Consider the following 461373-nt stretch of genomic DNA (forward strand, 5'->3'; position numbering starts at 1 on the left):
TGATCCTCTATACGAAGTGCGAGCAGAGCGAGGAGAACGGCGCGCTGCAACGGCGCCGCATGCTGCTGGAGCTGCAGATGCTGCGCATCACGAAGGCGCTGCTGCGCCGGGCGATCGCGGCCGGCGAAATCGCCGCCGATCTCGACGTGCACCTGGCGGCCGTCCATCTCGTGTCGCTGCTCGAAGGCGTGTTCGCGTCGATGATCTGGACCAACCGCCTGCGCGGCAATCTGTGGAACGACGCGGAAGCGATGCTGGACGCCGGTTTCGACGCAGTCAGGACCTCCAGCGCACTGCGCGTGCGTGCGCAAAAATTGCCTGCCTGACGAGAAGCCGCGCAATAAATGCTGATTTAACCCGATTTACCGCAGTGCGAAACGAATACGCTGACCCTCTTTAAAATTTTTAACATTTCGCGGAACATCGGTAGACTGACGCTGTCATCTTTCTTTAGCGTCTTCGTGATAATCCGGGTTCGACCCGGAAAGTTCACGCCGCCGTTCGAAGCGGGCATCCCGCAAGTTGGGTCGAACGGAAACGACACAGGCCCCTGGCGGGGCCTGTTTTGTTGCACGCCCATCGCCCGCCACCGTCGTCACCCGACGGATGGGCCGCCGATGGCTCCTGCCCACACCTCTTTGAACCGTTTTCCTGGATGTGGACACCTTTGGTCAAGCCTGCCGCAATTCCTGATGCTTTCGCGCCCGGGCGCGCGCAGCGCCTCGTGCGCGCGCTCGTGCCGGCCGCCGTGCTCGGCGCCCTCGCCGCCTTCGGTCTCGCCGCCGCGCTGCCGGCCGTCTCGCAACTGCCGGGCGCCGTCGATTCGGGCACGGCTGCGCTGCCGCAGCGCGTGCTGTCCGACACGCCGTTTCCCACCGCGCAGCATTTCGTGACGAGCGAGCTCGCGCGCACGCTCGGCGAGCGCCACGAACTCGACGAACACGGCGACCGCAGCCCGCAGCCGGGCCTGTTCGCGCCGCTCAGCGCGCACCGCAACGATATGCTCGGCTATGCGAGCCTGTTCCAGTTCGCGGCGCCCGAAACGCAGCACGGGATGCGCGCCGGCGACATCGAGCTCACGCTGTCCGATACGCTGAACCGTCTCGACGTGCCGCCCGAGGTGCGCATCCAGCTCGGCGATCTCGTCACCGGCAAGGTCGCGATGCGCGCCAGCGCGCAGCGCGGCGATTACTACCGCATCGCGTACGACACGAACAACGGCACGCCGCACCTCACCGCGCTCGAGCTGCGCGTCGCGGGCCGCACGTTCGGTGCGATCTGGTTCCGCGCGCCGGGCGCCGACCACGGCGCGTACTACACGCTCGACGGCGCGCCGCTCGAGGCGGCCGCGTTCACGATGCCCGTCAAGTGGACGCGCATCAGCTCGTTCTTCGGCGAACGCGTGCACCCGCTGTCGCAGGCGATGGCGTTCCATACGGGCGTCGATCTCGCCGCGCCGTCCGGCACGCCCGTCAACGCGGCGGCCGATGGCGTCGTGTCGTTCGTCGGCACCGATCCGGACGGCTACGGCCGCTACGTGATCGTCGATCACGCGGACGGCTATTCGACCTACTACGCTCATTTGTCCGCGTATGCGCGCGGGCTGAAGACGGGCGAAACCGTGAAACAAGGCCAGCGCATCGGCTCGGTCGGCATGACCGGCGCGGCCACCGGCCCGCACCTGCACTTCGAGGTGCGCGTCGCGAACGATCCGGTCGATCCGCTCGTCGCGCTCGCGAACGCGCAGACGGGGCTGTCCGACATGCAGCGCACCGCGTTCCGCCAGGAAGCGGCGCAATGGCGCTTCCGCCTCGCGTCGATCAAGACGTCGCCGTTCGCGTTCGCGCAAAACGACGGCCCGCTGTGGGGCGACTTCGCGACCGACTCGTCGACGTTGCGTGCGGTCTTCAATACGCACTACAGCGCGTCCTGACGCCGACGCGCTAACGCACCATCACGCCCGTCGCTGCTCGCTCAGCGGCGACGCGGCCCGCCGTCACCGCACGGGTTCCGTGCGTTCGGCCGCGGCCTGCGCGATGCGCGCCGCACCTGGGCGACGTGACAACAGCCAGCGTGCCGCGCCGTCGAGCGACGTGCACAGCACCAGGTAAAGCGCCGCGACGAACAGGAAGATCGGCGCCGGATACACCATCAGCCGGTTGTTCACCTGCGTCGCGACGAACGACAGTTCCGGCACGCCGACGATATACGCAAGCGACGTGTCCTTCACGAGCGCGACCCACTGGTTGATGAACGACGGCGTCATGATCCGGATCGCCTGCGGCAGCAGCACGTAGCGCACCGTCTGCCAGCGCGTGAGCCCGAGCGACAGCCCGGCCTGCCACTGCCCGTCGCCGGCCGCGACGATGCCCGCATGCACCGCATGCGCGAGATACGCGCCCCCGATCAGCGCCAGCGCACACACGACCGTCGCGAGCCCCGGCACATCCACGTGCAGCAGCATCGGCAGCAGGAAATACGTCCAGAAGATCAGCATCAGCACCGGAATCGCGCGAAAGAAGCCGATGAACGCGAGCAGCAGCACGCGCAGCGGCCCGCGCGCGAGCGCCATCGCGACGCCGAGCGCCACCCCCAGCCCCGCCGACGCGACGGCCGACGCGATCGCCAGCACGAGCGACAGCGCGGCGCCGCCGAGCGGACCGTCCGGGAACGCGCCGACGAGCAGGTACGGCAGATTGTCGAGCAGCAGCGACACATCCATCGTCAACGCCCCGCCCCGAGCCGGTCGCGCCATTGCGTGGCCGCGTAGGCGCCGGCCTCGATCGCGGCCACCGCGGCGACGTACAGCACGGTCGCGACACCGAACGCGGCAAAGGTCTTGAACGTCTCCGTCTCGACCTGCCGCGACGCATACGACAGCTCGGCGACGCCGATCGCCATCGCGAGCGACGAGTTCTTCACGAGATTCATGTATTGACCGAACAGCGGCGGCAGCGCGATGCGCACGGCCTGCGGCAGCACCACGTAGCGCAGCGACTGCATCGGCGTGAGGCCGAGCGCCGCGGCCGCGTCGTGTTGCGCACGGCGCACGCCGCGCAATCCGGCTTCGCATTCCTCGGCGACGAACGCGGCCGTGTAGGCGCTCAACCCGACCCAACCGGCGACGAACTCGAACGACGGCCACGCGAGCGTGAGCGGGCCCGCGCTCAGTTCATGACGCGCGTTCAGCCACGTGATCCACGTCTCGGACAGCAACGACGCGACGCCGAAGTACCAGAACAGCAATTGCACGAGCAGCGGCGTATTGCGGAACGCGACGACGTAGCCGGCCGCTACCGTGCGCAATGCCCTGCCGCGTGCATGCCGCATGACGGCGAGCAGCAGCCCGCCGACGGTCGCGGCGAGCGCCGACGCGGCCGCGAGGCCAAGCGTCAGCAGGAAGCCCTGCCAGAGCCAGGACAGATATTTGGGAGCCAAGCCGAGCATGCTGTTGTGTGCGGTCGCTGAAAAATGCGAAAGAAGATGGAAGCAAGCGCAAAGCGCCGCGACCCGCGCATCCCGGCACAGCCGGCGGCGGATCGCGGCGCAGATGGCGCACGCGGCGCGCGACTCAGCTCCGGTCGCCGATCCGGAAGATGCGCGTGAGCGGCGTCTTCGTCGCCGGCCCGAACCACGCGTCGTAGATCTGCCCCGCGCGGCCGTTTGCCTCGAGCCCCTTCAGCGTGTCGTTCACGAAGCCGAGCAAGCGCGTCTCGCCCTTCGGCACGCCGACGCCCATGTAGTCGTTCGAGATCGTGAACGCCGGAATCTCGTAGTTCTGCTTGTCGGGCACGTTCGCGAGCAGGCCGATCAGTTTCGGTCCGTCCTGCGTGATCGCCTGCACGTTGCCGGCGCGCAGCGCGGCGAACGCGAACGGCGTGTCGTCGTACGCGACGATCGTCGCCTTCGGATACTTCTCGCGCAGCGTGATCTCGTTCGTCGTGCCCTTGTCCGCGCCGACGCGCAGGCCGTTCAACTGGTCGGCCGATTTCAGCACGCCCTTCTTCGCGAGAAACTGCTGGCCCGACGAGAAGTACGGGATGCTGAAGTCGACCTGCTTCGCGCGCTCGTCGGTGATCGTGAAGTTGGCGAGCACCAGGTCGACCTTGCCGGAGGTCAGGAACGGAATGCGGTTCGCGGGGTTGGTCGGTTGCAGTTGCAACTTTACGCCGAGCTTGTCGGCGAGCGCCTTCGCGTAATCGACGTCGAGGCCGACGATGTGATTGCTTTTGCCGTCGACATAGCCAAATGGCGGGTTGCTGTCGAACGTTGCGACGCGCAGCACACCGGCCTTCCTGATGTCGTCGAGACGGTCCGCATGCGCGACGGTGCCTGCGGTAACGAGCGCAGCTCCGACGAGCCACGTAGCGAGCGTGTGGAATTTCATGAGCACGACCTGATTTGTTATGAAGGCCGCCGCGGATCGCGCGGCGGCCCGGTTCGAGGAACATCGCGACGTGGTGTGTCGTCGCGAAGCCGCTAACGTATCAGCGCGTGCGGCGATTCCGAACCAACAAATGGTGCTTTGCTCTGCGGGTTTTGTGATGACGCGCACCCGCGCTCGCGGTCATTCGCTATCGTCGTCGGTGGCGGCCACGGACGCCGCGCACAGGAACTCGCCGTCACCGCCGTCCTGCAGGTAATCGAGCGAACGGTCCATGCGCAGGAACGACAGCGTGCCGGCTGCGCCGAGCGCGAACAGCGTCTTGTGATCCGGCGCGAAGATCACCTGCGACACGCCGCCCGCGACCGGAAACTCGCCGACGGTACGACGCGTGGCGGTCTTGATCACGCGCATCGGCTTGTCGTCATAGCCGGTCACGGCGATCAGCGAGCCGTCACCGCTGCCGTCGAAGCTGTGCATCGACTCCTGGCAGACCGGATAACTGTCGCGTACGGCAAGGCTCGACGCATCCCGCCACTGAACTGACGACTTGTTGTAGACCCAGATGCCCGCGCCCTTCTCGCCAAGCTGAGCCTGGATGAAATCCGAATCGACCGGATAGGTCGCTACCTGCGCATTCGTCGCCGTATCGAACGCGACGATCGCGCCCTTCTGCATCGCGTATGCATACAGCCGCCGGCCGTCGGGCGACAGCCACATCGACAGCGCACGGCCGAACTCGACGCCCGATGCATCGTGATCGCCGAGCCGCAGCGTCGCGATGACCTGCGGCCAGTGCGCGAGACTGACGACGGAAATCGTGTCGTCGACGCTGTTCAGCACGTACAGCCTGTCGTTGGATGCGGACGCAACGATTGCGCGCGGAAAGCGTCCGAGCGTCACGCCATCGACGATCGCACCGCTGTTCAGGTCGATGCGCGCGAGGCCGTTCTCGCGCATCGACGCAACATACGCGTAGCGCTCGTCGGGGCTCACGTACACGCCGCTCGCGCCGCGGCCGCGGCACATGTTCCCCGGGCAGCCGTCGAGCCCCGTCGCGAACGGCTCGCCTGTGATCGTGCGCACGACCTCGTGCCGCTCGACGTCGACGACGACGAGCGTGTTCCGGTCGTTGTCGGTCACGTACAGGCGTTTGCCCGATGCGCCCAGCACCATCGCGTATGGCCACTTGCCGACGGGTACGACGGTGCCTGCCGCCTGCTCGGCCGACACGGGCGTCGGACGGTGTTGCTCGTCGTCGCGGATCTGCTCGGCAATCGCGGCCGCCTGCTGTTGCGCGTGGCGCTTCGCGGCGTCGCGCTCGACGTCGCGGTGGGTCGCGTCACGCCAGCCTTGCAGTTCCTCGCTGCCCGCCCGCTGCGCGGCGAACAACATCGCCGCACTGCCGAGCACCGCGAGCACGAGCGGCACGGCGACGCGCATCGAGCGGCCGGCCCCGTACATCAGCCAGCCGGCGATGAATCCGACGACCACGCCGCCGAGATGCGCGGCCTGATCGATACCGGAGATGAGGAAGCCCGAGCCCAGGTTGATCGCGATCACCTGCCCGAGCGCGCCGAGGTTGATGGCAACCGGCGCATCGCCTGCGCTGTCGCGTCGGCGTTGCAGCGCGAATGCCGCGGCCGCGCCCGCCAGTCCCATCAGCGCGCCCGACGCACCAACACTCACGACCGGCCGGATCCCGCTGGACGCCAGCGCGACGCCGAACGCAAAGGTGGTGCTGCCGACTTCGTGATAGCCATGCCAGAGCGCGCTCAGCAACGAGCCGCCGAGCGCGGACAGAAGATATGCGACGCCGAACCGGAGCGTGCCGCCTGCGCGTTCGAGCATGGTGCCGAGCACGACCAGCATGTACATGTTCAGCGCGAGATGGATCCAGCTGCCGTGCAGGAACGCGCTGGTCAGCAGCCGCCACGGCTGCCCGGTGAGCGTGTACGGCGCGAAGTTCGCGCCCCAGTCGAGCAGCAACGCGTTCGATAGCGAGCCGTACGACGCCTGTCGCCACATCAGCACGAATATCACGGTATTGACGACGGCCAGCAGAATGGTCAACCACGGCCTGGAAGAATGTTGTTCTCTCATCGGGATCTTGTATGGGTTATCGCGCGTGAGCCGCGCGAGCGCCATTATATTTCGCGTCCCGCAAGCAACGAGCGTGTGACGAGGCCGGTCGGCGAACCGGGAATAAAAAAAACGCCCGCTGCATGCAGCGGGCGCGAATCCCAGTCAAGGAGGTGTCACACGAACTACGGGTTCAGAATAAAAGCATCGCCGGCGGCGGACAACGAAGCGATTGCGATATCGATATCGCGCGGCGCGCGATGCGCTAGCACGCGGCGATGCGAACGCGCCGCCCATGAAAAAACGGCGCGCCGCCTGCGTGGCGGAGCGCCGTTCCATTGTTTCAAGCCGCTCGAAGCGGCAGGCGGGTTGCCCCGTCGATCACGGCTCGTGACGCAGATACCCTTCCTTGCTCGGGTCGCGCATCCGCCACGACACGATCAGCGACACCGCACACAGCGCCGTCACATACCAGTAGAAGGTTTCCTCGCTGCCGACCGACTTGAACCACAGCGCGACGTACTCGGCCGAGCCGCCGAAGAGCGCGTTCGCGACCGCATACGACAGGCCGACGCCCATCGCGCGCACTTCGGGCGGGAACATCTCGGCCTTGATGAGGCCGCTGATCGACGTGTAGAAGCTGACGATCGCCAGCGCGATCGTGATCAGCACGAACGCGGCCGTCGGGCTCGTCACCGTCTTCAGCGCGTGCATCAGCGGCACCGTGCCGATCACCGCGAACGTGCCGAACAGGATCATCGACGTGCGGCGGCCGATCTTGTCGGACAGCGCACCGAACAACGGCTGTATCAGCATGTAGACGAGCAGCGCGACGGTCATCACGTTGCTGGCCGTCTTCGCATGCATGCCGGCCGTGTTCACCAGGTACTTCTGCATGTACGTCGTGAACGTGTAGAAGATCAGCGAGCCGCCGGCCGTGAAGCCGACCACCGTGAAGAATGCGCCCTTGTGCTGCCACACGCCGCGGATCGTGCCCGCGTCCTTCTTGTCGCGCGATGCGCTCGTCGACGTCTCGTCGAGCGATTTGCGCAGGTACAGCGAGATCAGCGCGGCCGCCGCGCCGCAGACGAACGGAATGCGCCAGCCCCACGCCTTCAGTTCGTCAGTCGACAGCGTCTGCTGCAGGATCACGAGCACCAGCAGTGCGCAGAGCTGGCCGCCGATCAGCGTCACGTACTGGAACGACGCGAAGAAGCCGCGCCGCCCCTTCAGCGCGACCTCGCTCATGTAGGTCGCGCTCGTCCCGTATTCGCCGCCCACCGACAGCCCCTGGAACAGACGCGCGACCAGCAGCAGCGCCGGCGCAAGCGCGCCGATCTGCGCATAGGTCGGCAGCACCGCGATCACGAGCGAGCCGCCGCACATCATCAGCACCGAGATCATCATCGCCGCGCGGCGGCCGTGACGGTCGGCGATGCGGCCGAACAGCCAGCCGCCGATCGGACGCATCAGGAAGCCGGCCGCGAACACGCCGGCCGTGTTCAGCAGCTGCGTCGTCGAGTTGCCGCTCGGGAAGAACGCCGGCGCGAAGTACAGCGCGCAGAACGAGTAGATGTAGAAGTCGAACCACTCGACGAGGTTGCCCGATGAGGCGCCGACGATGGCGAACACGCGCCGCCGGGTGTCATGCGCGGACAGCGCAGCTTGGTCGGTCTGGACGTCCATGGGTTGGTCTGTTCCTTTTAGTGCTTTCTAGGCGAGACGACCAGGGGCCGCCGCGTGCGGTCGACGTGGCACCGGTTCCGGTGCCACGGCGCTACGGGATTTTAGCGAAATGTAAAGTAACAGGCTTTCCGGGTTCGTCCGGATGTAGAAAAATTTTCTCGTTCGACCCGTTCGTCATATGAAAACGCCAGCCGTCAGGCTGGCGTCCGATGCAAGCTCTTTGGGGGCGAGCGATTCAGATACGCACCTCGGGCGGCACGTAGCGGCACTCGTAGCGCTTGCGCACGGTACCGGCCTCGTCGACGCTTTCGAGGAACACATCGAACTGCCAGAGTCGCGCCATGTGCTTGAGCACTTCTTCGCTGTCGTTCGACAGATGGCGGTTGTCGGTCATGAAGTGGCGCAGCGTGAGGCTACGGTCGCCGCGCGTGTTCACGGCCCAGACCTGGATGTTCGGCTCACGATGATGGATGTCGTACTGCCGCGACAGCGCCTGCCGCACGTATTGATAACCGGCCTCGTCGTGAATCGCCGACACCTCGAGCGAATCGCGCATGTCGTCGTCGAGCACCGAGAACAGCCGCATCTCGCGGATCAGGTTCGGCGACAGGTACTGCGCGATGAAACTCTCGTCCTTGAAGTTGCGCATCGCATAGTGCATCGCCGGCAGCCACGGGGTGCCCGCGATCTCCGGAAACCACTTGTAGTCCTCTTCCGTCGGCGCTTCGCAGATCCGCCGGATGTCGCTCATCATCGAGAAGCCGAGCGCGTACGGGTTGATCCCGTTGTAGTACGGCTTCGTGACGGGCGGCTGGTAGACCACGTTGCTGTGCGAATGCAGGAACTCCATCATGAAGCCGTCTTCCAGCTTGCCCTGGTTGTACAGCGTGTTCAGCAGCGTGTAGTGCCAGAACGTCGCCCAACCCTCGTTCATCACCTGCGTCTGCCGTTGCGGATAGAAGTACTGGCCGATCTTGCGCACGATGCGGATCACTTCCCGCTCCCACGGCTCGAGCAGCGGCGCGTTCTTCTCCGCGAAATACAGCAGGTTCTCCTGCGGTTCCGGCGGATAGCGTTCCTCCTGCTCCTCCATCTGCTCCGGCTTCTTGCCCGGCAGCGTGCGCCACAGCTCGTTGACCTGCGACTGCAGATACGCCTCGCGCTCGCGCCGCAGCGCGGCCTCCTTCGACAGCGACGGTTTCTGCGGCCGCTTGTAGCGGTCGACGCCGTAGTTCATCAGCGCATGGCACGAATCGAGCAGTTCCTCGACGCGATCGAGGCCGTAGCGCTCCTCGCATTCGGCGACGTAGTTCTTCGCGTAGACGAGATAGTCGATGATCGCGTGCGCGTCGGTCCACAGCCGGAACAGGTAGTTGCCCTTGAAGAAGGAGTTGTGCCCGTATGCCGCGTGCGCGATGACGAGCGCCTGCATCGTCATCGTGTTCTCTTCCATCAGATACGCGATGCACGGGTTCGAGTTGATGACGATTTCGTACGCGAGGCCCATCTGGCCGCGGCGATAGCTCTTCTCGGTCGCGAGGAAGTGCTTGCCGAACGACCAGTGGCGATAGTTGACCGGCATCCCGACCGACGCGTACGCGTCCATCATCTGCTCGGCGCTGATCAGTTCGAGCTGGATCGGATAGATGTCGAGCTCGTATTGCTCGGCGACCTGCGAGATGTGCGTGTCGTATTCCTCGAGCAGTTCGAACGTCCAGTCGGACGGGCACGGCAGCGGCTTGCGTTCGGCAACGTTCATACGCGCTTCCTTCTGCCCGGAGCCGGGCAAGTCGGCGGCCGGCGGCGCCGGTTCGACCCGGCCGCTTTGCTGCGATGCGGCAGGACCGGCCGTGGCGTCGCCGGAAGGGCGCGGCGCATAGCCGCGCGACTCGTTGTGCAGATGGCGGGTCGTCATGACATTTCCACCTGCTTTTCGAACAATTCGCGAAACACCGGGTAAATGTCGGCAGCCGATTCGGCTTTCTTCATCGCGAGGTGCGGTTGCGACAGCGCCAGCTGCGCGTACTCCAGCCACAGGTTCTGCTCTTCCGGGGCAACCTGGATATACGCGAAATAGCGCGTCTTCGTGAGGATATCCTCTTCCAGGATTTTGCGACACTTCGGCGAATCGTCGGTCCAGTTGTCGCCGTCGGACGCCTGCGCGCCGTAGATGTTCCACTCGCTCGGCGAGTAGCGCTCGTTCATCACCTTGCGCATCAGTTCGAGCGCGCTCGACACGACGGTGCCGCCGCTTTCGGTCGAATGGAAGAAGGTGTCTTCGTCCACCTCCTCCGCGCGCGTGTGGTGACGGATGAACACGACCTCGATGCGCTCGTAGTTGCGCTTCAGGAACAGGTACAACAGGATGAAGAAGCGCTTCGCGAGATCCTTGCGTTGCTCGTCCATCGAACCCGACACGTCCATCAGGCAGAACATCACGGCCTGGCTCGACGGCTGCGGCTGCTTCACGCGATTGATGTAGCGCAGATCGAACGGATCGATGAACGGGATCCGCCAGATGCGCCCCTTCAGGTGATGGATCTCGGCCTCGAGCGTCGCGATTTCCGCGCGACGGTCTTCGGGGTCGAGCTTCATCACCTCGAGCTGGGCTTCGAGCTCGCGCAACTCGTTGACGAGCGGCGAGCCGAGCGCGATGCGCCGGCCGAGCGCGCTTCTCAGCGAGCGCACGACGTCGATGTTGTTCGGCGTGCCTTCCGCCGACCAGCCCGCGCGCACGTTCTTCCAGCTCGGCACCGTCAGCAGGTGCGTCTTCACGAGGCGCGGCAGTTCGAGATCGTCGAAGAAGTACTGCATGAATTCGTCGCGCGACAGCTCGAACACGAAGTCGTCCTGCCCTTCGCCCTCGTTGCTCGCCTGACTGCCGCCGCCGCCCGAGCCGCCCTGCGGACGCGGAATCTTGTCGCCGCGGACGTAGTCCTCGTTGCCCGGGTGCACGTATTCACGACGCCCGCCCGGCGCGTGCCGGAAATTCGGCTCCGCGATGTCCTTGCGCGGGATCGTGATGCTTTGCGTGCTCTGGATATCCTTGATGCTACGGTCGCGCACCGCGTCGGAGACGGCACGACGAATGTAGTTCTTGACGCGACGCAGAAAGCGTTCGCGGTTGGCGATGCTCTTGTTCTTGCCGGCCAGCCTGCGGTCGATGATTTGATGAAGCACTCCCGGTCTCCCGCTCGAAAGTCGATATGCCGGGACGCTCGCCGCACATGCCGTCTGCCGTCATGCGGGCGGCGTCTCTGAGGGCGCCCGTACGGACGAACCGCACGGGCGCGGTACCGCGCGCGTCATGACGACTTGCGCACGCGCAGGTACCAGTCGCAAAGCAGCCTCACCTGCTTCGGCGTATAGCCCTTCGCGACCATCCGGTTCACAAAGTCCTCATGCTTGCGTTGCTCCTCCGCCGAGCCCTTCGCGTTGAACGAAATGACCGGCAACAGTTCCTCGGTATTCGAGAACATCTTCTTCTCGATCACGACGCGCAACTTCTCGTAGCTCGTCCACACGGGGTTCTTCCCGGCGTTCGCCGCCCGCGCGCGCAGCACGAAGTTCACGATCTCGTTGCGGTAATCCTTCGGATTGCTGATCCCGGCCGGCTTCTCGATCTTCTCCAGTTCCGCGTTCAGCGCGGCGCGGTCGAAGCTCTCGCCCGTGTCGTGATCGCGGAATTCCTGATCCTGGATCCAGAAGTCCGCATACGTGACGTAGCGGTCGAAGATGTTCTGCCCGTACTCCGAATACGATTCGAGGTAGGCCGTCTGGATCTCCTTGCCGATGAAGTCCGCGTAGCGCGACGCGAGCACGTCCTTCACGAAGGACAGGTACTTCTGCTCGGTTTCCGGCGGGAACTGCTCGCGTTCGATCTGCTGTTCGAGCACGTACATCAGGTGCACGGGGTTCGCCGCGACCTCGCTCGAATCGAAGTTGAACACGCGCGACAGGATCTTGAACGCGAAGCGTGTCGACACGCCCGTCATCCCTTCGTCCACGCCCGCGTAGTCGCGATACTCCTGGTACGACTTCGCCTTCGGATCGGTGTCCTTCAGGTTTTCGCCGTCATAGACCTGCATCTTCGAGAACAGGCTCGAGTTCTCCGGCTCGTGCAGGCGCGACAGCACCGAGAATTGCGACATCATCTTCAGCGTGCCCGGCGCGCACACGGCTTCGGCCAGCGACGAATTGCGGATCAGCTTCTCGTAGATCTTCGTCTCTTCCGACACACGCAGGCAGTACGGCACCTTCACGACGAAGATCCGGTCGAGCAGTGCCTCGTTGTTGCGGTTGTTGCGGAACGCCTTCCACTCCGACTCGTTCGAGTGCGCGAGGATCACCCCGTCGAACGGAATCGCGCCGAATCCTTCGGTGCCCTTGAAGTTGCCTTCCTGCGTCGCGGTGAGCAACGGGTGCAGCACCTTGATCGGCGCCTTGAACATTTCGACGAACTCGAGCAGCCCCTGGTTCGCGAGGCACAGGCCGCCCGAATAGCTGTACGCATCGGCATCGTCCTGCGCGTACTGCTCGAGCTTGCGGATGTCGACCTTGCCGACGAGCGACGAAATATCCTGGTTGTTCTCGTCGCCCGGCTCCGTTTTTGCAATGCCGACCTGACGCAGGATCGACGGGTAACGGCGCACGACGCGGAACTGGCGGATATCACCGTTGTATTCGTGCAGGCGCTTGACGGCCCACGGACTCAGGATGCTCTTCAGGTAGCGGCGAGGGATGCCGTATTGCTCCTCGAGGATCGGGCCGTCTTCGTCGTAGTCGAACAGCCCGAGCGGCGATTCGTTGACGGGCGAGCCCTTCAGCGCATAGAACGGCACGCGCTCCATCAGTTGCTTCAGACGCTCGGCGATCGACGACTTGCCGCCGCCCACCGGGCCAAGCAGGTAGAGAATCTGCTTCTTCTCTTCGAGCCCTTGCGCAGCGTGGCGGAAATACGCGACCACCTGCTCGATCACTTCCTCCATTCCGTAGAACTCACGGAATGCGGGATAGACCTTGATCACCTTGTTCGCGAAGATCCGCGACAGGCGCGGTTCGTTGCGGGTGTCGACTTGTTCGGGTTCCCCGATTGCAGCCAGCATGCGTTCGCCTGCCGTGGCATACGCTGACGGATCGTTCTTGCAGAGCGCGAGGTACTCCTCCAGCGAGAGCTCTTCCTCTCGCGTTTTTTCGAAGCGGTTCGCGAAGCTGCTGTAAATATCCATGCTACCTCCCTCGCCTGAGTCTGAAGACGTGCTTGCCTTCGTATGACTGCGCAGAAGCAAGCGCGTTCGAATTCATCCTAAACCCTTTCTTATTTTTTTTCACGAACTCTTCGTATGAAGTGCGTCATTCTCAGCAACACCGCTTGGACAACGCATTTTGACGCTTTACAATTGATCTCCCGTGCCGCAGAAACTGCATCCGCGGCGTGTCGTCCAGCATCGGAACGTCTCACGCGTTGGCCCCCTCCGTCGTCGTTGCGTCCTTCACTCCCCCTCCATCACTAGACGTTCGAGCGCACGTTTACGACGACATGCGGCGAGCACCGTTACAAATTTTTTTCGCATCGTCCGGAGATACCCGTAGCGCCGATGCGCGCATGCGACACGCGACGTTGTGCGAACGTTCATACGCGCTGTCACATTCCATCGGTGGCCGAAACGACGACGCCCGCAGTAGCGGGCGTCGTGTGCTGCCAAATAGGGAAAGATGCGAGGGAAAGATGCGCTAGGAATAGAGGCGCGGCGCGCCGCGAATCAGAACGTTTCCCAGTCGTCGCCGCCGGCAGTCGCGGCGGCCGGTGCGGACGCCACGGACGCGCCCGCCGGCTTGCGCACCGGCGCCGCACGCTTGGGCACTGCGTCGCGATCGTCGCGCGCCGCGGCCGGTGCGGGCGAGCTCACCGGCACGGCAGCCGGCGCGGGCACCGCGCGCGGCGCCTGACGTGCTGCGGGAGCGGCTGCCGGCTGCGCCGCATCGTCGTCGATGCGGAAGACCGCCGCCGTGTCGCGCAGGCGCGCGGCCTGTTCGTCGAGCGACTGCGCGGCGGCCGCCGCTTCCTCGACGAGCGCGGCGTTCTGCTGCGTGACTTCATCCATCTGCGCGACCGCGCGCGCGACCTGGTCGATGCCGCCGCTCTGCTCCTCCGATGCCGCCGCGATTTCACCCATGATGTCCGTCACGCGCTGCACGGCCGCGATCACGTCGCTCATCGTGCGACCGGCCTCGTCGACCAGCGTCGAGCCCGTGCGGATACGGTCCACCGACGCGTCGATCAGCGCCTTGATCTCCTTGGCCGCGCTCGACGAGCGCTGCGCGAGGCTGCGCACCTCGCCCGCGACGACCGCGAAGCCGCGCCCTTCCTCGCCCGCACGCGCGGCCTCGACGGCCGCGTTCAGCGCCAGGATGTTGGTCTGGAACGCGATTCCCTCGATGATTGCGATGATGTCCGCGATCTTCGCGGAACTGTCGTTGATCTCGCCCATCGTGCCGACCACCTGGCCGACCACCGTATTGCCCTTGTTTGCAATCTCCGACGCGTTCGCGGCCAGCGAGCTTGCCTGCCGCGCATTGTCCGCGTTCTGTTTCACCGTGCCGGTCAGCTGCTCCATGCTCGACGCGGTTTCCTGCAGCGCCGACGCCTGTTCTTCCGTGCGCGACGACAGGTCGATGTTGCCGGCGGCGATCTGCCGCGCCGCGGTCGCGATCGACTCGCTGCCGCCACGCACCGTGCGCACCGTATCGACGAAGCCGCGCTGCATCCGCACGAGGCCGTCGAGCAGCTGACCCATTTCGTCGCGCCGATGCACGACGATCGAGCGGCGCAGGTCACCCGCGGCCATCGCGTCGAAATGCGCGAGCGCGTCGGCGAGCGGACGGCCAATCGCGCGGCTGAGCGTCAGCCACGACAGCGCCGCGGCGACCAGACCGGCCACCAGCACGACGATCGACAGCACGCGCAGCGTGTCGTAGACCGATTCCGCGCGGTCGAAATCCGCCTGCGCAGCGCTGAACTGGAAATTGCGCAGCGCTTCGCCCGAGATCGAAAGCTCGTTGTACAGCATCTGGAGCTGCTTGGCGCCCTCGCCGATCCGGTCGTGGTCGCCCGTCGCGATCGCGCCGCCGAACGCGTCGCAGCTGCGCTGCAACGCCAGCCGCTTCGCGGCGACATCCTGCGCAAGGCGGTCTTCCTCCGGGCCGCGCGGCAGCGCGAGGTACTTCTGCCACCACGCGTCGGACTGCGTGCGCATCGCGCGGCTGCGCTCCACCGCGGCAGCGGAGTCAGGCGAGCCGGCCAGCAGCGCGGCGCGATCGAGCGCCAGGCGCTCACGCGCCGCGTACATTTCCGCCACGGCCACGTTGACCGCGCTCGGCATCTGGTTCGTGAAGATTTCGCGTGTCGCGTCGTTCGAGCGCGTCATCCCGTACACGCCCAGCACGCCCACCAACCCCAGCAGCACCGCGAGAAACGCCATCGTCAGACCGATGCGCGCACGTATCGTCAGGTTTCCGATCACCATCATTCTTCCTGTGTTGCGTCGTCATGAACGGGCCGCGCCCGTTTTTCGAAACAGTGTTTCGCCCCGATGCATTTACGACCGTTCGCCGCACAACTTGATGGTATTGACGTCAATTTTCTCCGCAATTGGTCTGTTTATTGCATTTTTCTTAATAATAGGGTGCGAAACACGCCGGCCCGTGCCGGGAGATGGCAGAGCGAATGTCGGGTTCGGGCCGATCAGGAAGAAACTGCCAGACAGCCGGCCGCCTGCTGTCGCAGGCGCCGGCCACGGTGCGCGCCGCGGCCTATCCGGCCAGTTCGGCGAGGGTGGGAATCGACGGCTGCGCGCCCGCGCGCGTGACCGACAGCGCCGCCGCGCGTTGCGCGAAGCGGATCGCGGTGTCGACGTCCTCGCCCGCGGCGAGCCGCGCGGCGAAACCGCCGATGAAGGTATCGCCGGCCGCGGTCGTGTCGAGCGCCTGCACGACGGGCGCCGGATAGTGGCGCGCCGCGCCGTCGGCCGACAGCGCGAGCACGCCGCGCGCGCCGAGCGTGATCAGCACGTTGCGCGCGCCGCCCGCCTGCAGCATCCGCGCCGCGGCTTCCGCGTCGGCCGGGTCGCGTACCGGCAGCCCGGTGAGCGCCGCCGCCTCCACTTCGTTCGGAATCAGGTAATCGACCAGCGGCAGCCAGCCGTCCGGCAGTGGCGCGACCGCCGGCGCCGGATTGAGCACCACGGTGCGGCCGAGCCGCCGTCCGGCCGACAGCGCCGCGAACACGGCGTCCGGCGGCGTCTCGAGCTGGCAGATCAGCACGTCGGTCGCGGCCAGCGCGGCCTCGTGCCGGGCCACCGTCTCGGGCGTGACTTCGCCGTTGCCGCCCGCGACGATCACGATCGTGTTCTGGCTCGCGTCGTCGACGACGATCAGCGCGACACCGGTCGATGCCGCCGCGCTCGTCGCGAGCCGCGCGCAATCGATGCCTTCGGCCTCGAGGCCGGCCCGGAGCGCCGCGCCGTGCGCGTCCGCGCCGACGCAGCCGATCATCGTGACCTGCGCGCCGAGCCGCGCGGCCGCGACGGCCTGGTTGCCGCCCTTGCCGCCCGCCGCCTGCGCATACGCATGGCCGGCGAGCGTTTCGCCCGGCAGCGGCAGCCGCGGCGCCCGCACGACGAGATCCATGTTGAGGCTGCCGACCACCGTCACGCGGCCGGCGCCCGTCGTGCGCGCCGTCATGCGCGAGCGCCGGGCGCGGCCGGCTCGCGGTAGATCGCCGTCGATTCGCGCAGCACGAGGCGCGGCGACACGACGCGGCGGCGGCTCGGCGCAGCGGTCGAGCCGCCGCCGATCCGCTCGATCAGCGTCTGCGCGGCCATTTCGCCGAGCGCGCGCACCGACTGGCCGACCGTCGACAGCGCCGGGTACGTGTAGCGGGAAAATTCGATGTCGTCGAAGCCGATGATCGAGCAGTCGTCCGGCACGCGCAATCCGCGCTCGGCCGCCGCGCGCAGCGCACCGACGCCCATCAGGTCGTTGCCCGCGAAAATCGCGCTCGGATGCACCGACTCGAACAGCCGCGACGCCGCGTGATAGCCGCCGAGGCACGAGAAATCGCTTTCCGCGATCGCGCCCGGCACGATGTCGATCCCGCGCTCGGCCATCGCGCGGATGAAGCCGTGCACGCGCATCGCGCTGACGGCCGTGTCGGTCGGCCCGGTGATGCAGCCGATCTTCGCGTGCCCGAGTTCGAGCAGGTGGCGCGTCGCCAGGTACGCGCCACGTTCGTGATCGATCTGCACGAGGTCGGCCGCGAGGCCCTCGATGTTGCGGTCGACGACGACGAGCGGCGCATGCGCGTGCGCGAGCGTCTGCGCGAGCACCGCGTCCTCGCCGGCCGATGCGACGATCAGCCCGTCGATGCGCTTTTCCTGCAGCACGCGCAAGTAGTTGCGCTGCTTCACGGGATCGTCGTCCGAGTTGCAGAAGAACACGCAATAGCCGTTGGCCGCGCACTGATCCTCGATGCCGCGCGCAAGCTCCGCGAAGTACGGATTCGTACTGTTCGGCACGACGAGTCCGATGGTCGCCGTCGAACGCGCCTTGAGCGAGCGCGCCACGGCCGACGGCACGTAATTCAGCTCACGGATCGCGCCCTCGACCTTCGCACGCACGTCCGCGGACACCGGCCGCGAATTGTTCACCACGTGCGAGACGGTCGTAAACGACACGCCCGCCATGGCCGCCACATCCTTGATCGTCGCCATTTCCCGTTTCTCTCTGGTCTGCTTTCTGTGTAGTTCTTACCGCGCGCGCGCGCGCCGGCTGCGATACGTATCGAGCACGACCGCCACCACGATCACCGCCCCGGTGATGATCCGTTTGGTCGGCTCGTTCGCGCCGATCTGCGCCAGCCCAGCGGCCAGCACGGAGATGATCAACACGCCGAAGAACGTGCTGATCACCGAGCCGCGCCCGCCCATCAGGCTCGTGCCGCCGATCACGACGGCCGCGATCACCTGCAGTTCGAGGCCCGCGCCCGCGTTCGGATCGGCGGCCTCGAGCCGCGAGATCTGGAACAGCGACGCGAGCCCCGCGAGCGCGCCCATCAATGCGAATACGAGGATTTTATACGGCCGCGGGTTAACCCCGGCGAGCCGCACGGCTTCCTCGTTCGTGCCGATCCCGACCAGATAGCGCCCGAACACGGTACGCGTGAGCACGAACTGTGCCGCGATCATCACCGCGACCGCGATCAGGAACGCCGGCGAGATGCCGAGCGCGATCGGGTTCGACAGGAAATCGAACGCGTCGCCGATGTAGGCCGTGCGCGAATTCGTCAGCTGATAAGCGACGCCGCGCGCGGCCTCGAGCACGCCGAGCGACACGATGAACGACGGAATCCGCCAGCCGACCGTGATCGCGCCGGTCAGCGAGCCGGTCGCGGTCGCGACCGCGATCCCGATCAGCGCGGCAGGCAGCGGCCCCCACTGCCATTTCAGCGCGGCCACGCTGACCATCGACGCCGCCAGCGCGAGCACCGAGCCGACCGACAGGTCGATGCCGGCGATGATCAGCACGAAGGTCATCCCGACCGACATCACGACGAGATCGGGGATCTGGTTCGCGATCGTACTGAACGTATCGTAGGTCAGGAAATGCGAGCTCAGCACCGAAAACAGCGCGATCATCGCGGCGAGCGCACCGGCGAGCCCGAGATAGTTCGACAGGCCGAGCCGCGTGCCGGACAGCGTGCGCGCGCGGCGCCCCGTCACGTCCTGCTGCGCGCCTGCGTCGCTCGGGGATACGGGAGGCTGGGTCATTGCTGTCGTCCTGTCGTCGAAGTGCCGGAAGCCGCGCGCGGCGCCGCTTGCGCATCCGGGTGGCGCGTGCCTTCCGGCAGCGCGTCGCGGCCGAAGCCGGCGAACGCCGCGGCCAGCAGCGCATCCTGGGTCCAGTTGCCGCGTTCGAACACGGCGGTCATGCGGCCGGCCGACATCACGCCGATCCGGTCGCAGATCAGCATCAGCTCGCGCAAGTCGCTCGAGACGACCACCAGCGCGCGGCCGTCGCGCGCGAGCGCGCCCATCAGCGTGTAGATCTCGAATTTGGCGCCGACGTCGATTCCGCGGGTCGGCTCGTCGAACAGCAGCACGCCCATGTCGCGCGCGAGCCAGCGGCCGATCACGACCTTCTGCTGGTTGCCGCCCGACAATTCGCCGACCGGCTGTGCTGCGCCGTGCGTGCGGATCCGCAACGCGTCGATCTGCTGCTCGGCGAGCGCCGTTTCGCGCGCCGTATCGACGATGCCGCTGCGCGCGAGCCGCTCGAGCTGGCCGAGCGACACGTTCGACGTGACCGACTGCGACAGCAGCAGCCCTTCGCCCTTGCGGTCCTCGGTGATCAGCGCGATGCCGTGCCGCACCGCGTCGACGGGCGAAGCGATGCGCGCCGGCTTCAGCGGATCGCCGACCGAGATCATCCCGGCGTCCGGCGTATCCGCGCCGTAGATCAGCCGCAGCAATTCGGTGCGCCCCGCGCCGATCAGCCCCGAGATGCCGAAGATTTCGCCCGAGCGCACTTCGAGCGACACGTCCTGCACGGCCGTGCCGCGCGTCATGCCCGACACGGCGAGTCGCGGCGCGCCGATCCGGCGCGGGCCGAGATCGATGTGCTCGCCGATCTCGCGTCCAACCATCAGCGTGACGAGCCCATCGGACGTCGTCGCGGCCATGTCGCCGACGTGCACGAGCCGGCCGTCGCGCAGCACCGCGACGCGCTCGGCGACGCGCGCGAGCTCGTCGAGCCGGTGCGAGATGTAGACGATTGCCACGCCATGCGCCTTCAACCGGTCGATCTGCTCGAACAGCAATTCGACCTCGCGCGCGGTCAGCATCGCGGTCGGTTCATCCAGGATCAGCACGCGGCAGTCGCCGATCAGGTTGCGCGCGATCTCGACCATCTGCTGGTGGCCGATGCCGAGCGCACCGACCGGCGTGTCGGGGTCGATCGCGTCGAGCCCCACACGCGCCATCGCCGCCTGCGCGTCGTCATGCAGCCGCGCGCGGTCGATGATGCCGAAGCGTCGCGGCAGACGGTTCAGAAACAGGTTTTCGGCGACCGTCAGCGTCGGCAGCAGGTTCAGCTCCTGCATCACCATGCGCACGCCGAGCGCCTCGGCCTGCGTGCGGCTCGCCGGCGCATAGGCCTGACCGCCGAGCTGCATCGTGCCGGTCGTCGGGTCGACGAGCCCGCCGATGATCTTCGACAGCGTGCTCTTTCCTGCGCCGTTCTCGCCCGTCAGCGCGAGCGCCTCGCCCGGTGCGAGCGTCAGCGTGACGTCGGCGAGCACCGGTTCGGCGTAGGTCTTGCCCACGCCGGAGACGGACAGCACGGGAACGGCTGAACGGGAGGGTTGGAAGGTCGGTTCCATCGCGATCCTGATTGCGGCCGCGCGCACGCGACGCGCGGGTATGACGCTCACAAGTGCATGTGCATGCAGTGGCCGTGATCGCGCTCACTCCGTATAACGGCCGCCGGCCCGGATTCTTGAGCGTGGCGGCCGCGTCGGGGCGGCGTTATTTCGTCACGAGATCCACCGGCGTCTCGACCACACCGGTCATGTCGGCCTGCTTGCGATGCTCGGCAATCGCCTTGAGCGCCGTGTCGATGCCGAACACGGCCTGCTTCGCCGCGTACTGATCGGCGGTCGCGAGCACGCGGCCGTCCTTCAGCATCGGCTTGATCGCGTTGATGTTGTCGTAGCCGACCACGAACACCTTGCCCTGCTTGCCCGCGGCCCGCACCGCCGACACCGCGCCGATCGCCATGTTGTCGTTGCCGCACAGCAGCGCCCGCAGGTTCGGGTATTCGTTGAGCATCGCGGACGCGACCGCATTGCCCTTGTCGATCTCCCATTCGCCCGACTGCACCGACACCACCTTCATCCCGCCCGCCTTCATCGCATCCTGGAAGCCGGCCGTGCGCTGCTGCGCGTTGGTCGTCGTCGACACGCCTTCGAGGATGCCGACCTGGTCGCCCGCCTTCAGCCGCTTCGCGAGGTAGTCGCCGATCTTGCGCGCGCCCTTGCGGTTGTCGGGGCCGACGAACGGCACGTTGAGGTTCTTCGACTTCAGCACGTCGGGGTCGAGCCGGTTGTCGATGTTCACGACGATGATGCCCGCGTCGACCGCCTTCTTCACGACCGGCACGAGCGCCTTCGAATCGGCCGGCGCGAGCACGATCGCATCGACCTTCGACACGATCATCTGCTCGACGATGCGAATCTGGTTCGCGGTGTCGGTCTCGTCCTTGATGCCGTTCGTGATCAGGTCGAACTGGCCGGCGTTGTGCTTCTGGTATTCCTTCGCGCCGGTTTCCATCGTCAGGAAGAACTCGTTGGCGAGCGACTTCATCACGAGCGCGACCTTCGGCTTGGCCCCCGCTTGCGCATGGACGGCCGGTGCGGCGGCGACCGCGACGGCGGCAAGCGCGGCGGTCAGGAAACGACGGCGAAAGAGGACATTCATACACATCTCCTGGCGACTGGCCCGTGGGGCCGATTGTTGTCTGATTGTTGTTTTAATGCGAGCAAACGTTTGCGCCCAATTACCCGGGCAGTGGCCATCGATGCTGCTTGTCGGTACCAAGGAATGGAAGCAGGCAGACGGCCGACTGCCTGGCGCGCTGTCGTCGACACGCCACCGCCGGCGGGAAGCCGGCGGAGTGAAAGCTATGCTGTACCGTTTCGGTTCGACGCGCAACCCGTCTGATCAATATTTAAGGGTTTATTCGGAGCACGCTGCGACGCTTGCAGATTGCGGCGCGTTACATCGCATTCGACGGTGGCGCTTCGTTGCGATCGTGGACGAAAAAGAGAAACCGTTTTCGGATTCAATGATCGGCCTTCGTCGGATCCGGCTTGTCCGTCGGCTTTGGTTTGCGTTTTCCACGTGTGCGCTGTTCCGCTTTCATTCGGCGCGATGCGATGGCGATGCGATGGCGTTGCGCTCGCCGCAGCAGGCTCGAGTCGGCTGCGGCAATGGCCGCGCAGCGCGCTGGCGACGCGGTTTGTCGATCCGCGTGCCGGCGCATTAAATCGTATCTTTGTGAAAATGCGCGTCGCTGGAGAAGGTCGACGCGAGGCATGCGAATGTGCCGTCTTGTTGTTCTGTTTGATCGGCACATACGTGACGGTGGCCGCGCGCGGCAACGCGGATTGTCAGCGACGACGTCGATCGACGGTTCGACGCGTCGTCACGCCATGACATGACGACGCGAAACCGCCGTCATGTCAGCCATCGCGCAGCACATCCGGCGGGCGCTTGCCGCGCCCCCCCGGAACATCGCGCTGCCGTCAGACCGTTTCGCGCAACTGCGCGGCGATTTCCGCTTCGTTCAGTTGCGGCGCGAACATCTCGATCAGCCGGTACGCATACGCGCGCAGGAATGCGCCCTTGCGCAGCCCGACCCGCGTCGTACTCGCCTCGAACAGGTGCTGCGTGTCGAGCGCGACGAGGCCGGTGTCGCGCTGCGGATCGAAGGCCATCGCCGCGACGACGCCGATCCCCATCCCGAGCTCGACGTAGGTCTTGATCACGTCCGCGTCGATCGCGGTCAGCACGACGTCGGGCACCGCGCCGGCCTGCGTGAACGCCTGGTCGATGTGCGAGCGGCCCGTGAAGTCCTGGTCATACGTGATGATCGGATACTCGGCGATTTCGTCGAGCGTCAGGTTCTCGCGGCCGACGAGCGGATGCCCCTTCGGCACGACGACCGTGTGGTGCCACGAATAGCACGGGAACGTCACGATGTCCGGATAGCGGTCGAGCGCCTCGGTCGAGATGCCGAGATCGGCTTCGCCGTTCAGGATCATCTGCGCGATCTGCTGCGGGCTGCCCTGGCGCAGCGCGAGATGCACCTTCGGGAACACGTCGGTGAACTGCCGGATCACCTTCGGCAGTGCGTAGCGCGCCTGCGTGTGCGTCGTCGCGACGACGAGGTGGCCGCTGTCCTGGTCCGCGAACTGGCGCGCGACGCGGCGCAGGTTCTCGGCGTCGAGCAGCATCCGCTCGATCAGCTGGTGCACGGCCTTGCCGGGCTCCGTGAGCCCCGTGAGCCGCTTGCCGCGCCGGATGAAGATGTCGACGCCCAGTTCGTCCTCGAGATCCTTGATCTGCTTCGACACGCCCGACTGCGACGTGTACAGCACGTTCGCGACTTCCGTCAGGTTCATGTTCTGCCGCACGGCTTCGCGCACGAAACGCAATTGCTGAAAATTCATGGGTATGCCTCTTAGGCTGTCGTTGTTCGAATGTCGCTCCGGAGCGGTATCCGCCCTCTTCTCTTTGCCGTGTTCGGCGTCAGTGTGCGGGAAATACCCGCACCGCGCGCGGCACGGCCGTCGCACCGTCGCCGACCTGCAGCGCGAGCGCACGCCACGCGTCGCGATCGAGTTCCGCTTCGAGTGCGCCGCCCGTGCGCGCCTCGAGTTCGACCCGCACCGAGCCGCCGAGCGGGATCACGCGGCGCACGTCCACCGCGATGCCGTCGCGATGACCGGCCGGCCACAGCTGCAGGTCGTGCGGCCGCACGTACGCGTTCGCGGGGCCCGCGAAATCGGCATCGACCGCGATCGGCGCCGCCGCGCCCTCGGCGACGAAGCCACGGCCGGCGACGGTGCCCGGCAGGCGGTTCGCCGCGCCGAGGAACTCGTAGACGAACGCGCTTTGCGGATGATCGTAGACGTCCTGCGGGCTGCCGACCTGCTCCACGTGCCCGCGGTTCAGCACGACGATCCGGTCGGCCACTTCCAGCGCCTCTTCCTGGTCGTGCGTGACGAAGATCGTCGAGATGTGCAGGTCGTCGTGCAGGCGTCGCAGCCAGCTACGCAGTTCCTTGCGCACCTTTGCGTCGAGCGCGCCGAACGGCTCGTCGAGCAGCAGCACCTTCGGCTCGACCGCGAGCGCGCGGGCGAGCGCGATCCGCTGGCGCTGGCCGCCCGACAGCTCGGACGGATAGCGCTGCGCGAGCCAGTCGAGCTGCACGAGCTTCAGCAGCTCGTGCACCTTGTCGCGGATCACGGCTTCCGACGGCCGCTCGCGGCGCGGCTTCACGCGCAGCCCGAACGCGACGTTCTCGAACACGGTCATGTGGCGAAACAGCGCGTAATGCTGGAACACGAAGCCGACCTGGCGATCGCGCGCGCCGACCGATGCAACGTCGAGCCCCTGCAGCACGACCTGGCCGGCGTCCGCGTGCTCGAGGCCCGCGATCACGCGCAGCAGCGTGGTCTTGCCGCAGCCGGACGGCCCGAGCAGCGCGACGAGCTCGCCCGCGGGGAAGTCGAGCGACACGTTGTCGAGCGCGGTGAAATCGCCGAAGCGCTTCTGAAGGTGACGGACGGTGATACCCATTCTGGTTGCCTCTTTACGATTTCGACGAAATGGCGGCGACGGGGCCGGCATGAGCGGGAACGTCATCGCGTGCGCCGGCCAGTTCGGCGGCGAGATGACGCTCGGCGAGCAGCTTCAGCGCGAGCGTGACGAGCGCGAGCAGCGCCAGCACCGACGCCACGGCGAACGCCGCCGCGAAGTTGTATTCGTTGTACAGGATCTCGACGTGCAGCGGCATCGTGTCGGTCACGCCGCGAATGTGGCCCGACACGACCGACACCGCACCGAACTCGCCCATCGCACGCGCATTGCACAGGATCACGCCGTACAGCAGGCCCCACTTCACGTTCGGCAGCGTCACGCGCCGGAAGATCTGCCAGCCCGACGCGCCGAGCACGCGCGCGGCCTCTTCCTCGTCGGTGCCCTGCGCCTGCATCAGCGGGATCAGCTCGCGCGCGACGAACGGGAACGTGACGAAGATCGTCGCGAGCACGATGCCCGGCACCGCGAAGATGATCTGCACGTCGTGGTTCTGCAGCCACGGCCCGAGCCAGCCCTGCGCGCCGAACAGCAGCACGTAGACGAGGCCCGAGATGACCGGCGACACGGAGAACGGCAGGTCGATCAGCGTGGTCAGCAACGCCTTGCCGCGGAATTCGAACTTCGCGATCGCCCACGACGCGCACACGCCGAACACGAGGTTCAGCGGCACCGCGATCACGGCGACCGTCAGCGTCAGCTTGATCGCCGACCATGCGTCCGGATCGGCGAGCGATTCGAGATAGAAGCCGACACCCTTGCGCAGCGCCTCGAAGAACACAGCGGCGAGCGGCACCACGAGGAAGAACGCGAGGAACGCCAGCGCGATGCCCGTGAGCAGCCAGCGCACGACGCGCGACTCGCTGACGGGGTCGGGCCGTTTCGCGGCACGCGCGCGCGCGGCGGACGGATTGTTCAACACGGCACTCGACTCCTGGCTCATTGCTGGCCTCCTGCGGCGGTGGCGGCAACGGTTGCGCTCGATGGCGCGGGGCCGCTCGCCCCCTTGCTCGTACGACGCTGCAGATACCACTGCAGCGTGTTGATCAGGAGCAGCATCAGGAACGACACGACCAGCATCACGACCGCCAGCGCGGTCGCGCCCGCGTAGTCGTACTGCTCGAGCTTCGTGATGATCAGGAGCGACGTGATCTCGGATTTCATCGGCACGTTGCCGGCGATGAAGATCACCGACCCGTATTCGCCGAGCGCGCGCGCGAACGCCAGCGCGAAGCCGGTGAGCAGCGCCGGCAGCACGGCCGGCAGCACGACGCGGCGGAATGTCAGCCAGCGCGATGCGCCGAGGCACGCGGCGGCCTCCTCCTGCTCGCGCTCGAAATCCTCGAGCACGGGCTGCACGGTGCGCACGACGAACGGCAGCCCGATGAAGGTCAGCGCCACCAGCACGCCGATGGGCGTGAACGCGATCTTGATGCCGAACGGCGCGAGAAACTGGCCGACCCAGCCGTTGGTCGCATAGACGGCTGCCAGCGAAATGCCCGCGACCGACGTCGGCAACGCGAACGGCAGGTCGACGATCGCGTCGACGAGGCGCTTGAGCGGGAACCGGTAGCGCACCAGCACCCACGCGACGAGAAAGCCGAACACGGCGTTGATCAATGCGCCGCCCAAGGCGGCGGAAAACGTCAGCCGGTACGACGCGAGTACGCGCGGCGACGTGACGGCGGTGACGAACTGGTCCCACGACAAAGTCGCGGTCTTCAGGAACGTGGCGGCGAGCGGGATCAGCACCACGAGGCTCAAATAGGCCACCGTGATGCCGAGCGTCACGCCGAAGCCGGGCAGCGCGCTCGGCTTGCGAAAGGTGTACGTCGTCATCGGATGCTCTTGCTGGGTCGATGCTGCTCATGGGTCCGACGCAAACGCCGGCGCGGGAAATCGCGCCGGCGGCCGCCGGGGATGCGGCGCGCTATCGTGGCGCGCCGCTGTCGTTATGGGTTTGCTGCGTGGTGCTACTGTTCGCGTTACTGCGGCTTGTAGATCGAGTCGAACACGCCGCCGTCCGCGAAATGCGTCTTCTGCGCATTCGTCCAGCCGCCGAACGTGTCGTCGACCGTGTACAGCTTCAGCTTCGGGAACTGCTTCGTCAGCTCCGCCGGCACGTTCTTCGAACGCGGACGGTAGTAGTTGCGCGCCGCGATCTCCTGGCCCTGCGGGCTGTACAGGAAATTCAGGTAGGCCTCCGCCAGCTTGCGCGTGCCCTTCTTGTCGACCACCTTGTCGACCACCGCGACGGGCGGCTCGGCCAGGATGCTCACCGACGGCACGACGATCTCGAACTTGTCGGTGCCGAATTCCTTGATCGACAGGAACGCCTCGTTCTCCCACGCGATCAGCACGTCGCCGATCCCGCGCTGCACGAAGCTCGTCGTCGCGCCACGCGCGCCGGAATCGAGCACGCCTGCATTCTTGTAGAGCTTCGTCACGAATTCCTTCGCGCCCTGCTCGTTACCGCCCGGCTTGTGCACGGCATACGACCATGCGGCCAGGTAGTTCCAGCGCGCGCCGCCCGAGGTCTTCGGGTTCGGCGTGACGATCGAGATGCCCGGCTTGGTCAGGTCGTCCCAGTCCTTGATCCCTTTCGGGTTGCCCTTGCGCACGAGGAACACGATCGTCGACGTGTACGGCGATGCGTTGTCCGGCAGGCGCTTTTGCCAGTCCTTGTTCACCAGCCCCTTGTTGGCGAGCGCGTCGATGTCGTAGGCGAGCGCCAGCGTGACGACGTCGGCCTGCAGGCCGTCGAGCACCGAGCGCGCCTGCGCGCCCGAGCCGCCGTGCGACTGCTTGAAGTTGACCGTCTCGCCCGTCTTCGCCTTCCACTCCTTGCCGAATGCCTGGTTGAAGTCCTGATACAGCTCGCGCGTCGGGTCGTACGACACGTTCAGGAACGTCGTATCGGCCTGCGCATGCGTCACGACGCCCAGCGCCGCCGCCGCGCCCAGCGCGAGTGTTGCGATCAGGCGGCCCGCTCCGCCCACCAGCCCCGTATTGCGCTTCGCCATCCTTGGTTCTCCAGTGTTGTCGATGTTGCGATGTCGGGCCAGTCTAGCGAACGGGTTACATGATTAAAAATAATCGTTCTTCATTTTTTAATACTCAAAAGTGCTAACGCAGACTGGGCGGACGGCTGCGGCAGACAAACCGGCGTCCGGACGTCGCGAAATCGCGGCGGAACCGGCGCGATCGCATCGAACCTCAAGTAACACTTGAAATTCGCGAAGTACTGTATAAAAATACAGCTCACTGTCTATCCATACAGTTAAGCCATGACCAAACTCACCGCACGTCAGCAGCAAGTGTTCGACTTGATCCGCCGGGCGATCGAGCGCTCCGGTTTCCCGCCCACGCGCGCCGAGATCGCGGCCGAGCTGGGTTTCAGCTCGCCGAATGCGGCCGAGGAACACCTCCGTGCGCTGGCGCGCAAGGGCGTGATCGAGCTGGCCGCCGGCGCGTCGCGCGGCATTCGCCTGCTCGGCATCGAAGATGCGCCGCACCAGTTCACGCTGCCGCACGCCGGCCTGATGCAACTGTCGCTGCCGCTCGTCGGCCGGGTGGCGGCCGGTAGTCCGATCCTCGCGCAGGAGCACATCTCGCAGCATTACGCATGCGATCCCGCGCTGTTCACGAGCAAGCCCGACTACCTGCTGAAGGTGCGCGGCCTGTCGATGCGCGACGCCGGCATTCTCGACGGCGACCTCCTCGCCGTGCAGAAGCGCACGGAAGCGAAGGACGGCCAGATCATCGTCGCGCGTCTGGGCGACGACGTCACGGTCAAACGCCTGATGCGCCGGCCCGGCGGCCTCGAGCTGATCGCGGAGAACCCGGATTACGAAAACATCTTCGTCAAGGCCGGCAGCGCGGAATTCGCGCTGGAAGGCATCGCCGTCGGGCTGATCCGCTCGGGCGAACTCTGACAATCGGTCTCGCTGAGGAGAACACCATGGAACGCCTTTCCCGTTTGCTGCCTTTCCGTCAATTCGGTCGCCTGCGTCATCTGCGCGGCCGCACGCCCTGTGCGCCGCTGTCCGCCGCGGCGCCCGTGGTGAGCCAAGAAGTCGCAGTTGAACGGCAGGCGTCGCTGCTGCCGTCGGCGCTTCCCGCATTCGCGCGGGTCTCGCTGAACGCCGGCCTGAATCACGCGGAACCGGCGCGCCGTGCGCCCGTGCGCGTCTATCACGGTCGGTCGCGGCTGATCATGGTCGGAACGATCGATGCCGTGTGCCGGATGATCGATCGCTGCATCGCCGAGGAACGATCGTCCACGCACGGCGGTCTCTGATTGCGGAACCTGTTCGCACCGGAGGCATCGTGACTGGATCTTCGGGCCGCGCGTGGCGGCTCAAGCCCCTGCTGATCGTCGTGCTGGCCGTCGTCGTCCTGGCGGCGCTCGGCTATGCATACGCGTCGCCGTACGTCGCGCTAAGTCGCCTGAAATCGGCGATCGACGCGCGCGATTCGCAGGCGGTCAGCAAATATGTCGACTTTCCGTCGTTGCGCATCAGCCTGAAGCAGCAGGTCACGGAAGAGTTGATGCGCCGGATCGACGCGGTGAAGAAGGACAATCCCTTCGCGGTGATTGGCGCGCTGATCGGATCTGCGTTGATCGGCCCGCTGGTCGATGCGTATGCGACACCGGAAGGGGTGACGGCGCTGATGAGCGGCATCCCGCCGCGCGGTAATCCGGGCGAGCGGCCACCCGACTGGTCGGGCCCGCCGGCCGGCAATGCGCCCGCCAACGCCCCGGCCGCGCCACCGGCCAATTCGGCTAGCGCGCCCGTGCCGGGCAGCAATGCCACCGCGTCGGCTGCATCTGCGCCGGCGGCGGCGCCCACGCCCGCCCCGGCGAGCCCGACCGACGCGGGTCATCCGCAGCAAACGAGTGCCGGCTACCGGAATATCGATGAATTCGTCGTGACCTACCAGCGCAGCGCCGACGGCACGCGCTATGCGGCGGTCTTCCGCCGCTTCGGCCTGTTCTCGTGGAAGCTGTCCGCGATCGACCTGCACGCCTGAGCAATCGCAGTCGTCACGGTCGCGCCCGATGCCGCCGATGCGGCACTGCGCGCGACCGCGCCTGAATCGCAGGCCATCCGGCCGTTCACGCGATTGCTGCGTTACTTGCCGTTCGAGATGGCCGCTTCGCGTTCGCGCGCGATCTCGGCCTTTTGCTCTTCGGCCGACGAACATGCGACCAGAATGCTGCAGTTCACGCGATCGAGCAGTTGCGTGTTGCCCGACCCCATCCACCATCTCGACAACCCGCTGCGGCACCGATGGCCGACGACGACGAGGTCGGCCTTCAACTCCGTCGCGAGATTCGCGATTTCGTCGATCGGATAGCCGAACGCGAAATGGCCTTCCGCCTGAACGCCGCGCTCGCGCAGCCAGTTCACGCCTTCCTGCAGGATCTCGCGCGCGGTTTCCTCGAAGCGGCCGCACGCGACGTCGGTCAGCAACCCGGCGCTTTGCGCGATGCTCGAGCGCATGTCGACGACCGACAGCAAGTGTGTTTCCGCCTTCAGGTCCAGCGCGAGGTTGGCACCGCACCGCAATGCCTTGCGCCCCTCGAGCGTGCCGTCGTAGCACAGCAGAATCTTGTTGTAGCTAGCCATGAAACCTCCCTATCGCGACTACATGCGCTATGCACTCATCATGGTGCGCCGCAATTGAGGACGCAAGGGATGGAAAACGCTGATTCGCCACGCGGGGCGCGCCGGCGATGATGCGGTGCACGATCCGTGCGCCGACGCACCATGCCGCGCCGGCATGCGCTGAAGAGACGCAGCCGATGCACTAGAATGGCCCGTTCGTGCCCTCGACGTGCGTTCGCCCCGGTCATGCCCATGTGACACGCATTCGCCCGATCCGTTCGCCGGCCCGGATGCCCAGTCAGCCAGCCGGCCGGCCGCGAAACGCGTCCGCGCCCGCTTACAACGACAACCTTGCCCATGTCCGTTGCACCGATCGATTTCCGGAACGTTGAAAAGCGCTATGGCGACAAGCTCGTCGTCAACGACCTCTCCTTCCACGTGCAGGCCGGCGAATGCTACGGCCTGCTCGGGCCGAACGGCGCCGGCAAGACCACGACGCTGAAGATGCTGCTCGGCCTCGTGTATCCCGATGCCGGCGCCATTTCACTGTGCGGCGAGCCCGTTCCGACACGCGCGCGGCATGCGCGCCGGCGCGTCGGTGTCGTCCCGCAGTTCGACAACCTCGATCCGGACTTCACGGTCCGCGAAAACCTGCTCGTGTTCAGCCGCTATTTCGGGATGTCGGCGCAGGCTGCACGCGCGCTCGTGCAGCCGCTGCTCGAATTCGCGAAACTGGAAAACAAGGCCGATGCCAAGGTGGGCGAGCTGTCGGGCGGGATGAAGCGGCGTCTGACGCTCGCCCGCGCGCTCGTCAACGATCCCGACGTGCTGGTGCTCGACGAGCCGACCACAGGCCTCGATCCGCAGGCGCGCCACCTGATGTGGGAGCGGTTGCGCTCGCTGCTCGCGCGCGGCAAGACGATCCTGATCACCACGCATTTCATGGAGGAAGCCGAACGCCTGTGCGACCGGCTGTGCGTGATCGAGGAAGGCCGCAAGATCGCCGAAGGCGCGCCGCATGCACTGATCGAGTCCGAGATCGGCTGCGACGTGATCGAGATCTACGGGCCCGAGCCGGTCGCGTTGCGCGACGAGCTGGCGCCGTTCGCGAAGCACACCGAGATCAGCGGCGAAACGCTGTTCTGCTACGTGACCGATCCCGAGCCGCTCAGTGCGCGACTCAAGGGGCGCGCGGGGTTGCGCTATCTGCATCGCCCGGCCAATCTGGAAGACGTGTTCCTGCGGCTCACGGGCCGCGAAATGCAGGACTGATCGATCATGGACGCACGCAACTATTCCGCCGCGGCACCGTCCGCGCCGCCCCGCGAGTCACGCTTCGCGATCGCACTGCCCGCGAACGCGACCAACTGGATCGCCGTGTGGCGGCGCAACTACCTCGTGTGGCGCAAGCTCGCGCTCGCATCCATGTTCGGCAATCTCGCCGATCCGATGATCTACCTGTTCGGGCTGGGGTTCGGGCTCGGCCTGATGCTCGGCCACGTCGACGGCGTGTCGTATATCGCGTTCCTCGCCGCCGGCACGGTCGGTTCGAGCGTGATGATGTCCGCGAGCTTCGAGTCGATGTATTCGGGCTTCTCGCGGATGCACGTGCAGCGCACCTGGGAAGCGATCATGCACACGCCGCTCTCGCTGGGCGACATCGTGCTCGGCGAGATTGTCTGGGGTGCGAGCAAGGCGCTGCTGTCGGGCGTCGCGATCATGCTCGTCGCGGGCCTGCTCGGCTATGCGCACTTTCCGTCGATGCTCGCGGCGCTGCCCGTGATCGCGCTCGCCGGCCTCGCGTTCGCGAGCACCGCGATGATCGTCACGGCGCTCGCGCCGTCCTACGACTTCTTCATGTTCTATCAGACGCTCGTGCTGACGCCGATGCTGCTGCTGTCGGGCGTGTTCTTCCCGCTCACGCAGCTGCCGCCCATCGCGCAGCGCGCGGCGCACGTGCTGCCGCTCGCGAACGCGGTCGAACTGATCCGGCCCGCGATGCTCGGCCGGCCGGCGACGGACGTCGGCCTGCATCTCGCGGTGCTCGCCGGCTATGCGATCGGCGGATTCCTCGTCTGCGCGTGGCTGTTCCGGCGGCGGATGATGCGCTGACGGCCGTCGCATCCGGCGCCGGCCCGATGCGACGACCTTGAGACGCCATTCGGACGACGTTACTCGTCGTCATCGCTCCACGGGATTTCGACGTCGGTCAGGAATGCGACGGTCGCCAGCGGGCCGCCTTCCTGGCGACCGAGCTTGCCGTCCGCCCGATGCCATTCGACGCGGAATTGCGTACCCGGATCGTCGGCGATCAGATAGACCGCACGCAGCTCTTCCGCGTCGGCTTCGGCGACCGGGCCGTCGAACGACACCAGCATCTTCTGCGGCCACAGGCCGTTCACCGGATCGTAAATGCGGTCGCCTTGCGGAATCTCGATGCTGGCCTCGACGCCGATTGTGGCGGAGGCCTCGATGATCATCGTGCCGAGCGCGTTCAGCACGGCAGTCGCCCGCGCGGAATTGGCCTGGCGGATCGCGAGATCGCCGCGCGTCAGCGCCTTTTCGAGTCGAGGATGAATCTTCGGTTGGGTCATGCGTTTTCCTGTTTGCTTCTTGTAAAGGGCGCCGCACGTGCGAAGCGGCGGCGCCGGATGAATACGACGATCACGCGGCGGGATCGGTCAGCGCGCGGCGCGGCGGCCATCCCGCAGGGCCGGTCGCCGGCTATGCCCCGGCGCTTGTTCGCGCCGGCTGGCCGTCCCGTGCGTGTTCGTCAGAACCCGAACGCAATCGCGAGCAGCCCGCTCGCGATCCCGAACACGACCACGAGGGCCGTGACGATCGCCAGCATGTACGGCTTGAACGAACGCGCGAGCATCGCGAGCGACGGCACGCTGATCGGCGGCAGCGTCATCAGCAGCGCGGCGGCCGGGCCGACGCCCATGCCGAGCGACAGCATCGCCTGGATGATCGGCACCTCGCCGGCCGTCGGGATCACGAACAACGTGCCCGCGACCGCGAACGCGACGATCCAGCCGAGATGGTTGCCGATGTCCGGGCCGATATGCGGGAACAGCCAGGCGCGTGCCGCGCCGAGCAGCAGCACGAGCACGATGTATTCGGGCACGAGCCGCACGGCCATCCGCACGAGCAGCTTGATCCAGCGGACGAACGGATTGCCGGCCGCAGCCTGCCCGGCCACCAGCGCGGCGAGTTGCGCATCGTCGATGCTGCGGTCCTCGGGACGCGCGATGCGGTTCAGCAGATAGCCGATCCCGAACACCATCGCGATGCCGAGCACGAGCCGGAGCGCACTCCAGTGCCAGCCGAGCACGAAGCCCATGAACACCAGCGCGGCCGGATTCAGCACCGTGTTGCCGAGCCAGAACGCGACCGCGCCGCCCGGCGACGCGTGCCGCGCGCGCAGGCCCGCGACGACCGGCGCCGCGCAGCACGTGCACATCATGCCGGGCAGCGACAGCAGGCCGCCCGCGGCGACACTGCCGAAGCCCGTGCGACCGAGTACGCGTGCGACCCAGTGCGCGGGCAGCAGCGCCTGCACGGCCGAACCGAGCAGCAGGCCGAGCACCATCGCCTGCCAGATCGCCTTGCCGTATGCCCATGCGTAGTCGAGCGCCGCCTTCAGCGACGGCTCGGGCGCGCTCGCCGACGTGCCCATCAGGATCGACTGGCCGATCGAATGATGCTCGGCGGCGACGAATGCCTTGTTGTAGTACGGGAACCATTTCACGTAGAACAGTCCCGCGACTGCGATCAGCAGGAAAGTCATCCAGCCGAGCGCCGGATTGGGTTGGGTGCGTGTGGTCGTCATCGTGTGGTGGTCGATTGGTTTGTGTCGGTGTCGGATCCTGCTGCGTTGCCGGCGACGGGCGACGCCGGAAGCCCGGCGCGCGCGAGCGCGTCGAGCAGCGCGCGCGCCTGCTGGCACACGTCGGCCGCATTCGGCCGGAACGTGAAGGTCAGCACGCGGTTCGATTTGTCGTACGACGATCGATAGGTGCGTGCATACGCAGGATCGTAATGCTTGTCGATCAGCGTGCCGAACAGTTCGGCGCGCGCGTTCGCGTCGATCAGGGCGTTCCAGCGCGCGACCTCCTCCCGGCTGTGCAGGCCGATCAGGCGATGCAACTGCGCCTTGAACGCGGCCGGGTCGTCGAACAGGTGGGCGTAGTCCTCGAGCAGGAACGCGATGCGTTCGTCATGCGCGGCCTCGACCTGCACCCACGGCCCCGCGCGAAACGCGTCCATCAACGCGAGCGGCAACTGCACGAGCCCGATCTTGCGGCTTTCCGATTCGACGAAAACGGGCCATGCGGGGTCGAAACGCTCCAGCGTGCCGACGAGGCCCGAATCGAACGACTTCTGCGCGGGCTGCGGCACACCCGGCAATGCGCCGAGCAGCGAGCCGCGGTGGCACGCGAGCGCCTCGAGATCGAGCGTCTGCGCCCCTTCGCCGCGCAGCGCGTTCAGGAGCCGCGTCTTGCCGCAGCCCGTGTGGCCAACGAGCGCGATGTAGCGGAACCGCGTCGGCAGCGTGTCGAGCGTCGCGCACACCGAGCGGCGATAGGCCTTGTAGCCGCCGTCGAGCTGCCGCGCCTGCCAGCCGATCAGGTTGAACCAGGTCGTCATCGAGCCCGAGCGCTTGCCGCCGCGCCAGCAGTAGATCAGCGGCCGCCAGTTGCGCGGACGGTCGGCAAACGTGGTGTCGAGATGGCGCGCGATGTTGCGTGCGACCATCGCCGCGCCGACGCGCGTCGCTTCGTACGGCGACACCTGACGGTACATCGTGCCGACGATCACGCGCTCCTCGTTGCTGAGCACGGGTGCGTTCAGCGCGCCGGGAATATGGTCCTCGGCGAACTCGAGCGGCGTACGCACGTCGATGATCTCGTCGAACTCGCCAGCGCGATCGAGGGTGACAATCAGGTTCTTCAATTTGGCGTCGAACAGGGGCGATGCGGCTCGGTGAGCCGCACGGGCACGGAAGGCGGATTCGCGATTATCTCATGCCCGGGCGTCTCGGGCCGCGCGCGGCAACGGGCGGAGGCGACGCGGCGCTCATCACGTCGACCAGATGGTCGCGGAACGCGCGTACCGACGCGGGCAGGTCGCGCCCCGCCATGGTCTGCACCTGGATGCTGCGCTCGCGCAACTGCGGGTTCGTGACGGGCACGACGACGAAGCCGTCCGAGTCGAAGCGATCGCGCACCGACAGGAGCCCCGTGAACATCACCGCGCCGGTGCGCTGCGCATAGCGGTACATCACGGCGGTGTTGTTGCTGGTCAGTTCCGGCTCGAGCATGAGCCCGTCGAGCACGCACGCGATGTCGATCAGCTGCCGCACCGTCGTGCCGGCCTCCGGCAGCACATGCGGGTGCCGCGCGACGTCGGCGAGCGACACCGAGTCGCGCGCCGCGAGCGGATGGTCGCGCCGCACGAGCGCGAAGACGGGCGCACGCTCCGTGTGTTCGACGCGCACACCCTGCTCCGGCGCCAGGCTGAACGTCAGCCCGATGTCGGCGTCGCCGTCGCGCACGCGCCGCGTCGCCTCCGCCGGCGACACGACCCACACCGAGAAGTCGACGCCCGGGTGGCGCGCCTTGAAGCCCGCGAGCGCGCCCGGCAGGAAATCGATCGCGAACCCTTCCGAGCAGACGATCTTCAGCAGGCTGCCGTGCAGCGCCTCCAGCCCGCCGATTTCCTTCATCACGTGCTCGGCCTCCAGCAGGCTGCGCTGCGCGAAGCCCAGAAGCCGTTCGCCGGCCTCCGACAGTGTCATCCCGCGCGGCCGCCGCTCGAACAGCGGCGCGCCGAGCTCGCTCTCGAGCTTCGCGATCTGCCGGCTGATCGCCGAGACGGCCACGTGCAGCCGCGCCGATGCGTCGCTGATCGACCCGGTGCGAGCCACTTCGACGAAGTATCGCAGCGCAAGACCATGCAGGAAAGCCGCCATCGTTCTGTCTCCGGGCCCGTTGAGCAGGCCGCTTTGCTTTGCCTTTTCGGCAACGAAATGTTCGAAATTCGATCATTGTGACAAAAAAAACGGCTTCCTAGAATCGATCGCACTCCCCGCCGTGCGCGCCGCGCCCGCAGGAAAACCGACAAGGAGACACGTCTTGAGCCGTACCGCCGCCATCCAGCACGCGCTGAACCAGTTCGAATCGGGCGCCTTTTTCACCACCCTGAGCCGCCGCGTCGGCCTGCGCACCGAAAGCCAGGACAGCGGCGCGGGCGCCGCGTTGCGCGCGTACCTGACCGACGAGATCGCGCCGGAGGCCGCGCGCCTCGGCTTCACGTCGCGGATCGTCGAGAACCCCGTCGTCGGCGGCGGGCCGTTTCTGCTCGCGTCGCGCCACGAGGACGACGCGCTGCCGACCGTCCTGATCTACGGCCACGGCGACGTCGTGCGCGGCTACGACGCGCAATGGCGCGCGCCGCTGTCGCCGTGGACGCTGACCGTCGACGGCGATCGCTGGTACGGCCGCGGCAGCGCCGACAACAAGGGCCAGCACACGATCAACCTGGCCGCGCTGGCCAGCGTGCTCGACGTGCGCGGCGGCCGGCTCGGCTTCAACGCGAAACTGCTGATCGAGATGGGCGAGGAAGCGGGCTCGCCGGGCCTCGACGCGCTGTGCCGCCAGGAGCGCGACGCGCTCGCGGCGGACGTACTGATCGCGTCCGACGGGCCGCGCGTGACCGCCGAACGCCCGACCGTGTTCCTCGGCTCGCGTGGCGCGGTCAACTTCAAGCTGAGCCTGCGCGCCCGCGACGGCGGTCATCACTCCGGCAACTGGGGCGGCCTGCTGCGCAATCCGGCGACCGTGCTCGCGAACGCGCTCGCGAGCCTCGTCGACGCGCGCGGCGCGATCCGCGTGGCGGGCCTGCGCCCGCCGCCGATTCCGGCCGCCGTGCGCGCCGCCCTCGCCGACCTGTCCGTCGGCGGCGGCCCCGGCGATCCGGCGCTCGACGCCGACTGGGGCGAGCCAGGACTCTCCGCCGCCGAGCGCGTGTTCGGCTGGAACGCGTTCGAGATCCTCGCGTTCAAGGCCGGCAATCCCGACCATCCGGTCAATGCGATTCCGCCCGTCGCGTATGCGCACTGCCAACTGCGTTTCGTGGTCGGCACCGACTGGCAAGCGCTGCATGCGCACCTGCGCGCGCATCTCGATGCGCATGGCTTCGCCGACGTCGAGATCGACGTCGAACGCGGCGCGCCGGCGACGCGCCTGCCGCCGGACGATCCGTGGGTCCGCTGGGCCGTCGCGTCGCTCGCGCGCACGACCGGCAAGAAGCCCGCGATCCTGCCGAACCTCGGCGGCACGCTGCCGAACGAAGTGTTCGCCGATACGCTCGGGCTGCCGACGCTGTGGGTGCCGCACTCGTATCCGGCGTGCTCGCAGCACGCGCCCGACGAGCACCTGCTCGCGAGCGTCGTGCGCGAGGGACTGCAGATGATGGCCGGCCTCTTCTGGGATCTCGGCGACGCCGCGCCGCCCGTTCGCCGCGCGGCACCCGCCGCGGCCGGCGCCGCCCTGTAACGCGCTTCGCCCCTTTCTCGGGACCTGCTCACACGATGAATACGACCACCCTGACCTCGCAGGACGCCGCGCTCCCCAGCGCCGCGAAGATCCGGCGCATCATCTTCGCCGCGTCGATCGGCAATGCGCTCGAATGGTTCGACCTGATCGTCTACGGCTTTTTCGCGGTGACGATCGCCAAGCTGTTCTTCCCCGCGACCAGCGAGGCGACGTCGCTGCTGCTCACGCTCGGCACGTTCGGGCTGTCCTACCTGATCCGGCCGATCGGCGGCTTCGTGCTCGGCGCCTACGCCGACCGCGCGGGCCGCAAGGCGTCGCTGCTGCTGTCGATCGCGATGATGATGGTCGGCACGCTGTTGATCGCGTTGATGCCGACCTACGCATCGATCGGCGTCCTCGCACCGCTCGGGATCATGCTGTCGCGGCTGATGCAGGGCTTTTCGGCCGGCGGCGAATTCGCGAGCTCGACCGCGTTCCTCGTCGAACATGCGCCGCAGCGGCGCGGCTTCATGTCGAGCTGGCAGTTCGCGAGCCAGGGGCTCGCGACGCTGCTCGCGTCGGGCTTCGGCGCGCTGCTGACGTCGACGCTGAGCACCGCGCAACTCGAAAGCTGGGGCTGGCGCGTGCCATTTCTGTTCGGGCTCGCGATCGGTCCGATCGGCCTCTATATCCGCCGCTACGTCGACGAAGGGGTCGAGTTCAAGACGCAGGCGCGCTCCGAAGCGCCCGTGCGCGAGTTGTTCGCGGACCAGAAGATGCGCGTGCTGCTGTCGATCGGCGTGCTCGTGATCTCGACCGCGATCAACTACATGGTGCTGTACATGCCGACGTATGCGATCAAGCAGCTCGGGCTGCCGGCCTCGACGGGCTTCGCGGCGACGCTCGCGACCGGCTTCGTGCTGACGCTCGTCACGCCGCTCGTCGGCCACCTGTCCGATCGCACCGGCCGGATCCGCGTGATGGCCGCGGCCGCCGTGCTGATGCTCGCGACCGTCTGGCCGACGTTCGTGTGGCTCACCCATCACGCGTCGTTCTCGACGATGCTCGCCGCGCTGATCTGGATCGGCCTGCTGAAGGCAACGTACTGCGGCGCGCTGCCGGCGCTGATGGCCGAGCTGTTCCCGGCGCAGACCCGCGCGACCGGTCTGGCGGTCAGCTACAACACGGGCGTCACGCTGTTCGGCGGCTTCGCGCCGTTCATGATCACGTGGCTGATCAGCGCGACCGGCAACCGGCTGTCGCCTGCACTGTATCTGATGGGTTGTGCGGTGTTGAGTCTCGTCGCCTTGTTGGTCGCGCGCACGCGGCTCGGGATGCGCTGACCTCGCGCAAAGGAAACGACCGCGCAACGATGCGCGTCGGACGCGGCCCATCGCGGCAACCTGCCGCGCGGGCCGCTCGCCGTTTACGGCGCCGGGTTCGGCTGCAGTTCGTGCAGCGCGTCGATCTCGGCCAGGATCTCGTCGGACAGCTTCACGTCGATGCTGCCGATGTTCTCCTTCAACTGGTCGAGCGACGTCGCGCCGACCAGGTTGCTGCGGACGAACGGCCGGCTGTTGACGAACGCGAGCGCGAGCTGCGCGGGCGACAGCCCGTGGCGCTTCGCGAGCGCGACATAGCGCGACGTCGCTTCGACCGCATGAGGCTTGCTGTAGCGCTGGAAGCGCTCGAACAGCGTGATGCGCGCGCCGGCCGGACGCGCGCCGTTCTCGTACTTGCCGGACAGCCAGCCGAATGCGAGCGGCGAATAGGCGAGCAGGCCGACGCCATCGCGATGCGTGAACTCGGACAGGCCGTTCTCGAACGTGCGGTTCAGCAGGCTGTACGGGTTCTGGATGCTCGCGATGCGCGGCAGCCCGAGCTTCTCGGCCGCGCGCAGGAATTGCGCGACGCCCCACGGCGTTTCGTTCGACACGCCGATCGCGCGGACCTTGCCGGCCTTCACGAATTCCGCGAGCACGCCCAGCGTTTCCTCGATCGGCACCGTATACGCATCGTCGACCCACGGATACGCGGGGCGGCCGAACGTCGTCGTGCTGCGATCGGGCCAGTGCAGCTGGTACAGGTCGACATAGTCGGTCTGCAGGCGCTTGAGGCTGCCGTCGAGCGCCTCGGTCAGGTTCTTGCGGTCGAACTGGTTACCTTCGCCGCGAATGTGGCGCGGATTGTGCGGCTGCCGCGCCGGGCCCGCGATCTTCGTCGCGAGCACGATCCGGTCGCGTTGCGCACGATGCTGCGCGAGCCACGTGCCGATGTATTGCTCCGTGCGGCCCTGGGTGTCAGGCTTCGGCGGCACCGGGTACATCTCCGCGGCGTCGATCAGCGTGACGCCCTGCCCGAGCGCGTAATCGATCTGCTCGTGGGCGTCGCGCTCCGAATTCTGCTCGCCCCACGTCATCGTGCCAAGACCAATCAGGCTGACCTCGATGCCCGAATCGCCGAGTGTGCGGTATTCCATGCTGTTCCTGTCACGTCAGTGGAAAGCAGAAACGCTATCACATTGAACCGAACGCTTCAGATGGCCGAGCCGCATGCTTACAGGCCGCCTTCGGCGTGTGCGCGGGACTTGGTCATGCGGATGACGGCCGCCTCCGCGTGTGCGTGTGCGTCGTTTGGATGACGTCCGGCGGCCGCCGGGCCGCCGCGACGACGCCGCCCGCTGCGTCACTGCGGCCGCTGAATGAAGCAGGTCGCCGATGCGTGCGCGACGATCTTGTCGTCCGGTGTCTTCAGCGTGCCTTCCGCGACGCCGAGCGAACGCGACAGGTGAATCACGCGCCCTTCGGCGATCAGGTCGACGTCGCGCGGCACGGGACGCAGCATCTTCACATGCAGATCGACCGTGCCGTAGCCGACGCCCGCGTCGAGCATCGAATGCACCGCGCAGCCCGTGACCGAGTCGAGCACCGTCGCGGCGAACCCGCCATGCACGCCGCCGAGCGGATTCAGGTGCCGGCCGTCCGCCCGCGCCGAAAACTTCACGTAGCCGAACTCGACGCCCAGCGGACGCATCGGGATCGTTTCGGAAATCGACGCAAGCGGCACGTCTCCGGCGGCGGCCGCACGCAGCAGATCGAGACCGGACAGGGAAAGCGGATTCATCGGGTTGTCTCCGGGTTGATGGCGCGTCGCCGCGCGAGTAAGTTCTAAATTGGAACTCATTATTGACAACTGCTCCGGGCTTGTCAACGCAGCCGATGGCCGTTGCAGTCGAAGGTAAGTTCTATAATCGAACCCGCTTCTTTGATGAACCGCCGCGCGAGACTCGACGATGAAATGGGATGACATCGGTACGCTGAACTGTTCGGTCGCGCGCACGCTCGCCGTGCTCGGCGATCGCTGGACCATGCTGATCCTGCGCAACGCCTTTCTCGGCTGCCGCCGCTTCGATGCGTTCCAGACGCAATTGGGCCTCACGCGCCACGTGCTGGCCGAGCGGCTCGCGCGCCTCGTCGACGAAGGCGTGCTGGTCAAGCGCGCGTATCAGGAACGGCCGCCGCGCTTCGAATACCGGTTGACCGAAAAAGGCCTCGATCTCTATCCCGCCCTGCTCGCGCTGATGACATGGGGCGACCGCTGGAAGGATGACGGCCAGGGACCGCCCTTGCAATTGCGCCATCGCAACTGTGGTCAGCTGATGCATGCAGTCGCGGTGTGCTCGGCATGTGGCGAGCCGCTCGACGCGCACGACGTGCAGCCGGAGCCCGGGCCGGGGTGGGTCGCGCCTGAGGCGGCGGGGCCGGTCGAGTCGTGATGCCGTGGTGCCGTGACGCCTGACGCACCGCGCGTGCCACGCGCATCGCAGCGCTGCCTCATGCGCATGCGAGTTGCATCCGTTTCAGCCTGCCGAGCATTCGCGTTGCCGCCCACGATGGGCTCCCCCCATCTCCTCAATCACACAGCGCATTGAATTTGCACCAGCGCGTACGCGCATTTCTTTTTGCGCGGCCTTGTCGTTCCACCTGTGCATGCACGCGCTGATCAATCGACCTCCATCAACCGGCGCGACCATCCGGCCGCTGCGGAAACCCCGCGGCATGATGAGCATCGCCCCATCAATCGTTGCAGTCGATCACGCCATCGCTCCATTCGCATTCGGGCGTGGCCGCGCCGCCGTGTCTGCGTTACACTCACGGCCCGCTGTCTCAAAATCATTCGCTGTCCAAGATGTTGTCGCGCAAACGCCTCGCCGCCACCTGCCTCGCCGCTTCCCTGCTTGCCACGCCCTTCGCCGCCTTCGGCAAGACGCACAATGAATCGCTGCTGCAGCAGGCAATCGACTTCATCACGCAGCTGCTGCCGACGCCGACCCATGAAGCGCCCGCCACGCAGGCCGTCGAATCGGCGTTCTCGCCCGACGGCGGCGCCGAGGCGCTCGTGCTGAAGGCGATCGGCGCCGCCCGCACCTCGATTCGCGTGGCCGCCTACTCGTTCACGTCGCCACCCGTCACGCGCGCGCTGCTCGCCGCGAAGCGGCGCGGCGTGAATGTCGCGGTCGTCGTGGACGACAAGGGCAATCGCGCCAAGAGCAGCAAGCAGGCGCTCAACCTGCTCGTCAACGCGGGTATTCCGACGCGCACGATCGACGCCTATGCCATCCATCACGACAAGTACCTCGTGATCGATGCCGAACATGTCGAGACCGGCTCGTTCAACTACAGCGCTTCGGCAGCCAGCCGCAATTCCGAAAACGTCGTCGTGGTCTGGAACAATCCGCAACTCGCGTCGCGCTACCTCGCGCATTGGCAAAGCCGCTTCGACCAAGGCGCGCCGTACCACTCGTCGTACTGACGCATCGCACAAACGCAATCGCCATTCGCATGCGACGCGGCCGACGCGCGTCGTTGCATGCATTCGGTTCGTGATGTCGTCAATGATCGCTGCGCACGACGCGCCGATCAACCTGGCCGAATGGCCAGCACACGCAGCGTGACCGCACCGCTAGCAGCGGCATCGATGAAATCAGTGAATGTTGGGCGATCGCTCCGCGACTTGCGCGGTCGCGACACACCGGCTCGCCCGCGCATGCGCGTCGCTTGACGAAAACTTCGGCAGATCGCGATTGCCGCCCGGCAGCGCGCGCAGTACGCAGTCCGAGCTGAAGGTCAGCGTGTTCTGCACCATCGGATAAATCAGGTACAGCGCCAGCGCGAGATAACCCGCGTACAGAATTCGGACCATGGTGCGATAGATGAACGATTGACTCGTCCTATTTACGGCATCGCACCGGGCAGCTTGAGGCACCGGACACAAATTCATCTCGTGCATGCGTGAAGCGTCTGCATCGCTCTGTGCGCATGCGCTGCTCGCGAACGACAAGACGGTGATCCAGGACGCGCGCAACGACGATCGCTTCCACGACAACCCGCGCGTCACGGGCCCGCCGGGCATCCGCTTCCACGCAGGCAGGCCGCTCGCTGCGCCCAACGGCCTAACCGCCAGCACTCGCGACCGCGCGAACTCTGCGCCGGCGCACTCACCCGGCTCGCCAGCGACCATTCATCGTGCTGTTGAGCGCCGACGAGCCGGCCGACGTCGGCGAGCCGATCTCGCGCCCGTCACGTCGGCGCTCGCGCAGCACAACGCGGCCGACGCACGCGGCACTGCAATCCGGTTCAGTGTCGGTCACGCCGCCTACGAACCTGCGCGGCATCATCCGATCGCCGCCCTGCTCGCCTCAGCCGATCGTCACAGGTACGAGGACAAGCGCGGCAAGGCCGCCGTGCGTGACTGCAAACGCACCGCGCGCCGATACGCGACGACCCGCGCCACCGCAACCGCAGGCGTAACCGCAACCGCAGCCGCGAGCCGCGCTCAGCCCGCCGCCGCTTCGCTCAGCTCCCACACGGCGGCGCGCTCGCCATCGCTTCCGCGATTTGCTCGGGCGTCAGATCGCGCTGATGGGTCGCGATCGACCAGCGATGGCCGAACGGATCCTCCACTTGCCCATAGCGATCGCCCCAGAACATGTCGGCGGCCGGCATCTTGACCGTTGCGCCGGCCTCGACGGCCTGCGCGATCGCAGCGTCAGTGTCCGGCACGTACAAGTGGAGGCAGACCGACGTGCCTTTCAGCGCCTTCGGACCGAGTGCGCCATGCTCCGGCATTTCATCCACGAGCATCAGCGTCGAATCGCCGATTGCGAGGCACGCGTGCGCGAGCCGGCCGTCCGGGGTCGGCAGGCGAAACCGTTCGGTCGCGTTGAACGCACGCTTGTAGAAATCGATGGCTGCGGCTGCGCCGGCGCAGATCAGATGCGGCGTCAGCGTGCGCATTCCTTCCGGGATCGGGTTGACGGACGTGGCCATGGGTGTCGCTCCTTCAGTCGGTTGTCGTATCGGAAATCGGGACGCACGCACGATGCGCACGCCTCCAACGCTACGACGGACGGGCTTGACGGAAATCGACACGCATGCCGGAATTTTTTTAGCGCTCGCGACTGGCCGGCCAGATCACGCACGACGCACGGAATCAGTCCGTTCGGCCGACAGGATCATCCGGCATGCCGAACTGCCGGCGGCACGCTTCGAGCAACGCGGCAACGGCGTCGAGCGGAAGGTCGGCAAACCGGTTGATCGGGAGCATCACGCCGCCGGGCACCCTGGTGCGCGGCGAGTGCGCCGAGAACTGGTAGCCGATGTACCGGTTGCCTGCGACGCTGATCATCCCGAACTCGGTCACGTCGCGCCACCGCGTCACCGGCTTTTCACGCACGGAACCGACCAGCCTGAAGCCGGTTTCGTCGATATGCAGCGCCATCTTGCGGCGCGACACGAAGAAGAAGGCGCCGCTCGCGAGGGCCAGCACCACGGCCAGTGCCCCAACCGGCCAGAGCGTCCGGTCGGCCGCGTACCCGCATACGGCCAACCCGGCCAGCACCGCGCTGACGATCGCCTTTCTCCTGAAACTGCGGCCGTCGACCGGCAGGACCAGCGGCAACGCGCCGATGACGGTTCCCGCAACCGGATCGACATGCCAGCCGGAATCGTCCGTTTCGCTTGCGTCGCTCACCGTTTCGGCCGCTCCCGTCAATTGCACACGTTGCCCGTGCCGTTCGACGTGCATTGACCGACCGCCCAGTGACTCTGCGCGGCGAGGTGCGGCGCAACACCGATTCCGCGAATCGGCGCCGCCGGCGACAACGCCGGAACCGGGGCCGATGCGGTCTCGGGCGACGGCTGCATGGATTCGGTCTGACAGGCCGCGAGCATCAGACAGAATGCGGCTCCCAACGGGGCAATGGCGTATGTGGACATGGCTTCGTGCGCGGTAGCGTGATTCATGTGTGGGCGGCTCGCGGAAACACGGGCCGATCGCCTTTCAGATCTGCGGAAGATCACGCAACGTACGCGACTCGTTCGTCGCATCGATGTCGAGCTCGATCCCTGCCGACGCGTCGCGATACAGCACGCGCTTCAGTTTCGGCCCCACCGCCGTTCCGTCCACTTCGTCAAACACGGCATGAACGTCGTTGCCCGCCGCGAGCGCGCGTGCCACTTCCTCCACCGACGCCTCGCTCGGCGTCGCCGCCCACGACCGATCCGTCGGATTCACGGCCGCCCAGCGCACATGCGTCACGCGCGCACTGAGCACGTCGATTCGGACACCATTCACAGCGAACATCGACATCGGGATCTCCTTCGAAACGGGTGCGGCCGGGCGAACGCCTGACGACGGAAGCCGACGATTACACGATAGCAGGCGAATGCGACTGCCACCGGACCCGCCGGGCCAGCCGGACCGGCAATCATTGGCGCAGCATCGGCCAGCGCTGATTTTCGATGATACATTGGGACGCTTTGCAACCGTCAACAGACAATCGTGTACGGGAGAAACACATGAACGACGCCTGGGGAACCTTCCCTGCCAGAATGGGCGACCATCAGGCTTTCATCAGCTTCAATCAGAGCTTTGCGGAAATCGCCGAAAGCGATCCGCGCACGTCGCTGCTCAGCGTACGCGTCACGCTGGCACATCCGACGCCCGAAGGCCTGCCGAGCGGCGACGAGTTCGCCGAACTGACGAAGATCGAGGACCTGCTGGACGCCGCCGTGACCGCGAAAAACGGCGTGCAGGTCGGCCGCGTCACGGTCGACGGCAACCAGGATTTCCTGTTCTACGTGCCGTTCGACGAAGAAACCGCGAGCGGGATCGTCGACTCGCTGGCCGAACAGACGACCTACGCACTTCAGTACGCATACCAGGACGATCCGGACAAGGAAACGTACTGGCGCACGCTCTACCCGACCGACGACGACTGGCAACTGATGCGCGACATGCGCGTGCTCGACGCGCTGCGGCAGAAAGGCGACGTGAGCGACATGAGCCGGCGCGTGATGCACTGGGCCTACTTCCCGGAGCCGAGCGACGCGCACCAGTTCGCCGACTGGGCCGAGTCGAAAGGCTATCTGGTCGAATCGGTCGCACCGACCGAGGACGGCAAATCGGCCGTGCGGTTTGCGCACGAAGGCACGATGGTGCTGGCCGACATCACACACCATACGCTCGAGATCAATCGCGAAGTACGCGCGCTCGGCGGCGAATACGACGGCTGGGAAACCAGCGTCGAGCAGGCGGGCTGATCCGGCCGACACGCGCGTTGCGCGCGACCGGGCCTTGACGGTTTCGGGACAAAAAGCATCCCGGCAGCGCGAATGCGCGCCGCCGGGACCAAGGCATCACCGGCCGTAACCGGCGATGGGCCCGAGCGGCCGCTCAGGCACGAGGAAAGCGATTCATGCGGATCAGGCGAACGGATGCCGGGGGCGCAAAACGCCGCGTGCCGAACGCCTGTCCGGTTTCGCCGACGCGGCTTGCATGCGCCGGGCGGGCAAAAAGCCCCGCTCCTGCGCGAGCGAGCGGGGAAACGGTTGACCGGGCCGGGGTAGAACGGTCAACCGGTCAAATTGTGATCGTGGGCCATGCGACCGTCTGTGCGGCAACTCACCCTTTCAACCGGAAAGCCCTCCTGCCACGCACACTGGCGTGCCGGGCAGCGACGATCGCGCCGGCAGTCAGCAGCGTTCCTGTGTTCATGATTCGCGTGCGGATTTTTGATTTATGCGGGCGATTTCTTATATCGCACTGCAGCCTCTGGCATGTCGCCTACATAGCTAAAACCGCATGATTCCGTTTTTGCTTGAATCAGCGATTTGTCTTTTCGGATTTTCGTGAAATCATGTTTCGCGATTGGTATCTGCCGGCTCCGCCGCCAGGAGCGCGCTGCCACCCTCCGGCCACGAAAATCGCTTCGCCACCCAAGGAAACAATGACACTCGCTCGGTCACAACATGACGGCGTCGATGTCTGGATCGTCCAGCTTCCGGGACACACCGCCTATGCCTATACGCATCTCAAGCGGGTATTCGCATCCGACGACTCGCGGCATCGCGTCGTGACGGTCGACCTGACGAAGCTGCTCGCCTGCGCCGATCGCGACACGACCGACTATGTGCTGCCGGCGGTTCAGTACTGGGCGCCCGGCAAGGCCGCCGGCATCCGCGAATTCCTCGACCCGGCCGAGCGGCGGATTCCCGATATGCCCTTCATCACGTTCCGCGAGACGAGAACGCGGACGCTGCTCGGCATCCCGGGCCTGTCGAAAGTCGGCGTCGCGTCGTTCCGGAACGGTCAGCATCGCGCCCGCTATCTGGCGTATGCGGGGGCGACGCGCCTGCCTGTCGAGGTGCATGAGACGGAGGCGGATCTGCTCGTGCGGTATTGCGGCGAGTGACGCACGGGCGCTTGGTCGATTGCGGAGAGGATCGTGCAGCGGGCCGCCGTTCGATGCGATGCCGACAGGCCATCAGGCCTCGATCACGTAGGTTCGGACGGCGACTTCCGCCCCGCCGATGACGCTGGTTTCGACGCCCCCCAATCGCCAGCCGTTGTGCTCGTAGAAGCCAATCGCGCGGACGTTGCCCTCGAGCACCAACAGATGAACCTTGTCCACGCCGATATTTCGCGTCCATGCGCGAACGGCTTCGATCATGCGTTTGCCGATACCGCTTCCGTGATGTTCGGGAAGGACGTGAAGACAATCGAGCAGGACGCCGAGCGCCGGATCGACCGGTCTTTCGGCGCTCACGAAACCGATGGGCGCGCCGTCGGACTCCGCGATCAGCACGAGGCCCCATTCCGCTTCGTTGCGATCGAAATAGCGTCGCCACCGCGCCGCGTGTTCCGTCGGCGCCTCGTCGGACAGATAGGCCGCGGGCAGGATATGGCTGTATGCGTTCTGCCAGCTCAGCGTGTGCAAGCGCGCGACGTGCTCTGCATCGTGTGACGTCGCGCTGCGCAGCGTGATGGTTGGGGTTCCGGCATGCTGGAGTCTGTTCATCCCGGCCCTCCTCACAACACCAACGGATGTCTTCTGCGGTACGTTAGCCATCGAGCAATGCCCTCTTCCCTTTGTGTTTGATCACGTAGTACGTCTGCCGGACAATGTACGCGATCGGAGTGACGGCTACCGCCAGTTGATGTCGTGGCTGGTCAGCCACAGCCGGAAATTGCTGCCCACTACAGGCGCCGCCTTCGCAGTTCTCGTCGCGAGATCACTCTTCATCGATTCCCCGAAATGGAAAAACCACCCCCAATGCGGCTTGACGTAGTGTTGAGGTTATACTTTCGACCAGCTTCAGCGGTGATCCACAGACAGATTTCTTTTTGAGAGAATCTTATGGAACGCAGTGTTGGCATTGGCGGACGGCGATGGCTCGTACAAGGCAACGACAACGACAGTTATATCGCAAAGCTAACTGACCCTTTCGAACCGCAGCTGGTATCGATGCTTGCGGTGTTGTGTGACAGCGGCGCACAAGCACTCGATATAGGTGCCAATATCGGCTGCACAGCGCTCGCGCTTTCGCAGATCGTCGGTGACGGCAAAGTAGTTGCTTTCGAACCGGTGCCACGCACATTTGCGAATCTTTCCAAGAATGTTGACAACCTTTCCAATGTAGCGATACACAACTTCGCTCTCGGAAAACAGACTGGAACGCTGCCTATGCAAGGCTCCGAAGGCGATTCAGCTGGCGCGTTCGTCGCCAACCAATTTCAAATCGCCAACACGGGGTATTTCCAAGTTGATGTCCCGGTGCGCACGCTCGACGACGCATTCCCGTCGCTCGGACTTGATCGCATTGATTTTATAAAAATCGATGTGGAAGGATTCGAACTCGATGTATTCGAAGGTGGTCGCGAGACGCTGCAACGTTTCAAGCCACGTGTTGTGCTAGAAATGAATCACTTCTGCCTCAATATGTTCCGGCGCATCACCTATCCGGAATTTCGTGAGCGGCTTTTGAGCATCTTCCCGTACGTATATGCCGTTGACGGTACGCGTTATCTAGATCTGACCGCAGAGGACGACGCATACGTAGTCGGCTATGAGCACACCCTGCAGTTCCGGTTTCCGAATCTCGTCGCGGGATTCGACCGGACTGACCTTATCGCACGGCTTTCAACTCTCGATCGGGCGTCATACGTGCTCGCCGAAGCGCATCGTGTCGCAGCCGAATTCGATGCATATCGCGCGGCAGCCGAAGCGGAATCGAATCAGCTCCGATCGCAACTCGCGTCGCATGATGCAGAGCGGGATAGTCTCGAACTTCAAATTGCCATCGGTGCAAAACGCATTGATGAACTTGCGCGCGAGAAGAATGCACTCCTTGCCTCATCAAGCTGGCGTGTAACCGCGCCTCTCAGATGGCTGAAGTTGAAGACACTGGGCCAGTGACCTGCAGGTTGTCTGACTTGGCCAACGTTCGGCGCTGTATATTCCGACGCTGCTTATCAGCTCCCTTGCACTGGCATCGCTCTCATACGAGTTCATTGAGAAACGTGTGACTGCAGTGCGTTACCGGCTACGCAGCCGGACGGAAGCCACGGACGGACAACCAATCGATCGCACAGTCGGCGCCGGTAATCCAAACGTAGCACCGCCCACTGTGTCATGGAACGTCGCCCATTGGGCGTCGTTCGTTTCGACGGTGCCGAGATTCGCATAGCCATTTGAGTGCCAATCACGAACTGCGAACGCGAGTTCGTCGGCCAGACCGAAATCGGTGCCAAATTCGCGCCGCTGAACACGTTCGTCCGCATCGCCAACGTCGAATTCTTCGTGAGCAGCGCCTTTGCACCGGTCGACGGGTTATAGATTGCGTATAGCGCGACGTAGTACGACACCGGTGCGCTGCCGGTATCCATGCCGCCCGCGCCCGACGTCGCGAGATTGATCGTCTTCGAGAACTGCGTCAGCAGATACTTCCGGCCGCCGAGCGCCGTGCCCGATGGATCTCAACCGCGGCAAGCGTCGCACCGCTGGATGCCGCGGAAATGGACGTAAAGACGTTGCTCATTTCCAATCACGGCTGCTGACTGTGGCCGCACTGCCATTTTCAGGTGCGCGAGAAGGACCGCCAGCGCCTCGCAACCGGCTGGCCGCCCGAATTGGACGCGGTGTTCGAGGAGGCTCTCTCGCTGCAGCGCACCACTTGGGTTCACATATTCGGAAAAACGGCCGTCCAGGTGTAAAGCACATAGCGGGCGGAACACGAGCTGGTCGCGCTTGACGGGCTACTGCGAGAACGAAGTGAAGCCCGGCTGCGTGCCTGGTTCGCGGTTCGCGCTGCGTGACATGCGCCCTGCGGCAGTGATCGATCGCAAGGAGGAAGGCGACGATCGCATCGTTGATGCGACCGCCCACGCCGACGCACTGACGAGCGGTCCATGATCTCAGTATTACAAAACGCAGTTCAAGCAGGAACGCGCCCCCTTCCCGACCTTCACGCTAATCCGGCGGCCGCGGCGCGCGGCCTACGATCGCACCAAGATCGTGAAGCGGAACGCGCTATAAATTCCATTTCTTGGAATTAAAAACAAAAACGGCACTGTCTTGTGGGACAGTGCCGTTTCTAACAACTTGATACCGCTAGGAATTCTTTGGGGTGGCTGATGGGACTCGAACCCACGACGACAGGAATCACAATCCTGGACTCTACCAACTGAGCTACAGCCACCACTGATACTGCTTTGTTTCTTCGCTGTTTCGTTTCGTTCGTGTTCAGCAGCGAAGAACAAGATTATACGAACACTTTTCCGTCTTGCAAAGCATTTTTTTCAAAATTTTCGATCGCGTCGTTCAGATGCGTGCGCGCCTCGTCGAACACGGCCAGATCGCCGCGCGCGAGCTTCTTGTTGTCCGACAGCACGCGACGCCAGCCGCGTGCACCGCCGACACCGCGATACAGCCCGAGTGCGTGCCGGACGATCGCGCCGAGATACGTGCCGCGCTTCAGTTCCGCCGCGCAGTATTCGATCAGTTTCGCCTCGGCCTCTTCGCGCGTCGGCACCGCCGCGGTCGAGCCATAGAAGCGCGCATCGACGCCCGCGAGCACATACGGGTTGTGATAAGCCTCGCGGCCAAGCATCACGCCGTCGACATGCTCGAGATGCTGCGCGACTTCGTCGAGCGTCTTGATCCCGCCGTTGATCACGATCTCCAGCGACGGAAAATCGCGCTTCAGTTGATACGCATAGTCGTACTTGAGCGGCGGGATCTCGCGGTTCTCCTTCGGCGACAGCCCCTTCAGGATCGCATTGCGCGCGTGCACGACGAACGTCTCGCAGCCCGCTTCCGCCACCTTGCCGACGAAGTCGCGCACGAACGCATAATCCTCGACCGCGTCGACGCCAATCCGATGTTTGACCGTGACCGGCACCGAGACCGCATCGCGCATCGCCTTCACGCAGTCGGCGACGAGCTGCGGCTCGTTCATCAGGCACGCGCCGAATGCGCCACGCTGCACGCGCTCGGACGGACAGCCGCAATTCAGGTTGATCTCGTCATAGCCCCATTGCTCGCCGAGTTTCGCGGCGCGCGCGAGATCGTCCCGCTCGCTGCCGCCCAACTGCAGCGCGACCGGCGATTCGTTCGGCGTGAACGCGAGATGCCGCTGCGCATCGCCGAACAGCAACGCGCCCGTGGTGATCATTTCCGTATACAGCCACGTGTCGCGCGTCAGCGTGCGATGGAACGACCGGCAATGACGGTCGGTCCAGTCGAGCATGGGCGCCACGGAGACGCGGCGGGGAGGAAGCGAGGACGGTGCGGACATGGAATTCGGGGCAGCAAGCGGCGCGGGAACAACCCGGCATTTTACCGCAACGCGACGAGCCCAGCCCGGCTGGTCGACTAGACCGGCCCGCCCTCGCCGAGTTCGGCGTCGACGGCCCGCCGCGCCTCGTCGAGTACGCGCTCGATCACGCGCCGTTCGGTGAGCAGCATCCCGTCGACCTTCACGAGCCGCCAGTCGATCCGCACGGCCTCGCCTTGCAGCACGCGGTAGTGCGCATGCTCGCCGTCCCACACCTGCTCGGTCTTCACCTCGATCTCGTAGCCGCGGTACGGCTCGCTGAAATCGCCGAGATCGCTGCCCGTCGGTTCCATCGCTCGCTCCGTGGCGACGCAGCGCCAGTCCGCCTCGGCGGCCGGCGCCGCGCGCTCAATCGTATTCGTTAGACAAAACGGCTTTGCCGTCGGCGGTCAGATCGACGCGGTTGGCAGCCGCCTGGTAGATGAGCCCTTCGTTCAACAACGCATAGACGACATCATCGAACGCGGCGGGGACCGCCCGGGTGTCGCCGAACTGGTCGACCCACTTCAGCGCCTCGATGGCTTCGGGAGAAAGGATGGGCGTCATGCGTTGGCCTCCGGCGTCGGTGTCGTTCCATCCTAGCACTTCATCCGGACGCCGAATACGGAGGCAAACGCGCGCCGCGAAAGCCGGTGCGTCGCGCACGGTCAGACCGCCCGCGCCGCCCCGGTGCACCAACCGGCGCTCAGAGGCGCGCGATCGACACTTCGGTGGACTTCACGAGCGCGACGACTTCGGCGCCGACCTTCAGCTCGAGCTCGTCGACCGAACGCGTCGTGATCACCGACGTGACGATGCCGAACGGCGTCTCGACGTCGACCTCGGACACCACCGGCCCGCGAATGATCTCCTTCACCTTGCCCTTGAACTGGTTACGCACGTTGATTGCAGTGATGCTCATCGGGTTGATCGCTCCGAACAAAAAAGTCTGAGAACGGGCGGCCTGCGCCGCCCGGATTTAAACGGCCCAGCGAATCTGCCCGACCGGTCGTACGTAATCGACTTCGAGCGCCGCCTCCTGATCGGCGCCACCCGGCCCGCCTGCGAGCACGCGTTGCAGCACACGGTCTTCCAGCGCGGCGAACGCGGCCGATGCGCGCGCACGCGGCCGATCGAGCGGGACCTGCTGATCGAGGGCGACACGCCCCTGCTCGATCAGCAGGATGCGGTCGCCCAGCGCGACGGCTTCCTGCACGTCGTGCGTGACGAGCAGCGCGGTGAACCGATGCTCGCGCCACAGCCGCTCGATCAGCGCATGCATCTCGATCCGGGTCAGCGCGTCGAGCGCGCCGAGCGGCTCGTCGAGCAGCAGCAGTTGCGGCCGGTGCACCAGCGCGCGGGCGAGCGCGACGCGCTGCCGCTGGCCACCCGACAGCTGCGCGGGCCAGTCGTTCGCGCGCTCGAGCAGCCCGACTTCGTCGAGCACCGCGCGGGCCCGATCGCGCGCGCCGCGCCCGAGGCCCAGCATCACGTTCTGCAGCACGGTCTTCCATGGCAGCAACCGTGCATCCTGGTACATGATCCGCGTGTCGAGCGCGCCGCCGCCCTCGCCGCGCGTGACGAGCGCACCGCTGCTCGGCGTCTCGAGCCCGGCGACGAGGCGCAGCAGCGTGGATTTCCCGCAGCCGCTGCGGCCGACGATGGCGACGAAGCTGCCGCGCGCGATGCCGAGTTCGACGTTGTCGAGCACGGTACGCGTGCCGAAGCGCTTGCTGACGCCCGACAGCGTCACCGCATCGCCGGGCGCAGGGCTGCCGGGGCGCCGCCGCGCGAGCGGAACGACGGACGCACCGCCGTCCCGATCGACGATCGCCGCATCCCGTGCGTCGTCGTCCGTCACGCGCGCCTGCGCCAGTTCAGCCTCGAGGTCCGCGCCGGCGAGCGGGCCGTAGGCGGCCGCCGAAGTGGTCGCATTCATGCCTTTGCTCCTGATTGATAAGCGGGGTGCCAGCGCAGCGTCGTGCGCTCGATCCATTTCGCCAGCACGTCGGCCAGCTTGCCGAGCACTGCATACAGCAGGATGCCGACCACCACCACATCGGTTTGCAGGAATTCGCGCGCGTTCATCGTCATGTAGCCGATGCCCGACTGCGCGGAAATCGTTTCCGCGACGATCAGCATCACCCACATCAGCCCGAGCGCGAAGCGCACGCCGACGAGAATCGACGGCAATGCGCCGGGCAGGATCACGTCGCGATACAGCGCGAAGCCGCGCACGCCGTAGCTCTTCGCCATCTCGATCAGGTTGGCGTCGACCGAGCGGATCCCGTGATACGTGTTGATGTAGACGGGGAAGAAAACGCCGAGCGCGACGAGGAACAGCTTCGCCTTCTCGTCGATGCCGAACCACAGGATCACGAGCGGAATCATCGCGAGCGCGGGGATGTTGCGGATCATCTGGATCGTCGAATCGAGCGCGACCTCCGCCGCTTTCGACAGGCCGGTCGCAAGCCCCAACGCGAGGCCGACACCACCGCCGATCGCGAACCCGAACAGCGCGCGCCAGGTACTGACCTTCACATTCGCCCACATTTCGCCCGACGTCACGAGCGACCATGCGGCGCGCACGACCGCCACCGGTTCGGGCAGCACGCGGGTCGACAGCCAGCCGACGCGCGCGCCGACCTCCCACACGACCAGCAGCGCGAGCGGCACGAGCCACGGCGCGATTGCGCGCCACGCGCGGGCGGCCACGGCGGTGCCCGTCGTCGACGTTTTCGTTGTCATCGCATGCCTCCTTCGCTCAGCTCTGGCTCGCCTTGGGCAGGTAGTTGTTGCCGACGATCTCGCCGAACGGGCCCGACAGCGGACCGGACGGCCGCTTTGCGCCCTCGCCCTTGATCAGCGGGAACACGAGCTCGGCAAAACGGTACGACTCCTCGAGGTGCGGATAGCCGGACAGGATGAACGTTTCGATGCCGAGATCCGCGTATTCGCGCATGCGTTCGGCGACCTGCTCGGGATTGCCGACGAGCGCGGTACCGGCGCCACCACGGACGAGCCCGACGCCGGCCCACAGGTTCGGATACACCTCGAGCGCGTCGCGGCCGCCGCGCTTGCCGCCGTGCAGCGCGGCCATCCGGCGCTGGCCTTCCGAATCCATGTTCGCGAATGCCTTCTGCGCGCGGGCGATCGTCTCGTCGTCGAGCCGGCTGATGAGGCGCTCGGCATCGCGCCATGCTTCGTCCTCGGTCTCGCGCACGATCACGTGCATGCGGATGCCGAAGCGGATCTTGCGGCCGCGCGATTCGGCGCGCGCGCGGATGTCGGCAATCTTCTTCGCGACGGCCTCGGGCGGCTCGCCCCAGGTCAGATAGGTGTCGATGTGATCCGCGGCGATCGTGTGCGCGGCCGGCGACGACCCGCCGAACCACAACGGCGGATGCGGGCGCTGCACGGGCGGATAAAGCGCCTTGCCGCCCTTCGACTGAAGGTGCTTGCCGATATAGTCGAAGCCGCCGTTGTCGTGCGAGGCGGCGAGCAGCCCGCGCCAGATGTGCAGGAAATCGTCGGTGATTTCGTAGCGCGTGTCGTGATCGGCGAACAGTCCGTCGCCTTCGAGCTCGGCGGCGTCGCCCCCGGTCACGACGTTGATCAGCAGGCGGCCGCCAGACAGGCGATCGAACGTCGCGGCCATCCGCGCCGCCAAGCCGGGCGATGCGATGCCCGGACGCACGGCGACCAGGAACTTCAGGCGCTGCGTCGCGGGAATCAGGCTCGACGCGACGACCCACGCATCCTCGCAGGAGCGGCCGGTCGGCAGCAGCACGCCTTCATAGCCGAGCGTGTCGGCCGCGACGGCGATCTGCTTGAAGTAATCGTAATCCGCGGCGCGCGCGCCTTCGGCAGTACCGAGGTAACGGCTGTCGCCGTGCGTGGGGATAAACCAGAAAACATTCATCTGCTGCTCCTGCTTGACTGTCCTTGCCGGAATCTGGATAAAACGAGGCCCTGCTCGCGTCGCGGATGCGCGACGCATGCATGATGTGCGTTCGAATCGGGATGGCTCGCGGGTCAGGCCGTGCAGCGGGCGAGTACGCGATTGCACGGCTGTTTCTGGGAAATCAGTCTATGGATCGGTGCGGGGCTTTGGAACGATTTTTTTGAGCTTAGGTTTTCCGCTTTCGTGATTAGCACGACGCTCCAGCGAATATCGCGGCGGCCGGGCCCTATAATGGCGCACCAATCCGAACAACTTCGCGCGGACGGCCCCGGCCAGCCGCGCCTGCAATGCACTCACCGATGCAGAAAGTCATCCTGCCATTCCTGTCCGGCTTCCTGGCCGCCCTCTTCTTTCGCGAAGCGACGCTCGCGCTGCTGCACACGGCCGACCTGATCGCCGCAGCCGGGTTCTCCACGCAACCGTTCGCACCGCTCGGCATTCCTGAATTTGTCGCGAACGCGCTGATCAGCGCGTGCTGTGCGATCCCGATGGCATGGCTGCTGCGCGTGTCGCCGGAGCGCGAGGCGCCGTGGATCGGCGCGCTGGTGTTCGGCGGCATCGTGCTGACGGCCGCCCGCGTGTTCGCGATCGACCCGCTGCGCGGGATCTGGCCGTCGGGGAACATGATGCCGGTGCTCGCGTCGGGCTTCGCCGCGAACGCGGTCTGGGGCTTCGGCGCGCTCGTGTTCATGCGCGCGTTCATGTCGGACGACGCCGGCGACGACTGACGCACGTCTCGCGGCGAGGCCCCGGGCCGCCACCGCCAAGCCCGACCGCATCCGCCAATGACAAGGCCGCCTGCACCTGCAGGCGGCCTTTTTGCTTTTCACGCCGATAGCGCGCGCGTCAGTCCTTAAGCTTGCGCAGCGGATGCGCGTCGGGCGTCCACGGGCTGTCGAACATCGCGAGCACGTCGGCGCGGTCGATATCGGCGGCCGACTTGAAGCGCCAGACCGGCTGGTGGTCCTTGTCGACGATCAGCGCACGCACGCCTTCGATCACGTCGCCGTGCGCGAACGTCGAGCGCGTGAGGTCGAGATCGCGCCGCAGGCAATCGGCCATCGTCGCGCCACGCGCCCGTTCGACGACTTCGAGCGATACGGCCATCGACAGCGGCGACAACTGGCTGCGCATCGCATGGGTCGCCTTCTCGACCCATCCGTCGACGGCCGCGCAATCCTGCTCGGCGTCGAGCGACGCGAGGATCGCGCCGATATCGGGTTGCGCGAAATGCAGATCGATCCCGGCGCGCGCGTCGGCCAGCGCCGACGTGTCGGGCGTCGGCACGACCTTGTGCGCGGCAGCCGCGTCGGCCACGCACGCGACTGCCTGTGCGCCGCTGTCGATGCGCACGCTGCGCAGCGTATCGAGCAGCGCCGGCAGCGCGGCATCGGGCAGATAGACGTCGGCGAGCTGCGCATACAGTGCGCCGGCCGCGTCGAGCGACGCGCCGGTCACCGCGAGATAGCGGCCGATCGCGCCCGGCGTGCGCGCGAGGAACCAGCTCATCCCGACGTCCGGGAACAGGCCGATGCGCGTTTCGGGCATCGCCATCTTCGTCGAATCGGTGACGACGCGCAGCCCGCCCGTATGCCGCGCGGCCTGCGAAATGCCCATGCCGCCGCCCATCACGACGCCGTGCATCAGCGCGATGTACGGTTTCGGATAGGTGAAGATCGTGTGGTTGAGCGTGTATTCGTCGATGAAGAACCCGTCGATCGCCTCGCGGTCGCCGCGCTGCCACGCGTCGTGGAAAAAGCGCACGTCGCCGCCCGCGCAGAACGCGCGCGGATGCGGGCTGTGCACGACGACGGCCAGCACGTCGGCGTCGTCGCGCCACGCGTCGAGCGCCTGCTGCATCACGCGGATCATCCCGACCGACAGCGCATTCAGCGCCTTCGGCCGGTTCAGTTCGAGATAGCCGATGCGGTTCGCGACATACGTGCGCACGTCGGGCTGGGCGGCTTCGGCGGAAGCGGAATCGGAAATGGAAACGGAATCGGTCATGTGAGCCATCCGGCGTATCGCGGGCGCACGCTCAGTGCGCCTGCATCTTCGAGAACAGGTTCAGCACCACGACGCCCGCGACGATCAGGCCGAGGCCGATCACCGCCGGCACGTCCGGCACCTGACGATAGAGCAGCATCGCGACGAGCGTGATCAGCACGATGCCGGCGCCCGACCACACCGCATAGATGATGCCGACCGGCATCGTGCGCAGCGTGAGCGACAGACAATAGAACGCGATGCCGTAACCGGCCACGACGAGCGCCGACGGCCAGAAGCGCGTGAAGCCGTCCGCCGCGCGCAGCGCGGACGTGCCGACCACTTCCGCGACGATCGCGATCGCGAGCCATGCGTAACCCGGAAGCTGCATCGCTCAGCTCCTCGCAAGCGCGAGCGCGGCGTAGTCCTGCCCGAGCTCGGCACACAGCGCTTCGACGACGAACTCGTGATCCGCGCGCTGCGGCAGCCCCGACGCGGTGATCGAGCCGATCACGCCGGCCCCCGCGACGGTCAGCGGAAACGAACCGCCGTGCGGCGAATAGTCGGAGATGGGCAGCCCGTGCTTGTCCGCGAGCGACGCGCCGGCCTGCTGCATGCGCAGGCCGATCGCATACGAACTGCGACGGAAATGCGCGACAACGTTGCGCTTGCGGCGCACCCAGTCCACGTTGTCGGGCGTCGCGCCGGCGAGCGCCGCGTAGAACAGCGGCTGGCCGAACGTGACAATGTCGATCGCGATCGCGTGACCGCGCGCCGTCGCGAGCGCATGCATGCGGCTGCCGAGCGCCCACGCGCGGGCCGGGTCGAAATGGGGAAACACGAGCGCCTGTTCCTGCGCGCCGATCGATTGCAGATCGTGAGCGATGTCCATGAATCCGTCGAGGCAGTAGTAACAACAGTAGTGAGCGTTGCAACGGCACCGATGCGATCGCGCACGGCTTCGCTGCGGGAATGAACGACACGAGCAAACCGCTCGATTCTAGCGCACGCCCCCGCCGTACCGGCCCCACAAGCTGCCAACGCGCCCCGGTGGCGCGATTGTCAAAAAGTGCTTGCACGCGTTCCGGATAGCCCATATAATTCATTTCTTCGACGGACGCGGGGTGGAGCAGTCTGGCAGCTCGTCGGGCTCATAACCCGAAGGTCGTAGGTTCAAATCCTACCCCCGCAACCAACGTCCCGATTCATGCAAAAAGCCCGGCTCCGCGCCGGGCTTTTTGTTTTTCCGCGCCCGTTCCCGCGCATCGCGGTTGCGCTTCGCACGGCACGCCGCGCGCAAGCGCTCGCGTTCGAGAATGCCGCGCCCCGGTGATACACTCGCATTCACCTCGTCCCTTCCACTCGACATGAAATTCTGCTCCGTCTGCGGTCACGACGTCATCGCACGCATTCCTCCGGGCGATAACCGCGAGCGCTTCATTTGCGATCACTGCGGCACGATCCATTACCAGAATCCGCGCAACGTGGTCGGCACGGTGCCGGTCTGGGGCGATCAGGTGCTGCTCTGCCGCCGCGCGATCGAACCGCGCTACGGGTTCTGGACGCTGCCGGCGGGCTTCATGGAAATGGGCGAGACGACGGCCGAGGCCGCCGCGCGCGAAACGCTCGAGGAAGCCGGCGCGCGCGTCGAGGTGCAGAACCTGTTCACGCTGCTCAACGTGCCGCACGTGCATCAGGTCCACCTGTTCTACCTGGCGCGGCTCGTCGATCCGGCTTACGAGGCCGGCGAGGAAAGCCTCGAGGTCAAGCTGTTCGACGAAGCCGACATTCCGTGGGACGAGATCGCGTTCCCGACCGTCAGCCAGACCCTGCGCTTCTTCTTCGCCGATCGCGCCGCCGGCGACTACGGCGTGCATACCGGCGATATCTTCCGCTCGCTGCGCAACGGCTGAGCGCGCGCCCCATGGTCCCCTGGCTCGGCCCGGACGATCCGTTTCCGCCCGTCGAACGCGCGCTCGGCCCCGCGACCGGCGCGCCGGGGCTGCTCGCCGCGAGTGCCGACCTGCTGCCGTCGCGCCTGATCGAGGCCTACCTGCGCGGCATCTTCCCGTGGTATTCGGACGGCCAGCCCGTGCTGTGGTGGAGCCCCGACCCGCGGATGATCCTCGCACCGGCCGAATTCAAGGTGTCACCGTCGCTGCGCAAGACGCTCAGGCGCGTGCTGCGCGAGCCCGCATGGGAAGTGCGCGTCGACCATGACTTTGCGGGCGTGATGCGCGCGTGCGCGCAGGCGCCGCGCCGCGGGCAGCGCGGCACGTGGATCACGGCCGAGATCATCGACGCCTATACGTCGCTCTACCGCTCCGGCAACGCGCACAGCATCGAGACCTGGCACGACGGGCGCCGCATCGGCGGTCTGTACGGGGTTGCGTTCGGACGGATGTTCTTCGGCGAGTCGATGTACGCGGACGCCACCGATGCGTCGAAGATCGCGCTGGCAACGCTGGTCGCCCACCTTCGCGAGCAGGGGCTGGAAATGATAGACTGCCAGCAGAATACGTCGCATCTAGCGTCGCTCGGTGGCCGCGAGATCGCACGCAAGGCCTTTGTTGCTCACGTGCGCCGCGCGGTGGCCGAACCGCCGATTCCGTGGCAGTTCGACAAGCGCGTGCTCGCCGCGCTGACGGGCCCCGCCGAACCGGCGGCGCCCTCCGGGATCGAGCGCTAGCGCGGCACTCCTTCCCTGCATCGAGAGCTGCCCATGACTCACCCGACTGAGCTGCCGCTTTCACCGCTTTCGGCGCTGCAATTCTATGCAACGGCGCCCTATCCGTGCAGCTATCTGGACGGTCGCATCGCGCGCTCGCAAGTCGCGACGCCGAGCCACCTGATCAACTCCGACATCTATACCGAGCTCGTGAAGGCCGGCTTCCGGCGCTCGGGCGTGTTCACCTATCGCCCGTACTGCGACGGCTGCCGCGCCTGCGTACCGGTGCGCGTGCCGGTCGGCGCGTTCACGCCGTCGCGCACGCAGCGCCGGATGTGGAAGCGGCACCGCGCGCTCGTCGCGACCGTCTCGCCGCTGCACTACGACGAGGAACACTACGCGCTCTACATGCGCTATCAGTCCGCGCGCCACGCGGGCGGCGGCATGGACCGCGACAGCCGCGACCAGTACGAGCAGTTCCTGCTGCAGAGCCGGATCAATTCGCGCCTCGTCGAATTCCGCGACCTCGACGCGCCGGGCGGCGAGCCGGGCAAGCTGCGCATGGTCAGCATGATCGACATCCTCGGCGACGGGCTATCGTCCGTCTACACGTTCTTCGAACCCGACGACCAGCACACGAGCTACGGCACGTACAACATTCTGTGGCAGATCGAACAGGCGAAGAGCCTCGGCCTGCCGTACGTGTATCTCGGCTACTGGATCCGCGAGAGCCCGAAGATGGCCTACAAGGCGAACTTCCATCCGCTCGAAGGGTTGCTCGACGGCCGCTGGAAAGTACTCGATCCCGATCGGGTCGAGCTGCCGCCGGTCGACGCGGCACTGGCGCGCGCGCCGCTGCCGGGTGGACATTCCGGGTCGGGTTGACGATCTGCTCGCGCGGCGCGGCTTCGCGCCTGCAACGGGCACCGTTTCCGCTCGCGCACGCGCCACCGCACCGCAAGAGACGCGCCCCCGCCGGCGCGCGCGAAGCGAAGCCCGCCCGTGCCGCGCAACTCCCGGTAAAATAGCGGGTTGTCATTCATTCCGGCCGTCCGCCCAATTCCCGTGTTCAGTTCCCTCTATCCGCTGGCCCGCGCATCCCTGTTCAAGATGGATGCGGAAGACGCTCACCACCTCACGCTGCGCGCGCTCGGCGCGGCCGGCCGCACGGGCCTTGCCTGCGCGCTGTCGGCCCGCGTGCCCGATGCGCCGCGCACCGTGATGGGGCTCACGTTCCGCAACCCGGTCGGCCTCGCCGCCGGCCTCGACAAGGACGGTGCGGCCATCGACGGCCTCGCGTCGCTCGGCTTCGGCTTCATCGAGGTGGGCACCGTCACGCCGCGCCCGCAGCCGGGCAATCCGCGCCCGCGGATGTTCCGCCTGCCGCAGGCCGACGCGCTGATCAATCGGATGGGCTTCAACAACCACGGCGTCGACCAGTTCGTGAAGAACGTCCAGGCCGCCCGCTATCGCGGCATCCTCGGCCTGAACATCGGCAAGAACGCCGACACGCCGATCGAGCGCGCGGCGGAAGACTACCTCTACTGCCTCGAGCGCGTGTACCCGTTCGCGAGCTACGTGACGATCAACATTTCGTCGCCGAACACGAAGAACCTGCGCCAGCTGCAGGGCGCGGGCGAACTCGACGCGCTGCTCGCCGCGCTGAAGGACAAGCAGCAGCGCCTCGCCGACCTGCACGGCAAGCTCGTGCCGCTCGCGCTGAAGATCGCCCCCGATCTCGACGACGAACAGGTGAAGGAAATCGGCGACACGCTGCTGCGCCACAAGATCGAGGCAGTGATCGCCACCAACACGACGCTGTCGCGCGCGGCCGTGCAGGGCCTGCCGCATGCGGACGAAGCCGGCGGCCTGTCGGGCCGCCCGGTGTTCGACGCGTCGAACGAAGTGATCCGCAAGCTGCATGCGGAAGTCGGCAGCGCGGTGCCGATCATCGGCGTCGGCGGCATTTTCTCGGGCGAAGACGCACGCGTGAAGCTCGCGGCCGGCGCATCGCTCGTCCAGCTGTATACGGGCTTCATCTATCGCGGCCCGGCGCTCGTGGCCGAATGCGTAAAGGCCATCGCGCGCGAACGCACCGCGTAATATAGTCATAAACAAACGGTATTTAGTGGTCGATTGCATTTTTGCTATGATCGACCCCATTGTCAGACTCAAGCCCCGCCGGGGCAAGGAAGCTCACACGATGAAAATTTCGCTGCTGAAGAAGCTGCTCGTCGCCGGCCTGATCGGCACGTCGTTCGCCGCGGCCACCGCGCATGCGGCCGACCTCCTCGACCAGGTCAAGCAACGCGGCACGCTGCGCGTCGGCCTCGAAGGCACGTTCCCGCCGTTCAACTCGAAGAACCCGCAAGGCGAGCTGGTCGGCTTCGACGTCGACATCGCGAAAGCCGTCGCCGCGAAGCTCGGCGTGAAGGCCGAGTTCGTCACGACCGAATGGAGCGGCATCATCGCGGGCCTGCAGGCCGGCAAGTTCGACGTGATCGCCAACCAGGTCGGCATCACCGACAAGCGCAAGGAAACGCTCGACTTCTCGCCGGCGTACACGTACTCGTCCGCGCAGCTGATCCAGCGCAAGGACGATACGCGCCAGTTCAAGTCGCTCGACGACCTGAAGGGCAAGAAGCTCGGCGTCGCGCTCGGCACGAACTACATGGACATGGCGAAGTCGGTGCCCGGCATCGACGTGAAGACGTACCCGGGCGCGCCCGAGTACCTGCGCGACCTCGCGGCGGGCCGTCTCGACGCGGCACTGAACGACCGCCTGATGCTCGCGTATCTGACGAAGAACTCGCAACTGCCGCTGCGCCCGGGCGCGAACGTCGGCTCGGCGAATCCGTCGGGCATCCCGTTCAGGAAGGGCAACCCGAAGTTCCAGAAGGCGATCGACGACGCCATGGCGCAACTCGAGGCCGACGGCACGTTCACGAAGATCTCGGACAAGTGGTTCGGCATCGACGTGACGAAGCCGATCAAGTAAGCACGCCTCTGTTTCCCGCCTGACGGCGGGCCGGAATGGGCGGCATCCGAAACGATGCCGCCCTTTGTTTTATCGGTCCGGTTTATGATTGCGCTTTCGCGCACGCACTCGCTTCGTATTCCATGTCGACAACGTCCCTGCTCGTCCAATCGCTGCCGGTGCTCGCCCAGGGTGCCGTACTGACCGTCAAGTTCGCCGTGCTGTCGATGGTGTTCGGCCTGCTCGGCGCCGTCATGCTCGCGATGATGGGCATCCGGCAAAGCGAACCGCTCGAAGGCTTCGAACGCATCTGGGTCAACGCGCTCGCGTGGCTCGCGCGCGCGTATGTGAGCCTGATGCGCGGCACGCCGCTGCTCGTGCAGATCTTCGTGATTTATTACGGATTGCCGAGCCTCGGCATCTCGCTCGATCCGACGCCGGCCGGCGTCATCGCGCTGTCCGCGAACGTCGCTGCTTACATGTCCGAAAGCATGCGCGGCGCGATCAACGGGATCGCGCGCGGCCAATGGCTGGCCGCCTACAGCCTCGGGCTGTCGTGGGGGCAGACGCTGCGCTACGTGATCGGCCCGCAGGCGCTGCGCATCGCGGTGCCGAGCCTGTCGAACAGCCTGATCAGCCTGATCAAGGACACGTCGCTCGTGTCCGTGATCACCGTGACCGAGCTGCTGCGGAGCGCGCAGGAAGTGATCGCGGCGACCTATCAGCCGTTGCCGCTGTACCTCGCCGCCGCTGCCGTCTACTGGGTGCTGTGCCAGATCCTCGAATGGGTCCAGCGCTGGTACGAAAAGCGCCTGTCGCTGCCCGCGCGGCACTGAGCACGTCGCATCACCCGCCGGGCCGCGGATGCGCGCCCGGCCCCTTCCTTCCCGCCTACTCGCCCGAATAGCGCACGCCGAGCGCCGCGCGCGCCGCGTCGGTCATCGCGATCATCTGTCGTGAATGGTCGTGCGTCATGATCGGGCTCTCCAGTTCACCCGCACGCAGCAGGTCGCAGAAATGCGCGGTCTCGTAGTTCAGGCCGCCACCGTCGAACGGTGCATCGAGTTCGACGGTACGTCCGTCGGCATAGCGAATCGTCGCCCGCGTGGGGTTCCACCACTTCTCGTGAATCGTCACGTGGCCGCCCGCCGCGGCGATCAGCGCGTCGCCGCGTCCCATCACGTCGAGCCCGCAAAAGAGCTGCGCGATGCCGCCATTCGCGTGGCGGCTGTTCAGGCTCGCGAAGACGTCGACGCCCGTCGCGCCGATACGGCCGAGCGTCTGCACATCAAGTGCGGCGCCGAGCCAGTCGACCGCGAGAAACGCTTCGTAGATCCCGATGTCGAGCAGCGCGCCGCCGGCGCGGTCGAGTCGATAGACGGAATGATCGTCCGGCACCGACGACGACGCGCAGCCCGCGCGCACGAGCCGGATCTCGCCGATCGGATCGTCACGCAGGTGCGCACGTAACTGTCGGTACAGCGGAAAGAACGGCGGCTTCATCGCTTCCATGAAGAGCCGTCCGGCAGCGCGCGCCGCGTCCAGCACCGCGTCGAGTTGCGCCGCGTTCAGCGTCGCCGGCTTTTCGCACAGCACGGCCTTGCCGGCGGCGAGCGCCGCCTGCGCGTACTGCGCATGGCTGTCGTGGAGGGTCGCGATGTAGATCGCGTCGATGTCGCTCGCGAGGAGCGCATCGAGGCTGGCCGCGGGCGTGCCGCCGCAGCTGTCGCAGAAGGCGGCTGCCGCGTCGGCGCGGCGTGCCCACACGCCGGCGAGCGCGGCGCCCGGCACGTGAGCGAGGCTTTGCGCGAAACGGCGTGCGATGCTGCCTGCGCCGACGATGCCGAAGCGCACCGGGCGGTTGTCGAGGTCGTTCATCCGGATCTTCCGTGTCGTTCGTATGGCGGTGGCCGACACGCTGCCGGCCGGCCGTCATGATAAACGGCTCGCCGGCTCAGGGCTAAGCGACGCGGGTGGATTCAAGCGCGGGCAGGCACGTCGACGGAGAAATCGCGCGAAATCTCGTCGGCGCTGAAATCGATCAGGGCGAGCGATGCCGCTTCGGCTTCGCGCGGATCGCGGCGTTCGATCGCATCGACGACGCGTGCATGCGCCTTGACCGCGATGTCGTGCGCGCCATCCTTCTGCACGACGCGCGGATTCACGAGCCGCACTGCGCCGCGCACGATCGCCGCCATCTGCTGGAAGAACTGATTGCCGCTCGCTTGAACGATGCGCGTGTGCAGCAGTTCGTCCGCCGTGTCGTAGCCGGGGTCGCCCGGTTGCAGCACCTTGAACGCGTCGAATGCCTCGCGAATGCCCGCGATGTCGACGGCCGTTGCACGCACCGCCGCCTGCGCGGTCGCGCGCGGTTCGATCAGCATCCGGAATTCGATGACGTCGCGCATGAATTGCGGATCCGGTTTCGCGCGAAACCGCCAGCTCACCACGTCTTCGTCGATCATGCGCCAGTCGCGCATCGGTCGAACGCGCGTACCGACTTTCGGACGCACGTCGAGCATGTCGCGCGCAAGCAACATCGACAATGCTTCGCGCATCACCGTGCGGCTCACGTCGAACTCTTTCGACAGCACGTCCTGCGGCGGCAAAATGCCGCCGTACTTGTCCTCGACGATACCCGCGACAAGCCCATCCATCACTTTGGCGACCAGTGACCGGTCTTTGCCCTGCTCCATGACACCTCCCCGTGCGTCGATTTGCGAACACCTGCTCCGCAGTTCCGCCGGCCCTGGTTACGACTGTTCTTATGATCTATAAGTTGATGATTTCGGGGATATTCCGCTATCTGGTAAACACCTGACAGGGTTATCCCTCTTTTGGAAGAGGTGATTTATAAGGCTTCAAAAAAAGCCCGGAAAGCGCGCTGCGCTTGCCGGGCCGGGACTTCCACAAGATTTAACCATGCAATCCATTACGGCTTGTTGACGCCATTACGGACTGCTTCTCATTCAGTCTTGATTAAGCGGGATAAACGATCGTCTCGACGCCGTCCGGCGTGCCGAGCAGGCACAGATTGGCGCCGCGTTCGGCGAACAGGCCGACCGTCACGACGCCCGGCCACGCGTTGACCTGCGCTTCGAAACCGCGCGGATCGGCGATCTGCAGCCCCTTCACGTCGATGATCTCGTTGCCGTTGTCGGTGATGTACGGTGCGCCGTCCTGCGTCACGCGCAGCACCGGCACGCCGCCGAGCGCGGTCACGCGCCGGCCGATCGCCGTGCGCGCCATCGGCACGACCTCGATCGGCAGCGGGAATGCGCCGAGCACCGGCACGCGCTTGCTGCCGTCCGCGATGCAGACGAACGTATCGGCCACCGACGCAACGATCTTTTCGCGCGTCAATGCACCGCCGCCGCCCTTGATCATTGCACCGCTTGCGTCGATCTCGTCGGCGCCATCGACGTACACCTGCAGCGACTCGATCTCGTTCAGGTCGAACACCTTGATGCCGTGCGATTTCAGGCGCTCGGTCGTCGCGACCGAGCTCGACACGGCGCCGCGATAGCGCGATTTGACGGCCGCGAGCGCGTCGATGAAGCAGTTGGCGGTCGAGCCGGTGCCGACGCCGATCACGGCGCCTTCCGGCACGTTCTGGATCACATAATCGGCGGCCGCCTGGCCGACCAGGCGTTTGAGTTCGTCTTGAGTCATGAGGTGGGAATGCAGCGGGATTGCGGAAAACCGCCAGTTTACCGGACTCGCCAGACGCCCCGGGCTTTTTCCGCGCGGATGTCGGCCCCGGACAAGCCGACGGTCACGGCGTGCCGTCGGCAGACGCGTTGTCGGCAGGCGCAGCAGGGAAATACTTGTCGAGGAGCGCCTGTGCGATCGCGTCGGTCTCGGCGTCCGGGTTGCCCGCGTAGTCGGATGGCCGGAAGTGCATCTGGAATGCGGCGAATACGCGGCGCGTGCGCGCGTCGAGCACGCCGTCGGTCGGCACGTCGTAGCCGTAGCGCGCGAGCTTCAGCTGCAATTCGCGCACGTCGACGAACGCGTGTGGATCGCGATCGCCGAGCCGCGCGGCCACGGTCGCATCGTCCGGCCATGCGCCGACGCCGGCCTGCGCGAGCGCATGCCACGGGAACAGCGGACCGGGATCGATCTTGCGTTGCGGTGCGATGTCGCTGTGTCCGACCACGCGCGTCGGTGCAATCCCGTAGCGCGCGACGATATCCTTCGACAGGCGAATCAGCGCATCGACCTGCTCAGGCGAATACGGCTGCCAGGTAAGGTTTTGCGGATCAAGCGGGCCGCGATTCACGTTCTCGATGCCGATCGACGCCGCATTGAGCTCGGTCGTGCGCTGCCATTCGCTGATGCCCGCATGCCATGCGCGCTTCGATTCGGGAACGAGCTGATAGACGACCGGCATCCCGTGTTCGATGCGCGGTTGCGGCGGCACGACGTAGTGGACGCTGACCGAATCGCCGGTCAGCGTGCGCAGCGATTTCGCTTCGTCGCTTTCGGTGTAATGCATCACGAGAAAGCGGATCCGCGCATCGGCGCCGCGCGCGTGCAGGCCCGTGTCGGCGTAGTAGCTGCCGCGCTCGACCAGCGACGGCGACGTGCAGGCGGCCAGCAGGCCAAGGATGGCGCATGATGCGCCGAGGCGAATCAGGGTCATGGTTCGCGAGTTCCGGGGCCGCGTGCCGCGCACAATCGCGGCACGCGTCGTTCGGGTCGTGGCGGCCCGCGCATCGCGCGAGACCGCGTGCGTCTGCCCGTGAGTCGGCCGGAGAATCAGCCGGTGTCAGCCCTTCACGCGCCGCTGCCGCACCGCTTCGTACAGGCACACGCCGCTTGCAACCGACACGTTCAGGCTCTCCACGCTGCCGGCCATCGGGATGCTCATCACGTCGTCGCAGGTGTCGCGCGTAAGCCGGCGCATGCCTTCGCCTTCCGCGCCCATCACGATCGCGACGGGGCCGTCGAGCTTCGTGTCGTACAGCGTCGCCGACGCGTCGTCCGACGTGCCGATGATCCATACGCCCGCTTCCTTCAGCTCGCGCAGCGCGCGGGCGAGGTTCGTGACGGTGATGTACGGCACCGTGTCGGCCGCGCCGCTCGCGACCTTCGCCGCGGTCGCGTTCAGGCCGACCGCGCGGTCACGCGGCGCGATCACCGCATGCGCGCCTGCCGAATCGGCGACACGCAGGCATGCGCCCAGGTTGTGCGGATCGGTGACACCGTCGAGCACCAGCAGAAGCGCCGGGCCCTGGATGCCGTCGAGCAGTTCGGACAGATTCTGCGCGAGCGGGACGTCCTCGACGCGCGCGACGACGCCCTGGTGGCGCTCGGTATGCGCGAGGCCCCACAGGCGGGTTTCGTCGGCCGCGATCAGCCGCACGCCCGCTTCCTTCGCGGTGTGCAGGAAGTCCTGCATGCGGCGGTCGCGGCGCGTCTGGTCGTACAGCACCTCCGCAACCGTCGATGCATCGTGCCGCAAACGTGCGGTCACCGCATGAAAACCGTAAAGAACCTTCAGACGTGACATGACTGGAACAACCTTCGATCAAACGTGCGGCCGCGCGACGTGCGCGGCCGCGATCCATGGAAAAGGAAAGCGCCGCGTTGCCGGCCGATGACCGGTAGAACGCGGCGTCTCTCGATACTGCAAGGGCGTGCGCGTGCGCCGCCCCGAACGCTCAATACTTCTTGCGGGCGTGTGTCTTCTTCGCGGCCGTCTTCGCCGGCGCGCCGCCCTTCTTCTTCGCCGCACGCGTGTCGTTCACCGCGGCGGTCGGTGCGCTGGCCGTGCGCTTGCGACGCGGCGCGGCGTCTTCCGCCGGCGGCAACGAGCGCACGCGCGGGCCGCCGCGATCGTTGCCGTTGCCGACAGCAACCGGCGCCGGTGCGGGACGCGGGGCCTTCACCGGCGTGTCGCGCACGAGGCGGAAGTCAATCTTGCGCGCATCGAGATCGACACGGCTCACCTGCACGCGCACGCGATCCGACAGGCGATAACGGATGCCCGTGCGCTCGCCGCGCAGCTCGTTCTTGATCTCGTCGTACTGGAAGTAGTCCGAGCCGAGTTCCGTGACGTGCACGAGCCCTTCGATGAACAGCGTGTCGAGCTGCACGAAGATGCCGAACGACGTGACGCCGTTCACCATCCCGCCGTATTCCTCGCCGAGTTTGTCGCGCATGAAGTAGCACTTGAGCCAGGCCTCGACGTCGCGCGACGCTTCGTCGGCACGCCGCTCATTCGCCGAGCAATGCAGGCCGAGTTCTTCCCAGATCGCGGTGTTCACGCGCGACCGGCCGCGCGCTTCGTCGTCGGCCTGCTGCATCGCGCGGGCGCGCGGCGACAGCGCGGTGTTCAGCTCGAAGCCGTCCGGCGCCTTCGGCGTGTACTTCTTGCCCGACAGGATCGCGTAGATCGCGCGGTGCGTGAGCAGGTCGGGATAGCGGCGGATCGGGCTCGTGAAGTGCGCGTACGCCTCGTACGCGAGACCGAAGTGGCCGATGTTGTCCGGGCTGTAGACGGCCTGCTGCATCGAGCGCAGCAGCATCGGCTGCAGCATCTGCGCGTCGGGCCGGTCGCGAATCTGCGCCATCAGCGCCGCATAGTCGCTCGCATGCGGCTTCTCGCCGCCGCCGAGCGACAGGCCCATGCCGCGCAGGAACGCGCGCAGGTTCTCGAGCTTTTCCGGCGTCGGCCCCGCGTGCACGCGGTACAGGCCCGCATGCTTGTTGCGCTTCAGGAAGTCAGCCGCGCAGACGTTCGCGGCCAGCATGCATTCCTCGATGAGCTTGTGCGCATCATTGCGCTGACGCGGCACGATCTGTTCGATCTTGCCCTGCGAGTTGCAGACGATGTACGTCTCGGTCGTGTCGAAGTCGATCGCGCCGCGCTTCTGGCGTGCGGCGAACAGCGACTTGTAGACGCCGTACAGGTCCTGCAGGTGCGGCAGCAGGTCCGCGCGGCGCGCGGCCTCCGGCCCCTTCGTGTTCGACAGCACGGCCGCGACTTCGGTGTACGTCAGGCGCGCGGCCGAATGGATGACCGCCGGATAGAACTGGTACGCCTTGATCTCGCCGCGCGCGGTAATCACCATGTCGCACACGAGCACGCAGCGGTCGACCTGCGGATTCAGCGAGCACAGCCCGTTCGACAGCTTCTCCGGCAGCATCGGGATCACGCGGCGCGGGAAATAGACCGACGTGCTGCGCTCCAGCGCGTCGGCATCGAGGCCGCTGCCCGGCTGCACGTAGTGCGACACGTCGGCGATCGCGACGATCAGGCGGTAGCCGTCGCCGCGACCGACCTTGGTCGGCTCGCAGTAGACGGCATCGTCGAAGTCGCGGGCGTCCTCGCCGTCGATCGTCACGAGCGGCACGTCGCGCAAATCGACGCGGAAGCGCAGGTCGGTCGGACGTACCGCGTCCGGCAGTGCGGCGGCATCATTGAGCGCCCGCTGGCCGAATTCGTGCGGCACGCCGTACTTGCGCACGGCGATCTCGATTTCCATGCCCGGATCGTCGATGTCGCCGAGCACTTCGACGACGCGGCCGAGCGGTTGCGAATGGCGGCTCGGGAAGTCGGTCAGTTCGACGACGACGACCTGCCCGACCTTCGCCTTCTTCACGTTCTGCGTGATCAGGATGTCGTGGCCGATGCGCTTGTCTTCGGGGGCGACGATCAGCGCGCCGTTCTCGTTGAGCAGGCGGCCGATCACGCGCTTGTTCGCGCGCTCGGTGACCTCGACGACGTGGCCTTCCGGCCGGCCACGGCGATCGTAGCCGACGATCCGCGCGAGCACGCGGTCGTTGTGCATCACCTTCTGCATCTCGCCGTTCGGCAAGAACAGGTCGTCCTGGCCGTCGTCGCGGATCACGAAGCCGTAGCCGTCGCGATGCCCTTGCACGCGACCGGCAACGAAGTTCGACGGATGAGTGAGCTGGTAGTGGCCGCGCTTGTCGAGGCGGATCTGGCCGTCGCGTTCCATTGCGGCGACACGCCGGAAGAACCCCTCGCGTTCCTGGCGCTTGATCGACAGCGCTTCGGCGATGTCGTTGGCGGCCAGCGGCGCGTCGCTCGTACGCAGCACGCCGAGAATTTCTTCACGGCTCGGAATGGGGTACGGATATTTGCTCAAGGGTTTGTCGATGATTGTTCTCGTTGCGTTGACTGATGGTGCACGGCATCAACATAGAAGTGTCCGTCAGACAGTTCTATAGTGACGGCGGCGGGTCATTCTATCATCCGACAGTGGCGCCAAATAACCGCGAATGCCGCGTGCGGGCACCGCGGCGGCCGGTTCGCGGTGCATCGCAAAAATGTGTTGACACGGATAATTGGGGCGCTATAATTTCGCTTCTTTGCAGCAGGCAACTACTGCAAAACGTGCCCAGGTGGCGGAATTGGTAGACGCACTAGGTTCAGGTCCTAGCGGTGGCAACATCGTGGAGGTTCGAGTCCTCTCCTGGGCACCATCTGTTTTTGAAAAGGTCGGCTTCTAGCCGGCCTTTTTTCATTTGCGGCCCACGAAGCAAAGCGCCTGCGCGCTTTGCGCGAGGACTCGAAAGGCTGCGCTTGCAAGCGCAGCCGGGGTTGCGCATGTGTGACCGAGTCCTCTCCTGGACACCATCTGTTTTTGAAAAGGTCGGCTTCTAGCCGGCCTTTTTTCATTTCCGGCCTCGCATGACGCGCACTGGCCGCGCCATATGCCCGTCACTCCGATCGATAGCAGAATTAATCGGTTATCGATTGCCCTCCCCGTTGGTACGTTAGCCGCGTTGCTTTCAACGAACCCAACAGGGAACCCGCTCCATGACGTCGATGAACCGCCGCGCGTTCGCGCAGGCGATGCTGGCCGCCGGCCTGATCGCCGCCGGCATCCGGACGCACGCCGAGAACACGCCATCCACACTGCGCATCGGTTATCAGAAATCGTCGACGCTCATCACGCTGCTCAAGACGCGCGGCACCCTCGAGCAGTCGCTCGCGCCGCTGGGCCTGCGCGTGTCGTGGCATGAATTCGCGAGCGGCTTGCCGCTGACCGAAGCGCTCAACGTCGGCGCGATCGATTTCAGCGCCGACGTGGCCGACACGGTTCCCGTCTTCGCACAGGCCGCGCATGCGCGATTCGTGTACGTCGCGCAGGAAGCGCCATCGCCCAAAGCGCAAGCCATCATCGTCAAGAACGGCAGCACGCTGCGCACGCTCGCCGACCTCAGGGCCAAGCGCATCGCCGTCACGAAGGCTGCCGGCAGCCACTATCTGCTGCTTGCCGCACTCGCGCACGCCAAGCTCGCCCCGACCGACACCGCGATCCACTACCTGACACCGGCGGACGGCCGCGCGGCGTTCGAGCGCGGCAGCGTCGATGCGTGGATCACGTGGGATCCATATGTCGCGTCCGTCGACGCGAATCCCGACGTGCGGATTCTGGCCGACGGCAACGGGCTTGCTTCGTACCAGCGCTATTACCTCGCGTCGAGCAGCTTTGCCGCCGCGCGCCCCGACGTGATCCAGATCGTCTTCGACCGCCTGTCGCAGGCCGGCGCGTGGCTGCGCGAGCATCAGCAGGAAGCCGCCGATACCCTCGCGCCGATCTGGGGGCTCGACGCGAAGACGATCGAGCGCGCCAACGCGCGACGCAGCTATCTCGTGCGCGCCGTGGTCACGCAGAATTTCGGTGAGCAGCAGAAGATCGCCGATACGTTTCTCGCAGCAGGCTTGCTGCCCGCCCGCGTCCACACGGGCGATGCGTTGCGCTGGAATTTCACGGCCAAGCGCGCGGAGCCGATCGGCGCCTGATGCCCCTCCCATGCAACGCACGATATTTTTATCGCCGTCGATCAAATTGTGTTGACAGCCTCTTCGAACACGCTACAATAGCGGTCTTCGCATCGCAGCAAGCGAAACGTGCCCAGGTGGCGGAATTGGTAGACGCACTAGGTTCAGGTCCTAGCGGTGGCAACATCGTGGAGGTTCGAGTCCTCTCCTGGGCACCAACTGTTTTTGAAAAGGTCGGCTTCTAGCCGGCCTTTTTTCATTTTCGGCGCCGGATTGAACCGCGCGCTTGAGGCGGCGTCTGCTCAGCTCCGACTTCACGACGCATCGGCGATGCGTTGCCGCCCTCGCCCAACGTCCGGGCCCAGCCATCAAATAATTTTGCTCGCAACCCGTTGACAGATCCTTCAGACGCGCTATAATTTCGCTTCTTTGCAGCAGGCAACTACTGCAAAACGTGCCCAGGTGGCGGAATTGGTAGACGCACTAGGTTCAGGTCCTAGCGGTGGCAACATCGTGGAGGTTCGAGTCCTCTCCTGGGCACCATCTGTTTTTGAAAAGGTCGGCTTCTAGCCGGCCTTTTTTCATTTCAGCTTCCGCAAGCGCGATATCGCGTTCACATCGCGACGCACCCACCCCTCCCAATTACGCGCGCCCGGCGTACCGCATCCCGTTCCGCGTCATCTTCGCGCAAGGACAAACTTCCTCGGCCTTCGCGACGAACTCACACGCGTCACCCGCGCTAAGCAAACGATCCGCCGGAATCGCGCTGAAACGGTGCGCTGAGCAGGACCGCAAGATCGGCCAGCACCCCCGATTACGCCCTGGTTGCAACCATCGACGACGCACCCAGAAAACCCATCACACCCGCAAACCCCCGCCCCGCCTGCCTTTCCGGCCGAGGCCGGGATTTCCCTAGGCTGACATGCCGTCGCTCACGCGGTTAAATAAATCAACGTGATTTATTTAATGCGTCGACAGACGACGCGCCCATGGAAGGAGACGCCATGAGAAGCCCGCACATCGGCCAGGGAAGCAACTCGGCCAACGTGCGCCGTTACAACGAGCGCCTGCTGTTGAAGACGCTGCGCCGCGCGGGCAGCGCGTCGAAGGCCGACCTTGCGCGTCTCGCGAGCATGACGGGCACGGCGGTCGGCAGCATCATCGCGTCGCTCGCCGACGCGAAGCTGATCGAATTCGCCGGCCGCACCGAGGGCCAGCGCGGCCAGCCGGCCTCGCTGATCCGTCTCGATCCGCGCGGTGCGTTCGGCATCGGCGTCCATCTCGACCGGATGCGCATCGAGACGGCGCTCGTCAATTTCGCGGGCGACGTGCTCGGCCGCCGCTCGCACGACACGCTGCTTCCTCCGCCCGCCGACGTGCTCGACATCGTGCGGCGCGACATCGATGCGATGCAGGATCTGCTCCCCCCGCATGAGCGCGCGCGCCTCACGGGCGTCGGCGTCGCGCAGCCGTACAACCTCGGCGCGTGGATGCGCGAGCTCGGCCTCGCGCCCGACACGTTCCGCGCATGGGAAGACGTCGATTTCGCGAGCGATCTCGGGCGCATGCTGTCGCTGCCCGTGTTCGGCGAAAACGACGGCAACGCCGCCGCGATCGCCGAACTGTTCTACGGGTACGGCCGGCAGTGCGACGACTTCGTCTACCTGTTCATCGGCCCCGCGATCGGCGGCGGCATCGCGGTCGACGGCGACTGCCTGCGCGGCGTGACCGGCAATGCCGGCGACATCGCCGTGATTCCCGTGCCGCCGAGCCGGCTGGCGTCCGCACCGCCGCCGCGCGGCCCGTGGGACATCCTGCTCGCCCGCGCGTCGCTGCATGCGCTCGTGCGCCACCTGCGCCATCACGGCGAGACGGTCGAGAATCGCGCCGACCTCGAGGCCTGCATCGCGCGCGGCCTGCCGGCGGTCGACGAGTGGATCGACGACTGCGTCGACGCGCTCGCACCGGCATTGCGCGCGGTGCTGTGCGTCGTCGATGCACCGGTGGTCGTGCTCGACGCCGATACCGACGCCGGCCTGCTCGACGCGGTGACGACCCGCCTGCGCGCGGCCCTCGTCGCCACCGCGCCGGAAGCGCGCGGCACGCCGACGCTCGTGCGCGGCACGTTCGGCGCCGACGCCGGCGCGATCGGCGCCGCGACGCTGCCGATGTTCTTCAACTTCTCCCCGCGGGCCGGCATCCTCAAGGGCGCCCGCACCGAATCGCAGGAGGTCAACCATGTCGCGTTCTGAGTCGTCCCGGCCGCTGCTCGAGATGCGCCGGATCAGCAAGACGTTCCCGGCCGTGCGCGCGCTCGACAACGTCAGCCTGACCGTCTATCCGGGCGAGATCCATTCGCTGATGGGCGAGAACGGCGCAGGCAAATCGACGCTGATGAAGATCCTGTCCGGTGCGTACCGCGCCGACGCCGGGGGCGAGATCCTGATCGACGGCGAGCGCATCGACGTCGACGGGCCGCTCGCCGCGCGCGATGCGGGCGTCGCCGTGATCTACCAGGAGCTGTGCCTGGCGCCGAACCTGACCGTCGCGGAAAACATCTACGTCGGCCGCGAACTGCGGCGCGGCAACCGGCGCTGGGGCACCATCGACCGCGCGGCGATGGCGCGTGGCTGCGAGGACGTGCTCGCCCGCCTCGGTGCGCCGTTCGGTCCGGACACGCTCGTCGGCACGCTGTCGATCGCCGAGCAGCAGCTCGTCGAGATCGCGCGCGCCGTGCACACCCGCGCGCGCATCCTCGTGATGGACGAACCGACGACGCCGCTGTCGTCGCGCGAGACCGAGCATCTGTTCGGCCTGATCCGCCAGCTGCGCGAGGAAGGTCTCGCGATCATCTACATCAGCCACCGGATGGCGGAAATCTATGAATTGTCCGACCGCGTGTCGGTGCTGCGCGACGGATCGTACGTCGGCACGCTCGAGCGCGAATCGCTGTCGGCCGAGCGGCTCGTCGCGATGATGGTGGGCCGCGACATCTCGGGCTTCTACAAGAAGGAACATGCGCCGTACGACCCCGGCCACCTGCTGCTGTCGGTGCACGACATCGCCGACGCCGATCGCGTGCGCGGCTGCAGCCTCGATCTGCATGCCGGCGAGGTGCTCGGCATCGCCGGGCTCGTCGGCGCGGGCCGCACCGAACTGGCGCGGCTGATCTTCGGCGCGGAGCCGCGCACGCGCGGCGACGTGAAGCTCGGTGACCGCGCGTTCGGCGCGCATTCGCCGCGCGACGCGATCGACGCCGGCCTCGTCTACCTGACGGAAGACCGCAAGCGCCAGGGTCTGTTCCTCGACATGAGCGTACGCGACAACATCAATATCTCGGTGTGCAACCGCGATGCGCGGCTCGGTGCGCTCGATCTCGCACGCGGTGCGCAACGCGCACGCGACGCGATCGCCTCGCTGTCGATCCGCGTGCCGAACGCCAACGTCAACGTCGGCGCGCTGTCGGGCGGCAACCAGCAGAAAGTACTGCTGTCGCGCCTGCTCGAAACGAAGCCGCGCGTGCTGATTCTCGACGAACCGACGCGCGGCGTCGACATCGGCGCGAAATCCGAGATCTACCGGATCATCAACGAACTGGCCCGCGCGGGCGTCGGCGTAATCGTGATCTCGAGCGAACTGCCGGAAATCATCGGTGTCGCCGATCGCGTGCTCGTGATGCGCGAAGGCGAGATCGCCGGCGAACTCGGCGGCCACACGCACACGCCCATCACGCAGGAAGCGATCATCGCGCTCGCGACCGGCTCGCAGGCCGAACTCGCCGACGCGCACTGACCACGGCCCCTTCATTTCCTTCTTCATTCAAGGTACCGAAATGATCAACCCGACCAAGCAGCGGAACCTCGCTTCCGCGACGCCCCATCCGGTGGCCACCCGTACGCCGCTGATGCGCGGCGCCGATCATCGCGCACGCATGCAGTCGCTGATGCGCACCGCCGGCATGCTGCCGGTGCTGCTGGTTCTGTGCATCGGCTTCGGCTTCCTGACCGACGGCTTCTTCACGCTGCAGAACCTGTCGATCGTCACGCAGCAGGCGTCGATCAACATCGTGCTCGCGGCCGGCATGACCTTCGTGATCCTGACGGGCGGCATCGACCTGTCGGTCGGCTCGGTCCTCGCCGCATCGGCCGTCGCCGCGCTGCTCGCGTCGACCATCCCCGGCTGGGGCTGGCTCGGCGTGCCGATCGCGCTCGCCGTCGGCCTCGCGTTCGGCGCGATCAACGGCGGCCTGATCTCGTTCCTGCGCCTGCCGCCGTTCATCGTCACGCTCGGCGCGATGACGGCCGTGCGCGGGGTCGCCCGCCTGATCGGCAACGACACGACCATCTTCAACCCGCAATTGCCGTTCGCGTTCATCGGCAACGGCACGATCCTCGGCGTGCCGTGGCTCGTCGTGATCGCCTGCGCGGTGATCGCGCTGTCGTGGTTCATCCTGCGCCGCACGGTGCTCGGGATGCGGATCTATTCGGTCGGCGGCAACCCGGAAGCCGCGCGGCTGTCGGGCATCAACGTGCGGGCAATCCAGCTGTTCGTCTATGCGGCGTCGGGCCTGCTCGCCGGTCTCGGCGCGGTGATGTCGTCCGCGCGGCTCTATGCGGCCAACGGCCTGCAGCTCGGCCAATCGTACGAACTCGACGCGATTGCCGCGGTGATCCTCGGCGGCACGAGCTTCGTCGGCGGCGTCGGCTCGATCGTCGGCACGCTGATCGGCGCGCTGATCATCGCGGTACTGACCAACGGCCTCGTGCTGCTCGGCGTATCGGACATCTGGCAGTACATCATCAAGGGGCTCGTGATCATCGGCGCGGTCGCGCTCGACCGATATCGCCAGCGCGACTCAGCCCGTACCTGAAACGCTTTCCTCACCATTCAACCATCAGGGCGCAGGCAGGTCCTCCTGCGCCCGTCCGCCAACGGACCTCCCGGAGACACAACGACATGTTCAAGCACAAAGCCGCCCTGACCGCCGTCGCCTGCACGCTCGCATTCGGCGCTGCCGCCGCCCATGCAGCCGACAAGCCGCTGAAATCGATCGGCGTCACGGTCGGATCGCTCGGCAACCCGTACTTCGTCACGATCGTGAAAGGCGCCGAAGCGCGCGCGAAACAGCTCAACCCGAACGCGAAAGTAACCGCGGTGTCGGCCGACTACGACCTGAACAAGCAGTTCACGCAGATCGACAACTTCATCTCCGCGCACGTCGACATGATCCTGCTCAACGCGACCGATCCGAAGGCGATCGAGCCGGCGGTGAAGAAGGCGCAGGCGGCCGGCATCACGGTCGTCGCGGTGGACGTCGCGGCAGCCGGCGCGAACGCGACCGTGCAGACCAACAACGTGAAGGCCGGCGAGCTGGCGTGCGACTATCTCGCGAAGAAACTCAACGGCAAGGGTAACGTGATCATCGAGAACGGCCCGCAGGTGTCGGCCGTGATCGATCGCGTGAACGGCTGCAAGGCGGTGCTCGCGAAGAACCCGGGCATCAAGCTGCTGTCGAGCGACCAGGACGGCAAGGGCTCGCGCGAAGGGGGGATGAACTCGATGCAGGGCTACCTGACGCGCTTTCCGAAGCTCGACGGCGTGTTCACGATCAACGACCCGCAGGCGATCGGCAGCGATCTCGCGGCGAAACAGCTGAACCGCCCGAACATCGTGATCACGTCGGTCGACGGCGCGCCCGACATCGAGGTGGCGCTCAAGTCCAACACGCTCGTGCAGGCATCGTCGAGCCAGGATCCGTGGGCGATGGCGCAGCAGGCCGTCAACGTCGGCTACGGCATCATGAACGGCCAGAAGCCGGCCAATCCGATGATCCTGATCGAGCCGACGCTCGTCACGCGCGACAACGTGAAGGGCTACAAGGGCTGGACCAGCCCGCGCTGAGCGCGCGGCGCGATCCTCGACCCGCGCCCCCGGGCGGCGCCGGGCCGTGTCGCCGCGTGCGACGCGCGCCCTGCCCGTCCGTCCACCTCAACCGCCGCACCGCCGCGCGACACGCCGCGGCACGAGATTTCGACATGACGACGACGTTTCCCCGCCTGATCGTATTCGGCGAAGCGCTGACCGATTTCATCCGCGACGATGCGCAGCACTGGCGCAGCGTCGCCGGCGGCTCGTGCTGGAACGTCGCGCGTGTCGGCGCGCGGCTCGGCGTGCCGACCGCGTTCGCCGGCACGGTCAGTCGTGACATCTTCGGCGACGAACTGATGCGCCGCAGCGCCGATGCGGGGCTCGACCTGCGCTTCATCCGACAGGTCGATTGCCCGCCGCTGCTCGCGATGGTCGTGTCGAAACAGCCGCCCGACTATTTCTTCATTGGCGAGAACAGCGCCGACCTCGCGTTCGATCCGGCCGACCTGCCCGATGGCGCGCTCGACGCGGCCGAGATCGTGCACGTGGGCTCACTCGGCGTCGTGCGCGAGCCGCTCGCGCCGCGCCTGATCGAAGTCGTGCGGGCCGCCCGCGCGGCCGGCAAGCGGATCTCGTTCGACCCGAACTATCGCGCGCCGATGGCCGCGCCGTCGTATCGCGACACGCTGCGCACGCTGGCCGGTCTCGCCGACTGGATCAAGGTATCCGATGAAGATCTGCGCGGCCTGTTTCCCGAACTCGACGAAGCCGCCGCGCTCGCGCAATTGCGCGCCTGGGCGCCCGATGCGACCGTGCTCGTCACGCGCGGCGCAGCGGGCATGCAGCTCCTGCACCGCGACACCGCGCTGTTCCAGCCGGCGTTCGCGACCGAGGTCGCCGACACCGTCGGCTGCGGCGACGCCAGCATCGGCGGCTGGCTCGCCAGCCAGCTCATGCATCCCGGCGCACCGGCCGCCGACCATCTGCGCTACGCGGCAGCCTGCGCGGCGGTCGCCTGCGCGCATGCGGGCGCGTATGCGCCGACGGCTGCCGAAGTTGCCGACGTCATCGCCAGCCGCGCGAACGCCGAACCGGCCGACGCCGCGCTATCGCACTAGGCGGCACCGCAGCTAGCCCGCACGTGTGCCCGCAAGCTCACGCGCCGGCCTTCCCGACAGTGCCGCGCGCCTGCAGCAGTTGCAGGCTCTCGTCGACGCTCAGCTCCGACATCGCCGCGTCACGCAGCGTGTCGTCGGTCGCGCGACTGAGCGCATGCAGCGCGTGCTCCTTGAGCCGCACGATCGCGAACTGCAGCCCGCGTGCCGCGCATTCGGCCGCGAACGTGCGCAACGACTCGATCGTCGTGCCGTCGACGTCCGGCGTTTCCTCGAGACTCAGCATCACGGTATGCGTATCGGGCGCGGCCTTCAGCAGCGCGCGCACGCGATTGAGCATCCGGTCGGCGTTCGCGAAGAACAGCTGCGCCTCGGGCCGCACGATCAGCACACCGGGTATCGGCTTCGCATCGGCGTGATTCGCGACGTCGACGAAGTCGTGCCCGTCGCGCAGCCGGCCGAGCACGCCGACGTTCGGCTCCGACAACTTGCGCAGCGTCAGCAGCAGGCTCACGCCGATTGCCGCGAGCAGCCCGTGCAGCACGCCGAGCACGAGCACAGCGAGCAGCGCGGCGGCCACGACGAGCCGATCGCGATGCCAGACCCAGTACGGCCGGAACACCGACGGATGCAGCGAATGGCTGACCGCGAAGATCACGATCGCCGCGAGCACGGGCTCTGGCGTGCGCGCGAGCTGCGGCAGCAGCAGCCACACGATCAGCGCGACCACGCCGGCTGCCCACAGGCTCGACAAACGCGATTGCGCGCCGGCCGCCTCGTTCGCCGCTGTCGCCGAATAGCCGGCGCCGACCGGCATCCCGTGCAGCAGCCCCGACACGACGTTCGCGCAGCCGAGCGCGACGAGGTCGCGGTTCGGCGACACGCTGTCGCCGTGCTTCAGCGCGAAGTTGCGGATCGATCCGTACGACTCCGCATACAGGATCAGCATCAGCGCGAAAGCAAGCTCGACCGTCTGCATCCATGCGTTGCGATCGAGTTGCGGCAACCCGAATGCGAGGTGCTGGAAATCGATGTGTCCGACGATTGCGATCCCGTAGTGTTGCCAGTCGACCATATAGCCGGCCGCGATCGACAGCACGATCACGACGAGTGTGGCCGGCACCCGCTTGCTGCGCCCGAGCAGGAACAGCAGCGCAAGCGCGCTCCCGCCGAGCGCGACGCTCGCGAGGTTCGCACGCGGCGCACCGGCGACGAGGTCGAGCGCGACATGCGGCGCATCGCTGTGCTGCACGGAAATCGCGAGAATCTTCGGCAGTTGCTTGAGGACGATCGTCAGCGCGAGTCCGAACGTGAACCCGCGCAGCACCGGCCGCGCGATGAAATCCGACATGCCGCCGAGCCGTGCCGCGCCCGCCAGGATGAACAGCACGCCGGTCATCGCGACGAGTGCGGCCGCCAGCGCGAGTTGCGCGGCGAGCGCCATCCCCGATTCGGCCAGCACCGTCGCCGCGAGCACGGCCGCCGACGACGAGGTCGACGACACGATCGCAAAGCGGCTGCTGCCGGTCAGCGCATACACCACGAGCCCCGACAGCAGCGCGATGAGACCGGCTTGCGGCGGCAGGTTGGCGAGCCCCGCATACGCGACCGCCTCCGGAATCAGCAGCCCGGCGATCGACAGACCGGCCAGCGCGTCAAGGCCGATGCGCCGCGTGGGCGGCGGCGTTGCCGCACCGAGTGCGGCGAAATGCTCGGGATGCTGCGGGCCGGCATCCGGACGGGGCGAGGCGGTCGTCATGAGGCATTAGGCGCCGTGCGCATGTCAGGGTTTGGCGGCGATGACACCCGACCAGCCGGGCAGATAGCGCGCGTCCTGGTCGTGTGCGCGGCGCAGCGAGAGGTCCAGCGCCTTCGAGAAGTTCTTGCGGATCTGGTCGAGCGTCACGTGCTGGCGCAGGTAGTCGGCCCACAGGAATTCGCTGAACGGCGTCGCATCCTTCGCATAGCCGCCCGCCGTGCGCAGTTCGCCCGCGAGGCTGCGGTACGGATCGTCCTCGAGCCCCGTCAGCACCTTCGGCAGATTCGCGTAGTCACGACGCGAGCCGTCCGGACCGAACGGATGCACCCACTGGTTGTGTTCCATCATCCGCCAGAAGATCGTGTCCTCGAGCCACGACAGATCCTTCAGCAGCATCGCGTTCACGCGCGTCTGCCCTTCCTCGATCAGCGCGAGGCCGAGATGGTGATGATCGGTGATGTAGTAAAGGCCGCCCGGGCCGAGGACGGCCGGAAACCAGTGCGAGTCGATCGCGGCCTTGCGCGCACGCTTGTCGAGCGCTTTCCAGTGCCTGCGCTTCGCTTTCACTTCGCGATAGCCGACCGTCATTTGCGTCGGACGCAATGCGTCGAGCCGCACGGGAATGAGATGAACGTCGTTGCCGAGTGCCATGGTCGTACCCCATGTTGGGAATTTCCGGCAACGATACTCCTGATCGTGCGAACTGCTAATCCCTCGCGACGCGGATAAGCCTGCGCTTGACCTTCGCCAACAAACCGGCGTCGCCATCGCACCGCCTCGCGTCACCGCGTCATGCTCGCAGGTCGTCGCGCTCGAGACGATGACGCACGTACGGAATCCCGTCCTCCACGACGCCCACGCGCCGCATCCCGAGCTTGCGTGCGACGTTCAGCGAACCCGTGTTCGCCTCCGCGATATCGGCGATCACGCGCGGCAGCCGCACGGTGTCGAACGCATGACGCACGACGGCCGCGGCGGCCTCGCACGCGATGCCGCGCCCCCACGCCGCGCGCACGAGCCGCCAGCCGATCTCGACGTCGCGCGCGCCGTTCGCATAGTCGGGAATCAGCAGGATCCAGCCGATGAACGTGTCGGGCGCGGCCTTCTCGAAGATCGACCAGTAGCCGAGGCCCGGCGGATAGTCGCGCGTGATCCGGTGCGTGACGAAGAGACGATGTTCGTCCGGGTCATGCCACGGGCCCGCGATGTAGCGCGTGACCTCCGGATCGCGATCCATCTCGATGCTCGCGTCGAGATCGGCCAGCACGCGCGGGCGCAGCCACAAGCGCTCGGTCTCGAGCACAGGCAATGCGGCCACGGAAGATTCGGTCATCGGGACTCCTGATTCGAGGGCGATGCGCAGCGTGCGCATCACGCATTACATCACTGCTACAAAAAGCCTTCCGGAATAATACAAACGCCTGACGCTTGTCTCGCACGCCATCGTTTCCGCTTGCTCAACAGATCATTTCGTAGGGATTATTCCCGATTCACGATTATCACGCGCCACATCGGACGGCATCGCGGCCTACACTCGACCCATGCCCCCGCGCCGCGCGCCAGCCGGGCCGGCATCCGCCTTCAGATCGTGAGCGCAAGAAGCCCAACGAGGAGATCTCGGACATGAGCTGGACCCGCGAACAACGCAACGTCACGATCGCCGCCTACCTCGGGTGGACGCTCGACGCATTCGACTTTTTCCTGATGGTCTTCGTGCTGAAGGACATCGCCGCCGAATTCGCGTCGACGATTCCCGCCGTCGCGTTCGCGCTCACGCTGACGCTCGCGATGCGCCCGATCGGTGCGCTGATCTTCGGCCGGCTCGCCGACCGCTTCGGCCGCCGCCCGACGCTGATGGTCAATATCGCGTGCTATTCGCTGTTCGAACTCGCGTCGGGCTTCGCGCCGAGCCTGACCGCGCTGCTGGTGCTGCGCGCGCTGTTCGGCATCGCGATGGGCGGCGAATGGGGCGTCGGCTCCGCGCTGACGATGGAAACCGTGCCGACCCATGCGCGCGGCTTCGTGTCGGGCTTGCTGCAGGCCGGTTATCCGAGCGGCTATCTGCTCGCGTCCGTCGTGTTCGGCCTGCTCTACCAATACATCGGCTGGCGCGGGATGTTCATGGTCGGCGTGCTGCCCGCGCTGCTCGTGCTGTACGTGCGCGCGCACGTGCCCGAGTCGCCGGCCTGGAAGCAGATGGAAAAGCGTCCGCGGCCGAGCCTCGGCGCGACGCTGCGGCAGAACTGGAAGCTCACGATCTACGCGATCGTGCTGATGACCGCATTCAACTTCTTCTCGCACGGCACGCAGGATCTCTACCCGACCTTCCTGCGCGAACAGCATCACTTCGATCCGCACACCGTGTCGTGGATCACGATCGTGCTGAACCTCGGTGCGATCGTCGGCGGCCTGTCGTTCGGCGCGATCTCGGAGCGGATCGGCCGCCGGCGCGCGATCTTCATCGCCGCGCTGATCGCGCTGCCGGTGCTGCCGCTGTGGGCGTTCTCGAGCGGCCCGGTCGCGCTCGCCGCCGGCGCGTTCCTGATGCAGATCTCGGTACAGGGTGCGTGGGGCGTGATCCCCGTCCACCTGAACGAGATCTCGCCCGACGAGATCCGCGCGACCTTCCCCGGCGTCGTCTACCAGCTCGGCAACCTGCTGGCGTCCGGCAACGCGACGATGCAAGCATCGCTCGCGGTTTCCCAGGGCAACAACTACAGTTTTGCGCTCGCGCTCGTCGCCGGCACCGTCGCCGTCCTGATCGCCGTGCTGATCATATTCAGCCGCGAACGCCGCGGCATCGACATGACGCAATCGGTCAATACGCGTACCGCCGTCGGCTGAACCCGCGCGTTGCGGCATTGCACCATCGCGTGCGCCCCGTCCCGCCGGGACCGCGCGCGATGTATCCCGCAACCGCACATCGAACTAGAGGAATTTGTCCAGATTCCCTGCTTGCCCGCGCCGCCTGCGTTTTTTTATCTTAATAAAAACGGCTGTTTGAATTACATAATCAAATCACCTGTTCGCGGCCGCGCGACCGGCATAGGGAGGCGGGACATGGCAGTAACTCAGGAGGGACGATCGTCCGCGGGACGGCCGTCCGGGACGCGGGCACCCGGCAATCGGCAGGCCGGCGGCACGAAGGCGCGCATCCTCGATGCGGCCGAGGACCTGTTCATCGAGCATGGCTTCGAAGCGATGTCGATGCGGCAGATCACGTCGCGCGCGGCGGTGAACCTCGCCGCGGTCAACTACCACTTCGGCAGCAAGGAAGCGTTGATCCACGCGATGCTGTCGCGTCGGCTCGACCAGCTCAACCAGGAACGCCTCGGCATCCTCGACCGCTTCGATGCGCAGCTCGGTGCGCACATCACCTGCGAGCACGTGCTCGGCGCGATGTTCATTCCCGCATTGAAGGCGTCGCGCGACCCCCATCGCGGCGGCCCCGCGTTCCTTCGCTTGATCGGCCGCGCGTACACCGACCCGTCGCCGTTCGTGCGCAACTTCCTGACCGCGCACTATGCGAGCGTCGCGGGCCGCTTCTTCGATGCGTTCCAGCGCGCGCTGCCGCATCTGCCGCGCACGGAGCTCGGCTGGCGGCTGCACTTCGCGATCGGCGCGCTGTCCGGCGCGCTGGCCGGTGCCGAAACCGAAAGCCTGATCGACGAATTCTCGCAACGCCGCACGATGAACGACGTGCAGATGATCGCGCGGCTGTCGTCGCTGATCGTCGCCGCGCTGAAGGCGCCGATGCCCGACAGCACGCAGTTGTCGATCTTCGCGGCCGTGCTCGACGATGCGGGCGCGAGCGAAGCATTCGGGCTTTCGCCGGGTACGGGTACGCCCGCGGCCACGGCCGATACGGCGACCGCCCATTCGGCGAGCTGATTGCGTCACGCCGCGCAGGCGGCGATTCACGATTTGGGCGGCCCGGGCCGTACGAATGTCATGCGGCGGGAGCCACGGCTGGCCGGCTTTCGTCGACGAAAAGCATGGGACGAGCGCAAAGCGCTGAAGCGCCGACGCTCGTTCCCCGCAAAGCCTTGGAGACACATCATGTCCTCGTCCGCAGCAACCGCAACGACCCAGCTGCCGCCGAACAGCGACGGCGTCTGGTACGCGTCGTATCCGCCCGGCGTGCCGCACGAGATCGACGTCACGCAATACACGTCGCTCGTGCAGTTCTTCGACGAATGCACGACGCGCTTCGCCGAGCGGGTCGCGTACGTAAGCGCGGGCGCATCGATGACCTACCGCACGCTCGCGCAGAAAGTCGACGCGTTCGCGTCGTATCTGCAAAGCACCGGCGTGAAGCCCGGCGACCGCGTCGCGATCATGCTGCCGAACACGTTCCAGTACCCGGTCGCCCTGTTCGGCACGCTGAAGGCCGGCGCGATCGTCGTCAACGTCAATCCGCTCTATACCGCGCGCGAACTCGCGCACCAGTTGAAGGACAGCGGCGCGCAGACGATCGTCGTGTTCGAGAACTTCGCGCGCACGCTGCAGGAAGCGCTGCCGGAAACGCAGGTGAAGAACATCGTCGTCACCGCGCTCGGCGACCTGCTCGCCGACGGTTTCAATGCGAAGGGACGCCTGATCAACTTCGTGCTGAAGCACGTGAAGAAGCTGGTGCCTGACTACAGCCTGCCGCAGGCGATCCGGCTGCGCTCCGCCCTTGCGCTCGGCGCGCGCGGCAAACCGCAGCCGGTGCCGACGACGCGCGACGATCTCGCGTTCCTGCAATACACCGGCGGCACGACCGGCGTCGCGAAAGGCGCGATGCTCACGCACGGCAACCTGATCGCGAACCTGCTGCAGGCCAAGGCGTGGATCGCCGATCAGGTGTCGGGCGACGTCGAGACCGTGCTGACGCCGCTGCCGCTCTATCACATCTATTCGCTGACGGTGAACGCGTTCATCTTCATGGGGCTCGGTGGGCGCAACATCCTGATCGCGAACCCGCGCGACATGAAGATGGTGATGAAGATCATCCGCAACGAAACGTTTACCGGAATCACCGGCATCAACACGCTGTACAACGCGTTCCTCGACAACGAGGAATTCCGCAAGCGCGACTTCTCGCAGCTCAAGCTCGCGATGGCGGGCGGGATGGCGATGCAGCGCGCGGTCGCGGAGCGCTTCCAGCAGGTCACGGGCCGGCCGGTCGTCGAAGGCTACGGGCTCACCGAATGCTCGCCGATCGTCACGATGAATCCGGTGAACCTGAACGACATGGGCGAATTCAGCGGCTCCATCGGCCTGCCCGCGCCGTCGACGCTCGTGCGCTTTCGCCGCGAGGACGGCACCTGGGCCGCCGTCGGCGAGCCGGGCGAGCTGTGCGTGCACGGGCCGCAGGTGATGCGCGGCTACTGGCAGCGGCCCGACGAGACCGCGAAGGTGATCGACGCCGACGGCTGGCTCGCCACCGGCGACATCGGCGTGATGGACGAGCGCGGCTTCATCCGCCTCATCGACCGCAAGAAGGACATGATCCTCGTGTCGGGCTTCAACGTGTATCCGAACGAGATCGAGGAAGTGCTGGTGATGCATCCGGGCATTAGCGAGGCCGCTGCCATCGGTATCCCGGACGAAGTCCAGGGCGAACGGATCAAGGTCTTCGTCGTGCGCCGCGACCCGGCGCTGACCGTCGACGACGTGCTCGCGCACTGCCGCAAGAACCTGACCGGCTACAAGATGCCGAAGTTCGTCGAGTTCCGCGACGCGCTGCCGCAGACCAACGTCGGCAAGATCCTGCGCCGCGCGCTGCGCGACGAGGAGCTCGCCAGGATCAAGGCCGCGAAACAAGGCTGAACGACGCATCGCTCCGGGAGACACTGTCGATGAACGAAGGACACAAGCGCCGCGCGACGCGTGCTACGCATGCCGCCGCTGCGGTCGCCGGCATGCTGTTGCTGTTGCTCGCTCAGCCGGGCCTGCACGCGCAGGAAACGGCCGATGCCGCGAGCGCGGCGCAGGCGGCCGCCCTGCCGGCGGAGCTGGCGAAGGTCGCGCACGAGCCGCCCGCGCAGCAGGCGCGCTGGCTGCGCACGGCCGCCCAGCGCGGCACGCTCGCCCAACTCGACGATGCGACGCTGACGACGCTGTTCAAGGCGCTCGATCCGCTCGCCGTGCCGCTCTATATCCGCAACGGTCCCAACGGTTATCCGTCGTACCAGTTCACGATCGTGCGGCAGGAACGCATCAGCGGGAAATGGTCCGACACGCCCGATCGCATGCTCGTGAAAACCACCCGCGAGCCGCTGCGGGTCTATGCGAAATGGCTGCCGGGCGGCGCGCATGCGGGCCAGGAGACGATCTACGACACGACCCAGCGCAAGGACGAGATGTACGGCCATCTCGGCGGCCTGCTCGGCAAGATTCCGTTGTGGACGGCGCTCGACGGCGCACTCGCACGCGCGCAGTCGAATCACCAGGTGAAGGATCTCGGCACCGAGTTCATCACGAACCTGTACCTGACCGAAGGGAAGAAATACCAGGAAGCCGGCGTGCAGCGGCCGACGCAAGTGGAAGCGAAGACGATCGGCGGTGTGCGCGTCGTCGCGCTCACCTACGAGACGCCGACCGGCCGGCCGCAGTTTTACGCGAAGAAGGAAACGCTCGGGCTCGACCTGCACGCGCCCTACTTCCGGACCGTCGAATCGTATGACAACGACGGCAGGATCTTCGAGCGGATCATCATTGAGAAGATCGCGCCGGCCCCGCTCGACGAATCCGCGTTCGACCCGAAAAACCCGGATTACGCGTTCTGAGCGTCAACGGCGTACCGCATGGCGCGCTCAGTCGTCGTCATCGTCGTGGTGATGCTTGTGCCAATGCTTGTAATAGTGCTTGCGCCATTTCCGGTAACGGTCGTCGTCCTCGTCGCCGTCGTAACCGTATCCGTAGCCCGGATACGCGACCACCGCCGGCTGCGGCGCCACATAGACCGGCGCCGGTTCGACATAGACCGGCGCGACCGGCACGCCGACGCCCACCGACAGGTCGACGTGCGCCATTGCACTGGCGGAAGCGAGCAGCGCCACGCTCCCGATCGATACCGCCCATCCCCTCTTGTTCATGTTTCCGTTCCCTGATCCGCCGGCCTGCCCGGCACGCGCGATGAAGATAAGCCGGCCGCGCCGGGCCAGGTGCTACGCCGCTGCGAGAGTCGTAACGCGACGTAACGAAACGGCGTTAGCCATTTGGCCGAATCGCGAAAACGCGCTGGAACGTCTATAGTGGGTTACGGTTCGACACAATCACGAGCGCGCGCTGCTGGAACGAACAGGGTAAAATCCCGCCAAACACCTGGTGGGCGACCACGCCATCCACACGCACAACATATTCTCTGACGCAGGCTCCTGCCGCACCTCAATGGCCAATCCCGCAGAATCCCATCCGCAAAACGACTTCATCAATTCGGCGCGCAAGGAACGTAAGCGTGTTGAAATCTATCTCGTCAACGGCATTCGTCTGACGGGGTGTATCGAGTCGTTCGACCAGTACCTGGTGATGCTGCGCACCCCCGTGGGTCTGCAAGGCATCTACAAGCGTGCGATTTCCACGATCCAGCTCGATACGGGCGGCTCGCGCCCGGGCGGCGGCGGCCCCCGCGGCCCGCGCACCGGCGGTCGGCCGGGCGGCCGCGAAGGCGGTGGTCACAGCCCGTACGGCTCACACGGCGGCTCCCGCGAATCGCGCGGCGACGGCGGCTACGGCTCGCGCGAGCCGCGTGAAGGCTACGGCTCGCGTGAACCGCGCGAAGGCTATGGCTCCCGCGAACCGCGCGAGGGTTATGGCGCCCCCCGCGAAGGTTACAGCGCTCCGCGCGAACCGCGTGAAGGCTACAGCGCGCCGCGCGACGCCGGCGACGCGTCGGGCAACACGTCGCCGTCCGATACCCGCGGCGGCAACGGGCCGGTGATCGTCACGCGCCGCCGGCGAATCGTGCCGGACGGCCAGTAAGACAAAAGGGCAAGCCAACCGGCTTGCCCTCTTTCCTGGTGGGCCGGCGCGGCATGTCGCCGCACCGGCCGTACGGTGATCCCTCAGTGTGCCGTCGCCGGCAAGCCCGCGTTGGCCTCGCGCTGCAGCGAACGCACCTGCTGCTGCAATGCGCGCAGTTGCGACTGAAGCTCCGCCTGCTGCGCCTGCAGCGCCGCCGTTTCATTGCGGACGCTCTTCTGGCGATCCACGACCGCAGCCTGCTGCTCGCGTGCGATGGAGATGTCGGCCTGCAGACGCCGCGCCCGCTCCTGCGTGAGCGCGATCTGCCGGTCCGTCTGGGCCTTCTGCGATTCCAGCTTCGCCGCACGCAATTCGTTGACGGCCAGCCGTTCCGCCTGATGCGAGAAATCGCGATAAATCGCTTCCGCCCGCGTTTCGTCGTAACTCTTGATCACGCGCCAGAACGCCTTCTGCTGGAACAGCGCAACGAAATAGGCACCGTCCTTCACGCTGAACAGCAGGCTCGCGCCGTAGCTGCCGTTATAGCTCGTGCGCATTTCCGTCAGCGAATGCGCCTGGATCTGGCGCTGCAGCTCGTCAACCGTGCTCGGCCCGGTCGTGTCGCCCGCCTGCGGCTGCACCGACGTTTGAACCTGCTGGTCCAGCACCGGAATCGCCGCTACCGGCGCCGACGCCTGCTGTACGGCCGGCGCTCCATTGCCGGCCAACCCCTGCGCGGACGCGCCCTGCACGCCTCCCATCATCGCGAGCAACACACACGCCCGCGCCAACCCCGTCATATGGCTCATGAATTTTTATTCCCCGCCCGTATCGTTGTAATGCAGCGCGATTTTATCTCATTAATTATTCGCTTTCGCGAGTCTCGGGCTCTTCGTCGAATATCTGATATTTGCGCATCTTTTCCCACAACACCTTGCGGCTGATGCCGAGCTGCAGCGCCGTATCCTGGCGCCGCCAGCCGTTTGCGTCGAGCGCCGCGATCACGCGGCTGCGCTCGTTCATGTCCCACTTGCTTCGGTCGACGAAGACTTCCGCCGCGCTTTCCACCGGCACCGGCTGCGCCGAGTTGCGCGCATGCGCGACCAGCCGCTGCAGCCGCGCCGCGTCCCAGCCGCCCGTCTGCCGCACCGTCACGCCGACGCGCTCCGCGAGGTTGCGCAGTTCGCGCACGTTGCCGGGGAAATAGCTGTCCGCGACCGCGTCCGCGAGCCAGTAAGGCAGATCGGACAGCTGCGCGAGCCGTTCGTCGCCCACCACTTCCGCGACGAACGACTTGAACAGCGCGATCTTGTCGACCGCGCCGCGCTCCTCCAGTGACGGAATGCTCAGCTCGATCACCGCGAGTCGATAGTAAAGATCCGCGCGGAACAGGCCGTCCTTCACGAGCTGCGGCAGCTTCTTGTTGCTGGCCGCGACCAGACGGAAATCGACCTTGATCGGCGACGTCGCGCCGACCCGCAGCACGGCGCCGTCCTCGAGCACGCGCAACAGCTTGACCTGCTGGTACAACGGCAGGTCACCGACTTCGTCGAGGAACAGCGTGCCGCCCGCCGCCTGTTCGAAATAGCCTTTATGCGCAACAACCGCGCCGGTGAACGAACCTTTCGCATGTCCGAAGAACAGCGATTCGAACAGGCCGTCGGGGATCGCGCCGCAGTTGACCGGCACGAATTCGCCGTTGCGATAGCGCGAATGCTTCTGGTGGAGCAATTGCGCGATGCGCTCCTTGCCGACGCCGGTTTCGCCGTGCAGCAGCACGTTGGTGTCGCAGTCGGCGAACGTGTCGACTTCGTGCAGCAGCGCCTGCATCGACTCCGAGTGCGCGACGAGTTCGGACGGCTGCAGCGTTTCGGCCGCGTGCGCGCGCAGCTGCGTGACGAGCTTGCCGATCATCCCGCGCAGTTCGGCGCAGGTGAAGTCGAGCGGCAGAATGTGCGAATAGTCGGGCGGATACTGCGATGCGTCGTGGTCGCGCGCCGCACCGACCCAGACGACCGGCATGCCGATGTTGGCTTGCCAGTCGCGCAGGAACGCCGCGCCGGTTTCGATCATCGTCACGCTGATGATCGCGAGCGATGGCCGCAATGCGGCGCGCTCCGGCGAGATTTCCGCATTGTCGGCGCGGATCACTTCGACGTCGAAGCTCGCCATGCAGCGGGCAACGCGGTCGACAATGTCCGCCTTGCCTTCCCAGACGTACAGATCGAGTTCTGCGATTGCGGGCGTGTTTCTCATCGGGTGGTCTTGCTTCTCTAATTACTGACAGTTTGCGCAGCGCCGCAGGTCAGCGACATCTGATGTACCGTGGCGGCACCGAGCTGGACGCCAAGCAGATCGAGCAGCGGATCGATGATACCGTCCAGCGCGCTCAACAGCGGGCTCAAAACACCGGTCAGGACCCCTAGCAGTTTCGGAACAAAATCCGCTGTGAGCGGGACGGTGACGAATCCGAACAGCATCTCCACTTTCGGTGTGATCGTGGCCGAGCTCAGACCTGCCAATGCATTGCTCACGGCTGAACCCAGCGCATTCGTGTTGGTGGTCCAGTAGTAGGACGGATCGCTTCCGCCCCGCCCGTAAAACGTATTGGTCGCCGTGTTGCCGGCCAGCGCCACCGACACGTTGGAGACGGTCGCGGACACCTCGACCGCGCCCGCCAGTAGCTGCACGTCTAGCACCTTGGCGGGCGTCGAGCAGCTGTAGGTCGCCGGCAGGTTGAGCAGGTTGCCGCTGAGCGGCGGCTGGCCGATACATAGATTCGCGACGCTCGGTTGCGCGCTGATCGTGGCCGAATTCGGCGAGGTCCGGCAATTGGTCGACAACAGCGTTGCGCTGCCCGCACCGAGCTGCACGTAAAGCGGCAGATACACGTTCGCGGACGCCACGACCGGCAGCGGATTCACACCGAGGTCGACGAGGAGATAAACGCCGATCTGCGCATTCGTCGCGACCGTGCGCCACGCGCCGGTCGCGTCCTTCCCGCCTTCGCCCACCGCGATGGTCGGCGGACTGATGACCTGCACCTGCAACTGCGCGATCGATACGGAAGTGCCGTTCGGCAGCGCAAGCGGCACATTCGCGCCGATTACGACGCCCGGCTTGCCGCTCTGCGAGATCTGCGCCATCGCCATCACGAGATCGAGCACGTTCACGGTCGCGTCGGCCGCCGCCTCCGCATTCGCGAGGCCGAGCGTGAGCAGCGACGTGGCACCCTGTCCGGTCAGGCGCGCGACGTTGATGCTGGTATTGCTGAGCAGGCTCAGGTTAAGGATGTTGTTCAGTGCGCCGGTAGCACTCGACTGCAGAGCGGTGCCGAGGGTGGTGGTCTTCCCGACTGCCGCCACCGTCGCCTTGAGCAGCGTGCCGACCGATGCCTGCGCATTCACCAGCCCGCCCATCGTCCCGTTGCCCACCGACAGCGACTGCAGTGCGACGGCGATATCACCCAGCTTGACGTTCGCGCAGGCAAGGCCCTGATAGGACGCAAGATTGAGCGTCAGCGGCGTACCGCCCTGGCCTTGCAGCAGCGCGCCCAGCAGCGCATTCACCAGACCGGGATTGCCGGTCGGCACACCCGAGCAGCCGACTCCACCGACGGCGGCCAGCGTCGCGCCGATCGAGAACGTGTCGATGTTGGTCGCCTTCGCGGTCGACGTGGCGATCACGGTGCGCGTCGGTCCAAAGAAGAAATACGGCATCGACTTGGAAATCGTGACCCGGACCGCATTCAGCTGGGTGAGCATGGGAACCGATGTCTTCGACGAATAGAAACTGCTCGACGTCCCGGTGGCCGTCGGTGCCCAATAACCGCAATCGGCCGACAGGGTCGTGGTGCCGCCGACGGAAAAGCCGTTCGTCGATGCGTTGCTCGTGGCCACGCTCGTCACGTTCGCACACGCATCGTCCAGCCGCTGGACCGCCGCCAGCGCCGCGAGATCGGCGACGCGCTGCATGTCGCGGCGGGCCAGAAACACGTTGCCGATGTCGACCGAACCGAGAATGACCATCGCCAGCAGTATCCATACGGACGCCATGACGACGACCGCGCCGCGCTGTCGCCGCGGCGCGGCGCGCCCCCGTCCGGTCACTCGATTCGATGAATGGCGAGCCGCGATCATTACCGTCCCGCTCAATACGATTGCATGGAATGCTGTCCGCCGGCCCCGCCGCTGCCGTTCGCGTTGACCGGCGACCCCATCGACTCCGGAATCTTGTGCTTGAACGAATCGAGATAGCGCTGGTAACTGAGCGACGCGGTATCGCCCAACATCGGCAACGCCGGTCCCGCCGCACGGTTGTCCCGCTGCAGCGCGAGCAGCGCGTCGGTCGCATGGCCGACTTCGGCCGCCGACGGCATCGATTCCGCGCAATGTGCCGCAGTCGTGGCCCCCAGCAATGCAACCACTGTGATGCCGCGATGCAGCCATGCAAGGCGGCGCTTGAAATGTTTGTCGTTCGTCATGTCACTTCCCCCCGAATGCTTTGTCATTGTGCGAACCGTTGCAGCAGCGGCGCGGTGGGATCGAATCCCTGAATGTTTGCGACGGGCGACGGCCGCCGTGAGACATCGGCGCCCGACACGTCGACCACGCTGCCCGAGCCGACCGGCGTCACCGTCGCGACCGAGGCCGGCGGCGGTGCCGCGCGGCGCCACGCACGCGCTGCCGCCGTGATTTTCATCGCGTCGCCGCGGATGTCGTTGCGCACGTCGGCCGACAGCTTCTGCTGTGCCATGAGTCGCTGCGCGTCGCGCGTACGGCCGGACGCGAGCAGGTACAGCACCAGGTTGCTGATGATCTTTGGATTGTTCTGGTCGAGTTCAGCCGCCTTCATCAGCGGGATGCGCGCACCGTCGATATCGCCGCCGCGCAATTTTGCGTAGGCGAGATCCGACAGCGTCGCGGCATCGGTCGGTGCCAGCACCGTCGCCTGCGCCAATGCCTGCGCGGCGCGCGGAAAATCGCCCGCCGCACCGGCGATCAGCCCCAGCCCGCGATACCCGCGCGACGCCAGCGGCGTGTTGAGCAGTTGCGTATAGACAGCCGTGCTCGCGGCGGGCTGGTCGGTCATACGCAACGCATCGGCGCGCAGAAGGATGGTCTGCGGTGACGCACCGTACTGCTTCTCGTACGCATCGATATGCGCAAGCGACGCGTAGTACAGTCCTTGCGACTGCATCCGCTCGATCAGGCCCAGATACATGCCGGGCGTATCGGGTGCTGCCTGTTTCTGGGCCGCGGCGTCCATCAATGCCGCACGCTCGGCTTGCGGGCCAACACCGTACCCGCTTTCCTTGAACGCCGAACATGCGCAGAGCAGGCCAGCCATCGCCACCATGCCGGCCACTTTCGCGACTTCATCGATGCGTTTCATTTTCCGTCCTTTCCCTTCCCTGCATCAGTGCTGCGCCTGGTTCAGCGCACGCAGCACCGAAATCATCCCCGGCCCGGCCGTCACGATCAGCAGCGCGGGCAGAAGCGTCACGATCATCACGCCCGTCATCTTCACCGTCAATCGACCGATGCGCTCGCGCAGCATCGCGCGACGTGCCTCGCGCAAGCGTTCGCCGAACTGCTTGAGCGGCTCCTGGACCGCGCCGCCGTGCTTGTCGACCTGTATCAGCAATCGCACGATGGCGCGCAGATCCTCGTTTTCAAAGCCCGACGACAACCGCTGCAACGACTGCTCGCGTGTTCGCCCCGCCGCGAACTGCCGTTGGGCGATTTCCATTTCCGACGAGAGCACGGGCATCATGCCCTTGAAGTCGTTGGTGACGACCTGAATACTCTGATCGAGCGACAGGCCAACCCCTTGAAGCAGACGCAGCATGTCGACCAGCAGCGGCAACTCGTCGGTCACCGCTTGTCGACGCTTCGCGGCACGGCGCCTCAGGTAGAGCTTCGGCACCATGAATCCGACGATGAACGAAATACCCACGCCCAGCCACCACTGCGTGCCACTCACATGCGGCCCGACCACGCCGATGTATGCGAGCGGAATGACGATCGAGCAGGCGATCCGCGCACTCAGGAACAAGCCGCGCGTGCGCGTATCGACAAAACCGCATTGCTCGAGCAGCAGCCGATCCTCTTCGGCCACGACCAGCCGACCGATACCGGTATCCAGCCAGCGCATCCCGAACACCGACAGACGTGCCTGCATTTGCGCGAGTCGCGACGGCTGACCGGGTGCCTGCCGGGCGTCCGGCTCCTTCCGCAACGATTCGTCCGCATCCTGGGCCGCCCGCCCGCTCGCGGCCGCCAGCGCTGCAAGCCGCCGCTCGAGTGCGTCGGTCAGTGTCCGGCCGCTGCGCGATTGCGCATGCGCGCTGCGGATCGCGAGCAGCGCCAGCAACAGGATGCCCAGCGCCCCAAGCACCAGTGCGAGCGAACCAAGTTGATTGGCTGTCATGCCGTCACCTGAGTTTGGCCATGTGATAAAGCCAGATCCCGCCCGCTGCCTGCAGCATGAAAGCGAGGACCAGCAACTGCCGACCGGTGTAATCGTTCCACATCGACTGGAGATAGAGCGGATTGGTCGCGATGACGAAGCTGCCGATCGCGATCGGCAGCATGACGAGCACCCATGCAGACAAACGCGTTTCCGACGACATCGCCTCCAGTTCCCGCTCGGCCTGTTCGAGGTCGCGCATGAACGTCGACATCCGGTCGAGCATGATGTCCGCGCGGCCGCCGTACCGCACCGACAGCCGCAGCACCGACCCGACCAGTTCGAACTCCTTCGTGTGGTACACGTTCGCGATATGCATCATCGCGCGGTCGATCTCGACGCCCGTGCGCAGCATCCTCGACACATGGTCCAGGCAGCCGCGCAATGGCGCCTCGGTGGTCTGCAGCGCGGCCTGAAACGCGGCCGGCACGCTATTGCCCAGCGTCACCAGCCGCACGATGCCGTCCAGAAACGACGGCAACTGGCGAACGATCATCTGGCGCCGCCGATGTATGCGCGACACCAGCCAGAACACGAGCAGCGCAGCCCCGCAGACGAGCGCGGCGATGCCGCCGAGCCAGCCGCCCCGATCCCCGGCGGCGAACGCGGCCCCGATCAGCGCCAGTAACGCAAGCAGCGCCTTGCCGCGCGCGTCCTCGATTCCCGCGCGGCTTGCCACGTTGGCGAAATACTCGGTCGCGACTGCGCGCCAGCGTGCCCATTGCGAAGCGGGTACGCCGGCTGACGCGCGCGCCGCGGCGGGCGCCGCCGGCCGGGCTTGCTGCTGACGCACACCGCCCGCTCGCGCGCCGGGTTCGATCCGGCTGTCGATGAAGCGCTGCACGTCGGCGCGATCGCGCTTCATCTCGCCGTGCCGCCACAGCATCAGCGCGGCGGCCACGAGCAGAAGCGCCATTGCCAGCACGCTATACATTGAAACCCCCGCCGCCGCGGCCGAACCCGCCGCCGAACCCGCCACCGCCGCCGCTACCGCCGAAGCCGCCCTGCAGCGTCTGACGGAAGCGGGCGAGCTTCGGCGAGTGCGGATGAATGCCGAGCGATTCCCAGGTGTCGACTTCTTCGCCTTCGGGCGTGACGCGCGCCTCGTAGCGATACAGTTCTTGCGTCGCGATGATGTTGTCCGACAGGCCGGTTACCTCGGTAATCGACAGGATCCGGCGCCGGCCGTTGGACAGACGGCCAATCTGCACGATGAAGTCGATCGCGTTCGCGATCTGCCGGCGCAGGCTCGACTCGGTGCCCTGGAACCCGGCGAAGCCGGCCAGCATCTCGAGACGATAGAGGCACTCGCGCGGCGAACTCGCATGCACGGTTCCCATCGAGCCGTCGTGGCCCGTGTTCATGGCCTGCAGCATTTCGAGCACCTCGCCGCCGCGCACTTCACCGACGATGATCCGGTCCGGACGCATCCGCAACGTATTGCGCAGCAAATCGCGAATCGACACGACGCCGGTGCCGTCGAAGCCGCCGGGCCGGCTTTCGAGGCGCACGACATGCGGGTGATTCAGCGACAGTTCGGCCGTATCCTCGATCGTCACGACGCGTTCCGGCTCGGGAATGTGGAACGCGAGCGCATTGAGCAGCGAAGTCTTGCCCGAGCTCGTGCCGCCCGACACGAGGATGTTGCAGCGTGCCTCGACCGCCGCCTCGAGCAGCGCACCGAGCTCCGCATTGAACGTGCCGTTGCCGAGCAGATCGGCCGGCTTGAGCGGATCCTTGCGGAATTTCCGGATCGACACGACCGGCCCGTCGATCGACAGCGGCTCGATCACCACGTTGACACGCCCGCCGTCCGGCAGGCGCGCATCGACCATCGGATTCGATTCGTCCAGGCGTCGGCCGATCGGCGCAAGGATGCGTCGCACGATACGCAGCAGGTGCGCGTTATCGGTAAAGCGGATCGGCAGCTTGGCCAGGATCCCGTGGCGCGACACGTAGATGTCGTTGTAGCCGTTGATCAGGATGTCCTCGACATGCGGATCGGCGAGCAAGTCCTCGATCGGCCCGAACCCGGCAAGCTCCTTGGTCAGCGCCTCGGCAATCGTCCTGACCTCGTTCTCGTTGAGCGGGATGCGCCGCAAACGCACGAAGCTGTCGATTTCCAGGTCGACGAACTGATTGATTGCCTGGCGCGACCAACGACCGAATTCGGCCCCCAGTTCCTCGATGCGCGTCAGCAAATGTTCGTGCGCGGCATTCTTGATGTCATGGAACTGCTGCGACTGGGAGAACGGCGCGGCGCCGTCGGCAAATTGAATGTCGTGTGCCATCGCTTACGAACGCTTGGACGAAGGTTGAATGAAACGCTTGAGCACGGACAGGCCCGAAGCGGCGCTCTTTGCCGGCGTCACCGTGCCTGCCAGTCGCTCCGCGAGCGGCTCGAGCGCACGCACATACGGATCGCGCTCGGCCATGTCGACGATGAGTCGCCCCTGGTTGGCCGCCTGCCCGATCGACACGCGCCGCGCAGGCAGCGTCGCCAGCAACGCGATGCCGAGCCGGTCTGCGATCTGGGCCGGCGTCAGGCTCAGTGCCGCGTCGTACTGGTTGACAACGAGACGCATCTTGCCGAGGTCCATCCCTGCATCGCGCAGCCCCTCGAGCAGATCGACCGCGGAGACGATCGATGCGACGCCCTGATCGCAGACCAGCCACGCCTCGTCGGCAACCGCCGCGATCTGCGCGACGAACTCCAGGTTGGTAAAGCCGCCCAGATCGACGATCTGCTGATCGAAGAATGCGCGCAGCCGGTTCAGCAGGCCGACGCAGGCCGCATACGACACGTCGCGCAAATCGGCGAGGTTCGGCGGCAGCGTCGTCAACGCCACGCCGCTCGCGTGTCGGGCGAGGGCCGTGTTGACGAAGGTCCGGTCGATGCGGCGCAGGTTCCGCACGGCCTCGACGAAATGGAATTCGCAACGCGTGTTGAGAAAGAGTGCGCTATCGCCCGCCGGCAGCCCCAGATCCACGAGCGCCGTTTGCCGGGCATGCGGCGTGGCGACACCGAAGGCAGGCGCGTCGCCGGAGACGATGCCGGCAGCGCCGCGCTTGTGCAGCCATACGGCGAGATTCGATGCGAGCGTACTCACGCCCATCCCGGCGCGCGCACCGAGCAGCGCGACCAGCTTGCCGTGGCGATTGGCCGGTTCCGCGCCGGCGTGCTCGAGCAGTCCGCGCGTAATACGCAATGCGTCTTCCGCGCTGCCGGAAACGTCGATGAAATCGCGCACGCCGGCCCGGAGCGCCGCGAGCGCGCTTTCCGGCTGCGCCAACGTACCGAGCGCGACCACCGGCAGGCTCGGATGTGCAAGACGCACCGCCGCCGCGGCAGCACTCGCTTCGGCCTGGGCACGGGAAAAATCGATGAAGACGATCGCCGGGTTGAGCCCGAGGATGCGCTGGGCCAGCGCGCCGGGCTCCAGCGATACCGCTTCCACCATGCCGGCCGAGACGAGCGTATCCCGCAGCCAGCGCAGATGCTCGTCCTGGTGGGATGCGCATACAAAATAATCAGTCACGGCGGGCTCAGCCAATGAAAGGGTTCTCGCGTTCATGTTGAATACCCCCGAATCCGTATCGCGCGATGCCGCGCCGTGCGGTCATTTCGAAAATCCCGGCGCGGCATCCGGCGACGCGATACCGCCAAGATACGAGCGCCAGACAGGCCCGTCGCGCTGCTCGGACAGCTCGCCCGGCGTCGCCGGCAGCGGTGCGCCCTTCGCGATCGGCGCCACCAGATGCGGCGTCACGATGATCACCAACTCCTTGTCGTTCTGCTGGTAATTCAACGATTTGAAGAACGCACCGATGATCGGCAGATCGCCCAGGACCGGCACCTTGCTGATGTTCGACATCGTTTCGCGGTCGATCAGGCCGCCGATCACGAAGCTCTCGCCATCACCCAGTTCGACCGTCGTATCCGCGCGCCGGGTCGTGATGGCTGGCACCGACACGCTGTTGATCGTCACGCCGTGCTGAAAGTCGAGCTGACTCGATTCGGGCGCGACCTTGAGCGCGATCCGGTGCTGGCTCAGCACGGTCGGCGTCAGCGTGAGACCAACGCCGTACTGCTTCCAGTCGATCGCCGTCGCGCCGAGTGCCTGCGGCACCGGCACCGGAATTTCGCCGCCCGCGAGAAAACTCGCGCTCTGCCCCGACAGCGCCACCAGCGTCGGCTGCGCAAGCACACGGGCCAGGTTGTTCGCTTCGAGAATCGAAATATTGCCGAAAATGCCGCGGCCGGCGGAATTCACGACCAGGTTGAACGCCGACGCGATCGGAATGCCGCCCGTCGCCGCGAAGGCCGACGTCGCGCCGCCCGTCACGGACTGAAGACCGCCCGGCGAAAACGCACCGAACGCGAATCCGTTGCTCTGCTTGAAGAAGTTCAGCCCCGCTTCCTTCAGCACCGAGCGGCTGAATTCGACGACGCGCACATCGACCTGCACGACGCTCCGGTTACCGACCGTCGACGCATCGATTACCGTGCCGTCCTTGCCGCCCATCCGCTTGCCGACGGCCACGGCCCGTTCATGCGCGTCGAGCGACGCCGAGGAGCCTGACAGGACCGCGGCTCCGCCGTATCCCTTGACCTTCGGCCCCGAACCATCCAGTGCGGCCTGGGCGGCCGCATCGACGACATTGACGTTCCACACCGTCGGCTCGTCGCGGCCCCGCTCCCACAACAACACGTTCGTCGAACCCGGTGCTTTCGCAATCAGCAGCACGGATCCGGCATGGCTCCCCTTCATGACCAGCACGTCGACGACGGCGGGATCGCCAACCGCAATCCGTTGCAGCGTGCGGCCGGCAGCGACCTGTCGTTGCGAGCCGACCGCAAGGTCAATCGACGCGTTCGTACCGGCAGCCTCCGTCAGGACACCAAAGGTCATGGCCCAGATAGCAATCGCGTATGCAATCAGTTTGTTTGTCATTGTGTCGGGGCCGTCGCGCGGCCTTCTCTGTTCCGTAGCTGCTGTCGATGATCGTACGTTGATGTCAATAGGCAACCGTTTCGGCACGCCCGCCACGAATGACTTCGATACTGCTGCCGCTCCCCCGGGCCATCACCGGCGCGCGCGGGACAACCGGCGCGCGGGGCGTAGCACGCGCACGCCCACCCGACAGGTCGTCCAGCCATACGCCGCTCGCGGCCTGCGCCGACGGCGTCGCGCCCCCGCCCCCCGTACGAACCGCGACCGTCTGTGTCGCGATGTCGGTGTCGCGCGGATTGCGCAGCGCGAGCGTCAGACGACCGCTTGCCTCGGCGAGCGTGAGCGCATCGACATGTGCGGTCGGCACGGCGAGCACCGCGGTCCGCACCGCGCCGCTCGGTCCGCCACCGCCGTCCCGATCGGAGGTCGCATCGCCGAACGACAGCACACGGACCCTCGACAGCAGCAGGCGCGCCTGCGTAGCGGGAATCTCCGAATTCACCAGGGCGCCGCCGGATCCGTCACGCCGCAGATTCAGGAACACGTCGACAAAGTTGCCGGGCCGCAGCCGGTTGCCGACCGCGTTCGATTCGTCGACCTTCACGGCGACGGCACGCTCACCAAGCGCCACCTGGTCGGCCAGTCCGGAGGTCAACGCGCCTTCGAGCACCGGTGCGGCGGCAAGAATGTCGTTCGCCGGCACGCGACCGACAAGGGCCGTCGGATCGCTGAACCCGCCAGTCGGCATCATCGGCACCTGTGCAAGCTTCAATGCATCGGCGGGAATCGGCTGGCCGGCCGGCAGCACGCGCGCGGCCACGACGAGCGGCACCGATTGCGCCGCGATGGTCGGCGTTGCCACAACCGGCGGATGAGCCGGCGCGCGGCCAAGCGTCCATGCATAGATCCCGAGCAGGACTGCGATTGCGATCAGCAGCCCGGCGATGATCTTCGTCAAGTTGTTGGCCATGGTGAATGTCGGTACCGTAGATTGATGTTGTTATGTTCGCGCGTGGACACCGCTGTGTGCATGTGACCCGCCGTGTATGCTGCCCGGCTCATAGGATGGTTGCCGGATTGATCTGGACGGTGGCCGTGCCGGTAAGCTGCGCCGGCGTGACGAGACCCAGCAACGGCAGAGACGGAACCAACGGATGCGCCTGGTACGGATAGGTCACCGTGACTGTCACGCAATACATCGCCGGGTCGTAGCTGCAGGCTCCTGATACCGGCGTGGGGATCTGGACATGGGCCAGCCATGAAGTGAGGCCGGCAGCCGTCGTCTTTGCCGCGCTCGCCCGGTCCGTCAGCGCCTGCGAGCCCGAACCGTTGGCCTCATACACATAGTTCAGTGCCGAACGCGCGCCCTCGGTCGCCGCAAGCGTGAGGCTTTGCTGAACCGCGAAAATGAGCCCGAACGTCACGATCGCGTACAGAATCAGGAAAAACAGCGGAAATACCAGCGCGAATTCAACGGCAGTCGCTCCTCGCTCCCTCGAGCACGCGGCCGGTCGATACTGACGTTTCATCGCCCGCTCCAGGTAACGACCAGATAGCCCAGCCAAATGGCCGCGGGAACGACGAGACACGCCGCGTACGGTGTCGAGCGCCGTCCGGCGAGCGCCATTGCCGGCAATCCGCGCACCCATAACGCGCCGAGCGGCGTGCGAGTGAGCAGCATCAATCCCAGGACGTGCACGCCGGCGGCAAGGCTGGCAATCACCCACAGCCAAAGCAATATCGGCAAACCGCACCACGCACCGAGGACCGCGAATACCTTGACGTCCGCCGCACCCATGACGCGCATCGCAAAAAGCGGGAAGAAACTGACCAAACCGACCAGCATGCCGATCAATGCCTGCCCGGTTGAAATACCAAATGGATTTGCGTGTATCAGTGAACTGACGAGCGCAGCAGTGCCTCCGCAGATGACAAGCGAATTCCGAACGAGCCGAAATCGAATATCACCGGCAGCAACGAGAGCGGCCCAGGCAAAAAAAATGCTGGTGCTGAGGAGATGTGCCATATCGCGAACGACTGCGCATGCCGATGTAACGGCGAGCGAGCCGCGACCGCGACTCGCTCGCCCCCAACGAACCGCAATGGTTAGGGCAACGAACTGGCAATCGTGGAGAACAGAGCCGCGATCTTCGTGCCGATGGTCGTCACGCTGGTAATGATCAAGGCCGCAATCAAACCCGCAATCAGCCCATACTCGATCGCGGTCACCCCGTCTTCTTCCTTGAGGAAGCGCTTGATAAGTGCTTTCATTTTTTAATTCCTCGTGCCTGTATGTACGTTTTTTGGCCTTTTATACGTTGTACATCCCCGTATATCTGGCCCGTGCCCCGCGCCGTTCGTTATCTGCGTAACGACAAGCGGGTGCGCTTTCTTTATATGTCACCCAGAGGGGTGAGTATCACAATTTGATGGAAGTTAACATTCGCGATAGTGCCCCTCCTCGAACGTCGTGTACCAATCCGTACATTTCCTTACATCTGCTCCGGATTCTATATCCGTTCCTATTTAAGTTCCAACCTCTTTCAGGACGGGTCGAAAAAACTTTCCGAGAGCACAACGCATTTGTACGGCGTTTCGGTACGACTTACACATAGGATTTACGATAGGTTAGATGTGCGTGCCTAATCCACCAGTAAAACAACAGACCGCCCGCGGGCCCTGTAGCGGCCCAACGTTACGCCGCACGCGTAACGCCAATGTTGAGACGTTACGTTACGAAGCGACCGAAACCGTTCTCATTTGACTGCTTTTAAACAGTTTCAACAATCTTTCAATTTCCCCAAATTCCTTTTCCGACAAGGAATTGCGTCGTTTAAAACCAATCGTCAAGCCGACGGCTCTCGAAATGGCACGACAGTTGCAGAGTAATCCTCGCAGCACTCAACACAACATCAGCTTCAATGCGAGGACGAAATGGACATTCAGGTTATCCCTCATGGCATGCTTCGGACGACTATGATCGCGGCCACCGTGGCAGCCATGCTTTCCCTCTCCGCGTGCGGCGGCTCGGGTTCCATCAGCAAGGGGATCAGCGGCGGCTCCGGTTCCGGCGGCAGCGACTCGATCTCCACGTCGGGCGGCGGCACCTCGGGCGGCACGTCCGGTTCGACGAGCGGCGGCACCTCGGGCAGCACCAGCGGCTCGACCAGCGGCAGCACGAGCGGTTCGACGAGCGGCAGCACGAGCGGAACGACGAGTGGAACGTCCAGCGGTACGAGCGGCACCTCCGGTGTGTCGGCGAACCCGGTAGGGAGTGTCCTCGCACAAGGCGGCAACGTCATCACGAGTCTCGGTGGAACCGCGTCGGGCCTCGGCAGCACCGTCGCGAACCAATCGCTGCCCGGCGTCGATCCGGCCACGACGCAGGCCGCCGGCGGCATCATCCAGTACGTCGGCGGCGCGGTCACGGCGCTCGGCACTGGCGTGGGCGGCGGCCTCGGCCAGCTCGGTGCGACGAAGGATCCGGTCGGCGTCACGGTCGCGAGCACGGGCGGCGTCGTCAACCAGCTCGGCGGCGCGGTCACGCAAACAGGCAACCTGGTCACGAGCCTCAGCAGCGGCCCGCTGTCGCCGCTCGCCCCCGTCACGGGCGCCGTCGGCGGCCTCGTGACGCAAGTCGGCAACGCGGTCTCGAACGGTGGCACCACGCTGTCCAACGCGCTGTCGACCGGCCCGATCCAGCAGATCACGCAGACGGTCAGCTCGGCCATCACGCCGATCACGACGATGGTCGGCCAGACGACGCAGACGATCGGGACGGCCACCGGCCTCGGCGCGCCGGTCAACACGCTGCTCGGCACGATCGGCAACGGCCTGAACCAGGGCGGCGCGCTGATCGCCTCGACGGGCGGCAACCCCGTCACGACCGGCCTCGGCAACACCGTCTCGTCGACCGGCAATACCGTCAAGGCAGTCGGCGGCCTGCTCACGGGCAGCACCGGCGGCGCGACCAACCCGCTCGCCCCGCTGACCGGCCTCCTCTCGACGGTCAGCGGCCCGCTCGGCGGCGCAACGGGCGGCACGAGCGGCGGCCCGCTCGCTCCGGTCACCGGCCTCGTCTCCACCGTCACCGGCGCACTCGGCGGCGCAGCCGGCGGCACCAGCGGCGGCCCGCTCGCTCCGGTCACCGGCCTCGTCTCCACCGTCACCGGTGCACTCGGTGGCGCAGCCGGCGGCACGAGCGGCGGTCCGCTCGCTCCGGTCACCGGCCTCGTCTCCACCGTTACCGGTGCACTGGGTGGCGCGGCCGGCGGCACGAGCGGCGGCCCGCTCGCCCCCGTCACGGGCCTCCTCTCCACGGTCACCGGCGCGCTCGGCAGCGCAACCGGCGGTGGCAATCCAATCGCCGCTCCGGTCACCGCGGTCACCAGCACGAGCGGCGCACCGTCACTGAGCGGCACCACGGGCGCCGTCACGAACTCGGGCTCGGGTTCGAATCTGCTCGCACCTGTCACGTCGCTGATCGGCGGCCTGCTCGGCGGCACGCGCGGCAAGTAATCAGACATCCATTCATCGACAAGACAGCGAGGAGTCCATCATGTCCCAGCAACGTTCCTTCACGACAGTCGCGCTGCGCCAGTGGCGCATGCCCGTCACCGTATTCGCCGCTGCGTGCCTGCTGGCCGCCTGCGGCGGCAACAGCGTCAGCACGCCGCCGACCGCCAACAACGGCGGCGGCTCCAGCGGCACGAGCGGTACCAGCGGCACGAGTGGCACCAGCGGTACGGCGACCGGCACCAACGGCGTCGTCAGCACGGTCGGCCAGACCGCGACCGACCTCGGCAGCACGGTCGGCAACATCAGCGTGCCGGGCCTCGGCGACGGCGTGACGAAGGGCGTCGGCAGCACCATCTCGAGCACCGGCACGATCGTCGGCGCGGCCGCCGACGCGTTGAGCAACGGGCTGGGACAGACCGGCACAATCAAGGACCCGGTCGGCACGACGGTCGCCGGCCTCGGGAACGTCGTCGGCGCGACGAGCAACACCGTGTCCGGGCTGAGCTCGACGGTCAAGGCGCTCGGCACCGGGCAGCTCTCGCCGCTCGCCCCGGTGACGACACCGGTCGGCACCGTGCTCGACACCGTCGCCAACGGTCTGACGGCCGCCGGCACGACGATCGGCTCGACGCTGTCGTCGGGTGCCGTGCAGCAAGTGACGCAACCGCTCAGCTCGGCAATCACGCCGCTGGTGATCACCGCGGGTCAGGTCACGCAACAGGTCGGCACGACCACGGGCCTCGGTCAACCGGTATCGGGCCTGCTCGGTCAGGTCGGCGGCGCGATCAGCTCGGCGGGCAAGCAGGTGGCCAGCACGTCGAATCAACCGCTCGTCGGCGACGTCGGCCAGCTCGTCACCGCGGTCGGCAACACCGTGACGAACGCGGGCGGCCTCGTGAACCCGAACGGCCCGAACGGCGCGGCACCCATCCCCGGCCTGATCACGAGCCTCGTCGGCGGCTCGACCACGGCCGTTCAGAACGGCTCGTCGTCGGGTTCCAGCGCGACGAACCCGCTCGGCGGCCTGCTGTCCGGCCTCGGCTCGACGCCGCTCGGTTCGCTCACGGGCTCGGTCGGCGGCGCAACGGGCAGCTCGGGCAGCAATCCGCTCGCGCCGGTCACGGGCCTCGTGTCGACCGTAACGGGCACGCTCGGTGGCGCGACGGGTGGCGCAGGCGGGGCAAACCCTCTCGCGCCGGTCACCGGTTTGCTGAATACTGTCACCGGAGCAGTGGGTGGTGCGGCGGGATCCGGGGCTTCGTCGAATCCGCTCGCGCCGGTCACGTCGCTCGTCGGCGGGGTGTCGGGGACGGCCTCGTCGGGCGGCTCGACGGGCCTGCTGGCGCCTGTAACGGGGCTGCTGGGCACGCTGGGTAGCGTCGGCAAGTAAGGAGGACGGTCGCGCCTTTGCAGCCGGAGCAGGAGGCGCGGCCGTACAAAACAAACCGGCCATGCGGCACGCGGCGCGCGACACTACGATGTCGCGCGCACGCTTAGAACGAAGACGAAAAGAAAGGCCTACGAGGAAGAACAATGAAATCCAGATTCGATACATGGATGATGCTGCTCGCCATCGCGGCAGCAGGCACGGCACAGGCACAGACGCGCGCAGCAGGCAACCCGCTCGATTCCCTCCCCCAGATCAACGCGCCGAAGAAAGGGCCGAGCGTCACCGTGCAGGTCGCGCCGCAGGCACCGCAGTTGCAGGAATTGCTGTCGCGGCACGTGACACCGACAACGTTCCAGGTCGAAGGCGTGAAGTCGGTGCCGTTCGACGAAATCTCGCGTCGCTTCACGCCCCTCGTCGGCAAGGACATCACGATCGGCGAGCTGATCGAAACCGCCAACGGCGTGACCAAGCTGTACCAGGATCGCGGCTATGCGCTGTCGTTCGCGTTCATTCCCGCGCAGACGTTCGAGAACGGCGTCGTGCGCGTCACGGTCGTCGAAGGCTACGTGTCGGACGTCAAGGTCACCGGCAAGCCCGGCGCGATGGAATCGAAGATCCGCGCGATCGCCGCGCACATCACCGCCGATCGCCCGCTGCGCCGCGCGACGTTCGAACGCTACGTGAACACCTTCGGCCTCCTGCCCGGCGTCACGGTGAAGGCCAATGTGCCGCCGCCGCAAACGACCGACGGCGCGACGACTCTCGAACTCGCCGTCGACCGCAAGGCATTCAACATCAGCACCGGCATCGATTTCAATCATCCGGGCGTCCAGGGGCTCATCACCGCGACGGAGAATGGCCTCACGTCGTTTGGCGAGCAATTGAGCATTTCCGCACTGGTGCCGCCCGGACGCGACAAGCAGACCTACGTCGCATTCAGCGGCGCGGTGCCGGTCGGCAGCAGCGGCCTGGTCACGCGCCTCGACGCCAGCACGTATCGCGGCAAGCCGACCGACAACCCGGGCCTGCCGTCGACCGTCGAGCGCACGGTCAAGAACGAGAAGCTCGGTCTTTCGGCCTCCTATCCGTTGCTGCTGAACAACCAGCGCAGCCTGCTCGGCACCGTGTCGGGCTATGCATCGCACAACGAAGACCGCTATCAGAACACGATCACCGGCAACAGCATCGACACGCGCTCGCAGGTCCGCGTGCTGCAGATGCAGCTCGACTACACGAGCGTGTCGGCCAAGCAGGTTCAGAAACTCAGCGTCAACGTCGCGAAGGGCTTCAACATTCTCGGCGCGTCGAAATCGCAGGACATCACGCTCGGCTCGACCACGACGTCGGTGGACAGCCCGATTTCGCTGACGTTCGTGCGCACCGGCGCGACCTTCACGCAAACCAACGAATGGCCGTTCAAGATCGGCACGTCGGTCTCGCTGACGGGCCAGTACAGCCCCGATTCGCTGCCGACGTCCGAACAGATCTCGTTCGGTTCGACGCGCTATGCGCTCGGCTACCAGCCCGGCGAAACGTCGGGCGACTCGGGTTGGGGGATGTCGCTGGAGGTCAATCGCGCCTTCACGCCGGGCTGGACGTACATGAAGTCGATCACGCCGTACATCGCTTATGACAGGGCACGTGTGTACCTGCATACGGGCACGCCGTCGCCGAGCCGCTTGTCGTCGGTCGGTATCGGCGTACGGTTTTCGGACAGCCGCTACTACAGTCTCGACCTGAATATCGCGAAGCCGGTGGGCGATGCACCGGTCGAAAGCGCATCGCGCAGCCCGCGCGTGAATGCCGCGTTCTCGTATCAGTTGAACTGATCGGTCACCAGACAGCGCGCGTCTCGCGGGCTGTTTGGATTAGAGCCCCCTCTATCAAACGCAGCGCGTCGTTTCACGTATTCTGGGAAAGCTCGCAACATGCCACGCCCCATGCAGGCGGTCGTGCGAGCGAATCGAACACGACATGAAACAAGGAGGAAGACGATGATTCAACTGACCCGCCCGTTGCGCGCACTGGCCGTCGCAAGCGCACTGCTCGCTTGCGCCGCCCCCACCTACGCCCAGGCCGACAACCCCGTCGGCATGTGGCAGACGATCGACGACAATACGCATCAGCCGAAGGCACTCGTGCAGATCGCCGAAGACGGCGACGGTACGCTGTCGGGCAAGGTCGTCAAGGGCCTCGGCGCCAACGACACGCCCGATCGCCGCTGCACCGCGTGCACGGACGAGCGCAAGGATCAGCTCATCAAAGGCATGACGATCATCAAGGCGATGAAGAAGGACGGCGACCACTGGGACGGCGGCAACATTCTCGACCCGGAAAACGGCAAGGTCTACAAGTGCAAGATGTCGCTGGCAGACGGCGGCCAGAAGCTCGTCGTGCGCGGCTACGTCGGCGTATCGCTGCTCGGCCGGTCGCAGACCTGGGTTCGCGCACAATAACGCGACGCGCGTCGATACGCGCGACGCAATGAAAAATCGGCCTGCGATGTAGTCAGGCCGATTTTGTTTGGGCGCGTGCGTGAATGAAACCGGGCGACATCACGCTGCGTGCTTCAGCGTATCCGACGCATAGCTGCCCGGTGCACGATACACCGGCGCCGCGGCACCCCGCGCCTCTGCCGCCTTCGATTGCGTGTGCTTGCGCATCCGCGTGGACAGTTCGTTGCACAGATTCACGCCTGCGTCGCCATACAGCTCGCGCATCACCTGCATCAACGTGCCGGTCTCGTGCCAGACCTTGAAGCGGCGATGGCATGTCTGATATGAAGGGTAACGACGCGGCATCGCGGACCAGGTCGCGCCGCTATAGATGACCCATAGAACGCCGTTCAGGACGGCGCGCGTGTTGGCCAACGGCCGGCCGCGCAACTCGGTGCGCGGCTGCATTTCGGGCAGAAGCGGCACGACGCAGTGCCACTCGTGGTCGGTCAGATCGCGATACGGTGTCATGGATATCTCCAGCCTTAGGAACCATGACACAACGATATCGGCCGACTTCAACGATGAATATAAGACAAGTCCGAAAATACCCGGGGATCGCGATAATTTGACCGGAATTGACGTTTAAAGCCCGTCATTTATCGAAAACTACGCTCAGGTCAGCGAAGTATCGACGATGCGACGCGGCGTTTCAATGTATTCCTTCGACTGCATCTCGACGATCCGCGACACCGTGCGCGCGAACTCGTTCGCCATCGGCCCTTCGACGTACAACTGCTCCGCCGGCACCGCCGCCGACATCAGCAGCTTGACCTTGTGGTCGTACAGCACGTCGATGAGCCACGTGAAGCGCCGCGCCTCCGATGCCATGCGCGGCGACATCTGCGGCACTTCGGACAGCACGATCGCGTGAAAACGGCTCGCAAGCTCGAGATAGTCGTTCTGCGAACGCGGGCCGCCGCAGAGCGTCGCGAAATCGAACCAGACGACCCCGTCGGCCTTGCGCAACGCCTTCAGCTCGCGCTTCTCGATATGCAGGATCGGGCTTTCGTCGGGCACCGCGGCGAGCTTTGCGAATGCATGACGCAGTTCGCGATCGGCATCCGCGCCGAGCGGCGTGTGGTACATCCGCACCTGCGCGAGCGTGCGCTGGCGATAGTCGACGCCCGCGTCGACGTTCAGCACGTCGAGCTTTTCCTTGATCAGCGCGATCGCCGGCAGCATGCGGTCACGATGCAGGCCATCGGGATACAGGTCGTCGGGATCGTAGTTGGACGTCATCACGAACTGCACGCCGTTGTTGAACAGGCGATCGAGCAGCCGGTACAGGATCATCGCGTCCGCGATGTCCGATACATGGAATTCGTCGAAGCAGATCAGCCGGTAGCGCTTCGCGATGCGTCGCGCGAGTTCGTCGAGCGGATCGGCCTGCCCTTTCAGCTCCTCGAGTTCGCGGTGCACTTCGCGCATGAATTCGTGGAAGTGCAGGCGCGTCTTGCGCTGCACGGGCACCACCGCGTAAAAGCTGTCCATCAGGAAGCTCTTGCCGCGGCCGACGCCGCCCCACATGTAGACACCACGCGGCAGGTCCGGATGATTGATGAGCTTCTTGAACGCGTTCGAGCGGCGCGCCTTGTAGTCGACCCACTCGTCGAAGCAGTGCTGCAGGCGGTCGACGGCCGCGCGCTGGGCGGGATCGGACTGATAGCCGCGCGTGGTCAATTCGCGCGTGTAGTATTCGGTGACGTTCATCGGGCAAACCGGAAAAAACGAAGGCGAGCGGGAAACTCCCGCCCGCCTTCGTCATGAGACGGCCGCGCCGGCCAGGGGCCGGCCGCCGCTATACCGCACTCAGCTGTTCAGCGAGCGCTTGTCGACGGCGAGCGCCGCTTCGCGCATCACTTCCGACATCGACGGGTGCGGATGGCAGATGCGTGCGATGTCTTCCGACGCCGCCTTGAACTCCATCGCCACCACGGCTTCGGCGATCAGGTCCGACGCGTTCGCCGCGATCACGTGCACGCCGAGCAGTTCGTCGGTCTTCGCGTCCGCGATCATCTTCACGAAACCGTCCGGCGCGTTCATGCCGAGCGCGCGACCGTTGATCGAGAACGGGAACTTGCCCGACTTGATCTCGCGGCCTTCGGCCTTCAGCTGCTGCTCCGTCTTGCCGACCCAGGCGATTTCGGGGTACGTGTAGATCACCCACGGAATGCAGTTGTAGTCGATGTGCGGCTTCTGGCCGTCGATCACTTCCGCGACCAGCACGCCTTCGTCTTCCGCCTTGTGCGCGAGCATCGGGCCGCGCACCACGTCGCCGATCGCGTAGACGTTCGGCACGGCCGTACGGCAGTGGTCGTCCACGTCGATGAAGCCGCGCTCGTTCGCCTTCAGGCCGATTGCCTCGAGGCCGAGGTTGTCGGTGTTCGGCACGCGGCCGACCGACACGATCAGGCGGTCGGCGTCGAGCGTCTGCGCGTTGCCGTCCTTGTCCGTGTAAGCGATCGACACGCCATCTGCGGTCGTCTTCACGTCACCGATCTTCACGCCGAGATGGATGTCGAGGCCCTGCTTCTTGAACAGCTTGGCCGCTTCCTTCGCGAGCGCTTCGTCGGCCGCGCCGAGGAACGCCGGCAGCGCTTCGAGCACCGTCACTTCGGCACCCAGGCGACGCCACACCGAGCCGAGCTCGAGGCCGATCACGCCCGCGCCGATCACGGCGAGCTTCTTCGGCACCGACTCGAACGTCAGCGCACCTTCGTTGTCCGACACGATCTTGTTGTCGACCGGCACGTTCGGCAGGTGACGCGCCTTCGAGCCCGTCGCGATGATCACGTTCTTCGCGGTGACGACTTCGGTTTCACCTTCGCCGCTCACTTCGATCTGCACGCCGGCGTCGGTCTTGCCGGTGAACTTGCCATGGCCCTTCAGCCAGGTGATCTTGTTCTTCTTGAACAGGAACTCGATCCCGCTCGTCATCTTCTCGACGATCGCGTCCTTGCGGCCGAGCATCTTCGCGACGTCGATCTTCACGCCGTCGACCGTGATGCCGTGGTCGGCCAGGTGATGCGACGTGTTCTCGAACTCTTCCGACGACGCGAGCAGCGCCTTCGACGGAATGCAGCCGACGTTCAGGCAGGTGCCGCCGAGCTTCAGCGCGCCGGCCGGGTTCTTCCACTTCTCGATACAGGCAACGGTCTTGCCGAGCTGCGCGGCGCGAATCGCGGCGATGTAGCCACCGGGGCCGGCGCCGATCACGACGACGTCAAATTCCTTGGACATGACAATCCTTTCTACTTGTACGTCCGCACGCGCGCGCGGTGGCGCGAGCGTGCGGAGCGGGTCAATGCAGTGAGACTCGGCTTACAGATCGAGCAGCAGGCGTGCCGGATCTTCCAGCGCGTCCTTCATCGCGACGAGCGACAGCACGGCTTCGCGGCCGTCGATGATCCGGTGGTCGTACGACAGCGCCAGGTAGTTGATCGGACGGATCACGATCTGGCCGTTTTCGACAACCGGGCGCTCCTTCGTCGCGTGCACGCCGAGGATGGCCGACTGCGGCGGGTTGATGATCGGGGTCGACAGCATCGAGCCGAACACGCCGCCGTTCGAGATCGAGAACGTACCACCCGTCATTTCCTCGATCGACAGCTTGCCGTCCTTCGCCTTCTGACCGAATTCGGCAATCTTCTTCTCGATCTCGGCGAGGCTCAGTTGATCTGCGTTGCGCAGGATCGGCACGACCAGGCCGCGCGGCGAACCGACCGCGATACCGATGTCGAAGTAGCCGTGATAGACGATGTCGTTACCGTCGATCGACGCGTTCACCAGCGGGAACTTCTTCAGCGCGTGCACAGCCGCCTTCACGAAGAACGACATGAAGCCGAGCTTCACGCCATGTTCCTTCTCGAACTTGTCCTTGTACTTGTTACGCAGTTCCATGACCGGAGCCATGTTCACTTCGTTGAACGTCGTCAGGATCGCGTTGGTCTGCTGCGACTCGAGCAGGCGCTCGGCGATACGCGCACGCAGGCGCGACATCGGCACGCGCTGTTCCGGACGGTCGTTCAGCCACGTCGCTGCCGACGCCGGCACCTTCACTTCCGGCAGCGCCGGCTTCGCAGCGGCGGTCTTCGCCGGTGCGGCGGCCGGAGCGGCCTTCGGTGCGCTGCCAGCTGCGAGCGCGTCGCCCTTCGTGACGCGGCCATCGCGGCCCGAACCTGCGACGTCGCCTGCCGACAGGCCCTTCTCGGCCAGCAGCTTCGACGCGGCCGGCGATGCGGCAGCCGAGCTCGATGCGACAGCGGCAGCCGGCTGGGCGGCGGGTGCGGCTGCAGCAGGTGCTGCTGCCGGCTTCACTTCGGCGGCGCCTGCCGCGGCTTCGGCAGCACCTGCCTTCGCTTCGGTGTCGATCGTCGCGATGATCTGGTCGGCAACGACCGTGTCACCGTCGTTCTGCAGCACTTGCGCGAGCACGCCCGCGGCCGGTGCCGGCACTTCGAGCACGACCTTGTCGGTCTCGAGTTCGATCAGGATTTCGTCCTGCGCGACTGCTTCGCCCGGCTTCTTCTTCCACTGCAGCATGGTGGCTTCCGACACCGACTCCGAAAGCTGGGGGACTTTGACTTCTACGATAGCCATGTGATTTTCCTGGATGCTTAATCTGGGTAATGACGAGGTTCGTGCGATTCCTTCGGCCGGAGCGGCGCGCGACGCGCCCGGCGGGCCAAAAGAGACGGGAAAGCGCCGCGCGCCTTCCCGTTTCGCTTCCGTCGGTTATTTCGCGATCGATGCGCTCTTCAGGCGGCCGAACGCACCTTCGATCAGTGCCTTCTGCTGCTCGTAGTGCTTCGCGTAGTAGCCAACCGCCGGCGAGGCCGAAGCCGGACGGCCGCTGTATGCCAGCTTCTGCCCTTCCTTCATGCCTTCCTTCAGGTGGTGCTCGACGTAGAACCAGGGGCCCTGGTTCTGCGGCTCGTCCTGCACCCAGACCACTTCAGTCGCGTTCTCGTACTTCTTCATTTCGGCTTCGAACTGCTTGTGCGCGAACGGATACAGCTGCTCGATACGGATGATCGCGACGTCGTTCGCCTTCGCTTCGCGGCGATGTGCGACGAGGTCGTAATACACGCGGCCCGAGCATGCCAGCACGCGCTTGACCTTCTTCGCGTCGATGCCGCCGTCGGTTTCGCCCAGCACCGGCTGGAACGAACCCTTCGCGAGTTCCGACAGATCCGACACCGCTTCCTTGTGGCGCAGCAGCGACTTCGGCGTCGCGACGATCAGCGGCTTGCGGAACAGACGGATCATCTGGCGACGCAGCAGGTGGAAAATCTGCGCCGGCGTCGTCGGCTGAACGACCTGCATGTTGTGATCGGCACACAGTTGCAGGAAACGCTCGATACGGGTCGACGAGTGTTCCGGCCCCTGGCCTTCGTAGCCGTGCGGCAGCAGCATCGTCAGACCCGACACGCGGCCCCACTTCACCTCACCCGACGAAATGAACTGGTCGATCACGACCTGCGCACCGTTGACGAAGTCGCCGAACTGGGCTTCCCACAGCACGAGCGTGTTCGGCTCGGCGGTCGAGTAACCGTATTCGAAGCCCAGCACCGCTTCTTCCGACAGCACCGAGTCGATCACCGTGAACTTCGCCTGACCTTCGGCGATGTTCTGCAGCGGCACGTACGTGCCGTCGTTCCAGCGCTCGCGGTTCTGGTCGTGCAGCACCGCGTGACGGTGCGTGAACGTGCCGCGGCCCGAGTCCTGGCCCGTCAGGCGCACCGAGTAGCCCGATGCGACGAGCGACGCGAATGCGAGGTGTTCGCCCATGCCCCAGTCGAGCGGCTGGTCGCCGCGCGCCATGTTGCGGCGGTCGTTGATCACGCGCTCGACGAGCGGGTGAACCTTGAAGTTTTCCGGGACCGTCGTGATGCGTTCGCCGAGGCGCTTCAGTTCGGCGAGCGGCACGGCCGTATCGGCTGCGTCCGTCCACTTGCGGTTCAGGAACGGAACCCAGTCGACCGCGTACTTGCTCTTGTAGTTCGACAGGACCGGATCGACGGTGTGGTGGCCGTCGTCCATCGCCTTGCGGTACGCCTTCACGTAGTTGTCGGCGTCTTCCGCGGTAATCACGCCCTGCTGCACGAGCTTCTCGGCGTACAGCGCACGGGTGCCCGGGTGCTGCGCGATCTTCTTGTACATCAGCGGCTGCGTGACGGCCGGCGTGTCCTGCTCGTTGTGACCCAGCTTGCGGAAGCAGACGATGTCGATCACGACATCCTTGTGGAACTGCATCCGGTAGTCGATCGCGATCTGGATCGCGAGCACGACGGCTTCCGGATCATCGCCGTTCACGTGCAGCACCGGCGCCTCGATCATCTTGACCACGTCGGTACAGTACAGCGTCGAGCGCGCGTCGCGCGGGTCGGACGTCGTGAAGCCGATCTGGTTGTTGATGACGATGTGCAGCGTGCCGTGCGTGCCGTAACCGCGCGTCTGCGCGAGGTTCAGCGTTTCCATCACGACGCCCTGGCCGGCGAAGGCCGCGTCGCCGTGGATCTGCACCGGCAGCACTTGCAGGCCGTCTTCGTCGCCGCGACGGTCCATCCGCGCCTTCGCGGAACCTTCGACCACCGGGTTCACGATTTCGAGGTGCGACGGGTTGAACGCGAGCGACAGGTGGACCGGGCCGCCTTCGGTCGACACGTCCGACGAGAAGCCCTTGTGATACTTCACGTCGCCGGCCGGCAGGTCGTCGACGTGCTTGCCTTCGAATTCGGCGAACAGGTCGGCCGGCATCTTGCCCAGCGTGTTGACCAGCACGTTCAGACGGCCGCGGTGCGCCATGCCGATGATGATTTCCTGCACGCCGCTCTTGCCTGCGTGCTGGACGACTTCGTCCATCGCCGCGATGAAGCTTTCGCCGCCTTCGAGCGAGAAGCGCTTCTGGCCGACGTACTTGGTGTGCAGATAGCGCTCGAGGCCTTCCGCTGCCGTCAGGCGATTCAGGATGTGCTTCTTCTTGTCGACCGAGAAGGCCGGCGTCGCGCGGGTCGATTCCAGGCGCTCCTGCCACCAGCGCTTCTGCTCCGGATCGCTGATGTACATGAACTCGGCGCCGATCGTGCCGCAGTACGTGTCACGCAGGCCCTTGACGATGTCGCGCAGCGAAGCCTGGTCGAAACCGAAATACAGGTTGCTTGCGCTGTAGGTCTGGTCGAGGTCGCCTTCGGAGAAGTCGTAGAACGCGGGTTCGAGCTCGGGAATGGCGGGACGTTCGCGACGCTTCAGCGGATCCAGATTGGCCCATTGCGAGCCGAGGAAGCGATAGGCGCTGATGAGGGACTGGACGTGGACCTGCTTGCGCGCGGTCGCCAGATTGCTGGTGCTTTCGCGCGGGATGAAGGCATTGGCCTTCGCACGCTCGGCGAACGATTCGACGATCGGAAAATGAGCGACGTCATTGGCGGTCGAGCCGTCGGTTGCAGGCACGTTCTGCAGCGCGTCGAAATACTCTCGCCAGTTCTCCGGCACCGATGCCGGATTGTTGAGGTATGCATCGTACAGTTCTTCAACGTACGAAGCATTGCCGCCGAACAGATAGGAGTTCAGCTGAAACTGCTTCATTACATCTGACATTTTACGCTCACCTTTCTTCGAGCTTCTCGAGAAATAGCGGGTTACTCAACCTTCCGCGACACGGCCTGACCGTTTAGCGGATTGCGAATCAAGTCTTGCTTGGAAGGACCTAAAACTTGCGTGCGCGCAGCATATCACAGAACCGATACCGAAGTTCACGGCGAGATGCGCCCGGAAGCACCGTACGACGGGGTTTTGCCCGATTGCCACGACACCGGGGAACAGTGTTTTGCAACCGCTCCGGTTGCACCGCGCGAAGATGCAAAAAAGGCCGCCCGAAGGCAGCCTTTTTCGTCATGCACGGGAACGATCGATGCTTAGTCGACCGCGCCTTCGCGGCTCGCGCGGCGACGCTCGTGCTCCTTCAGGAAGCGCTTGCGCAGGCGGATCGACTGCGGCGTCACTTCGACGAGCTCGTCGTCGTCGATGAATTCGACCGCGTATTCGAGCGACATCTGGACCGGCGGCACGAGACGCACGGCTTCGTCGGTACCCGACGCACGCACGTTGGTCAGCTGCTTGCCCTTGATCGGGTTCACGACGAGGTCGTTGTCGCGGCTGTGGATGCCGATGATCATGCCCTCATACAGCGCGTCGCCCGGCTTCACGAACATGCGGCCGCGATCCTGCAGTTTCCACAGTGCGTATGCCACTGCCGCGCCGTCGTCCTGCGAGATCAGCACGCCGTTGCGGCGCTCGAAGACCGAGCCGTCCTTGACCGGTGCGTACGAGTCGAAGATGTGGCTCATCAGGCCCGTGCCGCGCGTGAGCGTCAGGAATTCGCTCTGGAAGCCGATCAGGCCACGCGCCGAGATCTTGTATTCCAGACGCGTGCGGCCGCGGCCGTCCGACGCCATGTCGAGCATTTCGCCCTTGCGGCGGCCGAGCTCTTCCATCACGCCGCCCTGGTGCTCGTCTTCGACGTCGACGGTCAGCAGCTCGTACGGCTCGTGGCGCACGCCGTCGATTTCCTGCATCACGACGCGCGGACGCGACACGGCCAGCTCATAGCCTTCACGGCGCATGTTTTCGACGAGAATCGTCAGGTGCAGCTCGCCGCGGCCCGACACTTCGAACACCGTTTCGTCGCCCGTGTCCTTCACGCGCAGCGCGACGTTGTGGTTCAGTTCCTTCATCAGGCGATCGCGGATCTGGCGGCTCGTGACGAACTTGCCTTCGCGGCCGGCCAGCGGCGACGAGTTGACGAGGAAGTTCATCGTCAGCGTCGGCTCGTCGACGGTGATCATCGGCAGCGCTTCCGGCGTATCCACCGCGCAGATCGTCGCGCCGATGCCGACATCTTCAATACCGTTGATCAGCACGATGTCGCCGGCTTCGGCCGAGTCGACCTGCACGCGCTCGAGGCCCGTGAACGACAGCACCTGGTTGATCTTGCGGTTCAGCACATCGCCTTCCGGGCCGAAGCGCATCGCGACCGGCTGACCCGGCTTGATGCGGCCGCGCGTGATGCGGCCGACGCCGATCCGGCCGACGTACGTCGAATAGTCGAGCGACGTAATTTGCAGCTGCAGCGGCGCGTCCGGATCGGCCGGACGGACCGGCACGTGCTGGAGGACCGCCTCGAACAGCGGGCGCATGTCGCCCTCGCGCGCGGCCGGGTCGAGCGACGCATAGCCGTTCAGGCCCGATGCGTAGACGATCGGGAAGTCGAGCTGCTCTTCGGTCGCGCCCAGCTTGTCGAACAGGTCGAAGGTCTGGTTGATGACCCAGTCGATCCGCGCACCCGGACGATCGATCTTGTTGACGATGACGATCGGCTTCAGGCCGAGCGCGAGCGCCTTCTTCGTGACGAAGCGGGTCTGCGGCATCGGGCCTTCAACTGCGTCGACGAGCAGCAGCACCGAGTCGACCATCGACAGCACGCGCTCCACTTCGCCGCCGAAGTCCGCGTGCCCCGGCGTGTCGACGATGTTGATGTGCGTGCCTTCGTATTCGACCGCGCAGTTCTTCGCGAGAATCGTGATCCCGCGCTCTTTTTCGATGTCGTTCGAGTCCATCACCCGTTCGGCAATCTGCTGGTTCTCGCGGAAGGTGCCGGACTGGCGAAGCAGTTGGTCGACGAGCGTGGTCTTGCCGTGGTCGACGTGGGCGATGATGGCGATATTGCGAAGGGCGCGGGTCATAGAAACCTGGAAATCGTTGAACGCGCAAACGCGCACGCTCGTCAGTCCGTGGGACACGTGCGCGCGCGTTGCAGCTTGGAAACCACAAATTATAGCACGTGAGCGTGGCCGCAGCCGCGCTGTTCGTTGCAGCGCAACAAACCACCCGCCCCTGCGGCTGCCCCGCTCCGGATCGACGGGCCGGCGGCACGCCGAAGACCCTGACGCCGACAAGGGGATTTTGGGGCGCGGAGCGCGCCCTCGCCCGTTCGATTAACATTTGCCGCGGCAAGCAATTGTGCCTATACTGCTGCCTAGTCAACTATTGCAGCCTCAGGGTTTTATGTCGGATTCTCCTTCCCAACCGCCTGTTTCGCCGCTGTCCTCGTATCAGATGAACGACAGCGTCGGTTATCTGATGTCGCGTGTGAAATCGGTGATGACCAACCTCGTCACGCAACGCACGCAGGAAGAGCTCGGCATCACCGGCACGCAGGCGAGCATGCTGTTCATGATCGCAGTCGGCAGATGCTCGACGGCCGCCGAGCTCGCGCGGGAATACGGGATCGACGCGAGCGCGGTCACGCGCCTGCTCGATCGCGTCGAGAAGCGCGGGCTGCTGTCCCGCGTGCGCAGCATCGAGGATCGGCGGGTCGTGCGGCTCGAGCTGACCGACGAAGGCCGGGCGCTTGCCGAGCGGCTGCCGCCGGTGTTCCGCAGCGTGCTCGACGAGCTGCTCGGCGGATTTACGCCGGAAGAAGTCGGGTTCCTCAAGAGCATGCTGCGCCGCATTCTCAGCAACTATTGCGAGAACGCCGGCGGTAGCGCCCCGCAATAGTTGCCATAACAATTACTTTTGACAGATTAATGTAAGGAAATCCTTGCAGTGTCCATCATTCATTCCGAGTCAGGGAACAGCGCGATGAAACCCTCCCCGTTGTCCGTGCGCGCCGGGTCGTGCCGCGCCGCCGTCGCCGCCGCGGTTGCCGCGCTGGCGCTGGCGGGCTGCGCAAACTACATCGGCATCAAGAGCGACAAGCAGATCGCTCCCGCGTCACAATTCGACACCACCCAGAGCCTGCCGGCCCAGGGCGGCCAGTGGCCGGCGCTCGACTGGGCCAACCAGTTCGGCGATCCGCAGCTGCCGAAGCTGATCGACGAAGCGCTCGAGGGCAGCCCGTCGATCGCGCAGGCGCAGGCGCGCATCGCGAAAGCATCGTCGTACATCGAATCGTCGCGCTCGAACCTGATGCCGAAGGCCGAAGCCAGCTACTCATGGACGCGCGAGCTGTATTCGTCGAACGCGCTGTTCCCGCCGCCGTACGGCGGCCAGTGGTACAGCGAGAACAACGCGCTCGCGAGCGCGTCGTGGGATCTCGACCTGTGGGGCAAGAATCGCGAGCGCCTGCACACGGCCGTGTCGCAGGAAAAGGCCGCGGAAGCCGACATGCAGCAGGCGCGCATCACGCTCGCGGCGTCGGTCGCCCGCACCTACAACTCGCTCGCGCAACTCTATGCGCTGCGCGACATCGCGCAACGCGAGATCACCAACCGCCAGACGGTCGGCAAGATCACCGACGGCCGCGTGTCGGCCGGCCTCGACACCAACGTGGAACGCCAGACCGCGCGCGGCAATATCGCGACGACCCAGGCGTCGCTGTCCGACCTCGACGGCCAGATCACGACCGTGCGCTACCAGCTCGCCGCGCTGCTCGGCAAGGGTCCGGACCGCGGGCTGCAGATCGCCGCGCCGGTGATGAGCCCGGCCGGCGACGTCGCGCTGCCCGGCAACCTGCCGGCCGACCTCGTGGCGCGCCGCCCCGACATCGTCGCCGCGCGCTGGCAGGTCGAGGCCGCGATGCACGACGTGAAGGAAGCGAAGGCCGAATTCTTCCCGGACGTGAACCTCGCTGCCGGCTTCGGCTTCGATGCGTTCGGCTGGGGCAAATTCCTGAATTTCGCGAGCCGCCAGGCGCAGTTCGGTCCGGCCATCCACCTGCCGATCTTCGATGCCGGCGCGTTGCGCGCGCAGCTCAAGGGCCGCTATGCGGACTTCGACCTGTCGGTCGCGAACTACAACCAGACGCTGATCAACGCGCTGAACGACGTCGCGACGCAGGTCGCGTCGATCCGCGCGGTCGATCGCCAGATGGACGACGCGCAGCGTGCGCTCGACGCGTCGACGCGTGCATACGATCTCGCCGTGATCCGCTACAAGGCCGGCCTGTCGCCCCAGCTCCAGGTGCTGACCGCGGACAGCAACCGCCTCGCATCGGAACAGACGGTGACCAACCTGAAGATGCGCCGGCGCGACATGCAGCTCGCGCTGATCAAGGCGCTCGGCGGCGGGTTCGACGCGACCGGCACGCGGCTCGCCGCGCCCGACGCCGACAAGCCGACGAAACAGGCCGCCAACTGATCCGGCGCCACCACTACGCAGACACTCGAAATAACGGACGGAGAAAATCGCCATGAGCGACCCTCAACAAAACGCCGCCAGCGCACAGCCGCAGAACAACGGGAAGCGCAAACGGATGATGACGCTGCTGATCGCGGTCATCGTGATCGCGGCCATCGCGTACGGCCTGTACTACTTCCTCGTCGCGCGCTTCCATGAAGAGACCGACGACGCGTACGTAAACGGCAACGTCGTGCAGATCACGCCGCAGATCACGGGTACCGTGATCGCCGTGAAGGCCGACGATACGCAGACGGTCAAGGCCGGCGACCCGCTGGTCGTGCTCGATCCGGCCGACTCGCAGGTCGCGCTGCAGCAGGCCGAGGCCAACCTCGCGCAAACGGTGCGCCAGGTGCGCGGCCTGTTCGTCAACGACGATCAATACCGCGCGCAAGTCGCGCTGCGCCAGTCCGACCTGTCGAAGGCGCAGGACGACCTGCGCCGCCGGGTGGCCGTCGCGCAGACGGGCGCCGTGTCGCAGGAAGAAATCTCCCACGCTCGCGACGCGGTGCGCGCCGCCCAGGCGTCGGTCGACGCGGCGCAACAGCAGCTCGCATCGAACCGCGCGCTGACCGCCAACACGACGATCGCGTCGCACCCGAACGTGATGGCTGCCGCGGCAAAGGTGCGCGACGCGTACCTCGCGAACGCGCGTAACGTGCTGCCCGCGCCGGTCACCGGCTATGTCGCGAAGCGCTCGGTGCAGGTCGGCCAGCGCGTGTCGCCGGGCAACCCGCTGATGTCGGTCGTGCCGCTGAATGCGGTGTGGGTCGACGCGAACTTCAAGGAAGTCCAGCTCAAGCACATGCGCATCGGCCAGCCGGTCGAGCTGACGGCCGACATCTACGGCTCGTCGGCGGTCTACCACGGCAAGGTCGTCGGCTTCTCGGCCGGGACGGGCTCGGCGTTCTCGCTGCTGCCGGCGCAGAACGCAACGGGCAACTGGATCAAGGTCGTGCAGCGCCTGCCGGTGCGTATCGAGATCGATCCGAAGGAGCTCGAGAAGCATCCGCTGCGCATCGGCCTGTCGATGCAGGTCGACGTCAACATCAAGGACGAGCGCGGCGACCAGCTCGCCAACGCGCAGAACACCGTCTACGAGACCAACGTGTTCGCGAAGTACGGCGATGAAGCCGACGCCGAGATCGCACGCATCATCGCCGAGAACGCGGGCGGCAACGCGCCGGCGCCGGCCGCCGCGAAGGCAAGCGGCGCCGCCAAGATGATGTAACGACTCCGACTCCGGAAAAACTACCGACATGGCACAGGCTCCAGTCTCCCACCCGCCCCTGCAGGGCGGGCAACTCGTGCTCGGGACGATCGCGGTATCGCTCGCGGTGTTCATGAACGTGCTCGACACGTCCATCGCGAACGTCGCGATCCCGACCATCTCGGGCGACCTCGGCGTATCGTCCGACCAGGGTACGTGGGTCATCACGTCGTTCGCGGTCGCGAACGCGATCTCCGTGCCGCTGACCGGCTGGCTGACCGATCGCTTCGGACAGGTTCGCCTGTTTCTCGCGTCGATCCTCCTGTTCGTCATCTCGTCGTGGATGTGCGGGCTGGCGCCGACCCTGCCGTTCCTGCTCGCGTCGCGCGTGCTGCAAGGCGCGGTCGCGGGGCCGATGATTCCGCTGTCGCAATCGCTGCTGCTGTCGAGCTACCCGCGCGCGAAGGCGCCGATGGCGCTCGCGCTGTGGTCGATGACGACGCTGATCGCACCGGTCGCGGGCCCGATCCTCGGCGGCTGGATCTCCGACAACTATTCGTGGCCGTGGATCTTCTACGTGAACATCCCGGTCGGCATCGCCGCCGCGCTGGCCACGTGGTCGATCTATCGCACGCGCGAATCGACGGTGCGCCGCGCGCCGATCGACGGCGTCGGCCTCGCGCTGCTCGTGCTTTGGGTCGGTTCGCTGCAGATCATGCTCGACAAGGGCAAGGATCTCGACTGGTTCGCGTCGACGACGATCATCGTGCTCGCGCTGATCGCGATCATCTCGTTCGCGTTCTTCGTGATCTGGGAGCTGACCGCCGAACATCCGGTCGTCGACCTGTCGCTGTTCCGCATGCGCAATTTCACGGGCGGCACGATCGCGCTCGCGGTCGGCTACGGGCTCTACTTCGGCAACCTCGTGCTGCTGCCGCTGTGGCTGCAGACGCAGATCGGCTACACGGCCACCGATGCGGGCCTCGTGATGGCGCCCGTGGGGCTGTTCGCGATCCTGCTGTCGCCGCTGACCGGCAAGTTCCTGCCGCGCACGGACCCGCGCTACATCGCGACCGCCGCATTCCTCACGTTCGCGCTGTGCTTCTGGATGCGCTCGCGCTATACGACCGGCGTCGACGAGTGGTCACTGACGCTGCCGACGCTCGTGCAAGGCATCGCGATGGCCGGCTTCTTCATCCCGCTCGTGTCGATCACGCTGTCCGGCCTGCCCGGCCATCGCATTCCCGCCGCATCGGGCCTGTCGAACTTCGTGCGGATCATGTGCGGCGGCATCGGCACGTCGATCTTCCAGACCGCGTGGGATCACCGGAACAACTTCCACCACGCGCAACTGGTCGAGCAGGCCAACCCGTACAACCCGACGTTCAACCAGGCCGTCACGCAGATGGGCAACTTCGGGCTGACACAGAACCAGGCGCACGGCCTCATCAACAACATGGCCACGCAGCAGGCCGCGCAACTGGGCGTGAACGATCTGTTCTATATCTCGGCGGCGATCTTCGTGCTGCTGATCGGACTGATCTGGATCACGAAGCCCGAACGCGCGGGCGGCGGCGATGCGGGCGCGGCGGCGTCGGCTGCGCACTGAACATTGAGCACCGCGCTCGAACGAGCGCGCCAAACAAAATAGCCCGGTCGATTCCGACCGGGCTATTTTTTCATTCCGACGGCGGCGCTTGCGCGCCGCGCATCACGCAGCCGTCACGACCAGGCGTTCGGGTGCGAGCACGCCGTTGGCCTTGCGCGCCACGCCGAGCAGCCGTGCCGCATCGTACACGCGCACACGCTCGCCCTCCGCCGCATCGATCGGATCGAGCGCCGACAGCGGCAAGCGCTGACCATGCAGGAACCGCTTCGCGCCGGCTTCGTCGAGACGCACCAGCGGAAACGTCGACAACAGCGCGTCGACCGGCTGAAGCCACGCATCGCGCGCCGCTTCGTCCGCATCGGACAGCGCGTCGAGCGTCACCGCATGCTCGAGCGTCAGCGCACCGACGCCCGTACGACGCAACATCGTCAGATGCGCGCCGCAACCGAGCGCTTCGCCGATATCTTCGGCCAGCGTCCGCACATACGTGCCCTTGCTGCAGGTCACGCGAAACGTCACGTCCGGCAGCTCGCAGGCCAGCAGGTCGAGTGCATGAATCGTCACGTTGCGGCCTTCCCGTTCGACCGTCTGGCCCGCGCGCGCATATTCGTACAGCGGCTTGCCGTCGCGCTTGAGCGCCGAATACATCGGCGGCACCTGCACGATCTCGCCGGTAAAGCGCACGAGCGCGGCTTCCACCGCCGCGCGGTCGCATTCGACGGCGCGTGTGTCGAGCACGTCGCCTTCCGCGTCGCCGGTGGTCGTACGCACGCCCAGACGCATCGTCGCTTCGTAGGTCTTGTCCGCTTCCAGCAAGTCCTGCGAGAACTTCGTCGCCTCGCCGAAGCACAGCGGCAACAGGCCCGAGGCCAGCGGATCGAGCGTGCCGGTGTGACCGGCTTTCTTCGCGAGAAGCAGGCGCTTCGCGCGAATCAGGGCGTCGTTGCTCGACAGGCCGACCGGCTTGTCGAGCAGGAGAACGCCGTCCAGCGCGCGCCGGGGCACGCGCGGACGCTGGGGGGCTGCATTCGTCATAGGGCGCGCGCGCTCAATCGTCCTTCGCGGGCGCGTCGGCTTCGTCGTCGTCCTTCGCGCGCGTCGAGTTGGCCTCCTTGATCAGGCGCGACATTTCCACGGCCTTCTCGATCGTCTGGTCGTAATGGAAATGCAGCGTCGGCACCGTATGAATGTGCAGGCGCTTGAACAGCAGGTTGTGAAGGTGACCCGACGCGTGGTTCAGCGCTTCCTGCGTCTTGTCCGGATCGCCGGTCAGCGCCGTGAAATAGATCTTCGCGTGCGCGTAGTCGGGCGTGAGCTCCACGCTCTGGATGGTCACGATACCGATGCGCGGGTCTTTGACCTCGCGCATGATGAGTTCGGACAGATCGCGCTGAATCTGGTCGGCGATCTGAACGTTGCGATTGGGGGAAGTACGTTTCCTGGACATGATCCATCCCTGATTCGTTTATCAGGATAATGCGGCCGCCGTCTGGCGCGCCGCCATGAAAATGGGCGGGACAGGCCCACAAGCCTGCCCCGCCCACGAGCCGATACGCGACGATTACAGCGTACGCGCGACTTCGGTCACTTCGAAGACTTCGAACTGGTCGCCTTCGGTGACGTCGTTGAAGTTCTTCACCGACATACCGCACTCGAAGCCTTGCTTCACTTCCTTCACGTCGTCCTTGAAGCGCTTCAGCGATTCGAGTTCGCCCGTGAAGATCACGACGTTGTTGCGCAGTACGCGCACCGACGACGAGCGCTTGACGATACCGTCCGTGACCATACAGCCGGCGACCGTGCCGATCTTCGGCACCTTGAACACCTGGCGCACCTCGACCATACCGGTGATGACTTCGCGCTTCTCCGGCGCCAGCATGCCCGACATCGCGGCCTTCACCTCATCCACTGCGTCGTAGATGATGTTGTAGTAGCGGATGTCGATACCGTTCGATTCGGCCAGCTTGCGCGCCTGTGCATCCGCACGCGTGTTGAAGCCGATGATGACCGCCTTCGATGCCGTCGCGAGGTTGACGTCGTTTTCGCTGATGCCACCCACCGCGCTGTGCACGATCTGCACGCGCACTTCGTCGGTCGACAGCTTGAGCAGCGACTGCACGAGCGCTTCCTGCGAGCCCTGCACGTCCGCCTTGATGATGAGCGGCAGGTTCTGCACTTCGCCTTCGCCCATCTGCTCGAGCATGCTTTCCAGCTTCGCGGCCTGCTGCTTCGCCAGCTTGACGTCGCGGAACTTGCCCTGGCGGAACAGCGCGATTTCGCGCGCCTTGCGCTCGTCCGGCAGCACGATCACTTCCTCACCGGCACCCGGCACTTCCGACAGACCCTGGATTTCGACCGGGATCGACGGGCCGGCTTCCTTCGTCGGCTTGCCGTTCTCGTCGAGCATCGCACGCACGCGGCCATAAGCCGAGCCTGCGAGCACGACGTCGCCGCGGTTCAGCGTACCCGACTGCACCAGGATCGTCGCGACCGGGCCCTTGCCCTTGTCCAGCTTCGCTTCGATCACGATGCCCTTGGCCGGCGCCTCGATCGGTGCCTTCAGTTCCAGCACTTCGGCCTGCAGCAGCACGTTCTCGAGCAGGTCGTCGATACCGACGCCCGTCTTCGCCGACACCGGCACGAACGGCGAATCGCCACCGTATTCTTCCGGCACGACGCCTTCAGCGACCAGTTCCTGCTTGACGCGGTCCGGGTTCGCTTCCGGCTTGTCGATCTTGTTGATCGCCACGACGATCGGCACGCCACCCGCCTTCGCGTGAGCGATGGCTTCCTTCGTCTGCGGCATCACGCCGTCGTCGGCAGCCACCACCAGCACCACGATGTCGGTCGCCTTCGCGCCGCGTGCACGCATTGCCGTGAACGCCTCGTGACCCGGCGTATCGAGGAACGTGATGACGCCGCGCGGCGTTTCGACGTGGTATGCGCCGATATGCTGCGTAATGCCGCCCGCTTCGCCCGCTGCAACCTTCGCGCGGCGGATGTGGTCGAGCAGCGAGGTCTTGCCGTGGTCGACGTGGCCCATCACGGTGACGACCGGCGGACGCGGCAGCTGCTCCGCATCGGTGGTGGTCTCGCCTTCGACCAGCAGCGCTTCCGGATCGTCCAGCTTCGCGGCAACCGCGCGGTGGCCCAGTTCCTCGACGACGATCATCGCCGTTTCCTGGTCCAGCACCTGGTTGATCGTGACCATCTGGCCCATCTTCATCATCACCTTGATGACTTCCGAGGCCTTGATCGACATCTTGTGCGCGAGATCGGCAACCGAGACGGTTTCCGGCACGTGCACTTCACGCACGATCGGTTCGGTCGGTGCCTGGAACGTCGATGCGCTGTCCTGGTGACGGCCACGGCCCTTCGGGCCGCCGCGCCAGCCGCGGTCGACGCCGCCGCTCGAATCGCCGCGCGTCTTGATGCCGCGGCGCTTCGCTGCGTCGTCCTGCCAGCCGCCCTTGCCGCCACCCGGCTTCTTGTTGCGGTCGCCCGCACCTGCCGGTGCCTGCGTGGTCGCCGGCGCTGCGCCGGCCGGCTTCTTCACGGCCGGACGTGCCGCGCTTGCGCCCGCCGGCTTTGCCGGCTTGTGCAGCGTGCCCTTCGCTTCGACCGGCTTCGGCGGTTCCACCGGCTTCGGCGGCTCGACTGCCTTGACCACGGCCTTGCGCGGCGTGTTCATCATTTCGCGGATCGCGCGCGCTTCGGCCTCGGCCGCCTCGCGACGCTTGCGAATCTCTTCCTGCTCGGCGCGCGTCTTGTCCGCCGCCTCGCGGGCAGCGTCCTCGGCCTTCTTCGCCGCTTCGCGCTGGGCCGCACGTTCGGCGGCCGCGCGTGCTTCGTCCTGCGCGGACTGCGCACCGGCCGTTTCCTGCTGAGCCTCGGCGGCCTGCTGGGCAGCAGCCTGCTGTGCCTCTACGGCTGCGGCCGCGGCACGCTTCGCTGCCGCTTCTTCCTCGGCACGACGGCGCTGGGCCTCGGCCGCTTCCTCGCGGGCGCGGCGCTCGGCTTCCTCGCGCTCGAGGCGCTCCTGGCGCTCGCGCAGTTCCTGCGCCTGCTTCTCGAGCAGCTCGGCCTCGCGGCGCGCTTCTTCCTCGCGACGCTTCAGTTCCGCATCGTCGTCCGCTTCGGCGACCTGCGCCTGACCCTGTTCCGCACCTTCGGCCACGTCGTCGCGCTTGACGAACGTACGCTTCTTGCGGACCTCGACCTGAATGGTGCGAGCCTTGCCCGTCGCGTCAGATTGCTTGATCTCCGACGTATGCTTGCGGGTCAGCGTGATCTTGCGCTTGTCGCCGTCGGTTGCGCCGTGCGACTTGCGCAAATGATCGAGCAGACGCGCCTTGTCCGCCTCGGACAGCGCATCGTCTTCACTCGCTTTCTGGACGCCCGCTGCCTGCAGCTGTTCGAGCAGCACACCAGCAGGCATTTTCAGTTCCGCGGCAAATTGGGCTACGTTGTTACTCGCCATTCATTCCTCTTAGTGCAAGGACCGATTCCTTGCGGTTAGCATCGGGTCAGGCCATACGGCCGCCATCAAATCAGTGCGCCATGGTCATTTCTCACTGGAACCAGTGTTCACGTGCTTTCATGATCAACGCCTTAGCGGCATCCTCTTCCATCCCGGTCATGTCGACCAGTTCATCCACAGCCAGCTCGGCGAGATCGTCCCGCGTCTGCATGCCGTGTTCGGCCAGCTTTGCGAGCAACTCCGGCGTCACGCCGTCGAGGCCCTTCAAATCCAGCGCTGCGTTTTCGACCTTTTCTTCGTTGGCGATCGCCATCGTCAACAGTGCGTCGCGTGCGCGGTTGCGCAGCTCGTGCACGGTGTCCTCGTCGAATGCCTCGATTTCGAGCATTTCGTTGAGCGGCACGTAAGCGATCTCTTCGAGGCTCGTGAAGCCTTCGTCGATCAGGATATCGGCAACTTCTTCGTCGACGTCGAGACGCGCCATGAAGAGCGCACGCAGTCGATCGCGCTCTTCACCCTGCTTCAGGGCGGATTCGTCCGGCGTCATGATGTTGATCTGCCAGCCGGTCAGTTCGCCGGCAAGGCGAACGTTCTGACCGCTGCGGCCGATCGCGACAGCCAGCTCGTTCTCGTCGACGACGACGTCCATCGAGTGCTTTTCTTCATCGACGACGATCGACTGGACGGCTGCCGGCGCGAGCGCGCCGATCACGAACTGGGCGGGATCCTCGGACCATAGCACGATGTCGATGTTTTCGCCACCAAGCTCGTTGCGCACGGCCTGCACGCGGGAGCCGCGGATGCCGACGCAGGTACCGATCGGATCGATCCGCTTGTCGTAGGCGATCACGCCGATCTTCGCGCGCACGCCCGGATCGCGAGCGGCTGCCTTGATCTCGAGCAGGCCCTGCTCGATTTCCGGCACTTCCATCTCGAACAGCTTCATCAGGAACTCGGGCGCCGTGCGCGAGAGTTCGATCTGCGGACCGCGCGCGGTGCGGTCGACCTTTGCGATGTACGCACGCACGCGGTCGCCCACGCGCAGGTTTTCCTTCGGAATCAGCTGGTCGCGGCGCAGCAGCGCTTCGACGCGGCCCGATTCGACGATGAAGTTGCCCTTGTCGAGGCGCTTCACCGTGCCAGTCATGATCTTTTCGCCGCGCTCGAGGTAGTCGTTCAGGATCTGCTCGCGTTCGGCATCGCGCACCTTCTGCAGGATCACCTGCTTGGCGGCCTGCGCGCCGATACGGCCGAACTCGATCGACGGCACCGGCTCCTCGACGAATTCGCCGACTTCGACGTCGGGATTCTGCTCACGCGCTTCGAACAGCAGGATCTCGCGATCCGGCTCCTGCAAGCCTGCCTCGTCAGGGACGACGAGCCAGCGACGGAAGGTTTCGTGCTCGCCGCTTTCGCGATCGATATGGACGCGGATTTCGGCGCCTTCGTCGAACAGCTTCTTGGAAGCGGACGCGAGCGCAGCCTCGAGGGCGCCCAGCACCACATCCTTGTCGACGTTTTTCTCGCGCGCCAGCGCATCCACCAGCATCAACACTTCGCGACTCATTATTTGCGGCTCCTAAAGTCAACTTGCGGAATCAGGCGGGCTTTGTCGATGTCTGCCAGCGTGAAATCCAGCATGGCCGCCTCGCCCTTCTTCCCCTCAAATTCCAAACCGATCGTTTCGCCATTCGGCGCGTGCAGAATGCCGCGGTACGTCTTGCGCCCGTCCAGCGGCTTTTTCAAGGTCACGGAAACTTCGCTGCCGGCGAAGCGCTCGAAGTCGGCCAGTTTCTTCAACGGGCGGTCGAGCCCCGGGGACGAGACTTCGAGCCGTTCGTAATCGATGTTTTCGACCGTCAAGACGTGCTGGAGCTGACGCGTGACCTTTTCGCAATCTTCGAGCGAGATGCCGGCAAGCTGATCGATATAGATGCAAAGCATGCCGCGCCCGGTGCGCTCGAGATCCACCAGCTCGTAGCCGAGCCCGGTGACCGTGGTTTCTATCAGTTCCGTCAGTTGCACAGTGTCCTCTCAGGTGTTCGCGCCCGCCGCTCGCGATTACACCCGCGGGCGCGCGCCTTAGCCGGCGCAGGAAGCGCTACCCGAGATGCCTAACCGTTTCAGCAAAAAAAAATGGGCGGAACGCCCATCTTCTTACTGGTGGTCGCACCTGAGCCGCACATTGAATCCGTACGCCCAGCGACTCTGCGATTATAGCGTTTTTTGGCGCAAACGCCAAGCTAGCCGGTAAATGCAGCGCCCAGCCCGCATTTACCGAAAAAATGCGAAACCGGACTGTCCGACCAGGCACAATCCGGCAGCGCAATATATATACAGTCGAAAGCAAGTCACGCAGCGCGCGGTGCCGACCGAACCGGATTCACGCCGATTTCGCCGGCACGCCGGCGGCTTGACGCCGCCGTCCGCCAGAAACGCTCAGCGACCGCGCGAGCGATTGCGCTGCGGGCGCTGACCGCCGCGTGCACCACCACCGGTGTTGCCGCCGCCTTCGGCGCGATTGCCGTTCGGGTTGCGGTTACCGCCACCCTTGCTGCCGCCACGCTTGGCGCCCGCGCCGCCTTCACGCTTGGGACCGGCGCCATACGACGCGCGATTGCCGTCGACATCGCGACCGCCACCCGAGCGGTTGCCATGGCCCGACGGCGAAACCGGCAGGCTGCCGTAGCCGCTCAGGCCCGGCAGGCCGGGGCCGCCGCGCCGACCGCCGCCGCGACGCGGCTGGTCGAGTTGACCATGCGTGGTCAGCACCGGCTCACGGCTGATGAAGCCCATCGACGTCTGCATCGGATCCGGCTGGCGGCGCTCGGCCGGCCCACTGCCACCGCGCTTGCCCTTTTCCTCGGACGGCGCCTTCAGGCCGACGGTCGCCATCAGCTTGCGCACCTGCGCCTCGTCGAGCTCTTCCCAACGACCGCGCTTCAGGCCACGCGGCAGCGGGATCGGGCCGTGGCGCGTACGGATCAGGCGGCTCACCATCAGGCCGGCCGCTTCGAACATACGGCGCACTTCGCGGTTGCGGCCTTCGGCCAGCGCAACGTGATACCAGTGGTTCGTGCCTTCGCCGCCGCCGTCGCGGATGCGCAGGAAGTTCGCCGGGCCGTCATCGAGCTCGACGCCATGCAGCAGCTTCTGCCGCATCCCTTCGGACAGCTCGCCGACGACACGCACCGCATACTCGCGCTCGACGCTGTAACGCGGATGCATGAAGCGGTTCGCGAGATCGCCGGACGTGGTCAGCATCAGCAGACCTTCGGTGTTGAAGTCGAGGCGGCCCACCGCGAGCCATTTCGCCGTCTTCATCGGCGGCAGGCGATCGAACACCGACGGACGGCCTTCCGGATCCGCATGGCTGACGATTTCGCCCGTCGGCTTGTGGTACAGCAGCACGCGCGGCGGCTTGTTCGGCAGCTTGCGCTTGACCGGCTTGCCATTGATGCGGACCTGATCGGTCGGCATGATGCGCTGGCCGATGTGCGCGGGCTCACCGTTCACCGACACGCGGCCGGCGACGATCAGCTCTTCCATTTCGCGGCGCGAGCCCATGCCCGCTTCCGCGAGCACCTTGTGAAGCTTCGGCGCGTCGTCGTCCGGCGACAGCACGCGCTTGTTCGTCGGCTGAGTGCGACCGCGCCGCAGCATCGGCGCACGCACGCCGCTGCCGCCCGCGGAGTTGTCCGCGTCGAAGGCCGGCGACGTCACATAGGCGAACAGATCGTCCTGCGACGCTGCATCGCCTTCGGCCTTCGCCGCGCCGCCCTCGGCTTTCGCCGGGCTGCCACGCCGCCCCTGGCCGCCTTGTCCGCCCTGCGCGCCCTTGGGTGCACCTTCACGCTTGGCGGCCGGCTTGCGGCCACCCCTGGCCGCGCCTTCCTTGCGCGGTGCGCGTGCGGGCTGCGCTTCGGCGGCCTCGGCCGGCGGCGCGTCTGCGCCTTCGCCGTCCTGCGACTCGCCCTCGGCGCCCTTCGACTTGGCCGCCGCGCGGCGACGCGCGATCAGGCTGCGCGGACCGCGCCGCAGGCCGCGGCGGGGACGCTCGTCACCACCCGCGGCCGGAGCGTCCTGCTCCGGCGCATCGTCGGCACGCGCGGCCTGTGCGGCAGGCGCGGACGATTCAATATCGTGGATATCTGTCAAAACAACCTCAAAATGTCAGGTCTCGCGCCCGGCGCGGGCGCGGCAAGAAGTCGGCCGCGATCAGGCGCGGCGCTGTTCGGGTTCTGCTTCGTCGTCCGGCAGCGCGTCGGCGCCGATGGGCGCACTGGCACTGCGTACGGCATCGGCAAGGCTGTCGGACGTATCGTCCAGCATCTCGCCATCCGCGGGACCGGATCGTGAGGCGCCGGCGTTTCCAGCCTCGCCCGGCATGTCGCCGAGCGCCTCCGCTCCGTCTCCGGCAACCGCGTCGGCGGCCGGCTTGCGATCTTCCTCGTTCCACTCCGCGCGCGGCGGCTCGGACTGCGCGCCGGCCGGCGCTGCTTCGGCGCCGCCCTGTTCGGTTTGAACGCGATCAGCTTCCAGCGTATCGCGGTTCGGTATTTCGTGCGTCGACGCGACGTCCGTCGCCGCGTCGCCCTGCAATTCGTCCGGCTGCGCGTGCGGTTCGTCGACCGCCGCTTCGCCGGCTTCCTGCGCCGCTTCCACCGCCGGCACGTCGCCGTCGAAGTCCATCGCCTGCTGCGCGAGCAGCGCTGCCTCGATGTTCGCGGCGGGCTCCTCGAGCGCGGGCAGGTCGTCCAGCGCCTTCAGGCCGAGATCGTCGAGGAACTGCTTGGTCGTCGCATACAGCGCCGGACGCCCCGGCACGTCGCGATGCCCGATCACCTCGATCCAGCCGCGATCCTCGAGCTGCTTGACCACCTGCGTATTGACCGTGACGCCGCGAATCTCTTCGATGTCGCCGCGCGTGACGGGTTGCCGATACGCAATGATCGCGAGCGTTTCGAGCACCGCGCGCGAATATTTCGGCGGCTTCTCGGGATGCAGTCGATCCAGGTAGTGACGCATCGCCGGCTTGCTCTGAAAGCGCCATCCGGTTGCCAGCGCCACCAGTTCGACACCGCGGCCGGACCAATCCTGTTTCAGATCTTCGAGCAACGTGCGGACCGTGTCAGCCGACACGCCGTCGGCAAAGAGCTTGCGCAAATCGCCGAGCTTCAGCGGTTCCTGCGCGCAGATCAAAGCAGTCTCGAGGACGATCTTCGCCTCTTGGGTATTCATGCAGCTAGGCCAGACCCTGTGGTCAAACGAACCGGATCAAACAGACGAAAGTAACGGAAGACGCGCTCGCCCGATTCTGATCGGTCATATTGATGGGAGCACGAACCGGGGGCGGCGAACCAACTTCAAGCCAGGCCCAAACCGGACGGAACAGCACGGCTCAACGACGGAACCGCGTGACTGAGCGCCATATTACGCAAATTCGCCCGGTGCGTAAAGATGAGCCGAATGGCCCGCCGTTCCGCGGGCCCCGCGGCGCTCCGTCCCCGCTTCAGCGCGGGCCCGCGCCGTGCGCGAGGAAGCGTCGCAAGCGCTCGACGCCCGCATCGAGCCGGGCCGGATCGCATGCATAGCACCAGCGCACGAACCCTTCCCCCTCTGGGCCGAACGCACGCCCCGGCGCCAGTCCGAGCCCCGTCTCACGAACCAGCGACTTGCAGAACGCGAGGCTGTCTTCGGCGCCCGGTAAGCGCAGGAACAGATACATCGCGCCCGGCGGAGGCGGCACGTCGACGCCCGGCAGCGTGCGCAGCGCGGCGACGAGATGGTCACGCGCGCCGCGCAGCGCCGCGACGAACGACTGCACGAACGGCTCGCCGTCGCGCAGCGCGACTTCGCCTGCAGCCTGGATGAACCCGGGCGCGCACGACGTGTTGTATTCGACCAGCTTCGACAGATCGCCGATGACCGGCGCCGACGCGACCAGCCATCCAAGCCGCCAGCCGGTCATCGCCCAAGCCTTCGAGAACGAATTCACGACGATCAGCCGCTCGTCGCGCGACGCGATATCGAGGAACGACGGCGCGCCGGCCGCACCGAACGCGAGTCGTTCGTACACTTCGTCGGCGACCACCCAGATGCCGTGCCGTCGGCAATGCGCGAGCACGGCCTGCTGGTCGTCGCGGGACATCGTCCAGCCGGTCGGATTGTTCGGCGAGTTGACGAACAGCATCCGCGTGTCGGGCGTCAGCGCCGCGAGCAGCCGGTCGACATCGAGCCGCCAGCCCGCCTCGCCATGGCCGAGCGGCACGCATTCGACCTGTGCACCGAGGATTTTCGGGATTTCGACGAGGTTCGGCCAGAGCGGCGTGACCGCGACGACGCGATCGCCCGGACCGACCAGCAGTTGCGCGGCGAGCATCAGCGCGCTCACGCCCGAACTCGTCACGGCGACCGTATCGACCGGCGTCGCGCCGTGCCGCGCGCTCACGTAGGCTGCGATCGCGCGGCGCAGCGGGACGGTGCCGAGGTTCTGCGTATAGAAGGTTGCGCCGTCGCGCAGCGCCGCCGCGGCCGCGTCGCGAATGAATGCCGGCGTCACGCGATCGGATTCGCCGAACCAGAACGGCAGCACGTCGGGCACGTCGAAGCCGGCGTTCGCCACTTCCCTGATCAGCGACGGACGCAGCGCCTGGACCGCGCTGCGTGCCGCCGGCGCGCCCGTCGCCGGGCCGGCATCTGCGGAATGCGTCATCGAGAACTGCCCCCGTGGAACACGATCCGCGTAGTGTACCGGCGTGCGTACCGGATCCGCACCGTCAGTCGAGATCCTCCGCCCGCGCCGGCATCTGGCGCGCGAGCTCCCAGATCGCCTGCGCGGCGGGCGACAGCGACCGGTCGCGGCGGCGCACCAGCTCGACGGTGCGCTCGGTACGCGGCGTCAGCGGCCGCGCGACCAGCGTCGATCCTGCCGGCAGCGGTAGCGACAGCCACGGCTGCACGCTCACGCCGACCCCGGCCTCGACGAGCCCGAATACCGTCGCCGAATGGCCGAGTTCCTGCATGACGGTCGCGTTCACCCGATGGGTGGCCAGCGCAGCGTCGATCAGCGGCCGGCTTCCGGACGCATGGTCGAGCAGCACCAGGCGCTCGCCGTCGAGTGCTGTCCACGGCACCTCGGGCCGCGCCGCAAGCGGATGATCGGCGCGCGCGACCAGGCAGAACGAGTCGGTCATCAACGGTTCGCACACGAGATCGGCCACGGTGAGCGGCCCGATGACGACGCCGAAATCGACCTCACTCGACTTCACCTTGCGCAGCACGTCGCTCTGCACGTCGTCGCGCAAGCCAAGCGTGACGAACGGGAACTGGCGCTCGCACGACGCGACGACACGCGGCATCAGCCGGCACGCGATCGTCGGGCTCGCGGCGACGATCACGCGCCCCCGCCGCTGCTCGCCGATCTCGCGAATCTCGCGCAGCGTGTCGTCGAGATCGTCGATCAGCCGGGACACGCTCGCGATCAGGTTTGCGCCGACATCGGTCAACTGCACGTCGCGCGTGGTCCGGTCGATCAGCTTCAGCCCGAGCTCCGTCTCGAGCTCACGCACACAACGGCTCACCGCGGACTGCGTGAGCCCGATCTCGTCGCCCGCGCGGCTGAAGCTCCTGAGCCGCGCTACCTCGATGAACACGCGAAGCTGGCGCAGCGTTACGTTCATCCCTTCACCTCATCAATCGTGGATACCGATGCGCGATTTTAATGCGCGAAACACGCTTCGATGTGCGAATCCGGCATCGACCACCCATGTTTCGCTGCGGTGCAATATTCGCGCGAACGCACGCGGTACGGGCGAATTGCACAAGATTGGTGATTGTCCCGATTTGCTGCCGGGTTATTTTGGCGTCTTATACGCCCCTAGCTGACTTAGCCGTTAGCCCGCTGCCAAGCGGCTCTCGAGGGAATCGCCTCCGACGTGGCACACATCGTGCTTTATCTGACGCACAGGGCGCAGGTTTTCGTCGGACGGGAAGGCAGAAACGCCGCTGCCGGCCAACCGGACGCCCCCACCCGGCACTCGACGTTCGAGTGCCTGAAGAGTGCGCGGCGCAGGGCAGCGCACCGGAGTTAGCTTCGCTGAGGTGAGGACATGATGCTGTTCGACGATTTGAGAGATAACGAGTGGGCGCTGGTCGAAGGTCTGTTTTGCTCGGAACCCGCACGAAGCGAACGGCGCGGCCGTCCCCGCGTGGAGGCCCGTTCCGTGGTCAATGCCGTGCTGTGGGTACTGTCGACGGGTGAAGGCTGGTCCAAGCTGCCGGGCCGCTATCCGTCGCCGCCGACCTGCCGCCGTCGCTTCGACGAATGGCAGGCAGACGGTACGCTCGCCGAAATCGTCAAGCGACTCGGCACGAGCGGCCGCCAGATCTCGTTGCGCGGTCGCATCGGGGCAAGCGCGGCGAAGCCGCCTGCACCGCCGAGCCGCGACCGGCTGCGCGGCGCCTTCTGGACCAACCCGGAATCCTGGCGCGCCCCTGTGAAGATGGCGTAACGCATGCTCGATCGGGCGGCTTCGGCCGCCCGGTTTCTTTCAGCGCCCCGTTCATTGCGCGGCGCTCGCGTCGTCGTCGATCCCCGCTGTCGTGCTGCGATACATCTCTTTACTATTATTTACAGCAAACCTGCACTCCCGCGCTTACCTTAGCGTCATATCAACAAGCTGCGCCGGCGGCTTGAAGGGAGCCCCCGCCATGAAACCAATGTCACTGCTCGTCGCATGCGGCATTGTCATTTCACTGGCGCTGACCGCCCCCGCTCGCGCCGATGATCGCGGCAAGCAGCCTCATCGCCAGCAAGAGCACCGGAATTCCCTTCGCCAGCAACCGCCCGCCACGGCGTCCAATCGGCAGACCGTGCCGCGCGGCGACTTGCGCGGCGACATCGCCAGCAACGCACGCGCGCGCATCGGCTCGCAGCCGACCGAGCTGCCGCGCCATCCGTAGCCCGGCAACCTGCCGGTTTTCGTCAAAGAAAATTCCCCGATTCGGGAACTGCTCGATATGCGACGAGTCACATTCGTTGCCATGAGCACAGCATGGCAACAGCAAAAGTATCCGGTACGCCCGTATCCTCGCGATACGGGCTTTTTTTCGGCGTGTCGCGCAGGGCTGCGCGAGGACAGGCGCGCGCCGCTACAGGCGGCTTTCGAGAATCGCCACGGCGCTGGCTTCGCTCAATGCGTAGTCGTCCATACGGCGATCGGTCCAGGAAAGTAATTTCTCGTCGCGCTCGAGGCGCGCGCATTCGGCTCGACCGTTGTCGGTCAGCACCGCGATGTCGACCGGCGCATGAAAACCCGGTGCGGGCGCAACGGTCTTCTGCCTGACCGTGTCCATCAGTCCTAGCGACCGGAGATACTCGAACACGCCCGGGCGGCGCGCCCACGGTACCTGGCGGTACTGCACTCGTCTCAATGCGTCGAGCACCGCTTCGTTGGAATACGTGGCCATCTCGATTCTTTCTTAAAGTGCAGCGACAATGCGAAGCGGCGTGCCGGGCGGGAGCTCCGCCCGCCGATACCGCCACCGATTCTGGAGGCCGACGTTCGACGTCGCGTTAGGGCCAGATCGTCAGCCGTCCATAAAAAGACACCATACCCCAATCAAATTGATTCTGTTCGATTCGTTTGTACTTCTCTTCATCTGTTTCATGCTCTGCCGCAAGCGGCGGCGACAGATCGCGATCGCCGGCGCCGCGGTGTTCTGGCTGCTCGCGACCGGCTGGCTCGCGGCGCCGCTCATCGCGTGGACCGAGGCCGGTGTGACGCCGATCGAGCACCCCGCCATGCACGGCCGGACCACGCTGATCACCCTCGGCATCGGCACGCGGCGCGGCGAAACCGGCCTGCAGGCGCCGCCCGACGGCGAAGCGCGCATCCGCACGACCGCCGCGCTCTATCGCACGTGCGTGCAGCAGGCCACCCGCTGCACCGTGGTGATGTCGGGCGGCGACCCGCAACATCACGGCGAAACCGAGGCGGCCGTGTACGGACGCCGGCTGGTGGCGGAAGGTGTCGCCCCCGGCGACCTCGTGCTCGAGCCGAACAGCCGTACGACCTACGAAAACGCGAAATTCACTGCTTCTATACTACGCTCACAACATGACGACACGCGCATTCTCGTCGCGTCGTCGTACCAGATGCGCCGCGCATTGCTCGACTTCCGCCACTTCGGCATCGATCCGCAGCCCGTTTATTCGAATCGCCGCCGCGCACAACTGGGCTGGCTGCCCCGCCGGGCCAACCTGGAAAACGCGAACCGGGCATTGCACGAGCTGGTCGGCATCGCGCAATTTCACGTCTATCGATGGCTCGGCTGGTTCTGACGGCGCCACGTGCACCGGAGGCGAAAGCGACGGTATCGCCCCGGATGGCAGGCGCGTGACGGAACGCACGAAGTGTTGCGCGACTTCAACGGGGCCTTGCGCTGCGCCTCGATCCGGTGCACATTGATCCGTCACTTTTGTTACACTCGACACGCACTCGATTGCAGTCGCCAGACAAAACGGCAACATTCGGGTTCATCACCACTTAGCGGAGGTAAAGCAATGAAGAAGACGTCCCTGGCTATTCTGGTCGCGATGTCGGCGCTGACTGGCGCAGCGTATGCGCAAGAGAGCACGCAAATCCAGACCATCACCGATCCGGCAAAGATCGCCGAGATCGAGCAGCGCGCACAGGCACTGCAACAGCAGCAAGCAGCCGAGGCTGCACAGCCGGCGGCGCAGGAAGAGCATCACCACGTCAAGAAGGCGATGCATCACAAGGCAGCGAAGAAGGCCGCCAAGAAGGCGGCTCCGGCAGAAGCTGCCAGCCAGTAAGTTCGGCGGCACCGCACAAGCGAAAAGCCGAATCCGGGCAACCGGGTTCGGCTTTTTTGGTTGCGGCGCCCGCGCGTTGTGCTAAAGTCGCGCACCGAAATTTTCCACCCGTGCGCACCCCGGTGCGGAGGACAGCATGAGCAACATTCAACTCGACATCGAGTGGACCGAAGAAGCCACTCGCAAGATCAAGCAACTGATGCCGCGCGGCTCGACCGACGCGTTCCTCGCGCTGCCGCCGATCGAGTGCCTGCCGATGGAGGGCGACGTGCTTTTCCTCGGCCCGCAAGGCAAGCAGCAACCGTTCATCGTCGCCGAGCGCCAGTATCATCACGACGGCGATGCCGACTGGACGATCATCCTGATTCTCGACGTACCCAGCACGTCGCACTGACGGATCGCAGCGGCCGGCAATGCGTCCGGCCGCCTCGCCCCGCTCAAACGAACCTCCACAGCGCGCGGATCCCGGAACGATCGATCCGTCCGCGACCGCTCCGCGGCAAGCCGAAATGTGCGTCAAACGCACATGCGCGGCCAATGCAGCCCCGCCTCCCAACGCTCGACCAATACGAATCCCCGCGGCCGGATCGGCATGCATTCGCTTTGCCGCCCCAAAAAAATTGCCCGCGCTTCAGAAGAAGCGCGGGCGAAACCGTCGCCCTACGAGGAAAGGCGACGGGGCCATCGGGATCCGCGCATCGCGCGGATCGTCATCGGTTTTGCGCCGGCGCTTGCAGCACCGGCATCTGAAGACGTCGGTCGGACGGTCGAGACGCCGCCCGCTCTCTGACGCCACCCTCCCTGTCTTCACGATTCCACCTTATAAAGCAGTTTGTATGCCAGGCACATTTGCGAAAGTACGCCATTGATCCATAAGGATATTTTTTGCGGTCGTGACGATGTAACACCTGTCCTGCGGCCGTAACGCGCGGATGTTACGTAACGTCACGAGAAGGGATCGAACGTCCCGCACACGCAGGCGCCAACGCGCGCGACAATGAAAAAAGCCCGCCGGAAGGCGGGCTTTTTCGAAGGCCGGGATCGTGCCGCGATCAGCGCAGCTGATTCACGAGCAGCCCCATGATTTGCCGGGCCGGCGTCGACGTATCGATCGCACCCGAATCGTCGACGACTGCGACGCGCGTCTGGTCGGACGACAGCGCCTTCACGTTGACGCGATACTGCTTCGCCTGCTTTTCCTTCTTACCGTGGAACAGCTGGCTCCAGAAACCTTGCTCGGCCGCGCTGATGTCCTTCGGATCGACATAACGCACGAAATACAGGCCCTTCGTGCGATCGCGATCGTCGACCGTGAAGTTCGCGCGATCGAGCGCGAGGCCGACGTGCAGCCACGAACGGTCGTACGGCTCGCCGAGCGTGACTTCGGACGGCACCGAAGCCGAGTCGACGTCGTTCGCTTGCGACGACGTACGCGCGACGTTCTGCGCGGCAATCGCGGCGGCGGCTGCCTTCGATGCGTCGGTGTCCGCCTTCTTGTCCTTCGGCACCGTGTTGTCGTTGATGTTCGCGATCGGCGGCTCGCCGTTCTTCGCGCGCTGCTCGTTCTGGGCGAGCACTGCCATCAGCCGCTTCAGGTATTCCGTCTCGAGCGCCGGATCGTTCGGCTTCGCTTCCCACTTGCTCGAATCGTTGTTCGCACCGGTGATCGCCTCGCGCATGCCCTTCTGGCTGATGAACACGTAGGTGCCGCCGTTGGGTGCCGAATCGAGGCGCGTGCGGTACTTGTTGCGCTCGGCCGTCACGTACGAGTTGCCCATCGCCTTCGAGATCACACTACGAATCAGGCCGTCGTTGATCTGCGGATGGGTCTCGTTCCAGTCGGTTTCCATCACGCCCTTGTCGCGCTGGTCGACGACGAGCAGGAAGCCCTGCTCCTGCCAGAAGCGGCGAACCTGCGGCCAGATGTCGGCGGGCTTCTTGCCGTCGATCACGAGCCAGCTCTCGGTGCCGTCGCGCTGGATATGCATGCCGGACACGGCGGGCGCGACGGTGTCCAACGCGGGTGCCGCGTGCTGGACCTGCTGAAGCGCAGACAGGGAAGTCGCGCCGCCCTGCGGCGGCAGCGAACGCTGATCGGCCGTCTCGTCAAGCATGTTGGGCGGCACTGCGAGCGACGCTTCCTTCGATTTCGAATCGCTCTTGTAGTCCACTTTCGTGGGCGACGACGTACCGCAACCGGCGACGAGCGCGCCAGTGGCGAGCACTGCAGCGAACCGCATGGTAAGACGAAGATCAGTCATGTTCGGGGAATCCTCTTCCGCTAAATCACGGCGCTTTCCGTGGATCAACCTTGCATTTTACCGGGGCCGCGCCGGGATGTGCAAAAAAGCGACGGCCAAGAAAAAACCCGCGTCAGCCTGAACTGACGCGGGTTCTTTATCTGGTCGGGGCGAGAGGATTTGAACCTCCGACCACCTGCACCCCATGCAGGTACGCTACCAGGCTGCGCTACGCCCCGAAAGAAAAAAATTATAACAGACAGTTCGCCGGTTTAGAACGGGTCGCATGCATTTTGTGAATGTTCCTGCGAAATTTTTTCGAGCTGGCGTGGCAGCACGTGACGGCCTCGACGCAAGCGGCAACGCACGTCCTGCCGCGCGCATGGGCCGGCCATGCGCTCCGCCCCATGCTCACCGCTTGCGCGCGACACAGATGACCGTGAGGCCCGCCATCCGATTGAACCGGAACATCGGCAACTCGGCCCGGCAGATCAGCTTGAGCAAACCGTTGACGACCGGATGGTGCCGGCGCAATTGCGACGCCGGTTCGCGCGGTTGCCGACGCGCGCGTTCGCTCAGCCGCATTGCCGCCGCGAGCGGAAACGTGAGGCCGAAGTAGTATGCGCCGTGCTCGACCTCCAGCCCCGCGCGACGCGCGACGTCTTCAAGACCGTCGAGCGTGTACCTGCGCTTGTGCTCGAGAAAATCGTCATGCGCGCTCCAGAGGAACTGAAACGCGGGAACCGTGATCAGGAACCGGCTGCCCTTGGGCGCACCCTCCACATATCGCGCAAGCAGCCCGACATCGTCATCGACGTGCTCGAGGACATCCATCAGCAACACGAGATCGGCATCGAATCGATCGACGGCGCGGCGAAAATGGACAGGCTTGCCGGCCGCCTCGCCGTCGGTATCGTCGGGGTAGCTCGTATCGACACACCACGCTTCGGTCGCCTGCGTGCGCTCGAGCAAATGCTTGGAAAAGAATCCCGAGCCCGCGCCGACGTCGAGGATCCGGCTCGCATCCGGCGAGCCCAGGAACCGACGGATCGCGCGCGCCTTCGACGCGTAGTACCAGTGATCGCCTACATCCGCTCCCAATACGTCGAGTTCCTTCAGATCCATGACGCCTCCCCCGTGTCGGCCACCATGCTGATCCATCCAGCCACTGATGCCGATCTTACCGCGCCTCGGCCGGCGCACCCACGGCAAGTTGCGCGAATCGCACCGGCAACCCACGTCGCGTCCTAATCGAAAAGGACGATGGCCGTTTCGCCGCGGATCGCTACCGTGCGCTTACCCGGCGCGAGATCGACGCGCACGGCGCATCGTCCGGCTGCATGCCGACCGATACGGCACTGCTGCGCTTTGTCGCGCCGCGCGGCGTGCCGGCGCAGCGGTTTCGTTTCACAACCGCGGTCGCGACTTCCCCTGTCACCGTCTCCGAAAAAGGCCAGTGAATGAATCAGAAAAACGAAATTTCCCGTCGGCACTTTCTCGAGCTGGGTGCCGGCACGCTCGGCATCGCGCTGGGTACCGCGTCGCTTCTATCCGCGTGCGGCGGCGATTCGATCGCGATCGCTCCCGTCACGACGCCCAGGCTCGGGTCGGCAGCGAACTTTCGTGACACCGCGGGACCCGACGGCACGGGCTATGCCACCGCAAGTGGCGCAGCGATGAAAAAAGGCGTGATCTACCGGTCTTCGGCGCTCGCATTGTCCGCGACCCACCTCGCAACGGTCGATACGCTCGGCATCACGCAGGTGTGCGACCTGCGCACGACGTCCGAGATCCAGGCGCAGCCGGATGTGTCATTGGCCGGCGCCACCTGGCAGAACCTCAACGTGCTCGGCGTCGTCAATCTCAATCCGCTTCCGACCAGTGGCGCGACGGCCGCGGCCTTCATGCAGCGCATGTATCGGGCGTTCGTGACGTCGGAAACGGCGCGGACGAGTTATCGCACGCTATTCGCCGGCTTTGCCGCGTCCGGCGGCAACCTGCTCTTTCACTGCACGGCCGGCAAGGATCGCACCGGCTGGGCGACGGCCATCCTGCATACGATCCTCGGCGTCCCCCGGCAGACGATTCTCGCCGACTATTTGCTGACCAACGTCTACAGCGCGTCGGAAATCGCCGCCTATGTCGCGCAGGCGCGCAAGGGTGGCGGCCAGGATGCGGCGGACATGATGGCCGCGCTGCAGAGCGCGCAGGACGCCTATTTGCAGGCAGCATTCGATCAAGTCGTCACGTCGTACGGCTCGATGACGTCGTACATCGATAACGGCCTGCAGCTGGACCAGCCGACGCAGAATGCGATCCGGCAGCGCATGCTGGTCTGATCGGCCGTGCCGGCGACGACAGCGATACCGCGTCCGTCGCCGCCCTGCCGCCTGCTCTCACTCGACACGAAAACCCGCGTCAGCCCACGCCGGCGCCGGGTTTGACGATCGGCTCGGCGCGCCGCCCGCCCTGGCCGCAAAACCAAACGACCGTTTGATCTTGCCGCCCCGCCACCGGGAATCCATTGTCCTGTCGTGCGTCGCCCGGCCTTGCCCGGACGCCCGTTGTTTGGTGACGCCGCTCTAGCGCGCTATGCCACACTGCACGGCATCGACGTCCGCGCCGCGCATCGGCCGCGCGCCCTCGTCGATCACGACAAGACCTGGAGACAGACGATGCGGAATGCGGTCCGGCGCGGCCATCGCACGCCTTTGGCAATTCTCGACTGGATGGCTGCTCCGCGACGCGCGGCGGCGTCGGTTTCACACGGCACCTCCCGTGCACTCGGCTGCGGCGCGCTGGCGCTCGCGCTGCTCTGCGCCGGTTGCGCGGAACCAGCCGCGCAGCGTGACGGCAACGCGTCGGTCGCCTCGACGAAGATCGAGCGCGCCAAGGCCGAACGTCTCGCCCGTGAACAGCAGATCGCCCGCACCGTGCCGTCGCTCGCGTCGATCAGCCTCACGCAGCCGCGCCCGTTCACGCTGCGCGACTCGGGCCAGAACGGTGCGATGACGTTTCTGCGCGATGTCGATTTCCGCATCGTCAACAACCTCGGCTTCTTCATTCATCAGCTGTCCGCGACACTCGTGCCGACGCAGGCCGGCGCGCCGATCGTGTTCGATGACCCGACGAGCTTCGAGATCGACGTGCACGAAGGTACGGTCACACTCGACAACACGAAGCTGACCGCACTCTTCGACACCTACATCTTCGGTTACCGCAACGCGCCGCTGCGCAAGCTCGCAGTCTCGGCGGGCGACGGCGTGATCCATCTGCAAGGCGAGATGCAACGCGACGGCTGGGTGCCGTTCTCGCTGACCGGTACGCTGGCGATCCGCGACGGCAGTCAGCTCGTGTTCCACCCGAGCGGCGTGCGCGTATCGGGCATCAATGCGCAGCCGGTGATGCGCGCGGCCAACGTGAAGATGGCCGACCTGCTGAAGGTCGAGACACCGATCGCGCGGCTCGTCGGCGACGACCTCGTGATGTCGGTCGACAAGCTGATGCCGCCGCCGCGGCTGAAGATCCGGATCACCGCGCTGCGCGTGACACCGGCCGGACTCGACCTGACGCTCGACGACGGCTCGCACGCCGGTTTCGCGCTGCCCGCGAATGCGCCGCAACAGGCGATGTACATTCGCGGCGGCGACGTGAAATTCATGCGCTCGATGCCGATGAACGCCGACATCCTGATCAGCCCCGTCGACCCGACGAAGCGCGACCAGAATTTCGTGTTCGACCTGTACCACTATCGCGAGCAGGTGTCGGCCGGCTATTTCAATTTCGACGAAAGCGGTGCGATGGCGATCCGAATGCCGTCGTATGCGGGCCCCGCGAGCGGCGCCGCGCTGGGCAATGGGTCCGCCCGCCTGAACGACAGCTTCCTCGCCGCGCAGCAGAACGCGTTGCGCGACTTGCGCCAGCACTGGGAAGCGTTTGCGCTCGCGGCCACCGCGACGCAGCCCGGCATGCAGAAAGTCGCGATGCGGCGCTCGTCGACCACGCCGTTCAACGAACGGCACGTGTCGAACCGCAACCCGACGATCCACCTGCACAACGTCGACTTCAACCTGTCCGGCGACATCGGCTTCCATGTCGAGGATCTCGACGTGCAGCTCACCGCGAAACGGCCGGGCGAGCCGGTCGACCTCGACGATCCGAACCAGTACGACATCCGCATTCTCGGCGGAACGGTCGTCGAATCGTGGAAGGCGATGTCGGCGCTCTTCAACAACTATCTGCTCGATTATTCGCCGCGCTCGCTGAACGACCTGCAACTGAGCGCGGATGGCCAGGACCTGCGCGTCCAGGGCGGCATCAAGCTCTGGAATCACGTGCCCGGCGTGTGGCTGCCGACCGACATGAAGGGCTCGCTGTCGGTGCTCGACGACCGGCACCTCGCGTTCAAGCCGTCGCAGGTGTCGGTGCTCGGCATTCCGCAGGCGAAGCTGCTGCGCTCGCTCGGCATCGAACTCGCGTCGCTGACGCCGCTGCAGCGCCGCGGCGCGGAACTGCGCGGCGACACGCTCGTGCTCGATCAGTACACCGTATTTCCGCCGCCAGTGCTGAACGGCAAACTCGCGCAGGCGACAGTCGAACGCGACGGGCTGCGCCTCACGTTCCGGCGTCCCGCCGACGCACCCGTAGCGAAGCGCCCGCAGATCGACGCGCCGAGCTACATGTGGATGGAAGGCGGCGACATGAAGATGTTCAACGTGCTCGAACTGAATGTGCGCGCGCTGATCCGGAACTCTGCCGAGGCCGGCCCGATGCGTTTCGACCTGTACGGCTACCGCAGCCAGGTCGCGCAAGGCTCGGTGCGGATGCTGCCGGACGGCACGCTGGTCGTCGACATGGGCAAGCCGAATCCGCTCGCATCGCGCTGACAGCGCGGGCCCGCGCGCATGAAAAAAGCCCGGTGGCACTTCGCCAACCGGGCTTTGTTTCGAGCGTCGTGCTCAGTCGCGCTTCAATCCGTCGATCACGTCGAGGAGCGCCTGCCGCAACGCGTTCACATCGACCGTCTCACCCTGCTGGCCCGCCGCACGCTCATCGGCACCGGCCACGTCCGGCTCGGCCGGCGCCGGGGCGCCGCGTTCGCTGCCCGGCGAATCGAGCCGGTTGCGCGCCCCGTTGATCGTGAACCCCTGTTCGTACAGCAGCTCGCGAATCCGCCGGATCAGCAGCACTTCGTGATGCTGGTAATACCGGCGATTGCCTCGCCGCTTCACCGGCCGCAGCTGCGTGAATTCCTGTTCCCAGTAACGCAGCACGTGCGGCTTGACCCCGCACAGCTCACTGACTTCACCGATCGTGAAGTAGCGCTTCGCGGGAATCGGAGGCAAGACGACTTTCTCAACCGTAGTGGTCATCGTCGGTTAACCGTCGGTAAAGGGTGCGCGGCGGCCGCGCGGGGACGTCAACGCGCGGGCGTCATTCCACGCCGTTTTCGACCAGCGCCTTCAGCTTCTGGCTCGCGTGGAAGGTTACCACCCGGCGGGCCGCGATCGGAATCGCCTCGCCCGTCTTCGGATTGCGGCCCGGACGCTGCGGCTTGTCGCGCAGCTGGAAATTGCCGAATCCCGACAGCTTGACGCTTTCACCGTTTTCGAGCGCGTCGCGGATCACTTCGAAAAAAGCCTCGACCATGTCCTTCGCTTCACGCTTGTTCAGCCCGACGCTGTCGAACAGCAGCTCCGCCAGTTCCGCTTTCGTCAGCGTCGGCGTCTCGGTGGACGCCGGCGCCGAAGCGTCGCGGTTCATGGCGCTGCGTTGCGCCGTCAGGAGGGCTTCGAATTCACTCGAGGTCATGTCGTTCATATCTGCCATACAGCGCGTTAAACCAAAACTTGCGAGGGGAAAAAGCCGCCCGCCAACGGGCGGCCCCTCTCCTTAGCCGCGCAGGCGGGCACCGGCACGAGCCATTCGCTCGACCAGCGTCTGGATCGCCTGATCGACGACCTCGTCCTGTAGCGTGCCAGCCGGATCCTGCAGCGTCACGCGGAAGGCAAGGCTCTTCTCGTGCGCGGCAAGGCCACCGGAAGTATTTGATTTTGCACGAAATTCGTCGAAGAGTACAACCTTCTGAACGAATCGGCAGGCGTCTTCGGCCAGCGCCTTCTTCATTTCGTCGAAAAGTGCCTGAACCTCGACCGCCTGATCGACCACGACGGCGATATCGCGCCGTACCGGCGGGAATTTCGATACGTCGGTCGGAGCCGGCAGCGCACGCGCGGTGAGCGCGTCCGTGTCGATTTCGAACATCACCGGCGCGTGCGGCAGCTCGTACTTCTGCATCAGGCGCGGATGCAGCTCGCCGATCCAGCCGACCGCGCGGCCATCGACTTCGATGCGCGCGCTGCGGCCCGGATGAAGGGCCGGATGTTCGGCCTTCACGAAACGCGCGGCGGCCGGCGCGAGCAGCGCCTCGAGATCGCCCTTCACGTCGAAGAAATCGACTGCGCGCGTGGCCACGCCCCACTGCTCGTCGACCGCCGGGCCGTACGCGAGCGCGCCAACACGTTTCGGCTGCGTGTAGCCTTCGACGGTCAGCTCGCCGGCCTTAACCGACGAATCGGCGAGGAACACGCGGCCGGCCTCGAACACGCGCACGCGATCCGCGCGACGGTTCAGGTTGTGGCGCAACACCGAGATCAGGCTGCCGAACAGCGTCGTGCGCATCACCGACAGCTGGCTCGCGATCGGATTCAGCAGGCGAATCGGGTTGTCGTTGCCGGCGAAATCGTGCTCCCACTCCGCATCGACGAAGCTGAAGTTGACCGTTTCCGCGTAGTCGCGCGCCGCCAGCGCATGACGGATGTCGTGGATCGAACGCTGCGTTTCGTTGGTCGCGCGCATCTCGCTCGTCGCGACCGGCGGACGCGCCGGAATCTTCTCGAAGCCGTAAATGCGTGCGACTTCCTCGATCAGGTCTTCCTCGATCTCGATGTCGAAGCGGTGCGACGGCGGCGTGATCAGGAATGCGTCGTCGTCACGCACGAACGGCAGGCCGAGGCGCGTGAAGATGTCCGCGATCTCGTCGGCGTCGATCTTCACGCCGATGATGCGGTTCGCGCGCGATACGCGCATCTTCACCGGCGCGCGCTGCGGCAGGTTGACCGCCTGATCGTCGATCGGGCCGGCCTTGCCGCCGCAGATCTCGAGAATCAGTTGCGTAATGCGCTCGACGTGCTCGACGGTGGTTGCGTAGTCGACGCCGCGCTCGAAGCGATGGGCCGCATCGGTCGAGAAGTTGTACTTGCGCGCGCGGCCACGGATGCTGTCCGGCCACCAGAACGCGGCTTCCAGATAGATGTTGGTGGTGTCGAGCGTGACGGCCGTGCTGTCGCCGCCCATGATGCCCGCGAGGCTTTCGACGTGGCGGTCGTCCGCGATCACGCCGACCGTTTCGTCGAGTTCGACCGTATTGCCGTTCAGCAGCTTCAGCGATTCGCCGCGCTTGCCCCAGCGCACCTCGATGCCGCCGTGGATCTTGTCCAGGTCGAACACGTGCGACGGACGGCCAAGCTCGAACATCACATAGTTCGAGATGTCGACGAGCGCCGACACGCTGCGCTGGCCCGAACGCTCGAGGCGCTCGACCATCCATTGCGGCGTCTTCGCGTGCGCGTTCACGCCGCGGATCACGCGGCCGGAGAAGCGGCCGCACAGATCGGGCGCGGCAATGCGCACGGGGAGCGTCTCGTCGAGCTCGACGCGCACCGGGCGGATATCGACCGGCGTCAGCGGCGCGCCGGTGATCGCGGCCGTCTCGCGCGCGATGCCGAACACGGACAGGCAATCGGCCTTGTTCGGCGTCAGCTTGATTTCGAAGATCGTGTCGTCGAGATTGAGCGTGTCGCGGATGTCCTGGCCGACCGGCGTGTCTTCCGGCAGGATCAGCAGGCCGCTGTGGTCTTCGGACAGCTTCAGCTCGCGCGCCGAGCACAGCATCCCCTGGCTCTCGACGCCGCGCAGCTTCGACAGCTTGATCGCGAACGGCTTGCCGCCCTCTTCCGCCGGCGGCAGTTCCGCGCCGACCAGCGCGACCGGCACCTTGATGCCGGGCGCCACGTTCGGTGCGCCGCAAACGATATTCAGCGTCGCGCCGGTGCCGGCGTCGACCTGGCAGACATTGAGCTTGTCCGCATCCGGATGCTTGACGACTTCGAGCACGCGGCCGACGACGATCTTCGACGTCGGCGGCGCAGCCTTGCTCAGCGATTCGACTTCGAGCCCCGCCATCGTCAGCGCGTGCGACAGCTCGTCGGTCGTCAGCTGCGGGTCGACAAAGGTTCTCAACCAGGATTCAGGGAATTGCATGGATGTCTACGTTCGAAACAGGTTAGATCGACGCCCGGGCCCCGTCGGAAACGTCCGGCGGGGCGTGCGCGGGCACATGTCGGCGCGGCGCGTGCGTTATGCGAACTGGCGCAGGAAACGCAGGTCGTTCTCGAAGAACAGCCGGAGATCCTGCACACCGTAGCGCAGCATCGTCAGGCGCTCGAGGCCGCTGCCGAACGCAAAGCCGATGTAGCGCTCGGGATCGAGGCCCATGTTGCGGATCACGGTCGGATGCACCTGCCCCGAGCCCGAGATCTCGAGCCATTTGCCGGCGTTCTTGCCGTGCTCGAACATCATGTCGATCTCGGCCGACGGTTCCGTGAACGGGAAATACGACGGACGGAAGCGCACGAGGATGTCGTCGCGCTCGAAGAATTTCTTCAGGAAATCGGTATAGACGCCCTTGAGGTCGGCGAAGCTGATGTTCTCGTCGATCCACAGCCCCTCGACCTGATTGAACATCGGCGAGTGCGTCGCATCGCTGTCCACGCGGTACGTGCGGCCCGGCGCGATCACCTTGATCGGCGGACGGTTCATGCGCGCGTAACGCACCTGCATCGGGCTCGTGTGCGTGCGCAGCAGCAGCTGGCGGCCGTCGGCATCCTTGCCTTCGACGTAGAAGGTGTCCTGCATCGAACGCGCCGGATGGTTCTCCGGGCTGTTCAGCGACGTGAAGTTGTACCAGTCGGTCTCGATTTCGGGACCGTCGGCCACGTCGAAGCCGATCGAGCGGAAAATCTGTTCGACGCGCTCCCACGTGCGCATCACCGGGTGCAGGCTGCCTGCACCGGCGCCGCGGCCCGGCAGCGTGACGTCGATCGCCTCGGCGGCGAGGCGCTGGTTCAGCAGCGCGTCGGCGAGCGCCTGGCGACGTGCGTTCAGCGCGGCTTCAACCTGCTGCTTCGCGACGTTGATGCGTGCGCCTTCGGTCTTGCGTGCTTCGGGATCGAGCTTGCCGAGGCCCTTGAGCAACTCGGTCAGCGCACCCGACTTGCCGAGAAATCGTGCTTTCTCGTTTTCGAGCGTGGTGATGTCGGCAGCCTGTTCGAAGGACTGCTGCGCGTCGGCGACAATCTGGTCCAGATCCATAGATCCCATCATTTCCAACGTCATTCGGTCTTGGCGAGCAAATCTGCCCACCAAACAAAAAAGGGGCTCGGAAGAGCCCCGTTTTCGCTGCAGCGGCCGAAACTACCGGAACATCGCTGCAACTCACCACGCAGTGCTAATTTCGCAATTAGGCTGCAACGGCGGCTTTCACCTGCTGGACGATCGCAGCAAAAGCAGCCTTGTCGAACACCGCCATGTCGGCCAGGACCTTGCGGTCGAGTTCGATCGACGCCTTCTTCAGGCCGTTGATGAACACGCTGTAGGTCATGTCGTGCTGGCGAACTGCCGCGTTGATACGCGTGATCCACAATGCGCGGAACACACGCTTCTTGTTGCGGCGATCGCGGTACGCGTACTGACCAGCACGCATCACCGCCTGCTTGGCGATGCGGTAGACGTTATTGCGACGGCCGCGATAACCCTTGGCCAGCTTGATGATCTTCTTGTGGCGGGCCCGTGCGGTTACCCCACGTTTGACTCGAGGCATGTTTCTCTCCTTAGAGTATCAGTTGAGGGGTTACGCGAACGGCAGCATTGCGCGGACGGAGTTCAGATCGGAATCATGAACTGCCGTTGCGCCGCGCAGGTGACGCTTGTTCTTCGTGGTTTTCTTGGTCAGGATGTGACGCTTGAAGGCTTGACCGCGCTTGACGGTACCGCCCGGACGCACCACGAAGCGCTTTGCAGCACTCTTCTTGGTCTTCATCTTAGGCATGACGAACAACTCCAGTTTATTAGATGGCGATGGGTGTGCGGTTGGCATGCGCCCTTGACCCGCCCTTCGAAACCCAGTCCACTTGTGTACGGCGAACCGCTTGCGCAGCCGCCGTCATTGCTGGCGCGCCACCCTGACCGGGCAACGCACCGAACCACTTGCGAACCTGCGCGCCGTGCGCGCGGGCCCGTTACTTCTTTTTCTTCGGCGAGAGCACCATGATCATCTGGCGCCCTTCCATCTTCGGCATCTGCTCGACCTGGCCGACTTCCTCGAGATCCGTGCGCAGACGTTCCAACATCCGCATGCCGATCTCTTGGTGAGCCATTTCGCGGCCGCGGAAACGCAACGTGATCTTCGTCTTGTCGCCCTCTTCGAGGAAGCGCACGAGATTGCGGAGCTTGACGTTGTAGTCACCGTCATCGGTACCCGGGCGGAATTTGACTTCCTTCACCTGGATGACCTTCTGCTTCAGCTTCGCTTCGTGCTGCTTCTTGGACTCCTGATACTTGAACTTGCCGTAGTCCATCAGGCGGCAGACCGGGGGAACCGCTTGCGGCGCGATTTCCACGAGGTCGACATCCAGTTCTTCCGATTTACGGAACGCATCAGCGAGTTTTACGATACCGAGCGGTTCGTTCTCGAGCCCGACCAGACGCACTTCCGGCGCAGAGATTTCACCGTTGATGCGATGCGACGACTTATCAGTAGCGATGTTACGTTTCCTCTAAAAATTAAAAAAACGAGCCGCGCTGCCAGGGCGGTTACTTGAACGAACGCAGGTCTTCCTGCAGACGCTCAACGAAGGCTTCGATCGGCATAACGCCAAGATCGACGCCGCCACGGGCACGCACGGCTACCGTTTGCGCATCACGCTCCTTATCACCCACGACGAGGAGATAAGGCACCTTTTCCAGCGTGTGCTCGCGTATTTTATAGCTAATCTTCTCGTTGCGCAAATCGCCCGCCACCCTAACCCCTTGTTTTTGCAACGTTTGGGTCAGAGAGTGTGCATATTCCACCTGACTTTCGGCGATATTGAGCACAACTGCCTGGAACGGCGCGAGCCAGGCCGGCATCGCGCCGGCATGGTGCTCGATCAGAATGCCGAGGAATCGCTCCATCGAACCGACGATCGCACGGTGCAGCATCACCGGCCGGCGGCGGCTGTTGTCCTCCGCGACGTACTCGGCACCGAGGCGCTCCGGCAGCACCATGTCGAGCTGCAGCGTGCCGCACTGCCACGAACGGCCGAGCGCATCCTTGATGTGGTACTCGATCTTCGGACCGTAGAACGCACCCTCGCCCGGCAGCTCTTCCCACGACAGGCCGCACGCCGTCAGCGCGTCGCGCAGGCCCTGCTCGGCACGATCCCACGTTTCATCGGTGCCCGCACGCTGTTCGGGGCGCAGCGACAGCTTGATATCGATGTGCTCGAACCCGAAATCCTTGTACACGCTCATCGCCAGCGTATTGAACGCGATCGACTCGGCGATGAACTGCTCTTCCGTACAGAAGATGTGCGCATCGTCCTGCACGAAGCCGCGCACGCGCATCAGGCCATGCAGCGCGCCCGATGCCTCGTTGCGGTGGCACGAACCGAATTCCGCATAGCGCAGCGGCAGGTCGCGGTACGAGCGCAGGCCGTGCTTGAACACCTGAACGTGCCCCGGACAGTTCATCGGCTTGATCGCGTAGTCGCGCTTCTCCGACTCCGTCGTGAACATGTTCTCGCGGTAGTTCTGCCAGTGGCCCGACGCTTCCCACAGCGAGCGGTCCATGATCATCGGCGTCTTGATCTCGAGGTAGCCGGCGTCGTTCACGCGGCGGCGCATGTACTGCTCGACCTGCTGCCACAGCGCCCAGCCCTTCGGATGCCAGAACACCATGCCCGGCGACTCTTCCTGCATGTGGAACAGGTCGAGCTGCTTGCCGAGCTTGCGGTGGTCGCGCTTTTCCGCTTCCTCGAGCATGTGCAGGTATTGGTCCTGGTCTTCCTTCTTCGTCCAGGCCGTACCGTAGATGCGCTGCAGCTGCTCGTTCTTCGAGTCGCCGCGCCAGTACGCGCCCGCGACCTTCATCAGCTTGAAGACCTTCAGCTTGCCGGTCGACGGCACGTGCGGGCCGCGGCACAGATCCGTGAAGCCGCCGTGCGAGTACAGCTTGATTTCGTCGGTTTGCGGAATCGATTCGATGATCTCGGCCTTGTACTTCTCGCCGATGCTGCGGAAATAGCCGGCCGCCTCGTCGCGCGACACGACGCGGCGCGTCACCGGCTCGTCCTTCTTCGCGATTTCCTGCATGCGCTTTTCGATCTTTTCCAGATCTTCGGGCGTAAACGGGCGGTTATACGAGAAGTCGTAGTAGAAGCCGTTGTCGATCACGGGACCGATCGTCACCTGCGCATCCGGATACAGTTCCTTCACCGCGTACGCGAGCAAGTGCGCGGTCGAGTGACGGATGATGTCGAGACCGTCGGCATCCTTGTCCGTGATGATCGCGAGCGCTGCGTCGCGATCGATGACCGTGGACGTGTCGACGAGCTCGCCGTCGAGCTTGCCTCCAAGCGCAGCCTTCGCGAGGCCGGGACCGATCGAGGCTGCAACCTCGGCAACTGTCACCGGATGCTCGTATTGTCGAACTGAGCCGTCAGGCAAGCGTATCGAAACCATAGCAATCTCCGTGATGCCGACAGTGGGCGGCAAACCAGGTACGCGATATAAAAGTCGCGCGCGAAATTTCGCGACAAAAAAAATGCGGCCCCGCTTTCGAGGGGCCGCATTCGATACTTCACTCAGGCTGAAAGGGCGAAAACGTTCCTCGACTAGCGTCGCTCCGAAAAGGTTTCGGTCAACGTTCGCGGTGTCATAACCGTATTCGCCCTGTTCGCGTTGAGTTATCTACTGCATCGAATACCCGGAAACCGGGCATTCTCAATTCGTTGGTAGGCTCGATTGGACTCGAACCAACGACCCCCACCATGTCAAGGTGGTGCTCTAACCAGCTGAGCTACGAGCCTAGAGAAGCTAAGATTATATGGAGCCAGCGCCGACTTGGCAAGTGTTTTATGCGGCCGCAGCAAAACGACCGCGTTCCGCCCCCATTACGAGGGCGTCACGTCTTGCGCCCCGCCCGCACGACGCCCGCCACTTCGCCAAGCAGCGTGCACGCACGCTGCACCTGCGCGGAATTCGACACCTCGACCGTGAACTGCATGAACGCCGCATTGCGGCGGCTCTGCGTCTTCACGCCCACCACGTTCATTTTCTCGCGCGCGAACACTTCCGAGATGTCGCGCAGCAAGCCTTGCCGGTCACTCGCCTCGATCATCAGGTCGACCGGATAGACGGACGCGCCGCGTCCGCCCAGCACGTCGGCGGACCAGGTCGTCTGCAGCACGCGCTCCGGCGCCCGTTCGGCCATCCGCCGGAAGGTGGGGCAGTCGCTGCGGTGAATCGACATTCCCTTGCCGCGCGTGACGAAACCGCTGATCGGGTCGGGCGGCGCCGGACGGCAGCAGCGCGCAAGCTGGGTCAACAGCGCATCGACGCCGACCACCAGCACGCCGGTCGACGCGCCGTGCGCGACACTCGCCCCGCTGCTGCGCTTCTCGAAATCGGCGGGCGCCTCGGGCGCATGCTCGGGCGGCGGCGCATCGGACAGCGCGTGCTCGACGTGGCGCAGGCTGAATTCTTCCTTGCCGACGACCGAGAACAGTTCGTCGGGCGACTTGAAGCCGAGCTTCGCGGCGAGGTTGTCGAGATTGACCGACGTCTTGCCCTCGCGCTGCAGCGTCTTTTCGACGAGCGCGCGGCCATGCGCGATGTTCTCTTCCTGCTCGATCGAGTTGAACCACGCGCGCACCTTCTGTCGCGCGCGTGAACTCTTCAGGTAGCCGAGTTGCAGGTTCAGCCAGTCGCGCGACGGGCCGCCCTCCTTCACCGCGACGATCTCGACCGTCTGGCCGTTCGCGAGCGACGTGTTCAGCGGCACCATCACGCCGTCGACGCGCGCGCCGCGGCAGCGATGGCCGAGCTCGCTGTGCAGGTGGTACGCGAAATCGACCGGCGTCGCACCCTGTGGCAGCGCGATCACGCGCGCCTGCGGCGTCAGCACGTAGATGTGGTCGTCGTCGAGCGACGTCTCGCGCAGCTGGGCCCACGCCTGGTCGCCCGACACTTCGACGTCGTCCTTCCATGCGAGCAGCTGGCGCAGCCACGCGATCTTCTCGTCGTACTTGTCGCTCGCCGAGAACTGGCCACCATAGCCGCGTGCGCCGGCTTCCTTGTAGCGCCAGTGCGCGGCGATCCCGTACTCCGCGAAGCGGTGCATTTCCTGCGTGCGGATCTGCACTTCGAACGCGCGACCGTCGTCGCCGATCACGACCGTATGCAGCGACTTGTAGCCGTTCGGCTTCGGGCGCGAGATGTAGTCGTCGAATTCCTTCGGCACCGGCTGCCACAGGTGATGCACGATGCCGAGCACCGCGTAGCAATCCTTGATGTCCGGCACGATCACGCGGAACGCCCGCACGTCGTACAGCTCGGCGAAGTCGAGCTCCTTGCCGCGCATCTTGCGCCAGATGCTGTAGATGTGCTTCGGCCGCCCGCTCACGTCGGCCGAGATGTGCGCCTCCGCCAGCTCGTGCTGGAGCCGCTCGATCGCCTGGGCGACGTACGCCTCGCGCTCGACGCGCTTCTCGTCGAGCAGCTTGGCGATGCGCTTGTAGGTGACCGGATCCTCGAAGCGGAACGCGAGATCCTCGAGCTCCCACTTCAGTTGCCAGATGCCGAGACGGTTCGCGAGCGGCGCGTAGATCTCGAGTGTCTCGCGCGCGACGTCGGGCGGCGGCTCGATCTTCGCCGCCGCGTAATACCGCAGCGACTGCAACCGCGACGCCAGCCGGATCAGCACCACGCGGATGTCCTGCGCGAACGCGAGCAGCATCTTGCGCAGCGCCTCGATCTGCGTGCGCCGCTCTTCCGCCGCGTCGCGCCCGGCTTCAGGCATCGCATTCTGCGCGCGCAGGCTGACGGTGCCGAGCCGCAGCAGCTTGCGCACGTCGGACACGAGCCGCGCGACCTCTACGCCGAACCGTTCGGTCAGTTCCCGCTCGGGATCGTTCAGATGCGGCGTCAGCACGAACAGCGCGGCCGCCTGCATCGCTTGCGGGTCGACGTTCAACGTGCGCATGATCGACGCCGTGCCCGCCGAGTGATCGGCGAGCAGTTCGCCCGTCGACAGGCGCGCGTCGCCGGCCCGCTCGCGCACGAACGCGAGCACGTCGTCGAACGACGGCGCCGCGACGGAAGAAGCGGTAACGGACTCGGTCATCGCACGGCCTGGCGTATTGCGGTCATCGTGATGCTTCGCTCAGCTCCGCTGCGCGGCGACGACGACGATCTCGACCAGCAGCGCCGGATCCGCGAGCTTCGCCTCGACGGTCGCGCGCGGCGGCGTGTTGCCCGGCGCGACCCACGCGTCCCACTCCGCGTTCATGCCTTCGAAGTTCGCGAGATCCGAAATGTAGATCTGCACCGACAGCAGATGCGCCTTGTCGCTGTTCGCTTCGGCGAGCAGGCGGTCGATGTGGCCCAGCACTTCGCGCGTCTGGCCCCTGATGTCCTGGGTGGTGTCTTCGGCGATCTGGCCAGCCAGATACACGGTACCGTTGTGGATCGCGGTTTCGGAGAGACGGGCTCCGACGTGGTGACGAATGACTGCCATGGAATGTTCCGGTCGTTTGAGTGGTGAAGAATCGGCGACGGCGCGGCGCCGAACCGCATATTATGACGCGTTTATGAGACGCCTTCGACGAAAAACCGCCGCGCGAGCGCAATCTGGTCGGCGTTCAGGAATGCCGGCGCGTGCCCCGTGCCCGGAATTTCCGCCTGCGCCACATGCCGGCCGCGGCGCACCATCTCGGCGGCGGTCTCGCGCGACAACAGGTCTGAATCGGCGCCGCGCACGACGAGCAGCGACGCATCGGTCGTCTCGATCGCGCGCCACAGCGCGGCCTCACCGAGCGCGGCCAGCTCGGCCGTCGTCGCCTTGAACGGCTGGGCGATGCGCGGATCGTAGCGCATCGTCCAGCCGCCGTCGGGCAGCTCGCGCAGCAACGGCCGGTTGATCTCGCGCCATTCGTCGGCGGTCAACTCCCCGAACGGCAACGACAGCGACGTCAGATAGTCGACGCCCTCCTGCTCGGTCGCGAAGCGCGGCTGCACGCCGAGGTATTCGCCGATGCGCGTCAGCGAATCGGGTTCGATGCGCGGGCCGACGTCGTTGACGATCATCCGGCGCAGCGGCGAACCGGGCAGCCCCGCGAGCGCCATGCCGATCAGCCCGCCCATCGACGTGCCGAACCAGTCGACCGACTCGACGTCGAGCCGCGCGATCAGCGTGACCATGTCGGCCACATATTGCGGAATCGCGTAATGCCGCGGATCGGCAAGCCAGTCGGAGCGACCGCGCCCGACGATGTCGGGGCAGACGACGCGATACGTATCGGACAGCGCGGCGGCGAGCCGGTCGAAGTCGCGCCCCGAACGGGTCAGGCCATGCACGCAGACCAGCACGCGCGGATTGGCCGGGTCGCCCCATTCGGTATAGGCGACGTGGTGAAGGCCGGCGGCGCTTGCACACTGCACGCGTCGCTGACGGGGAACCGGGGGATTCGCTGAGGTGATCGGCATCGTTGGGATCCTGTCGAACGGAGGCGGCGCGGCGGGCAACGCGTGCGCCGCCCGATGCAAACGATTGTAAACCGCTTCGTCAACGCAGGTCGTCACGCACGCCCTACCGCAGGCACATCGTTCGCGCGCGCTCAGCCGCCGCGGCCCCATGCGTCGCGCAACTGCTCGCGCAGGAAATCGACGAATGCGCGCACGCGCAACGGCACGTGACGACCACCGGGATAAACCGCATGAAGCGGCGCCGCCGGCGCCGCGAATGCCGGCAGCACGCGGATCAGTCGACCGGCATCGAGATCGGCACCGACGTCCCAGATCGACTTCAGCGCGATGCCCGCCCCCTCCAGCGCCAACGTACGCGCCGCGCCGCCGTCGTTCGTCAGCAGCGCGGCCGTCACCTCGACCGCAACTGCGCCGTGTTCACCGTCGAACCGCCACTCGGCACGCGGCTGGTCGCCCATCACGATGCATCGGTGCGCACGCAGCTCGGCCGGTTCAGCCGGCAAACCGTGCGCGGCGACATAGCCCGGCGACGCGCAAAGCACACGATGATTGGGCGCCAGCTCGCGCGCGATCATCGTCGAATCGGCGAGGCTGCCGATCCGCACGGCGATATCGATGTCGTGCGCGAGCAGATCGACGATCGCATCGGTCAGCATCAGTTGCACGATCAGTTCGGGATGCCGCCGCTGAAACGCCGCGATGAGCGGCGCGATCCGCAACCGGCCGAGCTCGCCCGGCGCCGTCACGCGCAGCACACCGCCGACCGTGCCGCGGCGATCGCTCATCAGCGTTTCGGCACGCTCGACTTCGGCGAGGATGCGCAGCACCTGCGCGTGGAACTGCGCACCGTCGTCGGTCAGCGTCTGCTGCCGCGTCGTCCGGTGCAGCAGACGCACGCCGAGCTGCGATTCGAGATGCGCAAGCCGCTTGCTGACGACGGACAGCGACAAGTCCAGCTCGCGCGCCGCCGCCGACAGGCTGCCGGCCGACACGATCCTCGCGAAGGTATCGAGCGCCGGGAGATCGTCGATCAGCATCGCGGCACCGTCCCCGAGCAAACCTTTCCTTTTTTCGAATAATCCATTCGATTTCTGACCGTATTTAGATGGAAATCGAAAACCTACCATACCTGTTCCGCGTCGTCGCACGACGCCATCCACAGGACACCCGAAACCATGTCGATTCGCCTTCTTTCGGCCGCTCGCCCGATCACCCGTGTCATCGCCGCGGCCGCCTGCGTCGTTGCGCTGTCGCCGGCCGCCTCCCACGCGGCCGGCCTCGTCGAGCCGCACAGCCCGACCGTCGCGGCCGACCTGCCGGCCCAGCAGGCACGCGCGCAGATCCTCGCCGCGCGTCGCTACGGCACGTTCTGGGATACCGGCGACGCCAGCCTCGCCCAAACGGCACTCGCCACCGGCTTCATCGACCGGACGCTTCCGGCCGGCCGCGCACAGGGTGTATCCGGACCGCTCGCGGCATCCCAAACGATGCGCGCGGCCATCCCGGACTTGCGTTGCGACATCGAGCAGATGATCGTCGCGGGCGACCGGGTCGTCGTGCACCTGCATTTTCGCGGGCACTTCACCGGCACGTTCAATGGCACGGCCGGCAGCGGGCAGACGGTCGACTTCATCGCGACCGACATCTACCGGATCGATCACGGCCGGATTGCGGAAAACTGGCACATCGAGGACAACCTGACGCTGATGCGTCAGCTCGGGCTCGTCGGCTGAAGGAGAGGACGATGAGTTACAACGACTCCCATTCGCCGACGCCTCCGGCGCGCCGCACGTTTCTGGCACAGGCCGGCGCCGGGCTGGCGGCCGGCGTCGTGATGGTCGCGGGCGCCTCGCAGCCGGCCGCCGCCGCGTCGGCACCGCAGCCGGAAGACACGCGCGCCGGCGGATTCTGGCCGAACGATACGCGGCTCGTCATCTCGATCTCGATGCAATTCGAGGCCGGCGGACAACCGCCGAAGGGCGCGGACAGCCCGTTCCCGCCCGTCGAATTTCCATCGTCGGTGCCGGTCGATCTGGCGTCGGCCACGTGGTTCGCGTATGGCTATCGTGAAGGGATTCCGCGCCTGCTCGACCTGTGGGATCGGCATGGCGTGAAAGTCACGTCGCACATGATCGGGGAGGCCGCACGCCGGCATCCCGAACTGGCGCGCGAGATCGTGTCGCGCGGCCACGAAGCGGCCGCGCACGGCCCGACATGGCGCTCGCAATTCGCGATGAACCGCGACGACGAGCGTCGTTTCCTCACCGAGGCCCGCGACATGGTCGAAGCGGTGACGGGACAGCGCCCGGTCGGCTACAACTGCAACTGGCTGCGGCGCGGCCCGCACACGCTGCCGCTGCTGCAGGAACTCGGTTACGTGTATCACATCGACGACGTCAGCCGGGACGAGCCGTTCATCGAGACCGTCGGCGGTCGCGATTTCGTGGTCGTCCCGTACACGCTGCGCAACAACGACATCCTGCTGATCGAGGGCCGCAACTACTCGCCGACGATGTTTCTCGAGCAGATCAAGCTCGATTTCGACCAGCTGTACGCGGAAGCCGGGCAGCGGCGCAGATTGATGTCGATCAGCGCGCACGACCGGATCAGCGGCACACCGCAGATGGTCCGCGCCTGGGACGCTTTCCTGCGCTACGCCCGATCGCATCCGGGGGTGGCCTTCATGCGCAAGGACGACATCGCCCGCTTCGCGCTGCGCAGCCCGTCGACGCTGCGCGAAGCCGAAACGATCTGACCGGCTTCCGCTCACCTCCTCTTATCGGACCAACACCATGAACGATCCACTCCACGGAAAGAAAGTACTTGTTGTCGGCGGCAGCTCGGGTATCGGCGCCGCGGCCGCGAAAGCCTTCGCGCAACGCGGCGCTGTCGTGACGATCGCATCGCGCGACCCGGCCAGGGCCGGTGCAGATGCCGCGTCGGACGGGCACGTGCGCACCGAAGCGCTCGACATCACCGATACGGCGGCCGTCGATGCGTTCTGCGCGCGCGTCGGCCAGTTCGATCACGTCGTGATTTCGGCCGCGAAGACGGCCACGGGCCCGCTGCGCGCACTGCCGCTTGCCGACGCGCAGGCTGCGATGGACAGCAAGTTCTGGGGCGCATACCGCATCGCCCGCTCGATCGACATCGCACCCGGCGGTTCGCTGACATTCGTGTCGGGTTATCTCAGCGTGCGGCCGAGCGCGTCGTCGGTGCTGCAGGGTGCGATCAACGCGGCGCTCGAGGCGCTCGCCCGCGGCCTCGCGCTCGAGCTGGCGCCCGTGCGGGTGAACACCGTGTCGCCGGGCCTGATCGCGACGCCGCTGTGGGACAAGCTCGCCCCCGACGCGCGCGATGCGATGTACGCCGGCGCCGCCCAGCGCCTGCCCGCACGCCGCGTGGGCCAGCCCGAGGACGTCGCGAACGCGATCGTCTACCTGGCCACGACGCCTTACGCGACCGGTTCGACGGTACTGATCGACGGCGGCGGCGCGATCGCGTGACGCGTGCGGTGATGGCAAAACGCCCCGCGTTCCTGACGGAACGCGGGGCGTCGAGGGTCATGCGGAAAGAACGATGCTCAGGCGACCGCGCTCACATCGAGCGGTGCGCCCGTCTTCGCCTGGATCTCTTCCGCGCTCACGCCGTCGGCGAGTTCGAGCACCTTCAGGCCGGCCGGCGTCACTTCGATCACACCGAGATCGGTGATGATCAGGTCGACCACGCCGACACCCGTCAGCGGCAGGTTGCATTCGTCGAGAATCTTGTGCTGGTCGCCCTTCGCGACGTGCTCCATCAGCACGACGACGCGCTTCACGCCCGCGACGAGATCCATCGCGCCGCCCATCCCCTTGATCATCTTGCCCGGGATCATCCAGTTCGCGAGGTCGCCCGTCTTGCTGACCTGCATCGCGCCGAGGATCGCGAGGTTGATGTGGCCGCCGCGAATCATCGCGAACGAATCGGCCGACGAGAAGATCGACGAGCCCGGCAGCGTCGTGACGGTCTGCTTGCCGGCGTTGATGAGATCCGCGTCGACTTCGTCCTCGGTCGGCGACGGGCCGATGCCGAGCAGGCCGTTCTCCGACTGCAGCCACACCTCGACGCCTTCCGGCACGTGGTTCGCGACGAGCGTCGGCAGGCCGATGCCGAGGTTCACGTAGAAGCCGTCCTGCAGTTCCTTCGCCGCGCGCGCGGCCATCTGGTCACGATTCCAGGCCATGTCAGTCTCCTTTCGCGCGTACGACGCGTTGTTCGATGCGTTTCTCGGGCGTCGCGTTCAGCACGATGCGCTGCACGAAGATGCCCGGCGTGTGAACCTGGTCCGGATCGAGCGTGCCGTTCTCGACGATCTCCTCGACTTCCACGACGGTGATCTTGCCGGCCATCGCGCACATCGGGTTGAAGTTGCGCGCGGTGCGGCGATAGATCAGGTTGCCGGACTTGTCGGCCTTCCACGCCTTCACGAGCGCGACGTCGGCCGTCAGCGACGGCTCGAGCACGTAGTGGCGATCGCCGAACTGGCGCGTTTCCTTGCCTTCCGCGATCACGGTGCCGTAGCCGGTGTTCGTGAAGAAGGCGGGAATGCCGGCGCCGCCCGCGCGCAGCTTCTCGGCGAGCGTGCCCTGCGGCGTGAATTCGAGCTCGAGTTCGCCGGCCAGGTACTGGCGCTCGAACTCCTTGTTCTCGCCGACGTACGACGAGATCATCTTCTTGATCTGGCGCGTTTCCAGCAGCAGGCCGAGACCGAAGCCGTCGACGCCCGCGTTGTTGCTGATGCAGGTAATGCCCTTGACGGCCGAATCGCGCAACGCGCCGATCAGTGCCTCGGGAATCCCGCACAGGCCGAAGCCGCCCACCGCGAAGGTCTGTCCGTCACGGACGATCCCTTCCAGCGCGGCGGCCGCGCTTGGATATACTTTGTTCATCTGTATGTCCCTTCCTCTATGGAAACCAGCAAAACCGGTTCACGCGCCCACTGGGCCGCAAGCCCGCCGCACCATTCTATGCATGCACGGCGATACCTGCGTCGAGGCGCGCTGTTTTTATATCGCGGCAAACCACCGCGAGATGCCTGAAAGGGTACGATGCGGCGCGGATACGGCACAATACGCAAAAATACATAAGCATTTCCCTCCGCCTGCCTGCGCCATGCCCGCTCTCGATTACCAGACTGCCTTTCACCTCGCGCCGCTCGGCCTCGTGATGTCGCGCGACCGCGTGATCGAGGACTGCAACGACGCGCTCGCGTCGATCTTCCGCTGCGCGCGCGCCGATCTGCTCGGGAAGTCATACGAGGTGCTCTATCCGTCGCCGGGTGAATTCCAGCGGATCGGCGAACGCATTTCGCGCGTGATGATCGCGAACGGCATCTACGCCGATGACAGAATCATGAAACGGGCCGACGGCGAGCTGTTCTGGTGCCATGTGACGGGCCGCGCGCTCGACCGCACCGCACCGCTCGCGGCCGGCATCTGGACCTTCGAGGACTTGAGCGCGACACGCCGCGTCGCCGTCGAGCTGACGCCGCGCGAACGCGAGATCGCCGCGCAGCTCGCGACCGGCAAGACCAGCAAGCAGATCGGGCGCATGCTCGACATCAGTTCGCGCACGGTCGACATCTATCGCGCGCGGCTGATGCGCAAGTACGGCACGAACAATACGCCGGAGCTGCTGCAGCGCCTGCTCGGCCAGTGACTCGCGCGCCGCAATGGCAATCGGCCGCGTGACGCGGCCGATTCGGGAGAACTTCAGGAAATGGCGACACACCGGCGCCCGTGCACCGGCGTCGATGCCGCCGCGCTCAGCCGACCTTCGCCGCGAGCGCGCGCTCGATCGTATCGCGCAACAGTTGCGGCAGCGGCACCGATTTGCCGAGCGCATAGTCGACCCACACGCAGCGCGCATTGCCGCGCGCGTAGACGTGCTGCGGATCGTCCGCGCGCGTCAGCTCGAAACCGGTGTCGAAGCTGCTGCGGCCCGGCTTCGCGGCCGACATCCGCGCGATCACGTCGCCCGGATAGTGCAGTTGCTTCAGGAACTCCATCGACGCCGTGACGATCACGGGCCCCTGCCCCTCGCCGTTGCCGCCCGCGATGCCGAGTTCCTCGAACCACGAGATCCGCGCCTGTTCCATGTAGCGGAAATAGACCGTGTTGTTCACATGGCCGAACGCATCCATGTCGCCCCAGCGGATCGGCATCGACATTTCAAATACGGGGGAATATTCGCTCATTGCAGTCTTCTTTGTTGCTGAATGTCATCCACTCAGGCGAGGCCGAAGCCGTCGTCGGCGGAGATAATCGAGCCGTTGATGAACTGCGACTCGTCGGCCGCGAGCAGCAACAACAGCCCGTCGAGATCCTGCGGCTTGCCGACCCGCCGGCGCGGCAGTATCGACTGCAGCTTCTGGCCCTGCTCGGTTTCCCACAGGTAATGATTGATTTCGGTGTCGATATAGCCCGGACAGATCGCATTGACGTTGATCCCGTGGCGGCCCCATTCGAGCGCCATCGCGCGCGTCATCTGCACGACCGCCGACTTGCTCATCGCATACAGCCCGATCTGCGGGAACACGCGCAGGCCGGCCACCGACGCGATGTTGATGATCCGGTACGGCGGCTTGCCGTTGCCGTTCGCACGCATCATCATCCGTTTCGCGACTTCCTGCGCGACGAAAAACGCGCCGCGCGTGTTGGTGTCGAACACGAATTCGAAATCGGCCGGCGTGACGTCGACGAGCTTCTGCATCGTCGAGACGCCCGAATTGTTCACGAGGATGTCGATCGTACCGGCTTCCGTCTCCGCGTGCGCGATGGCCGCCTTGATGCTCTGCACGTCGGTGACATCGAGCGACACGACGTGTGCGGCACCGCCCGCCGCCTCGATCTCCGCGCGCAGTTCCTTCAGGCGCTCGACGCGGCGGCTCGCGAGCACGACCTTCGCACCGGCCTGCGACAGCACCTGCGCGAAGCGTTGCCCAAGCCCGCTCGATGCGCCCGTGACCAGCGCGACCTTGCCTTCCAGATTGATCGATCGACCCATTGCACATCCCCTTTCGATATCGTTTCGCCGCGACGGGCGCCCTGCCCCACGCAGCATAACCCTGGCACAAAAAATAGAACGATCGTGCTAATCTATTCGCATGCTGTTGCGGCAAGCGTTTCGTTTCGCAGACAATACGCTCCCGAATAAAAGCATTCTAACGGTTAGAGGAACGCCAATGACCCCCGCAAGCCTCATCGAGCAGTACGGCCCGCGCGAATCGATGGAATACGACGTCGTGATCGTCGGCGGCGGCCCCGCCGGGCTGTCGGCGGCGATCCGGCTCAAGCAGCTGGCCGCCGAGAAAGGCACCGAGATCGGCGTGTGCGTGCTCGAGAAGGGTTCCGAGATCGGCGCGCACATCCTGTCGGGCGCGGTGATGGACCCGCGCGCGATCACCGAACTGTTCCCCGACTGGAAGGAACGCGGCGCGCCGCTCGACGTCGCGGTGACGGAAGATCGCTTCCTGTTCCTGTCCGAGAACAGCGCGGTCACCACGCCCAACTGGGCGTTGCCCGCCAACTTCCAGAACCACGGCAACTACGTGATCTCGCTGGGCAACGTCACGCGCTGGCTGGGGGCACAGGCCGAAGCGCTGGGCGTCGAGATCTTCCCGGGCTTCCCGGCAGCCGAGATTCTCTACAACGACGACGGCTCCGTGAAGGGCGTCGCCACCGGCAACATGGGCGTGGGCAAGGACGGCGAGCCGACCGAGAACTTCCAGCTCGGCATGGAGCTGCACGCGAAGTACACGCTGTTCGCCGAAGGCTGCCGCGGCCACCTCGGCCGTCAACTGATCTCGAAGTTCAAGCTCGACGCGAACGCGGATCCGCAGGCGTACGGGATCGGCATCAAGGAGCTGTGGGAGATCGATCCGGCGAAGCACAAGCCCGGCCTCGTGATCCACACGGCCGGCTGGCCGCTGAAGTCCGATACGTACGGCGGCTCGTTCCTGTATCACATGGACAACAACCAGGTGGTGGTCGGCTTCGTGGTGGGCCTGGGCTACACGAACCCGTACCTGTCGCCGTTCGAGGAATTCCAGCGCTACAAGACGCATCCGTCGATCCGCGCGTTCCTGGAAGGCGGCAAGCGCGTGTCGTACGGCGCACGGGCGATCACGGCCGGCGGCCTCTTGTCGCTTCCGAAGACGGTGTTCCCGGGCGGCGCGCTGATCGGCGACGACGCAGGCTTCCTGAACGCGTCGCGAATCAAGGGCAGCCACGCGGCGATCAAGACCGGCATGCTGGCGGCGGATGCCGCGTTCGATGCGGTGCAGGCCGGCCGTCAGTCGGACGAGCTCAACGCGTATCCGGATGCGTTCAAGCAATCGTGGCTGTACACGGAGCTGTACCGCGCGCGCAACTTCAAGCAGTGGATGGCCAAGGGGCTGTACCTCGGCACGCTGATGGTCGGGCTCGAGCAGAAGGTGATGGGCGGCAACGTGCCGTGGACGCTGCATCACAAGCATGCGGATCACGAGATGCTGAAGCCGGCGTCGCAATGCACGCCGATCGAGTATCCGAAGCCGGACGGCAAGCTGACGTTCGATCGTCTCTCGTCGGTGTTCATCTCGAACACGAATCACGAGGAAAACCAGCCTGCGCACCTGACGTTGAAGGATGCGAACGTGCCGGTGAACGTGAACCTGCGCACGTACGCGGGGCCGGAGGCGCGCTTCTGCCCCGCGGCGGTGTACGAGTTCGTGAAGAACGACGACGGTGGCGATCGCCTCGTGATCAATGCGCAGAACTGCGTGCACTGCAAGACCTGCGACATCAAGGACCCGACGCAGAACATCGTGTGGGTCACGCCGGAAGGCGGTGGCGGGCCGAATTACCCGAACATGTAACCTGCCGGAAAACGCCGCCTCGCACGGCGTTTTTTTTCGCCCGGTCGACCGTCGATGCTGCCCTGCCCGCCCTCCGGCGTGCGACTCACGCACGGCACGCCGGAGCGGACCGGTCAGCGCGCCGCGATCCGCCGACGGAAGTGCTCGGTACCGGACACGATCTTGTCGAGCACCGCATCGAGCGCCCAGAAGCGCTCGCGCACGTCGTAGTCGATCGCGCGGCAGCGAATCGACGCGAACGTGCCGATCCGTTGGTGATAGATCTTCGCCAGCGCCGGGTAGCCCAGTGCTTCCGATACGGCCGAGACCACCAGGAACGTCGACAACTCGTCGGCGAGCGCCGGATCCGAGTCGCCCCGCGTGCGCAACCATCGATACAGATCCGGATGAAAGTTGGTAAACACGCCATTGAAGCCGGCGGAGCCCGCCTTCATCGCATCCCACGCGATCGCGGCGTTCGCATTCAGGATCTTCAGCGGCGATCCCGCAGCGAGCGCCACGCGCCGCTTCACCGTCTCCAGGTCGCAACTCACGTCCTTGAGCATCACGAAGCGGCCGGTGTCGATACACGCACGCAGTTCGTCATCGGACAGCAATCGGCGGTATGGCGCCGGACATTCATACAAGCCGAGCGGCAGATCCGACGGCAGGCGCGCAAGCAGCTTGTGAAGATGGTCGAGAAACGCGGCGCTGCCTTTGCGCTGCGGGTCGAGCCGATTGGTCACGAGCACGACGCCCTGCGCGCCCGATTCCGCGGCCGCGCGCAGCTCGGCGACCTGCGCATCGAGATCGTCGCTGATGTGTCCGGACGCGACGACGGGCACGCGCCCGGCCACGCGTTCGACCACGAAACGCGCGAGTTCCGCCCGTTCGGCCAGACTCAGGAATTGCATCTCGCTCGATTGTGCGACCGCGAACAGCGCATCCGCACCGTGCGCCAGATACCATTCGATGAGTCGCTCGAGCCCCGCGTAATCGATGGCGCCGGCGTCGTCGAACGGCGTCAGCATCACCGGTACGATCCCCTCGATGGTCGCGCTCGACTGCTGATGGTGTTGCATCTGTTTCTCCTTGCTTTCTTGAATGCGTGATGGAGGCGCGGCGCTCAGGCCGGCAGCGCGCCGGACGCGGTACTCGCGGCCTGCTCGGGAATCGGCTTGCGAACCAGCAGCAGGTAGGCCATCGCCCCGGCGAAGGCGATTGCCGCCGCCGTCAGCAGCGCGGGCACGAACGACCACTTCTGCGCGATCACACCCGTCAGGATAGGCGCGAGCGCCCCGCCGATGAAACCGCCGAAATTCTGGATCGCGCCGAGCGATGCGATGCGGCTCGGCGGTGCGGCCGCCGTCGCGAGCGCCCACGAACACGCCGATGCCGCATTGGCGAGAAAGATCACGACCGAAATGCACGCGAGCGCGACCGTGTTGCTCTGCACGAGCGCGGCCGGAATCGTGAATGCGACCATCCCGAGCATCGCGACGACCACCGCGTTGCGCCGGCTCACGACCGGCGAGCGGCTGCGGCGCGTGACCACATCCGACAGCCAGCCGGCGACCAGCGACCCGACGAATCCGCACAGGAACGGCACCGACGCCGCGAACCCGGTGCGAATGAGGCTCATGTGACGCTCCATCGTCAGGTACCCCGGCAGCCAGGTCAGGTAGACCCAGTTCAGATACACGGAACCGAAGAATCCGATCAGCATGCCCCAGGTCGTGCCGTGCGAGAACAGGCTGCGCCAGTCGGCGAAGGTCAGCTTCGGCATCGCGACGGCCGTCTGCGCATCGGCGTCGAGATACGCACGTTCGGCCACCGTCAGTTGCGCACGCGCCGGATCGCGGTACAGGGCGAACCAGATCACGGCGACGACGAGGCCGAGCGCCCCCGTCGCGATGAACGCCCAGCGCCAGTTGAACGACGCGACGAGCACCGCCAGCAGCAACGGCGCGAGCGCGGTGCCGAGCGGCGATGCCGCGTTGAAGATGCCGGTCGGCGTCCCGCGCGCACGCAGCGGAAACCAGTTGCTCACGACCCGCGCCGCCGACGGGAACTGCGGCGCCTCGCCGATGCCGAGCACGATACGCGCGACGATGAACCAGCCGAAGGTGGCGACGATGCCGCCCGACGCCTGCGCGAGCGACCAGACGATCAGCCCGACGCCCAGCAAGCGGCGCGGCCCGATGCGATCGACGAGTCCGCCGACCGGGAACTGGCATAACGCATAGCTCCACGAAAATGCCGACAGCAGCAAGCCCATTTCGGAGAGCGACAGACCCAGATCGTTCCGGATGGCCGAACTCGCGACGGCCAGCGTGCCGCGGTCGAGATAGTTGACGATCCCGCTCACCATCAGCAGCGCGAGCGCGATACGTTGTCCGCGCCGGATGCGTGGCGGCGCCGTTGGAACTGCATGATTCTCGTTCATTGCGTCTGTCTCCATTGTCCTGAATGGTTGGCCGGGCTGCTGCCCGTTCCGTCGTCGCGGAATCTATACGGCCGCACGCTCCACTTCTTCGCGTGTCGGAATCGAGGTTTGCGCGCCGTGGCGCGTCACGCTGATCGCGGCCGCGTGCTGGCCGAACGCAATGGCGTCATCCATCGACGCACCGCTCGCGCGGGCCGCCGCGAAGCCGCCGACGAAGGTGTCGCCGGCCGCCGTCGTATCGACGGCGACCACCGCCCTCGCCCGATGGCGGCCATGCCCTGCCGTCCCTCGCCAGCAGACGCCGCGCGCGCCGAGCGTGACCAGCACGTTGCCGACGCCCTTCGCGCACAGCGCATCGGCGGCGCGCACCGCCGACGCGTCGTCGCCGACGGCGATGCCGGTCAGCGACTCCGTTTCCGTTTCGTTGACGACGAGGTAGTCGATGCGGGCCAGCAATGCGTCGAACAGCGGCCGGGCGGGCGCCGGATTGAGCAGCACGGGCGTCCGGTGCGCGATGGCGCTGCCGATGGCGCGCGCGACGGTCTCGATCGGCACCTCGAGCTGGCACACCATCAGCGCCGCGCCGGCGATCACGTCGCGCGACGCATCGATCAGCGCGGCATCGACGCAGGCGTTCGCACCGGGCACCACGACGATGCTGTTCGCGCCGTGTGCGTCGACCGTGATCGTGGCGACGCCGGTTGCCTCGCCGTCGATCCGGCGCAGGTGCGTGACGTCGATACGCTCCGCCGCAAGCGCGTCGTGCAGGCGTGCGCCGAACGCGTCGTTGCCGACGCAGCCGATCATCGCGACCGACGCACCGAGGCGCGCGGCAGCCACCGCCTGGTTCGCCCCCTTGCCGCCGTGGACGGTCTGGAACGAGGTGCCGAGCAATGTTTCGCCCGGTACGGGCAGACGCGGCGCGCGCGTGACGAGATCGACGTTGACGCTGCCGACGACGGCGATCCGCGGTGGCTTTACAGGATTCATCATCGAATGTAACCGCTTACATTTGAGACAAACAAAAGGGCCGGAAAGGCCGACGTCGACGAAAACTTCGCAATGCACCAGGAATCTATGTCTGACATAATACGGATTCGCATCAAGATAGCGCTTACATTCTCACAGGCCGGATTGGAAATGCAAGCGAGACCACGATGAATCGAGGGTAAACGATGGCGCTTTTCAGAACGGGCGGCGTCCACGCGGCAGCCGCGGCCAAGGGGGCCCGATGAGTACGCCTCCTTCCGGCGGCGGCGCGGCGCGCGCACGCCGCGGCAGCGGCCGGTCGGTGCTCGGGGATGTCGCGAAACTCGCCGGCGTGTCGACCGCGACCGTTTCGCGGGTGTACAACGATCCCGGCAAGGTATCGGCCGACGTACAGCAGCGCGTGCGCGACGCCGCACGCGCGCTGAACTGGATTCCGAACGCCGCCGGCCGCGCACTCGCGTCCACGCGCACCCACATCACGGGCGCGATCATCCCGACGCTCGACGACCAGGTGTTCGCGTCGCAGGTAGCGGGAATGCAGGCGGTCATGGCCGAACACGGCATCACCCTCTTTCTCGGCTGCTCGAATTACGATCCGGCCCAAGCGCTGGCGCAGGTGCGCGCGATGCTGTCGCGCGGCGTGGAAGCCGTGTCGCTGGTCGGTGAAGCGTATCCGCCGGAAGTCTTCGAACTGCTGCACCAGCATCGCGTGCCGTATGTCGTGACCTACGCGTATCGCGACGACAGCCCGCACTGCTGCATCGGCTTCGACAACCGCGCGGCATTCGCGCGGCTGACCACGCATCTGCTCGACCTCGGCCATCGCGATTTCGCGATCATCATGCAGCCTTCGGCGGACAACGACCGCGTGCAGGCCCGCCTGCGCGGCATTCACGACACGCTTGCCGCGCGTGGCCTCGCGGTGCGCCCGGTCCACCAGCACGAAGGCGCGGCAACGATCGCGTTCGGGCGGGCGAGCCTGCGCGCGATTGCCGACAGCGGCGCGACGCGCCCGACGGCCGTGATCTGCGGCAACGACGCCCTCGCGCTCGGCGCGCTGCTGGAGGCGCAGGCATTGGGGCTCGACGTGCCGTCGCAATTGTCGATCACCGGATTCGACGACGTCGCGCTGGCGCGTGAAATCCGGCCGTCCCTGACGACGATGTGGGTCGACACCGCTGCGATCGGGCGCAAGGCCGCCCACGCGTTGCTCGACGCACTCGGGAACGGCGAAACCGGACCCGGTTACGCGGTGCTGCCGGAACTGCGGGTGCGTGAATCGGCCGCGCCGCCACCTCCGGCGCGGGCAGCTCAATGAAAACGGGGCGCTCAACGCGCCCCGTTTCGCATCGTATCGGTCGAGCCGGCGGATGCCGGCCCGCGCGGATCAGGTCGCGCTGCCGGCAATCTTCGGCGTCGACGTCTCGACGTCACCGCACTGCGCGCGATGGCGCAGCGCATGATCGATCAGCACCAGCGCGAGCATCGACTCGGCGATCGGCGTCGCTCGGATGCCGACGCACGGGTCGTGGCGGCCGAAGGTTTCGACCGTCGCCTCGTCGCCGGCCTTCGTGATCGAACGGCGCGGCGTGCGGATGCTCGACGTCGGCTTGATCGCGATCGACACGGTGATGTCCTGCCCGGTCGAAATCCCGCCGAGCACGCCGCCCGCATGGTTGCCGACGAAGCCGGCCGGCGTCAGTTCGTCGCCGTGCACCGAGCCGCGCTGCGCGACGCTGTCGAAGCCCGCGCCGATCTCGACGCCCTTCACCGCGTTGATGCTCATCATCGCCTTCGCGATGTCCGCGTCGAGACGGTCGAATACCGGCTCGCCCCAGCCGACCGGCACGCCCGACGCCACGACGTCGATGCGCGCGCCGATCGAGTCGCCGTCCTTGCGCAGCGCGTCCATGTAGGCTTCCAGTTCCGGAACGATCGCCGCGTTCGGCGAGAAGAACGGGTTCTCGCGCACATGCGACCAGTCGACGAACGGCACGTCGACCTCGCCGAGGCAGCTCATGTAGCCGCGCACCTCGACGCCGAAACGCTCGCGCAGCCACTTCTTCGCGACCGCGCCCGCGCCGACGATCGGCGCGGTCAGGCGTGCGGACGACCGGCCGCCGCCGCGGTAATCGCGGATGCCGTACTTCTGCCAGTAGGTGTAGTCGGCATGGCCGGGACGGAACGTCTCGACGATGTTGCCGTAGTCCTTGCTGCGCTGGTCGGTGTTGCGGATCAGCAGCGCGATCGGCGTGCCGGTCGTCACGCCTTCGAACACGCCCGACAGGATCTCGACCTCGTCGGCCTCCTGGCGCTGCGTCACGTGCCGCGACGTGCCGGGCTTGCGGCGGTCGAGCTCGAACTGGATGTCGGCTTCGGTCAGCCCCATTCCCGGCGGGCAGCCGTCGATCACGCAGCCGATCGCGGGACCGTGCGATTCGCCGAAGGTCGTGACAGTGAAAAGCGTGCCGAGGGTATTGCCGGACATGATGGAACCGCCCAAAGAGAAATGGACAAACCGATGCGCTGCCGGGGCCGCGGGCAGGCCGATCGTTTGCCGGTCGAGAAAAAGAGGTAAACCGCTATTATGCCAGCCGTCCCGGGCCGGCGGGCCGTGTGAACCGTTCAGACCATACGGGCCGGCCATCCATACGGCCCGGCACGCTGCCGCCGGGCCCGCCGCGCTTACTTGCGCGCGCCGCGCAGTTCGGTCACCGCGGCCTGCAGCGCCTCGGGTGTGGCGACCGACGCCGGCATCGGCTCGCCGACCGCGAGCGTCAGCCGGCTCATCACGCCGCGCTTGATCGGCCGCGGCATCCGCGCATCGGAATGGCGCGAGAAATAGCTGCCCCACAGCCCGCGCAGCGCCATCGGAATCACGGGCGCCGGCGTGCGCCCCAGGATTTCGGTGATGCCGCGGTGGAACGTGTTGATGTCGCCCGTCTTGGTCAGCTTGCCTTCGGGGAAGATGCACACGAGTTCGCCGTCCTTCAGCGCGGCCTCGCACGCGTCGTACGCACGCGCGAGCATGTCAGGATCTTCATGGCGCGGCGCGATCGGGATCGCCTTCGCATGCCGGAACACCCAGCTCGCAAAACGTGCCTTGAAGATCCGGTGATCCATCACGAACCGGATCGGCCGCGGGCTCGCGGCGGCCAGCACGAGCGCGTCGACGTAGCTCACGTGGTTGCACACGAGCACGGCCGCGCCCTCCGCCGGGATGCGCTCCGCATGCACGAGGCGAATCCGGTAGAACGTGTGCACCAGCACCCACGCGACGAAGCGCAGCAGGAACTCGGGAACGAGCAGGTAGATGTACGTCGCGACGACGACGTTCAACAGCGCGGTGACGAGGAACAGGCCCGGGATATCCACGCCAGCGTGGGTCAGCCCCATCGCCATCAGGGCCGACAGGATCATGAACAGCGCGTTCAGGATGTTGTTCGCGGCGATGATCCGCGCCCGGTGGGTGGGCGCGCTGCGGCTCTGGATCAGCGCATACAGCGGCACGCTGTAGAAACCGCCGAACATCGCGAGCAGGAACAGGTCGGCCAGGATGCGCCAGTGGCGCCCACCGGCCAGGAATTCCCCCACCGACAGCAGATGGCCGGGCGACGGCAGCGAGCGGCTCGCGAAATACAGCTCGATCGCGAACACGCTGATGCCGATCGAGCCGAGCGGCACGAGGCCGATCTCGACGCGCCGCTGCGACAGCCGCTCGCACAGCAGCGAGCCGAGGCCGATCCCGACCGAGAACGTCGCGAGCAGGACCGTGACGACGTCGGGGCTCGCGGACAGCACGTCCTTCGCGAAATTGAAGAACGACGTGAGGAACGTCGCGCCGACGAACCACAGCCACGAGATGCCGAGCAGGCTCAGGAACACGGTGCGGTTCTGCTTCGCGAGGCCGAGGTTGCGCCACGTTTCGCTGAACGGGTTCCAGTTGATCACGAGATCGGGCTGCGGCGCCGGCGTCGGCGGCACGCGTTGCGCGACGAGCCGCCCCGCCAGCGCGATGACGACCACGCTGACGGCCAGCACGCGCTCGCCGCTGCCTTCGATGCCCGCGGCCGCGCCGCCGATGATCGTGCCGATCAGGATCGCGATGAACGTGCCCATCTCGACGAGGCCGTTGCCGCCGACCAGCTCATGCTCGCCGAGATGCTGCGGCAGGTACGAATACTTGACGGGGCCGAACAGCGTCGAGTGCATCCCCATCATGAACGTGCACAGATACAGCAGCGTCGCGCTGTGCGTGACGAACCCGGCCGCGCCGACCAGCATCAGCACGATCTCGAAGGTCTTCACGAAACGCGTGAGCGTCGCCTTGTCGTATTTGTCGGCGATCTGGCCTGACGTGGCCGAGAACAGCACGAACGGCAAAATGAAGATCGCGGAAATCAGGAATGCGGCCGTCTTCGCATCGACGCCGGAGAAGCGCGCGGTGTGATAGGTGACGAGCGACGTGAAACCGATCTTGAACACGTTGTCGTTCAGCGCGCCCAGGAACTGGGTCGTGAAGAACGGTGCGAAACGGCGCTGGCGCAACAGGTCGAACTGCGACGCGTGGGCGCGCCGTTCGTCGCGCGACGCGGAAGAGACTTGCGTGTGATCGCTCATGCGGAATACGCGCGCATCGTCTGGGCGAAGCTGCGCGGGCCTCGTGTTGTTGTTGTTGAAAAAACGGCGGCGCAGGATGAACCTGCGCCGCCGGCCGTCGGATGGCAGCGCCCGCGCGACATGGCACCGGGCGCGGCGTGCATCACGATTTGTGCGCTTCGGCTTCCGATTCCGGCCAGTCGCGGATGTACGCCTTCAGCATCCGGTTCTCGAAGCTCTGCGCCTCGACGACCGTCTTCGCGACGTCGTAGAACGAGATGACGCCCATCAGCACCTTCTTGTCGAGCACCGGCATGTAGCGCGCATGGCGCTCGAGCATCATCCGGCGCACTTCGTTGACGTCGGTTTCCGGCGTGCAGGTGAGCGGCTCGTCCATCACCTTGCGCACCTGCACGTCGCCGATCGCACCGCCGTTCACGTGCAGGCGCAGGATGATCTCGCGGAACGTCAGCATGCCGACGAGATCGCCGTACTCCATCACGACGAGCGAACCGATATCGTGTTCGGCCATCGTATCGACCGCTTCGCGCAGCGGCTTATCGGGCGTCACCGTAAACAGCGTGTTGCCCTTCACTTTCAGAATATCGCTGACGCGCATCGTAGTCCCCTCATGCTTGAATGCAAATCGCTTTCGATCCTATCGGAAAGCCTGTCAAAAGGAAAGCGCGGGCCCGCGCGGCGCGGCTGCCGGCGCTTGCGGACGCGGGCCGCCCGCCGCACAATGGGTGCATGGACGGCGGCCCGAGGAGACGGCCATGGCGCATACGCATACGGAGCAATTCGCCAGCTTCGCTGATTTCTACCCGTACTACCTGAACGAACACCAGAACCTGACGTCGCGGCGGCTGCATTTCATCGGCTCGCTCGGCGTGATCGGCTGCGTCGCGATGGCGATCGCGACGGGCTACTGGCTGTGGCTGCCGGCAGCGGTCGTGTGCGGCTACGGATTCGCGTGGGTCGGGCACTTCTTCTTCGAGAAGAACCGCCCCGCCACGTTCCGGCACCCGATCTACAGCCTGATGGGCGACTGGGTGATGTTCAAGGACATCTGCACCGGCAAGATCGGGCTGTAACGCCCGCCCGGCACCGCGTCACGCCGTTTTCGGCGGCCGCGCGTGCGGGTCGGGCGCCGCGCCGGGCACCGGCCCGGGCACGCTTTCGTCCGGTTGCGCACCTGTGAGCCGGTGCGCGGCGATCAGCGATGCGAGCGATACGTCGAACCGGTCGTTCGACAGCACGTCGAGCAAGGCCGCGCCATCGACGTGGCTGCGGCGCCGCTGCAGCTGGTAGGTCAGCTCCGTCCGGTCGATCACCAGCACGTCGAACAGCTGCGCGAGCGTCAGGTGCGCCGGGTTCGCCAGCAGGATGTAGCGCGGCCCGACTTCACCGCCATCCAGCCGCGCGATCCATTCCCGCTCCTCCATCGTCAGCAGCAGCCGCTGCGCGGTTTCCATGTCGCAGCGCAACATGGTCGCGAGCCGCGTCGCCGTATAGCCGGCCTTGCCGACCTCGTGCGCCTCGGCCAGCCGCGCGAGCAGTTCGAGTGCGTCGAGCAGGTCGCTGCCCGGATAGTGGATGCGATGGAACTGGCCGACGCGGATCGCCGGCAACGCGGACGCGACCATCGCGCCGAGCAGCGCGATGAACCAGCTCAGGTACACCCACAGCAGGAACACCGGCAGCGCCGCGAACGCGCCGTATACAGCCGTATAGGTCGGAATGCGCCGCACGTAATAGCCGAAGCCGCGCTTCGCCAGCTCGAACGCGATGGCCGCGAACAGCCCGCCGATCACAGCGTCGCGCCACGCGACCGTGCAGTTCGGCAGGTATACGTACAGCAGCGTGAACGCGAGCACGGTCAGCGGCAGCGACACGAGCGCGAGCAGCCACTCGACGATCGACGTCGACGGCGCGGCGCCTGTGAACGCGAGCGACTGCGTAAACAGGTACGACGAAATCGACAGGCTCACGCCGAACAGCAGCGGGCCGAGCGTGATCAGCGCCCAGTACGCGAGCACGCGCTGCGCGAACGGCCGCGGCTTGCGCACGCGCCAGATCAGGTTGAACGCGGATTCGATCGTCATCATCGTCATCACCGACGTGACGACGAGCACGATCAGGCCGGCCGTCGTCAGCCCCTTGGCTTTCGCGGCGAACTGGTTCAGGTACTTGAAAATCTGGACGTTGAACTGCGCGGGCATCAGGTGGTCCGCGAGGAACCCCTGCAGCGAAATCTGGAACGACGAGAACATCGGGAACGCGGTGAACAGCGCGAACGCGACCGTCACGAGCGGCACGAGTGCCAGCATCGTCGTGAACGTGAGGCTGCCCGCCACTTGCGGGATGCGATCCTCGGCGCTGCGCCGGGCCGCGAATTGCGCGAGGCGCTTGATGGTGTCGAGATCGACGCTCAACTTCGGCAAACGGTTTCTCCTTCTTGATGCCGCGCGCCCGACGGCGCGCCGCCGCCGCGCTGCGCGACGACTTCAGCCCCTATAATAGCCGCTCGATCCAGCAGGGGCCGACTGCACCGGGCATCCGCGCGGCCGCACGCGGCCCCGTCGCCCATGAAAGACATTCTCGTCCTCTATTACAGCCGTCACGGCGCCACGCGCGATCTCGCGCTCGCGATCGCGAACGGCATCGACAGTGTGCCCGGCATGCAGGCGCGCATCCGCACCGTGCCGTCCGTCTCGACGGTCTGCGAAGCCACCGCCCCTGACATCCCCGCCGACGGCCCGCCGTACGCGGAGCTGCGCGATCTCGAGGAATGCGCGGGCCTCGCGCTCGGCTCGCCGACCCGCTTCGGCAACATGGCCGCCTCCCTCAAGTATTTCCTCGACGGCACGACCCCGCAATGGCTGTCGGGCGCGCTGACCGGCAAGCCGGCGAGCGTGTTCACGTCGACCGGCAGCCTGCACGGCGGCCAGGAATCGACGCTGCTGTCGATGATGTTGCCGCTGCTGCATCACGGGATGATGATCGTCGGGATCCCGTACACGGAAGCCGCGCTCAGCACGACGCGCACGGGCGGCACGCCTTACGGCGCGTCGCACGTGTCGCAGCACGATCGCAGCGCGGCCGCAGGGCTCTCCGCCGACGAAAAGGCGCTCGCGGCCGCGCTCGGCGTGCGGCTCGCCCGCGCGGCGGCCGCGCTGTCCGCCGCCCAGGCGACCGACGCCGCATGAACGCGCCCGGCCGCCCCGCCGCCGCCCGGCCGCACTACGCGCTGGCCGCCGCCGCGTGCCTCGCCGCGCTGATCGCGCTGTCGCTCGCCTGGGAGCTGTGGCTCGCGCCGCTGCGCCCGGGCGGCTCGGCGCTGATGCTCAAGGCGGTGCCGCTCGCGCTCGCGCTGCCCGGCGTCTGGCGGCGTAACATCTATACGATGCAGTGGGCGAGCATGCTGATCCTCGTCTATTTTGCCGAAGGCATCGTGCGCGGCATGTCCGACCGCGGGCTGTCCGCGACGCTCGGCTGGTGCGAGACCGCGCTCGCCGTCGGCTTCTTCGTGGCGGCGCTTGCCTACGTCGCGCCGTTCAAGCGCGCGGCGAAAAAGCAGCGCGCTGCGTCCTGACCCTTACGCGACCGACCGTGATGATTTCTTCCGAAGCCTTCGTTTCCGCCTGCCGCGACGCGATCGGCGCCGCCGGCGTGCTGACCGATCCGCATGACACCGAACCGTTCCTGACTGACTGGCGTCGCCGCTACAAGGGCAGCGCGTGCGCGGTGCTGAAACCGGCCGATACGGCGGAAGTCGCCGCGCTCGTCCGGCTCGCGAACGTGCACGGCGTCGCGCTCGTGCCGCAGGGCGGCAACACGGGCCTCGCCGGCGGCGCGACGCCCGACGCGAGCGGCGCCCAGGCCGTGCTGAGCCTCGCGCGCCTGAACCGCGTGCGCGCGCTCGATCCGCACAACAACACGATCACGGTCGAAGCCGGCGTGATCCTCGCCGACGTGCAGGCCCGCGCCCGCGAAGGCGGCCGCCTGTTCGCGCTGAGCCTCGCCGCCGAAGGCAGCTGCACGATCGGCGGCAACCTGTCGACCAACGCGGGCGGCACCGCGGTGCTGCGCTACGGCAACGCGCGCGAACTGTGCCTCGGGCTCGAGGTCGTGACGCCGCAGGGCGAGATCTGGGACGGCCTGCGCGGGCTGCGCAAGGACAACACCGGCTACGACCTGCGCGACCTGTTCATCGGCGCGGAGGGCACGCTCGGGATCATCACGGCCGCCGTGATGAAGCTGCATCCGCTGCCCGCCGCGCAAGTCACCGCGCTGGCCGCGCTCGAGTCGCCGCACGCGGCGCTCGACTTCCTCGCGCTCGCGCAGCGCGCGGCCGGCCCGCTGCTGACCGGCTTCGAGCTGATGTCGGACTTCTGCATGCAACTCGTCGGCAAGCACTATCCGCAGCTGCGCTACCCGTTCGACCGCCCGCATGCGCAGACGGTGCTGCTCGAGCTGTCGGACAACGAGAGCGAAGCGCATGCGCGCGCGCTGTTCGAGAAGCTGATGGAAGAGGCGTTCGAGGCCGGGCTCGTGGTCGACGCGGTGGTCGCGGAAAATCTCGCGCAATCGCGCGCATTCTGGGGCGTGCGCGAACACATTCCGCTCGCCCAGGCCGACGAGGGGCTCAACATCAAGCACGACATCGCGGTGCCGATCTCGTCGATCGCGCGCTTCATCGACGAAACCGACGCGGCGATCCAGCAGGCCGCGCCGGGCGCGCGGATGGTCACGTTCGGCCATCTCGGCGACGGCAACCTGCACTACAACGTGCAGACGCCCGAAGGCGGCGACCCGAAGGCGTTCCTCGCGGAATTCCAGAAGCCGATCAACCGGATCGTCTACGACAACGTGCATCGCCACCACGGCACGATCAGCGCGGAACACGGGATCGGCCAGTTGAAGATCGACGACGCGCAGCGCTACAAGTCGCCGGTCGAAACGGCGCTCATGCGCACGCTGAAGACGGCGCTCGACCCGCGCGGGCTGATGAATCCCGGCAAGGTCCTGCGCTGAAGCCACCTACCCCGGAGCGATGGCCATGAGAATCCGCGTGCTGTCCGACCTGCATCTCGAATGCAACGCGCCCGACACGATCGTCCATGCCGACGCGGATCTCGTCGTGCTCGCCGGCGACATCCACAATCATGCGGAAGGCCTGCGCTGGGCCGCCGAGACATTCGATCCGAGCGTGCCGGTGGTCTATGTGCCGGGCAACCACGAGTACTACGACGGGGAATTCGGCGCGCTCGAAACCGCGATGCGCGACGCCGCGCATACGCTCGACAACGTGCATTATCTGAACAACGGCGTGTACGTCGATCCGGCGCGGCGCTTTCGCGTGCTGGGCACGACGCTGTGGAGCGATTTCACGCTGTTCGGCGCGGACGATGCGAGCGTCGCGCGCGCGATCGAGGCCGGCAGGCGCGTGATGCTCGATTTCAAGGGATTGATCCAGGTGACGTGGCCGCATGAAGCCGCGCTACATGCGGGCGGCACGCCGGAGCGGGACTTCGCGCCCGCCGACGCGATCGCGCTGCACCGGCACGGCCGTGCTTGGCTCGAAGCGCGGCTCGCGACGCCGTTCGCGGGCCGGACGATCGTCGTCACCCATCATGCGCCGCATCTGCGCTCGCTGGCGGAGCGTTACGCGGAAGACCTGGCGTCGGCGGGATTCGTCACGGACATGGCGGAACTCGTGCGGCCGCCCGTGGACCTGTGGATCCACGGCCACACGCATACTTCATTCGATTACGTGACCGACAGCGGCACGCGCGTGGTGTGCAACCCGCGCGGCTATATCTTCCGGCGCACCGGGGAGCTGGAAAATCCCGCGTTTGCGTGGGACAAAGTGGTCGAGCTCGGCTGAACGCCGGGCCAGGCGGCCGCGCGATGCGGCCCTTTCCGATCCGGCATGCCGCCCGATCAGCGGTCGGCGCGGCGCGATCCGTTCGACGACGCGCGCACCCGCACCGGCACCGGCTTCATGCGTGCCTTCATCGCCCGCAGCAGATCCCGCGCGGCCGCGGCGGCGGCCGCCGCGCCAAGCAGAACGCCAAGGCCGATCATCAATTGCGTATCCATTGCGACTCCGGGTGTGGGCAGATCCATGTCTCTATGATCCAACAGTATCAAACTGTCTGCCGGCCGATGGTAAAAAAATGTTGCACGAACGACAAATCTCGTCAGATCGGCGTGGAGCGCGCCGTCATGTCGCAGCCCTGAACTGCGCGAGCACGGCTTCGTCGGCTTCGAGGGTGGCCGGCAACTCGTCGCGCAGGAAATCGACCCAGGTTCGGATTTTCGCGTCGAGGTACTGGCGCGACGGATACAGCGCGTAGATGTTCATCACGTGCGACCGGTATTCGGGCAACACGCGCACGATGTTGCCGCTGCGCAGCCCACCGATCGCCGAATAGAGCGGCAACCCGCCGATCCCCATCCCTTCCCGCACGGCCACCGCGAGCGCCTCCGCGACGTTCACGCGGAACGGCGGCGCCGTGATCGGAATCACCTCGTCGCCGTGCGGCCCCGACAGCGCCCACTCGTCGAAGTGAAAGCCCGGCGCGACCATCCCGAGACAAATGTGCTGCTCGAGATCCGCCGGCGTATGCGGCGCGCCGTACGCGTCGACATAGCCGGGCGACGCGCACACCACGCTGTAGCTCTCGCCGAGCCGCTGCGACACGAGCCCCGAATCGGGCAGGTCGCGGCCGACGACGATCGCGACGTCGTACCCCTCGTCGAGCAGGTCGGGCATCCGCTGCGCGAGCGTCAGCTCGACGTGCACGTCCGGATAGCGCTGCCGGTAGCGCGCAATGGCCGGCACCAGATAGTGCTGCCCGAGGCTCGTGAAGCAATGGACCTTCAGCTTGCCCGACGGGCGCGCGTGCGCGTCGCCCGCTTCGGCTTCGGCCTGATCGACATACGCGAGGATCTGCTCGCAGCGCTGCAGGTAGCGCTCGCCCGCTTCCGTCAGCGCGATCCGGCGCGTCGTCCGGTTGAGAAGGCGCGTGCGCAGGTGCGCCTCGAGATCCGACACGGCGCGCGATGCATAGGCGGTCGTCGAATTCATCTGCTGAGCGGCGGCGGTAAAGCTTCCCGCATCGACCACGCGGACGAATACCCGCATGTTTTGTAACGTATCCATCCCATTACCCCTTTGAATCCGGGTGGATTGTTGCACAGGGGCCAACCAATATTATCTCAGGATTCGTAAAAATGACTTGCACCGTTGTCCGTTTATTCAGGAATCACTGAAAAATATAATCGCATCCGACTCATCTATATCCGAAAGGGAGAAAATCGTGCGGTCTCCGGCAACAAAAGGGACGCTGGCACTGGCGGTTCTTGCAGTCTCATTAATAATGACCGGCTGCGCGAGCATGGGCGACAACAAGCCCAAGTCCACCCGCATCGAAGCGAATGCGCTCGACGCCGGCGCGGCCATCCGCGCGGCCGACCGCGACGCGGGCTGGCCCGCGTCCGACTGGTGGCGCGCGTACCGCGATCCGCAGCTCGACGCGTGGATCGCCGCCGCCCAGGCCGGTAACCCGTCGCTTGCGGCGGCCGAGGCCCGCGTGCGCGAAGCGCAGGCGATGGCGCGCGTGGCCCGGTCGGCGGAACTGCCGCAGATCAACGGCAACCTGTCGCTGATGCGCCAGCACTGGCCCGACAACGTCTACTACGGCCCGGGGCCGCTCGCCGACACCGACACGTGGAACAACACCGGCACGCTCGGCCTGTCGTATCACCTCGACCTGTGGGGCAAGGACAAGAACGCGACCGAGCGCGCGCTCGATACCGCGCATGCGACCGCGGCCGACGCGCGGGCGGCGAAGCTCGAGCTGGAGGTCAACGTCGTGCGCGCGTATGTCGGCATGTCGATGAACTACGCGCTGCTCGACCTCGCACACGAGACGTTCGAACGCCAGCGCGCGCTGGCCGATCTCGCGCGCAAGCGTCTGCAGGCCGGGATTGGCACGCAGCTCGAAGTCAGCCAGGCCGAATCGACGCTGCCCGACTACGAGCGCCAGATCGACACCTACGAAGAAGCCATCCAGCTCGCGCGCCACCAGCTCGCCGCGCTCGCGGGCAAGGGCCCGGGCGCCGGCGACGCGATCAAGCGGCCGAGCCTCGCGCTCGACGCACCGGCCGGCCTGCCGTCCGCGATGCCGGCCGACCTGCTCGGCCGCCGCCCGGACGTCGTCGCGGCCCGCTGGACGGTCGACGCGCAGGCCCGCGGCATCGATGTCGCGAAAGCCGCGTTCTACCCGAACATCGACCTGCTCGCGACGGTCGGCGGCTTCGGCGTGACCGCGCCGTTCACCGACTTCCTGCGCGCGATGAACGGCGGCTGGACGGCCGGCCCCGCGCTGTCGCTGCCGATCTTCGAAGGCGGCCGCCTGCGCGCGCAACTCGGTGCGGCCGATGCCGGCTACGACCAGGCGGTCGAGCGTTACAACCAGACGGTCGTCGGCGCGCTGAAGGACATCGCCGACCAGGTCGTGCGGATCCGCTCGCTCGATACGCAGAAGAAGGACGCCGCGCGCTCGGTGGCCGCCAACGATCGCAGCTACCAGCTGTCGCGCGAAGGCTTCCGCCGCGGGCTGACCGATTACGTGAACGTGCTGATCGCGCAACAGCAGCTGCTGCGCGCGCAGGAGACGGCGGCCCGCATCGACGCGGAACGCCTCGCCGCGCACGCGCAGCTGATGGCCGCGCTCGGCGGCGGCGTCGAAACGGGCGAGGACGGACGGGACGGCCATCCGTGGGACGGCCATCCGTCGGGCGACCATCCGTCGCGCGACGAATCCGCCGCGGGTGCCGCCGCGCCGGCAGCCGCATCGGGTGCGAAGCCCGTCGCGGCCGTCGCCCGGCCTGCCCGGCCCGCGCAGGTCGCGACGGCCGGCGCGAGCGCCACGCCGGCCGCACGGTAACGCGGAGCGACCGTCATGTCAGCCTCCTCCCCCGCTTCCACGCCTGCCGGCGGCCCGCTTGCGGCCTGGTACGCCGCGTTCGGCGACTGGGCCCGCAGCGACGGCGCCGCGTGGCTCTATCTGTTCAAGGCACTGCTCGCCGCGTTCATCGCGACCGGCGTGTCGATGCGGCTCGACCTGCCGGCGCCGAAGACGGCGATGACCACGGTGTTCATCGTGATGCAGCCGCAAAGCGGCGCCGTGCTCGCGAAGAGCTTCTACCGGGTCGCCGGCACGATCTTCGGGCTGATCGCGACGCTCACGTTCGTCGGGCTGTTCCCGCAGCAGCCGCAGCTGTTCCTGCTCGCGGTCGCGCTGTGGATCGCGCTGTGCACGGCCGGCGCCGCGCGCAACCGCAACTTCCGCAGCTACGGCTTCCTGCTCGCCGGCTATACGACCGCGCTGATCGGCCTGCCCGCGTCGCAGCATCCGGACGGCGCGTTCATGAGCGCCATGACACGCGTGTCCGAGGTCATCATCGGGATCGTGTCGGCCGGCGTCGTCAGCGCGCTGGTGTTTCCGCAGTACACGGGCGAGCAGATGCGCACGACGGTACGCACACGCTTCGGCGGCTTCGTCGACTACGTCGCGGCGGCGCTGTCGGGCAAGCTCGACCGCGCGCACATCGAAACGATCCATACGCGCTTCGTCGCCGACGTGGTCGGTTTCGAGGCCGCGCGCAGCATGGCCGTGTTCGAGGATCCGGACACGCGGATGCGCAGCGGCCGCCTCGCACGGCTGAACAGCGAGTTCATGAGCGTGTCGAGCCGCTTTCATGCGCTGCACCAGCTGATGAACCGGCTGCGCGCGGCTGGCGCCCAGGCCGCGATCGATGCGATCGAGCCGTACTTCCGCGAGATCGCGCCGCTCCTGACCCGCAACGGCGAACCCGTGCGCACGTCGACCGACGCGGCGCGCGCGGCCGAACAGCTGCTCGCATGGCGCGACGCGCTGCCGCGCCGCATCCGCGCCACGCGCGCGGCGCTCGAAGCGCAGCCGGATTTTCCGCTGCTCGACTTCGACACGGCCGCCGAGCTGCTGTACCGCTTCATCACCGACCTGCACGAATACGCGGCAACCTATGCGTCGCTGTCGACCGCGACGCACGAGCGCGAACGCTGGATCGAGCGCTACGAGCCGCGCACCAACGTGACGGCGATGGTGATCGCCGCGATCCGCACCGCGACCGTGATCCTCGTGCTCGGCTGGTTCTGGATCGCGACCGCGTGGCCGAGCGGCGTGACGATGACGCTGACGGCGGCGGCCACCTGCGCGCTCGCGTCGTCGACGCCGCGCCCGACCGCGATGTCCGCGCAAATGGGCATCGGCACGGCCCTGGCCGTCTGCACGGGTTTCCTGCTGATGTTCGGCATCTACCCGCACATCGACGGCTTCCCGCTGCTGTGCGTGGCGCTCGCGCCGCTGCTCGCGATCGGCATCTACATGACGATGAAGCCGAAGCTCGCGGGCTACGGGATGGGCTATCTGATCTTCTTCTGCTTCCTCGCCGGCCCGGACAACATCACGCACTACGACCCGACGAGCTTCATGAACGATGCGCTCGCGCTGGTCCTGTCGATGGTGGTCTCGGCGATCGCGTTCGCGGTGCTGTTCCCGCCGACCGCGCCGTGGCTGAAGAAGCGGCTGTTCGCCGACCTGCGCCATCAGGTGGTCGCGGCGTGCCACGCACGGCTCGCCGGCTTGCGCACGCGCTTCGAGAGCGGCGCGCGCGACCTGATGTATCAGGCGCACACGCTGTCGGCCGACCAGCCCGACGTGCAGCGCGACGCGCTGCGCTGGATGTTCGCGGTGCTGGAAACGGGCAACGCGGTGCTCGACCTGCGCGCCGAACTGGCAGCGCTGCCGTCCGACCCGCGCCATGCGCCGACGACGCCGTGGCGACGCGCGATCGAGACGATGCGCACCGCGCTGTCCAGGCTGTTCAGCAAGCCGGACGCAGCGCGCTTCGACGCGACGCTCGCGGCGGTCAACGCCGCGATCGACGCAACCCGGCACACGCTCGATGCCGTCACGTCGTCGCGCGACGAGCGCCACCGGCTGCAGCGCATCCTGAGCCATCTGCATTTCGTACGCACGGCGCTGCTCGATCCGGAATCGCCGCTCGAGCCGCTCAACCGCAACCGCCCCGTGCGTCCCCAACAAGGAGCCTCGTCATGATGCCGCGTGAAATCGCCATTCTCGATGCCTACATGCCCACGGTGGTCCTGATGTTCGTCCTGGGTGCGCTGGCGACCTGGGCCGTCGACCGCGTGCTCGCCTATACGGGCCTCTACCGTCACGTCTGGCACCCGTCGTTGTTCCGCGCGTGCCTTCTCGTCTGCATTTGCGGCGGACTGAGTCTTGCCGTTTACCGTTGATTCCGAACCATCATGATGCTCAGAAAACTCTTCGGCTTCGTCGCGACCGCCGTCATCCTTCTCGTCGCGATCCTGATCGGGCGCTCGCTGTGGGTGCACTACATGGACGATCCCTGGACCCGCGACGGGCGCGTGCGCGCCGAGATCGTCAACGTCGCGCCGGACGTGTCGGGCGCGATCGTCGAGCTGCCCGTGCATGACAACCAGCTCGTGAAAAAGGGCGACCTGATCATGCAGATCGACCCGTCGCACTACCAGATCGCGGTCGAGCAGGCGCAGGCGGCCGTCGCCGCCCGCCGCGCGGAACTGCAGATGCGCCGCGACGACGCGGCCCGTCGCGCCGACCTCGATGCGCTCGTCGTGTCGAAGGAAAACCGCGAGAACGCGGCGCACAGCGCGTCGAGCGCCGACGCGCAGTACCAGCAGGCAATCGCCGCGCTCGACGCCGCGAAGCTCAATCTGGAACGCACGCGCGTGGTCGCGCCGGTCGACGGCTACGTGACGAACCTGCAGACGTTCAAGGGCAACTACGCGGTAGCCGGCCAGGCCAAGCTCGCGATCGTCGACAGCCACTCGTTCTGGGTCTACGGCTACTTCGAGGAAACCAAGCTGCCGCGCGTGAAGATCGGCGCGCCCGCCGAGATGCGGCTGATGAGCGGCGGCGTGATGAAAGGTCACGTCGAGAGCATCTCGCGCGGCATCTACGATCGGGACAACCCGCAAAGCCGCGACCTCGTCGCGGACGTGAACCCGACCTTCAACTGGGTGCGCCTCGCGCAGCGCGTGCCGGTCCGCATCCGGATCGACGAAGTGCCGGCCGACGTGGTGCTGTCGGCGGGCACGACCTGCACGGTCATCATCGACCCGGACCAGCAGAAGAAAAAGTCGTAAGCGCCGGCGGCCGGGCGCTTACGCCGCGATGCGAAAGCGCCCGACCAGCGACTTGAGCGCCTGAGCCTGCTCGTCGAGCGCATTCGCCGCGGCGGCCGCCTGTTCGACGAGCGCCGCGTTCTGCTGGGTGCCGGAATCCATCTGCATGACCGCGCGGCCGATCTCGTCGATCCCGGCGCTCTGCTCGTCCGACGCCGCGGAGATTTCGCCGATGATGTCGGTCACGCGCTTGACCGCCCGCACCACGTCGTCCATCGTGCGGCCCGCGTCGTGCGCGAGCGCCGCGCCGTTCGCGACGCGCTCGACCGACGCGCCGATCAGCGTACGGATCTCCTTCGCCGCGCTCGCCGCGCGCTGCGCGAGCAGCCGCACCTCGCCCGCGACCACCGAAAAACCGCGCCCCTGCTCGCCCGCACGCGCCGCCTCGACCGCCGCGTTCAACGCGAGGATGTTGGTCTGGAACGCGATTCCCTCGATCGTGCCGATGATGTCGCGGATGTTCTTCGCGCTGTCGTCGATCTCGCTCATCGTCGCGACCACGCGCCCGACGACTTCGCCGCCGGCCTCCGCGACGGCCGATGCATTGGCCGCGAGCGCGCTCGCCTGCCGCGCGTTTTCGGCGTTCTGCCGCACGGTCGACGTGAGCTCCTCCATGCTGGCCGCGGTGCGCTCGAGCGCGACGGCCTGCTGCTCGGTACGCCGCGACAGGTCGAGATTGCCGGTCGAGATCTCGCCGGACGCAGCCGCGATCGCCTCGGCGCTGACGGCGATCTCGCCGACGGTCGCCGCGAGCCCGGTCTGCATGTCGGACAGCGCACGTACCATGCTGTCGCGGTCGTGCCGGCCGAGCGGGATCGGCCGCGTGAGGTCGCCGCGCGCGATGTCGGCGGCGATCGCCTTCGCATCGGCGGGCTCGCCGCCGAGCTGCGACGCGAGGCGGCGCACGACCCGTTCGGCGATCACGATCGCCAGCACGAACAGCGCGGCCGTCATCGCCGCGATCATCGCGAACGACGACGAGAAGATCGTTGCGGACGCATCGAGCGTCGCCTTCGACTTCGCGCCGCGCGTCTTCACGAGCATGGCGACCAGCTTCTCGAGCTTGGCGGTCTCGACCAGCAGCGACACGTCCTGCGTGCCGACCTGCCAGTTCATCTGCGACAGGTCGAGCGGCTGCGCCTGCACGAGCGCGACGAAATCGCGCAGATGACCGCTCCACGTGCCGACCGCCATCGAGAACGCGCGCAGTCGCGCGGAATCGTCCGCATCGGCCGGATCCGCGTAATGCTGCAGCGTCGCGAGCGCCTGGCCGATCGACGCGAGCCCCGCGCGAACCTCGGCGCCCAGGTCGTCGCGCTCCTTCGCGGTGGTCGCGGTCAGCAGCATCTTCTGCGCGCGGCTCGCACGCAGCACCTCGGCGCGCACTTCCTCCGCCGCGCGGCTCGCGACGTGCCCCTGCTCGTAGACCGACGCGATCGACGCGTTCACCCGGCTGATCTGCCACAGCGAAAACACGCCGATCGCGAGCGTGCCGGCCAGCAGGATCGCGAACGCCGCGCGCAACGTCGCCTTGACCGTCCAGGGCCGGCTTTCGCGCCGGGCTGCGCGCGGACGTCGTGCGGCGGCGGGCCTGGCGGCTGCACCGGATGCGCTGGTGGCCGCACCCGGCCGCGGATGCAATGATGCTGCTTTCATCGATATATCCCCGTGTTGATCCCACCGCCGGACAGGTCGGGTCCGGCGGCTACCGTGATGCCCGCCCGGCTCGTGGCCGGTGCGGTGCGTGGCGCGCCTCTGTTGCCGTTGCGTCGTTCTACGGCCGCTCTCGCCATTCCTTGAGTCCGGACAAACACCGAGCCGAGCCCGGCGTGCCCGCGCTCACGGCAGACGCGCTGCCTGCGTTATACCCGGCCAAAAAAGGGCGGAATGGCCGATCGGCCGGCCCCGCGGCTCGCGGCGATGTCCGAATCGCGATAAAAGTTGGCCGGACATTCTCGATACGCCACATTACACTTCTTTGACGCAACAACGATTCGAACGCGCCGATCCCCATCAGAGCGCGTCCCGTCACCTCAACTCGCTCAGCTCACATGGAAACCAGCCTCGATACGGGTGCCGGCAACCCCGCCGCAGCCCAGCCGTCTGCTCCACCCGCCGCGCGCACCGTCTACCCGGTGCTCGGCGCGATCAGCTTCTCGCACATGCTCAACGACATGATCCAGTCGTTGATCCTCGCGATCTATCCGATGCTCAAGAGCCAGTTCGCGCTGTCGTTCGCGCAGATCGGCCTGATCACGCTGACCTACCAGATCACCGCGTCGCTGCTGCAGCCGCTCGTCGGGCTCTATACGGACAAGCGGCCGAAGCCCTATTCGCTGCCGGTCGGGATGGGCTTCACGCTCGCGGGGCTGCTGCTGATGTCGGCCGCGCAGACCTTCCCGACGCTGCTGGTGGCGGCGGCCCTGGTCGGCTGCGGCTCGTCGGTGTTCCATCCGGAATCGTCGCGGGTCGCGCGGATGGCGTCGGGCGGCCAGCACGGGCTCGCGCAGTCGCTGTTCCAGGTCGGCGGCAACGCCGGCTCGGCGCTCGGGCCGCTGCTCGCCGCGCTGGTGATCATCCCGCACGGCCAGCACAGCATCGCGTGGTTCTCGGCGGCCGCGCTCGTCGCGATGGTCGTGCTCACGCAGATCGGCCACTGGTACAAGAAGCATCCGTCGATGAAGAAGAAGGCCGCGGCGGCCGGCCATCCGACGCTGTCGCCGCGCCGCGTGCTCGCCGCGATCGGCGTGCTGGTGCTGCTGCTGTTCTCGAAGTACTTCTACCTCGCGAGCATCAACAGCTATTTCACGTTCTATCTGATCGACAAGTTCCACCTGTCGGTGCAGGCCGCGCAGATCCACCTGTTCGTGTTCCTCGCGGCCGTGGCGGCCGGCACGCTGATCGGCGGGCCGGTGGGCGACCGGATCGGCCGCAAGTACGTGATCTGGGTGTCGATTCTCGGCGTCGCGCCGTTCACGCTGCTGCTGCCGTACGCGAACCTGTTCTGGACGAGCGTGCTGAGCGTGATCATCGGCATCGTGCTGGCGTCGGCGTTCGCCGCGATCCTCGTCTATGCGACGGAACTGATGCCCGGCAAGGTCGGGATGGTCGCGGGCCTGTTCTTCGGCTTCGCGTTCGGCCTGGGCGGCGTGGGCGCCGCCGTGCTCGGCCAGCTCGCGGACGCGACGAGCATCCCGTTCGTCTACAAGGTGTGCTCGTTCCTGCCGCTGATCGGCGTGCTGACGGTGTTCCTGCCGAACCTCGAAAGCGCGCGCCGCAAGAAGGCGTGACGGGGCGGCCGCGGCATGCGTGCCGCGGCTGGTGGCTCAATAAACGTTGCGAAGTGTGTCGCCAAAGGGCTATCGGCGCGGGGACTTTCGCGTCCCACGATCGAGAATTCGAGCGCCCAGCAGGACCAGCGCCAACGCGATCACGAAGCTGACGCCGAGCATGGTACTAATCAGGATGTCACCCTGGCCGTGAACACCGAGCATGTCGAACACGCTGAACAGCGGTTCGAACGCTCGCCAACCGGCGCCGCTTTGAAACCATTCATCCAGAGGTGAATTCGCCAGGCCGAGATAGACCGGGATCGTCAAAGCGATCGCGGCAAGCAGACGCAGAAGCGCTTTCATTGGACGACCACTCGACCGTAGTACTTCATCCCGGTGCCTGGAATCGTGCCGACGGCCTGCGACTTGAGGAACTTGCGAAGCGCATCGAACTGGGTTTTGTTCGGCAGTGTGATGCAGCCTTCGCTGATGCCCCAGTATCCGACGGGATGCAACCGGAAGTGGCCACGCCGAATGCCGTTGAGCGACGTCCAGTCGTCGATCACGCCATCGTTGCGATACAACGCGAACCAATCCGCGCGATGAGTACCTGCAAGCAGATCGGAGCGAAAGTCGTTCAACCACCCCATGCGTCCACCGCTCTGGCGATCCACGATGTAGTAAACACCGGCCGGCAACGGCCCGTCGTTGGGAACTGTTGTCGAATTCGGATCATTGACATATCGACCGTTGCCGCTGAATGCGGCGACTGCCCCAAAACCCGCACAATGCAGGACGGACGAGCGCTGACGGTTTAACGAGAAAGTACATTCCACAGGCATTCTGGCCCTCTCCGGATAGTTATTTTTTTGATGCGACCGCGTGCGACGTGCGATCGCCCCGACTGCCCCAACTTCCCCGGCAGCCGCGAGAGCTTAATCCATCATGGCCCGTTCGTCATTGCAGCGCCTAAGCACGACGCGCCTCCCTGCCTCCCTAAATGACTGCTGCCCCTCGCTCGGTCGCATGCAGCGTCAGGAAACGCTTGAGGATGCCGGTCGAATAGCTGCTCGCGATCGCCGACAGGAAGTGCGAGAACGACTGTGTCGCGTGGTCGTCGGCCGTATCGGAGATCGTGCGCACGAGGGCGAACGGCACGTCGTGCTCGGCGCACACCTGCGCGATCGCCGCGCCTTCCATCTCGACCGCGAGCGCGTCGGGCAACGCATCGCGCAGCGCGACGACCTCGCGCTCGCTCGACACGAAACGGTCGCCGCTGATGATCAGCCCGCCGTGCAGCGACGCGCCGGCCAGCCCGAAACGCTCGGCGAACCGCGCGCCCTCCTCGGCGACGAACAGCGTGCATGCGGCCTTCAGGCGGGCCGTCAGTTCCAGGTCGGTCGCGAACCGCGTGATGCCGAGCAGCGGCACCTCATAGCGCGGAAACAGCGGCGACGCATCGAGGTCGTGCTGCAGCAGCGTATCGGCGACGACGACGTCGCCGATACGCACCGTGCGCGACACACCGCCGGCGACCCCGGTAAACACGACGCCGGACACGCCGAACACATGGATCAGCGCACTGACCGTCGCGGCGGCCGCGACCTTGCCGACCCGCGCGAGCGTGACGACGCAGGCCGCGCCGTGCACGGTGCCGAGGTGGTAGTCGCGGCGGCCGAGCGTGATCGTCTTCATCACGCCCTCGGCGCGCATCGCGGCGATCAGGTCGCCGAGCTCCTCGGGCAGCGCGGCCAGAATGCCGAGCGGGCGCGTCGAAACCGTTCCGACCATGTCGATGCTCATCATTCCACCGCCTGCAGTTTCGCGACCGCCAGCGCGAGCCACTTCTCGCCGTGCCGCTTGAACTTCACCTGCGCCTTCGCATCGGCGCCGTTGCCTTCGAGCGCGGTGACCGTGCCCTCGCCGAACTTGGTGTGAAACACCTGCTGGCCGACGCGAAAGCCGGTGTCGGCCGCGCGCTGCTTGTTCGCGAACGCCGGCAGCGGCGCGGAAACCGCCGCGTCGACGACCTGCTCGCGACTGCCGCCGCCCGGCCGCGAGAACCAGTCGCGCCCCCAGCCGGCGTTGTCCGAGCGGCCGCCCCAGCGCGCGCCCGCCTCGACCTTCGGCGTCAGCCACTTCAGCACGTGCTCCGGCAGTTCGTCGAAGAAGCGCGAGCGCACGTTGTAGCGCGTCTGGCCGTGCAGCATCCGGCTCTGCGCGAACGACAGGTAGAGCCGCTCCTTCGCGCGCGTAATTGCGACGTACATCAGCCGGCGCTCTTCCTCGAGGCCGTCCGATTCGAGCACGCTGTTCTCGTGCGGGAACAGCCCTTCCTCGAGGCCGGTGATGAACACGGCCGAGAATTCGAGACCCTTCGCCGCGTGCACCGTCATCAGCTGCACGGCGTCCTGGCCGGCCTGCGCCTGGTTGTCGCCGGCTTCGAGCGATGCGTGCGACAGGAAGCCCGCGAGCGGCGTCATCGTGTCGGGGTTCTGCGCGGGGTCGTCGAGCGGCGCCGGATCCAGCACGTCGACCGACGGATCGTTCGCGTCCACGCCGAGCTCGGGCGCCGCGATCGCACCCGCGCGCAGCGGGATCGAGCGGGCCGGCGCGTCGAGCCCGTAGCCTTCCTCGCTGACGAACGCGGTGGCCGCGTTCACGAGTTCCTGCAAGTTCTCGAGGCGGTCCTGGCCTTCGCGCTCGCCCTGGTAGAAATCGGCGAGGCCGCTTGCGCGCACGACGTATTCGACCGTCTCGGGCAGGCTCATCTGCTGCGTCTCGGCGCGCATCTTCGCGATCAGCGTCGCGAACCCGCCGAGGCTCGTGCCGGCCTTGCCGGTCACGTACGGAATCGCGGCGGCCATCGAGCAGTCGTACAGGCGCGCGGCATCGGCGAGCTGCTCGATGGAGCGCGCGCCGATCCCGCGCGTCGGGAAGTTCACGACGCGGACGAACGCGGTGTCGTCGTTCGGGTTGTCGATCAGGCGCAGGTACGCGAGCGCATGCTTCACTTCCTGGCGCTCGAAGAAGCGCAGGCCGCCGTACACGCGATACGGAATACCCGAAGTCATCAGCGTGTGCTCGATCGCGCGCGATTGCGCGTTGCTGCGATACAGAACGGCGACTTCGCTGCGCGACATCCCGGTGTTGATCAGCGAGCGGATTTCCTCGACGATCCAGCCGGCTTCCTGCGCATCGGTGCTCGCCTCGTACACGCGCACCGGCTCGCCGTGGCCGGCGTCGGTGCGCAGGTTCTTGCCGAGGCGGTGCGCGTTGTTCGAGATCAGCTGGTTCGCCGCGTCGAGGATGTTGCCGTGCGACCGGTAGTTCTGCTCGAGCTTGATCAGGTTGCGCACGCGGAATTCGTCTTCGAAGTCGCGCATGTTGCCGACGTTCGCGCCGCGGAACGCGTAGATCGACTGGTCGTCGTCGCCGACCGCGAAGATCGCGTTCTCGCCGCCCGCGAGCATCTTCAGCCACGCGTACTGGAGCTTGTTGGTGTCCTGGAACTCGTCGACGAGGATGTGCCTGAAGCGTGCCTGGTAGTGCGCGCGCAGCGGCGCGTTGTACGCGAGCAGCTCGTAGCAGCGCAGCAGCAGCTCGGGGAAGTCGACGACGCCCTCGCGCTGGCACTGCTGGTCGTACGCCTGGTACAGCTCGACGAACTTGCGGTTGAAGTTGTCGGTCGCGTCGACCTTGTCGGGACGCAGCCCCTGCTCCTTCGCGTTGTTGATGAAGTACTGGACATTCTTCGGCGGGTACTTCTCGTCGTCGACGTTCGCCGCCTTCATCAGCCGCTTGATCGCGGACAATTGATCGGCCGTGTCGAGGATCTGGAAGGTCTGCGGCAGGCCGGCGTCGCGCCAGTGGGTGCGCAGCATCCGATTGCACAGCCCGTGGAACGTGCCGATCCACATCCCGCGCGTGTCGATCGGCATCATCGCTGACAAGCGCGCCATCATCTCGCGCGCGGCCTTGTTCGTGAAGGTGACGGCGAGCACGGTGGGCGGCGACGCATAGCCCTGCTGGATCAGCCACGCGATGCGGGTGATCAGCACGCGGGTCTTGCCGCTGCCCGCCCCCGCGAGGATCAGCGCCGGTTCGTTCGGCAACGTGACGGCGGCGTATTGTTCAGGGTTCAGATTGGCGAGCAGATCGGGCATGGAGCGGCAGCGGGCGTGCGAGAAAAATGCGGACCCGACATTATAAGTCGGCGGCGCGATGCCGTTTCCGATCCGTTCGGCCTTGCGCCGCCGCGGCGCAGTGAGGGCCGCCCGACGGACCGACGCGGACCCTGCAATGGCTGGCCGATGTGCATCCATTTATAATTGCCGGATTCGGCATCCAATTCACGCATTTTTCGGCAGATTTCCAACCATGAGCGACAGCACGCTTGCGAAGAGTTTCGAACCCCACACCATCGAGTCCCAATGGGGGCCGGAGTGGGAAAAACGCGGCTATGCCGCCCCGGCCTTCGACCCGGCGCGCCCCGATTTCGCGATCCAGCTGCCGCCGCCGAACGTCACCGGCACGCTGCACATGGGCCACGCGTTCAACCAGACGATCATGGACGGCCTCGCGCGCTACCACCGGATGCTCGGCGAGAACACGCTGTGGGTGCCCGGCACCGACCACGCCGGGATCGCGACCCAGATCGTCGTCGAGCGCCAGCTCGATGCGCAGGGCGTGTCGCGCCATGACCTCGGCCGCGAGAAGTTCGTCGAGCGCGTGTGGGAGTGGAGGCAGCAGTCCGGCTCGACGATCACCGGCCAGGTGCGCCGCCTCGGCGCGTCGACCGACTGGTCGCGTGAATATTTCACGATGGACGACAAGATGTCGGCCGCCGTGCGCGACGTGTTCGTCACGCTCTTCGAACAGGGCCTGATCTACCGCGGCAAGCGCCTCGTCAACTGGGATCCGGTGCTGCTCACCGCGGTGTCGGATCTCGAAGTCGCGAGCGAAGAGGAAAACGGCCACCTGTGGCACATCCGCTACCCGCTCGTCGACGGTTCGGGCTCGCTGACCGTCGCGACGACGCGTCCCGAGACGATGCTCGGCGACGTCGCGCTGATGGTCCACCCGGAAGACGAGCGCTACGCGCACCTGATCGGCAAGCTGGTCACGCTGCCGCTGACGGGCCGCGAGATCCCGGTGATCGCCGACGACTACGTCGACCGCGAGTTCGGCACGGGCGTCGTGAAGGTCACGCCCGCGCACGACTTCAACGACTACCAGGTCGGCCTGCGCCACAACCTCGCGCCGATCGAGATCCTGACGCTCGACGCGAAGATCAACGACAACGGCCCCGAGCAGTATCGCGGCCTCGACCGCTTCGACGCACGCAAGGCAATCGTCGCCGACCTCGACGCGCAGGGCTTCCTCGACTCCGTGAAGCCGCACAAGCTGATGGTGCCGCGCGGCGACCGCACGGGCGTCGTGATCGAGCCGATGCTGACCGACCAGTGGTTCGTCGCGATGACGAAGGCGGCGCCGGAAGGCACGTTCAACCCGGGCAAGTCGATCACCGAGACGTCGCTCGACGTCGTGCGCAACGGCCAGATCAAGTTCGTGCCGGAAAACTGGACGACCACCTACTACCAATGGCTCGAGAACATCCAGGACTGGTGCATCTCGCGCCAGCTGTGGTGGGGTCACCAGATTCCCGCGTGGTACGGCGAGAACGGCGAGGTGTTCGTCGCGCGCAACGAGGAAGAAGCGCGCGCGCAGGCCGCCGCGAAGGGCTATGCCGGCGCGCTCAAGCGCGACGAGGACGTACTCGACACGTGGTTCTCGTCGGCGCTCGTGCCGTTCTCGTCGCTCGGCTGGCCGAACGAAACGCCTGAACTGCAGCACTTCCTGCCGTCGTCGGTGCTCGTCACGGGCTTCGACATCATCTTCTTCTGGGTCGCCCGGATGGTGATGATGACCACGCACTTCACCGGCAAGGTGCCGTTCCATACCGTCTACGTGCACGGCCTCGTGCGCGACGCGGAAGGCCAGAAGATGTCGAAGAGCAAGGGCAACACGCTCGACCCGATCGACATCGTCGATGGCATCGACCTCGAAACGCTGGTCGCGAAGCGCACGACGGGCCTGATGAACCCGAAGCAGGCCGCCACCATCGAGAAGAAGACGCGCAAGGAATTCCCGGACGGCATCGCCGCGTTCGGCACCGATGCGCTGCGCTTCACGATGGCGTCGATGGCGACGCTCGGCCGCAACGTGAACTTCGACCTCGCGCGCTGCGAAGGCTATCGCAACTTCTGCAACAAGCTGTGGAACGCGACGCGTTTCGTGCTGATGAACTGCGAAGGCCACGACTGCGGCAACGACAAGCCGGAAGTGTGCGGCGCGGGCGACTGCGGCCCCGGCGGCTACCTCGACTTCTCGGCGGCCGACCGCTGGATCGTGTCGCTGCTGCAGCGCACCGAGGCCGACATCGCGAAGGGCTTCGCCGATTACCGTTTCGACAACATCGCGACCAGCATCTACAAGTTCGTGTGGGACGAGTACTGCGACTGGTACCTCGAACTCGCGAAGGTGCAGATCCAGAACGGCACGCCGGAACAGCAGCGCGCGACGCGCCGCACGCTGCTGCGCGTGCTCGAGACGGTGCTGCGCCTCGCGCACCCGATCATCCCGTTCATCACCGAAGCGCTCTGGCAGAAGGTCGCGCCGCTCGCCGGCCGTTATCCGCAAGGCAAGGCCGAGGGCGAAGCGTCGCTGATGACGCAGGCGTATCCGGTTGCGAACCTGCAGAAGATCGACGAGGCGTCCGAGCAATGGGCGGCCGACCTGAAGGCGATCGTCGACGCGTGCCGCAACCTGCGCGGCGAGATGAACCTGTCGCCGGCGACCAAGGTGCCGCTGCTCGCGGCCGGCGACGCCGAGCGCCTGCGCTCGTTCGCGCCGTACGTGCAGGCCCTCGCCCGCCTGTCGGAAGTCCAGATCCTCGCGGACGAAGCGACGCTCGACAAGGAAGCGCACGGCGCGCCGATCGCGATCGTGGGCCCGAACAAGCTGGTACTGAAGGTGGAGATCGACGTCGCGGCCGAGCGCGAGCGCCTGTCGAAGGAAATCGCGCGCCTGACGGGCGAGATCGCGAAGTGCAACGCGAAGCTCGGCAACGAGGCATTCGTCGCGAAAGCGCCGCCGGCCGTGGTCGAGCAGGAACAGAAGCGCGTGGCCGAGTTCGGTAGTACGCTGGAAAAACTGCGCGCCCAGCTCGATCGGTTGCCTGCGTAACAAACGGTAAGGTCGTTTGCGTTCACTATAATCGGAACGTGAACATAGACCGTCTGACAAGTCGATTACAGGAATAAAGGTTCGATCATGTTGAAAGTCAACAAGGCGGTATTCCCGGTTGCCGGTCTCGGCACGCGGTTCCTCCCTGCAACGAAGGCGAGCCCGAAGGAAATGCTGCCGGTCGTCGACAAGCCGCTGATCCAGTACGCGGTCGAGGAAGCGATCGCCGCGGGCATCACCGAGATGATCTTCGTGACCGGGCGCAGCAAGCGCGCAATCGAGGACCACTTCGACAAGTCGTACGAGGTCGAGGCCGAACTCGAGGCGCGCGGCAAGGCAAAGCTGCTCGAGCTCGTGCGCAGCATCAAGCCGAGCCACGTCGACTGCTTCTACGTGCGCCAGCCGGAAGCGCTCGGCCTCGGCCATGCGGTGCTGTGCGCGGAAAAGCTCGTGGCGGACAACCCGTTCGCGGTGATCCTCGCCGACGACCTGCTCGACGGCAACCCGCCGGTGATGAAGCAGATGGTCGACGTGTTCGACCACTATCACAGCTCGGTGATCGGCGTGGAAGAGATTCCCCCGTCGGAGACGAAGTCGTACGGGATCGTCGATGGCAAGGAGTGGGAAGAGTCGATCGTCAAGATGTCGGCGATCGTCGAGAAGCCCGCGCCGGAAGTCGCGCCGTCGAACCTCGGCGTGGTCGGCCGCTACATCCTGAAGCCGCGCATTTTCGAACACCTGCGCGCGCTGAAGCCGGGCGCGGGCGGCGAGCTGCAGCTCACCGACGCGATCCAGGCGCTGCTCGCCGACGAACAGGTGCTGGCCTACAAGTATCAGGGCACGCGCTACGACTGCGGCAGCAAGCTCGGCTACCTGAAGGCGACGGTCGAATTCGCGCTGCGCCACCCGGAAGTCGGCACCGAGTTCGACGCGTACCTGCGCACGCGCCGCAACGCGCATCCGGCCGCCTGAACGCGGCCCGGGCCGGCCTCGCCTTTCCGGCGGGCCCGCCCTCACCTCACGGCCGGCGCGTCAGCGCGCGGCGGCCGGCTTCACCGAGACGACGCCCGGCATTGCGCCCGCGTCGTCTTTTTTCGTCTTCACGAGCCAGCCGTCACCCTGCTCGAACGGCAGCTTCGCGAGCGCGCTCCGCACGAGCGTCGGCGCGGCCTGCTGCGTGCCCGCATCGCGATCGCGCAGCGACGCCGACACGCGATAGACGTCCGCGCCCGAGCTCGCATCGACGAAACGCAGCGTCAGCACGTGGCGGTACACCGTACCCGCGAACGGCAGCGCGAACGGCGCCGGCCCGTCGACGGTCACGCACGCGCTGCTCGCGGCGCCGCACTGGTCGGCCGTCGCCGCGACGGACGCCGGCTGCGTCGCATACGCGATCGACAGCCGGTAGCGCGCATCCTTGCCGGCTTGCGCGTCGAAGCCACGCTGCGCGAGCTCGTCGCGCACGAGCGTCTCGATCCGCCGGTATTCGGCATCGTCGGCCTGAGCGGCCGTGCGGACGACATCGTAGCCGTGCGCACCGGACGCGAACGCATTCGGCTGCCCGAGCGCGCTCACGCCGGTCGTGACGCCGGCGCAACCCGTCAACAGCGACGCCGCCAATGCGGTCGCTGCCCATTCCTTTCTCATGACTTCCCCCAAATGCCTGCCGTCGTGCCCGGCCCTGTCAGGCGGACGGCTCGTCGATCGCGGGCAGCGACACCGTCACCGCGGTGCCGACACCCACTTCGCTGTCGACCGTCACGCTGCCGCCGTGGCGCGTGACGACCGTCTTCACGAATGCCATGCCGAGCCCCGAACCCGAGATTTCGGGCCGCTCGCCGGCATGGAACCGCTTGAAACGCTCGAACAGATGCCGCTGATCTTCCGGCGCGATGCCGTACCCCTGATCGCGAATCGTACAGAACATCCGCCTCGATGCGTGCTCGATCGTCAGCGTACACGTGATCACCGTGTCGGACGGACTGTATTTGACCGCGTTGTTCAGCACGTTGACGAACGCGCGCGTGATCAGCGAGCGGTCGGCGCGCGTCCAGCCCATGTCGGTGCCGACGTCGGTATCGATGCGGATACGCTTGGCCTGCGCCTGCGGCCAGACTTCGTCGCTCGCGTCGATCAGCACGTCGACGAGGCTCGTCGGTTCGAGCTGGTACGCCTGCGACTCCGCGCGCGCCAGTTGCACGAACTCGTCGGCGAGCGACAGCGCGCGATGCGCGTACCGCTCGATCCGAGCGAGCAGCGTGCGCGTCGCGTCGGTCTCGACGCGTTCGCGCTCGATCTCGACGAGCGCGAGGATCGACGACTGCGGCGAGCGCATGTCGTGCGACAGCAGGTGCAGCGCCTCCTCGCGCTGCCGCTCGGCCGCATGCAGCTCGGTCACGTCGACGAGGCCGGCGATCCAGCCCGTCACGTGGCCCTGCGCGTTCGTACATGCCGCGTAGCGTAGCAGATGGTCGAGCCCGTCGCGGTCGCGCACCTCGATGCCGCGCGCCATCGCGTCGTGCTCGGCCTCGAGCGTCGGGTCGAGCGCGGCCGGCCAGTGTTCGCGGATCGCGACGTCGTGTTCGACGTTGCCGTCGACGGTCTTCATGAAGGTCAGCTCGCCGAGCGCGGCGCGCAGCGGCCGGCCTTCCGGCAACGGCAGCGCGAGCCGCGACCCGTAGCGCTTCGCCGCGTGGTTCGCGATCAGCACGGTGCCGGCCAGGTCGGTGACGAAGATCGGCTCCGGCATGCTGTCGAGGCTGTCCCACACGAAGCGCTTCATGTCCTGCACGCGCTGCGCGGCCTGCGCCATCAGCGCCATCTGACGTTCGAGCACGTCGCCGCCGACGCTGCGCGTGCGCGGCGCCTCGGGCAGCAGGTGCGGCTCGTCGGCGAGCCGCTGCAGCTCGCGGCGCAGGTACGACATCGTCATTTCGAGGCGCCGCCAGTTCCAGATCGGATACACGGCGATCAGCCCGAAGATCGCGGGCGCGGGCGACAGCCACACGCGCGCCTCGAACAACAGCGCCACGCTCGCGACGACGGCCGCCGCGGCCAGGCTCAGCGTCAGCAGCAGGCCGCGCCACGGCGACAGCATCAGGAAACCGGCCAGCAGCACCGCGAGCGGCAGCAGCGACGCGGCGAACAGCCCCGCGCGCGACACGGGCAGGATCGCGCTGCCGGTCGTCAGCATGTCGAGCACGTTCGCATGGATGTACACGCCGGCGAGCGGGCCGAACTCGCCCGACACCGGTGTCGCGAAGCGGTCGTAGAGGCCCGAAGCCGTCACGCCGACGACGACGATCTTGCCGCGCAGCGCATCGGGTTTCACGCGCCCTTCGAGCACGTCGTCGAACGACAGCGTCGGATACGCGGGGGTGTTGCGGCTGAACGGGATCAGGTAGCGGCCCTCGCCTGTCACGTCGCGCGACAGGTCGTGCGCATGCGCGCCGGGCGCGCCGCCGGCCGGATGCAGCCGGCCGGCCTCGAGCGCGCGGTAGACGGGCACCATCAGTTGCGGCCAGCGCACGCGTCCGTCGCTTTCGAACAGCGCGACGCTGCGCACGATGCCGTCGGGATCGACTTCGAGATTGATGTGGCCGAGCCCCGTCGCGCGGGCCGCAAGCTCCGCCACCGGCGGATCGACGGTGCGCGTGCCGTCCGCCTGCTCCGGGCTCAGCAGCACGGCGAGGAACGTCGGCACACGGGCCATCGCGTCCGCGAACGGACGATCCTCGGGCGACTGCTCGGTAAACAGCACGTCGTAGACGACGGCGGCCGGCTGCGCACGCGCCAGCGTGTCGAGCAATCGCGCATGCACGCTGCGCGGCCACGGCCAGCGGCCGAGCGCGGACACGCTCTGGTTGTCGATGTCGACGACGACGACGTCGGGCGACAGCGGCAGGCTGCGCAGCATCAGCAGCCGGTCGTAGATCAGCCCGTCGACGCTCGACGACAGCCGGCCGAGCGCGCACGCGAGGATCACCGCGATCCCGAGGCAGCCGATCGCGATCCACTCGATCAGGAAGCGGCGGCCGAGGCGCCGCCGCGGGGAAACGGAGTCGGTTTTCATGTGCCGCGGATCAGCGCGACAACGTGAACGCGCTGACCGGACTCGTCTTCTGGTAGAACTTGCCGCCTTCGAACTCCTCGACCGTCACCGCCCAGTAGTAGTCGCCGGGCGGCAGGTGCGCGACGCTGATCTTGCGCGCATGCAGGCCGACCTGGTCGACGACCGGCGCGCTCAGGTCCTTCGAGCGCGACAGCACGAACCGGTAGCGCGCATCCTTGCCCGAGCCGTTCGGCGACCAGCGGAACTCGTAGCCGCCGGCGCCGGGCGACGCGCTCGCGTCGAGCCCCATCTGGCGCCGCTCGAACGCATAGGTGCGCGGCATGCCTTCGAGGCCGTTGGTGTCGATCGCTGCGACCCGCACGAAATACGTGCCGTTCGGCACGTCGCGAAACACCGCGCTCGGCGTATCGGTGCGGGTTTCGCGGAACAGGTCGAGCATGCCCGCGTCGTGGGCGAGCTGCAGGTGGTATGCGTGCGCGGCGGCGAGCGGCGCGATGTCGAACGCGACGTCGGGCTCGTCCTGCACCTTGTCCGGATGCGTGAGCGCCGGTGCGGGCAGCAGCTGGACGGGCGCGCCGATCGCGCCGGATGATGTCGCGACGCTGCCGAAGTTCGCATGCACGAGCGTCGGATCGGCCGGTTGCCGCTTGCCCGCGACGCCGACGGTGCCGTCGAGCACTTCGATGCGCGTCGCCGCGTTGCCGGCCGCGTCGTAGTTCACGCGAAACCGCGTGCCGCGCACGCCGGCCACGACCGACGGCGAGCGGATCTGGAAGCGGTCGTCGCGTTTCTTCAGATGCGTGACTTCGCTGTCGACCGAGCCGCGCGTGAGCTCGAACTCGCGATCGAGCGTGCCGGTCAGCACGGTGCGGCGCAGCGTCTTCAGGTCGAGCTGGCTGTCGGGCGGCAGGCTCATGTGCGTGCCGTCGGTGAGCTCGATCGTCACGAAACCGTTCGCGCCGGTGCGCACGCGGTCACCCTCGTTGAGCGTCGCATCGTCGGCGAGCGGCGCGTACGCGTCGCCGGACCTGCGCTCGGCCGCCCCCTGCACCGCGACGACGCGCGCGGTCAGCTTTTCCTTGCGCAGCCGCGCGACCGGCAGCTTCAGCGCGATGCCGGGCTGCAGGTGCTTCGGGGCCGGCACGCCGTTGATCTGCTGCAGCACCTGCCAGTCGTCCGGGCCCTGCAGGTAACGCGCGGCGACGTCGTACAGCGTGTCGCCGGCTTGCGTACGGTAGACGATCGTCTTGCCCGCGGCAGCCGGCGGCCGCGCGGCGGCCTGCTGTGCCGCGCATGCCAGCGCGACCACGCACGCCGCGCGCAGTGCCGCCGTGCGCAGGCCCGGCGTGCGCTGCGTGATTCGCGCGATCACTCCGGTTCTCCCTGGCCGACCCGCTCGAGCCGGTAGCCGTAGCCGTAGATCGGCGCGAGGCGATAGCCGTTTTCCGGCCGCAGGCCGAGCTTCGTGCGCAGCATCGAGATGTGCGTGTCCATCGTGCGCGACGGAATGTCGGTCGCCTGCTTCCACACGAGATCGAGAATGTGGGCGCGCGACAGCGGCCGGTCGAGATGCTGGAACAGCAGCAGCGCGAGCTCGAACTCCTTCTGCGTGAGGCTCACGGCCTTGTCGCCGACATAGGCCTGCTTCAGGTTCACGTCGAAGCGGAACTGGTCGAACTCGCGAACGGTCGCCTCCGGATTGACCGGATACGCGCGGCGCAGCAGCGAGCCGATGCGCGCGCGCAGGATCGGGCCCGACACGGGCTTGACCACGTAATCGTCGGCGCCGGCGTTGAGGATCTGCGTGATCCCCGCCTCGTCGTCGCGGCTCGTCATGAAGATGATCGGCAGGCTGTGCTCGGACTGGTTCGCACGGACCCACTTCAGCACTTCCTCGCCGGACATGTCGGGCACGTTCCAGTCGAGCACGAGCAGATCGAACGTCTCGCGCTGCAGACGCTTCTTCAGAGCCTTGCCTTCCTTGAACGCATAGCACGTGTGGCCGGCGGCCGTCAGCGTTTGACTGACGAAATCCGTCTGGGCCGGATCGTCATCCAGTACAGCAATTCTCATAGCACCCCGCAAATCGAAATCGATTCGTCCAGTTCAGCTCCCCGCGCTCACTCCGCCGCGCCGCACACGGGCACGGCTTCCGACGCCGGCCGGCGAGCCGCCGTTTGCCGCTCGCGCACCCTGCGTGACACGGCGCCCCGGCCAAATATCTCAAAAACGGGGCACGGACGAACCGGCGATTTCATCATAGTAGTATGAAATTCGCCAAGAAATTGCGCGGACTACGGTCCTTTATTCGAATAATCCTGCCCATCGCGCGATTACGCGCCCTGGTTTGGCGCCCGCCAGGCCGGCCATCGGCTCGGCAAAATCGTCGGCCGGCACACGCCGCCGCCGCGCGAGCGACGGCTACTCCGGCTGCCGCAGCGTCGGCTGCCGCAGCATCCGCTCCAGCTGGCCACGCACGCGCTCCCACGCCGGCGCCGCATAGTCGGGCTGGCTCGCCGCCCACGCGTGCGCGAGATCGAACACGCGCTCGACCGTCGCGCCGCAATACGTGAGGCCCGCGCCGTCGCCGTGCGCGGCGTCGCGCAGCCGTTCGTCGAGCGATTCGGCCAGCCACGGCATCTCGGCCGCCGCCGAATCGGCATAGGCCTCCAGCGCGGCACGCGCGTGGCGATCCTGTTGCGGGTCGAGCTCGATCCGGCTCGACCCCGCCGCGCGTGCGGGCGCGATGCGTTCCGCCGCGGACGGACTTCGAATGGTCCCTTGTCTGAAGGACATGTCCTCTCCCCGTTTGTACGACGGTAGCGTCAGGCATGGCCCCCGTGCCCGCCTCGTATGACGTACCGTGGCCGGCGCATCCATCCGAGACGGACGACCGGCCGGGTCAGTATACGCAGCCGGCCGTGCGACGAGGTTTAAGAATTGTCAGAGGCAGCGAAGGCGCGGCCGGCCCGCCACGGGCGCTGCCCGGCCGGGTGCCGCGAGAGGCGCGTGAGGCGGGCCGTCAGCGGCGGCGCATCAGGAATACGAAGGTCTTGTCCTGGGTCGTCACTTCGACGATCTCATTGCCCGTCTGCTTCGCGAACGCGGCGAAATCGCGCTGCGAGCCCGGATCGGTCGCGAGCACCTTGAGGATCTGCCCGCTCTCCATATCGGCGAGCGCTTTCTTGGCGCGCAGGATCGGCAACGGGCAATTAAGCCCGCGCGCGTCCACTTCCTTGTGAATCTGCATCGGCTGTCGACCTTCGAATGACGCGCCACACGGGCGCGGGAGGAAGCGGCGATTTTACCGCAGCGCGGCCGGGCCTGCCCGCGCCGCCGAGGCACGGCCATGGGGCAGGCAGGCCCGGCCGCGCGCGCCGCTCACGCGCCCGAAAAACCGCCGGCGAGCCGCTCGCGCAGGTGCCGCACGAGCGCGCGCACCGCGCTCGGCACGACCGGGCTGTACGGCCGGATCGCGAAGATATGGTCGCCGAACGCGCCCGACGGCCGCCAGCCGTCGAGCAGCGCGACGAGCCGGCCTGCGTCGAGATCGCGCTGCGCGCTGAAATCCGGCAGCAGCGCGATGCCGAGCCCGCCGAGCGCGGCCTCGCGCATCGCCTCGCTGTTGTTGGCCGCGAAGCTGCCGCGCACCGGCACGCTCACGCGCTGGCGGCGCCGGCCGTCGGGCTCGAAGCTCCAGGCGGCCGGCTCGTTGTCGCGCAGGTAGCACAGGCAGCTGTGATCGACGAGCTCGCTCGGGTGGCGCGGCGCGCCGCGCGCATCGAGGTAGTCCCGGCTCGCGACCAGCAGCGAACGCGTGTCGCACAGCTTCCACGCGACGTGGGTCTGCGGCGCGGTCGTCGTATGGCGGATCGCGAGATCGAAGCCCTCCTGCGTCAGCGAATGCAGCCGGTCGGACAGGTCGAGCTCGATGTGCACGCCCGGATGCTGCCGCAGGAAATCGGGCAGGTGCGGCACCACCTGCTGGCGCCCGAGCGCGACGGGCGCCGTCACGCGCAGCAGCCCGCGCGGTTCGCCGGCCAGATCCTTCACGCGCGCGAAATGCTGGCCGATCGACTCGAACGCGTCGCGCGTGCTGTCGACCAGCGTCTGCCCCGCGTCGGTGAGCCGCACGCTGCGGGTCGTGCGCCGCACGAGCGGCACGCCGGCCGCCTTCTCGAGATCGGCGATGCGCTGGCTCATCGCGGCCTTGCTGATGCCGAGCCGCTGCGCGGCGGCCGTGAAACTGCCGGCCGCGGCGAGCACCGTCAGCGAATGGATATGCGGCCAGAGCGCCTGGACATTTTGCTGATTCATCCATCGATTATTCAGAATTCTGAACAGTGAATCAAGCTGCGCGGCCTTCTCCCGCCCCGCCGCTTTGCCTAGACTAGGCTCCATTCGCCCCCATCCCCAGGAGACACGATGAACCCGGTTCCCGCCTACACGTCCGACGCCGACGTCGGCCATTACCTCGACGGCGCGCCCGTTGCCGGCCGCAGCGGCCGCTTCCAGGACGTCCTCAACCCGGCGCTGGGCCGCGCGGTGCGCCGCGTCGCGCTCGCCGACGGCGACGAAGTGCAGCGCGCCGTCGCGTCGGCCCATGCCGCGTTCCCCGCCTGGGCCGAGACGCCGCCGATCCGCCGCGCCCGCGTGCTGCACCGCTTCCTGCAACTGATGAACGAGCACCGCGACACGCTCGCGGCGATCATCACGGCCGAGCACGGCAAGGTGTTCTCCGACGCGCAGGGCGAAGTCGCGCGCGGCATCGACATCATCGAATTCGCGTGCGGCGTGCCGCAATTGCTGAAGGGCGACTTCACCGACCAGGTCAGCACCGGCATCGACAACTGGACGATGCGCCAGCCGCTCGGCGTCGTCGCGGGCATCACGCCGTTCAACTTCCCGTGCATGGTGCCGTGCTGGATGTTCCCGGTCGCGCTCGCGACGGGCAACACGTTCGTGCTGAAGCCGAGCGAGCGCGACCCGTCGGCGGCGCTGTTCATCGCCGACCTGCTCACGCAGGCCGGCCTCCCCGCCGGCGTGTTCAACGTCGTGCAGGGCGACAAGGGCGCGGTCGACGCGCTGCTCGACCATCCGGACGTGCAGGCCGTCAGCTTCGTCGGCTCGACGCCGATCGCGGCCTACGTGCAGCAGCGCGCGGTGCAGTCGGGCAAGCGCGTGCAGGCGCTCGGCGGCGCGAAGAACCACCTCGTCGTGATGCCGGACGCGAACATCGAGCAGGCGGTCGATGCGCTGATCGGCGCCGCGTACGGCTCGGCCGGCGAACGCTGCATGGCGATCAGCATCGCGGTGCTGGTCGGCGACGTGGCCGACCGGATCGTGCCGGCGGTCGCCGAGCGCGCGCGCAAGCTGGTGATCGGCGACGGGATGTCGCCGGAAGTCGAGATGGGCCCGATCGTCACCGGCGAAGCGCTCAAGCGCATCGAAGGCTATATCGAGCAAGGCGTCAGCGAAGGCGCGCAACTGGTGGTCGACGGGCGCGGGCTGCGCGTGCCGGGCCGCGAGGAAGGCTTCTTCACCGGCGGCACGCTGTTCGATCACGTGAGCCCCGACATGCGCATCTACAAGGAAGAAATCTTCGGCCCGGTGCTCGGCTGCGTGCGCGTGAAGGACTTCGGCGAAGCGGTCGACCTGATCAACGCGCACGAGTTCGGCAACGGCGTCGCGTGCTACACGAGCGACGGCGGCATCGCACGCGAGTTCGCGCGGCGCATCCAGGTCGGCATGGTCGGCATCAACGTGCCGATTCCGGTGCCGATGGCATGGCACGGCTTCGGCGGCTGGAAGAAGAGCCTGTTCGGCGACATGCATGCGTACGGCGAGGAAGGCGTGCGCTTCTACACGCGCCAGAAGTCGGTGATGCAGCGCTGGTCGTCGAGCATCGGCAAGGGCGCCGAGTTCGCGATGCCGACCGCGAAGTAAGCGGCCCGCGCGCCGCCCGCCGGGCAATCCCGCGGGCGGCGGGCGAGCACATGGCCGGCGTCAGCCGGCCTTCGTGCCGTGCGCGCCGTCGGCGGTCGGCAGGTACGACAGTTCCAGGCGATACGCGAGCGCGACGAACAGGCTCTGCGCGAGGCCCATCGTCGCGGTCAGCGCGCGGAACCCGAACGTCGCGCTGTCCTGCACCATCAGCGTCACCTCGGCCTCCCGCGCGAGCGGGCTCATCCGGCTGTCGGTGATCGCGATCAGGCGCGCGCCGCGCTGCACGGCCTGCTGCGCGACCTGCACCGTCTCTTCCGCATACGGCATGAACGAGATCACGATCATCACGTCGCCCTCGCGCACCGAGCGGATCTGGCCGAGATGCATGCTGCCGAGCGCGCTGAACAGGCCGATGCGCTTGTCGGTGTGCTGCAGCGCATAGTCGAGATACACGGCGATCGGAAACGCGCGGCGCGAGCCGGCGATCCAGATCGCCTGCGTGTCGGCGAGCAGGTCGACGGCCTGCGCGAGCGCCTGCGGATCGAGCGTCTGCCGCAACTGCTGCATCCCGGCGATGCTGCCCTTGATGAATTCGTCGGCGATCTGCTCGGGCTGCAGGCTCGACGAGCCCGATTCGATCACGTCGCGCAACCGCAGGTTGTACGCGCGGCCCGGCGCGATCTGCTGGGCCAGGCCCTCGCGGAACAGCCGCTGCATCTCGGAGAAGCCGGAGAAGCCGAAATGCTTCGCGAACCGCACGACGGCCGACGGCTGGACGCCGCAGGCCTCCGCGAGCGACTGGATGCCTTCCAGGCCAAGCTGATCGCGATGCGTTTCCACGTGACGCGCAATCACCTTCAGGCGATTGCTGAGGCCGTCGTACTCCTGCGTCAGATGCTGCAGGAACTGCTCGACGGTGGCGGGAGGTTTCTCGGATGAGCTCATCGGATAGCGCGAAGTTGACGGCCCCGATGCGCGCGCGGCCTGTGGGCGCGGCCCGGGACTCCCTGAATACATGCATGAAGGGCGAATTTAATCACGTTTGCGGCACGGCCCGTGCCGCCTGCTCGCTCCCACGCGCTCGATCATCACCTGCACACGCTCCACGGGCGATACGGGAACCCTACTGGAACCGTACCGGAGCCCATTCTCCAATGCGCTCGCCGCGCCGTAAAGATCAGGGCCGCTACCGATGCCGCGCATCGGCTGCCATCGCTCAACGATAGTCGACCCACACGCCGCCCGCATCGGCGGAGCGCACGCAGTTTTCGACCCAGCGCACGCCTTCGACGCCTGCGTGAACGTCCGGAAAGCGGATGTTCTGCAATGCTTGCGTGTCGCCGCGATCGGCCGCGTCCATCGCGAGCGCGAAACGCGCATACAGGTTCGACCATGCTTCGAACAGCCCTTCCGGATGCCCGGCGCCGATGCGATCCTCGCGCAATGCGTGCGGATGCAGATAGCCCATCCCGCGGTCGAGCACCTGCGCGGGCTGCCCCTGGATTTCGTAGCGCAACTGGTTCGGATGCTCGTCCCACCATTCGACGCTCGCCTTCGAGCCGATCACGCGCACCTTTTGCCCGTGCATCGAGCCCGCGTTCACCGCGCTCGACCACACGTAGCCGATCGCGCCCGTGTCGTATTCCATGATCGTGAACGCGTTGTCCTCGAGCGGCGCGCGGCTCTTCACGAAGCTCTGCCGCGAGCACATCAGCCGGCGTATCTTCAGCTCGGGCGCCATCACCTCCGAGATGTACAGCGGGTGCGTGCCGATGTCGCCGAGCACGTAGCTCGGGCCCGCGAACGTCGGATCGACGCGCCAGCGCGCGGCCGCGCTGGCGGCCTCGACGCCCTCGCTGTGAAAGCCGTGCGCGAACTGCATCTGCACGATGCGGATCTCGCCGAGATCGCCGCGCGCGATCATCTCGCGCGCCTGCTCGATCATCTGGTGGCCCGAATAGCCGTACGCGACGCCGACGATGCGGTTCTTCTCGACCGACAGCCGCTGCAGCGTCTCGGCCTCCGCGGTCGTGAAGCACAGCGGCTTCTCGCACACCACGTGCAGCCCCGCGTTCAGCGCCGCGCGGCAGATCTCGAAGTGCGTGTTGTTCGGCGTCGCGATCGACACCGCGCGGATGCCATCGGCGCGGCGTGCCTCGGCGTCGAACATCGTCCGGTAGTCGGGATAGCAGCGCCCGGCGTCGACGCCGAGCTTCACGCCGAACTGCCGGCCGCGCTCGGCATCGATATCGAACGCGCCGGCGACCAGCCGGAAGCTGCCGTCGCGCAACGCGGCCGACCGATGGCTGTAGCCGATCTGGCTGCCAAGCCCGCCGCCGACCATGCCCCAGGGAATCGAATGTCCGAGCAGAATCTGTCCGTCGATCATGATTGTCGTGTTCCTGTCCGTGTTCAGGTGTTCAGATGTTCAAAGGTTCAGGCGGTCGATCGTTCATGCGAATCCGGCCGACGCGAGAAACGCGCGGCTCGCCGCGACGTCGCGCAGGCTCGTGCCGGCGTTGCGCGGATCGCGCTCCTGTTCGATCGTGATGTAGCCGGCATAGCCGATGTCGTCGAGTGCGCGGCGGATCGCGCGGTAGTCGAGCACGCCGTTGCCGATCGGGCACATCACGCCGCGCGCGCAGGCCGCGAAAAACGCGATGTGCTCGCCCATCACCGCGTCGTAGACGGCCGCGTCGATATCCTTGAAATGCACGTAGTCGAGCCGCGCCGCATGGCGGCGCAGCCAGGTCTCGGGATCCATCCCGGAGTAGTACAGGTGGCCGGTGTCGAGACACAGGCCGGCCATGTCGGCCGCGATGTCGGCGACGATCCGGTCGATCTCGTCCGCGAATTCGATGTAGCCGCCCGCATGCGGATGGATCACCGCGCGCACGCCGAATTCGTCGCGCGCGATCGTCGCGATCCGGCGGATGTGGTCGACCATCCGCGCCCAGCGCTCGGCGCCCAGGCGCGGCGCGCGCGCCGTATGGCCGGCCGCGTAGTCGCGTTCCTCGTGCCCCCAGTCCATCACGACCAGGTACGGCGCCGCGTAGCGCTGGCCGTGCTGCGTCGGCAGCTTCGGCAGTTGCGTGATCAGCGCGCAGATCTCGCGTGTCTGGCGCAGCAGGTTCGGCAGGTTCTCCGGCGACACCAGATCGTCGAAGATCGTGCCGGCGGTGATGCTCAGTCGCTGCCGTTCGAGCTCCGCGCTCACCACGTCGAGTTCGAGCGGGATATAGCCGTAGGGCCCGAGCTCGATGCCCGAGTAGCCGGCCTGCGCGGCCTCGGCGAGCACGTGCCGCCACGACGGCAGGTGCGGGTTGTTCACGTCGTCGACGCCCCAGCAACAGGGCGCGCAGCCAATCTTCATCGTCATGTCGGTCAGTCCGGTAGAAAAGCGGCGCGGTGCCGCGTTCGGGTGGCGCGGCCGTGGCTCAGCCGCGATAGAACGCCGGGCATTCGGCCATCGCGATCGGCTCGACCGCCCCGCTCTGCTGTGCGCGCACGCACGCGTCGGCCGCAACCGCCGCCGCGTAGCCGTCCCACGCGGACGGGCCGGTCAGCGCACCTTGCCGCACGCCGTCGATGAAGGCCTGCAGCTCGACGTCGTACGACGCGATGAAGCGCTCCTTCCAGTCGGTCATGATCTCGACCGATTGCCGCGCCGCGTGCTTGAGCCCGACCGCCGGCGGATCGGGCAGCTTCGCGATGCCGTTCTCGCCGACGACCTCGCACTGGATGTCGTAGCCGTACTGGCAGTTGACGAAGATCTCGACGTCGATGCGCACGCCGCTCGCGGTTTCGAGCAGCACGATCTGCGGATCGGCAAGATGCGCGCTCGCGTGGCGCGTCTTCTTCGGGTAGACGACCTGCGCGCTCGTGTAGTCCTCGCCGAGCAGCCAGCGCAGCACGTCGAGCTCGTGGATCAGCGTGTCGGTGATCGCCATGTCGGTCGTGTAGCGCTCGCCGACCGACTGGTTGCGGTGCGCGCAATGCAGCATCAGCGGCGCGCCGATCCCGCCGCTGTCGATCACGTGCTTCAGCGCGCGATAACCTTCGTCGTACGGCCGCATGAAGCCGACCTGCACGAGCCGGCGGCCGTGCGCGACCTCGGCCTCGACGATCCGCATGCAGCCTTGCGCCGTCACCGCGAGCGGCTTCTCGCAGAACACCGGCTTGCCGTGCGCGATCGCGTCGAGCACGAACGCTTCGTGCGTCGGCCCCCACGACGTGACGAGCACGGCCTGCACGTCGGCGGCCGCGACCACCTCGTGGCCGTCGCCGTAGATTTCCGCATCGAGCCCGTACTTCGTCACCGCATCGCGCGCCTGCTGCGGATCGATGTCGTTGACGGCCACCACGCGCGCGCCGGACAGCGTGCGCGTCAGCCTGCGGATGTGGTCCTGGCCGATCGCGCCGCAGCCGATCACGCCGATTTGCAAGGTCATCCGGATATCTCCAGTCTGTCGTTCATCCATGGCGCGGCCGGTGCCGCGCCGGTCAGTCGTGAGTCAGCGCGCCGCCGCGCGATCGAAATGGCGATCGACGTAGCGCTGGATCGTGTCGCGCATGTAGCGTGACGACGCTTCCGCGCGGTCCTCCCACGCGAACACGCACGACGACATCACGCCGTCGAAGCCGGCGTCGCCGAGCGCGCGGAAAAACGTGTCCCAGTCGATCTCGCCCTGCCCGATGTCGAGATGCTGGTGCACGCGGATCTGGTTCGAGCCGGGCGGGTTGACGATGTAGCGCAGCTGGCTGCTCTTGCGGTGGTCGAAGGTGTCGGCCACGCGCACGTGCGCGAGGATCGGCGCGGCCTGCGCGATCATCGCGGCCATGTCGTCGCCGTAGTAGAACGTGTGCGGCGCGATGTACGACAGCTTCAGCGACGGCGAGCCGAGGTTCGTGACGATGTCGATCGCCGGCTGCAGCTGCTCGATCCAGTCCTCCGGATGCGGCTCGACCGACAGCACGATGCGTTCGCGCTCGAGGATCGGCAGCAGCTCGTCCATCGAACGGAACCAGGCGGCTTCGCACAGCTCCTTCGGGTTCGCGCCCGGCCGCTCGCCGACCGAGCGCTCCGGCGACGCGCCGCGCCCGAACTCGGACACCATCAGCGCGCATTCCATCTCGATGGCGACCTCGATCGCCTTCTTCCAGCAGCGCACCGCCCATTGCCGCTCGTCCTCGAACGGGCTGGCCCAGCGGTACATCGGCTGCAGCGACGCGAGCCCCACGCCGCTTGCGCGCAACGCGTGGCGGAACGCGGTCATGCGCGCGCGCGTCGCGCGCGGCATCACCCACCAGTCGAGAAAATCGCTGCGCGGCGACAGCTCGATCTGGTCGTAGCCGAGCTCGGCAACCGCGTGCGGCAACCGGTCGAGCGGCAGGTGGCGAATCATGTAGGGGTCCAGAGCGATCTTCATCTTCTTCCCGGGTGACGTGGGTATCGGTCTCGGCCGCTCAGCGGCGCGACTTCTTGTTGCGGTACTGATCGGCGATCACGGCCGCGACGATGATCGCGCCCTTGACCATCTCCTGGTAATACGCGTCGATCCGGATGAACGTGAAGCCCGACGTCATCACGCCGAGAATCAGCACGCCGATCACGGTGCCCGTCACGCGCCCGAGGCCGCCCGACAGCGACGTACCGCCGATCACGACGGCCGCGATCGCGTCGAGCTCGTACATCACGCCCATGCCCGACTGGCCGGAGATCGCACGCGCGGCCGTCACGGTGCCGGCGATCCCGCTCAACAGGCCCGCGATCGCATAGACGAACACCAGGTGGCGCGTCACGTTGATGCCCGACACGACGGCCGCGTGGCGGTTCGCGCCGATCGCATACGTGTACTTGCCGAAGCGCGTGTAGCGCAGCACGACGTGGAAGATCGCGGCCACCACGAGAAAGATGATCACCGGGTTCGCGCCCGCGCCGATCGCCGCGAACGGGTCGGTCAGCATCGACACCGGCATTCCGTTGGTGAACCACTTCGCGAAGCCGCGCGCGGCGACCATCGTGCCGAGTGTCGCGATGAACGGCGGGATGCCCGTCAGCGCGATCAGCGAACCGTTCAGCAGGCCGACCAGCAGCCCGACGCACACGCCGGCCAGCACCGGCCAGATGACCGGCAGGTCGGTCAGGTGCGGGAACACCGCGCGCGGAAAATCGGACACCTGCGCGAGGCTGGCCGACACGACGGCCGCCGCGGCGACGACCGAGCCCGACGACAGGTCGATGCCGCTGGTGATGATCACGAGGTTCACGCCGACCGCGATGATGCCGATCACGGCCATCTGCAGCACGATGATCTCGAGCCGCTCCGCGTTGAACAGGAAGCTCTGGCCGACGACGAGCCAGCCGATCACCTCGAAGAACAGGCTGATGCCCACCAGCACCAGGAAGATGCTCAGTTCGGGCGGCCACTTCGCGTGCCGCGTCTTGATCGTCAGGGACTGCGCGTCCGCGACCGGGTTCAGGTTGCCCATTGCTTTGTCTCCAATCTTGTTTCGGCTCAGCGCGAGGCCAGGTCCATGATGCGGACCTGGTCGGCGTCCTTGCGTTCGACGATGCCGGTCATCCGGCCTTCGTGCATCACCATCACGCGGTCGCTCATGCCGAGCACCTCCGGCATCTCCGACGAGATCATCAGGACCGCGACGCCCTTGCCGGCAAGCGCGCTGACGAGGCGGTGGATCTCAGCCTTCGCGCCGACGTCGATCCCGCGCGTCGGTTCGTCGAGGATCAGGATGCGCGGCTGCGTGAGCAGCCAGCGGCCGATCAGCACCTTCTGCTGGTTGCCGCCCGACAGGTTCTGGATTTCCTCGTGCAGCCCGGGCGTCTTCACGCGCAGCATCCGGCTCATTGCCTCGCAGTCGCGTTTGAGCTGCGCCTGCCGCACGAAATTGAACTTCACGTAGCGGTTGCTGAGCACGGCCGCTTCCATGTTCGCGAGCAGGTCGAGATTCAGGAAGCAGCCGCTGTCCTTGCGATCCTCGGTGAGAAACGCCATTCCGTGCTTCATCGCCTGCGCGGGTGTCGTGATGCGCACCGGTTTGCCGTCGATGCGGATCTCGCCGGCGGTCGCCGGCACGACGCCGAACAGCGCCTCCGCGACGTTCGAGCGCCCCGAGCCGACCAGGCCCGCGACGCCGAGGATCTCGCCCGCGCGCAGTTCGAAGCTGACGTCGCGGAACACGCCGTCGACGCCGAGGTTCTTCACGGCCAGCACGACCTCGCCGATCGGCACTTCCTCCTTCGGGAACATCTGCGTGATCTCGCGGCCGACCATCATCCGGATGATGTCGTCGCGCGTGACGTCGGTCGACGCGTGCGTGCCGATGTACTTGCCGTCGCGGAACACCGAGAACTCGTCGGCGATCTCGAACAGCTCGTTCATCTTGTGCGTGATGTAGACGATGCCCTTGCCCTGCTCGCGCAGCTGGCGAATGATCCGGAACAGGTGCGAGACCTCCTTGTCGGTCAGCGCGGAGGTCGGCTCGTCCATGATCAGCACGTCGGAGTCGAACGACACGGCCTTCGCGATCTCGACCATCTGGCGGCTCGCGACCGTCAGCGTGCGCACGTCGGCTTCCGGGTCGATGTCGATCGACAGCCGCTCGAACAGCGCGGCGGTGCGGCGGCGCAGCGCGGCGTGATCGATCAGGCCGAAGCGGTTCTTCGGTTCGCGGCGGATCCAGATGTTCTCCGCGACCGTCATGTACGGCATCAGGTTGAGTTCCTGGTGAATCATCGCGATCCCGCGATCGAGCGCGTCGAGCGGGCCGTTCAGCACGACGGGTTCGCCGTTGATCAGGATCTCGCCCTGGTCGGGCGTGTAGACGCCGGCGATGATCTTCATCAGCGTCGACTTGCCGGCGCCGTTCTCGCCCATCAGCGCATGCACGGTACCGCGGCGCACGCGGAACTGCACGCCGTCGAGCGCGACGACGCCGGGAAACGACTTGCCGACGCCGCGCACCTCGAGCAGGCAATCGGCGACGGGCGCACCGGACGAACCCGGCGCGGCGAGCGACGCGGCCGGCGCGCTTTCGTTGGCCATCGGGCGCGCCATCCTGGCTGTAAACATGGACGTTCCTCGAAAGTCACACGCGAACCCGGACGCGCCGGGCCCGCGCAGTTCAGCGGAAAAACCCGTCAGTGCTTCGCGTACTGGTTCATGTTCTCCGGCGTGACGAGCTCGAACGGCACGTTCACGTAGCGGTCGACCGGCTGCTTCTTCGCCAGCTTCAGCGCGGTCGCGACGGCCTGCGCGCCCTGCCCGGCCGCGTTCTGGTACACGGACACCTTCAGCTCGCCGCTCTTCATCGCCGCGAGCCCGTCCGGCGTCGCGTCGATGCCTGCGACGACCGTCTTCGGCGTCAGCTTGCGCGCGGCCTTCAGCGCGTTGATCGCACCGATCGCCATTTCGTCGTTGTTCGACACGATCGCGTCGAACTTCGTCCCGGAGCTCAGCCAGTTCATCGTGATGTCCTGGCCCTGCGTGCGGCTCCACTTGCCTTCGCGCTTGTCGACGATCTTCATGCCGGAACAGTCCTTGGTCGCGATCACGTCCTCGATGTCCTTGGTGCGCGCCCGTGCCGACTCGTTGGACAACTCGCCCATCAGCACGAGGATGTCGCCCTTGCCGCCGAGCAGCTTGCACACCTGGCGCGCCTGCAGCGTGCCCGACTGCTTCTCGTCGGACGCGACCACCGCGACGCCGGCCGGCAGCTTGTCGAAGTCGACCGGCTTGCGGTTCACGTAGACGAGCGGGATCTTCGCGGCGCTTACCATCTTCGTGATCTTCGGCGTCGCGTCGGTGTCGACCGCATTCACGATGATCGCGTCGACCTTCTGCGCGATCATGTTCTGGACCTGGCTCAATTGCTTGCCGACGTCGTTGCCGCCATCCTCGATCTGCACGGTCGCGCCGTCCTTCTTCGCCGCGTCGCCGATGCTGTTGCGCAGGATCGTCAGGAACGTGTCGTCGAACGATGCCATCGTCACGCCGATCTTCTCGGCGTGCGCGAGCGGCATGGTCAGGATCGCGGCGGCCGCGGCGGCCATCAGCTTGGTCTTCATGATCACTCTGTCTCCTCATCTCCGGGGGCGGAAAGCGGCGCGTTGCGCGCCGTCGGCATCGAGTCCGTTACGGACCGAAGCATCCGGATGAAACTGTAGATCACTTCCTCGAGAATTTGGAAATTTATTTCTACGTGATTTCACCTAGGGAACTGGATTTCCAAAAAGTCTAGACTCCGTTCCGTAGCCCGATTCCTTGCGGCAAGCGTTCTCGTGCCGTGCGGCATATGTGACGCAGAGCCGTCAGAGCCGTCGCGGGATCGGTCCCCTCAATCCGCCGGCAAGGTCGAACGCCGGCCGCGAGCGTGATACGTGATATGAGCCCGTTGAACTTTCCGACTGACCGCCCCATCGATCTCGCCTGCCTCGGCCGCGTCGCCGTGGATCTTTACGCGCAGCAGTACGGCAGCCGCCTCGAGGACGCGCGCAGCTTCCAGATGTATCTCGGCGGCTCGTCGGGCAACGTCGCGTTCGGCGTCGCCCGGCTCGGGCTGAAGACCGCGATGATCTCGCGCGTCGGCGACGAGCAGATGGGCCGCTTCGTGCGCGAGACGCTCGAGCGCGAAGGGTGCGACACGAGCCAGCTGCAGGCCGATCCGGAACGCCTGACGGCGCTCGTGCTGCTCGGGCTGAAGGACCGCGACACGTTCCCGCTGCTGTTCGTGCGCGAGAACTGCGCGGACATGGCCGTGCGCGCCGACGAGATCCGCGAGGACTTCATCGCCGGCTGCCGCGCGCTCGCGATCACCGGCACCCATCTTTCGACGCCGGCCACCCGCGAAGCGTCGCTGACCGCGCTCGGCTACGCGCGCCGCCACGGCGTCGTGCGCGTCCTCGACATCGACTACCGGCCGGTGCTGTGGGGGCTGACCGCGCGCGGCGCGGGCGAGAACCGCTACGTGCCGGATGCGCAGGTCACGCGGCAACTGCAGCAGGTGCTCGGCGAGTTCGACCTGCTGGTCGGCACCGAGGAGGAATTCCTGATCGCGGGCGGCGTGCCGCACGCTCTGATCGCGTCGCTTCAGGCCGTGCGCCGCGCGAGCGGCGCGGTGCTGGTGGTCAAGCGCGGTGCGCTCGGCTGCTGCGTGATCGAGGGCGACGTCCCCGCCCGCATCGACGATGCACCGACTTTCCACGGCGAACGCGTCGAAGTCCTGAACGTGCTCGGCGCCGGCGACGCGTTCCTGTCGGGCCTGCTGTCGGGCCTGCTGCGCGGGCGCGACTGGGCCGAATCGACGCGCATCGCGAATGCGTGCGGCGCGATCGTCGTGTCGCGCCACGCGTGCTCGGCCGCGATGCCGACGCCGGCCGAGCTCGCTCACTGGTTCGGCGGCAGCCGCAACCCGCAGGTCGATGCCGATCGCACGCTCGCGCACCTGCATCGCGTGACGGTGCCGCGCCGCGACTGGGACGAGCTGTGCGTGATGGCGTTCGACCATCGCAGCCAGTTCTACGAACTCGCGGTGCAGGCCGGCGCGGACGAGGCTCAGATCAAGACGCTCAAGCGCCTGCTCGTGCGCGCGGTCGAACAGGTCGAGCGCGATCGTCATCTCGAAGGCCACGTCGGCGTGCTGATCGACGGCGGCGCATACGGCCGCGACGCGCTCGCGCAGGCGACCGGCCGCGGCTGGTGGGTCGGCCGGCCGGTCGAACTGCCGGGCTCGCGGCCGCTGCGTTTCGATGACACGCGCTCGGTCGGCTCGTCGCTCACGCACTGGCCGACCGAACAGGTCGTGAAGTGCCTCGTCCACTACCACCCCGACGACGACGTCGACCTGCGCGTCGAGCAGGAGCAGCGCGTGCTGGAATTGTGGGAAGCCACGCGCGCAAGCGGCAACGAACTGCTGCTCGAAATGATTCCGCCGCGCGCGGTCACGCCGGCCGGCACCGAGGACGACGCGGTGCTGCGCACCGTCGCGCGCTTCTACAACCTCGGCGTGATGCCCGAATGGTGGAAGCTGCCGCCGCTGAGCGCCGACGGCTGGGCGCGCCTCGAGACGCTCGTGGCCGAGCGCGACCACCACTGCCGCGGCGCGGTGATCCTCGGGCTGAACCAGCCGCTGCAGTACCTGGTCGACAGCTTCCGCTCGGCGACCAACCCGATCGTCAAGGGCTTCATGGTCGGCCGCACGCTGTGGGCCGATGCGTCGCTGCGCTGGCTCGCCGGCCAGAGCGACGACCAGGCGCTGATCGACGAAGTGGCCGGCAATTTCACGCAGCTGGTCGACGCGTGGCTCGGCCGCCGTGCCGCCGCGCGCGCCGCCGCGGCCTGATGCCGGCGCCTGTGACGACCACCCGACTCTTTCCTATCGACAGACGATGACCACCACCGTGAGACTGACCGTCAGCCAGGCGCTCGTGCGCTACCTGGCCGCCCTGCGCGCCGAAGTCGTCCAGCCGGACGGCCGCACCGAGATCCTGCCGTACTGCGGCGGCGTGTTCGCGATCTTCGGCCACGGCAACGTCGCCGGGCTCGGCGAGGCGCTCCACGCCGAAAGGGAGCGGCTGCCGACGTTCCGCGCGCACAACGAGCAAGGCATGGCGAATGCGGCCGTCGCGTTCGCGAAGGCGAATTTCCGCCAGCGGATGATGGCCGCGACGTCGAGCATCGGCCCGGGCGCGACCAACATGCTGACCTCGGCCGCGCTCGCGCACGTCGGCCGGCTGCCGCTGTTGCTGCTGCCCGGCGACGTGTTCGTGTCGCGGCTGCCCGACCCGGTGCTGCAGCAGGTCGAGGACTTCGAACAGGGCGACGTCAGCGCGAACGACTGCTTCCGGCCGGTGACGCGCTACTTCGACCGAATCACGTCGCCCGAGCAGCTGCTCGTCGCGCTGCCGCGCGCGATCCAGGTGATGACCGATCCCGCGCAGTGCGGCCCCGTGTGTCTCGCGCTGCCGCAGGACGTGCAGACCTTCGCGTACGACTGGCCCGAGGACTTCTTCGCGCCGCCGGTGATCCGGATGCGCCGGCCGCCGGCCGACGCGCTCGAACTCGCGGATGCGCTCGACGTGCTGAAGGCCGCGAAGAAGCCGCTGATCGTCGCCGGCGGCGGCGTGCTGTACAGCCAGGCGTGGGACGCGCTGCGCACGTTCGCCGACACGCACGGCGTGCCGGTCGCCGAATCGCAGGCCGGCAAGGGCAGCCTCGCGTGGGACCACCCGCTGAACCTCGGGTCGATCGGCGTGACGGGCTCGCCCGCCGCGAACCGCGCGGCCGCGCAGGCCGACGTGGTGTTCGCGGTCGGCACGCGCCTGCAGGACTTCACGACCGGCTCGCACGCGCTGTTCGGCCATGCCACGCTGCTGAGCCTGAACGTGCAGCCGTTCGACGCGGGCAAGAAGCGCGGCCGGCAATTGATCGCCGATGCGCGCACCGGCCTCGGCCAGTTGTCCGCCGCGCTCGCGGGCTGGCGCGCGGATACAGCATGGACCGCCGCGAACCGCGATCAGGCCGCCGCGTGGAACGCGCGCGTGACCGAGCTGACCACGCGCGTGCCGAACGACACGCTGCCGTACGACGCGGAAGTGATCGGCGCGGTGCGCGACTCCGCGGCCGACGCCGGGCGCGACAGCGCGCGCGACGATCTCGTCGTGTGCGCGGCCGGCACGCTGCCGGCCGAGCTGCACAAGCTGTGGCGCAGCGGCATGCCGGGCAACTACCACATGGACTATGCGTACTCGTGCATGGGCTACGAGATCGCGGGCGGCCTCGGCGCGAAGCTCGCGCGGCCCGAGCGCGAAGTGATCGTGATCGTCGGCGACGGCTCGTACATGATGCTCAACGCGGAACTCGCGACCTCCGTGATGCTCGGCCGCAAGATCATCGTCGTGATCCTCGACAACCGCGGCTACGGCTGCATCGAGCGGCTGCAACTGAATTGCGGCGGCGCGAGCTTCAACAACATGCTCGACGACTGCGTGCCGGAAGGCGGCGAGCGCTCGACGATCGACTTCGCGATGCATGCGCGCGCGATGGGCGCCGAAGCCGTGCACGTGCGCGACGTCGGCGAACTGCGCCGCGAGATGAAGCGTGCGCGCGCGGCCACGACGAGCCAGGTGCTCGTGATCGACACGACGCACGAGCGCACGACCGCGGACGGCGGCGCGTGGTGGGAAGTCGCGGTGCCGCAGGTGTCCGCGCGCGCCGGCGTCGAACGCGCGCACCACGCGTATCTCGACGAAAAAACCCGGCAGCGGCGCTGAACCGTTTTCCCCTCCCCTGGACCGCCCCGCGAAAACAACAACCGAACCAAGGAAGCACGTCATGAGCTGGAACGTTCGCATCGGTATCAATCCCCTGTCGTGGATGAACGACGACCTGCCGTCGCTCGGCGGCGAGACGCCGCTCGAGACGGCGCTGAAGGAAGGCGCCGAGATCGGCTATGCGGGCTTCGAGCTCGGCAACAAGTTTCCGAAGACGGGCCCCGAGCTGAAGGCCAAGCTCGCCGAGTTCGGGCTCGTGTGCGTGTCGGGCTGGTATTCGGGCTTCCTCGCGGAAGTCGAGCCGGGCATGAGCGACGCCGACGCGGTCGCCGCCGAAATCGAGCGCTGCCGCGCGCACATGACGAAGCTGCAGGTGAACGACGTGAAGGTCGTGGTGTACGGCGAATGCGCGGGGACGATCCAGGGCAGCATCGACACGCCGGTCACGAAGCGGCCGCGCTTCGTCGACGATGAAAGCTGGCGGCGCTACGCGGCGCGCCTCGACGCATTCGGCGCGCACCTGCTCGAGACCTACGGGATCAAGCTCGCCTACCATCACCACATGGGCGCCTACGTCGAATCGCCGGCCGACGTCGACCGCCTGATGGCGCTGACCGATCCCGCGAAGGTGTTCCTGCTGTTCGACACGGGTCACGCGTATTTCGGCGGCGCGGCCGATCCGGTCGCACTGCTGAAGAAGCACGTGTCGCGCGTCGTGCACGTGCACTGCAAGGACGTACGGCCGCAGGTCGTCACGCAGGCGCGCAACGGCGGCTGGAGCTTCCTGAACGGTGTGATCAACGGCACTTTCACGGTGCCGGGCGACGGCGCGCTCGACTATGAAGCGACGCTGCGCACGCTGAAGGATGCCGGCTACGAAGGTTGGCTCGTCGTCGAGGCCGAGCAGGATCCGGCCGTCGCGCCGAGCTATCAGTATGCGAAGAAGGGCTACGAGTCGCTGCGCGCGATCGTCGACCGGCTGAGCGCGTGAGCCCTTCCGCCCCCGCTATCACTCTATTGTGGAGCCCCGTGCCATGACGATTTCTCCCCTGCTGGTCAAGGCATCCGCCGGCCGCGAAATCTGCAACGTGACGCCCGAATCGGCCGGCTGGAAACACGTCGGCTTTCGCGCGCTGCGCCTGAAGGCCGGCGACACCGAAACGCTCGACACGGGCACGCGCGAACTGTGCGTCGTCGTGCTCACGGGCACGCTGCGCGCACAAGTCGACGGCGAAACCTACGATGCGCTCGGCAAGCGCGACAGCGTGTTCGAGGAGGTGTCGCCGGACGCGCTGTACGTGCCGGGCGGCAAGACCGTCACGCTGGTCGCGACGCGCGACGCGGAGGTTGCGCTGTGCACCGCGCCTTATGCGAGCGGCGACAAGCGCGTGCAGCGCCTCGACGGCGAACGGATGCGCCGCGCGGTGCGCGGGCAAGGCACCAATACGCGCTACGTGTGCGACATCCTGATGGGCGACAACCCGGCGGCCGACCGGCTGCTGGTGGTCGAAGTGATCACGCCCGCGAGCCATTCGAGCAGCTATCCGCCGCACAAGCACGATCGCGACGCGGCGCCCGACGAAACGTCGCTCGAGGAAACCTATTACCACCGGATCGATCCGCCGCAGGGTTTCGCGTTCCAGCGCGTGTACACGGACGATCGCAGCCTCGACGAAGCGTGCGCGGTCGAGAACCACGACGTCGTGATGGTGCCGCGCGGCTATCACCCGGTGGTCGCGCCGCACGGCTACAACCTGTACTACCTGAACGTGATGGCCGGGCCGAGCCGCGCATGGGCGTTCAGGAACGATCCCGCGCACGAGTGGATGCTCGACGCGGCGCCCAAGCGCTGACACGCTGATGCCGCTGATGCGCTGAACGATCGACGGCCGGCGCGCGACGCGGCACGCGCGCGCACGAGCCGGACTTGCGACGACACGGAGCTGCCATGGCCATCCCCTTCCCGCGCTTCGCACCCGCGCCTTTCGGCGACACCGCGGCGGCGCCGATGCTGCCGCATTTCGATGCCGACGTCGCGCGCCGGCTCGGCGACATCGCAATCAATCTCGCGTCGCGGCGCGGGCTGCCGATCGCGGTCGGCATCGTCGGTGAAGCCGCACCGCTGTTCTATTGCGCGCTCGACGGCAGCCGTGCGCACCACAGCGACGCGATCCGCCGCCGGCAGAACACGGTATTGCGTTTCGGCGTCAGCTCGCTCGAGGTCGGCGCGCGCTTTCGCCGTGCCGGCTGGTCGTTGCAGTCGCAGGGATTGTCGGACGCCGACTATGCGCTCGACGGCGGCGGTGTGCCGTTGCGGGTTGCCGGCGGCGCAAGCGGTGGTGCAATCGGTGGCGCACTCGTCGGCGCGATGACGATCGCGGGGCTCGACGACGAACACGATCACGCACTCGTCGTCGAGAGCCTGCGCTGGCATGTCGGCGCGAACGCGCTCGCGATGATCGCGTAGCGGCGCGCGCCGACCTGGCGGGTCAGTGCAGCCCGCCGCTCGCGACGAGGCGCTCGCCGGTCAGCCAGCGCGCATCGTCCGACGCGAGGAACACCGCGACCGACGCGATGTCGCCCGGTTCGCCGAGGCGGCCGAGCGGCGTCTCGCTGCGCACCTGCGTTTCGAGATCCGAACCGATGATGCCCGCGCTGTGCGTGCCTTCGGTCACGATCATCCCCGGGTTGATCGCGTTCACGCGAATCTTGCGCGGGCCGAGCTCGAGCGCGAGCACGCCGGTGATCGCGTCGACGGCGCCCTTGGTGCCGCTGTACACGGCGCTCGCGGGCGGCGTGATGCTCGTCACGACCGAGCTGATGTTGATGATGCTCGCGCCTTCGCCGAGATGCTTGACGGCGGCCTGCGTCGTCAGCAGCACGCCGAACACGTTCGTATCGAACTGCCGACGATAGTGCTCTTCGGTGATCGTCTCGATCGGCGAGAATTCGTAGACGCCGGAGTTGTTCACCAGCACGTCGAGACGACCATAGTTCTCGATCGCGGCATCGACGATGCGCTGCGCGTCCGCTGCCTTCGACACGTCGCCGCCCACCGCGACCGCGCGGCCGCCCGCTTCGACGATCGCGCTCACGACGGCGTCGGCACCGGCCTTGCTGCTCGCGTAGTTGACGACGACCGACGCGCCTTCGGCGGCCAGCGCCTTCGCGATCGCGGCGCCGATGCCCTTGGACCCGCCCGTGACGATCGCAACCTTGTCTGTCAGCTTGCTCATGATTTCATTCCTCAGTCGGAAGACTTTCGATGGATGGGCGCCGGTTGCCGCGCGAATGCGGCGCACCGGCATGACTGGCAATGTAAGGTGCTGCGCCGCAGCGATAAAGCGGCTCGACACGAATTGACTGGCGGGGTTTGCCGAACAATCGGCGCTTGTGCTCAGCCGGCGCTCAGCCACGCACTGACGACATCGCCGCCCAACCCGTCGAGCGCGCCGTCGTAGACGATCCGTCCGCGCCCCATCACCGCGACGCGCTGCGCGAGCCGCGGCGCGAGCTGCAGCCGCTGCTCGATCAGTAGGATCGCGACGCCGTCGGCCTGCAGCGCGGCGAGGCACGCGCCGACCTCGTCGACCGCCAGCGGCGCGAGCCCTTCGGCCGGTTCGTCGACGATCAGCACGCGCGGGCGGCCGGCAAGCGCGCGCACTAGCGCGAGCACCTGCTGCTCGCCGCCCGACAGCCGCCCGGCCTTCACGTCGATCCGCGCGGCCAGCAGCGGAAAGCGCGCGAGCAGCCCGTCGAGCGCGGCGCGTTCGGCCGCGCCGCGCACACCGCGCAGCCCGAGCCGCAGGTTCTCGCGCACGCTTAGCAGCGGAAACACGTCGCGACTTTCGGCGACGTAAGCCACGCCGCGCCGCGCGATCTCGAACGTGCGGGCGCCCGCGCATTCGGCGCCGCCGATGCGCACCGAGCCCGCGGTGCGCACGAGCCCCGTCAGGGCCTTCGCGAGCGTCGAGCGGCCCGAGCCGTTGCGGCCCAGCAGCGCGAGCGTCTCGCCCGGCGCGAGCGCGAGATCGACGCCGTCGAGCACGGGCTGCATCCCGTACCACGCGCGCAGGCCGCGGATGTCGAGCAGCTCGCTCATGCGCCGTCGCCGAGATAGGCGGCGCGCACGGCCGGGTCCGCGCGGATCGCGTCGGGCGCACCGGTCGCGACCACCGCGCCGCGCACCAGCACCGTCACGCGCTCGGCGAAGCCGAACACCGCATCCATGTCGTGCTCGATCATCAGCACCGTGCGGCCTTGCGTGGTCGCGCGGATCAGCGCGATCATCCGCGCGGCCTGGTCGCGGTTCATGCCGGCCGTCGGTTCGTCGAGCAGCAGCGTGCGCGCGCCGCTCGCGAGCGCGATGCCGAGATCGAGCGCGCGCTGTTCCGCGTAGCCGAGTTCGCCGGCCGGCGCGTCGCGCCGCGCATCGAGGCCGATGTCGTGCAGCACCTGCGCGGCCGCGCGATCGACCGACGCCGATTCGCGCAGCCGGTTCCACCAGCGCCGCCGCTCGTCCGGCGCATGCAGCGCCGCGCAGCGCAGGTTGTCGAACACGGAGAGCCGCGCGAATGCACTCGTCTGCTGGAAACTGCGGCCGATGCCGAGCCGGCTCGCGACGACCGGCCCGCGTCCGCGCAGCTCGACACCGTGCAGCACGACGCGCCCGCGCGTGGGCCGCGTCGCGCCGGCAATCACGCCGAACAGCGTCGACTTGCCCGCGCCGTTCGGCCCGATCAGCGCGTGACGCTCGCCGGCGCAGACGCTCAGATCGATACCGTCGAGCACCGTCTGTGCACCGAAGCGCTGCACGATTCCGTGCAGCGCGATCGCGTTGCCGTTCATCGCCCGTCCTCCCGCTTGCCGTGCCCGGGGTGCATCAGCCGCGCGCGCCAGCCCCACAGCAGCATGCCGATGCCGGCCGCCGAGCACGCGACGACCCAGCCGGCCGGCGCATCGGCATCGATGCCCCACGCGCCGAATGCAGTGCCGGCGCCGTCGTCCTGCGCGAAGCGCCACGCATAGCCGAGCTCGGCCGCGCAGACGATCGCAACGCCCCAGAACACGCAGGCGCCGACGCCGCACAGCACGCGCCAGCGCTCGGCGGCCGGCGCGTCGCGGCGCAACGCATGCGCGAGCGTCTGTGCGAGGCCCGCGATCCCGCCGGGCGCCGCGACGACGACCACGACGAACAGCACGCCGAGATACAGCGCCCACGCACGCGACACGCCCGCGACGACCACGCTCAGCGCGGTCAGCACCACGGCACCGGCCGCCGGCCCGAAGAATGTGCCGGTGCCGCCGATCACCGCGGCGATCAGCACGGTCGCCGAACGCGCCATCGACAGGCTGTCGGGCGTCGCGATCTCGACGTCGATCAGCGTCAGCGTGCCGGCGATACCCGCGAAGAACGACGCGCAGGTGACCATCGCGAGCCGCACGCGGCGCGGCTCGGTGCCGAGCGCAGCGACGCGCGCGGGGTTGTCGCGCACCGCGTTCGCGAGCCGCGCGAGCGGCGTGCGCGTCAGCGCGCGCATCGCCAGCGCCGACACGATGCACCACGCGGCGATCACCGCGTAGGCCTGCGCCGGCGCGCCGAACTGCCAGCCGCCCCATGGCGAGCCGCTCGCACGGTCGATCGGCACGCCGCCGAGACCGCCGAACCACGCCGGCACGCTCCACGCGGCGGCCGCGACGCATTCGGCGAGACCGAGCGTGATCATCGCGAACACGGTGCCCGCGCGGCGTGTCGCGAGCAGCCCGGCGATGAACCCGAAGCCGGCGCCGGCCACGCCGCCGACGAGCGGCAGCAGCGGCAGCGGACCGCCGACACGATTGAACCAGTGCGCGGCGGCGAACGCGCCGAGGCCCGCGAACGCGGCATGACCGAACGACAGCAGCCCCGTCGTGCCGAGCTGCAGGTTGTACGACAGCGCGAGCACGACGAGCGCGGCCGTCTGCGCGAGATAGCCGAGCATCGCGCCATGCGGCCACAGCCACGCGGGCAGCGCGACGCACGCGGCGAACAGCACCCAGCGCAGCGCGCCGGCCAGCGCGCGGCTATCCATCGACGCGCTCGCCGAACAAGCCGCGCGGACGGGCGACCAGCACCGCGACGAGCAGCAGATACGGCACCAGCGGTGCCAGTTGCGCGATCGATACGGCCGCGACGCTGTCGGGCAGCGCGACGCCCGCCCATTGCGCGAGGTCGCGCAGCGACGTGTCGCTGGACGCCGCGAAGGTCTGCGCGAAGCCGACCGCGAGCGACGCGACGAACGCGCCGCCGAGCGAACCGAGCCCGCCGATCACGACGACCGCGAACACCACCGACCCGACCGTCTCGGCCAGCGCCGGTTCGATCACCGCGAGCGGCGCGCCGATCACGCCGGCCAGCGCCGCGAGCGCGGTGCCCGCGCCGAACAGGCCCGTCATCACGCGCGGCACGTCGTAGCCGAGCGCCTCGACGGCCGCGCGGTGCGTGAGCGCGGCGCGCACGACGAGCCCGATGCGCGACGCGCGCAGCAGCGCGCCGAGCGCGACCAGCATCGCCGCGGACATCGCCATCATGAAGAGCCGGTAGCGCGGCAGCGAGAGGCCGAACACGGTCACGGGCGCGCCGTCGAACAACGGCGGCACCGGGGCCGGCAGCGGCGTGAGGCCCCATACGAGTTTCGCGCCCTCGCCGATCAGGTAGGCGAGGCCGAAGGTCAGCAGCAGTTCGCTCGTGTGGCCGCCGCGCGCCTGCACGCGGCGCAACAGCCAGCGCTCGCAGCCGGCGCCCAGCAGGCCGACGGCGAGCGGCGCGAGCACGAGCGCGGGCCAGAAGCCCGCACCGGCCGCGATGCTGTAGCCGACGTACGCGCCGAGCATGTAGAAGCTCGCATGCGCGAAGTTGAGCACGCCCTGCACGCTGAAGATCAGCGTCAGGCCGGCCGACAGCATGAACAGCAGCAACCCGTAGCTGAGGCCGTTGAACGCCTGGAGCGCGAACGCATGCACCACCGCGCGCCTGTCAGCCGGCGAGCGGTTCGAGCGCCGCGCGCAGCGCGTCCGGCAGCGGCACCGGGCGGCGCGTGGCGCGATCGACGTACACGTGCACGAAATGCCCTTGCGCCGCCGGCGAGCGCTCCCCTGCCGCGAACAGTCCGATCTCGTAGCGCACGCTCGACGTGCCGAGCTTCGCGACGCGCAGCCCCGCGTCGACCGACTGCGGAAACACGAGCGACGCGAAGTAGTTGCATTGCGTCTCGACCACGAGCCCGATCGTCTGCCCGTGCTCGACGTCGAGCACGCCCGCGCGGATCAGGTATTCGTTCACGACGGTGTCGAAGTAGCTGTAATAGACGACGTTGTTCACGTGCCCGTAGACGTCGTTGTCCATCCAGCGGGTCGTGATCGGCAGGAAGTGGCGATAGGCGTCGCGCGGACGCGGCTGCGGCTTGTCGGACATGGCGATGGCGGTCAGGACGAGTGGGACGCCGCGCGGCGGCCGCGCGGGACGGCACGCCGGGAAACGGCGAGATGCCGCGACGCGAGCGTGCGCGGCGCGACGGATGAAATACCGGGAGCGGCGCGGGCCGTCACTGCCCCGCTCGATCGACGAATTCGAAATCGAGGCCGCGCGCGCGCATCCAGTCGGCCAGCGCGTAGCCGGTGCCGGCCCGCCAAGGGCGCAGCCGCGGCGGATCGACGAGCCGGTATTCGAGCAGTTCCGGCGACAGCGCGACGGTGCCCGATGCGCGCACGTGGTACGCGATGATCAGCTCGTTCTTGCGGATGAATTCATAGACGCCGACGAGCGTGACCTGCTCGGCCTTCAGCGCGGTTTCCTCGAACACCTCGCGCGCGATGCCGTCCTCGGGCGTCTCGCCGTTCTCGAGGAAGCCGGTGATGAGCGCGAACATCCCGTCCGGCCAGGCCGCGTTGCGCGCGAGCAGGATCTTGCCGTCGAGTTCGACGATCGCGGCCACCACCGGCAGCGGGTTGTTCCAGTGCACGTAGCCGCACGCGTCGTCCGGGCAGGCCCGGCGGACGCGGCCGCCCTCGTGTTCGGGATCGGCGCACTCGGTGAGCGGGCTCGCGCAGCGCGGGCAAAAACGGTAGTCGGCGGTGGTCATCGATGGGGATCTGGCGGACGCCGGCGGCGGCCCGCAGGCCGCCTCACGCCCGCTCGGCGCGGGAAAGGCTTCATTCTAGCGAGTTTGCCCGCGCCGCAGACGATCCGGCCCCGATCGCGTCAGGGTCGCGCGCGCCCGTGCGCGGCGGTCGCCGCGAAGCCGGCGGCCCCGACGAGCAACGCGCCCGCCGCGACCCACAGCGCCGGCGAGAACGACCCGAAACGCGCAGTCAGCGGCGCGGCGACGAGCGGACCGAGAATCTGCCCGACCCCGTACGACGCGGTCGCATAGCCCATCAGCCCGGCCGCGCGCTCGCCGTGCAGCCGCCGCGCCTCGCGCATCGCGAACAGCGTGATCGCGGTGAACGGCAGGCCGAGCAGCGCGCTGCCGACCGAGAAGCCGGCCGCGTTCGGCCACACGATGCCCGCCGCGATCCCGAGCGCCTGCGTCGCGCAGCCGGCGGCGAGCAGCAGCCGATTGTCCCAGTGGCCGGGCAGCCGCGCGGCGGCGATCGCGCCGACGATCAGCGCCGCGCCGAACATCGGCCAGAACAGGTCCGGCCACGGCGAGCCGGCCGGCAGCGCGGCGCGCGCGATCACCGGCAGGAACGTCGCGGTGATGATGTAGCCGAAGCCCGGCATCCCGTACAGCACGACGAGCCACGCGGCGTCGGCCCGATGGCGCCGGGCCTCGTGGGGTGCCGCGGCCGTCGCCGCAGGCCGGGCGGGCGCGGCCGGCGGCGCAACTGCCGCCCCCGGCGCGGTGCCGAAGATGCGCCAGATCGCGACCGACAGCACCGCGGACAGCGCAGCGAAGCCGAGCCAGCCGGGCGCCGCGCGATGGCCGGCGAGCGCGCCGCCGATCAGCCCCGTCAGCACGATCCCGACACCGGGCCCCGCATAGATCACCCCGCTCCACTCGGGCGCGTGCAGCTCGGTGAGCCGCCGCAGCCCCCATTGCGACACGAACACGAACGTCCACGCACTGACGACACCCGCGACGAAGCGCACCACGAGCCACGCTGAAAGCAGATGGCCGATGCCCATCGCGGCGGTCAGCAGCACGGTGGCGGCGAGCCCGAAGCGCACCATCCGCGCGGGCGCGACCCGCACCGCCGCGCAGCTGACCGCGCCGACGAAATAGCCCGCGTAGTTCGCCGACGCGAGCCAGCTGCCGGCCTTCAGGCCGATCGAGCCGTCGGCGAGCATCAACGGCAGCAGCGGCGTGAACGCGAAGCGGCCGACGCCGAGCGCGACCGCGAGCCCGATCATGCACGCGAGCGCGGCCGCGCGGGCGCGGCGGTCGGCGTCATCGGACAGGTGGGTGCCGGCGGCGGCACTCGGCGCATCGGAACGGGACATGGCGGCATGGGCCGCACGCGGTGCGCGCCGGCCGGAACGGAAATCGGAACACTTGTATCGTAGCTTGACCAAACGTTCTCTAAAAATGAATGATTAAGAATCAACATATCTCCCGGAGAGAATCATGGACCTGGCGGCGCTGGCGATTTTCCGGGCCGTCGTGCGCGAGAACGGCGTGACGCGCGCGGCGGCGAAGCTCCATCGCGTGCAGTCGAACGTGACGACGCGCATCAAGCAGCTCGAGGAGGAACTCGGCGCGGCACTGTTCGTGCGGGATGGCCGCCGGCTGGTGCTGACGCCGGCCGGGCACACGCTGCTGCCGTACGCGGAGCGGCTGCTCGCGCTCGCCGACGAGGCGCGCGATGCGGTGCGCGAGGACACGCCGTGCGGGCGGCTGCGGCTCGGCACAATGGAAAGCACGGCCGCGAGCCGGCTGCCGACCGTGCTCGCGCGCTATCACCATGCGTGGCCCGACGTATCGCTGGAACTCGTGACCGGCACGACCGGCTGGCTGATCGACAGGGTGCGCGACTTCGAGGTCGACGCGGCGCTGTTCGCGCGCCCGCCCGCACCGGACACGCTGCCGGACACGTTCGAGACGGTGCCGATCTACCGCGAGGATCTCGTGCTGCTGACACCGCGCGGCCATCCGCCGGTGCGCACGCCGCGCGACGTGATCCTGCCGACGCTGATCGCGTTCGAGCGCGGCTGCACGTACCGGAAATACGTCGAGCAATGGTATGCGGCGCACGGGGTGAAAGCCGCGCGCGTGCTCGAGCTCGGTTCGTATCACGCGATCGTCGCGTGCGTCGCGGCCGGCGCGGGCGTCGCGGTCGCGCCGAGGTCGGTGCTCGATCTGCAGCCCGAGACCGGCAACGTCACGGCCCACACGATCGCCGAACTCGAAGGGATCGACACGGTGCTCGCGTGGCGGCAGGGTTACGCGTCGGCGGCGCTCGCCGCGCTGCGCGATGCGCTCGGCGAGGCTGCTCGGCAGCCGGACGATGCAGCCAAGGCGCCGGTAGTGGCGCCAGCCTGAGCCGGGCCTTGACCGGCAGCGCAGGCGGCCGGGGCGCGTGGATGCTGCGCGCCGGCCAAAAACAAAACGACCCGACCGGCCAACGCCGATCGGGTCGTTTTTTTCATGCGATGCGATGGGGCCGGCAAGCCCGCATCGCATCAGCCCGGACGATCAAAGACGTTCTTCGACCCAGCCCTTGACGCCCGCGAGCGCACCCGGCAGGTTCGCCGGTTCGGTGCCGCCTGCCTGCGCCATATCGGGACGGCCGCCGCCCTTGCCGCCCACCTGCTGCGCGACGAAGTTGACGAGCTCGCCGGCCTTGACCTTCTTGCTCGCATCCGGCGTGACGCCCGCGATCAGGCTGACCTTGCCGCCTTCGACGGCCGCCAGCACGATCGCCGCGCTCTTCAGCTTGTCCTTCAGCTTGTCGACCGTTTCGCGCAGCGTCTTCGCGTCCGCGCCGTCGAGCGTCGCGGCCAGCACGTACACGCCGCCGATTTCGGTGGCCTGCTGCGCGAGCTCGTCGCCCTGGCTCGACGCGAGCTTCGACTTCAGCGCGCCCAGCTCCTTCTCGAGCGATTTCACCTGGTCCTGCACCTGCGCAATGCGCTGCGTGAGTTCCGACGGCTGCGCCTTCAGCGCGGCCGCGGCTTCGTTCACGCGCGCATCGAGTTCCTGCACGTAACGCACCGCGTTGTCGCCGGTGATCGCCTCGACCCGGCGGATGCCGGCCGCGACGCCACCTTCGACGACGATCTTGAAGAAGCCGATGTCGCCGGTGCGATGCACGTGCGTGCCGCCGCACAGTTCGCGCGAGAAGCCGAGGTCGAGCACGCGCACTTCGTCGCCGTACTTCTCGCCGAACAGCGCCATCGCGCCGCCCTTCACCGCTTCGTCGTACGGCATCACGCGCACGATGCCCGGCGCGTTCGCGAGAATTTCGTTGTTGACGATCTGCTCGACGCGACGGATTTCGTCGTCGGTCATCGGCGCGTTGTGCGCGAAGTCGAAACGGGTCTTCTCCGCATCGACGAGCGAACCCTTCTGCTGCACGTGCGCGCCGAGCACTTCACGCAGCGCCTTGTGCATCAGGTGGGTGGCCGAGTGGTTGCGCTGCGTGCGGGCGCGGCGGTGCGCGTCGATTTCCGCGCGCAGCACGTCGCCGATCTTCAGCGTGCCCTGCTCGAGGGTGCCGTGATGGCCGACCACGTCGGCCTGCACCTTCAGCGTGTCGGCCACCGCGAAGCGCGTCGCGGCGTTCGCGAGCACGCCCTGGTCGCCGACCTGGCCGCCCGATTCCGCGTAGAACGGCGTGTGGTCGAGCACGACGACCGCATCCTGGCCGGCCTTCACGTCGTTGACGGCCGAACCGTCGACGTACAGCGCGACGACCTTCGCGTCGTCGAACGCGATTTCCTCGTAACCGTGGAAGGTGGTCTTCGCGCCCGTGTATTCGAGGCCCTGCGTGGCCTTGAACTTGCCGGCCGCGCGTGCCTGCTCGCGCTGGCGCGCCATCGCGTCGTCGAATGCCGGCTCGTCGACCGTCATCCCGCGCTCGCGGCACACGTCGGCCGTGAGGTCGAGCGGGAAGCCGTAGGTGTCGTGCAGCTTGAACGCGAGTTCGCCGTCGAGCACCTTGCCGCCCTTCGCTTCGACGTCGGCGAGTGCTGCCTCGAGGATCGACATCCCGTGTTCGATCGTCTCGAAGAAGCGCTCTTCTTCCCGGCGCAGCACGTCGGTCACGCGCTGCTCGGCTTCCTTCAGCTCCGGATAGGCCGCGCCCATCTCGGCGACGAGGTCGGCCACCAGCTTGTGGAAGAACGAGCCCTTGCGGCCGAGCTTGTAGCCGTGGCGGATCGCGCGGCGCACGATCCGGCGCAGCACGTAGCCGCGGCCTTCGTTGCCCGGAATCACGCCGTCGACGATCAGGAACGAGCACGCGCGGATGTGATCGGCGATCACCTTCAGCGAGTTGTTGGTGAGGTCGCTGATCTCGGTCACGCGCGCGGCGGCCTTGATCAGGTTCTGGAACAGGTCGATCTCGTAGTTGCTGTGCACGTGCTGCAGCACCGCGGCGAGGCGCTCGAGGCCCATGCCGGTGTCGACCGACTGCTTCGGCAGGCGCGTCATGTTGCCCTGCGCGTCGCGGTTGAACTGCATGAACACGAGGTTCCAGATCTCGATGTAGCGGTCGCCGTCTTCCTCAGGCGACCCCGGCGGGCCGCCCCACACGTCCGGGCCGTGGTCGTAGAAGATTTCCGTGCACGGGCCGCACGGGCCGGTGTCGCCCATCGTCCAGAAGTTGTCCGACGCGTAGCGCGCGCCCTTGTTGTCGCCGATCCGGATGATCCGCTCGGCCGGCACGCCGACTTCCTTCGCCCAGATGTCGTAGGCTTCGTCGTCTTCCTGATAGACGGTGACCCACAGCTTTTCCTTCGGCAGCTGGTAGACCGTGGTCAGCAGCTCCCACGCGAAGCGGATCGCGTCGTGCTTGAAGTAGTCGCCGAACGAGAAGTTGCCGAGCATCTCGAAGAACGTGTGGTGGCGCGCCGTGTAGCCGACGTTCTCGAGGTCGTTGTGCTTGCCGCCCGCGCGCACGCTGCGCTGCGCCGTCGTGGCGCGCGAGTACGGACGCGGGTCCGTGCCGAGGAACACGTCCTTGAACTGGACCATGCCCGAGTTCGTGAACATCAGCGTGGGGTCGTTACCGGGCACGAGGCTCGACGAGCGGACGATCGTGTGGCCCTTCGATTCGAAGAATTTGAGGAATTTCTCGCGGATTTCGGCAGCTTTCATGGCGTGCGGGGAATGTCTGGCTGAGACGGCTTCAAACGCCGGCCGTCCTCGCGGACGCACGGCGGGCAAATATCGTAAACGATCGATTATACGATACCGATCGGCCGCCCAGACGGCAGCGGCCCGCCGTGCCGGACGACCGGCCTGGGCCTGTTCACGCTAATAACGGGCTTGCGAACGTGCCTTTCCGCCCGCAGGGCAACGAGTGAGGAGGCGCAATAGCCGTAGCTATTGCAACGACGAACGACGCCGCAATGCGGGCGGAAAGGCACGTTCCCCTGTTTTGGAAAAAAAATCATTCGTGGGGCTGGCCCGTTATTAGCGTGAACAGGCCCTATGCCACCCGCGCGGCCGATTCGCCTTAAGATGGTCGGCATGCCGATCCGCGTTGCCCGACGCCAAGCCATGAAAGGAGACGATTCGACGATGGGTGCCCTGAGCCATATCCGCGTGCTGGACCTCACCCGCGTGCTCGCGGGCCCGTGGTGCGCGCAGACCCTTGCCGATTTCGGCGCGGACGTGATCAAGATCGAGCGCCCCGGCGCCGGCGACGACACGCGCCACTGGGGGCCGCCGTACCTGAAGGACGCAGCCGGCGCCGATACCGCCGAGGCCGCCTACTATCTCGCGGCGAACCGCAACAAGCGCTCGGTCACGGTCGACATCGCGACGCCGGAAGGCCAGCAGATCGTGCGCGAGCTCGCCGCGCAAAGCGACGTCGTGCTCGAGAACTACAAGGTCGGGCAGCTCGCGAAATACGGGCTCGACTACGAATCGCTGCGCGCGGTGATGCCCGATCTCGTCTACTGCTCGGTCACGGGTTTCGGCCAGACGGGCCCGTACGCGCATCGCGCGGGCTACGACTTCATCGTCCAGGGCATCGGCGGCTTCATGAGCATCACCGGCGAGCGCGACAGCGAGCCAGGCGGCGGCCCGCAGAAGGCCGGCGTCGCGATCGCCGATCTCGCGACGGGCCTCTATTCGACGATCGCGGTGCTCGCCGCGCTCGCGCATCGCGACCGCACGGGCGAAGGCCAGTACATCGACATGGCGCTGCTCGACGTGCAGGTCGCGCTGCTCGCGAACATGAACACCAACTTCCTCGCGAGCGGCAAGCCGCCGGTGCGCTGGGGCAATGCGCACCCGAACATCGTGCCGTATCAAACGTTCCAGACGAACGACGGCTGGATCATCGTCGCGGTCGGCAACGACGGGCAGTTCCGCAAGTTCGTCGAGGCCGGGGGCCGGGCCGAGCTGGCCGACGACGAACGGTTCGCGACCAACCCGTCGCGCGTGCGCCATCGCGACACGCTGGTGCCGATCCTCGCGGAGATGGTGAAGACACGCGCCAAGGCCGACTGGATCGGCACGCTGGAAGCGGCCGGCGTGCCGTGCGGGCCGATCAACGAACTCGACGAAGTGTTCGACAACGAACAGGTGGTCGCGCGCGGAATGCAGGTGTCGCTGCCGCACCCCTGCGGCGCGGACGTGAAGCTCGTGCGCAATCCGATCCGGATGAGCGCGACGCCGCCCGACGCGCGCACGGCCCCGCCGCTGCTCGGCGCGCAGACCGAAGCGGTGCTGCGCGACATGCTCGGTTATGACGCGGCGCGCATCGCGGCGCTCAAGGCGAAGCAAGCGATCTGAGGCCGCCGGGACGTGCGCGTCGCGGCGCCTTCGGCGGCGCGGCGGCGTGCGACCGGTGGCCGACGGCCAGTGAATCGATGGCTAGCGCGCGAGCGCGTCGAGCCAGCCGCGTGCGTCGGGCCAGTCGCCGAGCCCGCTGTCCGCGTTGAGGTGGCCGCGCGGGCCGAGGTCATGGAACGCACTGCCCCATGCATGCGCGCAGCCGCGCGCGAACGCGAGCGAGCCGTACGAATCGTCGCTGCTCGCGGCCACGCAGGTCGGAAACGGCAGCCGTTCGTGCGGCACCGGCCCGAAGCCGTGCGCGTCGGCCGGAAACCCGGGCCCGGCCGGATCGGGCAGCGCGACGAGCAGCGCGCCGCGCACCTTCGCGAGCGCGGCCGGCCGCGCGTAGCGGGTCGCCCACCACGCAGTGGTCAGCGTGCCGAGGCTGTGCGCGGCGATCAACACCGGGCCCGGCGCGGCCTCGACCGCGCGATCGAGCGCGAGACACCAGCCGTTGCGGAACGCATGGTCCCAGTCGGGCATCGCGATGCGCACGAAACGCGCGTCGGCGCGCTCCCAGCGGCTTTGCCAGTGGAGCGGACCGGAGTTGCCGTAGCCCGGCAGCACGAAAACGGGAAAGTTGCTCATGGAGGATTCGTCGACGCATGAAGTCGTTATGTGACGTCGACGAAGTGTCGCACACCCATTCCTCCCTGATGTTGCCTGTCGAATCGCGGAAGGGATGTGCGAGGTCGTGACGCGGGGCGAACCCCGTCACGACCGGCCGGCGCGCATGCGCGCCGGCGTCGATCAGCGCACGCCGGCGCCGACCAGGCCGCCTGCCGCCGCGCCGGCAACCGTGCCGACCGGGCCGCCCGTGATCAGGTAGCCGAGCGCGCCGCCCGCGGCCGCGCCGATCCCGGCGTTCCGTTGCGTATGCGTCATCGCGCATGCGCCGAGTTGCGACAGGGCCGCGACGATTACCGCGGTACGAACGAGAAAAGTGGTCTTCTTCATCATGGATTATTGGCTTCCTCCCGCCAGGTAAAAGGCCCGCTGGCGGCATTGAATCGGTGAAGCCATCATAGGAAAAGCCGAACGCGCCGGGCAATCCGATTTACGTCGTGTTACAGCCGACACATTATCGAGATATTGCGGGACGCAGCGCGAACCGGCCCTTGCAGCGCTGCAACCCGCGCGGGACGGACCCCGCTCAGGTAGAATTACAGGATTAAACCGGCGCGACGCGCCGACACAACCTGACGCCAACCGCATGAGCACCGAACGTAACGACGCCCCCGCGGCTTCCAACTTCATCCGCAACATCATCGACGACGACAACCGCACCGGCAAATGGGGCGGCCGCGTCGAAACGCGCTTCCCGCCCGAGCCGAACGGTTATCTGCACATCGGCCATGCGAAGAGCATCTGCCTGAACTTCAGCGTCGCGCGCGACTACGGCGGCGTGTGCCACCTGCGCTTCGACGACACGAATCCGGAAAAGGAAAGCGTCGAGTACGTCGACTCGATCGTCGACGCGGTGCGCTGGCTCGGCTTCGACTGGCGCAAGGATGCGGTCGATCATCAGTATTTCGCGAGCGACTACTACGACAAGCTGTACGAATTCGCCGAGCTGCTGATCCAGCGCGGCAAGGCGTACGTCGACAGCCAGAGCGCCGACGAAATGCGCGCGAACCGCGGCTCGCTGACCGAAGGCGGCAAGCCGTCGCCGTACCGCGACCGTTCGCCCGAGGAAAACCTCGACCTGTTCCGCCGGATGAAGGCCGGCGAGTTCAAGGAAGGCGAGCACGTGCTGCGCGCGAAGATCGACATGGCGTCGCCGAACATGAACATGCGCGACCCGGTGATCTACCGGATCCGCTACGCGCACCACTACCGCACCGGCGACGCATGGTGCGTGTATCCGATGTACGACTACACGCACTGCATCTCGGACGCGCTCGAGGGCATCACGCACTCGCTGTGCACGCTCGAGTTCGAGGATCACCGCCCGCTGTACGACTGGGTGCTGAACGAACTCGCGGATGCCGGCGTGTTCACGCGGCCGCTGCCGCAACAGATCGAATTCTCGCGCCTGAACCTCACGTACGCGATCACCAGCAAGCGCAAGCTGCTGCAGCTCGTCACCGAAGGTCACGTCGAAGGCTGGGACGATCCGCGCATGCCGACGATCGTCGGGATCCGCCGCCGCGGCTTCACGCCGGAGAGCATTCACCTGTTCTGCGAGCGGATCGGCGTGACGAAGGTCGATTCGTGGATCGACATGAGCGTGTTCGAAGGCGCGCTGCGCGACGATCTCGACGACAAGGCGCCGCGCTCGGTCGCCGTGCTCGATCCGCTGAAGCTCGTGATCGACAACTATCCGGAAGACCTCGAGGAAGCGTGCACGGCCCCCGTGCATCCGCATCATCCGGAGCGCGGCGTGCGCACGTTCCCGATCTCGCGCGAGCTGTGGATCGAACGCGAGGACTTCGTCGAGACCCCGCCGAAGGGCTATTTCCGCCTGTTCCCGGGCAACAAGGTGCGCCTGCGCTACGGCTACGTGATCGAGTGCACGGGCTTCGACAAGGACGCCGACGGCAACGTGACGGCCGTGCACTGCAACTACTTCCCGGACAGCAAGTCGGGCACGGACGGCGCGAACACGTACAAGGTCAAGGGCAACATCCACTGGGTCAGCGCGAAGCATGCGCAGCCGGCCGAAGTGCGGATCTACGACCGGCTGTTCAAGGAGCCGCACCCGGACGCGGGCGGCGCGAACTTCCTCGAGGCGCTGAACCCGGATTCGAAGAAGATCACGCAGGCTTACGTCGAGCCGGGCGCCGGCGATGTCGCGCCGGAAACGCGCTTGCAGTTCGAGCGTCACGGCTATTTCGTTGCCGACCGGGTCGATTCGAAACCGGGCAAGCCCGTGTTCAACCGGATCGTCGGGCTGCGCGACAGCTGGGGCAAGCCGGCCTGACGGCCTGCGGCGCGCGCGGCGGGCGGCTTCGCGCCGACGTCGCGCGATGATGAAAAAAAACCGACCCTCGCGGTCGGTTTTTTATTACCTGCGCGGCATTCGTGCCGTGCGCGGCATCGAAGCGATAACGCTCACCCGCCCGTCAACCGCCGATGCAGGTCTGCGAGCGACAGCGTCGTGCGAAACAGCCGCGCAAGGCTGCGGCTCGCATACGTATCGACGTCGGCGGGCGCCGTCCAGCGATACGCGTCCATCTCGGGAATCAGCGAGCCGTCGCGACGGCTCGGGAACAGCGACGTGCACGTGCAGTGCGCGGGATCGATCTCGTCGTCGGCGACCTGCACCGCGAACAGGTGCAGGTCCTTGTCGTGACGGTACGCGAAGCGGCCGAGATCGACGAGGCGCGCCGACGCGAATTCGATGCCGGTTTCCTCGCGCAGCTCCCGCAGCGCCGCCTCCGCCGGCGATTCGCCCGGCTCGCCCTGCCCCTTCGGGATGTCCCAGTGCGTGGTATCCGTCGCATGCGCGAGGAATACGCGGCCGGCCCCGTCGAGAATCACGACGCCGCACGATACCGTGCGCGGCGCACTGCTACGCTTCATCGCACCGCGCTCAGCGTTTCTGCAGTTGCCACTTGCCCGCGGCGGTCTTGCAGAAGACCGGCTTGAGCGTCATCGACTGGCCCTTTGCCGAGATTTCGGTCGCGATTTCGCGGCAGGTCTTGCCGTCGGTTTCGGACGTCGACGGCGTGAGCTTCGCATCGATCTGCGTGCCGCGGCCGTTGCTCTGCCACGTCGTGGTTTCGCCGTCCTTGCCTTCGTCGCGCACCTGCGCGACGGCCTTGGTCAACGACGCGCGGTCGGTCTTGCTGAAGTAGGTCAGCGGCGTGTCGTTCAGGAAGCCCAGGTTGCTTTGTGCGTGGGCGGGCAGCATCGCGGCTGCGCACGCGACGCCGGCCAGCACGCGCGTGACGATGGAAAGGGATGCACGCATCGACATGTGTTGTTCTCCTTGGATGTTCGATCGAACGGCGTGGCGCGCGGCCGGCGAACCGGGGGCCGGCCATCCGGCACGCGCCACGCCCGTCAGCGAGCGAGCATAGCATGCGTGCCGCCAGGAACGCCTTCTAGCGCGCAGCCGACGTGGCCGCCGGTTGATATCCGTCGGTCAGCGTGTTCAGGAACGCGATCACGTCCTTGATCTCGGCCGCGTTCAGCGCGGGTGCGTCGCCGCGCTTGCGGTCGAACGGCGGCTCGCGGTTGATGTTCGGCCAGTAGCGCTTCGGCAGATCGTCGTACACCTGCACCTTGCCGTGCACGACCGGATAGAACTTCTCCGGATGGATGTCGCGCTCGACGTAGAAACGCATCACGTCCTCGAGCGAGTGGTACACGCCGTTGTGGAAGAACGTCTTGCGCAGCGCGACGTTGCGCAGCGACGGCGTGCGGAACAGTCCGCAGAATTCATCGCGGCCCTTCAGGTCGATGCGCTCCGGGCCGCACGCGCCGAGATCGTGGAAGCGCGGATCGCGATTGACCGGCAGCGCGCGGTTGCGCGGCACCGCGATCGCGATCAGGCCGAAATCGCTGAACTGCGGCGGACCGCCTTCGAGCGTACGCTGGCTCACGTGGCAACTCGCGCAGTTGCCCTTCTTCTCGTCGTTGAACAGCTGCAGCCCGTGCAGCTCCGCAGGCGTGAGCTGCGCGTGGCCGGCGAGATACGCGTCGTACTTGCTCGTGTACGGATCGAACAGCGCCGGCTGCTGCTGGAATGCGTCGAGCGCGCGCAGCACCGCGCCGAAGGTCGCCTGGTCGTCGGCCAGGACCCGGTCGCCGAACGCGTGGCGGAACGCATCGGCATAGGGCGCGGCGCGAACTGCCTTCGCGACCCGCGCCGGCGAGCTGCTCATCTCGAATGGCGACGTGAGGGGAATGCGCGCCTGTGCATCGCGCGTGTCGACGCGGCCATCCCAGGTCAGCCCACCGGTCGGACCCGCGTCGATACTTTCGTCACCCTCGTCCGGTGAATCGTGGAAGTGCTCGCTGAACGGAGGAATGCCGCGCAGGTACTTCAGCGACGGCACCGCGCGAAAGCCCATGCGGTGCATGTCGTCCCCGCCGAGTTGTACCGACAGCGCGTTCGGCGGCCCGAACGCATGCTCGGCGCTATGGCACGACGCGCACGCGAGCTTGCCGGACCCCGACAGCGACGGATCGAAGAACAACTGCTTGCCGAGTGCCGTCATCTGCTTGACGCCCTCGAATACCTGCGCGCGCGTTTGCGGCTGGCTGGCCGGCGCGACTGCCGGAGCGGCGGGAGCGGCCTGTGCCGCCGGGACGACGGCCACGGCCGGCGCATTCGCGCCGGGCCGCGCATCGCAGCCGGCGAGCGCCGCGCATCCCGCAATGAGTGTCAGCGTTGCCGCGGCAGAGATCAGCGCTCGCGCGGACGCGACGGGTTTCAGAAGGGTGTGCATCGTCGTTCTTCTTGTAGCGGTGGGCAATCGGCCGGAGCTTATGTCAGTTCCGTGACTGTTACATGACGTTCGACCGACAGTTAATCGAAAGCACCCCTACACCTGCCTGTCAAATCGATTCCCGATAATGCGCGCAGCCGGCCGATGCCTCGAAGATCGTGCGCCGGCCCTGCGCCAACCCGGTTCCCACACGCGACAAACGACGAAAGAGAGAACATCGCATGAAGAAGCACGCCTGGATTCGCTACACGCCGCTCGCCCTCGCGGCCGCGCTCAGCCTGACCGCCTGCGGCGGCGACGATGTCACGCAACAAGGCCTGTCGGCAGTCAAGAACGTCGTCGTCATCTACGCGGAAAACCGCAGCTTCGACAACCTGTACGGCAACTTCCCGGGTGCGAACGGTCTGCAGAACGCGACGGCCGCGAACTCGGTGCAGAAGGATCGCGACGGTTCGACGATGGCGACGCTGCCGAAGATCTGGGGCGGCCTGACCGCGACCGGCATCACGCCGGCCGTCACCGAGGCGATGACGGCGAACCTGCCGAACGCGCCGTTCGCGATCGACGATCCGAACGGCTTCAACCAGTCGATGAGCATCGCGACGCGCGACATCGTGCACCGCTTCTACCAGGACCAGATGCAGATCGACGGCGGCAAGAACGACATGTATGCCGCATGGACCGATGCGGGCGGCCTGACGATGGGCCACTACACGGCGGATCCGTCGAAGCTGCCGCTGTGGAAGATCGCGCAGCAGTACGTGTTGGCCGACAATTTCTTCATGGGCGCGTTCGGCGGCTCGTTCCTGAACCACCAGTACCTGATCTGTGCGTGCGCGCCGTTCTACGCGAACGCCGACAAGAGCCCGGCGGCCGGCAAGATCGCAGTCCTGAACGCCGACGGCAAGTCGCTGAAGGTCGCCACGAACTCGCCGGCCTCCGCACTGAGCGGCCCGCCGAAGTTCGTCAACGACGGCGCGCTGACGCCTGACTTCTATGGCGTCAACACGATGCAGCCGGCGTACCAGCCGAGCGGCAACAAGGCCGCCACGGGCGGCGACCCGCTGCTCGCCGATCCGGCCAATCCGTCGACGATGCCGCCGCAGACGGCGACCAACATCGGGGACCTGATGACCAACGCGGGGGTCTCGTGGGCATGGTATGGCGGCGCATGGGGCCAGGCGCTGCAGGCGAGCCAGAACGGCACGTCGAACGTGATCTACGGCGCCGATCTGTCGACGCCGAACTTCCAGCCGCACCATCAGCCGTTCAACTACTTCGCGAACCAGGCGCCGGGCACCGCGAGCCGCGCGCAGCACCTGCTCGACGGCGGCGCGAACGGTGCCGAGTTCATCAAGGCGATCGACGCGGGCACGCTGCCGCAGGTTGCGTTCTACAAGCCGCAGGGCAACCTGAACGAACACCCTGGCTACACGGACGTCACCTCCGGCGATCAGCACATCGCCGACGTGATCGCGCACCTGCAGGCAAGCCCGCAGTGGAAGAACATGGTCGTCGTCATCACGTACGACGAGAACGGCGGCTTCTGGGATCATGCCACGCCGCCGAACGCCGATCGCTGGGGCCCGGGCACCCGCATTCCGGCGCTGATCGTGTCGCCGTATGCGAAGAAGGGCTTCGTGGACCACACGCAGTACGACACGGGTTCGATCCTGCGCTTCATCACGCGCCGCTTCTCGCTGCCGCGCCTCGCAGGCCTGCAGCAGCGCGACGACGCGCTGAAGACGAACGGCGCGCAGCCGATGGGCGACCTGACGAACGCGCTCGCCCTGTCGCCGAACCTGTAAAACGGCATCACCGCGAACGGGCCGGCCCCCGCTGCCGGCCCGGACGAACGAAGGGCGACCCTGCTCACGCGGGGTCGCCCTTTTTCATGCGCCGTATGCGCTACCACCCATACTTCAGCTCAACACCGACGTAGTCCGCGTTGTGCCCGCCCGCCTGCCGGATCGCGTCGCCGACCTGGAAATGCACGGCCTCGACCGCGCCGATCAGGTTCGCGGCGATCGTCCAGTCCGCGCGCAGCTGCACGTACATCCCCGTCCACAGGCCGCCCTTGCCCGCGGTGCCAGGCACCGCGACGTTCGCCTGCTGATAGACGGCGTCGCCGGTCGTCTCGCGCCACTGGAAGCCGAGCGCGCCGAGCAGCGACAGATTCGGCGCCGGCTTCAGCGTCACCGACGGCTTCACGTGGATCAGGTTCGAGTAGCCCGTGAAGCCGGCCAGCGTGAAGTAATAGCCGTTCGGAAACAGCGGGTTGAAGGTGCCGACGCGGCCGTCGTGCGGATGCCGGTCGCCCGAGGCCGCATCGACCTGCAGCGCGATGCGCGGTGACCACGGCGCGTCGAGCCGGTAGCCGGCGATCGAGCCGACGGCCCATGCGCCGATCGTGTTGTTGCCGACCGTGCCGCTCTGCAGCATCGTCTCGAGATCCCAGTCGAAACGGCCCTGCGTGCCCGAGTAGCGCAGGTCCCACACGTCGCGATGCTCTGGGCCGCTCGCATCGAGAAAGCGCGCGTTCTTGCGGTTGTATCGCGACCAGTAGCCGGACAGGTCGCCCGGCCCGATCGACTGCCGCTCGAAGCGCACGCCGCTGAACGTGAGATTGCGATTGGACACGTCGTCGAAATCGGATGCGTTGCGGTTCTGTACCGGCTGCGTCGCGTAGCCGATGAAGCGCCACTTCCCGTATTCGTAATCGGCCCACACCGCATCGAACGATTGCCGCACGTTCGGGCCGTCGCGCGCGGCGATGAAGCGCTGCAAGTCGAACGCCATCTCCTGCCGGCCGACGCGGACCTTGACCGTGCCGCCGCCGAGCGCACCCGTGTAGGTCGCGAACGCCTGCTCGAGATCGAGCGGGTTCCGGTCGACCGGCGACACCGTGTTCTTGCCGAACGCGCGCGCGTCCTGCAATTGCACGAAGAACTGCCAGTGCTGGCCGAGATGCGCATCGGCATGCACCTCGACGCGCTGGATCAGGTAGGTATCCGATTGCGCGGAGCCGATCCCGAACAGCGGCGCGTCGTTGGTCTCCAGCCGCTCGCGCAGGTTCACGCCGAGCGAAAGATAGGATGACGGATCATTGCCGAGCGGAATGTATTTCAGCCCGTCGAGCGGCGCGCGCGGCACACACGGATTCGCGAGCACCGACCAATCTTCCTGCCAGCGGTTGAACAGCACCGTCGGGCGCTTGGCCGTGCACGTCGTTGCAGTGGTCGCCACGGGTGTCGTTGCCGATGTAGAAACCGATGACGCAGCCGAAGCCGGCGCCGGTTCTTGCGCCGGCGTCGAGGTCGATGCTGCCGGCGTCTGCGCGAACGCCGCGTCGGCGCCCGCGAACAACAGCCCCGCGACGAGCGACAGACGAGCGGCCCGCTCGAAGCGGCAGCCGTGATGTGTCCGGTGCCTGCCCGGCCTCCGCCCGATCATGCGCGCTCCTGCGAGGCCGGTGCGGCCGCCTGGGCTGCACCCAGCGCAAGCATCGCCAGCGCGCACACGGGCGCGAGCAGCGCCGCAAAGCCGATGTAACGGAACCCGAGCGCACCGCCGGCCGCACCGAGCGCGAACGCGACGATCGCCGGCAGCATCTTGCCGAAGCGCGCGCGTGCGGCCACGCGGGCGCTGTCCGTCGTGCCGGCCGACAGCAGGTCGACGACATCGAGAATCGCCTGCGTGACGTTGCCCGTCATCACCGTGTTCGGCACGCCGGCGCGCGCCATCACGCGCGGATGCGCGTTCTGCACGCCCATCGCGAACGTGCCGACGATGCCGGCCACCAGCACCGGCAGGCTGTCGGATTGCGTGACGGGCGTCGCCCACAGGCCGGCCGCGCAAAAGCCCAGCAGCAGCACGGCCTGCACCGTGTGCAGCGCGCGCGTGCCCTGCCAGCCGGGCCGGCCGGACATCGACCGCGCGATCAGGCTCGCCGCGACGACGCCGCACACGAACGCGGGAAACACGCTGAGCTTCAGCACCACGCCCTGGCCGAAGCCCGCGATGCCCGCGCCGATCAGCACGAAGTTGCCCGTCACGTGCGCGGTGAACAGCCCGAACAGCGCGACGAAGCTCAGCGTGTCGACGAAGCCGGCCACGGCCGCAAGGATCGTGTCCTCGTGCTTCATCGCGCCGCGCCCGCGTGGATCTCGGCGACGTAGCCGCCCGGGAACTGCACGAGCGCCGCGTCGCGGCCGTCGGATGCGAACGGCGGCACGAGCACGGTCACGCCCGCTGCTTCGGCCTTCTTCAGCGTTGCTGCGAGGTCAGGCACTTCGTAGCCCGTCATCTCGCGCCCGAACGGGTACGGCAGGCTGCCGTCCGTCACGAGCACGGTCATCTTGCCGAAGCCCGATTCGATGCGGATGCGGCGGAACGTGTCGTTCGGGCGACCGATCTCGACGCCCGGCGCCTTCAGGTTGTCGGACACGACCTTGCCCTTCGAGAACTTGACGAAGTCGTGCACGAACTTGCGCACGCTTTGCGGCGACACGTAGACGCGATTCTCGGGGATGGTCTGCAACGCGTCGTAGTGCGGCGCCTGGGTATGCCAGTAGAGCTGCATGTTTACGCCGCCCGTCCACGCGATGATCGCGTCGCGGCCGATCGGATCGGGGAACGTGTCGACGATCACGTCGGCGCCGTGCTCGCGCGCGGACTTCACCGCGACGTCCATGTCGGTGACGAGATAGCCGGTGCGCTCCTCGCAGAACGGATACGGGATCGGCGTCTTGAAGCCGAACACCGACACCGTGCCGACCGGCGTGAGCACGAGCTGCGACATCGTCTGGCTCGGCGTCGGCGTGACCTGGAACACGCCCTGCTTCGACTTCTTGCCGCCGAACGTCGCGACGAAGCTGTCGGTAAAGCGGTCGAAGTCTTCCGGCGCGACGCAGACGTGCGTGGTGTCGTACTGCGGACCGACGGCCAGCGTCGGCGTGACCGCGGGCGGCACCGGCGGTTTCGCGAACGCGGCGGGCGCGGCGACGAGACCGCAGGCAATCGTCAGCGCCAGCAGCGCGGAACGAAGGGTTTTCATAACGGATGTCCTTGTTGTTTGATCAGAGGATGGATCGGCTCGGGCAATCCCGGTCACACGCGGCCGTCGTCGGCCGGTTGCCGCGCATCGTCGACGATGGTCGCGAGCACGAGTGCCGCGATCAGCCCGAGATGCTCGAAAAAGCTGTTCAGCGCCATGAAATGTTCGGCGCCCGAGCGATTCCAGAAATCGTTCGCCACGACCATCGCGACCAGCGTCAGCATCCCGAGGCTGCCCGCGCCGAGCCACGTGAAGCGGCGAAACACCACGCACAGCGAACCGCCGATCTCGACCGCAATCGCCAAGGCCGCCCACAGCGCGGGCGGGTGCAGGCCGAAATGCGCCTGCTCCGCGACCGCATCGCCGAAGTGCATCGCCTTGTTCACGCCGCCGATCAGGAACGCGGAAACGAGCGCGAGCCGGACCAGCGATCCGACCCACGCCGGCGACAGGAGCGCGCGAATCCACCCGGGGCTGCATCGGCCGGTCACGGTCGTCATGTCAGACCGCCCAGCACGAACAGCCGAACGCGCCCCAGAAGCCCTTCGCGTCCGAGGTCGGCAACGTGCGGCCCCACGCGCTCGCATGCGCATGGCCGTGCATCCCGCACGCGGTCGAACAACCGCACGCGGCAGCGGCCGCTGCTGCTCGCTGCAGCGGCGCGCCCTCGCGCTGCGTCGTGCCCCAGCCGCCATAGCCGCCGTAGGTGCGCACCGGCGACCAGTCCGGCATCGCCGGCGGAATCGGCATATCGTGCGACGCGAACGGCCCGGCACCCCACACGATCCGGCCGCCGACCACCGTCAGCAACGCGGTCGTGTCGGCGATATCGTCCTCCGCGCACGTGAAGAAATCGCGATCGGGGACCATCAGGTCCGCCAACTGCCCGACCGCGATGCGGCCCTTCTTGCCCACTTCGTTCGAGAACCACGTCACGTACTCGGTCCACATGCGCAGCGCGGTTTCGCGATCGAGCAGGTTGCGCTGCGGATACAGGCGCGTGCCGCCGACCGTCTTGCCCGTCACGAGCCACGCGAGCGACACCCACGGGTTGTACGACGCCACCCGCGTCGCATCCGTGCCGGCCGACACCTTGATGCCCTTGGACAGCATCTTCGCGACCGGCGGCGTCGCCTCGGCCGCCTGCGCGCCGTAACGCTCGACGAAGTACTCGCCCTGATACGCCATCCGGTGCTGCACCGCGATGCCGCCGCCGAGCGCCGCGATCCGGTCCATCGATCGCTCGGAGATCGTTTCCGCGTGATCGAAGAACCAGTTCAGCCCTTCGAGCGGGATGTCCTCGTTGACCTTCTCGAACACGTCGAGCGCGCGGCTGATCGTTTCGTCGTAGGTCGCATGCATGCGCCACGGCCAGCGGTTCTGCGCGAGCACGCGCACCACGCCTTCGAGATCGTCTTCCATTTGCGCGGGCAGATCCGGACGTGCGACGCGGAAATCCTCGAAGTCGGCCGCGGAAAACACCAGCATCTCGCCCGCGCCGTTATGACGGAAGTAGTCGGTGCCGTCGTGATACTTGACGCTCTTCGTCCAGTTCACGAAGTCTTCCTTCTCCGCGTTCGGCTTCTGCGTGAACAGGTTGTACGCGATGCGGATCGTCATCTCGCCTGCGTCGTGCAGCTGGCGGATCACTTCGTAATCGTCGGGGTAGTTCTGCGAGCCGCCGCCCGCGTCGATCACGCCCGTCACGCCGAGCCGGTTCAGCTCGCGCATGAAGTGGCGCGTCGAGTTGTACTGATACTCGAACGGCAGCTTCGGACCCTTCGCGAGCGTCGCGTAGAGGATCGTCGCGTTCGGGTTCGCGAGCAGCAGGCCCGTGGGGTTGCCCGCGGCGTCGCGCAGGATCGTGCCGCCCGGCGGCTCCGGCGTGTCCTTCGTATAGCCGACGACGCGCAGCGCGGCCGCGTTCAGCAGCGCGCGATCGTACAGGTGCAGGATGAACACCGGCGTATCGGGTGCGGCCGCGTTGAGTTCGTCGATCGTCGGCAGGCGCTTCTCGGCAAACTGATGCTCGGTGAAGCCGCCGACCACGCGCACCCATTGCGGCGCGGGCGTGATCGCGACCTGCTGCCGGAGCATCTCCATCGCGACGGCGAGTGAGCGCACGCCGTCCCAGCGCAGCTCCATGTTGTAGTTCAGGCCACCGCGAATCACGTGCGTATGGTTGTCGGTCAGGCCCGGCAGCACCGCGCGACCGTCGAGGTCGACGACCTTCGTCGCGCGGCCCGCGAGCGGAATTACGTCCGCGTTGCTGCCGACCGCGACGAAGCGGCCGTCCTTGATCGCCACCGCGGTGGCGACGGGGTTCGCACGATCGAGCGTCGTGATGCGCCCGTTGTGCAGGATCAGATCCGGTTGGGTATCGGTTGCGCTCATTAACATGTCCTCGAAACAGTCAGAAGCCGAGCCAGTGACGCACGGGCCCGATGGCCTGTGCGCCGACCAGCATGCCGGCAAGGCCGATCAGTGCGATCAGCGGCGGCGCCGGCGAACGCACCTTGATCACGCTGTACACGACGCCGATCAGCAGGCCGGCCGCCAACGACGATAGATAAGATTCCATAACGATTTTTCTCCCGACCGGATTAGAATGACCCGCATCGCGTCGGCCGCATGCTTCGCTGCCTTCGCTTCCACTTCGCTTCCCTGTCACCCTGTCCGGCCATGCAACATCTTCCTGATCTCGAAGCCTGGGCCATCTTCGCGCGCGTCGCGGAGACCGGTTCGTTCGCGAAAGCCGCGGAACTGCTCGGCATCTCGCAACCGACCGTGTCGAAGGCCATCGCGCGCCTCGAAAAACGCCTCGGCGCGATGCTGCTGTACCGCACGTCGCGCAAACTGTCGCTCACGCCGACCGGCGAGCTGCTGCGCGACCGCGCGATCCGCCTGCTCGCCGATGCGGAACTGATCGAGAGCGAGGCTTCCGCGCAAGCGCTCGAACCGCACGGCCTCGTGCGCGTGAACGCGCCGATGTCGTTCGGGCTGCGGCATCTGTCGCCGCTGCTGCCCGCGTTTCTCGAGCGCTATCCGCGCGTCGACATCGACCTCGTGCTGACCGACCACATCGTCGACATCGTGTCCGGCGGGTTCGACGTCGCGATTCGCATCGCCGAGCTGAGCGATTCGTCGCTGCGCTCGCGCCGCCTGTGCGCGGTGCGCCGTCCGCTCGTCGCATCGCCCGCGTATCTCGACCGGCATGGCCGTCCCACGCATCCGCGCGACATCGAACAGCACGTGTGCCTCACCTACACGAACCTGCCGACGCCCGAGCACTGGCGCTTTCGCAATCCGGCTTCGGGCGAGGATGTCGGCGTGTCCGTGCACGGACGCATCCGCACCAACAATGCCGACGTGATCGCCCCCGCGCTCCTCGCCGGTCACGGCCTCGCGCTGCAGCCCGAGTTTCTCGCGTGGGACGCGCTGCAGAGCGGCGAGCTCGAGGAAGTGATGCCCGAGTGGAAAATCGCCGACGTCAACGTCAACCTCGTCACGCCGCCCGGCATGCTGCGCGCCGCGCGCGTGACGGTGCTGCTCGATTTCCTCGCCGACCACTTCGCGCACGCGCCGTGGGCGTTGCCCGTGGCCTGAGCGAGCGGCGGCCTGCGAACGCTGAGGCCGCCCTGGCCGCCGGATGCGTCGATCGCATCGGCCGCGGCGAACGCGGCCGGTTGCGCGTTACTTCGCCGGAACGGGCGGAATCGACTCGTGCGGCGTCGCGGTGCGTTGCGGTGCCTTGTGAACCATCGTGTACGCGTAGTCGACGCCCATCCCGTATGCGCCCGAATGCTCCTTCGCGATCGCCATCACAGCGTCGTAGCTGTCGCGGCGCGCCCAGTCGCGTTGCCATTCGAGCAGCACCTGCTGCCACGTGACCGGCACCACGCCGGCCTGCACCATGCGCTGCATCGCGATGTCGTGCGCGGCCTGCGACGTACCGCCCGATGCGTCGGCGACCATGTAGATCTCGTAGTCGCCCTCGAGCATCGCGCACAGTGCGAACGTCGTGTTGCAGACTTCGGTCCACAGACCCGACACGACGACCTTCTTGCGGCCGTTCGCGGCCAGTGCGTCGCGCACCTTCTGGTCGTCCCACGAGTTCATCGACGTGCGTTCGAGCGTCTTCTGGTTCGGGAACACGTCGAGCAGCTCGGGATAGGTGTGGCCCGAGAAGCTGTCGCTTTCGACCGTCGTGATCGTGGTCGGGATGTTGAAGACCTTCGCAGCCTTCGCCAGGCCCACGACGTTGTTCTTCAGCACCTGGCGATCGATCGACTGCACGCCGAACGCCATCTGCGGCTGCTGGTCGATGAAGATCAGCTGGCTGTTCTGCGGAGTGAGTACTTCAAGTTTCGGGTTGCTCATGGCGCGTGGAGTCCTGTGAACGAAAAAAAGGGAGGCCTGCCTCGGCCGTGAGAACGGGAGGAGCCGGAAATGCATCACGCCGGATCGTGACCCGGCGCGACGTATTTAATCGGCAAACGCTCGGCGTGACCACCCAAGAAACGGAATCGATGCAATTCCGGAAACGACGTGCGTTCGGGGCCGCCCGCTCTTTTTTTCTTCACGCAAAGCCGATACGCTCTCAAGACTTTGACGGCGCCGTTGCGGCGTCGCTCGCCATCACCGGACGCTCCCCCATGAAACCGTATGTCTTCTCGCTGCTCGCCGGCATCCTCGCCGGCGTCATCTACGGCGCGATCGGCGTGAACTCGCCCGCGCCGCCGATCATCGCGCTCACCGGCCTGCTCGGCATGCTGGCCGGCGAACAGATCCTGCCCGTTGCGCGGCGCATGCTCGCGGGCCATCGGCTGAACGCCGCATGGCGCGACGCGAAGTGCAGCCAGCACATGTTCGGTCCGCTGCCGGGCGGCAGCACGAACGAACGCACGCCGTCCTGATGCACGCTTCCCTCACGCACCGCGCATGAGCAACGTCGAGCTGTTCCATTACCTGCTGCTGTTGATCTGCGGCGCGGGCGCGCTCACGTGGCTCGCCGAACGGATCTCGATTCCGCCGGCCGTCGTGCTGCTGCTCGGCGGCTGTGTGGTGGCCGTTGCCGGCAAGCGCGTGCCCGACATGGACCCGGCGCTGCTGCTCGCCGCCGTGCTGCCGCCGCTCCTGATGTCGAGCGGCTTCTACACCGCGTGGAAGGAATTCCGGCACGAGCTCGCCTCGATCGCATCACTCGCGCTCGGCGCGGTGGTGTTCACGACGGTGGCGGTCGCGCTCGCCGTGCATGCGGTCAATCCGGCATTGCCGTGGGCCGCGTGCTTCACGCTCGGCGCGATCGTGTCGCCGCCCGACGCGGTCGCCGCGAAGGCGATCCTGCAGCGTCACCCGCTGCCCGCACGGCTCGTCGCGGTGCTCGAAGGCGAAAGCCTCGTCAACGATGCGTCGGGCCTGCTGCTGTATCAGATGGCCGTGTCGGCCGCGCTCGCCGTCACCATCACGACCGCGAGCGCCACCGGCCTGTTCTTCTCGCTCACGCTGATCGGCATCGCGGTCGGCCTCGCATGCGGCCATGCGATGTGCTGGGTGCTGCAACGCCTGCGCGAGCCGATGCTCGGGATCGTCGTGACCTTCGCGATGGCGTGGGGCAGCTACGGGATCGCGGAAGCCGTGCACGGCTCCGGCGTGCTGTCGGTCGTGACCTGCGGCCTCGTGCTCGGCGTGCGCCAGCATCGCGTGTTCGACGCCGACCTGCGGATCAAGGCGAAGGCGACCTGGGAAGCGATCGTGTTCGTGCTCGACGCGCTCGTGTTCATCCTGATCGGCCTCGCGCTGCACGCGATCCTCGCACGCGTGAACCACGAAGGCGCGATGCTGATGGCCGGCCTGCGCGTCGCGCTGCCGGCGACGGCAGCCGCGATCGCCGCGCGCGTCGTGTGGGTGTTCGTCGCGATGTGGTTGCCGGGCCGTCTGCGCGCACGACGCGCGGGCCATCCGCCGTGGTCGTGGCGCGAGGCCGTCGTGCTCGGCTGGTCCGGCATGCGCGGCGTCGTGAGCCTTGCGGCCGCGATCGCGCTGCCGAGCGATTTCCCGGGCCGGGACCTGATCCTGTTCAGCACGTTCCTGCTGATCATCGCGACGCTGGTCGTGCAGGGCGGCACGCTCGCGCCGCTGATCCGCGTGCTGAAGCTGCGCCCGGCCACGCGGCACACGATGTCCGAGCACGCCGTGCGCGCGCATACGTTCGGCGCGGCGCTCGCCGAGCTCGACGCACGCGAGCAGCGCGGCTCGGGCCTCGAACGCGCATCGCTCGACCGGCTGCTGACCGAATATCGCAGCCGCGTCGCGTTCAACGAAAGCGCGCATCGCGACGGCGCGGAACCGGCGGGCGTGCGCGCGCGGATGCTGCGCGTCGAGCTCGAGCTGGTGGGCGTGTCGCGCGACGCGCTGCTCGACCTGCACCGCGACGGACGGGTCGACGACGCGGTGCTGCACCGCATAGAATCGGAGCTGGATTTCGAGGAACTGCGGCTGCAGCGTCTGCTCGAACCGTAACGCCGGGCCGGCTGCCGGCCCGCCTCCCCTTTCCCCACCTGGAACTGCAATGAGCGAACTGTCCGTCGAAGCGAGCATCGGCTCGGTCGATTACCTGGTCCATTTCACCGACGGCGTTCATCAATGGCGCGCCGACGAACCGGCCGCGCTCGGCGGCGACGACGCCGCGCCGACTCCCGTCGCGCTGCTGCTGTCGAGCCTCGGCGCCTGCACCGCGATCACGCTGAAGATGTACGCGCAACGCAAGGGCTGGCCGCTCGCCGAAGTGCACGTGAAGCTCGCGCACGAATCGGGCAGCGCGGGCAGCACGATCGTGCGCCGCATCACGCTCGACGGCGACCTGTCGGACGAGCAGCGCGAGCGCCTGCTGCAGATCGCGAACGCATGCCCGGTGCACAAGATCCTCACGCATCCGATCGCGATCGACACGGCGATTGCCTGACCCACCGAACACGAGAGTCTCACCATGTCCGCATCGATCAAGACTGTACTCACGCCGCGCGAAAGCGACATCGGCAACCTCGTCGTGCGCCGCGTGCTGCCCGCGCGCGCCGCGCGCCTCGTCGGCCCGTTCATCTTCTTCGACGAAATGGGGCCGGCCGTGCTGCCCGCCGGCAGCGGCATCGACGTGCTGCCGCATCCGCACATCGGTCTCGCGACCGTCACCTACCTGTTCGACGGCACGCTGATGCATCACGACAGCCTCGGCTTCCGGCAGAAGATCGTGCCCGGCGACGTGAACTGGATGACGGCCGGACGCGGCATCGTCCACGCGGAGCGTTCGCCCGACGAGGACCGGCCGCTCGAGCAGCCGGTGCACGGGATCCAGACCTGGGTCGCGCTGCCGGTCGAGCACGAGGACACGGCGCCCGCGTTCGCGCATCACGCGGCCGACACGCTGCCGTCGTTCACGCGCGACGGCGCGAGCGTGCGCGTGATCGCGGGCACCGCGTTCGGGCTCACGTCGCCGGTCGCCGTGTTCTCGCCGACGCTCTATGCGTATGCGGAATTCGCGGCTGATGGGCAACTCGTGCTCGACGCGGAACACGACGAGCGCGGCGTGTATCTCGTCGACGGCGACCTCACGATCGACGGCGCGCCGCTCGCGCCGGCGACGATGGCCGTGCTCGAACCGGGCGCGACCGTGGCGCTCGCGAGTGCGAACGGCGCGCGCGTGATGCTGCTCGGTGGTGCGCACCTGCCCGGCGAGCGGTTCATCGAATGGAATTTCGTGTCGAGCGAGCGCGCGAAGATCGAGGCGGCCCGCAACGCGTGGGCCGCGCAGACCTTCGGCAAGGTGCCGGGCGAGGAAAACGAATGGACGCGCCAGCCGGCGCGCAAGGCGCAGTAAGCCGGCATCGGTCGGTCCATCCACACACGGCGGCCGGCATTCACGCCGGCCGCCCTGCGTTTACCGCTTCAATCCCATCAGCTTCGCGAGCGTCGGCCAGCGCTCGAGCGATTCGACGAACGCGCGGCGCGCCTGCTCGTCGACATAACGGGCCGGGTCCAGCGCGGGCAGGTGCCGCGCGAGGCCGAGCACGTCGTTCGGCTGCGACAGGCGATCGTCGTCACCTTCGCCGATATTGATTACTGTTCGTCGATCCATACGCCATCCGGAGTCTTGACCGCGTAGCCCGCGCTCGTCTGCATCGTCACCGTGCCTTCGTTCTCGCCCACCATCCGCGTGCGCGGCAGGTCGGCCGCATATTGCGCGAGCGTCGTGCCCGGCTTGAACGGGCTGTTCGATACAAGGTTCGACAGCAACTGCGAGAGCGCGAGGAAGCTCGTCGGCTGGTCGATCACGGTCGTCTGGCCGTGATTACCGGTGAAGCCGACGAGCCGCACGCCGACCGGCCCGTGCACGATGCGCGGCGTCGGAATCTCGCGCAGGCCGGCCACCTGGTTCTTGTCGCCGCGCAGCGCGGCGCCGTGCTCGGGCACGAACACGATCACCGCGCGCCGGCCCGACTGCGCGATCAGATCGGCGAGCCGGTCGAAGTCGCTCATCAGCTTGTTGGCGCGCTGCGGATACGAATCGATGCTGGCAAGCGGGCTGCCCACCACGCGGTTGCCGTCGTGCAGGCTGATCGTGTTGTAGTACAGCGCGACCGGGCCCGGCACCGACGCGCGCTGCGCGTACCAGTTCGCGAGCGTGCCGTAGTCGTCCTTGATCGCCGTGCCGTCAAATGCATGCATCGCGACCGGCGCGGTCGCGTTCGGGATCATCGGCGCGTCGGGCACGCCGATGTTGTCGTGAATGACCTGCAGGAAGTTGTCGAAGTGGCCGTCGTGATTCAGCAGCGACTGCACGGTGTAGCCGGCGGACGCGAGCTGCGAGAACAGGTAGCACTGCTGCGGCGCGCTCTTGTACAGGTCCGCGTGCGCTTCCTGCCCGCAGCTCGCGCGCAGCACGCGGATCGCGGCCGGGCCGCTGTAGCTCGCGGCCGTGCTGAAGTTGTTGAACAGGTAGTCGAAGTGACTCAGCATCGGGTGGTTGCGCACCTTCGCCGCATCGAGATCGTCCCACGACAGCGAGCAGATGTGCAGCACGATCACGTCGAACTGCGCGGACGGATCGCTCGGGAGATGGCCGAACGCGACCTGCCGCTGCGACTCCTGCGCGCGGAACGTCGCGAGTGCCGCGTTGTGATCCTCGGGCTGGTCGGAGCGCCCGCCCGTCGCGCTGACCTGCTGCTGCGGCGGCGCGACGACGCGCGCCATCAGCCCGTTGCCGGCCTGCCACAGCGGCATCACGATCAGCACGGCGAGCACGAAGGTCGCGACGCGCACCCAGCGGTTGACGATGAAATAGACGATCAGCACGCCCACCACGGTCAGCACGAGCACCGGCGGCAACAGGCGCGGCAGCAACTCCATCCAGTATTCGAGGCGGAACGTGCTGACCTCGCGCGCGGCTTCGGCGAGGCGCGCGAGTGGCGGCGCATGCAGTTCGCGCGCGAGCAGCGGCACCGCGATCGCGATCGCGACGAGCAGCCGCACGATGCGCCATCCGCGCTGCCGGACCGGCGCGCTCGCCGCGAGCGCCAGCGCGAACGCGAGGTTCGCGAGCCACATCGGCTGCAGGTGGCCGGTCGCGAACAGCGCGAACTTCAGGATGAAATACAGATTCCAGAACGTCATCTAAACCACTCCGTGATGGGCGCCGCGTCAGTCGCGCGCCCGATCGAGCTTCGGTGCCAGCATCGACTGCACGCCGCGCGCCACACCCTTCCACATCCGTACGTAACCGTCCAGGCCCACGCGCAGCACTTCCTTCAGCCCGCGCAGCGGCGTGTCCGTGCGCGTGCTCGCGTGCCAGTCGAGCCACGCATCCGCGCGGCCGAACGTGCACTGCACGAGCTGGCGCTCCTGCTCGAGCGTCAGCGCCTCGAAGCTCACGCCGACGTGGGTCGGCGTCACGCGGCTCACGCGTACCGGGAACGGGAACGGCCGGTCGCCGCGCGTCACGCACACCGTCAGCGTGTCGCCGATCGCGAGCGGCAGCCCCGGCACCGCTTCGAGGCCGAGGCCGCCGGTCGAGTAGTCGCTCGTGAAGCACGCGGCCGTCGAGCCATCGGCGAGCAGCAGCGTCGCCGGCACGCGCATCGCGATCCGGTGCGTGACGCGCACCTGCTTGGTCTCGCGCGCAACCGCCAGCGCCGCGCCGAGCATCGCGAGGTTGTAGACGGTCCAGCCGAGCGTGATCAGGATCGTCGACGCCTCGTCGCCCTGGTCGGCCACGAGCCGCCACAGCCCGGCCGCGATCGCGAGCACGTTCAGCGCGAACAGCACGAGGTACGGTTTCGACGTCGACCAGTCGACGTAACCTTCGTCGATCTTGCCGCCCTTGTCGGTCACGTTGAACTTGCCGTGCTTCGGGCTGAAGAACGCGACGGTGGTCGGCAGCGCGATGTACCACGCGAGCACCGATTCGTAGACCTCGGCCCAGAACGAATGGCGATAGCGCCCCTGCATCCGCGAGTTCGCGACGTTCGCGAGCACCAGGTACGGGATCACGTAGCTCGCGAGCGCGATCGACGACGCGTTGATGAAGTACAGGTGGAAGAACAGGTACGCGAGCGGAATCGTCAGGAACACGAGCCGCGGGATCCCGTAGAAGAAATGCAGCATCGCGTTGCCGTAGCAGATCCGCTGGATGAAGCCGAGCCCGCGCCCGAGGAACGGGTTGTCGATACGGAAGATCTGCGCCATCCCGCGCGCCCAGCGCGTGCGCTGCTTCACGTGGCCCGCGAGGCTCTCGGTCGCGAGGCCGGCCGCCTGCACGGTCGGCAGGTACGCCGACGTGTAGCCGCGGCGATGCAGCTTGAGCGCGGTGTGCGCGTCCTCGGTCACGGTCTCGACCGCGACGCCGCCCACCTCCTCCAGCGCGGTACGCTTGAGCACCGCGCACGATCCGCAGAAGAACGTCGCGTTCCACAGGTCGTTGCCCGACTGCACGAGCCCGTAGAACAGGTTGCCCTCGTTCGGGATCTCGCGGAACGTGCCGAGGTTGCGCTCGAACGGATCGGGCGAGAAGAAATGGTGCGGCGTCTGCACCAGCGCGCATTTCGGGTCGCGCAGGAACACGCCCATCGTGGTCTGCAGGAACGAGCGCGTCGGCACGTGATCGCAGTCGAAGATCGCGATGTATTCGCCGTGCGTCTTCGGCAGCGCGCGGTTGATGTTGCCGGCCTTCGCGTGCAGGTTGTCGTCGCGCGTCAGGTAGCCGATGCCGGCCTCGCGCGCGAACGCCGCGAACTCGGGGCGCTTGCCGTCGTCGAGCAGATACACGCGCAGCTTGCCGGTCGGCCAGTCGATGCTCTGCGCGGCGAACACGGTCGGCTTCACGACCGACAGCGGCTCGTTGTAGGTCGGAATGTAGATGTCGACGCTCGGCCAGCTGTCCGGGTCGTCGGGCAGCGGCACGATCGGCCGGTCGAGCGGCCACGCGGTCTGCACGAAGCCGAGCAGCAGGATCATCCACGTATAGGCTTCGGCGCCGTACAGCAGGTAGCCGGCGACCGCCTCGACCGGGCTGCGGAAATCGAGCGTCTGGGTCGTGCGCCACCACACGTAGCGCAGCGTGGCGAGCAGCGCGAGCGACGCGAGCGCGAGGGTCGGCAGATGGCCCGGCAGGCGGCGCAGCGCGAGCGCCAGCACCGCGACGATCGCGAAGAACGCGAACTGCGCGCCGGGCATCAGCGGCGACATCGCGGCCGCGGCCCACATGAGCCCGCCCGCGCACAGCAGCAGCGGCGCGAGCCAGCGGTGCCGGCCGACGCCGTTCGCGCGTGCGTCGAGCCAGCCGCCCCAGCGCGCCCACGGCAAACGCTCGAGCTGCGCGCCGACGCGTGCGCCGAGCGCGCGGACTACGACGTACACCGGCACGACGAACGTGTCGAACCACGCGAGCGGATCGCGCGCAGGCTGCTCGCCGGCCGCGCGCGGTGCGCGCACGATCGCGCGCCACAGCCATTCACGCGGGCTCAGCGGCTGCAGCACGCCCCATTCGCGCGCGAGCCAGAGGAACGCGGTGCGCGCCCGGCGGCGGATAGGGTCGGGCCGGCCGGGCGGCGGCGCATGGAAGAACAGCCGCACGAGCCAGTCGAGCAGCGTGCGCTCGGCCGGCAGCCCGATTCCGCGCGCGCACCAGTCGGTCGCGCGTCGGACCGTGGCACGCCAGCGCGACGCGAACGCGGCTTTCATCGCGACGCTCCCGCACGGCCGGCCACGGCCGCCGTGAGCCACGCATCGACCCAGTTCGCGACGCCGTTCAGGTCGTGCGACGCCTGCGAATACGGTGCGTCGTCGAAGATCCAGCTGCCGCGCGCGAGCGTTTCGGGCACGGCCCCGTCGACGTGAATGCGCTGCTCGAGCATCGACTCCGGCCCCACGACGGCCCGCAGCATCGCGAGCGCATCGCGCTGCATGTCGCGCGCGGGATTCAGCCGGTTCACGACGATCTGCAGGTCGCCGCGGCCGGCACGCAGCGCGTCCAGGCGCGCGGCGACGGTCGCGCACGCGGCCGGTTCGGGCGGCACGACGACGAGCGTCAGGTCGGCGCGGCGAATCGCCTGCTCGGCCTGCGGCGATGGATAGCGGGCCGTGTCGACCAGCACGACGCCGTCGGCCGGCAGCGCGATCTCGTCGAGCGCGCGCGCGAGCCAGTCGGGATCGGCCGCGAGCCGCGCATCGCACGCGGCGGCGCCTGCCGCGTCGACCTGCCCATACGGCACGAACAGCACGCCGTCGGCATTGCGCCACGTATGCGCGTGCCACGGCGCTGCGTCGGCAGGGTCCGCGAGCAGGCTGTGCGCGAGCCCGTGTTCGGCCAGCGTGTCGAGCCCGAGCGTCGCGCCCATCAGGTTCTGCGCGTCGAACTCGACCGCGACGACCGGCCGGCCGCGGCGCGCGAGCAGCACCGCGAGCGCGCCGGCGAGCGTCGTGCGGCCCGCGCCGCCGGTGGTCGACGTGATGGCGATCGTCTTCATCGCGCGGCTTCGTCGGTGCGCTCGGCGTCGGGCAGCAGGCGTCCGCGCAGCGCGATCGGCACGAGTTCGCACGGCACCGCGTCGCGCCGGTGCAGCCCGCGCGGCGCATGAAAACCGCGGCCGATGCCGAGGTGCTGCGCGACGATCCACACCGGCACCGCGATCGCGATGCCGACGATGAATCCGATGACGAGTTCGGCGATCATGCGCCCTCCGGCTTGCGCAGCGGCATCGCGCTGCGGATGGCGCCGCGCGCACGCGCGGCGGGAATGTCGGCAGACGGTGCCGGTGCAGCGGCGGCTGGCACGGTTTCTTCGTCGCGCACGGGCGGCGGCGATATATCGATGCTCGGATCGGTCATGCCACCCGATTCGGCATTCTCCGCGCCCACGCCCTCGCCCGCGTGTTCGGCCGGCACGCGCGTCGCGCCCGCTTGCTTCGTAGCCGCGAACAGGTCGCTGTAGTCGGCGATCGGCGCGCGCCGGTTCTCGGTCTTCAGCGCATCGAGCTCGGTGTCGATGCTGCCTGCCCCGAGACACACGACGCGATCGGACAGCGTATCGACCGGCACGTCGAAGATCCGCGCGAGCGCGTCCTCGGCATCGACCGGTTCGCACGCGAACAGGAACACGTACAGGTGCGCGGCGTCGGCCGTCACGACGTCGCCCGCGCGGCGCGGCCGGCAGTGCCGCAGCGCGTCGACGTGCGACACGCCGGGCAGCAGCGCGATCTTCGCGAGCGTATGCGGCAGCGCGAGCACGGCGCCGCGATCGAGTACCGCGCGAATCCGCAGGCAGAATGCGCCGACCGGCAGGTAGCCGAGCACCGAATCGCCAAGCGCGGCCGCGAGCGCCGCGCGATAGTCGGGCGCGACGGGCCGCGCATAGAGCTGCCCGTGCAGCGCGTTCACCGCGGCCTGCATCCGCGACAGCGGCAGGTCGCGCGCGACGACGCGGTTCGCGCCGACGCTCAGCAACAGCATCTCGAACTGCTGGCGCAGCACCTCGCCGCGTTCGACGACGGCGATCTTCAGCGCGCCCCCGCATTGGCGGCGCAGCGCGTGCACGGCCGCGCACAACGCCTCGAGCTGCGGATGCGAGCGGAACGCGAGCACCGCGGTCGCGGCCTGCGCGCGCGCACAGGCAGCGACGACCGCTGCGTTATCCTCGACGATTTCCCAGCCGGCGGGCACGCGGCCCGCATCGTCGAGCGCCGCGCGGCTGGCGACGACGCGATCCTCGTCGGTCGCGAGCTTCATCCCGCGCGACGGCTGGACGGCGCCACCGTCGACGATCGCCGCGAGCCGGCCGCCCGGCGCGAAGCGCAGCGGCCGCACTTCGCCGGCCGCGAGCGTGTCGCCCGCGCGCCAGAAATCGACGACCCACAGCAGCTCGCCGTGCGTGCGCTGCAACTGCGCGACGCCCGAGCACACGCCGTGAAAGCCGCTGCGCGGCGCGCGATTCGCGACGCGCACGAGCGGCGGATCGTCGGTGTCGGGCGCGGCGCCCGTGCGCGCGATCTCGGGATCGACCAGCAGCACCAGCGCGATCCGGTGGGTGCGGCACCAGTCGGCGAGCGCGTGCGCCTCTTCCGCGAGCGCGACCGGATCCTCCCAGCTGAACCAGCGTTGCGCGCCTTCGATGAAATACAGCGAGCGCGTGCGAAAGCCGTAGCGCTTCATCGCGCGCAAGCCGCCCGCGAGCCGTGCGAACGGAGCGGGCGCCGCTTGGCGCGGCGTGCCTGGTTCGATCGCGGCATCGCCGTCGGCTGCTACGGATGCGGGCGCGGACGGCATCGCCAGCACGTTCAGGTTGCGCGGCCAGCCGGACGGCTGCGCGCCGCCCGCGAAACCGCGCGCCTGCATCTGCGCGGCCACGCGTGCCGCGTCGCGTGACAGCACGACCGTCACGTCGCGCGTGCGCGACTGCCGCGCGCTTTCCCACACCAGCGCGTCGCACGCCGGCGTGCCGGTGGCGGCATAGACGGCGTACAGGCCGCCTGCTTCCAGTTGCGTCCATGCATCGGGCAGCCCGTCGATCGCGAGCCGGCTCAGCGGGCCGGCGCGGCCGCCGGCCGGGCCCGTGCGCAGCAGCGCGCGCAGGCGGCCCAGCAGGCCGGCGGCGCCGAGCGCGGGACGGGTTGCGTCGATTTCGGTATTCACGCGTTCCATATGCAAGCAGACCCTAGTAATCCGAATAAAGCCGCACCGGCGTCGGCGTGACGAGCCAGCTGCGCTGCGCGCGAGCGTCGAACGCATAGCGCAGGTACACGAGCGCCGAACTCGGCGCATAGTCGTGCGACCGGTCGACATGCAGTTGCGCGCCGACGCTCAGGTGCGGATTCACGCGATACTCGACGATGCCGTTCACGCCGTACGAAAACGACACGCCGCGCGTCGAACTGCCCGTATAGACCAGCCCGGCCGCCTCCTGCGCGGCGCGCTGGCCCGCGAAGGTCGGGTAGAACAGCGAATCCTTTTCATAGCTGTTCGAGATTCCGGCCGTGACGGTCAGGTCCCACGACAGCGCGTCGCGCCGCCCCGCCCACTCGATCGGCACACCGAGCGACAGGTAGCGCTGCGGGCTGTAGTAACCGCCCTGCCCGTACGTGTAGTAGCGCAGGTTCTGCGCGTAATGCCACGCATTGCCGACGAGCCCCGTGCTCACCCGCATCGTCGCGCGTTCGTACACGGGCACCGTGAAGCCCGAGCGCAGCGTGACTTCCGCGTTGCGCTCGACGTTGCGGCCGGACAGCACGCCCGCGCCGAGTTCCGCGAACAGGTTCACGCGGCCGACGTCGACCGCCGCACGCAGGTTCACGCCGTCGCGGCGCACGCCGCCCCATACCGCACCGGTCCACGGGTCGCGCATCCCCGCATACGACAGCACGCTGCTCGTTTCCGGCCGGCGCGACGCGTTCACGGTGAAGCTCGCCGGGCCCGCGTCGAAGTGGTAGCGCACGCCGCCGACCAGGTAATGCACCGGGAAACCGAGCGGCGACGTGCCGAGATCGACGCGCCATGCGTCCGTGCGATAGCCGGCGCCGAGCGCGACGCCCGTCGTCGGCTGGTGCAGGTCGCCGCGCGGATGCGCGATCAGCTCGGCGGCCGACGGATTCGGCGCGAACGGCGCAGGCAACCCGAGCGGCGCGTTGAGCGCGGCGTAGGTTCCGAAGGTCTTCAGCGAATACGCGTTCGGATTGCTCGTATCGAGCGTGCCCGCGTCCAGATGCACGGTGTCGAGCTGCAGGAACGCATGCCCGTCGTAGCGCACCGGCACCTGCACGTAGATCGGCACCTGCTGCGCGCGGTACGCGGACACCCCTTCGTCGCCCGACTTGTACGCGGGCAGCCAGCCGGTCTCGATCTCCGGGTCGCGCCGCTGCTCGAGATCCGCGAACGCGGCCTGCGCGGGCGTGCGGCCGTCGCGGCCCGGGCTCACGCCGCTCGTGCGTTCCTGCGACAGCGACAGCCGGTACAGCGACGCGGCATCGTCGTAGCGGCCCTGCGCCTCGGCCACGCGCCCGGCTGCCACCGTCACGTCGGCGCGCGCCGGATACGCGGCCTGCAGCGGGCCGGTCACCTGCGCGGCTTCGTCCGGGCGGCGCAGCGCGTTCAGGCGGCGCACGACCGACAGCCGCGTATCGACGTCGTCGTCCGGCGTGCGTGCGAGCACGCTCTGCACGCGCGCGAGCGCCGCCGCGCGATGACCGCTGTCCTCGTCGATCCGCGCGAGCGCGAGCTGCGTATCGGCATCGTCCGGCGTGCGCGCGACGACCGGCGCGAGCGCGTCGCGCGCCGCGTCGTAGTGCCCCTGCGCGCGTTCGAGGTCGGCCAGTTCCAGTGCGTAGCGCTTGTCCGCGCGGCCGGCCTCGCTCGCCCGATCGAGCAGCGTGCGGGCGAGCGCATAGTCCTGCCGCGCGATCGCGTCGTCCGTCTGCCGCAGCACGAGCCGCAGCGACTGATCCTCGATGCGCGCGGTCTGTGCGGCCGTCAGCGCCGGCTCGCGGCGCAGCGCGTCGAGCCACGCGGCGAGCGCGTCGTCGCGCCCGGCGCTGCCGAGCAGATCGCCGTAGCGCAGCCGGACGTCGGTATCGGCCTCTCTTGGATGCGCGGCGATCCAGTCGCGCAACGGCGCGAGGCCGCGCTCGGGCTCGCCCGCGTCGATCCACTGCGCGCCGATCGCCGCGAGCATGTCGGGATCGTCGGGCGCGCTCGCCTGCGCATGCGCGAGCGACGCGGCGAACGCCGCGCGATCGCCGCGCCCGAGCGCGCCGCGCGCGTCGGCCAGCGCACCTTCCGCGTCGAGCTTGCGCGCGAGCGCCCGCATGCCGTCCGAGCGGTGCGCGTCGTCGACGCCCGCGAGCGCGGCCTGCGCGCCGGCGACGTCGTCGAGCGAGTTGCGGTACAGCGCGGTCGCATAGCGCATCTCGGGCGTGTCGCTTTGCGCGAGCCCGTCGTCCATCACCGTGCGGCCGAGCTGCGGCAGCCCCATGTCGCGATACAGCCGCGCGAGCGCGAAACGCGTCCACGGCGCATCGGGCGCCGCACGCACCGCGGCTTCGTAGCGTTGCGCGGCCGGCCCGCGTTCGCCTTTGTCGGCGAGCGCGCGCGCCTGGCTCGCGAGCAGGTCGGCACGCAGCCCGTCGAGCGCGCGGTGATCGTCGCGGCCCGTCACGCGACCCTCCAGCGCGTCGAGCAGCGGGCCGACGCGATCCGCGCGGCCGGTGTTCTCATAGAGCATCGCGGTGCCGCGCACCGCCGACAGCGTCGGCGAACGGGCGGCCAGCAGTTCGCGCAGCAACGGCTCCGCGCGCGCCCAGTCGCGCTGCGCGAGCAGCGCATCGACGAGTTGCAGCTTCGCGTCCGGGCTGGCGGGCTGCATCGCGAGCGCGGCGCGCGCCGCGCGTTCCGCATCCTGCGGCCGCCCGGCCGAAGCCGCCGCGCGGCCCTGCGCGAGCAACCCCCAGAACTGCGCGGTGCGCGCGAGGCCCTGCCACTTGCCGCGCTGGTCGGTCGAGCGCGCCGCTGCGCGCGTGAACAGCGCACGCGCTTCGTCGTGCCGGCCTTCGCGCAAGCGCAGCAGGCCGAGCCCGCCGAGCGCATCGGCGTCGTCGGCGCGCGCCTGCGCGGCACGCGCGAGCAGCGGATCGGCGCCGGCCAGATCGCCGCGCGCGAGCGCCTGCAGGCCGCGCTGCTGCGCGATGTAGTCGGGATCGCGTTCGAGCCGGCGTTGCGCGTCGCGCTGCCGGTCGAGGGTGGCGGCGCGATCGCGGAATTCGGTGTCGTCCGGCACGAGCGCCAGATACGCATGCAACGCGTCGAGATACGCGGGATCGGCACCGGCGGATTGCAGCACGCGGCGCCACAGGGCCATCGCGTCCGTATGGTCGGTGTCGGCCCGCTTCGCGAGCGACCACGCGATCCGGTTCGCTTCCGCGCGCGTGTCGTCGCGCTGGTTCAGCAGCCGCGCCAGCGCCAGCGCCGCGCTGACGTCCTGCGGGTCGGCCGCGACCGCGCGGCGCAGCGCGGCGATCGCCGGTTCGCGGCCGCCCGGCGCATTCGACACGATCTGGTAGTACTCGGCGCCGAGCGCGCCGGACGGCGCGCCGTTCGGAAACAACGCGACGATCCGACGAGCCGCTTCGTCGGCGCGGCCGCTGCGCGCGAGCAGGCGGATCTGCGCCATCTCGCCGCGCCCGCTCGTCGCGACGCGGTATTCGTCGGCCGCCCGCCGCGTGCCGGGTGCCGCGGGCGCACGCGCGTGCAGGCGCGCCAGCGCGGCCTGCGCGCCTTGCGCGTCGCCGAGCCGCAACAGCACGCGCATCTGCTCCGCGAGCAACTCGGGATCGTCCGGCGCGATCAGCAGCCCCTTGCGCAACGCGTCGCGCGCGAGGTCGTCGCGATGCTTCGCGCCCCACATGCGGGCGGTCGAGAGCTGGCGCTGCACGTCGGCCCGATCGATCGTGGCTGCCGCCGGCGCGGCTTTCGGCGCGACGGTTTTCGGTGGCGGAGCAACCGCGGAGGCGGTGGCGCCAGCAGCCGCGGCCGGCGCCGCCGCGCAGACCGACGACGCGAGCCACGCGAACCCGGCGACACGCGGTGCGGTGCGCTTCATCGGGCCGCGCATGGACGCCCCTCCCAGCGCGCGTCGAGCGACCCGTCCGCGCCGAACCGGTAGCGGCCCTCGCGCCAGCCGAGGCCGAACAGCGTCAGCACGCTCGTGTAGTAGCCGGGCGGCGACTGGCGCGCGAGCGTATCGACCCGCGCGGCCTGCGCATCGGCGAGCGCACGCTGGCCGCGCGCGTCGAGGAACGGCACGGCCGCCGCGGAGAAGCCGCCGTTGCCGTCGTTCGGCCCCGCGACGCCGGTCGTCGTGTCGACCTTCTCCGGCGGCGCGCCATGCGCGGCAATGTAGTCGGCAAACGGTGCAAACCGCGCGAGCAGCGGCGCGGCGAGCGGATCGGCGCGATCGAGCATGCCGGCCCACAGGTACACGCGGATCGCGTTGTACGCGCTTTCCGCGCGGGTTTGCGGATCGGGCCCGAAGCCGGCGCCCGCGCGATACAGCGCCCAGTCCGGCGAAAAGCCCTTCGGCGCGGTGTCGAGCAGCACGCGGCCGGTGCTGGCCGCGAGCGCGGCCCAGCGCCGATCGTCGGGCAGGCGCGCGGCGAGCCCGCGGATCACCTGCGGCGGCGAATAGCTCGGGTTCACGCGCCATTGACCATTGGCCAGCTTGAAACCGGTCGGCCCGGGCAGCAGCGTGAGGCCGAGGCCGGGCACGCTGGCCGTCTCGTCGTCCAGCACGCGCTTCGCGAGCAGCGCGCCGCGCGCCGTGTAGCTGCGCTCGCGCCACAGCCGGCCGGCTTCGACGAGCGTGTATGCGATCCACAGGTCGGCGTCCGACGCCGCGTTCGCGTCGAGCACGCGCCATGCGCCGTCCGGCGCGCGGCCCCACAGCCACGCCGGCAGACGGGCGCTCAGGTCGCCCTGCGCGAGGTTGTTCTCGGTCCATGCGAGGATCGTGTCGAACGTGCGCCGGTCGTTCGCGACCAGCGCGAAGAACAGTCCATACGCCTGCCCCTCCGATACCGTGCGCGAATCGGCCGAGCCGACGTCGATCACCCGGCCGTCGGCCGACACGAAATCGCGCTTGAACGCGTCCCAGCGCGGCCACGCCGCGCTGCATTGCACGTCGGCCGCGCCGCTTTGCGCCGCCTGCGCGCGCCCGGCGGTCGCGGTCGCCGCGCACACTGCCGCGACGGCCAGCACGAGTGTCGTGCCGACGCGCCGCGCCGGCCGCGTTGCCCGTCGCCTTGCGAATGCCCACGCCATCCGTTACATCCCCCGTCGACGCGCGGCGATTCTCTGCAGCACGCTGAACACGCCGAGCGCGAGCAGCAGCCCCGCGGCGACGCCGACCACGCCGAGCACGACCGGGTGCCGCGCCGCCTGCGTCCAGACGCGCGCATACCACGGCACGAAGCCGACCACGTACGGCTCGCCCACACGGAGGCTGTCCACCTGACCCGGCCGCACCAGCGCGAGGTCGCCCTGCAGCTGCGACACGAGGCCCGGCTTCTCGAATACGTCGAGCAGATCGGCCAGGCGCGTCTGGTCGGTCGCCGTCAGCGCGACGACGCTGCGGCCGTGGCTGCCCGGCAGTTCGAAGCCGGCGAGCGCGGCGAGCGAGCCCGTCTGCTCGATATGCGCGCCGCCGTCGGCCATGCCGATGCCGTTGCGCCAGCGTTCCTTCACCGAGAAGGCGACGCGCGTCGCGCCCGTGCCGCCCTGCTGGTCGATCGTCAGCGGCAGCGCCGCGCGCCAGTGCGACAGCAGCGGCGACGCGGGCGAGCCGTCGATCACGAGCAGGTCCTTGCGGCCCGCCAGCGCGGCGACGTCGCCGGGCCGCGCAACCTCGACGCGCAGCGCCGGGAAGCCGGTCCACTGGCCCATGTGGCCGAGCATCGTCAGGTAGGCTTCGAGCTCCTGCGACGACGGGCGGTCGGGGATCACGACGGCCGTCTGCGACAGGTCGGCGAAGCGCGTGAACGGGAAGCCGCTGTTCGCGAAGAACGCGAGGTTCGGCAACTGCGCGTAGTGGACGAAGTGCGAGAAGTCGATCGTCGAATCGGGATCGATCGCCGCGCGCTGCGGCTCGGTCGCGGTGCTCGAGCAGAGCCCCGTCTTCTGCGAATCGAGCGTGAAGCGGAACTGCAGCTGATTGCCGCTGCCGACGCGAAACGCCGGGATGTCCACATCGCTCGTCACACGCCCTTCCGGCACCGCGAGCAGCGGCAGCTGCATGCGCCCGCGCGCGTCTTCCGCATGGGCCGGCCCGAGGCGGTACGACTTCACGAGCTGTTCGTTGATCTCGACGGCGAGCGTCGAGTCGTCCTGCACGGTCGGCGCCGTATAGCGGTAGCGCAACGTGATCGGCACGCCCGAGCCGTTCCACGAATGGAGATCGGCCGGCACGCGCAGGTTCAGGCGGATCGCGTCGGGCGTCGTGCCGCGCACTTCGAGCTCGCGCGGGTCCGACACGAGTTCGCGGAACGCGATCGGCCGGTTCACCGGCAGCCAGCGCGGCGCGTCGTACGGTTTGCGGGGCGCGCCGAGATCGACGTGCGCGACGGTTGCCGCCGGGCCCGACAGCGCCGCACGGCCGAGCACCAGCGCCGCGACCGCGTCGTCGACCTCGGCCGCCGTGCGGCCCGTCACGACCAGCAGCTTGCGGCCCGGCGCGGCCGGGTTGTCGGCCACCGCGAGCAGCGGGCCGTTGACTGACGGCAGCGCGAGGCCGGCCGGCAGCGTCGCGGCCGTGCCAACCACCACCGCCTGATCGTCGGTCGGCAGCGTCGCCGCGACCGGGAAGCGCGCCTGCCGGTAGTCGGCCTGCGCGCCGAACCACGACGCGAGCACGCCAGCGCTGCGCAGCGTCGCCGAATCGGGCGACGCCGGCAGCACGAACGGCAGCCGCAGCAGCCCGTTGTCGCGCCGGTCGAAGAACGGCGCGGGCAGCAGCGCGAGGTCGTTCGGCAGGCGCAGCGGCGATTCGTCGAGGATCAGCTCGCTCGTCGGGCTCACGTCGGCCCACAGCGCCGAGTTCGACGGGTCCTCGCAGTGATCGAGCGTGTAATGCGCGATCAGGCGCAGGCCGATCTGGTTGAAATCGGAGAAGTAGCGCGGATCGATCGGGATGTCCTGCGTGACCGTGCGGCCCGCGCGCGTCGCGTCGAACGGGACGGTCGCGATCACCTCGCCGTTCATCGACACCTTCAGGTGCGACATCGGGAACACCAGCGACGGCGAATACGCGTAGGTCAGACGCAGCCGCGCGCCGGTCACCACGCGATCGAGCCGCACGCCCGCGTTGATCGTGCGTGCGTCGTCGGCGCCGCGCAGGCGCACCGGATCGAAGGCGCCGAGCGACGCGAACGGCAGGTGCACGGTCGTCGTCGGCAGCCCGGCGGACGCCGCGCTGGCGGCATTCGGCACGGCCGCGCCGCTGGCGGGCGACGGCGCGGCCGGAGTCCCGGCGGACGCCGACGCGGCAGCAGACACCGCCGGCATCGGTGCGGCCGACAACGCGGCCGCATGGAGCGCGCCGAACGTGGCCACCGACAGGACGAACAGCGAAACGGCCGGCTTCATGCGCGGCTCCGCATCGTCGTGATCGTCCGGTTATCAAGCGCGTCGCGACCGACGCGCGCACAGCAGCTCTGCCCGCGAGTGCACATCCCCACTGCTTCCCCTCAATGTCTGGCCTGAATGCAATTATCGAAACGACGCGGCGAACTCTCTGGCTGCCGATTCGTCAGACGGTGCGCGCGCCTGGCACAGGCGCTCGCACATTCGTCACACTATCTTAAAATCAGGGCGAAACTCACCGTGATTCGCGCTGACGGAGCGAAAAACAACTCAATTCGGTCGGAAATGCTGCGCGCCGCGATTGAATGGCAAGAATTACGCCGTTGCTGCCTGCCGGACCGACCGGCATACTGCCGGCGCTCCCGGACTGGCCGGTCGAATACCCGACTACCGGCCGAATGCCGGTTGCGACCCCTTGCGGGCCGCCCGGATGCGCTGCCGCGTGAGCGGCGCGTATGCTACCGCAAGCTCGCGCCGAGCGTCGCGCTTTCTTCATGGAAAACTGACTTGGATCAATTCGTCGACACCGCCACGCCGTCCCCCAAGGCCTCGATCTGGGCGGCGTGATGGCTTAGCGCTCGGATACGGTTGCGCGGGTGGGCGGCGACGAGTTCGCGGTGATCCTGCCGAACGTCGGCGGCCGCGACGACGTCGACGCGCAACGCGCCCGGCTCGCGCGCAAGGTTGGCGAGCCGTTCGAATTCGACGGGCATCCGCTGCGGCTGGGCGTCAGCGTCGGCATCGCGATGCCGCCCGACGACGGCACCGACATGAACGCGCTGATCGAACATGCGGATCGGGAGATGTATGAGGTGAAGCGCACGCGGACGCGACGGGAGGCGCAGGTGTGACGCGTGACTCAGATCGCGTCCGGCCACCCGGGCCGCGCACGCACGACTAACCCACCCGCGCCACCGCGATCGCCAGCCCGACCACGATCCACTGCACGATCGCGATCAGCACGGCGGCACGGCACAGCCCGACCGCGCCGCGCACGCGGTCGTCCAAAGCGCGTCCAGCCTTCCCCGCATCGATCCAGCCGAGCTCGACAAGCGCGCGATCGAGCGCGGCAAGCCCGTCGTCGACCGACGCATCGCACGACGCCGCCCGCGCCAGCGCGGCGAACAGCCGGCGGTCGATCTCGATGCGCACCGCGTACCACAGCGCGGCAATCCCCGACCCGGTGCTGACCACGGCCAGCAGCACGCGCGCGATCGTCGCCGGCGCCCAACCCGACGCGATCCACCAGCCGGCGCCGGCCGCGGCCAGCGCGGCCGCGATCGCCCACGCGCCGCCCGCATCGAGCGCACCGCGCGCGGCGGCGATCCGGAACGGTGCGGACGGGTCGCGCATCACGGCCCTCCCGTCACGCGGCGGCGGTCGATCCAGTCCTGCAGCACGGCCACGCCGTCGTCCGACCATACCGCGCGCGGCCGCACCGCCCGTACCGCCGCGAGCGCGTCGCGCGCATCGCCAAGCCCGCGCCGCGCAGCGAGCCACGCGGCCGCGCACAACACGCTGCGCCCGTAGCCGAGCGCGCAGCAGACCAGCACGTCGCGCCCTTCCGCATGCAGGCGTTCGAGTGCCGCGACGGCCGCCGCGAGCTGCGCGGGCGTGGGCGCGACGAGGTCGAGTTGCGGCACCGCCACATACGCGAGCGACGCGTCGGCCGCGGCCCAACGCGGCATCTCGGCGGTCAGGTCGACGAGCGCCGTGAAGCCATGGCGCCGCACGTCGCGCGTGGTCGGCGTGCGGCCGATCGACACCCGCTCGTCGATCCGCGCCGGCGCCGGCTGCCGGAACGTCCATAACCGCGAATTGACGAACGCGCCGACGATCGTCGGCGCGAGCAGCCAGCGGACAGACACCGGCAAGCGGCCCGCATCGTCCTTCTGGAACGCGCCGGGCGCGCCGCGCCAATAAATCCACGCGACGCACGCGAGCGCCAGCGCACCCCACCCGGCCGCCAGCGCCAGGCCCGGCGCACGCGACACGCAGTAAAGCGCCGCGAGCGCGACCAGTGCAGCGCCGAGCGCGTAGCGGCGCGCCAGCGCGCGTCCGGCGGCGGACGGGGAAGCGTCCGCACCGCGCAACCGGCCCGCGGCGTCACGCAACGGAAACAGAAACAACGCGAGACAGCCGACGGCCGCACCGGTCGGCACGTCGATCATGTGATGCTGGTAGGTCGTCAGCACCGACACGCCGATCGCCGCGAACCATGCATGCAGCACGATGCGCGCGGCGGTGCCGCGCAGATGCTTCGCATAGACGGCCCACAACACGACGAGCAGGCCGATGTGCAGCGACGGCGCCTGGTTGAACGGCTTGTCGAACCCCATCAGCAGCGCGAACAGCGCGCCGGCCGCGCCGCCCGCATCGGGCCGCGCGAAGCCGAAGCGCAGCGGCCATGCGATGAAGCACGCGACCGAGATCAGCTGCACGGTCAACAGCCGCTTCACGTGATCGAGCAGATCGTCGCGGCGGGTCCAGAAGAAGAACGACAGCGCGTACAGCAGGTCGATCGACCAGTACGGCACGATGGTCCACGGCACGAACGGAATCGCGTGCTCCCAGCCGAACGCGAAGGTCGGCACCTCGGCGCGGCGCGCGGCGAGCCAGTTCGCGAAGCCGTAGGTGGAGAAGAACACCGCACCCATCGCCGCGAGCCAGCCGACGCGCAGCGCGAACGACGCATCGCGCGCGCCGGCCGCCGGCTCGGCCAGACCGCCGCCCGCGCCACCGCCGAGCGCGCTCACGACGCGTCGACCCGCTGCGCGAGGCTCACCGTGAAGATGCCCATCTCGTCGATGCGCTGATCGAGCTTGCGGAAACCGGCGCGCGCGACGAGCTCGTCCATCTCGGCCTGCGAGCGGCGGCGCATCACCCAGGTCGCGTCGCCGCGGTGGTTGTTCAGCGCACGCGCGATGAATTCGAGCTGCGGATGCCACGGCTGCCCCGTATACACGAGATAGCCGCCGGGCGGCACCGCCTGCGCGAGCCCGCGCAGCGAGCGCTCGATCAGCGCGTTCTCGCCGAACAGTTCATACAGCCCCGACACGATCGCGAGCGTCGGGCGCGGCTCGAGCGTCGCGAGCGACGCCTCGTCGAACGCGTCGCCGCGCTCGAAGCGCGCGATCGGCTCGAGGCCGCGCTGCGCGATCAGCACGCGTCCGGCCTCGACGTTCGGCGGGCTGTAGTCGCGCAGCGTGATGTCGTCGGGCGCCGCGCCGTCGCGTTCGGCGGCCGTCGCGATCGCGTCGAGCACATAGCGTCCGTGCCCGGCCGCGATGTCGACGATCCGCACGGGTTCGCCGAGGCCGCGCAGCCGCCCGATCGCCGCGCCGATCAGCTCCTGCAGATGCACCTTGCGCTGACGGATGCCGACCCAGCCCGGCGAGTCGAGATAGGTGCGGTCGATCAGCGCGCCGACGCCGAGCCGGCCCTGCGCGCGGTTGCGGTACACGTAGTCGAGCGTCGAGCCCGAATCGAAGCCGAGCCGCAACCCGAGCGCGATGCCGTCCGACAGCGCGCCGCCGGCCTTCAGCCCGGCTCGCGTGATCGCCCAGTACGCGCGGGCGAACGGGTTCGCGGGCGGCCGGCCGAGCGCCGCGTATTCGTCGTGGAACGCGCCGCGCCGGTCGGCGTCGGCGAGCGACACGCGCGGGCTCGGCGTATCGAACTCGCGCAGCACGAACGCGCGCAGCGGCGTGAGCGCCTGCGCGCGGTCGCGCTCGCCGAGCGTGTCGTGATAGAAGCCGGGCAGCACGATGCGCTCCTTGCGCACGGCGCCGAGCCGCTCGAAGAAGCGGTCCTGCGGGCCGCGATGGACGACCCAGTCGGCGCCCGAGATCAGCAGCTGCGTCGGCACGGTGATCGCGGCCGCATCGGCGACGATCCGCTTCGCGGTGTCGTGCAGGTCGAGCAGCATGTTGACGGCGATCGGCCGCGTGATCAGCGGATCGGCCGCATAGCTCGCGATCCGTTCGGGGTCGTGCGTGAGGAATTTCGGTTTCACGTAGCTGTTCACGTAGAACAGCCCGCGCAGCTTGTGCATCAGCCGCAGTCCCGGCCGCGCGAACGGCACGTAGAGCTTGATGTGGAACGCCGGTGACGCGACCACGAGGCAGCGGATCGGCGGCGCGTAATCGTGTACCCAGGTGGCGGCGAGCACCGCGCCGACGCTCTGCCCGATCACGGCGATGTCCTCGATCGCGATGCCGTGCGTGTCGCGGATATGCTCGACGAAGATCTGCAGGTCGCGCACCGACGCGGCCGCGCTCGGGCTGTAGCCGCGCGCGCCGGGCGAGCGGCCGTGGCCGCGCGCATCCCATGCGAAGAACGCGAAGTCCGGCAGGTCGAGCTCGTCGACGAGGTGCGCGACGCGCGCCGAATGCTCGTGGCCGCGATGCAGCAGCACGATCGCGCCGCGGCAGCGCGGGCCCGTCGCGGGCCAGTGACGATAGAACAGCGTTTCGCCGTCGTGCGTGGTGAAGTCAGCCTCGCGGGCCGTGCGTGCGCTCATGCGTTTCTCTCGTTTCGTTGTTCGAATCATGCGGCGCCGCCCTCAGGCGCCGGCCCACCCGTTGGCCGTCAGCCGCCCGCTTCGGCGACGCCGGCCTGCACGCGCCGCACCACCGTCACGATCGACAGCACGATCAGCACACGCCACAGCCACGCGGCGACGCTGCCGACCGGCAGGCCGAAGCCGATCCACAGCGCGAACGCGCCGAGCGCCAGCGCGCGGTCGCTCTTGCCGAACGGGCCGTCGTAGCGGCGCGTCGCACCGGCGAGCGGGCCGATCAGCCCCGCGCATTCGACGATGACCGCCATCAGCGCGAACAGCCAGACGTCCGCCGGAGCGAACGCGGGAATCGCGAGGAACGGCAGCACGAGCGCGACATCGGACACGACGTCGCCGAGCTCGTTCAGGTACGCGCCGAGCGTGCTCTTCTGCCCGTGTTCGCGGGCGAGCATGCCGTCGATCGCGTTGAGCGCCATTCGCGCGAACAGCCAGATCGGGATCAGCAGGAACAGCGCGCGGGCGAACACGCCGAGCCCCGCGAGCGCGCCGACGACGATCGAGCCGCCGGCCGCGAACAGCGTGACCTGGTTCGCGGTGACGCCGCGCTCGGCAAGCGAATCCGCGAACGGACGCAGACGGTTCTGGAATTTCGGTTTGAGTGCGTAGAGGCTCATCGTTTTATTGGTTCTGCTCATTCGGACACGTTTCCAGCCGCCATGCCCCGGGCGGCGCAACCGTCGGCATCGACGGCTTTTCGACAGGTGGCCGTAATCGTCGCCGAGCGGCCCCGACGCGTCAAGCAGCACGCCGCTGGCGCCGCGCGGGCAATCTGGCGTTTTTGACGGAAACTCGCGATAATCCGCTGGCCCGATCGCAGCAAGATCTATTCGAACTGCAAACGGGCGCTCGTGCAACAGCCGATTATCACGCCGCCGACCGGCGACCGCGCCGCGACGTCCGCCGGCGCATCGTCCGATTATCGCGGCCCTGCGACAGGCAGCCACGAATTTGAAAAAACTTAAACAATGGCCGTCCGGTGCGCATCCTGCCGCGCCGGCATTCCGGGATTCCGCCTGCCGCGCGTGCGCGGCCGCGCGGGCATGCAGGCAGGAGGCGTGGCGCCGATGAACATCCTGAACGTCTGGCAGCGCGATTTCCTGCTGTCGATCGTCCGGCTCGTCGCCGGCGCGTATCCGGTCTGGCATCAGGCACCGCCGTCGCCGACGCAGAAGATCTACTTCTCGAACCACACGAGCCACATCGACACGCTCGCGATCCTGGCCGCGCTGCCGCGCGACGTGCGCGCGGTCGTGCGGCCGGTCGCCGCGCGCGACTACTGGGACAGCAGCGACCTGAAGCGCCATATCGCGCAGAAGCTGCTGAACGTCGTGCTGATCGACCGGCATCGCGAAAACGGCGGCAATCCATTGGATCCCGTGCGCGACGCGCTGCGGCAAGGCCACTCGATCATCATCTTCCCGGAAGGCACGCGCGGCGCCGACGTGCTGCCGCAGCCATTCAAGAGCGGCCTGTTCCATCTCGCGACGGAGTTTCCCGACGTCGCGCTCGTGCCGGTCTATCTCGAGAACCTGCAGCGCATCATGCCGAAGGGCGCGATCTGGCCCGTGCCGCTGATCTGCAAGGTGCACGTCGGTGCGAACGACGCGCTCGGCGCCGGTGAAGACAAGCCGGCCTTTCTCACTCGCATGCGAGACGCGATCGTCGCGCTCGCGCCGCCGCAGCGGCCGGCCGGCTGATCGCGGCGCCCTCCTTTCCCTTTTCCGGACCTCTTCATGCGAACTCTCTTCTGGGAACTGGTCGCGGGCGTCACCGGCGTGCTGCTGCTCGCGACGGTGATCGGCGCGATCCTCGGCGCGCGCAGCGGCGGCGCCAGCGCGACCGTGGTCAACCTGAACCAGCGCATCCGCGCGTGGTGGGCGATGATCGCGATCATGGTCATCGCGATCAGCCTCGGCAACAACGTCACGTATCTGGTGTTCGCGCTGCTGTCGTACCTGACGCTGCGCGAATTCATCACGCTCACGCCGACCACCGCGAGCGACCATACGACGCTCTTCATCGCGTTCTTCGTCGCGATTCCGGTGCAGTACGTGCTGCTCGGGATCAACTGGTACGGGATGTATTCGATCTTCGTGCCGGTGCACCTGTTCTTCGCGATGTCGCTGGTGTCGGCGCTCACGCAGGACACGCGCGAATTCCTGAGCCGCAACGCGAAGATCAACTGGGCGCTGATGGTCTGCGTGTACGGGCTGAGCCATGCACCGGCCGTGCTGATCCTCGACATTCCGCGCTACGCGGGGCAGAACGCGCTGCTGCTGTTCTTCTTCCTGTTCGTCGTGCAGATCAGCGACGTGCTGCAGTACGTGGTCGGCAAGCTGTGCGGGCGCCGCAAGATCGCGCCGCGCCTGTCGCCGTCGAAGACGGTCGAGGGCTTCATCGGCGGCGGCCTGCTCGCCACGCTGTGCGGCGCGTCGCTGTATCGCGTGACGCCGTTCAGCTTCGGCGCGGCGTTCGGGATCTCGCTCGCGATCGTGATCGCGGGCTTCGTCGGCGGCCTCGTGCTGTCGGCCGTGAAGCGCTCGCTTGGTACCAAGGACTGGGGCTCGATGATCGCGGGCCACGGCGGGATGCTCGATCGCGTCGACTCGATCTGCTTCGCGGCGCCGGTGTTCTTCCACCTCGTGCGCTACGTGTACGTGTGACGGGCGGGCGGCGCGATGCCGCCCGGATCCGCGGTTCTGCGGTACCCCGCACGGGCCGCTCAATACCCGTCGCGCACGGCCTTCGGCACGATGTAGCGGCCGCGCGCCGCGTCGAACTTCACCGTATGGCGCGCGTGAATCGCGCGATTGCCGCGCGTGCCGGTCTCGGTGACGATCAGCGGATAGACGCTATCGTTGCCGCTCGTGTCCGGCGCGATCGCGAAGCGGCGTTCCTCGCAGCGCGCCGGATCGTTCGCGCATTCGGTCGATTCCGCATTGTCGAGCGCTTCGTCGATGCGCGCCGCCGCCGGCACCAGCGCGTCGCCGTACGGCAGCCAGATCGAGCGCATGCTTTGCGTATAGCCTTGCCGCGAGTCGCTGTTGCCGAGGACGAAACCGAACAGATGCGGCCCGAGCCGCTGGATGCTCACCGTGCCCGGCTCGCCGCGCCCGCCGGACACGATGCCCGTCTTCTTCAGCGCCGGTTCGAGCGTCGCGCCGTCCTGCGAAGGACGAAGCACGTACAGGTCGATGGTGCCCGGCGTCGCATCGGAATCCATCCCCGGCATCCCGTTCTGCACGGCGTCCTCGGTCTCGCCGCACATCGCGAGCAGCGTGCGCGGGCCGTCGGCCGTCGCGACGCGCAGCGATCCGCACGACGCGTAAATGAAGTCACCGGCGTCCGACTGCCAGCCTTTGCGATCGGCGCGCCAGTTGCCGTAGGTGTCGTGGATGAACTTTTGCAGCTGACGCTCGGGATGCGCCGGCTCGGCCGCATGGGCCGGTGATGGCGCGACGAGCGCGGTGAGTGCCGCGACGGCGGACAGTGCGGCGAGGGTCGCCGCGGGCAGCTTGATACGCGATTTCACGTTCCGGATGTCCATGTCTGAGTTCGATTGGGTGAGTCAGGCCGGCGATCACGGTTGCCGCGGCGCGATGCCGGTACCGTCGCGCTTCAGCCGCGCTGTCGGCACCCAGCCGTCGGCCCGGCTTTTCGTGCGGGGGTTCAGGTAGGTGACCGACGTGAACCGGCCGTATTCGGTTCGCGCGGCGACGTGATCGTGCTCGACGATGAATAGCCCGTCGATTCGGCATGCGTCATCCGGCGCGGAAAAGAACGGCAGTCGCCCCTTGCCTGTCACGATGCGTCCCGCGTCGCGGCTCGTCACGACGTCGCCCCGCTCCTGTGCGCGACGGTTCAGCGCGTCACAATCGATCGCGGCGGGAGCGGATGCGATGGTCCAGGCAGGCGCGGCCGGAGCGATACACGTCGATATGTAGCGCGACAGCGCCTGAGGGTCGACCGCCAGCACATCAGGCTGCGCCGGATCGCGCGTGACGTCGACCGCACGCAACGCATGTGCATCGAGCGTGACCCAACCGATCGTCGCGTCCCCGTTCGGCGTGCCCGGATGGTCGGGCTTCACGAACAGCCTGACGCCGTACACGCCTTCCGGTTGACCGGTCAGCTCCGCCGGCTCCGCATGGATCGCGCGCCGCTCGAACGCGGGATGCCGCAATGCCGGCACGATCAGTCGTGTCAGCCCTTCGTCGCACGAGACGGGCACCGCCGCGTGCGCGGCAGCTACGCCCAGTCCCGCCAACGCGACATACATCGCAATAGCCGCGAACCATCCACCGCGCACGGCGGCGCCCTTCACGCTGGCCGGCGTCATGATCTCGTTCTTCATTCCAGGATCCGGTCGATGCGCGCGGCCCATGCCGCACGCGCGGGCGATGCCCGCGAGGCCGTAGCGTACACGCACGGCGCGGCATCGCAAGCGCGCATCGCACTGGCCCGGCGCGCGCCGCGTCACACCCGCGCGGTATCGGCCGTTTGCGGCTGCGCCAGCTTGAATTCACCCACTATTTGCGCGAGCTGCGCCGCCTGCTCGCGCAACAGCGCCGCGGCCGCGGCGGATTCCTCGACGAGCGCCGCGTTCTGCTGCGTCGAATGATCGAGCTGCGACACCGCCTGGTTCACCTGCGCGAGGCCGGTGCTCTGCTCGTTCGCCGCCACCGTCATTTCCGCGATCACGCTCGTGATGCCGCGCACGCCCTCGACGATCTCGTCCATCGTGGCGCCCGCCGTGTGCACAAGCCCCGACCCACCCTCGATCTTGTCGACGGACGCCTGGATCAGCTGCTTGATTTCCTTGGCGGCCTGCGCGCTGCGTTGCGCGAGCGTGCGCACCTCGCCCGCGACGACCGCGAAGCCTCGCCCGTGCTCGTTCGCGCGCGCCGCCTCGACCGCCGCATTCAATGCGAGGATGTTGGTCTGGAACGCGATGCCGTCGATCACGCCGATGATGTTCGAGATTTCGTTCGACGCCGCCGTGATCTCGCCCATCGTCGCGACCACCTGGCTCACCACCTCGCCGCCGCGCATCGCGACGCCCGACGCCGATTCCGCGAGGCGGTTGACCTGCGTCGCCGCATCGGCCGAGTTGCGCGCCGTGCCGGCAATCTCCTCGAGCGCCGCCGCGGTTTCCTGGAGGCTCGACGCCGCATGCTCGGTGCGGCCCGACAGGTCCTGGTTGCCCTGCGCGATCTCCGCGCTCGCCACGCTCACGGATTCGCTGAACCCGCGGATCTGCAGCAGGATCGCCGAAATCTTTTCCGCAAACAGGTTGAACGCGCGCGCGATCTGCGCGGCCTCGTCATTGCCGTCGGCCCGCAGCCGCTTCGTCAGGTCGCCGCTGCCGCTGGCGACGTCGGTCAGCGCATCGCGCACCAGCAGCACGCGCTTGAATGCCGCGTTCGTCAGCGCACCGACGAGCGCGGCCGCGATACAGGCCACGATGACGATGGCCACGAGCGTCGTCGTCGCGACGGCCCGCATGCCGGCCGTCACGTCCGACCGGTCGAGCGCCATCACGAGCGACCAGTCCGTGCCGGCGATCGGTTGCGCGCGCAACAGCTTGGTCACGCCGTCCACCGCGATCGCCACCGGCTCGCTCGCGCTCTGCAGGCTCGCGAGGCGCTCGGGCGTCAGTTCCGGCGATAGCTGCACGGCCGGTTTCATGATCAGGTCGGTCTTCGCGCCCGCGATGAGGCGCCCGCCGCGGTCGACGAGAAACGCGAAACTCGCCGGCGTCGGGTGCATCGACGCGACGATCGCGCTCGCACGTTCCATATAGAGACTCGCCGCCAGCACGCCCTTCAACGTGCCGCCGCGCATGATCGGCACCGCGAATGCAAAAGCCGGCTTGCCGGTCGACGCGTCCTGATACAGCGCGGTGACGACGAGCCGGCCGGCCTCGACCGCCTGCTTGTACCACGGGCGCGCGGTCGGATCGTAACCGGGCGCAAGGGAGATGTTCGAGAAGGCCGTGTGGTCCGGCAGGCCGAGCGTCAGCACCTGGAAGCCGCCCGACTTGCCGAGCAGCGTGAGTGCCGGCAGCGGATCGCCTTCGCCGACCGCCAGCGTATCCGCGAGCGCCTGGGTCTGCTGCGCGCGGCCGGCGACCCACTCGTCGAGCGCCAGCGCGTGGCCGGCGAGGACGGACTGGAGGTTCCGGTCGATGGTTTCGTCGTTGTGTCGCTTGACGACCTGGTACACGAGGCCGCCGGTGACGGCGAGCGCCGTGACGACGATGGCGACACAGGTCGCCACGATCCGGGCGCGAATTGATGACAGCATGGTGACGGCGATCTCCGGTTGCGCGTTGTTATCGAACAGTCAATGAGTACGCAAACGGGTTTAACGACCGGCCGCGAGGCAACTTGAGGTTAGACTGGTCAGACCATGCAAAAAAATCTGCGGATGCACCGGCTCCGCCCCACGACGCCCGCGCGGATCAGCGCCTGCGCTTCACGGGCGAACCCGTCGTGAGCACGCCCACGAGCGCCGCGAACCACCGTAATCGAGACCATGAGCGCACGTCCCGCCGGCGGCGCACACCGTCACACCATCACACCGGCGCCGGCACCTCGATCGCCAGCAGCGCCGAACTGACCGACTTGCCGTGCGCGTCCAGCGCGAGCGAGCGCGTGACGCCGCCGCCGAGCGCATCGCGCAGCACGAAGTTGAACGCGGCCAGCGCCGGCAGCTCGTAGCGCACGACGTCGCCGTGCACGATGCCCGCGAGCCACGCCTTCACCGCCTGCGCATCGAGATGCGCGCGGAGATGCTCATAGTGACGCGGATCGCTGCAGATGACCGACACGTTCAGCGTATTACCCTTGTCGCCGGTGCGCGCATGCGCCAGTTCACGCAGTTGCATCAGGCCTCCACGAATGAAAAAGACGGCGTCACGGCTGCGCGCGGCAGCAGCACCGACTGCACCGCGATCACCTCGCGGGTCGACTTGAACGCGCCGCCGCCGCCGGCCGGCCCGTTCGTATACAGCGTCTCGACTTCGTTGCCGATCCGCGCGGCCTCGGCGGCACTCGCCGCGCGGCCGGCCACCCGCACGCGGACTTCGGCCGGCTCGCCGCGCACGGCGGGCGTCGCGTCACCGTACAGCGCATCGACGCCGATCAGATCGAAGCGCAACTCGGTCGCGGCCACGCCGGTCAGCGCGAGCCGCTCGCGGACGATGTCGAGCGCGAGCCGCGCGCGCGCCAGCGCCCCCGGCCCGCCGTACGAGATCTGCCCTTCGCCGATATGGCCGTCGACATACGCGACCGACACCTTCAGGGTGTCGGGGCGCGCGGTGCCGCGCCCGCCCGTCACGCGCACGCGGTCCGGCGCCTCCTCCGCGACGGCCACGCGCGTGAAATCCGCGACGACGTCGGGCTGCAGGTAGCGCGCCGGATCGTGGATCTCGTACAGCAGCTGTTCCTTGCAGGTCGCCGCGCTCACGCGGCCGCCGGCGTGCGGCACCTTGGTGATCACGACCGAGCCGTCGGCCGCGACCTCGCCGATCGGGAATCCGAGCCGCGCGAGATCCGGCACGTCCTTGTAGCCGGGGTCGGCGAAATAGCCGCCCGTCACCTGCCCCGCGCATTCGAGCAAATGGCCGACGACCGTCGCGGCCCCCAGCGTGTCCCAGTCGTCCATCCGCCAGCCGAACGCATGAATCAGCGGCGCGGCGAACAGCGACGGATCGGCGACGCGCCCGGTCAGCACGACGTCCGCGCCGGCCGCGAGCGCATCGACGATCGGCGCGGCGCCGAGATACGCGTTCGCGGATACGATGCGCTCGCGATACGCGGCGACTTCGTCGCCCGACTCCTCGAAACGCAACGCGCCGCGCAACACGACGTCGAGCACGTCGTCGCCTTCGACCGCCGCGACCTTCAGCCCCGCGAGGCCGAGCGACCGCGCGATCTGCGCGGTGCGCCGCGCGGCCGCGCGCGGGTTGGCCGCGCCCATGTTCGACACGATCCGCACGCCCTTGGCCGCGGCCACCGGCAGCACGGCCTGCATGCGCGCGTCGAGCAGCGGATCGTAGCCGAGCGACGGATCCTTGCGCCGCGCCTGCTGCGCGATCGCGATCGTGCGCTCGGCCAGGCATTCGAAGACGAGATAGTCGAGCTGCCCGTGTTCAGCCAGCTCGACCGCCGGCTCGATCCGGTCGCCCGAGTAGCCGGCGCCCGCGCCGATGCGCACGCGCCGTTCGTGTGGTGGCTTTGCTGTCATGTCGGTACCGTCATCCGGCGCGCGCGCCGGGAACAATCAAAAAACGCCCAGCACGACGCACGCGATCGTCATCACGATCGAGGCGCCGAACAGCAGCGGGAACGTGAACTTCTGGTGCTCGGCCAGCTCGATCCCGCACAGGCCGACGACCAGGAACGTCGCGGGCGTCAGCGGGCTGACCGGAAAGCCGGTCGTCATCTGGCCCAGCAACGCGGCCTGCCCGACATGCACGGCCGGCACGCCGAACTGGCCGGCCACCTCCGCGATCACCGGCAGCACGCCGAAGTAGAACGAATCGGGATCGAACAGCATGCTGAGCGGCATCGACGCGAGGCCGAGCGCGACCGGAATGTGGCCGGCCATCGACGGCGGCACGAAGCCGACCGCCGCCTGCGCCATCGCCTTCAGCATGCCGCTGCCCTGCATGATCCCGGTGAACACCCCGGCCGCGAGCAGGATGCCGGCCATCATCAGCGCCGCGCGCGCGTGCGCGTCGATGCGCTTTCGCTGCATGTCGACGTTCGGGTAGTTCACCATCAGCGCGACGCACAGCCCGACCATGAACATGATCGCCGGTGGAATCTTCTCGCCCATCACGACCATCGTGCCGAGCACGACGAGCGTCAGCACCAGGTTGAACCAGAACAGGTGCGGCCGGCGCAGCGCCTGCTCGTCGGGCGTCAGCTCGCGTTTGGGCAGCGGAATCGACGCATCGTCGCGCGACAGGCCGAGCCGCTTCTCCTCCCGCCGGCCAAGCCAGTACGCGACGCCGAACACGAACACGAGCCCGATCGCCTGCACCGGAATCAGCGGATTGAACAGCGCCGACACCGGCAGGTGCAGCGACGCCGACGCGCGAATCATCGGCCCCGTCCACGGCAGGAAGTTGATCCCCGCGGCCATCGACACGGCCGCGGCCAGCACGCGCCGGTCCATCTTCAGGCGGTCGTACAGCGGCAGCACCGCGGGAATCGTCACGAGAAAGCAGACGGCGCCCGAGCCGTCGAGATGGATCAGCAGCGCGAGCAGTGTCGTGCCCATCACGATGCGCGTGGGCCGCGTGCCGACCGCGCGCAGGATGCGGTCGATGATCGGATCGAGCGTGCCGGCGTCGGTGATCGTCCCGAAATAGAGGATCGCGAAGACGAACATCCCGACCACGGGCGCGAGGCCCTTCAGCCCGTCGATCACGAATTTGCTCGTATGCAGCCCGAAGCCGCCGATCAGCGACGCCGCGATCGGCACGAGAATCAGCGCGACGAGCGGCGACATCCGCTTCGACAGAATCGCGGCCAGCAGCACGACGATCGTGCCAAGCCCGAGTAACGGCAGCATCCGTGTCTCCTATCTTGTCTTTTGTTGGAGACGAGCGTAAGGTCGGCGCAGCGATAGCACAATTGAAATGATTTGATCGCAGCAATCACAAATCGTTATGGATCTGAATCTTCGCGACATTCGCGCATTCGTCACCGTCGCCCACGCCGGCAACTTCACGCGGGCGGCCGCGCGGCTGCACCTGTCGCAGCCGGCGCTGACCGTGCAGATCCGCCGGCTCGAGGAAATCGTCGGCGCGCGGCTGTTCGACCGCAACAGCCGCAGCGTCGCGCTCACGCAGACCGGGCGCGAACTGCTGCCGCTGCTGCAGCGCTCGCTCGACGACATGGAGCGCGTGCTGCGCGATGCGCGTGCGCTCGGCGAAGGCGCGAGCGGCACGGTGCGGCTCGCGTGCCTGCCGACCTTCGCGTCGAGCCTGCTGCCGGAGCTGATCCAGTCGTTCCGCCACGACGTGCCGCGTGCGGGCTTCGAGATTCGCGACGGGGTCGCGAGCCTCGTCACCGCGCTGGTGCGCAACGAGGAAGCCGATCTCGGCCTGACGGGCGGCGATGCGTTCGATGCGTCGCTGGAGGTGCTGTACGTGGGCGCCGACCGGCTCGTCGCCGTGTGCCCGAAGGATCATCCGCTCGCGCGCAAGCGGCGCGTGCGCACCGCCGACGTCGCCGCCGTGCCGCTGGTGCTGACCGCGCAGGGCACGAGCGTGCGCGGCGTGGTCGATGCCGCACTGGACGCGGCCGGCTGCACGCCCGACATCGCGTGCGAGCCGACCTACATGATGACGGCCGTCGCGATGGTGCGCGGCGGGCTCGGCGTGACGATCCTGCCGGCGACCGCGCGCGAGGTGCGCGCCGAGCCCGACCTCGTCGCGAAGCCGATCGACGACCCCGCGTTCGTGCGGCCGATCGCGCTCGTCGTGAAGCGCGGGCGCACGCTGCCGCGCGTCACGCAGGCGTTCGCCGACGCGATGCTCGCTGCATTGAAAAAGCGCGCGTGAGCCGCGCGCCTGGAACTGCGGCCGAGCGCCGGCCGGCGGCTTACCGCGGGTCCGGCTGGCCCGGATCGACGTGCAGCGATTCGCCGATCGCATAGAAGTTGCCGCCCGCGATGTAATGCAGGCTGCGCAGCGCCGGATCGGCCGATTCGAAATACCAGTGACCGTCGCGGAACACGCGCGTGTCGGACCACGCGCCGACCACCTCGCCGATGAACAGGTCGTAGGTCTGCTGGTTGTGCGGCTCGGGAATCAGCTTGCACGCGAGCCAGCCGGAGCAGCCGGCGACGAACGGCAGGTCGTGGCCTTGCACGTCGAACAGCGTCACGCCCGCGTCGCGCAGCTTGTCGGGCCGCTCGGCGAGACTGTGGCTGCCGACCGCATGCGTGAGTTGCAGCTGCGCGGCCGTCGGCACCTGGATCACGAACCTGCCGCTGCGCTCGACGAGCTCGCGCGTCTTCGCGGACTTGTCGAGCACGACCGTCAGCTTCGGCGGCAGGAAATCGAGCGCGCAGGCCCATGCGGCGGCCATCACGTTGTCGACACCGTCGTGGCGGGCCGACACGAGCACGGTCGGGCCGTGGTTGAGGAGACGGTAGGCTTTCTGCAGCGCCACCGGCGCGATGTGACTGTCCATGCGGGTTCCCTGGTGAGCGGCGCGGCGCGCGCCGGCCGAAGCGCGAATTCTCGCACTCAATGCCGATCACCGCCGACGCTGCGCGCGCACCGCCCGGCACACGCCGCCGCGCCGCGTGGCATCAGCGCCGCCCCGCCGCCCAGTCGAGCGCCGCGTCGAACAGCGCGAGCCCGGCCGGCGACAGGTTCGCGAACGTGTCGTTGGCGAGGAAGAACATCACGCGGCGCGCCGGCGCGAGCGCTTCGTAGTCCATCGTTGCGCCCTTCTCGTACGCGAAAATCGCGGCCTTGTCCGGCTGCCCGTACACGGTCGCGATCGTGATCGCGCCGAGCCCCGGCCTGCCCCAGCTCATCGGCGCCTGCTTGCCGTACACGTCGGCCACGCCGGCCGGCAAGCCGGCCGAGATCGAATGCGGCGCGTTGACGAGCCACAGATAGCGCTCCTTGCCCGTTTCGCCGAAGTCGACGTCGTGGCGCTTGCCCGTCATCGCGAGATCGTCGAGCAGGTCGTTCTCCCACGTGACGAGCGGCTTGTCGAGCGTGCGCCAGCCGGGCCGCACATTCTTCGACGACACCGTCGACGAGATCACGACGAGATCGGCATCGCGCGCCGCGTCGGGCGTCGCGCTCTCGTCGATCAGCCGCACCGCGTAGCCGCGCTCGCCGAGATGCTGGCCGATCCGTTCGTCGATCTTCAGGTTCGGGCCGCGCAACTGAACGAGCATCGCGACGCGCGTGACGGCCGGCGCCGCGACCGCAGCCGCGGCATCGGCGGCGCGCACGGGCGCGCTGGCCGACAGGCCCGCGCACAGGGCGAACGCCGCACCCGCGAGCGAGCGCAACGCGCGACGCCGGGTGCCGGTAATCGCGGCGCGCGCGGCGGCCGTCTTCATCTTCCGGTTCATCAGGTTCTTCTCCGAAGCCGCGCGTCGTCATGCGCGACGCGCGGCGATTGCATGAAACGAGTGGGACACGTGCAATAGCATATTCGGGCCGCATCGCGCGATTCGATTCCATTAAATAATGAATTGACGAATCCATGACAAACGCCGTTTTAGCGAAATCCGACCGAAAATCCCCCGGAATTATCACGAATCCGGCAATACGCCGATCGCACTATCTTGAAATTCAGGTCGATTAGCACACGGCGCTCAACAATCTGAATCTCTCAACAGGCCTTTGCGCAGCATGTGCCTGTCTGCTTTAGGTCACATCGGAGAATTCCATTTTTGCCGTTCGGCGGCGGCTCTGTAGTCTCCTGCCATTCCGGTTCACCCACGCCCATGGCAAGGAGATGAAAATGAAACGCACGACCCTCTCGCTGATTTCGCTCGCGTCGTTCGCCGCGATCCCCGCCGCGCACGCGCAGTCGAGCGTGGCGCTGTACGGCGTGATCGACACGTCGATCACGTACGTGAATCACGCGCAGGGCAAGGACAACGCATGGATGCTCGGCAACAGCAGCGCGGGCAACCTCTCCGGCAGCCGCTGGGGCGTGAAAGGCACCGAAGACCTCGGCGGCGGGCTGAAGGCGCTGTTCCAGCTCGAGAACGGCTTCGACCCGAGCAACGGCCGGCAGGGCCAGGGCGGCCGCCTGTTCGGCCGGCAGGCATTCGTCGGGCTGACGAGCGAGCGCTACGGCACCCTCACGTTCGGCCGCCAGTACGATCCGCTCGTCGATCTCGTGCAGGGCATCACCGCCGACAACTATCTCGGCAGCGTGTTCGCGACGCCGGGCGACGTCGACAACTACGACAACAGCTTCCGCGTCGACAACGCGGTGAAGTACACGTCGGCCGTGTATTCGGGCCTGCAGTTCTCCGCGATGTACTCGTTCGGCGGCATCGCCGGCAGCACCGGCGCCGCGCAGTCGTATTCGGCGGCCGTGTCGTACAACAACGGGCCGTTCAGCGTCGCCGGCGGCTACTTCCACGCGACCAACAGCCCCGCGTCGAACGGCCTGCGCGACGGCTGGACCAGCTCGTCGGACGGCACCTTCGACGGCCCGATCAACAGCGGCTATGCGAGCGCGCACTCGATCGGCATCGCCCGCATCGCGGGCCAGTACGTCGCCGGCCCGTTCACGTTCGGCCTCGGCTACAGCAACGCGCAGTACCGTCGCGACGCAAGCTCGGCGTTCGACTCGAACGAGCACTACAACACCGGGCAAGGCTTCGTGAACTACCAGGCGACCGATGCGCTGCTCGTCGGCGTCGGCTACAGCTATACGCGCTCGGGCGGCGATACGTCGGCGACCTATCACCAGGTGTCGGCCGGCGCGGACTACAGCCTGTCGAAGCGCACCGACGTGTACCTGAGCGCCGCGTACCAGCATGCGAGCGGCCAGACCGGCGACGGCAAAGGCGGATCGATGGCCGCGCAGGCGTCGATCGCGTCGTACGGCTATGCAGGCACGAGTTCGCAGACGATGGTCAACCTCGGGCTGCGTCACCGCTTCTGATCGAAGACCGCCGGCTGTGCGCGGTGGCGCGGCATCGCGGTGTCGTGTGGCCGGTCGGTATCGGCTTGCGGATGGCGGATGGCGGATGGCGGATGGCGAATTGCGAATTGCGGATGACGGATGACGGATTCCCAGGACGGCGGCTACGGCCGCCGTCGCCGTTTCCGGCGGCCGCGCCATGTTCGTTTCACATCGCTGCACAATTCATCACCGTATTCCGCATTCACGGCGCACCTGACGCACGGCGTCAGTATTGCGACTCCGCTCGAGCGCCGGCATGCGCGCGAAAATCAGCCGTTTTTACCGATTCCATCCGGTCGCGCGGCGATCCCCGCGCAGCGGAAAATGCGCGATAAACGCACCGGCAAATGCAAAGGAAAGTTTGACGCGAGCCATTTGACTGCGCGCTATGGCACACTTCGCGTCTGCGTAATTTCCTTGCACCGGGCGGCCGGATCCCGCCCCATCCTGCCATGCCGCGTCATACTGCCCGTTCGATCAGCCCCGCCACGCCGAAGATCGCCGCGACGATCGCGCTGTCGTGCGCGCTGCACGGGGCCGCGTGGGCCGACTGCCTCGACGACGCGGCCACGTTCCAGCACGTGAGCGTGAGCCTGCTGCGCGGCATCGCGCAGGTCGAATCGGGGATGAATCCGAACGCGGTCAACACCAACACGAACGGCACCGTCGACATCGGCCTGATGCAGATCAACAGCACCTGGCTGCCGACGCTCGCGCGCGAAGGCATCACGCGGGAAAGCCTGTTCGATGCGTGCACCAACGCGTACGTCGGCGCGTGGATTCTGTCGCAGAACATCCGCCAGCTCGGCGCCAACTGGACCGCGATCGGCGCGTACAACGCCGCGTCGCCCGACAAGCGCCTCGCGTATGCCCGCAAGGTCTATGATGCAATCCGGACCATGCCGGATTCGCCGGATACTCCCATGCCCATCCTGCCCCCCTCCTTTACACCGCCGCAGCAGGTGCAGACATACAACCCGTTCGCGAGCCTGAGCGTATCCGCGCCGCCGGCCGCGCGGGCCCGCACGCTGTCACCGGCCGCCCCGCCGCCGCCGCCGCAAGGCGGTCCCGCCGGCCCGGCCGGCACGTACAACTTCGGCTGGACCGTCACGGGCGCCGACCAGGCCAAGCCGACCCAGGTGTTCGACGACGGTGCGCGGATCTACGTGCAGTTCAGCGACATGAAGCATATGCCGGCGATCTTCACCGAAACGTCGTCGGGCCGCGTGCTGATGTCGTGGGAGCTGCAGTTCCCGTATGCCGTTCTGACGCGCCCCGCGCAAACGTTGATCTTCCAGCTCGGGCCGTTCGAGGCGCGCGCGCAGCGCGGCGCGGCGGGTGCAACGACGCAGGCAGGGGCTGGAACCGCGGCGGGAACGCCACGTTCGGGGGCGACGACGGCTGCGACGACGCCTGCGGGGAAACCGCCCGCGAATGCGTCGACCAAGCGCACGGCGTCGGCCGACGCGCTGTGGTATCTGAACACGCCGTCGACATCGGGATCGGCAGCGACGGCGAATACCGCCCCAACGACAACCTCGTCGGCGTCGTCGAACACGCCGGCCACGTGGCCCACCGCGGTGACGTCGAATACGCCGCCGCCGGCCGCCACACCTCAGGCGCCGGCCGCGCGCGTCAGCACCGACGCGCTCTGGTATATCTCGAAGTAACGCGCGCGGGTTCGCACGCCCGTCGCGGCCGGCTAACGATATGCGACTCGGCCGGCCCCGCCGGCCTCATCGATCACCCGCGCCGCACCCAGATCACCTTGCCGTCGCGAATGCCGAGGTCGCGGCGCTCCTCGCGATAGTCCATCGTGCCCGGCAGCGACTTGCCGTCGCGCTCGAGCACGCGCCACAGGCAGCCGTCGAGCAGCGCGGTCGCCTCGGCTTCGGTCTTGCCGATCAGCGCATCGTCCGGCGCGGCGTCTGCGCTGCACATCGGCGCGGCGTTTCGGGCCGCGCCGCCGGCGGTCGCGTTGGGGTGCTTCGTGTTCATGTCCGCACATCCTGAAAAGGTTGCGCTCGCAACGAATGCAACGAGCATCGCGATGGTGTTCTTCACTGGCGTCTCCGTGTCGCGGCCCGGCGGTCCATGTACGGCAGTCGCGCACGGCCGGGCATTGCATGCGTGATGGGTGTCGCACGTCACCGGCCGTTTCCTGACGGATGCCGGCCGGCACACGGCGGCGTTGCGCGACGCGGTCGAATCGATTCGGCGCGTGTGCGTCGCAGGCCCGGCGTGGTGCCGGAGCCGCCTGCATGTTACCGCATGCGATGCCCGGCAACGGCGCGACGCCAACGCATCACGGGCGACATGCGTGCGCCAGTCTTTCGTTCAGAACTTGTAGGTCGCGCCCGCCATCCCGTAGTAGTTGCTGCGCGACTGGACGATCGGGCTGTCGCCGTAGCGGCCGAGCAGCCGCGTCACGCCACCCGTCGCGAGCACCGACCAGTGCCGCGACAGGTTCCAGTTCCATGCGACCGACACCGTCGCGCTGTCGATCCCGCCGCTCGTCGAATACGGCCGGAAGCGGCTCGTCATCGACTGCGCATCGGTCACGCCGTAGAACGTCTGCGTATAGCGGCCGGTGCCGGCATGCACGCTGCCCGTCACGACGATCTCGTGCTGCGCGGTCTTGAACACCGGCACCGCGAGATCGACATGCCCGGACACGCCGCGCGACGTATGCGTCACCGGCGTGTCGACCGTGACGCTCAGTTCGGCCGCGTCGAGCAGCGTCACGCCGGCCCGCACGCCGATGAGCACCGAGCCCGGAATCCGGCCCATCCCCTTCAGGTAGTCCGAACCCGGCAGGTCGAAGCGGTTCTCGTCCGCGCGGCCGGGGTCGTAGCTCACTGCCGCCGACACGAACGCGCCGTGCGGCAGGTCCAGCCGGTAGCCGGCGCCTTCGCGACTATCGATGAAGAAGCCTTTGCCGAACTTCGCGGAAAGCCCCGGTGCGACGATGCCGCGATACTGGTTGCTGCCCGGGTAGCGCGGCGCGAACCCGCCGCCGAGCGAAATCGAATACTGGTTTTCCGCGTGAGCGGCCGCGGCAAGGGTCAGGCCGGCAAGCGGCACGCAATAGCGGGAACGGCGAAGGGTTGAGCGCACAATATTGAGATATGAGTGACGGAGCCCGCAGTCTAGGTGCCGTCGTGCATCGGGGTTGTCCGTAATCTGCGGGGAATCTGTGCTCAATTGTGTTTGATTGTTCGCGATTGTCGTCCTGCTGCCCGGGCCGCCGGAACGCCGGCTAGAATTCGCGTGCCGCGCCGCGCGCCCGCGTGCGGGGAGCCGGGACGACGCGCGCATATCGAGGAGACCATGTACGACAATCCGCTCAAATACCGTGTGCTGCTGATCGAGGACGACGACCGCCTCGCGCAGCTCGTGCGCGAATACCTCGACAACTATGAATTCACGGTGACGGTCGTGCGGCGTGGCGACCTGGCCGTCGCGGCGGTGCGCGAGCACGAGCCCGCGCTCGTGATACTCGACCTGATGCTGCCGAATCTCGACGGGATGGAAGTGTGCCGGCGCATTCGCGCATTCACCAACGTCCCGGTGCTGATTCTCACCGCGCGCGCGGACGTCTACGACCAGGTCGCGGGCCTCGAAACCGGCGCCGACGACTACGTGACGAAGCCGATCGAGCCGCGCGTGCTGGTCGCGCGCGCCCGCGCGCTGCTGCGCCGGGCGCGGCCGGCCGCGACGGAAACACGCGCCGCCGCGCCCGACGCGCTGATATTCGGCGAACTGACGATCTCGCCGCCGAACCGCACGGTCACGTGGCGCGGCGAACCGGTCGACCTGAAGACGGCCGAATTCAACCTGCTGCTGATTCTCGCGCGCGCGGCCGGCACCGTGCTGAGCCGCGACGACATCCTGAAGCAGTTGCGCGGGATCGAGTTCGACGGGCTCGACCGCTCGGTCGACTCCGGCATCTCGAAGCTGCGGCGCCGTTTCGAGGATGCGTCGTCGGAGCCGCACAAGATCAAGACGATCTGGGGCCGCGGCTACCTGTTCAGCCCTTCCGCGTGGGACGAATAAATGCTGCGTCCGTTGATCAGGCTGTACCTCATCGTGATCCTGTGCGGCGCCGGATCGATCGCGTTCATCCAGTTCTCGTTCGACCGGATCTTCTACGAACGCGCGGCGCAGGCGCAGCGAGACTCGCTGACGACCTACGCGTTCGTGCTGAACGATTATCTCGAACGCCATCCGGGCGCGCAGCGCACGCTCGCGCTGCGCGAGCTCGCGAAGCACGGCAAGGAAGGATTCGACTTCGTGACGATGGCAGAAGCCCGCGCGCAACTGAGCGGCGCGCCATTGCGCGACCTCGACTCCGGCAAGATCGCGATCGGCTATGACGGCAAGGATTACTACATGCCGCTAGCGGATGGTTCCGTGCTGCATGCGCGCCCGATCCAGCCCTTCGACCTCGACATCAAGATCTACGCCTACTTGCTGCTCGCGCTTGCCGCGCTGTTCGCGGTCGTGCTGTGGATCTCGTATCACTGGCGCGACCTGCGCAGGCTGCAGGCCGCCGCCCATGCGTTCGGCGCGGGCCGCCTGTCGACCCGCGTGAAGCTGTCCGGCCGGTCGAACATCTACGAGCTGTCGCAGCAGTTCAACGACATGGCCGAGCGGATCGAGGCGTCGATCAAGCAGCAGCGCGAGATGATGCACGGGATCTCGCACGAGCTGAAGACGCCGCTCGCGCGCCTCGAATTCGGGCTCGCGCTGCTCGCCGAATCCGACGAGAGCGGCCGGATGCGCGAACGCCGCGACGAACTGCGGCGCGACGTGCGCGAACTCGACGAGCTGGTGACCGAGCTGCTGACGATCGGGCGGCTCGAACAAGGCGCCAGCGAGCTCGCGCCGATGGACGTCGTCGTCGATGCGCTGATCGACAGCGTTGCCGGCAACGTCGCGAACGACCTCGCCGATCGCGGCATCACGCTCGACGTGTCGACAACCGGCGCGCCCGCCACCCACGTGTGCGATCCGAAACTGGTCGCCCGCGCGCTGCTCAACCTGATCCGCAACAGCGCGCGCTATGCGGCGCGCACGGTCCTGCTGTCCGCGACGCACGATGCGTCCGGTGCGCTGGTGCTGAGCGTCGACGACGACGGCCCCGGCATTCCAGCCGCCGAGCGCGCACGCGTGTTCGAACCGTTCCAGCGGCTCGATTCGAGCCGCGACCGGCAGACCGGCGGGTTCGGTCTCGGGCTCGCGATCGTGCGGCGCGTCGCGCTCGTGCACGGCGGCAACGTGCGGCTCGAGGATTCGCCGCTCGGCGGCGCACGCTTCGTGATTTCGCTGCCGGCGCGGACCTTGCCGGACTTCCGCGGCAACGCGCAGGCGAGTCCGGCATGCGGCCGGGCCGACCTGGCCGGCGCGGCTTCATTGCTCCGCTGAGCGGTGGCACGGCGGCACGGCGGCACGGCGGCACATGATGCGTCGCCCCGCTCCCGCCGGCCGCGCATCGCCGGCCGCTCAGCACCCGCCGCTCACCGCCGCCGCAACAGCGCGACGAAGAACAGGCTGCCGAACAGCGCGGTCACGATACCGATCGGTAGATCCTCCGGCGCCGCGAGCGTGCGCGCGGCGACATCGGCCCACACGAGCATGATCGCGCCCGTCAGCGCGGCGACCGGCAGCAGCCGACCGTGCTCGGCGCCGACGACGCGACGGCACAGATGCGGCGTCACGAGCCCGATGAAGCCGATCGCGCCGCTCACCGCGACCACCGCACCGGTCGCGAACGATGCGACGACGAACACCTCGCGCCGCATCCGCCCGCCCGACACGCCGAGCGCGGCTGCCGCGACGTCGCCCGACATCAGCGCATTCAGCTCGCGCCGCCGCGCGTAGAGCGCGCCGCCCGCGAGCACCGCGCACACGGCCGGCACCGGCAGCAGGTCCCAGCGCGCGAGCCCGACGCCGCCGAGCATCCAGAACAGCACCGACGACGCGGCGCGCTGGTCGCCCAGATACAGCAGAAGGTTGCCGAACGCGGCCATCATGAACGACACGGACACGCCGGCGAGCAGCAGCCGGTCGGAGTCGAGCCGGCCGCGCCGGTACGCGAGCGCGACCACGCATGCGGTCGCGGCCAGCGCTCCCGCGAACGCGGCGGCCGACAGCGTGAACGGACCGAACGCCGCACCTGCCAGCACCGTCACCGCGACGGCGCCGAGCATCGCGCCCGCGCTCACGCCGAGCAGATGCGGATCGGCGAGACGGTTCGCGGTCGCCGCCTGCAACGCGACGCCGACCGCCGCGAGCGTCGCGCCGACGATCGCGGCGAGCAGCGCACGCGGCATCCGGATCAGCCAGACGATGCTGTCGTCGCCCGTGCCGGTGGCCAACGATGCGGTCGCGCCGAACGCGGACGCGACATGCGCGGCGACGATCCGCGCGGCGACCGGCATCGAGATCGGCGCGGGGCCGAACGCGGCGGACACGACGATCGATATCGCCAGCAGCGCCATCAGAACGGCCGTCACCCTGCGCGGCCCGAGCCGCGACACCCCGCCTCGCGCGCTCATCGCGACGGCGCGGCGAACGCGGCCGGATACAGCGCGCGCGCCAGCGCCTCGACGGCCGCGACGTTCTCAGGTCCCGGCGTCGCCGCGTCGTAAGGAATCACGACGAAGCGCCGGTCGCGAATCGCGGCGACGCGCGCGAGCGCCGGCTGGCTCAACAGGAACTGCTGCTTCTGCGCGGCCGTCACGGCCGAGTAGTCCACGATCACGATCGCCTGCGGATCGCGTGCGACCACGCTTTCCCAACCGACCTGCGTCCAGCTGCGCGGCAGGTCGTCCATCACGTTGCGCGCACCGGCCGCCGCGAGCAGCGCGCTCGGCATCGCGAGCCCGCCCGCGGTCATCGGCTTGTCGGTGCCGCTGTCGTAGACGAACACGCGCAGCGGCGCGGGACGGCCGATCGCGCGCGACACCGCCGCGAGGCGCGCGCGCATGTCGGCGACGACCTGCGCGGCGCGCGCGTCGACACCGAAGATCCGGCCAAGATTGGTCAGGTCGCGGAACACGTCGTCGAACGACGCGGGCGGCCGCTTCATCACGTGCGAGCACGATTCGGTCAGCTCGTACGTGCGGATGCCGAACGGCGCGAGCGTCGCCGGCGTCACCGCGCCGCCGACATGCATCCCGTAGTTCCAGCCCGCGAGATAGAAGTCCGCACGCGCGGCCGCCAGCACCTCGAGCGACGGATACTGCGCGGCCAGTTCCGGCACGCCGCGCAGCGCGTCGTGCACGCGCGCGGTACCGGTCTTCCAGCCGCCGATACCGGTATAGCCGACGAGCCGGTCCTTCAATCCGAGCACGAGCATCATCTCGGTCAGGTTCACGTCGTTGCTCACCGCGCGCGTCGGCGCGCGCTCGAACGTCACGTCGCGATCGCAGCTGCGCACGGTGACGGGATACGCGCCGGCATGAGCGGCCGCGCAGCCGAATGCGACGGCAGCGACCAGCGAGCGAGCAGGCAGGCGGGAAAGCGACGCACACCGCGATGGGCGGCATGAAACGGAAAACGGCATGATGGTCATTCCAGATGAAGCGGCGTGATGCGCGGCCGGCCCGTGACCGGATGGCGATCGACGAGCGCGGCGACGCCGAACACATCGCGCAGCAGTGCATCGGTCAGCACGTCGGGCGGCGCGCCGGACGCGACGACGCGCCCGTGCGCGAGCACGTGAAGCCGGTCGCAGTACGCGGCCGCGAGATTGAGATCGTGAATCGTCGCGAGCGTGGCGATGCCGAGGCGCCGCACGCGCGCGAGCAGTTCCAGTTGGTGACGCAGGTCGAGGTGGTTGGTCGGCTCGTCGAGCAGCAGCAGTTCGGGCTGCTGAGCAAGTGCGCGCGCCAGCAATGCGCGCTGCTTTTCTCCGCCCGACAGCGACGCGAAACGTTGCGCGCGGCGCTCGATGAGGTCGACGTCTCGCAACGCGGCGTCGACGATCCGGCGATCGTCGGCACTCTCCCCCTCGAACGCGCGCTGGTGCGGCGTGCGTCCCATACCGACCAGTTCGTCGACCGTCAGCCCGAAGTCGTCGGGCGTCTCCTGCTGCAGCACGGCGACACGCTGCGCGAGCGCGCGCGGCCGCATCCGCCATACGTCCTGCGCATCGAGCGCGACGCGGCCCGCGTCGGGCCGCGCATAGCGGAACACGCAGCGCAGCAGGCTCGTCTTGCCGCTGCCATTCGGGCCGACGAGCCCGACGAACTCGCCTTCGTTGACGGTAAGCGTCACGGCGTCGAGCACGGCGAGCGCGCCGCCGGGCGACCAGCTCACGCGCTCGATATCGAGCCGGTGCATCATGGGCGGCCTTCCGCTGCGAGCGCGCCGGAGCTCGCCATCACGCAACCCGGCAGCGTCGCGCACTCTCGCGCGGCGCGTGCACGCCGGCCCCCGTCGTTGCGATCCGATGCGCAATCGCGTCGCGCGCGGCGCGCGGTCCTGTTCCTGGTCTTCGTCAATTCGTATCGATCTTCGCGTGGCTTGGCCGCTGGCGGCCGTGCCCGGCAAACCGGGCCGGCCCGCGGCGAATGCGTCAGATGATACAATATATCACTTCGGTCGTCAGGACTTTGTCAGGTCGAGCACGGGACGGCCCAACCGGAGTCGACATGACGAACGAGCCGCCGCCGTTCGTGCGGCGCGCTCACGTGCAGCGATGCACGCGCACCTCGGCGCCCAACGCGGCGCCCGAGCGGGCCGCCGCCGCAGGGTCCGGTGTCAGCGTGATCACGCGTCCGGCAGGATCACGACCTTGCCCTTGACCTGCCGGTTCGCCATGCGCGCGATCGCGTCGGCCGCACCCGACAGCGGCACGCGCTCGGTGATCGCCGGCCGCACCTTGCCGGCCACGAACCATTGCGCCAGCTGGCGCATGTTCACCGCGTGCTCCGCGGGATCGCGCCGCACCGCATCGCCCCAGAACACGCCGAGAATATCGCGCTCCTTCAGGAGCGCGAGGTTCAGCGCGATCTTCGGAATCTCGCCGGCCGCGAAACCGACCACGAGGAACCGGCCGCGCCACGCGGTCGCGCGCAGCGCCGCCTCGCTGTACGCGCCGCCGACCGGATCGTAGACGACGTCCGCGCCGCGCCCGCCCGTCAGTTCGTCGACGCGGCGCCGCAGGTCCTCGGTCGCATAGTCGATCGTGTCGTCGGCGCCGGCTGCGCGGCACAGCGCGAGCTTGTCCGCGCTCGACGCGGCCGCAATCACGCGCGCGCCCAGCGCCTTCGCGATCTCGATCGCCGCCAGCCCGACGCCGCCCGCCGCCCCCAGCACCAGCAGCGTCTCGCCCTGCTGCAGACGCGCGCGCTGCTGCAGCGCATGCAGCGACGTGCCGTAGGCCAGCACCAGCGCCGCGCCCTGCTCGAACGTCATCCCCGGCGGCAGCGCCGCGATCTGGTGCACGTCGGCCACGCACTGCTCGGCGAAGCCGCCGTGACCGGTGAACGCGACCACCTCGTCGCCCGGCTGCCATGCGCTCACGCCGTCGCCGACCGCGTCGATCACGCCGGCGAATTCCGCACCGGGCGAGAACGGCAGCGCAGGCTTCACCTGATACAGCCCCTGGACGATCAGCGCATCGGGGAAATTGAGCGACGCCGCCTTCACGCGAATCCGCACCTGGCCCGCGGCCGGTTCGGGAATCGCGACGTCCTCGATACGCAAGCGGTCGATCGGGCCGAATGCGGTACACATCAGGGCTTTCATGCTTTCCTCTCTCCTTGCGCGACGTCGCCGCGCATCGATACGGCAGCGGGACACGCCCGCGCGAGCGGCGCGCGGCGCAGGCACACCGGCCTGCACCGCGGCACCGTCATCCGTGCATCGCGGCGCTCAGAACCACGCGTCGCGCATCTCGAGCGTCGTCGTATCGACGCTCGCCAGCAGATCGAGCTGCGCATCCACCTTCGGCAGCTCCCAGCGAAAGAAGTAACGCGCGGCGGCACGCTTGCCGTCGTGGAAATCGCTGTCGTGCCCGTGCGCGGCAAGCGTCACGTCGAGCCACAGCCACGCGACGACCAAATGGCCGAACGCCTCCAAGTAGACGCTCGCATTCGCGAGCCGTACCTGCGGATCGTCAAGCGCAGCCAGCGCGCGCGTGAGCTCGACGAGTCGCGCCCAGCGCTGCGCGAGCGCATCGGCATGCGAGCGCGCGTCGCCGTCCGCGGCCCGTGCGCGCTGGACCGTCGCGCCGATGCGCGCATCGAGCGTGCGCAGCAGCGCACCGTCGTCCTGGCCGACCTTGCGGCCCAGCAGGTCGAGCGCCTGGATGCCGTGCGTGCCTTCATGGATCGGGTTCAGGCGGTTGTCGCGATACAGTCGCTCGACCGGATAGTCGCGCGTATAGCCGTAGCCGCCATGCACCTGGATCGCGAGATCGTTGGCCGCGAGGCACCACTGCGACGGCCAGCTTTTCGCGATCGGCGTGAGGATGTCCAGCAGTTGCGCGGCCTCCGCGCGCACCGCCGCATCGTCGTGCGCGCGCGCTTCGTCGACGAGCCGCGCGCAGTACAGGATCAGCGCGAGCCCGCCTTCGACGTACGCCTTCTGCGCGAGCAGCATGCGCCGCACGTCCGGATGCGCGACGATCGGCGCCTGCGGCGCGGCCGCGTCCTTGCCGGCCGGTCCGAGCGGACGCCCCTGCGGCCGGTTGCGCGCGTAGTCGAGCGCGTGCAGGTAACCGGTGTAGCCGAGCGCCACCGCGCCGGCGCCGACGCCAATGCGCGCCTCGTTCATCATGTGGAACATGTAGGCGAGACCGTGATTCGGTTCGCCGACCAGATAGCCGATCGCGCCGGCGCGACCCTGCGGACGATGGCGCGTGCCTTCGCCGAAGTTCAGCAGGCAGTTGGTCGTGCCGCGATAGCCCATCTTGTGATTCAGGCCGGCGAGCACCACGTCGTTGTGCTCGCCGCGCGCGGCGCCGTCGTCGGTCGGCAGGTATTTGGGGACGATGAACAGCGAGATGCCGCGCGTGCCGGGCAGAAGCCGGCCCTGTTCGTCGGGAATCTTCGCGAGCACGAGATGGACGATGTTCTCCGCCAGCTCGTGCTCGCCGCCGGAAATCCACATCTTGTTGCCGGTGATCCGGTAGCGCGGGCCGAGCGGCGACGCGCACTCGAAATCGGCGCGCGTGACGATGTCGGACAGCGACGAGCCGGCCTGCGGCTCCGACAGGCACATCGTGCCGAAGAAGCGCCCTTCCAGTTCGGGACGCGCGAACGCGTCGATCTGCGCGGGGCTGCCGTGCGCGAGCAGCAGGTTGGCGTTCGCGACGGTGAGGAACGGATACGCGGCGGTCGCGATGTTCGCGGCCTGGAAGAACAGGAACGATGCGGCTTCGACGAGCTTCGGCAACCGCATCCCGCCGAACGCTTCGTCCTGGCCCGCGGCGATCAGGCCGGCAGCCGCGAAGGCCCGCACGGCCGGCTCGACTTCGGGGATCAGCGTCACGCGCTCGCCGTCGAACCGCGGCTCTTCGCGATCGCCGCGCGCCGCATGCGGCGCGAACAGGTCGGCCGCGATCCGCTCGCTGGTATCGAGCACCGCATCGAAGGTCTCGCGGCTGTGCTCCGCATAGCGCGGCAGCGCGCCGAGCGAGTCGGCATCGAGCCAGTCGTACAGCAGGAACGCGAGATCGCGTCGCGACATCAGCAGGCTCATCGTGACGCCCTCCGCGTGGCCTGCGTTTCCCGCATCGTCGACGGCCGCGCGTGCGCGGTCCGGTCGATCGGTGGGTGCTCGATCGATGCATGCTCCATCACGTCTGTCTCCTGTCGACCAGAGTTAGCGCTTTAGCGCTTACTCTGGTCCCATGCTTCGCGGTCGACCAGAGTTAACGCTTTAGCGCTTGCTCTGGTTCCATGCTTCGCGGTCGGGCGGCGCACCGGCGCCCGTGGGCGCCGGTTGCCGACACCGGATGATTGGGTCGGTGACTGCAAGTGCTGGCGGAGAATTTAGCACGGTCGTTCGCAAACAACAATGCTCCGGCTTCGCGCCTCCGTTCGACGAGCGCAAGTGTTCGATCGGTGCGCGGCGCCGGGGGTGCCACAAGCCCGTGCGCGCGCCGCACCCTGCCCATGGCCCGGCGCGCGACAGCGTATCAACCCGCCTTTTGCTTCGCGAGCTGATCGGCGACGGGCAGGCTGCGAATCCGCGTGCCGGTTGCCGCGAAGATCGCGTTGGTCAGCGCCGGCGCGACCGGCGGCAGGCCCGGCTCGCCCACGCCGCCGAGCGGTGTCGCATAGTCGTCCGGCGCGACCAGATGCACGCGGATTTCACGCGGCGCCTCGTTCATCCGGAGCACCTGGAAGCCGTTGAAATTGCTCTGCTCCGGTTGCCCGTCCTTGAACGTGATCTCGCCGTGCAACGCGATGCCGAGCCCCATCACCACCGCGCCTTCGAGCTGCGAGCGCACGCGCTCCGGGTTGACCTGCGGCCCGCAGTCGATCGCGATGTCGACGCGCGGCACCGAAATCGCGCCGTCCGCGGCCACCTGCACTTCGCACACGACCGCCGTGTACGACACGAAGCTGCGATGCGCGGCGATCCCCAGCCCGTGCCCCTTCGGCAGCTTGCGGCCCCAGCCGGCTTCGCGCGCGACCGTCTCGATCACGCGCCGCAGCCGTCCGGTATCGATCGGATACAACGCCGGATCCTCGCCGTAGTTCACGTTCTTCACCGTGATGTGCGGCTCGAAACGCCGCGCCGGCCCGATCAGGTCGAGCAGGAAATCCTTCGGGTCGCGGCCCGCCGCGTGCGCGAGTTCCGACACGAAGCTCTGGATCCCGAACGCGTGCGGAATGTTGTACACCGAACGGAACCAGCCGATCCGCGTGTGCGCTGGCGCGGCCGGGTTCTCGATCCGCACGTTCTGGACTGCGAATGGAAGATCGGCGATCCCTTGCGCGAGCTCGCCCGGCTGCTCGTGCACGACGCCGGCCCTGAAGGTCGACTGGATCGACGGCGCGACCGTGCGATGCTGCCACGCGACCACCTTCCCCGCCGCATCGAGGCCGCCGTCGAACGCTTCCAGCGACACCGCGTGGAAATAGTCGTGCGCGATGTCGTCCTCGCGCGTGAACGTCAGCTTCACGGGCGCCCCCACCGCCTTCGACAGCAGCGCGGCCTCCACCACGTAGTCCGGTTTCGACTTGCGGCCGAAGCCGCCGCCGAGCAGCGTCACGTTGACCGTGACGCGCTCGCTCGGCAGCGCGAGCGCCTTCGCGATTTCGTCGCGCGTGGTCTGCGGCGCCTGCGTGCAGGTCCATACCTCGCAGCGGCCGTCGGCCACGCGCGCGACGGCCGCGGGCGGCTCCATCGTCGCGTGCGCGAGATGCGGAATGTAGTACGTCGCACGCACGCGCTTCGCGGCGCCCGCGAGCGCCGCGGCCGTATCGCCGTCGTCGCGGATCACGTCGCCTGGTTGCGCGGCCGCCGCTTCGAGCGTCTTGCGGAAAGCCGCCGAATCGTAGCCTGCGTGCGGCCCGTGCTTCCAGTCGATCTTCAGTCGGGCGCGCGCCTGGATGGCCGTCCACGTGTCGCGTGCGATCACGGCCACGCCGCCGAGCGGCTGGAACCCCGACGGCAGCGGCGTCGACGCGAGCTGCACGACCTTGACGACACCCGGCAGCTTTTCCGCGGCGGACGCGCCGAACGACGCGACCGTATCGCCATAGGCCGGCGGACGCGCGACGACCGCGTACAGCATGCCGTCGAGCCGCGTGTCGATCCCGTAGTGCGCGCGGCCGCCGACGATGTCGCGTCCGTCGATCAATGCCGTTTCGCCCTTGCCGATATAGCGGAACTCGGCCGGCGCCTTCAATGCCACGCTCTTCGTATCGGGTACGGGCAGCGCGGCCGCCTTCGCGGCCAGTTCACCGAACCCGAGCTTGCGCCCGGTTTTCGTATCGACGACCTCGTGCACCGTCGCCTTCACTTGACGCACGTCGACGCCCCAGGTCGCCGCCGCTGCCTGCTCGAGCATCGTGCGCGCGGCCGCCCCGGCGCGGCGCAGCGCCGCGAAACTCTGGCGCAGACTGCGCGAACCGTCGGTGTTCTGGTTGCCGTAGCGCGGCTCGTCGCCGACGGCCTGCGCGACCTTCACGCGTGCCCAGTCCGCGCCCAGCTCGTCGGCGACCACGAGCGCGACGCTCGTGCGCACGCCTTGTCCCATCTCCGAGCGAATGCAGGTCACCGTCACCGTGCCGTCCGGCGCGATCGCGACGAACAGGTGCGGATCGTCACGCAAGCCGTGCGGCATGCCCGCGCCGCCGTACTGCGGATTCGGGCTGACGGGCGGCTGCGCGGGCGCGGCCGCGCGCGCAAGCGACGGCACGCCGAACGCGAGCAGCAGTCCGCCGGATGCGAAGCCGAGCAGCAATGCACGGCGGCTTTCATTGTGGACGGAGAATTCCGGCGCGTTCATGCGGCACCTCCGCGGCGCACCGCCAGCCGGATCGCCGCGCGAATGCGCGTATAGGTACCGCAGCGGCAGATGTTGCCGGACATCGCGTCGTCGATGTCGGCGTCGCTCGGATGGGGATTCGTCTTGAGCAGCGACGCGGCCTGCATGATCTGCCCGGACTGACAGTAGCCGCATTGCGCGACGTTCAGTTCCTGCCACGCTTGCTGCAGCGGATGGTTCACGTCCGTCGACAGGCCCTCGATCGTCGTCACCTTCTTGCCCGCGGCGGCCGCGACGGGTGTGATGCACGACCGGATCGCGACGCCGTCGAGATGCACGGTGCAGGCGCCGCACAGCGCCATCCCGCAGCCGAACTTGGTGCCCGTGTGGCCGAGGACATCGCGCAGATACCAGAGCAACGGCATGTCGGGATTGCCGTCGAAATGCCGTTCGCCACCGTTGACGGTCAGCGTGATCATCGTTCACCTCCTGGTTGCGACGCCGCGTCGCGCAGGCGTCGTGTGGGGATTTGAACGGCGCTGGGCACATTCCGAACGACCAGGTGGGCCTGACGCCGTTTCGTTTTCCGGATTGCGGCGGGTGACGACGCAATCGGGGCGATGCTGCCGCCTGGTTGCCTGTGCAACGTTCGGCGGGATTCGCACGATTGCTCGTTCGCGTGGATCGCCGCGCGTATTATCAGATGAATTGCGGTTTGTCGTCGGACGGCGGGCGATTTGGGGGTGATTCGGGGGGATTCCGCGACCTGCCGAACGCGAGATGAATACACGCGTTTCGGCTTTGCGCGCATGGCTGCGCGGGCCGGACGTCAGCGCTTTCGCGGGACCGGCATCGGCCCCGTCAGGGCGCAATCCCGTGCTGCAATGCGCCGCCGATCCAGCGCTCCTCCGACGCTTGAAGATGGGCGCGCATCGCGGTCTGCGCCGCGATCGGATCGCCCGCTTGCAACGCCTTGAGGATCTGCTCGTGCTCGCGCACCGCGGCAGCCCAGGTTTCCGGGCTTTCCGAATGTCCGCGAATCGCGGCGGCAATCGGATCGTGTCGGCTATCGAACAACTCGCCCACGAAGCGGCTCAACACGGAGTTGCCTGCCACCTCCGCAATGAGCATGTGAAACTGCCGGTCCGCATCGACCGGCGATTTTCCCGCGACGGCGAGCCGCTTCATGCGCTCGACCGTGCGACGCAATCGGTCCAGCGTGGCTGCCGAGAATCGCGCAGTGGCCAGCACGATCACCGAACCCTCGATGGCCCCGCGCGCCTGCATCAGCTCCGACGGGCTCTCGCCCAACGCGGGCACCCCGCCACCGTCGCTCTCGCCCGGATCGCGAACGTAGACCCCCGAGCCAAGACGTATCTCGATCTGCCCGCCGATTTCGAGGGCGATCAAGGCCTCGCGCAACGACGGGCGCGAGACCCCGAGCGTCGTCGCGAGCTCGCGCTCGGGCGGCAGTCGCCCACCGGCGGGAATGCCACCCTGACGGATCAATGCGAGGATTTGCGCGGCCACGGATTGGTAAAGCCGCTTGGGTTCTGTCTGCTTCATGATCCGAAAAATGGTCGACCGAATTGGCCGGAGCTTCGCGTTCACGCGGAGTCTATCACGGCGGCGAAACCCCCGACCAGCATGGGATAGACCCGGCACAAGGGTTTACACCATTGGTATGGTCACTTCAAAATAATCACAATTGGCTTGACCAGATGAGCACTACATCCTCGAATTCATTGCAACTGGACTGGCCAGTTGCCGCTCGATGCCTGCGCCAGTGACCTACGGAGACACGCATGACCCCTGCCGACTTGCGGCAATCGCCACCCCTTTCGGGCGGCGGGCCGACTGCTCGAACCATCCTGCAGCTGCAGGGCGTGGGCAAGCGCTTCCCCGGCGTCGTGGCGCTCGACGGCATCGATCTGGATCTACGAGCGGGAGAAGTTCATGCCGTGTGCGGCGAGAACGGCGCGGGCAAGTCGACGCTGATGAAAATCATCAGCGGGCAATACCGCGCGGACGACGGCGTCGTCCTCTACGACGGGGCGCCCGTGCAGTTTTCGTCCGCCACCGACGCGCAAGCCGCAGGCATCGCGATCATTCATCAGGAGCTGAACCTGGTGCCCCACTTGTCAGTGGCGGAGAACATCTACCTGGCGCGCGAGCCCAAGCGCGGCCCGTTCGTCGACTACCGCGCGCTGAACCGCGCCGCACAGTTGTGTCTGCAACGAATCGGCTTGAACGTGTCGCCCACGACGCTGGTCGGCGCGCTCTCGATTGCACAGCAGCAGATGGTGGAAATTGCGAAGGCGCTGTCACTCGACGCGCGCGTCCTCATCATGGACGAACCCACGTCGTCGCTGACCGAATCGGAAACGGTCCAGCTGTTTCGCATCATCAAGGAGCTTCGCAGCGAAGGCGTCGCCATCCTTTACATCTCGCATCGACTCGACGAGATGGCCGAAATCGTGGATCGCGTCACGGTGCTGCGTGATGGTCGCCACATTGCCACGAGCGATTTTGCATCGACGTCGGTGAACGAGATCGTCGCCCGCATGGTGGGCCGCCCGCTCGACGATGCCTACCCGCCGCGTCGATCCACGCCCACCGATCAGGTGCTGCTGAAGGTACGCGACCTGCAACGAACCGGCACGTTCGGCCCCGTGTCGTTCGAACTTCGCAAGGGCGAAATTCTCGGCTTCGCAGGGCTGATGGGTGCGGGACGCACCGAAGTCGCCCGCGCGATCTTCGGCGCGGAGCGGCCCGATGCCGGCTCGATCCTGCTGGGCGATACGCCGGTCGAGATCAACTCGCCGCGCGAAGCCATTCGCCACGGGATTGCCTACCTGTCCGAAGACCGGAAAAAGGACGGCCTCGCGCTGGCGATGCCGGTCGCCGCAAACATCACGCTGACCAACGTCGCGGCGATCTCGTCGCGCGGCTTCCTGCGTTTCGCCGACGAAACGGCCATCGCCGAGCGTTACGTGCGCGAACTGGGCATCCGCACACCGACGGTCGCGCAGATCGCGCGGAACCTGTCCGGCGGGAACCAGCAAAAGATCGTCATCAGCAAATGGCTATACCGCGGCTCGCGCATCCTCTTTTTCGACGAGCCGACGCGCGGCATCGACGTCGGCGCGAAATACGCGATTTACGGGCTGATGGACCGCCTGGCGGCCGACGGCGTCGGCGTCGTCCTGATCAGTTCGGAACTGCCCGAGTTGCTCGGCATGACCGATCGCATTGCCGTGTTTCACGAAGGACGTATCACCGCGGTGCTTGAAACCGGAAAGACCAATCAGGAGGAGATCTTGCATCATGCATCAGGAAGAAGTCATGCTTGACATCACATCGGGCCGCACGCCGGCCGTCGATAAACAGGCACGGCAGCGACGCCGCGACCTGATCCAGAAATTTGCCGCGCTGGGCAGCCTGGTCGTGCTGATCGTCGCGTTTTCGCTGACCAGCGCCGCATTCTTCTCCATCGGCAACCTGATGACCGTGTCGCTTCAGGTGACGTCGATCGCGTATCTCGGCGTGGCCGCGACGTGCGTGATCATTACCGGCGGCATCGATCTGTCGGTCGGATCGGTCCTGGCACTGGCCGGCGTTGCCGCCGCGCTGCTCGTCAAGGCCGGCATTCCGGTCCCCGTCGCGATGCTGGGCGGCATGCTGGTCGGCGCTGCATGTGGTTGGGTCAACGGGATCTGCGTCACGCACATGGGGCTGCCGCCGTTCATCGCCACCCTCGGCATGATGCTGGTCGCCCGCGGGCTCGCGTTGCAGATCACCGGCGCCAGACCCGTGTCGGGGCTCGGCGACGCGTTCGGCGAGCTCGGCAACGGCGCCCTCTTCAAGATCTCGCACATCGGGGCCGACGGCTTTCCCGACACGATCTTTCCCGGCATTCCGTACCCGGTCGTCATCATGGTGGCCCTCTTCGTGGCGGTCTCGGTGCTGCTGTCGCGAACGTCGCTGGGCCGCCACATCTACGCGGTCGGATCGAACGCGGAAGCGGCACGCCTGTCCGGCGTGAACGTGCAAGGCGTCAAGCTGTTTACCTACGTCCTTTCCGGATTGCTCGCTGGCGCCACGGGTTGCGTACTGATGTCGCGTCTCGTCACGGCCCAGCCGAACGAAGGCGTGATGTACGAACTCGACGCCATCGCCAGCGCGGTGATTGGCGGCACGTCGCTGATGGGCGGCGTCGGCACGATCTCCGGCACCGCCATCGGCGCATTCGTGATCGGCGTGCTGCGCAACGGCCTGAACATGAACGGCGTGTCGAGCTTCATCCAGCAGATCATCATCGGCGTCGTCATTCTCGGCACCGTGTGGATCGACCAACTCCGCAACCGGAAGTTGTAATCACAAGACGAAGTTCCAACCACCAACAAGGAGCGAGACATGAAAAAACTATCCGTACTGGCAGCGGCGGCAATCTTGTGCGCGATGTTCGGCGCGCAGGCGCAGGCCGCCGGAGGCGAAATTGCCGTGATCGTGAAGACGGCCAATTCGAACTACTGGCAGAACGTGCAGAAAGGCGCCACCGCCGCCATGGCCAATGCGAAGGGATACACGATGACGTTCCAGGGCCCTGCCGCGGAATCGGCGATCGCCGACGAAGTCAACATGGTCGAAAACGCGGTGAACCGACATGTCGCCGGCATCGTCCTCGCGCCGTCGGATCCGGATGCACTCGTGCCGGCCATGAAGAAAGCGTGGGAAGCGCATATTCCGGTGGTGTTGATCGACTCGACCGTATCCGATGCAGGCAAGCAGTACTACCAGTCGTTCCTGTCGACCGACAACGCGAAAGCCGGCGAACTCTGCGCGAAGGCGATGATCGACCGCGTCGGGCAGACCGGCAAGGTCGCGGTCATGTCGTATGTGCCGGGTGCCGGTTCGGAAGTCGGCCGCGTCGGCGGATTCCGCAAGTACATCGCCGCGCATTCGAAGCTGCAGGTGGTGGGGCCGTTCTATTCGCAGTCGCAGATGGCGAACGCGCTGAACCAGACAACCGATGTCCTGTCGGCGAACCCGGACCTCAAGGGCATCTTCGGCGCCAACGAACCGACCGCCGTCGGGATGGGGCGCGCGCTGCAGCAGTCGGGCAAAGGCGGCAAGGTCGTGGCGATCGGTTTCGACGGCAATCAGGACCTCCAAGGATTTGTTCGGGACGGCACGATTCAGGCCATCGCCGTTCAGAGCTCGTACCAGATGGGCTACAAGGGCATCGAGACCCTCGTCAACGTGATCGAGCGCAAGCCTGTTTCCAAGCAGGTGGATACAGGCGTGCTGATGGTCGAAAAGCAGAATCTCGACTCGCCCGCGGCGAAGAACGTCCTGTACTGACGAACGCGCCGTCGCGGCGGCTCTGCCGGGCCGCCCGTCGGCACCTCCTCCATTCACACACACGCCATGAAAGCCATTGCAACGCACGCGCTACCCCGTAGCGGATTGGTCATGAGCACACTGGGCTTCGGTTGCTCGCAACTGGGCGGCCTCTACAAGGCGATGTCGACCGCCGAGGCCCATGCGCTCGTCGACTGGGCCTGGGATGCCGGCATCCGTTATTTCGACACCGCGCCGTTCTACGGCTATACGCTGTCGGAGCGGCGCGTCGGACAATCGCTGCAGGCCCGGGCGCGCGAACGCTATGTACTGAGCACCAAGGTCGGGCGGCTCATGCGACCCGACGATACGGTTCAGCCCGGCGACGACGGTTGGGCGCACCCGTTGCCCTTCCGGCCTCACTTCGACTATACGTTCGACGGCATCATGCGTTCGTACGAGGACAGCCAGCAACGCCTCGGCATGCGCACGATCGACATCCTCTATGTTCACGACATCGGCGCCGCCACGCACGGCGATCGGCATGCGCACTACTGGGAACAGCTGACCCGCGGAGGCGGATTCCGGGCACTCGCCGAGCTGCGCGATGCCCGAGCCGTGTCCGCCATCGGACTCGGCGTCAACGAATGGGAAGTCGCCGTCGACGCGATGCAGGAGGTGGATCTCGACGTCGTGCTCCTTGCGGGCCGCTACACGCTGCTCGAACAGGAGGCGCTGGCGCCGTTGCTATATAGATGCGTGCGCAACGATGTACGGATCGTCGCAGGAGGCGTGTTCAACTCGGGCGTGCTGGTCGGAAACGGCAAGTTCAACTATGCCGACGCGCCGGCCGAAGTGATCCGAAAAGTCGCGCGTCTCGCAGACGTATGCGCCGGCTTCGGCGTACCGCTTGCCGCGGCCGCACTTCAGTTTCCGCTGGCGCACCCGGCTGTGGTGTCCTGCGTGGTCGGGGCGCGCAGTATCGAGCAGTTGCAGAAGAACATCGCGTGGCTCGAAACGCCGCTCCCGCCGGAGCTCTGGACCGCGTTGCAACGCGATGGGCTGATCACCGCAGCCGCGCCGGTTCCGGAGGTGTGCGCGTGACGTTCCGGATCGACGCTCATCAGCACTTCTGGCAGATGGCCAGTCGCGACGGTTATTGGCCGCCGCAAACGCTGGACGCCATCTATCGGGACTTCGGTCCGCAGGATCTCGAACCGCTGCTTGCGCGCTCCGGTGTGCAGCGGACCGTCGTCGTCCAGTCGCTACCGACGCAGGAAGACACGCGCTATCTGCTCGACGTTGCATCCCGGACGAGCTTCGTGGCGGCCGTCGTCGGATGGGTGGACCTCAAATCCACGGGCGCGCCGGCCGATATCGAATCGCTCGCCCGTGATCCGAAATTCCGTGCCGTTCGCCCGATGCTGCAGGATCTTGCCGATGACGACTGGATCGACGATCCGGTTCTCGAGCCGGCCATCGACGCCATGCTCGCGCACGATCTCGCGTTCGATGCACTCGTCACGCCGCGCCATCTGCCCGCGCTGCTCGCGTTCGCGCGCCGCTACCCGCGCCTTCGCATCGTGATCGATCACGCCGCGAAGCCGCCGATCGCATCGGGCCGAAGTGAAGCGTGGCACGTCGCGATGAGCGAACTCGCCGCGCATCCGAACGTGCACTGCAAGCTCTCCGGACTGTGGACGGAAGCCGGCCCGCATCCCGATCTCCTGCTCGTCGAGCCGTACGTGCGCGCGGTATGCGAGTGGTTCGGCCCGGCCCGGCTGATCTGGGGCAGTGACTGGCCCGTCTCGCGCCTTGCCGGCCATTTTGGTGACTACGGGGCCTGGCTCGCGTGGTGCGAACAATGCTGCGACCGCTTCCTCGGGCCCGACGCACGTGCGCGCGTTTTCGGCGGCAATGCATGCCACTTCTACAGAATCGATCAGCCGTCCGGCGATCAACACGCTCAATAAAGAGGACGTCACCATGCTCAGCATCATTTGCGAATCGCCCGGCGTACTGCGCCACGAAGATCGCGCGCCCCCTTCGCGCGCCGATGGCGAGATATTGTTGCGCGTGCAACGCGTCGGTATTTGCGGCACCGACATGCACATCTATTCGGGCAATCAACCCTACCTGCAATATCCGCGCGTCATGGGCCACGAACTGTCTGCCATCGTGGCCGAGGCCGATCCCGGCGCGCATGTCGCGCCCGGCGATGCGGTCTACGTGATGCCCTACCTGTCGTGCGGACAGTGCATCGCGTGCCGACAGGGCAAGACCAACTGCTGCGTCAACATCAAGGTGCTCGGCGTGCATCGTGACGGCGCATTGACCGAATATCTGTCGGTGCCCGCACAGTTCGTGCACAAGGCCGAAGGGGTCACGCTGGACCAGGCGGCAATGATCGAATTCCTGGCCATCGGCGCGCACGCGGTGCGGCGTGCCGCCGTGTCCGCAGGCCAAAGAATCCTCGTGGTGGGTGCGGGGCCGATCGGCATGGCGGCGATGCTGTTCGCCCAGCTGAAAGGCGCACACGTCACCTGTCTGGACACACGCGCCGATCGCCTTGCGTTCTGCCGCGAGCACTTCGCCGTTTCGACGGTGCAGACCGGGCCGAACGACGTCGACGAATTGTCGACGATGACCAACGGCGAGTTCTTCGACGTGGTGTTCGATGCGACGGGCAACGTCAAGGCCATGAATCGCGGTTTCGAGTTCATTGCCCACGGCGGCAAGTACGTGCTGATTTCGATTGTCCCGGGCGAGATCACGTTCTCCGATCCGGAGTTTCATAAGCGCGAAGCAACCCTGCTCGGCAGCCGCAACGCCACAGCCGAAGACTTCGAGACGGTCCTCGACGCGATGCGCGCCGGCCGCATTCCGGACAAGGCGCTCAATACGCATCGGATGAGCCTGTCGGACGTACCCGTCGAGTTTCCGAAACTGATGGAGCCCGGGCAGACCGTCGTCAAGGCGCTGGTCGAGTGCTGACCAAATTCGCGGGAACCGTTCGAGATGAGTGAACCGATTCTTCAGTTTGGCACCAGCCGGTTTCTCCAGGCCCATGTCGCGCTGTTTGTATCCCAGGCGCTGGAGCGCGGCGACGCGATCGGCGGGATCCGCATGGTGCAGACCACCGACAATCCGGCAAGCCATGCGCGCATCGCCGCTTTGGCCCAGTCAGGCAGTTATCCGGTGAAGATCCGCGGCAGGGAACACGGCGCGATCGTGGATACGGTCGTCCACTGCCGCGCCGTGCGCGCCGCGTGGATCGCCGATCGCGACTGGGCGATGATCCGGCATGCGGTCACGCATGACGTCCGCGTCATTGTGTCGAACACGGGCGACGCCGGCTATCGTCTCGACGAGCGCGATTCGCCGGCCCTGCTCGCGCGGGAGAGTCATGTCCCGCGCAGCTTCCCCGCCAAGCTGCTCACGCTGCTGCATGCACGATGGCGCGCACGGCCCGATGCGGGCGTGTCGATCTTTCCGTGCGAACTCGTCGCGCGTAACGGCGACACGCTACGCGCGCTAGTCATCGGCCTCGCTGAACAATGGGCGCTGCCCGCGCCCTTCGTCACGTACCTGTCGCAACGATGCATCTGGGTCAACTCACTGGTCGACCGGATCGTGTCCGAACCGATCGAACCGGTGGGCGCCGTGGCCGAGCCCTACGCGCTCTGGGCCATCGAACGACATCCGGGCATGGAGCTGCCGTGCACGCACGAACATATCGTCGTGACCGACGACCTGCTCAGCCATGAGCGGCTCAAGCTGTTCTTTCTGAACGTCGGGCATACCTGGCTTGCCGACCAGTGGCTCGTGCAGCGCCGCAGCAGCGCGCAGACCGTGTTCGACGCGATGAACGATACGACGCTGCGCGAGGGCATCGAGGGCGTCTGGGGCGAGGAAGTCCTGCCCGTGTTCGATGCGCTCGGGATGCGCGTTCGCGCTGAGCAGTACGTTGCAAGCGTGCGCGAACGGTTTCTTAATCCGTATCTGAACCATCACATCGCGGACATTGCCGGCAACCATGTCGAAAAGGTCCGGCGGCGGATTCTGCCGCTGATCGAACTGGCCGATTCGCTCGGGGTCGCGCCTGATCAGACGCGACTGCGCGATACGCTCGCGCGGCATGGCGGGACACCCTCAACCAAAGAGGCAAATGCATCATGAATGATCGGATGGTCGTCACTCTTCATGGCGACGACAACGTAGCGGTGGCATTGAGAACGCTCGAGGCCGGCACGTCGATCGAAGTGAACGGCCTGTCGACGATCGCTGTGACGTCCATTCCGGCGGGCCACAAGATAGCGACCCGCCGCATCGTGCGAGGCAGCCCGGTGATCAAGTACCGGCAAACGATCGGTGTCGCGTTGAACGATATCGCGCCCGGCGAGCACGTTCACGTTCATAACGTCGGGATGCCCGAGCATCACGCGCATCGTGCCGCGCACGTCGATGCCGGTCACGCGCTCGCGCCAGCAGACCGGCAGGAAACGTTTCAGGGTTTCGTGCGGGCGGACGGACAGGTTGGCACACGCAACTACATCGGGGTCATCGCCAGCGTCAACTGTTCCGCCAGCGTCTGTCACGCGATTGCGGACGCGTTCAAGGGCGACGCGATGGCTCCGTTCGAATCTGTGGACGGCGTGGTTGCGATCACGCACCAGAGTGGCTGCGGGATGTCCGCAACCGGAGACGGCATCGCCGTACTTCGTCGCACGCTGACCGGCTACGCGTGCAATCCGAACTTCGCGGCCGTGCTGCTGGTGGGCCTCGGTTGCGAGGTGAACCAGGTCGGTGCCCTTGCAACGTCCGTTGAAACAACGCACGCTGCGCCGGTCAGGACCCTCGTCGTCCAGGATGAAGGCGGCGTGCGCGAAACCGTCGCGCGCGGCGTCGCGATCGTCCGGGAAATGCTGACGGCAGCCAATCGCATGACGCGTACCGAAGTTCCCGCCGCGCGGCTGAAAGTGGGCCTGCAATGCGGCGGCTCCGACGGCTACTCGGGGATCACCGCGAATCCCGCGCTCGGCGCAGCGGTTGATCTGCTCGTTCGCCACGGTGGCACCGCCATTCTTTCCGAGACACCGGAGATCTACGGTGCCGAACATTTGCTGACCGCACGCGCGTCCGGCGTCGTAGCCGAGCGGCTCCTCGACAAGCTGCGCTGGTGGGAACGGTATGCGGGCGAATCGGGCGGTGACATGAACAACAACCCTTCGCCCGGCAACAAGGCCGGCGGCATCACGACCATTCTCGAAAAGTCGCTCGGCGCGGTTTCGAAGGGCGGAAGCAGCCCGCTCAACGCCGTCTATGACTATGCCGACCGCGTATCGGAGTCGGGCCTGGTCTTCATGGACACGCCCGGCTACGACCCGGTATCCGCCACCGGACAGATCGCCGGAGGCGCCAATCTGGTGTGCTTTACGACGGGGCGCGGCTCAGTGTTCGGCTCCAAGCCGGTTCCCACCATCAAGCTGGCGACGACCACTGGACTGTTCGAGCGAATGCGCTCGGATATGGATTTCAATGGCGGCGAGATCGTCGACGGTTCGCTTTCCGTCGGGCAGGCCGGGGCGCAACTGTTCCGGTTGATGCTGGACGTCGCGTCGGGCGTACGCACCTGCAGCGAGCAGAACGGCATGGGCGACCGCGAGTTCGTGCCGTGGCTGCGCGGCCCGATCATGTGATGCACCGCCCTGCTCCCACTCATCTCCGGCAATCGTCACCCATGGACATGAACCCGCCCGAATCGGCGCCGCGCGATCGCACAAGCGAATTGCGGCTATCAGCGCAGCAACAGGATCTGCTCGATGAAGCGCTGTCGCTCTTGATCGACGCGCGTTCGCGCGCGCTGGACATTGCGGCTCAAGTCTGTCGACGTCAAGGCGGCGTCGTGCCCGATGTCCACGATTTTCAATTGCCCGCGATCATCGACCTGCAACGGCGGCTTGCAGGAACAGGAGCATGTGCACCACCCGACGCGACGGTGTCGCATTCGGGATCGCAAGCGGCCATGACCGTACTATCCGGCATTCGGCGACGATCGGGCAAACGTGCGGCACGTATTTCGTTATCCGTTGATATGTGATCCTGAGCAGTCGACGGCTCACGCTCGTCCAGCGCTTTCCAACACGAGGTCGCTATGCGCTACTGTCTCGCACTGGATCTGAAAGACGATCCTGATCTGATCGCTCGCTACGAGGAGCATCACCGTGCCGTATGGCCCGACGTGCTGCGGCATCTACGCGAGCATGGGGTACGCGGTATGGAAATTTTCCGCCTCGGCACGCGCATGACGATGGTGATGGACACCGATGACGCGGTGTTCGATGCCGAACGCATGGCCAAAGCCGCGGAAGAAAATCCTACGGTTCGTGCTTGGGAAGACGTGATGTGGACATTCCAGGCCCCGACGCCGTGGACACCGGCCGGTTTGAAGTGGACACCGATGACCTGCATATTCGATCTGCGAACGCAGACGTGAGCGTGCGACTCGCGGACATCGTTTCCTTGAGTTTCGCCACGATCACCTGAATGGCATCAGCCGGTGCCCTTTCGTGTGGCGAGCGCCGGCCTCAATGGGTCGGGCCGCCTACACGTCGATCCACGCGCCTGTGCCCTGCCGATACTGGATCACACCGCCGTTGAACCGCACCCGCAAGTTGCCGTCCGGCAGCGGAACCCAGGTCGTCATGTCGAGGCTCTGCATCAGCCCCGCGAAGAAATCGCCCAGCTGTTGCGGCTCTTCGGCCTGCCAGACTTCGATGCGCCCGAGGCACGCACGCAGGTTGCCGGTCGGCTGCATGATCGCGCCGATCTGTCCGGCCACGTTCGACGCCGGATCGTAGACCGGCGTGCCGTCTGCGCTGACGATCGACAGATGGATCCCGCGTACCGACGCTGGTTGGCCCGGCGTCTGCTCGACGAGCGCGATGCAACTCGTCATCGCGCCGAAATCGATTTCCGTCGCATCTCCGCAGATGCGCTCGCCAACCGACAGCGGCGCGGGACCTTGTACGTTCTGAATGATGTAGGGCATGGGTTCCTCGCATGACTCGATGGGACTGCTGGTGGCGGAGCGGCGGCGTGTTCGGGAATGCGGACGTGCGTCGGCCCCGCTGCTCACTTTCCGCATCCGGCCTGACGGCCCGGCGGATCGTGTCGATTGATTCTTTGTCGCTGCGCACACCGGAGTCAATCGACCTGTGTTCACGGGGATGATTGCCCGGGACGTTCGTCTTCGACTGGTAATGGATCGGCCTGTCGTGGACGATGGGGGCCGCTTCTCCGTCGTCGTGCGGGCAGGCGATCTCGGTGGTGCACACGGTAGCCATTTCTTGATCTGTCGGTGTACTCATTGTTTCTCCGCTCGTGCGCGAGGATCGGCAGGTTGGAAATCCGCCGCCACCGGCTCGCACTACGTACCCTTCTTGTCCAACAACGCCTGATACTTCTGCAAGCTCTCGTCGATCTTGTCGAGCGCGACGCTCGCAGCCTCCCCTTCGATCGCTTCCGCTGCGCCCGCGACGAGGGCCGCGGTCGCGACGAACAGGTCCGTCAACAGCAGGCCCATCGCATCCATCGCCATCCCGGACACGTTCTCGTCGATGGTCTTCTGCGCGAGATCCTTCATCAGCACGCTCTTGCCCGCGATCGCCAGCGACGTCGACGCCTCGAAGTAGTTGGCCGCCGCCTGCGCAACCATGCCGCCCGCCTGCGTGATCAACATGTTCGGACCGACCGCGATCTGCGTCGTCGCGTAGGACGCCGCTTCCGCGTTGATCGCCTGCACGGTCTGCAGCGCGGAGCCGCCTGGCCCGGGCCCGCCCGCGATCTGGTTTGGCGCCTTCAACGCATCGGTGAACCTGCGCAGGCGGTTGACCGGCCACGCGCGCGCGCCGACTTTCGACGCCGCGGCGACCGGCGCGACATCGGTTGGCGTCGTGGCGTCGGCTTCGGCTGCGGCGTCGTCGACATCGCGCGGCGTCTGCGGCGCGTCGTCGCCGCGCCCGCCCAAAAGGCCTTTCATATTCATGGTTCAGGTATCCCGAGAGTCTGCACGTGCTAATGCGCGGTACCCGTGTGCGGCCCGCTCGTCGCGCCGTGCGGCGCGCTGCCCGAAGCACCGCCCGATGCGCCGCCCGACGCCCCCTTCGGCGACGCTTCGACGGACAGGATCATCGCCACCGCTTTCGACACGACGGCGTTCGAAATCTGGTTCAGCGCCGCCTGCTGCTGCGTCATGTTCTGTGCGGAGATGCCGACGGCCTGGCTGAACATCTGGTAAAGCGTGCCCAGCGCCTGGGCCGGGGATCCGGCCACGACGTTGACATTGGTCTGCGTCAGCGCGTCGGTAACCTGCTCATTGACTTTGTCTGCCACGAGGCCTCCTCGAATCTCGGCTCCGGCATGCGGTTGAAGGAACGGGCGGGCCGGCAGGCCATCGACACCGCGTATGTCGTTAGGAACGCTGCGTCCCCGCATTCGTGAACGCGCTCAAGCGAGGCCGTCGCGCAATTTCTTGCGCAGCAGCTCGACGCGCTTTCTGGCAAGCGGCTCGTTGATGCCGAGCGTCGCCGCGATATGCGGATAGGGCATGTCCTCCTCGAACTTCAGCGTGAACAGCATTTGCTGCTGCTGCGGGAGCATCGACAGCGCCTGGTCGAGACGCAGCAGTTGCTGTCGGAGCAGCAACTGCTGCTCCATCGACGGTGCGTGGCCCGCCAGCTCGGCGACGTGATCGTCGTCCCAGCTCGAGTCGTATTCGAGCATGCCGTTTTCGCGCTGACGCTGGCGCGCACCTGAGAGGAATGCGTGATTCAGCGCCAGAAAGAGAAAGCCGGCCAGGTTCCGAACGCGCTCGGGCGAACGCTGCAGGTAAATGTGAACCTTGAGTGCGGTATCCGAAAGCAGTTCGTCGGCACGGTAAATATCCCCCTTGCACAAGAGGCGCGCGCGCCGCCGCAATTTCCCCTGCATTTCACGCCACGTACGATCGAGCTGCTGCGCCTGTGACGCGGCCGGCGGGGCAGCGTGCGGGTTCGAGGTTGTCATTCCGTGCCCTCCGTTTTTATGGAAAACACAGAATCGATTTGATGCCGAGAGCGGCGCTGTTACGCGCGTTACACCGTTATTGAGATAATCGTTTTGGTCAATTTTCTTGATTATTGTGAACGGAAATTTTTAACCCACGGGCGTCGCCCGTTCCGCCGTATCAGGCACTCCGCCGGGCGTAAATAACGGCATTGCGATGAAAAAAGAACGACCAGCGTCGCGACGCGTTCGCGCGCCGGCACGCCGCTATCGATGTCGGTCGCCCGAACGTCATTGCCGCCAAAGTGCCGTCGCGTCCGGACTGCTCGTCGATTATTTCGGTATCTTCATTATTTTTTTCACGCAGTACCAGAAGCAGCGTTTTCCGCTAGGTGGCCGCATCGTCAAACAACCTCGCACGGAAAACATGCCTGCCCTTGCTAACGCTCGAACGCTGCGCAATATACGGATACTCACCGATCTTCCGGAAAGCCTGCTCGCCCACGTCGAGCGGCATCTCATGCCGTGGCCCGAACACGGCAACCGAATGTTGTTCTTCAAGGGCGACCCGGAAGATTTCGTCGCCTTCGTGCACCGCGGCCGCGTGTACAAGACACTGCACGAACCCGGCGGACGCGAAATCATTCTCGGCCATTCGGTGCCGGGCGAACTCATCGGTGAAAGCACCCTCCTTCGCGCGCACCGGCGCAGCTTCACCGCCCAGTTGAGCCACGACTGCCGCATTTCGCTGCTGCATCGCCAGCACTTCGCACCGCTGCGGGCCAATGCCGATTTCATGGAGCGCATCTACGAGCAGCTGTGCCTGCACATCCACCAGCTGAGCGACTTCGTCGAGTCGGCGTGCCTGTACCGGCTCGAAGCAAGGCTCGCGCGCCATCTGCTGAATCGCATGCAAGGGAACGACGTCGAAGTGGCACTGCCGGAGAACCAGAGCATCCTGGCCGCGATGCTCAACGTCAGCCGTCCGCGACTGAACGGCACGCTGCAAAAGATGCAGCGCGACGGCCTGATCCGGCTTCACGAACACGGTGTGACGATCGAGAAACCGGAGCGGCTCCGGTACATCGCCGACGTCAATTGATGCCGCGGCGCGCACGTTGTCGTGCGGTGCCGCGGCGTGAGGAGGTTGCGCGCAGGAATACGCGGCGCGCGGCGAAGATCAACTGCGCCAGTGACCGATGGCGTTCATCAACTGCGCGACGGCGGCCAGTTGCGACACGAAGCTGTCGTTCGACGATCGTGCCGCGGCAGCCGCCGCCACCGGCGAGCCGGCATAGAGCTGCATGATGCCGACGGTCGTCGCGGCGAGGTTGGACGCCGCCTGGTTCGCCTGCATCTGCACCGCGTTGTGAAGCAGGATCGCGGACGCGTGGCTGTTCGACTGCATGAGCGTGCCCAAGGCCACGGCGGGCGCTTCGCCCACTACCTTGACGTTGGCTTGCGTGACTGCATCGGCAATCGCGGCGGAGGCCTGTTCCGGCATGTCGTTACTCCTGTTGTTGCTCGCCGCAGCGGCGCGGTCGACGCGGTCACGGCGAAAGCATGAGTGGGTCGGTCGGCGAAGCGCGCCGCGCGGCCGTCGATGCGGCGCGGGCGGCGGCCTTCGCGGGTGTCGGCACGACGTCGGGTGCCTGGCGGCAGCCACCGCGGCTGCCGCCAGGCGTCAACGCCGGGTTGCGCGTCAGGCGAGCGCCTTGCCGATCGCGAGCACGTCAGCCAGCACGGAAAGCACGCCGCTCGAGCCGATTTCCGTCGCGGCGGCGCCCGCGCTCGCCGGCCCGAGCGTGTAGAGCTGCATCGTCCCCACGTTCGTCGACGTCGGCAGTTGCACCGCGGACTGCGACTGCTGCTGCACGGCGTTTTCGAACAGCACGCTGAGCGAATGGCTCTGGGCCTGGTACAGCGAGCCCGTCGCCATCGCGGGCGCTTCGCCAACGACCTTGACGTTGGTCTGCGTGACCGCGTCGGTGATCGCGGCATTGACCGCGCAGGTCTTGCAGTCGCAGGCGTCGGTCGGGTCGCCAATGATCGGATCGTTTTCGTTTCCCATCGAGTTTCTCCTGGTTTGCGATCGGGCGCCGCATCGAATCGGCTCTGCCCGTTCTGTCAGTTCTGTCAGTTGCTCCGGAACACCACACGGCACCGCTGTGCTGGTGGCGGCGACCGTGCTGCGGATCCGCGGCGCGGCGGCGGCCTTGGCGGTTCGTACCGCTTGCGCCGCCGCTCAACCACGGTGTTGCGACGGCGCCTTAACGTGCCACCGCTTTGCCGATCGCGATCACGTCGGCCAGCAGCGAGATGATCCCGTTCGAGCCGATTTCCGTGGCGGCCGCGCCCGCGCTTTCCGGCCCGATCGTGTAGAGCTGCATCGTCCCCACGTTCGTCGACGTCTGCGACTGGATCGCCGCCTGCGACTGCTGCTGCACCGCGTTCTCGAACAGGATGCTCAGCGAATGACTTTGGGCCTGATACAGCGAGCCCATCGCCATTGCCGGCGCTTCGGCGACCACCTTGACGTTGACCTGTGTGACCGCATCCGTAATCGCGGGATTGACCTGGCACACTTGACACTTTTCAGTCATTTGTTGCTCCTTGGTTCACGTAGTTGAGAAGGCGCACATCGGGGCCGGCCGTTTTCGCGTTCAGCCGCATGACCCGCGTGCTACTACATGGACGCTGGGCCGGGGGTGTCGTGAACGATCCCAGTGGCGGTGGCATCCGGCGCGGTTGATTCAGGCGATTCGGTCGGACTGGCGCCGATACTTTGGAGGCGGTCATATATCGCATCGAGCCGGACGGTGAGCAGGTCGACGTATTGCCGGAAGCACGCATCGATTTCCTGCCGGATGAGGCCCGTCAGCTGTTCGCCGATCATCGCCATTGCCTCGCGTGTGCTGTCCTGAATGTCGGCCGCGCCGGATGCCTGAGCGTCGGCCGGCGGCTCGTGCGCGTCGAGTACGCCGGACACCTTTCGCTGTTCCGACGCCAGCATGCCGAGGGTTGTTTCGTTCTGCGCATCGATCGTCTGCAGGATGCCGCGCATCTTCTCGTACGCCTTTTGCTGATTAAGCTGCAGGAAATGCTTGATCTGCTCGCGGGCCTCCTGGCGGGTTTTCGGCTGTGGCTGCGGGAGCGGCGGGTTCGCGGGGTGCGCCTGCGTGGCGGTGCCGGCGGTTGGCGTCGGCTGGGTGGCGTGCCTGCTCGGTAGTCGCTCCAGCAGCGCCTGTTCTTCGCCCGGCTCGAGTGGCCGCCCCAATCGCTTTTCCGCGAACTGCCGCAGCAGCGGGTCAAGTGCTTCATTGCTCATGGCTCACACCTCCTCGATGTCCGGCTGTGGCGCCGGTGCGTGCGGGGCGGGGTCGAGGTCGGATGGATGCGGCGCAGACGCGCGTGCGTCGGAGTGCTGCAACGGATATCGCATGATGTTCTCCCGGGAATGGATGCGCGACGGCCTTGCCGGAAATTCGGCAGGACTGCTGCAGGGACGAACTATGCGAGGGGTCTGTGAAATCGGTTGTCGTTGCGCCGGTGCGTGTTGATTGATCAATGAATTGCGTGATCGCTACGCTCACGATCGTGGACAACTACACGCGGGAATGGTTAACTTCTCGCGTCCACGCGAGCCGACCGACATCGCGAAGAACGAATCATTCAAGGGGCGCTTCCGGGGAAGAATGCCTAGACCGGCGAGCCCACCAGCTGACGAAGGTGGACTCAGCGGGGTAAGGTCCGGTGCCAACGATGCATTAGCCAGAAGACAAATCCCGCCACTGGACCCAAGCATATGAACGCCAAGAATCCCAAAGCAGCCGATAAATCGGCCTTGAAAAGATCGTCATTCCAGATAGAGGTGTAAATCAGATAGGTGGAAATCCACGTCAAGAATCCGGTGATACCGCCACCCAAACACGATGAAATCAGAGAAATACGCCAGTATTTCACGACCAGCAGATACAGTGGAATCGCAAACACTGCCGTTCCGAAATAAGCGATTGGGATGGAATACTTGAGTGATGTCGGGTCGCCGGTAAAGTACGACCACAGTAGACCGGGCACGAGGGCCGAAAGTGCAAAGGCAAGAAAGGGTATCCGGTGCATCGATGGAAGCAGCTACGCTGCTGCAAAAAGTTTATTGGTGCAGTGTGGGGTTCGTCAGGTACGACGCCCCACGGCTTTTCGACCATCAGAAATTGGGCCTTTTGTCATGTCACGGTCCGAAATAGTCATCCGTCAAGTTTTCGCCTACGTGACTGCGATTGGACGAAGGAAGCTCGGGTCGATAATGGCTGTGATCATTGTCGTGACGGAAGGTTGATCAATCCACAAACGATGAAGCCCAATCCGAAGACAGCGAAAAAAACCACATTCCCCCAGATCGCATCGAATCGATCGATTCTCGCTGTCTGAATCGGATTCTCGGCGAGATAACGCACCTGCGGTCGATCGCTGACAGCCATTTTCGACACGATCCCGCCCTGCGGATACGAGACGTGTTCCCCGGCCTTCGTCACGAACTCGATTTCCGGGTGATACCCGCCCGCGTTCAACTTCACCACTTCGCCGGGCACCATGATCGACGTCCGCATGAATTCGCGCGTCAGTTGGACGTTTATCGCCGCTGCGATCAAAAAACCGACTCCGATCACGACAAAGGCTACGGCTTTGTACATAAATGCGCTCGCTCGTTCGTCAGATAGCAGTCGAAATCATACACAACGAGGCCCTGCAAGCCGAACTACCTCACGACATCCCGTCCCGAAAAGGATTAGAACGCAAGCCTGTCGGAACGCACGATCGTCGGCCCGACGAAAATGACCTTTCGTAGCGACGATTGAGGGCCGTGCGGCTGCATCTTGAAATGCGGACGACACCAGTGTGGGCTCTTTTCGTGATGCGTATCGCCAGCCTCATCTTCCGCGCCAATTGGTTCCCAATCCAGAACGGCAGGTCCCACGATATGTCGATCGTATAAGTACTCGATCTCCGCGAGTCGCTCTCGATGCTTGCGCTGCCCTAGTCCCTTGAACTCCCTCGGCGCCCGACTATATGCAAGATCGGCCTCGACACGCGCATCCGGAAGTTTCAGATACAACATCCGTTCTACGACGTAATCGAAAACCTGCCGCCAGTACGCAAGAGCCGCCTCGCGCCTCTGGTGGGCACATTGGCTGTTTAGATTCCTCGAGAATCCATTTAACTGTGCGATCCGCCCCATCCAGCGGATAGGTGATCAATTGCGTAGAAAGTCGCCGCTACTGAACTCTTGCCAAGTTGCCATCGTCAACTGGTCGCCGGTTCTGTTATATCTCCGGCGGCGCGCCGTCGATATCGTGCCATATCCCAGGCTAATCAGACACACAGCTGCAGCAGCTTCCCACACCAGCCTGCGGCGCCATCAATCGCTTTTAAACGACCCTTCTGACATGGATCGTGCTGGATCTGCATTGATCGCAAACACCTACACGGCACCTACACGGAATTTTTTGAGGATTGGGGACAGGCTTACAGATTAAGCCAACCCATTGCTTCGACTGGCCCGCCCTACACGATTCGAACGTGTGACCTACGGCTTAGAAGGCCGAAAGACTAGGCATTTGCTGGCGTTGATGAACATTGCCAAAAATCCTCAAATCCCTTACCTGATAAGGCTTTCGCAAGAAATCCACCTCACCAGCCCGTTGACATGTGTTGATCAGAATCGCCAAAATCGGGTTCCGGATTGGTTCCGGAATTTACCCTAAGTGAGGGCGGCGACAATGGCAAAGGTCAATTTCACGGCGGGCAAGATAGCGGCACACACCTGCCCCGAGGGCAAATCCGAAGCCTTCCTGTGGGACAGCGGCGCGCCCGGTCTCGGTCTTCGCGCAAACGCGGGCGGCACAAAACGGTATGTGCTCCAAGCGAAATTGCGCGGCTCACTTGTACGCATCTCGATTGGCGATCCATCCGTTTGGAGCATCGAGAAGGCACGCGTTGAAGCACGCCGCCTGAAAACGCTTCTCGACGGTGGTGTAGACCCGCGCGAACAGGCAGCAGAACACGCCGCCGCCTACGAAGCGCGGAAAGCCGAAGCCAAGCGACAAGATGCGACCGTGCACGAAGCTTGGGCGGCTTACCTTGACGCAAACCGTTCGCGATGGAGCGAGCGCCATCTTTTCGACCATGAGAATCTGGCACACGCTGGCGGCGAGCCGAGAAAGCGCGGAAAAGGCGTGACGGTCGCGGGCCCGCTCGCCGCGCTTATGCCGTTGAAGCTGTCGACCTTGACCGCCGACGTGGTCGCCGCATGGCTCGCATCCGAATCGCTAACGCGCCCGACAAATGCCGAGCAGAGTTATCGGAAGCTGCGCGCCTTCATCCGCTGGTGTAACGACCGGCCGGAATACGGCGGCATCATTGCGCCAAACGCATACAACGCGCGCGCCGTCAGAAGCGCCGTACCGCGTACCAAGGCGAAAGATGATTGCCTGCAACGGGAACAGCTACCGGCTTGGTTCGACGCCGTCCGCAAGCTCGGCAATCCGGTCATTGCGGCATATCTGCAAGCGTTGCTCATCACGGGCGCGCGCCGCGAGGAAATGGCGGCACTCCGATGGACCGACGTCGATTTTCAATGGCGCTCGCTGTCCGTCGCCGACAAGGTCGAAGGTTCGCGCACCATCCCGCTCACACCGTACCTCGCCAGCGTCCTGCGGGAGCTCAAGCGCTTGAACGACACGCCGCCGAACATCCGTCAAATACGGGACTTGACCGCCAAAGGCGAATCATGGTCGCCCTCTCCTTGGGTTTTCGCGAGCAAGAAATCGGCGGACGGAAAAATCGCCGAGCCGCGTATCGCGCATAATCAAGCGCTCGCGATAGCCGGCCTTCCTCATCTTAGCCTGCACGGCCTCCGGCGCTCGTTCGGGACGCTTGCCGAATGGGTCGAATGTCCAGTTGGTGTCGTCGCGCAAATTCAGGGCCATAAGCCGTCGGCAATCGCTGAAAAGCATTACCGCCGCCGTCCGATCGATCTGCTGCGCATGTGGCACGACAAGATCGAAGCGTGGATGCTTGCCCAAGCTGGTATTGAATTTTCATCGGCTCAAACCGCGACGCCGTTGCAAATTGCAGCCGGCCACGATCAATAACTATCGCCCGATAAAATCGATATAAAAATATCATCAAACCGATGCAATCACACCCGCGCGTGTGATTTTTTGCGGTGCGATAGCACGTGCCGCAACGTGTTCCATACTGAAACACATTGTTTCAGCGTGTTTCACGTCCGCGCAAGGGCCATTTTCAGACAGCAACAATCGTCCGTGCGAACGTCTACATTTTTACACTGAAATACATTACTCAAGACGTAACCGATTGATTTTAAATGACCCTGTCACGCGAAATAATCGGCACAGGTAACCGTTGATACACAATATCCGGCGCGCTTTGAAATTCCCGATTGTCGAGCAACAATGAATCACACGACTCAACGCAGGCAACAGGGAGAAAGGGAAAATGAAAAACGAGCACGCCGCTACTGACATCAGAATGACACTGCAAGCATTCGGTGTAACGGGAACGGTCACGACGGCAGTCGCCGCCGTCGCATTGAACCGTAAAGAACAAACCCTCCGCAAATGGGCATGCGAAGAAAACGGCCCGATTCGACCCATCCGGATTAATCGTCGCTTGGCGTGGAAGGTTGCTGACATCAAAGCCCTGCTTAATCAAAACCACCAGTGAACGGCAAACGTCGATTTTTTTCATCGACGCATATGATTTCGACTCCTTAATCAGACATCCTTGAATCACGCCTAACTCAATTACCGACACAACCATTCCGTTGATACGTCCAGCAGATATCTTTTGTGATCGTGGAAAATCATGAATATCGATCGCCCTACCGCTGTTAAATCAGAAGCATCACAAGCACTCAAATCGCGAGTCGAAACGCTGATCGACCGCGAGCTTACTCGATACCGTGTTTTACATGGCCCGAACAACTGGCGCGAACACGGTGACTGGATTCGCGAAAACGTAGTCGCCGCCGCGATCCAATGGATGATGCGCCAAGCCCGGGAGGGAAAGCTGTGAACGAACACATCTCGGATGACGTATATGCGGACGCCGTCGAAACCGATGCAAACGCGAAAGCACGTAACGTCCAGCGAGCAACGCAAGAAGTAGAAGAAGCGCATGAACCGACCATTGAGCAAAGAAGCGGCATGAGCCTATGGCCCCACCCGCAGCCGCTCATCGTCAATATTGAGCCGATGGAATATCCCGTCGAGGTGCTGCCATCTTGCATCCGCGCCGCTGTCGATGAGGTTTGTGGCTTCGTTAAGGCCCCGCTACCGCTGGTTGCGTCGTGCGCCATCGCGGCATTGAGCCTTGCGATACAAGCGCACTTCGATGTGAAGAGAGCCGATCGACTAATCGGGCCCGTCGGCTTGTACGTAGTCGTCGTGGCCGACAGCGGTGAACGAAAATCAACCTGTGACAGCTTTTTCATGCGAGCTATTCGGGAATACGAAGCCGAGCAGGCGCAGGCCGCGCAACGTTCCCTGAGCGACTATCGCGCCGACATTCAGGCGTGGGAGTCGAAGGTCGGCGGCGTCAAGGAGCACATCCGGCAAGCCACAAAGGGCGGAAAGTCGACGATTGCCCTTGAAGAAGAGCTACGTAAGCTTGAGATCGCAAAACCACAGGCACCGCGCGTGCCGCGCCTCCTTTATGCGGACGCGACGCCCGAAGCACTTGCATTCTCACTGGGCAAGCAATGGCCGTCTGGCGGCGTTGTATCTTCCGAAGCGGGGTTTGTTTTCGGCTCGCACGGGATGGGCGCGGATTCGGTCATGCGTAACCTCTCAATGCTGAATCAGCTTTGGGACGGTAACACCTTGACCATCGATAGGCGCACGTCCGACTCGTTCACGGTGCGCGGCGCACGCCTGACAGTCGCATTTCAGGTTCAGGATGCGACGATTCGCGCATTCTTTCAGAAGACAGGGGCACTCGCGCGCGGTACCGGCTTCATGGCCCGATTTCTCGTAGCGTGGCCGCAATCAACGCAGGGGTGTCGCCCTTTCACGGAGGCACCAGAAAACTGGCCACACATGGAGGCGTTCAATCAGCGCGTGAAGGAAATCTTGAACCAGAGCGCGCCGGTGAACGAGCATGGCGAACTCGAACCCGCGCTACTGTCGCTCGACCCAGCCGCGAAAGAGGCATGGGTGCGGTTTCACGATGCCGTCGAGGGGCAGCTATCGAGCGGCGGCGAGCTTTACGACGTGCGCGACGTGGCGAGCAAGTCAGCAGACAACGCAGCACGATTGGCCGCGCTCTTTCACGTATTTAGCGGCGCGACCGGGTCGATTGGTTCGGATGCCTTCGAGAGCGCATCGAGCATCGTTGCGTGGCACCTGTCCGAGTCGAAACGCTTCTTCTCCGAACTTGCGGTACCTGATGGCGATATTGACGCGGCGCGATTGGACGCTTGGCTGATCGAGCATTGCAATGTGCAGCGTACGCGCGCCGTCGATAAAAGCCGAGCGATGCAATTTGGACCGCTACGCAATGCCGCGTCGTTGAGCGCCGCATTGCAAGCGCTGGCGACGCTAGACCGGCTGCGCGTCGTCAAGGAAGGAAAGAAGGCCGTTATTCACCTGAACCCGGCGCTTATCAACGGGGGCGCGTAATGAGCCTTGCCGACCTGATCTACAAAAAACGTCGCGGCGGAATCGCTAATGCTAATCGTGCTAATCCTGCTAATGGAGAGGGCCGAAGCGGCGGAGAAGTTAGCAACGTTAGCGACATTAGCGTTAGCAAGGTCCATCAGGGTGCCGACGGCGCACTCAACCGTCCCGAGATTCCCGCCGACTGCGTTGGTGCGCTGCGCGACCCGAACGGCGGACTGTATCTGCCCTGGGGGCCATACTTTAGCGTGGACGATGTGCGCCGGATGCGCACAGAACTGATCGGCATGGTCGAGGAACTATCGGCGCTTGAGGGTTGGGCACACTCGCATCGCGAGAACGTACTTACGCGGGTCATACGCGGGCCACTGGCTGATCTGTTGCCGAATATCGCGTACTTCCGCGAACGACTCGAAGCGGCCCATGCGGAAGCCGCCGCACGCGCCGTTCTTGATCGTCGCGCCTGACAGGGGTTCGCTAATTTCGAGACGGGCCGATGGTCAACGGCAAGTAAAGCGGACGCCCGGCTATGGAGGGTTCCCGACAAGCAGCAGCGTTCAACAGCGGCGACACGTCGGACATGCAGGACGATTTATGGGCACGGGGCAAACCGAATCGAACAGACGTACTACCTGTACAAATAGGAATCCGAAATCATGAAAATATCCGTACCGAAATGGCTTTTTGAACGGTTGCATTTTGACGAGACACGAGGCGAATACAGCATTTTCATTTGGCCCGGTCCGGACGGCCGGACGCCGCCCCAAGTCATAAAGCCCGGCCCGGTGAAGTACCGCGTCGAAATCCGTCCCGAAGGTTACATCGAGTTGATCCCGCGCTAACGCGCCTTTTTGGAGAATCGCTATGAATCCGCTGAAGCGTCCCTTGCCCGAACGCCTCGAAGCCCTTGAAGCGCTCGCAAACGATGCCGGTCTCACCGGCGAACTTGAAGCGAAACAGCGTGCCAAGGTTGACGAGCGCCGAGCCGAACTGGCGCGCGAGAGGAAAGCTTTACGGAAACCCGAACGCGAACTAGCGGCTGCAACGGAGGAAGCAACCCGTGCGCGCATCGCGCTCGACGCGGCACAAACGGCATTTCGCGACGCCGACCGAGCAGACAAGCAAGCCACGGCACGGGTTGTCATGATGGAGAGGCAGCACGAAGGCGCGCAGCAGCGCATCCTGACCGAACTCGAACGTACCGCGCCGCCCGAACTCTGCGAGGCGCTGGACGACCTATCGGACGCGGATGACCTTCTGCGCGCCGCAGTTCGGACCGACGTATTCACGGCGAAAAACTGGCTTGGCGCTCGCATCGGCAACGTCACGACGAACATGCCCGAAATCAAGGCGGCTCGCGAGAAAATCGCCGAGGCACAACGCGGCGTTCGCGCGCTTGTTCACGACGGCTCCATTTCGAGCGGGGAACTGGTGTTGCGCGCGCGCGCATACGTGGATGAGGCACTTCAGCCGATGTTCGAATTCGTGCCGCGTCAGAAGTGGGAAACGCGCCGTTCGCGACCGCACGGCGACCTGTTGGCCGAAGTCGCGGGCTACGGGAACTAGCTGCGGGCTGGGGGCGCGCATTGGGGGGGCGCGTGCGTCCTGTGCGCCGCCTGCCGTTCGCTAGCGCGTTGATTTCATAACAGAACGCAATTTTGCGTTTTGCTAATTCGGTCGAACGGCAGCGCACAATATGCCTGCCGCGAGGCCGTCGCATTGTGGCGCACATTGGCATGCTGGGCATGGTCACGCGCGACCGCCAAACGTCCGGCGATGGAGCCGGCCCGTGCTTGGCGCATTACGCTGGGAGACGGCCATCGGCCGGCAGGGGCAAGGTCATGTCGGCCTGTCGGCGCATGGCGGTGCACGCCTGCCGGTCGGCATGCGACGTGCGCACCGCTGGCGCAACGGCGGGCCGGGAAGTGGGCGGCGGCGTCAACGCCTGCCGTCCGAATGCGCGGCTACGCGCGTGGCGTACGAACGTACCGAGAAGCGGACCGATTTCAGGCGTTTCAGGCCGCCGACGTGCGCGCCGATACGCGCACCTTGGCCGACGCGCGCCGGGTCGCGCTGACGGGCGTTGCGGGCCAGCTGTGCACCCGTATGAGGATGGGTGGGGGCTTCCAATCGCCCGCGCGAGTGGTCCGAGGATCGTGGCGCAACCCGAAATTTTATGCAGTCAGCCGAGAAACCAAATTTTCAGCCCTTCATAGATTCGCGGGAGATGAATGTTGCTTACCGACCGAAGCCGAATGCTGGACCATGCGCCACTTCATTGGTAGCTTTTGAGGGGCTCAGCGGCGATTCATACCTGCTTTGCTTCGTAAGTCGCTCTTGCCGGCGCCGCTATAAACTGATAGCTGTCTAGGTAATCGGTCAACGTGTTGAAAATATGCTCGATCGTCTCGGACACAATTTCCCAGTTCCGCTTGAGAACAGGTGATCGACTACCTGCGGCCACTTCGCTGGCGCTTTTGCGTCCGTGGGCAACTGCATTTCTTTTATCCACAATTGCATCGATGTGACCAGCATATGCCATATCGGGAAGCGGCGGCGCATCTATTCCGAGGCAATCAAATAGCTCCGAAATAGTCTTGACCCAAATATTCTGAAGCTCATCAGAAAATACAGCCGCACTAACGACACATTTATCCTCCGAAAAAATTTGATCGACAAATTCAATTCGCTTGCTCCATTTTTTCCCGCGCCCGGCATCTCGAATAGCCATAAATCCGCCCGCCATTGTGACAACATGGAAGCGTGGAGAAAAATGACGATACTCGATCTCGTAGGCGGATATTAGCGTCAGTACGCGCTGCGTAGCATGATTAACCGCGAATTCTAGGCATGCGTAAAGATGTACAAAAAAAAGACCGCGAAGGCCAAGCACCGTCGGATCATCCTGAGCTGGAGGAGCAGCCTCTAACTGAATGATCAGATCAAGGGTTAATCTCGCTTCAATGAGACGCGACAGCGCCTCATTTCTTTGGGCCTCTAACTTCATTTGACCACATTCAAGATAAACTCAATCCGCTCCGCCACCCGGCGGCGACTGTTAGTGGCCGCAGTTGTAAATTCACGCAATTCTGCGGAATTTATGGCCCCTTCGATACGTCCTTTTTTGGGATTTCGTTTTCCACGGTAACACAAGGCGACGCCTACCGCAGCAGCCTCAAAGAGATTGATGGGGGTGATGCTGCGATTTCCGCGAATAATGCCTCGCGGCAACTCGGTCGCCAGAAATTCGAAAGTTTTTTTGAATATGCTTTTTTCTTCTGACGTTAGCTTGCTCTGCAAGCGCGCCTTCATATAATCATTAAGAAAACCCTTGACAGAGTGATCGAAATTTTGATAGTTATTCATGAAGGCAAAAAAGCGCAAAACAAGCTCCTCTTTGCTGCCGTTCTTCTCGTCTGCTGGCTTTAATTTAATTACACTCTCAAAATTAGGGTCGACAGCACACTCCTTCAAATCGTCATTGAAAGGACCACGGTAAACACAGTTCCGAATTTCTTGATCTGTCAGGGAAATGCCGCCCGTGTTCAATCTTTCGAATAAGTCGAATCTAACACTCATGTCACTTTTGTCATTCAATACGGTGACTCGAATGGGACGAGTTGTAAACATGAGCTGCATCGGACCGGGCAAATCAGCGAACTTTAAATCAACCATATCGGGAAGCTTTTCAAGGCCGGCAATCTGTAGTGCGGTGTCTCGGCCTATAGCTTTAAGCAACTCAGGCGTACCGACGAAGTGCGCTAATGTGCCAATGCGTTGCACACCATCGACCACCTCCCAAGTGGAGTCCGGATTTGTAGCCATAAATAGGCTTGGAATCGGAATACCAAGGAAAGCTGATTCGATTAGTTGCGACTGACGTTCCAGGCCCCAAACAAACTGACGCTGGTACTCGGGGGGGACAAAGATATGTCCAGCCTCATACATGTCTAGAAGCTGTTTAATAGTTACGTCGTAGCTGTCGAATGAAACGAGGCGCCGTTCTTTTTGCAGTTGATCTTGCAAACGAACGATCTTTTTGCTGTTGGTCGACATTACCGGTCATCCTGTCTGGTGAAAGTGTGGTAGTGCTTTGCGCGTCGTCTTGAGCGGCGCTCGCCGTCCGCCATGATAACGCCTACCGGCATTTCTAGACGCGGTTGTCGAGGCCCCATGCAATGCTCAATGGCCCAAATTTTCGGGAGGAATCATGCATCGCAAATCAAATGCATCCAAGGCGCTCGCCGGAACGTTGCGTACTGACCGCCTCAAAGGCATTGCGGCCGATCAATTGACCGTCGCGCCGCCCCCGCCGGACGGCATGTCATCGCGTGCGGCTGCGGAATGGGACCGCGTCGCGCCGCTCGTCGTGAGTTTGGGTCTGTTGAGCGCTTCCGACCTGCGCGCGCTCGAACTGCTTGCAGAAACGTTGGCGACGGAGGCGCAGTTGCGCGAGACGCTGGACCGTGAAGGGTTGACGATTGCGACCGGAACCGGCGGAAGCAAGGCGCATCCGGCGCTACGCGCGCTAAGCGATGCGCGTGCACAAGCGGCCCGGCTGCTCGATGCGTTCGGCCTGAGTCCGCGCGGACGGCAGGCTATCGATGCGCCGCCGCCGTTGCCCGCTGAAAATCCCTATGCCGCGTTCGTGAAGTCGGTTCGGCCGCAACGTTGAGCAAGTCAGGTTCCGGATTGGTTCCGGACTCCCGAAGGAGCTAAAAGCGCGGCCACAAAAAACCGGCTAACCCATTGATTTCACTGGCCCGCCCTACACGATTCGAACGTGTGACCTACGGCTTAGAAGGCCGTTGCTCTATCCAACTGAGCTAAGGGCGGTCGAGGGAAAAGACACGGCCACAAAAACCCGGACCGCATTTAACGCACGAAGCTTCGAGCCAGCTCCAACAACCACGAACTCAAAGCCCCGAAACGAAACGGGCCCGGCATGAAGCCGAGCCCGAAATTATACCCGATCATCGCGCCATATCACGCGACACCGGCGCCGCAACCGTCAAACCGGCTGCGGATGCATCATGAACCAGCCGAGGAAGAACACGCCGGCGATCACGCAATACACGCCGAACGAAGCCAACCGCCCGCGCCCTTCGAAATAGCGCATCAGAAACCGCACGCTCAGATAAGCGGCAATCGCCGTCAGCACACCCCCGAGCAGCGCGTCCATGAGCTGGTCGCGCGCATGAAAGAGCTTCGGCAACTCGAGCACGCCCGCGGCGAAGATGATCGGCGTGCCGAGCAGGAATGAAAACTCCGCCGCCTTCTCCGCCGTCAGCCCGGCCACATTACCGGCGATCATCGTCAAGCCGCTGCGCGAGAAACCCGGAATCAGCGCGCCGATCTGCGCGAGGCCCACGAAGAACGCCTGCTTGAACGTCATCTTCTCCGGCGCCTGGTGCGCACGGCTGCGCTGGATGCGATCGCCGACCCACAGCAGCACGCCGTTGATGATCAGCGCGACCGCGACGATGCGCAGATCGTGGAACACGCGCTCGAGGCGCTTCTCGAGCAGCAGGCCGACGATCCCGGTCGGGATCGTGCCGATGATGAGCGCCCACATCAGGTGCCCGTCGTCGTTCTTGCGGCCGCCGAGCTGCGCGAAGAAGCCGCTGATCAACGCGATCCAGCGCGCACGGAAATACCACAGCAGCGCGAGCGCGGTGCCGAGGTGCAGCGCGACGAGGAACGGCAGCAACTGCGGCGCATGCTTGTCGATGTGCATGCCGAACAACGCCGGCACGAGCAACGTGTGGCCGAGACTGCTGACGGGGAAGAGTTCGGTAACGCCCTGCAGGACGCTCAGGAATACCAGAAACCAGAGACTCACGCGTCGGTCCTTTTAGTGATGAGCAATCGGGTGAACAAGCGGACGACGCAGCGCGCGTCCGAAAAAACGCGCCCCGATTATGCCCAGCCAGGATTACCGCGCCAAGGCATTTGGCAGGTTATTGCGGCAATGCACACAAACGCTTGCAATTTGTAAGCGTTCGGAAAGCAAAAAGCCCGCCATTTGCATGGCGGGCCTTTCGATTCCGGCAGAAATTGCCGTCAGCGGCCGAGCTGGTAGAAAAACAATACCGTGCTGCCGGTGAACATGCCGAACAGTGCGATTCCCATTGCCATTGCCAGATCCATGGCCGCTCCTCGAAGTGTCATGACCCGGCAACCTCACCGGTTTAGAGGCATTATCCCGACAGCTGACAATCTGAAAAACTCGCGATTTCCCCGAGAAGGGTTTTCCCCGACCGCGTCGCGGCCCGATAATGGAGCGCGCCATCGCGCACCCCCGCCCACCCCGTTCATACCGATTCGCCATGCCGATCTTCCAGCAGCACGACATTCACGAACTTCACGCCGGCCCGTCGCTCGTTCGGGTCGCTCCGCAATTCGGCGGCCGCCTGCTGTCGTGGCACGTCGACGGCGAGCCGATCATCTTCTGGCCGGAAACGGCCGACTGGAGCAACCTCGCGCGCGTGCGCGGCGGCAATCCGCTGCTGTTCCCGTTCCTCGGCCGCCACCGCGTCGACGGCGAACTCGGCCGCTGGCGCGATGCCGCCGGCGTGGTCCGCGACTTGCCGATGCACGGTTTCGCGCGTGACCTGCCGTTCGCGGCACAACCGTCGGCTGATGGCGCCGCACTCACGATGACGCTGGAAGGCAACGAAGCGCTGCACGCGAGCTACCCGTTCGATTTCCGCTTCGAAACGACCTACCGGCTCGCCGACGCGCACACGCTGGAGGTCGCGCTCACCACGACCAACCGCGGCGACACGCCGCTGCCCTACTACGCAGGCCACCATTTCTATTTCGCGCTGCCGCACGGCGAGCGCGCGCAAACCACGCTCGAGCTGCCGCCCACGCACCGCTGCGCGCAGAACGCCGACGGCTCCATCAGCGCGCCCGAACGCGGCGACGCGCATTACACGCTCGACGATCCGGACATCCTCGACCGCTTCCACTGCCTCGACGGCGCGCCGTCCACGCCGGTGCGCATCGTGATGCCGGGTCGCCGCCGCACGATCGAGATCGCGCTCGACGTACCGGGCTCGATCCCGTGGTACGCGGTCACGACCTGGACCGAAAAGCCGGAATCGGACTTCTACTGCGTCGAGCCATGGCTCGGCCTGCCGGACGCGATCCACAACGGTCTCGGGCTGCGCATGCTCGCGCCGGGCTCGACCGAAACGGCCACGCTGCACATCCGCGTACTGCCGCTCGCCGGCTGATGCCATCGCACGCCGAAAGGCGCGCGGTGGGCGCGAAACTGCGGCGCTCGGGTCGAACCCGTTAAAATCTGACGTTTTGTATTGCCTGCCGCATCACGCGGCAGGGTTTTGCGAGGTTCAATGTTCGGAATAACAACGAAGCGACTCTTCGCGGCCGCCTGCGCTGCGCTGCTCGTCGCGTGCGGCTCCGCCCCCGTCGGCCCGGGTTACTACCGCGTCGAGCGCGGCGACACGCTCTACAAGATCGCGCGCGAGAATCGCACGTCGATGGCGAACATCGTGCGCTGGAACCAGGTCACGAACCCCGATGCGATCGAGGTTGGCCAGGTGTTGCGCGTCGCGCCGCCGCCCGGCACCACGACCGCGTCGACCACCGGCACCGGCAGCGCGGGCCGCAGTCGCCCCGCGCCTTCCGCGCCAGTCGAATCGGCCGTCAAGCCGGCCACCAGCATCGCGCTGATCTGGCCGGCCGCCGGCAACGTGGTGCGCACGTTCGACGGTTCGAAATCCAAGGGCATCGACATCGCGAACGCCGCAGGCTCGCCGGTGCTGGCCGCCGCGCCGGGCACGGTCGTCTATGCGGGTAACGGATTGCGCGGCTACGGCAACCTGATCATCCTCAAGCACAACGCCGATTACCTGACGGCGTACGCGCACAACCGTGCGCTGCTCGTGAAGGAAGGTCAGTCGGTCACGCCGGGGCAGACGATCGCGGAGATGGGCAACAGCGACAGCGATCGCGTCGCGCTGCATTTCGAGCTGCGTTACGGCGGCCGCTCGATCGATCCGGCACGCTACCTGCCGGCGCGCTGAACGCGCCCGGCATCGACGGGACGACACGCGATGCCGGCATGCATCGCATGTCGTCGCGAGGAGAATCGGGAAGATTGTGTCAGCGCTTGCGCAGACGGCCGGTGAAACGGCCGGACAACGGATCGACGCGGCTGGCGAACACCACCAGCGCCCCGATTCCGAACAGGCTGAACCCCGCAGCTATCAAAAGCAAATCCATGGTCACATCACTGTTTTGTCGTGATCTTATGCGTCATTGCGGAATCGTGCACTGAGCCGCACCCGTTGGACGAGTCCGCACATTCCCTATCTCTCGCACGCCATTGTGGTTGAGGTCGCGTGAAATGTTGATGTAAACCATCGACCGGATCCGTCGATCGACATGAAGGAGACCCGCGATGCTGCCCGCCGCCGAACGCTACGATGACCTGCTCTCCCGCTTCCGGTGGGAGGTTCCGGCCCGCTACAACATCGCGGTGGACGTCTGCGACAAGTGGGCCGATGGCAGCGGACGGCTCGCGCTGATCCACGAAACGTCGCAGGGCGACGTGTCGCGCATCACATTCGACGACCTGAAGAATGCTTCTAACCGGCTCGCGAACAGCTTTGCGCGTGCGGGTTTGCAACGCGGCGACCGGATCGCCATCTTCCTCGCGCAGGGCCCCGAAACCGCGATCGCCCATCTCGCCGCGTACAAGCTCGGCGCGATCGCGGTGCCGCTGTTCACGCTGTTCGGCACCGACGCGCTCGAATACCGGCTCGCGAACAGCGAAGCCGCCGCGCTCGTCACCGACGCGGCCGGCTATGCGAAGATCGCGCCGCTGCGCGCGCAACTACCGACGCTGCACACGTGCTACTGCATCGGCGACGACGTGCCCGACGCGCCGGGCGTGCTGCGCTACGACGCCGCCCTCGCGGCCGAATCGCCGGACTTCGTGCCGGCTGACACCGCCGCCGACGATCCGGCGGTGATCATCTATACGTCCGGCACGACCGGCAAGCCGAAAGGCGCGCTGCATGCCCATCGCGTGCTGCTGGGCCACCTGCCGGGCGTCGAGATGTCGCAGCAATGCTTTCCGCGCGACGCGCGCCTGTTCTGGACGCCCGCCGACTGGGCGTGGATCGGCGGCCTGCTCGACGTGCTGCTGCCGTCGTGGCATCACGGCGTGCCCGTGCTCGCGCGCCGCTTCGAGAAGTTCGACGGCGAGGCCGCGTTCGCGCTGATGGCGCGGCACGGCGTGACCCACGCGTTCCTGCCGCCCACCGCGCTGAAGCTGATGCGCGCGGTGCCCGCGCCCCGCGAGCGCTACACGCTGGCGCTGAAATCGGTCGCGAGCGGCGGAGAGTCGCTCGGCACCGAGTTGACGGCCTGGGGCCGCGACGCGCTCGGCGTGACGATCAACGAGTTCTACGGACAGACCGAATGCAACATGGTGCTGTCGTCGTGCGCCGCGCTGTTCGACGCGCAGCCCGGCGCAATCGGCAAGGCCGTGCCCGGCCATACGGTCGCGATCGTCGACGAGCACGGCACGCCGCTGCCGCCGGGCGTCGAGGGGCGCATCGCGGTGCGCCGCCCCGACCCGGTGATGTTCATCGAATACTGGCGCAATCCCGCCGCGACGCGCGACAAGTTCGCGGGCGATTATCTGCTTACCGGCGACACCGGCACGATCGACGCGGACGGGTTCGTGCGCTTCGTCGGCCGCGATGACGACGTGATCACGAGCGCCGGCTACCGAATCGGCCCGGGACCGATCGAGGACTGCCTGCTCACGCATCCGGCGGTGCGGATGGCGGCCGTCGTCGGCGTGCCCGACCCGACGCGCACCGAGATCGTCAAGGCGTTCGTCGTGCTGAACCCCGGCCATGTCGGCGACGACGCGCTCGTCCAGGCGCTGCAGGCGCACGTGCGCACGCGCCTGGCCGCGCACGAGTACCCGCGCGCGATCGCGTTCGTCGACAGCCTGCCGATGACGGCGACCGGCAAGATCGTGCGCCGCGCGCTGCGCGACGCTTGAACCGCGTGGGGCCGCGCCGGGCCGCCGGCCGGTCGTCCGGATGGTTTATAGTGGCGCCACGCAGTCTTTCCAACGCACAACGATGTCCTCCGACCAACACGAATCCGCCGCGGGCGCGTCGCACAGCCCGCTCTACGCCAAACTCCTCGGCGAAACCGCCAAGATCGACTGGTGCGATCTCGAGCGCTTCTTCGCGCAGGGCAAGCTGCTGTCGGTCGCACGCGATCTCGATCTCGTCAGCGTCGCGGAAGCGATTGCTGGCGACGATGCGCAACAGGTCACGCGCTGGCTGGCGTCCGGCCTCGTCGCGCGCATGCCGGCGGAAACGGCCGCCGACTTCGCGGCGCGCAATCCCGAGCTGTGGGCGGTCGTCGTGTCGCCGTGGGTCTGCGTGCAGGAACGCGCCTGACGCGTCCGCCATGTCCGATTCCGCATTACCGCACGCAGTCGGCACCGGGTCGGCCGCCGCCTCGCACCGGCGCGTCCTCACGCTCGCGTTCCCGATCGTCCTGGCAAACCTGACCCAGCCGATCCTCGGCGCGGTGGACACGGCCGTCGCCGGCCACCTCGACGGCGCGCAGTATCTCGGCGGCGTCGCGCTCGGCGGACTGTTCTTCAATTTCGTGTTCTGGGGCTTCGGCTTCCTGCGCATGGGCACGACCGGCCTCGTCGCGCAGGCGCACGGCGCCGGCGACGCCGCCGGCATCCGCCTGAACGTGCTGCGCGCGCTGATCGTCGCGTTCGCGCTCGGCGCCGCGGTGCTCGCGCTGCAAGTGCCGCTGCTGTCGTTCGCGCTGTCCGCGCTGGGCGGCAGCGACGCGGTCCGCGCAACCGCGCTGGCCTACGGCCACGCGCGGATCTGGAGCGCGCCGTTCGCGCTCGCGAACTACGTCGTGCTCGGCTACCTGCTCGGCGTGCAGCGCGTGCGGCTCGCGCTCGTCGCGCAGGTCTTCATCAATGCGGTGAACATCGGTGCCGTGCTGTTGTACGTGTACGGCTTCGGCTGGGGCATTGCCGGGATCGGTGCGGCGACCGCGACCGCCGATGCATGCGGCTTCGCGCTCGGCGCCTGGATGCTGTGGCAGCTGCGGCCGCGCGGCCTCGCGCCCATCGCCGCGCGTGCGCTGGCGGACCGTGCGGCGCTCAAGCGGCTGATCGTGCTCAATCGCGACATCTTCCTGCGCACGATGTGCTTGCTCGGCGCGTTCGGCTGGTTCGCGCATCTCGGCGCGAAACAGGGCGATGCGACGCTCGCGGCCAACGCATTGCTGCTGAATTTTCAGACGTTCATGGCGTACGGGCTGGACGGCTTCGCGCATGCGGCCGAGGCACTCGTCGGCGCCGCGGCCGGCGCGCGCGACCGTGCCGCGTTCCGGCAGGCCGTGCGTGTCACGTTGCAGTGGTCCGCGTTCGGTGCGCTACTCTTCGCGCTCATCTACTGGTCGGCCGGCGGATGGATCGTCGCGCGGCTGACCGACCAGGCCGAAATCCGCGCGGTCGCGCTGCAATACCTGCCGTGGGCGGCAATCTCGCCGATCGTGTCCGTGTGGGGATTCCTTCTCGATGGCGTGTTCATCGGCGCGACGCAAACGCAATCGCTGATGCGCGCGATGGTCGCGTCGCTCGCGATCTTCATCGCGGCGACGGTGACCGTCGTCGGCCCGTTCGGCAATCACGGGCTGTGGTTCGCGCTGTTGTTGTTCATGGTCGCGCGCGGTGCGACGCTCGCACGCTACCTACCGGCGCTCGTGCGGCGGATCGGCGCCGACGCGCCCGCGGCCGGCGCCTGACCGCCGCGCGGGCCGGACGTTATTGCGCGGGGGTGGGTGCGGGTGCCGGCGCGCCGAGCATCGACGGCGGCGTCATGTCGGTCGGCACGCCTTGGTAATCGGCCGGATCTTGCGGCGGGTGGCCGCGACGGGCCTGGCGGGGATCGCTGGAACAGCCGGCAAGAATGGACGCGGCCAGCACGGCCAGCATGAAACGAGTCATCGGGAAGGCTCTCCGGAAAACGGCGCGCCCATCGCGCGCCAGGACCGCGCCGAGTCTAGCGGAATTCCGGGTTAGGGGTCGTCCCGCGGATGTTCTAGTATGAAGGCATGGCGCTGTGCCCGTTGAAAGGAGGCTGCCATGTCGTCTGAAGAGATCGCTGGCCTGATCGGCCTGTTCGTCGGCCTGATGGTGCTCGTCGCCCTGTCGTACTTCGAATCGCGCGAATACAAGCGCAGCCACGGCGGCGAAGGGATGGTCCATCATTGGATGGCCGAACACCATCTGCTCGACTGGCGGCGCAAGCACTAGGCAAGCCGCCCTGTCGTCCGGGTCGCCGCCTGCGGGACCCGCCCCGAACGTGCGCCCGCGCGCACCGTGGTTGCTGCGTGCCGTTCAAATTAACAGGGCCGGATAGGCCGACCTCGTCCGAATAGCCGAACGCCGTCGCGTGGCAGGTGCCACGCGACGGCGTTCGCATGCGTGCGCGCCGCAACGGGCGCGCCGCGCGATTCGGCTTGCTCAGCCCAGGAAGTGCCGGGCGTAACGGGCGTTGATGTCCGACAGCCGGAACAGCGTCAGGAAATCCGCGCAGTTGAAGTCGGGATCCCAGGCCGGCGCGCCGCAAATCTTCGCACCGAGGCGCAGATAGCCCTTGATCAGCGGCGGCGGCGCGACGACGGTGCCCGTCTGCAGTTCGTCGACCGGCAGCGCCGTATGCGGGAACGCGCGATATTCGGGCGCCGTCAGCGCGTTGGCCGACAGCGATTGATACAGGTTCGCCGCATAGTGGCCGCCATCGGCCATCGACACGCTCGCGCAGCCGAGCATCGTCTCGTAGCCGTTCTGCATCATGTAGGCGCCGAGGCCGCCCCACAGCGCCATGATCACGGCGCCGCTGCGGTAGTCGCTGTGCACGCACGAGCGGCCGACCTCGACCATCTTTCCGCGCAGGTGAGTCAGGCGCGACAGGTCGAATTCGCCTTCCGCGTACAGACGGCCGACACGCGCGGCCTCGTGCGGCGGCAGCACGCGGTACGTGCCGACCACCTTCAGCGTGTCGAGATCGCGCACCAGCAAGTGGTCGCAATAGGCATCGAACGGATCGACGTCGAGACCGGACGGGCCGCTGAGCTGCGCGCCCATCTCTTCGGCGAAGACGGTGTAACGCAGGCGCTGTGCCTCGCGCAGTTCGTCTTCCGTGCGCGCCCATGCGGCACGCAGACGGTACTCGGATGTGACGGTTTCAGCAGCGCGCGGCAGGTGACGCCGCGTCGTGTCGAGGGGAAGCGAGGCAAAAGGGAGCGTAGGCGTCGGCAGTTCTCGCATTAGGCTTTCCTGGTCGTAAGGAATAGGACGACATGCCAGCCAATGTAGTAACCGGCCGTTACCATTCTGTGGCACGACCGTGTCCATTCAATGACGTGTCGCCGAATTGACTTTAGCAGAAAGCTTGCGAAACCGTATGATCAATACGGTCAAACCCCGTCACACAAGGTCCGGCGGCAACAACGCACGCAGCACGGCCTGACGACTGCCGTCACGCGTACGGCTTGCGATCCACACGATGCCGCCCTTCTTGATGCTCCAGCTGTCACCGTTGCCGGCGATCAGGTGCGCGACGACGCTGCCGAGCGTCGGCTGGTGTCCGACGATCATGACCGTCGGCGCAATGCCGTCCGGCCAGCCGGCGGCGGTCAGCACGTCGTCGACGCTGCCGCCCGGCGCGAGCGCATCGACGGTCCGGTACTGGTCGGTCAGCGCCTCGACGGTTTGCACGGTACGTGCCGCCGGGCTCGCGAGAATCACGCTGTTCGACTCGAGCCGGCCGCGCAGCCATTTGGCCATTGTCTGCGCTTCCTTACGCCCGCGGCTCGTCAGCTGGCGCGCGAGGTCATTTGCCGCGTAGTCTTCGGCTTCGGCGTGACGCCACAGGATCAGGTTCATCATGATGTCTCTCCATGCATCGGCGAACGATCCGGTCGCGCAGGTGCGTGCCGGACGCTCACACTCTGAATTGTCGCCAATCGTGAACGGTTCGGGATGATGTGGGCGATATGCATAACTTGATTGACCCGGTCACCCATTAGACGATAGAATCTTTGGCTCGTCGGAGCGTAGCGCAGCCTGGTAGCGCATCTGATTTGGGATCAGAGGGTCGTAGGTTCGAATCCTATCGCTCCGACCAAAGGAATCAAGGGGTTAGCGTAAGCTAACCCCTTTTTCTTTGGTGTTGCGTCGGGCGATTGCTACCAGCCAGGGCGATTTTCATAAGGGACCCCGGTCCGATGGCTGCCCGGGTTGTTCCCGCCCAGCACTGTCTTTTCATCAACGTCGTATCTCCGACCACGATGACAGCTCGCGCCATCTTGCACCTCGGCAAAGTCGAGCACGAATTCCCGCGCGCCGCCGCGATAGACGCGCGCGTACATCAATCGCCTTCCTGATTGGAGTCTTCTTCTGGATAAGACGGATAGGTGCTTGCTATCCTGCCTTTGATGTCAGCGATGCGGCGGCGATATGCGTTCAGCAGGCACGCGTTATCACGGCAAGAATTCCGCACCATCGTGACCCAGTTGATTTGATCCAATCGCACTGGGTCCTGATATGAAATTTCTTTCGAATCGGTTAGCAACATCGCAACGTAACCACGATTGACGGTTGCATCCAGCTTAATCAGATCCGGGTTTTTGCATATGAGGTGTTCAACATTCGTGGCGGCTTTGCTGCAATCGAAACCTCGCTCCGCATTTGCCGGCGCATGGGTCTGACGCTTGAACATGTATGCCCAGGAACCGTCGAGGAGCACCATTTCGTCCGGTGATCGATAGATCATTGCAGAACGCAGCTCCGAACAGAGCGGCGCATCGGCATCACCGAGGATGTAGGCATTACTGAGTGCGACGCCTTTTGCATGGAATTTGGTGCTCAAAAAAGCATTAAATTTATCTCTGGAGCCAAATGAATGAGAGATAACCGGGTCGACATAGAAACTCATCGCCTTGCCGATCTTTGCGCTGCAACTGTGCCCGGCATAATGAAATGCGAACGCATTATCATCAAAAGTTAGAAATCCTGCCGTCTGCGGATTGATCGGAAAGGGCAAGGCGTGCGTGTCGCTCCCCTGTTCAAATTGCGCTGCGCCGGTCATTCGATACTTGTCCTGAGCCAAAGCATACGTCGACACCAAGACTAACGACATCAGGAGGAGGAAGCCCTGTTTGAGTTTCTTCATAAAAAATAGACATCGTTCATTCAATGATTTGAATTGCAAGTACCCCGGCAAAACATATTGTGCGCCCATTCCCGGTGCGTCTTGTTTTTGATATCCAGGAATTCGAGGGGTGCGCCAGCGTAGTCGCCGCTGTTCAGCTTGCGACGCATCCAGAAATGCCGCCTTGTAACCCTCCTACAGAATCGCGAGCGAGTCGATCACGTCTGCGCGACGCTGGAACGAGAGGTCAAACATGATCCATTCGGGTTGGCGTGCGGTTTGAACCCAGAGCACCGGAATGGCTCCAATTGGAGCATTGAGACGTTCCAGCTGCCAACGACATGCTCCAACTCACCATATTGCGGAACGTCTCGTTCCCCTTTCCTCACGTCCTTCAGACCTCGACATACGATACCGACTGCGACGCCACCAGCTTCGGCGGCGTCGGACATGCGCACCGACAGAGGTCGTCACTTAATGCCGACTGTCGACCATCCGGCCCGGTGCTTGAATGACGCGGGCCGTCGCACTCAATCACGCCGAGTGTCTTGCACACCGGGCACCACACCGGATCATGTTCATACGCTTGTTCGCGTTCATGCAGAATGTCTTGTCCGTCACCACCCTGCACGATGCCTCCGACGGTCGTCGTGTCACCTTTCACGATGTCGTAGCGTCGCATGTCGCCTCCGCTCAGACTGCGCCTGGCCGCAATCGCAGGCTGTTCAACAGCGTGTCCCACGTCTGCAGTGCGCCGGCCTCATCGACCGGTGACGTCGCCTCTTCAGGCTTCAAATCGGGGCTGCTCGCGCCGAGCAGCAACTGAATAGCGGTATGCGGTTTCGCCAACGTGCTCGGGTCGCCTGGCGCGAGCAGATAGAAGCGGAAAGACGTGATCTCGCCTTCCTTCAGCGCGAACAATACTTCCTCCGCGTCCATCCCGGCCACCGTGCGTTTCCCCTGCCGCAGGATGCGGTAGCTGCCGCTTGAAATCTGATCCATCTTCGCGCGCAGATCAGGAAGCGTCTTGGTCAATGGTTGCCCTTGGTCGTCGCTCATCGACTTGCGCGTCTGAATGACCAGTAGCGCCGGCCGCCCCGGCATCAGCGCGAACGACTGGCTGGCTTCTTCAGGGTAGGTCGAAGACCCCGTGACAATCCCGCCATCGAAGCAGAACCCCGATTCGGTCGGAACCGACCAGTTATCGCGCGCCTTAATGCGCCGATATAGATCAGTATAAAACCCTTCAAATTTGCTCAGTGCATCTGGACCAAATGATCCGGTCGTATGAAATATTTCATCACCATCAAAAACAAAACCCTCAGACTTAAATGGGAGTCTTATCCCGTCAGTGTGCGACATCTGATAAACAAAAGCCTTCGAGTCGCTTCTTGGCGAGACCTCCCTTTCCAGCCAAGCATGATTCGTTGGTTTGTTATTTTCACTTGGGTCGATGCGTATATTTGTTTTTAGTGTCTTCTCCAAATCACTTACTTTTGCTCGATATGTAGCAATTGACGCATTATGTTGCGTCTCCAGTTTTTCTCCGCGAAACGCGTACCGCTGATTCGTGATTTCGCTAGTCGCAGGTCGTTGGAACACAAAGCGCCCGATGCACCACGGGCGCGGCTTGGACAACAAAGGATTCGTCATCGTCGGTTCCACAGAAAAGGTCATCGAACAGGCGCACACGCCCATCACTAAAAATAGGAGTCGGCCAATTCTCGTCAGCATTTCGGCTCCGGAGCATCTTGCGCGATTTGAACGATGCTATAGAGGAGCGCCCAGCGCGCCCATGGATGGTTATAGCTTTCCTGATGCACATATCCTCCTTGGTCGAACACCATTTGTACACCGTTGGCCGCGCCCCCTTCCAAGCCATACGCGGGTGCTTCGGCCGACCAGGCCGGCACAGTACCGTCGCCTGCGATGATGCCGTTCTTCTCAGGATCGGGCGCGTCACTGCCCGGCGGCAGCTTTGCCACCTTCTGCACCTCGAACTCGATGGTGACATTGCGCGAGTCCAGATGCACGCGCAGTGTCCCTGTGTGGGAATCGTCGTGTTTCTCACCGAGGAACCGTGCAGCGCGCAGCTCTTCCTCCGTTACGCCGGCGGGCACGTTGCCCTTCCAGATCACCGTACCCCATGCCAACAGCTCGTCGAGCTCCTTGCCTTTCTCGATCGCAGGTTTGCTTGACTCATCGCTTGAGGTAGCTCGCCCTTTGGGCAGCAAAGCTCCGTCGCCATAGGAAATATAAGTCCTATCATGGTATTTATTTTTTATCTTATTTTGATTCGCCGTAACAACGTCTCCCATCAATGCTTGGAAATTACTAAGAACTGTGTCCCCACGCCCCAAATCGTCCAGCCGCTTTGTTACGATCCCCGCCGGATCGAGTAGCGATACTGATTCCGCAGGTACCAATCCGTACCATTTGGTATTGGCATAAATCTCCTTGTATGCACTCCCTTCCTTCGGAAATTTCATCACCGGAGTACCGTCGAGCCGCGAAAAGATCCACCATGCCTCCCCGTTGTGGTAATCCGGCATCGGCAACAGCTCAAGCGGTCCCGGCGCATTCGCGGCCACCGCCACAAACTCGTCTGCATCACTCCCGAGAAGTGCACCATTGATGAAACCGTTCACGCCGCCCTCGCTGCCGCCACCGGTGCGGAACCGCTTCGCCGCGATGGGTGCTCCGGTCGCCGGCAGCACGTTGTGGAATACACCGTGCATCAGGTCCGCTGCACCGTGCATCGCGATCGCCATCCGTGCTACCAGCCCGCCCATTGAGTGCGTGAGGATAATCGCCTTGCCGCTATGATTCTCCTCGATGATCTCCTTGATGCCCATCAGGCGCGCCGTCTTGCCGGTCTTCTTGTCCTTGAAATCCGTGCCATCAATTACCTGTTGCGCCGATTTTTCATTCGATTGCAGCCAGTTGTACCCAATTGCGTACACTCGATACTGGTATTTCATGAAGTGCTTGAACACCTCAGAGTCTTTTGCAATCGCCTGCCCCCGGCCTTGCGCGCCGACGCCGAGCGCCCCGTAGTCAGCCGGCTCCGTGTCCAGCAGCGGCTTCAGCGCCCATTTCTTACCGTCGGGGTCGCCTGCGATCCAGGGTCCTTTATGCTTCCCCAGATGCATCGGCTCGTTCAGTTGCTCCTGCAGCCACGCCAACATGGGCTGATAGCTCGATCGATACACTGAGCCCCACCCCCGCCGAATGGCCTCCTTCTCGTCCACGTACTGGTCCGGTTCAGCATCCTTTTCGTGCTTGCCGGCGCTGACCGGCCCGAACGGGGTGACGGCTGCATGGGTCGGGTCGAACAGCTTTTCCCGCGTGGACGCACCCTTGAACCAAAGGCCGAGCAGCGCTGGCAATGCGCCCGCCTTCCCAAATAGGCCATCCGTCTCCGGTGCAAAGAACATCTCGTCACCGGTGTCGGTGTTCACCAATGGTGAGCCCATCACGCCTGGCAGGAAGATCACCGGAATGATTGGCCGCACGTCGCACAGCAGTTCTTTGGAGCGCGTGTCACTCGCCGGCGTCAACGTAAAATGCCCGACCGACGCGCCGTCCTTGTCCGTGCGACCAGCCTGCTGGACGACTTCCTTTTCGGCATCGTCACTGAACGGCGATCCGCCGCCGGATTGATCTGTGTTTTCGCTCATCGTCGTTCTTCAGATTCGACCATAGGTTATCGGGTTCAAGCCGCAGGACCGTTCGGCTTCGGCCGCAATGCACGCACCGCCAGCTTCTCGATATCCTCGCTCTTCTGTTCGGCCACCTGCCCCAGCTCGTTCGTCATTCCGGTCAGGCGTGTGCCGTCCCCGCGGATCAGTTCATACGGGTGGTTTTTCAGCACCTCGCCCGTGATGCGATCGCGCAGCACATACGGATCGTTAAACTTGGCCTGCGGCAGGCTGTTCATATGCTGCGCAATCGAACTCGGCCCTTGACGGCTGAGCGATGCCGACTTGATCGTGCGCGGGCCTTGCGTGCCGTCTTCGATGCCAGCCGCCACCCACTTTGTGTACGAGCCGCCCGCCTTGATGATGATTTCATCGGCATCGAGCACTATCCGCTTGGCCTTCACGGTCACGTCTTTGCCCGCGTTGACGCTCACGTCATCCGTGTTGGCCGACAGCTTGATCGGGCCTTTCGCGGTCACGAAGTACGCACCAAGTTTCTGCGCGAAGAAGCTCACCTTTTCCGCAGCCGCGACGACGAACGACTTGCCCGTTGCAACGTACGTGTTCTCGTTACTGACGACGTTGACCTCTTTCTCGGCCACGATATGCGTCGAGTTGTCTGCGACCAGTGCAATGTCCTTCGGCGTCGATACCAGTATGTTCGGCTGCGCGAATCCATTGGCGCTACCGGTGCCGCCCCCTGCCGTCACGCCGCCCGACGTATCGCCCGACACCGGATGCTTGATGTCCTTCGACAGCGCCTTGAGCGCATCCTGTCCGGTTTGCAGCGATTCCGCCTGAGCGGTTGTGCTTGCGCTAGAGAGCGACTCGATCAGCATTCCCGCCTGCTGCAACTGCGAGCGAGCCTCGTCCACGCCCATCTGCTCATCGTCGTAGGATTTCGAGTGCGCGCTGATAGAGAGTCCCTTGCTGGCACGAACCGCACCGAACTCGTCAGCGTGCAAGATGAAGCCGGCACCCAAATACTGACCTCGTGTGTTGCCGTCGTGCTTGATCAGGTAGCCCTGCGTCAGTGCCGCATAGCTCTTGCCCGTGTAGCTGACCAGCCGCGTCCCGCTTTGATTCGTAGAATCGTCATGGACGAACGAGTTGTATGCGCCGGTCTTCCCAAACCCCTCCGACCTGAACCCTGACAGCAACGCGTTCGAATGCCATGGCGACGGGGTGGCGCCTCCGTTGATACGCCCTAATACGAACGGCTTATCACAATCGCCGTTCCAGTACCCGACGATGACCCATTCCCGCGCCCTCGGCACGTGAACCGCTCCATAACCGTTGCCGGTATCGGATTGAAGCGACGACAGCAACGGTGAGGAATTGAAGGCGTCCGATGGATTCTTGCGATCCCATGCGAAATGCACCCTGATCTGGTTTCGGTCGTTGGTCCACGCTTCCGCGCCATCGGGGGTCACGACAAGCGCGTGTTCGACCGACATGACCGGCTTCGGATGATCCAGCGGACTCCGGTATTCAACTGCCGTGGGTTGCGCTTCGACTTCGAGCACGAAAAATCCGGCCGAACCATCCGCCTCATGTCCAAGCGTCTTGAAGCGCTCCCGGTGAATCGCCTGTTGCTCGGCCAGCGTTGCACGAAGACTTTGCGGAAACTCGGCCGTCTGCTGGCCGATCGGGACGTTGTTCTCGATGAACCACCGTGCCTCGACCACCAGAAACTCTCGCTTCTTCGCATCACCGCCATCGTGGCGGGGATGTCCGGTCAACATAAACCGCGAACCGGCATCGAGCCACCGCACGCCTCCGACGCCAAAATATCGGCTTGCTCGCGCATCCCATATTTCTACTCGCCGTCGCGCTCGCACCTCGCCAGTGTCTGAGCTGGAATAGCCATAAGCCGTCGATTCATAGACCGTCATTGGCGCATCAGGAACGCTCTGCTCTACTTTCTGGCGATGCTCCTCCGTGACATAGCGGGTCGCGGCAAGCCCACTTTCAACCTGAAAATTGGACGCGGGCCGCTTGTAATCGAACGCACGCGACATGTAGCGCGTGGTCTGCATCGTCTGCACCGCGGCCCAATGGGCGAAACCGTCAGATTCGCTGCTGTCGTTGGCCTGAATGAATTCAACCGACTTGGCGTCGGGAAGTGTCGAGACGCGGTCAACGATTATGAGCGTCGTCTTGGGCGCGTCACCTTCACTCACGTTTTCGTGGATCCAGTAGAAATACCAGCCCTCGGCTTCGGCCAAGCGATTTACGAAGTGAAGATCGGATTCGCTTTGCCTGCACCACGACCGCTTGGCAGGATCGGTCGACAGCGCAAAACGATACTGCCCGCGCAACTGCGGATACCGATCAAGCACGTCGGAAATGATCTCGCGGGCGTCTTTCTCGAGCCAGCCTTCTTCATTGTGGGTTTTTTCAAGGAAGACCAGCGCCGATGAAAACTCGATCTGATACGTCGAAAGGCTGCCGTTACCGCCCAAATAGGCGACCCGATGGACGAAGCCGTGCACCGGACGATAGACGGGAACCGCAAAGGGAGCCGTGACTTGCTGAATCTGCAGGGAGACAGGCTGGTGCATCAGCGACAGCAGCGCAGTATCGTCGCGCGTCGACGCTACATCGATCGTGTACGAATAGTTCCGCCCGATTTTGGCCGATCCGCGCGCACGTAACGGTACCAGCGCATTCTTGCCGAGCGGCGTACTCAGCATCAACAGCCGTCCCTCCTGCAAAACGCCCTTACTGATCGCCTCGTAGAGGTCGCGCAACTTCAGGTCCCCGAGTGCGGACGGTCTGATATCCATTTTCGTTATCTCTCTCAGGTTCGACCGTCCCGTCAGTCGCACAAAGACGGTCAGCCATTGCGACAGCAAGTCGCTCGCGCGATTTTAATCTAAAGTCTGACAAATATCGTTCGGCCTGACAGAATTTGACGCCCGGTTGCCTAGCGAAGCGGAGGCTCACGTTCAGGCGCGATCGAGCGACAGCGAATCATTATGACAAGTTCGTTGAGCCGCCCTTCAGCGTCACGGGTGACGTGAGCGAGGAGGTTCCGCAAATATTCGTCGCGAAGGACGAGCACCTTCTGAATCGCGACCATGCCATGAGCCGCAGTCGTAAATTTGCCTTCGGCCTTAGGCGAAAGGCGCAATCGAAAAGTGTCGCTACAGCGACACGGAACAAGTCCAGGCCGGCTCACCCCTCCGTCACTTCGAAAAGGAAGTGCGCTGCGAAAGCGAATGGGGCGGCGGCCTGGTTAAATGGGAGGCGTTGTCCCCGCTCATGAATAAACTACTGCGGTTATCGAAGGCCGAGAGTGGGCGGATCGGAAAATTGCAGTGGCGGGCGCAGGTTGCGGCAAAAAAGTAGATGGTTTCCCGAATGAGCCAAGCCCATGTCATTTCCATCTTGCAAATATTGAAACAATGAAAAAATTACTAATTTTTCCTCTATTGCTTTTCTCTTCGACGCATCTGGCGTCAGCCGAACCCACCCATGAAAAGAAAGAAATATTAGGCCGCTCTTATATGTGTGATTTTGGGAAATACGGGGTGGTTACGATCGATACTCGAGACCCTGGCTCTTCAATAACCATTGGAGGTGTTCGCCACCCCGCAAAAAATGGGGGCTACTTCTATCAGACCGATGATGGGAAGTTTGCAATTGCATTCAACCCTAAAATGACAGCTTGGACGTATTTAAGCGGGGACGATCCAGATGGAATAACCGACTCTCACTGCAAGGTGAGCACCAACAAGAAATATATATCTAGGGATGATGCGCTCATTCCATACATGGCCTCTTCAATCAGGAAGGTTTTCCTCACTTCATGACCTAGATTTTCCGCGAGCCTTATGTTCTACACGGGCAATATTTCGCCTGCGCACGATGAACGCTGTACTCCATTGACGGTAGCCAACGGTTATATCTGAAAACCAAACTGAAAATGGAGTTCGACGGGTGATGAATCTGGTCCGACCGCGGTGGTAAGGTCTCACGGCGTCATCGGCGATGCGCTTTGACGGCCGCTGCGTCTCCGCAAGGGCGATCGCATGTCGTGTCACGCTTTCACATCGTCCACCGCGCCTTCCCCCCCGCGCACGAATCTTGCGAGAACACGCGATAATATCCGTGACCAACCCGCAACCGAGCATGAAAAACAACGTTCTCAAGACCGCCCTGTTCGGCGCGCTGCTCGCATTCGGCGCGTCCGGCGCCGCGTCGGCCAAGTCGCTCGACGACGCACTCGACTGCCATTCGAACGGCCACAAGTTCGTCGCGCCGCTGCTCGCGGCCGGCGACATCCAGTCGGAGCCGATGCACGTCGAAGCGAATTCGGTGAACGCATTCCGCACGAACCATCCGCTGACCGCCTACGGCTTCGGCGTCTACGTCGTGCTTGGCTACCAGGCGAACGACCCGATCTTCCGGCCGGGCGATGGCACGCCGATCGGCAACTGGGCGTATGGCGTCGTGGTACGCGGCACGAAGAGTGCCGTCGAACAGGCCGTGCACAAGGCTGGCAGCGACGCGACCGTCAAGCAGGCGTTCCCGTTCCTGACCGCGATCGTGTGCTCGGACTGAGCGCGTCGCAAGGAAAGCGGCGCAAACTCGCCGCGCCGGTGTCGCTCGCCCGAAGCGCGCCTCGTTACGCGCCCGTATAAACCACGCGATACGGAATGCCGACCTTCTCCCACTCGGCCGCTTCCTGGCTGAGGCTGTAGTCGGTCAGCGGGTTCTGCTCGACCCACGCGCTCGGCAGGCGCACTTCATACCCGCCCTTCTTCATCTGCGACACGGAAATGTCCGGCAGCCCGGCATCGGTCCGGCGCCGGCACAGCAGCGCCGCGAGCCGCAGGCAGAACAGCAGCGGCCATTCGACGTCGCGCGCCTGCGACAGCTTGCCGAGCTTGCCCGCGTGCCCGAGCACGAGCGCGGCGAGGCGCGCCTGGTCGGTGCGCGAGAAACCCGGCATGTCGGCGTTGCTCGCGATATAGGCCGAATGCTTGTGATACGAACTGTGCGAGATCGACAGCCCGATCTCATGCAACGCGGCGGCCCAGCCGAGGAACATCCGGGCTTCCTCGCGCGCTTCGTCGTCGGCTTCATCGAGCTCGTCGTAGAACCGCACCGCAAGCGCACCAATGCGTTCGGCCTGCGCGCGATCGACGCCGTAGCGGCGCGTGAAACCCTCGACGGTCACCGCGCGCATGTCCTCGTGCTGGGTCCGGCCGAGCAGGTCGTACAGCACGCCCAGACGCAGCGCACCATCGGTGGTATCGACATAGTCGACACCCAGCTCCTCGAATACCGCGAGCATGATCGCGAGGCCGCCGGCGAGCACCGGCACGCGGTCGGGCTTCAGCGCGATCAGCTTCAGCCGGTTCACGTTCTCGGACTTGATCAGCGCACGCTTCAGGCGTTCGAGCCCGCCGCGCGAAATGCCGTGCGTGATGCCCGCGTCGTTGAAGCCGTTCGCCTCGACGAGCTCCGCGAGCGCACGCGCGGTGCCCGACGAACCGATCGCCTGGTCCCACCCGGCCTTCTTGTACTCGCTGGAAATGATCTGGATCTCGCGCTTGGCCGCGAGTTCGGCCTGCCGCATCGTGTATTCGTCGACGTTGCCGGCCGGAAAGAACGCACGGCTGTGGCTCACGCAGCCGATGTAGAGGCTCTCCATCACGATCGGCGTGTAGTGCGAGCCGATGATGAATTCGGTCGAGCCGCCGCCGATGTCGACGACGAGCCGCTTGCCGGCGCTCGCCGGCACCGAATGCGCGGCACCCGCGTAGATCAGGCGCGCCTCTTCGCGGCCGGCAATCACCTCGATCGGAAAACCGAGCGCCGCTTCGGACTCGCCGAGGAATTCGGCCGCATTCTTCGCGACGCGCAACGTGTTGGTCGCCACCGCCCGCACGTGATCGGGGTGGAAATCGCGCAGGCGCTCGCCGAACCGCTTGAGCGCTTCCCAGCCACGCTCCTGCGACGCGCGATCGAGCATCTTGTCGCTCGACAGGCCCGCGGCCAGTCGAACGGGCTCGCGCAGCGCATCGACGGGATAGATCTGGCTGCCCGCCGGGGTTTCCTCGACGCGCCCGACGATCAGCCGGAAGCTGTTCGAGCCGAGATCGACGGCAGCCAGCAAGTGGGGGGATGTAACCATCAGAAGGGGGCTCCGTGCGCGTTCGCCCGCGCCAGCCGCTGCGGCCACGCTGGACGATCAATCAAAGGCGATATTTTAAGCGTGGAACGCTTGCCGTAGCCACGCTTCACGGGCATGTACCCGGGTAGATTGTATATGGCCGAAACATTTATGAGATGAAACGGTTGCGGCGTAGAATTTCCCGATATAAATACATAATTGTCATCAGCACGTCATCGTACCGTGAGAGTTTCCGAGCGTCCTTTCGAATCATCGCCCGAATCATCCCCTACTCTGCCGATGTCCGTCCGTTATCCGCTTCTCAATCGTGAACTCGGCATCCTCGGGTTCAACGAGCGCGTGCTGGCCCAGGCTGCCGACCCACAAGTCCCGTTGCTCGAACGCCTGCGCTTCATCTGCATCACCAGCAGCAACCTCGACGAATTCTTCGAAGTCCGGATGGCCGGCCTTCAGGAACAGATCCGCGACAACCCCGGCGCCCTGACGCCCGACGGCATGTCGTTACAGCACGCTTACGACCTCGTCGTCGAGCGCGCGCAGCGGCTCGTGCACCGCCAGTACACGATGCTGCACGAAACCGTGCTGCCGGCGCTCGAACAGGAAGGCATCTACTTCCACGCGGCCGACACGTGGAACGACGAGCAGCTCGAATGGGCGCGCCGCTACTTCCTCGACGAACTGCTGCCGGTGCTGACGCCGATCGGCCTCGATCCGGCCCACCCGTTCCCGCGCGTGCTGAACAAGAGCCTGAACTTCGTCGTCGAGCTCGAAGGCCGCGACGCGTTCGGCCGCCAGGCGGTGATGGGCATCGTGCAGGCGCCGCGCGCGCTGCCGCGCGTGGTGCGCATGCCGCAGGCGCTGTCGGGCTTCGAGCACGGCTTCGTGCTGCTCAGTACGTTCATGCAGCGCTTCGTCGGCGAACTGTTCCCGCAACTCGTCGTGAAGAGCTGCAACCAGTTCCGCATCACGCGCAACAGCGAGCTGTTCGTCGACGAAGACGAAATCACCAACCTGCGCGTCGCGCTGCAGGGCGAACTGCCCGCGCGCCACCTCGGCAACGCGGTGCGGCTCGAAGTGTCGGCCGACACGCCGGCGCATATCGTGCGCCGCCTGCTCGAGGAAAGCCTGCTCGACGAGAAGGACTGCTATCGCGTGGCCGGCTCCGTGAACCTCGTGCGGCTGATGCAGATTCCCGATCTCGTCGATCGCCCCGACCTGAAGTTCGCGCCGTTCACCGCATCGATCCCGCCCGTGATCGCCAATGCACCGGCGATGTTCGACGCGATCGACGACGGCGACATCCTGCTGCACCACCCGTACGAAAGTTTCCAGCCGGTGCTCGAACTGCTGCAGCAGGCCGCGAAAGATCCGAGCGTCGTCGCGATCAAGCAGACGATCTACCGCACCGGCACCGATTCGCCGCTGATGGACGCGCTGATGGCCGCCGCGCGCAACGGCAAGGAAGTGACCGTCGTCGTCGAGCTGCTCGCGCGCTTCGACGAGGAAACCAACATCAACTGGGCGTCGCAGCTCGAAGCCGTCGGCGCGCACGTGGTGTATGGCGTGGTCGGTCACAAGTGCCACGCGAAGATGATGCTGATCGTGCGCCGCGTCGTGGAGGGCGGCAAGGCGACGCTGCGCCGCTACGTGCACCTCGGCACCGGCAACTATCACCCGCGCACCGCGCGCCTGTACACCGATTTCGGGCTGATGACGGCCGACCAGAAGATCTGCGAGGACGTCCACCACGTGTTCCAGCAACTGACCGGAATCGGCGGCGAGCTGACGCTGCACGAGCTGTGGCAGTCGCCGTTCACGCTGCATCCGCGCATCATCGAATCGATCCGCGCGGAGATCGACAATGCGCGCGCCGGCAAGCGCGCGCGCGTGGTCGCGAAGATGAACGCGCTGCTGGAGCCGACGGTGATCGCCGCGCTGTACGAAGCGTCGCAGGCCGGCGTCAAGGTCGACCTGATCGTGCGCGGCGTATGCGCGCTGAAGCCGGGCGTGCCGGGGCTGTCGGAAAACATCACGGTGCGCTCGATCGTCGGGCGCTTCCTCGAACACCACCGCATCTACTATTTCCACGCGGATGGCGCCGAGGAAGTCTATCTGTCGAGCGCGGACTGGATGGACCGCAACCTGTTCCGCCGCGTCGAAGTCGCGTTCCCGATCCGCGAGCGCAAGCTCAAGCGCCGCGTGATCGCCGAAGGGCTGTCGGTCTGTCTCGGCGACAACCAGTCGGCGTGGCTGATGCAAAGCGACGGCCACTATCGACGCCGCCGCGCGGGCAAGACGCTGCGCAACGCGCAACTCGGGCTGCTCGCGAAGTTCTGTTCGTAGGCAGGCGCCGCGCAGCAAACGAAAAAGGCACAGCTCACGCGGGCTGTGCCTTTTTCGTTTCAGTCGTGCGCGGATGCGATGCGCACGCACCGTGTCACACGATCACGCGCTCAAGCTTAGAACGCTGCCGGCCGGATCGCGATGATCCGCGACGCCGGAAAGCGCGCGGTGAACGTGCTGCCGCGCCCTTCCTCGCTCTGCACATACAGGTGCGAGTCGTGTCGCTGCAGCACGTGCTTGACGATCGCGAGGCCGAGCCCCGTGCCGCCCGTATCGCGCGAACGGCTGCGGTCGACGCGATAGAAGCGCTCCGTCAGCCGCGGCAGGTCGGCGGCCGGAATGCCGAAACCACTGTCGGTGACGGAAAACACGCCCTGCGCGCCCTCGCGCCGCCACGACACGAATATCTTGCCGCCGTCCGGCGTATAGCGGATCGCGTTGGTGACGAGATTCGCGAACGCGCTGAATACTTCGGTCTGGGCGCCCGTGACGCCGAGCGTCTCGTCGATCGCGAACGCGATCTCGTGATGCCCGTTCGACAGCGTTTGCGCATCCTCCTTCAGATGGTCGAACACGGCGCGCATGTCGATCGCGTGATCGACCGGCGGCCGGCTTTCGCCCTCGAGCTTCGCGAGCACCAGCAGGTCGGTGACGATGTGCCGCATCCGCGACGCCTGCTGCTCCATCATCTCGAGATAGCGCGCGCGATCTTCCTCGTTCAGCGGCAGCTCGCGCATCGTCTCGAGAAAACCCGACAGCACGGTGAGCGGCGTCTTCAGTTCGTGCGACACGTTCGCGACGAAGTCGCGGCGCATCGCGTCGGTCCGCTCGAGCTCGGTGATGTCCTGCGTGAGCAGCAGCTTGCGGTTCTCGCCGTACGGAAACACCTGCACCTCCAGCACGTTCTGCCGCGAGTCGCCCATCCCGCGCATCACGAGCGTTTCGTCGTAGTGCTGCGCGTTCAGGTAGCGGACGAATTCCGGATGACGCACGAGGTTCGTGATGTGCTGGCGCAGGTCGCGTTTCGCATCGAGGCCGAAATGCACCTCTGCGATCGCGTTGCACCACTCGATCTGGTCATGGTCGTCGAGCATCGCGACGCCGTTCGGCGACGCCTGGATCGCCTGGATGAAGCGCGAATGCTGCTGCTCGACCTGCCGCACCTGCGCATGCCACTGCTTCGCGAGCTTGTGCAGCCGGTAATAGATTTCACCCCAGATGCCCGGTGCGCTCGGCACCTCGCCATAGACGGGCGCATCGAGCAGACGCCACAGGCGTTGCGTATGGAAGGTACTGAAGAAGCCCTGCGCGACCAGCATCACGGCCGCAAACGCGCAGGCCGCGGTCGGGCCGGCGAACACGCCGACCAATACGCTGATCAGCACGAGCAGCACGAGCGACACGAGAAAGCGCGCCCAGATGATGTTCATGATTCAGCGCCCGAAAGAATGAACGGCATGCCGTGGCACACGGCATGCGCGGATACGTTACGCGTGCTTGGCGAGCCGGTAGCCGCTGCCGCGCACGGTCTCGATCATCGCATCGCAGCCGGCCGGTTTCAAGGCCGCGCGCAATCGTTTGATGTGCACGTCGACGGTACGCTCCTCCACGAACACGTGATCGCCCCACACCTGGTCGAGCAGTTGCGTGCGGCTGTGCACGCGCTCCGGATGCGTCATGAAGAAATGCAGCAGGCGGAATTCGGTCGGGCCGAGATCGAGCTTGATCTCGCTGCCGTCGCCGTGCGCGGCGACGCGATGCGTGGCCGGATCGAGGCGCAGCCCGTTGATCGACACGACGTCCTCGGTCAGCTGCGGTGCGCGGCGGCGCAGCACGGCCTTGATGCGCGCCATCAGTTCCTTCGGCGAGAACGGCTTGGTCACGTAGTCGTCCGCGCCGATTTCGAGGCCGAGCACCTTGTCCTGCTCGTCGCCACGCGCGGTCAGCATGATGATCGGGATGTGCTTGGTCCGTTCGTTGTTGCGCAGGTCGCGCGCGAACGCGATGCCGGACTTGCCCGGCAGCATCCAGTCGAGCAGCACGAGATCGGGCAGCACATCGCTGATCAGGTTCTGCGCCTGCTCCGCGTTGTACGCGCGGATCGGGCAGTGACCGGCATGCTGGAGATTCACCGAGATCAGTTCGGAAATCGCGGGCTCATCTTCAACGACGAGAATGTTGCTGGGCATCGGCACCTCTGTTCTTCCTGTGCGTGGTGTTAACTGTTGGCTTCGCGCTCGAGCGTGTCGCGCGGCTGATGCCGCACGTCCGTGCCCTTCACGATGTAGATGATGAACTCCGCGATGTTCTTCGCGTGGTCGCCGATCCGCTCGATCGCCTTCGCGATGAACAGGTATTCGAGGCCGACCGAGATCGTGCGCGGATCTTCCTGCATGTACGACACGAGCTTGCGCACGAACGCGCGGAATTCAAGGTCGATTTCCTTGTCGTCCTTGACGATCTGCGCGGCGGCCACCGTATCGAGGCGCGCGAATGCGTCGAGCGCGCGGCGCAGGATCGTCACGGCCATCTCGCCCGACACCTTGATCTCGGCGATGTTCACTGTGCGCGCGGCCGGTTCGTCGACCAGGCGGCGCACGCGCTTCGCGATCTTCTCGGCCTCGTCGCCGGCGCGCTCGAGGTTCGTAATCGTTTTCGAAATCGACATCAGAAGGCGCAGGTCGCGCGCGGCAGGCTGCCTCCGCGCGATGATGTTGCCGCACTCCTGGTCGATGTCGACTTCCATCGCGTTCAGCGTTTCCTCGGCCGTGATCACCTTCTCGGCCGCGTCGCGGTCGAATTCGTTCAGCGCGTGCATCGCGCCGACGATCTGCGACTCGACGAGTCCGCCCATTTCCAGCACTTTCGACGACACGGCATTCAGGTCCGCGTCGAACTGGCTCGACAGATGTTTATCCGACATGGTTGTTGTTCTCCGTCATCAGCCGAAACGGCCGGTGATGTAGTCTTCCGTTTCCTTGCGCACCGGCTTGATGAAGATCTTTTCGGTTTCGCCGAATTCGATCAGCTCGCCCAGGTACATGTAGGCCGTGAAGTCCGAGCAGCGCGCGGCCTGCTGCATGTTGTGCGTGACGATCACGACCGTGTAGTCGCTCTTCAGCTCCGCGATCAACTCCTCGATGCGGCCCGTCGAGATCGGGTCGAGCGCCGAGCACGGCTCGTCGAGCAGCAGCACTTCCGGACGGATCGCGATGCCGCGCGCGATGCACAGACGCTGCTGCTGGCCGCCCGACAACCCGTAGCCGCTCTGGTTCAGCTTGTCCTTCACTTCGTTCCACAGCGCGGCCTTCGACAGCGCCCACTCGACGCGGTCGTCCATCTCCGAACGCGTGAGCTTTTCGAACATCTTCACGCCGAACGCGATGTTGTCGTAGATCGACATCGGGAACGGGGTCGGCTTCTGGAACACCATGCCGATCCGCGCGCGCAGCAGCGAGATGTCGCGCTTGGTGGTCAGCAGGTTCTCGCCGTCCATCAGGATTTCGCCTTCGGCGCGCTGCTCCGGATAGAGCGCGTACATCTTGTTGAACGTGCGCAGGAGCGTCGACTTGCCGCAGCCCGACGGGCCGATGAACGCCGTCACCTTCCCTTCGGGAATGCGCAGGTTGATGTTCTTCAGCGCGTGGAACTTGTTGTAGAAAAAGTTGAGGTCGTTGACCTCGATCTTCGCGTTCAGCGGCGCCAGCGGGCTGCCATGCACCGCGTCGTGCGTGCCGGCGGGCGCAGCGGTGCGCTCGACGGAATTCAGGTGGCTTTCTGCCATATTCATCGGATCGCTCCGCCGTTACTTTTTCGAGAAGATCGAGCGCGCCAGGACGTTGAGTCCGAGCACCCCGAGCGTAATCAGGAACACGCCCGCCCATGCGAGCGACTGCCATTCGGCGAACGGGCTCATCGCGAACTTGTAGATCGTGACGGGCAGGTTCGCCATCGGCTGGCTCATGTCCCACGAGAAGAACTGGTTCGACAGCGCCGTGAACAGCAGCGGCGCCGTTTCGCCGGCGATCCGCGCGATCGCGAGCAGCACGCCCGTCACGATCCCGCCGACCGACGCGCGCAGCGTGATCTTCAGCACCATGCGCCACTTCGGCGTGCCGAGCGCGACGGCCGCTTCACGCAGTGCGTTCGGCACGAGCTTCAGCATGTTCTCGGTCGTGCGGATCACGATCGGAATCTGCAGCAGCGCAAGCGCAATCACGCCGGCCCAGCCCGAGAAGCGTCCCGACTTCGCGACGACGATCGCGTACACGAACAGGCCGATGACGATCGACGGCGCCGACAGCAGGATGTCGTTGATGAAGCGGATCGTGCTCGCCAGCAGGTTCTTCTGGCCGTATTCGGCGAGATAGACGCCCGCGAGGATGCCGATCGGCGTGCCGACCAGCGTGCCGAAACCGCACAGCAGCAGGCTGCCGACGATCGCGTTCGCCAGACCGCCGCCTTCCGTGTTCGGTGCCGGCGTCGATTCGGTGAACAACTGCAGCGACAGGCCGCCGACGCCGAGGTGCACGGTCGTGTAGAGAATCCACACGAGCCACAGCAGCCCGAACGCCATCGCGCCGAGCGATGCGGTGAGCGCGATCGCGTTGGTGAACTTGCGCCTGCGTTGCAGGCGGTTGCGCATCGCGTCGAGCGCGGCGCCGTTCGGCCCGGGGAAATTCATGATGGGCTCGCTCATTTCTTGCCCTCTCCCTTCTCGAGACGAAGCAGCAGCAGTTTGGAGACGGACAGCACGATGAACGTGATCACGAACAGGATCAGGCCCAGTTCCATCAGCGCGGACGTATGCAGGCCCGGCTGCGCTTCGGCGAATTCGTTCGCGAGCGCCGACGTGATGCTGTTGCCCGGCGCGAACAGCGACACGCTGTCGAGCAGGTTCGTGTTGCCGATCACGAAGGTCACGGCCATCGTTTCGCCGAGCGCGCGGCCGAGGCCGAGCATCACGCCGCCGATCACGCCGGTCTTCGTATAGGGCAGCACGACCTTCCACATCACTTCCCACGTCGTGCAGCCGATTCCGTACGCCGATTCCTTCAGCAGCACGGGCGTGACTTCGAACACGTCGCGCATCACCGACGCGATGTACGGGATGATCATGATCGCCAGGATCACGCCGGCCGCGAGGATGCCGATGCCGATCGGCGCGCCGGACGTCAGCGGACCGACCACCCACACATCCTTGAAGATGCGGCCGATCGGCTTCTGGAAGTATTCGGCGAAGATCGGCGCGAACACGAGCAGGCCCCACATGCCGTATACGATCGACGGAATCGCGGCGAGCAGCTCGATCGCGATGCCGAGCGGGCGGCGCAGCCACACGGGCGACAGCTCGGTGAGGAACAGCGCGATGCCGAAGCTGACCGGCACCGCGATCACGAGCGCGATGATCGACGTCACGAGCGTGCCGTAGATCGGCACGAGCGCGCCGAAGACATCCGAGTTCGGATCCCACTCGGATTGAAACAGGAAGCCGAGGCCGAACTTCTGGATGGTCGGCATCGACGCAATGATCAGAGAAACGATGATCCCGCCCAGCAGCAGCAGGGTCACGATCGCGGCAAGCCATGCGAGGCCGCCGAACAGAACGTCGCCGAGGCGGCTCGGCGCGCGTTGCGACGCGGCGTCGGGGGACCGGGAGGACGTGTAGGAAATTTCAGACATGGGTGCCTGTTCTGGATCGCCGGGCGCCGTGACGCCCGGCCTTACCGCACACACTGCCCGACCGGCACGGCCGGGCAGTGAACCGCTGCAATGCTTACTCCGCGGCGACCGGCTTGCCCGATGCGTCCGTGACCTTCGTCTTCCACTGCTTGCGGATTTCCGCCTCGACTGCCGGCGGCAGCGAGATGTAGTCCAGGCTGTCGGCCGCCTTCTCGCCGTTCTTGAACGCCCAGCTGAAGAACTTCAGCGTTTCGGCGCCCTGCTCCGGCTTGTCCTGCTTCGCGTGCAGCAGCACGAACGTCGCGCCGACGACCGGCCATGCTTCCTTGCCCGGCTGGTTCGTCAGGATCTGGTAGAACGACTTCGACCAGTTCGCGCCGGCCGCGGCGGCCTTGAACGTTTCCGTCTTCGGCTCAACCACCGTGCCCGTCGAATTCTTCAGCGCGGTGTAGACCATGTTGTTCTTCTTCGCGTACGCCCACTCGACGTAGCCGACTGCGCCCGGCAGGCGCTGCACGAAGGCCGCGACGCCGTCATTGCCCTTGCCGCCCGTGCCCGTCGGCCAGTTGACCGTCGTGCCTTCGCCGACCTTCGACTTCCACTCGTCGTTCACCTTCGACAGGTAGTTCGTCCAGATGAAGCTCGTGCCCGAGCCGTCAGCGCGGCGAACGACCGCGATGTCCGTGTCCGGCAGCTTGACCTTCGGGTTCAGTGCAACGATCGCCGGATCGTTCCACTTCTTGATCTTGCCGAGGTAGATGTCGCCGAGCACCGGGCCCGACAGCGTCAGTTCACCGGCCTTCACGCCCGGCACGTTGACGACCGGCACCACGCCGCCGACCACCGTCGGGAACTGGAACAGGCCTTCCTTCGCGAGCTCTTCATCCTTCAGCGGAGCGTCCGAACCGGCAAAATCGACCGTCTTCGCGTTGATCTGCTTCAGGCCGCCCGACGAACCGATACCCTGGTAGTTCACCTTCGCGCCGCCGGACTGCTGGTAGTCGGCAGCCCATTTCGTATAGATCGGCATGGCGAACGTGCTACCTGCGCCCGTGATGTCGGCAGCGTGCGCGGCAACGGCGAAAAGCGCGCCAGCCAGGCCGGCAATCGCGGTTTGCATCAATTTCATGAGACCTCCAGTGTGTGAGCGGATGACTACGGCACCGCGAAGGTTAGGGGCTCCTCATGACGATAATGTGACAATCGATGAAACTGGCGTGACAGTAACATGACTGGTTGAAAGGGTGTATTCGGGGTGGTGCGATGGGCCGCGGAGGCCACGCGCGGCGGCGATGGTGGCAAGAATTGCCGGTCATGGAGGGACGGTATGGGCGCCCTTTCGCGGGGGTGCGCGGGCGATCCTGGCGCGGTGAAAAACAGGCGGGCAATGCCCTGCTCTGCTCGCCGCTTCTGCTCAGGGTCGGATGATTTGTTCGGTCAGATGAGATCCGCGCCGAAGTTCCTTCTATTTAATAGCGCAAACCTTTGCGTCTGATGAATTGCGGCGCCCGAAGGCGCCGCAGGTCGATTCATTGCTGCGGCAGCGCGCACTCGGCCGGAGCGTCGCGCGCCGTCCACGGTTCGGCTCAGCTCGTCGCCATCCGCACCGCGTCGGCGATCGCTTCCGCGTGGCGGGTCGCGTCGGCCGCCTGCTGCGCCTCGACCATCACGCGCAGCACGGGCTCGGTGCCCGATGCGCGGATCAGCACGCGGCCGCTGCCGGCGAGCGCGCCTTCGGCCGCGTCGATCGCCGCACGAATCGATGCGCTGCCCTTCCAGTCCGCGCCCGGCTTCATCCGCACGTTGATCAGCTTCTGCGGGAACAGCGTGACGCCGTCCAGCATCTGCGCGAGCGTGCGGTCGCTGCGCTTGAGCGCGGCGAGCACGAGCAGCGCCGACACGATGCCGTCGCCGGTCGAATGGCGGTCGAGCGACAGGATGTGGCCCGAGCCTTCCGCGCCGAGCTGCCAGCCGCGTTCGCGCAGCTGCTCGAGCACGTAGCGGTCGCCGACCGCCGCGCGCACGAACGGCACGCCCTCGCGCTGCAACGCGACCTCGACCGCGAGGTTCGTCATCAGCGTGCCGACCGCGCCGTCGACCTTGCCGGCCGTCGCGATGCGGTCCTTCACGAGCACGTAGAGCAGCTCGTCGCCGTTGTACAGCCGGCCGGTCGAATCGACGACCTGCAGGCGGTCCGCGTCGCCGTCGAGCGCGATGCCTAGATCCGCATGGTTCGCACGCACCGCGCGCACGAGTGCATCGGGCGCCGTCGCGCCGACGCCGTCGTTGATGTTGAAGCCGTTCGGCGCGACGCCGATCGGGATCACGTCCGCGCCGAGTTCGTGGAACACGTGCGGCGCGATCTGGTACGCAGCGCCGTGCGCGCAATCGATCACGAGCTTCAGCCCGCGCAGGTCGTACGCGGCCGGGAACGTGCTCTTGCAGAACTCGATGTAGCGGCCGGCGGCGTCCTCGAGGCGGCGCGCCTTGCCCAGCCGGTCCGACGATGCGCATTCGAGCGGCTTGTCGAGCCACGCTTCGATCGCGGCTTCGGTCTCGTCGGGCAGCTTGTTGCCGTCCGCGGAGAAGAACTTGATGCCGTTGTCCTGATACGGGTTGTGCGATGCGCTGATCACGACGCCGGCCGACAGGCGCAGCGCGCGCGTCAGGTAGGCGACGCCCGGCGTCGGCATCGGGCCGGCCAGCATCACGTCGACGCCGGCCGCCGAGAACCCGGCCTCGAGGGCGGCCTCGAGCATGTAGCCCGACACGCGCGTGTCCTTGCCGATCAGCACCGTCGGACGCGCACCGGCCGCGACGTCGGCCGTGCCGGCCAGTACCTTGCCGGCCGCATAGCCGAGACGCAACACGAAATCAGGCGTGATGGGCGCCTCGCCTACCGTGCCGCGAATGCCGTCCGTGCCGAAATATCGACGTCCCATGGCGAATCTTCCTCCTTCGTCTTTCTGAATTCTGACTTATCGTTGCCGCGCGGCTTCGCGCACGGCATTCCAGACCTTGAGCGCGTCGACCGTCGCCGCGACGTCGTGCACGCGCACGATCGCGGCGCCGCGCCCGACTGCGCACAGCGCGGCCGCCACGCTTGCCGCGACCCGTTCCATCGGCGGCTTGCCGCCGATCACCGCGCCGAGCATCGACTTGCGCGACATGCCCGCGAGAATCGGATACGCGCGCCCGTCGGGCCGCGCGGGCGCCGTGTCCGCCAAGGCGGCCAGCAGCGCGTAGTTGTCCTCGACCACCGCCTTGCCGAAGCCGAAGCCCGGATCGACGCAGATCCGCTCCGGCGCGATGCCCGCGTCGCGCAGCGCCTGCGCACGCGCGGCGAGAAAGTCGCACACTTCGGTCACGACGTCGCCGTAGTCGGGCTCGCCGACCTGCATCGTCTGCGGCTCGCCGAGCATGTGCATTGCGCACAGTCCGCTGTTGCCCTCGCGCACCGCGTCGATCGCACCCGGCTGGCGGAACCCCCAGATGTCGTTGATCAGATCGGCGCCGGCCGCGAGCGCCGCGCGCATCACGGCCGGCTTGTAGGTGTCGATCGACAGCGGCACGTTCAGCGGCCGCAGCGCCTCGACGAGCGGGATCACGCGCGCGAGCTCCTCGTCGAGCGGCACCGGCGGCGCGCCGGGACGCGTCGACTCACCGCCGATGTCGATCAGGTCGACGCCTTCGGCGATCATCCGCTCGGCCTGGCGCAGCGCATCGTCGCGCGCGAGGAAGCGGCCGCCGTCGGAAAACGAATCGGGGGTTGCGTTGAGGATGCCCATCACGAGCGGGCGTTCGAACGTCAGCGAGAAGCGGCCGCACTGGAGCGGCGCGGGGATGAACGCGGAAACAGCGGAATCGGACACGGGCGGGAGGCGTTGATGAATGCAAAACGGGCCGGTGTGAAGCCACACCAGCCCGTGAACGGTGCTACAGCGGCGCTCAGGCCGGCGAAGCAGGCGCCGGCGCGTTGGCCGGCTTCACTTCGGCGGTCGTGCCGCCACCCGACGAGTCGCCGCCGACAGCCGGCGAGCTCTTCGGCGAGCGCGGCGGACGCCCTTCCATGATGTCGTTGATCTGATCGGCGTCGATCGTTTCCCACTCCATCAGCGCGGCCGTCATTGCCTCGACCTTGTCGCGGTTCTCTTCGAGCAGGCGGCGCGCAAGGTTGTACTGTTCGTCGAGCACGCGGCGGATTTCACCGTCGACCTTCTGCTGCGTCGCTTCCGAGATCGTGCGCGTGAAGCCACGGCCGAACGGACCGTTGTCGCTCTCGTCGTCGACGTAGACCATCGGCCCGAGGGCGTCGGTCATGCCGAAACGGGCCACCATCGCGCGGGCCGTCTGCGTCGCCTTGTTGAAGTCGTCCGACGCGCCGGTGCTGATCAGGTTCAGGAACAGCTCCTCGGCCACGCGGCCACCGAACAGGATCGCCAGGCGATCGAGCAGGTAGTCCTTCGAGTACGTCTCGTTGTCATGCTCCGGCAGCTGCCACGTGACGCCCAGCGCGCGACCGCGCGGGATGATCGTGACCTTGTGCACCGGGTCGGCCTTCGGCAGCAGCTTCGCGATCACCGCGTGGCCCGACTCGTGGTAAGCCGTCGCGCGCTTCGCTTCTTCGCGAATCACCGCCGACTTGCGCTCCGGACCCATGAAGATCTTGTCCTTCGCGTCCTCGAAATCCTGCATCTCGACGATGCGCTTGCCGCGACGGGCGGCGAACAGCGCCGCTTCGTTCACGAGGTTCGCGAGATCGGCGCCCGAGAAGCCCGGCGTGCCGCGCGCGATGACTGCTGCATCGACGTCGTTCGCGATCGGCACCTTGCGCAGGTGCACGCGCATGATCTGCTCGCGGCCGCGGATGTCCGGCAGGCCGACATAGACCTGACGGTCGAAACGGCCCGGACGCAGCAGCGCCTTGTCGAGCACGTCGGAACGGTTGGTCGCGGCGATCACGATCACGCCGGAATTCGCCTCGAAGCCGTCCATCTCGACCAGCATCTGGTTCAGCGTCTGCTCGCGCTCGTCGTTGCCGCCGCCCATGCCGGCGCCGCGATGGCGACCGACCGCGTCGATTTCGTCGATGAACACGATGCACGGTGCGTGCTTCTTCGCCTGCTCGAACATGTCGCGCACACGGGCCGCGCCGACACCGACGAACATTTCGACGAAGTCGGAACCCGAGATGCTGAAGAACGGCACCTTCGCTTCACCGGCGATCGCACGGGCGAGCAGCGTCTTGCCGGTACCCGGAGGGCCGACGAGCAGCACGCCGCGCGGAATGCGCCCGCCCAGCTTCTGGAATTTCTGCGGATCGCGCAGGAAGTCGACGAGTTCGGACACTTCTTCCTTGGCTTCGTCGCAGCCCGCGACGTCGGAGAAGTTGACCGCGTTGTTGTTCTCGTCGATCAGCCGCGCGCGCGATTTCCCGAACGAGAATGCGCCGCCTTTGCCGCCCCCCTGCATCTGCCTCATCATGTAGAACCAGAACACGATGATCAGGATCGTCGGCCCGAGGTAATACAGCGCGGACATCAGCGCGTTCGGCTCGTCGTCCGCCTTGCCGCTGACCTGCACGCCGTACTTCATCAGGTCACCGACCATCCAGATGTCGCCGGGCGACACGATCTGGTATTTCTGGCCATCAGACGGAGTGACGGTGAGGTTGCGCCCCTGCACGATGACGTTCTTGACCTTGCCGTTCTTGGCGTCGTCCATGAACTGCGAATAGGACACACCTTCCTGGACGCGGGGCTTGTCGAACTGCTTGAACACCGTAAACAGCACCAGTGCGATCACCAGCCACACTGCTGCCTTCGAAAACATATTGTTGTTCAAAGCACCACTCCTTCACTCGTAGACGAGCGCCTACATTTTCCTTGCGGCGCTCCTCGGTCATTCTAATCCAGTCCGACCACCCCTGCCATAAGCATTGACAACCGCCGCGATAGCGCTTCGCTTGTCTGGCAAGGGCCGGAGCCCGTTTGCGGCACCGCGCTCCGCGTCACCGCGGTTGCTTCAGCTGCCGGCCCAAAATGAACGTTTCGGACGATTTGTCGCGCGACGCCTTCGGCTTGCGGGGCGCGACCACCTTAAACTGCTGCTTGAACTTCTCGACGATCTGGCTGTAGCCGCTGCCGTGAAAGCATTTCACGAGCAGCGCACCATCCGGCTTCAGATGGTTCTGCGCGAATTCAAGCGCCAGATCGCACAGATGCTCGATGCGTGCTGCGTCCGCCGAGGCTACGCCGGAGAGGTTGGGGGCCATGTCGGAAATAACAAGGTCCACCGCGCGACCTTCGAGCACATCTTCGAGCTGCCGGAGGACGTCGTCCTCGCGGAAGTCGCCCTGGATGAAGTGGACGTCGGCGATCGGCTCCATCGGCAGCAGGTCGAGCGCGATGATCGTGCCGTCGATGCCGCCTTCGCGTTGCGTGTCGCGCTTCTTGCCCTGCGCGAGCTTGTTGCGGGCATACTGGCTCCAGCTGCCCGGCGTCGCGCCGAGGTCGACGATCACCTGGCCCGGACGGATCAGCTTGTCCTGCTCGTCGATTTCCTTCAGCTTGTACGCGGCGCGCGCGCGATAGCCCTCCCGCTGCGCCATTTTGACGTACGGGTCGTTGATGTGGTCGTGCAGCCAGTGCTGGTTGAAGCGGTTTTTTGCCATTCGAGAGAGAGATTGCTGCTATTTGCTTCGTGAAGCCGTGCTTTTGGCGGATAATACGCGTCTTCTTCGCGCGGCTGCGGCCCCTTCTGAGGCCCAAGCCGCGATTTTACGTGGTTTCGGCGCGCGGCTGATGCGGTAACTTCCCGCGATTCGCTTCTGACGCAGCGCCCCTTATCTAGATTTCGACATTTCCATGCCCGCCCTTTCGCTTTCCCCCGCCGAGCGCTCCGCGCTGCGCTCCCAGGCCCATGCGCTCAAGCCCGTCGTGCTGATCGGCGCCGAAGGGCTCACCGACGCAGTGCTGAAGGAAATCAAGGTGCACCTCGCCGCGCACCAGCTGATCAAGATTCGCGTGTTCGGTGACGAGCGCGACGAGCGCGTCGCCATTTACGACGAGATCTGCGACCGCCTGAGCGCCGCGCCGATCCAGCACATCGGCAAGCTGCTGGTGATCTGGAAGCCCGAGGCCGCCGTGGCAACCCCGGCCCGCGGCCGTCGTGCCGGCACGCTGCCGAGCGCGGCCGAAGCCAGCGACGACAGGAAAGGCCGCGCACCGCGCACCGTCAAGGTCGTCAAGGTGTCGCCGAACGCGAGCCCCGTGCGTCGCCCGAAGCCGACCAAGGTCGTCGTGCGCGGCAATGAGCGCGTGACGGCGGGCGGCACGGTGAAGCGCGCGAAAAAGCGTCAGGCCAGCACGAAGCGGCCGCACCAGGACAAGTAATCCTGCCGGGCAGGGCACGGGGCATCCCGTGCCCTGCCCGTGCGGCGCTCAGGCTGTTCAGGCCGTTCCGGAGTCTTGCGCCGGCAGACGCCAGATCAGCATCAGCCCCAGCACGCTCTCGACGAGATAGAACAGGCTCGAGACGCCGTGCAGCATCCCGAAGCGGCTCGCATACGGCGAGTTCGCGATATCGGTGCCCGCTTCCATCGCGGCCACGCGCAGCGCGTTCATGAACGGCTGCAGCGCAAAATACCCGACCAGCACGCACGCGACCATCGCCGCGACGATCCAGCGCACGCGACGATAATCGCCGCTGCCGCGCCGCACCTGCTGATTCGACAGCGCGAGCAGCAGCACGCCGCACACGACACCGAGGATCGCCTCGATGCGAAACAGCTGGGCGGCGACCGTACCGGCCGTCATCCGCTCCAGCGTCTTGAACAGCACGGGCGCGACCGCATACCCGATCGTCAGCAGGCTGCCGACCCACACGGCCGACAGCAGACGGAACACGCGATGCGGCATCACGTCGCCCGGCTTCAGATGTAGCTGACGGAAATGATTTCGTACTCGCGCACGCCGCTCGGCGCCTGCACGGCCGCGACGTCGCCTTCGGACTTGCCGATCAGCGCGCGTGCGATCGGCGAGCTGACCGAGATCAGGCCGTGATCGATATCGGCTTCGTCGTCGCCGACGATCTGATACTTGACGGTGTCGCCCGACTCGAGATCCTCGAGTTCGACCGTCGACGCGAAGACCACGCGGCCCTCGGCATCGAGCACGGTGGGGTCGATGACCTGCGCGGCGGACAGCTTCGATTCGAGTTCCGCGATACGGCCCTCGATGAAGCCCTGCTTTTCCTTCGCTGCGTCGTATTCGGCGTTTTCGGACAGATCACCCTGTGCGCGGGCCTCCGCGATCGCGGTGATCACGGCCGGCCGCTCGACCGACTTGAGGCGCTGCAATTCATCGCGCAGTTGCTCTGCGCCACGCTTTGTCAACGGAATGGTGCTCATAAACGGCTCAATCGATAATAACGGCTATAAAAAAAATCACCGCGATTAAGCGCATTTCCGGTGAACCGGAAACACCGCTTAACCGCGGCACGTGTTGCTTCGACAGGAAACTGACTGCTTAGTTTAGGCGAGCGTGAAGACCTTGTAAATCATAGACTTCCAGATCCTTCAGGTAGCGCAAGCCTTCGACGGCCGCGCGCGCGCCCGACATCGTCGTGTAGTACGTGACCTTGTGCGCCTGCGCGCTCATGCGGATCGAACGCGAATCGGCGATCGCCTGGCGCGTCTCGTCGACCGTCGTGAACACGAGTGCGATCTCGCCGTTCTTGATCATGTCGACGATGTGCGGACGGCCGTCCTTCACCTTGTTGACGACCTTCACCGGCACGCCGGCCGCTTCGATCGCGGCAGCCGTGCCCTTGGTCGCGACGATCGGGTAGCCGAGGTCGTGCAGCATGCGCGCGACTTCGACCGCCTTCGGCTTGTCGGCGTCCATCACGGTCAGCAGCACCGTGCCCGACTCCGGCAGGCGCGAACCGGCCGCGAGCTGCGACTTGAACAGCGCTTCGCCGAACGTCTGGCCGACACCCATCACTTCGCCGGTCGAACGCATTTCAGGCCCGAGGACCGGATCGACGGTCGGGAACTTGACGAACGGGAACACCGCTTCCTTCACGCTGAAGTACGGCGGCTCGACTTCCTTCGTCACGCCCTGCTGCGCGAGCTTCTGGCCGACCATCGCGCGCGCCGCGATCTTCGCGAGCGGCAGGCTGGTCGCTTTCGACACGTACGGCACCGTGCGCGATGCGCGCGGGTTCACTTCGAGCACGTAGATGATGTCCTGCTTCGAACCGTCCGCCTGCGGCACCTGCTGGATCGCGAACTGCACGTTCATCAGGCCGACCACGTTCAGCGCCTTCGCCATCGCGCCCGTCTGGCGCTTCAGCTCGGCCACGGTTTCCTTCGACAGCGAGTACGGCGGCAGCGAGCATGCCGAGTCGCCCGAGTGGACGCCTGCCTGCTCGATGTGCTCCATCACGCCGCCGATGAACACCGCTTCGCCGTCGCAGATGCAGTCGACGTCACATTCGATCGCGTCGTTCAGGAAGCGGTCGAGCAGCACCGGCGAATCGTTCGACACCTTCACGGCCTCGCGCATGTAGCGCTCGAGGTCGCGCGGCTCGTGGACGATTTCCATCGCGCGGCCGCCCAGCACGTACGACGGGCGCACGACGAGCGGGTAGCCGATTTCGGCCGCCAGCGCGAGCGCCTCTTCTTCTGCGCGCGCGGTGCGGTTCGGCGGCTGGCGCAGGCCGAGGTCCTGCAGCAGCTTCTGGAAGCGTTCGCGGTCTTCGGCCGCGTCGATCATGTCCGGCGACGTGCCGACGATCGGCACACCGTGCGCCTCGAGGTCGAGCGCGAGCTTCAGCGGCGTCTGGCCGCCGTACTGGACGATCACGCCGACCGGCTTTTCCTTGTCGACGATCTCGAGCACGTCCTCGAGCGTCAGCGGCTCGAAGTACAGGCGGTCGGACGTGTCATAGTCGGTCGACACCGTTTCCGGGTTGCAGTTGACCATGATCGTTTCGTAGCCGTCCTCGCGCATCGCGAGGGCCGCGTGCACGCAGCAGTAGTCGAACTCGATGCCCTGGCCGATCCGGTTCGGGCCACCGCCCAGCACCATGATCTTCTTGTTGGTGGTCGGCTGCGCCTCGCACTCTTCCTCGTAGGTCGAGTACATGTACGCGGTTTTCGTCGCGAACTCGGCCGCGCAGGTGTCGACGCGCTTGTAGACCGGGCGCACGTTCAGTTCAACGCGGCGCTTGCGGACGTCTTCCGGCGTCGCGCCGAGCAGCTTCGCGAGGCGGCGGTCGGAGAAGCCGCTCTGCTTCAGGAAACGCAGCTCATCGAACGTCAGCGACGCGAGCGTGCGGCCCGACAGCGCCTTTTCCTTCAGGATGATCTGCTCGATCTGCGCGAGGAACCACGGGTCGATCGCGGTTTCCGCGAAGATCTCTTCGGCCGTCATGCCGATACGGAATGCATCGCCGACGTACCAGATGCGATCCGGACCCGGCTCGTGGATCTCGATCGCGATCTCGTCGCGGTCGGTCGACTTCTCGTCGAGACCGTCGACGCCGACTTCGAGGCCGCGCAGCGCCTTCTGGAACGATTCCTGGAACGTGCGGCCGATCGCCATCACTTCGCCGACCGACTTCATCTGCGTGGTCAGGCGCGAATCGGCTTCACGGAACTTCTCGAACGCGAAACGCGGAATCTTCGTGACGACGTAGTCGATCGTCGGCTCGAACGACGCCGGCGTCTGGCCGCCGGTGATTTCGTTCTTCAGCTCGTCGAGCGTGTAGCCGACCGCCAGCTTCGCCGCGACCTTCGCGATCGGGAAGCCGGTCGCCTTCGACGCGAGCGCCGATGAACGCGACACGCGCGGGTTCATCTCGATGACGACCATGCGGCCGTCCTTCGGGTTGATCGAGAACTGCACGTTCGAGCCGCCCGTGTCGACGCCGATCTCGCGCAGCACCGCGAGCGATGCGTTGCGCAGGATCTGGTATTCCTTGTCGGTGAGCGTCTGCGCCGGCGCGACCGTGATCGAGTCGCCGGTGTGCACGCCCATCGGGTCGAGGTTTTCGATCGAGCACACGATGATGCAGTTATCGGCGCGGTCGCGCACGACTTCCATCTCGTATTCCTTCCAGCCGAGCAGCGATTCCTCGATCAGCAGTTCGCGCGTGGGCGACAGGTCGAGGCCGCGCTTGCAGATCTCTTCGAACTCTTCACGGTTGTACGCGATGCCGCCGCCCGAGCCGCCGAGCGTGAACGACGGACGGATCACGATCGGATAGCCGCTGCCGCCGGTGTACGCCATGATCTCGGCGTGGACCTGGGTCGCCTCTTCCATCGAATGCGCGATGCCCGACTTCGCCGAGCCGAGACCGATCTTGGTCATCGCGTCCTTGAACTTCTGGCGGTCTTCCGCCTTGTCGATCGCTTCCGGCGACGCGCCGATCAGCTCGACGCCGAATTTCTCGAGCACGCCGTGGTGATGCAGGTCGAGCGCGCAGTTCAGCGCGGTCTGGCCGCCCATCGTCGGCAGGATCGCGTCCGGGCGCTCCTTCTCGATGATGCGCGCGACGACTTCCCACGTGATCGGCTCGATGTACGTGACGTCGGCCGTGTTCGGGTCGGTCATGATCGTCGCCGGGTTGCTGTTCACGAGGACGACCTTGTAGCCCTCTTCACGCAGCGCCTTGCAAGCCTGCGCGCCCGAATAGTCGAACTCGCAAGCCTGGCCGATGATGATCGGGCCGGCGCCGATGATGAGGATGCTTTTGATGTCTGTGCGTTTTGGCATGGCTTGTGAATTCAGTAAGTAATCTTTGTCGTGGCGTTGTCGCGGGTCGGCCGGCTGCGCTCAACTCATGGTGGCGAGCGCGAGTTTCACCGAGAAACCGATGAACAGGCCGCCCACGCTGCTCGCCGCACCCGCCGCGAGCTTGCGGCGGCGGCGGAAATGCTCGGCGAGCCGCGCGCCCGCGAAGATCAGCGTGCTCAGGTACAGGAAGCTCGCGCATTGCGCGATCGCCCCGAGCACGACGAACGACAGCGCGGGATGCGGGAATGCCGGGTCGACGAACTGGATGAAGAACGAGATGAAGAACAGGATCGCCTTCGGATTCAGGAGGCTCACGATCAGCGCCTTGCGGAACGGCTTGTCGAACGACCGCTCGCCGTCGACCGCAAGCGGCGCGTCGGCCGGCGCATCGGCGCGTGCGCGCAGCTTGCGCCACGCGCCGCGCAGCATCCCGGCGCCGATGTACAGCAGATACGCGGCGCCGCCGTACTTGACGACGGAGAACAGCACCGGGTTCGCCTTCAGCAGCGACGCGACGCCCGCGGCGGACAGCACCATCAGCACCGTATCGCCAACGAACACGCCGCAGGCCGCGCGATAGCCGGCCTTCACGCCGCGCTGCGCCGCGAGCGACAGCACGTACATCGAGTTCGGCCCCGGCAGCAGGATGATGAAGATCACGCCGAACACGTAGGTCCAGATATCCGTGATGCCGAGTGCGTGGCCGAACATGATGCGAATCTCCCGTTCTTCGGTTGCTTCAGTGGCGTCAGGCGTTGCGCTGCTGCGCCGCGTCCATCAGGGCGGTGAAACGGTCGAACAGATAGCCGATGTCGTGCGGGCCGGGCGACGCTTCCGGGTGACCCTGGAAGCAGAACGCCGGCTTGTCGGTCAGCTCGAAGCCCTGCAGCGTGCCGTCGAACAGCGACACGTGCGTCACGCGCGCGTTGGCCGGCAGCGAATCCGCGTCGACCGCGAAGCCGTGGTTCTGCGACGTGATCACCACGCGGCCGTCGCCGAGATCCTTCACCGGATGGTTCGCGCCGTGGTGGCCCGTCTTCATCTTCAGCGTCTTGGCGCCGACCGCGAGCCCCATGATCTGGTGGCCGAGGCAGATGCCGAAGGTCGGCACGCCGCGCTCGATGAATTCCTTCGTGGCCGCGATCGCGTAGTCGCACGGCTCCGGGTCGCCGGGGCCGTTCGACAGGAAGATGCCGTCCGGATTCAGCGCGAGCGCGTCGGCCGCGCTGGCCTGCGCCGGCAGCACCGTCACCTGGCAGCCGCGCTCCGCGAGCATGCGCAGGATGTTGTACTTGACGCCGAAGTCGTACGCGACGACGCGGTACTTCGGCGATTCCTGCATCCCGTAGCCGCCTTCGAGGCGCCATTCGGTCTGCTTCCACTCGAACGGCTTCGTGGTCGACACGACCTTCGCGAGATCCATGCCGGCGAGGCCCGGGAACGAGCGCGCGAGCTCGATCGCCTTTGCCTCGTCGTCCGAACCGGCCAGGATGCAGCCGTTCTGCGCGCCCTTGTCGCGCAGGATACGGGTCAGCTTGCGGGTATCGATGCCGGCGATCGCGACGACGCCTTCGTCGCGCAGGTAGTCGCCGAGCGTGCGGTCCATGCGGAAGTTCGATGCGAGCGTGGGCAGATCACGGATGATCAGGCCGGCGGCATGGACTTTCGTGGCTTCGACGTCTTCGGCGTTGATGCCGACGTTGCCGATATGCGGGTAGGTGAGCGTGACGATCTGACGCGCATAGCTCGGATCGGTCAGGATTTCCTGATAGCCGGTAATCGCGGTGTTGAACACGACTTCACCGATCGTATGGCCTTCGGCCCCGATCGAATAACCACGAAAGACCGTGCCGTCGGCGAGTGCAAGCAAGGCGGGAGAAAAAGACGGCAACACGGGAGGCTCCTTGGGGAACACCCTGCTGCCGACCTGTTTACCCTGCCGCGCGAGCGCCGCGCTGCGTAGGCGCGCGGAGTCGCTAGCTGGACGCGACCTGCGTTGTCGAGACGCGAACCCGGCGCGTGGCGCACGAAGCTTCGCGGCATCGCCCGACAGGCGGCGTGCGGCGGATGAACGGGATGAGTGAGGTAGGCGCTAGGGTGCGAGGTTGATCAGCACAAACTTTCAAATTATAGCCCGAAAATGGCCCTATCTTCAATCGATATGGCCGCCCGATCGTGCATGCGGCGCGCCGCGCCTGACGCCGCGGCGACCGCGCGCCGCGCGCGCTGCTGCGGCCCCGTTTGCGCAGGCCGCCCTACTCGTCAGCGTACCGCCGGATCACCCTGCTTGCCAGTGCCGCGCGCAGGCCACGCGTACCAGACCGCGCTCGCGAGCTGCAGCGCGAGCAGCGCGCTCCACGCGCTGACGTGCGCGGCGGCCGGATAATGGCCATCGATCGCCGGCCAGTGCGACAGCACCGCGCCGATGCCGATCTGGAACGCAAAGATCAGCACGAAGATCACGAGCGTGAGCGTCGTGTTCGCGCGGCCGATCAGATGGGCCGGGAAATGACGGGCCAGCACCGCATAGGTCAGGATCCCGACGCCGCCGAACATCCCGTACGCCGCCCACAGTACGGCCGGCGGCAGCGGGATGCGCGCGACGATCGCGGCTTGCGTCGCGACGAACAGCGCCATGCCGACGCCGCAAAACGCCTGGACGGACACCCCGCGCCGCTCGAGCACGCGCGCCGCCGCGCCGAAGCCGACGCAGCCGGCCATCATCGCGAAGCCAAGCACCGACACGAGTTGGGCCGCGCGCTGCGCATCGAATCCCGCGACATCGCGCAGGTACGGCCCGACCCACAGCGACTGCATCGCATAGAACACGCCCTGCGTGACGACCGAGAATGACGAGATCTTCCAGAACGCGCGGCTGCTCAGGATGTGCCAGGTGCCCTTGAACTGGCTGACGAGCCCGCCCTGGTGGCGTGGCTGTTCGGCTTCCGGCGCGCCGAAGCCGATCGCGGCGGCGACGACGATCGTCAGCACCGCGAGGCCGCCGCAGATCGCGCGCCAGCTCGCGAGCCCGAGCAGCCAGGTCAGCGGCGAGCCGACCGCGACGCCGCCGAGGCCGCCGACCGCCATCACGAGACCGTTGAGGAGCGGCAACCGGCCGACCGGAAAATGCTGAGCGAGCGCCTTGAACGCCGCACCGAGGCACACCGAGACGCCGACGCCGATCAGGAGCCGGCCGATCATCATCGTGCCGAGGTCGTGCGCGACGCCGAACACCGCGGCGCCGGCCGCCGCGAACAGCAGCATCCCGGCCGTCACGCGGCGCGGGCCGAAATGGTCGAGCAGCACGCCGGCCGGAATCTGCGCGCCGGCGAAGCCGAGAAAATACAGACTGGTGAGCAGCCCGAGATCGGCGGCCGACAGCCCGAGCTCGTGCGTGACGAACGGCGCGAAGCCGAGATTGACGCCGCGGAACACATACGACACGAAATACCCGATCGCAAACAGCGCGAGCACCCTCGCCTGCACCGATGACATCGCCTCTCCTTGTTGTTCCACGTCCCGCGCGACAGCGGCCGCGCCGCCGCGCACAAATGAAAACGCCGTCACCTCGGTGACGGCGTTGCCTCGCGCTTCGTCGGATGATAACGCAATCGCGCGGCCCGGATGGGCCGCCGCGTTGCGACCGCGACCGCGTTACTTCTTCTTGGCCTTGCTGGCAGCAACCTTGGCCGGCGCCGCCTTCGCGGGAGCCGCCTTGGCCGCGCGGGCCGCCGGCTTCGCGGCAGCGTGCTTCGCGCCACGCGACTTGCCGCCGACGGACAGGCTCGCGCGCTCGATATGCGCACCGGCCGCCGACGTCGCGATCCGCTCCGGACCCGGCTCGGCCGGCACCGCACGGCCGACCGGCACGTGCAGCACGAGCGCCTGGCCCGGCATCACCATATCGCGGTGCGTGCGGTTCCATGCCTTCAGCTGGCCGACCGACACGCCGTAGCGACCGGCGAGTGCGGCCATCGACTGCTTGCGGCGCACGCGGATCAGCATCTTGCGCGTGTCGGGCACGTCGGGCTCCATCGCGAGCACGCCATTTTCGGCGACGTCCGCGCTGATGTCCTCGTCGTCGTCATCGCCACGCGGCACGACGATCGTCGAACCCGGCTTCAGGCGCATGCCGGCCGGAATCTTGTTGATCGACATCAGCGTATCGGCGTCGACACCGATCTTCTCGGCGATCGCGGCCGGACGCGCGCGCTCGCTGACCGTGTAGGTGGTCCACGACGACAGCTGGCCGTTGTGCGCCTTCAGGTTCTTCTCGAACGCCGCCGCATTGTCGAACGGCAGCAGGATCTGCGGCTCGGTCGCGCCGAGGATCACCGGCTTCGCGAACGACGGGTTCAGCGAGCGGAATTCGTCGAGCGACAGGTTCGCGAGCTTCGCGGCCACCGCCACGTCGATGTCGCGCGACGTCGTGACCGTCACGAAATACGGGTGGTTCGGGATGTCCGGCAGCACGAGGCCATACTGCTGCGGGCTCGCGATGATGTTCTTCACCGCCTGCAGCTTCGGCACGTAGTTGCGCGTCTCGTTCGGCATCCGCAGGCTCTGGTAGTCGGTCGGCAGGCCGGCCGCCTGGTTGCGCGCGATCGCGCGCTGCACGTTGCCCTCGCCCCAGTTGTACGCGGCCAGCGCCAGATACCAGTCGCCGAACATGTCATGCAGGCGCGACAGGTAGTCGAGCGCGGCGCTCGTCGACGCGAGCACGTCGCGACGCTCGTCCTGCCACATGTTGCGCTTGAGGTTGTACGTGCGGCCCGTGCCCGGCATGAACTGCCACATGCCGGCCGCCTTCGCGACCGACAGCGCCTGCGGGTTGTACGCGGATTCGATGAACGGCAGCAGCGCGAGCTCGGTCGGCATGTGGCGCGCCTCGAGTTCCTCGACGATGTGATACAGGTACTTCTGCGAGCGCTCGGTCATGCGCTGCACGTAATCGGGACGCTGCGTGTACCACGTGGTCTGCATGTCGACGAGGTCGCTCTGCAGGTCGGGCATCTGGAAGCCGCGACGGATGCGGCCCCAGAGATCGGAGTCCGCACTGGTCAGGTCGCCGACGGATTGCTTGTCGACGTCGACAGTTTCTTTGGCGGTGGCTGATTTACGGAGGTAGTTGGACGTCGCCTGCGAATCGGCGGCGTTGTTGGCGACAGGAGCCTGGCTCGCACAAGCGGCGAGCAGCAGGACCACCATCGCACTCAATATAAGTCGCATGAAAATCTCGGCTTCCGACGGCTGGAAATTGCAGGCGATACTACGGAAGTGCGTGCTTCACGTCAATAAAAACACCGAAAACTCAGCGAAATCCTACATTTGGAGCAATTTTTACAGGCGCCACCTGAGGTTTGGAGTCCTCCGGAATGCGTCATCGGAAACGATTTTTCCATTCGCGCATCAGCGTGAATGCCGCCAGACGATCCGGCACCGTTTCGTGCAGCTCGGCCTCGAGCGTCGCATGGATGGCCGTGCTGTCCGCGCGCATGAACGGGTTCACGGCACGTTCGTGTGCGATCGTGGTGGGGAGCGTCGGCACGCCGCGCGCGCGCAGCGCCTGCGCGTCGTCGCGCCACGCGGCGAGCGCCGCATTGCCCGGTTCGCACGCGAGCGCGAAGCGGATGTTCGACAGTGTGTATTCGTGTGCGCAATGCACGCGCGTGTCGCCGGGCAGCGCCGCGAGCGCGTCGAGCGATGCGAGCATCTGCGCGGGCGTGCCTTCGAACAGGCGGCCGCAGCCGCACGAGAACAGCGTGTCGCCGCAGAACACGTGCGGCGTGGCCGCGCCTTGGCCGGCCTTGCCTGCGCCGGCCGCGCCTACGCCGGCCGCGCCGACGCCGGCCGCCTGGAAATACGCGATGTGGCCGCGCGTGTGACCGGGCACGTCGAGCACGTCGAACGCGAGCGCCGGTGCGTCGAGCGTCACGCGATCGCCGCCCGCGAGCGGCCGCGTGACCACGCCGATCGCCTCGGCTGCCGGGCCGTAAACCACGAGCGGCGCATCGTCCGGTTGGCTATCTCGCAGTGCGGCGACACCGCCGACATGGTCGGCGTGGTGGTGCGTGAGTAAAATAGCGGTCAACCGCCAGCCGCGTTCCGCAAGAACACGGCGTACCGGCGCGGCTTCACCCGGATCGACGGCGATCGCATCGCGGCCGTCCGACACGAGCCAGATGTAGTTGTCTTCGAATGCCGGCACCGGCACGTATTCCAGCTCGTTCATGGGCGCGCAATCAACGTTATGTCCGATCCACAAATTATAGACTGGCCCGCCTGGACCGACTCGCCGCCCGGCCGCTACGTGCTGGGCTGGGAGCAGGCGCAGCTCGACCGGATCGTGTCCGACGTGTTCGGGTTTCACGCGCTCCAGCTCGGCCTGCCGCAGCTCGACGCGCTGCGCGAGAACCGCATGCCGTATCGCGGCCTCGTGCTCGATCCGGCGAGCGGCGCGAGCGCGCCCTACCAGTATCCGTGGGCGCGCGAGGCGCGCGGGCCCGAACATGCGCCGGCCGATCGCAGCACGACGTGGTGCGACCTCCTAGACCTGCCGTTCGAGTCGCAGAGCGTCGACCTGATCGTGATGCCGCACACGCTCGAATTCACGTCCGACCCTCACCGCCTGCTGCGCGAGGCCGAACGCGTGCTGATGCCGGAAGGCCAGCTCGTGATCACCGGATTCAATTCGCTGAGCCTGTGGGGCATGCGGCAATCGTTCGGGCGCATGGCGAACCGCCCGTTCGTGCCGGCCGCGCGCGATCAGATCGCGTTCATCCGGCTCAAGGACTGGATCAAGCTGCTCGGCTTCGATCTCGAGCGCGGCCGTTTCGGCTGCTACCGGCCGCCGCTCGTCACCGACAAATGGCTTGCCCGCTACGGCTTCATGGAAGCCGCCGGCGACCGCTGGTGGCCGATCTTCGGCGCGGTCTACATGGTCACGGCCGTCAAGCGCGTGCGCGGCATGCGCCTCGTCGGCCAGATCAAGATGAAAAAGCCCGTGCTCGCGCCGGGCCTGACGCCGGCGGCCACCCCGACCACCCATCAAGAACACTCATGACCACCGACACCATCGACATTTATACCGACGGCGCCTGCAAGGGCAACCCCGGCCCCGGCGGCTGGGGCGCCCTGCTGCGCTACGGCGACCGCGAAAAAGAGCTGTTCGGCGGCGAGCCCAACACGACCAACAACCGCATGGAATTGATGGGCGTGATCGGCGCGCTCGAAGCGCTCAAGCGGCCGTGCCGCGTGATCGTCCATACCGACTCGCAGTACGTGCAGAAAGGCATCAGCGAGTGGATCCACGGCTGGAAGAAAAAAGGCTGGGTCACCGCGGCGAAGACGCCGGTGAAGAACGCCGACCTGTGGAAGCGGCTCGACGCGCTCGTCGTACAACACGAGATCGAGTGGCGCTGGGTGAAGGGCCACGCCGGCCATCCCGAAAACGAACGTGCGGACGCGCTCGCGAATCGCGGCGTCGAATCGCTCGTGGCCTGAACCCAGGCCACCCTATTGTCTTTCCCGATTTATCCGACATGCGCCAGATCATTCTCGATACCGAAACCACCGGCCTGAACCCCCGCACGGGCGACCGCCTGATCGAAATCGGCTGCGTCGAGCTGCTGAACCGGCGGCTCACCGGCAACAACCTGCACATCTACGTGAACCCCGAGCGCGACAGCGATCCGGGCGCACTGGCCGTGCACGGCCTCACCACCGAGTTCCTGAGCGACAAGCCGAAGTTCGCGGAAGTCGTCGACCAGATTCGCGACTTCGTGAAAGACGCCGAGCTGATCATCCACAACGCGCCGTTCGACCTCGGGTTCCTCGACGCCGAATTCGCACGGCTCGACCTGCCGCCGTTCACCGAACATTGCGGCGGCGTGATCGACACGCTCGTGCAGGCCAAGCAGATGTTCCCCGGCAAGCGCAATTCGCTCGACGCGCTGTGCGACCGGTTCGGCATCAGCAACGCGCACCGCACGCTGCACGGCGCACTGCTCGACTCGGAGCTGCTCGCCGAGGTCTATCTCGCGATGACGCGCGGCCAGGACAGCCTCGTGATCGACATGCTCGACGACGCAGGCGCCGATGGCAGCGCGGCGAACGGCCAGCGCGTGTCGCTCGCGTCGCTCGCCCTGCCGGTTCTCGCGGCGAGCGACGACGAGCTCGCCGCCCACCAGACGCAGCTCGACGAACTCGACAAGTCGGTCAAGGGCACGTGCGTGTGGCGCCAGTCCGCCGAGGTGGATACCGCTGAAGCCGCTTGACGCGGCGTCCCCCGCGCTCGAAAGTCTCGAAAGTCCCGCCTGCAGCCGCGCTTACGCGCGCGGCTGCAGCGCGATGACAGCCATCCCGCCGAGCGCGAGCACCGCGCCCGCCGCATCCCAGCGCGTCAGCGCGACGCCGTCGACCACCCGCAGCCAGATCAGCGCCACCGCGATATACACGCCGCCGTACGCCGCGTACGTGCGCCCCGCGGCGCTCGGGTGCAGCGTCAGCAGCCACGCGAACAGCGCGAGCGACAGCGCGGCCGGCACCAGCAGCCATACGGGCCGCCCGCCCTTCAGCACGAGCCACGGCAGGTAGCAGCCGACGATTTCGGCCAGCGCGGTAACGGCGAACAGCGCCGCGATCTTCATCAATTCGGTCATCCGGTTCCTCGTGAATTCTCCTGTCGCCCGGCGGGCCGCGCGACCCCGCCGCGCGCCGCCGATCATACCGGAGCCGAGCGCGCCAGAACCCCCGTCCCACGGGGGACTCCGGGCAATTTGCACGATCGTCTGTCATCGTGCTATCATGTCGCCTGTTTCAACATTCAATCTCTGTCTATTCGATTTCGAGAGAAGTCCGTCCGCACGTTGCGGGCCGGTGCTTCGACCGGAATTGCATCCACAGGAAAGCCCGCCCGACAGGCCCGCTTTTCTCGTTTCGTTGCCCCTCCGGGGCAGTTGCCGGAACGCCGGACCTCGTCCGCACCGGCATCCGCCGCTCGCATCACGCGGCCCATTCTTCATGAGCGCACCGTCGCGACGGCCCATCGGGCCCGCGTCGAAGCAACCCCTTACGGCCTCTTGCTGCCCCCTGTGCAGTAAGCGCTTAAAGGCTTGCCCCGACGCGCAGCACACGACATCGCGCTCGCCGGCAAACCGTGTCGGACGGCTCGCCCGTTCCGGCGCAGTCAAAGGAGTGCATGACCTTGACCGCAACACACGTCAGCCCGACCGCTGCTTCTTCCTCCGCTTCGTCCGAGGCCCCGCTCGCCGCGGACGACATTACCGTCGTCGACCAGAGCCTGCTCAAGCGCGCCGTCAGCGCGATGGCCATCGGCAATGCGATGGAATGGTTCGACTTCGGCGTCTACAGCTATATCGCCGTCACGCTCGGCAAGGTGTTCTTCCCGTCGAGCAGCCCGTCCGCGCAGCTGCTCGCGACCTTCGGCACGTTCGCGGCCGCGTTCCTCGTGCGTCCGCTCGGCGGCATGGTGTTCGGCCCGCTCGGCGACCGCATCGGCCGCCAGCGCGTGCTCGCCGCCACGATGATCATGATGGCCGTCGGCACCTTCGCGATCGGCCTGATTCCCAGCTATGCGTCGATCGGCATCATGGCGCCCGTGCTGCTGCTCGTCGCCCGCCTCGTGCAGGGCTTCTCGACCGGCGGCGAATACGGCGGCGCCGCCACCTTCATCGCCGAGTTCTCGACCGACAAGCGCCGCGGCTTCATGGGCAGCTTCCTCGAGTTCGGCACGCTGATCGGCTATGTGATGGGGGCTGGCGTGGTCGCGCTGCTCACCGCATCGCTGTCGCAGGAAGCGCTGCTGTCGTGGGGCTGGCGCGTGCCGTTCCTGATCGCGGGCCCGCTCGGCCTGATCGGTCTGTACATCCGGATGAAGCTCGAGGAAACGCCGGCGTTCAAGCGCCAGGCCGAAGAGCGTGAAGCGCAGGACAAGGCCGTGCCGAAGACGCGCTTTCGCGAAACGCTGCTGCGCAACTGGCGCGCGCTGCTGCTCTGCGTCGGCCTCGTGCTGATCTTCAACGTGACCGACTACATGGTGCTGTCGTACCTGCCGAGCTTCATGTCGTCGACGCTGCATTTCGACGAATCGCACAGCCTCGTGCTGGTGCTGATCGTGATGGTGCTGATGATGCCGCTGACGCTCGCCGCCGGCCGCCTGTCGGACAAGATCGGCCGCAAGCCCGTGATGCTGGCCGGCTGCGTCGGCCTGCTGGTGCTGTCGATCCCGTCGATGATGCTGATCCATGCGGGCACCACGGCGTCGGTGTTCAGCGGGCTGCTGATCCTCGGCGTGCTGCTGTCGTGCTTCACCGGCGTGATGCCGTCGGCGCTGCCGGCGCTGTTCCCGACCGAGATCCGCTACGGCGCGCTCGCGATCGGCTTCAACGTGTCGGTGTCGCTGTTCGGCGGCACGACGCCGCTCGTCACCGCGTGGCTCGTCGACGTGACCCACAACCTGATGATGCCCGCGTACTACATGATGGGCGCCGCCGTGATCGGCATCGTGTCGGTCGTCGCGCTCGCCGAAACCGCGCGCCAGCCGCTCAAGGGCTCGCCGCCGGCCGTCGCGTCGCATCGTGAAGCCCACCAGCTGGTGCGCCAGCTGCGCGAGGAAGAGGACACGGAGATCTACGGCGTCGTGTCGGCCGCCCGTGCCTGAGCGTTATAAATGAAAAAGCCCCGGCCGAAGCCGGGGCTCGATTGAATCCGATCGGCCCGACCGGCGCTTGCGCCGGCCGGGCTTTTTTTCGTCTGCGCGGCGCACGGGCGTTCATGCGTGCGCTTCGCCGTTGCGGGAGAAGATCAGTGCACGTGAACGCGACATCGCAGCCTGCGCGCCGCGCGCGGCGACAATCAGGCCGACCTGGCCGAGATTGAAATCGCGCTCGACCATCAGCTGCGTCAGCGCGGCAAGCGGCAACACGACGGACGGGTGGTACAGGCTCGATTCGATCAGGGCTCTCATCTTCGGCTCCATCAGGCAATGCGTATTCGATGGAGTGGATTCTAGGGACCGGGTGCCTCCGGATAAATGGCACGAATGCGAAGTCACTTGTCAGCGGCCGAGAACAATCGGCTGGGCCTTGCCGGACGGGGCCGAGCGGGTCGCGAGGGGCGACCGGGGGACCGTAAAAAGGCCGCGCGCGCCGTTGTTTTGCGCACGCTGCGCCGAACGGCCGGCGAAAAACGGGCGGGCTGGCAGTCACGGACGACCGGGTCAATCCGTGCCGGATGCCGGCCCAGATCCCGATGCGGCCACACGCACGCCGGTCGCGCCCCGCCCCCTCGATCCGCCGCCGCCCGCCGCGAGCGACGCCAGCTTCAGTCGAGCGGCGTCTCGACGAACGCCGGCAGCAATTCCGCGCGCGCCGAATGCGCGGCGAGCGCCGGATAACGGGCCGGATCGATCCGCGCGAGCGCCGGGTAATCGGCGGTCATGAACTGCGTGAAACGCCATGCGACGGCGACGGTCACGTCCGACTGCAGCAGGCGCGCGCCGCCGAGCCAGCCGTTCGCGGCCGCGACGAGCGGCTCGAGTTCGCCGTATGCGGCCTCGAGCTGGCTCAGCACCCGCTCGAGCCACGGTGCGTGCTGCTTGTCGGCCGGCCGCAGCGCCTGCTCGTACACGACCTGCACCGTCTTCTCGGCCGCCGCCAGCGCGAAACCGACCGGCACGAGCGCGCGCAGCCGCGCGTCGGCGGCGTCGGGCAGCAGGCGCCGCTCCGGCGCGACGCGATGGTCGAGGTAGTCGACGATCAGCGACGAATCGATCAGCGTCGTGCCGTCGTCGGTCACGAGCGTCGGTGCCTTCACGACCGGGCTGAACGTCCGGAACCGGTCGAAGTGGCGGAACACCGACACCGACTCGTGTTCGAACGGCAGGTCGAGCAGCCTCGCCGATATGGCCACACGGCGCACGAACGGGGAATCCAGCATGCCGATCAGCTTCATTGCAACGCTCCGCTTGAGGGGAATGGGAGCGACGACTGTAGCAGCGCCGTGCGTCGCCGCCTAGCGCGACGCATGCCCGCTGCATGCTTGATCCACGTCACCCGGTGACGATTTTTTCGACACCCGCTGTGCGGCCGGAGTGACCATAATGCAGATTCACGCCCCTTCCGCGCCAGGTTTGCCATGTGGTACGCCGTCGTCGAGCAGCAGCGGGAATGGATGCGCGCGTGGCGCGAAGCGACGCGTCATGCGTTCGACGTGTGGCCCGCCGAGACGCTGCCGCACGCCGCGTCGTCGTGTTATGACGACCTGTTCGAGCCGCTGCTCGGGCCGGCCGTGGAGCCGCCGCGCTTCGAGATCCGGCGGCCGGCCGTCGACGAGCGGATCGTCGCGCACACGCCGTTCTGCCAGTTGAGGCGCTTCGCGCGCGACGACACCCGACGCACGATGCTGCTGTGCGCGCCGCTCGCCGGTCACGCGGCCGTGGTGATGCGGGAGACCGTCGAGGCGCTGCTCGCGGACGGCGACGTGTGCGTGACCGACTGGGTCAATGCGCGCGACGTGCCGCTCGCGGCCGGCCGCTTCGGGCTCGACGAATACGTGGCGACGCTCGACGGCTTCGTCGACGCGCTCGCACGCGACGCCCGGCCGCTGCATGTCGTCGCCGTGTGCCAGGCCACCGTGCCCGCGCTCGGCGCGCTCGCGCTGCGCGCCGCGCGCGGCCTCGCGCCACCCGCGAGCGTCACGCTGATCGGCGGGCCGCTCGACGCGCGCATCAACCCGAGCTCGCTCGGCACGACCGCCGCGTCGCGTTCGCTCACGTGGTGCCGCCGCCATCTGATCGACATCGTGCCGCCCTGCTTCCCCGGCCGCGGCCGGCATGTGTTCCCGACCTATCTCCAGCAAGGCGAAATCGCGCTGCTGTATCCGCAACGCCTCCTGACGCTGATCGAGGAGTACGCGCGCGCCGCGTCGCGCTTCGACCTGACGGCGCTGGCGGACGCGCGGCGCGCGCTGCGCGAATACACGGCGCTGCTCGACATGCCGGCCGAATACTTCCTCGATACCGTCGATGTCGTGTTCCAGCGAATGTGTTTGCCGAACGGCACGTGGGACGTCGGCGGCCGGCGCGTCGAGCCGGCCGCGCTGCGCGGCGTTTTGCTGCTGACGGTGGAAGGCCGTTGCGACGCCGTCACCGGCGCCGGCCAGACGCATGCGGCGCTCGACATGTGCGGCGGCCTCGCGGCCGGCGAGCGCCATCGTGTCGATATCGACGATTGCGATCACTACGGGCTGTTCACGGGCGACCGCTGGCGCGGCGACGTCCATCCGGCGCTGCAGCGCGTGTTCGCGCAAGCCGAAGCCGCTCGCCCGGCAGCGCGCCGGCGCCGGGTCAGGCGGACGTGATGTCGTCGTCCTGCGCGCGGGACGCCTCGAGCAGCGCACGCACCTCGTCGTCCCCTGTCTGGTCGAAACGCGCGTAGAACTGGCTGATCCCGAAGAACAGGTACGGCTGCGACACCGTCACGAACGCGTCGGCCAGACCGTCGAACACGTGCCGCGCGCCCGCTGGCGCGACCGGTGCGGCGGCCACGATGCGCGCGGGATGGCGCTCGCGCAGCGCCTGCAGCGCGACGCGCATCGATGCGCCGGTCGCGACGCCGTCGTCGACGACGATCGCGATGCGGCCGTCGACCGGCAGCGGCGCCCGGCCGCCGCGATACAGCGCGTCGCGGCGTTCCAGTTCGACGGTTTCGCGCGCGATCACGTCGGCCAGCTGGCCATCGGTCACGCCCATCGCGCGAATCGCCGCGTGTTGCAGGTGGATCACCCCGCCGGTCGCGATCGCGCCGATCGCGAATTCGGGATCGGACGGCATGCCGAGCTTGCGCACGACCAGCACGTCGAGCGGCGCGCGCAGCGCCAGCGCGACCTGGTATGCCACCGGCACGCCGCCGCGCGGCAGCGCGAGCACGACGACGTCGCCACGCCCCGCATAGTCGTGCAGCGCGTGCGCAAGCCGGAGACCCGCGTCGGCGCGATCGGCAAAACACTCGGTCACGATCGGCTCCCTGCGTGGCGCCGCATGCGCGATACCCGCGCCGGCGCCTGTCCAACGAGCATGGTTCATCGGACGCGCCGATGCAAGCGGGGTCACACCGGCGTGGAAGGCTGCGGATTGCGGTTTGGGGCTTGCCGCGCGGAAAGGGGCGATGGAGTTCGCCCGGGCGGGCTCGCTGGTCAGAGGCCGCCGGCCTGCCGGTACAGCCGCCAGAACGACTGCGCGTACGACTGCGCAAGCTCCGGCGCGCGCTGGAACACGTTCACCGTTTCCGCGCGCGCGGTGGCGTCGTCGGACAGCGTCGTCAGCGCGACGCTGTCGTCGACGATCACGAAGCGCGGCGCCGGATCGCCGTGGCGCGAGTCGATCGCGACGTCAATGCCGGCCGATTTCAGATAGCCGGCGCCGCTGTACTTGCCGGCACGCGACGAACGCACCAGCACGACCCGCACTTCGATCCCGCGCGAGCGCGCCGTACGCAGCGCGGCGGCGACCGCGGGCGGCACATACGCGTAGCCTGCCAGCAGCACACGGCGCTGCGCTTGGCCGATCAGGTCGACGGTCGCATCGGCCGCCGCATTGTCATACGAAAAGTACGTACCGACCGACGCGGCGTCGGACGGAATCGGGCTGGCGTGGGCGCTCGTCGCGCAGCCGAGCGCGGCGAGGAGGAAGGCGGCTGGTCTCATGGCGGGCGCCATTGTAGCGACGCCAATTCGCGTGGCAAGCACCTGCTGAAAGGGTGCTGCGCCGGCGCAACACACGCGGCGGGACGGTTATCGAACCGAGCGGTTTACGAGGCGATTTGCCGCGTTGTCCGGGGTGCTTGCGCGGTGCCCTCGCAGTGCCTTGCGCGGTGCCTGCGCGGTGCCTGCGCGGTGCCTGCGTGGCGGCTGCGTGGCGGCTGCGTGGCGGCTGCGTGGTAGCTGCGTGGTAGCTGCGTGGTAGCTGCGTGGTAGCTGCGTGGTAGCTGCATGGTAGCTGCGTGGTGGCCGCGTGGTGCCTGCGGGATGCTTGCGGGGTGCCTGCCTGGTGCCTGCCTGGTGCCTGCGCGATGGCTGCGCGGTGCGTGCGTGGTGGCTACGTGGTGGCTACGTGGTGGCTGCGTGGTGGCCGCGTGGTGCCTGCGGGCCGCCTGCCGACCGCTTACGCGCCGCCGGTCAGCCGGCCGCGACGCGCGCGAGCCAGCTCGCGATACCGTCGACGGAACGGAAATCCGCGACGCTGCGCGCCGGCAGCGCCGGATACGCGCCGCCCACCATCTCCGCCAGTGCGCGACCGGGGCCGAGTTCGAGAAACGCGGTCGCGCCGGCCTCGACGCACGCGGCCAGACAGGCCGCCCACTCGACCGGCTCCGCGATCTGCCGCGCGAGCTTGTCGAGCCCCGCGCCAACATCCAGCACCGACGCGCCGTCGATCCCCGAAAACAGTCGCGTGCCGGGCGGCGGCCGGCGCACGTTCACGGCGGCCAGCGACGCGCGAAACGCAGGGACCGCCGACACGAGCCGTCGCGTGTGCGACGCGATCCGCACGCACACGGGCGCCACGCGCAGCGCGCCGTCGCGCGCGGCGTCGTCGGCCACCGCGGCAACGTCGGCCTGCCGCCCGGCCACCACGAACGCGTCGCCGGGATTGACGATCGCGATCGCGGCCTCGCGTCCGTCGCATAGCTGCGCGAGTTGCGCGCGGGTCAGCCCGCGCACGAACGCCATCCGTTCATCGCCGTCGCTCGCGGCGTCCATGGCGCGCGCGCGTGCATCGGCAAGATCCAGCGCGTCGTGCGGATCGATCATCCCCGCGACGCTCCACGACGCGACTTCGCCGACGCTGTATCCCGCGACACAGCGACGCCGCGGCCACACCGTATCGAGCAACGCGGCCGCCGCGAGCGCCTGCAGCGTGCAGAGAAGCTGCGCGGCGCGGTTCTCGTGCAGTGCGTCCGGTTCGGCGTGCCGCACCCAGTTGCGCGGATCGTCGCCGAGGAGCCGGCCGGCGTGCGCGAACAGCGCATCGGCCTGCGGCACCGCGCCGGTCAGCTCGAACATGTCCGCGCGCTGCGCGCCTTGCCCCGAACACAGGATCGCCAGCGTCATCGCCCCACCTCGTCCGCTTCGAGCGCATCGACGAACACGCTCATCGCCAGCAGGTCGGCCGCGCCGCCCGGGCTCAGCCGACGGGCAACGAATGCGCGGTGCGCGGCCGCCGCGCGCAAGCGCCAGTCGCGGGCGCGTATGCCGCCGCGGGCGACGAACGCGCGTGCCGTGGCCCGCGCGAACTCGAGGCCGGCCTGCCCGCCGCGGTGCAGCAGATTTGTATCGTCGAGCGCGGCGATCAGCGCGAAGCAGGCATCGACACGCGCGGCTTCCGGGTCGCCCGGGACCCTACGCTGCGCGCGGCGCAGGGCCGGCAACCCGACGCCGTATACGGTGGCGAACCCGTCGGCCGCCTCGCGACGCGCGCCGCCGACGCCGTAACGGCGGCTCGCGCGTTCGCCGTGACTGTCGGGCAACCGCGGGCCGCCGAGGATCTCGGTGCCCCAGCGCCGCGCGACGAACGCGCCGAGCGTTATCGCGCATGCCGCGGTGCCGGGCACGGTGCGGCGGCCGGCAGCCGCGCACAGCAGCCCGAGCCCGAAGATCGCGCCGCGATGCGTGTTGACGCCGCCGGTCGCGGCGAGCATCGCGTGCTCCGCGCGCAGCCCGATCTTGCGCAGCACGGCCATGTCCGCGTCGCGCGCGCCGGCTTCGGCGAGTTCCGCGAAATACGGCCGCAGCACGGCCGCGCTGCGAGCGAACGTCGCGGCGTCCATGTCTGCATGGCTGCCGGTGTCGACGTGACTGACGAGCCCCGGTTTCGGATACGTGTCGATTTCGAGCACGAGGCTGCGCTCGGCCAGTGCGGCGATGCGCTCGGCGTCGGACGGCGCCGTGGCGAGGCGGGCGCCTCCTGCAGTCATCGCGCGCCTCCCGTGAATGCGTCGGCCGACATCAATTCGACGGCGATCGCCGTCTTGACCGCGACTTCGGGCAGCCGCGCATGCAGTTCGCGCCAGTTCACGCCGGCGCCGTCGTCGCGCAGCAGTTCGCCGTCGATGCGCATCGGCGCACGCGCATCGAGCGCCGCCAGGCCGTCGAGCAACGCGGCGAGCGAGGCGGCGGCCGGCAGCGGAAACACGATATCGAGATCGGAGGACGCGCTCAGGTAGCGCTCGCCCGTCAGCGCCTGCCACGCGAGGCTGCCGAACACGCGGCCCGGCACGCCGCAGTGCGCGCCGAGCGCGTCCAGCTCGCGCAACGTCGCGCGCCATGCGTCGGGTGCGACGGCGAGCACGTCGGCCAGCGCGGGCAGCGGGCCGACCGCCGCCACCGCGTCGGCGGCGACGCTCAGCGCGATGCGCCGCTTGCCCGCGGAAGGCGGCAGCGGCAAGCCGAGCGGAATGCGACCCGCATCGGCCTCGTCGGGCGACGCGCGGCGCACGATCAGCGGCCGGCCGTGCGCGGCCCACGCCTGCACCAGCGGATCGGCCGCCAGCGCGGGATCGCGCGCGCATGCCGCGCGCCACCCGGCCGTCGTCAGCGTGACGAGCGTGTGGCGGAGCAGCGGTGTGTCAGCGTGCGGCACGCGCGAGTGCCTCGACGCGTCGCGCGACGTCGGCCGCGACCGGCCGGCCGCGGGCCGCACGACCGTCGCCGCGATCGGCCGGCCTGCCGAGCCATTCGCCGACCTGCGCGTCGAGCGTGCGGGCCGGATCGAGCACGGCGTCGACGGCGCCCATCTTCACGAGATTGTCGAGCCCCGGCGCAAACACCGGCGTCGAGCGCGCCATCTCCTTCAGCACGTCGATCGGCAGCTTCGTCACGCGCGACATCGACGGCAGGTCCATCACCTCCGGCTCGGCGCCCGGCACCGCGAGCAGCGTACGCGTCGCGAGCGCGGTCGCGATGAACGCCCCCGCGGCCGTATGGCCGTACAGCACGCCGATCGTCCGGTGCCCGGCGAGCTCCGCCTGCATCAGGCATTTCGCGAGATGCGACAGCCCTTCGTTCAGGCCGAGCAGTTCGTCGCGCTTGCTCATCCGCTGGCTGTCGCTGTCGACGAGCACGAGAATCGGCGTGTCGCCGCCGCGCTCGATCGTGTCGAGCACGTGCGACGCGAGCGTCAGCGCTTCGTCGATGCCGAACGGCAAGCGCTCGGAAACGCCGATCACGTCGACGCGCGTGCCGGTCAGCAGCGCGTGGCCCGTCAGCAGGCCGCCGCTGCGCGTAATCGAATGGCCTTTGGGAAACAGCGAGGTCAGGACTTCATCGAGCGTCATGCTGCGGCTCCTGCAGTTGGTCGGCGAGCTTCGCGAATTCGTCGTCGGGCATGCCGGGGATCGCTTCCGGCGTGTCCGCGCCGAGCGCGCGCCACACGTCCAGAGCGTCCTTGCAGCCACCGAACCGTTCGACGCGGGCTTCGAGACGCGCCTGCTCCGCGCGCAGCATCGCAACGTCGAATGTCGGCGCACGCTCGAGCAGCTCGAGCGCCGCCGCGCGAAACGCGTCGGGCGTGTCGGCCACGTAACGATCCGCGCCGCCGATCAGCCGCCGATGCTTGCCGCCCATCGTGCGCCAGATCAGCGCGCGATCCTTCGCGTCGAATTCCTCGACACCGCGATTGGTCTCGATCACCTCGGGGCCCGACACGCTGATGCGCCCCTGCTCGGACACCGCGAGCGCCGAGCAGCACGCGGCGAGCAGCCCGCCGCCGCCGTAGCAGCCGGAGCGCCCGCCGATCAGTCCGATCACCGGCACGCCGGCCGCACGCGCGTCGACGAGCGCCCGCATGATCTCGGCGATCGCGAGCTCGCCCGCGTTCGCTTCCTGCAGCCGCACGCCACCCGTATCGAACAGGATCAGCACCGGCGTGCCGACTTCGCGCGCCGCCCGCAGCAGCCCGGTGAGCTTCGCGCCGTGCACTTCGCCGAACGCACCGCCCATGAAGCGGCCTTCCTGCGCAGCGACGAACACCGGCTTGCCGTCGAGCCGGCCGTGGCCGACCACCATCCCGTCGTCGAACTGCTGCGGCAGGTCGAACAGCGGCAGGTGCGGGCTCGTCACGCGCTCGCCCGGCCCGAGAAATTCCGTGAAGCTGCCCGCGTCGAGCAGCCCGTCGACACGCTGGCGCGCCGACGCTTCGTACCAACTCGCGCCGTTCGCGACGAACGCGGGCGTGTCATCAATCATGTCGGTCGTCATGCGTCCCCCTCGATCGCGCGCACGGCCTGCGCGAGCCGCAGCGACACCATGTCGGGCCGCGCGCCGCCGTCGTTGATCGACAGCTTCAGGCCGCCCGGCGCGCGCCGTTCGACGAAGTCCGACACGACGGCCTGCCACACCGCGCCGAAACCGACCGCCGCGGTGCGGATGTCGATCTCGCATTCATTGCCCGGCAGCACGCGCTCGACGAGCACCTCGAGATTGCCGGACGCGACCACGCCGACGAGCGCCGTGGCCCGTTCGCCCTGCGCGCGCTCGCGCGCGGTGAAGCGGTAGTTCAACTGTTCCATGCCCTCTTCCTCACCAGTTGCGGAACCGGGCCGGCGGCGCATACAGGCCGCCCGACCAGTGCACGAGATCCTTGATCGAGCGCGCGGCGAGCCAGCGGCGGTCGGCATCGAGCGGATCGATGCCGAGATCCTCCGGACGCTGGATCACGCCGCGCTCGCGCAGCCGCTCGACCATCCTGCGGTCGCGGCCGCGGCCGACCTCGGTATACCCGGCGACGCCGCGGATCGCGTGCTCGCGCTCATCCTTGTCGCGGCACATCAGCAGGTTCGCGATCCCTTCCTCGGTGACGATGTGCGTGACGTCGTCGCCGTAGACCATAATCGGCGCGAGGTCGAGCTGCAGCTTGTCGGCGAGCTTCAGCGCGTCGAGCTTCTCGACGAACATCGGCACGTTCTTGTCGCCGAACGTCTCGCCGATCTGCACGACCAGCTTGCGGCCGCGCCTGAGCGCCGCCGGCGTGTCGGGATCGGCTTGCGCGCCGGCCTTCAGCCACGGCTCGCTCGGATGGCGCCGGCCGCGCGCGTCGCTGCCCATGTTCGGCGCGCCGCCGAAGCCGGCGATCCGCTCGGCCGTGACCGTCGACGAATGGCCCGCCAGGTCGATCTGCAGCGTCGAGCCGATGAACATGTCGCACGCATAGAGGCCCGCGGTCTGGCAGAACGCGCGGTTCGAGCGCAGCGACCCGTCGGGGCCCGTGAACCACACGTCGGAGCGCGCGCGGATGTAGTCGTCCATCCCCACTTCGGAGCCGAAGCAGTGAATCTGCTCGACCCAGCCCGACTCGATCGCGGGGATCAGCGTCGGGTGCGGATTGAGCGCCCAGTGCGTGCAGACCTTGCCCTTGAGCCCGAGCTTCGCGCCGTAGGTCGGCAGCAGCAGCTCGATCGCGGCCGTGTTGAAGCCGATCCCGTGGTTCAGGCGCCTGATCCCGTACGGTTCGTAGATGCCCTTGATCGCGAGCATCGCGGTCAGGATCTGCGTTTCGGTGATCGCGGCCGGGTCGCGCGTGAACAGCGGCTCGACGTAGAACGGCCGGCCGGCCTCGACGACGAAATGCACGCGGTCGCCCGGAATGTCGACGCGCGGCACCTTGTCGACGATGCGGTCGACCTGCGCGATCACGATGCCATCCTTGAACGCGGTGGCCTCGACGACGGTCGGCGTGTCTTCCGTGTTCGGGCCGGTATAGAGGTTGCCGTCGCGATCGGCGCTGACCGCCGCGATCAGCGCGACCTGCGGCGTGAGATCGATGAAGTAGCGTGCGAACAGCTCGAGATACGTATGCACCGCGCCGAGCGCGATCTTGCCGCCGAACAGCAGCTTCGCGATCCGCTGCGACTGCGGGCCCGAATACGCGAAGTCGAGACGCTTCGCGATGCCGCGCTCGAACACGTCGAGGTGCTCGGGCAGCACGACGCCCGACTGCACCATGTGCAGGTCGTGGATCTTCGCGCTGTCGACGTCGGCGAGCGCCGTCGCGAGCAGGTCGGCCTGTTTCTGGTTGTCGCCTTCGAGGCAAACGCGGTCGCCGGGCCGCAGCACCGCTTCGAGCAACGCGACGGTGTCGCGCGCATCGACCCGCTTGCCCTGCGCGTACGCCGCGCCGGCCGCGAGGCGTGCGTCGCGCGCCTGCCGCGCGTGATTCCATCCCGTCATGAACAGTTCTCCCGCTTCGATGGTTCAGCGGCATTCTAAGCCTGGCGCCGCCGTCGATTGATGATGTTGAAGAATGCGACTCAGAGGACGCCGCGATGGATTCGGCGCGCCAGAAACCGCGCACACCGACCGCACGCGCGGGCCGCCCGAATCGCCAGCGGCGGCTATGCGCCGACCAGCGCGCGCGTCGTGAAGAACAGCAGCGACGGGCCGAGCAGGCAACCGACGCCCGTATGGAACGTCGCGACCAGCGCGCCATACGGCACGAGCCGGCGGTCGGTCGCGGCGAGGCCCGCGCTCACGCCGCTGACGGTGCCGGCGAGGCCGCCGAAGATCATCGCGGAGCGCGGCGTCTTCAGGCCCATGAAGTTGGCCGCGACCGGCGTGCCGACCATCACGATGATCGCCTTGACCAGCCCCGTCGCGATGCTGAGCGCGATCACGTCGGAGCTCGCGCCGATCGCCGCGCCCGTCACGGGCCCGACGATGTAGGTGACCGCGCCCGCGCCGATGGTCGTCATGCTGACCGCATCGGTGTAGCCGAACGCGCGCGCGATGCTCGCGCCGACGATGAACGGCAGCACGGTGCCGAGCAGCAGCGACACGACGCCGACGAGGCCGGCCTTGCGCGCCTCGGTCGGCTGCACTTCGAACGCGGTCGCGACGATCGCGAAATCGCGCAGCATCGCGCCGCCCATCAGGCCGACACCGGCGAACAACCGCACGTCGGCGAGCCCCTTCTCGCCGCCGGTGAACGCGCCGCCGACATACGCGAGCACAAGACCGATCACGATCGCGATCGCGGAGCCGTGTACGCGGCCGAACGTGAGCTTGCGCGACGCGATCGACGACAGCCACATGATCAGGCCGACCAGCGCGAACGACGCGACGAGCCCGTTGTGGGCGACGGTTTTTTCGAGCATCTGCAACATGGCGGCCTCCTTCACTGTTCTTCGAATTGCGGCACGCCCACGAAGGCCGTGTCGTCGCGCCCGGTGCGCACGAGTACCGCGATGCAGCATGCGCAGATCCCGACCGCGCCGACGGCGGCCAGCAGCGCGACCGGCCCGCCCTTCAGCGCGGCGACGACGTTCTGGTTCGCGGCCATCGCGACGACGACCGGGATGTACATCGCGCCCCAGAAACCGACGCCCGCTTCGGTCTCCTTCGGCAGCCAGCCGCGCCGGTGCAGCCACAGGCGCAGGCAGATCAGCAGCAGCATCGCGATGCCGACGCCGCCGACGTTGGTCTTCACGCCGATCGCGGCGCCCAGCAGGTCGCCGAGGAACAGCCCGGCCAGATGGCAGAACGCCAGCAGCGCGGTTCCGTAGATGATCATGAGTCGTCTCCAGTCTCTTCGTGACGGGCGCCTGACGCGTGCGGAAGCCAGGCCCGCACGCCGGTCCCGGGCGCGGACAGTCTGTCTCCTGCGGCGGGGCGCCGCGACCCGGCGGCTCGTCGTGCGAGCGCGTTCTCGGGCGGTCGATGGGATGATGCGGTTTCGGGCCGGACGCCGGATGGCTTAGACTGACCGATGGAGCTGGCGGCGCGGCACGGGCTACGCGTCCGATGTGCCCCCTTGCATGGGCCGCACCGAGGCGTGATCCGATACTAGCGCCGCAAAATGCGGCCATTTATGAAGTTGTCGAAACCGATTCAGTGGATTTAGCAATGCGTCCCTTACCGCCCGAGTTGCTGCGCAGCTTCGTCGCCGTCGCCCAGTCCGGCAGTTTCACCGCCGCGTCCGAGCGCGTGAGCCTGTCGCAGTCGACCGTCAGCCAGCACATCCGCCGCCTCGAGGAGCTGCTCGACCGGCCGCTGTTCGAGCGCGACACGCGCAACGTGCACCTGTCGCAGCACGGCGACGCGCTGTTCCGCTACGCGGTGCGCATTCTCGAACTGATGGACGAGGCCGTCACGTCGGTGTGCGGCCCGCCGCTGTCGGGCAAGGTGCGGCTCGCGATGTCGGAGGATTTCGCGTCCGCGCATCTGACGGCCGCGCTCGCGAGCTTCGTGCAGCGCAATCCGGACGTCGAGCTCGCGATCTCGACGGGGCTGTCGGGCGACCTGTTCGATGCGCTCGACGAAGGCCGCCACGATCTGGTGTTCGCGAAGCGCGTCGCGGGCAGCCGGCGCGGCCGCGTGATCCGCAGCGAACCGCTGTACTGGTGCACCGGCCCCGATTCGCGGATCACCGGCCACGAGGCCGTGCTGCCGCTCGCGATGCATCCGGAGCCGAGCGTGTCGCGCCGCCGCGTGCTCGAGTCGCTCGAGGCGGTCGGCCGCCCTTACCGGATCGCCGTCGTGAGCAGCAGCATCGCGGTGCTGCGGGCGGCCGCGAGCGCGGGGCTCGGCGTCAGCGCGTTCGCCGGCTACGTGATTCCGGCCGGGCTCGCCCGGCTCGACGCGGGGCTGCCCGAACTCGGCGAGCTCGAATATGTGATCGACCGGCCCGCGGCTGCGTCACGCTCGACGCTCGCGCTCGAGGCGACGCTGATCGCGGCGGCCGCCGAACTGTAGCGAGCGCTCAGGGCAGGAAGCTGCGCCGCCGCGCGTCGATCAGCTCGACGAGCAGCCGGTCGCGCTCGGCCGCCAGTTCCTGCATCGAACGTTCGCCCTGGATCGCGCGCAGTTCGTCGTTCAGCTTGCGATCGACGGCCGGATCGAACGACGGCGTGCCGAGGTCGTCCCACCACGTCGTGATCGGCCCCGACAGGTGTTCGAGAAAGTGCGCGATCCCGCCCGCGCCGCCGCCGAGGTGATAGGTCAGGCACTGCCCCATCAGCCCCCAGCGCAGGCCCGGGCCCCACGCGACGGCCTTGTCCGCATCGGCGACGCTCACCACGCCTTCGCCGACGAGGTGATACACCTCGCGAAACAGCGCGGCGGCGAGCCGGTTCGCGACGTGGCCGGTCATTTCCTTGTTGAGCACGATCGTCTGCTTGCCGAGCGCGTCGTAGAACGCCTTCACGCGCGCGATCACGCCCGGGTCGGTCGCGTCGCCGCCGACCAGCTCGACGAGCGGAATCAGATGCGGCGGGTTGAACGGATGCGCGATCAGGCAGCGTTCCGGGTGCTTGTCGCACGCGGTCTGGATCTCCGACATCTTCAGGCCCGACGAACTCGACGCGATCGGCACGCGCGCGGGCAGCACGTCGTCCATCTGCCGGTACAACTCCCGCTTCAGGTCGAGCCGCTCGGGGCCGTTCTCCTGCACGAAATCGACGCCGTCGAGCGCGCGCACGAGATCCGCGTCGAACGACAGCCGCGCGGAAAGTTCTGCGGTGCGTTCGCCGAGAAACCCGGCGAGTGCGTCGCGCAGCCGCGCGTCGGCCTGCGGCGCGGGATCGGTCGCGACGACGTCGAAGCCCTGCGACAGATAGAAAGCCGCCCAGCTCGCGCCGATCACGCCGGCGCCAACGATCGCGATGCGTTGAATGTCCATGTCCGTCCCGTCTCCGTGGTCTGTGGATAGCGCGACGATTGTCGCATCGATTCGCATCGCCACGTATTGATGCCGGTTGCAATTTCCCTCTTGAAAACCGCAGCGGCGACCTCTAATTACGCGTTGCCAGGCAGTGCCCGTCACGCGCACTGCCCCCGTTTCGACTCAGCGGAAAACCGCGCATCGCACACGCCGTCGGCGTCGCGTCGTCGCGTCTTTCGCACTCATGTTCCGGAGGACCTTCATGAGCGGCATCCATTACGGCTACGACCTGTTCGACGAATTCGCCCGCGTGCAGCGGCAAGTGGCGAGCCTGTTCGGCGAGCATCCGGCCGGCATCCGCGCGGTGCGGCCGAACGCGTTTCCCGCGCTGAACGTCGGCGCGACCGACGACGCGATCGAGATCGTCGCGTTCGCCCCCGGCATGGCCGCGGCCGACTTCGACGTATCGATCGACAAGGACCTGCTGACGATCAGCGGCGAGCGCAAGCCCGTGCCGCACGACGCCGGCGACGACCTGCGCACCTACGCGCAGGAGCGCTTTCACGGTGCGTTCCGTCGCGTCGTCGAGCTGCCGCAGAACGCCGACGCCGACAACGTCAGCGCCCGCTATGAAAACGGCTGCCTGCTGATTCGCGTCGGCCGGCGCGAGGCAGCGAAGCCGCGTGCGATCACCGTTCAGTAACCTTCAGGAGAACGACATGAATACGAGCCAGATGAGCCAGAACCTGACCGAACGCCGCAACGGTGCCATCCACGCAGCCGCCGCCGAAGCCGCCCGCCGGCCAGCGCTTACGCCGGCCGTCGATATCGTCGAGGACGCGCGGCGCGTCACGCTGCGCGCCGACCTGCCCGGCGTGCCGCGCGAGAACCTCGACGTGAAGGTGCACGACAACACGCTGACGATCGAAGCCGACACGCGCATCGACACGCCGGCCGACCTGCGCGTGCGCCATGCCGAAGTCCGCGCGCCGCGCTTCGTGCGCACGTTCGTGCTGAGCCCCGATCTCGACACGTCGCAAATCGATGCGAGCCTGCGCGACGGCGTGCTCACACTGACGATTCCTCGCCGCGAGGAAACGCGCCCGCGCCGCATCGACGTGACGGCCGGCAACGCGTAAGCGCCGACGCGTGTCCATCGCGTCACGCACATGACAAAGCCCCGCCAGGCATCACACCTGGCGGGGCTTTTTTGCAACGTGCGGCGCACTACGCGCGCGCCGTCGCGCTCAATCGAAATCGAACAGGTCGAACATCGACTTCTTGCGACGCTGGCCGTCGTGCCGGTAACGGTCGTCGTGCGGGCGGCCGTCGCGTCCCCAGCCATCGTCACGCCCACGCGGCGCGTGGGCATCGTGACGCACGGGCGGCTCGTCGCGGCGTGCCGGCACGTCGCCGGTTTCGCGTGCGATCAGCTTGTCGAGTTCGCCACGATCGAGCCACACGCCGCGGCACGTCGGACAGTAGTCGATCTCGATCGACTGGCGCTCGGCCATCAGCAGGTCGGGCGTCTTGCAGACCGGACATTTCATCGCGTTTCTCCTTTCGTTGAGAATTCCGAATCGAGGGCGGGCCCTCGCCCGCCCGCTTGCTCAGTGAGCTTCGCCGCGCGCTGCGCGCTTGGCCTTCGCGCGACGCGCCAGCATGTTCATGCCCTCGACGAACGCCGAGAACGCCATCGCCGCGTAGATATAGCCCTTCGGCACGTGCGAACCGAAACCTTCCGCGATCAGCGTCATGCCGATCACGACCAAGAACGACAGCGCGAGCATCACGATGGTCGGGTTGCGGTCGATGAAGCGTGCGAGCGGCTGGGCGGCGAACAGCATCACGCTCACCGCGACGATCACCGCGACGAACATGATCGGCACGTGCTCGGTCATGCCGATCGCGGTCACGATGCTGTCGATCGAGAACACGATGTCGAGCATCACGATCTGGCCGATCGCGGCCCAGACGGTCAGGCCGGCCGCGCCGCCGGACGCACCCGAGCCGTCGGCGTCATGCGACACGTGATGATGGATCTCGGTGGTCGCCTTCCACACGAGGAACAGGCCGCCCGCCAGCAGGATCATGTCGCGCCACGAGAACGCGTGATCGAACAGCGTGAACACCGGTTCGGTGAGGCTCGCGATCCACGCGACGCTGCCGAGCAGTGCGAGGCGCATCACGAGCGCGAGCGCGATGCCCAGGCGCTGCGTGCGGGCGCGCTGCGCTTCCGGCAGCTTGTTGCTGAGGATCGAGATGAAGATCAGGTTGTCGATGCCGAGCACGACTTCCATCACGACGAGCGTCAGGAGCGCGGCCCAGACGGCGGGGTCGGCGGCAAGCGTCAGCAGATAGTCCATGAATAGGGCCGATTCGAATGTTGGAAAGTCCGATGATAGGCCTTCCATCGCTTCGGAAAAATCAGCGAGAATCTGATCTTTAGTTCGGTTTTTCCGAAATCTCGCTCCGATGCTGAATTTTCGCCACCTGTACTATTTCTGGGTCGTCGTGAAGGAAGGCGGCTTCGCGCGCGCCGCCGAGCGGCTCGACATGGCCGTGCAGACGATCAGCGCGCAGGTGCGCGAGCTGGAAAAGTCGCTCGGCCACCAGCTGTTGCGCCCGGCCGGGCGCGGCGTCGCGATGACCGATGCGGGCCAGGCCGCGTATGCGCGCGCGGAGGTGATCTTCGAGATGGGCCGGCTGATCCCCGACGAGGTGCGCGCGGCGGCCAGCCAGCCGACCGTGCGGCTCGCGGTCGGCCTCGCGGACGGGATCTCGAAGCTGGCCGCGCATGCGATCCTCGCGCCGGTGCTCGACACGCCCACGCTTCGGCTGCTGTGTCACGAGGGCGAGCACGACGCGCTGCTCGCGGAACTGGCCCTGCATCACCTCGATCTCGTGCTGGCCGGCCAGGGGGCGCCTTCGGGGTCGAATCTGCGGGTGACGAGCGAGCGGCTCGTCGCGTCGCCGGTCGACTGGTACGGGCCCGCGGCGCTCGTCACGCCCGCCGCGCGGCAGCGCTTCCCGCACTGCCTCGCCGAGCTGCCGGTGCTGCTGCCGACCGCCCATTCGGCGCTGCGCGCGCGCCTCGACCTGTGGCTGGAGCGGGAACGTATCGTGCCCCGGGTGGCCGGCGAATTCGAGGACAGCGCGCTGATGGCCGTGTTCGCGGCCCGCGGCCTCGGCGTGTTTCCGCTCAGCGAACTCGGCGCGAACGACGCGTCGCTGTTGCGCGGGCTGCGCCGGCTCGGCCGTGCGGGCGACGTGACCGAGGAAATCCACGCGATCCGCTCGCGGCGCGGCGAACACCATCCGCTCGTGTCGCAATTGCTCGCCGTCGCGCCGTCGGCACCGGCCGGCTGAAGCAAGCGCGACATCAAACGAAACTATAATGACGCCCCGGCCATACGAGATTGCCAAGCGCCGTGCACCGGCACAGCCGTTGCGCGGCATCGCGTGGGCGGCGCCCGCCGCCCCGCACGGCATTTCGCCGAGCCTTTTGAAAGACGCCATGCACAACCGATTTCGCCTGTTTTCCGTTTCGTGCGCGCTCGCGGCCGCGGCCGTGCTGGGGGCGTGCTCGTCGCCGCCCAAGCCGATCTACCAGCAGGAGCAGTTCGACGCGGCGACCAGCCCGTATGCGCACACGTTCCGCTCGAAATCCGACGCGGCCTGCGAGGCCGCGCGTCGCGCGCTGCTGAGCCAGGGCTATGTCGTGTCGTCGTCGCGCAACGATGCGGTCGACGGCAGCAAGAATTTCCAGCCGAACAACGACATGCACGTCGTGATCGAGTTTCACGTCGTATGCGCGGACGCGACCGCGGACGGCACGTCGAGCATCGCGTACGTGAACGCGGTGCAGGACCGCTACACGTTGAAGAAGTCGAATACGTCGGCCAGCGTCGGGCTGAGCGTGTTCGGGTCGCTGTCGCTGCCGATCGGCTCGAGCGACGACGCGCTCGTGAAGACTGCGAGCGAGACGATTCCCGCCGGCGTGTTCTACGAGCGCTTCTTCAATCTCGTCGAGCATTTCCTGAAGATCGATCCCGCCCGCCGCGACCGCGCCACCGTGAAAGCGGCCGAGAAGGAGCCCGTCGCGCCGCTGCCCGAACCCGCGCCGACGCCGCAAGGCGAGCCGATGAAGATGACGACGCCCGTCGTGCCGACACCGCCGGCCGCGCCCGTGCCGCTGTCGGTGCCGAGCGTCGCGCCGACGCCGGGCACGCCCGTCGTGCCGGCCGTGCCTGCGCCGGCATCGGCCGTGGTCGCGCCGGGGGCGATGCGCGGTGTCGTGCCGGGGGCCGCGCCGGCTTCGGCTCCGGTGCCGGCTTCGGCACCTGCGTCTGCTGCTCCGACGCCGGCTTCTGCTTCGACGCTCGCTGCTTCGATGCCGGCTGCTTCGACGTCGGCTGATTCGACGCTGGGCGCTTCGACGCCGGCCGCTTCGACGTCGGCTGCTTCGACATCGGCTGCTTCGACGTCGGCCGCTTCGACGCCGGCTGCTTCGACGCCGGCTGCTTCGACGTCGGCCGCTTCGACGTCGGCTCCTCCGACGTCGGCTGATTCGACGCCGGCTGCTTCGACGTCGGCTGATTCGACGCCTGTGGCTGCCACGACGGCGGCCGCAACGCAGGTATCGGCCGCGCCTGTATCCGCGGCATCCGCACCTGTGCCGTCGAGCGCCGCTTCGACGGCCGCAGACAAAGCGCCTGCATCGGCATCTGCCGCTCCCCTCGCCTCGTCCGCGCCCTCCGGCGCCAGCGCGCCCGCCGCGAACTGACTGCACAGCCGCCGTTACGGCTTCTTTTGCAACGTCGTCCCGCTGCGCCGCGTGACGTACGCCGGGGCGTCAGCGCGTTACCGCAGCGTCGCGTTCAACGTCTGCAGTTGCTCGACCGTCGCCGTCACGCCGCCGCACACGATCACCGCGATGTCCGACGCCGACGCTAGCACCGGCACCGACTGCTCGAGCGCGGCCAGCGCCGCGCCGCACGCCGGCTCGACGACGATCCGGTGCTCGTCCAGGAACCGCAACGACGCCGCCACCGCCTGCGCATCCGACACGACGACCGGATGAATCGCATGCCGCGTCGCCCATTCGACCGCCGCGTCGCACGGCCGCTTCGCGCCGAGCGTCGTCGCGACGCTCGTGATCGCCGGCAACTCGACCGGGCGCCCCTGCGCGACCGAGCGCGCATAGCTGTCGGCGCCCTCCGTCTCGACCGCGACCACCGGCACGTCGTGCCAGCCGTTGCGCGCGAGCCCCTCGAGCACCCCGCACAGCAGCCCGCCGCCGCCGACCGACAGCACGACCGCGTCGGGCTTCGGGCCGGTCAGCGCCATCTCGTCGATCATCGTCGCGTGCCCTTGCCACAGCACCGGGTCGTCGAACGGATGCACGAACGCGTCCTGCGCACCGACGGCCGCCAGCGCGAACGCGTTCGCCTCCACCCAGCTCGCGCCGTGCACGACCACCTCCGCGCCTTCGACACGAATCAGCTCGCGCGCGCGGGCCGACGCGGTTTCCGGCACGACGACGAGCACCGGCACGCCGAGTTCACGGCCGCAATACGCGACCGCGATGCCCGCATTGCCGCCCGACGACGACACGAACCGGCGCGCGCCGCCCGCATGCCGCGCTTCGCAAACCGCGCCGATGCCGCGCAACTTGAACGAACCGGACGGTTGCAGCGCGTCGAGCTTCAGCCGGATGTTCGTGCCGAGGCGGCGCGACGCGATTTGCGAACGGATATAGGGAGTCGGGATATGAAGCGGCATGGCGCGGGACACCGTGAGGACAGTCGGGACAAGGGAATCGCACGCAGCCTGTGAACAGGCCCGGCAATGGCGCCCATCGTACGGCACGCCGGCCATGCTTTCCAATACCATCGAATGGCCCTTGCTATGCTTGCCAAGCATACCCACTGAATCGAAACCGGAGCCCACCCCGCATGCGCCAGATCGAACTGCGTCACCTGCGTTACTTCGTGGCGGTCGCGCAAGCCGGCAGCGTGATGGCCGGCGCCCGCGCGGCCGGCATCGTCCAGCCTGCGCTGTCGCGGCAGATCCGCGAACTCGAGGACGCGATCGGGACACCGCTGCTGATCCGCCGCACGACGGGCGTCACGCTCACGGCGGCCGGCGCGAGTTTCCTGCAGGATGCGACGGGCCTGCTCGCGACGTTGCAGGACAGCCGCGAACGCGCGTTGCGCAGCGCGGCCGGCCAGCTCGGCGAACTGCGGCTCGGCGCGCTGCCGAACTGCCTGCCGCTGCCGGTCGTCGCGAACGTGCTCAGGGCGTTTCGCGATGCGTGTCCGGACGTGAAGTTGTCGATCGCGCCGATGCTGTCGGCCGAGCAGGCGGCGGCGCTGATGCGCGGCCAGCTCGACGGCGGCATCATGGCGTGGCGCCGCGACGAGGCACCGCATCTGTCCGGCGTGCGGCTGCTGAGCGACCGATTCGTGCTGGCGATGCCCGCGCCGCCCGGCGGCCGCTTTCACGCGCCGCGCACGCTCGCCGACGTCGCGCACGAACCGTTCGTGTGGTTCGACGCGGTGCGCTCCGCCGCGCACCATCGCTTCGTGATGGCGCAGTGCGAACGCGCGGGCTTCACGCCGCGCATCGCGCAGGTCGGCAGCGACATCCCGACGCTGATCGGGCTCGTCGCGGCCGGCATGGGTTGCGCGTTCGTACCGGAAAGCGCGTCGCCGACGTGCCCGCGCACGGTCCGGCTCGTCGCGCTCGACGAACTCGCGAGCCGCTTCGACATCGAATTCGTGTTCGACGGCGCGGCGGCACCGGCTTCGCCTGTCGTCGCACGGTTTCTCGATGCCGTGCGCGACGCGGCCGGCCACGCGGAGTGACCGAGCGCCGGCGAAATCAACCGGCGCACCTGCGACGGATTCCGTAGCATCGCGGACCGCCGATCGGGCCGCCTGGGGCGGGCGGCCGCGCCGCGCGACGACGGCCGGCTTCGCCGTCACCGCACCTAAACATCCGCCGGAACGCACGAAAATTCTTTCAGATTCGTGACAATCGGCGCGACCGCATCGCTATTTTTAAATTGACACCAAAAACGGCCGTTTAACGTCATTTCGAATCGTTATGCCCCGAAATATACTGCGCCCGCATCCAACCCTCGTGCCAAAGAGAGGATGCCTTTCCGCCCCGGTCACGGTCCCCCTGTGACCGGGGCTTTTTTTGCCGCAAGCCGCGGTGGTACAGGATCGGCGGGAAGGATCACGCACTTGCGTCACCACGAGTCGGCTGCCCTACCCCGTGGCACGAGCGCCCCGACGCTGCCGACCTCACACCCACGCGGCCCCAACCCCGCATTGTTGACATGAAATCAAGATAATTTCGCCCGGATACGGCTTTTTCCGCAAAAGTCATGCAGGCACACTTCACCCTGTCCACAACGGCCGATGCCGTTGCCCCATGCTTACAGGAGCGCATCGCGTGAACCCCACGACTTCTTCTCCTTCCCGCCCGGGCGGCAGCGCCGCGCTGCCGCTGCTGGCGCTCGCCGCCGGCGCGTTCGGCATCGGCACGACCGAGTTCTCGCCGATGGGCCTGCTGCCCGTGATCGCCGACGGCGTACACGTGTCGATTCCGCAGGCCGGCATGCTGATCAGCGCGTATGCGATCGGCGTGATGGTCGGCGCGCCGCTGATGACGCTGCTGCTCGCGCGCTGGTCGCGCCGCTCGGCGCTGATCGCACTGATGTCGATCTTCACGATCGGCAACCTGCTGTCGGCCATCGCGCCGGACTACACGACGCTGCTGCTCGCACGACTCGTCACGAGCCTCAACCACGGCGCGTTCTTCGGGCTCGGCTCGGTGGTCGCGGCCGGCCTCGTGCCGCGTGAACGGCAGGCCAGCGCGGTCGCGACGATGTTCATGGGCCTCACGATCGCGAACGTCGGCGGCGTGCCGGCCGCGACCTGGCTCGGCCAGATGATCGGCTGGCGCATGTCGTTCGCGGCCACCGCCGCGCTCGGCCTGATCGCGATCGCCGGTCTGTTCGCCGCGCTGCCGAAGGGCGAGGCCGGCAAGATGCCGAACCTGCGTGCCGAACTGTCGGTGCTCACGCGCCCCGTCGTGCTCGGTGCGCTCGCGACCACGGTGCTCGGCGCCGGCGCGATGTTCACGCTCTACACGTACGTCGCCCCGACGCTCGAACACCTGACCGGCGCGACGCCCGGCTTCGTGACCGCGATGCTCGTGCTGATCGGCGTCGGCTTCTCGATCGGCAACATCGCCGGCGGCCGCCTCGCCGACCGCTCGCTCGACGCCACGCTGATCGGCTTCCTGGTGCTGCTGATCGTGACGATGGCCGGGTTCCCGCTGCTCGCCCGCACGCATGTCGGCGCGGCGGCCACGCTGCTGGTGTGGGGTGTCGCGACGTTCGCGGTGGTCCCGCCGCTGCAGATGCGCGTGATGCGTGCCGCACACGAAGCGCCGGGCCTCGCGTCGGCCGTCAACATCGGCGCGTTCAACCTCGGCAATGCGCTCGGCGCGGCAGCCGGCGGCGCGGCGATCTCGGCCGGCTTCGGCTACGCAGCCGTGCCGCTCGTCGGCGGGCTGATCGCCGCGGCCGGGCTCGCGCTGGTCGCGCTCCAAAGGATGCAACGCCGCCGCGCGCCGGTCGCCGCGAACTCGTAAGCGCACCGCGATCCGCAGGGTGCCGATACGCGGCACCCCAATTGAACAACGCCCGCGCCGGAATGCCGACGCGGGCGTTGTCGCTGACGGGCCGCGCATCGCGGCCGCCGGGTCGACGTATCAGCGCGCGGCGGCGAACCCGCCGAAGAACGCTCGTGCGTTCGCATCGAGGCTCTCGAGGTGATAGCCGCCCTCCTGGACGATCACCGTCGGCAAGCCGAGCGCGCCGATCGCGCCGCCGAGCCGGCCGAACCCGTCGGTCGTGACGGCCACCTGCGATTGCGGGTCGTCCTTGTAGATGTCGAAGCCGAGCGCGAGCACGAGCGCCTCCGGCTGGAACCGCGCGAGCGCGCGCAGCGCATCGTCGAGCCGCTCGAAGAAAGTCGACTCGGGTGCACCGTGCGGCATCGGCAGGTTCAGGTTGTAGCCGTCGCCGGGCCCGGCGCCCGTCTCTTCCTCGTAGCCGGCAACGACCGGATAGAAATTGGTCGGGTCGCCGTGGATCGATACGTACAGCACGTCGTCGCGGCCGTAGAAGATCTCCTGCACGCCCTGCCCGTGATGCATGTCGGTATCGAGGATCGCGACGCGTTGATGGCGACCGAGCAGCGCCTGCGCGGCGATCGCCGCGTTGTTCAGGTAGCAGAAGCCGCCGGCCGCATCGCGGCGGGCGTGATGGCCGGGCGGGCGACACAGCGCGTACGCGTCGCGCGCGCCGTCATTGACGTCCGCCGCGGCCGCGAGCGCGCTCTGGGCTGACCAGTACGCGGCGCGCCACGTGTTCGCACCGACCGGGCAACTGCCGTCGGCGAGATAGCGCGCGGCTTTCGCGAGCACGCCGCGCAGCGGGTTCGGATCGCGCACGAACACGTTCGACATCACTTCGTCGCCCCAGTCGTCGGGCATCCGTTTCCAGTCGCCGTGCGCTTCCTCCAGAAAGCGCAGGTAGTTCATGTCGTGCACGGCCGCGATCGGCGCGGTGCCGCGGTCGGCCGGCTCGCGCACGTCGAAGTCGAGCGAGCGCACTGCCGCGACCAGCCGCGCCGCGCGCTCGGGCACTTCCTGCGGCTCGCGCATCCTGCCGCGCGACAGGTAGGTGCGCGGATGGTGCAGCAACTGTTCGGGGTGGAAATAGGTTTTCATCGTCGGTCCTCGTCGATTCGTCGCGTCATGCATCGTGCGCGGCTGCCGCTGCAGCCACGCGCGTCGCGACGCCCGCCCGCGCGAGCACCGCGTTGAGCAGCACGTTCGTGCCGCGCGTCACGTCGTCGGGCAGCGCGTCCTCGGCCTCGTTGTGCGACAGCCCGTCGACGCACGGGATGAACACCATCGCGGTCGGCACGCAGCGCGCGAGCACGATCGCATCGTGACCGGCGCCGCTGACGATCCGTTCGTTCGTATAACCAAATGCCTCCGCCGCCTGCGCAGCCAGGTCGACGCAGCCGCGGTCGAACGGCGTCGCGGGGCTGCGCCAGCAGGTATCGATCGCAACCTGCACGCCGCGCGCGGCGGCCACGCGTGCGCATGCGTCGCGCAGCGCGCGCTCCATCGCATCGACTTGCGCATCGTCGTGATGGCGCAGGTCGACGGTGAACGTCACGTCGCCGGCGATCGTGTTGCGCGACGCGTTGCGGATGCCGACCTGCCCGATCGTCGCAAGCCCACGCGGCGCGTAGCCGGCAACGATGCGTTCCAGTTCGAGCGCCATCTGCGCGCTCGCGAAATACGCGTCCTTGCGATACGGCATCGGCGTCGTGCCCGCATGCGCGGCCACGCCCGTCACGCGCACATCGAGCCAGCGGATCGCCTGCCCGCCCGTGACGATGCCGATCGTCGTGCCGTTCGCCTCGAGCACGGGCCCCTGTTCGATATGCGCTTCGAAATACGCGTCGACCGCGCCGCCCGGCGCACGCGTGCCGCGACACCCGCATGCGTCCAGCGCGGCGCCGAGCGTGATGCCGTCGGCGTCCTGCTTCGCGAGCGCGTCGTCGAGCGGCAGCGCGCCCGTGAACACGGCCGAGCCGAGCATCGCCGGCGCGAAACGCGCGCCCTCCTCGTTGGTCCACGACACGATCTCGAGCGGCTTGCCGGTCACGATGCCCGCATCGTTCAGCGTGCGCACGACTTCGAGCCCGGCGAGCACGCCGTACACGCCGTCGAAGCGCCCGCCTTCGGGCTGCGTGTCGAGATGGCTGCCGACCAGCACCGGCGCGGCCTGCGCATCGGCGCCGTCGCGCCGCGCGAACAGGTTGCCGACCGCGTCGACGCTTACCGTCATCCCCGCGTCGCGGCACCACTGCGCGAACAGATCGCGCCCGCGCCGGTCGTCGTCGGTCAGCGCGAGGCGTCGCACGCCGCCGCGCGGCGTCGCGCCGATGCGCGCCATGTCGGCCAGGCTCCGACACAAGCGGGCGCCGTCGATTTCCAACAGGTCTTTCATTTGCACTCCGATGAATTCGTTCGTCGAGGGTCAGTGCGAGCCGAGCGCTTCGGCCGCGGCCGGCCGGCCCGCGCGTCGCGCGTCGAGCGCGACGATGCAAAGCAGCGAGATGCCGGCGAGACACGTGTAGAACACCGCGAGCGGCCACCACTGGCCCGCGAAGCGATGCGCGAGCCAGGTGCCGACGAGCGGCGTCAGGCCGCCCGCGATCGCGCCGCACACCTGATACGCGAGCGAGATCGCCGAATAGCGCACGTGCGCGGGAAACACGCCGCTCACGAAGCCGGCGATCACCGAGTAGAAGCCGGCCATGCACACGACTGCGAGCGCGATGCCGGCGACGAGCGACCCGGACGTGCCGCCCTGCACGAGCATGAACATCGGGTACGGCGACAGCATCGCGAGCAGCGCGGCGATCTTCAGGAAGCGTGCGCCGCCGATACGCTCGGCGATCCACGCGGCGAGCGGCTGCGCGATGAACTGGATGATCGCGACCGCGAACAGGCTGTCGAGGATCAGCGAGCGCGACACGCCGACGTACTGCGTGGTGTACGCGATCATGAACGTATTGGTGAAATAGACGCCCGCGATCCCGATGGTGTTCGCGCCGATGCAGAGCAGCACGAGCCCCGACGCGGAGCGCAGCACTTCGGCCACCGGCAGCTTCACGGTGCGGTTCGCTTCCTTCACGCGCGCGAATTCCGGCGACTCGTTCACGCCGAGCCGGATCAGGATGCCGACGACGAGCAGCACCGAGCTCGCGAGAAACGGCAGGCGCCAGCCCCATGCGAGGAAATCGGCCTTGTCCATCGACGTGACCGCGCGAAACGCGACCAGCGACAGGATCAGCCCGGCCGGGCTGCCGAGCTGCGCGAACGACGCGAAGAACGTGCGGCGGCCCTGCGGCGCGTGTTCGCCCGCCATCAGCACCGCGCCGCCCCACTCGCCGCCGACGGCGATCCCCTGCACGACGCGCAGCACGATCAGCAGCACCGGCGCGAGCATGCCGACCTGCGAATAGTCGGGCAGCAGCCCGACGCACACGGTCGCGACGCCCATCATCATCAGCGTCGTCATCAGCGCCTTCTTGCGGCCGATGCGGTCGCCGAGGTGGCCGAACACGATGCCGCCGAGCGGGCGCGCGAAGAAGCCGACCGCGAATGTCGCGAACGACGCCATCGTGCTGACGAAGCGGTCATGCGACGGGAAATAGAGTTCGCCGAACACGAGCGCGGCGGCGGTCGCGTAGATGTAGAAGTCGTACCACTCGATCATCGTGCCGACGAACGCGGCCGTCGCGGCACGCGCCGGCTGGCGGGCGGAAGGAAGGGACTGGGTCATGCGGGCTCCTGACGCGCGCCGCGGCACGCGCAATATCGTGGTGGCCGGCCGTCTGTCGCGGCCTCGCGCCGCACGGTGCGGCGCCCCTCCTTTATCGGCGACCGCAAATCATTAGTCAAATTTCAAGTTATTATTCGGCGTATAAATTCAGCTAATGACTGATTCGATTCGAGCGGAGACCCGATGCGCGCCGACCTCACCCCCTTCCTCAACGACCGCCTCGACTGGAACCTGCTGCGCACCTACCTGGTGATCATGCAGGAGCGCAGCGTGAGCCGGGCGGCCGCGCGCCTGCACGTGACGCAGCCGGCCGTGAGCCAGGCGCTGCGGCGGCTGGAAGACACGCTGGAGCGCAAGCTGATCGAGCGGCGCGGCGCGCACTTCGCGCCCACTCCAGCGGGCGAAGCCGTGTACCGGATCGCGAGCGACATCTACGGCGGCGTGTCGCGGCTCGAAACGGAGCTCGACGACAGCACGGCCGATCTCACCGGTTCGATCCGGCTGCTGACGGTGAGCCGCATCGAGTCGCCCGTCTACGACGCATTCCTCGCCGACTTCCATCGCGCGTATCCGCGCATCGATCTGCAGATCGAAGTGATGCGCTCATCCGACATCCTGTCGTCGCTGCTGCAGAAGACGGCCACCGCCGGGCTCGGCCTGTGCCGCACGCCGCACGACAAGCTGGAGATGCGCTGCTTCCTGCGCCAGCGCTACGCGATCTACTGCGGCCGCCATCACCGGCTGTTCGGGCAGACGCAGTTGCGGATGGAGGATCTGCTCGCGGAGAACTTCGTGTCGTTCACGAGCGACCAGATCGGCGACAGCCTGTCGCCGCTCACCGTGTTTCGCGACCAAAAGGGCTTCACCGGGCGCATCGTCGCGTCGTCGCCGAGCCTCGAGGAAGTGCGGCGGCTGATCTTCGCCGGTTACGGGATCGGCTGCCTGCCCGAGCACATCGTGCGCGACGACATCGCGCAGCAACGGCTGTGGCGACTGCCGCCCGACGACGGCCTCGTCGACGTCGACGTGTTCCTGCTGTGGCATCGCGACCGCAAGATGAACGCGGCCGAGCACGCATTCCTCGACGCGATGGAGCGCTGCATGCAGCAGCACTCGCTCGCGGAACGGCTGGGGATGTAGGCGTTGGATTGCTCGCACACGCGAAAGGAGGGTCGCGGTCGCCGTCGCGTTCTTCGGCTACTACGCTGCGACGCGCGCCGCATGCTTGAGCGGAACGACGTCGGGCACGGTGGTCCGCCGTGCCGGCATCGTGGATCACGAAGGTGTGATGTGCAGCGCGGCTGCCGATGGCGCCGGATTCGGCGCGGCGAGCCGCTCAGGCCGGCGGAAAGCTGGCCCGACAAGCGACGCGATGCGTCACGCGTCACGCGTCAGTGGTGAACCTCGCCGCGCTCGAGCGGCAGGATCAGCCGCTCGGGGATGCTGCGTCGCGACGCACGCGCGCCGACGTAGTACAGCACGGCCGGCACGATGAGGCCGAGGATCCACGAGATGTCGGTGCCGCCGAGCGCATCGACGAGCGCGCCTGTATAGATGTGCGTCGACATGAACGGCACCTGCACCAGGATGCCGACCACGTAGATCGTGATCGCCATCACGTTCCAGCGGCCGTAGCGGCCATCCGGATCGGACAGCGCCGGCACGTCGTAGCGCGAGCGCGTGAAGCAGTAGTAGTCGACCAGGTTGATCGCGCTCCACGGCGTGAAGAACGCGAGCAGGAACAGGATGAACGCGGTGAATTCCTTCAGGAACGAATGACGGCCGGCCAGCGCGATCAGCGTCGACACGCAGATCATCCCGAAGATGTAGACGAGACGGCTGCGCGACGACACCGCGCCCTTGCCACGGAAACCGCTGACGATCGTCGCCATCGACATGAAGCTGCCGTACGCGTTGAGCGCGGTCACCGTCACCTTGCCGAACGCGATGCTGAAGTACAGCAGCGCGGCGACGGCCCCCGTCGAGCCGAGCCCGACGATGTACGACACCTCGTGGTGCGCGAACTGGCTGCCGGCCAGCGCGGCCGCGAACACGCCGAACACCATCGCGGCCTGCGCGCCGATCACCGAGCCGAGGCCGACCGCGACGAACGTGGCGACCGACGACGTCGAGCGCGGCAGGTAGCGCGAATAGTCGGCGACGTACGGGCCGAACGCGATCTGCCACGACGCGGACAACGACATCGACAGCAGGAAGCTCGCGAGCGAGAAGTGCCGGTTCGCGAGCAGCGCGCCGACGTCGTGGTTCGCGAACAGCTGCGTGAACATGTAGACGAACGCGATGATGCCGACCACGCTCGCGATCCGGCCGACGAAGTGGATCGCGCGATAGCCGAACACCGTCAGCACGACGATCACGGCCGCGAACAGCAGGATGCCGGCCGCGTCGTCGACGTGCAGCAGTTGCGCGACCGCCTGCCCGGCGAGCACCGAGCCGCTGGCGGAAAAGCCGATATACATCAGGCACACGAGCACGATCGGGATCATCGCGCCGTAGACGCCGAACTGCACGCGGCTCGAGATCATCTGCGGCAACCCGAGCTGCGGCCCCTGCGCGCCGTGCAGCGCCATCACCGCGCCGCCGACGAACTGGCCGAGCAGCAGCGCGACCAGCGACCAGAACACGTCGCCGCCGAGCACGACCGCGAGCGCCCCCGTGACGATGGCCGTGATCTGCATGTTCGCCGACAGCCACAGCGTGAACTGGCTCAGCAGCCCGCCGTGGCGTTCGGCGTCGGGAATGAAATCGATCGAGCGTACCTCGATCAGGCCGCCGGCTTTTCCATTGGGATTCGTTGACACGGGGAAATCTCCAAGATACTGAGGATCGCGAATGGTTCGGACGAGATGGGAAACGGCAAACTTGCCGGGGCGGCCGGTCGGCTCGCCGCGTGTGGCGCGCCGTGGATCGCCGACGTGCGCCGGCATTGCCAGCGGATATTCTTGTATATACAACTTGCGTGATATCGGTGATTTCCCGGGTGTTCGACGATTTATGAAACGTGTCGGAAAACGGCACGCGTCGGACCTGCGGAGTCGCCGGTCGCGCGTAGGAAAAATGAAAGCTCAGGTGCCGGCGGGCGACGCCGGCTCGGGCTCGGCCACCAGGTCGTCGGCGGGAAGGAGCGTCAGCAAGCGCCGCACGGCTTCGACGTCGCGTGCGTGCAGCCATGCGTCGTAGTCGTCGCGGCGCAGGATCACGACGCCCCGCTTCTCGTCGCCGGGCCGATGCATGCGCGCGAACACCGGGTGATCGTCGGCGTTGACCGTGAGCATCGTCATGCCGATTCGCTCGCGGCCGTCGGCGGTGACGAAGCTGCGCCAGATACCGGCGACGCAGCACGGCTGCCAGCCGTCGACGCCGATCCGGTGCCACACGTTGCGGCCCGTCTCGTAGCACGGCTCGAAGATCCAGCGCACCGGAATCAGGCACCGCTGGCCGTTGCGCCAGGCGGTGCTGTAGAGCCGTGACGAGCCAACCGTTTCCGCGCGCGCGTTCACCGTATCGAGCTTCTTGCGCTTGCGGCCGTTCTCGTCGACACGCGCGGGCTGCATGAACTTCGGCCAGAAGCCGAACACCGCGCTGACGACCGCGACGCCGTCGCCGTCGGCACGCGCTATGGGCGCCACGTAATCGGGATACACGTCGGGTTCCCACGGGTCGCGGCGAAACAGGTCGCCGATGCCGAGCTTCAGCTCGCTGATGCCCGGGTCTTCATCGGGGGCGCGGTAGTGAGTGCACACGGTTGGGCTGACGATGGACGCGATGTCTTCATCGTAGGTCAGCGGGCATGCCGTGTTTGTGCAATCGGTTGGTATGACGAAACAGTCTTACGCGTGCAGGTGGATCGGAGCGTCGATCGGTCATTGGTTCCACTTTTGCCGGCAGCAAGATGCGCGGGCTGCTCGCGAGCAAGCTGAGCCATGCGGTCGAATTCCAGCTTGCGGCGCTGGGCAACAGCGGCGGCGGCGAAACATAGCCGGCACGCACGTCGGTTCGTTCATCCTTGCCGGCCACGTGCGTCGGCAGCACGTCGCCCGCCCCGGTTCACGCGAGCCGTTCCGATCCGATGACATGCACGCCCGGGCGTGCATCGATCGCGGCATCGAGCAGCGCGCGGGCAATGCGCGGCGCGGGATTCATGCGCCACTTCGGCGGCAACAGCGGCCCGGCGGCACCGAGCGCCAGCGCCATCATCCGTTCGCCGAGCCGGAACTCGTCGCGACTGCCGCCGATCAGCCCCGGCCGCACGCAGGTAAGCGACGCGAACCCGATGCCAGCGAGCGCACGCTCGACCTCGCCCTTCACGCGGTTGTAGAAGATGCGCGACGCCGGGTCCGCGCCGAGCGCGGAATTCAGCACGTAGGTCGGCGTGCCGGACCGGTGCGCGAGGCGCGCAACCGCGAGCGGATAGTCGTGATCGACGCGGCGGAATGCGGCCTGCGAGCCCGCGACCCGCATCGTGGTGCCGAGCGTGCAGATCACCGCGTCGGCCTGCCACCAGTCGGCCGCCTCGGGCAGGTGATCGAAGTCGATCGTCAATGCGCGCATCTTCGGATGCGGCGACAACGGCCGGCGCGCGAGCACGACGACCTGGTCCACCCGCGCGTCGGCCAGCGCGAGGTCGAGGACGTGGCGCCCGACGAGTCCGGTCGCGCCGACGAGCAACAATTTCATGTGCAGTTGTCCGTGTATGGCCGGTGCAGAGCTGGCCGTGAGCGGCAGTCGTGCGACGCTGCACATCGCAATGCCGCATCGCGCCGGAGCCGCCCGTTCGAAGCCGATGAATCGGACGGGATACCGACACGATGAACGGTTCACGCGAGAGGGTCAACAACGACCCGCGAGCCGCGCATGCTCGAACGCGACCGCACCGGCCGCGCGGATCGGCGCCGCAGCCGGGCTTCGTCCGGCGAAGGATGACGACGGATGCCGCCGCGCGTTCACACGTGCAACGCGTGTCCCAGCGCGCGCAATGCCGCCTCCTGCATCGCTTCGCCGAGCGTCGGATGCGCGTGGATCGTGCCGCCGACGTCCTCGAGCCGCGCGCCCATCTCGAGCGACTGCGAGAACGCCGCGGCCAGTTCCGACACGCCGCGCCCGACCGCCTGCCAGCCGACGATCAGATGCGTGTCGCGCCGCGCGACGACGCGCACGAAACCGTCGGTCGCGTGCAGCGTCATCGCGCGCCCGTTCGCCGCGAACGGGAACGACGCGCTGATGCAGTCGACGCCGGCCGCCTTCGCGTCGTCGGGCGACCAGCCGGACGTGACGACCTCGGGATCGGTGAAGCACACGGCCGGGATCGACGCGGGCGTGAACTTGCGGCGCCGCCCCGCGATCAGCTCGGCCACCATCTCGCCCTGCGCCATCGCGCGATGCGCGAGCATTGGCTCGCCTGCGACGTCGCCGATCGCCCACACGTTGCGCATCGAGGTCCGGCATGCGTCGTCGATGCGCAGCGCGCGGCCGTTGCGATCGAGCGGCAACGCTTCGAGCCCGAAGCCGTCCACGCGCGGCCGGCGGCCGACCGCGACCAGCACGCGATCGGCCGGCAGCGTCTTCTGCGTGCCGTCGGGTGCGCGCACGCGCACCGCGCCGTCGCTCGCGAGCCCCAGCACCGTATGACCCAGCCACAAGCCGACGCCGAGCCGCGCGAGCGAATCGGCGACCGGCTTCGCGAGTTCCGCGTCGTACGCGGGCAGCACGCGCTCGGCCGCTTCGACGATGCTGACCTCGACGCCGAGCTTACGATAGACGGTCCCGAGTTCGAGCCCGATGTAGCCGGCGCCGACGACGACCAGCCGCGTCGGCAACGACGTGGGCGACAGTGCGTCGGTCGACGATACGACGTGCCCGCCGAACGGCATCGACGGCAGCGCGACCGGTTCCGAACCGGTCGCGAGCAACAGGTGTTCGCATGCGATGCGCGTCGTGTGGTCACCGGCGACGACATCGACCGTCTTGCCGTCGACGACGCGCGCGTCGCCCTGCAGCACGCGCACGCCGTGCTTCTTCAGCAGCGCGCCGACGCCGCGCGTGAGGCGCTCGACGATCCCGTCCTTCCACGCGACGCTTTTCGCGATGTCGATCTCCGGCGTGCGCACGCGAATCCCGAGCACGCCTTCGCCGGCCTGGGCGCACGCCTGCTCGAACGCGTCGGCGACATGGATCAGCGCCTTCGACGGAATGCAGCCGATGTTCAGGCACGTGCCGCCGAGCCGTTCGCGCTCGACGAGCACCGTCGGAATGCCGAGCTGCCCCGCGCGAATCGCGGCGACGTAACCGCCCGGACCGCCGCCGATCACGAGCAGCGTGGTGTGTTCGTTCGGCATCGCACTCACTCCACGAACAGCAGCGCCGGCCGCTCGAGCAACCCGCGCACGGCCTGGATGAATTCGGCCGCATCCGCGCCGTCGACGACGCGATGGTCGAACGACGACGACAGGTTCATCAGCTTGCGCGCGACGATCGCGCCGTCGCGGATCATCGGCCGCTCGACGATCCGGTTCACGCCGACGATGCCGACCTCCGGATGGTTGATGACCGGCGTCGACATGATGCCGCCGAGCGCGCCGAGGCTCGAGATCGTGATCGTCGAGCCGGTCAGCTCGTCGCGCTGCGCGCGGTTCGCGCGCACCGCGTCGGCGAGCCGCGCGACTTCCGCCGAGATCGACCACACGTCGCGCGCTTCCGCATGACGCAGCACCGGCACCGTGAGGCCGCTGTCCGTCTGCGTCGCGACACCCATGTGCACCGCGCCGTAACGCGTGACGACACCGGCTTCGTCGTCGTAGCGCGCGTTGATCTGCGGGAAGTCGCGCAGCGCGATCACCATCGCGCGGATCAGCAGCGGCAGCGGCGTGAGCCGGCCGCGCGCGTCGCCGTGGCGTCGGTTCAGCTCGCTGCGCAGCGATTCGAGCTCGGTGACGTCGATCTCCTCGACGTAGCTGAAGTGCGGAATGCGGCGCTTCGCTTCCTGCATCTTGCGCGCGATGGCGCGGCGCAGGCCGATCACCGGCACCTCCGTTTCATCGTTGCGCTCGTCGTAGCCGCGCGCTTGCGCGCCACCCGCCGCCGTGCCGCCCGTGCGTGCGTACGCATCGAGGTCCGCATGCAGGATCCGGCCGGCCTCGCCGGTGCCGCGCACGTAGCGCAGCTCGATGCCCATGTCCCAGGCGCGCTGGCGGACCGCCGGCGACGCGAGCGGCCGTTCGCCCGGCGCGAGCGCCGCGCGCGGCGGCGCCGCGTGTTCCGTGCGACGCGGCTCGGCCGGTGCACGCTCAGCGGTGTGTCGCGCTGCCTTCGACGCGTCGTGCGCTTCGGCTGCTTCGGTGACTTTCGACGACTTTGCAGGCGTGTCGACCGCCGCCGGCCGCGACCTCGCATCCGCTTCGGCATCGCGTGCCTTCGTGCCCGGCTTCAGGTTGCCGTTGCCTTCGACCTCGACACGAATCAGCTCGCTGCCGACCGCCATCATCTCGCCGATCCGACCGCCGAGCGCCAGCACCTTGCCCGCCACCGGCGACGGAATCTCCACCGCCGCCTTGTCGGTCATCACGTCGGCGAGCGGCTGGTCTTCCTTGATCGTCTGCCCGACTTCCACGTGCCACGCCACCAGCTCGACCTCGGCGATCCCTTCGCCGATATCCGGCATCTTGATCACATGAATCCCCATCTCAGGCCTCCATCACGCGTCGCAATGCTTCGCCAACCCGGGCCGGGCCGGGGAAATACGCCCATTCCTGCGCGTGCGGATACGGCGTGTCCCAGCCCGTCGTCCGCTCGACCGGCGCTTCCAGATGGTAGAAGCAGTGCTCCTGGACGAGCGATACCAGTTCCGCGCCGTAGCCGCAGGTGCGCGTCGCTTCGTGCACCACCACGCAGCGGCCGGTCTTGCGCACCGACGCGACGATCGTGTCGAGGTCGACCGGCCATAGCGTGCGCAGGTCGATCACTTCCGCGTCGATGCCGGTCTCCTCGGCCGCGGCGAGCGACACGTGCACGGTCGTGCCGTACGTCAGCACCGTCAGGTCGTTGCCGGGCCGCACGACGGCCGCCGTATCGAGCGGCACCGTGTAATAGCCGTCCGGCACCACGCTGCCCGGATGCTTGAGCCACGATGTGACCGGACGCTCGTGATGGCCGTCGAACGGCCCGTTGTACAGCCGTTTCGGCTCGAGGAAGATCACCGGATCGTCGTTCTCGATCGACGCGATCAGCAGCCCTTTCGCGTCGTACGGATTCGACGGCATCACCGTGCGCAACCCGCAGACCTGCGTGAACATCGCTTCCGGGCTCTGGCTGTGCGTCTGGCCGCCGTAGATGCCGCCACCGCACGGCATCCGGATCGTCATTGGCGCGGTGAACTGGCCCGCGGAGCGATAGCGCAGCCGTGCGCCTTCCGACACGATCTGGTCCGACGCCGGGTAGAAGTAGTCCGCGAACTGGATCTCGCAGACCGGCCGCAATCCATACGCGCCCATCCCGACCGCCGCGCCGACGATCCCGCCTTCCGAGATCGGCGCATCGAACACGCGCGACTTGCCGTACTTGGCCTGCAGCCCTTCGGTGCAGCGGAACACGCCGCCGAAGTAGCCGACGTCCTGCCCGAACACGACCACGTCGCCGTCGCGCTCGAGCATCACGTCCATCGCGGAGCGCAGCGCCTGGATCATCGTCATCGGCTGCGCCGATGCCGTCGTCGTTTCCTGTTGCGCCATGATCACGCTCCCAGTTCCTGGCGCTGACGGCGCAGGTGCGCGGGCAGCTCCTTGTACACGTCGTCGAACATCGAGGCCGGCGACGGAATCCGGTCGTCGGCCAGCGTGCCGAACTGCTCCGCTTCCTTCTGCGCGGCGATCACTTCGGCTTCGAGCTCGGCCGTCAGCGCGTCGTGCGCGCTGTCCGACCAGATGCCTTTCGCGATCAGGTGCTGCTTGAAGCGCGCGATCGGATCGCCGAGCGGGAAATGGGCCCAGTCGTCGGCCGGCCGGTATTTCGTCGGATCGTCCGACGTCGAATGCGCGCCCGCGCGGTAGGTGACCCATTCGATCAGCGTCGGGCCGAGATTGCGGCGCGCGCGTTCGGCGGCCCAGGTCGATGCCGCGTAGATCGCGAGGAAGTCGTTGCCGTCGACGCGCAGCGAAGCGATGCCGCAGCCGACGCCGCGCCCGGCGAAGGTGGTGCCCTCGCCGCCCGCGATCGCCTGGAACGTGGAAATCGCCCACTGGTTGTTGACGACGTTCAGCACGACCGGCGCGCGATACACGTGCGCGAACGTCAGCGCGGTGTGGAAGTCGGCTTCCGCGGTCGCGCCGTCGCCGATCCACGCGGACGCGATCTTCGTGTCGCCCTTGATCGCCGACGCCATCGCCCAGCCGACCGCCTGGATGAACTGCGTCGCGAGATTGCCGGAGATCGAGAAGAAGCCGGCTTCGCGGTCCGAGTACATCACCGGGAGTTGGCGCCCTTTCAGCGGGTCGCCTTCGTTCGACATCAGCTGGCAGATCATCCGTTCGAGCGGCACGTCGCGCGCGATCAGGATGCTTTGCTGGCGGTAGGTCGGGAAGCACATGTCGCCGTGACGCAGCGCCATCGCGTGCGCGGCGCCGATCGCCTCTTCGCCGAGGCTCACCATGTAGAAGGAGATTTTCTTCTGACGCTGCGCGATCATCATGCGCGCGTCGAAGATGCGGGTCTTCAGCATCGCGCGCATCCCGGCGATCAGGCGCGCATCGTCGAGGTCCGGCGCCCATGGGCCGAGCGCTGCGCCGTGGTCGTCGAGCACGCGCACGAGGCTGCGGGCGAGATGGGCGGTGTCCGCGGGGGCAACGTCGATCGGCGGGCGGCGAACCGCGCCGGCCGGCGATAGATGCAGATAGGAAAAATCCGTCTTGCAGCCCGGACGCCCGGTGGGCTCCGGCACATGCAGACGCAATGGCTCTGACAGGCTCATCGTGTCGTCTCCACGCTCGATTGTGTCTCACGCTGATGGAACGCGCGGCCGGTTGCCGGCTCACGCGCGGGCTGGCGCACGGATAAGCACGCCAACCTTGAAAATCTATGCCTCGCGAAGCGCGACGTCGATGACCAAGCCGCTCGATTGCGGTGAGCAGATTTGCCATGGCGGGTGTCGGCGGGCGATCGGCGCCGCCGGCGTGATGAATGAAGGCCGCGTGTGCTGCGATGCGTCAATGGCTGCGGAGCGTGCGGATCCACGCCGCACCGATCGTTCCGCGTCGATCATATCGGACGATACGAAGCAAGAGACCCCGCGAAATCCGGGATCTCGGCGGGGTCTCTTCGTCCGGGCGCTTGTCGGGTCGTGCCGGCGCGATGCGTTACGCGTCGGGGCGCGCGATGTCGAAGCGGCTGTCGGGCCTGACGTGCACGTACGCCGACGGGCCGCCCGCGCGAAGAATGATGCCCGCGCCGAACGTGTCGAAGATGCCGTCCTTCAGCAGGTCGTGGCGAATGTGCACGGCGATGACTTCGCCGAGTACCAGCGTGGCCGGCGTGGCGACGCCATGATGATCGCGCAGCGGGATCACGTCGGTCACCTTGCATTCGAAGTTGACGCCGCTTTCCGCGACGCGCGGCACATCGACGAGGCGCGACGGGATCGCGGTCAGGCCGCCGAGTTCGAATTCGTCGACGCCGTACGGCACCGCCGCGCAGGTCTGGTTCATCCGGTCGGCGAGATCGCGCGTCGCGAGGTTCCAGACGAACTCGCCGGTCTCCTGCACGTTACGCAGACTGTCCTTCGCGGCCGTGCTCGAAAAGCCGATGATCGGCGGACGATAGTTGAATGCATTGAAGAAGCTGTACGGCGCGAGGTTGATCGTGCCGTCGCTGCCGCGGGAAGAGATCCAGCCGATCGGGCGCGGGCCCACGATCGCGTTCAGCGGATCGTGCGGGAGGCCGTGGCCTTGCGAGGGTTCGTAATAGTGATGGGTCGAGTCGGTCATGGCGTGATGTCGAGGCAGGCAAGCAGCATTGAAGTCCATCGCCCGGCGCGCGTGTGCCGAGGGCAGCAACGGTGTGCGGTGCGATGTGCGCGCCAAGTATCACATGGGGTCGGTTTCGTTGCAGTGAGGGTGCGGTCGCGCGCGAGACGTTGCAGCGGCGATGCATGTGGCACGCAACATAAAAAACCGCGAGCCCTTCATTCGTTTTCTCGCTCGCGGTTTTTTCAAATCTTCATTGAAGCGGTCGCCGTCGAACCGGGGATGGAGGCCGAAAAGGGCTCGTCAGTGTATATGTCCTGCGAACAGTCCGAGCAATCCTATGATGATCAAGTAGATCGCAACGATGAAATTCAGCAGGCGCGGCACCACCAGAATCAGAATGCCGGCGATCAGGGAGACCAATGGGCTCAAGTTCGTGAATATGTGCATGGCGTTGCCCCTTAACAATAGATCGCGAAATCGCCAACTGGAGCACCTCGAAACCGTATTGCACGACCCTGTGCTTCGTAGCCGCTCCTTTTCAACGCTGCATGCGATTCCGTGACGGGTGGGAGATTTTTACCGACGCAGGCAACCGGAACCCTGACCGGTTGTCAGTGCAACGTTTGTTTGCATGTCGCAGCGATTTTCGTGCCTGCCTCGGCGCGTGCGGCCGATTTCGTCTGTACGCTGGAATCCGGCGACATCACTCGAGATGCCACGCTTATGCCGCACCGCACATGAATTTCAATTTGCGCCGCGAGAATGCGCGTGAGAATGAAGCCCTAGAAATTGCGTGCCAAGCCGACCATGAACATGTCCTGGTCCTTGTCGTTGCCGGTTGCGACACGATTGAAGCGCAAGCTCGCCGCCCAATCGTTCGTGACCTGGTAACTCACCTGCGCGCTGAGCAACGCATTGACTCTCGTTTTGCTCGAGGCTTCGTCCCGATCGTGCGAGAGATACGGACCTGCCCCTGCCGACAGCGTCCATTTGGTCTGGATCGGCGCGACGTACCAGAGTTGCGCTGCCACCCCTCTGCGGCCGGCGACGCCATTGTTGCCTTCGTAGACGAAGCTCGCCGAATAGGCCCACGCATTGCCGAGCGGCCGTTTGACTTCGACCATATAGCCCTTTTCGATCGGCACTTGCGGACGGTTCGTCTGCGACGTCCCGGCCCAAATGCTGACCTGCGTCTTGCCGTCCGACAACGCCGGGCCGGGATCGCCGCCAAAATCCGAACCGATGCCGAACAGCACCGCGTCGGAATTGAATCCGCCAATCATCTGCACGTGGTTGTACTGCAGCTTGAGGAAGAAGCGGTCGGGAACGATGTAATACCGCACGGCTGCTGACGCGCGCACACCCCAGCGCTTTTCATTGCGCGCCTGGTTGTCGACATGGGTCGTGTCGATGCTGAAATACGGCCCCGCCGACAATTCGACCGCCACGCGATTGCCGAGCGGCCAACGAAACGAACCGAGCGCGGCGAAGCCGTCACGGTGGTGATCCACCGGATGCCCCTCGTTCAAATAGGCGAGGTAGATCGAGAAGTAGTCGTTCAACACGTCGCCGAAGCCGACTTCGTAGGCGCGCCAATGCATATCGCCGCCGTCGGTCGCACGTCCGTCGCCATACACCGCATAAGCGTTGATCGTTCTTTCCGATGGCTTGAACGCGGTCGGTGCACTCGCGGGACCGTCCTCGGCATGCGCGTGGCCAATGCCTGCCAGAATCGCCAGACCCGCGATCGAGCCCGTGACGACGAAACGTGAATAGATGCGACGGCACTGTCCCATTTGGCCTCCCCACCTGAGCTGAACCCGGATGCTGGACGACGGTTGAACGAACGTCATGCGAATCGAATCTGGTGCTGGACGTGGCCGCTGGCACCGGTCGAGCGACAATGACCTGGCCCCAGTTTTAGTCCGGACTGCAGTTAGAGTCCGAGATTAAAACCTCCTGGTTTGCATCAGGCGCCCGGGCGAACTGCACTGGCGTCAGACAGCCCAGTGAGCTATGAGCTCGATACGCCATTCCTCAATCAGCCGCTTGGCGTGGCGCATTGAGACGAACCAGTGCTCGTTCAGGCATTCATCGCGGAACCGCCCGTTGAAGCTCTCGATATAGGCATTCTCCACCGGCTTGCCAGGCCGAAGGAACGAAAGTGTGACACCGGCTTCGTAGGCCCATACATCCAGCACCTTACCAGCGAACTCCGGCCCGTTGTCGACCGTGATGGATGCGGGTAAACCTCGTATCTCCTTGAGTCGCTCGACCACTTGCTGCACGCGTAGGCCCGGCAGTAAAGTATCGACCTCGATGGCCAAGCATTCGCGCGTGTAGTCGTCGACCACGCTCAGGCATCGACACCACCGACCATAGGTCAACCCGTCCGAAACGAAGTCCATGGACCAGCTCTGATTCGGGCCTGTTGGAAACGGCAGCGGCGTGCGCTCGACAGCCGCAATACGCTTGCGCCGCCGCTTGCGCACGTTGAACCCCGCCTTGCTGTACAAGCGCTAGACGCGCTTGGGGTTGGTGAAGCAGCCATCCCGCTGCAACAGCATGTGAATCCGGCGATAGCCGTAACGGCGCTTCTGCGCGGCGATGGCCGTCATCCGGCCAGTCAGCGCTTCGTCGTCAACTCGGCGGCGTGATTCGTAGTGGAACAGCGAGCGCGATATCCCTACCAGCCCGCAAGCACGGGTAACGCCCATGGCGCGTTCGGTCATCAAGATTCGGACTGCTTCGCGCTGGCCTGCGGGCTTGCAACTTTCGAGCCAGCAGGTCCTTCAGCGCGGCGTTGTCGAGCATTGATTCGGCCAACAGGCGCTTGAACTTGTTGTTCTCCTGCTCCAGTTCCTTCAGGCGCTGCGCTTCGGAAACCGTCATCCCGCCGAACTTCGCTTTCCAGTTGTAGTAGCTAGCTTCCGAGATGCCGTACCTGCGGCACAGCGCCGCCGGCTTCAGGCCAGCCTCGGCTTCCTTCAAGATGCCGATGATTTGCTCTTCGGTGAATCGTTTCTTCATTGCCGTTCTTCTCTGGAACGGACTCCACACCGTCACCGTACTAAACGCGGGGAGCAGGTCACAAATTTGGTAAATAGAAATCAAGGCGGGTGGACGCCAGCGAGGCGCATGAAATTTCAAGCCAGCGTTCCGCTCGCAGGTTGTAGCGGAAACAGGTCGGCGATCGCTTCGCGGCCAACGCGAATGAGCCAACCGGCGACCCTCCCGATCAGCGTATTAGGCGCATGAAACTGCCATTACCCCCAGCATGCCCAGCGCCCAAGGCTGCGAAATGATCCGGTAGTTTCCGATCAGCTCGCCGCGTGCGGAATACTCATAGGCGACGGAGTGCCTAACACCATCGTTGTCGATGAATACCTTGATGCGCCTCGGGTCGCGAAGCAGCCCGCAACCCACGCACTTGAGTACGGCTTCCTTGCACGTCCAGCCAAGCAGGAATGCGGTGCGCCAGTCGTCGCATCGCGACAGGCAATCCCGCTCGTCACGATCGAATACGATGTCCGCGAGCTTCGGCGGAATCGCGCGATCGCATCGCTCGATGTCCACGCCGATCGGGCCGTCCTCCCTGATCGCCACGACAATCAGGTCGCCGGCATGTGACACATTGAAACCCAGCGATGCGTGGGGAGGCGGCAAACCGGGTTTCCCGAGCCTGTCCACGACGAATTCGCCGAGATAAGGTTCACCGTCGATGCGTGCCCCCAACGTGCGCCGCACGAACGTGCGCCCGGCGATGAACCGTGCGCGTCGGGCGGGATCATCGATAACCCGCGCCCGGACCAATTCGGCTTCGGACAACAGCTGTGCATCTCCATCAAGTGCGCCGGCCAAATTGGCCCACGCCAACGTCAATGGACTCGGGGCGCCGGCATAGTGCACCTGCGCGCTCCCTGTCTGAGATGCACTCCACAGCGGCGAGCCGTCCGGCTCGTGCCATCCCAACCTAACAATCCCCGGCGTTTGCGTCGCATTCGCGCCCAAGACGATCACGCGACCTCGCCGCTCTTTTGCTTCGCTTCACGCACCCGCGCTTCGATATAGTCAACCATCCGCCCGAATGTGTTGAACGGTGAGTTCTCGACAGCCAGGTCACGCTCGTTGGCGAGCTGTAGACGCACGCCCAGGTTCTTGAAGATATTCTCTTCGAGATCGGCGATGATCGTGACAAGACTCAGGGAATCGAGCTGCCCTGCTTCCGCGTACAGCTTCGCGTCGCGCCCCTGGGATAGATCGACCGGTTGCTCGAGATACGGATCCTGGCTCTTGATCGCCTCAGTCAGCATTTTATTCAGTTGATCCTGCATGGTTGTGATCCTTAGGTTCAAATTTCGGAAAATCATCCGGAGACGCGTTACTCCGCTCCGGCCGGAGCGAGCAGCGCCCGAATCTCGATGAACCGGCCGCTCGTCAGACGCTGATCCGGCTTCGGATGAATGAGATCGAACACATCTACCGCACGCTGCGCCGGCGCTACCGCATAGCCCGGCGTGCGGAACCGCTCGTTCAATCGGGCATGCTCCGGAAACTCCGCGATGCGCGGGCTGAACACGATCTCGCGCGACAGCGCCGTATCGACGTTGCACATGCCCAGCACGGCAAAGAACACGTCGGGATACTCCTCGGCGTAGACTCCGCATAACGCCAGCAACGCTGCCTTCGACAGGCTGTACGGCAGCATGCCGGCGCGAAACCGCACCCCCGCTATCGACGCGGACGCGACCACAACGTCGGGACGCGTCGGCAGCGCGAGGAACGCATCGAGCAGCAGCTTGTTTGCCACCGTGTTGACGGTCAGCGTCCGCTGAAGCTCGTTAGACGAGCATTCCCGCGCGCGCCTAGGCGCTGTCCCAGACACGCCTGCATTCAGGTAGACGACGGACACACCATCCTGCGCGATGGGTGCGAACACCCCGTTGAACAGGTCCGTCGCCTCGTCGAGTGTGAGCAGGTCGCACTGCTTGAACACCATATTTCCGGACGCCAGCAGCGCATCTGGCCGGCGCCGGGCAATGCCGTACACAGTCCAGCCGCGGTCCAGATAGTGAGCGGCAAGCGCATGACCGATTCCGTCGCTGACGCCAGAAATGAAAACGCTCGCCACGTCACCCTCCGTCGTTCCGAGGCTTGCAATCCCCTGCCTCTCCGGACGGTCTCAAAACTTGCCCGCCACGAAGCCTCCATCAACGGACAGCAGCGTGCCCGTCACGTACGAAGCCTGCTCGCTGAGCAGCCACAGAATCGCGGCAGTGATTTCCTCCGGTTTCGCGAAGCGCTTCATCGCGGTCGATTGGATCTTCTCCTGCGTCGATTCCGGGTTCGCACGCAGACGCTCCTCAGTGTTCATGCCGCCGAGCGTCGGGCCGGGACACACAGCGTTCATGCGCACCACGTTCTGGCCCTCCGGCGGATTCGCGCTCTCGATCGCGGCCACCTGGGTCAGCATGTTCAGCGCCGCCTTGCTGCTCGAATAGGCACTCTGACGCGGTTGGCCAAGCACGCCGCCACAGGACGACACGTTGACGATCGCCGCGCGCTCGTGCCGCGCCATCAGGCGGATTTCATGCGACATCAGCAGAAGCGGGCCGACCAGGTTGATGTCCAGCACGCGTTTCCATTCCTTCAGGTCCAACTCGCGTACCGCGGCGCGCTTGGTCGTCACGCCTGCGTTGTTGACCGCGAGATCGAGACGGCCGTGACGGGATTCGATCAGGTCGAAGAGACTGATCACCGCATTCTCTTCAGTCACGTCGACCGCCACGTAGCGCGCGTTTTCGCCGAGCAGTTCCTGCGCGCGGCGGCCGTCGTCTTCGTTGCGCCCGGTCACATAGCAGAACGCGCCCGCATCGACCAGCGACTTTGCGACGTTCAGACCGATGCCACGCGTGCCGCCCGAGATCAACGCAACTTTTCCGTCAAATGCCATGTTCAATTCTCCTGGTATTTCATCTGAATGAGTTGAGGTCGAAGGTAGCGGGGATTGACGCAGCAGAAGACCCGATCCGCCAGCGGCTCCTTCTTGTCTCGCAGACAATACGAATCCCATCGGCAGCGATCGACTTCGCCCGCGCGTCCCGACAATTCCTTCAGTACAAAATGGTGATCCGCAACGATCGCGCGCCCGAAACCGATGAAATCGGCGTCGCCGCTCGCGACGATTGCCTCCGCCTCTGCGAGGCTGTCGAGGTTGGCCGCGAAACCGATGGGCAACCGCGTCGTCCGCTTCAGGAAGCGCACCGCGTTGCGCGACTGCGCCAGCGAGTAGTCGCGGTTCCCGAGAAACTTCCCGAACGTCCCGGCCACGCCGGTCGCGCAGGTAATCGCATCGGCGCCCGCCTCCTCGAGCGCCGCGACCACGTCGCCCAGCTGCTCGACCTGCAACCCCGCTTCGCCGAAACCGTCGTCGATCTGCAGGCGCACGAAGATCGTCGCGCGATCGGCCGCCAGCGCGCGCAAGCGCCGCACGATCTCCAGCAGGATCCGCGCCCGCCCGATAGGTGTACCGCCCCACCGGTCCATGCGGCGATTCGTCCGCGGCGACAGGAAACTGCTCAGCAGATAGCCGTTGGCCGCATGAATCTGCAGCATCGGTGCCCCGATCGACAGCGCCAAGCGAGCCGCCTCGAAAAAATGATCGATGTACTGACCGATCTGCTCGTCGCTCAACGACGTGACGTCGCCTTCCACCGCATGTTCGTCGCCGGTCGCGGGCGCCCGGACGCCGTAATGCTGAAGTTGGACGCCCAGGGCAAAGCCGAGGTGCCGCGCAGTCTCGAACACCGGACGCAGATCGTCCGCGTACGACGGCGACGTCAGCATCAAGCTCCGATCCGTGTACTGCGAATCCGGGTCGACCGACGAATTTCCGAGGAATCCGAAACCGCATCCGCCCCGCATGATCGACGCATAGATGTCGAAGAATTCGGGCAGCGGACGCCCTGTCGGATCGCACACGTCGAAGCCGACGGACGAGAAATACATTCGGTTCGGCACGATCAGGCCAGACCCGATCGTGAGCGGCTTCATCAGGTGCGGAAAATGATTCATTGGCATCGCTGCGTGCTCGCTCGTCCGTTCAACACACCGTAAAGCCGCGCTTGATCATTTCTTTCAAGCGCTCCAGCTCCGCGTACTCGACGTGACCGAAATCCCACGTGACGCCGTCCTCGTCCTGGCCTGCGTGCGTGACGGGCGCCTTGAAGCAGATGTTGCCGTCATAGATCACCGTCAGAAGCGCGTTGGGCGTGTTGCCGATTTTCGCGGCGCTGGTCACGCACGACTGCTTGCCGATCTTCCTGAGCGAGACGATCGACTGTCCCGCCCCGTCCGACGTGAGCAGCGAGATGACCGGTGCGCTCGGCACCGGCGCGAAATACTCGGTGTCGAACAGGCACGCGTTGCGCGCAAGCCTGAACTTGTCGAGCCGGATGACGGGCGCCACCGACTCGATCCGCGCGATCAGCGCGCCGCGCTGATAGAACGACGACGCGTAGCGCACCTCGCACGGCTGCAGGTCGTCCGTTTCAGTCAGATCGTCGACCACGATCTCGATCGGATACATCAGCTCCGCATACCCGTGGAATTTCGCATTGAGTCCGCTGAGGCTCACCGTCACCTTGCCGAGCGCATGCTCCGAGTATGTGTACAGCTGGTAATAGATCGCCTGCCGCGCCGCTTCCAGCAGCATGATGCCGGGCACGTGCTCGTGCCGTTTCCGGTAGAAGAAGTAATGGTCCGCGAGATTGACGAACTCGAAGCTCGTCGAGCGCGCGGACACGCCGTGATGTGTCAGGAACCGCTCGATTGCGTCGTCGCCGACCGGTACGCTCACCGGCGCGCGCAGGCTGTCGATCACCTGGTGCGGCACACCGCGAATGACGTCTTCCTTTGCGACGTCGGCGAACGGCTGTCCGGTCACGAACCCGTGCGCTTGCGCCGTGCGCAGAATGCGCGCCGACGCGCCTGTGGATTCGTAGAGATGCTCAAGCCCGGCCACGCCGCCGTCCGGGTGCTCGCCCGTTACCGGCGACACGAGCCGCGACGGCACCACCTTGCGCGGCCGCGTCAACAGGACGTCGTCGGCCGAGTCTTTATGGAGAAGGCTCGGAGAAATTATCGTCGTGCTGGTCATCTTTCTGCTCTACAGGGCGATTTCAACGTTGTAGTCCTTGATCCAGCGATTCATCCATAGCGCCATCTCCAGACCGCCGCGGTTGTAGGGCTGGCTGACTTGGGTTGGCGCGCGCTCCAGCAGCGCACGGACCTTCGCGCGATCGATCAGGTCGTGAATCGGTGCCGCGGGGTCATCCAGCACGTCGGCCAGCTCCGCGCGCAGGCCCTGCTCATACGCACCGTCTTGCGTCGCCGGGTAGGGCGTCTTCACCCGATTGAGGACGCTTTCCGGCAGCAGCGGACGAACCGCCTCGCGCAGCAGACTCTTCTCCCGCCCGTCGAACGTCTTCATCTGCCACGGCACGTTGAACACGTACTCGACCAGCCGGTGGTCGCAGAACGGCACGCGCACTTCCAGCCCGACCGCCATGCTCATCCGGTCGTTGCGATCCAGCAGGGTCTGCAGGAAACGCGTCAACGCGAGATACGACACCTCCCGCATCCGGCGATCCTGCTCGGATTCACCATCGAGAACCGGCACTTCGCGTAGCGCGTCACGGTATCGGTCCGCCCGGTAAGTATCGCGGTCGAGCGACGCCACGAAGTCAGGCGCCAACAGTTGGACGCCGCCGAAATAGCGCGACGAGCCGGCCGTCAGCCACGGGAACGTCTCAGCCTTCAGGGCGGCCGGATTCCGGAACCACTGATAGCCGCCGAACACCTCGTCCGCCGCCTCTCCCGACAACGCCACCGTCGAATGTTCGGATAGCTCACGGAACAGCAGATACAACGATGGCCACATATCGCCCCAGTACGCCGGCGGAGCATCCACCGCGCTCAGGATGCTGCTGCGGATCGACGCGTCGAGCATCTGGTCGCTGCGCAGTAGCAGCTCCGTGTGGCGCGTGCTCGCGTGCGCGGCAAGATCCCGCGCGAACGGCGCGTCGGGCGAGCCCCGCACGCCGTCGGCAGTGAACCCGTCGAGGTTGTGCTGGAAGTCGACCGAATACGATGACAGCGCACCATCGCCCATCTGCCGTGCCGCGATCGCGGTCACCGCCGACGAATCGAGGCCCCCGGACAGCAGCGTGCAGAGCGGCACGTCCGACACGATCTGACGCTGGACCGTGTCCGACAGGATGTCGCGCACGGTCGCGATCGTCGCCTGCTGGTCGTCGCGATGCTCGTTAGCCTGAAGGCGCCAGTAGGTCTCCTTCCGGAGGCCGCTACGATCGAGGATTATCAGATCCCCCGGACGGACTTCCAACAGGCCGTCGTAGACAGTCAGCTCTGGCGTCTTGATCATGTCCAGCAACTCGCGCAAGCCGTTCGCCGTCACGCGCGGCTTGACGAGCGGATGCTGGAACAGCGCCTTCGGCTCCGACGCGAACACGAGCCCGCCGTCTGTCGGGAAATAATAGAGAGGCTTCACGCCAAGACGATCGCGGATCAGGATCAGGCGCTCGCGCTGACTGTCCCAGATCGCGACGGCGAACATGCCGTTCAGATGACGCGCGACGTCCTCCTTCCAGTGCAGATAACCCTTCAGCAGCACCTCGGTGTCGCTGTTGGTCTCGAACGCGTAGCCGGCGCGCTGCAGTTCGGCGCGCAGGTCCTTGAAGTTGAAGATTTCACCGCAGAAGGACGCCACCGCCTTCCGGCCGGCGGGATCGATAGCGTGCATCGGCTGCGCCCCATAGGCGAGGTCGATGATCGCGAGGCGGCGATGGCCGAGCGCGACGTTCTCGTCGAGCCACGTGCCGTGCCCATCGGGACCGCGGTGCACGAGCGAGTCCGCCATCGCCTCGATGAGACGATTCGGTTCGGGGAAGTTCCGTTTGAAATCGATCCAGCCGGCAATGCCGCACATGTTATCTCTCAGAATTTAGTTTATCTAAATATTAATCGTACTATCTACCGCTCCACGACCCCGTTTTTTCCTAGCGAAACGCGATCGTCTGCTACTACCCTTCTGCCAGTCCTTGTATCGCTTCCAATGCCACTTCCACCGGCGCCAGCACATGAGTCTTCGACAAATCCGCCAGCAGCGCACCCCACGCGAGCCCCACACCGAAGCCGCACATCACGACGTTGCGACGCGCCTCGCCGCCTTTCTCGTGACGACGGGACAACAGCAAGGGGATGGACGTCGAATTCGTGTTCCCGATGCCGTCGACGTCGACGGGCAACCGCTCGGGCGCGACGCCGAGCCGGTTCCGGATGTAATCCAGGATAAATCGGTTCGGCTGGTGCAGCGCGAACAGATCGACGTCCTCAAGGCCTTTACCTTGGCTCCTGAGCAGCGTATCGATCACTTCGGGCACGCGGCGCAACGCGAAGCTCATTACCGCCGCGCCGTCCATCTTCAAGCAACTGATTGTGCCTGTATGCCCCCCGTCCTTCTCGTACTGGAGGTTCACACCGAGCAGGCTCCGGCCGCTGCCATCCGCGCCGGACACAAATTGCAAAGCCTCGTCGCCCACCGTGATCAGCGTGGCCGACGCCGCGTCACCGAACAGCATACGGGCCTGATGATCGCGGTCGTCGACCAATCGCGTATTGATGTCGCCGGTACACAGGAGCACGTTCCGGCACGCGCCCGACACGACGAGCGAAGCCGCCTGAATCAGGCCGCTCACATAACCCGCGCACCCAGCGTTGATATCGACGACGACGCAGTCTGTCGGCAACTCGAGCTGGTGATGAACCGCGTACGCGCATCCCGGGCTCCAGTCGTCCGGCGTCTGTGTTACGACAATCAGCCCGTCGATCTCGCCCGCGGCGATTTCCGAGCCGCGCATCAAGTTCAGGGCGGCGGCGACAATGAGGTCGCTCGTCGCCATACCGGCCGCCGTGCGGATCGAGCCAATGCCCGTCCCCCGCACGATGCGTGCGACCTCGCGCTCGCCGTAGATCGCCGCGAACTCCGCCTCGCCGATCGTGCCGGACGGCAGCGCCGCGGTAATCGCCTTGATCGAAATACCGGAAATCGTTTTGGCAACCATGTTCAATTCCCTTTCAGCTTCTGGACTAGGCTGACGAGATCGGAAACAGTGCCCAGCTTTGCAACATCCGGCAGGGTCAGCTGTTTCCCCGTGTGCTCAGTCACCAGCGCCACCACCGACAAAACGGCGAACGAATCCCATTTTTCATTACCGCTCAAAATCGTGGTCGGCTCGAGGTCCGTGGTATTGATATCCAGCGCTCTTGCAATTTGTGGTCTCAGGTTCTCGAAATTCAACTCCATGGCAAGGCCCTCTCTCGAATAAGATTTCGATATTTCTGGCGGCATGTCACTACTCTCGCCGATTTTCCGTTCGTTGCGCGCCTGGAATATCCCGGCTCCGGGTTCAATCGACAGAAGTCAGCGCAGACTGTTTGTCGTCCACACCGAAACGTTCGTCGGTCTTCTGGACGGGCGCCGGCTTTTTACGACCGAATACGATGGCGGCAGCGAACCCGAGCACGAGCGGCGCAAGCGTTCCATACAGCGTGACCCAACCGAAACCCAGTATCAGTGCAGCGCGCGCCGTGACGATCGGAATTCCACCGGCATCGGCCGCCGCGAAGCTGCCCGCCGAGACCGCGTCGACCAGATGACGAATATCTGTACCGGCCGGCAGCGCTCCCGCCAGGCCCACGGATACGCCGCTCACCAATACGAAGCCCATGATCGCGATGTTGATCGCCAGCGAAATCATCCGTGCGCTGAACTCCATGCCGGACGCCATGCCCGCCCTCTCCGGCGGCAGCGACCCGGTGGCGGTATTCGTCACCGGTGTGTTGGTCAGCCCGAGCCCGATGCCCGCCACCACGCAGCCGGGCAGCAGCGTGATCCAGCTCGCGTGTCCGGTCGTCACGACCAGATGGAACAGCAGGAAGCCGGCTGCGATCGTGAACAGCCCGACCGGAATCACGAAGTTCGGTCCGCGCTTCAGCAACAGCCGCTCGGCGACGGGCGGCACGACGATCGTCGGCAGCGTGTAGGCAAGCACGGTTAAGCCTGCGCCGACGCTGCTGTAGCCGAGCACCGCCTGCAGGTAGATCGGGAAATAGATAACGAACGGCCAGAAGCTGAAGTTCATCCCGCACGCGCCGAGTAACGCGCCCGAGAAATTGCGAACGCGAAACGCCTTGAAGTCGAACATCGGCCGCGCGACCCGGCTCTCGACGATGACGAACAGAACGAAGCTGATCACGGCGATCGAGAGCGCGCCTACGCCGAGCGGATTGTCAGCCTCAGGCTTCTGCCCCTGGGTAATCAGATACACGAGGCAAAAGACAGACGCCGACAAGGTCACCATCCCGCCGACGTCGATCTTAAGCGCATGCGGATCGGACGATTCGACCACACCGGCACGCGCGAGCGACACGGCCACCACGGCGATCAGCACGTGAATCAGGAACACCCACTCCCAAGTGGCAAAGCTCGCGATCGAGCCGCCGACGACCGGCCCGAAGCCCAGCCCGAGCCCAAACACGACGCCCCACCAAGCGAACGCTACGCCGCGCTCCGGGCCGCTCTGAAACTGATGGGATAGCACCGCGACCTGGCACGACAGCATGGCCGCGGCGCTCACGCCTTGCAGAAATCGGGCCGCGATCAGAAGCGGCGCACTCGGCGCCAGACCGCAAATCAGCGACGCGATGCCGAACACCACGATGCCGATCGTGAACACACGCTTGCGTCCGAAACGATCGGCCAATGCGCCCATCGCCACGAGCGACGAGCACATTGCAATCGTATAGGCATTCATAATCCACTGGAGCTGCTTAAAATCGGCCGGCAATACATGCTCCAGTGTCGGCAGAATAGAAGGGACACTGGTAATTTCCAGCCCGAGCATGACCGCCGACAGGCAAATTGCCGCGAGCGCGATCTTGTTTTTCGATGATACGTCGACCGACATTTTGTCTCAGCTCCACCATTTGAATGATTCAGATATTAACAGCGAGCCTCCATATTCCGCCCCACCAAAACAAATATTTCTGTGACAACAAAACTCAATAGACACTACGACAACAAAAATATAGATATTGGATATATTAATATTATATCCAATATCTATATCTCCATTTCAAAAAACCCAGCAGGTCATCAATACGATTAATTGGCCGATTCCATCGGCGCATCGATTCGCCCGGCAATAAAAATGCACTATTTTCATGACGGAGATCGCCTATTTATAAAATCACGATAACCGCCGCTGGCACGGTCGATCGGAACGGCGTGTCAAGAGAAAAGCCACTCGCCGCGATGGTGATCGAGCCGCGCTGGCGAGAGTACTGATCGGCGCGAGAGCCGACCGGTGAGAAATGAAAGGGGCGTTGTGCGACGGATGCGTTCGGGAATGACATCCGGCAGTTGGGAATCTAGCGGTCGCGGCTGCGCCGCTGAAGATCCGGAAACTGCCCGCCCGTTCGGAGACTCGATGCGATGGAACGAGGGGCAGGTTAGTGTCGTGCGCGGGGCGTCAGGAGCGCATGCCTCGGTGCGTGCGCCAATGTGCTTCCGGCATCATCGAGTCGCGCGTCGTCTCGGCCAGCATCGGCGCCAGCATCGCCTTGTCGAGCGGCACGCAGTACACCGGCCGGCGTCGCTCGAAACGCCACCCTTCCGCCAGCGGTCCGGCATCGACCGCGTCGTAGCCGAGGCGATCCAGCAGCGTGATCGTCGCGCTGCGCGCGTCGGCATCGTCACCGGCGATCGGCAGCGCGCGGCGGTCCGGCGCACCGGCGGGGCGTGCGTCCGGCACCACCTCCTCCACCAGGATCGCATTGAATGCCTTGACGACGCGCGACTTCGGCAGATGATGAGCGAGCACCTCGGCCGTCGTCATCTCCCCACTCTCGAGTTCGGGGAGGAGACCAAAATGCGGGAAATAGTTCTGTGGGTTGAGCACGATCTTGCCCTCGAGTGGCTCGGCCGGCACCGCGCGATACGCCTGCAGCGGGAGCGCCGCGAACACGATATCGCCGTATGAGGCGGCTTCGTCCACCCGCCCCACTTCGCACCCGAGCGGCTTACACAGCGCCTGGATGGTTTCCGGTCCGCGCGAATTGCTCAACATGACCTGATAACCGGCACGGGTGGCCAACCACGCGACCGACTGCGCCATACGGCCTGCGCCAATGATTCCGATCTTCACACTCTCTCCTTTTTGGAATTTTCATCCGTCCGCGACGCGACAGTAATGAACGGCGGGACGAACGACAACTCGCCGACCAAACCAACCATGTTGGCGGTCGAGTTGTCAACGTTACAAAACATAGCAACCATCAGACAATGATATGATTAAAGTCAATAATGACGACAATTCTTTATAGATCATGAGCAAATTGATATTGGACGTCGACGCCATCCAGGCATTCGTGACCATCGCGGAATTCCAGAGCTTCACAAGGGCGGCGGAAGCGCTCGGCACGCAGCAAGGCGCGATTAGCGTGAAGCTGAAACGTCTGGAAGAACGCCTCGGCCACAAGCTGATCGAGCGCACCCCGCGCCTCGTTCGGCTGTCTGCCCAGGGCGCGCTGTTCCTCAATGCTGCGCGCGAGTTCCTCGCCGCACACGACCGCGCGGTGGCCGAACTGTCCGCCGAGCGTCGCCACTTCAGGCTCGGCATCGCCGAGCACGTGGCCGGGCCGGAAATTCCAGTCTTGCTTGCGCGCCTGTACGAGCGCGATCCGGCATTGACGATCGAAGTGCGCCTCGAAAACTCCCGCACCTTGCTCGATGCCTTCGACCACGGCAATCTCGACGCCGTGATCATCCGCCAGGACGACGATCGTCGCGACGGCAGCGACCTCGGCCCGGAGAATTTCGGCTGGTTCGCCGCCTCCGGCTTCACTCACCGCCCCGGCGAACCGATGCGGCTCGCGGCGCTGGCGCCCTGCTGCGGCGTGCGCGACATAGCAATGCGCGCGCTCGACGACGCGGGCATCAGCTGGACCGAGGTGTTCGTCGGCGGCGGGCACGCGGCGGTGATAGCTGCCGTGTCGGCCGGCCTGGCGGTGGCGGCCTTCTCGTGCCGGCTCGCGCCACCCGACACGATCGAGGTCAGTCAGCGCTTCGGCCTCCCCGACCTGCCGTCGTCGAGAATCGTCCTGCATTCGACGCTGTCGGACCAGCGCTCCCGTGAAGCGTTGCGCACGCTCGCCGCGACCTACCGGGAACATCGCCCCTCCCGCCGTACTCCGGTGCAACACGAAACGCCAATCATCGATCCCGAACCTGTCGCGGCGTATTCCACGAGCGCACACGCCCGCACCGAATTCCGGCATACCTGACGACAGCTCGCGCCCCATACCCGGCCCAAAGCCCGACGCCGACCCGCGCGTCCTCCCGCACGCTTTCGCGATGGCGCTGGTCACGCGGGGCGGCAACCCGCTCATCCCGCGGTCGGCGTCGACTGCCATCCACCCGCGAGCGCCCTGTACAGCGCAATCGTCGCCGCCGCGCTGCGAATCTGACCGTCGGCCATCGCATCCTGCGCCTGCAGCAGCGTGCGCTGCGCGTCGAGCACCTCGTAGTAGTCGATCGCGCCTGCCGCGAAACGCGTCTGCGCGAGCTGCGCCGCGCGCGCGCTACTCGTCGCCGCGCGTTCCAGATGCGCGGTTTCGTCACGCGTGCGCGCGGCGCGCAGCAGCGCATTCTCGGTGTCTTCCAGCGCGAGCAGGACCGTCTGTTGATACTGCGCAAGCTGCCCCGCGGCGTCGGCACGGCTCTCCGCAATACGCGCACGCACGCGGCCGACGTCGAGGAACGACCAGTCGATGCCGAGCGCGATCAGGTTCGTATCGCTGCCCGCCCGGAAGAAGCCGTAGCTGTTCGTCGCGCTGCCGAGCATGCCGGCCAGCGTCAGACGCGGGAACAGGTCGGCCGTCGCGACCCCGATCCGCGCGGTCGCCGCGTGCAGGCGAGCTTCAGCAGCCGCGACGTCGGGACGCCGGCGCAGCAGGTCGGCCGGCGTGCCCGGATCGATGTCGGCTGCGAGCAGTGGCAGCGACGCCGATGAGTCGAGCTGAGCGATCAGCGCATCCGGCGCTTGCCCCGTCAGCACCGCGAGCCTGTGTTCGTCGACGCCGATCGTCGCTTCATGCACCGCGATGCGCGAGGTCGTCGATTCGAGCTGCGCACGCGCGCGCGCCGCGTCCAGATCGGAACCGCGCCCCGCGCCGACCCGCGCGTCGACCAGCGCAAGCGTCTGCCGCTGGTTGCGGACATTCGCGCGCGCGATCCGCAGCCGCTCCTGCGCGCCGCGCAGGTCGACGTAGGTTCGCGCAACCTCGGCCGCGATCGACACGCGCACCGCGCGGATATCCGCCGCGCTGGCTGCGGTCTCCGTCTGCTGCGCCTCGATCCCGCGCCGCACGCGGCCGAACAGGTCGAGCTCCCAGCTCGCGTTGATGGCCGCGCTTGAAATCGGATTGTCGCGCGCGACGCGCGGCGCGCCGAAGGCCTGATCCTTGCTCAGCAACTGGTGGCCGATCTGCCCATTTGCGGTGATGGTCGGAAAGCGGTCGAACTTTGCATGTGCGAGCAACGCGTTCGCGGCGTCGTAACGCGCAATCGCGAATCGCAGGTCCTGGTTCGCGGTCAGCGCCTGATCGATCAGGCGGCCCAGCACGGGATCGCCGAACCCGCACCAGAACGCCACGTCGGCGTCGGCCGATGCTGCCGCGGGCTCGCGTTGCCCCAACGCCAGCTTTTCGTCGCGCGCGAAGCGCGACGCTACCGGGGTCGCCGGCCGCTCGTAGTCCGGACCGACCGCGCAAGCGGCCAAAGCAACGGTGGCGGCAATCATCGGGATACGCATCAGTACGCTCATTGGAGTTCTCCTTCGGGCGTCACCGGTTGCTCGACCCAGACGACCGATTGCGGCCCCCCAGCCAGTTTGCGGATCACGACGTAGAACACGGGCGTCAGGAACAGCCCGAACAGCGTGACGCCGAGCATCCCCGCGAACACGGTGACACCAGTGGCCGCACGCACTTCGCTGCCCGCGCCGGAGCCGATAATCAGCGGCACCGAGCCCGCGACGAACGCGACCGACGTCATCACGATCGGGCGCAGCCGCAGCTTGCACGCTTCGAGCGCAGCTTCGATCGCACCCTTGCCCTGAATTTCAAGCTCGCGCGCGAACTCGACGATCAGGATCGCGTTCTTGCACGCGAGTCCCATCAGCACAACCAGCCCGACCTGCACGAACACGTTGTTGTCGCCGCCGGACAGCCACACACCAAACAGCGCCGCGCACATGCACACCGGCACGATCAGGATCACCGCAAGCGGCAGCGTCCAGCTCTCGTACAACGCCGCCAAAACCAGGAACACGAGCATCACCGCGAGCGGGAACACGACGATCGCCGCGTTGCTCTGCGTGACCTGCTGGTAGCTGAGGTCCGTCCATTCGAGCGTAATGCCCGGCGGCAGCACGTCCTTCGCTATTTGCTGCAGCTTCGCGATCGCCTGCGCGGACGACAACACGGCCGGGTCCGCTTCGCCGATCAGGCCGGCCGCCGGATAGCCGTTGTAGCGCACGACCGGGTCAGGGCCGAAAGTCGGCGTCACGGTCACCAACGAGCCGATTGGCACCATCTCGCCGTTCGCGTTGCGCACGCGCAGGTTCGCGATGTCCTCGACGTTCTGGCGGTGCGCGGCGTCGGCCTGCACCATCACGCGATAGACGCGGCCGAACACGTTGAAGTCGTTCACGTAGACGGATCCCAGATAGACCTGCAGCGCCTCGAACAGGTTCGTCAGCGGGACGCTCTGCGCCTTCGCCTTCAGCCGGTCGACCTTCACTTCGAGCTGCGGGATGTTCGACTGATAGGTACTCACCGGATAATGCATGCCGGGCGTCTTCGCGACGGCCACCTGGAACGCGTTGACTGCGTTCTGCAGCACTCCATAGCCGAGCCCTGCGCGATCCTCCAGATAGAGCGCGTAGCCGGAGCCGTTGCCAAGGCCCTGGATCGGCGGTGGCATCAGCGCATACGCGAAACCGCCCTTGATGCCGGCAAAGCGCGCATTCAGTTCTGCGTTGATCTGCGCGGCGCTACGCTTGCGCTCGTCGAACGGCTTCAGCAGGATGTACGAGCTCGTGATGTTCGGGGTGTTGACAACCTGCAGCGCATTCATACCGGCGAACGCAGGCATCATCTCGACGCCCTCCGTCTCGTGTGCGATCTTCACCATCTGCCGCACCACCGAGTCGGTGCGCGACAGCGACGCGCCTTCCGGCAGCTTCGCGCCTGCGAACAGGTACAGCTTGTCCTGGATCGGGATGAAGCCTCCCGGCACCGTCTTGAACAGCAGCGCCGTCGCCGCGAGCAGGCCGACGTAGATGACGAACACCGTGCCGCGCCGCTGGAAGGTTCGCCCGACCACGCCGTGATAGCGGTCCGAGCTGCGCAGGAAGAACCGGTTGAAGCCCCGGAACAGAGGGCCGAACAGGCGTTCAAGCACGCGCGACAGCGCGTCCTGCGGCGCGCCGTGCGGACGCAGGAGCTTGGCGGCGAGCGCGGGCGACAGCGTCAGCGAGTTGATCGCGGAGATCACCGTCGAGATCGCGATCGTCACCGCGAACTGCTTGTAGAACTGGCCCGTAACGCCCGATAGGAACGCCATCGGCACAAATACCGCGCACAACACCAGCGAGATCGCAATGATCGGCCCCGACACCTCCTTCATCGCCTGGTGCGCGGCGTCGCGCGGGCTCAAGCCCTGCGCGATGTTGCGCTCGACGTTCTCGACCACGACGATCGCGTCGTCGACAACGATCCCGATCGCGAGCACGAGCCCGAACAGCGTCAGCGTGTTGATCGAATAGCCGAGCAGATAGAGCCACGCGAACGTGCCGACCACCGACACGGGCACCGCGACGAGCGGAATGATCGACGCGCGCCACGTCTGTAGGAACAGTATCACGACCAGCACGACCAGCACCACGGCCTCGATCAGCGTGTGCTGCACCGCGCGGATTGATTCGCGCACGAACACCGTCGGGTCCCACATCGGCTTGTAGGCCAGCCCCGGTGGAAACCGTTTCGACAGTTCGTCGAGCTTCGCATACACCGCTTTCGCGACCGCGAGCGCGTTTGCGCCGGGCGCCAGAAAGATGCCGACCGTCGCGGCGTCGGATTGATCCAGATGCGCGCGCAGCGTGTAGTCGCCGGCCCCGAGCTCGATGCGCGCAACGTCGGCCAGCTTGACGACCTGGCCGTCGGCGCCGCTCTTCAGCACGATGTCGCCGAACTCCTGGGTCGTGCGCAACCGGCCACGCACGTTGATCGACATGAGGAAATCAGTCGCCTTCGGCGACGGCTCCGCGCCGAGCTGGCCGGCCGACACCTGCACGTTCTGCTCACGCACCGCGGCGATCACGTCGCCCGCGGTCAGCCCGCGCGATGCGAGCCGGTTCGGGTCAAGCCAGATTCGCATCGCATAGTCGCCGGAGCCGTACACGCTGACGTCGCCGATACCGGGAATGCGCGACAATTCATCCTTCACATGCAGCGTCAGGTAGTTGCGCAAGTACAGCGGATCGCGGCTGCCGTCCGACGAGATCAGACCAACATACATCAGCGGCGTCGGCGACTGCTTCTGCGTGGTCACGCCATACTGGCGCACCTCATCAGGCAGGCGCGACAGCGCCTGACTCACGCGGTTCTGCACGCGCACCGCGGCCGTATCCGGATCTACGCTCGGCATGAACGTGACGACGACCTGCAGGCTGCCGTCCGACCCCGCGACCGACTTCATGTACATGATGCCTTCGACGCCGTTGATCGCTTCCTCCAGCGGCTCGGCCACCGACTCGGCGATTTCCTTCGGGTTCGCACCCGGATACGTCGCCCGCACGACGACGCTCGGCGGCACGACTTCCGGATATTCGCCAGCCGGCAGCATCGGAATCGAAATCAGGCCGATCGCGAAGATGATGATCGACAGCACGACCGCGAAGATCGGCCGGTCGATGAAGAATTTCGAGAAATCCATCGCGCCTCCGATCGTCACCGGGCGACCGCGCGTACCGCCGAATCATCGGTGGTCTGCACGGCCAGCGGCTTCGGCTTCACCGACGCGCCCGAATAAAAGATCCGCTGCATGCCCTCGACGACCACACGGTCGCCGGACTTCAGCCCGCTTTCGACGATACGCCGGCCGTCGAACTGGCGGCCGATCGTCACGTCGCGACGCAGCGCCTTGTCCCCCGGGCCGACCACGTACACGTACTTGCGATCCTGATCCGCCAGCACGGCCTTGTCATCGATTAGCAGCGCGCGATCGTCGCGGCCGCTCGTGAGCTGCACGCGCGCATACAGCCCCGGCGTGAACACATGGTCCGGATTCGCGAGTCGTGCGCGCGCGCGGATCGTCCCCGTTGCCGGGTCGAGCCGATTGTCGAGGAAATCGACGGTGCCCGCATGCGGGAAGCCGGTCTCGTTCGCGAGCCCGATGCGGACCGGGTTCGCGCCGATCGCGCGACCCCGCGGATCGATGCGCTGCGCACTGTAGCGCAGATAGCTCTGCTCGTCGCAGTCGAAATAGACATACACCGGATCCTGGGACACCAGTGTCGTCAGCAACGTCTGATCTGCGCTGGCGAGATTGCCCGTCGTCACGAGAGCGCGGCCGACACGCCCGGCGATCGGTGCACGTACTTCGGTAAAGCCGAGATTGAGCTTCACGTCCGCGACGGCCGCCTCCGCCGCACTCAGGTCCGCGCGCGCCTGCGCATCAGCCGCGCGCGTGCTGTCCAGCTCCTCCTGCGACGTCGCGCGCGACGCGATCAGCGTCTGCGCGCGCTTGTATTGCAGTTGCGCGAGGTTCACCGTAGCGCGCGCGCGTTGCAGATGCGCGTTCGCGCGATCGAGCGCGATCCGGTAGGGACGTTGATCGATCACGAAGAGCACCGCGCCCCGGACGACGCGATCGCCTTCCTTGTAGGTGACCCGCTCGAGATACCCGCTCACACGCGGCCGAAGTTCGACCGCGTCGACCGCTTCGACGCGGCCATTGAATTCGTCGGTGACGTGAACCGTGCGCGGCGCGACCGTCTCGACGCCAACTTCGGGCGCGGGCGCCGCCGCATCGTGCGCTTCCCCGTGACAACCCGCCAGCAAAGCCAGCAAGCCTGCCCACGACACGAGCCGACTTGCGGCCTGGGGTCGGCTGGCGCTTCCAATACCTGAATGGCGAACCATAGTGTTAACCAACGTCTGAATAAATTAGTTAATCTTAATATCCGGCTCTCTTCCGGATCGGCGGTGCCCGTCCTATGCGCGGCAGCCAGCCAGGACAGCTCCCATGCGCGCGTCGCCGCTCGTGTGGCGGCACGGTGCGGAGCCGATGCTCATCGTGCGAATGTGTTCTCCTCGTTCGTCGTTTCAGGGCTGCATGGTGCGTGAATCGCGATACGCCTCCGTGCCGGATTCTCTGGCAGCGCCGAGAATCCGTTCCAGCGCCAGTCCAAGTGCAAGCACGCCCCGGTCCCCGCCCGGCAACCCGGCGAACTCGATCCCGATCGGCATACCGTCGGTCGCTAGTCCGGCCGGCAGCACGACGCTCGCCATGCCGACGCAACTACCGAGCGCGACATTGCGGCCCAGCGCATCGAACGAGTCGATCATGCGTCCGCCGTCGATCGTCACTTCGGTTTCCTCACCGATCAGGGGCGCACGCACCGTGGCGACAGGAAACGCCAACGCGTGCACGCGATACGCGCGCATGCGGGAGGTAATAATCGACGCGATCTTGCCCCGTTCGAACAACGCCGCCTCATAGGCTTCGCGCGAAGGCGCACACGGCGGCAGAATCATCGAATCCATCAGGTTCTTCGTGTTCGACGCGAGCGTCGCATACAGATCGTCGAACGAGACCCCCGTTTCGTGGCGCCGGAGAAAATCGACGACGCTGCTCCTCAATTCGTAAGCGACAATCGTCCCGACGACGCTGGGCGCACGCATTACGTCGTTCATCGACGCGGCGATTTCCACGACCGATACGCCCGCTTCGCGCAGGCGCCCGAGCGCCCGCCGTGCGACCCGTTCGACTTCCGGATCGAGATCCGCCCAGAGCGCCGCCGGCAGCGCGATGCGAATCTCGTTCGCGATGCGCGGCGCGATCGGCCGCGCATCGCGTGCGGCAATCTGGTCGAACAGCACGAGATCCTCGACGGAACGGGCGAGCGGGCCGACCTGATCGAAGTTCCGGCTCAACGTCATGATGCCGTCGTCCGGATAGCGCCCACGGCTCGGGCGAAAGCCCGCGAGCCCGCAAAAGGACGCCGGCAGGCGAATCGACCCCCAGGTATCCTCGGCCACGGCGAGCGGCGCCATTCTGGCCGATACGGCCGCTGCCGAACCGCCGCTGCTGCCGCCCGGGCTGCGCGCGATATCATAAGGATTGCGAACCGCTCCGAAGGTTTCGTTGTTGCTGGTCCAGCCGAACGATAGCTCGTGCAAGTTGGTCTTGCCCATGACGATCGCTCCTTCTTCGCCGAGTAGCCCAATCACGCTGGCGTCCGCTGACGGTCGGAAGTCAGTCAGCGACCGCGTGCCGTTCGACGTCGGTAGCATGCGTGTGTTGACACTGTCCTTCACCGGAATCGGCAGGCCGTGCAGCCGGCCAAGCACGCCGCCCTGGCTGCGCTGCACGTCGGCCGCGCGTGCCGCCTGCAACACCGCATCGCGATCCAGCATGCGAAATGCATTGAGGACACTCCAACGGTCTACTTGCTCGAGGAGCGTCGTCGCATATCGTTCTGCGGTGAAATCGCCACTCTGCATCGCGGCGACGGCCTCAACCGCCCCCAGGCCAAGTAGCACGGCGTCGCGCGGCGGCACGGCTGGCGTCACCCGGAACGACGCGCCTGCGGCCGCCGAATGAGCAGCAACGGTCGTCGTGAAGCGCACTGCGCTGAGCGTATCCATCACCTTCCTCCGCCTCGACTGTTCATCAATCCGATTCCGACGCCACGCCGCCCCCGCCCGGTCAATGCGCGGCCGTCCCGGCCACGCGCCGATCGCTCTAATGCCGCACGATCGTGAACACCAGACCCGTCAGCACCAGCAGAATCAATGCGTCGCCATACAAATGCGCGACCTTCAGCAAGCCGAGCCACGGCGTTGTGTATCCCGCGAGAATCGTCGGCGGACTGTTCGCGAATAGCAGGACAAACACGAGATGCAGCGGCGCCGGCGCCAGCTCGGCGAGGGCGGTCGCAACGCCTTGCAACATCCGGGCGGCGATGAGCCAGCCCGGGCCGATGGTCGCCAGGAACAGCCCCCTCGCCCCCCATTTCGAGGACGAGCGCCGCGCCGATCACCGAACGCCGGCCGATATAATCGGACAGCGCCCCGCTACAATTCGCGCAGACAGTAGCGACAGCGCATACACGCCGAAGATCAGCGTCAACAGCATCGGCGACAAATGCCATTGCTCCTGGGAGAGCCGATAGAGGCGTCGGCACGCTCGACGCGACGAGATGGCCCACTGGCGTGATCGTGTGGGGGGCCAGTGCGGAAGCGGTCGCAGCGGACGCTGCTCCGGCGGGTACTACGGTTTGGGTGACGTTCGACATAAGGCCAGCCGACCACTAAAGCAAAGAATTTGCTTTAATATAGCGACGGTCGCGCGCAAATGCAAACATTTTGCTTTAGTGGCGTTCGTTGTTCGATGTGTTGCATGAAGGAATCGAATCGACCATGACGACGAGAAAGGGATTGCGGCCGGGTGGCCGCAGCGCGCGCGTGCAGGAAGCCGTGCATCGCGCGGTCCGTGGACTGCAGCAGGAAAACGGTCGGGATGGCCTGACCGTGCCAGCGATCGCGGCGCGCGCCGGTGTGACGCCGTCCACCATCTACCGGCGCTGGGGTGACCTGCCGCAGTTGCTTTCCGACGTGGCGGTCGAGCATCTCCTGCCCGACAGTCTGCCGCCGGACACGGGTGAGTTTCGGCAGGATATGGAGAACTGGCTTGCCCAGTATCTTGAGGAGATGTCGTCTGAAGTCGGCCGGACACTGCTGCGCGACGTGTTGAGCAGCGCCGATCCGCTCAATGCGGGGCAATGCGCGCACTGTATTGAGGAACAGTTGGACGTGATCCGCGAGCAAGCGCTGGCGCGCGGCGAAACCCCACCGACGTGCCAGACGTTGATGGATTACGTCATCGCACCGCTCGTCTACCGGATCCTGTTTGCGGCGCAGCCGCCAACGTACGAGTTTGCGCAGGCGCTCTTGGATCGAGTGCTGACAGGGATCGCCGCACCGGCTGATACACAATTTCCCGCATGACCGTCGACCTATAACTTCTGCAATGTCCTGACGGCGACATGAACCTCTTTGAAGCCCGGCCAGATGGGCTTCGCTCTGGGTTCGCCGTCGCCCTTGCGGCAGAGGAAGCCCGCCCAAGCGCAGCACGTCGTTGAGCTAGGGCTTGGCCGGCTGCTCGACCTTCAGTTTGTGCCGCACACACAAGATTTCGGATAGGTTCGTCAGCCGAGTTGCCGCCGGCTCTCATCGGCGGCAGTTTGCCCGTGACATACATCACTCGGGTTGTCAGATCAGCATCGATCGCGAGCACGCGGTCTAGTGCTCATCGGATGTCCCGCGCGACCTCACGCACATAGCTGCGCGGCGAGCCAATTGCCGTCTGCAGTTCGATTGCGTCCACAGCAATAGCATAGGGATGCGCTGCGACGAATCCAATCTGCCGCTGCGATGGGATACCGAGAAAGGTTCGGATAGTAAATGTGATGCCTGATGCGCGCTTTGCGATCGGTAAATGCCATCGTCACCAGTACAAACAGGAGATTCTGGCGATTCGTCACGGCCGCAAGCATCAGCGGCTGAGGAATTGGTGCCGGGGACCGGACTTGAACCGGCAAGCCAATTAAGGCGGCGGATTTTCGTCACACTGCTTCTTTCGAAGCCGGCCTCGTCGAAACGATGCCGTTCGTGCGCTGGACTATGCCTTCACCGTCGCGCGCGGGCGTGATCGCCGCCCGTGCGCCTTAGGCGCCCCCCGTCTAGTCTCTACACCTTCCTCGCTGCGATCTCGCCGCGAGGCTTGGCTCGGCGTTGCCTCGATGCGCGCATCAGGGGTTTCGCCGAATTTGAAGGGTTCTGCACCGACCGTTTCCAGTCGGGCACTCAATCGTTTAAGTCCGCTATGTTTACCAATTTCATCACCCCGGCAAAAGGGCGGGACGCGATTCTACCATTGCTTCGCGCATGCGTTCCCTGATTCATGCGCGGCGCATCGCGACGCGGCATGCCTGCCTGCACCATCCGCGGCCGAATTCATATCCGGACATCGACCTCGCCGCCACAGCGTCATCGATTTCGTCCCGCGCCGCAATATCCCCCGATACAATCACTGCGCCCATTCTCGGGGCGCAAAAACGTCTGATGTTTGTATCGTATTTTTTACGAAACAGATGTCTGGCGAGTCATCGCGAAGTCACAAACATTTTCGATAATCCATCGGTCGAAAACGTTTACATCGCGTAACTTCATGACCCCGACCATCAAGGATGTCGCCGCGCTCGCCGGCTTTTCGATCGCCACCGTCTCGCGCGCGATCAACGCGCCGCACACCGTCAGCCCCGCCACGCTGACGACGATCCGCACCGCCATCGACACGCTGCAGTTCCGCCCAAGCCCGCTCGGCCGGCAGTTGCGCGGCGAGCGTACGCGCCTCGTCGGCGTGGTCGTGCCGACGCTGTCGAATCCGGTGTTCGCCGACTGCCTGCAAGGCATCGACGCACTCGCGACCGCGGCCGGCTTCAAGCTGATCGTGATGACGACCGAATACGACGAGGCACGCGAGCGCCACGCGATCGAGACGCTGCGCGAGCAGCGCGTCGAAGGACTGATCCTGACCGTCGCCGACGCGGACACGCATCCGCTGCTCGACATGCTCGACCGCGACGGCCCGCACTACGTGCTGATGCACAACGACACGCAACGCCGCCCGTCGGTGTCGGTCGACAACCGCCGCGCCGCTTACGACGGCGTCCGTCTGCTGACCGCGCGCGGCCATCGGCGCGTGCTGATGCTGGCCGGCTCGCTCGCCGCGTCGGATCGCGCACGTCAGCGTCATCTCGGCTACGCGCAGGCGCTCGAGGAAGCCGGCGTCGCGACGCTGCCGCCGGTCGAAGTCGACTTCAACGCGGCCGAGCTGCCCGACGCGGTGCTCGCGCACCTCACGGCGCACGCCACGCGCCCCACCGCCCTGTTCTGCAGCAACGACCTTCTCGCGATGGTCGTGATGCGCGGCCTGCGCCGCGCGGGTTTCTCGATTCCCGACGATTTGTCGGTGCTCGGCTTCGACGGCATCGCGATCGGCGAGCTGCTCGCGCCGCCGCTCGCGAGCGTCGCGACGCCGAACCAGGACATCGGCCGTCATGCATGGCGACGCCTCGTCGAATGCATCGGCGGCGCGACGATCGAGCGCACGTCGCTGATCCTGCCGCACACGGTGCGCGACGGCGCGACGGTCGCGCCGCCGGCCGCCAATCTTCAACTACACCAAGCCTGAATGCGTGTGCCGCGCGAGCGCGCGGCGACATACCCTTACCCCGCCCGGAGACCTACCGTGTCCTTTCGCCTGACCTCGCTGCTGCGCGTGCTCGCCGCGCCCGTCGCCTGCGCCGCGCTCGTCGCGTTCGCGCCCGCCGCCCATGCCGACGAATCCGCGATCTGCTACAACTGCCCGCCCGAATGGGCCGACTGGGCCGCGCAAATCGCGGCGATCAAGCAGAAAACCGGTATCCGCGTGCCGTTCGACAACAAGAACTCGGGCCAGGCGATCGCGCAGCTGATCGCCGAACAGAAGAGCCCGGTCGCCGACGTCGTCTATCTCGGCGTGTCGTCGGCGTTCCAGGCGAAGGACAAGGGCGTGATCGCGCCGTACAAGCCCGCGCACTGGAACGACATTCCCGCGAACCTGAAGGACCCGCAAGGCTACTGGTTCGCGATCCACTCGGGCACGCTCGGCTTCTTCGTGAACAAGGACGCGCTCGACGGCAAGCCGGTGCCGCGCTCGTGGGCCGATCTGCTGAAGCCGGAATACAAGGGCATGGTCGGCTACCTCGATCCGTCGAGCGCGTTCGTCGGTTATGCGGGCGCGGTCGCCGTGAACCAGGCGCTCGGCGGCAGCCTCGACAACTTCAAGCCGGCGCTCGACTGGTTCCGCAAGCTGAAGGCGAACGCGCCGATCGTGCCGAAGCAGACCGCGTATGCGCGCGTGCTGTCCGGCGAGATTCCGATCCTGCTCGACTACGACTTCGACGCGTATCGCGCGAAGTACAAGGATCACGCGAACGTCGAGTTCGTGATCCCGCAGGAAGGCACGATCGCGGTGCCGTACGTGATGAGCCTCGTGAAGGGCGCGCCGCACGACGCGAACAGCAAGAAGGTGCTCGACTTCGTGCTGTCCGACGAAGGCCAGAAACTGTGGGCCAACGCGTATCTGCGTCCGGTGCGCGCACAGACGCTCGGCGCCGACGTCGCCGCGAAGTTCCTGCCGGCCAGCGAATACGCCCGCGCGAAACCGGTCGATTTCGGCAAGATGGCGGCCGGCCAGCAAGCGTTCGGCCTGCAATACCTGCAGGTGATGCAGTAAGCGGCCGGTACCACGCAATGCTCGATCTGACTTTCCCGCTACGCTGGCGCGTCGCACTCGTCGCGCCGGCGCTCGCGGTGTTCGCCGCGTTCTGGCTGCTGCCGATGGCGGCGCTCGTGCACGTGTCCGCCGACGGCGCGTTCTTCACGCAGTACGCGACGCTGCTCGGCAACGCACGCTACATGAAGAGCCTCGGCGAAACGGTTGCGTTGTCGGCCGGCGTCACGCTCGCGACGCTCGCGCTGTCGACGATCTCGGGCCTGCTGCTCGCGCGCCGCGAATTCGCGGGCAAGCGCGTGCTGCTCGCGCTGCTCACGTTTCCGCTCGCGTTCCCGGGCGTCGTGGTCGGCTTCATGGTGATCATGCTCGCCGGGCGGCAGGGGCTGATCGGCATGCTGTCCGCGAAGCTGACCGGCGACAAATGGGTGTTCGCGTATTCGGTTGCCGGGCTGTTCGTCGGCTACCTGTACTTCTCGATTCCGCGCGTGATCGTCACCGTGATCGCGGCCGCGTCGAAGCTCGATGCGTCGCTCGAGGAAGCCGCGCGCTCGCTCGGCGCGTCGCCGTGGCGCATCTTCGTCGACATCGTGCTGCCGGCGCTCGCACCGGGCCTGATCGCGGCCGGTGCGATCTGCTTCGCGACCGCGATGGGCGCGTTCGGCACCGCGTTTACGCTCGCCACCGACCTGAACGTGCTGCCGATGACCATCTACACCGAGTTCACGCTGAACGCGAACATCGCGACGGCGGCCGGCCTGTCGATCGTGCTCGGCATCGTCACGTGGGCCGTGCTCGCGCTCGCGCGCCGGTTCACCGGCCATACCGCCGCCGCCGCGGCCTGAGGATTCCTTCATGCAATCGCTTTCCGGTTCGTCCGCGCCGTCGCCGGCGCCCGCTCCGTCGCATGCGAACGGCGTCGCACGACGCGCGCCGCGCGTCACGGGCGCGCGCGCGATCGCCGCGCTGCAATGGAGCGTCACGCTGCTGCTGTGCGCGTTCCTGATCGTGCCCGTCGTGATGTCGGTGCTCGCGGGCCTCACCGTCAACTATTTCCGCGGGCTGTCGAGCGGCCTCACGCTGCGCTGGCTCGAACAGGTGTGGCAGCAATACCAGGGCTCGGTCGCGCTGTCGCTCGGCGTCGCGTTCGCGACGCTCGCGATCGTGCTCGCCGTCGGCGTGCCGGCCGGCTATGCGCTCGCGCGCAGCAAGAGCCGCGTCGCCCGCATGATCGAGGAAGCGCTCGTGCTGCCGGTCGCGCTGCCGGGCCTCGCGTCGGCGCTCGCGCTGCTGGTCGTGTACGGCGGCTTCACCGCCTTCCGGATGAGCCTGTGGTTCATCGTCGTCGGCCACGTCGTGTTCACACTGCCGTTCATGGTGCGCGCGGTCGCGGCCGTCGCGGCGGGTGCCGACCTGCGCACGCTCGAGGAAGGCGCGGCGAGCCTCGGCGCGTCGTTCGTCACGCGCTTCGTGACGATCGTGCTGCCGAACCTGCGCCCCGGCATCGTCGCGGGCGCGCTCGCGGTGCTCACGCTGTCGATCGGCGAATTCAACCTGACGTGGATGCTGCACACGCCCGACACGAAGACACTGCCCGTCGGACTCGCCGATACCTATGCGTCGCTGCGTCTCGAAGTCGGCAGCGCCTACACGATCGTGTTCCTGCTGATGACGCTGCCGCTCCTCGTCGCGATGCAGTGGCTCGGCGTCGATCCGTCCGGCACGCGCGCGCTCAAGCGCCGCCCGCGCTGACCCTGTGCTGACTTTACCGATCTCATGAAACTCGATTCCACGCCCATCACCCTGACCCGCTGCGCGAAGACGTTCCGCGGCACGCGCGTGCTCGAACCGCTCGACCTGTCGATCGGCGCGGGCGAGACGCTCGTGCTGCTCGGCCCGTCGGGCTGCGGCAAGACGACGACGCTGCGCCTGATCGCCGGCCTCGACACGCCGGACGCCGGCGGCACGATCGCATTCGGCGGCGACGACGTGACCGCGCTCCCGATCGAGCGCCGCCAGGTCGGCATGGTGTTCCAGAACTACGCGCTGTTTCCGAACCTGACGGTGCGCGGCAACGTCGGCTATGGACTGAAGATCCGCAAGACCGAGCCGCGCGCGCTGCGCGAACGCGTCGACGAATTGCTCGCGATGATGCGGCTCGACGCGCACGCGGACAAACCGGTCGATCAGCTGTCGGGCGGCCAGCGCCAGCGTGTCGCGCTGGCGCGCGCGCTCGCGGTGCGCCCGCGCGTGCTGCTGCTCGACGAACCGCTGACCGCGCTCGACGCGAAGCTGCGCGACGTGCTGCGCCGCGAGATGAATGCGCTGTTGCGCGAGCTCGGCGTGACGACCGTGTACGTGACGCACGACCAGGCCGAGGCGATGGAGCTCGGGGACCGGATCGTCGTGATGGGCGCGGGCCGCATCGAGCAGATCGGCACGCCGCGCGACATCTACTACCGGCCGGCGAACCGCACGGTCGCGCAGTTCATCGGCACGCTGAACCGCCTTGCGGGACAATGGCGTGATGGCGCGCTCGTGACGACGGGTGGCGCGATCGTCACGCCGCACGCCGCCGACGAGTGGTTCTTCCGCCCGGAAGACGCGCAGCTCGCCGATCCCGCGCATGCGCCGCTGCGCGGTGCGATCGGCGCGTGCGCGTTCCTCGGCGAGCGCACGCGGCTCACGATCGAGCAGGCGGCGCCCGACGCGCTCGTGATCGACGTGCCGGGCCGCATCGAGCTCGCACGCGGCACGGCGGTCGGCATCGCGATCGCGGCGGAAGGCCTGATCGCGCTCGCCGCATGACAGCGCCCCACGATAACCCGACATTCCGAGGAACGACGATGCTGCTTGCTCAAATCAGCGATCTTCACATCAAGCGTCCGGGCCAGCTCGCGTACCGGCGCGTCGACACGGCCGCCGCGCTCGCGCGCTGCATCGCGAAGCTGAACGCGCTGGTGCCGCGCCCCGACGCGGTGCTCGTCACGGGCGACCTGACCGATTTCGGCCACGACGACGAATACCGCCATCTGCGCGACCTGCTCGCGCCGCTCGAGATTCCGTATTACCTGATGGTCGGCAATCACGACGATCGCGCGGGGCTGCGCCGCGCGTTCGCCGATCGCCCGGAATTGCAGGACGGCGAGTTCGTGCAATACGCGCTCGACGTCGGCGCGGTGCGCGTGCTCGCGCTCGACTCGCAGGTGCCCGGCGCGAGCCACGGCGACCTGTGCGACGCGCGGCTCGCGTGGCTCGCCGCTCAGCTCGACGCCGCGCGCGACCGGCCGGTGATCGTCGCGCTGCATCATCCGCCGTTCGTGTCCGGAATCCAGCACATGGACGCGCTGCGCCTCGCGCCCGCCGCCGCCGCTAAGCTCGATGCGCTGCTGCGCGGCTATCCGAACGTCGAACGCGTGCTGTGCGGCCACGTGCACCGGACGATGTTCACGCGCTTCGGCGGCACGCTCGCGTCCGCCGTGCCGGCGCCCGCGCACCAGGTTGCGTTCGACCTGCGCGCGGACGGGCCGTCGGCGTTCCGGCTCGAACCGCCCGCGTTCGCGGTGCACGTCCATACGCCGGAGACGGGGATGATGTCCCATCACGTGTACGTGGACGAAGGCGACGGGCCTTATCCGTTCTATGAACCGAGCGGGGAACTGGTCGACTGACGATGTGCATCATCGATGCTCGAGCGAATGACGGGCGGCGGCCCGTCGGCGCTCGTTGCGGCCGAGCGGCGCCGGTAGCGGCCGGTCGAGCGCCGATCACCGGCCACTTGATCGCTTGATCGCTTGATCGCTTGATCGCTTGGTCGCTTGGTCGCTTGGTCGCTTGGTCGCTTGGTCGCTTGGTCGCTTGGTCGCTTGGTCGCTTGGTCGCTTGGCTGCTTGGCTGCTTGGCCGCTTGGTCGCTTGGTCGCTTGGTCGCTTGGTCGCTTGGTCGCTTGGCCGCTTGGCCGCTTGGCCGCTTGGCCGCTTGGCCGCTTGGCCGCTTGGCCGCGTGGCCGCCCTCCCGGCATGATTCCCGGTGCTCCGGTATGATCGGCACGCTCGATCGGCGCCCGGCCGCCCGCGCAGCCGACGCCGCGCCGCGCGCCACGCCGTCCCACTCCGACCCGTTGCCGCCATGTCCGCCGCCTCCACCGACCGTCCGACCGACGCCGCCTCGCCCCACTACTCGCGCAGCCTGCTGTTGCTGCTCGCGACGATCGCGGGCGTGTCGGTCGCGAACATCTACTACAACCAGCCGCTGCTAGACAGCTTCCGCTCGGCGTTTCCCGACAGCGCGTCGTGGATCGGCGCGGTGCCGACCGCGACCCAGCTCGGCTATGCGGCCGGCATGTTCCTGCTCGCGCCGCTCGGCGACCGTTTCGATCGCCGCGGGCTGATCCTGCTGCAGATCGCGGGCCTGTCGATCGCGCTGATCGTGGCCGCGGCCGCGCCGTCGCTGGCGGTGCTCGCCGCGGCGAGCCTCGCGATCGGGGTGCTTGCGACGATCGCGCAGCAGGCCGTGCCGTTCGCGGCCGAGATCGCGCCGCCCGCCGAGCGCGGGCATGCGGTCGGCACCGTGATGAGCGGCCTGCTGCTGGGCATCCTGCTGGCGCGCACGGCGGCCGGCTTCGTCGCCGAATATTTCGGCTGGCGGGCGGTATTCGGTGCGTCGGTCGCGGCGCTCGCCGCGCTGGCCGCGGTGATCGTGCTGCGGCTGCCGCGCAGTTCGCCGACGTCGACGCTGTCGTACGGCAAGCTGCTCGGCTCGATGTGGCATCTGGCGGTCGAACTGCGGGGGCTGCGCGACGCGTCGCTGACGGGCGCCGCGCTGTTCGCCGCGTTCAGCGCGTTCTGGCCGGTGCTCACGCTGCTGCTGGCCGGCGCGCCGTTCCATCTCGGCCCGCAGGCCGCCGGGCTGTTCGGGATCGTCGGCGCGGCCGGTGCGCTGGCCGCGCCTTACGCGGGCCGTTTCGCCGACAAGCGCGGCCCGCGCGCGATCATCTCGCTCGCGATCGCGCTGCTCGCGGCGTCGTTCGTGATTTTTGCGCTGTCGGGGACGAGCCTCGTCGGGCTCGTGATCGGCGTGATCGTGCTGGATGTCGGCGTGCAGGCCGCGCAGATCTCGAACCAGTCGCGCATCTACGCGCTGAAGCCCGACGCGCGCAGCCGCGTGAACACCGTGTACATGGTGTGCTACTTCATCGGCGGCGCGCTCGGCTCGTCGGTCGGCGTCGCCGCGTGGCATGCATTCGGCTGGATCGGCATGTGCGCGGCCGGCCTGCTGTTTACCGCGCTCGCCGCCTGGTTCCACCATCGCGGCGCGCAGCGCGCCTGACCTCCGCCGCGCGCAGCGGCGTCACGCGCGGGCGCGCGACTCGGCCGGTTCGTCGGCGGGTGGCGGCGTGAACGCCTGTGCTGGGTCCATGACAGCGGCCGGGTCCACGACAGCGGCCGGGGTCGGCACCGCAAGCGGTATCGCGGAAGGCGTGAGGATCGGCGCCGAATCCGGCACCGCGGCCTGATCCGGTGCAGGTACCGGTGCAGGCGCCGCCGCCGAGCCGGTCGCCACGGCCGGCGAAACGTCGACCGCCGCGCGCGCCGCGGGACGGCGCGCGGGGTCGAACAGGAACGACAGCCCGACGCTGCCGAGAATCGCGACCGTCGCGATCACGGTCGCCATCGTCACGGGCTCGCCGAGCATCAGCGCGCCGAGCGCGACCGCGACGATCGGGTTCACGTACATGCAGCTGCTCGCGATGATCGGGCTCGTGTGGCGAATCAGGTAGCCGTACGCGACGTACGCCGCCATCGTGCAGAACACCATCAGGTACAGGAACGCGAACACCGGCGCCGCCGCGACCTGCTCGATGCGCTCGCCGAGCAGCCACGCGGCCAGCGTGGACATCAGCCCGCCGAGACCGATCTGCAGCGACGTCGACAGGAACAGGTCCGACGGCAGCTTGAGCCGCGTCGACAGATGCGCGCCGCCCGCCCAGAACAGCGCGCCGGCCAGCACGCAGATCGTGCCGAGCGCCGAGTTCGCGGCAGCCGCGCCGCCCGAATTCAGCACGACGATGCCGACCATCCCGAGCGCGACGGCCGACCACTCGCCCTTCGTCACCGGGCGCCCGGCGACCGCCGCGATCACGGTCGCGAACAGCGGCACCGTGGCGACCATCACCGCGGCCGAGCCGCTGCTGACCGTGCGCATCCCGAGCGCAATCGTGCCGGACGACAGCGCGACCAGCATCGTGCCGACGATCGCCGAGTTGCGGATTTCCAGCAGCGTCGGCCATTCGGGCTTGCGCCGCAGCGCGAAGATGAACAGGCCGATCCCGCCGAGCAGGTTGCGCAGCCCCGACAGCAGCAGCGGCGGGAACGACTGCAGCGCGAAATGCAGGCCGCTGTAGGTCGAACCCCAGACGAAATAGATGAATACCAGCGCCAGTGCGACACGGCCGCCGCGGCTTTGCGGCAGGCGGATCCGGAACGGCAGGCGGCCGAGGAAATCGAGGAGGCGGTCGAGCGGTGTCATCGGTCAGCCTGCCTGCACGACGTGCCGCGCGCTGCGCTGAAAGACGCCGGAGAAACCGGCAAACGGCCCTGACGGGACCGGGAAGGCGCAGACAAACGTGCGGAACGACATGGCGGTGCGAACGGCGACGAATAAGAACCGGCGAGCGGCGGCAGAGGGTCACGAAAACGTGCGTGAACGGCTTCGTCCACGCAATGCTCGGCATTATGGCATCACGGATTCGAAAGCATCGTCAGACCCGTCTGAAAGGATATCGACTGACGTTTCGGCGCGACATTTACGGGCCGCCGCTCACGGTGGATCCGGGGCCGGATACGCGCTGCACGGGCGTCGCGAGCACCGCACTCGAACCCTTCCCCCGCGTCACGTTCGATACCTCGGCCTGATGGCCAGTCATGCGCTGCAGGTGTCGCTTCGCGCTTATCGTGACGATCGGCCTGCCGGTCCGGCCGCCGACGTTCCGTTCATTCGATTCGCACACCACCCATACAAAATTTTGTATAATCCAACCATTCTTCCGCCGAAGCCGGTTGTCTTCGTCGGCGGCGCCCTTGACGCGCCTCGCGGCTTTCCACTGCCCGCGCGCCGCGAAGCCGGCCACCAGATCGACCAGGTGCAGCGCGGTCTGGCGCCCGACGACTGGAAGCCGATGCGCACCGTCGGCCCCGGCGTGCGGGAAATTCGCCTGCGCGATGCGAGCGGCGCATTCCGGATCATCTACGTCGCGACATTCGCCGACGCGATCTACGTGCTGCACTGCTTCCGCAAGCAATCGGCGCGCACCTGCAAGGCCGATATCGAACTGGCCACCCGGCGCTATCGCGCGCTGACGATCGAGAGGAAACGATGAGCAACGAACGCTATACGAATGTCTGGGATGCAATCGAGGGCCAGCCGGCCGAGGCCGAGAACATGAAGCTGCGCTCCGAACTGATGATCGCGCTCAAGCAGCGCATCGCACAGCTGGAACTCAGCCAGGCGCAGGCCGCGAAACAACTGGGCGTCACGCAGCCGCGCGTGTCCGACCTGCTGCGCGGCAAGATCAACCTGTTCGGGCTCGACGCGCTCGTGAACATGGCGTCGGCCATCGGCCTGCGCGTCGATCTGCAGGTGCGCGAATCCGCGTAACGCATCGGCAAGCACGGCCGCCGGCGCGGGTCCACCCCGCCGCTCACGATCCGCCGAACCAGTTGTACCCCTGGTCGACCCAGTAGCCGCCCGGGAACGTATCGGTCACGAAGATTTCCATGATGTGCTTCGGATTCTTGTAGCCGAGCTTGGTCGGCATCCGCAGCTTCATCGGAAAGCCGAATTCCGGCGGCAGGCGCTGGCCGTCGTAGTCGAATGTGAGCAGCGTCTGCGGATGCAGCGCGGTCGGCATGTCGATGCTTTCGTAGTAATCGTCCGCGCATTTGAAGCCGACGTATTTCGCGTGCGTATCGGCGCCCGCGCGCGCCAGAAACGCGCCGAACGGCGTGCCGCCCCAGCGCCCGATCGCGCTCCACCCTTCCACGCAGATGTGCCGCGTGATCTGCTCCGCGTGCGGCAGCGCATACAGCTCGTCGAGCGTCCACACGCGCTTGCCCGTCACGCGGCCCGACAGCATCAGCCGGTACGTCGCCGCGTCGACGTGCGGCACGTCGTCGATGCCGTAGTACGCGTTGAACGGGAACGGCCGCGTAATGTCGGCTTCGGTATAGGTCGGCGCGAGCCGCTCGCCGCTGAAGATCCACGCCTGCACGCGATCGTTCAGCCGCGATACCCGCTCGAGAAACGTGTTGACCGACGCGTCGTCGTGCAGCGAACAGCCGGTCAACATCGTCAGGCCGCCGAGCGTCAGGATGCGGCGGTTGAAAAGCCGCCGCGACGGCATGTCGAGCGTGCGGCGTACGTCGAGTTCGAGCGACTTGCGGTCGAGCGTCCAGCGCGAACCGTCGCGCGTGCTTTCGGATTCCGACATGATGATCCCCTTTGCCCGCACGGTGCGGGTCAACGTCCGCGCAGCATCGCGAGCAGCGAGCGCGGCACGCGCAACGCCATCGCGACGTGCACGACGACGAATGCGACCAGCAGCGACATCGCCCAGAAATGCACGACGCGCGCCATGTCGTAGCCGCCGAACAGCTCGCGCAGCAGCGGAAACTGCACGGACTTCCAGATGGTGAGCCCCGACAGCACCAGCACGACGAGGTCGACGATCGCGGTCAGGTACGCGGTGCGCTGCACCGCGTTGTAGACGCCGAGGTCGTCATGCGACAGCCGTCCGCGCAGTGCGGCACGCAGGTCGCGCCAGACGGACGCGGGCGTGACCGGCAGCAGCATGCGCGCGAAGCGCCCGGTCGTGATCGACATCGCGAGGTAGAACAATCCGTTGGCGACGAGCAGCCACATCGCCGCGAAATGCCATTGCAGCGCCCCGCCCAGCCAGCCGCCGAGCGTGATGCCGTGAGGAAACGTGAACGGCGGATAGATCGGCGACGCGTCGTAGATGCGCCAGCCGGACAACACCATCAGGATGGCCGCGAGCGCGTTGAGCCAGTGGCTCACGCGCACCCACACCGGATGGATCGGGCGCGCGGGCGGTGACGCCGCGTCGCGACCTGTGGCGGGAACGGTTTGCATGATGAAACCTCCGGAGATGCGGGAATGATGCAAACGCACGCATACGGCGCGGCGGGCGATGCAATGCACGCACCGCCCGCCGCGCCCGCCGGCGTCAGTTCGACGGCGCCATCTTGTCGCTCGGCGTCGTCTTGCCCATTGCGTCGTGGCCCATCGCGTCCTTCTTCATCGCATGCTTCTTCATGGTGCCCTTCTTCATCGCGCCGTCCTTCGCCATCGCGTCGTGGCCCATCGCGTCCTTCGACATCGACGTGCCGTCCTTCGACATCGCATCGTTCTGCGCATGCGCGCTCACGGCAACCATCGCGAAAGCGGCGACACAGGCAGCCAGCAGTCCATTTTTCATGACATCTCTCCGGTACATGGGTTTAAGGAGCCGAATAGACGCAGCATGAGCCTGGAAATGACAGCCGATCGAATATTTTTTTCGGTCGGCGTTTCCGGCAGGAATCGAATGGCCGCGATGCCGCACCGCTTCACCGCGGCGGCCGTGCTGGCGGCCCCGCCGCCGGCTGCGCGCGCGGCCCGAGATGCCGCGGCCGCACCCTCGCCTAAGTTCCGCCCCCGGTTGAAACCGCCGCGAAGCCGGTGTATCGTGTGCCCTTGCTAACGCGGGGGTCCTGCAATGCGTTCGGTCAAACAAACCGGCATTGCGGGTGAGAAATACCCTTTGAACCTGATCTGGATAATGCCAGCGCAGGGAAGCGTACGGATTTCGCCGCCTTCCTTCTGACGAAATCCGCCGCCTCACCAAACCTCGTCTCCTGCTTAGCTCGAGCCCCACATACGTCAAGGGCTCCGGGCAAGCGCCGTAGCGCGTGTCCGGCGCTCACACAGGAGATTGCATGAACGCCAATCCGAAGTTTCTGTCCGCCGACGCCCACGTCGATGCCGCTGCCGTCGCGCCGCTGCCCAATTCGCGCAAGGTTTATGTAACCGGCTCGCAGCCCGACATTCGCGTGCCGATGCGTGAAATCACGCAGGCCGACACGCCGACCGGCTTCGGCGGCGAAAAGAATCCGCCGATCTACGTGTACGACACGTCGGGCCCGTACACGGATCCGGACGCGAAGATCGACATCCGCGCGGGCCTGCCCGCGCTGCGCCAGGGCTGGATCGAAGCGCGCGGCGACACCGAAGTGCTCGACGGCCTGTCGAGCCAGTACGGCCTCGAGCGCGCGGCCGACCCGGCCACCGCCGACCTGCGTTTTCCGGGCCTGCACCGCAACCCGCGCCGTGCGCAGCCGGGCAAGAACGTCACGCAGATGCACTACGCGCGTCAGGGCATCATCACGCCGGAAATGGAATACATCGCGATCCGCGAGAACCAGCGCCGCGCCGAGTACATCGAGAGCCTGAAGTCGAGCGGCCCGAACGGCGCGAAGCTCGCCGCGATGATGGGCCGCCAGCACCCGGGCCAGGCGTTCGGCGCCGCGGCCTTCGGCGCGAACGCGCTCGCCGAGATCACCCCCGAGTTCGTCCGCGACGAAATCGCGCGCGGCCGCGCGATCATCCCCGCGAACATCAACCACCCGGAATCCGAGCCGATGATCATCGGCCGCAACTTCCTCGTGAAGATCAACGCGAACATCGGCAACTCGGCCGTCACGTCGTCGATCGGCGAGGAAGTCGACAAGATGACGTGGGCGATCCGCTGGGGCGGCGACACCGTGATGGACCTGTCGACCGGCAAGCACATCCATGAAACGCGCGAGTGGATCATCCGCAACAGCCCGGTGCCGATCGGCACGGTGCCGATCTATCAGGCGCTCGAGAAGGTCAACGGCAAGGCCGAGGATCTCACCTGGGAAATCTTCCGCGACACGCTGATCGAGCAGGCCGAGCAAGGCGTCGACTACTTCACGATCCATGCGGGCGTGCGGCTGCAGTACGTGCCGCTCACCGCGAACCGGATGACGGGCATCGTGTCGCGCGGCGGCTCGATCATGGCGAAGTGGTGCCTCGCGCATCACAAGGAAAGCTTCCTGTACGAACACTTCGAAGAGATCTGCGAGATCATGAAGGCGTACGACGTGAGCTTCTCGCTCGGCGACGGCCTGCGTCCCGGCTCGATCTACGACGCGAACGACGAAGCGCAGCTCGGCGAACTGAAGACGCTCGGCGAGCTCACGCAGATCGCGTGGAAGCACGACGTGCAGGTGATGATCGAAGGCCCCGGCCACGTGCCGATGCAGCTGATCAAGGAGAACATGGATCTCCAGCTCGACTGGTGCAAGGAAGCGCCGTTCTACACGCTCGGGCCGCTGACCACCGACATCGCACCGGGCTACGACCACATCACGTCGGGCATCGGTGCCGCGATGATCGGCTGGTTCGGCACCGCGATGCTGTGCTACGTGACGCCGAAGGAACACCTCGGACTGCCGAACAAGGACGACGTGAAGGAAGGCATCATCACGTACAAGCTCGCCGCGCACGCAGCCGACCTCGCCAAGGGCCACCCCGGTGCGCAGGTTCGCGACAACGCGCTGTCGAAGGCGCGTTTCGAGTTCCGCTGGGAAGACCAGTTCAACATCGGCCTCGATCCGGACAAGGCGCGCGAATTCCACGACGAGACGCTGCCGAAGGACTCGGCGAAGGTCGCCCACTTCTGCTCGATGTGCGGCCCGCACTTCTGCTCGATGAAGATCACGCAGGACGTGCGCGAGTTCGCCGCGCAGCAGGGCGTGTCGGAAACCGAGGCGCTGAAGAAGGGGATGGAAGTCAAGGCGGTCGAGTTCGTGAAGACCGGCGCCGAGATCTATCACCGTCAGTAAGCGCGCATGGCGATCCGCACGGATCGCCTCGTGACGCCCGGCAGGAAGCCCGCTTTCGAGCGGGCTTTTTTTGCGCCCGCATCACGCATGCCTGCTCAGGCGCGGGAAACAATTGATTACGAAACCGTACCAGGCTTAACAAGTCCTTACAGCAGCGTGGGGGTACGGCGCGTAGATTGGGGTCATGCGCGACCCGGGGGTCGCGCGACTTCCGCCCACTACCACAAGGACAACGATCATGAACTCGATTCGGCGTTTTGGGGTATACGCGCTCCTCGTCGCGACGGTGGCCAGCCTGTCGGCCTGCGATTCGATGTCACGGCGCCAGCGCGATACGGCAATCGGTGCAGGTGTCGGCGGCGTAGCCGGCGCGGCGATCGGCGGCAACGCACTGTCGACGCTCGGCGGCGCGGCAGCCGGCGGCCTGATCGGCAACCAGATCGGCAAGTAAGCCGGTCCGGCGCGTGCCGTGCGACGCGCGGCACGTTTCAGTTTTGACCCGACGGCGTTTCCGCACTGCGGAAGCGCCGTTTTCGCATCCGGCGCAGCCGACGCGCGGAAATGATCCGTTACCGTTTTGCGCACCGCGTCATCGTCGTGCGGCCTAAGCTTTAAGCATCCGCCGATTGCCGGCTACGCCGGAGAAACATCATGAACAGGACCCTCGTCGCCGCGGCGCTCGCGTGCGCGACACTCGCCGGTTGTTACTACCCTTACGGCTACTATCCGTCCGGCTATTACGCAGCGGCGCCGGTACAGACCGCGCCGGTGTATGTCGAGCCCGGCCCCGCGTACTACTATCCGGCCCCCGCGTATGCGCCGGCATGGGGCGGCTATTGGGGCCCCGCGCTGTCGCTGAACTTCGGTTTCGGCGGACGCGGCGGCCATCGCCATCACTGAGCCACCGAGCCGGCCATCCGGCCGGTTCGCGGCGGCAGCGAGCGGATTTCCCGTTTCTTGTCGTTTCATCCGATCGTGAAACGACGGCGTGGTAGCGCGGTGTAAGATTCAGCGCATCCCTTCCCCTCGCCCGCCACCCTCGATGTCGCCCAAGAACGCCTTTCTGCTGACCGTACTCGCCGCCCTGTGGGGCGCGTCGTTCCTGTTCATCCGGATCGGCGTCGCCGAATTCGGCGTCGCGCCGCTGATGGCGTTGCGCGTCGGCATCGGCGCGCTGTTCCTGACGGGCCTCGCGCTGACGCGTTTCAAGCCCGCCGACCTCGCCGCGCGGCTGCGCCGGCATGCGTGGCCATTGTTCGTCGTGGGCCTGCTGAACTCGGGCGCGCCGTTCTGCCTGTTCGCCTATGCCGAACTGACGCTGTCGGCCGGCGTGACCTCGGTGATCAACGCGACCACGCCGCTGTGGGGCGCGCTCGTCGCGTACGTATGGCTGAAGGACAAGCTGTCGCTGCCGCGCGCACTCGGCCTCGTGATCGGCTTTGCCGGCGTGCTCACGCTCGTGTGGGATCAGATCGCGAAC

At 66.6% G+C, this 461373-nt stretch carries 418 protein-coding genes, 9 tRNA genes, 5 pseudogenes and 1 riboswitch (2 of these 433 cut by a window edge); of the genes and pseudogenes, 154 read left to right on the forward strand and 278 right to left on the reverse strand.

The features are described 5' to 3' along the window. Both SB771_RS10895 and SB771_RS10900 read left to right on the forward strand, forming a co-directional pair. On the forward strand, positions 1–326 hold the 3' portion of the coding sequence (locus SB771_RS10895) for a TetR family transcriptional regulator (RefSeq protein WP_006753787.1). 322 nt of this gene lie to the left of the window's left edge; 326 of the gene's 648 nt are visible here — the last part of the coding sequence; its start codon lies beyond the left edge, outside the window; its stop codon occupies positions 324–326. A gap of 329 nt (positions 327–655) precedes the next feature. Next, a complete protein-coding gene (locus SB771_RS10900; RefSeq protein ID WP_175660735.1) occupies positions 656–1933 on the forward strand; it encodes a M23 family metallopeptidase in 1278 nt (425 codons plus the stop codon). A 63-nt stretch (positions 1934–1996) separates the two neighbouring features. Here SB771_RS10900 and SB771_RS10905 read toward each other — a convergent pair whose 3' ends face one another. From SB771_RS10905 to SB771_RS10970, 14 genes are all read right to left on the reverse strand, one after another. Next, positions 1997–2722 carry an amino acid ABC transporter permease gene (locus tag SB771_RS10905; protein ID WP_175660734.1) on the reverse strand — a complete coding sequence of 242 codons (726 nt, stop codon included), beginning with the start codon at positions 2720–2722 and terminating at the stop codon, positions 1997–1999. A gap of 2 nt (positions 2723–2724) precedes the next feature. Beyond that, positions 2725–3447 carry an amino acid ABC transporter permease gene (locus SB771_RS10910; protein WP_175660733.1) on the reverse strand — a complete coding sequence of 241 codons (723 nt, stop codon included), beginning with the start codon at positions 3445–3447 and terminating at the stop codon, positions 2725–2727. 124 nt (positions 3448–3571) lie between these two features. Beyond that, the gene (locus SB771_RS10915; RefSeq protein WP_175660732.1) at positions 3572–4387 is read right to left on the reverse strand and encodes an ABC transporter substrate-binding protein; all 816 of its coding nucleotides are present in this window, start codon (positions 4385–4387) and stop codon (positions 3572–3574) included. Between the two features lie 180 nt (positions 4388–4567). Continuing rightward, positions 4568–6487, reverse strand: coding sequence for a rhomboid family intramembrane serine protease (locus SB771_RS10920; RefSeq protein ID WP_175660731.1), 1920 nt, complete (start codon positions 6485–6487; stop codon positions 4568–4570). A gap of 360 nt (positions 6488–6847) precedes the next feature. Next, a complete protein-coding gene (locus tag SB771_RS10925; protein WP_175660730.1) occupies positions 6848–8152 on the reverse strand; it encodes an MFS family transporter in 1305 nt (434 codons plus the stop codon). Between the two features lie 235 nt (positions 8153–8387). After that, complete coding sequence (locus SB771_RS10930) at positions 8388–10067, reverse strand: SpoVR family protein (protein WP_006759305.1); 1680 nt, start codon at positions 10065–10067, stop codon at positions 8388–8390. Continuing rightward, positions 10064–11332 carry a YeaH/YhbH family protein gene (locus SB771_RS10935; RefSeq protein ID WP_105834351.1) on the reverse strand — a complete coding sequence of 423 codons (1269 nt, stop codon included), beginning with the start codon at positions 11330–11332 and terminating at the stop codon, positions 10064–10066. The genes SB771_RS10930 and SB771_RS10935 overlap by 4 nt, the downstream gene beginning before the upstream one ends. A 125-nt stretch (positions 11333–11457) precedes the next feature. Next, entirely contained in the window at positions 11458–13380 is a 1923-nt protein-coding gene (locus tag SB771_RS10940; RefSeq protein ID WP_006754311.1) for a PrkA family serine protein kinase, read from the reverse strand. A 534-nt stretch (positions 13381–13914) separates the two neighbouring features. Then, positions 13915–15678, reverse strand: coding sequence for a methyl-accepting chemotaxis protein (locus SB771_RS10945; protein ID WP_175660729.1), 1764 nt, complete (start codon positions 15676–15678; stop codon positions 13915–13917). A gap of 286 nt (positions 15679–15964) precedes the next feature. Then, positions 15965–16894: a ribokinase gene (gene rbsK, locus SB771_RS10950; protein WP_175660728.1), complete on the reverse strand. Its 930-nt coding sequence runs from the start codon at positions 16892–16894 to the stop codon at positions 15965–15967. After that, positions 16891–17922: a LacI family DNA-binding transcriptional regulator gene (locus SB771_RS10955; protein WP_006759468.1), complete on the reverse strand. Its 1032-nt coding sequence runs from the start codon at positions 17920–17922 to the stop codon at positions 16891–16893. Before SB771_RS10955 ends, rbsK (SB771_RS10950) begins: the two co-directional genes overlap by 4 nt. 36 nt (positions 17923–17958) lie before the next feature. Then, positions 17959–18978 carry an ABC transporter permease gene (locus tag SB771_RS10960; RefSeq protein ID WP_175660727.1) on the reverse strand — a complete coding sequence of 340 codons (1020 nt, stop codon included), beginning with the start codon at positions 18976–18978 and terminating at the stop codon, positions 17959–17961. After that, complete coding sequence (locus SB771_RS10965) at positions 18975–20588, reverse strand: sugar ABC transporter ATP-binding protein (protein WP_175660726.1); 1614 nt, start codon at positions 20586–20588, stop codon at positions 18975–18977. Before SB771_RS10965 ends, SB771_RS10960 begins: the two co-directional genes overlap by 4 nt. 145 nt (positions 20589–20733) lie before the next feature. Next, positions 20734–21684: a sugar ABC transporter substrate-binding protein gene (locus SB771_RS10970; protein ID WP_011656795.1), complete on the reverse strand. Its 951-nt coding sequence runs from the start codon at positions 21682–21684 to the stop codon at positions 20734–20736. Between the two features lie 205 nt (positions 21685–21889). On the opposite strand from SB771_RS10970, the gene SB771_RS10975 reads away from it, so the two are divergent. After that, complete coding sequence (locus SB771_RS10975) at positions 21890–22252, forward strand: hypothetical protein (protein WP_175660725.1); 363 nt, start codon at positions 21890–21892, stop codon at positions 22250–22252. Between the two features lie 259 nt (positions 22253–22511). On the opposite strand, the gene SB771_RS10980 is transcribed toward SB771_RS10975, so the two are convergent. The 5 genes from SB771_RS10980 to SB771_RS11000 all read right to left on the reverse strand — a co-directional run bounded on the left by SB771_RS10980 (position 22512) and on the right by SB771_RS11000 (position 27611). Next, positions 22512–23438: a CysB family HTH-type transcriptional regulator gene (locus tag SB771_RS10980; RefSeq protein WP_006755334.1), complete on the reverse strand. Its 927-nt coding sequence runs from the start codon at positions 23436–23438 to the stop codon at positions 22512–22514. A gap of 79 nt (positions 23439–23517) precedes the next feature. Further along, the gene (locus SB771_RS10985; protein WP_175660724.1) at positions 23518–24570 is read right to left on the reverse strand and encodes a sulfate/molybdate ABC transporter ATP-binding protein; all 1053 of its coding nucleotides are present in this window, start codon (positions 24568–24570) and stop codon (positions 23518–23520) included. Between the two features lie 13 nt (positions 24571–24583). Beyond that, the gene (gene cysW / locus SB771_RS10990) at positions 24584–25531 is read right to left on the reverse strand and encodes a sulfate ABC transporter permease subunit CysW (RefSeq protein ID WP_012363820.1); all 948 of its coding nucleotides are present in this window, start codon (positions 25529–25531) and stop codon (positions 24584–24586) included. Beyond that, a complete protein-coding gene (gene cysT / locus SB771_RS10995) occupies positions 25528–26427 on the reverse strand; it encodes a sulfate ABC transporter permease subunit CysT (protein ID WP_175660723.1) in 900 nt (299 codons plus the stop codon). The genes cysW and cysT overlap by 4 nt, the downstream gene beginning before the upstream one ends. 146 nt (positions 26428–26573) lie before the next feature. After that, positions 26574–27611: a sulfate ABC transporter substrate-binding protein gene (locus tag SB771_RS11000; protein WP_006754656.1), complete on the reverse strand. Its 1038-nt coding sequence runs from the start codon at positions 27609–27611 to the stop codon at positions 26574–26576. Between the two features lie 264 nt (positions 27612–27875). On the opposite strand from SB771_RS11000, the gene lexA reads away from it, so the two are divergent. The 3 genes from lexA to SB771_RS11015 are packed head-to-tail and all read left to right on the forward strand — an operon-like array spanning position 27876 to position 29622. Continuing rightward, positions 27876–28523, forward strand: a complete 648-nt coding sequence (lexA, locus tag SB771_RS11005; RefSeq protein WP_006759459.1) for a transcriptional repressor LexA — start codon at positions 27876–27878, stop codon at positions 28521–28523. 26 nt (positions 28524–28549) lie between these two features. Continuing rightward, complete coding sequence (locus SB771_RS11010; protein ID WP_006754654.1) at positions 28550–28888, forward strand: hypothetical protein; 339 nt, start codon at positions 28550–28552, stop codon at positions 28886–28888. A 29-nt stretch (positions 28889–28917) separates the two neighbouring features. Then, positions 28918–29622: a DUF2939 domain-containing protein gene (locus SB771_RS11015; RefSeq protein WP_175660722.1), complete on the forward strand. Its 705-nt coding sequence runs from the start codon at positions 28918–28920 to the stop codon at positions 29620–29622. Positions 29623–29723: 101 nt separating this feature from the next. Here SB771_RS11015 and SB771_RS11020 read toward each other — a convergent pair whose 3' ends face one another. Further along, positions 29724–30221, reverse strand: a complete 498-nt coding sequence (locus SB771_RS11020; RefSeq protein WP_011656788.1) for a universal stress protein — start codon at positions 30219–30221, stop codon at positions 29724–29726. Positions 30222–30557: 336 nt separating this feature from the next. Here SB771_RS11020 and nodI point away from each other — a divergent pair, with 336 nt between their 5' ends. Continuing rightward, positions 30558–31472 (forward strand): nodulation factor ABC transporter ATP-binding protein NodI, encoded by a 915-nt coding sequence (gene nodI / locus SB771_RS11025; RefSeq protein WP_006754651.1) that lies wholly within the window; start codon positions 30558–30560, stop codon positions 31470–31472. Positions 31473–31478: 6 nt separating this feature from the next. Next, positions 31479–32312, forward strand: a complete 834-nt coding sequence (locus SB771_RS11030) for an ABC transporter permease (protein WP_011656786.1) — start codon at positions 31479–31481, stop codon at positions 32310–32312. A 59-nt stretch (positions 32313–32371) separates the two neighbouring features. Here the strand turns inward: SB771_RS11030 and SB771_RS11035 are convergent, their stop codons facing one another. From SB771_RS11035 to SB771_RS11050, 4 genes are all read right to left on the reverse strand, one after another. After that, positions 32372–32794, reverse strand: a complete 423-nt coding sequence (locus SB771_RS11035) for a hypothetical protein (protein ID WP_006754649.1) — start codon at positions 32792–32794, stop codon at positions 32372–32374. A gap of 179 nt (positions 32795–32973) precedes the next feature. Next, the gene (locus tag SB771_RS11040) at positions 32974–34032 is read right to left on the reverse strand and encodes a permease (RefSeq protein ID WP_175660721.1); all 1059 of its coding nucleotides are present in this window, start codon (positions 34030–34032) and stop codon (positions 32974–32976) included. Next, positions 34029–35156 (reverse strand): tRNA 2-selenouridine(34) synthase MnmH, encoded by a 1128-nt coding sequence (gene mnmH, locus SB771_RS11045; protein WP_175660720.1) that lies wholly within the window; start codon positions 35154–35156, stop codon positions 34029–34031. Before mnmH ends, SB771_RS11040 begins: the two co-directional genes overlap by 4 nt. A gap of 64 nt (positions 35157–35220) precedes the next feature. Continuing rightward, a complete protein-coding gene (locus SB771_RS11050; RefSeq protein WP_175660719.1) occupies positions 35221–36174 on the reverse strand; it encodes a LysR family transcriptional regulator in 954 nt (317 codons plus the stop codon). Positions 36175–36337: 163 nt separating this feature from the next. On the opposite strand from SB771_RS11050, the gene SB771_RS11055 reads away from it, so the two are divergent. Together SB771_RS11055 and SB771_RS11060 are read left to right on the forward strand one after the other, a co-directional pair. Further along, positions 36338–37759 (forward strand): M20 family metallopeptidase, encoded by a 1422-nt coding sequence (locus tag SB771_RS11055; RefSeq protein ID WP_175660718.1) that lies wholly within the window; start codon positions 36338–36340, stop codon positions 37757–37759. A 35-nt stretch (positions 37760–37794) separates the two neighbouring features. Further along, entirely contained in the window at positions 37795–39081 is a 1287-nt protein-coding gene (locus tag SB771_RS11060; protein WP_175660717.1) for an MFS transporter, read from the forward strand. A gap of 83 nt (positions 39082–39164) precedes the next feature. Here SB771_RS11060 and SB771_RS11065 read toward each other — a convergent pair whose 3' ends face one another. Beyond that, positions 39165–40217, reverse strand: coding sequence for an NADP(H)-dependent aldo-keto reductase (locus tag SB771_RS11065; RefSeq protein WP_006751002.1), 1053 nt, complete (start codon positions 40215–40217; stop codon positions 39165–39167). 206 nt (positions 40218–40423) lie between these two features. Beyond that, positions 40424–40861 (reverse strand): PaaI family thioesterase, encoded by a 438-nt coding sequence (locus SB771_RS11070; protein ID WP_006751003.1) that lies wholly within the window; start codon positions 40859–40861, stop codon positions 40424–40426. A 169-nt stretch (positions 40862–41030) separates the two neighbouring features. Between SB771_RS11070 and SB771_RS11075 the strand changes: the two genes are divergently transcribed. Then, entirely contained in the window at positions 41031–41513 is a 483-nt protein-coding gene (locus SB771_RS11075) for a winged helix-turn-helix transcriptional regulator (protein WP_011656778.1), read from the forward strand. 413 nt (positions 41514–41926) lie between these two features. Next, positions 41927–42550, forward strand: coding sequence for a phospholipase D family protein (locus tag SB771_RS11080; protein WP_011656777.1), 624 nt, complete (start codon positions 41927–41929; stop codon positions 42548–42550). Between the two features lie 171 nt (positions 42551–42721). Here the strand turns inward: SB771_RS11080 and SB771_RS11085 are convergent, their stop codons facing one another. The 5 genes from SB771_RS11085 to SB771_RS11105 form a co-directional block, all read right to left on the reverse strand. After that, positions 42722–42940: a hypothetical protein gene (locus SB771_RS11085; RefSeq protein ID WP_041491161.1), complete on the reverse strand. Its 219-nt coding sequence runs from the start codon at positions 42938–42940 to the stop codon at positions 42722–42724. Positions 42941–43593: 653 nt separating this feature from the next. After that, positions 43594–44067, reverse strand: coding sequence for a VOC family protein (locus tag SB771_RS11090; protein ID WP_105834331.1), 474 nt, complete (start codon positions 44065–44067; stop codon positions 43594–43596). 163 nt (positions 44068–44230) lie between these two features. Continuing rightward, complete coding sequence (locus SB771_RS11095) at positions 44231–44824, reverse strand: aspartyl-tRNA synthetase (protein WP_175660715.1); 594 nt, start codon at positions 44822–44824, stop codon at positions 44231–44233. Further along, entirely contained in the window at positions 44788–45042 is a 255-nt protein-coding gene (locus tag SB771_RS11100; RefSeq protein WP_175660714.1) for a hypothetical protein, read from the reverse strand. The genes SB771_RS11095 and SB771_RS11100 overlap by 37 nt, the downstream gene beginning before the upstream one ends. 37 nt (positions 45043–45079) lie before the next feature. After that, positions 45080–45388, reverse strand: coding sequence for a hypothetical protein (locus SB771_RS11105; protein WP_006751010.1), 309 nt, complete (start codon positions 45386–45388; stop codon positions 45080–45082). Between the two features lie 209 nt (positions 45389–45597). Here SB771_RS11105 and SB771_RS11110 point away from each other — a divergent pair, with 209 nt between their 5' ends. Both SB771_RS11110 and SB771_RS11115 read left to right on the forward strand, forming a co-directional pair. Further along, entirely contained in the window at positions 45598–46341 is a 744-nt protein-coding gene (locus SB771_RS11110) for a DUF695 domain-containing protein (protein ID WP_175660713.1), read from the forward strand. A gap of 686 nt (positions 46342–47027) precedes the next feature. After that, positions 47028–47492, forward strand: a complete 465-nt coding sequence (locus tag SB771_RS11115; RefSeq protein WP_105834327.1) for a plasmid fertility inhibition factor family protein — start codon at positions 47028–47030, stop codon at positions 47490–47492. Positions 47493–47564: 72 nt separating this feature from the next. On the opposite strand, the gene SB771_RS11120 is transcribed toward SB771_RS11115, so the two are convergent. After that, a complete protein-coding gene (locus tag SB771_RS11120) occupies positions 47565–48098 on the reverse strand; it encodes a GNAT family N-acetyltransferase (protein ID WP_175660712.1) in 534 nt (177 codons plus the stop codon). 339 nt (positions 48099–48437) lie between these two features. On the opposite strand from SB771_RS11120, the gene SB771_RS11125 reads away from it, so the two are divergent. The 3 genes from SB771_RS11125 (at position 48438) to SB771_RS11135 (ending at position 50492) form a co-directional block, all read left to right on the forward strand. Next, on the forward strand, positions 48438–49496 hold the full coding sequence (locus tag SB771_RS11125; RefSeq protein WP_126227790.1) for an FkbM family methyltransferase: 1059 nt from the start codon (positions 48438–48440) through the stop codon (positions 49494–49496). A 279-nt stretch (positions 49497–49775) separates the two neighbouring features. Then, positions 49776–49916, forward strand: coding sequence for a hypothetical protein (locus tag SB771_RS11130; RefSeq protein ID WP_175770286.1), 141 nt, complete (start codon positions 49776–49778; stop codon positions 49914–49916). Positions 49917–50327: 411 nt separating this feature from the next. Continuing rightward, positions 50328–50492, forward strand: coding sequence for a hypothetical protein (locus tag SB771_RS11135; RefSeq protein WP_164714795.1), 165 nt, complete (start codon positions 50328–50330; stop codon positions 50490–50492). A 210-nt stretch (positions 50493–50702) separates the two neighbouring features. Here SB771_RS11135 and SB771_RS11140 read toward each other — a convergent pair. From SB771_RS11140 to ssuD, 8 genes are all read right to left on the reverse strand, one after another. Further along, positions 50703–50778: transfer RNA gene (locus tag SB771_RS11140), tRNA-His, on the reverse strand. Positions 50779–50841: 63 nt separating this feature from the next. Continuing rightward, a complete protein-coding gene (gene dusA / locus SB771_RS11145; protein ID WP_006758002.1) occupies positions 50842–51828 on the reverse strand; it encodes a tRNA dihydrouridine(20/20a) synthase DusA in 987 nt (328 codons plus the stop codon). A gap of 125 nt (positions 51829–51953) precedes the next feature. Further along, positions 51954–52208, reverse strand: a complete 255-nt coding sequence (locus SB771_RS11150; RefSeq protein ID WP_011656765.1) for a hypothetical protein — start codon at positions 52206–52208, stop codon at positions 51954–51956. Positions 52209–52263: 55 nt separating this feature from the next. Further along, positions 52264–52461, reverse strand: coding sequence for a hypothetical protein (locus SB771_RS11155; RefSeq protein ID WP_011656764.1), 198 nt, complete (start codon positions 52459–52461; stop codon positions 52264–52266). Positions 52462–52600: 139 nt separating this feature from the next. Further along, entirely contained in the window at positions 52601–52816 is a 216-nt protein-coding gene (locus tag SB771_RS11160) for a molybdopterin-binding protein (RefSeq protein ID WP_006400187.1), read from the reverse strand. Positions 52817–52873: 57 nt separating this feature from the next. Further along, positions 52874–53833 (reverse strand): ATP-binding cassette domain-containing protein, encoded by a 960-nt coding sequence (locus SB771_RS11165; protein WP_175660711.1) that lies wholly within the window; start codon positions 53831–53833, stop codon positions 52874–52876. Next, the gene (gene ssuC / locus SB771_RS11170) at positions 53830–54642 is read right to left on the reverse strand and encodes an aliphatic sulfonate ABC transporter permease SsuC (RefSeq protein ID WP_175660710.1); all 813 of its coding nucleotides are present in this window, start codon (positions 54640–54642) and stop codon (positions 53830–53832) included. The genes SB771_RS11165 and ssuC overlap by 4 nt, the downstream gene beginning before the upstream one ends. 16 nt (positions 54643–54658) lie before the next feature. Continuing rightward, on the reverse strand, positions 54659–55816 hold the full coding sequence (ssuD, locus tag SB771_RS11175) for an FMNH2-dependent alkanesulfonate monooxygenase (RefSeq protein ID WP_006751021.1): 1158 nt from the start codon (positions 55814–55816) through the stop codon (positions 54659–54661). Positions 55817–56157: 341 nt separating this feature from the next. On the opposite strand from ssuD, the gene SB771_RS11180 reads away from it, so the two are divergent. After that, a complete protein-coding gene (locus SB771_RS11180; RefSeq protein WP_012363791.1) occupies positions 56158–56586 on the forward strand; it encodes a hypothetical protein in 429 nt (142 codons plus the stop codon). Between the two features lie 118 nt (positions 56587–56704). Here SB771_RS11180 and SB771_RS11185 read toward each other — a convergent pair whose 3' ends face one another. Genes SB771_RS11185 through SB771_RS11195 form a run of 3 tightly spaced genes read right to left on the reverse strand, consistent with a single transcriptional unit; the run spans position 56705 to position 58736 of the window. Beyond that, positions 56705–57865 carry an enoyl-CoA hydratase/isomerase family protein gene (locus tag SB771_RS11185; RefSeq protein WP_175660709.1) on the reverse strand — a complete coding sequence of 387 codons (1161 nt, stop codon included), beginning with the start codon at positions 57863–57865 and terminating at the stop codon, positions 56705–56707. Between the two features lie 31 nt (positions 57866–57896). Beyond that, positions 57897–58235 (reverse strand): DMT family transporter, encoded by a 339-nt coding sequence (locus SB771_RS11190; RefSeq protein ID WP_011656759.1) that lies wholly within the window; start codon positions 58233–58235, stop codon positions 57897–57899. A gap of 3 nt (positions 58236–58238) precedes the next feature. Then, positions 58239–58736 (reverse strand): heme-degrading domain-containing protein, encoded by a 498-nt coding sequence (locus SB771_RS11195; RefSeq protein WP_175660708.1) that lies wholly within the window; start codon positions 58734–58736, stop codon positions 58239–58241. 226 nt (positions 58737–58962) lie between these two features. On the opposite strand from SB771_RS11195, the gene SB771_RS11200 reads away from it, so the two are divergent. From SB771_RS11200 to SB771_RS11230, 7 genes are all read left to right on the forward strand, one after another. Next, positions 58963–59039 (forward strand) — tRNA-Met (locus SB771_RS11200). Positions 59040–59211: 172 nt separating this feature from the next. Next, positions 59212–59757: an NUDIX hydrolase gene (locus tag SB771_RS11205; RefSeq protein WP_006751026.1), complete on the forward strand. Its 546-nt coding sequence runs from the start codon at positions 59212–59214 to the stop codon at positions 59755–59757. Between the two features lie 11 nt (positions 59758–59768). Continuing rightward, a complete protein-coding gene (gene aat / locus SB771_RS11210; protein WP_006751027.1) occupies positions 59769–60533 on the forward strand; it encodes a leucyl/phenylalanyl-tRNA--protein transferase in 765 nt (254 codons plus the stop codon). 33 nt (positions 60534–60566) lie between these two features. Then, positions 60567–61397, forward strand: coding sequence for an arginyltransferase (locus SB771_RS11215; RefSeq protein WP_126227785.1), 831 nt, complete (start codon positions 60567–60569; stop codon positions 61395–61397). Positions 61398–61577: 180 nt separating this feature from the next. Beyond that, positions 61578–62615: a quinone-dependent dihydroorotate dehydrogenase gene (locus SB771_RS11220; protein WP_006751029.1), complete on the forward strand. Its 1038-nt coding sequence runs from the start codon at positions 61578–61580 to the stop codon at positions 62613–62615. Positions 62616–62715: 100 nt separating this feature from the next. Then, positions 62716–63510, forward strand: a complete 795-nt coding sequence (locus tag SB771_RS11225; RefSeq protein WP_175660707.1) for a cystine ABC transporter substrate-binding protein — start codon at positions 62716–62718, stop codon at positions 63508–63510. A 122-nt stretch (positions 63511–63632) separates the two neighbouring features. Beyond that, on the forward strand, positions 63633–64325 hold the full coding sequence (locus tag SB771_RS11230) for an amino acid ABC transporter permease (protein WP_006758016.1): 693 nt from the start codon (positions 63633–63635) through the stop codon (positions 64323–64325). Between the two features lie 55 nt (positions 64326–64380). Here SB771_RS11230 and SB771_RS11235 read toward each other — a convergent pair whose 3' ends face one another. From SB771_RS11235 to rnr, 6 genes are all read right to left on the reverse strand, one after another. Continuing rightward, entirely contained in the window at positions 64381–65367 is a 987-nt protein-coding gene (locus tag SB771_RS11235) for a Gfo/Idh/MocA family protein (protein WP_011656752.1), read from the reverse strand. Between the two features lie 101 nt (positions 65368–65468). Beyond that, on the reverse strand, positions 65469–66185 hold the full coding sequence (locus SB771_RS11240; RefSeq protein WP_006751033.1) for a FadR/GntR family transcriptional regulator: 717 nt from the start codon (positions 66183–66185) through the stop codon (positions 65469–65471). Positions 66186–66468: 283 nt separating this feature from the next. Beyond that, positions 66469–67161: a ribose-5-phosphate isomerase RpiA gene (gene rpiA / locus SB771_RS11245; RefSeq protein WP_175660706.1), complete on the reverse strand. Its 693-nt coding sequence runs from the start codon at positions 67159–67161 to the stop codon at positions 66469–66471. 103 nt (positions 67162–67264) lie between these two features. Beyond that, positions 67265–68134: an N-acetylmuramoyl-L-alanine amidase gene (locus tag SB771_RS11250; RefSeq protein WP_175660705.1), complete on the reverse strand. Its 870-nt coding sequence runs from the start codon at positions 68132–68134 to the stop codon at positions 67265–67267. Positions 68135–68260: 126 nt separating this feature from the next. Continuing rightward, complete coding sequence (gene rlmB, locus SB771_RS11255) at positions 68261–69004, reverse strand: 23S rRNA (guanosine(2251)-2'-O)-methyltransferase RlmB (protein ID WP_011656749.1); 744 nt, start codon at positions 69002–69004, stop codon at positions 68261–68263. A 151-nt stretch (positions 69005–69155) separates the two neighbouring features. After that, positions 69156–71609: a ribonuclease R gene (rnr, locus tag SB771_RS11260; RefSeq protein WP_175660704.1), complete on the reverse strand. Its 2454-nt coding sequence runs from the start codon at positions 71607–71609 to the stop codon at positions 69156–69158. Between the two features lie 250 nt (positions 71610–71859). Between rnr and SB771_RS11265 the strand changes: the two genes are divergently transcribed. The 9 genes from SB771_RS11265 to SB771_RS11305 all read left to right on the forward strand — a co-directional run bounded on the left by SB771_RS11265 (position 71860) and on the right by SB771_RS11305 (position 80238). Then, positions 71860–71946: transfer RNA gene (locus tag SB771_RS11265), tRNA-Leu, on the forward strand. Between the two features lie 337 nt (positions 71947–72283). Next, positions 72284–73273: an aliphatic sulfonate ABC transporter substrate-binding protein gene (locus SB771_RS11270; protein WP_175660703.1), complete on the forward strand. Its 990-nt coding sequence runs from the start codon at positions 72284–72286 to the stop codon at positions 73271–73273. A 110-nt stretch (positions 73274–73383) separates the two neighbouring features. Next, a tRNA-Leu gene (locus tag SB771_RS11275) sits at positions 73384–73470 on the forward strand. 238 nt (positions 73471–73708) lie between these two features. Then, positions 73709–73795 (forward strand) — tRNA-Leu (locus tag SB771_RS11280). Positions 73796–74256: 461 nt separating this feature from the next. Beyond that, on the forward strand, positions 74257–75504 hold the full coding sequence (locus SB771_RS11285) for an ROK family protein (RefSeq protein ID WP_175660702.1): 1248 nt from the start codon (positions 74257–74259) through the stop codon (positions 75502–75504). Further along, complete coding sequence (locus SB771_RS11290) at positions 75491–77044, forward strand: sugar ABC transporter ATP-binding protein (protein ID WP_175660701.1); 1554 nt, start codon at positions 75491–75493, stop codon at positions 77042–77044. The genes SB771_RS11285 and SB771_RS11290 overlap by 14 nt, the downstream gene beginning before the upstream one ends. A gap of 40 nt (positions 77045–77084) precedes the next feature. Further along, the gene (locus tag SB771_RS11295; RefSeq protein WP_175660700.1) at positions 77085–78122 is read left to right on the forward strand and encodes an ABC transporter permease subunit; all 1038 of its coding nucleotides are present in this window, start codon (positions 77085–77087) and stop codon (positions 78120–78122) included. 86 nt (positions 78123–78208) lie between these two features. Further along, a complete protein-coding gene (locus SB771_RS11300; RefSeq protein ID WP_138847791.1) occupies positions 78209–79153 on the forward strand; it encodes an ABC transporter substrate-binding protein in 945 nt (314 codons plus the stop codon). A 134-nt stretch (positions 79154–79287) separates the two neighbouring features. Then, positions 79288–80238: a carbohydrate kinase family protein gene (locus tag SB771_RS11305; RefSeq protein ID WP_175660699.1), complete on the forward strand. Its 951-nt coding sequence runs from the start codon at positions 79288–79290 to the stop codon at positions 80236–80238. A gap of 37 nt (positions 80239–80275) precedes the next feature. Here SB771_RS11305 and SB771_RS11310 read toward each other — a convergent pair whose 3' ends face one another. The 3 genes from SB771_RS11310 to SB771_RS11320 form a co-directional block, all read right to left on the reverse strand. Then, positions 80276–81994 (reverse strand): SulP family inorganic anion transporter, encoded by a 1719-nt coding sequence (locus tag SB771_RS11310; RefSeq protein WP_175660698.1) that lies wholly within the window; start codon positions 81992–81994, stop codon positions 80276–80278. 24 nt (positions 81995–82018) lie between these two features. After that, entirely contained in the window at positions 82019–82645 is a 627-nt protein-coding gene (locus tag SB771_RS11315; RefSeq protein WP_011656723.1) for a ParB-like protein, read from the reverse strand. A 139-nt stretch (positions 82646–82784) separates the two neighbouring features. Further along, on the reverse strand, positions 82785–83327 hold the full coding sequence (locus SB771_RS11320) for a GNAT family N-acetyltransferase (protein ID WP_175660697.1): 543 nt from the start codon (positions 83325–83327) through the stop codon (positions 82785–82787). Between the two features lie 290 nt (positions 83328–83617). Here SB771_RS11320 and SB771_RS11325 point away from each other — a divergent pair, with 290 nt between their 5' ends. The 4 genes from SB771_RS11325 to SB771_RS11340 all read left to right on the forward strand — a co-directional run bounded on the left by SB771_RS11325 (position 83618) and on the right by SB771_RS11340 (position 88767). Further along, positions 83618–84838: an MFS transporter gene (locus SB771_RS11325; RefSeq protein ID WP_175660696.1), complete on the forward strand. Its 1221-nt coding sequence runs from the start codon at positions 83618–83620 to the stop codon at positions 84836–84838. 216 nt (positions 84839–85054) lie between these two features. Continuing rightward, complete coding sequence (locus SB771_RS11330; RefSeq protein WP_175660695.1) at positions 85055–85885, forward strand: TetR/AcrR family transcriptional regulator; 831 nt, start codon at positions 85055–85057, stop codon at positions 85883–85885. Positions 85886–86053: 168 nt separating this feature from the next. Continuing rightward, positions 86054–87808, forward strand: a complete 1755-nt coding sequence (locus SB771_RS11335; protein ID WP_175660694.1) for an AMP-binding protein — start codon at positions 86054–86056, stop codon at positions 87806–87808. A gap of 29 nt (positions 87809–87837) precedes the next feature. After that, positions 87838–88767, forward strand: coding sequence for a DUF1571 domain-containing protein (locus SB771_RS11340; protein WP_175660693.1), 930 nt, complete (start codon positions 87838–87840; stop codon positions 88765–88767). A gap of 27 nt (positions 88768–88794) precedes the next feature. Here the strand turns inward: SB771_RS11340 and SB771_RS11345 are convergent, their stop codons facing one another. Then, on the reverse strand, positions 88795–89076 hold the full coding sequence (locus SB771_RS11345) for a hypothetical protein (protein ID WP_126227643.1): 282 nt from the start codon (positions 89074–89076) through the stop codon (positions 88795–88797). 295 nt (positions 89077–89371) lie between these two features. Here SB771_RS11345 and hfq point away from each other — a divergent pair, with 295 nt between their 5' ends. Beyond that, positions 89372–89962 (forward strand): RNA chaperone Hfq, encoded by a 591-nt coding sequence (gene hfq / locus SB771_RS11350; RefSeq protein WP_012363769.1) that lies wholly within the window; start codon positions 89372–89374, stop codon positions 89960–89962. A gap of 83 nt (positions 89963–90045) precedes the next feature. Here hfq and SB771_RS11355 read toward each other — a convergent pair whose 3' ends face one another. The 14 genes from SB771_RS11355 to SB771_RS11420 all read right to left on the reverse strand — a co-directional run bounded on the left by SB771_RS11355 (position 90046) and on the right by SB771_RS11420 (position 103641). Further along, positions 90046–90753, reverse strand: a complete 708-nt coding sequence (locus tag SB771_RS11355) for a DUF2968 domain-containing protein (RefSeq protein ID WP_105834292.1) — start codon at positions 90751–90753, stop codon at positions 90046–90048. A 55-nt stretch (positions 90754–90808) separates the two neighbouring features. After that, on the reverse strand, positions 90809–92200 hold the full coding sequence (locus SB771_RS11360) for a sigma 54-interacting transcriptional regulator (RefSeq protein WP_011656714.1): 1392 nt from the start codon (positions 92198–92200) through the stop codon (positions 90809–90811). Between the two features lie 17 nt (positions 92201–92217). Beyond that, positions 92218–94083 carry a TadG family pilus assembly protein gene (locus tag SB771_RS11365; protein WP_175660692.1) on the reverse strand — a complete coding sequence of 622 codons (1866 nt, stop codon included), beginning with the start codon at positions 94081–94083 and terminating at the stop codon, positions 92218–92220. A gap of 11 nt (positions 94084–94094) precedes the next feature. Continuing rightward, positions 94095–94454 carry a DUF3613 domain-containing protein gene (locus SB771_RS11370; RefSeq protein ID WP_410721795.1) on the reverse strand — a complete coding sequence of 120 codons (360 nt, stop codon included), beginning with the start codon at positions 94452–94454 and terminating at the stop codon, positions 94095–94097. Then, entirely contained in the window at positions 94451–95338 is an 888-nt protein-coding gene (locus SB771_RS11375; RefSeq protein WP_175660690.1) for a pilus assembly protein, read from the reverse strand. The genes SB771_RS11370 and SB771_RS11375 overlap by 4 nt, the downstream gene beginning before the upstream one ends. 24 nt (positions 95339–95362) lie before the next feature. Then, the gene (locus tag SB771_RS11380; RefSeq protein ID WP_105834287.1) at positions 95363–96376 is read right to left on the reverse strand and encodes a type II secretion system F family protein; all 1014 of its coding nucleotides are present in this window, start codon (positions 96374–96376) and stop codon (positions 95363–95365) included. Between the two features lie 4 nt (positions 96377–96380). After that, positions 96381–97349: a type II secretion system F family protein gene (locus SB771_RS11385; RefSeq protein ID WP_105834286.1), complete on the reverse strand. Its 969-nt coding sequence runs from the start codon at positions 97347–97349 to the stop codon at positions 96381–96383. Continuing rightward, positions 97342–98706 carry a CpaF family protein gene (locus SB771_RS11390; RefSeq protein WP_011656708.1) on the reverse strand — a complete coding sequence of 455 codons (1365 nt, stop codon included), beginning with the start codon at positions 98704–98706 and terminating at the stop codon, positions 97342–97344. Before SB771_RS11390 ends, SB771_RS11385 begins: the two co-directional genes overlap by 8 nt. 3 nt (positions 98707–98709) lie before the next feature. Next, entirely contained in the window at positions 98710–99990 is a 1281-nt protein-coding gene (locus SB771_RS11395; RefSeq protein WP_175660688.1) for a fimbrial protein, read from the reverse strand. 45 nt (positions 99991–100035) lie between these two features. Further along, positions 100036–101370 carry a type II and III secretion system protein family protein gene (locus SB771_RS11400; protein WP_175660887.1) on the reverse strand — a complete coding sequence of 445 codons (1335 nt, stop codon included), beginning with the start codon at positions 101368–101370 and terminating at the stop codon, positions 100036–100038. Between the two features lie 64 nt (positions 101371–101434). Next, positions 101435–102340, reverse strand: a complete 906-nt coding sequence (gene cpaB, locus SB771_RS11405; protein WP_175660687.1) for a Flp pilus assembly protein CpaB — start codon at positions 102338–102340, stop codon at positions 101435–101437. An 88-nt stretch (positions 102341–102428) separates the two neighbouring features. Continuing rightward, entirely contained in the window at positions 102429–102899 is a 471-nt protein-coding gene (locus SB771_RS11410; RefSeq protein WP_011656704.1) for a TadE/TadG family type IV pilus assembly protein, read from the reverse strand. After that, the gene (locus SB771_RS11415; RefSeq protein WP_011656703.1) at positions 102896–103396 is read right to left on the reverse strand and encodes a prepilin peptidase; all 501 of its coding nucleotides are present in this window, start codon (positions 103394–103396) and stop codon (positions 102896–102898) included. Before SB771_RS11415 ends, SB771_RS11410 begins: the two co-directional genes overlap by 4 nt. An 80-nt stretch (positions 103397–103476) precedes the next feature. Continuing rightward, on the reverse strand, positions 103477–103641 hold the full coding sequence (locus SB771_RS11420; RefSeq protein ID WP_011656702.1) for a Flp family type IVb pilin: 165 nt from the start codon (positions 103639–103641) through the stop codon (positions 103477–103479). Positions 103642–104304: 663 nt separating this feature from the next. On the opposite strand from SB771_RS11420, the gene SB771_RS11425 reads away from it, so the two are divergent. The 4 genes from SB771_RS11425 (at position 104305) to SB771_RS11440 (ending at position 109734) form a co-directional block, all read left to right on the forward strand. Beyond that, positions 104305–105888, forward strand: coding sequence for a collagen-like triple helix repeat-containing protein (locus tag SB771_RS11425; RefSeq protein WP_175660686.1), 1584 nt, complete (start codon positions 104305–104307; stop codon positions 105886–105888). A 40-nt stretch (positions 105889–105928) separates the two neighbouring features. Next, entirely contained in the window at positions 105929–107278 is a 1350-nt protein-coding gene (locus SB771_RS11430) for a collagen-like triple helix repeat-containing protein (RefSeq protein ID WP_175660685.1), read from the forward strand. Between the two features lie 143 nt (positions 107279–107421). Continuing rightward, the gene (locus tag SB771_RS11435; RefSeq protein WP_175660684.1) at positions 107422–109107 is read left to right on the forward strand and encodes a ShlB/FhaC/HecB family hemolysin secretion/activation protein; all 1686 of its coding nucleotides are present in this window, start codon (positions 107422–107424) and stop codon (positions 109105–109107) included. A 165-nt stretch (positions 109108–109272) separates the two neighbouring features. Next, positions 109273–109734: a DUF2147 domain-containing protein gene (locus tag SB771_RS11440; RefSeq protein ID WP_165751315.1), complete on the forward strand. Its 462-nt coding sequence runs from the start codon at positions 109273–109275 to the stop codon at positions 109732–109734. 99 nt (positions 109735–109833) lie between these two features. On the opposite strand, the gene SB771_RS11445 is transcribed toward SB771_RS11440, so the two are convergent. The 6 genes from SB771_RS11445 to typA form a co-directional block, all read right to left on the reverse strand. Then, a complete protein-coding gene (locus SB771_RS11445; RefSeq protein WP_006752277.1) occupies positions 109834–110244 on the reverse strand; it encodes a transposase in 411 nt (136 codons plus the stop codon). Between the two features lie 144 nt (positions 110245–110388). After that, complete coding sequence (zapE, locus tag SB771_RS11450) at positions 110389–111486, reverse strand: cell division protein ZapE (protein WP_006752278.1); 1098 nt, start codon at positions 111484–111486, stop codon at positions 110389–110391. Between the two features lie 99 nt (positions 111487–111585). Beyond that, positions 111586–113016, reverse strand: a complete 1431-nt coding sequence (gene lpdA / locus SB771_RS11455; RefSeq protein WP_126227628.1) for a dihydrolipoyl dehydrogenase — start codon at positions 113014–113016, stop codon at positions 111586–111588. A gap of 81 nt (positions 113017–113097) precedes the next feature. Next, entirely contained in the window at positions 113098–114375 is a 1278-nt protein-coding gene (gene odhB / locus SB771_RS11460) for a 2-oxoglutarate dehydrogenase complex dihydrolipoyllysine-residue succinyltransferase (protein WP_011656695.1), read from the reverse strand. Positions 114376–114510: 135 nt separating this feature from the next. Continuing rightward, positions 114511–117375, reverse strand: a complete 2865-nt coding sequence (locus SB771_RS11465) for a 2-oxoglutarate dehydrogenase E1 component (protein ID WP_006752281.1) — start codon at positions 117373–117375, stop codon at positions 114511–114513. A gap of 317 nt (positions 117376–117692) precedes the next feature. Next, a complete protein-coding gene (gene typA / locus SB771_RS11470) occupies positions 117693–119519 on the reverse strand; it encodes a translational GTPase TypA (RefSeq protein ID WP_006752282.1) in 1827 nt (608 codons plus the stop codon). 322 nt (positions 119520–119841) lie between these two features. Between typA and SB771_RS11475 the strand changes: the two genes are divergently transcribed. The 4 genes from SB771_RS11475 to SB771_RS11490 all read left to right on the forward strand — a co-directional run bounded on the left by SB771_RS11475 (position 119842) and on the right by SB771_RS11490 (position 124775). After that, entirely contained in the window at positions 119842–120336 is a 495-nt protein-coding gene (locus SB771_RS11475; protein ID WP_105834276.1) for a MarR family winged helix-turn-helix transcriptional regulator, read from the forward strand. A gap of 84 nt (positions 120337–120420) precedes the next feature. Then, positions 120421–121917, forward strand: a complete 1497-nt coding sequence (locus tag SB771_RS11480) for an efflux transporter outer membrane subunit (RefSeq protein WP_165751314.1) — start codon at positions 120421–120423, stop codon at positions 121915–121917. A gap of 52 nt (positions 121918–121969) precedes the next feature. Continuing rightward, positions 121970–123187: an efflux RND transporter periplasmic adaptor subunit gene (locus SB771_RS11485; RefSeq protein WP_012363744.1), complete on the forward strand. Its 1218-nt coding sequence runs from the start codon at positions 121970–121972 to the stop codon at positions 123185–123187. Positions 123188–123215: 28 nt separating this feature from the next. After that, positions 123216–124775 carry a DHA2 family efflux MFS transporter permease subunit gene (locus SB771_RS11490; protein ID WP_175660683.1) on the forward strand — a complete coding sequence of 520 codons (1560 nt, stop codon included), beginning with the start codon at positions 123216–123218 and terminating at the stop codon, positions 124773–124775. 102 nt (positions 124776–124877) lie between these two features. On the opposite strand, the gene truB is transcribed toward SB771_RS11490, so the two are convergent. The 9 genes from truB to SB771_RS11535 all read right to left on the reverse strand — a co-directional run bounded on the left by truB (position 124878) and on the right by SB771_RS11535 (position 136937). After that, on the reverse strand, positions 124878–125810 hold the full coding sequence (gene truB / locus SB771_RS11495; protein WP_006757630.1) for a tRNA pseudouridine(55) synthase TruB: 933 nt from the start codon (positions 125808–125810) through the stop codon (positions 124878–124880). Between the two features lie 13 nt (positions 125811–125823). After that, complete coding sequence (gene rbfA / locus SB771_RS11500; protein WP_006752288.1) at positions 125824–126222, reverse strand: 30S ribosome-binding factor RbfA; 399 nt, start codon at positions 126220–126222, stop codon at positions 125824–125826. A 114-nt stretch (positions 126223–126336) separates the two neighbouring features. Next, on the reverse strand, positions 126337–129255 hold the full coding sequence (gene infB / locus SB771_RS11505; protein WP_175660682.1) for a translation initiation factor IF-2: 2919 nt from the start codon (positions 129253–129255) through the stop codon (positions 126337–126339). Positions 129256–129346: 91 nt separating this feature from the next. Beyond that, positions 129347–130822, reverse strand: coding sequence for a transcription termination factor NusA (nusA, locus tag SB771_RS11510; RefSeq protein ID WP_006752290.1), 1476 nt, complete (start codon positions 130820–130822; stop codon positions 129347–129349). Continuing rightward, the gene (gene rimP, locus SB771_RS11515; protein ID WP_006752291.1) at positions 130822–131280 is read right to left on the reverse strand and encodes a ribosome maturation factor RimP; all 459 of its coding nucleotides are present in this window, start codon (positions 131278–131280) and stop codon (positions 130822–130824) included. The genes nusA and rimP overlap by 1 nt, the downstream gene beginning before the upstream one ends. A gap of 414 nt (positions 131281–131694) precedes the next feature. After that, positions 131695–133413 (reverse strand): 23S rRNA pseudouridine(2605) synthase RluB, encoded by a 1719-nt coding sequence (gene rluB / locus SB771_RS11520; RefSeq protein WP_126227620.1) that lies wholly within the window; start codon positions 133411–133413, stop codon positions 131695–131697. A 60-nt stretch (positions 133414–133473) separates the two neighbouring features. After that, on the reverse strand, positions 133474–134496 hold the full coding sequence (gene scpB / locus SB771_RS11525) for an SMC-Scp complex subunit ScpB (protein WP_175660681.1): 1023 nt from the start codon (positions 134494–134496) through the stop codon (positions 133474–133476). 271 nt (positions 134497–134767) lie between these two features. Next, a complete protein-coding gene (locus tag SB771_RS11530; RefSeq protein WP_175660680.1) occupies positions 134768–135970 on the reverse strand; it encodes a pyridoxal phosphate-dependent aminotransferase in 1203 nt (400 codons plus the stop codon). A 64-nt stretch (positions 135971–136034) separates the two neighbouring features. Beyond that, positions 136035–136937 carry a LysR family transcriptional regulator gene (locus tag SB771_RS11535; RefSeq protein ID WP_011656685.1) on the reverse strand — a complete coding sequence of 301 codons (903 nt, stop codon included), beginning with the start codon at positions 136935–136937 and terminating at the stop codon, positions 136035–136037. A gap of 432 nt (positions 136938–137369) precedes the next feature. Between SB771_RS11535 and SB771_RS11540 the strand changes: the two are divergent. Together SB771_RS11540 and SB771_RS11545 are read left to right on the forward strand one after the other, a co-directional pair. Next, positions 137370–137765 (forward strand): annotated as a pseudogene (locus tag SB771_RS11540) (transposase); the annotation flags it as partial. Positions 137766–137967: 202 nt separating this feature from the next. Further along, positions 137968–138219 carry a hypothetical protein gene (locus tag SB771_RS11545; RefSeq protein WP_011656684.1) on the forward strand — a complete coding sequence of 84 codons (252 nt, stop codon included), beginning with the start codon at positions 137968–137970 and terminating at the stop codon, positions 138217–138219. 189 nt (positions 138220–138408) lie between these two features. On the opposite strand, the gene SB771_RS11550 is transcribed toward SB771_RS11545, so the two are convergent. Continuing rightward, a complete protein-coding gene (locus tag SB771_RS11550) occupies positions 138409–138726 on the reverse strand; it encodes a hypothetical protein (RefSeq protein WP_006754206.1) in 318 nt (105 codons plus the stop codon). A gap of 199 nt (positions 138727–138925) precedes the next feature. Between SB771_RS11550 and SB771_RS11555 the strand changes: the two genes are divergently transcribed. The 3 genes from SB771_RS11555 (at position 138926) to SB771_RS11565 (ending at position 140489) form a co-directional block, all read left to right on the forward strand. Next, a complete protein-coding gene (locus SB771_RS11555; protein WP_175660886.1) occupies positions 138926–139600 on the forward strand; it encodes an ElyC/SanA/YdcF family protein in 675 nt (224 codons plus the stop codon). A 222-nt stretch (positions 139601–139822) separates the two neighbouring features. After that, positions 139823–140095 (forward strand): hypothetical protein, encoded by a 273-nt coding sequence (locus tag SB771_RS11560; protein WP_011656682.1) that lies wholly within the window; start codon positions 139823–139825, stop codon positions 140093–140095. A 136-nt stretch (positions 140096–140231) separates the two neighbouring features. Beyond that, positions 140232–140489, forward strand: coding sequence for a hypothetical protein (locus SB771_RS11565; protein WP_006758856.1), 258 nt, complete (start codon positions 140232–140234; stop codon positions 140487–140489). A gap of 658 nt (positions 140490–141147) precedes the next feature. On the opposite strand, the gene bamC is transcribed toward SB771_RS11565, so the two are convergent. From bamC to SB771_RS11580, 3 genes are all read right to left on the reverse strand, one after another. Continuing rightward, the gene (bamC, locus tag SB771_RS11570) at positions 141148–142356 is read right to left on the reverse strand and encodes an outer membrane protein assembly factor BamC (RefSeq protein WP_006754202.1); all 1209 of its coding nucleotides are present in this window, start codon (positions 142354–142356) and stop codon (positions 141148–141150) included. A 141-nt stretch (positions 142357–142497) separates the two neighbouring features. Continuing rightward, a tRNA-Pro gene (locus tag SB771_RS11575) sits at positions 142498–142574 on the reverse strand. 172 nt (positions 142575–142746) lie between these two features. Continuing rightward, on the reverse strand, positions 142747–143460 hold the full coding sequence (locus SB771_RS11580) for a class I SAM-dependent methyltransferase (protein ID WP_011656680.1): 714 nt from the start codon (positions 143458–143460) through the stop codon (positions 142747–142749). A gap of 335 nt (positions 143461–143795) precedes the next feature. On the opposite strand from SB771_RS11580, the gene SB771_RS11585 reads away from it, so the two are divergent. Further along, positions 143796–144674, forward strand: coding sequence for a tyrosine-protein phosphatase (locus SB771_RS11585; protein ID WP_175660679.1), 879 nt, complete (start codon positions 143796–143798; stop codon positions 144672–144674). Positions 144675–145010: 336 nt separating this feature from the next. Next, complete coding sequence (locus SB771_RS11590) at positions 145011–147221, forward strand: hypothetical protein (RefSeq protein WP_175660678.1); 2211 nt, start codon at positions 145011–145013, stop codon at positions 147219–147221. Between the two features lie 72 nt (positions 147222–147293). Here SB771_RS11590 and SB771_RS11595 read toward each other — a convergent pair whose 3' ends face one another. The 13 genes from SB771_RS11595 to SB771_RS11655 form a co-directional block, all read right to left on the reverse strand. Further along, positions 147294–147707, reverse strand: a complete 414-nt coding sequence (locus SB771_RS11595) for a MerR family transcriptional regulator (RefSeq protein ID WP_165751305.1) — start codon at positions 147705–147707, stop codon at positions 147294–147296. A gap of 61 nt (positions 147708–147768) precedes the next feature. Continuing rightward, positions 147769–148155, reverse strand: a complete 387-nt coding sequence (locus SB771_RS11600) for an integration host factor subunit alpha (protein WP_006753316.1) — start codon at positions 148153–148155, stop codon at positions 147769–147771. Positions 148156–148227: 72 nt separating this feature from the next. After that, positions 148228–150657 carry a phenylalanine--tRNA ligase subunit beta gene (gene pheT / locus SB771_RS11605; protein WP_175660677.1) on the reverse strand — a complete coding sequence of 810 codons (2430 nt, stop codon included), beginning with the start codon at positions 150655–150657 and terminating at the stop codon, positions 148228–148230. Positions 150658–150753: 96 nt separating this feature from the next. Continuing rightward, entirely contained in the window at positions 150754–151767 is a 1014-nt protein-coding gene (gene pheS, locus SB771_RS11610; protein WP_041489802.1) for a phenylalanine--tRNA ligase subunit alpha, read from the reverse strand. Positions 151768–151915: 148 nt separating this feature from the next. Beyond that, the gene (gene rplT, locus SB771_RS11615; protein WP_006052502.1) at positions 151916–152275 is read right to left on the reverse strand and encodes a 50S ribosomal protein L20; all 360 of its coding nucleotides are present in this window, start codon (positions 152273–152275) and stop codon (positions 151916–151918) included. 30 nt (positions 152276–152305) lie between these two features. Next, the gene (gene rpmI / locus SB771_RS11620) at positions 152306–152503 is read right to left on the reverse strand and encodes a 50S ribosomal protein L35 (protein ID WP_004191477.1); all 198 of its coding nucleotides are present in this window, start codon (positions 152501–152503) and stop codon (positions 152306–152308) included. 190 nt (positions 152504–152693) lie between these two features. Then, positions 152694–153218 carry a translation initiation factor IF-3 gene (gene infC, locus SB771_RS11625; protein WP_081467222.1) on the reverse strand — a complete coding sequence of 175 codons (525 nt, stop codon included), beginning with the start codon at positions 153216–153218 and terminating at the stop codon, positions 152694–152696. A gap of 49 nt (positions 153219–153267) precedes the next feature. After that, on the reverse strand, positions 153268–155175 hold the full coding sequence (gene thrS, locus SB771_RS11630; protein ID WP_011656673.1) for a threonine--tRNA ligase: 1908 nt from the start codon (positions 155173–155175) through the stop codon (positions 153268–153270). 270 nt (positions 155176–155445) lie between these two features. Then, positions 155446–155522, reverse strand: a tRNA-Val gene (locus SB771_RS11635). A 95-nt stretch (positions 155523–155617) separates the two neighbouring features. Continuing rightward, positions 155618–157837: a RelA/SpoT family protein gene (locus tag SB771_RS11640; RefSeq protein ID WP_175660676.1), complete on the reverse strand. Its 2220-nt coding sequence runs from the start codon at positions 157835–157837 to the stop codon at positions 155618–155620. A gap of 39 nt (positions 157838–157876) precedes the next feature. Next, positions 157877–158230, reverse strand: a complete 354-nt coding sequence (locus SB771_RS11645; RefSeq protein WP_006486103.1) for a RidA family protein — start codon at positions 158228–158230, stop codon at positions 157877–157879. Between the two features lie 71 nt (positions 158231–158301). Further along, positions 158302–159198: an alpha/beta fold hydrolase gene (locus tag SB771_RS11650; RefSeq protein ID WP_175660675.1), complete on the reverse strand. Its 897-nt coding sequence runs from the start codon at positions 159196–159198 to the stop codon at positions 158302–158304. Between the two features lie 131 nt (positions 159199–159329). Continuing rightward, the gene (locus SB771_RS11655; RefSeq protein ID WP_175660885.1) at positions 159330–160235 is read right to left on the reverse strand and encodes a LysR family transcriptional regulator; all 906 of its coding nucleotides are present in this window, start codon (positions 160233–160235) and stop codon (positions 159330–159332) included. Between the two features lie 138 nt (positions 160236–160373). Between SB771_RS11655 and SB771_RS11660 the strand changes: the two genes are divergently transcribed. From SB771_RS11660 to SB771_RS11670, 3 genes are read left to right on the forward strand one after another with little or no spacing between them, the layout of a single operon-like run. Continuing rightward, entirely contained in the window at positions 160374–160931 is a 558-nt protein-coding gene (locus SB771_RS11660; RefSeq protein WP_175660674.1) for an ester cyclase, read from the forward strand. 11 nt (positions 160932–160942) lie between these two features. Further along, the gene (locus tag SB771_RS11665) at positions 160943–161953 is read left to right on the forward strand and encodes a polysaccharide deacetylase family protein (protein ID WP_175660673.1); all 1011 of its coding nucleotides are present in this window, start codon (positions 160943–160945) and stop codon (positions 161951–161953) included. Between the two features lie 37 nt (positions 161954–161990). Further along, complete coding sequence (locus SB771_RS11670) at positions 161991–162704, forward strand: SDR family oxidoreductase (RefSeq protein WP_175660672.1); 714 nt, start codon at positions 161991–161993, stop codon at positions 162702–162704. A gap of 77 nt (positions 162705–162781) precedes the next feature. Here the strand turns inward: SB771_RS11670 and SB771_RS11675 are convergent, their stop codons facing one another. Beyond that, positions 162782–163423, reverse strand: coding sequence for a CoA transferase subunit B (locus tag SB771_RS11675; protein WP_354161904.1), 642 nt, complete (start codon positions 163421–163423; stop codon positions 162782–162784). Position 163424: 1 nt separating this feature from the next. Continuing rightward, a complete protein-coding gene (locus SB771_RS11680) occupies positions 163425–164129 on the reverse strand; it encodes a CoA transferase subunit A (protein WP_006753329.1) in 705 nt (234 codons plus the stop codon). A gap of 223 nt (positions 164130–164352) precedes the next feature. On the opposite strand from SB771_RS11680, the gene SB771_RS11685 reads away from it, so the two are divergent. Then, a complete protein-coding gene (locus SB771_RS11685; RefSeq protein ID WP_011656664.1) occupies positions 164353–164898 on the forward strand; it encodes a PAS and helix-turn-helix domain-containing protein in 546 nt (181 codons plus the stop codon). Positions 164899–165004: 106 nt separating this feature from the next. On the opposite strand, the gene SB771_RS11690 is transcribed toward SB771_RS11685, so the two are convergent. Together SB771_RS11690 and SB771_RS11695 are read right to left on the reverse strand one after the other, a co-directional pair. Continuing rightward, entirely contained in the window at positions 165005–165436 is a 432-nt protein-coding gene (locus SB771_RS11690; protein ID WP_006753331.1) for an acyl-CoA thioesterase, read from the reverse strand. A 32-nt stretch (positions 165437–165468) separates the two neighbouring features. Next, positions 165469–166245 carry an SDR family oxidoreductase gene (locus SB771_RS11695; protein ID WP_011656663.1) on the reverse strand — a complete coding sequence of 259 codons (777 nt, stop codon included), beginning with the start codon at positions 166243–166245 and terminating at the stop codon, positions 165469–165471. Between the two features lie 178 nt (positions 166246–166423). On the opposite strand from SB771_RS11695, the gene SB771_RS11700 reads away from it, so the two are divergent. After that, a complete protein-coding gene (locus tag SB771_RS11700; protein WP_175662578.1) occupies positions 166424–168097 on the forward strand; it encodes an electron transfer flavoprotein-ubiquinone oxidoreductase in 1674 nt (557 codons plus the stop codon). 113 nt (positions 168098–168210) lie between these two features. Here SB771_RS11700 and SB771_RS11705 read toward each other — a convergent pair whose 3' ends face one another. From SB771_RS11705 to rbsK (SB771_RS11715), 3 genes are all read right to left on the reverse strand, one after another. Beyond that, on the reverse strand, positions 168211–169158 hold the full coding sequence (locus tag SB771_RS11705) for a dihydrodipicolinate synthase family protein (RefSeq protein ID WP_175662579.1): 948 nt from the start codon (positions 169156–169158) through the stop codon (positions 168211–168213). A gap of 44 nt (positions 169159–169202) precedes the next feature. Continuing rightward, the gene (locus SB771_RS11710) at positions 169203–170522 is read right to left on the reverse strand and encodes an MFS transporter (protein WP_175662580.1); all 1320 of its coding nucleotides are present in this window, start codon (positions 170520–170522) and stop codon (positions 169203–169205) included. Between the two features lie 63 nt (positions 170523–170585). Further along, entirely contained in the window at positions 170586–171515 is a 930-nt protein-coding gene (gene rbsK, locus SB771_RS11715) for a ribokinase (protein WP_175662627.1), read from the reverse strand. Between the two features lie 238 nt (positions 171516–171753). On the opposite strand from rbsK (SB771_RS11715), the gene SB771_RS11720 reads away from it, so the two are divergent. Next, positions 171754–172830, forward strand: a complete 1077-nt coding sequence (locus tag SB771_RS11720; protein WP_175662581.1) for a LacI family DNA-binding transcriptional regulator — start codon at positions 171754–171756, stop codon at positions 172828–172830. A gap of 69 nt (positions 172831–172899) precedes the next feature. Here SB771_RS11720 and aroC read toward each other — a convergent pair whose 3' ends face one another. The 3 genes from aroC to SB771_RS11735 form a co-directional block, all read right to left on the reverse strand. Further along, positions 172900–174000: a chorismate synthase gene (gene aroC, locus SB771_RS11725; RefSeq protein WP_165751292.1), complete on the reverse strand. Its 1101-nt coding sequence runs from the start codon at positions 173998–174000 to the stop codon at positions 172900–172902. Positions 174001–174197: 197 nt separating this feature from the next. Continuing rightward, on the reverse strand, positions 174198–176132 hold the full coding sequence (locus SB771_RS11730) for an MFS transporter (protein ID WP_105830863.1): 1935 nt from the start codon (positions 176130–176132) through the stop codon (positions 174198–174200). 142 nt (positions 176133–176274) lie between these two features. Further along, complete coding sequence (locus tag SB771_RS11735) at positions 176275–176730, reverse strand: CBS domain-containing protein (protein WP_006755543.1); 456 nt, start codon at positions 176728–176730, stop codon at positions 176275–176277. Positions 176731–176887: 157 nt separating this feature from the next. Here SB771_RS11735 and SB771_RS11740 point away from each other — a divergent pair, with 157 nt between their 5' ends. Continuing rightward, positions 176888–177205, forward strand: a complete 318-nt coding sequence (locus SB771_RS11740) for an Mpo1-like protein (RefSeq protein ID WP_012363714.1) — start codon at positions 176888–176890, stop codon at positions 177203–177205. A gap of 18 nt (positions 177206–177223) precedes the next feature. On the opposite strand, the gene SB771_RS11745 is transcribed toward SB771_RS11740, so the two are convergent. Next, positions 177224–178555, reverse strand: a complete 1332-nt coding sequence (locus SB771_RS11745; protein ID WP_175662582.1) for a YihY family inner membrane protein — start codon at positions 178553–178555, stop codon at positions 177224–177226. Positions 178556–178699: 144 nt separating this feature from the next. On the opposite strand from SB771_RS11745, the gene wrbA reads away from it, so the two are divergent. The 4 genes from wrbA to SB771_RS11765 are packed head-to-tail and all read left to right on the forward strand — an operon-like array spanning position 178700 to position 182001. After that, on the forward strand, positions 178700–179320 hold the full coding sequence (wrbA, locus tag SB771_RS11750) for an NAD(P)H:quinone oxidoreductase (protein ID WP_175662583.1): 621 nt from the start codon (positions 178700–178702) through the stop codon (positions 179318–179320). Further along, complete coding sequence (locus tag SB771_RS11755) at positions 179317–179706, forward strand: DUF2069 domain-containing protein (protein ID WP_175662584.1); 390 nt, start codon at positions 179317–179319, stop codon at positions 179704–179706. The genes wrbA and SB771_RS11755 overlap by 4 nt, the downstream gene beginning before the upstream one ends. Before the next feature lie 20 nt (positions 179707–179726). After that, the gene (locus tag SB771_RS11760) at positions 179727–181148 is read left to right on the forward strand and encodes an FAD-binding oxidoreductase (protein WP_175662628.1); all 1422 of its coding nucleotides are present in this window, start codon (positions 179727–179729) and stop codon (positions 181146–181148) included. Between the two features lie 25 nt (positions 181149–181173). After that, positions 181174–182001: a metallophosphoesterase gene (locus SB771_RS11765; RefSeq protein ID WP_175662585.1), complete on the forward strand. Its 828-nt coding sequence runs from the start codon at positions 181174–181176 to the stop codon at positions 181999–182001. A gap of 56 nt (positions 182002–182057) precedes the next feature. On the opposite strand, the gene SB771_RS11770 is transcribed toward SB771_RS11765, so the two are convergent. Both SB771_RS11770 and SB771_RS11775 read right to left on the reverse strand, forming a co-directional pair. Continuing rightward, positions 182058–182216 (reverse strand): hypothetical protein, encoded by a 159-nt coding sequence (locus tag SB771_RS11770; RefSeq protein ID WP_164714810.1) that lies wholly within the window; start codon positions 182214–182216, stop codon positions 182058–182060. 124 nt (positions 182217–182340) lie between these two features. Continuing rightward, complete coding sequence (locus tag SB771_RS11775; protein WP_175662586.1) at positions 182341–183282, reverse strand: LysR family transcriptional regulator; 942 nt, start codon at positions 183280–183282, stop codon at positions 182341–182343. Between the two features lie 157 nt (positions 183283–183439). Here SB771_RS11775 and SB771_RS11780 point away from each other — a divergent pair, with 157 nt between their 5' ends. Genes SB771_RS11780 through SB771_RS11795 form a run of 4 tightly spaced genes read left to right on the forward strand, consistent with a single transcriptional unit; the run spans position 183440 to position 188379 of the window. Then, positions 183440–185071, forward strand: a complete 1632-nt coding sequence (locus SB771_RS11780; RefSeq protein ID WP_175662587.1) for an efflux transporter outer membrane subunit — start codon at positions 183440–183442, stop codon at positions 185069–185071. A 15-nt stretch (positions 185072–185086) separates the two neighbouring features. Continuing rightward, complete coding sequence (locus SB771_RS11785) at positions 185087–187288, forward strand: FUSC family protein (RefSeq protein WP_175662588.1); 2202 nt, start codon at positions 185087–185089, stop codon at positions 187286–187288. Beyond that, positions 187285–187488, forward strand: coding sequence for a DUF1656 domain-containing protein (locus tag SB771_RS11790; RefSeq protein ID WP_006755504.1), 204 nt, complete (start codon positions 187285–187287; stop codon positions 187486–187488). The genes SB771_RS11785 and SB771_RS11790 overlap by 4 nt, the downstream gene beginning before the upstream one ends. A gap of 12 nt (positions 187489–187500) precedes the next feature. Beyond that, complete coding sequence (locus SB771_RS11795; protein ID WP_011656646.1) at positions 187501–188379, forward strand: HlyD family secretion protein; 879 nt, start codon at positions 187501–187503, stop codon at positions 188377–188379. Between the two features lie 18 nt (positions 188380–188397). On the opposite strand, the gene SB771_RS11800 is transcribed toward SB771_RS11795, so the two are convergent. Continuing rightward, the gene (locus SB771_RS11800) at positions 188398–190074 is read right to left on the reverse strand and encodes a methyl-accepting chemotaxis protein (protein WP_175662589.1); all 1677 of its coding nucleotides are present in this window, start codon (positions 190072–190074) and stop codon (positions 188398–188400) included. A 395-nt stretch (positions 190075–190469) separates the two neighbouring features. On the opposite strand from SB771_RS11800, the gene SB771_RS11805 reads away from it, so the two are divergent. Beyond that, the gene (locus SB771_RS11805) at positions 190470–191708 is read left to right on the forward strand and encodes an MFS transporter (protein ID WP_175662590.1); all 1239 of its coding nucleotides are present in this window, start codon (positions 190470–190472) and stop codon (positions 191706–191708) included. A 69-nt stretch (positions 191709–191777) separates the two neighbouring features. Here the strand turns inward: SB771_RS11805 and SB771_RS11810 are convergent, their stop codons facing one another. From SB771_RS11810 to SB771_RS11825, 4 genes are all read right to left on the reverse strand, one after another. Beyond that, positions 191778–192053: a hypothetical protein gene (locus SB771_RS11810; protein ID WP_011656643.1), complete on the reverse strand. Its 276-nt coding sequence runs from the start codon at positions 192051–192053 to the stop codon at positions 191778–191780. Then, positions 192050–192532, reverse strand: coding sequence for a DUF2778 domain-containing protein (locus SB771_RS11815; protein WP_011656642.1), 483 nt, complete (start codon positions 192530–192532; stop codon positions 192050–192052). The genes SB771_RS11810 and SB771_RS11815 overlap by 4 nt, the downstream gene beginning before the upstream one ends. A gap of 154 nt (positions 192533–192686) precedes the next feature. Further along, positions 192687–193496 (reverse strand): 5'-methylthioadenosine/adenosylhomocysteine nucleosidase, encoded by an 810-nt coding sequence (locus SB771_RS11820; RefSeq protein ID WP_175662591.1) that lies wholly within the window; start codon positions 193494–193496, stop codon positions 192687–192689. Further along, positions 193493–195856, reverse strand: a complete 2364-nt coding sequence (locus SB771_RS11825; protein WP_041491152.1) for a UvrD-helicase domain-containing protein — start codon at positions 195854–195856, stop codon at positions 193493–193495. Before SB771_RS11825 ends, SB771_RS11820 begins: the two co-directional genes overlap by 4 nt. 214 nt (positions 195857–196070) lie before the next feature. On the opposite strand from SB771_RS11825, the gene SB771_RS11830 reads away from it, so the two are divergent. Then, positions 196071–198938: a valine--tRNA ligase gene (locus SB771_RS11830; RefSeq protein WP_175662592.1), complete on the forward strand. Its 2868-nt coding sequence runs from the start codon at positions 196071–196073 to the stop codon at positions 198936–198938. A gap of 87 nt (positions 198939–199025) precedes the next feature. Then, positions 199026–199910, forward strand: coding sequence for a UTP--glucose-1-phosphate uridylyltransferase GalU (gene galU / locus SB771_RS11835; protein WP_410721796.1), 885 nt, complete (start codon positions 199026–199028; stop codon positions 199908–199910). 60 nt (positions 199911–199970) lie between these two features. Here the strand turns inward: galU and SB771_RS11840 are convergent, their stop codons facing one another. From SB771_RS11840 to SB771_RS11870, 7 genes and pseudogenes are all read right to left on the reverse strand, one after another. After that, positions 199971–200585 (reverse strand): DUF4136 domain-containing protein, encoded by a 615-nt coding sequence (locus SB771_RS11840; protein WP_175662593.1) that lies wholly within the window; start codon positions 200583–200585, stop codon positions 199971–199973. Positions 200586–200622: 37 nt separating this feature from the next. Further along, positions 200623–203010: a CHASE2 domain-containing protein gene (locus tag SB771_RS11845; protein WP_175662594.1), complete on the reverse strand. Its 2388-nt coding sequence runs from the start codon at positions 203008–203010 to the stop codon at positions 200623–200625. A gap of 10 nt (positions 203011–203020) precedes the next feature. Further along, positions 203021–204382 carry a FecR domain-containing protein gene (locus SB771_RS11850; protein WP_175662595.1) on the reverse strand — a complete coding sequence of 454 codons (1362 nt, stop codon included), beginning with the start codon at positions 204380–204382 and terminating at the stop codon, positions 203021–203023. Next, positions 204379–205083 carry a response regulator transcription factor gene (locus tag SB771_RS11855; RefSeq protein WP_006756066.1) on the reverse strand — a complete coding sequence of 235 codons (705 nt, stop codon included), beginning with the start codon at positions 205081–205083 and terminating at the stop codon, positions 204379–204381. Before SB771_RS11855 ends, SB771_RS11850 begins: the two co-directional genes overlap by 4 nt. A gap of 231 nt (positions 205084–205314) precedes the next feature. Further along, positions 205315–205806, reverse strand: a pseudogene (locus SB771_RS11860) (peptidase). 226 nt (positions 205807–206032) lie between these two features. After that, positions 206033–206260, reverse strand: a complete 228-nt coding sequence (locus SB771_RS11865; protein ID WP_006753156.1) for a sulfurtransferase TusA family protein — start codon at positions 206258–206260, stop codon at positions 206033–206035. Between the two features lie 131 nt (positions 206261–206391). Beyond that, the gene (locus SB771_RS11870; RefSeq protein ID WP_006759565.1) at positions 206392–207327 is read right to left on the reverse strand and encodes a LysR family transcriptional regulator; all 936 of its coding nucleotides are present in this window, start codon (positions 207325–207327) and stop codon (positions 206392–206394) included. Positions 207328–207435: 108 nt separating this feature from the next. Between SB771_RS11870 and SB771_RS11875 the strand changes: the two genes are divergently transcribed. Continuing rightward, on the forward strand, positions 207436–208956 hold the full coding sequence (locus SB771_RS11875; RefSeq protein WP_175662597.1) for a CoA-acylating methylmalonate-semialdehyde dehydrogenase: 1521 nt from the start codon (positions 207436–207438) through the stop codon (positions 208954–208956). A gap of 60 nt (positions 208957–209016) precedes the next feature. Here the strand turns inward: SB771_RS11875 and SB771_RS11880 are convergent, their stop codons facing one another. The 8 genes from SB771_RS11880 to SB771_RS11915 form a co-directional block, all read right to left on the reverse strand. Beyond that, positions 209017–209901 carry a MurR/RpiR family transcriptional regulator gene (locus tag SB771_RS11880; protein WP_006753153.1) on the reverse strand — a complete coding sequence of 295 codons (885 nt, stop codon included), beginning with the start codon at positions 209899–209901 and terminating at the stop codon, positions 209017–209019. Between the two features lie 271 nt (positions 209902–210172). Beyond that, positions 210173–211345 carry a Gfo/Idh/MocA family protein gene (locus tag SB771_RS11885; protein ID WP_175662598.1) on the reverse strand — a complete coding sequence of 391 codons (1173 nt, stop codon included), beginning with the start codon at positions 211343–211345 and terminating at the stop codon, positions 210173–210175. A 63-nt stretch (positions 211346–211408) separates the two neighbouring features. Then, positions 211409–212335 carry a TIM barrel protein gene (locus SB771_RS11890; RefSeq protein WP_175662599.1) on the reverse strand — a complete coding sequence of 309 codons (927 nt, stop codon included), beginning with the start codon at positions 212333–212335 and terminating at the stop codon, positions 211409–211411. Positions 212336–212393: 58 nt separating this feature from the next. Then, positions 212394–213407, reverse strand: a complete 1014-nt coding sequence (locus tag SB771_RS11895) for a Gfo/Idh/MocA family protein (protein ID WP_165751274.1) — start codon at positions 213405–213407, stop codon at positions 212394–212396. 63 nt (positions 213408–213470) lie between these two features. Further along, a complete protein-coding gene (locus SB771_RS11900) occupies positions 213471–214385 on the reverse strand; it encodes a sugar phosphate isomerase/epimerase family protein (protein ID WP_165751273.1) in 915 nt (304 codons plus the stop codon). Between the two features lie 37 nt (positions 214386–214422). Beyond that, on the reverse strand, positions 214423–215448 hold the full coding sequence (locus tag SB771_RS11905) for an ABC transporter permease (protein ID WP_006753148.1): 1026 nt from the start codon (positions 215446–215448) through the stop codon (positions 214423–214425). Positions 215449–215474: 26 nt separating this feature from the next. Beyond that, positions 215475–217049 carry a sugar ABC transporter ATP-binding protein gene (locus SB771_RS11910; RefSeq protein WP_175662600.1) on the reverse strand — a complete coding sequence of 525 codons (1575 nt, stop codon included), beginning with the start codon at positions 217047–217049 and terminating at the stop codon, positions 215475–215477. 68 nt (positions 217050–217117) lie between these two features. Beyond that, positions 217118–218044: a sugar ABC transporter substrate-binding protein gene (locus SB771_RS11915; protein WP_105830837.1), complete on the reverse strand. Its 927-nt coding sequence runs from the start codon at positions 218042–218044 to the stop codon at positions 217118–217120. 317 nt (positions 218045–218361) lie between these two features. Here SB771_RS11915 and SB771_RS11920 point away from each other — a divergent pair, with 317 nt between their 5' ends. The 5 genes from SB771_RS11920 (at position 218362) to SB771_RS11940 (ending at position 224714) form a co-directional block, all read left to right on the forward strand. Continuing rightward, the gene (locus tag SB771_RS11920; RefSeq protein ID WP_175705175.1) at positions 218362–220317 is read left to right on the forward strand and encodes a bifunctional 5-dehydro-2-deoxygluconokinase/5-dehydro-2-deoxyphosphogluconate aldolase; all 1956 of its coding nucleotides are present in this window, start codon (positions 218362–218364) and stop codon (positions 220315–220317) included. Positions 220318–220363: 46 nt separating this feature from the next. After that, the gene (gene iolD / locus SB771_RS11925; RefSeq protein ID WP_175662602.1) at positions 220364–222247 is read left to right on the forward strand and encodes a 3D-(3,5/4)-trihydroxycyclohexane-1,2-dione acylhydrolase (decyclizing); all 1884 of its coding nucleotides are present in this window, start codon (positions 220364–220366) and stop codon (positions 222245–222247) included. Positions 222248–222308: 61 nt separating this feature from the next. Beyond that, complete coding sequence (iolE, locus tag SB771_RS11930) at positions 222309–223238, forward strand: myo-inosose-2 dehydratase (protein ID WP_175662603.1); 930 nt, start codon at positions 222309–222311, stop codon at positions 223236–223238. A 43-nt stretch (positions 223239–223281) separates the two neighbouring features. Further along, positions 223282–224100, forward strand: coding sequence for a 5-deoxy-glucuronate isomerase (iolB, locus tag SB771_RS11935; protein ID WP_175655867.1), 819 nt, complete (start codon positions 223282–223284; stop codon positions 224098–224100). Between the two features lie 95 nt (positions 224101–224195). Beyond that, positions 224196–224714, forward strand: coding sequence for a heme-degrading domain-containing protein (locus SB771_RS11940; RefSeq protein ID WP_175662604.1), 519 nt, complete (start codon positions 224196–224198; stop codon positions 224712–224714). A 22-nt stretch (positions 224715–224736) separates the two neighbouring features. Here the strand turns inward: SB771_RS11940 and SB771_RS11945 are convergent, their stop codons facing one another. From SB771_RS11945 to SB771_RS11980, 8 genes are all read right to left on the reverse strand, one after another. Next, positions 224737–225483 carry a glucose 1-dehydrogenase gene (locus SB771_RS11945; RefSeq protein WP_175662605.1) on the reverse strand — a complete coding sequence of 249 codons (747 nt, stop codon included), beginning with the start codon at positions 225481–225483 and terminating at the stop codon, positions 224737–224739. Between the two features lie 161 nt (positions 225484–225644). Further along, positions 225645–226349 carry an ABC transporter ATP-binding protein gene (locus SB771_RS11950; protein ID WP_175662606.1) on the reverse strand — a complete coding sequence of 235 codons (705 nt, stop codon included), beginning with the start codon at positions 226347–226349 and terminating at the stop codon, positions 225645–225647. Beyond that, positions 226346–227095 carry an ABC transporter ATP-binding protein gene (locus SB771_RS11955; RefSeq protein WP_175662607.1) on the reverse strand — a complete coding sequence of 250 codons (750 nt, stop codon included), beginning with the start codon at positions 227093–227095 and terminating at the stop codon, positions 226346–226348. Before SB771_RS11955 ends, SB771_RS11950 begins: the two co-directional genes overlap by 4 nt. After that, positions 227092–228318, reverse strand: coding sequence for a branched-chain amino acid ABC transporter permease (locus SB771_RS11960; RefSeq protein WP_175662608.1), 1227 nt, complete (start codon positions 228316–228318; stop codon positions 227092–227094). Before SB771_RS11960 ends, SB771_RS11955 begins: the two co-directional genes overlap by 4 nt. Further along, positions 228311–229249, reverse strand: a complete 939-nt coding sequence (locus tag SB771_RS11965; protein ID WP_175662609.1) for a branched-chain amino acid ABC transporter permease — start codon at positions 229247–229249, stop codon at positions 228311–228313. The genes SB771_RS11960 and SB771_RS11965 overlap by 8 nt, the downstream gene beginning before the upstream one ends. A 13-nt stretch (positions 229250–229262) precedes the next feature. Further along, positions 229263–229700 (reverse strand): acyl-CoA thioesterase, encoded by a 438-nt coding sequence (locus tag SB771_RS11970; protein ID WP_175662610.1) that lies wholly within the window; start codon positions 229698–229700, stop codon positions 229263–229265. A gap of 130 nt (positions 229701–229830) precedes the next feature. Continuing rightward, the gene (locus SB771_RS11975) at positions 229831–230367 is read right to left on the reverse strand and encodes an NUDIX domain-containing protein (protein WP_175662611.1); all 537 of its coding nucleotides are present in this window, start codon (positions 230365–230367) and stop codon (positions 229831–229833) included. 119 nt (positions 230368–230486) lie between these two features. Further along, positions 230487–231728 (reverse strand): YbfB/YjiJ family MFS transporter, encoded by a 1242-nt coding sequence (locus SB771_RS11980; protein ID WP_175662612.1) that lies wholly within the window; start codon positions 231726–231728, stop codon positions 230487–230489. A gap of 124 nt (positions 231729–231852) precedes the next feature. Between SB771_RS11980 and SB771_RS11985 the strand changes: the two genes are divergently transcribed. Beyond that, entirely contained in the window at positions 231853–232767 is a 915-nt protein-coding gene (locus SB771_RS11985) for a LysR family transcriptional regulator (RefSeq protein WP_175662613.1), read from the forward strand. A gap of 153 nt (positions 232768–232920) precedes the next feature. Here SB771_RS11985 and alaS read toward each other — a convergent pair whose 3' ends face one another. After that, entirely contained in the window at positions 232921–235545 is a 2625-nt protein-coding gene (gene alaS / locus SB771_RS11990; RefSeq protein WP_175662614.1) for an alanine--tRNA ligase, read from the reverse strand. A gap of 426 nt (positions 235546–235971) precedes the next feature. On the opposite strand from alaS, the gene SB771_RS11995 reads away from it, so the two are divergent. Then, on the forward strand, positions 235972–237192 hold the full coding sequence (locus SB771_RS11995; protein ID WP_175662615.1) for a CaiB/BaiF CoA transferase family protein: 1221 nt from the start codon (positions 235972–235974) through the stop codon (positions 237190–237192). Positions 237193–237273: 81 nt separating this feature from the next. Here the strand turns inward: SB771_RS11995 and SB771_RS12000 are convergent, their stop codons facing one another. Further along, positions 237274–237822 (reverse strand): RBBP9/YdeN family alpha/beta hydrolase, encoded by a 549-nt coding sequence (locus SB771_RS12000; protein ID WP_175662616.1) that lies wholly within the window; start codon positions 237820–237822, stop codon positions 237274–237276. A gap of 162 nt (positions 237823–237984) precedes the next feature. After that, complete coding sequence (locus SB771_RS12005; protein WP_006497729.1) at positions 237985–238194, reverse strand: ornithine acetyltransferase; 210 nt, start codon at positions 238192–238194, stop codon at positions 237985–237987. Positions 238195–238447: 253 nt separating this feature from the next. Between SB771_RS12005 and SB771_RS12010 the strand changes: the two genes are divergently transcribed. Next, positions 238448–240157, forward strand: a complete 1710-nt coding sequence (locus SB771_RS12010; RefSeq protein WP_175662617.1) for a glutamine--tRNA ligase/YqeY domain fusion protein — start codon at positions 238448–238450, stop codon at positions 240155–240157. A 131-nt stretch (positions 240158–240288) separates the two neighbouring features. On the opposite strand, the gene SB771_RS12015 is transcribed toward SB771_RS12010, so the two are convergent. From SB771_RS12015 to SB771_RS12025, 3 genes are all read right to left on the reverse strand, one after another. After that, the gene (locus tag SB771_RS12015; protein ID WP_175662618.1) at positions 240289–240759 is read right to left on the reverse strand and encodes an NUDIX hydrolase; all 471 of its coding nucleotides are present in this window, start codon (positions 240757–240759) and stop codon (positions 240289–240291) included. 10 nt (positions 240760–240769) lie between these two features. Beyond that, complete coding sequence (locus SB771_RS12020) at positions 240770–241156, reverse strand: hypothetical protein (RefSeq protein ID WP_175662619.1); 387 nt, start codon at positions 241154–241156, stop codon at positions 240770–240772. A gap of 127 nt (positions 241157–241283) precedes the next feature. Further along, a complete protein-coding gene (locus SB771_RS12025) occupies positions 241284–242633 on the reverse strand; it encodes a cytochrome-c peroxidase (protein WP_175662620.1) in 1350 nt (449 codons plus the stop codon). A 221-nt stretch (positions 242634–242854) separates the two neighbouring features. Between SB771_RS12025 and SB771_RS12030 the strand changes: the two genes are divergently transcribed. Next, positions 242855–244441, forward strand: coding sequence for an acid phosphatase (locus SB771_RS12030; RefSeq protein WP_175662621.1), 1587 nt, complete (start codon positions 242855–242857; stop codon positions 244439–244441). A 100-nt stretch (positions 244442–244541) separates the two neighbouring features. Here SB771_RS12030 and SB771_RS12035 read toward each other — a convergent pair whose 3' ends face one another. The 6 genes from SB771_RS12035 to SB771_RS12060 are packed head-to-tail and all read right to left on the reverse strand — an operon-like array spanning position 244542 to position 250270. After that, the gene (locus tag SB771_RS12035) at positions 244542–246086 is read right to left on the reverse strand and encodes an alginate export family protein (protein WP_175662622.1); all 1545 of its coding nucleotides are present in this window, start codon (positions 246084–246086) and stop codon (positions 244542–244544) included. Then, the gene (locus SB771_RS12040; RefSeq protein ID WP_175662623.1) at positions 246083–246778 is read right to left on the reverse strand and encodes a YoaK family protein; all 696 of its coding nucleotides are present in this window, start codon (positions 246776–246778) and stop codon (positions 246083–246085) included. Before SB771_RS12040 ends, SB771_RS12035 begins: the two co-directional genes overlap by 4 nt. Further along, entirely contained in the window at positions 246775–247689 is a 915-nt protein-coding gene (locus SB771_RS12045; RefSeq protein ID WP_175662624.1) for a glyoxalase, read from the reverse strand. The genes SB771_RS12040 and SB771_RS12045 overlap by 4 nt, the downstream gene beginning before the upstream one ends. A 53-nt stretch (positions 247690–247742) precedes the next feature. Then, positions 247743–248189, reverse strand: coding sequence for a DoxX family protein (locus SB771_RS12050; RefSeq protein ID WP_175662625.1), 447 nt, complete (start codon positions 248187–248189; stop codon positions 247743–247745). A gap of 1 nt (position 248190) precedes the next feature. Then, positions 248191–250083, reverse strand: coding sequence for an amidohydrolase (locus SB771_RS12055; protein WP_410721170.1), 1893 nt, complete (start codon positions 250081–250083; stop codon positions 248191–248193). Between the two features lie 19 nt (positions 250084–250102). Next, positions 250103–250270 carry a DUF1427 family protein gene (locus SB771_RS12060; RefSeq protein ID WP_011656594.1) on the reverse strand — a complete coding sequence of 56 codons (168 nt, stop codon included), beginning with the start codon at positions 250268–250270 and terminating at the stop codon, positions 250103–250105. A gap of 101 nt (positions 250271–250371) precedes the next feature. Between SB771_RS12060 and SB771_RS12065 the strand changes: the two genes are divergently transcribed. Next, positions 250372–251295 (forward strand): LysR family transcriptional regulator, encoded by a 924-nt coding sequence (locus tag SB771_RS12065; RefSeq protein ID WP_175661859.1) that lies wholly within the window; start codon positions 250372–250374, stop codon positions 251293–251295. A gap of 87 nt (positions 251296–251382) precedes the next feature. On the opposite strand, the gene SB771_RS12070 is transcribed toward SB771_RS12065, so the two are convergent. Then, on the reverse strand, positions 251383–252069 hold the full coding sequence (locus SB771_RS12070; protein ID WP_011656592.1) for a hydrolase: 687 nt from the start codon (positions 252067–252069) through the stop codon (positions 251383–251385). A 275-nt stretch (positions 252070–252344) separates the two neighbouring features. On the opposite strand from SB771_RS12070, the gene SB771_RS12075 reads away from it, so the two are divergent. Genes SB771_RS12075 through SB771_RS12090 form a run of 4 tightly spaced genes read left to right on the forward strand, consistent with a single transcriptional unit; the run spans position 252345 to position 255562 of the window. Next, the gene (locus tag SB771_RS12075; RefSeq protein WP_175661858.1) at positions 252345–252605 is read left to right on the forward strand and encodes a XapX domain-containing protein; all 261 of its coding nucleotides are present in this window, start codon (positions 252345–252347) and stop codon (positions 252603–252605) included. Positions 252606–252630: 25 nt separating this feature from the next. Then, a complete protein-coding gene (locus SB771_RS12080; protein WP_175661857.1) occupies positions 252631–254211 on the forward strand; it encodes a cation:proton antiporter in 1581 nt (526 codons plus the stop codon). Positions 254212–254260: 49 nt separating this feature from the next. Beyond that, positions 254261–254653: an OsmC family protein gene (locus SB771_RS12085; RefSeq protein WP_175661856.1), complete on the forward strand. Its 393-nt coding sequence runs from the start codon at positions 254261–254263 to the stop codon at positions 254651–254653. A gap of 24 nt (positions 254654–254677) precedes the next feature. Beyond that, positions 254678–255562 (forward strand): pirin family protein, encoded by an 885-nt coding sequence (locus SB771_RS12090; RefSeq protein ID WP_175661855.1) that lies wholly within the window; start codon positions 254678–254680, stop codon positions 255560–255562. 60 nt (positions 255563–255622) lie between these two features. Here the strand turns inward: SB771_RS12090 and SB771_RS12095 are convergent, their stop codons facing one another. Genes SB771_RS12095 through bcsB form a run of 9 tightly spaced genes read right to left on the reverse strand, consistent with a single transcriptional unit; the run spans position 255623 to position 270357 of the window. Further along, positions 255623–255820, reverse strand: coding sequence for a hypothetical protein (locus tag SB771_RS12095; RefSeq protein WP_012363646.1), 198 nt, complete (start codon positions 255818–255820; stop codon positions 255623–255625). Continuing rightward, on the reverse strand, positions 255802–257355 hold the full coding sequence (gene bcsG / locus SB771_RS12100; RefSeq protein ID WP_175661854.1) for a cellulose biosynthesis protein BcsG: 1554 nt from the start codon (positions 257353–257355) through the stop codon (positions 255802–255804). Before bcsG ends, SB771_RS12095 begins: the two co-directional genes overlap by 19 nt. A gap of 27 nt (positions 257356–257382) precedes the next feature. After that, entirely contained in the window at positions 257383–259920 is a 2538-nt protein-coding gene (gene bcsA / locus SB771_RS12105; RefSeq protein ID WP_175661853.1) for a UDP-forming cellulose synthase catalytic subunit, read from the reverse strand. Next, a complete protein-coding gene (gene bcsQ / locus SB771_RS12110) occupies positions 259917–260705 on the reverse strand; it encodes a cellulose biosynthesis protein BcsQ (RefSeq protein WP_175661852.1) in 789 nt (262 codons plus the stop codon). Before bcsQ ends, bcsA begins: the two co-directional genes overlap by 4 nt. Continuing rightward, entirely contained in the window at positions 260702–260911 is a 210-nt protein-coding gene (locus SB771_RS12115; RefSeq protein ID WP_105833244.1) for a hypothetical protein, read from the reverse strand. The genes bcsQ and SB771_RS12115 overlap by 4 nt, the downstream gene beginning before the upstream one ends. Beyond that, complete coding sequence (gene bcsE / locus SB771_RS12120) at positions 260908–262866, reverse strand: cellulose biosynthesis protein BcsE (RefSeq protein WP_175661851.1); 1959 nt, start codon at positions 262864–262866, stop codon at positions 260908–260910. The genes SB771_RS12115 and bcsE overlap by 4 nt, the downstream gene beginning before the upstream one ends. A gap of 22 nt (positions 262867–262888) precedes the next feature. Next, positions 262889–266833 (reverse strand): cellulose synthase subunit BcsC-related outer membrane protein, encoded by a 3945-nt coding sequence (locus SB771_RS12125; RefSeq protein ID WP_175661850.1) that lies wholly within the window; start codon positions 266831–266833, stop codon positions 262889–262891. Beyond that, entirely contained in the window at positions 266818–268038 is a 1221-nt protein-coding gene (bcsZ, locus tag SB771_RS12130; protein ID WP_175661849.1) for a cellulose synthase complex periplasmic endoglucanase BcsZ, read from the reverse strand. The genes SB771_RS12125 and bcsZ overlap by 16 nt, the downstream gene beginning before the upstream one ends. 3 nt (positions 268039–268041) lie before the next feature. After that, complete coding sequence (gene bcsB, locus SB771_RS12135) at positions 268042–270357, reverse strand: cellulose biosynthesis cyclic di-GMP-binding regulatory protein BcsB (protein WP_175661848.1); 2316 nt, start codon at positions 270355–270357, stop codon at positions 268042–268044. A gap of 572 nt (positions 270358–270929) precedes the next feature. Between bcsB and SB771_RS12140 the strand changes: the two are divergent. Then, positions 270930–271205: pseudogene (locus SB771_RS12140) on the forward strand (diguanylate cyclase domain-containing protein); the annotation flags it as partial. 46 nt (positions 271206–271251) lie between these two features. Here the strand turns inward: SB771_RS12140 and SB771_RS12145 are convergent. From SB771_RS12145 to SB771_RS12160, 4 genes are all read right to left on the reverse strand, one after another. After that, positions 271252–271707 (reverse strand): hypothetical protein, encoded by a 456-nt coding sequence (locus SB771_RS12145; protein WP_175661847.1) that lies wholly within the window; start codon positions 271705–271707, stop codon positions 271252–271254. Then, entirely contained in the window at positions 271707–273110 is a 1404-nt protein-coding gene (locus SB771_RS12150; protein ID WP_175661846.1) for a phosphatase PAP2/dual specificity phosphatase family protein, read from the reverse strand. The genes SB771_RS12145 and SB771_RS12150 overlap by 1 nt, the downstream gene beginning before the upstream one ends. Next, positions 273107–274876 carry a bifunctional alpha/beta hydrolase/class I SAM-dependent methyltransferase gene (locus SB771_RS12155; protein ID WP_175661845.1) on the reverse strand — a complete coding sequence of 590 codons (1770 nt, stop codon included), beginning with the start codon at positions 274874–274876 and terminating at the stop codon, positions 273107–273109. The genes SB771_RS12150 and SB771_RS12155 overlap by 4 nt, the downstream gene beginning before the upstream one ends. Positions 274877–274944: 68 nt before the next feature. Continuing rightward, positions 274945–275550 carry a CDP-alcohol phosphatidyltransferase family protein gene (locus SB771_RS12160; protein ID WP_175661868.1) on the reverse strand — a complete coding sequence of 202 codons (606 nt, stop codon included), beginning with the start codon at positions 275548–275550 and terminating at the stop codon, positions 274945–274947. Positions 275551–276000: 450 nt separating this feature from the next. Here SB771_RS12160 and SB771_RS12165 point away from each other — a divergent pair, with 450 nt between their 5' ends. Both SB771_RS12165 and SB771_RS12170 read left to right on the forward strand, forming a co-directional pair. After that, positions 276001–276633 (forward strand): lysophospholipid acyltransferase family protein, encoded by a 633-nt coding sequence (locus SB771_RS12165; protein WP_011656573.1) that lies wholly within the window; start codon positions 276001–276003, stop codon positions 276631–276633. Between the two features lie 36 nt (positions 276634–276669). Then, positions 276670–277599 (forward strand): phosphatidate cytidylyltransferase, encoded by a 930-nt coding sequence (locus SB771_RS12170; protein ID WP_126227540.1) that lies wholly within the window; start codon positions 276670–276672, stop codon positions 277597–277599. A gap of 59 nt (positions 277600–277658) precedes the next feature. On the opposite strand, the gene SB771_RS12175 is transcribed toward SB771_RS12170, so the two are convergent. The 6 genes from SB771_RS12175 to SB771_RS12200 form a co-directional block, all read right to left on the reverse strand. After that, positions 277659–278483, reverse strand: a complete 825-nt coding sequence (locus SB771_RS12175; RefSeq protein WP_175661844.1) for a topoisomerase IV — start codon at positions 278481–278483, stop codon at positions 277659–277661. A 33-nt stretch (positions 278484–278516) separates the two neighbouring features. After that, positions 278517–279290 (reverse strand): hypothetical protein, encoded by a 774-nt coding sequence (locus SB771_RS12180; protein WP_175661843.1) that lies wholly within the window; start codon positions 279288–279290, stop codon positions 278517–278519. 122 nt (positions 279291–279412) lie between these two features. Further along, positions 279413–281242: a methyl-accepting chemotaxis protein gene (locus SB771_RS12185; protein ID WP_175661842.1), complete on the reverse strand. Its 1830-nt coding sequence runs from the start codon at positions 281240–281242 to the stop codon at positions 279413–279415. A gap of 271 nt (positions 281243–281513) precedes the next feature. Then, positions 281514–281825, reverse strand: a complete 312-nt coding sequence (locus SB771_RS12190) for a hypothetical protein (RefSeq protein WP_175661841.1) — start codon at positions 281823–281825, stop codon at positions 281514–281516. After that, a complete protein-coding gene (locus SB771_RS12195) occupies positions 281825–283186 on the reverse strand; it encodes an acyclic terpene utilization AtuA family protein (RefSeq protein WP_175661840.1) in 1362 nt (453 codons plus the stop codon). Before SB771_RS12195 ends, SB771_RS12190 begins: the two co-directional genes overlap by 1 nt. A gap of 36 nt (positions 283187–283222) precedes the next feature. Further along, positions 283223–284521: a CitMHS family transporter gene (locus SB771_RS12200; RefSeq protein ID WP_006757182.1), complete on the reverse strand. Its 1299-nt coding sequence runs from the start codon at positions 284519–284521 to the stop codon at positions 283223–283225. A 97-nt stretch (positions 284522–284618) separates the two neighbouring features. Between SB771_RS12200 and SB771_RS12205 the strand changes: the two genes are divergently transcribed. Beyond that, entirely contained in the window at positions 284619–285515 is an 897-nt protein-coding gene (locus tag SB771_RS12205) for a LysR family transcriptional regulator (RefSeq protein ID WP_105833254.1), read from the forward strand. A gap of 40 nt (positions 285516–285555) precedes the next feature. Here SB771_RS12205 and SB771_RS12210 read toward each other — a convergent pair whose 3' ends face one another. Both SB771_RS12210 and SB771_RS12215 read right to left on the reverse strand, forming a co-directional pair. Next, positions 285556–286149, reverse strand: coding sequence for a flavin reductase family protein (locus tag SB771_RS12210; protein WP_175661839.1), 594 nt, complete (start codon positions 286147–286149; stop codon positions 285556–285558). A gap of 121 nt (positions 286150–286270) precedes the next feature. Next, entirely contained in the window at positions 286271–287053 is a 783-nt protein-coding gene (locus SB771_RS12215) for a hypothetical protein (RefSeq protein ID WP_175661838.1), read from the reverse strand. A 395-nt stretch (positions 287054–287448) separates the two neighbouring features. On the opposite strand from SB771_RS12215, the gene SB771_RS12220 reads away from it, so the two are divergent. Both SB771_RS12220 and SB771_RS12225 read left to right on the forward strand, forming a co-directional pair. Next, positions 287449–288609, forward strand: a complete 1161-nt coding sequence (locus tag SB771_RS12220; protein WP_012363616.1) for a porin — start codon at positions 287449–287451, stop codon at positions 288607–288609. Positions 288610–289082: 473 nt separating this feature from the next. After that, the gene (locus tag SB771_RS12225) at positions 289083–290300 is read left to right on the forward strand and encodes a transglycosylase SLT domain-containing protein (protein ID WP_175661837.1); all 1218 of its coding nucleotides are present in this window, start codon (positions 289083–289085) and stop codon (positions 290298–290300) included. A 73-nt stretch (positions 290301–290373) separates the two neighbouring features. Here SB771_RS12225 and SB771_RS12230 read toward each other — a convergent pair whose 3' ends face one another. Both SB771_RS12230 and SB771_RS12235 read right to left on the reverse strand, forming a co-directional pair. Beyond that, on the reverse strand, positions 290374–290694 hold the full coding sequence (locus tag SB771_RS12230; protein WP_175661836.1) for a hypothetical protein: 321 nt from the start codon (positions 290692–290694) through the stop codon (positions 290374–290376). 273 nt (positions 290695–290967) lie between these two features. Then, positions 290968–291714 carry a MipA/OmpV family protein gene (locus SB771_RS12235; protein WP_011656559.1) on the reverse strand — a complete coding sequence of 249 codons (747 nt, stop codon included), beginning with the start codon at positions 291712–291714 and terminating at the stop codon, positions 290968–290970. Between the two features lie 246 nt (positions 291715–291960). Here SB771_RS12235 and SB771_RS12240 point away from each other — a divergent pair, with 246 nt between their 5' ends. Further along, positions 291961–292686 carry a response regulator gene (locus tag SB771_RS12240; protein WP_011656558.1) on the forward strand — a complete coding sequence of 242 codons (726 nt, stop codon included), beginning with the start codon at positions 291961–291963 and terminating at the stop codon, positions 292684–292686. Further along, positions 292687–294057 carry an ATP-binding protein gene (locus tag SB771_RS12245; RefSeq protein WP_175661835.1) on the forward strand — a complete coding sequence of 457 codons (1371 nt, stop codon included), beginning with the start codon at positions 292687–292689 and terminating at the stop codon, positions 294055–294057. A 92-nt stretch (positions 294058–294149) separates the two neighbouring features. On the opposite strand, the gene SB771_RS12250 is transcribed toward SB771_RS12245, so the two are convergent. The 8 genes from SB771_RS12250 to SB771_RS12285 form a co-directional block, all read right to left on the reverse strand. Continuing rightward, complete coding sequence (locus tag SB771_RS12250) at positions 294150–295190, reverse strand: FecCD family ABC transporter permease (protein WP_175661834.1); 1041 nt, start codon at positions 295188–295190, stop codon at positions 294150–294152. Next, positions 295187–296200, reverse strand: a complete 1014-nt coding sequence (locus SB771_RS12255) for an ABC transporter substrate-binding protein (protein WP_175661833.1) — start codon at positions 296198–296200, stop codon at positions 295187–295189. Before SB771_RS12255 ends, SB771_RS12250 begins: the two co-directional genes overlap by 4 nt. Before the next feature lie 5 nt (positions 296201–296205). Then, positions 296206–296982, reverse strand: a complete 777-nt coding sequence (locus tag SB771_RS12260; RefSeq protein WP_175661832.1) for an ABC transporter ATP-binding protein — start codon at positions 296980–296982, stop codon at positions 296206–296208. A gap of 426 nt (positions 296983–297408) precedes the next feature. After that, positions 297409–298389: an NADPH:quinone oxidoreductase family protein gene (locus SB771_RS12265; protein WP_175661831.1), complete on the reverse strand. Its 981-nt coding sequence runs from the start codon at positions 298387–298389 to the stop codon at positions 297409–297411. Positions 298390–298515: 126 nt separating this feature from the next. Then, complete coding sequence (locus SB771_RS12270) at positions 298516–300345, reverse strand: acyl-CoA dehydrogenase (RefSeq protein WP_175661830.1); 1830 nt, start codon at positions 300343–300345, stop codon at positions 298516–298518. Between the two features lie 439 nt (positions 300346–300784). Beyond that, positions 300785–303109: a xanthine dehydrogenase family protein molybdopterin-binding subunit gene (locus SB771_RS12275; protein WP_175661829.1), complete on the reverse strand. Its 2325-nt coding sequence runs from the start codon at positions 303107–303109 to the stop codon at positions 300785–300787. Next, complete coding sequence (locus tag SB771_RS12280; protein WP_006754739.1) at positions 303106–303567, reverse strand: (2Fe-2S)-binding protein; 462 nt, start codon at positions 303565–303567, stop codon at positions 303106–303108. The genes SB771_RS12275 and SB771_RS12280 overlap by 4 nt, the downstream gene beginning before the upstream one ends. Positions 303568–303949: 382 nt before the next feature. Then, complete coding sequence (locus SB771_RS12285) at positions 303950–304654, reverse strand: FadR/GntR family transcriptional regulator (protein ID WP_126227527.1); 705 nt, start codon at positions 304652–304654, stop codon at positions 303950–303952. A gap of 239 nt (positions 304655–304893) precedes the next feature. Here SB771_RS12285 and SB771_RS12290 point away from each other — a divergent pair, with 239 nt between their 5' ends. From SB771_RS12290 to SB771_RS12335, 10 genes are all read left to right on the forward strand, one after another. Then, complete coding sequence (locus tag SB771_RS12290; RefSeq protein ID WP_175661828.1) at positions 304894–306441, forward strand: sugar ABC transporter ATP-binding protein; 1548 nt, start codon at positions 304894–304896, stop codon at positions 306439–306441. Then, on the forward strand, positions 306434–307465 hold the full coding sequence (locus SB771_RS12295; RefSeq protein WP_175661827.1) for an ABC transporter permease: 1032 nt from the start codon (positions 306434–306436) through the stop codon (positions 307463–307465). Before SB771_RS12290 ends, SB771_RS12295 begins: the two co-directional genes overlap by 8 nt. A 39-nt stretch (positions 307466–307504) precedes the next feature. After that, a complete protein-coding gene (locus tag SB771_RS12300; RefSeq protein ID WP_175661826.1) occupies positions 307505–308452 on the forward strand; it encodes an ABC transporter substrate-binding protein in 948 nt (315 codons plus the stop codon). 66 nt (positions 308453–308518) lie between these two features. Next, a complete protein-coding gene (locus tag SB771_RS12305; RefSeq protein WP_175661825.1) occupies positions 308519–309535 on the forward strand; it encodes an aldo/keto reductase in 1017 nt (338 codons plus the stop codon). Next, positions 309532–310404: an amidohydrolase family protein gene (locus SB771_RS12310; protein WP_175661824.1), complete on the forward strand. Its 873-nt coding sequence runs from the start codon at positions 309532–309534 to the stop codon at positions 310402–310404. The genes SB771_RS12305 and SB771_RS12310 overlap by 4 nt, the downstream gene beginning before the upstream one ends. 13 nt (positions 310405–310417) lie before the next feature. Continuing rightward, positions 310418–311425, forward strand: coding sequence for a zinc-binding alcohol dehydrogenase family protein (locus SB771_RS12315; RefSeq protein ID WP_175661823.1), 1008 nt, complete (start codon positions 310418–310420; stop codon positions 311423–311425). Between the two features lie 24 nt (positions 311426–311449). Then, positions 311450–312610 (forward strand): mannitol dehydrogenase family protein, encoded by a 1161-nt coding sequence (locus SB771_RS12320; protein ID WP_175661822.1) that lies wholly within the window; start codon positions 311450–311452, stop codon positions 312608–312610. Further along, positions 312607–314130: a UxaA family hydrolase gene (locus tag SB771_RS12325; protein ID WP_175661821.1), complete on the forward strand. Its 1524-nt coding sequence runs from the start codon at positions 312607–312609 to the stop codon at positions 314128–314130. The genes SB771_RS12320 and SB771_RS12325 overlap by 4 nt, the downstream gene beginning before the upstream one ends. A 41-nt stretch (positions 314131–314171) precedes the next feature. Further along, positions 314172–314531 (forward strand): hypothetical protein, encoded by a 360-nt coding sequence (locus tag SB771_RS12330; RefSeq protein WP_175661820.1) that lies wholly within the window; start codon positions 314172–314174, stop codon positions 314529–314531. A gap of 54 nt (positions 314532–314585) precedes the next feature. Then, entirely contained in the window at positions 314586–314927 is a 342-nt protein-coding gene (locus SB771_RS12335; RefSeq protein WP_126227518.1) for an L-rhamnose mutarotase, read from the forward strand. Positions 314928–315035: 108 nt separating this feature from the next. Here the strand turns inward: SB771_RS12335 and SB771_RS12340 are convergent, their stop codons facing one another. The 4 genes from SB771_RS12340 to SB771_RS12355 all read right to left on the reverse strand — a co-directional run bounded on the left by SB771_RS12340 (position 315036) and on the right by SB771_RS12355 (position 317497). After that, positions 315036–315482 carry a hypothetical protein gene (locus SB771_RS12340; RefSeq protein ID WP_175661819.1) on the reverse strand — a complete coding sequence of 149 codons (447 nt, stop codon included), beginning with the start codon at positions 315480–315482 and terminating at the stop codon, positions 315036–315038. 378 nt (positions 315483–315860) lie between these two features. Then, positions 315861–316478 (reverse strand): hypothetical protein, encoded by a 618-nt coding sequence (locus SB771_RS12345; RefSeq protein WP_175661818.1) that lies wholly within the window; start codon positions 316476–316478, stop codon positions 315861–315863. A gap of 29 nt (positions 316479–316507) precedes the next feature. Beyond that, positions 316508–316825 carry a RebB family R body protein gene (locus SB771_RS12350; protein WP_175661817.1) on the reverse strand — a complete coding sequence of 106 codons (318 nt, stop codon included), beginning with the start codon at positions 316823–316825 and terminating at the stop codon, positions 316508–316510. Between the two features lie 114 nt (positions 316826–316939). Then, positions 316940–317497: an RNA polymerase sigma factor gene (locus SB771_RS12355; RefSeq protein WP_175661816.1), complete on the reverse strand. Its 558-nt coding sequence runs from the start codon at positions 317495–317497 to the stop codon at positions 316940–316942. A 196-nt stretch (positions 317498–317693) separates the two neighbouring features. On the opposite strand from SB771_RS12355, the gene SB771_RS12360 reads away from it, so the two are divergent. Next, positions 317694–318578 (forward strand): Crp/Fnr family transcriptional regulator, encoded by an 885-nt coding sequence (locus tag SB771_RS12360; protein WP_244096831.1) that lies wholly within the window; start codon positions 317694–317696, stop codon positions 318576–318578. 78 nt (positions 318579–318656) lie between these two features. Here the strand turns inward: SB771_RS12360 and SB771_RS12365 are convergent, their stop codons facing one another. The 5 genes from SB771_RS12365 to SB771_RS12385 form a co-directional block, all read right to left on the reverse strand. Continuing rightward, the gene (locus SB771_RS12365; RefSeq protein ID WP_126227514.1) at positions 318657–318980 is read right to left on the reverse strand and encodes a RebB family R body protein; all 324 of its coding nucleotides are present in this window, start codon (positions 318978–318980) and stop codon (positions 318657–318659) included. A 198-nt stretch (positions 318981–319178) separates the two neighbouring features. Continuing rightward, positions 319179–319547: a RebB family R body protein gene (locus tag SB771_RS12370; protein WP_105833278.1), complete on the reverse strand. Its 369-nt coding sequence runs from the start codon at positions 319545–319547 to the stop codon at positions 319179–319181. Between the two features lie 199 nt (positions 319548–319746). Continuing rightward, a complete protein-coding gene (locus SB771_RS12375) occupies positions 319747–320079 on the reverse strand; it encodes a RebB family R body protein (RefSeq protein ID WP_166722286.1) in 333 nt (110 codons plus the stop codon). Positions 320080–320162: 83 nt separating this feature from the next. Next, positions 320163–320804: a hypothetical protein gene (locus SB771_RS12380; protein ID WP_175661815.1), complete on the reverse strand. Its 642-nt coding sequence runs from the start codon at positions 320802–320804 to the stop codon at positions 320163–320165. Positions 320805–321789: 985 nt separating this feature from the next. Further along, complete coding sequence (locus SB771_RS12385) at positions 321790–322167, reverse strand: DUF3592 domain-containing protein (protein WP_175661814.1); 378 nt, start codon at positions 322165–322167, stop codon at positions 321790–321792. 1086 nt (positions 322168–323253) lie between these two features. On the opposite strand from SB771_RS12385, the gene SB771_RS12390 reads away from it, so the two are divergent. The 7 genes from SB771_RS12390 (at position 323254) to SB771_RS12420 (ending at position 328740) form a co-directional block, all read left to right on the forward strand. After that, positions 323254–324627 (forward strand): tyrosine-type recombinase/integrase, encoded by a 1374-nt coding sequence (locus SB771_RS12390; RefSeq protein WP_175705090.1) that lies wholly within the window; start codon positions 323254–323256, stop codon positions 324625–324627. Between the two features lie 367 nt (positions 324628–324994). Further along, complete coding sequence (locus tag SB771_RS12395; protein WP_175705089.1) at positions 324995–325222, forward strand: DNA-binding protein; 228 nt, start codon at positions 324995–324997, stop codon at positions 325220–325222. 141 nt (positions 325223–325363) lie between these two features. Then, positions 325364–325573 carry a hypothetical protein gene (locus SB771_RS12400; protein WP_175705088.1) on the forward strand — a complete coding sequence of 70 codons (210 nt, stop codon included), beginning with the start codon at positions 325364–325366 and terminating at the stop codon, positions 325571–325573. After that, positions 325570–327177: a YfjI family protein gene (locus tag SB771_RS12405; protein ID WP_175705087.1), complete on the forward strand. Its 1608-nt coding sequence runs from the start codon at positions 325570–325572 to the stop codon at positions 327175–327177. The genes SB771_RS12400 and SB771_RS12405 overlap by 4 nt, the downstream gene beginning before the upstream one ends. Further along, positions 327177–327641, forward strand: a complete 465-nt coding sequence (locus SB771_RS12410) for a hypothetical protein (RefSeq protein ID WP_175705086.1) — start codon at positions 327177–327179, stop codon at positions 327639–327641. The genes SB771_RS12405 and SB771_RS12410 overlap by 1 nt, the downstream gene beginning before the upstream one ends. Before the next feature lie 189 nt (positions 327642–327830). Then, positions 327831–328016, forward strand: coding sequence for a hypothetical protein (locus tag SB771_RS12415; protein WP_175705085.1), 186 nt, complete (start codon positions 327831–327833; stop codon positions 328014–328016). A gap of 22 nt (positions 328017–328038) precedes the next feature. Next, entirely contained in the window at positions 328039–328740 is a 702-nt protein-coding gene (locus tag SB771_RS12420; RefSeq protein ID WP_175705084.1) for a hypothetical protein, read from the forward strand. A 742-nt stretch (positions 328741–329482) separates the two neighbouring features. Here SB771_RS12420 and SB771_RS12425 read toward each other — a convergent pair. Both SB771_RS12425 and SB771_RS12430 read right to left on the reverse strand, forming a co-directional pair. Next, a complete protein-coding gene (locus SB771_RS12425; RefSeq protein WP_175705083.1) occupies positions 329483–330181 on the reverse strand; it encodes an MAE_28990/MAE_18760 family HEPN-like nuclease in 699 nt (232 codons plus the stop codon). Then, entirely contained in the window at positions 330178–331230 is a 1053-nt protein-coding gene (locus SB771_RS12430; protein ID WP_175705082.1) for a DUF262 domain-containing protein, read from the reverse strand. The genes SB771_RS12425 and SB771_RS12430 overlap by 4 nt, the downstream gene beginning before the upstream one ends. Before the next feature lie 154 nt (positions 331231–331384). On the opposite strand from SB771_RS12430, the gene SB771_RS12435 reads away from it, so the two are divergent. Next, a complete protein-coding gene (locus SB771_RS12435; protein WP_175705081.1) occupies positions 331385–331849 on the forward strand; it encodes a phage terminase small subunit P27 family in 465 nt (154 codons plus the stop codon). A gap of 84 nt (positions 331850–331933) precedes the next feature. Here SB771_RS12435 and SB771_RS12440 read toward each other — a convergent pair. From SB771_RS12440 to SB771_RS12450, 3 genes are all read right to left on the reverse strand, one after another. After that, positions 331934–332010 (reverse strand) — tRNA-Arg (locus SB771_RS12440). A 175-nt stretch (positions 332011–332185) separates the two neighbouring features. Further along, entirely contained in the window at positions 332186–333016 is an 831-nt protein-coding gene (locus SB771_RS12445) for an undecaprenyl-diphosphate phosphatase (RefSeq protein ID WP_166722291.1), read from the reverse strand. A 221-nt stretch (positions 333017–333237) separates the two neighbouring features. Beyond that, entirely contained in the window at positions 333238–333345 is a 108-nt protein-coding gene (locus SB771_RS12450; RefSeq protein ID WP_006750334.1) for a hypothetical protein, read from the reverse strand. A gap of 158 nt (positions 333346–333503) precedes the next feature. Between SB771_RS12450 and SB771_RS12455 the strand changes: the two genes are divergently transcribed. The 5 genes from SB771_RS12455 to SB771_RS12475 all read left to right on the forward strand — a co-directional run bounded on the left by SB771_RS12455 (position 333504) and on the right by SB771_RS12475 (position 339015). Beyond that, entirely contained in the window at positions 333504–334415 is a 912-nt protein-coding gene (locus SB771_RS12455; RefSeq protein WP_175661813.1) for an aldose epimerase, read from the forward strand. Between the two features lie 120 nt (positions 334416–334535). Then, positions 334536–335228 (forward strand): peptidoglycan DD-metalloendopeptidase family protein, encoded by a 693-nt coding sequence (locus SB771_RS12460; RefSeq protein ID WP_175661812.1) that lies wholly within the window; start codon positions 334536–334538, stop codon positions 335226–335228. Between the two features lie 377 nt (positions 335229–335605). Further along, on the forward strand, positions 335606–337225 hold the full coding sequence (locus SB771_RS12465) for an acyl-CoA synthetase (protein WP_175661811.1): 1620 nt from the start codon (positions 335606–335608) through the stop codon (positions 337223–337225). An 82-nt stretch (positions 337226–337307) separates the two neighbouring features. Next, the gene (locus tag SB771_RS12470) at positions 337308–337634 is read left to right on the forward strand and encodes a DUF2288 domain-containing protein (protein WP_175661810.1); all 327 of its coding nucleotides are present in this window, start codon (positions 337308–337310) and stop codon (positions 337632–337634) included. 10 nt (positions 337635–337644) lie between these two features. Continuing rightward, positions 337645–339015 (forward strand): MATE family efflux transporter, encoded by a 1371-nt coding sequence (locus tag SB771_RS12475; RefSeq protein WP_175661809.1) that lies wholly within the window; start codon positions 337645–337647, stop codon positions 339013–339015. A 19-nt stretch (positions 339016–339034) separates the two neighbouring features. Here the strand turns inward: SB771_RS12475 and SB771_RS12480 are convergent, their stop codons facing one another. Further along, positions 339035–339217: a hypothetical protein gene (locus SB771_RS12480; RefSeq protein ID WP_105787278.1), complete on the reverse strand. Its 183-nt coding sequence runs from the start codon at positions 339215–339217 to the stop codon at positions 339035–339037. 138 nt (positions 339218–339355) lie between these two features. Between SB771_RS12480 and SB771_RS12485 the strand changes: the two genes are divergently transcribed. Beyond that, a complete protein-coding gene (locus SB771_RS12485) occupies positions 339356–339526 on the forward strand; it encodes a hypothetical protein (protein WP_006750326.1) in 171 nt (56 codons plus the stop codon). 210 nt (positions 339527–339736) lie between these two features. Here the strand turns inward: SB771_RS12485 and SB771_RS12490 are convergent, their stop codons facing one another. Next, on the reverse strand, positions 339737–340543 hold the full coding sequence (locus SB771_RS12490; protein ID WP_011656520.1) for a GNAT family N-acetyltransferase: 807 nt from the start codon (positions 340541–340543) through the stop codon (positions 339737–339739). A gap of 159 nt (positions 340544–340702) precedes the next feature. Beyond that, entirely contained in the window at positions 340703–341164 is a 462-nt protein-coding gene (gene sixA, locus SB771_RS12495) for a phosphohistidine phosphatase SixA (protein WP_041491139.1), read from the reverse strand. 161 nt (positions 341165–341325) lie between these two features. Here sixA and SB771_RS12500 point away from each other — a divergent pair. Continuing rightward, positions 341326–341402: transfer RNA gene (locus tag SB771_RS12500), tRNA-Pro, on the forward strand. Between the two features lie 243 nt (positions 341403–341645). Here the strand turns inward: SB771_RS12500 and SB771_RS12505 are convergent. The 5 genes from SB771_RS12505 to SB771_RS12525 all read right to left on the reverse strand — a co-directional run bounded on the left by SB771_RS12505 (position 341646) and on the right by SB771_RS12525 (position 348918). Continuing rightward, on the reverse strand, positions 341646–342449 hold the full coding sequence (locus tag SB771_RS12505) for a lysozyme inhibitor LprI family protein (protein ID WP_175661808.1): 804 nt from the start codon (positions 342447–342449) through the stop codon (positions 341646–341648). Positions 342450–342822: 373 nt separating this feature from the next. Continuing rightward, entirely contained in the window at positions 342823–343110 is a 288-nt protein-coding gene (locus tag SB771_RS12510; protein ID WP_175661807.1) for a PAAR domain-containing protein, read from the reverse strand. An 11-nt stretch (positions 343111–343121) separates the two neighbouring features. Beyond that, complete coding sequence (locus tag SB771_RS12515; protein ID WP_244096832.1) at positions 343122–344162, reverse strand: T6SS immunity protein Tli4 family protein; 1041 nt, start codon at positions 344160–344162, stop codon at positions 343122–343124. Continuing rightward, positions 344156–346108 (reverse strand): esterase/lipase family protein, encoded by a 1953-nt coding sequence (locus tag SB771_RS12520; RefSeq protein ID WP_175661806.1) that lies wholly within the window; start codon positions 346106–346108, stop codon positions 344156–344158. Before SB771_RS12520 ends, SB771_RS12515 begins: the two co-directional genes overlap by 7 nt. 35 nt (positions 346109–346143) lie before the next feature. Beyond that, entirely contained in the window at positions 346144–348918 is a 2775-nt protein-coding gene (locus SB771_RS12525) for a type VI secretion system Vgr family protein (protein WP_175661805.1), read from the reverse strand. Between the two features lie 418 nt (positions 348919–349336). Between SB771_RS12525 and SB771_RS12530 the strand changes: the two are divergent. Both SB771_RS12530 and SB771_RS12535 read left to right on the forward strand, forming a co-directional pair. Beyond that, positions 349337–349521 (forward strand): annotated as a pseudogene (locus SB771_RS12530) (hypothetical protein); the annotation flags it as partial. Between the two features lie 745 nt (positions 349522–350266). Then, positions 350267–350698 carry a hypothetical protein gene (locus SB771_RS12535; protein WP_175661804.1) on the forward strand — a complete coding sequence of 144 codons (432 nt, stop codon included), beginning with the start codon at positions 350267–350269 and terminating at the stop codon, positions 350696–350698. A gap of 64 nt (positions 350699–350762) precedes the next feature. Here the strand turns inward: SB771_RS12535 and ppx are convergent, their stop codons facing one another. Continuing rightward, a complete protein-coding gene (ppx, locus tag SB771_RS12540; RefSeq protein ID WP_175661803.1) occupies positions 350763–352277 on the reverse strand; it encodes an exopolyphosphatase in 1515 nt (504 codons plus the stop codon). A gap of 279 nt (positions 352278–352556) precedes the next feature. Here ppx and ppk1 point away from each other — a divergent pair, with 279 nt between their 5' ends. Beyond that, the gene (gene ppk1, locus SB771_RS12545) at positions 352557–354620 is read left to right on the forward strand and encodes a polyphosphate kinase 1 (RefSeq protein WP_011656508.1); all 2064 of its coding nucleotides are present in this window, start codon (positions 352557–352559) and stop codon (positions 354618–354620) included. Positions 354621–354736: 116 nt separating this feature from the next. Here ppk1 and phoR read toward each other — a convergent pair whose 3' ends face one another. From phoR to SB771_RS12600, 11 genes are all read right to left on the reverse strand, one after another. Continuing rightward, positions 354737–356050 (reverse strand): phosphate regulon sensor histidine kinase PhoR, encoded by a 1314-nt coding sequence (gene phoR / locus SB771_RS12550; RefSeq protein ID WP_175661802.1) that lies wholly within the window; start codon positions 356048–356050, stop codon positions 354737–354739. Between the two features lie 57 nt (positions 356051–356107). After that, entirely contained in the window at positions 356108–356809 is a 702-nt protein-coding gene (phoB, locus tag SB771_RS12555) for a phosphate regulon transcriptional regulator PhoB (protein WP_006750313.1), read from the reverse strand. Between the two features lie 29 nt (positions 356810–356838). After that, positions 356839–357543, reverse strand: coding sequence for a phosphate signaling complex protein PhoU (phoU, locus tag SB771_RS12560; RefSeq protein ID WP_006750312.1), 705 nt, complete (start codon positions 357541–357543; stop codon positions 356839–356841). Between the two features lie 18 nt (positions 357544–357561). Beyond that, positions 357562–358410, reverse strand: a complete 849-nt coding sequence (gene pstB / locus SB771_RS12565) for a phosphate ABC transporter ATP-binding protein PstB (protein ID WP_011656506.1) — start codon at positions 358408–358410, stop codon at positions 357562–357564. Between the two features lie 15 nt (positions 358411–358425). Continuing rightward, a complete protein-coding gene (gene pstA, locus SB771_RS12570) occupies positions 358426–359319 on the reverse strand; it encodes a phosphate ABC transporter permease PstA (protein WP_011656505.1) in 894 nt (297 codons plus the stop codon). Then, a complete protein-coding gene (gene pstC, locus SB771_RS12575; RefSeq protein WP_011656504.1) occupies positions 359316–360302 on the reverse strand; it encodes a phosphate ABC transporter permease PstC in 987 nt (328 codons plus the stop codon). The genes pstA and pstC overlap by 4 nt, the downstream gene beginning before the upstream one ends. Positions 360303–360396: 94 nt before the next feature. After that, positions 360397–361431 (reverse strand): phosphate ABC transporter substrate-binding protein PstS, encoded by a 1035-nt coding sequence (gene pstS / locus SB771_RS12580; RefSeq protein WP_006750308.1) that lies wholly within the window; start codon positions 361429–361431, stop codon positions 360397–360399. 457 nt (positions 361432–361888) lie between these two features. Then, positions 361889–363244, reverse strand: a complete 1356-nt coding sequence (gene glmM, locus SB771_RS12585; RefSeq protein ID WP_011656502.1) for a phosphoglucosamine mutase — start codon at positions 363242–363244, stop codon at positions 361889–361891. 36 nt (positions 363245–363280) lie between these two features. Next, on the reverse strand, positions 363281–364222 hold the full coding sequence (gene folP, locus SB771_RS12590; RefSeq protein ID WP_175661801.1) for a dihydropteroate synthase: 942 nt from the start codon (positions 364220–364222) through the stop codon (positions 363281–363283). A 28-nt stretch (positions 364223–364250) separates the two neighbouring features. Then, positions 364251–366146, reverse strand: coding sequence for an ATP-dependent zinc metalloprotease FtsH (gene ftsH, locus SB771_RS12595; protein ID WP_011656500.1), 1896 nt, complete (start codon positions 366144–366146; stop codon positions 364251–364253). Between the two features lie 166 nt (positions 366147–366312). Continuing rightward, positions 366313–366975, reverse strand: coding sequence for an RlmE family RNA methyltransferase (locus tag SB771_RS12600; protein WP_012363552.1), 663 nt, complete (start codon positions 366973–366975; stop codon positions 366313–366315). 193 nt (positions 366976–367168) lie between these two features. On the opposite strand from SB771_RS12600, the gene SB771_RS12605 reads away from it, so the two are divergent. Further along, a complete protein-coding gene (locus SB771_RS12605) occupies positions 367169–367696 on the forward strand; it encodes a YhbY family RNA-binding protein (RefSeq protein ID WP_012363551.1) in 528 nt (175 codons plus the stop codon). 57 nt (positions 367697–367753) lie between these two features. Here the strand turns inward: SB771_RS12605 and SB771_RS12610 are convergent, their stop codons facing one another. From SB771_RS12610 to gloB, 8 genes are all read right to left on the reverse strand, one after another. After that, positions 367754–368221, reverse strand: a complete 468-nt coding sequence (locus tag SB771_RS12610) for a DUF4149 domain-containing protein (RefSeq protein ID WP_011656497.1) — start codon at positions 368219–368221, stop codon at positions 367754–367756. Positions 368222–368235: 14 nt separating this feature from the next. Continuing rightward, entirely contained in the window at positions 368236–368712 is a 477-nt protein-coding gene (greA, locus tag SB771_RS12615) for a transcription elongation factor GreA (protein ID WP_006750301.1), read from the reverse strand. Positions 368713–368830: 118 nt separating this feature from the next. Further along, positions 368831–372085 carry a carbamoyl-phosphate synthase large subunit gene (gene carB / locus SB771_RS12620; protein WP_006750300.1) on the reverse strand — a complete coding sequence of 1085 codons (3255 nt, stop codon included), beginning with the start codon at positions 372083–372085 and terminating at the stop codon, positions 368831–368833. Between the two features lie 60 nt (positions 372086–372145). Continuing rightward, a complete protein-coding gene (leuE, locus tag SB771_RS12625) occupies positions 372146–372817 on the reverse strand; it encodes a leucine efflux protein LeuE (RefSeq protein WP_175661800.1) in 672 nt (223 codons plus the stop codon). Positions 372818–372854: 37 nt separating this feature from the next. Then, the gene (gene carA, locus SB771_RS12630) at positions 372855–374000 is read right to left on the reverse strand and encodes a glutamine-hydrolyzing carbamoyl-phosphate synthase small subunit (RefSeq protein ID WP_006750298.1); all 1146 of its coding nucleotides are present in this window, start codon (positions 373998–374000) and stop codon (positions 372855–372857) included. Between the two features lie 368 nt (positions 374001–374368). Further along, the gene (locus tag SB771_RS12635) at positions 374369–375601 is read right to left on the reverse strand and encodes an MFS transporter (protein WP_175661799.1); all 1233 of its coding nucleotides are present in this window, start codon (positions 375599–375601) and stop codon (positions 374369–374371) included. A 159-nt stretch (positions 375602–375760) separates the two neighbouring features. Then, positions 375761–377335 carry a transglycosylase SLT domain-containing protein gene (locus SB771_RS12640; RefSeq protein WP_175661798.1) on the reverse strand — a complete coding sequence of 525 codons (1575 nt, stop codon included), beginning with the start codon at positions 377333–377335 and terminating at the stop codon, positions 375761–375763. Between the two features lie 151 nt (positions 377336–377486). Further along, positions 377487–378338 (reverse strand): hydroxyacylglutathione hydrolase, encoded by an 852-nt coding sequence (gene gloB, locus SB771_RS12645; RefSeq protein ID WP_175661797.1) that lies wholly within the window; start codon positions 378336–378338, stop codon positions 377487–377489. An 18-nt stretch (positions 378339–378356) separates the two neighbouring features. Between gloB and SB771_RS12650 the strand changes: the two genes are divergently transcribed. From SB771_RS12650 to dnaQ, 3 genes are read left to right on the forward strand one after another with little or no spacing between them, the layout of a single operon-like run. After that, on the forward strand, positions 378357–379169 hold the full coding sequence (locus SB771_RS12650; RefSeq protein ID WP_006750294.1) for a class I SAM-dependent methyltransferase: 813 nt from the start codon (positions 378357–378359) through the stop codon (positions 379167–379169). Next, on the forward strand, positions 379166–379609 hold the full coding sequence (gene rnhA, locus SB771_RS12655; protein ID WP_006758689.1) for a ribonuclease HI: 444 nt from the start codon (positions 379166–379168) through the stop codon (positions 379607–379609). Before SB771_RS12650 ends, rnhA begins: the two co-directional genes overlap by 4 nt. 38 nt (positions 379610–379647) lie before the next feature. Continuing rightward, positions 379648–380382: a DNA polymerase III subunit epsilon gene (dnaQ, locus tag SB771_RS12660; RefSeq protein ID WP_175661796.1), complete on the forward strand. Its 735-nt coding sequence runs from the start codon at positions 379648–379650 to the stop codon at positions 380380–380382. 51 nt (positions 380383–380433) lie between these two features. Here dnaQ and SB771_RS12665 read toward each other — a convergent pair whose 3' ends face one another. Beyond that, a complete protein-coding gene (locus SB771_RS12665) occupies positions 380434–380766 on the reverse strand; it encodes a YnfA family protein (protein WP_011656489.1) in 333 nt (110 codons plus the stop codon). Between the two features lie 539 nt (positions 380767–381305). Here SB771_RS12665 and proP point away from each other — a divergent pair. Beyond that, the gene (gene proP / locus SB771_RS12670) at positions 381306–382787 is read left to right on the forward strand and encodes a glycine betaine/L-proline transporter ProP (RefSeq protein ID WP_138847958.1); all 1482 of its coding nucleotides are present in this window, start codon (positions 381306–381308) and stop codon (positions 382785–382787) included. A 111-nt stretch (positions 382788–382898) separates the two neighbouring features. Here the strand turns inward: proP and SB771_RS12675 are convergent, their stop codons facing one another. Then, a complete protein-coding gene (locus SB771_RS12675; RefSeq protein ID WP_006750289.1) occupies positions 382899–383093 on the reverse strand; it encodes a hypothetical protein in 195 nt (64 codons plus the stop codon). A 356-nt stretch (positions 383094–383449) separates the two neighbouring features. After that, positions 383450–384079, reverse strand: coding sequence for a glutathione S-transferase family protein (locus tag SB771_RS12680; RefSeq protein WP_175661795.1), 630 nt, complete (start codon positions 384077–384079; stop codon positions 383450–383452). Positions 384080–384262: 183 nt separating this feature from the next. Here SB771_RS12680 and phaZ point away from each other — a divergent pair, with 183 nt between their 5' ends. Then, positions 384263–385486, forward strand: coding sequence for a polyhydroxyalkanoate depolymerase (phaZ, locus tag SB771_RS12685; RefSeq protein WP_175661794.1), 1224 nt, complete (start codon positions 384263–384265; stop codon positions 385484–385486). Here phaZ and SB771_RS12690 read toward each other — a convergent pair. The 11 genes from SB771_RS12690 to madL all read right to left on the reverse strand — a co-directional run bounded on the left by SB771_RS12690 (position 385473) and on the right by madL (position 394685). Then, positions 385473–386141 carry a phosphoribosyltransferase gene (locus SB771_RS12690; protein WP_175661865.1) on the reverse strand — a complete coding sequence of 223 codons (669 nt, stop codon included), beginning with the start codon at positions 386139–386141 and terminating at the stop codon, positions 385473–385475. The two genes, phaZ and SB771_RS12690, sit on opposite strands and share 14 nt — an antisense overlap. 179 nt (positions 386142–386320) lie before the next feature. Next, the gene (locus tag SB771_RS12695; protein WP_175661793.1) at positions 386321–386842 is read right to left on the reverse strand and encodes a phospholipase D-like domain-containing protein; all 522 of its coding nucleotides are present in this window, start codon (positions 386840–386842) and stop codon (positions 386321–386323) included. 459 nt (positions 386843–387301) lie between these two features. Then, the gene (mdcH, locus tag SB771_RS12700) at positions 387302–388234 is read right to left on the reverse strand and encodes a malonate decarboxylase subunit epsilon (RefSeq protein WP_175661792.1); all 933 of its coding nucleotides are present in this window, start codon (positions 388232–388234) and stop codon (positions 387302–387304) included. Further along, positions 388231–389097 (reverse strand): triphosphoribosyl-dephospho-CoA synthase MdcB, encoded by an 867-nt coding sequence (gene mdcB, locus SB771_RS12705; protein WP_175661791.1) that lies wholly within the window; start codon positions 389095–389097, stop codon positions 388231–388233. The genes mdcH and mdcB overlap by 4 nt, the downstream gene beginning before the upstream one ends. Beyond that, positions 389094–389762: a malonate decarboxylase holo-[acyl-carrier-protein] synthase gene (mdcG, locus tag SB771_RS12710; protein ID WP_175661790.1), complete on the reverse strand. Its 669-nt coding sequence runs from the start codon at positions 389760–389762 to the stop codon at positions 389094–389096. Before mdcG ends, mdcB begins: the two co-directional genes overlap by 4 nt. Continuing rightward, positions 389749–390456 (reverse strand): biotin-independent malonate decarboxylase subunit gamma, encoded by a 708-nt coding sequence (gene mdcE, locus SB771_RS12715; protein ID WP_175661789.1) that lies wholly within the window; start codon positions 390454–390456, stop codon positions 389749–389751. Before mdcE ends, mdcG begins: the two co-directional genes overlap by 14 nt. Beyond that, a complete protein-coding gene (locus SB771_RS12720) occupies positions 390443–391378 on the reverse strand; it encodes a biotin-independent malonate decarboxylase subunit beta (protein ID WP_175661788.1) in 936 nt (311 codons plus the stop codon). The genes mdcE and SB771_RS12720 overlap by 14 nt, the downstream gene beginning before the upstream one ends. Continuing rightward, a complete protein-coding gene (gene mdcC / locus SB771_RS12725; protein WP_006754569.1) occupies positions 391375–391689 on the reverse strand; it encodes a malonate decarboxylase acyl carrier protein in 315 nt (104 codons plus the stop codon). Before mdcC ends, SB771_RS12720 begins: the two co-directional genes overlap by 4 nt. A gap of 10 nt (positions 391690–391699) precedes the next feature. Beyond that, positions 391700–393346: a malonate decarboxylase subunit alpha gene (gene mdcA / locus SB771_RS12730; RefSeq protein WP_175661787.1), complete on the reverse strand. Its 1647-nt coding sequence runs from the start codon at positions 393344–393346 to the stop codon at positions 391700–391702. A 164-nt stretch (positions 393347–393510) separates the two neighbouring features. Continuing rightward, positions 393511–394278 (reverse strand): malonate transporter subunit MadM, encoded by a 768-nt coding sequence (madM, locus tag SB771_RS12735; protein ID WP_105833762.1) that lies wholly within the window; start codon positions 394276–394278, stop codon positions 393511–393513. 11 nt (positions 394279–394289) lie between these two features. Further along, positions 394290–394685 carry a malonate transporter subunit MadL gene (madL, locus tag SB771_RS12740; RefSeq protein ID WP_105833763.1) on the reverse strand — a complete coding sequence of 132 codons (396 nt, stop codon included), beginning with the start codon at positions 394683–394685 and terminating at the stop codon, positions 394290–394292. 332 nt (positions 394686–395017) lie between these two features. Between madL and SB771_RS12745 the strand changes: the two genes are divergently transcribed. Further along, entirely contained in the window at positions 395018–395866 is an 849-nt protein-coding gene (locus SB771_RS12745; RefSeq protein ID WP_059465571.1) for a LysR substrate-binding domain-containing protein, read from the forward strand. 7 nt (positions 395867–395873) lie between these two features. Here SB771_RS12745 and SB771_RS12750 read toward each other — a convergent pair whose 3' ends face one another. After that, positions 395874–396791: a 3-hydroxyacyl-CoA dehydrogenase NAD-binding domain-containing protein gene (locus SB771_RS12750; protein WP_175661786.1), complete on the reverse strand. Its 918-nt coding sequence runs from the start codon at positions 396789–396791 to the stop codon at positions 395874–395876. Between the two features lie 244 nt (positions 396792–397035). Between SB771_RS12750 and SB771_RS12755 the strand changes: the two genes are divergently transcribed. Both SB771_RS12755 and SB771_RS12760 read left to right on the forward strand, forming a co-directional pair. After that, positions 397036–397476 (forward strand): Hsp20/alpha crystallin family protein, encoded by a 441-nt coding sequence (locus SB771_RS12755; RefSeq protein WP_138847969.1) that lies wholly within the window; start codon positions 397036–397038, stop codon positions 397474–397476. 16 nt (positions 397477–397492) lie between these two features. After that, positions 397493–397912, forward strand: a complete 420-nt coding sequence (locus tag SB771_RS12760; protein ID WP_105833767.1) for an Hsp20/alpha crystallin family protein — start codon at positions 397493–397495, stop codon at positions 397910–397912. A gap of 108 nt (positions 397913–398020) precedes the next feature. Here SB771_RS12760 and SB771_RS12765 read toward each other — a convergent pair whose 3' ends face one another. Together SB771_RS12765 and SB771_RS12770 are read right to left on the reverse strand one after the other, a co-directional pair. Beyond that, positions 398021–398323, reverse strand: coding sequence for a zf-TFIIB domain-containing protein (locus SB771_RS12765; RefSeq protein WP_105833768.1), 303 nt, complete (start codon positions 398321–398323; stop codon positions 398021–398023). Positions 398324–398383: 60 nt separating this feature from the next. Further along, positions 398384–399139 (reverse strand): TerC family protein, encoded by a 756-nt coding sequence (locus SB771_RS12770; protein WP_126227479.1) that lies wholly within the window; start codon positions 399137–399139, stop codon positions 398384–398386. A gap of 109 nt (positions 399140–399248) precedes the next feature. On the opposite strand from SB771_RS12770, the gene SB771_RS12775 reads away from it, so the two are divergent. Next, positions 399249–400142, forward strand: coding sequence for a LysR family transcriptional regulator (locus tag SB771_RS12775; RefSeq protein WP_175661784.1), 894 nt, complete (start codon positions 399249–399251; stop codon positions 400140–400142). Positions 400143–400290: 148 nt separating this feature from the next. Continuing rightward, positions 400291–401559: a DUF2242 domain-containing protein gene (locus tag SB771_RS12780; protein ID WP_175668525.1), complete on the forward strand. Its 1269-nt coding sequence runs from the start codon at positions 400291–400293 to the stop codon at positions 401557–401559. Between the two features lie 77 nt (positions 401560–401636). Here the strand turns inward: SB771_RS12780 and SB771_RS12785 are convergent, their stop codons facing one another. After that, positions 401637–402557, reverse strand: a complete 921-nt coding sequence (locus SB771_RS12785; protein WP_175661782.1) for a pyridoxal-phosphate dependent enzyme — start codon at positions 402555–402557, stop codon at positions 401637–401639. 173 nt (positions 402558–402730) lie between these two features. On the opposite strand from SB771_RS12785, the gene SB771_RS12790 reads away from it, so the two are divergent. Both SB771_RS12790 and SB771_RS12795 read left to right on the forward strand, forming a co-directional pair. Continuing rightward, positions 402731–403642 carry a LysR family transcriptional regulator gene (locus tag SB771_RS12790; RefSeq protein WP_175661781.1) on the forward strand — a complete coding sequence of 304 codons (912 nt, stop codon included), beginning with the start codon at positions 402731–402733 and terminating at the stop codon, positions 403640–403642. 595 nt (positions 403643–404237) lie between these two features. Next, positions 404238–405443, forward strand: a complete 1206-nt coding sequence (locus tag SB771_RS12795) for an MFS transporter (protein ID WP_175661780.1) — start codon at positions 404238–404240, stop codon at positions 405441–405443. Positions 405444–405563: 120 nt separating this feature from the next. Here the strand turns inward: SB771_RS12795 and SB771_RS12800 are convergent, their stop codons facing one another. The 3 genes from SB771_RS12800 to SB771_RS12810 are packed head-to-tail and all read right to left on the reverse strand — an operon-like array spanning position 405564 to position 409224. Continuing rightward, positions 405564–406586 (reverse strand): histone deacetylase family protein, encoded by a 1023-nt coding sequence (locus tag SB771_RS12800; RefSeq protein ID WP_175661779.1) that lies wholly within the window; start codon positions 406584–406586, stop codon positions 405564–405566. Positions 406587–406611: 25 nt separating this feature from the next. Beyond that, positions 406612–407883, reverse strand: coding sequence for a Zn-dependent hydrolase (locus SB771_RS12805; RefSeq protein WP_175661778.1), 1272 nt, complete (start codon positions 407881–407883; stop codon positions 406612–406614). A gap of 30 nt (positions 407884–407913) precedes the next feature. After that, complete coding sequence (locus SB771_RS12810; RefSeq protein WP_011656463.1) at positions 407914–409224, reverse strand: MFS transporter; 1311 nt, start codon at positions 409222–409224, stop codon at positions 407914–407916. Positions 409225–409407: 183 nt separating this feature from the next. Here SB771_RS12810 and SB771_RS12815 point away from each other — a divergent pair, with 183 nt between their 5' ends. After that, complete coding sequence (locus tag SB771_RS12815) at positions 409408–410364, forward strand: LysR family transcriptional regulator (RefSeq protein WP_011656462.1); 957 nt, start codon at positions 409408–409410, stop codon at positions 410362–410364. Positions 410365–410615: 251 nt separating this feature from the next. On the opposite strand, the gene SB771_RS12820 is transcribed toward SB771_RS12815, so the two are convergent. From SB771_RS12820 to SB771_RS12925, 22 genes and pseudogenes are all read right to left on the reverse strand, one after another. Then, a complete protein-coding gene (locus SB771_RS12820) occupies positions 410616–412046 on the reverse strand; it encodes a purine-cytosine permease family protein (protein WP_175661777.1) in 1431 nt (476 codons plus the stop codon). A gap of 264 nt (positions 412047–412310) precedes the next feature. Beyond that, complete coding sequence (locus tag SB771_RS12825) at positions 412311–412988, reverse strand: SOS response-associated peptidase family protein (RefSeq protein WP_175661776.1); 678 nt, start codon at positions 412986–412988, stop codon at positions 412311–412313. Between the two features lie 304 nt (positions 412989–413292). Continuing rightward, a complete protein-coding gene (locus tag SB771_RS12830) occupies positions 413293–413922 on the reverse strand; it encodes an NAD(P)H-binding protein (RefSeq protein WP_175661775.1) in 630 nt (209 codons plus the stop codon). 266 nt (positions 413923–414188) lie between these two features. Beyond that, positions 414189–415580 carry a dihydrolipoyl dehydrogenase gene (lpdA, locus tag SB771_RS12835; RefSeq protein WP_175661774.1) on the reverse strand — a complete coding sequence of 464 codons (1392 nt, stop codon included), beginning with the start codon at positions 415578–415580 and terminating at the stop codon, positions 414189–414191. A gap of 5 nt (positions 415581–415585) precedes the next feature. Then, positions 415586–416923, reverse strand: a complete 1338-nt coding sequence (locus SB771_RS12840) for a dihydrolipoamide acetyltransferase family protein (RefSeq protein ID WP_175661773.1) — start codon at positions 416921–416923, stop codon at positions 415586–415588. Between the two features lies 1 nt (position 416924). Continuing rightward, positions 416925–417968, reverse strand: a complete 1044-nt coding sequence (locus tag SB771_RS12845; RefSeq protein WP_011656456.1) for an alpha-ketoacid dehydrogenase subunit beta — start codon at positions 417966–417968, stop codon at positions 416925–416927. A 2-nt stretch (positions 417969–417970) separates the two neighbouring features. Further along, entirely contained in the window at positions 417971–419203 is a 1233-nt protein-coding gene (locus SB771_RS12850) for a 3-methyl-2-oxobutanoate dehydrogenase (2-methylpropanoyl-transferring) subunit alpha (RefSeq protein WP_105833783.1), read from the reverse strand. Positions 419204–419588: 385 nt separating this feature from the next. Further along, a complete protein-coding gene (locus SB771_RS12855; RefSeq protein WP_175661772.1) occupies positions 419589–420215 on the reverse strand; it encodes a flavin reductase family protein in 627 nt (208 codons plus the stop codon). 282 nt (positions 420216–420497) lie between these two features. Continuing rightward, the gene (locus SB771_RS12860) at positions 420498–420644 is read right to left on the reverse strand and encodes a DUF3096 domain-containing protein (RefSeq protein ID WP_011656453.1); all 147 of its coding nucleotides are present in this window, start codon (positions 420642–420644) and stop codon (positions 420498–420500) included. Positions 420645–420979: 335 nt separating this feature from the next. After that, on the reverse strand, positions 420980–421993 hold the full coding sequence (locus tag SB771_RS12865; protein ID WP_175661864.1) for a hypothetical protein: 1014 nt from the start codon (positions 421991–421993) through the stop codon (positions 420980–420982). A 124-nt stretch (positions 421994–422117) separates the two neighbouring features. Then, positions 422118–423227 (reverse strand): annotated as a pseudogene (locus SB771_RS12870) (IS3 family transposase). A 216-nt stretch (positions 423228–423443) separates the two neighbouring features. Continuing rightward, entirely contained in the window at positions 423444–424025 is a 582-nt protein-coding gene (locus tag SB771_RS12875; RefSeq protein ID WP_175661771.1) for a 4'-phosphopantetheinyl transferase family protein, read from the reverse strand. 188 nt (positions 424026–424213) lie between these two features. Then, entirely contained in the window at positions 424214–424531 is a 318-nt protein-coding gene (locus tag SB771_RS12880; RefSeq protein ID WP_175655968.1) for a hypothetical protein, read from the reverse strand. Positions 424532–424578: 47 nt separating this feature from the next. Then, entirely contained in the window at positions 424579–425328 is a 750-nt protein-coding gene (locus tag SB771_RS12885) for an SDR family NAD(P)-dependent oxidoreductase (protein ID WP_208446602.1), read from the reverse strand. Positions 425329–425379: 51 nt separating this feature from the next. Next, the gene (locus SB771_RS12890) at positions 425380–426270 is read right to left on the reverse strand and encodes an SDR family NAD(P)-dependent oxidoreductase (RefSeq protein WP_244096833.1); all 891 of its coding nucleotides are present in this window, start codon (positions 426268–426270) and stop codon (positions 425380–425382) included. Next, positions 426153–427250, reverse strand: a complete 1098-nt coding sequence (locus SB771_RS12895) for an NADH:flavin oxidoreductase (protein ID WP_175661769.1) — start codon at positions 427248–427250, stop codon at positions 426153–426155. The genes SB771_RS12890 and SB771_RS12895 overlap by 118 nt, the downstream gene beginning before the upstream one ends. Positions 427251–427299: 49 nt before the next feature. Further along, entirely contained in the window at positions 427300–428355 is a 1056-nt protein-coding gene (locus SB771_RS12900; protein WP_175661768.1) for an AfsA-related hotdog domain-containing protein, read from the reverse strand. Positions 428356–428364: 9 nt separating this feature from the next. Continuing rightward, positions 428365–430206: an asparagine synthase (glutamine-hydrolyzing) gene (asnB, locus tag SB771_RS12905; RefSeq protein WP_175661767.1), complete on the reverse strand. Its 1842-nt coding sequence runs from the start codon at positions 430204–430206 to the stop codon at positions 428365–428367. Positions 430207–430300: 94 nt separating this feature from the next. Then, the gene (locus SB771_RS12910; protein WP_175655973.1) at positions 430301–431341 is read right to left on the reverse strand and encodes a 3-oxoacyl-ACP synthase III family protein; all 1041 of its coding nucleotides are present in this window, start codon (positions 431339–431341) and stop codon (positions 430301–430303) included. 2 nt (positions 431342–431343) lie between these two features. Further along, positions 431344–431583, reverse strand: a complete 240-nt coding sequence (locus SB771_RS12915) for an acyl carrier protein (RefSeq protein ID WP_175661766.1) — start codon at positions 431581–431583, stop codon at positions 431344–431346. Between the two features lie 103 nt (positions 431584–431686). Then, entirely contained in the window at positions 431687–433246 is a 1560-nt protein-coding gene (locus SB771_RS12920) for an MFS transporter (protein WP_175661765.1), read from the reverse strand. 564 nt (positions 433247–433810) lie between these two features. Further along, positions 433811–434485 (reverse strand): NADPH-dependent F420 reductase, encoded by a 675-nt coding sequence (locus SB771_RS12925; RefSeq protein WP_175661764.1) that lies wholly within the window; start codon positions 434483–434485, stop codon positions 433811–433813. 181 nt (positions 434486–434666) lie between these two features. Here SB771_RS12925 and SB771_RS12930 point away from each other — a divergent pair, with 181 nt between their 5' ends. Further along, positions 434667–435623 carry a LysR substrate-binding domain-containing protein gene (locus SB771_RS12930; RefSeq protein ID WP_175661763.1) on the forward strand — a complete coding sequence of 319 codons (957 nt, stop codon included), beginning with the start codon at positions 434667–434669 and terminating at the stop codon, positions 435621–435623. Positions 435624–435724: 101 nt separating this feature from the next. On the opposite strand, the gene SB771_RS12935 is transcribed toward SB771_RS12930, so the two are convergent. The 5 genes from SB771_RS12935 to SB771_RS12955 all read right to left on the reverse strand — a co-directional run bounded on the left by SB771_RS12935 (position 435725) and on the right by SB771_RS12955 (position 443580). Next, the gene (locus tag SB771_RS12935) at positions 435725–437164 is read right to left on the reverse strand and encodes an efflux transporter outer membrane subunit (RefSeq protein ID WP_175655978.1); all 1440 of its coding nucleotides are present in this window, start codon (positions 437162–437164) and stop codon (positions 435725–435727) included. Further along, positions 437161–440337: an efflux RND transporter permease subunit gene (locus tag SB771_RS12940; protein WP_175661762.1), complete on the reverse strand. Its 3177-nt coding sequence runs from the start codon at positions 440335–440337 to the stop codon at positions 437161–437163. Before SB771_RS12940 ends, SB771_RS12935 begins: the two co-directional genes overlap by 4 nt. Positions 440338–440351: 14 nt before the next feature. Continuing rightward, positions 440352–441545, reverse strand: coding sequence for an efflux RND transporter periplasmic adaptor subunit (locus SB771_RS12945; RefSeq protein ID WP_175661761.1), 1194 nt, complete (start codon positions 441543–441545; stop codon positions 440352–440354). A gap of 183 nt (positions 441546–441728) precedes the next feature. Then, entirely contained in the window at positions 441729–443273 is a 1545-nt protein-coding gene (locus SB771_RS12950) for an amidase family protein (protein ID WP_175661760.1), read from the reverse strand. Between the two features lie 97 nt (positions 443274–443370). Then, the gene (locus SB771_RS12955; protein WP_175661759.1) at positions 443371–443580 is read right to left on the reverse strand and encodes a hypothetical protein; all 210 of its coding nucleotides are present in this window, start codon (positions 443578–443580) and stop codon (positions 443371–443373) included. 467 nt (positions 443581–444047) lie between these two features. On the opposite strand from SB771_RS12955, the gene SB771_RS12960 reads away from it, so the two are divergent. The 8 genes from SB771_RS12960 (at position 444048) to SB771_RS12995 (ending at position 453294) form a co-directional block, all read left to right on the forward strand. Further along, positions 444048–444635 carry a TetR/AcrR family transcriptional regulator gene (locus SB771_RS12960; RefSeq protein ID WP_175661758.1) on the forward strand — a complete coding sequence of 196 codons (588 nt, stop codon included), beginning with the start codon at positions 444048–444050 and terminating at the stop codon, positions 444633–444635. A gap of 1222 nt (positions 444636–445857) precedes the next feature. Next, positions 445858–446883, forward strand: a complete 1026-nt coding sequence (locus SB771_RS12965) for a substrate-binding domain-containing protein (protein WP_175661757.1) — start codon at positions 445858–445860, stop codon at positions 446881–446883. A 57-nt stretch (positions 446884–446940) separates the two neighbouring features. Then, on the forward strand, positions 446941–447969 hold the full coding sequence (locus SB771_RS12970; protein WP_175661756.1) for an ABC transporter substrate-binding protein: 1029 nt from the start codon (positions 446941–446943) through the stop codon (positions 447967–447969). Between the two features lie 17 nt (positions 447970–447986). Beyond that, the gene (locus tag SB771_RS12975; RefSeq protein ID WP_166723376.1) at positions 447987–448811 is read left to right on the forward strand and encodes an ABC transporter permease; all 825 of its coding nucleotides are present in this window, start codon (positions 447987–447989) and stop codon (positions 448809–448811) included. Positions 448812–448821: 10 nt separating this feature from the next. Beyond that, on the forward strand, positions 448822–449718 hold the full coding sequence (locus tag SB771_RS12980) for an ABC transporter permease (RefSeq protein WP_165751151.1): 897 nt from the start codon (positions 448822–448824) through the stop codon (positions 449716–449718). 24 nt (positions 449719–449742) lie between these two features. Beyond that, positions 449743–450774 (forward strand): ABC transporter ATP-binding protein, encoded by a 1032-nt coding sequence (locus SB771_RS12985; RefSeq protein WP_011656447.1) that lies wholly within the window; start codon positions 449743–449745, stop codon positions 450772–450774. Positions 450775–450812: 38 nt separating this feature from the next. Continuing rightward, a complete protein-coding gene (locus tag SB771_RS12990) occupies positions 450813–451637 on the forward strand; it encodes a phosphodiesterase (RefSeq protein ID WP_175661755.1) in 825 nt (274 codons plus the stop codon). 457 nt (positions 451638–452094) lie between these two features. Further along, positions 452095–453294: an MFS transporter gene (locus tag SB771_RS12995; RefSeq protein WP_175661754.1), complete on the forward strand. Its 1200-nt coding sequence runs from the start codon at positions 452095–452097 to the stop codon at positions 453292–453294. Between the two features lie 21 nt (positions 453295–453315). Here SB771_RS12995 and SB771_RS13000 read toward each other — a convergent pair whose 3' ends face one another. Then, positions 453316–454494, reverse strand: a complete 1179-nt coding sequence (locus SB771_RS13000; protein ID WP_175661753.1) for an EamA family transporter — start codon at positions 454492–454494, stop codon at positions 453316–453318. Between the two features lie 173 nt (positions 454495–454667). Between SB771_RS13000 and SB771_RS13005 the strand changes: the two genes are divergently transcribed. The 3 genes from SB771_RS13005 (at position 454668) to SB771_RS13015 (ending at position 455622) form a co-directional block, all read left to right on the forward strand. Then, a complete protein-coding gene (locus SB771_RS13005; RefSeq protein ID WP_175661752.1) occupies positions 454668–454880 on the forward strand; it encodes a hypothetical protein in 213 nt (70 codons plus the stop codon). A 110-nt stretch (positions 454881–454990) separates the two neighbouring features. Next, positions 454991–455344, forward strand: a complete 354-nt coding sequence (locus SB771_RS13010) for a type II toxin-antitoxin system RelE/ParE family toxin (protein ID WP_175661863.1) — start codon at positions 454991–454993, stop codon at positions 455342–455344. Further along, the gene (locus tag SB771_RS13015) at positions 455341–455622 is read left to right on the forward strand and encodes a helix-turn-helix domain-containing protein (protein WP_175661751.1); all 282 of its coding nucleotides are present in this window, start codon (positions 455341–455343) and stop codon (positions 455620–455622) included. Before SB771_RS13010 ends, SB771_RS13015 begins: the two co-directional genes overlap by 4 nt. Before the next feature lie 43 nt (positions 455623–455665). On the opposite strand, the gene SB771_RS13020 is transcribed toward SB771_RS13015, so the two are convergent. From SB771_RS13020 to SB771_RS13030, 3 genes are all read right to left on the reverse strand, one after another. Then, complete coding sequence (locus SB771_RS13020) at positions 455666–456454, reverse strand: molybdopterin-dependent oxidoreductase (protein WP_175661750.1); 789 nt, start codon at positions 456452–456454, stop codon at positions 455666–455668. A 29-nt stretch (positions 456455–456483) separates the two neighbouring features. Further along, a complete protein-coding gene (locus SB771_RS13025) occupies positions 456484–457116 on the reverse strand; it encodes a cytochrome b/b6 domain-containing protein (protein WP_105833796.1) in 633 nt (210 codons plus the stop codon). Between the two features lie 94 nt (positions 457117–457210). Then, the gene (locus SB771_RS13030; protein WP_012363482.1) at positions 457211–457462 is read right to left on the reverse strand and encodes a pentapeptide MXKDX repeat protein; all 252 of its coding nucleotides are present in this window, start codon (positions 457460–457462) and stop codon (positions 457211–457213) included. Between the two features lie 257 nt (positions 457463–457719). Then, positions 457720–457837: riboswitch (TPP riboswitch) on the forward strand. A gap of 124 nt (positions 457838–457961) precedes the next feature. Between SB771_RS13030 and thiC the strand changes: the two genes are divergently transcribed. The 4 genes from thiC to SB771_RS13050 form a co-directional block, all read left to right on the forward strand. Further along, on the forward strand, positions 457962–459893 hold the full coding sequence (gene thiC, locus SB771_RS13035; protein ID WP_006754218.1) for a phosphomethylpyrimidine synthase ThiC: 1932 nt from the start codon (positions 457962–457964) through the stop codon (positions 459891–459893). A gap of 238 nt (positions 459894–460131) precedes the next feature. Then, positions 460132–460344 (forward strand): glycine zipper 2TM domain-containing protein, encoded by a 213-nt coding sequence (locus tag SB771_RS13040; RefSeq protein WP_006754219.1) that lies wholly within the window; start codon positions 460132–460134, stop codon positions 460342–460344. A 200-nt stretch (positions 460345–460544) separates the two neighbouring features. Continuing rightward, complete coding sequence (locus SB771_RS13045) at positions 460545–460793, forward strand: hypothetical protein (protein WP_011656438.1); 249 nt, start codon at positions 460545–460547, stop codon at positions 460791–460793. A gap of 142 nt (positions 460794–460935) precedes the next feature. Continuing rightward, positions 460936–461373, forward strand: partial view of a DMT family transporter gene (locus tag SB771_RS13050; protein ID WP_011656437.1) — the beginning only. 489 nt of this gene lie beyond the right edge of the window; 438 of the gene's 927 nt are visible here — the first part of the coding sequence; the start codon lies at positions 460936–460938; its stop codon lies off the right edge, out of view.

It is taken from the genome of Burkholderia sp. SIMBA_051 (assembly GCF_046534915.1).
Classification (GTDB): Bacteria; Pseudomonadota; Gammaproteobacteria; order Burkholderiales; family Burkholderiaceae; genus Burkholderia; species Burkholderia ambifaria.

Excerpts from the sequence above, each read along its gene's own strand:
- SB771_RS11355 (WP_105834292.1), bottom strand. The coding sequence starts at position 90,753 with ATGAGCCATATGACGGGGTTGGCGCGGGCGTGTGTGTTGCTCGCGATG.
- SB771_RS11365 (WP_175660692.1), bottom strand. The coding sequence starts at position 94,083 with ATGATCGCGGCTCGCCATTCATCGAATCGAGTGACCGGACGGGGGCGC.
- SB771_RS12890 (WP_244096833.1), bottom strand. The coding sequence starts at position 426,270 with ATGGGATTCGTATTGTCTGCGAGACAAGAAGGAGCCGCTGGCGGATCG.
- SB771_RS11035 (WP_006754649.1), bottom strand. The coding sequence starts at position 32,794 with ATGACCCAACCGAAGATTCATCCTCGACTCGAAAAGGCGCTGACGCGC.
- SB771_RS11075 (WP_011656778.1), top strand. The coding sequence starts at position 41,031 with ATGAAATGGGATGACATCGGTACGCTGAACTGTTCGGTCGCGCGCACG.
- SB771_RS11825 (WP_041491152.1), bottom strand. The coding sequence starts at position 195,856 with ATGCCCGATCTGCTCGCCAATCTGAACCCTGAACAATACGCCGCCGTC.
- SB771_RS12720 (WP_175661788.1), bottom strand. The coding sequence starts at position 391,378 with ATGACGACCGACATGATTGATGACACGCCCGCGTTCGTCGCGAACGGC.
- SB771_RS12680 (WP_175661795.1), bottom strand. The coding sequence starts at position 384,079 with ATGAAGCTGATCGGCATGCTGGATTCCCCGTTCGTGCGCCGTGTGGCC.
- SB771_RS11185 (WP_175660709.1), bottom strand. The coding sequence starts at position 57,865 with ATGACCGATTCCGTTTCCATTTCCGATTCCGCTTCCGCCGAAGCCGCC.
- SB771_RS12840 (WP_175661773.1), bottom strand. The coding sequence starts at position 416,923 with ATGGGGATTCATGTGATCAAGATGCCGGATATCGGCGAAGGGATCGCC.
- SB771_RS11895 (WP_165751274.1), bottom strand. The coding sequence starts at position 213,407 with ATGACCTTGCAAATCGGCGTGATCGGCTGCGGCGCGATCGGCCAGGAC.
- rpiA (WP_175660706.1), bottom strand. The coding sequence starts at position 67,161 with ATGACTCAAGACGAACTCAAACGCCTGGTCGGCCAGGCGGCCGCCGAT.
- proP (WP_138847958.1), top strand. The coding sequence starts at position 381,306 with ATGACCTTGACCGCAACACACGTCAGCCCGACCGCTGCTTCTTCCTCC.
- SB771_RS12225 (WP_175661837.1), top strand. The coding sequence starts at position 289,083 with ATGCCGCGTCATACTGCCCGTTCGATCAGCCCCGCCACGCCGAAGATC.
- SB771_RS12335 (WP_126227518.1), top strand. The coding sequence starts at position 314,586 with ATGCGCTACTGTCTCGCACTGGATCTGAAAGACGATCCTGATCTGATC.
- SB771_RS11645 (WP_006486103.1), bottom strand. The coding sequence starts at position 158,230 with ATGGCAGTCATTCGTCACCACGTCGGAGCCCGTCTCTCCGAAACCGCG.
- SB771_RS11810 (WP_011656643.1), bottom strand. The coding sequence starts at position 192,053 with ATGAAAGCGCTTCTGCGTCTGCTTGCCGCGATCGCTTTGACGATCCCG.
- SB771_RS12165 (WP_011656573.1), top strand. The coding sequence starts at position 276,001 with ATGAACATCCTGAACGTCTGGCAGCGCGATTTCCTGCTGTCGATCGTC.
- SB771_RS11160 (WP_006400187.1), bottom strand. The coding sequence starts at position 52,816 with ATGAGCATCACTGCAATCAACGTGCGTAACCAGTTCAAGGGCAAGGTG.
- SB771_RS12785 (WP_175661782.1), bottom strand. The coding sequence starts at position 402,557 with ATGCCGCTTCATATCCCGACTCCCTATATCCGTTCGCAAATCGCGTCG.
- cysT (WP_175660723.1), bottom strand. The coding sequence starts at position 26,427 with ATGACGACGTACACCTTTCGCAAGCCGAGCGCGCTGCCCGGCTTCGGC.
- SB771_RS11115 (WP_105834327.1), top strand. The coding sequence starts at position 47,028 with ATGACACTCGCTCGGTCACAACATGACGGCGTCGATGTCTGGATCGTC.
- galU (WP_410721796.1), top strand. The coding sequence starts at position 199,026 with ATGTTGAAAGTCAACAAGGCGGTATTCCCGGTTGCCGGTCTCGGCACG.
- SB771_RS11870 (WP_006759565.1), bottom strand. The coding sequence starts at position 207,327 with ATGAATCAGCAAAATGTCCAGGCGCTCTGGCCGCATATCCATTCGCTG.
- SB771_RS11845 (WP_175662594.1), bottom strand. The coding sequence starts at position 203,010 with ATGAAAACCGACTCCGTTTCCCCGCGGCGGCGCCTCGGCCGCCGCTTC.
- asnB (WP_175661767.1), bottom strand. The coding sequence starts at position 430,206 with ATGTGCGGCATTGCCGGCTGGATCGATTTCAAACGGAACTTCCCCGAA.
- alaS (WP_175662614.1), bottom strand. The coding sequence starts at position 235,545 with ATGAAAGCTGCCGAAATCCGCGAGAAATTCCTCAAATTCTTCGAATCG.
- SB771_RS11600 (WP_006753316.1), bottom strand. The coding sequence starts at position 148,155 with ATGAACGACATGACCTCGAGTGAATTCGAAGCCCTCCTGACGGCGCAA.
- ppk1 (WP_011656508.1), top strand. The coding sequence starts at position 352,557 with ATGTCCGTCCGTTATCCGCTTCTCAATCGTGAACTCGGCATCCTCGGG.
- SB771_RS11195 (WP_175660708.1), bottom strand. The coding sequence starts at position 58,736 with ATGGACATCGCTCACGATCTGCAATCGATCGGCGCGCAGGAACAGGCG.
- SB771_RS12955 (WP_175661759.1), bottom strand. The coding sequence starts at position 443,580 with ATGTTGCAAGGCGTTGCGACCGCCCTCGCCGAGCTGGCGCCGGCGCCG.
- SB771_RS12810 (WP_011656463.1), bottom strand. The coding sequence starts at position 409,224 with ATGACCCAGTCCCTTCCTTCCGCCCGCCAGCCGGCGCGTGCCGCGACG.
- SB771_RS12390 (WP_175705090.1), top strand. The coding sequence starts at position 323,254 with ATGGCAAAGGTCAATTTCACGGCGGGCAAGATAGCGGCACACACCTGC.
- SB771_RS11770 (WP_164714810.1), bottom strand. The coding sequence starts at position 182,216 with ATGGATACGCAATTGATGATCGGCCTTGGCGTTCTGCTTGGCGCGGCG.
- SB771_RS12080 (WP_175661857.1), top strand. The coding sequence starts at position 252,631 with ATGAGCAACGTCGAGCTGTTCCATTACCTGCTGCTGTTGATCTGCGGC.
- SB771_RS12950 (WP_175661760.1), bottom strand. The coding sequence starts at position 443,273 with ATGGATACGCTCAGCGCAGTGCGCTTCACGACGACCGTTGCTGCTCAT.
- SB771_RS12000 (WP_175662616.1), bottom strand. The coding sequence starts at position 237,822 with ATGAGCAACTTTCCCGTTTTCGTGCTGCCGGGCTACGGCAACTCCGGT.
- SB771_RS13020 (WP_175661750.1), bottom strand. The coding sequence starts at position 456,454 with ATGTCGGAATCCGAAAGCACGCGCGACGGTTCGCGCTGGACGCTCGAC.
- SB771_RS11270 (WP_175660703.1), top strand. The coding sequence starts at position 72,284 with ATGACGTCGATGAACCGCCGCGCGTTCGCGCAGGCGATGCTGGCCGCC.
- SB771_RS12285 (WP_126227527.1), bottom strand. The coding sequence starts at position 304,654 with ATGAAGCAGACAGAACCCAAGCGGCTTTACCAATCCGTGGCCGCGCAA.
- mdcA (WP_175661787.1), bottom strand. The coding sequence starts at position 393,346 with ATGACGGGATGGAATCACGCGCGGCAGGCGCGCGACGCACGCCTCGCG.
- SB771_RS11880 (WP_006753153.1), bottom strand. The coding sequence starts at position 209,901 with ATGAGCTCATCCGAGAAACCTCCCGCCACCGTCGAGCAGTTCCTGCAG.
- SB771_RS10905 (WP_175660734.1), bottom strand. The coding sequence starts at position 2,722 with ATGGATGTGTCGCTGCTGCTCGACAATCTGCCGTACCTGCTCGTCGGC.
- SB771_RS11705 (WP_175662579.1), bottom strand. The coding sequence starts at position 169,158 with ATGCAACACCATCAGCAGTCGAGCGCGACCATCGAGGGGATCGTACCG.
- SB771_RS11120 (WP_175660712.1), bottom strand. The coding sequence starts at position 48,098 with ATGAACAGACTCCAGCATGCCGGAACCCCAACCATCACGCTGCGCAGC.
- SB771_RS11395 (WP_175660688.1), bottom strand. The coding sequence starts at position 99,990 with ATGAACGCGAGAACCCTTTCATTGGCTGAGCCCGCCGTGACTGATTAT.
- SB771_RS12190 (WP_175661841.1), bottom strand. The coding sequence starts at position 281,825 with ATGCAACTGCGTGAACTGGCGCATGCGCGCACCGGCGACAAGGGTAAT.
- SB771_RS12070 (WP_011656592.1), bottom strand. The coding sequence starts at position 252,069 with ATGAGCAACCCGAAACTTGAAGTACTCACTCCGCAGAACAGCCAGCTG.
- SB771_RS12145 (WP_175661847.1), bottom strand. The coding sequence starts at position 271,707 with ATGCGCGACCCGTCCGCACCGTTCCGGATCGCCGCCGCGCGCGGTGCG.
- SB771_RS12805 (WP_175661778.1), bottom strand. The coding sequence starts at position 407,883 with ATGAAAGACCTGTTGGAAATCGACGGCGCCCGCTTGTGTCGGAGCCTG.
- SB771_RS11730 (WP_105830863.1), bottom strand. The coding sequence starts at position 176,132 with ATGAGCGATCACACGCAAGTCTCTTCCGCGTCGCGCGACGAACGGCGC.
- SB771_RS11125 (WP_126227790.1), top strand. The coding sequence starts at position 48,438 with ATGGAACGCAGTGTTGGCATTGGCGGACGGCGATGGCTCGTACAAGGC.
- mdcE (WP_175661789.1), bottom strand. The coding sequence starts at position 390,456 with ATGACGCTCGATGAAGTCCTGACCTCGCTGTTTCCCAAAGGCCATTCG.
- SB771_RS11545 (WP_011656684.1), top strand. The coding sequence starts at position 137,968 with ATGAAACCAATGTCACTGCTCGTCGCATGCGGCATTGTCATTTCACTG.
- wrbA (WP_175662583.1), top strand. The coding sequence starts at position 178,700 with ATGAAAGACATTCTCGTCCTCTATTACAGCCGTCACGGCGCCACGCGC.
- SB771_RS11295 (WP_175660700.1), top strand. The coding sequence starts at position 77,085 with ATGATCAACCCGACCAAGCAGCGGAACCTCGCTTCCGCGACGCCCCAT.
- SB771_RS12605 (WP_012363551.1), top strand. The coding sequence starts at position 367,169 with ATGCCCGCCCTTTCGCTTTCCCCCGCCGAGCGCTCCGCGCTGCGCTCC.
- SB771_RS11390 (WP_011656708.1), bottom strand. The coding sequence starts at position 98,706 with ATGGCACACGACATTCAATTTGCCGACGGCGCCGCGCCGTTCTCCCAG.
- hfq (WP_012363769.1), top strand. The coding sequence starts at position 89,372 with ATGGCCAATCCCGCAGAATCCCATCCGCAAAACGACTTCATCAATTCG.
- SB771_RS12790 (WP_175661781.1), top strand. The coding sequence starts at position 402,731 with ATGCGCCAGATCGAACTGCGTCACCTGCGTTACTTCGTGGCGGTCGCG.
- SB771_RS12245 (WP_175661835.1), top strand. The coding sequence starts at position 292,687 with ATGCTGCGTCCGTTGATCAGGCTGTACCTCATCGTGATCCTGTGCGGC.
- SB771_RS11020 (WP_011656788.1), bottom strand. The coding sequence starts at position 30,221 with ATGGCTAGCTACAACAAGATTCTGCTGTGCTACGACGGCACGCTCGAG.
- SB771_RS11830 (WP_175662592.1), top strand. The coding sequence starts at position 196,071 with ATGAGCGACAGCACGCTTGCGAAGAGTTTCGAACCCCACACCATCGAG.
- SB771_RS11030 (WP_011656786.1), top strand. The coding sequence starts at position 31,479 with ATGGACGCACGCAACTATTCCGCCGCGGCACCGTCCGCGCCGCCCCGC.
- SB771_RS11420 (WP_011656702.1), bottom strand. The coding sequence starts at position 103,641 with ATGAAAGCACTTATCAAGCGCTTCCTCAAGGAAGAAGACGGGGTGACC.
- SB771_RS11970 (WP_175662610.1), bottom strand. The coding sequence starts at position 229,700 with ATGTCCGACAAGCCGCAGCCGCGTCCGCGCGACGCCTATCGCCACTTC.
- SB771_RS12860 (WP_011656453.1), bottom strand. The coding sequence starts at position 420,644 with ATGCACATATTCACGAACTTGAGCCCATTGGTCTCCCTGATCGCCGGC.
- SB771_RS11950 (WP_175662606.1), bottom strand. The coding sequence starts at position 226,349 with ATGAGCGAGCTGCTCGACATCCGCGGCCTGCGCGCGTGGTACGGGATG.
- phoR (WP_175661802.1), bottom strand. The coding sequence starts at position 356,050 with ATGAACATCATCTGGGCGCGCTTTCTCGTGTCGCTCGTGCTGCTCGTG.
- SB771_RS11465 (WP_006752281.1), bottom strand. The coding sequence starts at position 117,375 with ATGTCAGATGTAATGAAGCAGTTTCAGCTGAACTCCTATCTGTTCGGC.
- SB771_RS12355 (WP_175661816.1), bottom strand. The coding sequence starts at position 317,497 with ATGACAACCTCGAACCCGCACGCTGCCCCGCCGGCCGCGTCACAGGCG.
- SB771_RS12240 (WP_011656558.1), top strand. The coding sequence starts at position 291,961 with ATGTACGACAATCCGCTCAAATACCGTGTGCTGCTGATCGAGGACGAC.
- SB771_RS12195 (WP_175661840.1), bottom strand. The coding sequence starts at position 283,186 with ATGACAGCAAAGCCACCACACGAACGGCGCGTGCGCATCGGCGCGGGC.
- SB771_RS12220 (WP_012363616.1), top strand. The coding sequence starts at position 287,449 with ATGAAACGCACGACCCTCTCGCTGATTTCGCTCGCGTCGTTCGCCGCG.
- SB771_RS11865 (WP_006753156.1), bottom strand. The coding sequence starts at position 206,260 with ATGCAGATTCACAAGGAAGTGGACGCGCGCGGGCTTAATTGCCCGTTG.
- SB771_RS12425 (WP_175705083.1), bottom strand. The coding sequence starts at position 330,181 with ATGAAGTTAGAGGCCCAAAGAAATGAGGCGCTGTCGCGTCTCATTGAA.
- SB771_RS11300 (WP_138847791.1), top strand. The coding sequence starts at position 78,209 with ATGTTCAAGCACAAAGCCGCCCTGACCGCCGTCGCCTGCACGCTCGCA.
- SB771_RS11875 (WP_175662597.1), top strand. The coding sequence starts at position 207,436 with ATGAACCCGGTTCCCGCCTACACGTCCGACGCCGACGTCGGCCATTAC.
- rbfA (WP_006752288.1), bottom strand. The coding sequence starts at position 126,222 with ATGTCCAGGAAACGTACTTCCCCCAATCGCAACGTTCAGATCGCCGAC.
- SB771_RS12420 (WP_175705084.1), top strand. The coding sequence starts at position 328,039 with ATGAATCCGCTGAAGCGTCCCTTGCCCGAACGCCTCGAAGCCCTTGAA.
- SB771_RS12315 (WP_175661823.1), top strand. The coding sequence starts at position 310,418 with ATGCTCAGCATCATTTGCGAATCGCCCGGCGTACTGCGCCACGAAGAT.
- SB771_RS11660 (WP_175660674.1), top strand. The coding sequence starts at position 160,374 with ATGTCGATTCGCCTTCTTTCGGCCGCTCGCCCGATCACCCGTGTCATC.
- SB771_RS11360 (WP_011656714.1), bottom strand. The coding sequence starts at position 92,200 with ATGAGAAACACGCCCGCAATCGCAGAACTCGATCTGTACGTCTGGGAA.
- pstA (WP_011656505.1), bottom strand. The coding sequence starts at position 359,319 with ATGAGCGAGCCCATCATGAATTTCCCCGGGCCGAACGGCGCCGCGCTC.
- SB771_RS12205 (WP_105833254.1), top strand. The coding sequence starts at position 284,619 with ATGGATCTGAATCTTCGCGACATTCGCGCATTCGTCACCGTCGCCCAC.
- SB771_RS10965 (WP_175660726.1), bottom strand. The coding sequence starts at position 20,588 with ATGGAACCGACCTTCCAACCCTCCCGTTCAGCCGTTCCCGTGCTGTCC.
- SB771_RS12025 (WP_175662620.1), bottom strand. The coding sequence starts at position 242,633 with ATGCACACCCTTCTGAAACCCGTCGCGTCCGCGCGAGCGCTGATCTCT.
- aat (WP_006751027.1), top strand. The coding sequence starts at position 59,769 with ATGGTCCCCTGGCTCGGCCCGGACGATCCGTTTCCGCCCGTCGAACGC.
- scpB (WP_175660681.1), bottom strand. The coding sequence starts at position 134,496 with ATGAATACCCAAGAGGCGAAGATCGTCCTCGAGACTGCTTTGATCTGC.
- SB771_RS11215 (WP_126227785.1), top strand. The coding sequence starts at position 60,567 with ATGACTCACCCGACTGAGCTGCCGCTTTCACCGCTTTCGGCGCTGCAA.
- truB (WP_006757630.1), bottom strand. The coding sequence starts at position 125,810 with ATGACGAATGCAGCCCCCCAGCGTCCGCGCGTGCCCCGGCGCGCGCTG.
- SB771_RS12050 (WP_175662625.1), bottom strand. The coding sequence starts at position 248,189 with ATGACGACCGTGACCGGCCGATGCAGCCCCGGGTGGATTCGCGCGCTC.
- SB771_RS11225 (WP_175660707.1), top strand. The coding sequence starts at position 62,716 with ATGAAAATTTCGCTGCTGAAGAAGCTGCTCGTCGCCGGCCTGATCGGC.
- SB771_RS12155 (WP_175661845.1), bottom strand. The coding sequence starts at position 274,876 with ATGAGCGCACGCACGGCCCGCGAGGCTGACTTCACCACGCACGACGGC.
- SB771_RS12485 (WP_006750326.1), top strand. The coding sequence starts at position 339,356 with ATGTCGTCTGAAGAGATCGCTGGCCTGATCGGCCTGTTCGTCGGCCTG.
- SB771_RS11040 (WP_175660721.1), bottom strand. The coding sequence starts at position 34,032 with ATGACGACCACACGCACCCAACCCAATCCGGCGCTCGGCTGGATGACT.
- SB771_RS13015 (WP_175661751.1), top strand. The coding sequence starts at position 455,341 with ATGAGCAACGAACGCTATACGAATGTCTGGGATGCAATCGAGGGCCAG.
- SB771_RS11910 (WP_175662600.1), bottom strand. The coding sequence starts at position 217,049 with ATGTTTACAGCCAGGATGGCGCGCCCGATGGCCAACGAAAGCGCGCCG.
- SB771_RS11735 (WP_006755543.1), bottom strand. The coding sequence starts at position 176,730 with ATGCGCGTCAGCGATATTCTGAAAGTGAAGGGCAACACGCTGTTTACG.
- dnaQ (WP_175661796.1), top strand. The coding sequence starts at position 379,648 with ATGCGCCAGATCATTCTCGATACCGAAACCACCGGCCTGAACCCCCGC.
- SB771_RS11310 (WP_175660698.1), bottom strand. The coding sequence starts at position 81,994 with ATGACGACCGCCTCGCCCCGTCCGGATGCCGGCCCGCAGCATCCCGAG.
- SB771_RS11325 (WP_175660696.1), top strand. The coding sequence starts at position 83,618 with ATGAGCTGGACCCGCGAACAACGCAACGTCACGATCGCCGCCTACCTC.
- SB771_RS11995 (WP_175662615.1), top strand. The coding sequence starts at position 235,972 with ATGGGTGCCCTGAGCCATATCCGCGTGCTGGACCTCACCCGCGTGCTC.
- SB771_RS10920 (WP_175660731.1), bottom strand. The coding sequence starts at position 6,487 with ATGAGAGAACAACATTCTTCCAGGCCGTGGTTGACCATTCTGCTGGCC.
- SB771_RS12005 (WP_006497729.1), bottom strand. The coding sequence starts at position 238,194 with ATGATGAAGAAGACCACTTTTCTCGTTCGTACCGCGGTAATCGTCGCG.
- SB771_RS11765 (WP_175662585.1), top strand. The coding sequence starts at position 181,174 with ATGAGAATCCGCGTGCTGTCCGACCTGCATCTCGAATGCAACGCGCCC.
- carB (WP_006750300.1), bottom strand. The coding sequence starts at position 372,085 with ATGCCAAAACGCACAGACATCAAAAGCATCCTCATCATCGGCGCCGGC.
- SB771_RS11785 (WP_175662588.1), top strand. The coding sequence starts at position 185,087 with ATGTCAGCCTCCTCCCCCGCTTCCACGCCTGCCGGCGGCCCGCTTGCG.
- ssuD (WP_006751021.1), bottom strand. The coding sequence starts at position 55,816 with ATGAATGTTTTCTGGTTTATCCCCACGCACGGCGACAGCCGTTACCTC.
- SB771_RS11655 (WP_175660885.1), bottom strand. The coding sequence starts at position 160,235 with ATGCTGATCGACGATCTCCCGGCGCTCGATACCTTCGCGAGGATCGTG.
- SB771_RS12040 (WP_175662623.1), bottom strand. The coding sequence starts at position 246,778 with ATGAAGCACGAGGACACGATCCTTGCGGCCGTGGCCGGCTTCGTCGAC.
- SB771_RS12775 (WP_175661784.1), top strand. The coding sequence starts at position 399,249 with ATGCTGAATTTTCGCCACCTGTACTATTTCTGGGTCGTCGTGAAGGAA.
- SB771_RS11480 (WP_165751314.1), top strand. The coding sequence starts at position 120,421 with ATGAAACCCTCCCCGTTGTCCGTGCGCGCCGGGTCGTGCCGCGCCGCC.
- SB771_RS11110 (WP_175660713.1), top strand. The coding sequence starts at position 45,598 with ATGAACGACGCCTGGGGAACCTTCCCTGCCAGAATGGGCGACCATCAG.
- madM (WP_105833762.1), bottom strand. The coding sequence starts at position 394,278 with ATGTTGCAGATGCTCGAAAAAACCGTCGCCCACAACGGGCTCGTCGCG.
- SB771_RS12750 (WP_175661786.1), bottom strand. The coding sequence starts at position 396,791 with ATGGACATTCAACGCATCGCGATCGTTGGCGCCGGCGTGATCGGCGCG.
- SB771_RS12915 (WP_175661766.1), bottom strand. The coding sequence starts at position 431,583 with ATGGAGTTGAATTTCGAGAACCTGAGACCACAAATTGCAAGAGCGCTG.
- SB771_RS12010 (WP_175662617.1), top strand. The coding sequence starts at position 238,448 with ATGAGCACCGAACGTAACGACGCCCCCGCGGCTTCCAACTTCATCCGC.
- SB771_RS11580 (WP_011656680.1), bottom strand. The coding sequence starts at position 143,460 with ATGGATCTGAAGGAACTCGACGTATTGGGAGCGGATGTAGGCGATCAC.
- SB771_RS12830 (WP_175661775.1), bottom strand. The coding sequence starts at position 413,922 with ATGAAATTGTTGCTCGTCGGCGCGACCGGACTCGTCGGGCGCCACGTC.
- SB771_RS11435 (WP_175660684.1), top strand. The coding sequence starts at position 107,422 with ATGAAATCCAGATTCGATACATGGATGATGCTGCTCGCCATCGCGGCA.
- SB771_RS11585 (WP_175660679.1), top strand. The coding sequence starts at position 143,796 with ATGAATCAGAAAAACGAAATTTCCCGTCGGCACTTTCTCGAGCTGGGT.
- SB771_RS11425 (WP_175660686.1), top strand. The coding sequence starts at position 104,305 with ATGGACATTCAGGTTATCCCTCATGGCATGCTTCGGACGACTATGATC.
- SB771_RS11095 (WP_175660715.1), bottom strand. The coding sequence starts at position 44,824 with ATGCACGTCGAACGGCACGGGCAACGTGTGCAATTGACGGGAGCGGCC.
- SB771_RS11650 (WP_175660675.1), bottom strand. The coding sequence starts at position 159,198 with ATGCCGATCACCTCAGCGAATCCCCCGGTTCCCCGTCAGCGACGCGTG.
- SB771_RS10980 (WP_006755334.1), bottom strand. The coding sequence starts at position 23,438 with ATGAATTTTCAGCAATTGCGTTTCGTGCGCGAAGCCGTGCGGCAGAAC.
- SB771_RS11665 (WP_175660673.1), top strand. The coding sequence starts at position 160,943 with ATGAGTTACAACGACTCCCATTCGCCGACGCCTCCGGCGCGCCGCACG.
- bcsB (WP_175661848.1), bottom strand. The coding sequence starts at position 270,357 with ATGAAGCCGGCCGTTTCGCTGTTCGTCCTGTCGGTGGCCACGTTCGGC.
- SB771_RS11090 (WP_105834331.1), bottom strand. The coding sequence starts at position 44,067 with ATGGCCACGTCCGTCAACCCGATCCCGGAAGGAATGCGCACGCTGACG.
- SB771_RS10945 (WP_175660729.1), bottom strand. The coding sequence starts at position 15,678 with ATGGTGATCGGAAACCTGACGATACGTGCGCGCATCGGTCTGACGATG.
- SB771_RS10930 (WP_006759305.1), bottom strand. The coding sequence starts at position 10,067 with ATGACGACCCGCCATCTGCACAACGAGTCGCGCGGCTATGCGCCGCGC.
- SB771_RS13000 (WP_175661753.1), bottom strand. The coding sequence starts at position 454,494 with ATGACACCGCTCGACCGCCTCCTCGATTTCCTCGGCCGCCTGCCGTTC.
- SB771_RS11640 (WP_175660676.1), bottom strand. The coding sequence starts at position 157,837 with ATGACCGAGTCCGTTACCGCTTCTTCCGTCGCGGCGCCGTCGTTCGAC.
- SB771_RS11100 (WP_175660714.1), bottom strand. The coding sequence starts at position 45,042 with ATGAATCACGCTACCGCGCACGAAGCCATGTCCACATACGCCATTGCC.
- SB771_RS11440 (WP_165751315.1), top strand. The coding sequence starts at position 109,273 with ATGATTCAACTGACCCGCCCGTTGCGCGCACTGGCCGTCGCAAGCGCA.
- SB771_RS11595 (WP_165751305.1), bottom strand. The coding sequence starts at position 147,707 with ATGACCACTACGGTTGAGAAAGTCGTCTTGCCTCCGATTCCCGCGAAG.
- SB771_RS12215 (WP_175661838.1), bottom strand. The coding sequence starts at position 287,053 with ATGAACCGGAAGATGAAGACGGCCGCCGCGCGCGCCGCGATTACCGGC.
- SB771_RS10970 (WP_011656795.1), bottom strand. The coding sequence starts at position 21,684 with ATGAATGTCCTCTTTCGCCGTCGTTTCCTGACCGCCGCGCTTGCCGCC.
- SB771_RS11710 (WP_175662580.1), bottom strand. The coding sequence starts at position 170,522 with ATGAACGAGAATCATGCAGTTCCAACGGCGCCGCCACGCATCCGGCGC.
- SB771_RS11945 (WP_175662605.1), bottom strand. The coding sequence starts at position 225,483 with ATGAGCAAGCTGACAGACAAGGTTGCGATCGTCACGGGCGGGTCCAAG.
- SB771_RS12115 (WP_105833244.1), bottom strand. The coding sequence starts at position 260,911 with ATGATCGCCGAACTCGTCATCGGATTCATCGTCGGCATCGCGATCGCG.
- SB771_RS12535 (WP_175661804.1), top strand. The coding sequence starts at position 350,267 with ATGAAAAACAACGTTCTCAAGACCGCCCTGTTCGGCGCGCTGCTCGCA.
- SB771_RS12815 (WP_011656462.1), top strand. The coding sequence starts at position 409,408 with ATGCGCGCCGACCTCACCCCCTTCCTCAACGACCGCCTCGACTGGAAC.
- SB771_RS11685 (WP_011656664.1), top strand. The coding sequence starts at position 164,353 with ATGCCCGCTCTCGATTACCAGACTGCCTTTCACCTCGCGCCGCTCGGC.
- SB771_RS11940 (WP_175662604.1), top strand. The coding sequence starts at position 224,196 with ATGGCCATCCCCTTCCCGCGCTTCGCACCCGCGCCTTTCGGCGACACC.
- SB771_RS11240 (WP_006751033.1), bottom strand. The coding sequence starts at position 66,185 with ATGGAGCAGGGCAAAGACCGGTCACTGGTCGCCAAAGTGATGGATGGG.
- SB771_RS12160 (WP_175661868.1), bottom strand. The coding sequence starts at position 275,550 with ATGAGCCTCTACGCACTCAAACCGAAATTCCAGAACCGTCTGCGTCCG.
- SB771_RS11105 (WP_006751010.1), bottom strand. The coding sequence starts at position 45,388 with ATGTCGATGTTCGCTGTGAATGGTGTCCGAATCGACGTGCTCAGTGCG.
- SB771_RS11375 (WP_175660690.1), bottom strand. The coding sequence starts at position 95,338 with ATGAAACGCATCGATGAAGTCGCGAAAGTGGCCGGCATGGTGGCGATG.
- SB771_RS11250 (WP_175660705.1), bottom strand. The coding sequence starts at position 68,134 with ATGACCCTGATTCGCCTCGGCGCATCATGCGCCATCCTTGGCCTGCTG.
- zapE (WP_006752278.1), bottom strand. The coding sequence starts at position 111,486 with ATGAACGTCACCGAATACTACACGCGCGAATTGACCACGCGCGGCTAT.
- SB771_RS12065 (WP_175661859.1), top strand. The coding sequence starts at position 250,372 with ATGCAACATCTTCCTGATCTCGAAGCCTGGGCCATCTTCGCGCGCGTC.
- mdcH (WP_175661792.1), bottom strand. The coding sequence starts at position 388,234 with ATGACGCTGGCGATCCTGTGTTCGGGGCAAGGCGCGCAGCGCGCGGAC.
- SB771_RS10915 (WP_175660732.1), bottom strand. The coding sequence starts at position 4,387 with ATGAAATTCCACACGCTCGCTACGTGGCTCGTCGGAGCTGCGCTCGTT.
- SB771_RS13045 (WP_011656438.1), top strand. The coding sequence starts at position 460,545 with ATGAACAGGACCCTCGTCGCCGCGGCGCTCGCGTGCGCGACACTCGCC.
- SB771_RS11315 (WP_011656723.1), bottom strand. The coding sequence starts at position 82,645 with ATGGCACTCGGCAACGACGTTCATCTCATTCCCGTGCGGCTCGACGCA.
- SB771_RS12855 (WP_175661772.1), bottom strand. The coding sequence starts at position 420,215 with ATGACCGACTCGACCCATCACTATTACGAACCCTCGCAAGGCCACGGC.
- SB771_RS12060 (WP_011656594.1), bottom strand. The coding sequence starts at position 250,270 with ATGGAATCTTATCTATCGTCGTTGGCGGCCGGCCTGCTGATCGGCGTC.
- SB771_RS12270 (WP_175661830.1), bottom strand. The coding sequence starts at position 300,345 with ATGAGCCTGCTGATGTCGCGACGCGATCTCGCGTTCCTGCTGTACGAC.
- SB771_RS11165 (WP_175660711.1), bottom strand. The coding sequence starts at position 53,833 with ATGAATGCGACCACTTCGGCGGCCGCCTACGGCCCGCTCGCCGGCGCG.
- SB771_RS12745 (WP_059465571.1), top strand. The coding sequence starts at position 395,018 with ATGCGTCCCTTACCGCCCGAGTTGCTGCGCAGCTTCGTCGCCGTCGCC.
- phaZ (WP_175661794.1), top strand. The coding sequence starts at position 384,263 with ATGTGGTACGCCGTCGTCGAGCAGCAGCGGGAATGGATGCGCGCGTGG.
- SB771_RS11790 (WP_006755504.1), top strand. The coding sequence starts at position 187,285 with ATGATGCCGCGTGAAATCGCCATTCTCGATGCCTACATGCCCACGGTG.
- aroC (WP_165751292.1), bottom strand. The coding sequence starts at position 174,000 with ATGTCCGGCAATACCCTCGGCACGCTTTTCACTGTCACGACCTTCGGC.
- SB771_RS12475 (WP_175661809.1), top strand. The coding sequence starts at position 337,645 with ATGTCCGATTCCGCATTACCGCACGCAGTCGGCACCGGGTCGGCCGCC.
- SB771_RS12460 (WP_175661812.1), top strand. The coding sequence starts at position 334,536 with ATGTTCGGAATAACAACGAAGCGACTCTTCGCGGCCGCCTGCGCTGCG.
- SB771_RS12365 (WP_126227514.1), bottom strand. The coding sequence starts at position 318,980 with ATGCCGGAACAGGCCTCCGCCGCGATTGCCGATGCAGTCACGCAAGCC.
- rplT (WP_006052502.1), bottom strand. The coding sequence starts at position 152,275 with ATGCCTCGAGTCAAACGTGGGGTAACCGCACGGGCCCGCCACAAGAAG.
- iolB (WP_175655867.1), top strand. The coding sequence starts at position 223,282 with ATGACGATTTCTCCCCTGCTGGTCAAGGCATCCGCCGGCCGCGAAATC.
- rbsK (WP_175662627.1), bottom strand. The coding sequence starts at position 171,515 with ATGATGAATCCTGTAAAGCCACCGCGGATCGCCGTCGTCGGCAGCGTC.
- SB771_RS12945 (WP_175661761.1), bottom strand. The coding sequence starts at position 441,545 with ATGGTTCGCCATTCAGGTATTGGAAGCGCCAGCCGACCCCAGGCCGCA.
- SB771_RS11060 (WP_175660717.1), top strand. The coding sequence starts at position 37,795 with ATGAATACGACCACCCTGACCTCGCAGGACGCCGCGCTCCCCAGCGCC.
- SB771_RS12400 (WP_175705088.1), top strand. The coding sequence starts at position 325,364 with ATGAATATCGATCGCCCTACCGCTGTTAAATCAGAAGCATCACAAGCA.
- mdcB (WP_175661791.1), bottom strand. The coding sequence starts at position 389,097 with ATGACTGCAGGAGGCGCCCGCCTCGCCACGGCGCCGTCCGACGCCGAG.
- SB771_RS11675 (WP_354161904.1), bottom strand. The coding sequence starts at position 163,423 with ATGGCCTGGAATCGTGACCAGATGGCCGCGCGCGCGGCGAAGGAACTG.
- SB771_RS11415 (WP_011656703.1), bottom strand. The coding sequence starts at position 103,396 with ATGGCACATCTCCTCAGCACCAGCATTTTTTTTGCCTGGGCCGCTCTC.
- SB771_RS11410 (WP_011656704.1), bottom strand. The coding sequence starts at position 102,899 with ATGAAACGTCAGTATCGACCGGCCGCGTGCTCGAGGGAGCGAGGAGCG.
- bamC (WP_006754202.1), bottom strand. The coding sequence starts at position 142,356 with ATGACTGATCTTCGTCTTACCATGCGGTTCGCTGCAGTGCTCGCCACT.
- rnhA (WP_006758689.1), top strand. The coding sequence starts at position 379,166 with ATGACCACCGACACCATCGACATTTATACCGACGGCGCCTGCAAGGGC.
- SB771_RS12895 (WP_175661769.1), bottom strand. The coding sequence starts at position 427,250 with ATGAAGCCGCTCACGATCGGGTCTGGCCTGATCGTGCCGAACCGAATG.
- bcsA (WP_175661853.1), bottom strand. The coding sequence starts at position 259,920 with ATGAAAGCCGCGTTCGCGTCGCGCTGGCGTGCCACGGTCCGACGCGCG.
- ppx (WP_175661803.1), bottom strand. The coding sequence starts at position 352,277 with ATGGTTACATCCCCCCACTTGCTGGCTGCCGTCGATCTCGGCTCGAAC.
- rbsK (WP_175660728.1), bottom strand. The coding sequence starts at position 16,894 with ATGACGGCGCGCACGACGGGCGCCGGCCGCGTGACGGTGGTCGGCAGC.
- SB771_RS11080 (WP_011656777.1), top strand. The coding sequence starts at position 41,927 with ATGTTGTCGCGCAAACGCCTCGCCGCCACCTGCCTCGCCGCTTCCCTG.
- SB771_RS12295 (WP_175661827.1), top strand. The coding sequence starts at position 306,434 with ATGCTTGACATCACATCGGGCCGCACGCCGGCCGTCGATAAACAGGCA.
- SB771_RS11010 (WP_006754654.1), top strand. The coding sequence starts at position 28,550 with ATGGAACGCCTTTCCCGTTTGCTGCCTTTCCGTCAATTCGGTCGCCTG.
- SB771_RS12610 (WP_011656497.1), bottom strand. The coding sequence starts at position 368,221 with ATGCCGCATCGCGTGTTCCGTCTGCTGTCGGCCGTGTGGGTCGGCAGC.
- ssuC (WP_175660710.1), bottom strand. The coding sequence starts at position 54,642 with ATGACAACGAAAACGTCGACGACGGGCACCGCCGTGGCCGCCCGCGCG.
- lpdA (WP_126227628.1), bottom strand. The coding sequence starts at position 113,016 with ATGTCCAAGGAATTTGACGTCGTCGTGATCGGCGCCGGCCCCGGTGGC.
- glmM (WP_011656502.1), bottom strand. The coding sequence starts at position 363,244 with ATGGGACGTCGATATTTCGGCACGGACGGCATTCGCGGCACGGTAGGC.
- SB771_RS12260 (WP_175661832.1), bottom strand. The coding sequence starts at position 296,982 with ATGATGCACCGGCTCGATATCGAGCGCGTGAGCTGGTCGCCCGGCGGC.
- SB771_RS12090 (WP_175661855.1), top strand. The coding sequence starts at position 254,678 with ATGTCCGCATCGATCAAGACTGTACTCACGCCGCGCGAAAGCGACATC.
- SB771_RS12305 (WP_175661825.1), top strand. The coding sequence starts at position 308,519 with ATGAAAGCCATTGCAACGCACGCGCTACCCCGTAGCGGATTGGTCATG.
- SB771_RS11720 (WP_175662581.1), top strand. The coding sequence starts at position 171,754 with ATGAGTACGCCTCCTTCCGGCGGCGGCGCGGCGCGCGCACGCCGCGGC.
- SB771_RS11065 (WP_006751002.1), bottom strand. The coding sequence starts at position 40,217 with ATGGAATACCGCACACTCGGCGATTCGGGCATCGAGGTCAGCCTGATT.
- nusA (WP_006752290.1), bottom strand. The coding sequence starts at position 130,822 with ATGAGTCGCGAAGTGTTGATGCTGGTGGATGCGCTGGCGCGCGAGAAA.
- typA (WP_006752282.1), bottom strand. The coding sequence starts at position 119,519 with ATGACCCGCGCCCTTCGCAATATCGCCATCATCGCCCACGTCGACCAC.
- SB771_RS11050 (WP_175660719.1), bottom strand. The coding sequence starts at position 36,174 with ATGGCGGCTTTCCTGCATGGTCTTGCGCTGCGATACTTCGTCGAAGTG.
- SB771_RS11795 (WP_011656646.1), top strand. The coding sequence starts at position 187,501 with ATGATGCTCAGAAAACTCTTCGGCTTCGTCGCGACCGCCGTCATCCTT.
- SB771_RS13030 (WP_012363482.1), bottom strand. The coding sequence starts at position 457,462 with ATGAAAAATGGACTGCTGGCTGCCTGTGTCGCCGCTTTCGCGATGGTT.
- SB771_RS10955 (WP_006759468.1), bottom strand. The coding sequence starts at position 17,922 with ATGGCGACGATCAAGGATGTGGCGGCCATGGCGGGCGTGTCGTTTACG.
- pstC (WP_011656504.1), bottom strand. The coding sequence starts at position 360,302 with ATGTCTGAAATTTCCTACACGTCCTCCCGGTCCCCCGACGCCGCGTCG.
- SB771_RS10910 (WP_175660733.1), bottom strand. The coding sequence starts at position 3,447 with ATGCTCGGCTTGGCTCCCAAATATCTGTCCTGGCTCTGGCAGGGCTTC.
- SB771_RS12465 (WP_175661811.1), top strand. The coding sequence starts at position 335,606 with ATGCTGCCCGCCGCCGAACGCTACGATGACCTGCTCTCCCGCTTCCGG.
- SB771_RS12930 (WP_175661763.1), top strand. The coding sequence starts at position 434,667 with ATGAGCAAATTGATATTGGACGTCGACGCCATCCAGGCATTCGTGACC.
- SB771_RS12920 (WP_175661765.1), bottom strand. The coding sequence starts at position 433,246 with ATGTCGGTCGACGTATCATCGAAAAACAAGATCGCGCTCGCGGCAATT.
- SB771_RS12650 (WP_006750294.1), top strand. The coding sequence starts at position 378,357 with ATGTCCGATCCACAAATTATAGACTGGCCCGCCTGGACCGACTCGCCG.
- SB771_RS11855 (WP_006756066.1), bottom strand. The coding sequence starts at position 205,083 with ATGAGAATTGCTGTACTGGATGACGATCCGGCCCAGACGGATTTCGTC.
- SB771_RS11485 (WP_012363744.1), top strand. The coding sequence starts at position 121,970 with ATGAGCGACCCTCAACAAAACGCCGCCAGCGCACAGCCGCAGAACAAC.
- SB771_RS12055 (WP_410721170.1), bottom strand. The coding sequence starts at position 250,083 with ATGAGCGCAACCGATACCCAACCGGATCTGATCCTGCACAACGGGCGC.
- SB771_RS12940 (WP_175661762.1), bottom strand. The coding sequence starts at position 440,337 with ATGGATTTCTCGAAATTCTTCATCGACCGGCCGATCTTCGCGGTCGTG.
- SB771_RS12850 (WP_105833783.1), bottom strand. The coding sequence starts at position 419,203 with ATGAGCCTGTCAGAGCCATTGCGTCTGCATGTGCCGGAGCCCACCGGG.
- SB771_RS12975 (WP_166723376.1), top strand. The coding sequence starts at position 447,987 with ATGCTCGATCTGACTTTCCCGCTACGCTGGCGCGTCGCACTCGTCGCG.
- SB771_RS10900 (WP_175660735.1), top strand. The coding sequence starts at position 656 with ATGTGGACACCTTTGGTCAAGCCTGCCGCAATTCCTGATGCTTTCGCG.
- SB771_RS11445 (WP_006752277.1), bottom strand. The coding sequence starts at position 110,244 with ATGACACCGTATCGCGATCTGACCGACCACGAGTGGCACTGCGTCGTG.
- SB771_RS12600 (WP_012363552.1), bottom strand. The coding sequence starts at position 366,975 with ATGGCAAAAAACCGCTTCAACCAGCACTGGCTGCACGACCACATCAAC.
- SB771_RS12665 (WP_011656489.1), bottom strand. The coding sequence starts at position 380,766 with ATGACCGAATTGATGAAGATCGCGGCGCTGTTCGCCGTTACCGCGCTG.
- greA (WP_006750301.1), bottom strand. The coding sequence starts at position 368,712 with ATGAGCACCATTCCGTTGACAAAGCGTGGCGCAGAGCAACTGCGCGAT.
- SB771_RS11385 (WP_105834286.1), bottom strand. The coding sequence starts at position 97,349 with ATGTATAGCGTGCTGGCAATGGCGCTTCTGCTCGTGGCCGCCGCGCTG.
- SB771_RS12045 (WP_175662624.1), bottom strand. The coding sequence starts at position 247,689 with ATGAAAACCCTTCGTTCCGCGCTGCTGGCGCTGACGATTGCCTGCGGT.
- SB771_RS11285 (WP_175660702.1), top strand. The coding sequence starts at position 74,257 with ATGAGAAGCCCGCACATCGGCCAGGGAAGCAACTCGGCCAACGTGCGC.
- SB771_RS11890 (WP_175662599.1), bottom strand. The coding sequence starts at position 212,335 with ATGACGATGAAGATTGGCTGCGCGCCCTGTTGCTGGGGCGTCGACGAC.
- pheS (WP_041489802.1), bottom strand. The coding sequence starts at position 151,767 with ATGGATCTGGACCAGATTGTCGCCGACGCGCAGCAGTCCTTCGAACAG.
- SB771_RS12320 (WP_175661822.1), top strand. The coding sequence starts at position 311,450 with ATGAGTGAACCGATTCTTCAGTTTGGCACCAGCCGGTTTCTCCAGGCC.
- SB771_RS12290 (WP_175661828.1), top strand. The coding sequence starts at position 304,894 with ATGACCCCTGCCGACTTGCGGCAATCGCCACCCCTTTCGGGCGGCGGG.
- SB771_RS12765 (WP_105833768.1), bottom strand. The coding sequence starts at position 398,323 with ATGAAATGTCCGGTCTGCAAGACGCCCGACCTGCTGATGGCCGAGCGC.
- SB771_RS12995 (WP_175661754.1), top strand. The coding sequence starts at position 452,095 with ATGTCCGCCGCCTCCACCGACCGTCCGACCGACGCCGCCTCGCCCCAC.
- SB771_RS11335 (WP_175660694.1), top strand. The coding sequence starts at position 86,054 with ATGTCCTCGTCCGCAGCAACCGCAACGACCCAGCTGCCGCCGAACAGC.
- SB771_RS11400 (WP_175660887.1), bottom strand. The coding sequence starts at position 101,370 with ATGACAAACAAACTGATTGCATACGCGATTGCTATCTGGGCCATGACC.
- SB771_RS11590 (WP_175660678.1), top strand. The coding sequence starts at position 145,011 with ATGCGGAATGCGGTCCGGCGCGGCCATCGCACGCCTTTGGCAATTCTC.
- SB771_RS12265 (WP_175661831.1), bottom strand. The coding sequence starts at position 298,389 with ATGAAAGCCCTGATGTGTACCGCATTCGGCCCGATCGACCGCTTGCGT.
- SB771_RS12200 (WP_006757182.1), bottom strand. The coding sequence starts at position 284,521 with ATGCTGCCGTTACTCGGGCTTGGCACGATCGTCGTGCTGCTGGCCGCG.
- SB771_RS12415 (WP_175705085.1), top strand. The coding sequence starts at position 327,831 with ATGAAAATATCCGTACCGAAATGGCTTTTTGAACGGTTGCATTTTGAC.
- SB771_RS12275 (WP_175661829.1), bottom strand. The coding sequence starts at position 303,109 with ATGAACGCGCCGGAATTCTCCGTCCACAATGAAAGCCGCCGTGCATTG.
- SB771_RS11205 (WP_006751026.1), top strand. The coding sequence starts at position 59,212 with ATGAAATTCTGCTCCGTCTGCGGTCACGACGTCATCGCACGCATTCCT.
- SB771_RS12375 (WP_166722286.1), bottom strand. The coding sequence starts at position 320,079 with ATGACTGAAAAGTGTCAAGTGTGCCAGGTCAATCCCGCGATTACGGAT.
- cpaB (WP_175660687.1), bottom strand. The coding sequence starts at position 102,340 with ATGGCCAACAACTTGACGAAGATCATCGCCGGGCTGCTGATCGCAATC.
- bcsQ (WP_175661852.1), bottom strand. The coding sequence starts at position 260,705 with ATGAAGACGATCGCCATCACGTCGACCACCGGCGGCGCGGGCCGCACG.
- SB771_RS12015 (WP_175662618.1), bottom strand. The coding sequence starts at position 240,759 with ATGAAGCGTAGCAGTGCGCCGCGCACGGTATCGTGCGGCGTCGTGATT.
- SB771_RS11330 (WP_175660695.1), top strand. The coding sequence starts at position 85,055 with ATGGCAGTAACTCAGGAGGGACGATCGTCCGCGGGACGGCCGTCCGGG.
- SB771_RS11180 (WP_012363791.1), top strand. The coding sequence starts at position 56,158 with ATGCAGAAAGTCATCCTGCCATTCCTGTCCGGCTTCCTGGCCGCCCTC.
- SB771_RS12640 (WP_175661798.1), bottom strand. The coding sequence starts at position 377,335 with ATGCGACTTATATTGAGTGCGATGGTGGTCCTGCTGCTCGCCGCTTGT.
- SB771_RS11975 (WP_175662611.1), bottom strand. The coding sequence starts at position 230,367 with ATGACCACCGCCGACTACCGTTTTTGCCCGCGCTGCGCGAGCCCGCTC.
- SB771_RS10985 (WP_175660724.1), bottom strand. The coding sequence starts at position 24,570 with ATGGGTATCACCGTCCGTCACCTTCAGAAGCGCTTCGGCGATTTCACC.
- SB771_RS12480 (WP_105787278.1), bottom strand. The coding sequence starts at position 339,217 with ATGACTCGTTTCATGCTGGCCGTGCTGGCCGCGTCCATTCTTGCCGGC.
- SB771_RS11900 (WP_165751273.1), bottom strand. The coding sequence starts at position 214,385 with ATGAAGATCGCTCTGGACCCCTACATGATTCGCCACCTGCCGCTCGAC.
- SB771_RS12360 (WP_244096831.1), top strand. The coding sequence starts at position 317,694 with ATGAAAAAAGAACGACCAGCGTCGCGACGCGTTCGCGCGCCGGCACGC.
- SB771_RS12755 (WP_138847969.1), top strand. The coding sequence starts at position 397,036 with ATGAGCGGCATCCATTACGGCTACGACCTGTTCGACGAATTCGCCCGC.
- bcsZ (WP_175661849.1), bottom strand. The coding sequence starts at position 268,038 with ATGGCGTGGGCATTCGCAAGGCGACGGGCAACGCGGCCGGCGCGGCGC.
- SB771_RS11960 (WP_175662608.1), bottom strand. The coding sequence starts at position 228,318 with ATGGATAGCCGCGCGCTGGCCGGCGCGCTGCGCTGGGTGCTGTTCGCC.
- SB771_RS12435 (WP_175705081.1), top strand. The coding sequence starts at position 331,385 with ATGCATCGCAAATCAAATGCATCCAAGGCGCTCGCCGGAACGTTGCGT.
- SB771_RS11775 (WP_175662586.1), bottom strand. The coding sequence starts at position 183,282 with ATGGATACGTTACAAAACATGCGGGTATTCGTCCGCGTGGTCGATGCG.
- SB771_RS12770 (WP_126227479.1), bottom strand. The coding sequence starts at position 399,139 with ATGGACTATCTGCTGACGCTTGCCGCCGACCCCGCCGTCTGGGCCGCG.
- SB771_RS12340 (WP_175661819.1), bottom strand. The coding sequence starts at position 315,482 with ATGCCCTACATCATTCAGAACGTACAAGGTCCCGCGCCGCTGTCGGTT.
- SB771_RS11340 (WP_175660693.1), top strand. The coding sequence starts at position 87,838 with ATGAACGAAGGACACAAGCGCCGCGCGACGCGTGCTACGCATGCCGCC.
- pheT (WP_175660677.1), bottom strand. The coding sequence starts at position 150,657 with ATGCAATTCCCTGAATCCTGGTTGAGAACCTTTGTCGACCCGCAGCTG.
- SB771_RS12960 (WP_175661758.1), top strand. The coding sequence starts at position 444,048 with ATGACGACGAGAAAGGGATTGCGGCCGGGTGGCCGCAGCGCGCGCGTG.
- SB771_RS12980 (WP_165751151.1), top strand. The coding sequence starts at position 448,822 with ATGCAATCGCTTTCCGGTTCGTCCGCGCCGTCGCCGGCGCCCGCTCCG.
- SB771_RS12255 (WP_175661833.1), bottom strand. The coding sequence starts at position 296,200 with ATGCCGTTTTCCGTTTCATGCCGCCCATCGCGGTGTGCGTCGCTTTCC.
- SB771_RS11490 (WP_175660683.1), top strand. The coding sequence starts at position 123,216 with ATGGCACAGGCTCCAGTCTCCCACCCGCCCCTGCAGGGCGGGCAACTC.
- SB771_RS12385 (WP_175661814.1), bottom strand. The coding sequence starts at position 322,167 with ATGTACAAAGCCGTAGCCTTTGTCGTGATCGGAGTCGGTTTTTTGATC.
- SB771_RS12990 (WP_175661755.1), top strand. The coding sequence starts at position 450,813 with ATGCTGCTTGCTCAAATCAGCGATCTTCACATCAAGCGTCCGGGCCAG.
- rlmB (WP_011656749.1), bottom strand. The coding sequence starts at position 69,004 with ATGTCACGTCTGAAGGTTCTTTACGGTTTTCATGCGGTGACCGCACGT.
- SB771_RS10975 (WP_175660725.1), top strand. The coding sequence starts at position 21,890 with ATGCTGTACCGTTTCGGTTCGACGCGCAACCCGTCTGATCAATATTTA.
- SB771_RS12020 (WP_175662619.1), bottom strand. The coding sequence starts at position 241,156 with ATGTCGATGCGTGCATCCCTTTCCATCGTCACGCGCGTGCTGGCCGGC.
- lpdA (WP_175661774.1), bottom strand. The coding sequence starts at position 415,580 with ATGCCGAACGAACACACCACGCTGCTCGTGATCGGCGGCGGTCCGGGC.
- SB771_RS12845 (WP_011656456.1), bottom strand. The coding sequence starts at position 417,968 with ATGGCGCAACAGGAAACGACGACGGCATCGGCGCAGCCGATGACGATG.
- SB771_RS11820 (WP_175662591.1), bottom strand. The coding sequence starts at position 193,496 with ATGATGAGCATCGACATGGTCGGAACGGTTTCGACGCGCCCGCTCGGC.
- SB771_RS11815 (WP_011656642.1), bottom strand. The coding sequence starts at position 192,532 with ATGCCTGTGGAATGTACTTTCTCGTTAAACCGTCAGCGCTCGTCCGTC.
- cysW (WP_012363820.1), bottom strand. The coding sequence starts at position 25,531 with ATGAGCCAGGAGTCGAGTGCCGTGTTGAACAATCCGTCCGCCGCGCGC.
- SB771_RS12180 (WP_175661843.1), bottom strand. The coding sequence starts at position 279,290 with ATGAAGAACGAGATCATGACGCCGGCCAGCGTGAAGGGCGCCGCCGTG.
- SB771_RS11680 (WP_006753329.1), bottom strand. The coding sequence starts at position 164,129 with ATGAACAAAGTATATCCAAGCGCGGCCGCCGCGCTGGAAGGGATCGTC.
- SB771_RS11690 (WP_006753331.1), bottom strand. The coding sequence starts at position 165,436 with ATGAGCGAATATTCCCCCGTATTTGAAATGTCGATGCCGATCCGCTGG.
- SB771_RS10925 (WP_175660730.1), bottom strand. The coding sequence starts at position 8,152 with ATGGACGTCCAGACCGACCAAGCTGCGCTGTCCGCGCATGACACCCGG.
- SB771_RS12095 (WP_012363646.1), bottom strand. The coding sequence starts at position 255,820 with ATGGATCGACGAACAGTAATCAATATCGGCGAAGGTGACGACGATCGC.
- SB771_RS11955 (WP_175662607.1), bottom strand. The coding sequence starts at position 227,095 with ATGAACGGCAACGCGATCGCGCTGCACGGAATCGTGCAGCGCTTCGGT.
- SB771_RS12170 (WP_126227540.1), top strand. The coding sequence starts at position 276,670 with ATGCGAACTCTCTTCTGGGAACTGGTCGCGGGCGTCACCGGCGTGCTG.
- SB771_RS11000 (WP_006754656.1), bottom strand. The coding sequence starts at position 27,611 with ATGGCGAAGCGCAATACGGGGCTGGTGGGCGGAGCGGGCCGCCTGATC.
- SB771_RS12075 (WP_175661858.1), top strand. The coding sequence starts at position 252,345 with ATGAAACCGTATGTCTTCTCGCTGCTCGCCGGCATCCTCGCCGGCGTC.
- pstS (WP_006750308.1), bottom strand. The coding sequence starts at position 361,431 with ATGAAATTGATGCAAACCGCGATTGCCGGCCTGGCTGGCGCGCTTTTC.
- phoB (WP_006750313.1), bottom strand. The coding sequence starts at position 356,809 with ATGCCCAGCAACATTCTCGTCGTTGAAGATGAGCCCGCGATTTCCGAA.
- SB771_RS11535 (WP_011656685.1), bottom strand. The coding sequence starts at position 136,937 with ATGAACGTAACGCTGCGCCAGCTTCGCGTGTTCATCGAGGTAGCGCGG.
- SB771_RS11345 (WP_126227643.1), bottom strand. The coding sequence starts at position 89,076 with ATGAACAAGAGGGGATGGGCGGTATCGATCGGGAGCGTGGCGCTGCTC.
- infB (WP_175660682.1), bottom strand. The coding sequence starts at position 129,255 with ATGGCGAGTAACAACGTAGCCCAATTTGCCGCGGAACTGAAAATGCCT.
- SB771_RS11550 (WP_006754206.1), bottom strand. The coding sequence starts at position 138,726 with ATGGCCACGTATTCCAACGAAGCGGTGCTCGACGCATTGAGACGAGTG.
- SB771_RS12760 (WP_105833767.1), top strand. The coding sequence starts at position 397,493 with ATGAATACGAGCCAGATGAGCCAGAACCTGACCGAACGCCGCAACGGT.
- SB771_RS11085 (WP_041491161.1), bottom strand. The coding sequence starts at position 42,940 with ATGGTCCGAATTCTGTACGCGGGTTATCTCGCGCTGGCGCTGTACCTG.
- dusA (WP_006758002.1), bottom strand. The coding sequence starts at position 51,828 with ATGCTCGACTGGACCGACCGTCATTGCCGGTCGTTCCATCGCACGCTG.
- SB771_RS12470 (WP_175661810.1), top strand. The coding sequence starts at position 337,308 with ATGTCCTCCGACCAACACGAATCCGCCGCGGGCGCGTCGCACAGCCCG.
- SB771_RS11370 (WP_410721795.1), bottom strand. The coding sequence starts at position 94,454 with ATGACAAAGCATTCGGGGGGAAGTGACATGACGAACGACAAACATTTC.
- SB771_RS12410 (WP_175705086.1), top strand. The coding sequence starts at position 327,177 with ATGAGCCTTGCCGACCTGATCTACAAAAAACGTCGCGGCGGAATCGCT.
- SB771_RS12965 (WP_175661757.1), top strand. The coding sequence starts at position 445,858 with ATGACCCCGACCATCAAGGATGTCGCCGCGCTCGCCGGCTTTTCGATC.
- SB771_RS12490 (WP_011656520.1), bottom strand. The coding sequence starts at position 340,543 with ATGCGAGAACTGCCGACGCCTACGCTCCCTTTTGCCTCGCTTCCCCTC.
- SB771_RS11915 (WP_105830837.1), bottom strand. The coding sequence starts at position 218,044 with ATGAAGACCAAGCTGATGGCCGCCGCGGCCGCCGCGATCCTGACCATG.
- SB771_RS11760 (WP_175662628.1), top strand. The coding sequence starts at position 179,727 with ATGATTTCTTCCGAAGCCTTCGTTTCCGCCTGCCGCGACGCGATCGGC.
- SB771_RS11380 (WP_105834287.1), bottom strand. The coding sequence starts at position 96,376 with ATGACAGCCAATCAACTTGGTTCGCTCGCACTGGTGCTTGGGGCGCTG.
- SB771_RS12125 (WP_175661850.1), bottom strand. The coding sequence starts at position 266,833 with ATGCGCGGCCCGATGAAGCGCACCGCACCGCGTGTCGCCGGGTTCGCG.
- SB771_RS11560 (WP_011656682.1), top strand. The coding sequence starts at position 139,823 with ATGAAGAAGACGTCCCTGGCTATTCTGGTCGCGATGTCGGCGCTGACT.
- SB771_RS11740 (WP_012363714.1), top strand. The coding sequence starts at position 176,888 with ATGGCGCATACGCATACGGAGCAATTCGCCAGCTTCGCTGATTTCTAC.
- SB771_RS11670 (WP_175660672.1), top strand. The coding sequence starts at position 161,991 with ATGAACGATCCACTCCACGGAAAGAAAGTACTTGTTGTCGGCGGCAGC.
- SB771_RS11190 (WP_011656759.1), bottom strand. The coding sequence starts at position 58,235 with ATGCAGCTTCCGGGTTACGCATGGCTCGCGATCGCGATCGTCGCGGAA.
- SB771_RS12300 (WP_175661826.1), top strand. The coding sequence starts at position 307,505 with ATGAAAAAACTATCCGTACTGGCAGCGGCGGCAATCTTGTGCGCGATG.
- SB771_RS12250 (WP_175661834.1), bottom strand. The coding sequence starts at position 295,190 with ATGAGCGCGCGAGGCGGGGTGTCGCGGCTCGGGCCGCGCAGGGTGACG.
- SB771_RS11885 (WP_175662598.1), bottom strand. The coding sequence starts at position 211,345 with ATGATCGACGGACAGATTCTGCTCGGACATTCGATTCCCTGGGGCATG.
- SB771_RS12325 (WP_175661821.1), top strand. The coding sequence starts at position 312,607 with ATGAATGATCGGATGGTCGTCACTCTTCATGGCGACGACAACGTAGCG.
- SB771_RS12030 (WP_175662621.1), top strand. The coding sequence starts at position 242,855 with ATGAAGAAGCACGCCTGGATTCGCTACACGCCGCTCGCCCTCGCGGCC.
- SB771_RS11555 (WP_175660886.1), top strand. The coding sequence starts at position 138,926 with ATGCTCTGCCGCAAGCGGCGGCGACAGATCGCGATCGCCGGCGCCGCG.
- SB771_RS11320 (WP_175660697.1), bottom strand. The coding sequence starts at position 83,327 with ATGACCGAATCTTCCGTGGCCGCATTGCCTGTGCTCGAGACCGAGCGC.
- SB771_RS12515 (WP_244096832.1), bottom strand. The coding sequence starts at position 344,162 with ATGCTGACGAGAATTGGCCGACTCCTATTTTTAGTGATGGGCGTGTGC.
- SB771_RS11755 (WP_175662584.1), top strand. The coding sequence starts at position 179,317 with ATGAACGCGCCCGGCCGCCCCGCCGCCGCCCGGCCGCACTACGCGCTG.
- SB771_RS12780 (WP_175668525.1), top strand. The coding sequence starts at position 400,291 with ATGCACAACCGATTTCGCCTGTTTTCCGTTTCGTGCGCGCTCGCGGCC.
- SB771_RS11980 (WP_175662612.1), bottom strand. The coding sequence starts at position 231,728 with ATGTCCCGTTCCGATGCGCCGAGTGCCGCCGCCGGCACCCACCTGTCC.
- sixA (WP_041491139.1), bottom strand. The coding sequence starts at position 341,164 with ATGATGAACCTGATCCTGTGGCGTCACGCCGAAGCCGAAGACTACGCG.
- SB771_RS12510 (WP_175661807.1), bottom strand. The coding sequence starts at position 343,110 with ATGCGACGCTACGACATCGTGAAAGGTGACACGACGACCGTCGGAGGC.
- SB771_RS12695 (WP_175661793.1), bottom strand. The coding sequence starts at position 386,842 with ATGGCGCCCGCCATGAGACCAGCCGCCTTCCTCCTCGCCGCGCTCGGC.
- iolE (WP_175662603.1), top strand. The coding sequence starts at position 222,309 with ATGAGCTGGAACGTTCGCATCGGTATCAATCCCCTGTCGTGGATGAAC.
- SB771_RS12455 (WP_175661813.1), top strand. The coding sequence starts at position 333,504 with ATGCCGATCTTCCAGCAGCACGACATTCACGAACTTCACGCCGGCCCG.
- SB771_RS11155 (WP_011656764.1), bottom strand. The coding sequence starts at position 52,461 with ATGACGCCCATCCTTTCTCCCGAAGCCATCGAGGCGCTGAAGTGGGTC.
- SB771_RS12985 (WP_011656447.1), top strand. The coding sequence starts at position 449,743 with ATGAAACTCGATTCCACGCCCATCACCCTGACCCGCTGCGCGAAGACG.
- thiC (WP_006754218.1), top strand. The coding sequence starts at position 457,962 with ATGAACGCCAATCCGAAGTTTCTGTCCGCCGACGCCCACGTCGATGCC.
- mdcC (WP_006754569.1), bottom strand. The coding sequence starts at position 391,689 with ATGGAACAGTTGAACTACCGCTTCACCGCGCGCGAGCGCGCGCAGGGC.
- SB771_RS12525 (WP_175661805.1), bottom strand. The coding sequence starts at position 348,918 with ATGGATATCAGACCGTCCGCACTCGGGGACCTGAAGTTGCGCGACCTC.
- SB771_RS12380 (WP_175661815.1), bottom strand. The coding sequence starts at position 320,804 with ATGAGCAATGAAGCACTTGACCCGCTGCTGCGGCAGTTCGCGGAAAAG.
- SB771_RS12035 (WP_175662622.1), bottom strand. The coding sequence starts at position 246,086 with ATGATCGGGCGGAGGCCGGGCAGGCACCGGACACATCACGGCTGCCGC.
- SB771_RS11430 (WP_175660685.1), top strand. The coding sequence starts at position 105,929 with ATGTCCCAGCAACGTTCCTTCACGACAGTCGCGCTGCGCCAGTGGCGC.
- iolD (WP_175662602.1), top strand. The coding sequence starts at position 220,364 with ATGACCACCACCGTGAGACTGACCGTCAGCCAGGCGCTCGTGCGCTAC.
- SB771_RS11700 (WP_175662578.1), top strand. The coding sequence starts at position 166,424 with ATGACCCCCGCAAGCCTCATCGAGCAGTACGGCCCGCGCGAATCGATG.
- SB771_RS12910 (WP_175655973.1), bottom strand. The coding sequence starts at position 431,341 with ATGGTTGCCAAAACGATTTCCGGTATTTCGATCAAGGCGATTACCGCG.
- odhB (WP_011656695.1), bottom strand. The coding sequence starts at position 114,375 with ATGGCTATCGTAGAAGTCAAAGTCCCCCAGCTTTCGGAGTCGGTGTCG.
- nodI (WP_006754651.1), top strand. The coding sequence starts at position 30,558 with ATGTCCGTTGCACCGATCGATTTCCGGAACGTTGAAAAGCGCTATGGC.
- SB771_RS11920 (WP_175705175.1), top strand. The coding sequence starts at position 218,362 with ATGAGCCCGTTGAACTTTCCGACTGACCGCCCCATCGATCTCGCCTGC.
- SB771_RS11070 (WP_006751003.1), bottom strand. The coding sequence starts at position 40,861 with ATGAATCCGCTTTCCCTGTCCGGTCTCGATCTGCTGCGTGCGGCCGCC.
- SB771_RS12800 (WP_175661779.1), bottom strand. The coding sequence starts at position 406,586 with ATGAAAACCTATTTCCACCCCGAACAGTTGCTGCACCATCCGCGCACC.
- SB771_RS11800 (WP_175662589.1), bottom strand. The coding sequence starts at position 190,074 with ATGAAAGCAGCATCATTGCATCCGCGGCCGGGTGCGGCCACCAGCGCA.
- SB771_RS11290 (WP_175660701.1), top strand. The coding sequence starts at position 75,491 with ATGTCGCGTTCTGAGTCGTCCCGGCCGCTGCTCGAGATGCGCCGGATC.
- SB771_RS11475 (WP_105834276.1), top strand. The coding sequence starts at position 119,842 with ATGTCGGATTCTCCTTCCCAACCGCCTGTTTCGCCGCTGTCCTCGTAT.
- SB771_RS12880 (WP_175655968.1), bottom strand. The coding sequence starts at position 424,531 with ATGCAGGATCAACTGAATAAAATGCTGACTGAGGCGATCAAGAGCCAG.
- SB771_RS11230 (WP_006758016.1), top strand. The coding sequence starts at position 63,633 with ATGTCGACAACGTCCCTGCTCGTCCAATCGCTGCCGGTGCTCGCCCAG.
- SB771_RS11530 (WP_175660680.1), bottom strand. The coding sequence starts at position 135,970 with ATGACGCATTCCGCAGATGCCGGCCCGGCGACGGGCGCGCCGGCGGCA.
- SB771_RS11905 (WP_006753148.1), bottom strand. The coding sequence starts at position 215,448 with ATGGGCAACCTGAACCCGGTCGCGGACGCGCAGTCCCTGACGATCAAG.
- SB771_RS12865 (WP_175661864.1), bottom strand. The coding sequence starts at position 421,993 with ATGGGACAGTGCCGTCGCATCTATTCACGTTTCGTCGTCACGGGCTCG.
- pstB (WP_011656506.1), bottom strand. The coding sequence starts at position 358,410 with ATGAATATGGCAGAAAGCCACCTGAATTCCGTCGAGCGCACCGCTGCG.
- SB771_RS12900 (WP_175661768.1), bottom strand. The coding sequence starts at position 428,355 with ATGACCAGCACGACGATAATTTCTCCGAGCCTTCTCCATAAAGACTCG.
- SB771_RS13025 (WP_105833796.1), bottom strand. The coding sequence starts at position 457,116 with ATGCAAACCGTTCCCGCCACAGGTCGCGACGCGGCGTCACCGCCCGCG.
- SB771_RS12085 (WP_175661856.1), top strand. The coding sequence starts at position 254,261 with ATGAGCGAACTGTCCGTCGAAGCGAGCATCGGCTCGGTCGATTACCTG.
- SB771_RS11695 (WP_011656663.1), bottom strand. The coding sequence starts at position 166,245 with ATGGGTCGATCGATCAATCTGGAAGGCAAGGTCGCGCTGGTCACGGGC.
- SB771_RS12175 (WP_175661844.1), bottom strand. The coding sequence starts at position 278,483 with ATGGACATCCGGAACGTGAAATCGCGTATCAAGCTGCCCGCGGCGACC.
- SB771_RS12635 (WP_175661799.1), bottom strand. The coding sequence starts at position 375,601 with ATGTCATCGGTGCAGGCGAGGGTGCTCGCGCTGTTTGCGATCGGGTAT.
- SB771_RS12280 (WP_006754739.1), bottom strand. The coding sequence starts at position 303,567 with ATGATCACGCTGACCGTCAACGGTGGCGAACGGCATTTCGACGGCAAT.
- SB771_RS12505 (WP_175661808.1), bottom strand. The coding sequence starts at position 342,449 with ATGAAGAAACTCAAACAGGGCTTCCTCCTCCTGATGTCGTTAGTCTTG.
- SB771_RS11565 (WP_006758856.1), top strand. The coding sequence starts at position 140,232 with ATGAGCAACATTCAACTCGACATCGAGTGGACCGAAGAAGCCACTCGC.
- SB771_RS12330 (WP_175661820.1), top strand. The coding sequence starts at position 314,172 with ATGGACATGAACCCGCCCGAATCGGCGCCGCGCGATCGCACAAGCGAA.
- leuE (WP_175661800.1), bottom strand. The coding sequence starts at position 372,817 with ATGTTCGGCCACGCACTCGGCATCACGGATATCTGGACCTACGTGTTC.
- SB771_RS12395 (WP_175705089.1), top strand. The coding sequence starts at position 324,995 with ATGAAAAACGAGCACGCCGCTACTGACATCAGAATGACACTGCAAGCA.
- SB771_RS10960 (WP_175660727.1), bottom strand. The coding sequence starts at position 18,978 with ATGACCCAGCCTCCCGTATCCCCGAGCGACGCAGGCGCGCAGCAGGAC.
- bcsG (WP_175661854.1), bottom strand. The coding sequence starts at position 257,355 with ATGACGTTCTGGAATCTGTATTTCATCCTGAAGTTCGCGCTGTTCGCG.
- SB771_RS11840 (WP_175662593.1), bottom strand. The coding sequence starts at position 200,585 with ATGAGAAAGGAATGGGCAGCGACCGCATTGGCGGCGTCGCTGTTGACG.
- SB771_RS12450 (WP_006750334.1), bottom strand. The coding sequence starts at position 333,345 with ATGACACTTCGAGGAGCGGCCATGGATCTGGCAATGGCAATGGGAATC.
- SB771_RS11985 (WP_175662613.1), top strand. The coding sequence starts at position 231,853 with ATGGACCTGGCGGCGCTGGCGATTTTCCGGGCCGTCGTGCGCGAGAAC.
- gloB (WP_175661797.1), bottom strand. The coding sequence starts at position 378,338 with ATGAACGAGCTGGAATACGTGCCGGTGCCGGCATTCGAAGACAACTAC.
- phoU (WP_006750312.1), bottom strand. The coding sequence starts at position 357,543 with ATGTCGGATAAACATCTGTCGAGCCAGTTCGACGCGGACCTGAATGCC.
- SB771_RS12370 (WP_105833278.1), bottom strand. The coding sequence starts at position 319,547 with ATGGGAAACGAAAACGATCCGATCATTGGCGACCCGACCGACGCCTGC.
- SB771_RS11235 (WP_011656752.1), bottom strand. The coding sequence starts at position 65,367 with ATGAACGACCTCGACAACCGCCCGGTGCGCTTCGGCATCGTCGGCGCA.
- lexA (WP_006759459.1), top strand. The coding sequence starts at position 27,876 with ATGACCAAACTCACCGCACGTCAGCAGCAAGTGTTCGACTTGATCCGC.
- rpmI (WP_004191477.1), bottom strand. The coding sequence starts at position 152,503 with ATGCCTAAGATGAAGACCAAGAAGAGTGCTGCAAAGCGCTTCGTGGTG.
- SB771_RS10940 (WP_006754311.1), bottom strand. The coding sequence starts at position 13,380 with ATGGATATTTACAGCAGCTTCGCGAACCGCTTCGAAAAAACGCGAGAG.
- SB771_RS11805 (WP_175662590.1), top strand. The coding sequence starts at position 190,470 with ATGGAAACCAGCCTCGATACGGGTGCCGGCAACCCCGCCGCAGCCCAG.
- SB771_RS12935 (WP_175655978.1), bottom strand. The coding sequence starts at position 437,164 with ATGAGCGTACTGATGCGTATCCCGATGATTGCCGCCACCGTTGCTTTG.
- thrS (WP_011656673.1), bottom strand. The coding sequence starts at position 155,175 with ATGGTTTCGATACGCTTGCCTGACGGCTCAGTTCGACAATACGAGCAT.
- SB771_RS13040 (WP_006754219.1), top strand. The coding sequence starts at position 460,132 with ATGAACTCGATTCGGCGTTTTGGGGTATACGCGCTCCTCGTCGCGACG.
- SB771_RS12520 (WP_175661806.1), bottom strand. The coding sequence starts at position 346,108 with ATGAGCGAAAACACAGATCAATCCGGCGGCGGATCGCCGTTCAGTGAC.
- SB771_RS12430 (WP_175705082.1), bottom strand. The coding sequence starts at position 331,230 with ATGTCGACCAACAGCAAAAAGATCGTTCGTTTGCAAGATCAACTGCAA.
- SB771_RS11150 (WP_011656765.1), bottom strand. The coding sequence starts at position 52,208 with ATGGAACCGACGGGCAGCGATCTCGGCGATTTCAGCGAGCCGTACCGC.
- SB771_RS12185 (WP_175661842.1), bottom strand. The coding sequence starts at position 281,242 with ATGCTGTCATCAATTCGCGCCCGGATCGTGGCGACCTGTGTCGCCATC.
- SB771_RS12345 (WP_175661818.1), bottom strand. The coding sequence starts at position 316,478 with ATGAATATGAAAGGCCTTTTGGGCGGGCGCGGCGACGACGCGCCGCAG.
- madL (WP_105833763.1), bottom strand. The coding sequence starts at position 394,685 with ATGATCATCTACGGAACCGCGCTGCTGGCGTTCTGCCATCTGGCCGGG.
- SB771_RS11305 (WP_175660699.1), top strand. The coding sequence starts at position 79,288 with ATGACGACGACGTTTCCCCGCCTGATCGTATTCGGCGAAGCGCTGACC.
- SB771_RS12210 (WP_175661839.1), bottom strand. The coding sequence starts at position 286,149 with ATGGACAGTCACATCGCGCCGGTGGCGCTGCAGAAAGCCTACCGTCTC.
- SB771_RS12675 (WP_006750289.1), bottom strand. The coding sequence starts at position 383,093 with ATGAGAGCCCTGATCGAATCGAGCCTGTACCACCCGTCCGTCGTGTTG.